This window comes from Streptomyces sp. NBC_01716 (assembly GCF_036248275.1).
Lineage (GTDB): Bacteria > Actinomycetota > Actinomycetes > Streptomycetales > Streptomycetaceae > Streptomyces.
The window spans coordinates 7,336,007-7,791,246 of record NZ_CP109181.1; the positions used below are offsets into that span (position 1 = coordinate 7,336,007).

Consider the following 455,240-nt stretch of genomic DNA (forward strand, 5'->3'; position numbering starts at 1 on the left):
GGCGCCCTGCGTGACCTGGGCATCGACGAGCCGACCCTGATCAGGGTTCCCGGCAGCTTCGAGCTGCCCGTCGCCGCCAAGGTCCTCGCCGACCGCGGTTACGACGCGGTCGTCGCCCTCGGCGTCGTCATCCGCGGCGGGACCCCGCACTTCGACTACGTGTGCCAGGGCGTCACCCAGGGCCTGACCCAGGTCTCGATCGACACCGGCGTACCGGTCGGCTTCGGCGTGCTGACCTGCGACACCGAGGAGCAGGCCCTGGACAGGGCGGGACTTGAGTCCTCCCGCGAGGACAAGGGGCACGAGGCCGCCACCGCGGCCGTCGCCACGGCGGCCACCCTGCGCGCCCTCGCCGAACCCTGGCGCTGACGGCTGAGCCCGACCGCGTACGCTAGGCAGCACCATGCCGAAGAAGACGTTCGAGGAGCTCTTCGCCGAGCTTCAGCAGAAGGCCGCCACGGGCGACCCCAGCACCTCCCGCACCGCCGAACTGGTGGACAAGGGAGTGCATGCCATCGGTAAGAAGGTCGTCGAAGAGGCCGCCGAGGTGTGGATGGCGGCCGAGTACGAGGGGCCCGAAGCCACCGCCGAGGAGATCTCGCAGCTGCTCTACCACGTCCAGGTGATGATGGTCGCGCGCGGGATCTCCCTCGACGAGGTCTACTCCCATCTGTGAGCACCGCCCTCATCCGACGTACGACTTCCCACAACTCCACGGCGCCGGGCGCACGGTCGCGCCCGGATCCCGCCCGCCCGCCGTTCACCTCACGTTCCCCGTTCGCCGCTGTCACGCATCGTTAAGGAAGCCACTCTCATGCTGCGTATCGCCGTCCCCAACAAGGGTTCGCTCTCCGGGGCAGCGTCCGAGATGCTCCATGAGGCGGGCTACCAGCAGCGCAAGGAGTCCAAGGAACTCGTCCTGGTCGACCCCGGGAACGAGGTCGAGTTCTTCTACCTGCGCCCGCGTGACATCGCGATCTATGTGAGCTCCGGCCGTCTCGACATCGGCATCACCGGCCGTGACCTGCTGCTCGACTCGGGCGCGGGCGCCGAGGAGATCCTGCCGCTCGGCTTCGCCCGCTCCACCTTCCGCTTCGCCGCCAAGCCCGGCGCGGCCACGTCCGTCGCCGACTTCGGCGGGCTGACGATCGCCACCTCCTACGAAGGCGTCGTCGTCAAGTACCTCGCCGACAAGGGCGTCGACGCCTCCGTCGTCCACCTCGACGGCGCCGTCGAGACCGCGATCGAACTGGGCGTCGCGCAGATCATCGCCGACGTGGTGGAGACCGGCACGTCCATGCGGAACGCCGGCCTCGAAGTCATCGGCGAGCCGATCATGAAGTCCGAGGCGGTCGTCATCCGCCGCAACGGCGCGGACGCCGGCGACCCGAAGGTCCAGCAGTTCCTGCGCCGCCTCCAGGGCGTCCTGGTCGCCCGCTCGTACGTGATGATGGACTACGACTGCCGCGCCGAGCACCTGGAGCGCGCCGTCGCCCTCACGCCCGGCCTGGAGTCGCCCACCGTCTCCCCGCTGCACAACGAGGGCTGGGTCGCCGTCCGCGCGATGGTCCCGGCCGCCGAGGCGCAGCGGATCATGGACGATCTGTACGAGCTGGGTGCCCGCGCCATCCTCACCACGGCCATCCACGCCTGCCGCCTGTGAAGGACTCATCTCCGATGCCCGTGCCGGCCCCCCGCCCCACGCCCCCCGACCTGCCGGCGCTCCCCGTGACGCTCCGCCCGAACGTCACCAGGGCCGTCCTGCTGTCCGTCGGGACGGTCATGCTCCTCGTCATCACCGCGATGTCCCTGCTGCTGGAGAAGCTGAACCCGGCCGAGCGTGTCAGCTTCATCTTCGTGGGACTGATCTTCTTCGGTGTGCTGTGCCTGCTGAGCCGCCCCAAGGTCGTCGCCGACGACACGGGCGTCACCGTCGTCAATCTCACCCGCGTCCGGCGGCTGGAGTGGGCGGAGATCCTGCGCGTCAACCTCCGGGTGGGCGACCCGTGGGTCTTCCTCGACCTGAGCGACGGCACCAGCATGCCCGTGCTCGGCATCCAGCCGGGTGTCGCGAGGCAGAAGGCCGTACGCGACGCGCGGACCCTGCGCGCCCTGGCCGAGTCGCACGGCACCGGCACGGACACGACGCCCGGTGCCGGTGCCGGCGACGCCCGTACGGAGACCACGACCGACGCCGGCACGGACACGGCCACGGATGCAGGTCCCGCGTGAACATTGCGGTGCCGGTCCCAGTGGCTACGCTGGGGGCGGCGGCGCCAGGTGCGCCCCGCCCCGCATCCGACGGCCGTGAGTACCGGCCCGCGGGGCATCCTGCGACCCGAGGAGTGACTCCCTCCAGCAATGGACGGATCATCCGGTAGTACATGCGCCGCCGCCTTCGAAGAGGCGGCGGCATGACCATCCCCCTGCTGCTGCTCACCGCGGCATTCCTTCTCATCCTCGCCAACGGGTTCTTCGTGGCGGCCGAGTTCGGTCTCGTGACCGTGGACCGGCCGGACGCCGAACGTGCCGCCGCCGCGGGCGACCGCCGCGCCCGCGCCGTCGTCCGGGCCCTGCGGGAGCTGTCGTTCCAGCTCTCCGGCACCCAGCTCGGCATCACCATCACCTCACTCGTCGTCGGCATGCTGGCCGAGCCCGCGCTCGCCCAGCTGCTCGACGGCCCTCTCACCGCGACCGGTCTCCCCGAAGGGGCCGTGTCCGGGGTCGCCGTGGTGACCGGAGTGCTTCTCGCCTCCGCCGTCCAGATGGTCATCGGAGAACTCGTACCGAAGAACTGGGCGGTCTCCCGGCCGTTGCAGGTCGCCCGCTTCGTCGCCGGCCCGCAGCATCTGTTCGCCACCGTCTTCCGGCCCGTCATCACCCTGCTCAACACGGTGGCCAACCGGCTGGTGCGGCTGCTCGGCGTCGAGCCGACCGAGGAACTGGCCTCGGCCCGTACACCCGGTGAGCTGGTCTCGCTGGCCAGACACTCCGCGCTGGCCGGCGCCCTCGAACAGGACACGGCCGACCTGTTCGTACGGACCCTGTCCCTCGGGCATCTCACGGCCCAGCACGTGATGACCCCCCGGGTGAAGGTCATAGCCCTCCAGTCGGACGCCACCGCGGCCGACGTGCTCAACCTGACCCGCGCCACCGGCCTGTCGCGCTTCCCCGTCTACCGGGAGCGCATCGACGAGATCGTCGGCATGGCCCACCTCAAGGACGCGCTGGCCGTCCCCGCGCACGAGCGGGGACGCGCGCCGGTCGGCCGGATCTCCGTGCCGGCCCAGCTCGTGCCCGAGACACTGCCGGTCCGGCAGCTGCTGGAGCGGCTGCGCAGCGAGCAGCCGATCGCCGTGGTCGTCGACGAGTACGGCGGTACGGCCGGGGTCGTCACCCTTGAGGACATCGTCGAGGAACTGGTCGGCGAGGTCCTGGACGAGCACGACAGCGAGGGCGACGGGCGGCCCGAACTCGCCGCCGTCACCACCGACGACGGGCGCCCCACCTGGGACGCCGAGGGCAGCTGCCGGGTCCTCACCCTCCGGCGGATAGGACTTGAGGTCCCGGACGGGCCGTACGAGACGGTGGCCGGTCTGGTCGCCGATCTGCTGGGCCGTATCCCCGCCCCCGGCGACCGCGCGGAGCTGCCCGGCTGGCGACTCTCGGTCCGGCAGGTCGGGCGCTACCGGGCCGAGCGTGTCCGGCTGGTGCGCACCGGCGACGTCCCGGCATCGGCCGTCGTACAGGCCGCGCGGCAGGCGCCGGACAGGATCACGGTCAGGGCCACGGCGACCGCACCGGCCACGGCGCCCCCACCGACACAGCCGCCGGCGGAGACGCCGACGTCCGCGTCCACCACCGCGCCCGCCACGGCCACGGCGGAGGCGGCCCGGTGAGCGTCCTCCAACTCCTCTTCGCCGTCCTGCTCGTCCTGGCCAACGGGTTCTTCGTAGGAGCCGAGTTCGCGCTCGTCTCCGTACGGCGCAGCCAGATCGAACCCCTGGCCGCCGCGGGATCGGCACGCGCCAGACAGGTGCTGCACGGTCTGGAGAATCTGCCGCAGATGATGGCCGCCGCGCAGTTCGGCATCACCATCTGCTCCCTGACGCTCGGCGCGGTCGCCGAGCCCACCGTGGCCCATCTCCTCGAACCGCTCTTCCACGCGGCTCATGTGCCCGAGGGCCTCATCCATCCGCTGGGCTTCTTCATCGCCCTCGCCCTGGTCGTCTTCCTGCACCTCGTCATCGGCGAGATGGTGCCGAAGAACCTCGCCATGGCGGCGCCGGAGAAGACCGCGATCTGGTTCAGCCCCGGTCTCGTCGGCTTCGCCCGTCTCTGCCGCCCCGTCACCGCGGCCCTCGGCGCCTGCGCCACGCTGGTCCTGCGGGCCTTCGGCGTCGAGCCCAAGGACGAGGTGGAGGCCGTCTTCACCAGCGAGCAGCTCAACCGTCTCGTGGCGGACTCCGGTGACGCCGGCCTCCTCGAACCGGAGGAGCGGGAGCGGCTGGGGGACGCCCTGGAGCTCGGCTCCCGGCCGGTCACCGACGTTCTGCTCACCCGGGCCGGGCTGGTGACCGTCACACCCTCCGTCACGCCCCGCGAGATCGAGGAGCTGACGGTGCGCACCGGTTTCTCCCGCTTCCCGGTCTGCGCCGACAGCGCGGGGGTCTTCATGGGCTACCTGCATGTCAAGGACGTCCTCGATCTGGAGGACAGGGAGCGCGCCGTACCGCAGCACGTCTGGCGGCCGATGACCACCCTGCGGGCCGAACTGCCGCTGGACGACGCCCTCACCGTCATGCGCCGGGCCGCCACCCACCTCGCCCAGGTCGCCGACGCGACCGGCCGGGTGCTGGGCCTCGTCGCCCTGGAGGACGTACTGGAAATGCTCGTCGGCGAGGTACGCGACCCGTCCCACCGGCAGCTGACACGGCCGGGCCACCAGCGCACCGACCAGGCCGGGCAGGCTCTCGCGCGCTGAGCCCGCCACCGCCGGAGGGGCCGAAACCGGTCCCTCCGGCAGGTCGCGGACGGCCGGTTTTCGGCCCCCATCAACGGGTCAACTCCTCGTATGTTCAAACACATGCTGAATCAACGGGGCATGCGTGACAGAACGAAACACGACCTGACCAAATTGTGTGACACGAGTGGAATGTGCAAGACGAGTGGGGGAAGTCCGCGCGTACCGTCTTCGTACGGGCGCTGTCCGGCCATCGGCGGGCTGGGATGAGGTGGTCACTTCGCGGCTGGGTGTCCCTGACGGTCGTCTTCCTTCTCTTTCTCCTCCTGGTGCTGCCGTGGCCCAAGGCTCTCGGCCTCTCCGTGGCCATCGGCAGCCTCTCCGCCCTCGCGCCGCTGCTCGTCTGGGCCGCCAGACAGCGGCTCGGGCGGCGGCCGAGGGCGGCGGCGTTCCCACGGGTGCGGTTCACCGAGCAGTTGGTGGCCGTCCGTGAGCAGGAACGCCACCGGATACGACGTGATCTGCACGACGGTCTCGGTCCGAGCCTCGCCGGGATCCGGCTCCGTCTGGACACCGCGGCGGGGGCCGTCCACGAGTCGTCGGCCCGCCGCCTGATCCTGGACGCCGCCGACGAGGCCTCGCGCACCATGGACGACGTGCGGCGCATCATCGACGATCTGCGGCCCCCGGACCTCGACGACGTGGGCCTGCCGAGCGCGCTGCGGAACCTGGTGGACCGGGTCGGCACGGAGACCACGCTGCGCGTCGACTGCGTTCTGCCGGAGCCGGGCACGTACCGGCGGCCCGGCTACACCACGGAACTGGCCGCCTACCGGATCGCCTCCGAAGCGCTGACGAACGTCATCCGGCACGCCGCGGCCGGCACCGTCATCGTCTCCCTGGACGTCCACGGGGACCGTCTCGTCCTCCAGGTGCTGGACGACGGCATCGGCCTGCCACCCGGCCACGCGACGGGTGGCCGCAGGGTCGGGCTGAACTCGATGGCGCAGCGCGCCGAGGAGGTCGGGGGCCGCTGTCTGCTGCTGCCGCACCCCCGGGGTCCTTCGGGGACGCTCGTGCATGTGCTCCTTCCCCGGAACCCGGTATGAACGTCCGGGTGTTCCTCGTGGACGACCATCCGATGTTCCGGGCCGGTGTCCGGATCGCGCTGGCGGACAACGACGGCCTGGAGGTCGTCGGAGAGGCCGCCACGGGCGAGGAGGCCGTTCAGGCGCTGCTGGGCAGGAAGGTCACCGCGGACATCGTCCTGATGGACATGCAGCTCCCGGGGTGCTCGGGCACCGAGGCGACCCGGACGATCGTCGACGGCTTCCCGCCGGGGGCCGCCGTGCCCCGCATCCTGGTGATGTCGGTGGCGGCGGACGACGACGCGGTGGTCTCGGCGCTGCGCGCCGGTGCCTACGGCTATCTGGTCAAGGGGGCGCCACGGGAGGAGCTGATACGGGCCGTACGCACCGTCGCGGTCGGGGGAGCCGTGTTCAGCCCGGCGGTGGCGGCCCGGCTCGGTGCCTACTTCTCGGCGGTGCACGAGCTGCCGAGCCGCGCCGCCTTTCCCCATCTCACCGACCGCGAACGGGAGGTGCTCGACCTCCTCGCGAGGGGGTTCAACAACCGGCGTATCGCCCGGGAGTTGGTGCTCTCCGAGAAGACGGTGCGCAACCATGTGTCCCATATCTTCGCCAAGTTGCAGGTCAGCGACCGGGCGGAGGCGGCCGTACGGGCGCGTGACGCGGGCCTCGGCGGCTGAACCCCGGCGGCCGGGACCCGGAAGGGTGCGGTGACCCAGGAACCCGGGACCACGGGCCTCCTACGGTGGCGGGGACCGGGGGCGGTGTCCGGCCGGTGGGCCGGACACCGCCTCACCAGCACATCCGAATGGGACGGTGACCTCAGATGGCCGATCATGACGAATACGAGACCCCCGCTCTGGTCGAGCTCGGTGACTTCGCCGAGCTGACCCTGGGCTGGGACAGCGCGTGCGAGGACATCTTCGGCGGCGGTGCCTGGGCCTGCTGACGGTCCGGCGGAGCCGAACGGCGGCGGAGGTCTTCCCTCCGCCGCCGTTTCGCGTTCCCGGGGCCCGCCCCGCTCCGCCGGGCGGTGCCGCCGGGCGGCCTCGGTCCCGGGGATGACATTCTCCGGCCCGATGTGCCGTCACGCGCTCCACGAGAGCGTGACGGACATGATCGAGGTTGAAGAACTGACGAAACGTTACGGGGACACGGTCGCCGTCGACGGTCTGAGCTTCCGGGTCGGACCCGGGCACGTGACCGGATTCCTCGGGCCCAACGGCGCCGGCAAGTCCACCACCATGCGCAGCCTGCTCGGCCTGGACCGGCCCACCTCCGGCCGGGCCCTCATCGACGGCCGGCCCTACCGGGACATCCCCCGGCCGCTGTGCTCCGTCGGCGCGCTGCTGGAGGCCAGAGGGCTGCACGGCAGCCGGACGGCGTACGGGCATCTGCTCGGGCTCGCGCGCAGCAACCGCATCCCACGCGCCCGGGTGCGTGAGGTCATCGGCATGACAGGGCTGGACGACGCGGCGGACAAGCGGACGGGCGGCTTCTCGCTGGGCATGGCGCAGCGCCTCGGCGTCGCGGCGGCGCTGCTCGGCGATCCTTCCGTCCTGCTCCTCGACGAACCGGTCAACGGCCTTGATCCGGAGGGCATCCTGTGGATCCGGGGGCTCATGAAGCGGCTCGCGGCCGAGGGCCGCACGGTCTTCGTCTCCAGCCATCTGATGAGCGAGATGGCGCTGACCGCCGAGCATCTGATCGTCATCGGGCGGGGCCGGCTGCTCGCCGACACCGACGTGGAGACCTTCATCGCGCGCAACTCCCGTTCGTACATCAGGATCCGCACCCCCGAGCGGGAGCGGATGAGGGACGTACTCGCCACGGCGGGCGTCATGACGGGGGAGGGACCCGACGGGACGCTGGAGGCATCCGGGGTCTCCCTGGAGACGGTGGGCGAGCTGATCGCCGCGAACGGGGTGGTCGTTCACGAGGTCAGCCCCCAGACGGCCTCACTGGAGGAGGCGTTCATGCGACTGACGGCGGACGCGGTGGAGTTCCGGGCGGACAGCGGGACCCCGGCGCCCCTGGCCGAGGAGGAGTCCCGGTGAGTACGGCATCCGCGCGGGCGGCCGTCGCCTTCGAATGGACCAAGGTCCGCACCCTGCGCCAACTGGTGTGGAGCTGGGTCCTCTGCCTTCTCCTCAGCGTCGCGATCGCGCTGCTCTTCGGGGTCTTCCTGAGGGGCGCGTACGACGACATGAGCGCGGAGGGCAAGGCGTCCTTCGACCCGATCGGCTCGGGTTTCAACGGGCTGCGGCTCAGCATGATCGCCCTCGTCGTCTTCGGTGTGCTCATGGTCAGCACCGAGTACACGACGGGCACCATCCGTGCCTCGCTCGCCGCGGTGCCCCGGCGCGGGCTCTTCTACGCGGCGAAGGTGCTGACCGGTACGGCGCTCGCGCTGGGCGTCTCCGTCGTCGTGGTGGTGGTCACGTTCTTCACCGCGCAGGCGGCGATCGGCAGCCGGCTCAACGTGTCCGTGACCGACGACGGGGCGCTCCGCGCGATCGTGGGCTCGGTCATCTACATGACGCTGCTCTGCGCCTTCTCCATGGGGCTGGCGACGGTCCTGCGCAGCCCCTCGCTGACGCTGGGCATTCTGGTCCCGCTGTTCTTCATCGTGTCGGAGATCCTGAACAACCTGCCGAAGGTGAAGACGGTCGCGCAGTTCCTGCCCGACGCCGCCGGCGGGATCGTCCTGCGTACGACGCCGCCGGACGACACCGTGCTCGGCCCCTGGAGCGGACTGCTGGTGCTGCTGGCCTGGACCGTGCTGTCGGTGCTCGCGGGCCTCGTGGCCATCAGGCGGCGCGACGCCTGACGGCCACCGGGCGCGGGACGCGGACGGGACCTCGTGCCCAGGAGCCCGGGACCGCGGGCCGCCTACGTTGAGGGCGCTCGGGGGAGCGGTGACCCGCCCTGCGGGAGACCGCTCCCAACACCCGCGACACCAAGGATGGTGGGACATGACCGCACATGAGGAGATCTACGAGCCGCCGCTGCTCGTCGAGGTCGGTGACTTCGAGGAGCTGACGCTGGGGCTCGGCCCCGCGGACTGCCAGGACGTCTTCACCGGAGACGCCTGGTTCTGCTGAGCGTGCGGCACCCGGCCGCGCGATCGGTTCCACGCGGCTGAGGCGGCGGTGCGGACCCACCGTGACACACGGGTCCGCACCGCCGCTCTTCCCGCTCCCGCCACTCCCCGTCCACCGCGGGGGAGTCCGTACTCCGGAGAAGGGCACATGGAGTTTCTGATCCTTCCTGACTGCCGGTCCGCCGAGCCCGTCGTCCGGGCCACCGCACGCCCCGGCCTCCGCGTCGTCCCGCACGCGTCGGGCCGCCCCTGGCTGGTGGGGGACTGGGACGACGGGCAGTGCACCCTCATCACGTCCGGGACCCGGTCGCTCGCGCTGCTTGGGCACACCCGCGCCGACGCCGGGGCCGCCACCAGGGCGCTGCGCGGGGCGAGTACGCCGGACGGTCTCGACGCCCTGGCGCGGAGTCTGCCGGGCAGTTTCCATCTGGCGGCCTCCTTCGACGGACGGACCCGTACGCAGGGATCCCTGTCCACCGCCCGCCAGGTCTTCCACACCACGGTCCACGGCGTGACGGTAGCGGCGGACAGTCCCGCCGGCCTCGTCACGCTGACCGGTGCGCGCATCGACGACGACGCCCTGGCCCTTCAGCTGCTCCAGCCGATCCCGCACCCGCTGACGTCCCGTCCGCTCTGGCAGGGCGTCGAGTCCCTGGGCGTCGGCCACTGGCTGGAGGTCCTGCCGGACGGCACCCACCGCTCCAGGCACTGGTGGTCGCCGCCGACCGCCGACGTTCCTCTCTCGGATGCGGCCGGGACGATACGCGACGCGCTGGCCGGCTCCGTCGCGGCCCGCGCCAACGGCCAGGACGTCCTCAGCGCCGACCTCTCCGGAGGGCTCGACTCCACGAGCCTCTGTTTCCTGGCCGCCGCCTCGGACATCCCCCTGGTCACCAACCACTGGAAGCCCAGGGACGAGGCCAACGCCGACACCGAGTGGGCCCGCATCGCCGCCGCGTCCCTGCCCTCCGCCAGACACCGGTTCGTCGAGACGAAGGACGCGCCCGACTGGTACGACGCGCAGGCGCGGCGGGCCGCCGGCCGCGACGACGTGGAGGGCCCGCTCCTGTTCAGCCGCAACCGCGCGCACATGGAACAGCTGGCACAGGACGCCGCCGGCGACGGCGCTGCGGTCCATCTCATCGGGCTCGGCGGCGACGAACTGTTCGGCGTCGCCCCGCTGTTCGCCTGGTCGCTGATCCGCCGAAATCCGCTGCTCGGCATCCGGATGGCCCACCGGTTCGGCGCGGTCAACCGATGGAGCCTGGCCACGACGGTGCGCAGCGTCGCCGACCGCACCTCGTTCGCGCACTCGCTGGACCTGGCGGCCCGGCAGCTCGACGCCCCGCAGCCGCCCCGGTTCCACCCGCCCGTGAGCTGGGGCCGCGGCGACCCGCGGATGCCCCCCTGGGTGACGCGTGACGCGGTCGAGTCCGTACGGCGCAGGCTCCGCGAGGCGGCGGCGGCACAACCGCCACCGCTGGACCGCGACCGGGTGCAGCACCAGACCGTCGAGGTCGTGGTCCAGAGCGGGCACGGGGCTCGCCAGCTCAGCCGTGCGCTACGGCCCTACGGGGTCGAGTTCGAGGCCCCGTTCCTCGACGACCGGGTACTGGAGGCCGCGCTCTCGGTGCGGGTCAGGGACCGCGTCGTACCGGGGAAGTACAAGCCGGTGCTCGTGGCGTCCATGCGGGGCACGGTGCCCGACGCGGTGCTCGACCGCCGCGACAAGGGCTCGTTCGGCAGGGAGGCGTACGAGGGCCTCTACCGCAACCGCGAGCGGCTCGCCGGGCTCTGCGCGGATCTGCGCCTCGCCGACCGGGGCCTGGTCGACGCCGACGCCCTGCGCACCGCGCTGCTCAGTCCCGTGCCCGACGTCCGCGGCCTCGGCCCGTTCGAGACCACCCTGTCCTGCGAGACCTGGCTGCGTTCCCCCAGTTCCACCCCGCACATCCCCGCACCGGCAGGAGGAGTCCGATGACGTACCGGCTTCAGCCCGATGTCGTGGTCAAGGACGTCGAGGACGGCGCGGTCCTGCTCGACCAGCGCGACGGCCGCTACTGGCAGCTCAACCGGACCGGCGCCGCCGTACTGCGGCTGGCACTCGAAGGCAGGTCGCCCGAGGAGACCACCGAGGCCCTGGCCGCCGGGCGCGCGGACCGCGCGGAGCGCGTCGGGTCCGATGTCCGGGCGCTGCTGGGCGCGTTGGCCGAAGCCCGGCTGGTGGTACGCGCATGAGCATGCCCGTGGTCTCGGAGAGCCGGTCGCCGCTGGTCTGGCACCGGCACATCACGGCCCGCTGCGCGGTCGTCGCGGCACGGGCCCTGGTACGTATGCCCCCCAAACGGCTGCGCCGTTTCCTGGAGGTGACGGCGCGCGGCACCCGGCCCGCCACGGCGGCGCAGGCGCTCGCCGCGCGGACCGCCGTCGTATCGGTCAGCGCGCGCTGCGCCGGGCAGGGCTGCCTCCAGCGGTCGGTTGCCACGGTGCTGCTGTGCCGGCTGCGCGGCCGGTGGCCCGACTGGTGCACCGGCATCCGCACCCAGCCGTTCCGGGCCCACGCGTGGGTCGAGGCGGAGGGCGGCGCGGTCGGCGAGCCCGGGGACACCTCGCTCTACCACACGATGGTCAGCGTCCGCTGCCCCGCCGGGCGGCCCCGGTGAGCGCGGCGGCGGGCGGCGAAGCCGCGGTCCTGACCCGGGGCCTGCGCAAGACGTACGGGACGAGTGAGGCGGTCGTCGACCTGGACCTGACCGTGCCGGCCGGGGAGATGTACGGCTTCCTCGGCCCCAACGGGGCGGGCAAGAGCACCACCATCGGCATGCTCTGCACCCTGCTCAGGCCCTCCGCGGGCGAGGCACGGGTCGCCGGTCACGACGTGGCGAAGGAACCCGCCGAGGTGCGCGCCAGGATCGGACTGGTCTTCCAGGAATCCACGCTCGACGGCGAACTGACCGCCAGGGAGAACCTGCGGTTCCAGGCCGAGCTGTTCGGCATCCCCCGCGCGCGGGCCCGGAAGACCATCGGCGACCTGCTCGAACTCGTGGAACTCGCCCACCGCGCGGACAGCCCCGTACGGACCTTCTCCGGCGGGATGCGACGCCGGCTGGAGATCGCACGAGGGCTGCTCCACACCCCGCGCGTGCTGTTCCTGGACGAACCCACCACGGGCCTGGACCCGCAGACCCGCGTCGCGATCTGGGACCATCTGCACCGGCTGAGGCGCGAGCAGGACATCACCGTCTTCCTGACGACCCATCACCTGGAAGAGGCCGAGCACTGCGACCGGATCGCCATCATGGACAACGGCGAACTGGTCGTCGAGGGCGACCCCGCAGGACTCAAGGCGGTCGTCGGCGCGGATCTGGTGACCCTGCGCACCGGTGACGACGAGGCCGCGGCCCGTGCCGTGCGCGAGCGGTTCGGCCTGGACACCGACACGGGCCCGGACGGGGTACGCCTCAGGGCCCCCGACGGCGCCGCCTTCGTCCCCCGGCTCTGCGCCGAACTGTCCGTCCCCGTCCACTCGGTGACCGTCACCCCGCCCTCGCTGGACGACGCGTTCCTCCACTACACAGGCCGCACCATCCGGGAGGCCGACAACGCCACCACCGGACCGGCCGCCTTCGGACCGAGGAGGTAACGGCCCATGGCCGACATCACGACCCACGGCACCGCGACGGCGGCCGGAGACCGGCCGGCCCCCGCGCAGTCCGGCGCACCGGGACCGCCAGCGCCGCCCGGCGCCGGCGGAGGCCCGGCCCGGGACCTGCGGACCGTCTCCGTCCTCTGGCGGCGCGAGACGATCCGGTTCAGCCGGAACCGGGTGCGGATCGCCATGAGCCTGCTCACCCCGCTGATGTTCCTGCTCATCCTCGGAACCGGGCTGAACGCGGCGATGGAGGAGGAGACCCTGAGCGACTTCCGCGCCTTCCTCTTCCCCGGCGTCCTGCTGATGTCAGTCCAGGCGCCCGCCATCGCCGTCGGCGCCTCCATCGTCTGGGACCGCCGCTCCGGATACCTCCGGCAGATGCTGGTCGCCCCCGTCCGGCGCAGCGCCATCCTGGTCGGGATCTGTCTCGGCGGTGCCACATCGGGTGCGGCGTACGGCCTGCTGGTTCTGCTGCTCGCCGGGGTCGCCGACGTCCCGTACAACCCCCAACTCCTGCTGGTGCTGCTCGAACTGGCCCTGATCTCGTTCGCCTTCACCTCGCTGGGCGTGGTCGCCGCCGTCTGCATCCGGCGGCCGGAGACCTTCCAGGTGGCCGTGAGCATGTGCATGATGCCGCTCTTCTTCCTGTCGGGCGCCATGTTCCCCGCCGGAGGTCTGCCGGGCTGGCTCGGTACGGCGGTGACGCTCAACCCCATGACCTACGCGGTCGACGCGCTGCGCCGTACGCTCCCGGGGGACGCGGCGACGGTGGGCGGGGGCGGGACGAGTCCGCAGTGGTGGGGATGGACCCCGCCGGTCCCGCTGGAGGTTGGTCTGGTCGCGCTGCTGGCGCTGGCGGCCCTGGCCGCGGCGACCCGCCGGTTCTCCCGGGTGGAGTGAGCGTAGTACGGGGCCGGGAATCCGACCCGGGGATGACGTTCCGTGGACGGAGGCGGGGCCGTGGAGATGCCGTTAGGGTCGGTGGATGTCTCGTGCGGAACCCCGCTCCCTCTACACCCGAAACCTGACATATCGTCAACTGCTCGCCGTGGACGCCCTGCTGGCCATCGGCTATGTGGCCCTGCTCATACTGCTGCGCCACGCGGGACAGCCGCCCGCGCCGCTCCGCCACGACCTGCCCGGCTGGGTGGCGGACGCGCTGATCGTGGCCTCGGGACTGCCGCTCACGGTACGGAGACTCTGGCCCCTGACCGTCCTGGCGGTCGTCCTCACGGCGTCGTCGGCGTCCCTGCTGATCGGCATCGTGGAAGACCCCTTCATCGTCGTCGCGTTCGCCCTCTACCCGGTCGCCCTCGCCAGGCCCGTACGGAACTGGGTGCCCCTCGCCACGGCCGGGCTGCTCGGCCTCGCCGGACTGATCGCGGCGAAGCCCGACACCACCTCCGCCTACTGGTGGCTGAACGGACCAGGACCGCTCCTGATCGGCTGGACCCTGATCGCGGGTGTCTGGGCGCTCGGCAGCGCCGTACGGGAACGCCGCGCCTACGCCGTCCGCGCCGCCGACCAGCTCACCGCGCGCGCGGCGGCGGGCGAGCGGCTGCGCATCGCCCGTGAACTGCACGACATCGTCGCCCACAGTCTCGGCGTCATCGCGGTCAAGGCCGCGGTGGCCAACCACGTGGTGAACACCCGCCCCGAGGAGGTCCCCGACGCGCTGCGCGTCATCGAGACCACCAGCAGGGACGCCCTGACCGAGATGCGGCATCTGCTCGGCGTCCTGCGCTCCGACGAGTACGGCGCAGGCACCCCCGCCGACCTCGGTCCCTCACCCGGCCCCGAAGGACTCTCCGGACTCGCCGAGCGTGCCGAACTGGCCGGGCTGCGCGTGGACATGGAGGTGACCGGCACGGACCGGCTGCCCGAGGCAATGGGACTCACCGTCTACCGCATCGTGCAGGAGGCCCTGACCAACGCCGCCCGGCACGCGGCCCCGGCACACTGCCACGTCCTCGTCGAGACGACCGCCCACGAGGTACGGATCGACGTGACCGACGACGGACGCGCCACCCGGGGCGGACCGATGCCACCCGGCACCCCCGCGGGCGGCGGGCACGGCCTGATCGGCATGCGCGAACGGGTCGCCATGTACGGCGGCGCCTTCAGCGCCGGGGCACGCGCCGACGGCGGCTTCGCCGTCTCCGCCAGGATTCCCCGTGAACCGTCCCCGAGGCCGGGCGGAGTGACGGTATGAGCGAACCGGTTCGCGTACTGGTCGCCGACGACCAGGCGCTGCTGCGCGGCAGCTTCCGGGTCCTGGTCGACAACGAACCCGGCTTCACCGTCGTCGGCGAGGCGGCCACGGGCGCCCAGGCGGTCGATATCGCCCGCGAGGAACGCCCCGATGTCGTCCTCATGGATGTCCGGATGCCGGAGATGGACGGCATCGAGGCGACCCGGCGGATCTGCGGGGCACCCGGGACCGCGGGCGTACGGGTCCTCATGCTGACCATGTTCGACCTCGACAGTTACGTCTACGCCGCGCTGCGCGCCGGGGCCAGCGGATTCCTGCTGAAGGACGTACCGCCCGCCGACCTGCTCACCGGCATCAGCGTGGTCGCCGCCGGCGAAGGGCTGCTGGCGCCGTCCGTGACCCGCCGGCTGATCACCGAGTTCGTCAGCGGCCCCGAGCCCGTCCACCGGCCGCCCCGGCGGCTCGACGGGGTCACCGACCGGGAGCGTGAAGTCCTCACCCTTGTCGCGCGGGGACTGTCGAACGCGGAGATCTCCGTACGGCTGCGGCTGAGCGTGGCGACCGTGAAGACCCATGTGAGCCATCTGCTGACCAAGCTCGACAGCCGTGACCGTGCCCAACTGGTCATCGCCGCCTACGAGACGGGGCTGGTCTCGGCCGCGCCGCGCCGGCCCGTCGAAGGCTGACCCCGCCACCCGGGCAAGGGGAGAGACGTATAGAAAACCGCACAGCGGAACGACCGGAAGGCGTATAGCCGCCCTTCCTACGCTCCTGACCACGACGGAAAGCGTGTCTTCAGGAGAAGGGCGGCCCACTGTGCCGACAGAGGTCAACCGACGACTGCTCCTCCGGAGCTCACTGGGCGGCGCCGCCGCACTCGGGCTGGTGGCGGCAGGCGCCCCGTCCGCCGCCGCGGCCCCACCAGGCCGGCCGGACCCCGGGCTCCCCGATGTGCCCGCCATGCGGGGCGACCGCAGGGCCAACGAGTTCTGGCACGTGTACGACGAGAAGACCTACTACAGCGCCTCGCAGGAGGTGACGGACGCCTACGCGGCCATCAGCGCCTACACGGGCCCGCCCTTCGAACGCACCCTGCGCGAGAAGTGGTGGGAACTCGTCAAGCTGCCCGACTACCCGGCCAACTTCACGGCGTTCGTCGAGCCGATCAGAGAACCGCTCGAACTGCTCTCGCGCGTCCAGCTCGACGTCGCCGACACCTACTACGGCAATCGCCACCACGAACTGGTCAGGGCCTACGGCTGGTTCGGCGAAGGAGTGCTCTTCGACCCGCGCGGCCACGCCCCGTATCTCGTCCACACCATGAACACCGTCGGGGACGAGCCCCCGCGCGCCTACCACACCTGGTACGTCGTCCTGCGCGCCATGATGCTGCTGGACATCGAACCGCGCCGCTGGGAGCTGTCCGCACGCGCCCTCGGCTGGGCCTGGGCCCTGCAGACCGTCGCCAAACCGGCCCAGGACAAGGTCAATCCGCCTCTGCCGCGCGAGACCGTGGCGCGGCTGGCCGCCTCCTGGCTGCCCCGCAGCGTCGAGCGCCTCGACCAGGACTTCCAGTCGTTCTGGCTGCCGGAAGGGATGAGCTGATGCCCGCCCGGGGACGACGGCGGATCCTGCGGACGGCGCTCGGCGTCGGCGCGGCCGGGGCGCTGGGAGCGGCGGGCACCCTTCCGGCAGCGGCGGCAGCGGCGGGCCGGGGAGGCGACGGCCTCCCGCCGGTCCCGGGCATGCTCGGCGACCGGCGGGCCAACGAGTTCTGGTACCTGCTCGACGAAGCCACCCTCCACCACCCGACGCAGGAGTTCACCGAGGCCTTCCAGGCGCTGATCGCGGTCCTCGGCACGGGCTGGGACGTCACACTCCTGCGTACCTGGCTCGGCATGGTCAACTCGCCCGACTATCCCCGCGACTTCACCGACTGGGCGACACCACTGAAGGAACCCCTGTCCGTGATCTCGCGCGTCCAGCTCGAAGTGATCGACGCCGTCTACCGCCGGCACGACCACCGGCTGGCCCAGGCCTTCGGCTGGTTCGGCCAGGGCGTCCTCTTCGACCCGCGCACCGGGAAACCCCATGTGATGACCGGCGATCCGCCCGGCGGCTACCCGGTCTGGCACGTGACCCTCCGCGCGATGATGTTCCTCGGCATCTCACCGGGCCGCTGGGCCGAGATCGCCCCGCTCAACGCCTTCGGCTGCGCGGTGCAGCTCACCGCCGATCCCGACCAGCAGAACGTCAACCCGCCCCTGCCCCGGGCGACGATACGGAAACTGGCCGCGCACTGGCTCCCGCGCGACCCCGCGCGGCTCGACGTGGACTTCCAGTCCTTCCCCTACCCGGAGTGGCCGCCGGAGTCCGGTCAGACAGCGTTCAGGCCGAGGCGCCCCTGAAGCACGGCGTGGTGGGCGGCGGTCAGCGCGGGCCCGGGATCGACCCCCAGTTCCTCGACGAGGATCCGGCGGCCCTCCTGGTAGGCGGCCAGCGCCTCCGCCTGCCGCTCGCACCGGTAGAGGGCCGTCATCCACTGGGCGCGCAGCCGCTCCCGCAGGGGGTACCGGGCGACCAGACCGGTGAGTTCGGGGACGAGCCCGCGGTGCTCACCGAGAGCCAGCTCGGCCTCGATCCGGCTCTCCAGCGCCGAGGTCCGCGCCTCGTCCAGCTGGGGCACCTCGGCGTCCCTCAGCTGCTGGGTGACGCCGTCGAGAGCGGGCCCGCGCCAGAGCCCCAGCGCGGAGCGCAGGAGCGGCGCCGCCACTTCCGGCCGGCCCGCGCGCAGCGCCTCGTGCCCGGCGCGGGCGAGCCGGTCGAACTCGGCCGCGTCCACGAATCCGTCGATGACCCCGAGCCGGTAGCTGCTCCCCACCCTGCGCAGTTCGGCGGCAGGCCCGAGCCGGGTCCGCAGCCGGGAGGCGTACGTGCAGAGCTGCGCGCCGACCGTGGCCGGGGCGCGCCCTCCCCACATCACCGCCGTGAGACGGTCGTCGGACAGGGGCCGCCCGCCCGCCAGCAGCAGGGCGGCGAGCATCGTCCGCTGCTTCCGGCCGGGGACAGGGATCTCCCGCCCCGTCGAAGTCACCCGCACCGGACCGAGCACACTGAATTCCACTGTGTTCCCCCATTGCTTCCGGTCGCCCCGGGCCCTCCCGGTACGCGCGGGAGCAGCGCCGGTCGCGACGGCAGATCCGCACAGTAGATCCGCCCAGGTCCCGGGTTCCCGGGGCCGAGGTCCCGGTTGAGTACCGGGACCTGGCCGGACACGCCCTACAGCCCCGGCGGTTCCTGGGGGCCCCGGTTCACCGGTCCCCGGCCCGACAGCACCTCGCCGTACGCCTGCATCAGATCCGGCAGCCGCAGCGTGGCCAGATCGTCGCGGCCCGGGGTGCCGCTGTAGCCGGAGAGCCGCAGATCGCGGTACGCGCAGCTCTTCTCGTACAGCGTGCGCAGGAAGCGGCCGTTCCCCAGCTCGTCGATCCAGCCCTGGTCGACCACATGGCCGCTGATGCTGCGCAGCTCGTCCAGTGACTCCTCGTCCCACACGTCGTCGTTCTCGGCGGCCAGCACCTCGCCGATCGCGGTGAGTTCGAGGGGGCGGTAGCTGGGGAAGTCGACGCGCGTCGTGAAGCGCGACGAGAGCCCGGGGTTGGTGGCGAGCAGCCGGTCCATGCCCTCCGGATAGCCGGCCAGTATCACCACGAGCTGGTTCCGGTTGTCCTCGGCGCGCTTCAGCAGCACCTGAAGGGCCTCGTCGCCGTACGCGTCGCCCTTGCTGTAGCCGGAGTTGGCGAGGCTGTACGCCTCGTCGACGAAGAGCACCCCACCGATCGCCGAGTCGATCAGCTCATTCGCCTTCACCGCCGTCTGGCCCAGGAACTCGCCCACCAGATCGGCCCGTTGGGCCTCCACCAGATGGTCGCCGCCGAGCAGCCCGAGCGCGTAGAAGACCCGGCCGAGGATGCGTGCCACGGTCGTCTTCCCGGTGCCCGAGGGGCCGGAGAAGACGAAGTGCCGTTTCGGCGGCTGGACGGGCAGCCCCTGGCCGGCCCGTAACCGCGCCATGTTGAGCTGCGCGGACAACGCCTTGACCTGCCGCTTGACCGGTTCCAGACCGACCATCCGCTCCAGCTCGGCGAGCGCCTCGGCGAGCAGCACCGGATCCGTCGGACGGTCGGGGAACTGCGGGGGAGCGGCCTGGGCGGGTACGCGTGCCTTCTCCCGTATCCCCTCCGTCGGGTCGACGGGGTCCGGCGGCACACCCACCCCGTACGGGGACTGCGCGTCGACGCCCGGCCGCGGGTCGGGCCCCTGCGGATACTCGCCCTCGGCCTGCCCGTCCACCGTGTCCTGGCCGAAGCCGGCCAGCGCGACCGAGGCGAGACCGGCCGGGTCGTCCGCCCCGTCGTACCCGTCGGAGTCCGTGATCGCGGCGAGCCGGGCCGCGGTGTCCATGAAGGTGGGATCGATCCGGTGCACGGCCCGGTACAGCGGCAGGGCGGCGGCGCTGCGGCCGGTCCCCTCGTGCGCGCGGGCCAGCCAGTAGCGCAGCTCCTTGCGCTGCGGCTGCTCGCTGCGGCAGCGCATCAGCGAGGTCGAGAGCAGGGGCTCGGCCTGTCCGTACATCTCCAGCCGGACGCGCGCCATCCCGCCGAAGAGACCCGCCTCGATGCCCAGCAGCGGGTCGTTGACCAGGGATTCGGTGTGGCGCACCAACTGGTCCCAGTCCTTGACCAGGTAGGCGCGGCAGGCGTGCAGGAAGCGCACATGCGGATCGGCGTCCACGGGCGGCAGTCCGGCGAGCGCCCGGTCCAGCTCGGGCACATGCCGGCCGTCGAGCCAGTGCGAGGCGTGCGCGAGCAGCAGATCGCGCCGGCTCTCCAGTACGGGCTGCACCCACCAGCCCAGCCAGTACCAGGAGTTGAGCGTACGGCGGTGGCGGGAGCGCTGTTCGCCGAAGCGGTCACGGTGGCGGTACATGTGCAGCAGCGCGGTCGTGGTGTCGACCCGCAGCGCGTGCAGCCCGAGCCAGCCGTCCGCCATCCCGGGATCGAGCCGTACGGCCTCCCGGAACTCCTCCTCCGCCTGTGGATACGCCCCCATCGTGTAAGCATCCACACCACGCACCCACGCGAGATCGGCCGGGGCTCCAGCGCCCTGCGTGCCGATGTCCATCAGGCCCCCCACAAACCATGACCCCGTGATGTCCCGCCGGGCGGGCGCCCGTCGGCAGAGCGTGCTGAACCACCTTGTCGTGGACGGGAATTGACCCCACCAAGATGCATCGTACCTGCGCAGAGGGTGCGCGACTAAGGGCGCAGCCGTCCCGCCCGCACCGGTGACCCAGGGTGATCGCTGGGTGGGAGGCGGTGCCGGGGAGGTGGCGAAGAGGGCAGAACGAAGCCCCCGATCACGGGGGAACAACCGGGGGCTTCGCGTCTGGGCAGCTCCGAAAAGCCGCACATTGAGAACGTAAGACCTGTCCCACCCCTTGGTCAAGCCGAGTTGAGGCCCCTTCGGGGCTGATTTCCGACTGCTCAGTACGGAGGAAAGGGTCGCTCACCGTGGGTGACAGGGCGGTCCTGCGGTGCGGTCACAGGAGTTACGGGCAGCCACTTGTACCCCTCCTGCCACTCCCGTACCAGCACATCGGCGTACGGCCGCGACGGATCAGCCGCGAAATGGCTCGTCTCGGCCCGCGTCCAGCCGTCCCAGAAGGCCGAGAGGGCCGATCCGTCGCGCTCACGGCCCCGGTGCCAGGACTCCTCGGCGCCCCGGTCCATCCACAGCAGCCTCGCCAGCCACGGCCGTACCGCCGCCCGGCCCGCGCCCACCCCCTCGATCAGCACGACCGGCGCGGGGGGCAGCGGGCGGGGCGCGCGGAAGCGCCGCAGGGTCCAGTCGTACGGCGCGTACCGCGCGGAAGCCCCACGTGAGAGCGGTCCGAGCACATCCTCGGCGAGCCGCTCCGTCCAGTCGAAGAACGCCTCGTGCGTGGCCAGGTCGTCCAGTCGCAGTACGGGCGCCCCGCCGAGCGCGGCGGCGAGCCGCGTGGCGAAGGTGCTCTTGCCGGAACCGGCGTGGCCGTCGACCGCGACCAGGCGTACCGGCCCGCAGGAGGGCGGCAGCGCGCGCAGGGTCATGGCGGCTTCGGTGAGGTCGTCCACCCGGCCAGCCTATTGCGCGGGCGCTCGGAGACCGGGGCCGACCCGTGCCGGGCCCCGGGGCGATCGGCATCACTGGTGGAGACCAATATTGGTCGGGCGACGCGAGGCGAATCGCTGGCAGAAGCCGTCGGGGACCCGGGATAGTTGACGGATTGTCGTGCACCAGACCAGTGACCCGGGGGTCCGATGAACAACCCAGCTCCGTCCCGGAACAGCTCGGCGTCGCGCCGTACGGTGCTCGCCACCGCCCTCGCCGCGGCCGGCGCGGGCGCCCTCTCCGCCGCCGCGCCCGCCATGGCGTCCGCTCCTTCCGCACCGTCCGCTTCCTCCGCGCCGTCCGCCCGCCCCGGCCCGCCGGCCGCCGACCACCGGGCGGGCACTCCCGTGGACAACCGCTTCTGGAGCTCGTCCGCCGACTGGCGCGGCGGCAGGGGCAACGGCACGAAGGTCCTGACCGGCACCCGGCCCGGCCTGGTCGTCGCCACCCCCGCGGGCAGCACCGACTACGCCGACCCGCACACCGGCAGGACCACCACCTGGGAGTACGCGACCTGGACCTCGCCCGTCCACCGCTCCACGGTCCCGGCCACCGAGGCCATCGCCTCCTGGAACGCCGACACCCCGACGGGCACCTGGATCCAGACGGAGCTGCGCGGCACCTACTCGGACGGCGTCGCGACCCCCTGGTACGTGATGGGCCGCTGGGCGTCCGGGGACGGCGACATCCGCCGTACGTCCGTCGACGACCAGACGGACGACCGCAGCACCGTCTGGACCGACACCTTCGCCGTCGACGACCCGGCGAGCGGTCTGCGCCTCGCGTCGTACCAGCTGCGTCTGACGCTCTACCGCAAGCCGGGTACGACACTCACACCCACGGTCCACCGGGTCGGCGCGATGGCCTCGGACATCCCCGACCGCTTCACCGTCCCGGCCGCGGCACACGCGGTGACGCGCGAGCTGACCGTGCCGCGCTACTCGCAGAACACGCACGTCGGCCAGTACCCCGAGTACGACAACGGCGGCGAGGCCTGGTGCAGCCCCACCTCCTCGCAGATGATCATCGAGTACTGGGGCCGTAAGCCCAGCGCGGCCGACCTGGCCTGGGTGAACCCGGACTTCGCCGACCCGCAGGTCTGCCACGCGGCCCGGTACACGTTCGACTACCAGTACGACGGCTGCGGCAACTGGCCCTTCAACGCGGCGTACGCGACGAGCTACCGGGACATGAACGCCGTCGTCACCCGGCTCGGCTCGCTCACCGACGTCGAGCGGCTGGTCCGCGCGGGCATCCCGGTCATCACCTCGCAGTCCTTCCTGGAGAAGGAGCTGACCGGCGCGGGCTACGGCACCTCCGGCCATCTGATGACCGTGATCGGCTTCACAGCCGCCGGCGACGTGATCGCCAACGACCCGGCCTCACCGAGCAATACGGCCGTACGCCGGATCTACAAGCGGCGCGAGTGGGAGAACATCTGGCTCCGCACGAAGCGGTACAACGCCGCGGGCACCGTCGTCTCGGGCACGGGCGGGGTCTGTTACCTCTACTGGCCCGTGGAGCCCACCGCAGGTCAGAAGGCTGCACTCGCCTCTGTGGGCGTTCACTGACAGATCAAGAGGGGCCCCTCGCGATTCACGCGAGGGGCCCTTCCGGTGTCACTTCGAAGACTCTGGGGAGCGTCTGGGGAGATCTTTTAGGATTGATCTTCGAACCAGGCTTCCATCGCCGCCCGGCCGCGGCCGTCCGCTTCCGGCATCATGTGCGCGTAGATCTTCAGCGTGATCGACGGATCCTTGTGGCCCAGCCACTTCGAGACTGCCACGATCGGCTCCCGCGCGTCCAGCTGCACGGAGGCGAACGTGTGGCGCAGGGCGTGGAAGCCGTACTCCCTGCTCTCCTCGTACTTCTTCACGGTACGGAAGAACCCTGGACGGGACTTGATCGGCTGCTTGGTAAGTTCCGGTTCAGGGATGATCCCCGCGGCGGCGAGGGCCGGCTTCCATGCACGGATATCCCACGAGTCCCGCCGTACAGCGCCGCCCCGGGGCGCCGTGAAGATCAGCTCGAACGTCTGAGGCGCCCGCTCCTTCGTCTCCTTCTCCGTCTCCGGATCGTCGGGGTCCCCCCAGGGCAGTTCGACCTTCTGCGGCGGAAAGCCCGCCATGTGGGCGGCGATCCGGGCCAGGAGATATGGCGGCACGGGCACCGTGCGGGTCTTGCGACCCTTCGGCAGTGCGTAGACCAGTTTCGCCCCGATCTTCTTCACCTGCCGCCGGACATGAAGTACGCCCTCATCCTCGTCGACGTCCTCGACCGCCAGCCCGAACACCTCGCCCTGTCGCAGGCCGGCCCCGACGCCGATGTCCACCATCGCCTGGAAGCGGTCCGGCATCGCTTCACGGACGGCAAGCACCCGTGCCTTCTGCCAGGCCCGCGCCTTGCGTTCCGGTCGACTCGGGGGGCGCACTGTCGTCTGGGAACGGCAGTAGTTCTTGGTGATGCGCTCGTCGTCCACGGCGGCTTGCAGGATGACGGAGAGATAGCCCCACACCTCATTGACCGTGCCGTCACCGATCTGGGCGCCGATGGTCTTCAACCAGACCCGGAGCTGGGCTGTCTTGATGGAGTTGAGGGGCATGCCGCCAAGGTGGGGGAGGATGTGATTCCAGACCCGCCCCTTGATGGTGCGCAGCGTGGCCGGGTCGCCGGTCTTCGTCGGCCACCATTCGGTTTCGACGTAGTCGCGCAGCAGGATGTTGCCGTCGCGCGGGTCGATGAACTCGCCCTTTGTGGACTCGTGTTCGGCCTTGGCCTTCCAGGCGTTCGCACCGTCAGGGCCGGTGAGGGATTCGAAGCTGCGGTCCCGCACTCCGGGGATGCCGGCGACCCGGTACCGCTTTCCCTGGCCGTACCGGGCTGTCCTGCGCCGTTTGCCTGTCTCGGGGTCAGGACGCTTTGTCAGCCAGCGATCCTCGATGTATCCGGCCACGGTTGAGCCCTCTCACTTCGGGCGACCTCATGGATACGACGTCGCCTCTCCACAGCTGGAACCACTGTCCCCCGGCAAGCACGGCCTGTGTGGCTGTGTTGAGGGCGGCGACGCCTTCGGGCAGGAACAAGCCGCGCGAGAGGTCGTAGTTGACCCATCCGCATCCTTCTGTGACACGGACCGGGGCATCCTCGGGACGGTCGGCGAGCGTGTAGCTGACGTGAAGCATGCATCCACCCCCATTGTGGCAAGCAGGGCAGTGGGGGCCCATGGTGCCGAAGTGTTCGGACCGGGAAACATAGCGTCACCGACCGCGTACCACAACGGCTTGGACGGAACCGATTCGATTCGGGTTCGGAACCGTTGCGGAGTGTCTACTCCTCGCGCTTCGCCCGCTCGTCTGCCTCGATCATGGCCTGCCACCGTCGGCGCTCACTCTTTTCCATGCCTGCAAGGTGGGCGACGATGACTCGGATGTCTTCGTCATAGCCGGCCAGCTCGGTGGCTCGGTAGTCGAGGTACTGGATGGCTGCGGCTCGCGTGATGACATCGAGCGGCTTCTGGGTGGCAGCGGCCAGGCCACGGAGCCGGTCTCCGTTGGGTGCTGCGGAGATGGAGTTGGCGGCCATCTTCTGGAAGTACGACTTGGATAGTGGCCAGCCTGCGGCTTCGGCGCGGTCGGCCATCTGCTGGAGGGAAACGCCGCGGCCGTCGTCGTTGACCTCGCGGACGAGTCGGCTCAGGTCGTCGCGGTCCATGTCCCGGACCAGGTCGTCGGGAAGCTGGTCGCGGGAGGTGGTGTCGCGGGTGGGGTTGGGGGCTGGGGCCTCCATGCCGCTGTCTCCTTGATTGTCATCCGCACCGAGTTGTCTCTCATGTAGCGCGTCTTGGATACCACAAGTTGCAGGTCACGCCGTACAACCATCCCCCTTCGGAGACGAATCGTCTACGGATTGATGCTAACCGAGCGGCCGGATCGCCGAAACTTCACATCCGGCCGATCCCATCGGTGGACGATTCGGATACGATCTGATTCACTGTTCCTATCGAGATCCGAATCGTTCCGATGGAGATCCATTGAACGTCCGATATGACCTGCGCAACCCCCGGACCTTGAGAGCCGTAATGGATCATCCGGGGCGCGGAAAGCCGTACAGCATCCGAGAACTGGCCGAAACCGTAGGGCTCCCGCATCACGCCCTGATCGGCCATCTGCTCACCGGGGAGCGCAAGGACTGCGACATGGGCGTAGCTCACGCCATAGCGGAGGCGGTCGGTGTCGCCGTCCTTGTCCTTTTCGCGCCACCAGCGTCTCCTGTTCGAACCGAAACGGATACGAATCAGAATCGCAATACCGGAAGGGCCACACCGCCCCCCACACAAGGAGCCCCATGACCACCATCCGCAAGCAGCAGAAGCCGCCGCCCGGCATTGCCTTCATCGATGACTACGAGAACGACGACGGGACCAAGGTCCTCGGCATCGCCTCCCGGCTCGGCATCACCCCGAGCACGTACCGGAAGTGGCGGATGGCCGGCAAGGGCCCGCAGACCTTCGACCTCGGGAAGCGTGTCGCGGCCCGTATCGAAACGGTCGACGCGTGGGTCCGCTCGCTGGAGCAGGCCGCTGTGGACAGCGTCGAGCACTCGATGCGTCCGGCCGAGCCGCGCCTCACCCGTCAGCACCGCGTCCCGGCCCAGCGCCAGCGCGCCGCCTAGAGCGGCAAACGGCCCCAACCGCCGGGCTCTGACACACCGGCAGCGGGGCCTCGATCCACCCCAACCGAACTGCTGAAACGAGAGGGGCTTCACGTGCCCAACATCATCCCATCCGCCACCCCGGATGACACCAACCCCACCGCCCTGACGCCGGACGGCCCGCCTTGCGTCTGTGGCCACGGCCAGCTCAGGCACTACGTGGACACCACGTATGGAGCGCCCACTCAACTGCGCGGCTGCTACGACTGCTTGACCGGGGCCCACCGCCACCAGTTCGAGCCCGTCACCACTCCGCTCGCCGAGATGCAGCGCGCCAACGGCAACCCGATCGGCGGCGCGTGATGACCATTCACTTCCTGCCCGACGTATTCACGCGGGCATCGAAGGTGACCGTGGTGGTCCCGGTGTCCGGCAAGGACGCGCTGACGGATCCGTCGAACAGCCGGGTCGTCTTCCCGGCCCGCGTCGAGATCACCCTCCAGCTCACCGAGGGCACCGAGCGCGGTGACAGGACCTTCGCCTACGTCGCGGTGATCGGCCCGCGCCGCCTGAAGTCCGGCGTCGCCGGTAAGCCGATCACCACCACCGGCTGGGAGTCCGCCCGCAACGACGGACGTCGCGGCCACGTCGCCCGGCCGGACTGGCTGACGCAACTCCTCACCGAGCACCTGCCGATGGGCTGGGACCAGTCCCTCCTCGACCTGCGGGGCGGTGCGTGATGGCCGCCCCGATCGAGCGCCTGGACGTGCCGCTGCCGGTGGTCGAGGCCCGCGTGAAGCTCCGCGCCCTCCAGACGAACCCCCCGGCCGGACACGGCCCCACCGAGCAGCCCCACGACTGGTACGAGGCCGCGTTCGACGCCCTCATCGCCGCCCAGACCGACCAGCCCGGAGGAACGTCATGAGCGACATCGCCAAGCGCTTCAAGTCCGAGACCGTCGGTCACGAGATGACCGTGCTGCACGACGACGGCCTGTACCGGCACCTGCGGTTCAGCAACCCGAAGTCCGAGCTCTACTGGTACGAGGTCGTCACCACGCCCGGCCAGTTGGTCTTCTCCGGCGACGGAGAGTCGTTCGTGTTCCGCGCAATCCCGGACATGTTCAAGATGTTCCGCCGCACCTCCGAGTCGGGTGGCATCAACGCCACGTACTGGTCGGAGAAGTGCAAGTCCGGCAACGAGTTCTCCTACTCCCGCGAACTGTTCGAGGCCCACGTCTGGAAGGCAGTGGCCGCCGCCGAGCCCCAGTATCGGGAGCTTCGCGAGAACGTGCAGAAGGAAATCTTCAACTCGGAGTCGTTCAACGTCGACTACGAGGCGGACGCCCTGTTCGCGGCCCTGAACTTCGTGCACCACCTGACCGCCCGCCCGAAGAGCGGCGAACTCCACCCCGCACCGTTCACCTTCCGACGCATCCACGACTGGGATCTGCGGGACTTCGACTGGTGGTACCTGTTCGCCTGCCACGCGATCAAGGACGCCATCGCCCAGTACGACGCGGCCCGTCAGGCGGTGGCAGCGTGACCGCCACCTCCGACCTGTTCCGTCAGGCCGCCCAGATACTCCGCGACCAGGGCCACACCAAGGGCGCCTACGTCGACCCGGACGGCCGGGTGTGCGCCCTGGGCGCCCTGTCCACCGCCGCCACCGGCAACCCGATCCCGCCCGAGACCATCACCCCCGGCATCCTCGCCGCAATGGGCATCCTGGCCGCCCGCATCGACTCGAACATCGTCGACGAGGACGACCTGGAGCGCATCGCCGACTGGAACGACCGGCGGTCGACCACCGCCAAGAACGTCATCGCCGCGTTCCAGGCCGCCGCCGAGGCGGCACAGGACACGGCCGACGTCATCCCGCTGCACCCCGCCAGCCAGGCGGTGGCGGCATGACCCCGTTCCTGTCTACGAACACGGCGGTCGCCGGCGCGCAGTTGGCCGACGCCCCGCCTGTCATCACCGGGGCTGCCGCCGACGCCATCGTCCACGCGCTCGACCTCGACCCGCAGAGGGTCACGCCGCGCGTACCCGCGTGGATCACCGACCCGGACACCATCCGGTCGATCCTCCTCGGCCACATCGACGTCCCCGACGACTTCATGGGCGGTGCCCGGTGACGCCCCATGAGATCGCCGAAGCCCGCGCCCGGGACTCGGACGACCCGCGCCTCTTCATGCTCGCCTACTCGGCCGGATGGAACGCCGCAGCCGACGGCGGAGACCTGGACGCGCACGGCCGGAAGGTCGGTCTCGACACGGAGGCCGGGTTCCTCGAAGGCGTCGCCGCGTTCCGGGCCTTGACGGCCACCCGCCGCGACTTCGTACCCGGCACCGACGCGTTCTTCGCCACCCGGGGGCCGTCGTGACCGCCCTCTTCACCCTTCGCGGCGTGCTGCTGACCGCCGCCGCATCCACCGCGCTCCTCCTCCTGGGGCGCCACCTCAACCACGGAGGAACCCGCAATGCCTGACCTGATGGTTCGAATCGGTGAGGACACCCTGCCGCTCACCAACCCGTCTGGATCACCTGGGCGCCGTGCGGCTGCCCCTGCGGTGCGCTCACTGCCGCATACGGCGACGAGGCGCACGCCACCGAGGAGCAGGCGTGGCAGGAGAAGTACCCGATGAAGCGCGAGCGCGACCGCTACAAGCGGCAGGGCTACCGGCTCGAACTCATGGGCTGGGCTCAGTACCGCGCCGAGATCGACCTGGCCGCGAGGTGCCCGCATGTCAAGGCCAAGGCGGCAGCGTCGTGAGCCTGACCATCCCGTGGCAGCGCGGCCACGGCCACCACCGGGCCCTGGACCGCATAGCCGAACTGCGCGACGAGAACATCCGGCTGCTGAACCGGCAGGCGGCGGCGGACGACTACTTCGCCGTCCTCATGACCGACCGGGCCGACATGTACACGGCCTGGCAGCACGCCGAACACCGGGCCAACCTCGCGGCTGACGTAGCCGACGTGCGACTGGTCGCCGAATGCAAGGCCGTCACGCGGGCTGAGGAAGCCGAACAGCAGGCCGCCGGCATGCTCGCCGAGCTGCTGGAACTGCGGGCGTACAAGGCCGAGACCACCGCCATCACCGTGCCGCCCATGGTCCGTGACACCAGCAACGGCGCCGACCAAGCCACCGAACCAATCGACGTCCGGCCCCTGTGGAACGCGCTCAGCGGCCAGGAGGTGGCGTGATGGAACCGTACTGGTCCGACCCCGACGGCCGCGTTCAGCTCTACCTCGGGGACATGCGGGAGATCCTTCCCGCCCTCGGGGTGCAAGCGGACCTGATCGTCGCCGACCCGCCCTATAACGAGACCCCCATCACCTGGGACCGGTGGCCTACCGGCTGGCCCACCCTCGCCGCACAGCACACGCGCAGCATGTGGTGCTTCGGATCGATGCGCATGTTCCTCGACCGGCGCGACCAGTTCACCGATTGGAAGCTGTCGCAGGACGTGGTGTGGCACAAAAACGCCGGGGCCGGCATGTCAACCGACCGGTTCCGGCGCGTACACGAATACGCCCTCCACTGGTACCAGGGGGCCTGGCGCGACATCCACCACGAGGCGCTGCGTCACGTTCCGCCAGGTGGTGTCAAAGGCCGCACAAAACCCGGCGATGCCGTCCGCCGCAACGGCGAACACGGACCCCACATCGGCAAGCGGAAGCGGCACACGTGGACCGACGACGGGAGCCGCATGGTGACCACTGTCATCGGGGCGTCCTGCATGCGGGGCCGGGCGATTCACCCAACCGAGAAACCCGTACCCCTGCTGGACCCGCTGATCCGCTACGCCTGCCCACCTGGTGGCCTGGTGCTGGATCCGTTCGCCGGCAGTGGCAGCACGTTGGATGCGGCCCGGCAGTCCGGGCGGCGTGCCATCGGCATTGAGGCCAACGAGGAGTACTGCGAGCGGGCCGCACTCCGACTGTCCGAACTCGTCCTCATCTGACACCGCCGTCGCGCCGTGCCCGCAAACCGGCGCGACGGCGGGCCACACGCAGACACCCGCCGAGGAGAAGTCGGCGGGCATCCGAGACCAGCATCCCAGGAGCCTCCCGTGAACGCATGCACACATGAGCTGATCGTCCGGCAACGGGCGACACCGATCCTCGTCCTGGCCATCGAGCCGCAGCCCGGACTCCACGTCTACCGGCAGCCCGAGGAACTCCTCACCAGCGCCGACCTGTACGTGTGGCGACTCGGCCACCACTCCGGTCACGCCATCGCGAAGTTCGAGTACCCCGGTGACGCCGACGACGCCGCGTGGGCAATTCGGGACCTTGCTGACTGGACCAAGACCGCCGACGAGATCCGGGCCGAACTCGACGGCGACACCGTGCGCGACGCACTGGAGCAGTCGCCCGGCATCTTCCTCTCCGCGCTCCGCAAGGCCGACGCCGCCTGACCACCCTCCCGCGGCGTGACCCCCTGCGCGCCGCACCCGCCGCCCGGACCCCCACCGGGCGGCGGGCCCCAACGAAAGGCACCACCGTGCAGAACATGAGCCGCGAGGAACTCCTCAAGCTCCTCGACGACATGAGGGAGCGAGTCGCCAGCCGCGACAGCTTCGAAGGCCACATCCAGTACCTCATCGCCGACGTCACCAACGAGCACCCGTTCGACGTCGCCGCGATGTACCGCGTCGGCAACTCCATGGGCCAAGGCGGCTGCGTCCTCGTCGGCGCCGAAACCCGCGAGGAGCCCTTCTGATGCCGATCGCCTGCGTCCGCTGCGAAGGAACCGCCGGCCCGTTCGCCCGCCAGCCCGAAGGCCCCGTGTGCGAGGACTGCCTCGACGAACAGGACGGTGCGAAGTGACGACGACTGTCGAGCCGAGCGCGGTCATAGCCGAGCCGGTTGTCGTGGACGGCCTGTCCGCCGACGACTACCACGCCGACCGGACCAGCATCTCCTCGACCGGCCTGCGGAAGATCCTCGCGCCCGGCTGCCCCGCCCAGTTCAAGTACGACCGCGACAACCCGCAGGCGCACAAGAAGGAGTTCGACCTCGGACACGCCGCGCACCTGATGGTCCTTGGGGAGGGGCCGGAGATCGACGTTCTCGGCTTCGACAACTACCTCACCAAGGCGGCGAAGTCCGCACGGGCCGAGGCATACGACATGGGCGTCGTTCCGCTCCTACGTCACGAGTACGAGCAGGTGCAGGCGATGGCGGAAGCGGTACGGCAACACCCGGACGCCGGCCCGCTGCTGGCCATGCAGGGGGTGGCAGAGCGGTCGATCTACTGGACCGATGCCGCCACCGGAGTGCGCTGCCGGGTGCGACCCGACTGGCTGGTCGAACATCCTGCGGTGACGCTCGTCGTCGACCTGAAGACAACCACGGACTCCAGCCCGGACGCGTGCAGCAAGGCCATCGAGTCCTACAGCTACCACCAGCAGGGCGCCCTCTACATCGACGGCGTCCAGGCAGCCGGGCTCGCACCCGAGGGCGCCCGCTTCATCTTCGTCTTCGTCTCGAAGAAGGCCCCGTACCTCGTCACGGTCCGCGAACTCGCCGACCAGGACCAGGACATCGGCCGGGCCCGGAACGAACGCGCCTTGCGTATCTACGCGGACTGCGTAGCCAACGGCGACTGGCCCGACTGGACCGGGCCCGTCCCCGCCATCCCGCAGCTCGGCATGCCGACGTGGGCCACCCTCCGACAAGCAGAGGAATTCCTGAAGTGACGAACGAGATTGCCACCCGCGACGAGCAGGCCGTCGCCACCACGGCGCCGCAGCCGCCGACCACCGACCTCATGCAGTGGGTCGAGTCCGCCCGGCAGGCCAACCTCGTCGCCCAGTCGCTGGCCAACACCAGCTTCGCCGGCGCCTACCGCGGCAAGCCCGACGAGATCACCGCCGCCATCCTCACCGGCCAGGAGCTGGGGCTCCAACCGATGACCGCACTGAAGTCCATCGACGTCATCCAGGGCCAGCCCGCCCTGCGTGCGCACGCCATGCGGGCGATCGTCCAGCACCAGGGGCACGAGATCGAGCTCGTCGAGTCCGACGAAACCCATTGCGTCATGCGGGGCCGCCGCAAGGGCTCCGAGGGCTGGCAGCAGGTGGCGTGGGACATCCCGCGCGCCCAGCGGCTCGGGCTCCTCGGCAAGGACCAGTGGAAGAAGCAGCCCAAGACGATGCTGATCGCCCGCGCGACTGGCGAGCTGTGCCGCCTGATCGCCTCGGATGCCCTGCACGGACTGCCCTATGCGGCCGAAGAAGTCGACGGCTACGTCCACGGCGAAGTCGCCCCCGCCAAGGCGCCGCTCAGTGTCGCCGCCCTCACCGCACCGGCCCCGCAGTCGTCGGTTCCGGCCGCCGGGCCCGAGTACGCGGTCACCCGCGACGCCCCAGCGACCGACGGCGCGTGGGACAACGACGCCGCCGAGGGCTCCACCAACTGGCCCGAGACCACCCAGCCCGGCGGTGCCGCCGCATGAACACCAACCACCGCACCGAAGCCGAACGGCACCTCAGCCAGGGCTCGTTCGTCAGCAGTCCCGACCGCGCCCGTCCGGTCGACCCCGTCGCCACCGACTTCCACCTCCGCATGGCCCAGATCCACGCCACCCTCGCCGCCGGAGAGACCGCCTCGGCGGACGCGGCGTCGTACCGCCACACCATCCACACCATGCGGTTCGCCCTGATCCGCCAGGTCGCTGAAGGGCTCGCCCTCAGTGAAGGCGACGAAGCACACCGGCACGCCCTCGGCCTCGCCCAGTACCTCGACTCCGTCGACCTGAACATCGACCGCGAAGTCGACGCCTATATCGATGACCTCGGCTGGGGCGACCCGCGCGACGCACGGCTCTCGCCGACCGACCGCAGGGCCAAGTGGGACGCCACACCTAGCCCGTGGGACGTGAAAGCCGACCCGTGGGCCGACACCCCGCCCCAGCCCACCGCCTGATCCACCGCTTTCGGGGCCGTCCCGCCCGCCGAAATCAGGCGGGGCGGCCCCGTCACCCAAGGAGAGCACGCCATGAAGGCACTGACCATCCGCCAGCCCTGGGCTGGCGCCATCGCCCATCAGACGAAGCGCGTTGAGAACCGCACCTGGAAACTCCCCGCCAAGCACGAGGGCGCGCGCATCCTCATCCACGCCGGAGCCCAGCGAGACAAGAACGCCATCGTCTACGGCGACCACCTCGACGTGTACAGCGCGGTCGTCGCCGTCGCCACGATCACCGGCTGCCACTACTCCGACGACGGCACCTGCTGCGGGCCGTGGGGCGAGGAGAACGTCTACCACTGGACGCTCACCGACGTCACCGCCCTCCCCGAGCCCGTACCCGCCAAAGGCGCCCTCGGCTTCTGGACCCCCGGCGAGGACATCGCCAACGCGGCCCTTCGGCAGGAGACGGCGGTGGCGTGGTGACCATCCACCTCCCCGAGTCGACACTCCTGGTCTGGTACTGCGGCCGGTGCCGCAAGTCCTGCAAGGTCCAGCCGCCAGACCCCGAGCAAGTCGCCTGCCGCTGCAACAACCCGGTCCCCGGACTGCGGCCGACCCGCGTCACCGTCATGCACGCACCGAAGGCCCGACCGATGCACGCCCTCAGCAACGAGGAAGCGCGCCTTCGAGCGCTCGCCCGAAGGGGCACGCGGGTTCGGGTCACGTTCGAGGCCACGGTCGCCGACGCCATGCAGTGGACCGCTGGCGACCGGCGCGGCCTGGAATTCGACCTGACGACCGCCGACGGCCGCCGCCACACCATCGACCCCCAACTGCCCGGTCTCCACATCGAGGCCATCGCCACGGATGAGGAGTCCGCCTCATGACCGACCTCCCCAACGACCTTGTACTTACCGAGTCCCGCACCATGCGCGAGCAGACCGCCGACCGGGTCGAGGTGCTCGACAAGGTCAAGGCGCTCGCGTTGCTGCCCGACGGCATGCACGCGGACATCGCCGTGGTCGCCGCTTACTACGAGGCCGACTACGAGGCCATCGAAAGCGTCATTCGGCGCAACCGCGAGGAGCTCACCGAGAACGGAATGCGTGTCCTCCGGGGCGAGGAGTACCGATTGTTTGCGTCCGTCAATCTGACGGACGCAAACCCGAGGGCTCGGTCGCTGACCGTTCTTCCGCGCCGGGCGATCCTGAATGTGGGCCAGCTCCTCACTGAGTCTCCGGTCGCTCGCCGGGTCCGCACGTATCTGCTGGAGGCCGAGGCCGAGTCGGCTCCCTTCGTGATCCCAACGACGTTCGCCGGTGCCCTGGCTCTGGCTGCCCAGCAGGCGGCAGAACTGGAAGAGACCCGTACTGAGGTTGCCGAACTGGTGGCCACGAACGCCAAGTTGTCGCCGCGGGCGCGGGTCGCGGACCAGTACGAGGCGAACCCGGGCATCACGCCGACGGTTTTCCACAAGACGCACTTCACGGCCGTGCCGGAGCGGGACTTCTTCGAGCACCTGTACCGCAAGGACTACCTGATCGACCAGCGGAACTCCCGCTGGGACGAGCGGAACAGCGAGTGGAAGGACGGCCCGGAGCACCGGCACCCTACCGCGAAGGGCAAGCGCTACTTCTACCTCGCGGCGAAGCTCGACAGGCAGCGGATCCGGCGCCAGCAGACGCTCATCATCCCGGGCGACGCGGAGCACGACCTGGTGGCCGCACTGGAGCGGGACGGGCTGCCGTCGCGTAACCGGCCGGCGCTGCCGGGCTCACAGGTGGTGCGCCTGCCGCGGCGACAGCTCGGCGGTGCGGCATGACCCGCCGCCTGTCCGTGGCCGAGCGCCACGCCGCCGCCGGCCGCGACCTTCGCCTCGCCGACATCGCCGCCCAGTCGAAGTGGTCCCAGTTCCTCGTCGAGCAGGCCGTCCTCGTCTTCGGCTGGGAGCACGACACCTTCAGCTGCAACGACCTTCGCGACGTCCTGCCCGAGCTGGGGCACGGCTTCCTCGGTGCCGCGATCAACGCGCTGCGGCAGGGCGGGGTGATCGAGCACACCGGGCAGTACGTGCCATCGACCTCCCCGGCCACCCACGGGCACCCCATCGCAGTCTGGAAGTTGTCCGCGAAGGGCGTCGAGGTCGCCGCCAAGCGCCGCGCCGCACGACGGAGCGCGGCATGAGCGCCCCGCGTCTCGCCTTGGTCCTCGGTCTGGGTTCCCGCGCCTGGATCGACCGCGACCTGATCGGTTGGGCTCTCACGGAGGCGTGGCATGACGCGCTCCAGGACGGCTACACCGGCATCGACGTCATGGAAGGCACCGCCCCCGGCGCCGACCGCATGTGCGGCGAATGGGCTGAGGCTCGACTTGGTGACAGCATCGCGCACACCCCCGTCGAAGCCGACTGGGAAGGCCCCTGCGCGGACAACTGCCCGCCTGACCACCGCAAGACGCGCCGCGACGGCACCGACTACTGCCCGTGGGCCGGCCACCGCCGCAACCAGAACATGGTCGACCGGAAGCCGCTGCTGGCCATGGCCTTCCAGGTCGGCAACTCCACCGGCACCGCCGACTGCCTGCGCCGCCTCAGCAAGGCCGGGATCCCCGCCAGGCGGTGGACGGCATGAGCCCCGCCACCCTCCTCGCCGCGGGCGGCCTGTGGTTCGCCGTCGTGCTCGCCGCGCTCGTCGCCACCATCCCTTTCCTGATCTGCCTCGCCCTCGCCTGGGCCGCCGTCACCGGCGCCCGGCGCATCAACCGCACCCGGAAGGAGCGGACGTGAGCATCAAGACCCGGACACGCCAACTCCCGCCCCACGGCACAACAAGCCGGGCCCGCGGCAGCCAGGGCACCGGCAGGCCGCCCTGCACTTGCCCGCCATGCCGGAAAGCGGACCGCGCCTACTCCAAGCACCGCCGCTACCTCGCCGCCACCGGACGCAGCCTCCTCGTCGACGTCACCCCTGCCCGCGAACACCTGAAGCAACTCGCGTGCAGCGGCGACGCCCTGACCATCCTCGCCGAACGCATCGGGCGGCCCCGAGCATCCCTCGCGGCCATCACCAACGGATCACGCAAGCGCATCACCAGGGCCCTCTCCAACGAGATCCTCGCCCTCCGCCCCGGCACCGCCTCAGCCGGCAACCGGTCCGTCCCCGCCATCGGTTCGATCCGCCGATTCCGCGCGCTCATCGCGCTCGGCCACCCCTCGCACCTCATCGCCGAGACGGCGGGCATCGTCCGTTCCACCGGCAGCAACCTCATCAACGGCCGGCCGGAGACCATCCACCACGACCTCGCACAGCGCGTCGACAAGGCGTACAGGGAGCTCTCCGGGACGCCCGGCAGTCTGACGAGGAGCCTGCGCCGGGCCGAGCGCGAGCGCTTCGCACCCCCAGCCGCCTGGGACGACGACACCATCGACGACCCGAACGCCTTCCCTGATTGGACCGGCTACTGCGGAACGGACCGCGGCTGGTGGACCCACCGGCTCAGCGCCATTGCCGCCTGTCCGGCTTGCGACACCGCTCACGCCGAGTGGAAGACGGCGCATCGGCATCTGCCGCACCGCGACTTCATGGTCGCCATGGGCCGCTCGCGGGCCGCCGCATCCGGCCGTGGTGCCGCCATCGCCCACGACGCCCGCGAACTCCTCGCCCAGGGATGCGACTACGACACGGCTGCCGAACGGATCGGCATCACCCGACAGCACCTCCAGCAGGAGCTGTGGCGCCAGCGCGACAAGGCCGCCGCATGATCGCCCGCCGGGTCGGCCGCACCGCGGACCGCATCTACCCGTCTACGACCGCCACGGTCGACGGCGATTTGGACCTCATCGCCATCGAGAAGGCCATGAACGGCGAACCGGTCAACCTCACCCTGCCCGAAAAGATCCGCGCCGCCCGGCTGCTCGCCAACCGCGGCTACGACAACGCGGCCATCGGCAGGCGTATCCGGTCAGACCGCAGCACCGTCGCCGGCTGGCGCAACAACGGATGGCCGACCGCATGACCCGCACCTGCCCATCCGGCAAGCGCCGCTACCGGGACCGGATCGGCGCCCAACTCGCACTCGCGGTCATCAACCGCCGCGGCGGGGGCCGGCGCCGAGAGCAGCGCGCCTACCGGTGCGGAGCCTGCCGCGGCTGGCACCTCACCAGCCAACCCGCCCGACGCAACACCTGAGCGCACGACAAAGGCCCCGCACAGCGGGGCCGGAAGGAGGAGGGGATGTCAGTCGGACGACTGCTCGGCGCGAAGCCGCTTCTTGTGGGCGGTGATCTCGCGCTTGATGTAGACGCGCAGGTCAGCGGCACGCGACAAGCCCTTGGCATCGCACACCTCGCCGAACGCGGCCCACGTCTCGTCGTCCACGCGGATCATGCGGCCGGGCGTCCCCTTCGTCGTCATGTCGACAGCGTAGCTGACTGGGCACTGACTACACACCTCCTGCACCGAAACCGTGTTGCGAATGTATTGCGGGTGCACACACACCCTGGGGTAGTCTCGAAGCACGCCGAGAGGCTCGCCAACGAGAACACCGGCGCCCCCAAGGGCCTGGTTCCGTGCGCCCACTCGGCACCCATGACCACCTCCAACCAGGGGGACACCTTGAACGAACGAACAGGCGTCGAACTGTTCGCCGGCCCCGGCGGCATGAGCCTCGGACTCGAAGCGGTCGGCATCTCGTCGATCGGCATCGAGTGGGATGCCAACGCCGTAACCACCCGCCGGGCCGCCGGAATGCCCACCATCCACGGCGACGTCCGCCACCACGGACCCGCCGACTTCCCCGGCGCCACCGTCCTTGCCGGCGGGCCGCCCTGTCAGACGTTCACCGTCGCGGGCAACGGCGCCGGACGCCTCGCTCTGGCCACCATCCTGGCCGCGATCAAGCGCATGTCCACCCGCGACACCACGCCGTACAGCTTCGAAGACGACCGCACCGCCCTCGTGCTCGAACCGCTCCGCTGGGCGCTCGACGCCATGGATCAGGACCGGCCGTACCGGGCGATCGTCCTGGAGCAGGTGCAGCAGGTGCAGCAGGTGTGGGACGCCTACGCCGAAGCGCTCAACGCTGAGGGCTACCACGTCGCCACCGGCGTCCTGTCCACCGAGCAGCACGGCATTCCTCAGACCCGGCGCCGAGCCGTTCTCGTTGCCCGCCTCGGAGCTCCCGTCGCACTGCCCGCGGCGACCCACCGCCCGTACCGCAAGGGTCGACCGCGGGACGAGGGCGACCCGACCCTGCTGCCGTGGGTGCCCATGGGCGACGCCCTCGACAGGCCCCAGCCGTTCAGCGTGATCTCCAACTACGGGACGGGCGGCGACCCGAAGAACCGCGGCCGACGCACGAGCGCCGAACCGGCTTTCACCGTCACCGGCAAGATCTCTCGGCTCCGCCTCGTCGACACCGACGGCGCCGAACTCCCGCGCCTCACCCACGCCGAGGCCGGCCAGCTCCAGTCCTTCCCTGCCGCCCACCCGTGGGCCGGACGCGACATCCCGCAGCAGATCGGCAACGCCTGCCCGCCCCTGCTCGCCGCCGCACTCGCCACCTCGGCCCTCGGAGCCGCCGCGTGACCCGCCATCTCCATGTCGTCCCTGACGAGCCGCCGCAACCCCGCGAGGTAGTCGCCACCCCGGACTGGCCGCCCGTCGCGATCCCCGGCCGGCCCGGCTGGTACCGGCATTGCATCGACGGCCAGCAAGTCGACCTCCCGCACAACCAGGACCCCCGCGCCCCCACCTGACCGGGCCGCACCCGCCGCAGACCTATCCGTACCGCAAGGAAGAAGATCCAATGGCCGTCTCCAAGCGCCTCCGCTACGAGATCCTCCGCAGGGACTCGCACACGTGCCGGTACTGCGGTGCGACCGCCCCCGACGTGCCGCTGCGCGTCGACCACGTCACCCCGGTCGCGCTCGGAGGCACCGACACCCCCGACAACCTCGTCACCAGCTGCGAACCGTGCAACAGCGGCAAGAGCTCGGCCACCGTGGACTCCGCGGTCGTGGCCGCCGTCACCGACGACGCGCTTCGGTGGGCCGAAGCGATGAGGCAGGCCGCGGCAGACCTCGCGGAGCAGCAGAAGCCGAAGCTCGCATACCGAGCCGCGTTCGAGTCCGCCTGGAACGGGTGGACTTACGAGAACAACGGCAAGAAGCGGACCTTCAACCTGGACCCGGAATGGAAGTCCAGTCTCGATCGATTCCGCGAAGCCGGCCTGCCTGTCGAAGTCCTGCCCGACATCGTCGACAAGGCCATGGCCAACAAGACCGTTCTGCCGGACAACCTCTTCCGCTACTGCTGCGGCATCGCCTGGCGCATGATCAGCGACCTTCAGGATCGGGCGAAGGTAATCGTCGGCGGATCGCCGCGACCGACAGCTCCCGTCGACTCAATCATCCAGGCAGCCATGGACGTATGGGCCGCGGATGCCGGTGACGACGCCAACGAAGAGACACGGCAGAGCCTCTTCGCCAGCGCACAGGTGCACCGCGAGGCGGACGTCGACCCGCATCGTCTCGTGGAAGCCGCCCAGTACGCCGCGTGGTTCGGGCTAACGGGGATCGGCGACGCAATCACCGCGCTCGAACACGACAGCGTTCTGGCGAAATGGCAGTCCGCTTGGCACACCAGCACTGGTGAATACGCCAGCGACGAACAGATCGCCCGAGTCAAGGAACGAGTCGAAGCACTTCTTGCCGCCGGGGTCTATTACGGCCGCCTAGAGAAAGCAGCGGTCTACGCGGGTGCCCAGCGGTCCACCTTCCTGCACTTCGGCCTAACCGATGAGGAGTCGGCCGTGGCGGGTGGCTCGGCTATCGGCGCAAAGGCGATGGAGATCTGGTCCCGCTCCTACTTCTCGGCTGCGGGCCGCTGGCCGAGCGCCGATGAGCGTGCGGCGTTTACCGAAAGCATCCGACGAATCGGCCGCGACGGCGATACGTGGATCGCCGACATCTATCCGGCTGCGGCTGCTGCCGGCGCCTACCAGGACCCCGACATCGGCACGTGCATCACCCGGCATCTGTCGGTCTTCGAGGCCGCCGCTCGACCTCTCGCTCCCGCCGCCTGACTCCCTATCCCTGCGTACTGAGAAGAGATCCCGTGAGCATCAAGGTCACCAACTGGGTGTGGGCCCGCTCGGAGTCCCGCAACGGGGCTCGGCTGGTCATGCTCGCCTTGGCCGACCGGGCGGACGACAACGGGTTCTGCTGGCCGTCTATTGATGACCTGGCCGAGCGGACCCGACTGTCTCCGCGGGCCGTGCAGAAGGGGATCGCCACTCTCGTAACCGACGGCGAGTTGACGGTCGAGAACGGCGGCGGCCGGCACCGCTCGAACCGCTATCAGATCGTTCCCAAACCCTGCACATCTGACGGGGTTACCGACAAGGAACCCCGCACATCTGACGGGGTATTGCGCAGGGAAACCCCGAACTTTGGACCAGAAACCCCGAACTCTGCGACAGAAACCCCGAACAATACTCCCGGTAACCCCGTCCAGAGTGCACCCGAACCCCCAGTAGAACCGTCAGTAGAACCGTCAGAGAACCCCCCATCACGCGAACCCGAGCCGCAGGACATCAGCGAGCAGATGTTCACCAAGTGGTGGGAGCAGTACAGCCGCACCACCGCACAGGCGAAGAACACGATCCGCCGCGCCATCTCGGACGCCCTCCGCAACGGCCTTGAGCCGGCTGTTCTCTGGCAAGCCCTTGTGCGCATCGGTGATCTCTCGAAGCCCGTCACCGGCGGCACGTTGCAGTTTGCCCTCTCGGAGATTCGCCAGCAGGTGGCACTTGGCGCTGCCGACGGCACGAACGTCGTGTCCTTGGCTGCTGCTCGACGCCCCTCCACCACCGACGCCCGCGTGAGCCAGGCCCTGGAGGCCGGCCGTCGCCTGCAAGCCCTCCATGACGCGCAGACCCAGGAGAACCAGTGATCACCTTCGAAGAGGCAGGCAGACTTCTCGGTCTCGCCGCCGCCCGAGACCAGCGAACCGTCGGTGATGCCGACATCCTCGCCTGGCATGCCGACCTGAACGCCGCAGGCGTCACCCTCGCCGTTGCCGAGCAGGCCCTCACCCGCTTCTACGCCAAGGACATGGCGAGCCTGGAGCCCGACCAGCGGCGCCGGGTGACGACCCCCGACATCATCGGCATCGCCCGCAAGATCCGGGCCGAGCGGGTCGCCGACTTCATCTACGAGCCGCCGCCCGGCGACGAGGACCCGCACTACCTCCGTCGGCTCCGGGGGCAGTTGGAGGCCACCGCCAACGGTGTCCGGCCAGCCGTGCCGGAGCGGGCGGGGATCGAGAGCAGCACGAAGCGCGACGTGCAGGCGCTGCTCGGGCAGGTCGGCCGCAGTGTTCCCGGCGAGCCGGACGAGGCGACCCCGGCCGAAGTCGAGAAGGTCCGCCGCCCTGGCCCGCTCGGAGTTGAGTGCCCGACCTGCCAGGCGGCGATAGGGCGGCCGTGCAAGGCGGGCGAGTTCGGCGGCACCCGGCGCCCGCGCGAGCTGCGCAACCCGCACGCCGCACGAGGCCGCGTCGCCCGCGGCGAGCCCGCTTCCCTGGACACCCCCGAGGAGATCGAGCGCCGCCGTGCCGCATCCCTCGCGCACCTCGCCCGCCTCGCCGCCGAGCGCGAGATCGCGGACGCCGAGATCGTCGAGGCCGCGTCATGACCGATTTCGATCAGGACGACATCGCGGCGATGCGCCGGGAGAACGGTGGCGCCGACCTGAAGCGGTTCATGCGCGATCAGCTCCGGGCCGGCGTCCAGCGCCGGGACGCGCCCACCGCGGCGGCCCTGCCCCCGAAGCCGCCGGGTCACCGGCCGGGCGCTTGGCCGTCCGGCACCAGCCCACCCGAACCGCGGCCGTCGACTCACATGCCCGCAGCGTGGGGTGCGGCGCTCGACGACTACCGGGCCGTGGTCATGGCCGACGACCACACCCAGCTCACCTCCGACCAGCCCTGCGGCTGCGTCACCTGTCAACTCACGAAGGAGAACTGATGGCCACCTATGAGATCGAGTTCGGCGCCCTCGGCGGGGTACGCCCCGTCCCGCCGCTCACCGTCCGCACCACCGACCCGAACGTCCTCAACGAGGCTGTCGTCGACCACGCCCGCCCGTACATCACCCCGGCCCTCACCGAACTCGGTCGGCCCGAGCTGGCCGACTGCCTGTTCCGCACGAACCGCCAGCGATCAATGGGCCAGTTCCTCCACCTGAACTTCGCGACGGGAATGGCCGCCGAGTTCCTCCCCGCCCGGATCACCACCACCCCCGAACGCATCCAGCGCCAGCGCACCAAGGGTTGGGCATCGAACGGCGCCCGGTACGTCGGCCGCGGCACCCGCTACGGCAACCCCAACCGCATCGTCCGGCGGGCCGACACCGGAGGCTGGCACGTCGAGCACGACAACGGCGGTGGCGTCGGAACCTTCCCCAAGGCCGAGGCGCACCGCTTCGCCGTCGACTCCTACCGCGCCCACCTCGATGCTCACCCCGAGCTCGTAGCCGCCGCACGCGAGGAACTGCGCGGACGGGACCTCATGTGCTGGTGCGCCCCCGAACTGGCCTGCCACGTCGACGTGCTGCTGCCCTTGGCGAACGCTGCGGCGGTGGCCGCATGACCCGCCACGTGGCCGCCCCGATGCCCGAGGCGATCCGGCACTTTATGCGCGCCGGCCAGGACCCCGCCCGCGGCACCAACTGCCCCTGGTGCCAGGCCCGAGCCCATCAGCCGTGCCGCATCCCGTCATCCGGCAAAACCGGCGCCAAGGTCCACCAGCAGCGGAAGGACGCGTGGGCGCGGCTCACCGCCTGCTGCACCACTTGCCAGGTCACCCCCGGTGTTCCGTGCCACCGCGACGGTCGCGAGCTGGAGAACGGGGCCGTGCACGCCGTCCGGCACACCGAAGCCGAGGTGACAGCGGCATGAACCGGTACTGCGAGATCCCGGCCTGCACCAACTTCGCCCGCCCCGGCCGGCACACCTGCACCAGTCACCAGGCCCGACAGCACCGCGCCCAGCTGCCCGCCGAGCCAGCGCCGGAAGTCGACCTCGAGGAAGTCGAGTTCATCGTCCGTGGCGGACTATCCGCCGCCGATCTACCCCGAGCCGAACAGCAGGCCGTCGTCGCCCAGCTCGCCAGCCGGCGTACACCCGCCTCGCGGATCGCCGAACTCGTCGGCGTCAGCGAGCGCACCGTCCACCGCTGGCAGACCGCCAACCAGGCCGCTTGACCTGAGACCGGTCGTCCCCGAAACCGCCCCACCAGCCCAGGAGGAGAAGAAGTGACCACCGAAGTGATCAGCCTGAAGGGCTGCATCCGCGAGTACGGCCCGCGCCTGGAACGCGCACCCCAGGGCCTTGTTTATGTCGGCCGCAAGTGGACTCTCGGCGGCTGGGATCTGCCGTCCCACCCGCTTGCGAATCCGTTCTCGGTGAAGCGCTACGGCAGTCGGGAGGCCGTGGTGGCGGAGTATCTGCGGTTGCTGTTGCGGCGCCCGGATCTGGTCGGGCAGGCCGTGAAGCTGCGGGGTTCGATTCTCGGCTGCTGGTGCGCGCCGGACCTTTGCCATGCGCACGTCGTGGCCGAGGTGGCGGACGGCATGACCCGCGATCAGGCCGTCGCGTGGGCGGCTGAGCTCGCCGCCGTCGCCACCCGCGCGACCACCGCCGCCTGACCAACCGCACCCCGACCCAACAGGAGAAACCCGACATGACCGACGCCCCGTACACCACCGAAGACCTCCGCACCGAAGCCGCCCGCCAGCACGCCGTGCTCACCGAAGACCCCGACTACATGGGCATCGGCGAGCGGATGGAGGGCGCGTTCATCGACTCCACCTTTGTGGACCCCGACCCCGAGACGGGCACCGAGCCCAGCACCGGCACCACGTGGGACGAACTCGACGACCGCCACTTCGACACCGCGCAGAGGGCCATCGACGAACTCATCAACGACGCCGCCGACGTGTCCGACTGGGCGATCAACCTCGGCGCAGACGGACTCCAGCCCAGCACCGAACACGCCATCACCATCAACGGCGACGACCGCCCCATCGCCCGCATCCACTTCGCGTTCGAACCCGACATGCCCGACGACATGCGCACCGCCCTCGTCGAAGGCATCGGCGAAGCCCTCAACAACCACCTCTGACCCACCCCCGTTGCGGATCCGGTTCTCGCCGGCCCGCGCCCAAGAAGGAGCAGCACATGCCCGACCAGCCCGAACGCCCCGCCCGTCACGCCGTCTACGGCGAACTCATGTGGCCCGAGTGGAACCCGACCTCGGAGAGCTACGGCGTCGGCCCCGACACCGCCGCCTACGCCCTCTTGGACGCGCACGCCGCCGAGGTCCAGAGCGAGACCATCCCCGACTGGGAAGCGGTCTACGAGCCCGGCAACGTCTCGGACTACCTCATCGGCTACGCCAACTCCGAGGTCGCCGCGAAGGGCGCAGCCGTCGCCTGGGTGCTGTCCCAGTCCGATACGGACGCCGCGCGCCTGGAGTGGGAGGAGCAGCCCGCCGGGGAGCGGCACGACCACTTGTTCGACCTGACGGAGCGGCACGACGACGGGGTCGACACCGACACCGGGGTCACCGTCCGGCGCCGCAGCCGCCCGTACACGGCTGACGACATCGCCGACCCGGCCACCCCGTGACCCCTGCTGTACGCCCGGCCGGCTGCTATCTGGATGACCGAAGGAGCGAGATGACCGAGACGCTTGGACTCTCCGAGAAACCGCACCGCGTGTGCAAGAGGTGTCGAACCGCTAAGCCGGTGGCGGCATTTCACAGCATGGGGCGCGGGCGTCGTCGGCCCTTGTGCGCACCATGCCGCTCGGAGACCCGCCCGCCGGAGTTCCGGCAGGGGACGCCCGAGGAGAAGTACCAGGGCCTTCTGCGGCGCGAGTACGGGATCACCCTCAAGCAGTACCGCCAGATGCTGGCCACACAGGGTGGCGGCTGCGCGATCTGCGGCTCGCCTCCCAGCGACAAGAGGCGGCTGGCCGTTGACCACTGCCACAGCTCTGGGCGAGTTCGAGCTCTGCTCTGCGTGCCTTGCAACACGCAGCTTGGCTCCTTCGAGAAGATCCGCCACCTCGCCGTCGAGTACCTGGCCCGATACGGGGCCGGCAACCCGGCCTTGGGCTACGACACGGCCTCGGGGACGGAAGTCGAAGAAGTCGCATGACCACGCACGACGGCCCGCCCCCCTCGCCTGCAACGAGGGGGCCGGGCGCCCTGGCAGTCCACCATCCCGACCCTGAGGAGATCAACATGCCCGACCAGCCCGAGCCCACGAACTCCGCCGCCGAGTCCCCGATGGCCGAGCTGATCCGGCTCCGGCGCGAATGGCCGCCCGGACCGGCCGCCGAATGGAGCGAGCAGCACGCCGCGTCCGGGGTGCAGCCCGACACCCGGCCGGTGCCCGAGTGCTTGTTCTGCCAGCCGGGCGGTGACGGCAACACGGTGATCGCGGAGGCCGCCAGCGCCTACCTGCGCCTCGACAACTACCCGTCCGCCGATGGCCACATGGAGGTCGTGCCGAAGCGGCACATGGAGTCGTTCTTCGACCTGACGTCCGCCGAGGTGGACGACGTGTACACCCTGGCCTGCGATGCCCGCGCGCACGTCCCGGACGCGGACGGGTGGACGATCGGGATCAACGAGGGCCGTGCTGCCGGGCGCACCATCGACCACGTGCACGTGCACCTGATCCCGCGCCGTCACGGGGATGTGGCGGACCCGCGCGGCGGGGTGCGGTGGGTGCTCCCGGACACGGCGGCACTGCCTGACACCCGGCGGTGCTGTGCGGAGCAGGGCAACCCGGCCGTCGCCCACAGCACGGACGGGACCGGGTGCTACGCGATCGAGCCCGCCCGGCCCGACACCGAGCGGCGCGAACGGTACGCGGCGGCGATCACCGAGTTCGTCAGCGGGTCACCGGAGGGCGACGCCGACGCGGCCGACGCTGCGCTGGCCGTGGCGGACGAGGAGCAGCGGGACCTGTACGGCATGCTCCGCGCCGAGCGCGGCCAGGCGGACGGCATCATCACCCGCCTGCGCGCCGAGCTGGAGAGCGCCAACGAGTCGGCCCAGAAAGCCCTGGAGCAGCGTCAGGAGATGGCGGAAGAGCGGTACGTGTGGCAGGAACGCGGCGACCGCGCCGAAGCCCTGGCGGCCCGCCTGCGTGCCGAGCTGGAGCAGGCCCGCGCCACCGTTCTCCGTGAGCGGGCGGACTTCTACGACGGTGTGCTCCGGGACTCGCTGGACCCGGACAGCGACCCCCGGTACTGCACCGCGATCCACGACATCGCCCTCGGGCTTCGCCGCCTGGCCGCCGAGACCGCCGCCGGGTCCGGTGGGCAGGCCGAGTCCGCGCACCCCGACAAGGTCGTCTTCATCGCCGAGTACTTCGAGCACGACCGGTGGACGTACCTCGGCACCAGCGATGACCGGCCCAGCCCGGAGCGCCTGCGGGCACGTACCCACGGCCTGCCTGCGCGCGTGGTGCGGGCGACGACGACGTACACGGTCGAGGACGGGGCGCAGCAGCCCGACGACGTCGAGGAGGGGACCTGCTCGGCATGCGGTGAGCCCGCCTTCCGCGTCAGGCCCAGCCTGTCCGGCGCATGGCGGCACGGCGGCGCTCTGTGTGATCGGCCGGACCAGTCGTTCCGCCCGCAGCAGCCGTAACCCCCGGTGTGGCGCTCCCTGACCCCACGGGGCGCGCCACACGCCCACCACAGCCCCCCGCGCACGCACGACCGCACCCAGCCGCACCGAGACCGCCACAGAGACGCACAACGCCACGGAGGACACGATGACCACCAGCCCCGCCGACGAACTCCGCACCGCCGCCGCCCTCCTGAGGGCACGCGCCACCACCGCCACACCCAGCCCTTGGACACAAACCGGCATCGGCGACTTCGGCTGGTACATCGACGGCCCCGGCATCGAAACCGCAGACAGCGACCAAGGCCGCGCCGACGCCGACTACATCGCCCTCATGCACCCCGGCGTCGGGGCCGCGCTCGCCGACTGGCTGGACCGTATGGCCGACGCCAACGAGGCCGCCAACGACTGGACGTTCGGCCTCATCGCCACGCTCAACCTCGAAGCCCTCGCGGTGGCCCGGCAGATCAACGGCACGCCGTGACCACCCGCACGTGGCTCCGGCACCCGCCAGCCCCAGCACCCCGCCCCGCATGCACCACCGGGGACCCGTACCGCACCCGCAACCTCGCCATGGCCGCCGCCGTCACCCGCGCACTCACCGGGGCTCACGGGTGGCAGCCGTGGGAGTGCGCGTGCGGCCACTGGCACCTCGTCAGGACCGGGCAGGTGGCGGCATGAGCGCAGCCCTGACGCCCCGCCAGCGGCAGGTGCTGATCCTCGCCGCGAACGGCCACGGGGACACGTCGATCGGCCGCGCGATCGGGATCAGCCGGGCCACGGTCCGCCGCCACCTCCAGGGCGCCTTCGGGGTGCTGGGGGTGCGGGACCGGACGCAGGCGGTCGCGGTGGCTCTGCGGCTGGGGGAGGTGGCGCTCGGGGAGGTCCGGGTGCCGGTCGCATCTCCGCTTGGACCGCAACAGGCCCGAGAAGGGCCCTCAGTGACCGCCTGACGGCCGAACAGTCCTTCCGGGCACCCCAGGCGCTCCGAGGCTGAGAACGCCAGCGAGGCGCACAGCCCCGCCGATCCGCGAAACGTGACCGAAAGGAACCGAAATGACCGACCGTCGAGCGGCTTTGGCGTTCAACGCCATCGCCCCCGCACTCAAAGCCCACGACCGATGGCTCCCACTGTCCGTCCGACAAGCCGTTGCCGAGGCCGTACTCGCGGCAGTTGATGACGGCGCCCCCGAGACCGAGCACTGCATCCACAGCAAAGCCATCCACCACCAGCACCACCGGGAACCCGTCACCGGCTGCCCCTGGTGCCCGGCCGCCGGCCAGGCGAAGGACCCCGCATGATCGACGAGTACGACAACATCGTCAGCAGTCGCGTCTTCATGTCGACAGGCTGGGACAGTCCCTGGTGGAAGCTCCTCATCCTCGACGGAATCCGCGGCGGCGATGAAAACTGCAACCGAACCATCGGCGTCCGCATACCTGGCGGCGCCCTGTTCATCTGCCTGAACTTGCCACTCCGGCAACGCCCCTGCGTCGAATGCCTGGAATGAGGACCCGGCGGCCGTGACCACGATGTAGCCCCCGCACCGGATCGTCGGTGCGGGGGTTTCTCGCGTCCGACGCACAGTCAGGCGCCGCGAATACGGTTTACCCGAGAGCCGGACAATCGGGGTAACGTACCGTCACCGCGCGTGCGGGAAGAGCGAACGCGTGGTCGAAACGCAAAACCCCCGGCGGAGGCGATCCGCCGGGGGCAAAACCAGAGGAGACCAACCCTCCCGTGGTACAGAGCAACCGTAGCGCCAGCGTTGGCGCTTCGCCCCGCCAGCAGACCCCATGACAGGTCTCCTCCTCGGCGCGGCCCACCCAGGCACCCTCCCGAAGCTCAACGTGTACGTCGACGAAACCGGAGACCGCGGCCTTGGGCAACGGTCCTCGCCGTTCTTCGCCATGACCGCCCTCATGGTCCCCGCCGAAGACGACTGGACCGTCCGCTACGCCGCCGCCGGCCTCCGCTCCGTCATCCACGGCGGAGACACCGAACAGGTGAAGCCGCTCCACTGGGTGGACCACTTCAAACGCAAGCACGCAGACCGGCGACTCATGGCCGCCACGGCACTCGCCGGAATGCCATCCGCCCGCGTCATCCACGTCATCGTCCCCAAGGAAGCCGCCCGCACCGCCCCCGGAATGGCCGACAGAGACCGCTTCTACAACTACACAACCCGCCTCCTGCTCGAACGCGTCGCCCACGCCGCCAAGGGCTGGCTGGGCGGGCCGCGGTTCGCCATCGTCCGCCTCGGACTCGTCAAGGGTATGGACCACGCCGACACCGCCGGCTACCTCAACTTCGTGCGACAGGGGCAGATCGAAACCTGGGGCGTGCCCTGGCAGCACATCAAGTGGCCGCCCGTGTGGATGGGAACCGACTGGGACGGCATCCAGCTCGCTGACCTGCACGCGGGGCTCCTCAACTGCGCACTCAGCGGCGACCCCGCCGACGACGCGTGCGCCTCGAACCTGCTCCTGTGCAAGCACCAGCTCTACCGCCGCAACGGTCGGCTCCGCGGCTACGGCGTCAAGGTTGTCGGCACGGACTCGTCGTTCGTGACCGGCCGCTCCTGGTGGGAGAAGTGGTCCGTGGGATGAACACGACAAAGCCCCTTGGGGGGCTCCGGGGGCCACTGCCACCACGTGGGTGGAGGATCCAGTTCCCTGGTTCCGGCCTTGTCCCGGCAGCCCTCCAAGGGGCTCGTCTGACACAGAAAACGTACCCCAGATATTGATCCTTAGCACCACCGGCAGGCCCCTGATTCACCCATCGGGGGCCTGTTTCCATGCCCCGCCACCTGCGAATATGTCGCAGGCATATGACCTGGGGGATGGGATGGCTCACAGTAGCGCCCACCGCCCACGCGGGCCAGACTCACGACGAACCCCCCGGCCGGGGGGTTCGGGGGCCGTCGGGCGGGGGCAGGTCGGCTCAAACCCGCCGTGTCACCTGAACGAACTACGGGGAGCTTCCATCCGGTCACAGAACGGTGATGACAGGAGAGCCCGTAATGATCCGCAAGAACGACGCCGCCGAAATACGAACCCAGATCAAGTCCACCAGCGACACCCTCGCCACCGCCGTGAAAGACATCGGCACAACCCTCAGCCGCGAGATCTCAGAGATCGCCCAAGACACCGAGAGACAGCGCCGCGAACTCGCCGACCTCATCAGCACCGCCATCACGGGACTCCAAAACGACAACCGAGAACTACGCGACGCACTCAGGGCCGCACAGGGCGACATAAGCACAGCACGGCGAGAGATCCAGCAAGCCCGCGCCGAGATCGAAACCGTCCGCCTCGAAGCGGCGGAACCACGGGCCACCCCCGATCCACCGGCCGCACTGGAGGCCCCTCCCGAACCGTCCGCCACCCACGCCGAGCAGCAACAGCAAGGCGACGAAGACGAGTTCAACACCCTCCTCGACCTTGCCGCGGGCATCGCCTACGCCGAGATCTCATGCCACCGCGACACCTGGGACTTCCTCGTCGCGGAAGCCGCGCGCGGCGAACACTTCCGGCTCCCCGCCATCGTCAACCCCGACGACGATTGCCTCATCGACGTGGACGTCTCCGGGCGCACCCTCATCGCCATCCTCGAAGCGCTCCAGCGCACCCGGGGCGACCAGCAGCTCGGCGCCGGCACCCGGCATATCGCGTCCAAGGCGTACCGGCGCATCAAGCACGCGCTCCAGCAGTTGGAACCAGACGGAACGCCGGCCGCCCAGCCCACGGGTGATCGAGCGCCCGTCACCCGCATCGTCATTGACGACCGCATCGCCGTCAAAGGCACAACGGACAGTCAGCCCGCAACGGACTGAACCGGCCACCCAACATGACGAAGCCTCCCAGCCTTCTCGGACTGGGAGGCTCACGTGCGTCCGGGGTCACCGAGGGAATCGCACCAGCCAGTCGGGCAGTGGTTTCCCGTCGCCGCCGTAGTGCTGGAGCGCGCTACGACCAACTTGCGCACGTCCCCAACGGGACCAGGTAGTAGGTATCCACCGTCGCCATGACGCGCTCCACCGGATCGTCGTCACCGAAGTCGAACCACTCGCCCTCCAACCGGAGTTCGCCGTAACGCCTGTGCAGATACTCCTCCAGGCGAACGTCACCACCGAACGACCACAGCACCCGCAACTCGTAGGCCGAACCGGTCTGGAGACCCTTCAAGCGGCTGCGGAGATTGCTGGTCGTGCCGATCTTGACCACCCTGCTACGCCCGTCGCCGATGACGTACACGACGCTCTCCTGCCGCCGCGTCGGGAACGGTGCCCGTTCGACCGGGGACCGTTGCGGATGCGGCAGAGCCTCCGGCGAATCCCCAACCTCCAGGACGGTGTAGAACGTGCCTGAGGAGTTGCGATGACGCGTGCGGCGCATGTATCCGACCGCCTCCAACTCCCCGAACAAAGCTCGCACCGCCCGCCGCCCTTCGCTTGCGGTATCTCCTCGCGCGAGGCGGGCCTCGCGCGAGAGCTCATCAGCGTTCGCTTCCCAACCCTCCGGGCGCGCCAAGATCTCAAGCAGAAGACCCCTTGCTGCGTAGCTGAGTCGGGCGTCGAGCAGCAGGGCCTTGGACGCGGCAACCGACTCGCCGACCGCGTCGGTGCGGAAGACTCGCATAACCATCCGTCAGTCCATTCGTAGATGAGACGGCCGGGCAGCATTGCCGCCCGGCCGTCATGGTTCGTGGTGATCGCTCAGCCGAGCTGACCGCGCAGCACCCGCAGGCTGTCGACGAATCCCTGCGCCTGCGCAATGAAAACGTCCAGCTCCGGACCGGACATCTCCCGCTGCCCCTCGCCCTGCACGTAAATGACCTCTTCACTGCTGGAGTCGAGCTCATCAAGACGGAACAGCTCCGCCCGCACAATCACGTCCGGACCGTTGATGCCGGGCGCGGTGAGCAGCACTTCGGGGCTCCGGTGAGCCGTGTCATGCGCCGACGAGTTATGGGCCGACGGGTGATGGCGGTCCTTGCACCACGCCGGGCACGGCGTCGGGTGAACCGTCGACCGGGCCGGGACGATCGGGGCGTCATGAAGTACAGTCACTGTGATTTCCGTTTCGTGATTGGGATGGATCACTGATCAGCGGGGTGATGACCCGCTGGTTGAACCGGCCGGGCGTACCAGCGCCCGGCCGTTCGCGTTCATGGCGACGTTAAGACAGGTCGTTCTGGGGTCCGTGAAGATCCGGACCGACCGAGAAGCGGGCCGCCACCTGCGGGAACCGACGACTTGCCAGGACGGATAGGATTCGTCCGCTCTCCGTCCCTGCTCGCGGAACGAAACGGACATGGGGTAGAAGCGGCCGGAAATAGGCGGGGGTCTACCTTTTAGCGACCCACCTGGTGTTGCCGCGCTCTTCGATGGCATTGTGAGGCAACGACCTCAGTGCCCCCATGACGCTGATAGCGGAGACGCCGTATCGCCTGGCTAGGCGCACCAAGTGGATCTGGGTGCCGGGGGTGAGGACGCCGTCGGCGATCTCCCGTAGAAGGGAATCGGCGGCGTGCCGAACCTCTCGCGTGTCGTCGTATTTGAGTCGCTTGTACCGCCCGTTCGGGAGGCGCTCGGCGTTGTAGAGGGGGGTCTCCTCGCGGACCGTTTTCTCCTCGACCGCCAATGCCTGTTCGCGTGAGGGGAGCCATGTGATCGTGTGTCGCGCGACCAGGTGCCACCACCGCTGGATCAGCTCGTGGTCCTTCCAGCGCTTCTTGGTGTCCTTGGCGATGCCGATGTACAGGAGTCGATCGCTCGCGTCGTACAGGCGGTAGAGCGCGGTGCGCTCGGGGAGTTCAGGCATGAGAGTCCCTTCTGTGGGTGTGTGTCGACCCACAGAAGAACCGTATCGCTATTTGTGAATGATTGGCTAGTGACTCTGATGAAGCAAATGCGAAGACGCCTCAACTCGGCGTGAGTTGAGGCGTCGGACGTGCAGGTCAGAAGTCGTACTGCAAGGAGTAGAGGTGCCCGGCCTTGGCCATGGTCGTCACCTCGATGACTGCGTCGTCCGTGCTGAGCACCACGCGGAACGTGCGGAGAATCGCAACCTGGCGCGGCAATCGAAGCGCCTCGTACTCCTCGTTCGTCGCCTCTTCGGCAGTCACCTGATCGACGGTGTGGAGAGGCGGGTACCCGAGGCTGGCGAGCAACGTCGGCGTTCCGCCCTTGATCTTCACTTTGTCGGCCAGGGCGGTTCCGGAGGCCAGCTCCAAGGGGTAGTAGGAGTGGACCAGTTCGCACGGCTCGCCACTGAGTGACAGCAACTGCTTGCGCAGGACCGCAGTCTGCTTCGCCTCCAGCCCCAGTGCTTCGCGGACGTCGGCCGGCGGCTCGACCTCGCCGACCTGCAAGAGCTGAATCCCAGGTCGCCGCCCCTTCTTCTCAGCCTCGCTGAGCCACCGGTACGGCTGGCCATCCTCGGCAGGCTTCGAGTAGGCGGCGGGGGTCATGGTTTGCCGGCGTACCGCCAGCACCCTTACGGACGAGCCGGCGCGTCCCTCCAACAGGCCTTCGCCCTTGAGCATCGTGACGGCTTTCTGGATGCTTGCGCTGGACGCTCTGAATCGCTCCTTCAACTTCTCCGTGCTCGGAATCGGCTCACCTGCGGGCAGGTCGCCCGAAAGGATCGCCCGGCGGAGGTCGGTGGCGATTCGTTCGTGGACGGGGCGGGGGTCGGCCGCGTCTCCTGGGGTTCTGTTCGCGGCCATTCAGTCCACCTTCAGTTCGTATCGGAGACGCCGGAGCGCGGCGGGGGCCACCATTACGTCCGCCTGGATCGGACGGTCAGAGCTGTCGAGGGTGAGTCGCTCGATGACAACGACAGGTTCGTGCTCGCCGAGGTTCAGCTGGTCTCGTTCGGCTTCGAGCGCAGGGCGCGCGGTGATGTCCTCGATCACGCGCGCTGCCGTGTAGCCGAGGTTCGCGAGACACGCGACAGCCCCGCCCTTGATCTTTCGCGGCGCGGCAAGCGGTGTTCCCTTGGCGATCGCGGCCGGGTAGTAGGTGTTCGCAATCTCTACCGGCGCGTCGTCGGCGTACATGATCCGCTGCCGGGCGATGACCGTTTCGTCGACAGCAAGGCCCAGCGACTCGGCGACCGACGCCGGCGGGTGCACCTCGCCCGCGCCCGTGAGGGACTGGCGCCCCACCGCCGCCTTGCTGGCGGCTTCTTCGGCCCAGGCGTCACCTGCCTCAGGTGAACGTGGCTTGATGTAGTCCGCCGAGGTACTGATCCACTCGTTGTCGCTGGCCAATGGCCTCTCCGTCTCCTTGCCTACTGTCCGAACCTAGCTGGTTTTCATGATATGCGGCCTGCCTGAGCTTCCGACCGTCCCGAAAAGCTTGTTGGTTTTTAGAAATACCGATACAGTCGAGAACGCACCAGCCACCCACCAACTCCGATTGGAGGACTTAGACATGCCGCTTCCCAAGAGGCTGCCGACGCTGTCCGTCAAGGAAGCGGCCAGCGCGCTCGGCGTCTCGGCTTCGACCGTCTACCGATGGGTCGTCGAGGGCGAGCTCCCCTCCATCCGCTACGGCAAGGCCCCCACGGAGGGCAGTAAGAAGCGCGGTGGCGAGATCCGGATCCCCGAGTACACCGTTGCCGACCGCCTCCGCCGAGGTCCGGTCGCCGAGCTTTCCGAGGTCGCCTGATGTCCACCGCATCCCTCACCCAGACCCCCGTCCTTTCGCCCGCCGATCGTGCCGCGCACGCTGCGGCCTCGTTCGTTCGCCCGGCCGCCCCGGTCACCGCTTTCCGCATCATGCGTGAGACCGAGATCGCCCCGCACTGGTGGGCCAAGCCCGTCGAGATCGGCGAGACCGGCAGCATCTTCGTGGCCGACCGGTTCTGTGCCGAGCAGAACAACGTGACGATGAACCCGAACCGGGCGAGGCCGCACCGCTACTTCGTCGAGCCGGTCTACGCCGAGCCCACCCCGGCGGCCACGTCATGACCGCCCGCACCCCGCTCGACCGCAATGCCGTCATCACCGGCGCGGTTGCCCGCTTGGAGTCGGGTACGGCCACGGTGCCGTCGTCGCTCCAGCAGGACCCGGAGACTCTGGCGGATCAGATCCGCGAGGGTGCCGCGTCCGACTCGTCGGCCCGCAGGTTCGCGGCGTTCAAGCTGGCGCAGCGGGTTGGCGGTGTGTCATGACCGCCACGTTGGTTGCGACCCCGGACCCGTCCCGTCGCCCCCGCCCTCTGGCTTCGGGCCGCATCGTCGCCGGGCGTCTGCGGCTCACCGTCATCCCGCAGCAGTCGTCCCCGCAGCGCCCGTCGGACCCGGCCGAGCTCCGCCGGTTCATTCAGAAGCGGAAGTGGTGACGGTGGACGCGAACATCTCGCCCGCTCTGGTCGCTGACATCGACGACGTGTTCCTCGGCTGGTGGCCGGACGACCTCGTGGTCATCTTCACCGCCGACTACGTGCCGGGTGCGCTGGCCGAGTACGCGCACCGCGACGGCGGGCAGCACATCGCCCGCCTGACCGCCGACCCCGACGAGCAGTCCGAGACGGGGTGGCAGCAGTGAAGAAGCCCGCCCCCGCGAACATGTACCGCTGGCAGCTGCGGGCGCACGAAGCCTTGGGCCGGATGGTCGCTCACGGCGTGAAGCACGACTTCCCCCCGCTGATGTGGACGCTCGCCAGCACGGGCGCCCTGACCGGCGAGGCGATCGGTCTCGCGTCGACACCGGACGAGCAGCGAGCGGCCCTCGAACAGTGGGCCACTTACCTGAAGGCGACGGTCAAGGAGCGCACCGACCGTGACGGCGTCGTCCACCTGTACGCCCCGTTCAAGTGGGGCAAGGGCGAGTGGGATGCCGGCGCTCTCCGGGCCACGATCTATCCGCCGCTGGAGGACGAGGACGGTGAGTCGTCGTGACCCCGGAGGAGCTTCAGGCCGCCGCCGAGGCTGCTCTCGCCGAGCAGGCCCGGTTGGCGCAGGAGCGTGCCCGCGAAGCCCAGAAGGCCATCGAGGACGCGAAGTACGAGCGCGACTGCATCGTCACCGCCCGCCGCTGACCCAGGAAGGACATCCCGCCGTGAGCCGCAAGTTCAGTCAGATGGAAACCCCGGAGCAGCAGTACGCCCGCCGCAACGCAGGCCACTTGGCGCAGATCGCCAACAGGCAGGCCTCCCGGTCCGAAAGGGAAGCCGAGAGGCACCAGATGGACGTCGACGTGTATGGGCGTCAGGGACGCGACTACAGCGACCCGCAGGCGGCGGACCGCGCGGCGAAGACCCGCGACAAGCACCTGTCTCGCGCCGCTCGCCTACGCGATGACGCCGCTCGACAGGAGCGACTCGCCACCCCGCCGAAGAAGCCCAAGCGGCGCTGGCTGTAAAGCCGCCCGCCGCTGACCCCCAGACAGCACCGCCCGTGGGGTGCTTCCAACCCCCGTAGCCCCCACGGGCGGTGCATTCCACCACCCCGACCCGCCATCCGAGAGGCCACCCCCATGTCCGATGACAAGCCGAAGTCCCGGGTTCGCATCAACCTCGGCGACCGGAGTCCCGCCCCCGCCCCGGCCCCGGCCCCCAAGTCGCGGGTCCGCATCAACCTCACCGGCAAGAAGAAGTAACCCCAACCACCTTGATCACCACTCACAGATTGGCACCCCCATGTCTCGTCACCTGTTCGCCGTCCCGTCCGAGTCCGACATCGCGGAGGCGGAGGGTGCGGTTCGTGCGCAGGCCGTCACCAACTACCTGGCGGCGAAGCGCAGCGGCAACCCGTCCGCGCTGGCCGAGTCCCTGTCCGTCGCCCTGGCCCTCGACGTCATGGACGAGATCCGGGGCCTCACGTACCCGGCGGCGGCCTGACGGTTGCCCGCGTCGCCTGCCACCGGCGGGCGGCAAGGGGAGCCGGACAGCCCGGAGCCGAAACCGAAGGAGAACCGCATGGGCCTCAAATGGGGCAAGGGTGGCAAGGACGTCTCCGTCACCACCGAGGACGGCTCGGTCACCACGACTGACCCCCGCTACAAGGCATCCGACCGGGCCCAGTACGAGGCGGGCGACATGCCCGCCACCACCTACTGGGCCCGCTACACGAATCGCGGATACGGCATCGACCACCCGGCCGCCGACCACAAGTAGGAGATCGATATGGGTTTCTGGAACACAGTCGCCGCACACAGCGAAGCCGCAGATGACGAGGAGCGCAGGCAGCTCACAGAGCAGGCCGCACGGGAGCTGGAAGCCGAAGAGCAGGCCGCTCAGGAAGCCAAGAAGAAGTAGCACCACCGCTTGAGGCACCCGACTCCAGGTCGGGGCGCTTTTAACCGCCTGAGTCAGCCCCCGTCCGGTCTCCACGGACGTCGCCGCAAACGCAGACGGGGGCACGCGCAGAACCCCCCAATTCGCCTCGCCTGGAAGGGCTGTAGCCGTGAAGAAGCTGTTTCTGATCGCCGCCGCACTGCTGTTGCTGGTCCTGTTTCCGGGCCTGGCGGCGGCGCTCGCCGGAGCTGTCGTGGTGCTGTCCGAGCAGCCGGCCCTCGTCGGGTTCGCCCTCGGGCTGGCCGCCTGGCCGCACCTGCGCGGCACCAAGACCCGCACCCCCAAGCACTGACCGATAGGAGATCCACATGTTCACCGGAACCCCCGACCAGATGCGGGCCATGGAGAGGGAAGCCTCCCGCATCGCCGATGCGATCGCCGGCCTCATGACCGAACTCGACAGCCTCGCGCCGGGCAGCGTTCGAGTCGCGAACGGGCGCATCACCGGCCTCGGCGTCGCGATCGTCTTCGACGGCCGCCGCTGGGTCGCCCAACAGCAGCGCTGACACGCCGCCCCACTCTTACCGCCATCCGCAACCCCGCCTGATCCGAAAGGAAGCCGCCCGTCATGACCACCGCCGCCCCGCCTCAGGTGAACGGCCGCCCGCGCCCTGCCGCCCTGCCCGTTGTGGGGGACTGGCGGCCCATCCAGACCACCGGAAACGCCACCGTGTGGGAGAAGCCCACCCCCCAGCCCGAGCCGGCTGCCGAGCAGGTACCGGCCGTGGACCACGTCGCCCTCGCCGAAGCCGAGGCAATCCGGCAGCGCGCAGCAGCCGACGCCGAAGCCGCGCGCATCAAGGCCGAAGCTGAGGCCGCCGCTGAGATCAAGGCTTCCGAGATCAAGGCCGAAGCCGATGCTGAGAGGCAGCGGATCGCCAACGAGCGGGCCGCGATGAAGCTCGAAACCGACAAGGCCGCGCACGCCAAGCGGCTGGCCACACTCGCCGAAGAGAAGGCCGCGTCCGAGGCCCGCGCGGCGAAGACCCGCAAGGACGAAGCCGACGAGACGAAGCGCGACGCCGACCGGGCCGACGAGCAGAAGCGCACCGAGAACCTGTGGAAGTGGGGCGCCCGCTCCATCTACGCCGTCGGCCTTGTCATTGCCGCGCCGGTTCAGTTGCTCCACTTCTGGGACCCGGCGCGGAAGTTCCTCCTTGCGGCACCGATCCTCTTGGAGGGGCTGGCGCTGGTGCTGGCACTCGGCGCCGCATGGGCTGTTGCGAACCGTCGGGACGCAGCCCCGTACCGGGTCGGCATCATGATCTCCGCAGCCATTGCCGCGGCGATCAATATGCATGGCGGGTTGACGAAGCCGGAGATCGGCTTCAACGCCGGCCTCATCGGTGCCATCGCCTCCCTCGGTGGGCCGGTCGTCCTCATGGCCTACGAGCACGGCAAGGCGCAGAAGGCCGACGGCATCCCTTCGCGGCGCGAGCGCCGGGCCGCGCGAAAGGCCGCGAAGGCAGCCTCCGACGCGAGGGAGAAGGCGCAGCGCGACAAGAGGGATGCCGAGCATGCAGCCTCCGCTGCGAAGGCGATCGCCGAGGCTCGCGCGAAGGCCGAGCAGGAGCGTCGCGACGTCGACCGCAAGGCGAGCCACCCGGACGTGTGGGCCGTCGCCGACGCGATGCGATCCGCCCGCGGCGCGGAGCACGTCACCGAGCAGATCTGGGCCGACGCCTGGTACCGCGTGACCGGCTCCAAGCACGTCGGCATCACTGCCGACATCGAGGCCCAGACGCGCGCCGCACAGGCCCGCATGAAGGCTGCCACAGAGTGCCCGTCAGATGACGGTGCGTCGCAGGTCGGATCCCAAAAGCCCGCACGCCCCAAGAAGGACCCCAACACCCCCGACGGGCGCCGCTTCAACGGCGGCATCCCGCCCCTCCGTACCCCCGGCGACACCGCCCCGTACCACCCCGTCACCAAGACCCTCGCAGCCGAAACCGCACGCCAGTCCGCAGCATCCAGCGACGCCATCTAACCCACCCTCGAAGGAGCCCCCGTCATGTCCCGCATCGTCCGCACGATCGCCCTGTCCGGCGCCGCTGCTGCCGCCCTGTTCGCGTCCGCCGGTACCGCGTCCGCCACCACCCCCGAGACCGCGACTGTGGCCGTCGAGTCGGCCGTCACCGAGGCGGCCGGAACCCCCGTCACCATGCCCTCCGGGAAGACCATCCGCATCACCGGAATGGACTCGGCCGGCTACCAGGCCAACGACTCCCACCGTGCCGCGGTGGTCACCCTCGCCGACAGTCCCGGTGACGGTGTCGGCAGCGACCTGAGCAGCAGCCCGCAGCCTGGCAACGGATTCGACCCGCGCTACAACACCCCGAACCCGCAGTACGGCACCAACCCGCAGCAGATCCAGACCCAGGCCAGCGGCGGGGCGATCAGCGTCACCGTGGCGATCGGCGTGGCCCTGCTCGTCATTGTCATCGTCATGGTCAAGAAGGGCACCGTGAAGGCCCTCCAGGCGGTGGCGTGCGTCGCCCTCGGCGTCTACCTCGCACCCACGTTCGTCGGCCCGCTGGTCCAGCAGCTCGGCGGCTCGGCCGCAACGAGCCTCGGCAACGTATGGGCCGGCTTCTAGAAACCCCTGCGGCGGGGCCAGTTGGCCCCGCCGCCCACCCCAACGCGAAAGGACAGTCGGCCAGTGGCCATCGAACAGACCGAGACCATCGTGGACGCCGAGGTCGTCGAAGAGGGCCGTGTCCGCCGCCTTCAGGGCCACATCGTCGAGAAGGGGCGCCCGCACGCCGCCAAGGCCCGTAGTGCGCTCACGGACCAGCGGGGCCGGGTGAACGCCCGCATCCGGGCCTGGTTCGCCACGGCGGACATCAACGACCTGAAGCTTGCCGAGCAGGTTGTCGACCAGAAGCGGAAGAAGGCGCTGGACGCTGACGATCAGTTGATCCGCGAAGTGGCCCGGCAGCGCGGCCGGCTCACCGAAGCCAAGGTGCGTGCAGCTACTCAGCAGCGGGAGTCCACCCCCGAGGTGGATCGGATCAACGGCGAACTCGCCGCCGCCGAGGCCCGGTTGGCCGCACGCGCCGACGAAGGGCCCGCGATTGCGGTCCTGCCGCCCACCAGCAAGGAACTGGGCAAGGCGCGGTGGGCGAAGAAGGCCACCCGTGCGGCCATAGTCATCGGCGGCGGATACGGCTGGTTGAACGGGGTGCTCATCGAACCGTCCCTCGCGCTGTTGAGCCTCGGGGTGGCCCCGTTCGGCTGGTGGTACCTCGCCAGGCCGATCGAGGCTGAGGAAGCGCAAGGCCTGGCCCTGCCCACGGCGCTGACCTCGACCCCGGCGGCCGTGCAGGGTGCAGTGCCCGCTGGGATGGCCGGCTCTCCAACGGGCGGCCAGGCGTTCATGACCGTCGACCAACTGCCCGAGGGCGCCAAGCCGTTCCCCATCCGCAACGCCACGACCCCCGAGCAGCTGGCCCAGTGCGTGCTGCTGGCGGCGCGGGCTGAGAGCGTGCCGATCGTCGAGGTGTCGGACGTGCAGCGACAGCCGTGGGGCTGGCAGTGCACCGTCCGCGTCAGCGAGGGCACCCCGGAGGCGATCATTACCAAGGCGGGTGACCTGGAGACTCGGTTCGACCTGCCCACCAACGGTGTCCGCCCGCAGCCCCTGAAGGCCCGCAGGGCGTGCGCGATCCTCCGCCTTGTCGAAGGCAATCCGTTCGCCACAGCGCCTGGCCTGCCGTACCGGGCGCCCAAGTCCCTGTCGATCACCGACAAGTTCCGCGTCGGCACCTCCGTTGGCGGCGACCCGCTCGAACTCTCGCTCGCCGGCGTCATGGGCCTCTGGGTGGCCGCGTCAGGCGGAGGCAAGACCGGCATCCTCCAGGCCCTCGCCGAAGGGGTCACCGCATGCCGGGACAACATCACCATCGACCTCGACCCGTTCGGTGACGGACTCGAAGACCTTGAAGACGCAGTGAGGATCACCGCCCGCACCAACGAGCAGATCGAAGCCGTACTCCTGTTCTTCCTGGTCATGGCCAAGGGGCGCGCCCGGCTACGCAAGAAGCTCGGGATGGGCAACAAGTGGAAGGTGAGCCCCGAGCGCCCTGCCGTCACCATCTTCTTCGACGAGCTTCCGAAGGCCAGCACCCTGGCCAAGCGCCTGTATGCGGACCTGCTCCTCGTGGGCCGGAAGGAGCTGATCGTCGAGGAGGCGGCGTCGCAGGGCGGCCAAAGTGCCTACCTCGGCGGCAACTACGCGCAGATGGTTGCCTTGCAGGCCATCGGCCCCTGCAAGGTGGAAGACACCCGCAGCGTCTTCGGTGACGGCTCCGTCAAGGAGGGCTACCTGCCCCACAAGCTGTCCCCGGCAACCGCGACCGACCCGAAGGACGCCGGACACATCTTCATCAAGGGTGTGCCCGGCATGGTGGACGAGCCGATCGAGTACGCGATCCACGAGGCCCCGTCCGCGGTACTGCGGCAGCTCGCGCAGGAGCGGCTGGAAGCCGGACTTCTCGACCCCGACCAGGACAGCCTGGAAGCGATGCGCGGCGTCGACCTGCCCGAGTACGTCGAGCCCGTGTACGACGTGGAGGGCAACCTCAAGAAGGAAGCCCCGGTCGAACTCCTCACCTGGGGGCAGCTGCTGCGCTTGTGTGACGCCGAGCCGGCTGCCGGAATGGCGCCCGACACGACTATGGCGCTGATCGGGGACGCGGTCGACGTGATGGACAAGCGCGGCGTAGATCGCATGCGCACCGAGGTCCTCGCCGAGGCCCTCGCTGATTACGACCCGGCCACCTACGGCGCGGTGGACAGCGAGTCCGTGAAGAACCTGCTAGCCGAGGCCGTCGGCAAGCCGGTGCAGCTTGGCGCGTGGGACGGACTGGCGAACCCGCGCGGGTTCAAACGGGACGACCTAGCAGTCCACCTACGCCCGTAATGGCCCGCTTGTCGCCTTGCTAGTGCCTGCTAGCCGCTTCGTTTCCGCAGGTCACAGCAGCTACCCGGCTTGCTGGGCAACCGCTATGGCGGCGCTCGATAGCGACGTCATAGCGGATCGCCTAGCGGCCGTGACCTGCGGCTTCTCCATCAGTAGCGGCACCTAGCACCCCCGCAAACCAACACATAACAACCCCGTGATCCAACACCTCGAAGGAGATCGTCATGCCCAAAACCGAGTACAAGCGCACCCGCAAGGACGCGCAGAAGGCGTCCCGCGAGCTGAAGAAGGGCGACGTCGTGTACATCGTGTACGACATTGCGAACGACCGGATCCCCTACGAGGACGCGCAGCTTTACAGCGCCTTGCGGATCACGGGCGACCACCCGCTGCTCGGTGGCGCGATGATCGGCGGCCAGTCCGTCGAGTCGCTAGTCCTCAACTACGGCCCCGTCTACACCCAGCCGCCCAAGGGGATCCGGAACGTCGCGACCCCCGGCGCGCAGGTGGGCGGGCCGCTTCCTGACGGTTACGAGGGTGTTCTCGACGAGGCGGAGATCCGTGGCCTGGAGAAGCAGGTCGCGGACGGCAGCGATCCCCGCAAGCGCCGTTCGCTCCGCGGCTGGCGCATCTGACAACGATCAAGGAGACCTCATGCCCGACCTGAAGATCACCCACCAGTCCGTGCGCGACTACATCGCCGCGAAGAAGCGCGGAGACCGCGCCACCACTGACCGAATCGTCGCCGAGGTGACGGCCCGCTTCGAGACCCGCACCACCGACGGCAGCGAGGCCACTGAACTACTCGAAGCCACCATGGCAGTCCGCTTCGGCGAAGGGACCTGAACCGATGTCAGATGCCCAGCTCTTCGAAACCGCAGTCCGCGATGCCGTAGTAGTCCTCAAGCTCATGCAGGACGACGTCTTCACCGGCCCCGCCTACACAACGGCCGACCTCAGCACCGAGAAGGCGCAGGCCGCCGGCTGGACCTTCAAGCAGATCGAAGCCGAAGCCGAACGGCGCGTCGCCAAGTAACTGAACCGGGGGCGCTCCCCACGCCTGGACAACACCAGGCGCCACTTCCGCCAGTCCACATCAAAGCGCAGGAGTGACCGCGATGACCAGTACGAACCGAGACCAACTGCTTGCCGAGGCCCGCCGAACATGGAAGGCGTTCCAGCTTTCCGGCACTGACGAGGACTACAAGGCGGCGCAGAAAACCAGTGAAACCGCCCGCGAGGTAGGCGTGACGCTCGCCGAGATCGTCGCCGAATAACAGCCGGGGCGCCCCTCCCAGCCTGGCAGCAGTCAGGGGCGCCCCACCCCACCCACCACCCAAAAGCAGCAGGAGGACTCTGAGATGACCACGGCCACCGCCGTCAAAGCAAGACCACCCACCGCGGCGCCGGTGCTCGACCTGGACGCACGGCTCGCCATAGCCGCCGCCACCATGACCGTGCGCCTCCAGGAAGCCGAGCTCGCACACGCAGTCGACGCCCGGCACCCCGAGACCGTCCTCAACTACGCGGACATCATCCGCCTCACCCCGACCACCACCGGCAACCCGGTTGCGGAACTCCTCCAGCGAGCCCAGCGGCGAATCCTCCGCCCCGGCGGCTGGTCCCGCGACACCGGCACCAACGGCCGCGGCGGCGTCTGCCTCGAATACGCCATCCAAGCCGAAGCCCGCAACGGCCGCGACGAACAGGAAGCCCGCATCCTCGTCCGCCAAGCCATCGGCAGCGGCGACCCCATCACCCACACCAACCGGCGCCTCACCCAGGCGCAGGCCGGCCAACTCCTCGGCCAAGCCGCGGCGCTGGCCGTTCACTGCAACCTCTGACCGAAGGGAACGACATGCTCAACAGCCTGTTCAAGCGCCGCCACGCCCCGCAGTCGATCGACCTCGATGTCCCCGTTGACGTTGAAGCGGCCAAGAAGGCCGCCGCGCTCGTCAATGCCGGTGACGTCGACGGGGCGAGCGCCATCTGCGCAGACACCGCCAACCCGCGGGCCACCGCCTTCGCGGCCTTCCGGTGGATCGACACCGAGGAGGGCGGCTGACATGAGCCCTTGGGTCGGCAGCATGCCAACGTCGCACCTCAACGACCGCCAGATCCGCCCGATCCAGTTCCGGAAGTGGGCCGACGCTCACCGTCAGTTCGCCCGCGGCAAGGACCGGAAGACGGTCGACGCGTACAAGGCGTTGATCTCAAAGGAAGGACTCCGTGAGCCCATCCTGATCGGAGTCTCGGACCGGGACGAGGCCCTGTATGTCGGCGACGGGCATCACCGGGCCGTCGCACTCATGGAGCTCGGCGCGAACGAGTTCCCGTTCCACTGGTACTGGATCCGATCCTTCGGGGTGCGCGTGGAGCGCGAGCCGTTCCCGAAACACCTGCTGCGGTAGCCGTGTACGGCTTACGCGTGTACGTCCCAGAGCGGTCGTCGTCCACGCCCGTCGCCGACTTCACGTGCCGCTGTGGAGAGAAGCGGCGGGCCCGCGGCGGCAGTGAGATAGTGGCGCTCACCGCCCACGCCGGCGCCCACCGCGAAACCTGCGCGGCGATCGATCCCCGGGCCTGCGAGCACTGCGGCATCGCCACCCGGCTGCTGTCGAACGGGCAGAACGGCTACCCGGCGCACAAGGAATGCCGCGAGGCGTGGGAGACCCGGAAGCCCGAGATGCGGCGGCGCGAGAAAGCCGCCGAACGCATCAAGAAGATCGAGAAGTCGTGGTACAAGGCCCGGATGCTGCGCGAACAGCTCACCCGCGACGGCTACGCGGCCGATGTCATTGACGCACTCATCTCCGGCGGTGCACTACCCGACCCGGAGGTGGAGGTTGAGGACGAGGACTGAATTTACGCCCGCACGGCCCTGGCCGGTCAAAGCCAGGGCCGTTGCCGTACCCGATAGACCGGACAAGACCGGCTCGCGAACAGGAAGATGGAACCCATGACCACAGTAAGTGACCGCACGATCACCACGGGCATCGCCACCCGCGAGGGCACCGCGCTCGACAACGCCGACGCCGCCAAGGTGTACGTACTCGCCGACGGAACGGTCGGGGCCGCGGTGGTGGACGGCGTCGGCCACGGCCCGCACACCTCCGCCACCGCGCCGCTCCTTGCCGAGGTCGCAGCCCGCCTGGCCGCACGCCGCGGCCCGCTCGCCGGCATCCTCGGCGCCGCCGAACTCGTGGCAGACGAAGGAGCGGACGGCGAAGAAGCCGACGCCGTCGCCGTCGCCGTGATCCTCCGCCCGGGAGGACGGCAGGCACGCGCCGCGTGGGTGGGCGACTGCCGCGCCTACGGCTGGGACGGCACCCGCCTGGAGCTGTTCACGACCGATCAGACGATGGGTCAGTGGGCGCGCATCCACGGCGACGTTCCCATCGAGGTCGCCGCCCATCACGACTCCTGGGTGCGCGTCAGTCTCAGCCAGGCCACCGTCGCCACCGTGGGCGAAGTCGGCATCGACGACCGCCTGCTCCTACTCACCAGCGACGGCGTCCACGACCAGATCGAGCCCGACGTCATGAAGAACCTGGTACGCGAGCACGCCGACCGGCCGCAGGCCCTGGCCGACGCCCTTGTAGCCGCAGCGCAGGCCGATGAAGAGGGATACCGTGACGATGCGACCGTGGTGGTCATCCGAACCCTGAAGGTCACACCATGACCGCAGAGAGGGCTTGGGCCTGGCGGATCACCGACCAGACCCGAGACCGCACGCGCCTGGCGGCCGGATACACGGCGACGGATGCTTCCCTGCGCGAGTGGGACGTCGCCAAACAGATCATAGAAGCGAACCGTCAAGCGCGCCCGGACCTTGGCGACGTGCACGTCCTTCTATGGACGAAGGACAGCCTGCTTCCCAAGGGATGGCCGGTTCCATGGGAATCCGACCGAGACCCCCACGGCGACGATCGCGCACCCTCCGATGTCGCACTCTTCTCCTACGCCCAACCGCCCAACGAAGATCCAGCCGCCCGTGCCCGAGCTGACGCTCTATCTGCCGCGCTCAACCGGCACGACGAGGCCCGCGCCCGCATCAGCATCCAGACCGGCGAGAACGTCGCCGCCAAGCTCGATGCCGAGAGGAGCTGACAGCGGCCACCACTCAACGCACAGTTCAGCCCCGGACCTTCTGGTCCGGGGCTGTTGTGGTTGTCGCCCGTGCTAGCCACCGGTCGCCGGCGATTTGCGCGGGCTTCTGCGTGACCGCCACGGTGACCCCGTGGTTGGCGAGCAGGTCCAATAGCGCCAGGCCGTCAGCGCATTCCCGCTGGGTTTCCCCGATGATGCCGATACGAATCGCCATGGCAGCAGTCTGCCCGGTAGGCAGGGGTGGTTGGGGCGGAAACGGCTACTCGGACCAGGACGGGTCGAAGTCCGGGTGGTCGGCGTACTCGGCGGCGAGCGCGCGCAGTACGTCGCCATGAACCTCGTCGACTCCCATGCCGGCGGCGTGGCTGTTGATTCGGCCGACGACCCGCCGCTTGGCTTCGATGCCGCGCAGCACGCGGGCCGGGTCGTGGCGGGCGATGTGGGCGGCGTCCCGGCGCGGGGCCTCCACGAACGCGATGCCGTCGCCGTCGATCACGCTCTTCCCGCTCGGACCCCACGGTCCCGGAGTCGCGACCCGTGCCGCAGCCTCGTCCTCGTCGTACCGGGCTTGGAGGAACGCGCCCAAGTCGGCGGTCATGCGGGGCCCCCAGGCTGGTCGGTGTCCATCCGCTTGTGAAGCTCGACCAGGAGTGACGGGTTGACGATCGTGACGATGGCTTCGATGTCCCGGTCGTCCGCAGCAGCCCACAGGACGTCGCGGGCCGCACGGTACTTCGCGGCGAGGCGAGCACGCTTCTCCTCGGACAGTTGGGCGGCCCGGTCGGGGTGACTGTTGTGGGCGTTGTCCGAGATCTTGACGAGGGTGGCGTCCCGGTCGCTGACGATACGGCGGATCTTCTCCTCGTAGGGCACGCCCCGCTGGTTCGTCACAGCCTCCACGATCGAGACAACGTGACGTGAGACGCCCGCCTCGTGCAACTGCTCGGCGGTCCAGCCGGTGTCCTCGATGATGTCGTGGAGTAGTCCGGCCATCACCAGCTCGTCGCCGAACGGTGCGAGTCCAGCAGCGACCGCGCGGACGTGCTCGATGTACGGCACGCCGATCTTGTCGACCTGCCCAGCGTGGGCTTCGGCGGCGAACGCGTCTACCTCGGCGAGTGTCTTCACGCGCGGCCTTCCTCGTTGTTGGCCTTCTCTGCCTGCTTCTTGAGGTACGCCTTCTGCGCCGCTTCGACAACGGCCTTACTCGGCCGTGTGGGCGCCTTGGAGCCCGGCTTGTGTAGGTACCAGTCCATGAAGCCTCGAAGTGCCGCGCTGCGGTCACTGCTGACGGCGTTGGCCGCCTCACCGAAAACGCCCCACTCCGCGAGGTCGACACGGATCGGGCGGGTGGGTGACTTTCCGGCGGAAGTGCTGATCTTGTAAGCGGGAGTGCCCATCTTGTTGTGGAGGGGGCGTTCCGTGGCGATGGCGGCGAGTTCGGCTTTCTCTGCGCCTGAACGCGTCTCGTGCCATTCAACCGCGCGTTGAGCGACGGCGGGCCACCACGCTTTCTGCTCCGAGTGCTGGCCCCAACGGACGTCCGGCTTGTGGCTGATCCCCACGTAGAGCAGTGCGCCCGACTCGTCGAACAGTCGGTAGAGAGCGGTACGCCCAGGGTTCTTCGGCACTGATTCCTCCTGTCAGCCGGAGGTGTCCTCTCCGGCCGCCTTCTTGACGCTGACAACGGTTCGTTCACGCAGCGGCGGGATGCCGGCTGCTTTGGAGATGCGTCCGACGTGCTGTCGCTCGTAGGGGACGAGTCGCGTGACTTCCGATGGGCCCAAAGTTCGAGCCTTGAGGATGTCAACGATTCCCTCGTTGAGGGCAGTTCGCGCGACTTCCAGTTGCTCTTCGGCCGCGTCGTAGGCGGCTCCGAGCTTGGCGAGCTTTTCGCGTGCTGCCTGCTGCTTCTTCTCGGTAGCGGTCATGCCCCTGATGATGCCACGCCTGGTCGCATCCTCGATAGGCACCCTACAGGTGCATCTAGTGGATGTCACCTTGTGAGATCACTTGACGATGCAACACGAGGATGCAACTATCGAGTCATCGACAAGCACCGCACCAGGGGGATCCGTTGAACGTCAGCCGCCACATCGCCCGCACCCACCGCGCCGCCCGCCTCACGTCGAAAGCCCTCGCCTACCGCACCCGCTCTGGCCTCATCGCCGCAGCAGTCGAAGCAGGCCGGCTCATCCGAACCGGTGACCTCCTCGACCGACTGGGCGCCGGCGACATGAAGGACGGGCACAAGTCCTGGTACGGGCGCGCAGTCAAGAAGGCATTCGTCGCCGCCAACGGCACGGAGCCGGTTCGGGTTTGGGCCCGACACCGCACCACCGGGCGCTGGGTGCACGTCCACGCGTACAGCCCGTTCGACCTGTCGCTGTACATCGGCCTCGCCACCTACAGGCAGACCAAGCACCTCGCTCGCCCCGCGTTCTTCCAGGCGGCATACGCGGAGGCTGCCTAGGACGGACTTCAGCGCCCCCGCCCGCCCTGCCTTCGGAAGGACCCCGATGACCCGCCAGACCGTCGCCCCGCTGGTTCACCTCGGCCTGTCGGCCAGCGACCGCCAGGTCCGCGAACTCGCCCGCAGTTTCACCGAGACGTTCGGTCTCGATCTCCAGCCGCCGTACCAGCGCGGACGGGTCTGGTCGGAGGACCAGAAGATGGCCCTGATCAGGTCGTGGCTGACCGGCACCCCGACCGGGGTCGTCATCTTCAACGACCGCACCACCACCGAGTGGGCCGACACCAACGGCTACGACCCCACCGAACGCGGCGAGGCGATGTACGCATGCATCGACGGCCAGCAGCGCATCAGCACCGCCATCGACTGGTTCGGCGACGAGTTCGCCGTCCCCGCGTCGTGGTTCAACGCCGACGACATCACCGCCACGGGGGACACCGACGACGGGCCCTATGTCCGCTGGAGCGGCCTGACCCTCCGCCGGCAACGACACTTCGCCAACCGCGCCCAGCTCGCCGTAGCTGAAGCCCGCGTTGCCACCATCCGGGACGAGGCGGCCATCTACCTCCTCGTCAACGGTGGAGGTACCCCGCAGACCGACGCCGACATGGGCAACGCCGCCCAGATCGCGGGCAAGGAGAGCGGGCGGTGACCACCCTGTTCCGCCTGTGTAACGCGGCCGGTTGCGCCTTCCGCACCGAGGTCGACCCGGCTGACCTGGACGCGGCGTGGGACACGGTCACCGACCACTACCGGGCCGACCACGGCATGACCGGACCCGAGGCCGCGTACTTCGCGTCCTGGCACAGCACCACCGTTGAGGAGACCCGATGACGACTAAACCCCGGAAGCCGTGGCGGGTGATCCTCACCCAGGGCGGAATCCAACTCGCCGAAGTCGAGCACACCAGCGAGACAAAGGCATACGACCACGTCCGTGTAGCCCTTCGTTCCGGTGCGGACACGGCCAGGATCATGCAGTGGGAGGGCGGTCGTTGGTGGTACTTCGAAACCGTTCACGCCGAGGACGTCCCGTGACCACTTCCGCGATAAGGGCGAAGCTGGCCGCCCGGGGCGTCGCCACCGAGCCGCCCTACGGCTGCTCCTGGTGCGGTGATGAACGCCACCACCACGGCAGCCAGTGGGCGCCCATCATCGGCCTGCACCAGTGGATAGAGCCCGACCATGCGCTGATCCTCGAACGGATGCGGCGCCGGCGGGCAGCAAGGAAACCGCACACTTCCCCGCCGCCGCTTCCGCCGTGGGAGGAGACCGTGGAAGAAGCCGCCCGCGCCGACGACCAGTACTGGGACCGCGACACCGACGACGAACCTGAGGAGTAGACCATGGGACAGCAGGTCATCAAGCAGCCGGACGAGAAGCTCGCCGTCTTCTCTACCATCACGGACACGTTCATCGTCGTCGACGCCACCCCGGAGGAAATCGTCGAGTGGCGAGCTGAAGAGGCGGCCGAGCGGGCACGCGAACAGGCCCGTAGGGAACTGGGCAAGGTGCTCGCCGGAGACTCGCGAGGCGCCTACTTCCAGTTCGCCATGACCTACGAAGAGGCCGCCGAGAAGGACCGTCAAAGCGGCGGAGACCTCATCGACCCGCCCACCACCTGACCGTCCCGGCCGCCGTGCGCACGGTACGGCAGCCCACAGCACAAAGGAAACACGATGCTTGCTGTTTCGGAACGCGTCCGTGTCCACGGCCACGCCCCCGACCAGGTCGTCTGGCACAAGCCAGCCGACGGTCACCGCTGCACCGGTGACTGCGACTTCCACCCCATCGCGTGCAGCGACGAGGAAGGGATCGCTCTGCCGTCGGCCAAGCAGGACGTCCCCATCCGCCTCAACAAGCTGGGCGAAACCTGGTGCACCGACTGCCTCGCTTTGATCCGACAGAAGCGGACTGCCGACCCCAACACCACCCAGGAGCCCCCGCGATGATCCAGCCCGGACAGATCTACCGGTCCACGACCCCGATCCCCGACCAGCCCGACAACTACCGGCGCATCAAGGTCGTCGGTGAGCCGAACACCGTCCCCGGCGGATGGAACTTCGGCAAGGTCGACGTGGCCACCCTCGCCGAAGACGGACGCGAAATTCGTCGCCGCCGGGTCGAGACGAGCCAGCTCCACGCCACGGCCACCACCCGCGACGGGAAACCCCGCCGCACCGGATACGTACTGGAGACCTGACCGCAGATCAGCCCGACCTCAACCCCGCGCAACCATTCACCGTCCGCACTTGTCCCACTGCTCACCCACACATGCCGTCGTGCCCCACCACCCGGCGCCCTGACACGACAGGCAGGCCCAGCATGACCATCCCACCGCCGCTCCCGACCACACCCCCGACACCCCCGCAGCCGGCCAGACCCAGCCGTCGCCGCACCCTCACCACCGGACTTACCGGAGCCCTCATCGGCGCCGCCATCGTCGGCGCCACCTGGTACGGCACCAGCAACGACAAGCCCGCCACTGCCGGATCCACCACCAAACCCAAACCCGCCGCCGACGACCAGCCCGACACATTCGCCCTCACCGGCGACTTCACCCTCACCGAAGGCGCCACCCCCGACGACCTCGGCGGCTGCGAAGGAACTGGCGGATACGCCGACATCAGCCTCGGCACCTCCATCACCGTGTACGACGCCGCCGGAGCAGTCATCGCCACCGACATGCTCCTCCTATCCGAATACGACACCGGATCCTGCACCTTCGACATCAACGTCGAAGAAGTCCCCACCGGCCACGAGTTCTACCAAGTCGAAATCGGACACCGGGGAAAGATCCAGCTATCCGCAGCGGAAGCCGAAGCCGGCGAGTTCGGCGGCACCCTCGGCTGATCAGCACAACGACAAGGCCCGCCCCAACCCGGGGCGGGCTCTTCGTCAGTCCATGAACGAGCCGTCACGGCGCCGCTGATGCCTGCTGTCCAGGTGCTTGCACTGCGGGCAATGCCGCATGAACCCCCGCTTCACCAGCCACGACATGCCAGCCGTGCACAAGTGCATCAACCCGACCGCCCAGCTCTGCCCCATGCGGGCCACCCCCGGCATCGTGCACGTCCGGCAATCCCTACAACCCCCGGCCATACGGCCACCCCCTGCTGATCGCGGAAGCCGACTGTAAGGCCGACAGGGCGGGGCTGGTGGGTGGTTGGGGAAGGTGGCGCACGATCGGGTCAAGCAGCCTTCAGGTCGGGCTTCCCGTCCGCCTCGTCCTCGTCTTGGTCCTCGTCGGACTCGGGCTCGTCTTCAGCGTCCGGGTCTTCCTCGTCCACGACCCCACCGCCCGTGTTGAACGGATCCCCGGCCGGAACCGCCGACGACTTGTCCTCCCGGATGCGCTGCACCTCCGCCATCACCTCCGGATCATCCAACTCCGGGCTCCGCATCTTGACCTTCATGAACGTCGAGATCGCCCCCGCCGAATCCAGCAACGACAACGTGCGGGCCGTCGCCTCCTGATCCGGCTGCACCGCCTGCGGCCAACTGGCAGTCAACTCGGCGGCTGGATCCACGCCCTTCGCCTTGCAATGCCGAACGTCCACCATCATCAGCGTCGTCAAATGCTCGATCAGCGCAGGCCGCGTGTACAACAACTTCGTACCCCGGGTCGCCAACGACTCCTCCTTGCGGGCCACAGCCTCCGTCGCCGTGACGGCGACGCTGCCCTCCTCTCCGAAGGACTGAGCGGAGTAGCCAGCGCTGCTCAGGATCTGGCGGCGCAACGCCTTGCAGGTCGCCTCGTGCTCCTCCACCCGGATCTTGAACTGGATCTCGCTGATCGAGTCCTTCATCGTCTCCGCACCGAGCAACCCGGACAGGGCAACGAGGAGCTCCTTGTCCAGGTCGAAGCGCGCCCCCGTTCCTGGTCCGTCCGTGTCCAACATCGACTGCGGCACGACGACCTTCGCCTTGCCGAGCCGCAGATCCCGCATCCAGGACGTCCACGACTCATCCAGGGCGTCCATCATCGGCTCGACGCCGGCGAAGTCGCTGCGCCCCAGCGGTACCGTGTCGGGGATCCCGTCCCATGTCCGGTTCGGCAGCACATTCGGCAGATGCGTGATCAGCAGGCGGTTGATGCCCGTCGCCTGGCGCCCCTGGTCGTCGGTGCGTTTCGCCAGGTACTCGGTGTCCGGGTGGGCGGCCAGGCTGTCCGCCCGCATGCCCAGGACACCAACGCCGCCCTCGTACAGGCCGTACTCGATGGTGCCCGGCGTGTGATATTCGAGCAGCCGCCACACCTTCGACTGATCCGTCAACGGTGGCAGCTCCCGCCATACAATGGCAGCGGCAAGGAACCCCCACCGCCACTCCGGGATCACCGCCGTCGCCGGCAGAACATCCGTCCACGGCCGGGGCCGCAGCGTGGTATCCCACACGGCCCGCAGGTACACGTTGGACAGTCCCGCCGTCGCCTCGGCTGCCTCCCGCATCTTCGCGTGCCCGCGGTCGTCCAGGTACCGGCCGATCTGCGCCTGCGTTGACTTCGCCAGTGCCTTGTCGGTGGAGTCCTTGTCGACCGTCACCTGCGGGACATCCGCCCACAGCAGGTTCGCGGACATCTCCGCGATGTCGGCGCCGATCGGGATGTGCAACTTCGCGGCCTGCTGACCGGGGGACGGCTGCTGCCCCCAGAACGTGCGCAACTCCTCCCCGCCGGCCCGCCGCTTGTCGACTTCGAAGAACTGGCGGGCGGTCGCGTTCGAGCGGTAGTTCGTCGGTCCGCCGTACACGGCTGCCAAGTGGTCGGTGTTGCCCGAATACCAGGCTTGCCACATGTCCATGTCGGCGTGCGGGATCTCCAACTGGGGCGGCGGCCAGGGGACGTTTCCGGAAGGGGGCAGCGGCATGACGGGTCCTTTCGATCAGGCGGCCAGGGCGAGATGCCGCTGCCACAGAGCACGGGTAGTGAAGATCGCGTAGCGGAGTGCGTCCACCCCATGATCAGCAACCTTGATGGGCTGCTCGATGCCACGGAGGGCGGCCTGGTCGTCCCAGGAGTAGCCGCCGATCTCCGTGATCAGGTCTTTGCAGGAGGCGTGGACCAGAAGCTTGTTCGCGGCAAGGAGACTGCTCACCGTGCGGATGCCGTCCATGACGTCGTTCTTCGCCGCGGTCGGCGTCAGCTTGTCCCTACGCAACTGGGTGCTGAAGCTCGCCGCCGACGGGTCGACGGTGACGAACTGCGGCCGGACCGGGCCGATCCCCGGCACGTCCGCCAGCCAGGCGCGCATGCGCTGCGAGTACTCGCCGTCCGTGAGCTGCCGACGCTGCTGCCGGGAGTCGTACCGCCAGTCCGCCGCGGCGTACAGCTTCCGGTCGCCACCCAAACCGAGCAGCACGGCGTGGAACGGGTTCTTAGTTCCATAGTCGACACCCAGGGAGATCCACCGATGGATGCCCGCCTTCGGGAGGGCGGTGACGATGTGCCGGTCCCGGTCCCACGAGTCGTAGATCGCACCCTCGGCGGCGACCCACTCGCCCAAAATGAACCGGCGGTAGAAGAGGCCCTCGTGCATGGCTTTGATGTCGCGGACGTAGTCCGGGTCGAGGAACGGGTTGTCGTCGATCGTGAAGGAGAACCGGCGCAGCGGCTTCGTGCCCTCCTGAGACAGCCAGTCCCGCATGAACCAGTGCGCCGGATTGTCCGGGTTGGTGGTGCAGAACAACTGCGCACCCTTGACCGACATACGCCCGAGGAGCTGCTCGAAGAACACCTGCGGAACCAGCGTCACCTCGTCCACGTAGGCGCCGCAGATCGTCATGCCTCGGATCTTCGGCTCCGACTTGGCGTCGTTCGCGCCGATGACGTGCACAACACGCCCCAGGATCAAGGCGGTTGGTGCGCCCGGCGTGTAGTGGATGTGCTGGGAGATCGCCCCGAACAAGGCCGAGTTCTGTAGCGGCAGAAACAGGTTCCGGTGAATCGTCTGGGACGTCTTCCCGATGATCACAAGTTCGCCCGTGGTGGGGGCGTTCGCAATGAAGATCAGCCACTTGAGCAGTGAGGCGATCGTCTTGCCGGAGCGGATCGCACCCTCCCAGCAGGAGATCTTCGTTGTCGACTCGGCAACAGACCTCACCTGCTTCCGGGACAGCGGCAACGACTCCAGCATGGTCACCGGCTACGCCTCGCCGTTGCCCTGGCCACCGGTCTCGTCCTCGGTCCGCACGTACTCCGACAGGGCCGCACCCAGGCTGCCGAGCATCGACTTCGCCGCATCCAGCCCCGCGTTCGACTCGGCCGGCGCCAGCTTCAGAGACTTGTCAACCGCGATGGCCGCAGCAGTCATCAGCTTGACGCGCTCCGCGGGGGGCGCCTCGTCGAAGACGTGGTCGTTGTACTCGTTGTCCTTGCCGCCGAAGCTGAACACGGTCGTCTGCCGGTAGATGCGCTCAAGGGAGTCTTCGGCGATGTCTATGAATCGGGTGGCGAGGAGTTGGCGCCGCCTTTCAAGGTCGGCCTGGCGTGCCGCCGTGGCTGAGGCGACCTCTGGGCCGCGATCGAAGGTGAGCCCGAGGCGGTCGGCGATCCCGCTGATGGTGCTGCCACTGCGGTCCATGATTTCGGCGATGTCGTTGCGTGACTTGCCCTGTGAGTGAAGTTCGGCGACGCGGTCACGGTCAGCGTTTGTGATGGGGCGAGGTGTTCGGCGAGCGGCCATCAGCGGCCTCCTGCGCGTGCGTGCCGCCGGAGCAGCAGTGGGAGAGGTGTGCCGCCGGTGTGCCACTCGGGCAGGTAAACCACGAGCGCACATCGGCAGTGGACGTGGCGCGGCGGCCCGGAGATCGCCGTCGGGAACCGGGTGCGCCGTGGGTCGAGGGACAGGCCGCCGGGGAACTTCTGGCCGGGCAGGATCGAGCGTCCGGCGTAGGCGGTGCACGCGGGGCAGGCGCCTGGTTCGGTCACCCACAGGAGCCGCACGGTCGGGCCGATAGCGCGGGCGATAGCGGTAACTCCCCAGGCGGCGGCGCTGGTTACGGCGACGGCCATGGACCGGGTGATGCGCCCGATGGCCCGCTTGGCCCGGTTGAAAATGGCGAGGAGTCCGCTGAGTCCGAGCGCGGTAAGGCTGGCGGTAGTGAGTAGCGCGAGGGCGCCCTGGTGTTCCTCCTCAACGGCCGCGGGCGCACTGTCGGCCGCCGCTTTCGCGTCGGGTCCGATGACCGGCTGTACGCCTGGGGGCCGGGTGTCGGTCATGTCGGCAGCGAGGCTGCTGGCCTGCTGGGCTCCGAGTTGGGCGGCGGTGAAGGCAGCCCGCTGGATGGCGCGCTGGGCCTGACTGCCCTGCCCTCGGAACGCGGTGGCGAGCGCGGTGCGGACGGCGGCGATGAGTTTCGCCAGGGCTTCTTCTGTCGGAGCGGGCTGTGCGGCGGACGTGCTGTGCAACCAACGCTGCGTTGCGGCGGCTTGGGCTTGGGCGAGCGCTTCCGCGAGGGGCTGGACGGCCGCGGCGGCCGCTTGGGCTTCGAGCCGACGAATGGCGGCGGGGTGCTGCTGTGCGGCTGCGGCGACTGCGGTGCTGCTGGCTGCCATCACCCACCCCCTGATCCTTGGAATCTAAGGACATCTTGCGCTATGACCTTCGATTGTGCAGCATTGAGGCAGGTTCAGGGTTAACATCTGGGTCAACACGTTGCGGACAAGGCGCCGCACAAGCGTGCAGGCCGCCCAAGGAGGCACCGAGATGGCAACCCCCGCCCAGCCCGCACCACCCGAGGGACCGACCACGGAACCCGGCACCCAGCCGGCCACCCCGCCCGAACCCCCGGCCGCACCGACTCCGCCAGAGCCGGCCGCACCCGCCAGCCCCGCTGAACCGAACGAGCCCGCCACTGAACCGAAGGCCAAGGCGCCCAAGTTCAAAGGCGACTTCGACCCCGCCCGCTTCGAGAAGCTCGTCGAAAACCTCCGTGGCGACGTTGAGGCCCAGAAGGCCAAGACCGCCGCCGCAGAGCAGAAGGCCGTAGACGACCAGGCCGCCTTCATGAAGAAGGTCGCCGCCGCCTTCGGTATCGAGACCGACGAGAAGAAGCCGCCCACCCCCGAACAGCTCGCCCAGCAACTGGCCGAGGAGCAGACCCGGACCAAGGCGTCCGACGATCGCGCCCGCCAGACACAGGTCGAACTCGCCGTCTACAAGACGGCCGGGACACACGGCGGGGACCCTGACGCACTGCTCGACTCCCGATCCTTCGCCAACGCCATCGCCAAGCTCGACCCGGCCGCCGACGGTTTCGACACCGAAGTCGGCAAGGCCGTAAAGGCGGCGGTGGAGGCGAACAAGAAGCTCGCGGCCAAGGCGCCCGAGCCGACACCGGAGCCCACCCCCGCGGGTGGCGCACCGATGGACGGGGCCCCGGGCAGCAAAAGGCAGTTGGGCGAGGCGGACCGCAAGCGCATGACCCCCGCAGAGATCGCCAAAGCCACCAAGGCAGGGCTTTTCAACACCTACCTGGGCGGCGGAGGCTGACCCTAGGAGCCTCCCTTGTCCGTCGCCAATTTCAAGCCTGAGATCTGGAGCGCACTGCTCCTCGACGCACTCCGCGACAGTCTCGTCTACGCCCAGCCGCAGCTCGTGAACAGCGACTACGAGGGCGAGATCCAGAACTTCGGCCAGAGCGTGCACATCACGACCATCGGTGACCCGACGGTCAGCGACTACGACCCCAACGTCGACCTCGACTACGAGGAGATCGAGACCGCGGGCGTCGACTTGATCATCGACCGGAAGAAGTTCTTCGCCTTCAAGCTCGACGACGTCGACAAGGCGCAGGCCAGGGTCAATCCGATGGCCAAGATGGCGACGAACTCGGCGTACAAGATGCGCGACGCCGCCGACGCCTACGTCGCGAGCCTCTACACCGGAGTCGCCGCCGCGAACACGGTCGGCTCCACAGGCTCCCCCGTCAACACGTTCACAACGCCGACGGACGCCTACAACAAGATCCTCATCCCGCTCCGCACCAGGCTCAACCGGGCCAGCGCTCCCACCGAGGGCCGCTACGTCGTCATCACACCGGAGCTGGAAGGAAGCCTCCTCCAGGACGACCGGTTCGTGAAGGTCGACGCCTCCGGCACCAGCGAGGGTCTGCGCAACGGCATCATCGGCCGCGCCGCGGGCTTCGACATCCTCATGTCGAACAACGCCCCCAACCCGTCCGGCGACACCCAGGTCATCCAGGCCGGTTACCCCGGCGCGATCACCTACGCCGACCAGATCCTGGAGACCGAGGCCCTGCGGCTTCCGAACACCTTCGCTGACGCGGTCCGTGGTCTGCACGTGTACGGCGCGAAGCTCGTGCGCCCGAACGGCATCGCGGTCGCCTTCATCGACCCGGCGTGATCTTCACTCCGCGCGATCCTCGTCGCCGCATCTGACCCTGACCCGGGAGCCCTTCCATGCCTCGCACCGCAGTTCCGTACACGCCCCTCGTCCCCAACAACCACCTCACTGACGTGGCGGGGGCCACGATCGACTCCACCCTCGTCACCAACGGTGTCGTGATCAACGACGTCGATCCGGAGCACACGCTGATCCGGGTCACGAACACGCACTCCTCAGCCCACTCCGTCACCGTCAAGGCCGGTACCAGCTCGGCCGCGTGGATGGCAGGACAGGGCGACCTTGTCCAGCCCGTCGCCCTCACCAGCGGTGTGGAGTGGCTGGGCCCGTTCACCAGCGCCCGCTTCCAGCAGCCGGGCACCAAGTTGTACGTCGACTTCGCATCGGGTCACACCGGTGCGATCACCGTTTTCAAGCTTCCGCGGGCGCTCTGATGGCGGCCGGCAAGTACAGGGGCCCGGGCGGTCTGATCGTGCTGCTCGATGAGCCGCTCAACTCTGAGATGGCGAAGCAGGTGTCGAGCGGGCATCTGTCCCGCGTCACTGAGGACTCCTCGGAGCCGGAAGGGCCGACCGCCCCGAAGACACCGGAACCCACCGACCCCTGCGGGTCTGTGGAGAAGCCTTCGGCAACCGCGAAGGTCGACGACTGGCGGGCCTACGCGGTGTCCCTCGGCATGCCCGAGGAGGACGCCGCAGGTGCCACGAAGAAGGACCTTCAGGAGTACGTCCAGGTCGTCGAAGACGCGGACGGCAACGAGTAGTCATGGCCTACGCGACGGTCCCCGAACTCGAAGCGTGGCTCGCTCCTGAGCCGGCGCCGGCGACCGCTGTGCGCCTGCTGGAGCAGGCGTCGGACGCGATCGACGTTGCCCTGTACGGGGTGGCGTATGACGTGGACGACCCCGATGTGCTGGCCGTGCTCACCAAGGCGTGCGTGCGGCAGGTGCAATGGATGGTCGAGCGGGACGACGAGACGGGCGCCCTGTCCGACGTGCAGTCGATGACGACAGGGAAGCGGTCGTTCACCAGGTTCGCCCGCAGCGGTGGCAGTTCGGGGTCGAAAGTCACCCCGAAACTCTGCGATGCCGCGGTGGATGTGCTGCGTGTGGCGGGGCTGCTGACGTTCTATCCGCTGGTGGTGGGCTGATGCCGGGCCCGATCGGTCGCCAGACGGTGACGCTGCTGGATGCCCCGCTGGTTAACGGTGACTACAACGCGCAGGTCCGGGACTGGGAGCACGCCACCGAGACCCCGGTGTACGGCTGCACGGTCGACTACACGGGCGCCACCGAGTCGACCGATGCCCGCGACCAGACGGTCACCACCGCCGAACTGTTCATGCCGCGCCGAGCACCCCGGGTGACGGAGTGGCAGCGGGTGCTGTGGGACGACCGCACGTGGGAGGTCGACGGCGTACCGGCCGACTCACAACTGGCTGGCCCGCTCAGCGGCCAGGCCGTGAAGCTCCTGGAGGTGGCCGGATGAGCGACGTCGAGATCTTCGAAGACGCCATCGAGGCACTGGCCTTGTCGCCGCAGGTCCAGGACGACCTCAAGGCCCGCATGGACCGGGTCGTGGCCGTCGCGAGGGCCACCGCACCGGTACTGACGGGTGACTACCAGCGGTCGATCCACCGCGTGGAGCGCCCAGACGACGACGGCACGACCCACGTCGACACCGGCGTCCACTACGCGATCTACGTGGAGCACGGCACCCGGCAGACCGACCGCAACGGCCGCTCCATCCACCCGCCTCGCTACAACCTCAGCCACGCCCTCGACGCCGCAGGAGGCGACCACGATGTCTGACCTGGTGATGATGACCCTCACGTTCTGGCACGGCAGCAAGGTGCCCGGCGACACCGTCGAGGTGCGCCCCGAGGATGTCGACTCGTGGAAGGGCTACGCCGTCCCGGCCGATACCACCGCCCCGGCCGCCGAGAAGACCGCGCCGAAGCAGGCCGCCGCCGAACCCCCGAAGGCGCCGGTCAAGTGACGACGCCGCTGATCCTCCCCGACTCCAAGCAGATCTGCATCGAGCTGCTCGGCCTCGCCATGCCCGACGTGCACGTCACGTCGAAACTGCCCGAGGGCCGCGCACTCAACGCGATCATGCCTGCGGTCCGGGTCCTGCGGATCGGCGGCACATCAGACATGCGCGGCTGGGCAGACCCCGCATCCCGCGACCGGCCCCGATTCTCCGTCGACTGCTACGCCGATTCGGAGGGCGCCGCGATGCGTCTGGCTCTGCGGGTGCGCGCCGAATGGGAACTGCTCCCCAGCCAGTCCACGGAAGACGGATCGGTCACCGGCATCTCGGAGGAGACCGGCCCGCAAGACCGACCCGAAGAAGCCAACACCGGTGTGAGCCGTGTCGGCATGACCTTGGGGATGAGCGTCCGCCCACCCCTCCCGACCAGCTAGGAGGCCCATCGTGGGCGACGCCAGCACCATCATCGTCGGCACAGCCGGCAAAGCGTATGCGGCCGAAGTCGGCAGCACTTTCCCTACCGGACCGGAAGAGGTGTGGCCCGCCGACTTCGTCGACATGGGCTTCGTGACCCCGGACGGCCTGGAAGAAGCGCTTGCGGAGGAGCGCACCACCCTCGACGCGTGGGGTGAGGACGCCCCCGTCGTGTCCCTTACGAAGAAGAGGGACCAGACGTTCAAGCTGGTGTTCCGCCAGACGACAGCGCGCCTTCTGGAGCTGTACTACGGCGTCCTCATGGCCAACATGACCAGCACGGCCGCAGTGACGACCCCGGCGCCGAAGAAGCAGTTCATCAGCTTCGGATCCGGTTCGACGCAGGACAAGGTGGAAATCGCCCTGGGTCTGGACGTGCTCATGTCCGGCAAGGTCCACCGCATCATGATCGCCCGAACCGAGGTGTCCGACCGAGGAGCGATCAAGCACTCCGCCGAGGACAGCAGCAACTACGAGCTGACGTTCACCGCCCTCGCGGCGCCGGGCGGCGGCCAGGCCGTCCAGCACTTCATCACGGACGTCGTCCTTCCCACCCCGTAGTCCCTGACTGGTGGCCTGTCGCGCTCATCTCCTGGGCGGGGGCGGCGTGATGGGCCACCACTTCAAGACCCCCGCCCCGTCCCCGCCTGAGAAGGAACCGCCGTCATGGGTAAGCCGAACCGTAAGATCGTCCGCCTTCAGCAGATGCGCGCTCAGCGTGCGTCCGCCGCCAAGACCCAGTTCGTCGACGTCATCTTCGAGAACGCCGACGGCGTCGAGGAGAGCTGCACCTTCCCCGTGCAGGACAACTGGCCCCTGGAGGTCATCGAGGAGGTTGAGGAGCAGGGCGGCAACGCCAACCTGAACGTCCTCCGCAAGATCGCCCGACCTGTCGATGCGTTCGACCGGCTCGTCAAGGTCGCCCACCTCACCGTGGGTGAACTCAAGGAAATCATCGAGCAGATGGACGGCGAGGCGGGCACCGACACGGGGGAAGACTCCAGCTCCTCGCCCTCCTCCGAGAGCACTCTGGAGCCCTCCGAGCCGACATCCAGCGCTACTACCCCGGCCGCCGCCTAGACGAATTCTGGGCCATGTCCTGGGGCGAAGGCTCAATGAACTGGGCTGAGCTGCGCGACTTGGTCGAGCACCTACCGGAGGACTCCGCCACCAAAGCGGCAGCCGCCGGCGACCTCGACGGGCGGCGGTGGACACAGGACACCTACGCCGCCGCCTCCACCTACAACGCGATCCTCCTGATGATCCGGGTCCTGTGGGCCGCCCACCTCAAGGGCAGCCCACCCGAAATGCAGTCCATCGAACCCCCTCGCCTGGAGGCCGACGAAGAAGCCGCACGGCAAGAAGCAGCAGGTGAGGAACACGCCAAGGCGATCCTCAACCAGTACTCGCCTGGCGCTCGGTCCGACAGCACGGACATCGACCACTGGGCCAGCAGGATCCGCGAACTCGAAGCGGCGAAGTAGGAGGGGAGGGCAGCGTGGCCGGACCGGAAGTCGTCGGACGCACCCGGGTCAGCCTCATCCCGGACCTCAGCACGTTCGGCGACCGCCTCCGCGTCGAGCTGCCCCCCATCGCCCTCAAGGCTGGCGAGACCGCTGGTGATGCCCTATCTGATGCCATCGGCGCACGGCTCAAGATCGGTGTGCCTGACGGTTTCAAGGATGCCGCCAAGCTGATCGACCCTCTCGCCACCAAGGCGGGCGTCAGCGCCGGAGATGCGTTCGCTGACGCCTTTGAGGTGAAGGTCAAGGCCAGCCTCGCCAAGATGACACTGTCGGCCTCCGTCAGTGTCGACCTCGATACGAAGACCGCCGAGGCCTCACTCACCAAACTCACGGCCGACCGCGTCGTCAAAGTCACCGCAAGCCTCGATGACGAAGTCGCCAAAAAGGCACTCACGAAGCTGACCGCCGATCAGACCGTCAGCATCGCTGCGAGCCTGGACGACGCGACAGCCAAGAAGGCCCTCGACAAGCTGACAACCGGTCGCACCATCGACATCACGGCCAGCCTCGACGAGGCCGTCGCGAAAGCGGTTCTCGTCAAACTGACCGCCGACCGCACAGTCAAGATCACTGTCGACCTCGACGCTAAGGCCGCCGAGACCGCCCTGGGGAAGCTCACCAGGGACAGCACCATCAATGTCGATGTCGCGGCGACGATCAACGACGCGGCGTACAAGAAGGTCGAGAAGGCCCTCGACAAGCTCACCGCCGACCGCAACGTCAACATCCGCCCCATCATCGACACCCGCGTCGCCGCCGACGAACTCCGCAACCTGTCCCGCCGCCAGCGGGTACGCATCGGCGTCGACGTCGACACCAGGGTCGCCGCCGCAGACATCGCCAATCTCACCCGGCGCCGCGAAGTCGGAGTCACCGCACAGGCCGACACCGCCGGGGCGAACACTGCGCTCGCGTTCCTGACACGCAACCGCACCGTCGACATCCGCGCCCGGCTCCTTGGGCTCGGTGCGCTCACCGCGGCCCTTGGCGCCCTCGGGGGTGGTGGTGGGAGTGGTGGCGGCATGGGCATGCTGTCCAGCCGCATCCTTGCGATAGCGGCAGCAGCCCTCCTCGCCCTGCCGCAGGTGGCCGCCCTGGGGTCGTCCATCGCCCAGATGGGCCCGCTCGCCGCGGTCGCAGCACCGGCAATCCTCACCCTCATCGGCGCGTTCGCCGCCATCAAGCTGGGCGCCTCCGGCATCGGCGACGCCATCAAGGCCGCATTCACCCCGGTGCCGGCCGAGGCTAAGGCTGCGGCGACCGCCACCCGGCAGGTGGAGACGGCGCAGCGCGGCCTGGCGAACGCGCAGCGCGGTGTCACCGACGCAGAACGCTCCCTGTCGCAGGCGCAGCGCGCGGCCCGCGCCGTCCAGGCAGAGTTGTCCGCCGCACGCAGGCAAGCCGCGCGTGACCTGGAGGACATGAACCAGCGCCTCCGACAGGGCTCGCTGGATCAGAAACAGGCCGCACTCGATGTCTCACAGGCCGAACTTGACCTTCAGAATGTTCGCACCGACCCTGCCGCCACCCAGCTCCAAATCCAGCAGGCCGACCTCGCACTTCAGCGGGCCAGGGCGGCGGCCGAGGAGCAGGCCCGGCAGCAGAAGCGACTCCAGGTCGACACGGCCGCCGCCAACAAGGCCGGGGTGTCCGGGTCTGACGCCGTGGTGCAGGCGCGGGAGCGCATCCGGGCTGCGGGCGAGCAGGTCGAGGAGCGGGAACGCGGCGTCGCCGACGCACACCGCGCCGTTGCCGATGCGGCCCGAGCGGTAGCCGACGCGCAGTCCAGTGCGGCAACGCAGACATCGGCCCTCGATACCGCCCTGGCCAAACTCTCCCCGAACGCCCGCCAGTTCGTCGGCATCCTCCAGTCCATGGCCCCTGCCTGGCGGGCCATGCGCCTCGACGTGCAGGACGCGTTGTTCGCCGGGCTCGGTACCCGCCTCCAGCAGGTCGGTGGCCAGGTGCTGCCGACAGTACGCACCGGAGTCGTCGGACTGTCCGGCGTGTTCAACACGATGGGCAAGGAAGCCCTCACCGCCGTCGGCAACTTGGAGAAGACAGGCCAGCTCAAGGGCACGTTCGACGTCATCCGCAACGGCCTCGGCAACCTCGCCCAGATCCCCGGCCAGATCGTCACCGGCCTCGCCCAGCTCACCATCGCCGCCGGGCCGGCATGGGACCGCATCACCGCGGGCGCCGGGAACGCCATGGACCGGGCCATGGACAGCCTGGCCGCAGGCCTGGAGAACGGTTCCCTCGAAGACGCCATCAGCACTGCCCTCGATGTGGCAGTCCAGTTCGGTGGGGTCCTCGCCGACTTGGGCGGCATCTTCTCCAACGTCTTCGGTGCCGCGGCGGCCGGTGGCGGGGACTTCTTCGCAGTCGTCGGCGCCGCACTGGAGGAGATCCGCCGCGTCACCGCACTGCCGGAAGTGCAGTCCGCACTGACCGCCATCTTCACCGCAGTACAGGCCATCGCCTCACTGCTCGCCGGCACCCTGGGCGCGGTCATTCAGGCGGTGCTGCCCCTGTTTGCCGCACTGGCCCCGGTTGTGACGTCCCTGGCCGAGGCGCTCACACCGGTGCTTGTGCTGCTGGCCCAGTCGCTCGGCCAAGCCTTGATGCCGATCATCAACGCGCTGCTGCCGGTGATCGGGCTGATCGGCAACGGGATCATCAGCATCGTCACCGCGCTGACGCCGCTCTTGGAGCCGATCGGGTTCCTGCTCGGGGCGATCATTGAGGCCCTGGCCCCCGTCCTGGCGACGGTTGTCGGTGTGATCGTGCAGCTGGTGCAGGCGGTCTCCGGTCCGCTCGGCATCGTGATCGCCGCACTGATCCCCGTGGTGCAGTTGGTCGGCGATCTCATCGCCCAGGTCTTCGAGGCGATAGCCCCGGTCCTGACCCCGTTGATCGGTCTGTTCGCGCAGATCGCCGGGGTGATGGCCGGACTTTTCGCCACAGCGATCAAGGCCCTGATCCCGGCGCTGATGCCACTCATCCCGGTGATCATCCAGGTTGTTGAGATCCTGGTACAGCTCCTGACCGCCGTCCTGACACCACTCGCACCGGTCATCTCCCAAATCGCCGGGCTGTTCGGTCAGTTCCTCGGCACGGCCATGCGGGCGCTTGCTCCGATCGTCGGACAGATCGCAGGGCTGTTCCTTCAGTTGCTGCCGACGCTGATGCCGCTGATCCCGGCAGTGGTCGACCTGGTCATGGCCGTACTTCAACTGCTGCCGGCCCTGTTGGAGCTGGCGCTGTCGGTGATCGTGCCGCTGATGCCGCTGCTCGTGCAGCTGGCAGGACTGCTGACCGGGGTGCTGGGTGCGGCGCTGAAGTTCTTGATCCCCATTGTGGTGTGGGTCATCGAGATGGTGACCAAGCTCGCGACGATCGTCGTAAAGATCGTCACGAAGATCATCGATGGGTTCAAGCACCTCTTCGACGTCCTCCTCGGCCACTCGATCATCCCCGACATTGTCAACGGGGCCGTGCGCTGGTTCACCAGCCTCCGTGACAAGGCGCTCGGTATCTTCCGTGCGGTCCGCGACGGCGTTGTTCGCGCCTGGCAGTCCCTGTGGAACGCGGTCAAGTCCACGGCCACCAACGCGTGGGCCGCCGTCCGCAAGGGCCTGGACAAGTTCGCCGACGGCATGAGAGGCGCCTTCGAGACCCTGAAGAAGGGCCTCGGGAAGATCTGGGACGGTCTCAAGGCCCTGGTGAAGGCGCCGATCAAGTTCTGGATCGAGACGGTCTACAACAAGGGCATCGTGACGGTTTGGAACAAGACCGCCGCGAAGATCCCCGGGGTCCCCGATCTCAAGCCCATGAGCATGCCGAAGGGCTTCGCCCGCGGCGGCATCCTCCCCGGCCAGTCCTCGTGGCGCGCCGGCGACGACCAGTTGGTGCCCATGCGCCGCGGCGAGGGCGTGTACGTGTCCGAGGCGATGCGTGACCCGTATGAGCGGGCCCGCCTGCACGCGGTCAACCAGGCCGCCATGCAGGGAAAGTCGCTGCGCCAGTTCCGCGGTTACGCGTTCGGTGGGATCGTCGACTCCATCGGCGACGCCGTGGGCGGGGCGCTCAGTAAGGGTGCGGACGTGGTTCGCGGCGGGTTCGCCGACCTCGCTGAGGCGGCGTTCAAGCCGCTGAAGTCCGGCATCAAGAAGACCCTGGGCACCAACAAGAACACCTACCAGGGCATGATCGGGCAGGCCCCCATCGGGCTGATCGACAAGGTGATCGACTTCATCCGGGGCAAGGACTTGCCGCCGGAGGGTACCGGCCAGTGGGCCAAGCCCGTCAACGTTCCCTACGGCACCCCGTTCGGTAAGGCCGGGCTCATGTGGTCGTCGGGCCGGCACACTGGTCTGGACTTCCCCGCGAAGACCGGCACCCGCATCGGGGCCGTCGACAGCGGGCAGGTCCGCTCCCGCACTTCCGGCGGGCCTTACGGGCAGCACATTGAGATCAGCCACGGCAGCGGCCTCACCTCCCTGTACGCGCACATGTCGGCGATGCTCGCCAAGGCCGGGGCGGATGTGAAACGCGGCCAGCAGATCGGCCGCGTCGGTGCCACCGGCAACGTCACCGGCCCGCACCTCCACTTGGAAGCGCGCATCAACGGCCGCGCGGTCGACCCGATGCGTTACCTCGAAGGCGGCACCGGCGGTTCGGCAGGCAAGGGTGTGGAGCGCTACCGGGGCATAGTCAACCAGGCGATCCGACAGGTGGGCCAGTCGCTGTCCCTGGTCAACACAACGCTGCGCCGCATGAACCAAGAGAGCGGCGGCAACCCCAAGGCGGTCAACCGCAACGACATCAACTGGATCAACGGCACACCGTCCGTGGGCCTCATGCAGGTCATCCGGCCCACGTTCAACGCCTACGCCGGCAAGTACCGGAACACCGGGCCGAAGCTCTACGGGGTCTCGACCGACCCGTTGGCCAACATCTACGCCTCCATGAAGTACGCCCTGTCCCGCTACGGCAGCTTGTCGAAGGCGTACAACCGCATCGGCGGCTACGAGTCCGGTGGTACGGCCCGGCCGGGTGAGCTGGCCTGGGTGGGCGAGCAGGGCCCGGAGCTGATGCGGGTCTTCGAGGGCGGGGTGCGGATCTTCAACGCCCGCCAGTCCGCCCACATGGCCCGCACCATGGGGCAGCCGATCCCCGGCTACGCCTCCGGCGGCACCATCACCGTTGCCGGGCGAAGAATCGATACCGGGCCGGTGAAGGCGTCCGTGGGCGGCGACTTCCTCAAGCATCTGGCCGGGACCGCGGCGGCCATCAACACGGCCATGAACAAGGTTGCGACGGCGTTGAAGAACGCGTTCAAGGGTGTCAAGACCACCCTGGACGACAAGCTGATCAAGCAGGTCAACACCCAGAACGCGCAGTTGAAGAAACTGGCCGCCGACCGGGACAAGATCCGCTCCACCATCGCTACGGCCACCACGTTCGCCACCGAAACCAGCGCCGGTGCAGCCAACTTCACCAGCCTCACTGGGCTGCCCAACGGCGGGCTGCCGTTCGGTGCCGACGGCATCCTCAACGGGCTCAACGTGCGCCTCGGCCAGCTCAAGACGTTCGGCGCCAACCTGACCATCCTCGGCAAGCGCGGCCTGTCGAAGGATCTCATCGGGCAGATCATCGCCGCCGGACCCGACCAGGGCGCCCCGTATGCCGCCGCCCTGGTCAAGGCCACCGACTCCCAGTTGAAGTCCATCAACTCGACTCAGGCGGCCATCGGCAAGGCCACCACCGCCTACGGGCAGTCCGCCGCCAACGCCATGTACGACGCCGGAACCCAGTCCGGCAAGGGATTCCTATCCGGGCTGAAGTCCCAAGAGGCGTCGATCGTCAAGGCGATGGCCGACCTGGCGAAGAAGATCCAGAAGACCATCAAGGTCGAACTGAAGATCAGCAGCCCGTCAAAGGTCACCAAAGCGCTCGGCCGCTTCACGGGCCTCGGGTACGCCCAGGGCATCCGCGAGACCGTCCCCCAGGCCGCCGCAGCAGCCTCCACCATGGCCGCTGCGGTCCGCTCCACCACCGGGGTGGGCGCGTCCCGCATCGTCACCAACCAGGTCAGCAACCAAGGCGGCGACCGGATCCTCCAGTACAACGCCCTCGTTCGGGAGCAGGCGTCACCACAGTCCATCCAGGCGGCCCTGGCCATGGAGGAACTCCTCCTGCGCCCCGTGATGAGCGGAGCCTGACATGCCCATCCTCGTCGCGCCCACGATCATCGGTCCGCCGGAGACGCCGGACGGTCCCGGCTGGCCCCCGTACACCAACTCCATGCCGAAGGTCAGCTTCACCGACCCGACTGGGCTGGTCACGATGCTCACCGACTGGGAGCGCGGATGGGTCGTGCAGACCGGCGCCAAGGGCCTGGACATGCCCACCTACGCCTTCTCGCAGGACGAGTCACCAGGCATCGACGGATACGAAATCCGGGAGGTCAGAGCCCTCGGGAAAGACATCATCCTGCCGATCGCCTTCTGGGCCAACGACTCGCGGCAGGCCTACCTTCAGCGCCGCCGCCAGTTCATCCGCTCCGTCAACCCGAAGCGCGGCCCCGGAATCCTCACCCTGACCCAGCCCGACGGGGCCGTGCGCACCATTGGTGCCATCTACGCCGGGGGCCTGGAGGGGGATGAGTCCAGGGACGCGGCGGGGGAACGCTGGTGCATCAATGTGATCACGTTCGCATGCCCGAAGCCGCACTGGATCGGCGGCGAGGTCACCACCGAATGGCGCTCGGCCGTGGACACGGAGTTCTTCCCGTTCCTGCCGCTCAGCGTCGGCGACTCCCAAGTGCTGGGCGAGGTGGCTGTCGACAACGACGGCGACGACGACGCCTATCCCATCTGGTCGGTGACCGGGCCGGCGACCGGAGTCACCCTCTCCAACTCGACCACCGGTGAGAGTCTGGCGCTCACCCGCAGCATTGATGAAGGCGACGAGATCGTCATCGACACCCGGCAGCGCCGGCAGAGCGCGCTCCTCAACGGGGTCACCAACCTGTGGCCCAACATCGACGACGACTCTTCCATGTGGGGACTCGCACCGGGGCTCAATGATCTGGCCCTGGCGGTGGACGGGTCCAGTGCCGACACCGCCGTCCGCATGACGTACCAGCCCCGCTACCTGGCCGCTTGAGAGGAGTACCAATGCATGCGACAGCACTGCGCGTCTACGTCCGCAACCCGGGCTTGGAGCGGATCGGGCAGGTCGACGACTACGTCTCCCTGAACGCCATCCCCAGGTTCAACGCGATCGGCGCGTTCAGCATGGAGATTGCCGCCGACTCCGAGAAGGCCCCTCTCCTCGTCGAGGGCAACGGGCTCATCATCCGCACCGCGACAGGCGACCTCGTCGACTCCGGGCCGATCCGCACCGTCGACTGGGCTCGCTCCGAATCCGACGCTGGCTCCGGGAAACTCACCGTTAGCGGCATCAGCGACACCGAGGTGCTCGCGCAGTACACGTGCTGGCCCAACCCGGCCGCCGCGATCGGGTCACAGTCCGACGCCGTATACAAGGTCACCGACACGACCGCCTCGACCGCGATGCGAACCCTGGTCAACCTGAACGCCGGGCCCGGCGCACTGACCGCACGCAAGAACGCCCTGCTCACCCTCGCGGCAGACACGTTCGTCGGAGCCCCCGTGACCCGAGAGGTCAACCAGTTCGACGGCCTCCTTGTCGCGTTGCAGGACATTGCGCGGGCCGCTGGTGTCGGGTTCCGTGTCGTCCAGGTCGGCGCCGCCTTGCAGTTCCAGGTGTTCGAACCGGTCGACCGTTCCGGGACCGCCCGCTTCTCCTTCGGTCTCGGCAACCTCACGGACGCCAACTACTCGACCACACCGCCCACCTGCACCAGGGCGATCGTCGTCGCAGGCGGGCAGTCGTCACCCCGCGAATGCCGCATGTACGACCGGGCCGACCCGCTGTTCCCTGGCCTGTTCATCGAGCAGTTCATCGATCAAACGGGCACCGACACCGCCAGCGTCGACCTCGAAGCGCAGATGGATCAGGCAGCCGAGGAAGCGCTCACCTCGGGTGCCGGGCAAGGCTCCCTGTCGATCAGCCCCATCGACCTGCCACAGCTCAGGTACGGGCGGGACTACAGCGTGGGCGACACGGTGTCCGCGCAGGTGCGGGGCGTCTGGTACACGGACGTGGTCCGCGAAGTTGCCCTGTCCTGCACCGCAGCCGAGGGCACCTCCGTGAAAGCAACGGTCGGCACCGGCGACTCGGATGCATCGGCCGTGGCCCGCATCTACTCCTACCTCGCCAAGATCAAAACCGATGTGGCCAGACTCAAGACAAGGAAGGCCGCCTGATGGCCGAGTTCAGCGGGCCGTTCACCGGCTCCCCCATTGCCACCCAGCTCCAGTGGTCCCGCATGGCCCGCCGCTGGGGACTCGACGGTGTGCACGCCGAAGACCCCGGCAGCACCGCCCTCACCGTCGTCGGCAACAGCACCAGCAAGGTCACCGTCCGGCCGGGTGACGCCTTCGTGGCGGGCTTCTACTACCACCTAGACGCGAACAAGCTGCTGGACGTCGTCACCAACGCGGGCAGTGCCGCACGCATCGACTACGTCGTTCTGCGCGCCGACATGGAAGACGGCGAAGTCACCGCCGAATACAAGACCGGCGGCACCATCGCCCCCACCCTGACCCAGGATGAGACCGGCATCTACGAAATCCCTCTCGCCCAGTGCACCGTCGCCGCCGGCTCATCCGTCGTGACCGCCGTCAACGCTTTGGATCGCAGGTGGTTCACGGACCGCGGGGCCATCGCTGGGGTTTCGGGAGACGGGCGGCCCGCCGCTAAGGGGCAGTTGCGGGTGGAGGGCGCCAGCCTGTATCTCGGCGATGGTGCGGCGTGGCGGTGGCTTGCCTCGACCGGGCTCGAAGAGGGCTCGTACACACCGGTGTGGAACGCCGGGACCACGGCGTTCCACTGGGGGACCGGGGCAACGAACATAGGCCGCTACCAGGTGCGGGACGGCCGGGTCTACCTCAACATCCACGTCGTCGTGACCGGCAACCCCGTCGGGTTGCCAGACCCAATCCAGGTCACCCTCCCGCCGGGCTACCCGTGCAGCCCCGCACACCGCGGCATCCTCCACTTCAACCTTCAGTCGGTGAACGGGGAAGGCTCCGCAATCGGGTCGGCACTGCTGTTTCCGAACGAGACCACCACGAAGATCGCTCGCCTGCGGTACTCAGTCCAGGTCGGCGACACCTCGGACGCCATCCCCAAGTCGGAGAACGTCCTCACCAACTCCCCTTACAACATTCGGGCCGGCGACATTCTGACCATCGACGGCTCCTACTGGCTCGCTTGACCCCCGAAAGGATCATCAGATGGCTCGCAGTATCTTCGGGGGCAGCCCGGCCGACTATGCGATGGAGCGCGTCGGCATGCAGCTCCTCCTCCGCCCGGAAGCCGTCGGCACCGTCTGGGACGCCGTCACCGACGGTACCCAGATCACCGACCTGACCGACGCCGTCGGCAACCCCATCACCACGGTCACCGCCGACGGAGACGGGGCCGTCAGCTTCTACGGGCCCGACGGCGTCACCAGCCTCTACCTCGACTTCGGCTACGGGCGCCGATACGCCATGGCCGCCACCGACACCGGGGCCGTCCTGCAAGCCCATTTGGCGCAACGCGGCCTCCCCGACGGCTGGCCAGGGCTCGACAGCGAAGGCAAAATCCCGGGCGACCAACTGCCCACCTCCACGGACTGGCTGATCGTCACCACCTATGGCGCCGAAGGCGACGCAACGCACGACGACACCATGGCGATCCAGGCGGCCATCGACGCCTGTCAGCCGGGCGGAATCGTGTACTTCCCGCACGGCGTCTACAAGACCACCGCGACGCTGGACTTGAAGTCCGGTGTCACCCTCCTCGGCTCCCACGCCAACATGATGCTGGGGCCGGGCATGACCGACGCCGACTTCGCCTGCTACATCCAGCCCGCGGTCCCGTTTGACGGCACCAGCGTCATCCAGATCATCGGCGAGGACGACGGCGAACACCCGGCCATCAGCGGCGAGCAGCGTCTCACGAACCTCATGTTCGACGGGTCACAGCTCACCGGATCGAGCATCGACGGCCTGTACGCCAGGGGTAACGTCCAGAACGTCGTGCTGGAGAACGTCACCATCCGGCAGATGCCCAACAACGGGCTGGTCACTGCCGACGCGGACGACGTTTTCCCCTACTCGTGGCGCCTGCGGCATGTCATGGTCGACAACTGCCACGCCAACGGCGTTCTGCTGACCGGCAACACCGACTTGACCCTAGACGACGTGCAGGTCATCGGCTGCTGGGCGCAGGGAATCGTCCTCACCAACTGCACCAATGGGCAGCTCGCCAGCTGCCGCACCGAATGGAACGGCTCCCACGGGTACCACATCACCGGCGCCTGGGGGGACTGGGCAGGCTCCGGCGGCATGCAGATGACCGGCTGCTCCACCGACCGCAACGGGCAGCACGGCGTCCTCATCGACGCCACCGGCAACGGACCCATCCTCATCGAAGGGCTGATGACCCGGCGCGACGGCCGCAACGGCGGTACCGGTGGCGGCGGTTACGCCGGCCTCGCCGTTGCCGCCGCCACCATGCCGATCGTTGCCACGGGGGTCACCTGCTACCCGGGCGTGGACGATGGCGGTGCGAGCACCAGCAGCCCCGAGTACGGGCTGTCCGTCACCGGCGCCTCAACCCTGGTCCAGGTTGACAGCAGCTACCTGCACGCCGCCACCCAGGGCCTGCACTCCACCAGCACCGGAACCCTGATGGTCGGCGCCAACGTGACCTACGCGTCCGGCCCGACCACCGCACCGGTACGAACCCTGCCGCTCACGGCGACCGTCTCCAAAGGCCTGGTCATCACCGCCCCTGCCGGTGCCGCAGCCTACGTGGTCTGGCGTGCACCAAAGGCGTGCACGGTCACCGCAGTACGCGGCTACCGGGTTGGCGGCACCGGTATCACGATCAACGCGACGAAGAACGGCTCCGACCTTCTCGCCTCCAACCTGTCGCTGTCCACTGCGGACACCTGGCTGTCCGGGCCCGGCGTGCAGAACCAGAACATGGCCGCCGGCGACACCCTGGCCGTCGCTGTCCGCTCTGTGACCGGCACACCGACGGCGGTCACCATTCAGGTCGAAGTGCAGGGGGTGTGAGATGGCGGTACTGACCGTCCTCGATGACCGGCTGCCGTACCAGCAGGCGCCCGGTGCGCTCACCACCGAGTCCGTGGCCGGGCCGCCGGAGCTGCTTCAGGTCTCAGATGCCGTCGGCGTGCTCGCCACCCTCACTGTCGGGGCGAGAACGGTGGCCATACGGGGGCCGGCCCGCACGTTCACCGAGAACAAGAGGCCGTTCACCGACCAGTTCACCCGCACCACAACCTCGGGCTTCGGCATGAGCCCAGGGGGCGGCAACTGGTCCCAGTCCGGAACCGCCACCCTCTACACTGCGGCTAGCGGCGTCGGGCAGATCTCATGCGACGTTGCGAACACCTCCCGCCACGCCACCGTGCTGGACACGCTCACCGACGTCGACGTCACCGCCAAGGTCACGATCACGACCGTGCCTGCCGGCGCCAGCACGAGCGTCGCCCTGTCGTTCGGTTACACCGACTCCGCCAACGCCAACCGGGCACGGCTGACGGTCACCACAGCAGGTGTCGTGCAGTTGACGCTGGAGAAGGAAGTCGCCAGTACCGTCACGATCCTTGGCGCGACCACGCAGGTCGGTACAGGATTCGCGGCTGGGGACTGGTGGAGAATCCGGGCCGAGCGGGCCGGGGCCACCATTCGCTGCCGCGCCTGGAAGGACAGCACCACCGAACCGGGAACGTGGCTTCATTCGGTGAGTGAAACCGCCAACCCGTCGGGGCGTGTCGGGTTCCGCGCCATCGCGTCCTCCGGCAGCACCGGGCTGCCCCGCATTGTGCAGGTCGATGACCTACAGGTGATCTCTGGTGCGTGGGCCACGGCGCCTTCGGTCACCCACGGCACGTGGGTGCGGGTTCTGCCGGAGCCGTTTGACGGCATCTGGACTGGGGGTCTGGCGGATCAGGTCCGGTCCTGGGCTGTTGACACGACTCCTGACGCGTTGGCCTACGCGATGATGTACGTCACCGGGGCCCCGGCGGTGACGTCACCGGCATTGGGCGGTGCGCAGATCGCAGGCCAGTCCAACTACGGGCCGCTCGACCCCAGCACCGGCTCACCCATTGAGGGCGGCGACTTCCACGACTACATGGGCCTCGACTGGGAGTTCCCCAACGGGGAGACGCAGACTGCGGGTGTGGGTGAGCAGGGGTGCATGGACTGCTCCGGGTTCGTCCGCATGGTGTACGGCTTCCACATGGGCATTCCCATGGTGCGCAGTACGGACTTTGACGGCATCAACCTGCCGAGGGTCACGAAGGACATCGGCCCATCGGGGCCGGGGGTGATCGTGGTGCAGGCGACGGACATTGCCCCGGCGTTGACGAACCTTCAGGTCGGTGACGTTCCGCTCTTCGATGCGGATACTTCCGACCCGGTCGCCGGGCAGTTGGATCACAACGGGATCTTCTTGGGGGTCGACAGTCTGGGGCACTACCGGTTCATCAACTCCCGGAAGACCCTGAACGGGCCGACGTTTGGTGACTTGGGTGGCGCGTCCACGTTGGACGGGGCGGGTCTTTATGCGACGAGCCTGCGCCTGATCAGGAGGTTCTAGTGCCGATCATCGCTGGGCTACAGGCATCGGGTGCTCTTGCGGGCATGGTCCCGGCGTTCGACGGTCTGCGGGTGCAGATCAGCGCCCCAGTCGGCACGCCTGCTGACGCGGCACCGCCGGGCGGCCCGGTGGTGGGCTGGGTGCTGGTCGCGGACCCTGATGCGGCGGGCGGGCAGCGGGTGGATCCGGTGTTCCTTGCTGCCGGCCAGGCGGTCACGCCGGATCAGTACCGGGCCGCCTACGGGCCGCAGTTCGCTGTGAACGTGGGGCGGGACCGGTAGCGGTCAGAGCCATTGAACCGCTGCCGTGTTGATCAGCAAATGGATTGCATTGTCGGCAATGATCATTAGCCAGACGGCAAGCCACGGCGGTGTGTCCGACGGGTACCCCGTTGCCGAGCACTCCCACTCCGACCAGGGGCGCCGGTACGCCTTCGGGGCGAGCAGGTTCTTGGCCCACACCACGTGCCGGGCGAGCCGGTAGTGGTCGATGACCGCGTGGGTGACGACGATGACAGCGAGCGCGGCCGGGGACTGGGTGATGGGCAGGAACGGCAGTCCGTAGGTCAGGGCATGTGCCCAGGCGGGCCACCAGCGTTTCGTTTTCTCGTTCGCCATCCAATGCGATTGCAGTAGATAGTCCCCGGCGAGGTGGGCAAGGAGAATCCCGAGGCCGATCATCGCATTCCCCGGAGCCAGGTGGCGGGTCTGAGTGTCAGTTGCCCGTCTTCGCCTCGGTCCCACCAGTAGCTCTTGCCGAAGAGGCGCACGATTCGCAGGGACTCTTGGTTGGTCATGGCGTCACTTCCAGTCGGTGAGACGCGGCTTGGGCTCGGCGGGGCAGGATTCGGGCGTCTCTCCGTAGTCCGTCTGATGTCCTTTGTCGCGCACTTCTGCGCACAGGCCGAGGGTGCGTGCCCCGGCAGCGAAGGACGGTCCGTGCGTGTCGTCGTCGGGGTCGCGGGCGACGATCCAGTCGGGGCCGACGGCTTCGATGCGGACGCAGTGGTAGTGGTCGCGGCCGAACGCGCCTTGGGCGAAGCCGTGGATGACGTCGCCGACGGCGAGGGGCGGGGGTGTGGTCACGGCGTGTTCCTGAGTGCGGGGCCCTGTTCGGGCTGGTCGGGCTCACCTCTGTACGCGGCGAGGGCTTCGCGCACGTCGCCCTCGGAGTAGTCGGAGGAGTCCCACCATTCGATGGCCTTCCAGACGTCCTCTAGCCGCTTGATGCGGACTTGGGTGCGAACCTCCCACTGCTGGAGCAGGACCAGTAGCTCTTCGGTCTCGCGGGCGGCATCTTGCGCGTACCCGAGTCCGGCGAGCCGGTCGGCCATCTCGCGCAAACTGCCGCGCCTGCGGACCAGATCGTCAAGGTCGAAGGCGTGGCACAGGTAGTTGTACGATCCGCCGCTCATTCGCCTTCCTCCGCTGCGTTGACGTAGCCGCTGTTCTCGATCTCGATGGCGGCAGTGAGCATGCCGAGCGATGTGATCCAGTCCGGGGACTCGGATGCGCCCTTTACGAACGACACGCCCCCGTCGGTCTTCACGACCTTGACGAGGACCAGCGCGTCGACGGGTAGATCGCCTTCGTCCAAGCAGGCGGTGACGCCGAGGCTGTCGAGCAACTGCCCGATCGGCTGGTCAGCCACTGTGAGCCCTCCGCTGTTCGAGCATTCGCACGAACTCGTCGATGCGGCCTGCGTCGGGATGCTGGTCCCAGCGGGGGCAGCGGATCACCTTGACGTTGTCGAGTCCGCGCAGTTTCTCCCGGCGACTGATGTAGACCACTTCGCGGTCGCGGGGCGACAGGCCGCTGTTGCGGCACCACGTCTCGAACTCGCGGGCGTCACAGGCGAGAACAGCGATGAGGCTAATCACGGATGACCTCCGGCTGCACCTTCAGCGCGATGTGTGCCGTGCCGATGACCGGGCCCCCAGCGCCCGACTTGCGGCAGCCGCGCGGGCGTTCCTTGACCGCCACGGCGTGCAGCCCCTCGATGAGCTTCAGCAGCTCGACAGAAGACGGCGTGAAACCTGCGTTCTTGTAGCGAGTGAAGATGAGCTGCAAAGCATCAAGGGCCACACAGTCCGGGCCGGGCTCGGATACCGGGAAGGCGTGTCGGATGGTGGCGAGGGATGTCTCGCCGATGCCGGGCACTTGGCGCAGTTCCGCGTCCGTGGCGTGCGGAAGCTTGGCGGAGGTGAAGCCGTACTGGGTGAGCATCCCGGCGATGCTGCGCCCGGCAACGCCACCGCCGAGAAGCCGGGCGAGCGCCGCCTCCTCGCCGTGTAGCAGGTCGTCGGCGGCCGTCGGGTCCGGGCAGTCGAGGCGCGAGCACGTCACATGCCCGCCCTCACCGAGGAAGAGGCAGCTGCCGCCACAAGCGGGGCAACGGCCTTGAACGTCAGACATGGGCATTGGGTGCCTCCGGTGCGGGTGGTGCGGGTTGGAGGCGGCGGGCCGGACCCGCACAGCCGGGCCCGCCGCAGGGCCAGCAGAGGTGGGTAGACCTCGCGACCAGACCTCACCATAACGCGGAAACCTTGGAATCATAGGCATATCCGAACTTACGACCTATGATTCAAAGGTCAAGCGTGTCGCTGGGCAACGCACCCCAGCCGCAGCCCAATCCGCAGGAGAACCCATGACGCTGACCGGTCCCGCAGCCGCCGCTCAGCACCACGTCCTCCTCACCGAAGACGGAGCACGACTCGGCCTCATCTCCTGCGTACTCCGCAACACCGGCGACGGCTGGCACATCCTCAACGACGCCGGACACAGTCCATCCGGCGTCACGAAAGTGACCCAGCGCAGCGCATACCTCGAACTCACCCACGCCACCACGGCCTTGAAGGTGTCGTCATGGCAAGTCACCCCCGATGAAACCTTCGCCGCCCGAGGCGTACACGTCGGCGCCAGCGTCGGACTCGCATCCACCCGCCTGTTCCTCTACACCAAGCAGCCCGCCAACGGCGCCGAAGCGACGCCGGCAAACCCGGCGAACGTCGTCGTGCCCGGAAGCAACTTCTGGGTCACCGCCCTGATGGAGCTTCCCGCCTTGCCCTAGGCCACCCGCAACCGAAGCTCCCGCCATCGGCCAGGGCTTCCGTCACAGAAAGAGAGGGGACCCGTGAAGCTCGTCACCCGCGCCGCGCTCGGCTGGCCCGCATCAGCGGCACCGTCGCAGACGTCCGCCAAGGGCGTGAAGGTCCACTACGAAGGGACCGCCGTCTCCACGAAGTTGCTGACGGACCACAACGCGTGCCTGGCCGAGTGGAAGGCCATCCGCAAGTCGCACCTCGCGAACAAGGTGGAGAACTACTCCGACGTGGCGTACAACTACGCGGCCTGCCCCCACGGCTACCTCATGGAGGGGCGCGGCCTGCGGAAGCGCACCGGCGCCAACGGCAACCAGGCCCTGAATGTCGCGCACTACGCGATCCTCGGGCTCGTCGGATCATCCGGCCTGGTCCAGCCCACCCCCGAGATGCTCTCCGCGATCCGCGACGGCATCGAGCTGCTGCGGAAGAACGGCGCCGGGACCGAGATCAAAGGCCACCGCGACGGGTACGCCACCGCGTGCCCCGGGGGGCCGCTGTACGCGTGGGTCTCGAAGGGCGCCCCCCGGCCGGGCGGCACCACGACGACACCTCCCGTACCGAAGCCCCCCGCCAAGTACGAGCCGTTCCCCGGGGCGAGTTTCTTCCTCAACGGGTCCCGGCCGGCGCTCGGCAAGAAGTCCGCCATCTTCACCGCGATGGGCAAACGTCTCGTCGCGGTCGGCTGCGGCCGGTACAAGGTCGGCCCCGGCCCCGAACTCGGCCAGGCGGACGTCGACAGTTACGAGGCGTGGCAGCGGAAGCAGGGCTACACCGGGGCCGCCGCCAAGTGGCCCCCGGGGCGCACCACCTGGGACGCGCTCAAAGTCCCCAACGTCTGACCCAGCTTACGCATCCGCGTAAGCACAGTGACCTGCACGTTTCTGGGCGACCAGGAGCGCACCAACCAGCAGAGAGACACCACCATGAAGATCTTCGGAAGAGAGCCTGTCTACCTCCTCGGCTTTATCGCCGCGGCCCTCCAGGCTCTGTCGGCGTTCGGCGTCGACATCTCCGACGGCACGCAGACCGCCATCAACGCCCTGTCGGCGGCGGCCGTCGGCGTCATCACCGCCATCGTCCTCAAGAACGGCGCCCTCGCCGCGGCGATCGTCCAGTTCGCACAGGCGGGCATGGCGCTCGGCGTCGGCCTCGGGCTCGACTGGTCCGCCGACCAGCAGAGCAGGGTCATGGCCGCCGTCGCCGCACTCGTCACCCTGTGGCTGCGGGAGAAGGTCACCGCCCCCGTGTCGTCCGTGTCGTTGGAGCAGAAGAGCCCCGTCAAGCAGCCTCTCGCGGGAGTGTAAGTGCGGTGCCGGGCGGTGCGGCGGCTACGAACCACGCTCGGCCGCCGCGGCACGTTCCTGCTCATCATCGGCGTCGGCAAGACCTGCTGGGGAGTCAGCTTCCTCGTGGACCCGCCCAGGCCTGACGGCCTGCAACTCCTCACGAGGGTCTGTTCCCTGCACCACTGGTCGTGGCTGTGGATCGTCGCCGGGCTCGTCACCACCGGGTCCGCGTTCCTGCGGGTCGGCCGCGACGGCTACGGCTTCCTCGCAGCCCTCATTCCCCCCGCAGTATGGGCAACCGCCTACCTTGCCGCCGCTGTCGGCGGCGAGTACTCGCGCGGCGCGTTCGTCGCACTCTGGTACCTCACCTCGCACGTCGGGGTCATCATGTGGGCGAGCACGGTGCCCGAACATTCGGTCCCCCCAGCTCCGCGCCGCCGGAAAGGTAAGGGCCCGTGACTATCTGGGCTGCGCTGGTGGCCGCGTTCGGGACCATCGGCATGATCCTCGCGGGGCTGTTCGCCGCTCGCGCCACGAAGGCCGCAGCATCAGCGACAGCGGAGGCCACACGCGCCGCCGCGACGGCGCAAGCCGAACCCGAGCAGCGGCGCGTGGACTTGGAGGCGTTCAAGACGATCCGCGACGACTTGGCGAAGCAGGTCGTGGAGATGCGGCAGGAGACGACGCGTCTCCGCTCCATCGTGCGGGCGTTCGCCTCCTACGTGGGAGATCTGTCGATGCAGATGAGGCAGTCCGGCGTGACACCCACCGAACCGCCGCCCTTGGTGGACGAGTACAACCGAACTGGAGTGTGACCGAGGACGACTTGTCGGACCAGCACCCGGTGCAGCCGCGCGTCGACGAGGCGGCGGCGGATCTGGGGACGATGGTGGAACTGGGGATGGCGGACGAGCCGCCGGTGCCGTCGCCGTCCATCGCACCATTCCTCGAACCGCAGTGGCCGCCCAAGGCGGAGGTCGATCCTTACGATGGCTCCTGACGAAGCCCCGCTCGCCCCGTGAGGGGCGGGCGGGGCTTCGGCGCGTCTGGTCTAGCTGATCGAGCCGTTGAACTCGGGGAACTCCAGACTGAAGTCCTGGCTTGCCCGCTGCACGGTCACCACGATCTTCTTGCCGTACTTGGTCTCCAGGACGTTGTCGTCCGTCTTCACCGCAGACACGCCTGGCGCCAGACGGCCGCTGAGGAGAGCAGACCCGCGGCTGAATTCGGTGGAAGCGGCCTCACCACCGTTCGTCGCACCGTCGATGATCGTGGACAAGTCGCCGAGGTCAGCAGGTCCTTTCCCTGCGTTCGTGAGCTTCAGCTTCACACGGAACGCCGTGTTGCCGTCCTCAGGCTCCTCGTACTCGCCGAAGTCGGTGACCTCCTTCGCCTCAACAACCGTCACCGTCAACCCGTCCGGCCACTCATAGGTGTCACCGAACGCCAGGCCCGTGCTCGGACCGCCGTCTCCACCGGTGCCGGCGCCTTCTTCCTCGGAGCAGTGCTCCATCCAGTCCGCCTGGCTCAGCGACGTGTCGGAGCAGTCGACTTCGTGAGCGGGCTCGCTCGCCTTGACCTTCGCGTCCGTCGTGTCGGCCGGGGCCTTGTCGTTCGACGTGCCGCAGCCGGCAAGTAACACGGTAAGGAGCACGGCAGTTGCGGTGATACGGGTGCGCATGAGTCCCCCAGGTGCTTCGCGGAGGGATGACCGTAGCGACCCGAATGCGCACGAGGAAGCGGGATGTTCCAGCAGTGACGGACTTGTGACCAAGATGCGGGGGAGATGTGTACTACTCCGGCGGGTTGGGGATCTGCCTGGACAGCACCCACGTGTCCTCGCCTAGGCGGCAGGTGATCACAAGGCGCACCGGTTCGTTCCGGTAGTCGTTCTGCCAACTGTCGTAGGTTTTGCCGGTCATCCAATGACCTGGCCGTGTGCGCTCCATCGCGAACGGCCGCCCCCTGCCCACCGTCATGGGGAACTCGGCCGTATTGCGGCCCTCCGCGTCCGAGTCGTTGATGCCAGGGCTGAACCTGAACGGACCCCAGATGTGGGCGTCGTAGTCGGCCTGCGTCACGCCGCCACCTGGCGTCAGCAGGATGCGCTCCGAGTCGTCGTTGTCGACGCGCACGCTAAGCGCGTCCAGGTGTCCCAGCGAGTCGGGGCCGATGAGGTCCACCTTCAGGGTGGCCTGCCCGTCCGTCCACGGCTCATCGAGACTGCACTCGATCTGCGGCCTGCGCTCCTCAAGCCTTCGGGCGCGCTCAATCGCGGCGATCGTGTGAGCGGTGCTGGCGGAGCGGTGCGCGGCACGCCAGGCGCCCACAGCGGCAACGGCGCTTAGGCCGGCGGTGGAGAAGGTGGCGATCTGAGACCACGGGATATCCATACGGCCGAACCGTAGCGGGAGTTGAGGGCCTCGCCGCAGGTGCCGGCGGCGGGAGGTGGCCGACCTGGGATCGCAGCGCTAGCGCATAACGTTCCCTTATGTGCTGGCAGGAGCTTGACGCTCAGGGGGAGGGAAGCCGAACTCGGCCAGCAGTTCCTTCGAGGAGATGACCTCCAACCCCTCCTCCCGAGCCCGGTTCGGCAGTCGAGTCGTCTCGTTGGTCACGAGAGCGCAGCCCTCATACCTGGCAGTCGATGCGATCAGTCCGTCGCTCGTATGCGCCACAGCTCCCGAACGAAGATTCTCCAGTGCGGCGCTACCGGCTTCATCGCCGAGACGGGCGAAGCCGAGCTGCGAGTGATCAAGGACGAAAGCGCCCGTCGGCACCGGCCGCCCCAGTCCCGTCATGCAGGCGAGGAGCTGTTCCCTTCGCTCAGGGTTGGGGATGGCGCTCAGTTCATCGATCGTGACGTGGGTGTACAGCACTTCCAGCCGGCCGCGATCGGCGGCTCCGCGGAGGGCTTCGTAGGCCCCTGGGGTGTCGGCGATCGGATCGATGGCGTTGGAGTCAAAGACCACGCGTCTCATGGCGGCAGGCTAGCGAGTGCCTCGCCACCGACCAACGGGTCGTTGGGGTCGAGTTGGCCGTTGTCACCCTCGATAACATGCCATATCGCGGGCGCAAAAACGGTACAATTAGGCATGGCTGAAGACTCCCGCGCACGACTCATCTACGCCCACGGCGACGCGACGGCTCCACTCGGAAGCGGCAATCGGGTCATCGCTCACGTCTGTAACGACATCGGCGCATGGGGTCGCGGCTTCGTGATGTCCCTGTCGCGCCGCGGCCCCGAGCCGGAAGCCGCCTACCGGGCTTGGCATCAGGGTCGTGGCCAGAACGACTTCAGGCTCGGCGCCGTGCAGTTGGTGCGCGTCGCCCCGGAATTGTGGGTGGCGAACATGGTCGGACAGCGCGGCATCCGTCGGGCCGGAGGCAACCCGCCGGTCCGCTACGAAGCGATAGACGAAGCGTTGGGCCATCTCGCCGAACAGGCGAGGCGCCTGGACGCCTCGGTGCACATGCCGCGCATCGGCTGCGGACTGGCGGGTGGCGAATGGGCCCGCATCGAACCGCTGATCAGGAATCAGCTGTGCGGCCGTGGCGTCAACGTCGCCGTGTACGACCTCGCAGTCGGGGCCGCCGCATGACCGACCTCGCCCCGCGCCAGCCGAACGCCACCCCCGCCGTCTACGACGCCGCGACGCTCGCCGTCCTGGCCGCCATGGAAGAGGCGGCCGATAGGCACCTCGATGCCATCCGCCCCCACAACACCAAGCGCGGCTACGCCAACGACTGGGCGCTCTGGGAGGAGTTCCACGACTGGCTCGCCGAACGCACCGGCCACCGCATGCCGTCGACCGCCGCCACCAGAGGCAACCTCGTCGGTTTCGTCGTCTGGCTCGACACCATCAAGTTCGCCGCCCCCAACTCCATCGACCGCAGGATCACCGGCGTCACCGTCACCGCGCGCAGCCTCGGCGTTGAGGTGCCCAAGGCCGCGACCGTCGCCGCACGACAGGCCCTCAAGCCGCTGAAGAACGACCCCGAGCGTCAGGCGCGCGGCCGGGGCAAGGCCGCCGCCGTCACGCCCGAGCAGCTCCGGCAGATGGACGCCGCGGTCGCCGACGGACTCGCCGGGTTGCGCGACCGCGCTCTCTGGCTCATGGCCTTCGGGATCGCCGGACGCTCCGCCGAAGTCGCCGCCCTTCGAGCCGACGCCATCGTCCACGTCAGCAACGGCCTCGACGTCCATGTCCCAGCGGTGAAGGGCCGCCCGCCCCGCGACGTCGTCGTCGCCTACGGCAAGAACGTCGACACCTGCCCCGTCCGCGCATGGCTCACCTGGCGAGCCGCCGCAGGCATCACCCACGGGCCCGCCTTCCTCCCCATCGACGTCTGGGGGCACATGGGCGACCGCGCCCTTTCCGCCGAAGCCTGCCGAGAAATCATCGCCCGCAACGCCGAACGCGCAGGCGTCGCAGTCCGGCTGACCGGCCACAGCATGCGCGCCGGGTTCATCACCACCAGCCGCAAGGCCGGGAAGCGCGAAGAGAAGATCCGCGCCCAGTCCGGCCACGCAGAGAACAGCCCAGCCTTCTGGGGGTACATCCGCGAAGCCGACAAGTGGACCGACGCCGCGAGCGACGACATCGGGCTGTAGCACCCAATCCGCCCCTTCGCCTTCCACGTCACCCATTTCGGGTGCATCGTGGTTCTGCGTGGACCCGAGCCCCCCAGGCTGTGGCCCCCGCACTGGCCCCGCCGCGTACTGCGCGCGGGGCCACCGCCTTCCCGGCTCCCCACGGGAGGGCACTCCCGTTGTCAGCCCTCCGTGCCACACTGGTCTTGGCGGTGCAGCGCCCCAAGGGACGTTCGATCGGCCGCCAGCTCGTCGGGCCACGCGTCCGCCGTTCGCCTTACGCCCACCTCTTCGGGGTGGGCGTTCGTGCGTCCACCCGGTCACGCCCCGCCTTCCGCGAGCCCCCGCTCTGGCGCGCAGAACTCGCACGCGGCCACGGTCTCCGGATCCTCCGTGAGCCCGAGCCGGGCGGCGCTCGCCTCGATGGGCAGTGTCTTGCGCTGCGGCATGGTGCAGTCGGCGAGGTGGATGAGTGCCGGCTCGGGGTGGGTGGGGTGGCGTTTGGGTTCGATGACGTAGCCGCCCGGCCCGGTGGGGGCTTGTTCGAGGGCGTGGATTTTCCGGCGGGTGTTGGCGAGCTGCCATTCCAGCCAGGTTTCGAGGGTTCGGAGTTTGGTGAGGCGTTCAGCCGGTGGCAGGTCGGACATGCGTTCGATTCTAGGGGTGAGTGTTCGCCCACCCGGTTCAGGGTGTCAGGATCGCATCGGCAAGCGCCACGTAACCGCTGCGGTTGCGGCGCTTCCCGAGCTCTGTGTCCCATGCTGCGATCACCTCCGCGATCCTCCACACGTCATCCAGGTCATCCAGATCGACCAGGCCGAGGCTGATGATCTGCCCGGCGATCTCCAGGTAGTCGGCGGTGATGCGGTCCGGGACTTCCGCCTCGGTCGTCTCGTGCCACACGTAGATGCAGTAGCCCACCTGCTCGCGGGGTGCGATTGTTGTCATGCCCCCCATCGTGCCGGGGCTGTGTCGCAGCTATGTCGCACGGTTCCGTCGGATCGTGGCAGCCCCGGCCCGCGTGCGGATCGCCCGAAGCCTCCCGATCTGTCGGCGCCTGCTGCCACACTGACCCTGGCCTCGCCGCTGCCACCCCCGTCGGCGGCGAGGCCAGCCCTGGAGGAGGGGTCGTGGATTTCCAGATGCCGATCAATGGCCACACCGTGGAAGGGCCACTCGCCGAGTGGAACCATCCGGACGCCCGCTGGACCGAGGAGTTCGGGATTGCCCTCGGAAGGGCGGAGGCGGACAGGGCCCCTGTCGCATGCCCGGCCTGTGGTGAACCGGCCCTCGGGATGGCCATGGACAGCATCTACACCGAATGGCACAACGGGCAGGGTGGCGGCAGCCGCGTTGAGCTGGGGAGGCTGATTACGCTCGACCCGTGCGGACATACGATCGCCGCCGAGGCCCGCCCCGTTGTCGGTGCCCGCCGGTAGACTTTGCCCCATCAACCCCCAGGGCCTGCGGGCCCGCGAAACAGGGGATTGCTTCCCGCCCCGCCCGCGACGTGATGCACCGCAGGCGGGGCGGAGCTGCGTCAGCCCTCAGCCTCGTCGAGCTTCTTCGCCGCCTGCTTGACGGCCATCTCCAGCTCGTACCGGCTCACCCCGGCGGTCGCCGCCGCATGCGCCGTGATGGCCCGCTGCACCTTCTCCGCCGCGTCCAGCCACGGCCGCCACGCCTCCGGGGAGTAGCTGGCGGCCGTCGCCGCACGCCGGGCCGCCTCCGCCGCGCGCTGAAGCTGAAGAAGGTCATCAGGGACGTCGGGTCTCTTCGGTTCTTTCGCCACGGCCGGAGTCTAAAGGCCGTGCTGATCTCCACCCTGTCTGGCATCCTGGAGCAACGGGCCGCCTTGGCGGCAGGAGGTTCTGCGGTTCGCCTCCCGGATCGTCCCCGGAGAGACACCGCCCCAACTTGAACGCCTACCCGCGCGGGTGGGCGTTCGTTCGTCACGCGAGCGACGCCAGCCTATTCGCCGGCCGACGGCGGCTCGGCGACGAACGACCCCAGCCCAACCTCCGTGCGCACCAAGCCCTCGCGCTTCAACGCGCCCAACGCCTTCTGTGCAGTCGCCGCGGCAACCGAAAACTCGGTCGACAGCTCCACGACCGAGGGAACCTTCGAGCCGACCGGATACGTGCCGTCCTCGATGCGACCCTCGATGACGGCCGCCACCTGCCGCCAGATCGGCCGCGTCCGGTCAAGATCAGCACTCATGATGTTGACGCTAGGCAACCGCAGTACACCACGCGACCGCAGTAGACCGCAGTACACTGCGGACCTGGAACACAGGAAACCCCCGCAGCCGTGCGACCGGCCCGGGGGTATGGACGACGCGGGAAGGCATCGCCATGGCGGATTCTACCGACGACAGAGTCGGACGCGAGTGGCAAGAGGGCGGCGGATCAGGACACGAGCAGGCCGTCATCATCACCCCCGAAGCGCGCGCAGAGAAGGCCTGGCATGCCTATCTGACCCACATCGCCGAGGAGTGCAAGAGCACCTGCCGCACCGATGGCGTCGACTGCTCGCAGGCCGTCGAGCTCAAGGCCGCGTGGAACGAAGCCAAGCGGGCCGCATGACCGCCCCGGCCGGCATCAACCCCCGTTCGCCGGCCGGGGCTCAGGGGTGAGCTGGACAGCGGGTGACATATCCACACCCCTTACACAGGACCCATCCGCGTGAATGCAGGGCGCACTCTTTTACCTGGGCAAAATCTGAGGTTGACTCTCGTTCAGTTGGGTCGATCATCCGAGGAGCACAGCCATGGAGACGCCAAGAGCATGCGCAACGCGGGACAAAGTCGAGAGCTTGACCTCCCGGTTACCAGACTCCAGGCGCTGAAGCGTGCTCCGGTCGACGCCGGATAGATGCACCAACTCCTCTTGGGTGAGATTGCGGTCTAGCCGCCGCCCACGGACATTGTTCGCCACAGTGCGGCGATCTTTCAGGACCCAGGGCGGATGGTCGTCTGCCATCCGGTAAACGCTCTGAGGTTCAAGATCACTTGTCAGCAGCAGATCTGACGCTTTTGGTGATCATGGCCGGCGTCCATGGTTGGGCATCAGCTCCGAACGGCCCGTCGACTCCTGGCGCTCATCGCAAGGCCTTGGCCACCGGTAAAGAATCGAACATGCGTTCACGCGATTGGATGACACCCCGAATGCCGCACACGACCGTTGAGCAGGGTGGATTAGCCCGCAGGCCGGAGTCGATACGCACGCCTTGACCGGCCGCACTACCCATGTTGCTTACCCCGACGGAGACAGGCATGACCCCCGATGCGATCCTCGCCCTCTATCGATGGGTAGTTGCGGACTGCTTCAGGTGTGGACGCGCCGGCGTGCACGCTGCGCGCCTCGACGCCATCAGCACCCCATCCGGCCATACCTACGAACTCCACGCATGCGGGCACTGCGTCCTGGAGCTGGAAGAGGAGCGTCAGATCCACGCGGAACGCCGCGGTGAGGTGTACCGGGCCGGGACTCTCGGGGCGTAGACGCCCGCCGCCAGCCGCCTCAACTCGACGAGAGGGGCGGCCTTCTGCTGTAGACGACCTGGTGGGCGGCGGATTTCTGGGGGAGTGGGTGGGGAGTTGCGGGTCAGGGGAGTGGCTGGGGGGAGCCAGTTAGCACTCCATAGACCCCACACCGGATACGCAAAGGAACAGAGAAGAACGCAGGTAGAGGAGTCGGGGAACGTCGACCAGGCGATCCGACAGGTGATATCTACAAGCGGCGCGAGTGGGAGAACATCTGGCTCCGCACGAAGCGGTACAACGCCGCGGGCACCGTCGTCTCGGGCACGGGCGGGGTCTGTTACCTCTACTGGCCCGTGGAGCCCACCGCGGCCCAGCGCAAGGCCCTGGCGGCCGTGGGCGTGCGCTGAGCCGCCGGACAGGGCGTCGACGCCGGTCCCGGCCCATGTCAGCGGGTCTGCAATACTGCGGATCTCCTGTGACGGCCGAGACTGGGAAGCGCGGACTTGAACAACAGGCAACAGCGTGGCGAGAGCGAGCGGGCCCAGATCCGCCGCTCCGAACTCATCGCCACCGGCCGTAAGTTGTTCGCCGACACGTCGTACGACGCCCTGTCCATGGACGACATCGCGCAGCACGCGGGGGTCGCCAAGGGCCTGATCTACTACTACTTCAAGAACAAGCGCGGCTATTACCTCGCCATCATCGAGGACTCGGTGATGGAACTCGTCTCGCTCGCTTCGGGCGGCGGCGACCTGCCCAACACCCAGCGCGTGCAGCGCACCGTCGAGGCCTATCTCCGGTTCGCCGAGTTCAACGAGGCCGCGTACCGCACGATCATCACCGGCGGCGTGGGCTTCGACACCCAGGTGCAGGCGATCCGCGACGCCGTGCGTACGGGACTGGTCTCCACTGTCGCCGAGGGCGCGTACGGCCGCCGGGACATCCCGCCGATCGCCAGACTCGCCCTGCTGGGCTGGCTCAGCAGCGTCGAGTGGCTGACCCTCGAATGGCTTGAGCACCGCGAGGAACTGCCCAGGGAGATACCGCGCGATCTGCTGGTGCGGATGCTGCGGCACACGCTCGACACGATCGAGGAGTTCGCGCCGGACTGCCCGGCGCCCCCGGCGGACCCGGACTTCCACCCGTACACCGGTCTGTGAGACGCCCGTGAACGGCGAAGGCGCCGGACGAGCCCGTGTCGGGCCCGTCCGGCGCCTAGGGCGTGGAGGACACGCCTTTAGTTGATCGCCTTGATCAGCTCACCGTCGGTCGTGTCGCCGCTGAGCTCCCAGAAGAAGGTGCCTCCCAGGCCCTGCTCGTTCTTGTAGTCCATCTTGGTGCCGATGGTGGCGGGGGTGTCGTAGCTCCACCAGTTGTTGCCGCAGTGCGCGTACGCCGTGCCGCCCACCGTGCCGTTGGCCGGGCAGGTGTTCTTCAGGACCTTGTAGTCCTCGATGCCCGCCTCGTACGTGCCGGGAGCCGCGCCTGTCGCGCTGCCGCCAGGCTCGGCCTGGGTGACCCCGGTCCAGCCGCGCCCGTAGAAGCCGATGCCGAGCAGCAGCTTCTCCGCGGGAACGCCCTTGGCCTTCAGCTTGGTGATCGCCGCGTCGGAGTTGAAGCCCTCCTGCGGGATGCCGTCGTACGACGTGAGCGGCGAGTGCGGAGCCGTGGGGCCCTGCGCCGCGAACGCGCCGAAGAAGTCGTACGTCATCGGCAGGTACCAGTCGAGGTACTGGGCCGCCGCGCCGTAGTCGGTGGCGTCGATCTTGCCACCGTCGGACGCGTCTGCGGTGATGGCCGCGGTGACGAGGCTGTCGCCGCCGAACTCCGTACGGAGCGCGGAGACCATGTTGGTGAAGGCGTCCGGCCCGCTGGTGTCACAGGTCAGACCACAGGCGTTCGGGTACTCCCAGTCGATGTCGATGCCGTCGAAGACATCGGCCCAGCGGGGGTCCTCGACCAGGTCGTGGCAGGACTTGGCGAACGCGGCAGGGTTTTTCGCCGCCTCACCGAACCCGCCCGACCAGGACCAGCCGCCGAACGACCAGACCACCTTGAGGCCGGGGTGCTTCTCCTTGAGCTTGCGCAGCTGGTTGAAGTTGCCGCGCAGCGGCTGGTCCCAGGCGTCGGCGACACCGTCGACGCTCTGGTCGGCGGTGTAGGCCTTCTCGTAGTCGGCGAAGGAGTCACCGATGGTGCACTTGCCGCCCTGGACGTTGCCGAACGCGTAGTTGATATGCGTCAGCTTGTCGGCGGACCCGGAGGTCTCGATGTTCTTGACGTGGTAATTCCGGTCGTAGACACCCCAGTTGGCGAAGTATCCGATGACCTTCTCACCGGCGGCTGTGGGGGACGCCGGGGCCTTCTCCTGGTCCGCCGCCGCGGTACCGGCGCCGGCGAGCAGGGATACGCCGAGAACAGCCGTACAGGCTGCGGCGATGAGCGCCCGGAAGCGGGCGCGGGGACGGTGCGGTCTGAGCATGAGGTCTCCTCGTGGGGAGGGAGATCGAGTTCCATGCCGTCGACTTGGCATGGACTCGAAGTGTGTTCCCCCGGACGGTAGAAGGACTAGACCACTGGGTCAATGGTGCGGACCAACTTCCCGGTGAGCGCGACGGAGGTCGGAAGCCGGGCAAACGGAACCGAAACGGAATCCGGACAGGGACTGATCACCCGTGACTGCACCCCGCCGATCGGGCATACTCAACGCGCCACAGCCGCTGGTCAGCCGCTCCCGTAACCCGGGAAGGCAGCATCGGCTGGGCAGTATTCCGGCCCGGTGACACCCCGGGTCCCGACCGGTGACCGCCGCCCACACCCAGTGCGCGGCCGCCGTACCGTCCCGACAGGGGAGGAGAGCGCCGCCATGCCCGACCGCGCCCCGCGCACGGTGGAACGTCAGTTGCCCACCGAGGAGTCCAAGGACCTGCTCGCGCTCGTACGCGACATCGTCGAGCGGGAGATCGTCCCCACGACGGCCGAAGAGGAGGAGGCGGGCCACTTCCCCCGGGAGACCTTCACCCTGCTCTCCGAATCGGGACTGCTCGGCCTGCCCTACGACTCCGAACACGGCGGCGGGGACCAGCCGTACGAGGTCTACCTCCAGGTCCTTGAAGAGCTCGCCGCGGCCCGTCTCACCGTCGGACTCGGCGTCAGCGTCCACTCCCTGGCCTGCCACGCCCTCGCCTCGTACGGCACCCCCGACCAGCAGTCCAAGCACCTTCCCGCCATGCTGGGCGGCGGTCTGCTGGGCGCGTACTGCCTCTCCGAGCCCTCCTCGGGCTCCGACGCCGCCTCGCTGCGCACGAAGGCCGTCAAGGACGGCGACGACTGGGTGATCACCGGCACCAAGGCCTGGATCACCCACGGCGGCATCGCCGACTTCTACACCGTGCTCGCGCGCACGGGCGGCGAGGGCGCCGGCGGTATCTCCGCCTTCCTGGTGCCCGGCGACGCCGACGGACTGGCCGCCGCCGTACCCGAGAAGAAGATGGGCATGAAGGGCTCGCCCACCGCCCAACTCCACTTCGACGGCGTCCGGATCGGCGACGAGAGACGGATCGGCGACGAGGGGCAGGGATTCGCCATCGCCCTCTCCGCGCTCGACTCCGGCCGGCTGGGGATCGCCGCCTGTGCCGTGGGCGTCGCCCAGGCGGCCCTGGACGAGGCGGTGGAATACGCCACCGGGCGGCGGCAGTTCGGCCGCCCCATCGCCGACTTCCAGGGGCTGCGCTTCATGCTCGCCGACATGGCCACCCGGATCGAAGCGGGGCGGGCGCTGTATCTCGCGGCGGCGCGGCTGAGGGACGCGGGTCTGCCGTTCTCCCGGCAGGCGGCGATGGCGAAGCTGTTCTGCACGGACGCGGCGATGCGGGTGACCACGGACGCCGTTCAGGTGCTCGGCGGCTACGGCTACACCGCCGATTTCCCCGCCGAGCGTTATATGCGCGAGGCGAAGGTGCTCCAGATCGTTGAGGGCACCAACCAGATCCAGCGCATGGTGATCGCCCGTCATCTCGCGGGGCCGGAGACCCGCTGAGGTCCGTCCGTCCGCAGTGGTGAGTCCGTACTGGTCCGTCCGTCAGTGGTCGTCAACTGGCGGACGGGACAGGGAAGTTCGATGTGCTGAAGCGTCAGGCGGCCTGGCGGCGCAGGTGCGCCACCTTGACCGGGCGTGAACCCGGACCGCCCGCGTGGGAGAACGGCTGCGTGCGCCAGTCCAGCCCCTGAGGGAGCGTCAGCAGAAGTGCGGTGTCCTGCTCCTGGGCGTCGAGCGACTCGTCGGCGGGCGGGGCGTCCATGGCCGAACGGCCCGTACCCGCGCAGACGGTGAGCACGAACGGGTTCCACGGGCTGGGGCACAGCGCGTGCTCCGGCAGGCTGTCCTCGTCGGCCAGCAGGGCGATCGGCTGGGAGCAGTCCGGGCACACGACCCGGAACATCTCGAAGGTGTCGTAGAAGTCGAGGTCATCGGCCTCGACGGGCTCCGGTTCGATACGTCCGGCGCGCTTCAGGCTCTGCATTCAGGCACTCCCCCTCGGGTGGGCCGACAGCCACGTGCGGCCTCGACCACAGCAAGCAATTCCCGTCGCGTGCCGCAGGTAACCGTAAGGTCTCGACGGACCCCGTGACATACCTGTGGTGTTCGTCACATGCCCGGCGCAGGTGACGATCCGGTACACCGCCGACTGTGCCGGAAGTGACCATGGGCAATAGGTTGATCCGCATGGAGGAGTTGGATCGTCAGATCGTGGAGCTGCTCGTCAAGGACGGGCGGATGAGCTACACCGACCTGGGCAAGGCCACCGGTCTGTCCACATCGGCGGTGCATCAGCGCGTCCGCAGGCTGGAGCAGCGCGGAGTGGTACGCGGCTATGCCGCCGTGGTGGACCCGGAAGCCGTGGGCCTGCCCATGACCGCGTTCATCTCGGTCAAACCCTTCGACCCCAGCGCGCCGGACGACATCGCGGAGCGGCTGGCCCCGATCCCCGAGATCGAGGCGTGCCACAGCGTGGCCGGGGAGGAGAACTACATCCTCAAGGTGCGGGTGGCGACGCCGCTGGCGCTGGAGCACCTGCTGACCCGCATCCGCACCCTGGCGGGCGTCTCCACCCGCACGACGGTGGTCCTGTCCACCCCGTACGAAGCCCGGCCGCCGCATTTTTAGGGCTCGGTTCGCCTCCGGGGCGCTTTGAGCCGGTGTCGACGGCGGCGCGCCCTTCGGCTCACTCGCCGTGCGGTGCGTACCCCTGGCTGCCCTTCTCGTGCCGTCAGGCGGGAGACTGGGGCGCATGAACGATCGCGCCGCCACCCAGAGCGAACCCCGCACCGTGCTGCTGCGCGGTGGAGAAGTCCACAGCCCCGCCGACCCCTTCGCCACCGCGATGGTCGTCGAACGCGGCCGGGTCGCCTGGGTGGGCTCCGAAGGCGCCGCCGACTCCTTCGCCTCGGGTGTCGACGAGACCGTAGACCTCGAAGGCGCCCTCGTCACCCCGGCGTTCACCGACGCGCACGTCCACACCACCGCGACCGGCCTCGCCCTCACCGGACTCGACCTGACCGGCGCCGGAACGCTCGCCGACGCCCTCGCGCTCGTACGCGCCCACCGCACCGCGCACCCCGGGGACCGGGTGCTCATCGGGCACGGCTGGGACGCCTCGCGGTGGCCCGAGCGCCGTCCGCCCACCCGGCGGGAACTCGACGAGGCGGCGGACGGCAGACCGCTCTACCTGACGCGCGTCGACGTCCATTCGGCCGTGGTGACCACCGCCCTGCTCGACCTGGTCCCCGGCGTCACCGAACTGGCCGGATTCCACCGTGACGCCCCGCTGACCGGCGACGCGCACCACGCCGTACGCGCCGCCGCGCGCGCCGCTGTGACGCCCGCGCAGCGCACCGCGGCCCAGCGCGCCGCACGCGCCCACGCGGCCTCCCTCGGCATCGGCACGCTCCACGAGTGCGCCGGCCCCGACATCTCCGGCGAGGACGACTTCACCGGGCTGCTCCGGCTTGCCGAGGACGAGGTGGGCCCACGCGTCCACGGCTACTGGGCCGAGCCGGTCGGCGACGCCAAGGGCGCTGCGCGGATCCGTGAACTCGGAGCCGTCGGCGCTGCGGGCGATCTCTTCGTGGACGGCTCGCTCGGTTCGCACACCGCCTGGCTGCACGAGCCGTACGCGGACGCCCCCCACACCGGCGCCGCGCACCTCGACGCCGCCGCCATCGCCGCGCACGTCACGGCCTGCACCGAAGCCGGTCTCCAGGCCGGCTTCCACGCCATCGGTGACGCCGCGATCGGAGCGGTCGTGGCCGGGACCCGCGCCGCCGCCGAGACCCTCGGCCTCTCCCGGATCCGGGCCGCCCGCCACCGGGTCGAGCACGCCGAGATGCTCACCCCCGAGACCGTCGCCGCCTTCGCCGAACTCGGCCTCACCGCCTCCGTCCAGCCCGCCTTCGACGCGGCGTGGGGCGGCCAGGAGGGCATGTACGCCGACCGGCTCGGTGAGACCCGCGCCGCAACCCTCAACCCGTACGCCGCCCTTCTGCGCGCCGGTGTCGCGCTCGCTTTCGGCTCCGACAGCCCGGTGACCGCGCTCGACCCGTGGGGCACCATCCGGGCCGCCGCCTTCCACCGCACACCCGCCCACCGCATCTCCGTACGCGCCGCCTTCACCGCCCATACGCGCGGCGGCGGGCGCGCCGCGGGCCGGGACGACACGGGTCTGCTCGTGCCCGGCGCGCCCGCCGACTACGCGGTCTGGCGCACCGCGGAGCTGATCGTCCAGGCGCCCGACGACCGGGTCTCCCGCTGGTCCACCGACCCGCGCTCGGGGACGCCCGGCCTGCCCGATCTCACGCCGGGCGCGGCCCTGCCGGTCTGTCTGCGGACGGTGGTGGGCGGGCGAACGGTGTTCTTGCGACCGAACGAGTGATGTCCCCGCGTTTCCGTACCGCCGACCGATGCCCGCCGGTCACCGGCGCGACCAGCGCGTCTTCCCCGCTGACCTGCTGAAACAGATAAATGCCGCAGGTCAAAGGAGTGTTGACAGCGGGCACTGACCGGCCGGTAGGTTCGGCCGGGTCCACCAAAGGACGTCCGACCGGCAACTCCCGCGCAGTCGTCGAACGCCGCTGGACCATGGGGTGGTGTGCCGCACCGGCGCACCGCCACTGGGAGCCAGGTTCAGCGCCCGCGACTCGGGGGCGAGGGAAAGTTTCTGCCGGTCGGCGGGTGCGACCCGGGTAGGGCCCCGGCGTTCAGTAGACAACGGCTCTCGGTCGACTCGCAGCCGGCGGGTCCCAGGTCGGCCCGAAGGACGCCGGGACCCGATCCGCAGGCCCCGGATCGCCCCGCCCGGTGCCAGGTCCTCCGGTACACCCCGCCACCGCGTGGACAGCGACCCCTCGCGTGCTCGCTAAGGTGGTACTTCTGCGTACGGCGATTAAGGGGCAGTTGTGAACGACGGTGGTCAGAGGCAGTACGGCCCGCTCGGCGCAGCCTTGGTGATCATCCCGACCTTCAACGAGGCGGAGAACATCAAACGGACCGTCACCCGCCTGCGCGCGGCGGTCCCGGAGGCCGACATCCTCGTGGCCGACGACAACAGCCCCGACGGCACCGGAAAGATCGCCGACGAACTCGCCGCCGACGACAGCAAGGTCCATGTCCTGCACCGCAAGGGCAAGGAAGGACTGGGCGCGGCCTATCTGGCCGGCTTCCACTGGGGCATGGAGCACGGCTACGGCGTCCTGGTCGAGATGGACGCCGACGGCTCCCACCAGCCCGAGGAACTGCCCCGGCTGCTGACCGCGCTCAAGGGCGCCGACCTCGTGCTCGGCTCGCGCTGGGTGCCCGGCGGCCGGGTGGTGAACTGGCCGAGGACACGGGAGATGATCTCGCGCGGCGGCAGCACGTACTCACGGGCGCTGCTAGGCCTGCCGCTGCGTGACATCACCGGCGGCTTCCGCGCCTTCCGTACGGAGACGCTCGACCGGCTCGGCCTGGACGAGGTCGCCTCGCAGGGGTACTGCTTCCAGGTCGACCTCGCGCGCCGTGCCGTCGAGTCCGGCTGCCATGTCGTGGAGGTTCCGATCACCTTCGTCGACCGCGAGCTGGGCGACTCCAAGATGAGCCGGGACATCCTCGTGGAGGCGCTCTGGCGGGTCACCGCGTGGGGCGTCGGGACCCGGGCCAACCGCATGCTGGGCCGCCGGGGCGTGACTGACAAATAGCGCCGTCAGCCCCTCGTACGACAACGCGCGCCGCCGCCAGGCACACTGGAAGCATGACGACCGGCGCACCGCCTCCCGCAGTTCCGAAGCGCTCTCGCGCGCGCACCTTTGTCCCTCTGGGCATCGCCGTCTGGCTGGTGCTCGAAATCTGGCTGCTGACCGTCGTGGCCGGTGCGACGAACGGGCTGACCGTACTGGCGCTGCTGGTCGGCGCGGGTCTCCTCGGCGCGGTCGTCGTGAAGCGGGCGGGCCGCCGGGCCTTCCGCAATCTCACCGAGACCCTTCAACAGGCGCAGCGGCAGCAGCAGAACGCCCCCGAGAGCACCGACGAGAGCTCGAAACCCACCTCCGGCAACGGCTTCCTGATGCTGGGCGGCCTGCTGATCATGCTGCCGGGGCTGGTCTCCGACGCCGTCGGCCTCGTGCTGCTCATTCCGCCGGTGCGTACGCTGCTCAGCCGGCGGGTCGAGCGGTCGCTTGAGCGCCGGATGCGCGCCGCTGGCCCCGGCGGCTTCGGCGATGCCTTCCAGCAGGCTCAGCAGGCCAGGATGAGCCGCCCGGACGGCAAGGTCGTCCAGGGCGAGGTCATCAGGCACGACGAGCCGGAGCAGCCGCGCGATCCCGGCCAGGACGGACCCCGCCCGCCCCTGACGCCTTGAGGCCCTGAAACCCCGGGGCGCCGGGGGCGCAGGACGGACAGGCAAGAGCCGTGGGCCGCGAAACTGTGTGTTTCGCGGCCCACGGCTCTGTGTCTGTGCTGTTGTGGCGGTCCCGACAGGGTCAGGCCGACTTTCGGCTGTCCCTCGGATGCACCGCGATGTTCATGGCGCCGGAGCGCAGGACCGCCAGCCGTTCGGCCAGGACCTCCTCCAACTCCTCGCGTGTGCGCCGCTCCATGAGCATGTCCCAGTGCGTACGCGCAGGCTTGCCCTTCTTCTCCTCGGGACCATCCCCGTCCACCAGGAGTGCCTGGGCGCCACACGCCTTGCACTCCCACTCCGGCGGAATTTCCGCCTCTACCGAGAACGGCATCTCAAATCGATGGCCGTTCTGGCATGCGTACTCCACCGCCTGGCGCGGGGCCAGATCGATGCCGCGGTCCGTCTCGTAGCTGGTAACCACAAGTCGCGTGCCGCGGAGAGCTCGCTCACTCATGAATCGTGCCTCCCGGGCTTGTCGCCCACAGGACAGGTGTCGCTGTCGTCGTCTTCCGGTCAACGTCCGGTCGGCGGTAAAGATTCCCGTAGCGGGTCATGCGTCGCCGTCGTGCCGCCCTTGTTCTACCCACCAGTGCCCGGTTTGTCACATCTGGCGGTGGATGTCATCCCACGTTTTCGCTTCTGTGACATGTGGTGACGGTCCGGCTGGCAGGCCAACGGCGTACACTACCGCGCTTTCACTTCAACGTCTAAATTCGCTCCGGCACCGGGTTTCCCGCCTCGGCCACTGCCCTGCGCACCGGCACCCTCGCGAGCAGCGCGAAGCCGATCACGAAGAAGACCACCAGGGAGACAATCGCGTCCCGGTAGCTGCCGGTGACCTGATAGGCGAGGCCGAACACCAGGGGCCCCAGCCAGCTGAGCCCGCGGTCGCTCATCTCGTACGCGGCGAAGTACTCGGCCTCCTTGCCGCGCGGCACCAGATGCGAGAAGAGCGAGCGCGACAGCGCCTGACTCCCGCCGAGCACCATGCCGATCGCGGCGGCGAGGGCGAAGAACCAGACCGGAGCCTCCGCGGGCAGGAAGTACCCGGCCGCCAGGATCACCGTCCAGACGGCGAGCGAGGCGAGGATCGTCCGTTTGGCCCCGTGGATCCGTGCCAGGCGGCCCATCCCGAGGGCGCCCACGACCGCCAGGACCTGGACCAGCAGCACGGCCGTGATCAGCGTCGTCTGGTCGAGCCCCAGCTCCTCGGAGCCGTAGATCGACGCCTGGGAGATCACCGTCTGCACGCCGTCGTTGTAGATCAGATAGGCCAGCAGGAAGGAGAGCGTGAGGGGGTGGCGGCGCATGTCGCGCAACGTGGCCATCAGCTGGCGCCAGCCGGTGCCGAGCGCCCCTTCGCCCGCGCGGGCGCCGTCCTTCGTCACCCGCCGGTCGCGGAGCCGGCTCAGGGGTACGAGAGTGAAGGCGCCCCACCAGACACCGGCGGACGCCAGACAGATCCGTACGGCTGTCGACTCCGAGACGCCGAAGGACTCGTGGCCCGTGTAGAGGACCAGGTTCAGTACGAGGACGAAGGCGCCCGAGGTGTAGCCGAAGGCCCAGCCGCGCGAGGACACGGCGTCGCGCTCCTCGGGCGTGGCTATCTGGGGCAGATAGGCGTTGTAGAGCGCCATGGACACCGACAGCGAGGCGTTCGCCACGATCAGCAGGACAACGCCCAGCAGATAGCGGTCGCCGTCCAGGAAGAACATGCCGGCGGTGGCCCCGGCTCCTACATAGGCCGCGACGGCGAGCAGAGGCTTCTTGCGGCCTGTCCGGTCCGCCGCCGCACCGGCGAGCGGCATCAGCAGCACAGCCAGCACGATCGAGACGGACACCGAGTACGCGAAGACCGAACCCGCCCGTACCGGGATGCCCAGCGGATGCACGAAACCGTCGGCGTCGGCGGCGGCCTTCGCGACGGATGTCAGATACGGCCCGAGGAAGACGGTGACGACGCTCGTCGAGTAGACGGAGCACGCGAAGTCGTAGAAGTACCAGCCGCGCTGCTCGCGTATTCGGCCGGTCTCGTCGTCGGTCAGGTCCGCGGTCACCCCGCGCGCCCCCTCATTCGTCCCCGTGGGGAACATCCGAAACCGTCAGTGCCAGACCCCGCGCTCGGTGAACACCGTGCGCAGGGTCTCCAGTTGATCGGTCATGATGCCATCCACGCCGAGGTCCAGGAGCGCGTGCATGTGATCCGCCTCGTTGACCGTCCAGACATGCACCTGCAGCCCCCGGGAGTGCGCCATCCGTACGAAGCGTCTGTCGACCACCGGTATGCCGCTCTGGTGCCGCGGGACCTGCGCGCAGACGGCGCCCTCGCGGACCGGCGCGGGCACCCCGTACGAGCGCAGCCGCAGGCCGAGCACCCCGCGCACGCCGTACGACGTGGCCAGCCGGGGACCCGCCAGCCGGTGCGCCCGCGCGACGCGGGCCTCCGAGAAGGAGCCCACGCACACCCGGTCCCAGCTGTCCGTGCGCCCGATGAGATTGATCAGCGGGTGGAGCGCGGGCTCCGCCTTCATGTCGACATTCCAGCGGGCGTCGGGGAACTCCTCCAGAAGCTCCTCGAAGAGCGGGAGCGGTTCGCCGCCGACCCTGGCCCGCCGCACCTCGCTCCACGGCAGCTCGGAGATCCGGCCGCGCAGATCGGTGACCCGGTCGAGCGTCGAGTCGTGGAACGCGACGAGCCGGCCGTCGGCCGTGGTGTGCACGTCGGTCTCGAAGTAGCGGTAACCGAGCGCGGCGGCGCGCCGGAACGCGGCCGCCGTGTTCTCGATCCCGTCGGCCGCGCCGCCTCGGTGGGCGAACGGGATCGGCGACGGATGGTCCAGATAGGGATGGCGTACGGGAGTCACGGCCGCAGTATGGCCTGCCCGGGGGAACCCCCGGCGACGGCCGTGCCGCCGTCCGCCGTCGGCGGGACGACGAAGACGCGCAGGAAGAACTGCGCGAGCGGCCCGATCGCCAGCGCGTAGGCGATCGTGCCGACCCCGACGGAGCCGCCGAGTACGAAGCCGGTGACGACGACGGCCACCTCTATGCCCGTCCGGACGAGCCGCACCGACCGGCCGGTGAGGCGGTGCAGCCCCGTCATCAGGCCGTCGCGGGGGCCGGGGCCGAAACTGGCGGCGATGTAGAGGCCCGTGGCCACGCCGTTGAGAACGATGCCGGCGATCAGCAGCGGGATCTGTACGGCGAGGCCGCGGCCGTCGGGTACGAGGGCCAGGGCGCCGTCCATCGCGATGCCGACCACGAAGACGTTGGAGACCGTGCCGAGCCCGGGGCGCTGGCGGATCGGGATCCACAGCAGCAGGACGACCGCGCCGACGACGATCGAGACGACGCCCATGGTCAGCCCGGTGCGTTCGGACAGGCCCTGGTGCAGCACACCCCACGGCTCAAGCCCGAGACCGCCCCTGACCAGCAGGGCCGCGCTCACGCCGTACAGGGCAAGACCCGTGTAGAGCTGGAGGAGCCGGCGCGGGAGCCGCTTTCCACGGAGAGCGGGTGTGGTGGGCAAGATGCTGTCCTCCGGAGGTGGAACGAGTGGACCGGGCTGTGCCACTCTGTGGCTGGGTGGTGAGAGTCAACCATGGCCAATTCGGGGAAGGTGGACTGGTTCCAATGACGCAGTGGACTTCGGCGGTCGGAGCGGCTCAGCTCGCGCGACAGCTCAACGCCCAGCAGTCGCGGCCCGCAGGCCCCGGCACCCGTAAACCGCCCGCCTACCGCGCCCTTTCCGACGGCGTGCGGCTGCTCGTCCTCGAAGGCCGGGTGCCGGTCGCCGCCCGGCTGCCCGCCGAACGCGAGCTGGCCCTCGCCCTCTCCGTCAGCCGTACGACGGTCGCCGCCGCCTACGAGGCCCTGCGCGCCGAGGGATTCCTGGAATCACGCAGAGGCGCCGGGAGCTGGACCGCCGTACCGGCCGGGAACCCGCTGCCCGCCCGTGGCCTCGAACCCCTGCCGCCGGACTCCCTCGGCTCCATGATCGACCTCGGCTGCGCCGCCCTGACGGCGCCCGAGCCGTGGCTCACCCGCGCCGTACAGGGCGCGCTGGAGGAGCTGCCGCCGTACGCCCACACCCACGGCGACTACCCGGCGGGACTGCCCGCCCTGCGCCAGACGCTCGCCGACCGCTACACCGCGCGCGGGATCCCGACGATGCCCGAGCAGATCATGGTCACCACCGGCGCCATGGGCGCGATCGACGCGATCTGTCATCTCTTCGCCGGGCGCGGCGAGCGCGTCGCCGTCGAGTCGCCCAGCTACGCGAACATCCTCCAGCTGATGCGCGAGGCGGGCGCCCGGCTCGTCCCCGTCGCCATGGCCGAGGGGCTGGCGGGCTGGGACGTGCCGCGCTGGCGCCAGGTACTGCGGGAGGCCGCGCCCCGGCTCGCCTATGTCGTCGCCGACTTCCACAATCCGACGGGCGCCCTGGCCACCGAGGACCAGCGCAGAGCGCTGGTCGAGGCGGCGCGCTCGGCCGGCACCGTGCTCGTCGCCGACGAGACGATGTCCGAGCTGTATCTGGACGGGGACCGGCCGGGGGAGGAACTGCCGCCGCCCGTCTGTGCCTTCGACCCCGCCGGCAGCACCGTCCTCACGGTCGGCTCCGCCAGCAAGGCCTTCTGGGCGGGCATGCGCATCGGCTGGGTACGGGCCGCGCCCGAGGTGATCCGCTCGCTGGTCTCCGCCCGCGCCTACGCCGACCTCGGCACGCCCGTGCTCGAACAGCTCGCGATCAACTGGCTGATGGGCACCGGTGGCTGGGAGCGCGCGGTCGACATCCGGCGCGCCCAGGCCGGGGAGAACCGCGACGCGCTGGTGGCCGCCGTCCGCAGGGAGCTGCCGAGCTGGGAGTTCGACGTGCCGCGCGGCGGACTGACCCTCTGGGTGCGCACCGGCGGACTGTCGGGCTCGCGGATCGCCGAGCTGGGCGAGCGGGTCGGTGTACGGGTGCCGGGCGGACCGCGCTTCGGCGTCGACGGGGCCTTCGAGGGCTACGTACGGCTGCCGTTCACCGTCGCCGGCCCCGTCGCCGACGAGGCGGCCGTGCGGCTGGCGGCGGCGGCCCGGCTCGTGGAGAGCGGCGCGCGCGCCGGCACGGACGCGCCGCGCACCTTCGTGGCCTGAGCGGCGTGCCCCGCGGCCGGAGGCGGTCAGCCCTCGGCCGGTACGGCGGTGGGCATCGGCGCCGGGCTCTGGCGCTGCTGCCGTGGTTGCGGTTGCGGTTGCGGTTGCGCCTGGGCCGGTGGGCCGGGCTCCGGGTCCGGTGCGGGCGCCTGTTCCGGCCCTGGTTCCGGCGCCCGCGTGGCGGTGGCCGCCGATCCGTCGGCCGGTGTGTGCCGGTCCGGCAGCAGCTCCAGGACCGCCCGCCGGTGCGCGTCGCTCGTGGCGTCGTCGTACGGATCGGGTGTCGCGGGGACCTGGAGCCTGAGCACCGGGCCGGTACCGAGGCGCGCGTAACCCCGGCCGGTGGGGGTCTCCGGCGTGGGGATGGTGTGCGGCGGCGTGCCGAGGACCGATTCCAGCTCCTCGCGCGTGGCGGTGCCCAGCACGACCCGGGCGCGGGTGTGCGTCCGTACGGTCTCGCTGAGCGCGTCCAGGGTCTCGAACTGTTCCGCCACGACCACCGTCACGTTCGCGGCCCTGCCGTGCCGCAGCGGCACCTGGAGCAGCTCCTGCGGATCGGGCCGCCCGTCGGCGACCGCCACATGGGCGAAGGCGCTCGGCCGGTCCAGCAGGAGCCACAGGGGGCGCTTGGTGTCCTCGGGCACCGCGTGACCGGACTGCCGGGCACGGTTGGCGGTGATCAGCCGCCGTTCCGTCTCGTTGGCGGCCCATTCGAGACCGGCCAGCGCGCCCGAGAGTCCGCGCTCCACGGCGAGAACGCCCGCACGCCCGTCGAGGCTCGCGTACTCACCGGTCCCGTTGCCCTCCACGATCACGACGTCGCCGTGCGCGAGCGCCTGGAGAGCGATCGAGCGGAGCAGACTCGTGGTGCCGCTCCCCGGGCGCCCGACGGCGAGCAGATGGGGCTCGGTCGACCGGGCACCCGTACGCCAGAGGACCGGAGGGGCGTCACGGGTCTCGTCGCCCTCCCTGACCGGAACGGTGCGCCGGACCGCGTCGGCGTCGGTGAAGCCGAGCACGGTCTCGCCGGGGGCGGTGACGAAGCGCTGGGCGGCGATGCCGGCGGGAAGCGGGGGCAGCACGCTCATGACGAGCTCGTTGCCCTCCTCGTCCCAGTCGAAGAGGTACTCCCTGCCGCGCCCGGACTTCGCGTACATCAGATGCTCGATCCGTACGCGGGAGGAGTGCTCACCGTCCATGAAGTACGGCGGGTACGACACCCGCAGCCGGGTGAGACGCCCGTCGGCGTCGAACTCGTACTCGTCGAAGGCCTTCTCCCACTCCCCGCCGTGGGCGAAGAGCGGGTCCGGGTCCTCGGGAAGAGAGAAGTACGGCACCAGCGCCTCGTAAAGAGAGCGCAGGCGCTGAAGCTCCGCCTCGTCGGGCCCGGTCCGGGCCGGCGTACGGTCGCGGCCCTGCCAGCCGGCCACCGCCATCACCGAGATGAGGGCGAGCAGTGGTCCGTACGGGACGAGCGCGACCACCAGGACGACGGCCCCCACCAGGAACAGCGCGGGACCACGCCGGTCCTTGGGGGTGGCGGCCCATTTCCGTCGTCCCGCGCCGGCCAGCAGGCGCAGACCACGGGTGATCGTGATCAGCGGATGGAGGACGTCGGTGGCACTGTCGGCGGCCGAGCGGGCCATCACTCGGCTGCGAGCGATGTGAGCGCTGCCGCTGCTCAGAATGCGGGGGAGTGGTCGCCGGGCCACGTCTGTCTCCTGAAGGTGCGGAAGGTGCCGGGGGATGGAAGGCGGTCAGAACTTGATCCCGCCCAGGAGGCCCGCGAGGCTGGCGCCTCCGGCCGTGATGCTCGGGGCGATGGCAGTGCCCGCGAGATAGAAGCCGAAGAGCGCGCAGACGAGCGCGTGGGACGCCTTGAGTCCGTCCTTCCTGAAGAAGAGGAAGACGATGATTCCGAGCAGCACGACGCCTGACATGGACAGGATCATGAGGGGTTCTCCTGGTCGAGGGGGACAGTCACCATGAGTTGTTCCATGCTCACAGTAAGTATCTATGTGATAAAAGGTGCAAGTGAGTGAAATTCATGGAATTTCACTTGACCGGCGGACAGTGCGGCCCCGCGCGCCGCTTGCTACGGCCTCTGTCGCTTCGGAGCGTCCTACGGGGCAGTAATCTGTCGATTCACCCGTACGGCCGCGCGGTTGTACGTCCCAGGTCAGCGGCATGAGAGGCGGTTCACCGATGAGCGAGGCCCCGGACAACGCGGCTCCGGCCGGCGCGACCGAGCAGGGCGCCGCTCCCGACGGTGGGGTTCCGGACGGTGGCGTTCCCGACAGCGACGTCGTCGAACTGGCGACGAAGGTCTTCGACCTCGCGCGCCGCGGCGACACCGAGCCGCTCGCCGCCTACGTCGACGCCGGTGTCCCCGCGAATCTCACCAACGACCGGGGCGACTCCCTGGTCATGCTCGCCGCCTACCACGGCCACGCGCCCACCGTCGCGGCGCTGCTCTCGCGCGGCGCCGATGCCGACCGCGCCAACGACCGCGGGCAGACGCCACTGGCCGGCGCCGTCTTCAAAGGAGAGGACGCCGTGATCCGCGAGCTGCTCGGCGGCGGGGCCGATCCGGCCGCCGGAACACCATCCGCCGTGGATACAGCGCGGATGTTCGGGAAGACGGACCTGCTGGAGCTGTTCGGAGCGCGGTGAAGGTGAGGCGTCGTAAATGTGGTCGCGGTGGCGAAATGGGTGGGTCATCATGACGTCGGGCCCGGAAGGGGCCACCGACGAGAGGCAGAGGAAGATGGTCTACACCAAGCAGAAGACGACGGCCGAGCGATGTTGTCGCGCGGCCTAGGCAGCCTAGGCATCCCCACTCCCCGGTTGCGTCGACAGCTTGATGTGAGGCTCTCCCCATGTTCGATCCAGTCATAGCGCCGAGCGGCACACTGCTCGGCCTGCTGCAAAGGGGGCGCGGCGACGGCACACTGCACGCGCTGGCCGCACCCCGCGCCGAGGCGCTCAACGCCCTCAACCACTGCGTCATGAACGACCCCCGCCACGACTGGCAGGTCGAGAACCGCTCCCTGTACTTCGCGCGTCTCTATCTGGACCTCCACGGAGATCTCGAACCGCTCGAACACCACCTCTTCCGTGCCGAGGACCACTTCGACACCGAGGAGTCACGTACCGGACTCTCCCTCGCCGTACTGGGCCACCTCGCCTCCTACGGAAGGGACGACGCCCTGGCCCTCCTGCGCCGCTACGCCGCGTCGGGATCCAACTGGACCTGGGCGCTCGACGAGCTGGCCCTGCGCGACGACGACGCGGGTCTGCGGTCGCTCGCCCCGCGCATCCTCGCGAGATTCCCCACCACACCCGAGGGCGACGCCGAACTGGCCACCGCCCTCCAGGGCGCCTTCGAGCCCCGGCCCTGGCGGCTGTGGGCCGACGATCCGCGCGAGGCGGTCGCCACCCGCGTCAGGGCCGCGCGGGAACAGGGCTCCTTCGACCGATGGCAGCGGCAGCTGCGGCCGAGCGGACCGCGCCCCGGCTGGAGCGTCCGGGCAGTCTTCGAATGGGCGCAGGACGGCCTCGAACGAGGCACGACCCTGCACGTACCCGCGGCGCGGTGCCTGACCGCCGTCGCCGGACCCGACGACCGCGCCGAGATCGTCGAGGCAGGTCGCAGCGGCCCCGACGGCGCACGCTCCGCGGCGCTGCACTATCTCGCCGAGGCCCGCGATCCCGCCGTGCTCGACCTGATCGAGACCGCGGCGGCCGACCCGTCGGAGAGCCTCGCCGGAGCCGCCGTCGCCGCCTTCGAGCGGATGTGCGGCGAGGCCGCCGTCGACCGGGCGCGCGGCTGGGTGCACCGGCCCGACGCCCTCGGCGCCTCCGCGGCGGGTGTCCTCGCCGCCCGGGGCGGCCCCCAGGACGCCCAACTGGTGCTCGGCGCCCTCCGGGAGGCCGTACGGTCCGACGGGCCCGACACGCCCCGCCTGTGGACCCTCGTGGACGGCACAGGCCGGCTCGGCATCGGCTGCGCGGCGCCCGTCCTGCGCCATGTGTACCGCGAGACCGCCTCCTCACAACTGCGCGGCCGTACGGCCAGGGCGCTGGCGGTCACCGACCCCTCGTTCCCCACGGGATTCGCCGTCGAATGCCTCTGGGACTGCGAGGAGACCACCAGAGAGGTCGCCGCGCGGCACGCGGAGACCGGTGACGTACGAGTGGCCGACAGGCTGCGCCGGCTGGCGGCTGATCCGGCCGAGGAGGCCGAGGTGCAGACCGCCGTACGGAGCCGGATCGGGCCCGACGCGCCCGCCGTCTGAACCGCGCCCCGCCCGGGACGCGCCGGGCGGGGCAGCACCTTTCCGCACGGGTCTCACGGGCGGGTCCCGGGGGTGGCCGGCGGGTTCTACCGGGCAGGTATGGCCGTACGGACTCCACCAGGTGAACCGCCTGGCGCACGCCGGTTGCGATCAGGGGCGCGAACGGCCGTGAGGCCGTCGAAGTTCCGCTCAGGCCCTCGAAACACCAATGCTCACGGGACGTTTTCCACACGGAAAGATCCACGTTGGCGGGACCACCCTCGGTACGGCGAGAACACGGGTATGCGTGTCGTCATCGTCACCGAATCCTTCCCGCCCGATGTGAACGGCGTGGCGCACTGCGCCCTCCAGACCGCCCGGCACCTCGTCGCACGCGGCCATGACCCGCTCGTCATCGCACCGGCCTCGTCGGCAGCCGCTTCGGCGGCTGCCGAGGCCGCATCCCCGTCCCCCTCCGCCTCCTTCTCCCCGTCCCCGCGCACCACCTCTCCCCGCAAGTTCGATTTCGACGCACCATGCCCCGTGGTGCGTATCCCGTCCCTTCCCCTGCCCGGCTATCCCCAGGTACGCGTCGCTCTCCCCAGCCGCCGGGTCGCCGCGACCCTCGCGGCGCACCGGGCGGACGTCGTGCACCTCGCCGGGCCGTTCGTCCTCGGTGTACGCGGCATGGCCGCAGCCGCACGGCTCGGTATCCCCGCCGTCGCCGTCTACCAGACCGACCTCGCCGGCTACGCGCGTACGTACATAAACGCGGGCGAGGCCGCCGCCTGGCGCCGGCTGCGCGCCGTGCACAGCGCGGCGGACCGCACCCTCGCCCCGTCCAGCGCCGCCATGAAGGACCTTGAGGAGCACCGCGTGCCGCGCGTCAGGCTCTGGCCGCGGGGGGTGGACACCGACAGGTTCCGTCCCGAGCTGCGCGACGACGAACTGCGTCGCCGTCTCGCCCCCAACGGCGAGATGATCGTCGGATACGTCGGCAGGCTCGCGCCCGAGAAGCACGTCGAACTCCTGTCCGGTGCCTGCGGGCTGCCCGGCGTCCGTGTCGTGGTCGTCGGGGACGGGCCGAGCGAGCCGTCCCTGCGCGCGACACTCCCCGGCGCCGTATTCCTCGGCCGCAGGACCGGAGACGAACTGGCGAGGATCTTCGCCTCGTTCGACGTCTTCGCGCACACCGGGCCCTACGAGACGTTCTGCCAGACCGTCCAGGAGGCCATGGCCAGCGGCACACCGGTGGTCGCGCCCGCGGCGGGCGGACCGCTCGACCTGGTCGACCACGGCCGCACCGGACTGCTGGTCCCGCCGCACGACGCGCGGGCCGTCACCGGCGCGATCAGGGACCTCCAGGCCGCCCCGGAACTGCGCGCCTCCTACGGACGCACGGCGCGCGCCACGGTCGAGGGCCGTACGTGGGCGGTGGTGGGCGACCAACTGCTCGACCACTACGCAGAGGTACTCGGCGAGCGCACGGCGGTGGTCGCATGAGTGGCACAGGCGACTCCGGCGGCATACGGATCGTACGGCTGGCCAACTTCGTCACCCCGGCCTCCGGCGGCCTCAGGACCGCGCTCCAGGAGCTCGGCACGGGCTACCGGGCCGCCGGGCACGAACCGGTCCTGATCGTCCCGGGCGAGCGCCCGAGCGACGTGGACACGGCACAGGGACGAGTCATCACCCTGGCCGGAGCTGTGCTGCCCGGCACCGGCGGCTACCGCGTACTGACCAGCCGCCGGCGCCTGGGCGCCCTGCTCGAATCCCTCGCCCCGGACCGCCTGGAGGTCTCCGACCGCACCACCCTGCGGTGGACGGGGGAGTGGGCGCGCCGCCGCCGGATCCCCTCCGTCATGGTGTCCCACGAGACGGCCGACGGGGTGCTGCGCACCTGGGGCGTACCGGACTCGGCGGCCGAACGGGCCGCCGACCGGCTCAACCGGCGCAGCGCCTGGGCGTATTCACGGATCGTGTGCACCACCGAGTGGGCCGAGCGCGAGTTCGTCCGGATCGGCGCGCGCAACGTGGTGCGCGCGCCGCTCGGTGTCGATCTGGTGCGCTGCCGGCCGGACCGGCGCCGTGAGGCTCTGCGCGCCAAGTACGCGCGCGGGGCCGACGTCCTGCTGCTGCTCTGCTCACGGCTCTCCGTGGAGAAGCGCCCGGCCGCCGCCATCGACGCCCTCGCGGTGCTCATCGGCCGCGGTGTGCGGGCGTCGCTGGTGGTCGCCGGTGACGGCCCGCTGGCGGGCGCGCTGGCGCGCCGGGCGCGCGAGCGGCAGCTGCCCGTGGAGTTCCTCGGGCACGTGGGCGACCGGGAGGAGCTGGCGCACCTCCAGGCATCCGCGGACATCTGTCTGGCGCCCGGCCCTGCCGAGACGTTCGGCCTGTCCGCGCTCGAAGCCCTCGCCAGTGGCACGCCCGTGGTCTCCAGTGCGACATCGGCTCTCCCGGAGATCCTGGGCCCGGCGGGCTGCACGGCGGCGGACACGCCGAGGGCGTTCGCCGACGCCGTACAGGAACTCCTCGCCCGTCCGGAGGCCGCGCGGCGCGCGGCGGCACGGGCGCGGGCCGAACTCTTCAGCTGGGACCGGGCGGTGGCGGCCTTCCTGGCGGCGCACCAAGCGCCGGTGCTCACGGGACAGGACGCGCCTCCTGCGGAGAAGTCCGTCGTCGCGCCGCAGGGCGGCGGCGGGGCGGCACAGGGCGCTGTCGTGCCGCCTGCGGCGACGGGCCCGTCGGTCGTGGGCGCGGCTGTCGTGGGTACGACCGTGCCGTTCGTGCCCGCCGTCATGCCTGATGCCGTGCCCGCGACATCGGAGTCGCCCCTCGCGGCGTCGTCGGTGCCGTTGGTGCCCTCCGTGCCGTTCGTCCCGCGCCTTCCGGCCGGCAGGTCCGTCACATCCGTCACGTCCATTTCGGCGGGGCCGGTGCTGCCCCCGAACGGGGGTGCTTCATGACCGTGTACGCGAACCCCGGGGCGCCGCCCGGGGCCGCTGTCTCCGCGCGGCCCTCCGTACCGAGGCCGCTGCGGTTCGCCGCCCTCGGTGACTCGCTCACCGCGGGCGTGGGAGACCGCGTGGACGGCGGCTGGCGCGGCTGGGCCGTCCTGCTCGCCGAGGCGCTCGCGCCGGCCGACGGAAACGTCGGCCGGCCGGCCGACCGGCCCGGCGGCCGCAAGGCGAAGGGGGCGGCCGGAGCCGAACCCGCCCCCACCTTCCGCAACTTCGCCACCAGCGGCGCCCTGACCCGCCACGTACGCGAGCAGCAGGCACCCGCCGCGCTCGCGTTCGCGCCCGACATCGCCTCCGTCGTCGTAGGCGTCAACGACACACTCCGCCGGGCCTTCGACATCGTCGCCATCGCCCGCGCCCTCGACGAGGTCTGCGCGGCCCTCACGGCGCGCGGCACGGTCCTGCTCACCGCGTGCCTCCCGGACCCCGGCATCATGCTCGGCCTGCCCGCGCCGCTCGCGAGACCGCTCGCGCGCAGACAGCGCGCGGTCAACGCCCTCGCGCACGAGCTCTCCGCGCGGTACGGCGCGATCCATCTGCACGCCGCCGACCCGGAGTGGGTCGCCGACCGCACCCTGTGGAGCGCAGACCGGCTGCACCCCGGCGAACGCGGCCACCGGATGATCGCCGCGCAGTTCCACGCGATGCTCACCGCGCGCGGCCTGACCCTGGGCCCGCCACCGCCCCAGGAGCCCGAACGGCCGCAGCCCACCCGCACGGAGGCGCTGCTGTGGATGGCGACGGCGGGCGCCGGCTGGATGGTGCGAAGAAGCACCGACCTGCTGCCCGAACTGCTGTGGCTGGCCGGCTCCGAGATGCGGCATCTGGCGCGCGGCACCGCCAACCGTCTCGACGCGCGCGCCGAACACGCGCTCACTCGTGCCCTGACAGCACTGCCGCCGGTCACTCCCCTTGCCAGAATGGGGGAATGACCGGGCCCTGGGAATTCTGGATCGACCGTGGCGGCACCTTCACCGACATCGTGGGGCGGCGGCCCGACGGACGTCTCCTCACCAGGAAGCTGCTCTCGCACAATCCGGAGCAGTACGAGGACGCGGCGGTGGCCGGTATCCGGCTGCTGCTCGGAGTAGCACCGGACGATCCGGTTCCCGCGGACCGGATCGCCCAAGTGAAGATGGGCACCACCGTCGCCACGAACGCGCTGCTGGAGCGCCGTGGCGAGCCGACCGTCCTCCTCATCACCGAGGGCTTCGGCGACGCGCTGCGGATCGCCTACCAGAACCGTCCCCGCCTCTTCGACCGTCATATCGTGCTGCCGGAGGCCGTGTACGAACGCGTCATCGAGGTTCCCGAACGCGTCGACGCGCACGGCGCCACCGTACGGCCGCTGGACACGGAGGCCGTCGCCGCGCGGCTGCGGGAGGCGTACGACGACGGCTTCCGCAGCGCCGCGGTCGTCCTCATGCACGGCTACCGCCACCCCGCCCACGAGAGCGCCGTCGCCGAAGCGGCCCGCGCCGCCGGCTTCACCCAGGTCAGCTGCTCCCACGAAGTCAGCCCGCTGATCAAACTGGTGCCGCGCGGCGACACCACCGTGGTGGACGCCTACCTCTCCCCGATCCTGCGCCGGTACGTCGACGAGATCGCCACCCAACTCCACGGCATCCGGCTGATGTTCATGCAGTCCAACGGAGGGCTGCGCGAAGCCGCCCACTTCCGTGGGAAGGACGCGGTGCTGTCCGGCCCGGCGGGCGGCGTCGTCGGCATGGCCCGTACCTCGGGACAGGCCGGATTCGACCGTGTCGTCGGTTTCGATATGGGCGGCACCTCGACCGATGTCTCCCACTACGCGGGGGAGTTCGAGCGCGAGCTGGGCACCCAGGTCGCCGGTGTGCGGATGCGCGCGCCCATGATGAACATTCACACGGTCGCGGCCGGCGGCGGCTCAGTGCTGCACTTCGACGGCCAGCGCTACCGCGTAGGACCCGACTCTGCGGGCGCCGTGCCGGGCCCCGCCTGCTACCGCCGGGGCGGGCCGCTCACCGTCACCGACGCCAACGTGATGCTCGGCCGGGTCCAACCGGCGTACTTCCCCTCGGTGTTCGGCCCGGACGGCGACCAGCCGCTGGACGCCGACATCGTGCGCGAGCGCTTCGCCGCACTCGCCGCGGAGGTCGAGCGGGCCACCGGCGCACGGCGCGAGCCGGCCGAAGTCGCCGCCGGTTTCCTGGAGATCGCCGTGCTGAACATGGCGAACGCCGTCAAGAAGATCTCGGTGCAGCGCGGCCACGACATCACCCGCTACGCCCTCACCAGCTTCGGCGGCGCCGGCGGCCAGCACGCGTGCGCCGTCGCGGACGCGCTCGGCGTCGACACGGTCATCGTGCCGCCGCTCGCCGGCGTCCTCTCCGCGTACGGGATAGGGCTCGCCGACGCCACCGCCATGCGCGAGCAGTCGGTGGAGGCCGAACTCGCCGGCGGGGAAGCCGACGGTGACACGCTCCGCCGGGTACGGGAACTCTGCGGCGCCCTCGCGGAGCGCACCCGCGCCGAACTGCGCGCCGACTCCGTCCCGGACGACGCGATCACCACCCACGCGCGCGTGCTGCTCAGGTACGCGGGAACGGACGCGAGCCTGGCGGTACCCCTCGGCGGCGCCGCCGAGATGACGGCGGCCTTCGAGAGCGAACACCGCTCGCGCTACGCCTTCACCATGGACAAACCCCTGGTGGTCGAGGCCGTGTCGGTCGAAGCCGTCGGAAAGGCCGCTTCGCACGGCGAGTACGCGGGCCGGGCCACCTCCGTAGAAGGCGGCGGCAGCGGGACCGTACGGCCCGCGACGGTAGGGATGTTCGTGGACGGCACCGAGCGCGACTGCCCGCTCCACCAGCGCGCCGATCTGCGGCCCGCCGACACCGTCGAGGGTCCCGCGATGATCGCCGAGGCCGACGCGACGACCGTCGTGGACGCGGGCTGGCAGGCGGCGGTCGGCGAGCTCGGGCATCTGCTCCTCACCCGCGTGAGCCCCCGCCCCACTCGCGTCGCCGCGGGCACGGACGTGGACCCGGTGCTGCTCGAGGTCTTCAACAACCTCTTCATGGCGATCGCCGAGCAGATGGGCGTACGGCTGGAGAACACCGCCCACTCCGTCAACATCAAGGAACGGCTCGACTTCTCCTGCGCGCTCTTCGACGCCCAGGGCAATCTGATCGCCAACGCGCCGCACATCCCCGTCCATCTCGGCTCCATGGGCGAATCGATCAAGGAGGTGCTGAAACGCGACCGGGACTCCCTCCGCCCCGGCGACGTGTACGCCGTCAACGACCCCTACCACGGAGGCACCCATCTGCCGGACGTGACGGTGGTGACGCCCGTCTTCGACGAACAGGGCGAACAGCTCCGCTTCCTCGTCGCCTCGCGCGGCCACCACGCCGAGATCGGCGGCATCACACCCGGCTCGATGCCCGCCTTCAGCCGGACCGTCCACGAGGAGGGCGTGCTCTTCGACAACTGGCTGCTCGTGCGCGACGGCAGGCTCCGCGAGAGCGAGACACGCGAACTGCTCGGCGGCGCGCGCTACCCCTCCCGGGACCCGGACACCAACCTCGCGGACCTCCGCGCCCAGATCGCCGCCAACGAGAAGGGCATCGCCGAACTGCGGCGCATGACCGAGCAGTTCGGCTACGACGTCGTGGACGCCTACATGGGCCATGTCCGGCGCAACGCGGAGGAGTCCGTACGCCGTATCGTCGCCGGGCTGAGCGACGGCTCCTACCGCTACGAGACCGACAACGGCGCGGTCATCCAGGTCGCCGTGCGCGTCGACCGCGAGGCCCGCAGCGCCGTCGTGGACTTCACCGGGACCTCACCGGAGCAGGAAGGCAACTTCAACGCGCCCCGGTCCGTGGTGCTGGCCGCCGTCCTGTACGTCTTCAGGACCCTGGTCGCCGACGACATCCCGCTCAACAGCGGCTGTCTGGCGCCGCTCGACGTACGGGTGCCCGCCGACTCCATGCTCTCGCCGACCTACCCGGCGGCGACGGTGGCGGGCAACGTCGAGACCTCGCAGGCCGTGACGGGAGCGCTGTACGCGGCACTCGGCGTCCAGGCCGAGGGCTCCGGCACCATGAACAACCTCACCTTCGGCAACGAACGCGTCCAGTACTACGAGACGGTGGCGAGCGGTTCGGGCGCGGGGGACGGCTTCGACGGCGCCGACGCCGTCCAGACCCATATGACCAACTCCCGCCTCACCGACCCCGAAGTGCTCGAATGGCGCTATCCGGTGCGCGTCGACGGATTCGCCGTCCGGGGCGGCAGCGGCGGGGCGGGCCGGTGGAACGGCGGGAGGGGAGTCGTAAGGCGCATCCGCTTCCTGGAGCCCATGACGGTCACGCTGCTGACCGGTCACCGCACGGTGCGGCCGTACGGCATGGCGGGCGGTGAGCCGGGCGAACTCGGCGCCAACGAGGTGGAGCGGGCCGACGGGACCCGTACGCCGCTGAAGGGGGTCGACTCCGCGGACGTGGCCGTGGACGACGTACTGGTCATGCGCACCCCGGGCGGCGGGGGATACGGCACGCCGCGGTGAACTCGCCCGGCGCGGCGGGCCGGTGACGGTCCGTCGCGCCCGGCACAGGACCGCCGCGGCCGCTGGGGCTTCTGCGTCGTTTCGACCGTCGTCAGTCCGAGGACCTAATCTGTTCAACGTGACTTCGCCTGCCTCGACGGACCCTGTTCCGCCCCAGCTCAGCGCGGGGCCGCGGCTCGCCCAGGGCCCGGCCGCCGACGAAGGGCTGGCGCGCCGGCTGCGCGCGCTCGCGTGCACCGCGCCGCTGCACGACCTCGACACCCGCAAGGCCAACCTCGCGGGGGAGTACTCCGTCTACGCGATGGCGGAGGTCGCGCTCGCGGCGATCGACCTCGTGACGCTCAACATGGACTTCGACACCGGCGCGGACCACGAGCAGATAGTGGCCAGACTCCTGCCGCGCGTCGCGGCCCAGGCGCCGCACCGCCCGGCCACCGAGCACGAGCGGGTGGCCCGCTGGGTGCTGGAGAATCTGATCAACGTCGGCAGCGTCGACCGCGGTTTCCGCGCCGTGTACGGCACGTTCGGCGCCGACGGCGTCTACACCCGGCGGGACTACGACTTCAAACTGATCGAGGAAGTCCCCGGCCAGGGCGGCAGCGTCTATCTGCGCACCACCGACGAGGCGGTCAACGTGCTGGTGGGCGCGTTGGACACGGATGTCACCAGCGCGCAGATCGCCGCCGAGGTCAAGCTGGAGGTGCTGATCAGCAGAGGGCGGCTCGCCGACGCCCAACTCGCCGCCGAACAGGCCCGGTACCGCACCGTGCAGTACGCGGAGACGCTGCGCAGGACCCTGGAGGCGACCCGGCGCAACGTCCGCGCGGTCGACTGGCTCAACGCCGTGCCCGACATGATCGCCGAAGCGCTCGACCATGTCGCCGACCGCTACCGCCACGAGAACGCGATCCTCAACAACATCCGCAAGTCCCGCGACGAGGCGGAGACCGGCGCCGACCCGAAGACGGCCGAGCACAAGCGGCGCGCGGCCGAGCTGGTCGACATCGTCAAGGACTGCATCCGCCGGCACACCCAGCTGCAGTCCCGGCTGCTGGAGGCAGGACCGCTGTTCCGCGCCGAGCAGGACCGCCAGGCGTTCGCGGAGCCCACGACCCGCACGGGGCTCGATCTGTACGGCCAACTCGTCGCCCCGCTCCTGCCGTTGCCGGTCGACCGGGCGAGCCGGGTCACCGACGCGTTCTTCGCCCGGGGCACCGGACTGCGTACGCCCGCGTCCGTCCGGGTCGGCGACCTCGTGGACCTGCTGCTCACGCCTCCCGTGGAGCGGGAGCACCTGGGCGCGGAGATGCCCGAACCCGATCTGATCGCGACCCCCGACGACAGCCGCTTCAGCGAGGAGCAGCTGGCGAGCGCGATGGACCTGCTCGATCTGGAGCACGACGCGCCGCGCAGGCTCTCGGGCTTGCTCGCCGAGGCCCGCCGCCGCGATCCGGACCTGCCCTATCTGGTCGCGCTGCTCGCGATCCACGCGGCCAGTCCGCCGGTCGGTACGGCCTACCGGCAGGGCGAGGAGCGGCTGTTGTTCGCCGTGGACGACGGGACCCCCCTCGACGACGAGGAGTTCGGCGGCGCTGATCTCATACTGGGCACGGCTCTGCTGGACGCCGCCGGCATGACCGCCGACCGTACGGAGGCGGCGTGACGCCTGGGGCGTGCCCGACAATCGGCGTCGTCCGCCCGCAGGGCGGAGGAGGGAGGCATGGCGGAGCCATGGCGACCGACGACAACGCGGCGAGGCGCGCCACCAGGGACCGCGAGCCCGGCAAGATCCGAAAGACACGCCCTGGCGGCCGGGCGGCCCGCGACGCCCGCACGAGCGGCGCGCACCGCATCTCGCGCACCACGCACGGCACTTGTATCGCCCGTGACTTGACCACTCATGACCTGATCACCCCCGCCAAAACCACCCCCGGCAAGGAGCAGCGCCCGTGAGCGACCACCAGGCAGAGCACGCCGCCGCGTGGGGCGAGCCGGGCGGCACCGAGACACCCCGCGCGTCCCTTCCCGACCAGCCGGGCGGCGCTGTCACCCCCGCCGACGCGGCAGACGCCGCCCGCCTCGTCTCCTTCGGGCTCCAGCCCAAACTGCTGCCCGCGCGTGACGCCGAATACGCCGACCTGCTGCGCCGCTACCGCGAGGAGTCGCCCTTCGCGCGGCTCGCCGACGCGGTCGCCACCGGCCTCGGCCTCGTCGTCCTCGAAGTCTCCTCCCGCGCCGGGATGGCCGTGACGGCGGCCGAGGACTCCGTGTTCGCCGTCCGGATGGGCGACTACGCCCGCCGCGCGTCGACCGACTCCGCCGACCGTTTCCTGCACGGCCTGGCCCATCTCGCCGTCGCCGCCATGGCCTTCCCCCGCCCCGAAGACCTCGCCGACGACGGGTACATCGGCCGGATCACCGTCAACGGGGTCGACGCCTTCGTCCGGCAGGCCTGCCGCAGACTGGAGGAGAAGGCCGAGGAAGAGGGCGAGAACACCGACCCGGCGAGCGACGCCCCCGGCCTCGAATCGGCCTGGCGCGTCTACGCGCGCCGCAGCGCGACCGGCGCCACCAAGGACGCCCGCCGTCTCGCGGGCTCCACCACCGGCATCATCGGCAAGGCCATGGCCTTCCTCACCGACTCCGGCTTCCTGCACCGCACCGGTGACGACGCCGGAGGCGCGTACCGCACCACGGCCCGCTACCAGCTCCAGGTCCGCGACATGGCAGGCAGCGCCGCCATGGCCGAACTGCTCGCCCTCGGCGTCGTACCGGTCACCGACGGATCCGCCACGCTGCTGCCCCCACCCGACCCGGACGACCTCGATCTGGTCGCCGACGCCGGACTGCCGTTCCACTCCTGAGCCCGGCGGTCGCCGCACCCCGAATCCAGCAGCCCCCACCACCGCCGGTTTCCCTCCGGTCCTGACCACGACGAGAGTCCGCCGCCATGTACGAGCTGTCCCGGGTCCGCCTCTACTCCATCGGGCCTGCCGGTGCGCGCTACGCCGACACCGTGCTCGACCTGCGCGGAGTCGGCGATCCTGTGCCCCACCCCGCCCCCACCCAGGCGGAGTTCTTCGAGGACGAGCCGGTCGGTCCGCCGCGCCGCCCGGCCCCGGCCGGTGTGCTCTTCCTGGAGAACGGCGGCGGCAAGTCCGTCCTGCTCAAGCTGATCTTCTCGGTGATGCTGCCCGGCCACCGCAACACCCTCGGCGGGGCCAGCTCCGGTGTGCTGCGCAAATTCCTGCTCGCCGACGACTGCGGGCATGTCGCCCTCGAATGGCAGCACACCCTCACCGGTGAGCTGGTCGTGGTCGGCAAGGCCAGCGAGTGGCGCGGCCGTCAGGTGTCCAACGACCCGCGGAAGTTCGCCGAGGCCTGGTACTCCTTCCGCCCAGGACCCGGGCTGAGCCTCGACTCGCTGCCGGTCGCCGAGTCGACCGCCGTGCGGCGGCCCGTGGAAGGCGCCTCCGGCGCGAAGGGCCGTCGCCGCACGATGAAGGGGTTCCGGGACGCCATCACCGAGGCGGGCAAGGCGTATCCGCATCTCGACGTGTACTGGGAAGAGATCCACGACCGCTGGATCGAGCACCTCGGAGATCTCGGCCTCGACCCCGAACTGTTCCGCTACCAGCGGGAGATGAACGCCGACGAGGGCGAGGCCGCCGGGCTCTTCGCGGTCAAGAAGGACTCCGACTTCACCGACCTGCTGCTGCGAGCCGTCACCGACACCCGCGACACGGACGGGCTCGCAGACCTCGTCGGCGGCTTCGGCAACAAACTGGGCCGCCGCGCCGAGCTGACCGCCGAGCGGGACTTCACGGCCGGCTCCGTCGACCTTCTCGGGCGGATCGTCGACGCCGCCGACTCCCGGTCCAGGGCCCGTGACATCCACGGCGCGGCCGAGCGCCGCACCCGTACCCTCGCGCGTCGGCTCACCGCCCGCGCCGCCGTGGAACGAGACCGCGTCGGCGACCTCGCCCAGCAGGTCACGGCCGCGGCCCACACCGTCACCGAGGCCGACCGGGCCCGCGGCCACAGCGCGCTCATCGCCGCCGAACTGGCCTACCGGCACGCCTCCTTGGCCCTCACCGTCGCCGAGAAGGCGGCAGCCGCGCAACGGCGGGAGCTGACCGACGCCCGTACGCTCCACGCCGCCTGGCAGGCCGCCGAGAACGTGCTGCGGCACCGTGCCGCCGCCGACCGTTCCGCGCGCGTGGCGGTCGCGATCCGCGAGGCCGAGCGCGACGCGGCGCCCGCCCTGGCCGCCCGCGCGACCGCCGCCGCCGAGCTCGTCCGCGCGCTGCACATGGCCGCAGCCGACGGCGAGAGCGTGGCCAACGAGGAGGAGGAGCGCTCCGCCGCGCTCCAGGAGGTCGGCGAGGCCGCGCACCGCGACGCGACGGCGGCGGCCACCGAGGCGCAGCGCGCCCGCAGCGAGAGCGGTCATCTGCGCCAGCGTCTGTCGGAGGTCGAGCAGGAGACCGCCGAGGCCGTACGGGCCGGCTGGCTCGACGACACGGCACCGGACGCCGACCCGGCGCGGGCCGCGCTCGCCGCGAGCGACGCGGAGAAGTCCGCGGTCGCCGCCTGGGACACGGCCAGAGAGGCGGCACGCGCCGCCGGAGACCGGGCCAGGGACGCCGCGTCGGCGGAATCCCGCGCCGAGCTCTCCGAGGCCCGCGCCGTCGACGCGGCGCGCGCCGCCGAGCACGAGTACGAGGCGGAGCGCCGTACCGCCGAGTCGATCGCCGCGGAGGAACGCCTCACCGAACTGCTCGGGCTGCCCGGCGCGTCTCCCCGCGCGGGCGTCCCCGGACCGCGCATCGCCGCGCAGAGCCCGACGGACAGCCCGACCGGCCCCGGGGAGCTGTCCCGCGCGGACGCCGCAGCCACGCGACCGCCCCAAGGCCCGCTCAGCCCCGAGGAGTTGGACCGGTACGCCGACGAACTGCGCGAACTGCTCGACCAGGGCGTCGCCGCCGCCGAGCGCCAGCTGTTCGACCTCCGTACGGCCGCCGCCGACGACTCCCGCATCCTCGGCGCACTCGGCGACGGCGGACTGCTGCCACCCGGCCCCGACGTCCTGGCCACCGTCGAATTCCTCGGTGAGCACGGCATTCCCGCCCTTCCCGGCTGGCGCTATCTCGCCCAGGCCGTGGACCCCGCCGACCACGCCGCCGTCCTCGCGGCCCGCCCCGAGCTGGTCGACGGCGTCGTCATCACCGAACCCGCCACGCACGCCAGGGCCCGCGAAGTTCTCTCCGGCGCCGCCCTGTTGCCGCGCTCGGCCGTCGCCGTGGGTACGGCGGCGGCGCTGCTCGCGCCGGTCCCGGGCCCCGGGCCGTACGGTGACCCGGCCGGCGGCGGCGACAGTGGCGTCTTCCTAGTCCCGCCCAACCCAGCCATGCACGACGAGCACGCCGCCGACGCCGAACGGCAGTCCCTGCGCGCCAAGTCGACCGCTCGCGACGAGGAGATCCGCACCCTGTCGGCCCGGCTCTCCGCCGACCGGGCCCTTGCCGCCCGCCTCGGCTCCTGGCGGGCCACCTGCGCGCCCGGCAGGCTCACCGAACTCGCCGGGACCGCGCGCGCCGCCGTCGAACTGGCACAGTCGGCGGGCGCCGAACTCGCCGAGGCCCGCACCGTCCGGACCGAGGCCGACGAGGCCGCCACCGACACCGCCCGCGTACGCGACGAACGGCAGGAGGCCGCCCAGCGCGCCCGCCGGGCCGCCGACGCCCTCGCCGGCCTCGCCTTCCGCCTCCGGGAGCGGGCCGGCTGGCAGGTCAAGCTGCGCGCGCTGGCCGACGACGCCGCTGAGTCCGAGGCCCGTGCCGCCGCCTGTCTGGAACGGGCCCGCGCGGCCGACGAGGACCGCCGGGCCGCCCAGCGCGCCGCCGACGACGCCCGCCGCACCGCCCGCGCGCTCCGGGCAGAACGCGCCGAGATCGCGGGCGCCCCCGAGAACCTGCCCGAGCCCGAAGCGGACGCACCGCGCACCGCACTGCCCGCGCTGCGTGAGGCCTACCGCGCCGCCTCACAGCTGTACGAGAAGGTCGGCGTCGGCGCCGACCTCCGCGCCGAACAGGCCCACGCGGAGAGCGACGAAGGCGCGGCCCTCGCCGAACTGGACCGGCTCAGCAACAAGGTCCGCACCCGCGCCGCCCAGCTCCTGGAGAGCACCGACGGCGCCGACGGACCGTCCCGGCAGGCTGCGGCGGCCCGCGCCGAATCACTCGTCCAGATGCTGGAGTCGCGCGCGTCGGCGGCCAGTGAGCAGTTGGGGCGCCTTCGCGGCGAGGCCGAGCGGCTCGCACCCGCCGAGGGCGATTCGCACACGGACCTGCCGGAGAGCCAGGTCCCCACCGACGTGGAGCAGGCCCAGGCCCTGCTCCGCACCGCCACCAACGAACTCGCCACACGCACCGACGCGTTGGACACCGCGCGCTCCGCACACGGCGAACTGCTGCACGCCCACCGCACCGCCGAGGACGCCACCGGCGGCTTCGAGGAGACGGCGGCCCTCCTCGGCGATCTCGTCAGGGGCTCCGCCGACGAGTCCGCCGACGAGGCGCCGGAAGCCCCCGAGCCTTATCCCGGCAGCATCGAGGAGGCCCGGACCGCCGCCGCCGAGACCCGCCGTTCGCTGCGCGGCTGCGCCACGGACCTGTCGGCGGCGGAGGGCGCCGTCCGGGAGGCGAGCGACATTCTCGTACGGCACGCCAACTCCACCCGCTACGAGCAGGTACGCACGCCCGCCCGGCAACAGATCCGCGAACTGCCGGCCGCCGCGCTGCCCGACCACGCCGCGAAGTGGGCGAGCGCCTTCGCCCCCCGGCTGCGCGTCCTCACCGATGAACTGGAGCAGCTGGAACGCAACCGCGACTCCATCGTCGACCGGCTGCGCGGACTGGTGGACTCGGCGCTCACGACCCTGCGCTCGGCGCAGCGGCTGTCCCGGCTGCCCGAAGGGCTGGGGGAGTGGTCCGGCCAGGAGTTCCTCCGGATCCGCTTCGAGGAACCCGACCAGGCCACCCTCACCGAACGCCTCGGTGAGGTCATCGACGAGGCGACCCGCGCCGCCCTCAAGAAGAACTCCGACCTCCGCAGGGACGGCATGTCCCTGCTGCTGCGCGGCGTCCAGGCGGCCCTCCAGCCCAAGGGCATCGCCGTCGAGATCCTCAAACCCGACGCCGTGCTGCGGGCCGAGCGGGTCCCGGTCGGTCAGATGGGCGACGTGTTCTCCGGCGGCCAGCTGCTCACCGCCGCCATCGCCCTCTACTGCACGATGGCCGCGCTGCGGAGCAACGACCGGGGACGCGACAAGCACCGGCACGCCGGCACGCTCTTCCTCGACAACCCGATCGGCCGGGCCAACGCCACGTACCTGCTGGAGCTCCAGCGCGCCGTCTCCGACGCGCTCGGCGTTCAACTCCTCTACACAACGGGCCTCTTCGACACGACAGCTCTGGCCGAATTCCCCCTGGTGATCCGCCTGCGCAACGACGCGGACCTGCGGGCGGGCCTCAAATACATCAGCGTCGAGGAGCATCTGCGGCCGGGGCTTCCCCAACAGGACCCGGACGGCGAGACGGTGCACGGCGAGATCACGGCCACACGCATGTTCAAACGCTCCCAGACCGCCACCGCGACCACCCCGTCACCGGGGGACACGGCCTAGGACACCCGACAGCCGCCGGGGCGCGGGCGTTCAGGCTTCGGAGAGCCTGCCGGCGCCCCGGCGTCGTATCCGGGCGCCGTCACGCTCCGCCGCCCGCGCCGCACGCCTGGCCCTGCGGCGCTCTTTGCGCAGCTGCCGTGCCGTGCTGCTCGGCACCGACACCACACCGTTGCGCTGGTTCCACACCTGGCGCGTCACCCATACGTCCAGCACCCCCCATGTCGCCACCACCGTGCTGCCCACACTGCTCAGCACCATGGGGAAGGCCAGCCACGAGCCCGCGAGCGTACAGAAGAACGCCACCATGGCCTGGATCAGCGTCACCGACGCGATGATCACGGCCCGCACCGCCGCCGTCCTCACCGGATCCGGCATCCGGCGCCGTATCGCCGGCTCCTCCACCCAGAGCCGCCGCGAGAGGCCCGTGCCCCGCGGGGCCGGCAGCTCGACCTCGACATCCGCGGGCGCTTTCCCCGCCGCCCCCGCAGCCCCTCGCGTGTCCGACTTTGTATTCATGGACCGTAACTCCCCACCACTGTCCGACATCACGGTGACTGCCTGGTCCCGGCCGCTTTCCGTACGTCAGTACCCAAACACAGAGACGAGCGACAGATCCGGAAGATTCCCGCACCCCTATAATTCAGGCCATCTGATCGATTGCGAAAACTGACGTCCCGCCAGGTACTCTGCGCGACAGCGGTGAAAGCCATCTCCGTCGATACCGGGACAACTCATGCCCAACTCCCGTGGTTGGGACCGAAAAACGCCCGGACATGGCTTCGAGTTGTCGGTGTGGCAGTAGTAGGCTCACGCCGTTTGTTGACGAGGTTGTCGGTTCTGATGAACACGCCTTCCGCATCGGGTGGAAGGTCGATCTGGGGGAGGCCATGCGCTTTCGCGGGAAGTCCATCCGCCGGAAGATCGTGGCGTTGCTGCTTGTGCCGCTCGTCTCCCTCACGGCGCTGTGGGCGTTCGCCACCACACTCACCGGCCGCGAGGCCAACCAGCTCCTCGACGTCGCCTACATCATCGACAAGGTCGGCGACCCCGTGGAGAACACGGTCAGAGTGGTCCAGCGGGAACGCCGCCAGACCCTCATCTACCTTGCCGATCCCCGTAATTCGGACTCCCTCGCCGAGCTGCGCAAACAGCGCGCGGCCACCGACAGGGCCGTCACGAGGATCAAGGCGAACGCCGAGGACCCCTCGGTACGCGACCAGATGAGCGCCACCACCTCCGCACGCCTGACGTCGCTCACCGACGCGCTCGACGGTCTGGGCGCGCTGCGCCGCTCCGTCGAGAAGAGCACCGTCACCCGCGGCCAGGCACTCGACTTCTACAACAGACTCGTCGACCCCTGCCACAGCTTCCTGTCCACGCTGCACGCCCTGGAGGACGTGGAGCTCGACAAACAGGCCCGTGCCCTGGTCGGCGTCGACCGCGCCCAGGAGATGCTCTCCCGTGAGGACGCGCTGGTCGTCTCCGCGCTGATCAGCCGACGTGTCTCGTCGGAAGAGGTCCGGCTGATATCCGACCTGGTCGCCAACCGCACCCTGCTCTACGAGACCAACCTCGACGTCCTGCCCGCCTCCGAGCGCGAGATCTTCGAGCAGTACTGGGGCGGCCCCGCCACCCAGCCGCTCCGCGAGGCGGAGGAACAGATCATCGCCGCGGGCGCCGGCAAGAACCCCTCCTCGGTGGACGCCGCACGCTGGCAGGAGATGTCCAACCCCGTTCTCCAGAGCCTGGAGCGGGAGGGCGAGGCGGCCGACGACCGCTACCAGGACCGGGTCGAGCCCGCCGGGTTCAACGTCCTGATCCTGGCCGGGATCGCCGGTGTCCTCGGCTTCCTGGCGCTGCTGGTCTCCCTGATCGTCTCCATACGCGTCGGCCGCAGCCTCATCCGCGACCTGTCCGGCCTCCGTAAGGAGGCTCACGAGGTGTCCGGCGTCCGCCTGCCGAGCGTCATGCGCCGACTCGCGGCGGGCGAACAGGTCGACGTCGAGACGGAAGCGCCACGGCTGGAGTACGAGCGCGACGAACTGGGCCAGGTCGGCCAGGCGCTCAACACCCTCCAGCGCGCGGCCGTCGAAGCGGCCGTGAAGCAGGCGGAGTTGAGGCACGGGGTCTCCGAGGTGTTCGTCAACCTCGCCCGCCGCAACCAGGTCCTGCTCCACCGCCAGCTCACCCTCCTCGACGCCATGGAGCGCCGCACCGAGGACACCGACGAACTCGCGGACCTGTTCCGCCTCGACCACCTCACCACCCGTATGCGGCGCCACGCCGAGGGCCTGGTGATCCTCTCCGGAGCCGCGCCGTCCCGCCAGTGGCGCAAGCCGGTCCAGCTCATGGACGTCGTACGGGCCGCGGTCGCCGAGGTCGAGGACTACGAGCGCGTCGAGGTCCGGCGGCTGCCGAGGATCGGTGTCGGCGGCCCCGCCGTCGCCGACCTCACCCACCTCGTCGCCGAACTCCTGGAGAACGCGACGGTGTTCTCGCCCCCGCACACGGCGGTGCAGGTGCACGGCGAACGCGTGGCCAACGGCTTCACCCTGGAGATCCACGACCGCGGCCTCGGGATGAGTTCCGACGCGCTCCTCGACGCGAACCTGCGGCTCGCGGAGACGCCCGAGTTCGAGCTCTCCGACACCGACCGCCTCGGTCTCTTCGTCGTCAGCCGGCTCGCCCAGCGGCAGAACGTGCGGGTCTCGCTCCAGCCGTCTCCGTACGGAGGCACGACCGCGATCGTGTTCCTGCCGGCCGCCCTGCTCACCGAGGCGCCCGAGACCCAGGGCACCGGATTCCGGCTCGACCGGCAGAACCTCGGGGACAAGGCCCGTGGCCGCTCCGACGGCAGGCTCGCCTCGCTGTCGCAGGTCCCCACCGGACTCAGCGGTACCCGCTCCGTGCTCGACGGCCCCATCGAACTCGAACCGCCGCTCACCGGGCGGGAGTTCGAGGAACAGCCCACCGGTGTCGACGCCATCGAGACCGCCGGCGGCCTCGGCGGTCTCGGTGACCTGGACGACACCGAGAGCGAACGCGGCGGCATCTTCCGCGCCCGTGAACACCTGAGGGACACCGGTCGCGAGGCGGGCCGGCCGCGCCCCCCGCGCGGCGCCGGTGAACTCCACGAGCAGCACCGCCAGGCCACCGACCAGGACGGACCCGCCGGTGGCGACGCCGTCCCGCGTGACTTCCCGGCGCAACTGCCCCGCCGCAGCCGCAAGACCCCGAAGCTGGTGGCCGACCACGGCAGGCGGCTGGACGAGCGGGGCGGCGCCCACCCGGCGTCCGAGCCCGCCTCCGAGCCCACCCCGAACGGGTCTTCCGCCGACGCGCCCTCTGTGAACGCGTCGTCCGCCGACGGGCCCTCCGTGCCGCCCACACCCGACGGAGCCGCCGTGACGCCCGACGAGAACGGGTCACCCGCCCCACTCGGCGGCCTTCCCCGGCGCGTCCGGCAGGCCAGCCTCGCGCCCCAGCTCAGGGAGGCGGTACGGGACGAGGCCGAGGCTTCGCCCGCCGACGCCCCGGAACGGGACTACGAGCGCGACGCGGCAGAAGTGCGCAACCGTATGGCTTCCCTTCAACGGGGCTGGCAGCGTGGCCGTCAGCAGAACAACGCCGAAGACACCGACGGCACCACCGAAGGCATCAACGGCCCCGGCGACACAGCAGGAACGACACCGGAAGGGGACGGTCGATGACCGCACCGAAAGCCGCCGCATCTGATTCCACACGCCGCGGATCCGTTCCGGGCGACCTCAACTGGCTCCTGGACGAGCTGGTGGAACGGGTCGGCAGCATACGTAAGGCGATCGTCCTCTCCGGGGACGGCCTCGCCACGGGAACGTCCAAGGAACTCACCCGCGAGGACGGCGAGCATCTCGCCGCCGTCGCCTCCGGCTTCCACAGCCTCGCCAAGGGCGTCGGCCGGCACTTCGAGGCGGGCAAGGTACGCCAGACCGTCGTCGAACTCGACGACGCCTTCCTCTTCGTGACGGCGGCGGGCGACGGCAGCTGCCTGGCCGTGCTCTCCGACTCCGACTCCGACGTCGGCCAGGTCGCGTACGAGATGACGCTCATGGTCAAGCGCGTCGGCGTCCACCTCGGTGCCGCCCCTCGCGCGGAACAGCCCGCCGGACAGCCCGCCACAGGGTGAGTTGAATGCCATGAGCCAAGCAGGCGATGATCCGAAGCACTGGTTCGACGGCGAGGCCGGACCAGTGGTGCGCCCGTACGCCATGACACGCGGCCGGACCAGCAGCGCGACCCGGCACCGGCTCGATCTGATCGCCATCGTCATCCCGGCGTCCGCCGCCGGCGATCCGGCCGGCGACCGGACCCTGTCTCCGGAGCATGTGGAGATAGTCGAACTCTGCAGAGCCAGTCCCCAGTCGATCGCGGAACTCGCCGCGGGCCTCGACCTCCCCGTGGGGGTGGTGCGGGTCTTCGTCGGAGACCTGGTCGAGAGTGAACTGGTGCACGTAACCCGTCCCGTTCCGCCGGCCGAGCTGCCGGACGTGAACATTCTCCGCGAGGTGATCAATGGTCTTCGGGCGCTCTAGCCGTGGACAGCGGCCGATCGAGCCGGTGACTCTGAAGATCCTGGTGGCCGGCGGCTTCGGGGTCGGCAAGACCACCCTCGTGGGCGCGGTGAGCGAGATCAAACCGCTTCGCACCGAGGAGGTGCTGACGGAGGCGGGCCGGCCCATCGACGACATCGCCGGGGTCGAGGGCAAGACCACGACCACGGTCGCCATGGACTTCGGGCGCATCACGCTCCGCGACGACCTGGTGCTGTATCTGTTCGGCACACCGGGCCAGGACCGCTTCTGGTTCCTCTGGGACGAGCTGGCCCAGGGCGCGCTGGGCGCGGTCGTCCTGGCCGACACCCGGCGGCTGGAGGACTCCTTCGCGGCGATCGACTACTTCGAGCGGCGGGACATCCCGTTCGCCGTCGCAGTCAACTGCTTCGAGGACGCTGTCCGTTTCCCGGCCGATACCGTCCGGACGGCGCTCGATCTCGACGCGGAGGTACCGCTGCTGATGTGCGACGCGCGGGGCCGCGAGTCCGTCAAGGACGTCCTGGTGGCGGTCGTGGAGCACGCGATGATCCGCGCCCGGCAGCAGCGCGAGCCCGCGGTCACCACCTGACCCGGTACCGCGGCGACCGACGACCGCCGCTGCCGACAACACCGGCCGAACACGGCCCGTACCCCCACCGACAGGGGTACGGGCCGTGAGTCTCGCCTGCCGGACGCCGGCCCGACACGGGCCAGTTGGCCGGCCGGTCAGCGATTCTCGGCGAGCCACTTCGCGGCGATCTCGGCCAGCTCGGCGTCCCGCCCCGCCAGCATCATGCGGATCATCTGCACGTCGCCGCGCAGCGACCACGCGGGATGCCCGAAGCTCGCGGGATTGTTCTTCTCGATGAAGAAGTGGGCGGGCCAGGCCGTTCCGTAGCCGATCAACGGCAGCGCCGCCACATACCGCTTCCGGCCGCGCGCCAGCCCGTAGACGCTGACGGCGAGCCCGGTGAGCGTCCCCGTGAGATGGACCCAGCGGGTGGCCGCCCGGGAGTGCATCGCCACGTAATAGGGCCAGAATTCCTCGTACGACTCGTACGACTCGGATGTCGCCGTTGTGCCCGTTGTCTCCGTTGCCATACGGGCACCGTAACGGGTCCGCGGGGAAGGGGAAACGGGCAGAAGAGAACCAGAAACGGGCGCGGCGCGTCCGATACTGGTGAAGGGTCGGCCGGAGCCCACGGGGGTGGTCCCGGCCGGCCGTTCATCCGCCGATCGTCTCCGGCCGTCTCCCGACGTCAGCGACCGATGACCGAGCGCCAGGACACCGGGAAGTCGAAGTAGGTGTCGGGGAAGAGTTCCGGCTTGTGGGTGAAGTGCCACCACTCCTCGGGGAGGTTGGTGAATCCGACGTCGGCCAGCGTGCTCTTCAGGAGCTGCCGGTTCGCGCGCTGCTTGCCCTTGATGCGCGGGTCGTCGGTGTGCGACAGCGTGTCGAAGCAGTCGTAACCGGTGCCCATGTCCACGGAGTTGTCCCGGAACCGCTCACCCTGCGGCGCGTAGCAGGGGACGAGCTTCTCGCCCGGCACATACGGCCGCGTCGGCCTGACCGGCAGTTCGACGATCGTCAGGTCGACCGTACTGCCACGGCTGTGCCCGGACTTCTCGGCGATGTAGCCGTCGGTGAACAGTCTCGACTTGTCGACTCGTGGATAGAACTCCGTTTTCATCCTGTCGTCCGCCAGGTCCTTCGCCCAGCTGACGAAGTGGTCGACCGCGCGCTGCGGGCGGTAGCAGTCGTAGACCTTGAGGGAGTAGCCCTGCCGCAGCAGTCTCCACTGCGCCCGCTGGAGCGCCCGCGCGGCCGGGCGTGTGAGGACGCAGAGCGGCTGCTCGTAACCGTCGACCGGCTCGCCCACGAAGTTGTGCGGCGTGAGGTAGCGGATGTCGTGGAGGATCGTCGGTGCCACGGTCCGCAGCGCCACGAACTCCTCGGGCGCCGTGGGTGAGAGCGGCCCGGCGGGCCCGGTCGTCCCGGAGGCTTCGGACGTCCCGGTCGCCCCGGACGCCCCCGGAGCCCCGGCGGTCACGGCGAGCAGCGCGGCAGCGGCGGCGGCCAACGCGCGGAGTGTGGAAGCGAGTCGTGTCATGAGCACACCGTCTATCAGTTCCACGGCCCGCGGGAAAGACTCATCGGCTACAGTCCGCGCGTGTCCGACCTCAGAAACGACTTCGTGAAGAACTCCCACTGCGGCACCTGCGGCTCGCCGTACCCGGCAGACGCCGGCTGGCCCCGCACCTGCCGCGTCTGCGGCGACACCGCCTACCGCAACCCCCTGCCGGTCGCGGTCACCCTGCTGCCCGTCACCGATGACCGCGGCACCTCGCTCGTGGTCATCACCCGCACCATCGAACCCCGGCGCGGCCACGTCGCCCTCCCCGGCGGCTTCATCGACCACGACGAGGACTGGCGGCACGCCGCCGTACGGGAGTTGCGCGAGGAGACCGGCATCGAGGCCGCCGACGCGGACGTACGGCTGGCCGACGCGATGAGCTCGCCGGGCGGCCATCTGCTGCTCTTCGCGCTGCTGCCGGAGCGCCCCGTCGCGGAGCTGCCCGAGACCGTCGCCACCGACGAGACGGAGGGATGGCATCTGCTGCGTGCGCCGGCCGAGCTCGCGTTCCCGCTCCACACGCGGGCCGTACGGGCCTGGTTCGCCGGCCGGTACGTCATGGCCCAGGAACCTCCCCTACGCCCCGTCTGACCCCTTCCTCGCCGGTGCCGGTCACCCCCGCCGGGCGCGCTGCCCCCGCACCCGTACGGGGAGTTCCGGCGGCACCACCCCGTCGTCCGTCACCCGCTCGACCACGACCTCGCCGCGCACCAGCCGTGAGGTGTACCGCTCCACCTCCGGATGCGCCCACCCGTCCCCTGCGTCCCGCACCACCAGTCCGCCGCCCGTACGCCGCGGCGCCGGCGGCCACACCTCCAGCTCGATCCCCCCGGGCGTCCCGTCGGCCTCGGCCGGGCCCCGTACCGGGATCACCGCGCCCGCCCGCGCCAGCACCGGGATGCGCGACAGTGGGGCGTCCAGCAGGACCTGACCGGGTCCCTCGTACGCCGTCCCGGTCGCCGTGTCGTACCAGCGCCCGCGCGGCAGCCGCACCGCGCGCCGGTCCGCACCCGCCTCCAGCACCGGCGCCACCAGCAGCGAGTCCCCGAGCAGGAACGCGTCCTCGCAGTCCCGCAGCGCCCGGTCCTCCGGCGAGCCCCACCACACCGGACGGGCGTACGGAGCGCCCGTCAGCCGTGCCAGCTGCGCCAGCGTCATGAAATACGGCCCCAGCCGCTCCCGCTCCAGCAGCGCGGTGCGCGCGCGTCCGAGCACCTCGTCACCGAACTCCCACGGCTCCCTGCGGCCCGCCTCGATCGACGCGTGCGTACGGAACAGCGGCAGATACGCGCCCAGTTGGTACCAGCGCAGAAACAGCTCCGGCGACGGGTTCCCGGTGAAGCCACCCACGTCCGGCCCCGAGTACGGCACCCCGCACAGCCCCAGCCCCAGCACCAGGGAGAGCGAGGCGCGCAGCCCCGGCCACCCGGTCTCCACATCACCCGACCAGGTGCCGCCGTAGCGCTGCATGCCCGCCCATCCCGAACGGGAGAAGAGGAAGGGCCGCTTGTCGGGCCGCAGCCGCCGCAGCCCCTCGTACCCGGCCATCGCCATCGTCAGCCCGTACACGTTGTGGGCCTCCCGGTGATCGCCGCCGCGCCCGTCGAGCGCGTGTCTGGCCGACCGGGGCAGCGTCATGTCCCCGAACGGCGCGAACGACACGGGCTCGTTCATGTCGTGCCAGACCCCCGAGAAGCCCTGCGCCAGCCTCTCCTCGTACAGACCGCCCCACCACTCGCGCACCGCCGGATCGGTGAAGTCCGGATAGACGCACTCGCCCGGCCAGACCTCACCCCGTACGTCGTCACCGCGCGCGTCCCGGACGAACGCCCCGGCCGCCGAGCCGCTGTCGTACGTCTCGTTCCCCGGCTTCGCCTTCACCGCCGGATCGACGATCGAGACCAGCCGCACTCCCTGCGTCTTCAACTCCTTGGCGAGAGCGGGCAGATCGGGATAGCTCCGCCGGTCGACCGTGAACACCTGATGGCCCTCGTAGTGATCGATGTCCAGATGGAGCGCCGACAGCGGCAGTCCGCGCTCCAGGTAGCCCGCCACGATCCGCCGCACCTCCTCGGCGCCGCCGAAACCCCACCGCGCGTGCTGCGGCCCCAGCGCCCACGCGGGAGGCAGCGCGGGCACCCCCGTCAGGGCCGTCCAGCCGTGCAGCACCCGCGCGGGCGTGCCCACCAGCACCCAGCAGCGCAGCGGACCGCCCTCCATCCGCACCTCGGAGGTGCCCGGCCTGTCATGACCGGAGCCCGCGCCCTCCTCGCCCTCTTTAAGAGTGATGCGCCCGTCCCACGAGTTGTCGTAGAAGGCGAGATGCGTGCCGCCGTCCGCCACCACCAGCTGCACCGGCATGGTGATGTAGAGCGGATCGTCGCCAGGACCGAAGCGACCGCGCGGATCGGTGTTCCAGAGGCGGTACACACCGTCCCGCAGCCGGGGCCCCGAAGCCCGCCCGCCGAGCCCGAAGAAACGCGCGTCGGCGGCCACCTCGGCCCGCTGCGCCCAGCGCGCGGGCCCCTCGCCATCCACCGGCTCCCACCAGCGCGGCGGCAGCTCACGGCGCACCACGACGCCCCCCGGGGTCGCCACCTCCACCCCGCCGTGCCGCGAGACCGTGACCGTCACACGCTCCGAGATCACCCGCCAGCCGCCGTCCTTGTCCGGCTCCAGCACGGCCCGCGGATCGGGCTCGGGCGGATCGCACTCCAGCCCGTACGACGGCAGTGGCTCGGCCCCGTCCCAGCCCCAGAAGACCCCACCGCCGACGGCCACCCACACCCGCAGCTCGGCCCGCGCGAACCGGACGATCCCACCACCCGCCAACGGCTCCGCACCACTCATCGGTCCGGGCACCCTGGCCCGCTCCGCGCCACGCGCCGGCAGATCCCGTCCGTCCGTACGCCGGTGCCGCCAGGCCGACCGAACCGTCCGCATCCCCCGTACCGAACCGACATCTTTCATCGAACGCAGCAGTTCACGACCGTCCATGCTGATCAGCCTGCCATCCGGCCGAGACCGAACAGCCCGCGTTCAACTGCCGTTCACCCGGGGTCCGGCCATATGTCTCCCACGCCCCATCCAGGCATACAGCAGGGCCTGTCTGGTGCGAAGGACGATCACATGGCATCGTCCAGTGGAAGCCGGGGCGCACCTCCGCACGTGTGCGCGCGCCCCACGTACACCACGTGTCGAGCCAGCCCGGGAGCAACCGCATGACCTCAGCAGCCAGTCCAGCGCCACTGTGGCAGCCGGACGCCGACCGGATCGCGGCGGCGCACGTGACCAGATTCCAGGCCTGGGCGGCCGAACGGTACGGCGCCCCCGCCGAAGGCGGCTACGCGGCGCTGCACCAGTGGTCGGTCACGGAGCTCGAAACGTTCTGGAAGGCGGTCGCCGACTGGTTCGACGTACGGTTCTCCACCCCGTACGAACGCGTTCTCGGTGATCGCGCCATGCCCGGCGCGGAGTGGTTCCCGGGCGCGACCCTCAACTACGCCGAGCATGCCCTGCGCACCGCCGACGACCCGGCACGCGCCGGCGAACCCGCGCTCCTGTACGTCGACGAGACCCAGGGACCCACGCCCGTGAGCTGGGCTGAACTGCGCCGCCAGGTCGGCTCACTCGCCGCCGAGCTGCGCGCCGTCGGCGTACGCCCAGGAGACCGCGTCAGCGGCTACGTCCCCAACGTCCCGCAGGCCGTCGTCGCCTTCCTCGCCAGCGCCGCCGTCGGAGCCGTCTGGACGTCCTGCGCACCGGACTTCGGCGCCCGCAGCGTCCTCGACCGCTTCCAGCAGATCGAACCCGTCGTCCTGTTCGCCGTCGACGGCTACCGCTACGGCGGCAAAGAACACGACCGCACCAAGACCGTCGCCGAACTCCGCGCCGAACTGCCCACGCTGCGCGCCGTGGTACACATCCCGCTCCTCGGCACCCCGGCCCCCGACGGCACCCTCGACTGGTCCGCCCTCACCTCCGCGGACACCGAACCGGTCTTCGAACAGGTCCCGTTCGCCCACCCCCTCTGGGTCCTGTACTCCTCCGGCACCACCGGCCTCCCCAAGGCCATCGTCCAGTCCCAGGGCGGCATCCTCCTCGAACACTTCAAGCAACTCGGCCTCCACTGCGACCTCGGCCCCGGCGACCGCTTCTTCTGGTACACCTCCACCGGCTGGATGATGTGGAACTTCCTCGTCTCCGGCCTGCTCACGGGAACGACGATCGTCCTGTACGACGGCAGCCCCGGCTACCCCGACACCGGGGCCCAGTGGGGCATCGCGGAGCGGACCGGGGCCAAGCTCTTCGGCACCTCGGCCGCGTACGTCATGGCCTGCCGCAAGGCGGACGTGCACCCCGCACGTGACCACGACCTGTCCAAGATCGCCTGCGTCGCCACCACCGGGTCCCCGCTGCCTCCCGACGGATTCCGCTGGCTCCACGACGAGGTCACCGAAGACCTGTGGATCGCCTCCGTCAGCGGCGGCACCGATGTGTGCACCTGCTTCGCCGGAGCCGTCCCCACGCTCCCCGTCCACATTGGCGAACTCCAGGCACCCTGCCTCGGCACCGACCTCCAGGCGTGGGACCCGCAGGGCCGGCCCGTGCTCGACGAGGTCGGTGAACTCGTGATCACCAACCCCATGCCGTCGATGCCCGTCGGATTCTGGAACGACCCGGACGGCAGCCGCTACCACGACAGCTACTTCGACATGTACCCCGGCGTCTGGCGCCACGGAGACTGGATCACCCTCACCGACCGGGGCTCGGTCGTCATCCACGGCCGGTCCGACTCGACCCTCAACCGCCAAGGCGTACGCATGGGTTCGGCCGACATCTACGAAGCCGTGGAACGCCTCCCCGAGATCCGCGAGTCCCTCGTCATCGGCCTCGAAGAGCCGGACGGCGGCTACTGGATGCCGCTCTTCGTCCACCTCGCCGAAGGCGCCGAACTCGACGACACCCTGCGTGCCCGGATCAAGACGACCATCCGCCAGGAACTCTCGCCGCGTCATGTCCCCGACACGATCATCGAGGTCCCGGCTGTCCCCCACACCCTCACCGGCAAGCGGATCGAGGTCCCGGTGAAACGCCTGCTCCAGGGCACGGAGCTGGCCAAGGCGGTCAACCCCGGATCGGTCGACAACCTCGAACTGCTCCACTTCTACGAGTCCCTGGCCCGCGAGCGGCGCGCGAACCGCTCCTAGGGCGTGTTTGAGAAGTCCCGTCTGGCCCACGACGCCTGGCACGTGCGCTCGCTGCGTTGTCGGAGTCATCCAAGTACGTCCGGTCCATCTACGGGGCTGATCCTCCGCCTTGCGATCGCACGCACCAGACGCCGTGGGCCCCGCCCAGTGGGCGGACGACGCTACTTCTCAAACACGCCCTAGGCCCTGGGACCGGCGCCGTTGTCAGACCCCCCGGCTACTCTGAGTGAGCATTGATCGACAGCGCTCAGGGGGAGTCATGGCGCACACCAACCGCACGAACACCAACCGCGGACAGCGCGGGAAGACCGCCGGACGGACCGGCCCGACGGGAACTTCGGGGCGTGCGCGCAGCGAACTGCGCGCACTGCGCCGTGAAGTGCCCCGCACCGTCGGGCTGCTCGCCGACGAACGGGACTTCGCCGCCATGCGGGGCTACCGCACCTTCACCTTCGACGACCACCGGAAATATCTCCGGCGGGTCGACGGACTGCTCCGCTCCCTCGCCACCGAGGGAGCGCACACATCGGTCGCGCTCTTCGACCCGGAGGAGTTCGCCGAGTACTGCGCGGAGGCCGGGCACGACCCGGACACCGTCATCGCCCGTGGCCGCTTCACCGCACGCATCGCCGCGAGCGGCGGCGCCGTCGTGCCCTACACCGGGCAACCCGTCGGCCAACTCGTCCCACAACTCGTCAACACCGCCGTCCGCAGGGCCACCTGGGAGTACGCCACGATGGTCCTCGCCGACCTCGGGGAGTGCGCCGACTGCGGCGTGGACATCGGACGCGCCTCGTTCGACCGCGCCTCACGGCTCCTGACCCATCTGATCGAGCGCGCCGGACCGGGCACACACCACCTCGTGTGCAGCATCCCGGCACCGGACGAACAGCTCCTCGCCGCCCTCCAGGTGATGAGGCCCGACACCGGGCCCGCGCGGCTCGACGCGTCCGAGAGCGCGGAGTTCGTGACCGTCCTCGCGGCGGGCATCGCACTCGACAGCCCCGGCGGAGTCGTCCTTCGTACGACGGGACCGGGCGCCCCGGACCGGCTCCACGGCTGGCGGCTCAGGGGCAGCGGCCTCGCCCCGCTCAGCGAAGGCCAGGTCTTCAGCGCTTACTGCACCGACGCCGACACGGGCGAGCCACTCTCCCCGGAGCCGGGGGTGGAGTACCGCGCGGGCTTCGACCTCGGTATCGAGGACGCGGACATCCACAGCTGAACGCGGGGAGCTTCCCGCCGCGATGCGACGGGAAGCTCCCAGGACGCCGAACGAACGGGTCACTCGCCGGACAGCACACCCTGGGCGGCGGCCCGCGCCTCCTCGGCGGTGTCGGCCGCGCGCGCGGCGGCAGCGGCACGCTCGCACTGCGCGAGCGAGTACTTCGCCAGCGTCGCCCGTACGTACGGGATCGACGCCGCGCCCATCGACAGCGACGTCACACCGAGCCCGGTGAGCACACACGCCAGCAGCGGATCGGCAGCCGCCTCACCACACACACCACAGCTCTTGCCCTCGGCACCGGCGGACTCCGCGGCCATCGCCACCAGATCGAGCAGCGCCGGCTGCCACGGGTCCTGCCACCGCGCCACCGCGCCCACCTGGCGGTCGGCGGCGAAGGTGTACTGAGCGAGATCATTGGTCCCCAGCGAAAGGAACTCGACCTCCTGAAGAACCGAACGCGCCCGCAGAGCCGCCGACGGAATCTCCACCATCGCCCCGAACTTGGCGTTCAGCCCCGCCGCCCGGCACGCGTCGGCGAACGCCTTGGCGTCGGTCCGGTCGGCCACCATCGGCGCCATGACCTCCAGATACACCGGAAGCCCCTCAGCGGCCTTCGACAGCGCGGTGAGCTGCGTGCGCAGCACATCCGGGTGGTCGAGCAGACTCCGCAGCCCGCGCACACCGAGCGCCGGATTCGGCTCGTCGGCCGGGGTCAGGAAGTCCAGCGGTTTGTCGGCGCCCGCGTCCAACACCCGCACGACCACCCGGCCTTCGGGAAACGCCTCCAGCACCTGCCGGTACACCGCGACCTGCTTCTCCTCCGACGGCGCCCGCTTGCTGTCGTCCAGGAACAGGAACTCGGTACGGAACAGCCCCACACCCTCGGCGCCCGCCTCCACGGCCGCCGGCACATCGGCGGGACCACCGACATTCGCCAGCAGCGGCACCTTGTGGCCGTCGGACGTCGCACCCGGCCCGGAGGAGGCGGCCAGCGCGGCCCGCTCCGCCTCGGCGGACTTGGCAAGCTCCGCACGCCTCGAAGCGCTCGGCTCGATGAAGACCTCACCCGTACTGCCGTCGACGGCGACCATCGTGCCCTCCGCCACCTCAACGGCACCGGGCAGCGCCACCACGGCGGGCACCCCGAGCTGTCGCGCCAGAATCGCGCTGTGACTGGTCGGCCCGCCCTCCTCGGTCACGAAGCCGAGGACGAGCGTCGGATCCAACAGCGCCGTATCGGCGGGAGCCAGGTCACGCGCGACCAGTACGTACGGCTCGTCGCTGTCCGGCACGCCCGGCATCGGCACCCCGAGCAACCGCGCCACGATCCGGTTCCGTACGTCGTCCAGATCCGCGACCCGCCCCGCCAGATACTCACCGGCGCCCGCGAGCAGCTCCCGGTAGGAGGCGAACGCGTCGTACACGGCACGCTCCGCCGTACTCCCGTCGGCGATCCGCCGCTCCACGTCGGACATGAGCTCCGGGTCCTGGGCCATCATGGCCTGTGCCTCAAGAACCCCCTGCGCCTCACCACCGGCCAGATTGCCCCGAGCGATCAGGTCGGCGGCCACAGCCTCGACGGCCTGCCGCGCACGCCCCTGTTCGCGCTCGGCCTCCTCGGCCGGGATCTGCCTGACCGGCGGTTCGAGAACCGCTGTACCCATGTGCCGAACCTCGCCGATGGCCACCCCGTGGCTGACGCCGACGCCTCGCAGCGTTGTCTGCATTGCACCCGTCTCCGGTTGTGCGACGACCGACCGGATCGCCGCGGTTGATGAACTGACCGCCGGTCATGACGGCCGACGGCCGTGACGACTGTCCGGCGGGGTCAGCGCCAGCCGAAGAGCGTGTCGCCGGACTTCACTTCGCCGTCCCGGACGACATCCGTCAGCGCCTCGGCGCCCGCGTCCAGGGCCACCACCGGACACACCGGGGACTTGCCGGCGGCCTCGACATCGACGGGATTCCAGCGCACGACACCCTGCCCGCGCCGCACGGTGTCGCCCTTGGCGACGAGGAGTTCGAACCCCGCGCCGTTGAGCTGGACCGTGTCGATACCGAGGTGCGTCAGCACACCGTGCCCCTCGGAGTCGAGAACGACGAAGGCGTGGGGATGAAGGGAGACGACGACCCCGTCGACCGGCGCGACGGCCTCGGACGGCTCCCGCACAGGGTCGATCGCGGTACCGGGGCCCACCATCGCATCGGAGAACACCGGATCCGGCACAGCCGCGAGTCCGATGGCGCGTCCGGCAAGCGGGGACGTCACGCTGGTCATGGGGGCCTCCCAGGGGCGGAGATTCGTCTGCCGTCGTCACCGCCTGTCATGGGACGACGTACCGTTCAGAAGCGTAAGTCATATGAAGTGCCGGTTCCGCCCGAGAGCTGCCAGTTGGCGGGTCTCACCAGGGGCGGAAAACGATTTGCCTGCCAACAGGGACGGCATGTACTGTCATACCCCTGCCTGACGCTAACGCGACTTCGAGTCGGCGGTCGGCAGCACCTATCAAGTCAGAAACTCTCTCGGATTACTGCTTCCGCATGCCTGCGGAAGGTGTGGTCAGAGGAAGTCAAAAGGCCTGCTAGTGTTTGAAACGCAAGACAGCAGGACCGAAGGGAAAGCCCGGAGGGGCCCGGAGACGGGACCGAAGGAAGCGTCCGTTCCTTGAGAACTCAACAGCGTGCCAAAAGTCAACGCCAGATATGTTGATACCCCGGCCTGGTCCACCTGTTTGGTGGGTTGGGTTTGGGTTCCTTTGATAGAAACACAGCGAGGACGCTGTGAACACCGGGTCTTATTCCGTCCTGGTGTTCCGCTCTCGTGGTGTCACCCGTGCTCTTCAATGGGTACGGGCAGAGCATTCACGGAGAGTTTGATCCTGGCTCAGGACGAACGCTGGCGGCGTGCTTAACACATGCAAGTCGAACGATGAAGCCTTCGGGTGGATTAGTGGCGAACGGGTGAGTAACACGTGGGCAATCTGCCCTGCACTCTGGGACAAGCCCTGGAAACGGGGTCTAATACCGGATAATACTGTTCCCCTCATGGGGGGTGGTTGAAAGCTCCGGCGGTGCAGGATGAGCCCGCGGCCTATCAGCTTGTTGGTGGGGTAATGGCCTACCAAGGCGACGACGGGTAGCCGGCCTGAGAGGGCGACCGGCCACACTGGGACTGAGACACGGCCCAGACTCCTACGGGAGGCAGCAGTGGGGAATATTGCACAATGGGCGGAAGCCTGATGCAGCGACGCCGCGTGAGGGATGACGGCCTTCGGGTTGTAAACCTCTTTCAGCAGGGAAGAAGCGCAAGTGACGGTACCTGCAGAAGAAGCGCCGGCTAACTACGTGCCAGCAGCCGCGGTAATACGTAGGGCGCAAGCGTTGTCCGGAATTATTGGGCGTAAAGAGCTCGTAGGCGGTTTGTCACGTCGGGTGTGAAAGCCCGGGGCTTAACCCCGGGTCTGCATTCGATACGGGCAGACTAGAGTGTGGTAGGGGAGATCGGAATTCCTGGTGTAGCGGTGAAATGCGCAGATATCAGGAGGAACACCGGTGGCGAAGGCGGATCTCTGGGCCATTACTGACGCTGAGGAGCGAAAGCGTGGGGAGCGAACAGGATTAGATACCCTGGTAGTCCACGCCGTAAACGTTGGGAACTAGGTGTTGGCGACATTCCACGTCGTCGGTGCCGCAGCTAACGCATTAAGTTCCCCGCCTGGGGAGTACGGCCGCAAGGCTAAAACTCAAAGGAATTGACGGGGGCCCGCACAAGCAGCGGAGCATGTGGCTTAATTCGACGCAACGCGAAGAACCTTACCAAGGCTTGACATACACCGGAAAGCATCAGAGATGGTGCCCCCCTTGTGGTCGGTGTACAGGTGGTGCATGGCTGTCGTCAGCTCGTGTCGTGAGATGTTGGGTTAAGTCCCGCAACGAGCGCAACCCTTGTTCTGTGTTGCCAGCATGCCTTTCGGGGTGATGGGGACTCACAGGAGACCGCCGGGGTCAACTCGGAGGAAGGTGGGGACGACGTCAAGTCATCATGCCCCTTATGTCTTGGGCTGCACACGTGCTACAATGGCCGGTACAATGAGCTGCGATACCGTGAGGTGGAGCGAATCTCAAAAAGCCGGTCTCAGTTCGGATTGGGGTCTGCAACTCGACCCCATGAAGTCGGAGTTGCTAGTAATCGCAGATCAGCATTGCTGCGGTGAATACGTTCCCGGGCCTTGTACACACCGCCCGTCACGTCACGAAAGTCGGTAACACCCGAAGCCGGTGGCCCAACCCCTTGTGGGAGGGAGCTGTCGAAGGTGGGACTGGCGATTGGGACGAAGTCGTAACAAGGTAGCCGTACCGGAAGGTGCGGCTGGATCACCTCCTTTCTAAGGAGCACTTCTTACCAAGTCCGCTTGGTCAGAGGCCAGTTCATCGGCGAGTGTCCGGTGCTGGTTGCTCATGGGTGGAACGTTGACTATTCGGCTCTTCCGGTCTTCACGGCCTGTCAGTACTGCCCCCTCTTGGGGGCGTGGAACACAGTCCGGGGGGATGGGGAGGGCCGGGCGCGCTGTTGGGTGTCTGAGGGTGCGGACTTGTTCCGGATCTTCGGGTTGCCGGCCCCAGTGAACTCCACAGTTGTGGGGGTGGTGGGTGGTTGGTCGTTGTTTGAGAACTGCACAGTGGACGCGAGCATCTGTGGCCAAGTTTTTAAGGGCGCACGGTGGATGCCTTGGCACCAGGAACCGATGAAGGACGTGGGAGGCCGCGATAGGCCCCGGGGAGCTGTCAACCGAGCTTTGATCCGGGGGTGTCCGAATGGGGAAACCCGGCAGTCGTCATGGGCTGTCACCTACTGCTGAACACATAGGCAGTGTGGAGGGAACGCGGGGAAGTGAAACATCTCAGTACCCGCAGGAAGAGAAAACAACCGTGATTCCGGGAGTAGTGGCGAGCGAAACTGGATGAGGCCAAACCGTATGTGTGTGATACCCGGCAGGGGTTGCGCATGCGGGGTTGTGGGAGTTCTTTTGACCGGTCTGCCGGCCGGTCGGCGAGTCAGAAACCGTTGGTGTAGGCGAAGGACATGCGAAAGGTCCGGCGTAGAGGGTAAGACCCCCGTAGCTGAAACATTAACGGCTCGTTTGAGAATCACCCAAGTAGCACGGGGCCCGAGAAATCCCGTGTGAATCTGGCGGGACCACCCGCTAAGCCTAAATATTCCCTGGTGACCGATAGCGGATAGTACCGTGAGGGAATGGTGAAAAGTACCGCGGGAGCGGAGTGAAATAGTACCTGAAACCGTGTGCCTACAAGCCGTGGGAGCGTCGGGCAAGAGCTTGCTCTTGTCTCGTGACTGCGTGCCTTTTGAAGAATGAGCCTGCGAGTTTGCGGTGTGTTGCGAGGTTAACCCGTGTGGGGAAGCCGTAGCGAAAGCGAGTCCGAATAGGGCGTCATAGTAGCGCGCTCAAGACCCGAAGCGGAGTGATCTAGCCATGGGCAGGTTGAAGCGGCTGTAAGAGGTCGTGGAGGACCGAACCCACCAGGGTTGAAAACCTGGGGGATGACCTGTGGTTAGGGGTGAAAGGCCAATCAAACTCCGTGATAGCTGGTTCTCCCCGAAATGCATTTAGGTGCAGCGTCGTGTGTTTCTTGCCGGAGGTAGAGCACTGGATAGGCGATGGGCCCTACCGGGTTACTGACCTTAGCCAAACTCCGAATGCCGGTAAGTGAGAGCGCGGCAGTGAGACTGTGGGGGATAAGCTCCATGGTCGAGAGGGAAACAGCCCAGAGCATCGACTAAGGCCCCTAAGCGTACGCTAAGTGGGAAAGGATGTGGAGTCGCAGAGACAACCAGGAGGTTGGCTTAGAAGCAGCCATCCTTGAAAGAGTGCGTAATAGCTCACTGGTCAAGTGATTCCGCGCCGACAATGTAGCGGGGCTCAAGCGTACCGCCGAAGTCGTGTCATTCCAGCATGTGGGCCAACGCCCGCTGGGATGGGTAGGGGAGCGTCGTGTGCCGGGTGAAGCCGCGCCGGAAGGCAGTGGTGGACGGTTCACGAGTGAGAATGCAGGCATGAGTAGCGATACACACGTGGGAAACGTGTGCGCCGATTGACTAAGGGTTCCTGGGTCAAGCTGATCTGCCCAGGGTAAGTCGGGACCTAAGGCGAGGCCGACAGGCGTAGTCGATGGACAACCGGTTGATATTCCGGTACCCGCTTTGAAACGCCCAGTGTTGAATCCTCTGATGCTAAGACCGTGAAGCCGTTCCGGACCCTTCGGGGAATGGAAAGTGGTGGAGCCGTTGACCCGAGGTGGTAGTAGGCAAGCGATGGGGTGACGCAGGAAGGTAGTCCAGCCCGGGCGGTGGTTGTCCCGGGGTAAGGGTGTAGGACGCACGGTAGGCAAATCCGTCGTGCATATAAGTCTGAGACCTGATGCCGAGCCGATTGTGGTGAAGTGGATGATCCTATGCTGTCGAGAAAAGCCTCTAGCGAGTTTCATGGCGGCCCGTACCCTAAACCGACTCAGGTGGTCAGGTAGAGAATACCGAGGCGTTCGGGTGAACTATGGTTAAGGAACTCGGCAAAATGCCCCCGTAACTTCGGGAGAAGGGGGGCCATTTCTGGTGATCATCTTTACGGTGTGAGCTGGGGGTGGCCGCAGAGACCAGCGAGAAGCGACTGTTTACTAAAAACACAGGTCCGTGCGAAGCCGTAAGGCGATGTATACGGACTGACGCCTGCCCGGTGCTGGAACGTTAAGGGGACCGGTTAGTCACATTTCGGTGTGGCGAGGCTGAGAACTTAAGCGCCAGTAAACGGCGGTGGTAACTATAACCATCCTAAGGTAGCGAAATTCCTTGTCGGGTAAGTTCCGACCTGCACGAATGGCGTAACGACTTCTCGACTGTCTCAACCATAGGCCCGGTGAAATTGCACTACGAGTAAAGATGCTCGTTTCGCGCAGCAGGACGGAAAGACCCCGGGACCTTTACTACAGTTTGATATTGGTGTTCGGTTCGGCTTGTGTAGGATAGGTGGGAGACTGTGAAGTGGCCACGCCAGTGGTTGTGGAGTCGTCGTTGAAATACCACTCTGGTCGTGCTGGATGTCTAACCTGGGTCCGTGATCCGGATCAGGGACAGTGTCTGATGGGTAGTTTAACTGGGGCGGTTGCCTCCTAAAGGGTAACGGAGGCGCCCAAAGGTTCCCTCAGCCTGGTTGGTAATCAGGTGTTGAGTGTAAGTGCACAAGGGAGCTTGACTGTGAGACCGACGGGTCGAGCAGGGACGAAAGTCGGGACTAGTGATCCGGCGGTGGCTTGTGGAAGCGCCGTCGCTCAACGGATAAAAGGTACCCCGGGGATAACAGGCTGATCTTCCCCAAGAGTCCATATCGACGGGATGGTTTGGCACCTCGATGTCGGCTCGTCGCATCCTGGGGCTGGAGTCGGTCCCAAGGGTTGGGCTGTTCGCCCATTAAAGCGGTACGCGAGCTGGGTTTAGAACGTCGTGAGACAGTTCGGTCCCTATCCGCTGCGCGCGTAGGAGTCTTGAGAAGGGCTGTCCCTAGTACGAGAGGACCGGGACGGACGAACCTCTGGTGTGCCAGTTGTTCTGCCAAGGGCATGGCTGGTTGGCTACGTTCGGGAGGGATAACCGCTGAAAGCATCTAAGCGGGAAGCCTGCTTCGAGATGAGGGCTCCCACCCACTTGATGGGGTAAGGCTCCCAGTAGACGACTGGGTTGATAGGCCGGATATGGAAGCACTGTGAGGTGTGGAGTTGACCGGTACTAATAGGCCGAGGGCTTGTCCTCAGTTGCTCGCGTCCACTGTGTTAGTTCTGAGACAACGAACAGGCTGTGCTGTCATCCACCTGTTTGTGTGTTTCGCAGTGTTTCGGTGGTCATTGCGTGAGGGAAACGCCCGGTTACATTCCGAACCCGGAAGCTAAGCCTTTCAGCGCCGATGGTACTGCAGGGGGGACCCTGTGGGAGAGTAGGACGCCGCCGAACAATTCTTTGTCGGGAGTGCCCCGCACCTTTTGGTGCGGGGCACTTCTGCGTTCAAGACCCCACGGCGTCCGTAGGCCAACCGTCCGGGTAGGGTCAGGGGGCATCATCGGCACATCCCCGCACAGGAGGCCCCCGGGTGGAGGTTCAGGAGACCCGCGTCCAGACGGATCGGGTGTTCACCATCCCCAACATCCTGAGCATGGCTCGCCTCCTCGGTGTGCCGCTCTTCCTGTGGCTCATCCTCCGTCCCGAGTTCGGCGGGCCGAACAGCGACGGCTGGGCATTGCTCGTCCTGATGCTCAGCGGGGTGACCGACTATCTCGACGGCATGCTCGCCCGCCGCTGGAACCAGATCAGCAGTCTGGGGCGGCTCCTGGACCCCGCGGCCGACCGTCTGTACATCCTTTCCACCCTTGCCGGCCTGACCTGGCGCGAGATCCTCCCCCTCTGGCTCACCGCGGCTCTCCTGGCCCGCGAGCTGATGCTGCTGGTGATGGTGGGAATCCTCCGCAGGCACGGCTATCCGCCTCCCCAGGTGAACTTCTTGGGAAAGGCAGCTACCTTCAACTTGATGTATGCCTTCCCGTTGCTACTACTCAGCGACGGGAGCGGATGGCTCGCATCGCTTGCCGAAGTTTTCGGATGGGCGTTCGCTGGATGGGGTACAACTCTCTATTGGTGGGCAGGGATCCTCTACGTGGTCCAGGTCCGCCGGCTCGTCAGAGCGGACAGAGTGGCCGATTGAGCTCGTCGATGTGGTGCCGTGCAGTGTCGCCGGCCCGCACCTGATGCCTTACGGCCTGTCCAGATGGGTGACGTCGGCGAGACCGTCTCTTCAAGGAGGACGCTTCCGACATGAAGGCCGTCGTGATGGCTGGCGGCGAGGGCACGCGCCTTCGCCCCATGACCTCAAGCATGCCCAAGCCGTTGTTGCCGGTGGCGAATCGGCCAATCATGGAGCATGTGCTGCGATTGCTCAAGCGGCACGGACTCAGTGAAACCGTGGTCACCGTTCAGTTCCTCGCTTCTCTCGTGAAGAACTATTTCGGTGACGGCGAAGAGCTTGGAATGGAGCTCACCTATGCCAATGAGGAGAAGCCGCTCGGCACTGCGGGGAGTGTGAAGAACGCCGAAGAGGCGCTCAAGGACGATGCTTTTCTCGTCATTTCCGGTGACGCTCTCACCGACTTCGACCTGACGGACCTCATCGCCTTCCACAAGGAGAAGGGCGCGCTGGTCACGGTGTGCCTGACCCGGGTGCCGAACCCGCTGGAGTTCGGTATCACGATCGTGGACGAAGAGGGAAAGGTGGAGCGCTTCCTGGAGAAGCCCACCTGGGGCCAGGTGTTCTCGGACACCGTCAACACGGGCATCTATGTGATGGAGCCCGAAGTGTTCGACTACGTCGAGGCCGACACCTCTGTGGACTGGTCGGGCGACGTCTTCCCTCAGCTCATGAAAGAGGGCAAGCCCGTCTACGGCTATATCGCCGAGGGCTACTGGGAGGACGTCGGGACGCACGAGAGTTATGTGAAAGCCCAGGCGGATGTCCTGGAGGGCAAGGTCGACGTCGATCTCGACGGTTTCGAGATCTCGCCCGGAGTGTGGGTCGCCGAAGGCGCCGAGGTCCATCCCGACGCCGTTCTCCGCGGTCCGCTCTACATCGGTGACTACGCCAAGGTCGAGGCGGACGCCGAGATCCGCGAGCACACCGTCATCGGCTCCAACGTGGTCGTCAAATCCGGGGCCTTTCTCCATCGCGCCGTCGTGCACGACAACGTCTACATCGGGCAGCACAGCAATCTGCGTGGCTGTGTGATCGGCAAGAACACCGACATCATGCGTGCCTCCCGGATCGAGGACGGCGCGGTCATCGGTGACGAGTGCCTTGTCGGTGAAGAATCGATTATCCAGGGCAATGTCCGGGTGTATCCGTTCAAGACCATCGAGGCCGGCGCGTTCGTCAACACCTCGGTGATCTGGGAGTCCAGAGGACAGGCGCATCTCTTCGGAGCGCGTGGGGTCTCCGGGATTCTCAACGTGGAGATCACGCCCGAGCTGGCTGTCCGGCTGGCAGGGGCGTACGCCACGACCCTCAAGAAGGGCTCCACGGTCACCACCGCGCGCGACCACTCGCGTGGTGCGCGCGCGCTCAAGCGGGCGGTGATCTCCGCCCTCCAGGCCAGCGCCATCGATGTACGGGACCTGGAGAACGTCCCGCTGCCGGTGGCACGGCAGCAGACGGGCCGTGGCAGTGCCGGCGGCATCATGATCCGTACGACGCCGGGTGTGCCCGACTCCGTGGACATCATGTTCTTCGACGAACGGGGTGCCGACCTCTCGCAGGCCGGCCAGCGCAAGCTGGACCGGGTCTACGCGAGGCAGGAGTACCGCAGGGCCTTCCCCGGCGAGATCGGGGACCTGCACTTCCCCGCGAGCGTCTTCGACTCGTACACCGGCTCGCTGCTCCGGAATGTCGACACGTCCGGGATCGCCGAGGCCGGGCTCAAGGTCGTCGTGGACGCGTCCAACGGCAGTGCGGGGCTTGTTCTGCCCAGCCTTCTCGGGCGGCTCGGGGTCGACGCGCTGACCATCAATCCCGGCCTCGACGAGGCGCGGCCGACCGAGACCGTGGAGTCGCGCAGGTCCGGTCTGGTCAGGCTGGGCGAGATCGTGGCGTCGGCGCGGGCGTCCTTCGGGGTGCGCTTTGACCCCGTGGGCGAGCGGCTGTCGCTCGTGGACGAGCGCGGACGGATCATCGAGGACGACCGTGCCCTGCTGGTGCTGCTCGACCTGGTCGCCGCCGAGCGGCGCAGCGGGCGGGTGGCGCTGCCCGTCACGACCACCAGAATCGCCGAGCAGGTCGCCGCGTACCACGGGACCCAGGTGGAGTGGACGACCACGTCGCCCGACGACCTCACGAGGGTCGGCAGGGAGGATTCCACGATCTTCGGCGGTGACGGACGCGGTGCGTTCATCGTCCCGGAGTTCAGCAGTCTGCTGGACGGCACGGCGGCCTTCGTACGGCTGCTGGGTCTGGTCGCCCGTACACAGCTCACGCTCAGCCAGATCGACGCCCGCATTCCGCGCGCCCATGTGCTGCGCAGGGATCTGGCCACCCCCTGGGCCGTCAAGGGTCTGGTCATGCGGCGGGTGGTGGAGGCGGCCGGCGAGCGGGACGTCGACACGACCGACGGCATCCGGGTCGTGGAGGCCGACGGACGCTGGGTGATGGTGCTTCCCGCGCCCGCCGAGGCCGTCACCCATCTGTGGGCCGAGGGACCGGACGACGCCTCCGCCCAGGCGCTGCTCGACGAGTGGTCCGCGGTCGTGGACAGCGCAGGTCAGTGACCTGATCACGGTGTGCCGGAGGGCGGCGGGCCGCCGCCCTCCGGCACACCGGTGGGGCCATTCGGCGGTAGTGACCGCGCCGTGCGACGATGTGCGGCATGCCGCAGCACCCCCCCATTCGGAGCACACCCTCGCCACCCCCGCGTCCTGACGCGTCCATGTCGCTGCTGAACAATGTGATGGACCACAGCCTGGACGACGGTTACGCCGAGGCGGCGGCTCGCAGGGACGCCGAGGACGGGGGAATGCCCCGTACGCTCCGGGCGAAGCTAGGTCTGGCGGCGGGGCTCGTACTGGCCGCGCTGGTGGTCACCGTGGGCGCCGCCGAGGCGCGGATCGACGCCCCGGTCGTCGCCAAGGAGCGCGAGGAGCTCATCGAGCGGATCGACGCCGAGACGTCCTCCGCGGACGCCCTCGAACGCACGGTGGACAAGCTCCGTGACGAGGTGGGTGTCCGGCAGCGTGAGGCGCTGCGGGAACACGGCGGCGAACAGGGCGAACTCGTCGCCCTGTTGTCGGGCTCCACCGAGGTCGAGGGGCCGGGTGTGAAGCTCGTCGTCGACGACGCCAAGTCCGCCGGTGAGAGCGCGGGCGGGCCCCGGGAGAGCAGCAACTTCTCGGACACGGGGCGGGTCAGGGACCGGGACATGCAGCAGATCGTCAACGGCCTCTGGGAGTCGGGGGCCGAGGCGGTGTCCATCAACGGCCAGCGTCTGACGGCTCTTTCGGCGATCAGGGCCGCCGGTGAGGCCATACTGGTCGACAACAAGCCGCTGGTGCCGCCGTACACGGTGCTGGCCGTGGGGGACGGGAACAACCTGAGCACCGCGTTCCAGGACAGTGCCGACGGCCAGTACCTGCACTCGTTGCAGGAGAACTTCGGTGTCCGCACCAGCATTTCCGCCCAGGAGACGGTACGTCTTCCTGCCGCGCCGAGCCTGATCGTACGTACAGCAGAGCCGAAGGCCGCCGACCCGGGGAAGGGCGACGGAGAGGCCACGGCAGAAACAGGGAAGGGCACATCGTGATCGCGGTACTTGGCCTCGTCGTGGGAGTCGTGGTCGGACTGTTGGTTCGACCCGAAGTGCCGGCGGTGGTCGAGCCCTATCTGCCGATCGCCGTCGTCGCCGCTCTCGACGCGGTCTTCGGGGGGCTGCGGGCCATGCTCGACGGGATCTTCGTCGACAAGGTGTTCGTGGTGTCGTTCCTGTCGAACGTGGTGGTTGCCGCGCTCATCGTGTTCCTCGGTGACAAGCTCGGCGTGGGCGCGCAGTTGTCCACCGGTGTGGTCGTCGTGTTCGGTATCCGGATCTTCTCCAACGCTGCCGCGATCCGCCGGCACGTGTTCCGGGCGTGAGGCCGATGAACAGCGAAGAGCCCTCGCGGGACCAGCAGCCGTCGCAGTCACAGCAGTCACCGCAGCTCCCCGAGGCGCGCCAGCAGATGACGGGCCGTCAGCGGCTGGCGGCCGGCCTCTGGCCCCCGCGCGTCACCCGGGCCCAACTCATCGTCGCCGTACTGCTGTTCGTGCTGGGTCTGGGGCTGGCCATTCAGGTCCGTTCGACCAACGACGACAGTGCCCTGCGCGGCGCGCGCCAGGAGGACCTCGTACGGATCCTGGACGAGCTCGACGGCCGTACCCAGCGGCTGGAGGACGAGAAGCAGCGTCTGGACGACCAGCAGACGGAGCTGGAGACCAGCTCCGACCAGGCCGAGGAGGCGCGTAAGCAGACGCGGGAGAAGGCGCAGCAGCTCGGCATCCTGGCCGGTACGGTCGCCGCCCGGGGCCCCGGGATCACGCTGACCGTCCGGGACGACGGCGGCTCCGTCGACTCCGACATGCTGCTCGACGCGATCCAGGAGCTGCGGGCGGCCGGGGCCGAGGCGATCCAGGTGAACGGGGTCCGAGTCGTCGCCGCGACATATTTCTCCGGTAGTGACGGTGACATCGAGGTGGACGGGAAGCAGATCAGTGCGCCGTACCGTTTCAAGGTGATCGGCAAGCCGCAGGATCTGGAACCCGCGCTCAACATCCCCGGAGGTGTGGTGCAGACATTGGAAAGAGAGCAGGCCACAGCCACAGTGGCGGCGTCGGATGAGATCGTCGTGGACGCCTTGCGACCGGCTCGGCGGCCTGACTACGCTCGGTCGTCGTCGTAGTGGGGCGGGGGCGCATGCGGACCCGGGGACCAGGGCAGAAGGTTCCGGGGGGTCGGCGCACATTCCGCATGGTGCGTGGTGGAAACTGTCTGATGGTTACGGACGTTGTGAAGATGTCCGAGTCGGCAGGTGTGTTCATTCAGGGTTCGTCCTGCCCCACGGGCGGGTCTGTTCAGGTCAAGGGGAATCGCCCGTGAAGTTGTTTGGAAAGTTGTTCGGCAGGAGTGCACGCGAGGACGGCGGCAACGCCCGCCATCGCGCACCGCGCCATGGCCAGGAAGAGGAGCAGGGCGGCGAGCGTCCGCTCTTCCGTGACGAGGTCGGCGGCCCCGGAGGGGGCGACGCGGGCGGTCACGGCGCGTCATCTGTTGACCCCGCGAGTTCTGGCGGCATAGGTTTCGGTGGACCATCAACCTCAAGTACGGGTGGAGGGTTTCCCCCCGGTCAGGAGGGTCCGTCCATGGTTTGTACGAGGTGCGGGCACCGCAACACGCAGGACAGCCGTTTCTGTTCCAACTGTGGTGCGCCGCTGAGGGCGGGGGCCCCTGCGGAGCGCCCCTCGGAGACGACCTCCACCATCTCGATCTCGGGCCTTGAGGCGTACGAGGCGGAGGCAACCGGTCAGACGGCCGTTCCCTCGCTCTCGCCGGAGGCACAGGCCGCGGTGGACGCGCTGCCCATCGGCTCCGCGCTGCTGGTCGTACGTCGCGGTCCGAACTCGGGCAGCCGGTTCCTGCTGGACGGCGATCTGACGACGGCCGGAAGGCACCCGCAGAGCGACATCTTCCTCGACGACGTCACCGTGTCCCGGCGGCACGTCGAGTTCCGCAGGAGCCCGGAGGGCCACTTCACGGTCTCCGACGTCGGCAGTCTCAACGGCACGTACGTCAACCGGGAGCGGATCGACTCGGTCGCGGTGTCCAACGGGGACGAGGTCCAGATCGGCAAGTACCGGCTGGTCTTCTACGCGAGCCAGCGGGGCGTGTGACCCCTCAGGGAAGGTCCATGCTGCGACCACCGACGGGCGGTGCCGGCCACGGCACCGCCCCCACGGGTGAATCACTGGTCAGCATCGGCATGGTGCTGAACCAGCTCAGGGACGAGTTCCCCGAGGTGACCATCTCCAAGATCCGGTTCCTGGAGTCCGAGGGCCTCGTCGAGCCCAGGCGGACCCCCTCCGGGTATCGGAAGTTCAGCCCCGAGGACGTCGAGCGCCTCGCCCAGGTCCTGCGTATGCAGCGGGACCACTATCTGCCCCTGAAGGTCATCAGGGAGCATCTCGACGCCGTCGCGCGAGGTGAACGGCTTCCACTGCCCGTACAGGCCTCCCAGGGCCCTCAGCGGGAGCTCCTCGGCTCCACGTGGGACGCCGAGCCCGCGCCACCCACCGCCCCGAAGGTCGGCCGTGCCGAGCTGCTGGCGGCCACGGAGGCGGCCGAGAGCGAGCTGGACGAGTGGGAGGCGTACGGCCTCGTCGCCCCGATGGCGGACGGCGGGTACGACTCCGAGGCCGTGACCGTGGCGAAACTTGTCGCGGAGCTCGGAAGATTCGGTCTGGAACCACGACATCTTCGAGCCGTGAAAGCCGCCGCCGACCGTGAGGCGGGCCTCGTCGAGCAGGTCGTCGCGCCCCTGCGCCGACACCGTAATCCGCAGACCAGGGCCCATGCGGAGGCCGCCACGAGGGAGCTGGCGGCGCTCTCTGTACGGCTGCACGCGGCACTGGTACAGACGGCTCTCGGAGTCCGGCTTACCTGATCTTGGGGGAGTCCGACTACCCAAACCGACCGGGCACGTCCTAGGGTTGCTGTGTGAACGAGCTCGACGTCGTGGGTGTCCGGGTGGAAATGCCCTCCAACCAACCGATCGTGCTCCTGCGTGAAGTGGGAGGCGACCGGTACCTTCCCATCTGGATCGGGCCTGGGGAAGCTACCGCTATTGCCTTTGCCCAGCAGGGCATGGCACCGGCCCGACCACTGACTCATGACCTCTTCAAGGACGTGCTGGAGGCAGTGGGCCAGGAACTCACGCAGGTGCGCATCACCGACCTGCGCGAAGGAGTCTTCTACGCGGAGCTGGTCTTCGCGAGCGGTGTCGAGGTGAGCGCCAGGCCGTCCGACGCCATAGCGCTGGCCCTGCGCACCGGCACGCCCATCTTCGGCAGCGACGGGGTGCTGGACGACGCGGGCATCGCGATCCCCGACGAGCAGGAGGACGAGGTGGAGAAGTTCCGTGAATTCCTCGACCAGATCTCTCCGGAGGATTTCGGGACCAACAGCCAGTGAGCGCTGAACGGTCCAAGACCGTCATACCGGACTCCGTCCGCGCATTCGGCCAGCCTTTCCCGGTGACGGGGCACGGCAAACCACTCTCAGGGTGATTATCACTCGGCGTGCCCAGCGTGGCGATCGTTGACGCACCCGGGGGCACTGCCTACCGTCGACGGGGCAGGTCAAGGACGGAGGTCGGTGTGAGCAGCAGCGGCGACGGTACGGCTAACGACCCGTACCCGCTTCACGGCAGTACGTCCGACCCGACGACCGGCACGGTCGGCTACCGGGGACCGACAGCGTGCGCGGCGGCGGGCATCACCTACCGCCAGCTGGACTACTGGGCACGCACGGGGCTCGTCGAGCCGAGTGTGCGCCCCGCCAGGGGATCGGGCACCCAGCGGCTCTACAGCCTGCGCGACGTCGTCTTCCTGAAGATCGTCAAGCGCTTCCTGGACACGGGGGTCGCCCTCCAGAACATCCGGACGGCCGTCCAGCATCTACGCGGCCGTCAGGCGCGGGACCTGGAGCGCATGACGCTCATGAGCGACGGCGCGACGGTGTACGAGTGCTCGTCGCCGGACGAGGTCGTCGGCCTTCTCCAGGGCGGTCAGGGCATCTTCGGGATCGCCGTCGGGGTGGTGTGGCGGGATGTCGAAGCGGCGCTGTCGCAGCTGCACGGCGAGCGCGTCGACACCGGCGAGACCCTGATCGGGCACAACCCCGCCGACGAGCTCGCCCGCAGGCGCCGCGACCGGGCCGTCTGAGTCCCGGGGCCGTGCCGGCCCCGGGGCGATTGTCAGTGGGGTAGGGGAGCATCGGTGGGGTGAGACCCGCACCGACCATCCTGCATCTGGACATGGATGCCTTCTTCGCCGCCGCCGAGCAGGCGGCGAAGCCGAGTCTGCGCGGAAAACCGGTGGTCGTCGGAGGTCTCGGTCCGCGCGGGGTGGTCTCCACGGCGTCGTACGAGGCGAGGCGGTTCGGGATCCACTCGGCCATGCCGATGGCCCAGGCGAGACGGCTCGCGCCGAACGCGGCGTATCTGGTGCCGCGCTTCGCCCTCTACCGCACGGTCAGCGAGCAGGTCATGGAGCTGCTCGGCCGGCTGTCACCGCTGGTGGAGCCGCTGAGTCTGGACGAGGCGTTCGTCGATCTGGAGGCGGGCGGGTCGGCGTCCGACTCGCCGTCGGCGCGTGCGACGGGCGAGCGGCTGCGGCGGAACATCAGGGCGGTGACCGGTCTGACGGGCTCGGTCGGGCTCGCCGGGTCCAAGATGCTGGCGAAGATCGCCTCCGAGCAGGCCAAGCCCGACGGTCTGGTGCTCATCGAGCCGGGCACGGAGCGCGAGCTGCTGGGGCCGATGACCGTACGGACGCTGCCCGGGGTCGGGCCGGCCACCGGCGAGCATCTGCGCCGGGCCGGGATGCTGACCATCGCCGATCTGACGGAGGCCGGGGAGGACGAGCTCGTACGGCTCGTGGGGAAGGCGCACGGCACGTCGCTGTACCGGATGGCGTCCGGGCACGACGACCGGCCGGTGGTGGCCGAGCGTGAGACCAAGTCCGTGTCCGTCGAGGACACCTTCGACGTCGATCTGCACGACCGGGTGCGTGTCAGGACGGAGGTGGACCGGCTGGCGGAGCGGTGTGTGCGGCGGCTGCGGGAGTCCGGGCACTCGGGGCGGACGATCGTCCTCAAGGTGCGACGGTACGACTTCTCGACGCTCACCCGCTCCGAGACGCTCCGGGGGCCCACGGACGACCCGGTGGTGGTGCGTGAGGCGGCGGGGAGGCTGCTGGAGTCCCTGGACACCACCGGCGGGGTGCGGCTGCTGGGGGTGGGGGTGACGGGGCTGACCGACTACACGCAGGAGGACCTGTTCGCCCAGGCCGCGGCGGAGGCGGAGGCGGGGGCGGAGGTAGAGGCCGAGCCGGACGCGGGGACGGTGGCGGACGAGCCCGGCTCCGGGCCGCCGCTGCCGCTGCCGCCCGGGGCGGACGCGGACGTGATCGCGGAGGCCCTCACTGAGCGGCACTGGCCGGCGGGGCACGACGTGCGTCATGCCGAGTTCGGCGCCGGGTGGGTGCAGGGGAGTGGGGTGGGGCGGGTCACCGTACGGTTCGAGGAGCCCACGTCGGCCGTTCCCGGGCGGGTGCGGACGTTCCGTACGGACGATCCCGACCTGGAGCTCTCCGAACCGCTGCCCCTGGTCGCTCACCCGCCGGAGAAGCCTTAGCGCTGCGGCCGGTCCCGCTCCCGGTCGCCGGGGCGGGCGGCGGCGTCGCGGCCCGCCACCTGGCCGAAGTCGCGGTCGGCGGCCGGGCGTTCCGGTGCCGCGGGCTCCGGCAGGGCCAGTTCGTAATGGTGGTAGAGCTGGATCTCCTGGTCGGGGGAGAGATGGCGGCCGACCCCGAAGTCCGGGGCGTCCTTGATCAGGCCGCGCTCGTAGGGGACGTGCAGTGACTCGTCGCGGTAGGTGCTGGGGGCCAGGGGCACGAACGCGTCCCGGCTGAACAGCCCGGTCCGTACCGCCGCCCACTCCGGCACACCGGTGGCATCGTCCAGATACACCTCGTCGACGGTGCCGATCTTGTGCCCGTCGCGGTCGTACGCCTTGCGGCCGATCAGGCTGCGCGGATCGATGTCGGTCTGCACGGTCCCTCCAACTGGTCGCATATGCTCCCTCGCTCTACGAAAGGGCACATTCGGGGTATCGGCCACTCGAAGACCCTGGCGGGAACTCGCTGGTAGGCTGGCCAGTGGCTGTAGACCCCATGCGGGAGAGCCGTCCGGTGAGACTGCCGGAGGCGCCGAAGGAGCAAATCCTCCCCGGAAACTCTCAGGCCCCCGTACCGCATGGACGAGGTCACTCTGGAAAGCAGGGCAGGTGTCGGACGGCATCCGCTCTCACCGACGGTGAAAATCGGCCCGCTTCGCGGCGGTCCGGTGAAACTCTCAGGTTGATGTGACAGAGGGGGAGGCCGTCCGGGCACCTGTGTATCGGTGCCCCTCGCAGGTCGCGCCAGACCAGGAGGCCTCCCGTATGACATCTCATCGCACACCGCTCTCGCAGCTGGAGCGAGGAATCCCCTTCGAGCAGCGCCATGTCGGCCCCGACACCGCCGCGCAGGCCAAGATGCTCGCGCAGGTCGGTTACGGCTCGCTGGACGAGCTGACCGCCGCCGCGGTGCCCGACGTGATCAAGAGCGCCGAAGCCCTGCGGCTGCCCGCCGCGCGGACCGAGGCCGAGGTGCTCGCCGAGCTGCGGTCCCTCGCGGACCGCAATCAGGTCCTCGCGCCGATGATCGGTCTCGGCTACTACGGCACGTTCACGCCGCCGGTGATCCTCCGCAACGTGATGGAGAACCCGGCCTGGTACACCGCGTACACGCCGTACCAGCCCGAGATCTCCCAGGGCCGTCTGGAGGCGCTGCTCAACTTCCAGACCATGGTGGCCGATCTGACCGGCCTGCCGACCTCCGGTGCCTCCCTGCTGGACGAGGGCACGGCCGCCGCCGAGGCCATGGCGCTCGCCCGGCGCGTCGGCAAGGTGAAGGACGGCGTCTTCCTGGTCGACGCCGACGCCCTGCCGCAGACGGTCGCGGTGATCCGCACCCGGGCCGAACCCGCGGGCGTCGACGTCCTCGTCGCCGACCTGGCCGACGGCATTCCCGCCGAGGCCGCCGAGCGCGGGGTCTTCGGCGTGCTCGTGCAGTACCCGGGCGCCTCGGGCGCCGTACGGGACATCAAGCCCGTCATCGAGCAGGCGCACGAACTCGGCGCCGTCGTCACCGTCGCCGCCGACCTGCTGGCCCTCACGCTGCTCACCTCGCCCGGTGAACTCGGCGCGGACATCGCCGTCGGCACCACCCAGCGGTTCGGCGTCCCCATGGGCTTCGGCGGACCGCACGCCGGATACATGGCCGTACGCGAGAAGTTCGCCCGCAACCTGCCCGGACGGCTCGTCGGGGTCTCCGTGGACGCCGACGGGAACAAGGCGTACCGGCTGGCGCTCCAGACCCGCGAGCAGCACATCCGGCGCGAGAAGGCCACCAGCAACATCTGCACCGCGCAGGTGCTGCTCGCCGTGATGGCCGGGATGTACGCGGTCTACCACGGCCCCGACGGGCTGCGCGCCATCGCCGAACGCACCCACCGCTACGCGACAGTCCTCGCCGACGGTCTGCGCGCGGGCGGCGTCGAGATCGTGCACGAGGCGTACTTCGACACGCTGACCGTACGGGTCCCGGGCCGCGCCGCCGAGGTCGTGGCCGCCGCTCGTGAGGGTGGGGTCAACCTTCACCCCGTCGACGCCGACCATGTCTCGCTGGCCTGCGACGAGACGACCGGTCGCGCCCAACTCGCCGCCGTATGGGCCGCCTTCGGCGTCACCGGCGACATCGAGGCTCTGGACGCCGCGTCCGCCGACGCGCTGCCGGAGACCCTGCTGCGCACCGACGAGTACCTCACGCACCCGGTCTTCCACCAGCACCGCTCCGAGACCGCGATGCTGCGCTACCTGCGCAGGCTCGCCGACCGTGACTACGCGCTGGACCGCGGCATGATCCCCCTCGGCTCCTGCACCATGAAGCTCAACGCCACCACCGAGATGGAACCGGTGACCTGGCCGGAGTTCGCAGCGCTGCACCCCTTCGCGCCCGCCGAGCAGGCGCAGGGCTATCTCACGCTGATCCGTGAGCTGGAGGAGCGCCTGGCGGAGGTCACCGGCTACGACGCGGTGTCCCTCCAGCCCAACGCCGGCTCCCAGGGCGAACTCGCCGGGCTGCTGGCCGTACGGGCGTATCACCGCGCGAACGGCGACACCGGCCGCACCGTCTGCCTCATCCCGTCCTCCGCGCACGGCACGAACGCCGCGAGCGCGGTCATGGCCGGGATGAAGGTCGTCGTCGTGAAGACCCGCGATGACGGCGACGTCGACGTCGACGACCTGCACGCCAAGATCGAGCGGCACGGCGACGAACTGGCCGTCCTGATGGTCACCTACCCGTCCACGCACGGCGTGTTCGAGGAGCACATCAGCGACATCTGCGCGGCCGTGCACGACGCGGGCGGTCAGGTGTACGTCGACGGCGCGAACCTCAACGCGCTGGTGGGACTGGCGAAGCCGGGCCGGTTCGGCTCGGACGTGTCGCACCTGAACCTGCACAAGACCTTCTGCATCCCGCACGGCGGCGGCGGCCCCGGCGTCGGCCCGGTCGGCGTACGCGCCCACCTCGCCCCGTACCTGCCCAACCACCCGCTCCAGCCCGCCGCCGGTCCCGAGACGGGCGTCGGGCCGATCTCGGCGGCCCCCTGGGGCTCGGCGGGGATACTGCCGATCTCCTGGGCCTATGTCCGGCTGATGGGCGGTGAGGGCCTCAAGCGCGCCACGCAGGTCGCCGTACTGGCCGCGAACTACATCGCCAAGCGGCTTGAGCCGCACTTCCCGGTCCTCTACACGGGTCCGCACGGGCTGGTGGCGCACGAGTGCATCGTGGATCTGCGTCCGCTGTCGAAGTCGACCGGCGTCAGCGTCGACGACATCGCCAAGCGGCTCATCGACTACGGGTTCCACGCGCCCACGATGTCGTTCCCGGTGGCCGGCACGCTGATGATCGAGCCCACCGAGAGCGAGGACCTGGCCGAACTCGACCGGTTCTGCGAGACGATGATCGCGATCCGCGCCGAGATCGAGAAGGTCGCGTCGGGTCACTGGCCGGCGGACGACAACCCGCTGCGCAACGCCCCGCACACGGCAGCCGCGCTGGGCGGGGAGTGGGAGCACGCGTACAGCCGTCAGGAGGCGGTCTTCCCGGCCGGGGTCTCGGCGGCCGACAAGTACTGGCCACCGGTCCGCCGGATCGACGGTGCGTTCGGTGACCGCAATCTCGTGTGTTCGTGCCCGCCGCTGGACGAGTACGACAACTGACGGACGGCGCACGGCCGTCGGGCCGTGCGGTGCGCGGACGGAAGGCGTAGGCGGGTCGCCCGCGGCGCCCGCGTCAAGCACATGCGTCGGGGCCGGTTCGGAGTGAACTCTCCGGGCCGGCCCCCTGTTACGGACGGCTTCAGGCTGCCGTCATGACCTGTTCGCTGCCGGCCGGCCGGTGCGGAGCGATGATCTGGCCGTCGGGCAGCAGCTCCCCGGTGTCCTCGAAGAGCAGGACGCCGTTGCACAGCAGGCTCCAGCCCTGCTCCGGGTGGTGGGCCGCGTGACGGGCGGCTTCCCGGTCGGCTGAGTCGGCTGTCGGACAGGCTGGCTGGTGCTGGCACATGGGTGGTTTCTTTCGCTGCGTCGTGGTGTGTGTCCTGCGGCTCGACGTGGTCATGGCCGCCCCCCGGTTTCTCTTGGTCCGTACCCCAGTGTTGCCCCACGGACGTCGATCCGCAGGGATTTCGCGGCAGCGCTTGTCTCTGCTTAAGGACGTGTCACCCGCCCGGGCGGTTCAGCCCAACTGGGCTGTCCTTTCGGGTGGTTCGGGGTGACCCGTAAGGACTACTCCGGACGGGCGCGGCACAGTGCCCCGTAACCAGCACAGAGCCCCGTGACCGTTGAGGGGTCACGGGGCAGTGTATGGCGCGTGGGGCGGTTGGGAGACGGCCGGGACGCGGGCAGTCCGGAGGCGGCCGGCCGATGCCGCTCAGCCGGTGGTCAGCAGTGGCGGGGACGCGGCGGTGGACGCCTTCGCCGGGGCCGCGGAGAACATCGAGGTGAGCCGGGGACCCATCATCGGGAGCAGGTCGGCGGCGCGGTGCGGCCGGTGGGCCACGATGCCGGGCGGGGCGGGAGCGAGCGGGATGAGCAGGTCGGCCGGGGCGGGGGCGCCGACAGAGGCGTCGGCCTCGATGTCCTGGTGCAGCCAGAGGGTGAGCATGTACAGGCCCGGGACCGAGAGCAGCCGCGGCTGGTACGGCGCCTTCACCGTCTCGGCCTGGCGCACGGCCCGTTCCGTGGCGGAGATGTAGGGGCCCTCGAAGAAGCGCGAGAACGCCCAGCCGTCCGGGGTGAGCATCGTGTCCGCCGCCGCGACGGCCCGGTCGCCGCTGCGGATCAGGAAACGCCAGCCGGCCAGCCTGGTCTGCGGAGCGTCGCTGCTCGGGGCGATCTGTTCCAGTACGTGTACCGGAAGGGGCAGTTCGGGGCTCAGCGGTCCCTGGACGGACCGGAGAGCGGGCGTACGGGCCTCGCGCACGGCGGTGGGAGAACCGAGTGCCGCGAGGACGCTGCGCAGGGCGGGCGCTGGAGCCGGGGAGACATGCAGCGGCATGGTGGGTTGCCTCTCGCTCAGTAGGCACAGTGGAGCGTCGAAGGTGCGGGTGCGGACGTCGCTGTCGGCGTGCGTGGTCAGAGGATGGCCCCGGGTCATGGCCGGGCTTCAACTCTCTGCCTCGTTCGCACAGAGTTTATACGACGTGTGTTCACAGAATGTTTCTTCCGTCTGTCGCCCTTATTGCGTCAAGGCGATATCCGGTCCATCTTGTGCGGAATCGCCTTCGGTGAACCGTCGGATGAACGGTGAACAGAGGCACGTGGCCTGGGGTTATTCGGGCCGACGCGGTAGGCCGAAACCCGTCGGCGTTTTCGTTGACCGGGCGGAGAGTGAAATTTCTCACCACCCCATGCCGAAGGAATGTGCCCGAGGCCGCTCGGTCCAGCTTACCCGGCGCTCAACGGAAACGGAGCGTTATGGATCACTCAGTCTGGGCACTATCGATCGTGAAGCGATGCCCGGCGCCGCCGGGCGGCCGAGGCGAAGGAGGGACCCTCCGATGGGGGAGAAGGTCGAATCGGACGGCACCGGCGTGTCCGATCGACAGGAATACCGCAGGAGGCTCCAGCAGTGCCTGGCGGTGCTGGGGAGGCTCCTGGGGGAGAAGCGGTTCGACCGGCCCAGGAATCTGATGGGTCTGGAGATCGAGCTGAATCTCGCCGGTTCCGACGGGATGCCCCGGATGATGAATGGGGAAGTTCTTGAAAGGATCGCGAGCCGTGATTTCCAGACCGAACTCGGAATGTTCAACCTGGAAGTGAATATCGCTCCGCACCGACTTGACGGACGCGTTCTCGACCAGCTCGCCGAAGAACTGCGCACGGGTCTTGGATATGCCCATCGCAAAGCGAACGAGGTCGACGCCGGCATCGTGATGATCGGAATTCTGCCGACGCTCTCCCTCGACGACGTGGTCTCCACGAACCTCTCGGACGCGGACCGCTACACCCTTCTCAACGACCGGATGGTGGCGGCGCGGGGCGAGGACTTCGCGCTCGACATCGACGGGGTCGAGCGTCTCACCTGCAGTTCTCCCTCGATCGCGCCCGAAGCGGCCTGCACGTCCGTGCAGTTGCACCTCCAGGTCACGCCCGACCGCTTCGCCGATGTGTGGAACGCCGCGCAGTGCGTCGCCGCCGTACAGATCGCCATCGGCGCCAACGCGCCTTTCCTGTTCGGAAAGGAGTTGTGGCGCGAGTCCCGGCCGCCGCTCTTCCTTCAGGCGACCGACACCCGGCCCCCTGAGCTCCAGGCACAGGGCGTACGGCCCCGGACCTGGTTCGGCGAGCGCTGGATCGACTCCGTGTACGACCTCTTCGAGGAGAATCTGCGCTATTTCCCGCCACTTCTGCAGATGAGTGAGGACCAGGATCCGCACCAGGTCCTGGACGAGGGCGGTACACCCCGCCTGTCGGAGCTGGTCCTCCACAACGGCACCGTCTACCGATGGAACAGACCCGTGTACGACGTCGCCGACGGACAGCCCCATCTTCGGGTCGAGAACCGCGTGCTGCCCGCCGGGCCGACCGTCACCGACGTCGTCGCCAACGCCGCCTTCTACTACGGGCTCGTGCGCGCGCTCGCCGAGGACTCCAGACCTGTCTGGACCCGGCTGCCGTTCGACACCGCCGCGCGGAACTTCGAGGCCGCGTGCCGCGACGGCATCGAGGCCCGGCTCAGCTGGCCCCGTAACGGCCGGGCGAGCGGCGGCGTCGCCGAGGTGTCGGCGGTCCGGCTCGTACGCGACGAACTGCTGCCGCTCGCGGCCGCCGGGCTCGACGCGTGGAACGTGGAGCCGGCCGACCGCGATTTCTACCTCGGGGTGATCGAGGGGCGCTGCCGGAGCCGGGTGAACGGGGCCTCGTGGCAGGTGGACACCTTCCACCGGGCGCGGGAGGCGGGGCTCCGCAGGGAGGCCGCGCTCGCCGCCACGACCCGGCGGTACGCCGAGCTGATGCACCTGGGGGAGCCGGTGCACACCTGGCCGGTGGGCTTCCCCGCTCCCACGCGGATGCCGGACCTCTCCGTCTGACGCGAGGCCGGGCCGGCTCCGGACGTGCCCTACCTCCTGGCCCCCACCGACAGGATCGCCTCGGTCATCACCGACCGGATGTCGGCCGGGTCACTCACCTCGTAACCCGCGCCGCCGGTGATCCGCGCGATCTCGTCCAGCGCCTCGGGGTCCGCGTCCGGGCCCACGGCGATCGTGATCAGCGGGACCGGGCGCCTGGGGTCGGCGAGCTTCCGCAGCTCGTCCATGAGTGCCGTACGGGCCGCGCCGTCCGGGTCCGCGCCGCCGGTGAGGACGACGACCGCGTTGCACTTGCCGCTCACGTACGAGGACTGGGCCTCTTTGAAGGCGGCCAGCGTCGTGTCGTACATCCCCGTCGCCGACGCCGTCCCCACCGGCGCCAGTGCCGAGACGGCGTCCGAGAGACTGTCGCGGTGGGTGGCGCCGGCCTTGGCGCGCTCGCCGAGCGGCGCGGTCTCGGCCAGCTTGCGGAAATCCTTGCCGCCGTCGCGACCGGCGGCGAAATCCCAGAGGCCGACCTCGTCGTCCGGCGTAAAGCCGGCGAGTGTCTGGAGCACCGAGGCCTTCGTGACCTCCAGCCGGGACTCCCCGCCGCTGCCCGGTACGGGCTGCGCCATCGAGCCCGAGGTGTCGACGACGACGGTCAGCCTGGCGTGCTGGAGGATCACCGTCCACATGCCGAGCGTCTCCCGGACCAGGTCGGTGGTCGGCGGCCGGGCCTCCGCCAGGGCGTACGGCTGGGGCGCGCGCCCGCCCGCCGCGCGGACCAGGTCGTCCGCCACGGCGGAGTGGGCCGTACGGAAGCCGTGCTCGGCCATGGTGCGCTGGGCCTCCTCCCCGTTGAGGAGGGACATGAAGCGGGTCACGGCGCGGCTCTCGTCCGTGGTCAGCTCCGGCTCGTTGACGAGGTTCAGCGGGTAGTCCAGGACCGGGGCCGCGTCCGTCGGATAGAACAGCTGGAGGTCGGAGACGCCGCCGTCGGTGGAGTTGTGGGTGAACGCGGCCTGCTCGGTGAGGAAGACCGCCTCGTTGCCCTTGGCCACGTCCGCCAGCGCCAGGGACGGGATCACCTGGCCGTCGGAGTCCGACACACGCGCGGCCAGCGCCTCGGCGGTCGCCGCGATCAGCGTGCCGCTGTCCTGGTCCGCCTTGCGCGCGGACGTGACGACGCTGCTGAACGCGAGCAGCCCGGTGGCGCTGCGCGCCGGGTCGGCCGCGCCGAGCCGCACCCCGTTCTTGCCGGTGGTGACGGCCGTCAACTCGGCCCAGGTGTACGTCTTCCCGGGCCAGCCGAGCCTGGTGCCGGCGGAGGGGACCACGGCCAGGGCCACGGGTGTGGTCGCCGCGCTGCCCGCGGGTGTCAGCGCGATGCCGGCGTCGGCGGTCAGCGCGCGCTCGACCCAGACGTCGGAGTCCGGCAGCCAGGCCTCGTAGTCGTCCGCGGCCGTGCCGGTGGCGAGGTCGTCGGCGATCTCGTGGTTCTCCCGGGAGTCGACCCGGACGTCGATGCAGCGGCCGTCGGAGGTGATGTCGTCGCGCCGGGCGCCGTCGGCGACGGCCGTCACGGCGGGGGCGATGTCCGGCGAGGCCGCCAGATCGATCCGCACCGGGGAGCCCGCGCAGCCGTCGGCGAAGGACAGGATCCCGCTCGCCGCCGCGATGCCGGTCCCCGCGGCCAGGCTCAGCAGGACCGCCGTGGCGATCAGGACATTGCGACGGCGTGGACGGCGGCCCCTGGTGCTGTCCGACGTTTCGCCGTCGGGCAAGCTGTGACGTTCCATGACGGTGGTGCCCCTCCTTGACCTGAACAAGGAAAATGGGGGGCTCGGCCCGCTGAATGACGCCAGCCCCCCGGCCTGTCGCGTGCGGTCTTCGTACCCGCATTCGAGACCCTAGCGGGACGGGAAGGGGGTTGAGGCGCGATTGGTCAACTGGAGGCAACTGTGCAGACGGAGGCGGGCCGCGTGGCCGATTCCCTTCCCCAAGAAGGCCTGTCGCGCAGGATGCTGCGGTCCGAGGTACTGATCGTCCTGGCGCTCTCGCTGGGGGCGAGCGGAGTCTCCGCGCTGATCAGCTTTGTCGGGTCGGTCACCAGGCCCGGCGGACTGAGCGATCAGGCGGCCACGCTCAACGGTTCGCAGGCACCGGGGCGGCCCTGGCTGGATCTCGCCTGGCAATTGTTCGGCATCGCCAGCTCACTGGTGCCGGTGGTACTGGTGGCTCATCTGTTGCTCCGAGAGGGCAGCGGACTGCGCGACATGGGGTTCGACCGGCGCCGGCCGTGGTTCGATCTCGGCCGCGGCGCGCTGGTCGCCGCGGGCATCGGCAGCGCGGGCCTCGCCTTCTACATCGGCTCGCGCGCCGCCGGGTTCAACCTCACCGTCGTACCGGAGTCGCTGCCCGACGTGTGGTGGAAGTTCCCGGTACTGATCCTGTCCGCGGTGCAGAACTCCGTGCTCGAAGAGGTCATCGTCGTGGGGTATCTCCTGCGCAGACTCGGGCAGTTGGGGTGGACACCGATGGCCGCCCTGGTGGCCAGTTCGGTGCTGCGCGGGTCGTACCACCTGTACCAGGGCATCGGCGGCTTCATCGGGAACATGGTGATGGGCGTGGTGTTCGTCCTGGCCTACCGCCGCTGGGGCCGGGTCGGGCCGCTCGTGGTGGCCCACGCGCTGCTCGACATCGTGGCGTTCGTCGGATACGCGCTGCTCGCCGGGCATGTGAGCTGGCTGCCGACCCCGTAACGGACCGGTGGGGGCGGTGCGGCGGTCAAGGGGCCGTGAGGAGTTCACCGTCGATGACGGTGACCGCGTGGCCCGTGAGCAGGGTCCGCTCGCCGCGCAGTGACGTGGCGACGAGGCCGGTACGGGCCGAGCCCTGGAGGCCGGTCAGTTCGGTGCGGCCGAGCCGCGCCGACCAGAACGGGGCGAGCGCGGTGTGCGCGCTGCCCGTGACCGGGTCCTCGTCGATGCCGACGCCGGGGAAGAAGCCGCGCGACACGAAGTCGTAGCCGCTGTCCGGGTCCTCGGCCGCCGCGGTGACGACGATGCCGCGCCGCGAGAGGGCCGCGAGCGACCGGAGGTCCGGGGTCAGCTCCCGTACGGTCCGCTCGTCGGCCAGTTCCACCAGCAGATCCCCGATGTGCTCCGCGGTGTCGTGCACCGAGACCGGCACGGCGCCCAGGGCCGCCCCGACGCCGTCCGGCGGCGCGAGCGGGGTCAGCGACGACGTCGGGAAGTCGAGCGTCAGGGCGCCGTCCCCGTGCGCCGTCGCCGCGAGGATGCCGCAGCGCGCCGTGAAGCGGATCGGGCCGGTCGCGCGGCCGTCGGTGCGCAGGACATGGGCGGTGGCGAGTGTGGCGTGCCCGCACATGTCGACCTCGGTCGCCGGGGTGAACCAGCGCAGCGCCCAGTCCGCCTCGCCGCCGGGCGGCAGGGGATGGGCGAAGGCCGTCTCCGAGAGGTTCACCTCCGTCGCGATCCGCTGGAGCCAGGTGTCGTCGGGGAACGGGCCGGACTCCAGGATCAGCACCCCCGCGGGGTTGCCGGCGAAGGGGCGGTCGGTGAAGGCGTCGACGATTCGGATTCGCATGCCCCGACCGTAGGAGAGAGCCGAAGTCGCAGGCCAAGGCCAATTCCGTGCCGCCGGCCCTGGAGGCCGGGGCGGTCGCACACGACGGTTGTTGCGAAACGAACTGTTCCGATATATCGTTGAGGCATCGCGATAGATTCGCGACCGATCATCGATGGAAGGAGCGTAGTGATGCGTTCACATGGACACGAGCAGGAACACGGACATGGGCAGTGCGGGCCCGGCCATCGAGGCCGGGGCGAGTCCGCGGGACGGCGCGGGGCCTTCGGGCCGTTCGGGCCGAACTTCGGACCGCCGTTCGGCGGGCCCTTCGGAGGCGGCGGCCGAGGCCGCGGCGGAGGCAGGGGCAGGGCACGGCGCGGCGATGTGCGCGCGTCGATCCTGGCGCTGCTGAAGGACCGGCCGATGCACGGCTACGAGATGATCCAGGAGATCGGCGAGCGCAGCGGAGGCGCCTGGCGCCCCAGCCCCGGTTCCGTCTACCCGACCCTCCAGCTCCTGGAGGACGAAGGCCTCATCGAGAGCCGGAGTGAAGGCGGCAAGAACCTCTTCACCCTGACCGAGGCCGGCCGCACCGAGGCCGAGTCCGGGCCCGAAGCGCCCTGGGAAGAGGCCGGGCGCGGTGTCGACTGGGAGACGATGAACGAGATCCGGCAGGCCGGCTTCGGCCTGATGGAAGCGTTCGGCCAGGTCTGGAAGACCGGCTCCCCCGACCAGCGGCAGAAGGCACTCGCCGTCATCAACGACGCCCGCAAGAAGCTCTATCTGATCCTCGCCGACGAGGACTGAGCGACGAGGAACGGAGGGCGGAGGCCGGGTATCCCGTAATGAATCCGGCCGGCGGCCCGCGGGCCCCGTGACGATCACCGAGATCGTCACGGGGCCCTTTCTCATGCCCGGGGCACCGGCATGAGCTGCCAGAACTCCGCCGAGTCGAAACGGTCGCTCGCACGGGGGTGCGGGCCCTCGTCATGGCAGTGGAACGCGGCCCAGAAGACATCACCGCGCAGGGCGTCGGCGGGCGCGTACACGCGGTACACGTACTGCTGTCCGTCCGCGGCGAGCAGGGCGACCATCCAGCACATCGGATCAGCTCCCGACTGTCGTCGCGGCATCGTTGCCGTTGGCCAGAGAAGACGATCCGTCCGGTGCGGCGGTTGCGTGGGAGGCGTGAGGCAAGGCGGCGCGCGCCCCGGGCGTGTGTCGGCGCACGATCTCATTCGTAAGGAGGAGAGGTCGCACTCCCGTCCCCACCTTCGGTGGGATGCTCGAATGCTCCCCGGCGGGGATGTTTTCCCGGCCGGCCGGCTGATGAGGTGGGAGAGTGCAGAGCCCTACCCCGTGGTTGCCCGAACAGTCCGATTCGACCGTTGTCTCCGCCGTATCGATCCGCGCGGACATCGACGCCGGACTCTCCGCCGAACTCGCGGCCGTCGTGTCGGGAGCCCGCAGGAGGGCGCACCGCGACGGCGACCGGCACATCGACACCGCCCACCTCCTCCACTCGCTCCTCGAATCGGATTCCGACGTGCGCGCGGCGTTCGACGGCGGGCCGCAGGTCGCCCGCGTCCTCGGCTATCTCGTCCAGCGGAGCATCGGCTACGGGCTGCGCTGGCAGGGTGCGGTGGAGGACTCGGGGGCGGTCCCCGTCGTGTCGACACCCGCGGTCGCCGGCTGGTCGCCGTCGGCCGTCACCGTCATGGAGAGCGCCGTCGAACGCGCCCGGCGGCGCGGTGAGCGGCGGGCGGGCGGTCCCGATCTGCTCACCGCGCTCGCGTCCGACCCCGCCTCTCGCGCGGTCGAGGTGCTGGAGCGGGCCGGAGTGGACGCGCGAGCGCTCACCAGCCGTATCGCCGACGCGTCCTACGGAGTGTGACCGCTCGGACGGTCGAGAGTCACGGCCTGTCTCGACAGGCGTGAAAACACCGAAGCTCCTGACGCCGACTGACATGATGTGTCCATGCACGCGTCTCAGGGGAGAAGCGTCGGCCTGGGGCTCGCGCTCCTGTCGGCCTTCGCGTTCGGTGGATCAGGTGTCGCGGCCAAGCCGCTGATCGAGGCGGGGCTCGATCCGCTCCATGTGGTCTGGCTCCGGGTCGCCGGAGCCGCGCTCGTGATGCTGCCCCTCGCCTGGCGTCACCGCGATCTGGTCCGCCGCAAGCCCGCGTTGCTCGCGGGCTACGGCATGTTCGCCGTCGCCGGTGTGCAGGCCTTCTACTTCGCCTCGCTCTCCCGGATCCCCGTCGGCGTCGCGCTGCTCGTCGAGTATCTGGCGCCGGCGCTGGTGCTGCTCTGGGTGCGCTTCGTCCGGCGCACGCCCGTCACCCGCGCCGCTGCCGTCGGTGTCGTTTTGGCCGTGGGCGGGCTCGCCTGCGTCGTGGAGGTATGGGCCGGGCTCTCCTTCGAAGTGCTCGGGCTGCTGCTCGCGCTCGGCGCCGCCTGCTGCCAGGTCGGCTACTTCCTCCTCTCCGACCAGGGCGGCGACCCGGCGGCGGACCCGGCCGACGCCGTCGACCCGCTGGGTGTCATCGCGTACGGGCTGCTCATCGGCACGGTCGTCCTCACCGTCATCGCCCGGCCCTGGGGCATGGACTGGTCGCTGCTGTCCGGCAGCGCCGACATGGACGGGACGTCGGTCGCGGCGCCGCTGCTGCTCGGGTGGATCGTGCTCGTGGCGACCGTGCTGGCCTACGGCACCGGCGTGATCAGCGTACGAAGGCTCTCGCCGCAGGTGGCGGGGGTCGTCGCCTGTCTGGAGGCGGTCATCGCGACCGTGCTGGCGTGGGTCCTGCTGGGCGAGCATCTCTCGGCGCCGCAGATCCTGGGCGGTCTGGTCGTGCTCGTCGGTGCGTTCATCGCTCAGACGTCGACGCCGTCGGCGCGGGCCGGGGGAGGGGGCGCGGGCCCCGGCGTGGTCGCCGAAGCGCCCGAAGTGTCCGAAGTGGTCGGCGAGGGGGACGGGTTGTCCGCCGGCCGGGCCGCGACGTAGGCTGCCGAGCATGCCGCAGACCGTACTTCCGCCTCCCGCCGCCTGAGCGCGGGCGGCCATCCGTTGACGTAGACCGGGCTCGGGCAGTCCCCGAGCGGTTCGTCGCTGCCCGCGAGACGGAGTGAGCGACCACCAACCCGTTACGTACACGGAGAAGTCACGTGTTCATTTCCGCATCGTCCGCTGCCACCGGCCTGTCCGTCGGCCGCAGCCTGTTCTATCTCGTCGTCGCCGGGGTCGCCTGGGGGACCGCGGGTGCCGCAGCCTCCCTCGTCTACCGCATCAGCGACATCGGTCCGCTCTCGCTCTCCTTCTGGCGCTGCGTCGGCGGGCTCGTGCTGCTGCTCGGCGCGCTGGCAATGCGCCGCAGGCGCGTCGCGACGGCTCTTCCGCCGGAGACCGGGACGGGGGACGCGACCGCGACCGAGCCGCGCCGCCGCCGGCTGATCCGGATCCTCGGTACGGGCATCGGCCTCGCGGTCTTCCAGAGCGCGTACTTCGCCGCGGTCGAGGAGACGGGACTCGCCGTCGGCACCGTGGTCACCCTCGGTGCCGGACCCGTGCTCATCGCGCTCGGCGCGCGGCTGACCATGGGCGAACGGCTCGGCGGCAGCGGGCTGCTCGCCGTCGTCGGCGCTCTCGCCGGCCTGGCCGTGCTGGTGCTCGGCGGTGACGGGGCGACGGTCCGTCCCGTGGGGATCGCGTACGCCCTGCTGGCGGCGGCCGGTTACGCCGCGATCACCCTGCTCACCCGCAAGCTCGGCCGCGACGGCGGCAAGCCCGACGCGCTCGCCACCACCGCCTGGGCCTTCGCCGTCGCGGCGCTGTGCGTCCTGCCGATCGCGGCGGGCGAAGGGCTGCTGCCGCACACGAGCGAACCGGCCCAGGTGCTCTGGCTGTTGCTGTACGTCGCCGCCGTACCCACCGCTCTCGCGTACGCCCTGTACTTCGCGGGCGCGGCGGTCGTACGCGCCGCGACGGTCTCCGTGATCATGCTGCTGGAGCCGGTGAGCGCGGCGGTCATCGCGGTCGTTCTGCTGGACGAACAGCTCACCGTCGCCACGGTGGTGGGGACGCTGTTGCTGCTCGCCGCCGTCGTGGGACTCGCCGCCGCCGAGGCACGCCTCGCGTCGGACCGGCGGAAGGCGGTCGTTCCGGCGTGACTCCGGCGCGCGGTGTGCGCCGGGTTCAGAGCACGGAGAGGTAGTCGGGCAGGCCGACGGCCGGGTCCAGGTCGTCGGCCGGGACGGGTGCGCCGTATCCCCGTACGACGGGCACCACACCGGTCCAGTGGGGGAGCGACACGTCCTCGGGCTCGTCGTTCGGGCCGCCGGTGCGGACCTTGGCGGAGACCTCGGCGAGATCGAGGCGCAGTACGGCGGTGGCCGCCAGCTCCTTCGCGTTGGCGGGCCGTGAGTCGTAGGAGCGGCCGGGCACCACGTGGTCGACCACGGCGTCGAGCGCGGCGCGCCGTTCGTCGAGGTCGGTCACCTGGTACGCGGTGCCGTGCACCACGACGGAGCGGTAGTTGATCGAGTGGTGGAAGGCCGAACGCGCCAGCACCAGACCGTCGACGTGGGTGACCGTCAGACACACCGCGAGCCCCGGGTCCGCCCTGTCGCCCGCCATCCGCAGGGGCCGGGAGCCGGTCGACCCGTGGACGTACAGCCGTTCGCCGACCCGGGCGTAGAGGGTGGGGAGGACCACGGGCGCTCCGTCGCGGACGAATCCGAGATGGCAGAGGTAGGTCTCGTCGAGTATCCCGTGGACCAGTTCGCGGTCGTACGAGGCGCGGTCGGCGGACCGGGTGGGGACGGTGCGGTCGGTGGGGCGGTAGGCGTCGGCGGGGGAGGCGGGTGGCTTCGGCATTGCGTTCTCCTATGTACTAGTGCATAATCTTCTTTGTGCTAGGAGAGTATCGGATCGAAGGGCGGCGCGCCGCCGAGATCGCCGCGAGCGTGGAGCGGGGGATCGGCGCGGGAGACCTGGCGCCCGGCCAACCGCTGCCTCCCCTGCGGGAGTTGGCGCTGGAGCTGGGGGTCAACCCGAATACGGTGGCCGCGGCGTATCGCACGCTGCGCGACCGGGGAGTCATCGAGACGGCGGGCCGCAGGGGCAGCCGGGTGCGGGCGCGGCCGTCGAGCACGGCGCGCGGCTCGATCCGGGTCGACGTGCCCGCCGGCGTACGGGAGGTGTCGGACGGCAACCCGGATCCCGCCCTGCTGCCGCCGCTGCGTGACGCGTTCGTGGCGGCGGCGCGGGACCAGGCGGAGCGGCCGGGGCGCTACGGGGACGCGGCCGTCCTCCCCGAACTCGCCCGGCTCGCCCGTGCCGGACTGGACGAGGACGGTGTGCCCGACGGGCCGGTCGCGGTCACCTCGGGCTCGCTCGACGCGATCGAGCGGGTCCTTGCCGCGCATCTGCGGCCGGGGGACGCCGTCGCCGTCGAGGACCCGGGCTGGGGCAGCCTGCTCGACCTCGTACCGGCCCTGGGGCTCCGGCCCCTTCCGATGGCGCTGGACGACGACGGTCCGCTGCCCGGCGAGCTGGAGCGGGCGCTGCGTGCCGGGGCACGGGCGGTCGTCGTCACCGACCGGGCGCAGAATCCGACGGGGGCCGTGGTGGGCGCGGCGCGGGCCCAGGAGCTGCGTGCCGTACTGGCGGCGCACCCCCGCGTACTCCTCATCGAGGACGACCACGGGCACCGGATCGTCGATGTGCCGCTCCATCCGCTGGCCGGGGTCACGGACAGCTGGGCGCTCGTCCGCTCGACGGCGAAGGCGTACGGCCCCGATCTCCGGCTCGCCGTGCTGACCGGGGACGCCGTCACCGTCGACCGGGTGACGGGCCGTCAGCGGCTCGGGCCCGGCTGGGTGAGCAGGCTGCTGCAACGGGCGGTCGTGGAGCTGTGGACGACGGACGCGGTCGACGCCGGTACGGTCGCGCGCGCGTACGGCGGGCGGCGGGACGCCCTGGTGCGGGCGCTCGCGGAGCGGGGGGTCGAGGCGTACGGGCGGAGCGGGATGAACGTGTGGGTGCCGGTGGCCGAGGAGACCGGTGCGGTGGCGCGGCTGCTGCACGCGGGCTGGGCGGTCGCGCCCGGGGCGCGCTTCCGGCTGGCCGCGGGGCCCGGCGTACGGCTGACGGTGTCGGGCCTGACGGGGGAGGACATCGAGGCGGTCGCGGACGCGGTGGCCGGCGCGGCGGGGGCCGCGCCGGCGCGGAGCTACGGCTGATCGGCGGGGACCGGGGCTTTGGCCGCGGGTGCGGGTGCGGGTGCTGGTGCCGGTACGGGCGTCGGCTCAGGCGTCGGCTCACGCTTCGGGAGGGACTTTCGCGCGGTGCGCGAGCCGCCGCCCCTGTGCTGGGTCAGCGCGGCGCCGACGAGCACGATGACCGCGCCGACCGGCGTGTTCCAGTGCAGCGGCTCGTCGAGGACCGCCACACCGGCCGCGGTCGCGATGACGGGGACGAAGTACGTGACCATCTGACCGGTCGTCGGGCCGACTTCGGCGACCAGACCGTACTGGATCAGCAGGGCGAGGCCCGTTCCCAGACTGCCGAGCGCGACCACCGCGAGCAGGGGCACCACCCGGAAGGACGTCGGCAGATCGGTGAACAGCGGAGTGACCACGGCCAGTTGGAGGGTCGCCATGAACAACTGGGCGCCGATGAGCGAGAGATGCGAGCTGCTGTTGCCCGCCAGCGTGCGGCGTACGTAGACCCAGCCGACGGCGTAGCTGAGCGAGGCCAGCAGCGCCATGGCCGTACCGGTGAAGTCCAGCCCGGAGAAACCCTGCCAGGCGCCGAGCACGGTCAGTACGCCGATGAAGCCGATGCCCAGGCCGCCGACCCGGCGCCGGGTGGGGCGGTCCTCGGAGAGGGCCACGAGCGACAGCAGCATGCCCCACAGCGGTGAGGTGGCGTTGCAGATGCCCGCCAGGGTCGACGGGATGGTCAGCTCGGCGTACGAGAAGAGCGAGAAGGGCACGGCGTTGAGGATGAACGCGGCGACGGTGAGATGGCCCCACGTGCGCAGCCCCCGGGGCAGCCGCTCGCGCCGTACCGCGATCGCGACGGCCAGGACCGCCGTACCGAAGAACAGTCTGCCGAACGTCACCTGGAACGGCGCGTAGCCGTCCGTGCCCACCTTGATGAGCAGAAAGCTGAAGCCCCAGATCAGCGACAGCACACCGAACCGGATACGCCAGTCGATCGCGTTGCGGCGGGCCGGGGCGGCCGGGGCGGCCGGGGCAGTCGGGGCGGTGGAGGTGGCCGGGCTGGTCGGGGCGGATCGGGTAGGCCCGCCGCCGGGCGGGGTCGCTGCGCTCATACGCCAACGATGAGGGCCGCGACCTCTTAGAACAAGCGAGAATATCTCGACCCGTTTGCGTAGTATCGCTTACATGTTGAATCTGGAGAGGCTGCGGATCCTCGACGCGCTCGCCCGCCATGGCTCCGTGAGCGGCGCCGCCGACGGTCTCCATGTGACCACCTCGGCCGTCTCCCAGCAGATGGCCAAGCTGGAGCGGGAGGTCGGCCAGCAGTTGCTGACCAGGCACGGGCGCGGCGTACGCCTCACGGACGCGGGACGGCTGCTCGCCGACCACGCCGCGCGGATCATCTCCCAGGTGGAGCTCGCCCAGTCGGACGTCGAGGCGCGGCGGGGCGAGGTGGTCGGCGAGGTGCGGCTCTCGGCGTTCCCCACGGCGGCCCGTGGTCTCTTCCCCGTCGCGCTCGCCTCGCTGCGCAAGGCGCACCCCGATCTGCGGGTGCGCTCGCTGGAGTTGGAGCCGGACGGCGCGATCCGCCAGGTCCTGCGGGGGGATCTCGATCTCGCCGTCGTCCTGGACTGGAACAACAAGCGGCTGTCGGTGCCCGGAGGGCTGGCGATGGCCTCCCTGCTGGAGGACGCGGCCGATGTGGCGATGCCGGCCGGTCATCCCCTGGCGGACCGGCGCGAGGTCGAACTGGAAGAGTTCGCCGACGAGTCGTGGGTGTCCTGGCCGTCAGGTGAGTTCTGCCACGAGTGGCTGGTGTTCACGCTGCGCTCGAAGGGGATCGAGCCGCGCATCGAGCACATGGCCGGTGAGCAGCACACCCAACTGGAGCTGGTCGGCGCCGGTTTGGGGGTCTGCGTCGCCCCGCGGCTGGGGCGCGGGCAGCTGCCCGACGGTGTGGTGGCCGTCCCCGTACGGCAGAAGATGTTCCGGCACGTCTACGCGGTGTGGCGCGCCGACGCCGACCGCCGCCCTTCGATCAGGGCGGCGGTCGAGGCGCTGGACGAAGCGGCGCGGGCGGTGAGGGCCGTGGAGACGACGGACGGCGAACGGTGACCGCCCTGACCGGCCCTCTCCCTCAGGCGAGGGTGATCGAGTCCCCCTCGACGGTGATCGACGCGGCGCCCAGCGGCTTGCTCGCGGGGCCCTTCTTCACACTGCCGTCCGCCGCGTCGAACTGACTGCCGTGGCAGGGGCAGGTGATGGTGCCGTTGGAGATGTCGCCCACCGTGCATCCGGAGTGGGTGCACGCCGCGGAGAACGCCTTGAACTCACCGGCCGTCGGCTGTGTGACCACGACGCCCTTGTCCTCGAAGACCTTGCCGCCGCCCTCCGGGATGTCGGCGGTCTTGGCGAGTACCTCTCCACCGCCTGCCGCCCCGTTGGCGCCGTCGCCCGCCGGCGTCTGCGCGACGGCATCCGACGAGTCGTCGTCCGATCCGCAGGCGACGAGTGCCGCACCGAGGCCGACGGCGCCCGCAGCCGCCACGACCGTACGGCGTGCCACCGTCCGGCCCGTGGCCGTCCGCGCGGGGCCTTGCGTTCCCGTCATGTCTGCTCCCTGTCCGTGCCCGGCTCCGGCGGCCGGTTCTCAAGGGGGTACGCACCGGTGCGGCGCGGTGTTCAAGCCCCGGACGACTTTCTCAAGGTTTCAAGGACTCCCGGGGGAATCCACGCCGAGCCCCGTGATCCCGGCGACGACCGGCAAATGATCGCTGCCGGTCGCGGGCAGGGTGCGGATATGGGCGACCGTCGCCGAGCGGGTCATGACCTGGTCGATCCTGGCCAGCGGGAACGCGGTGGGGAAGCTGAGGGCGAAGCCCCGTTCGGCCACCTTCATCCGTGAGGTCAGCGGGGCCAGCCCGCGGTCCTCCACCGTGCCGTTGAGGTCGCCGAGCAGGATCACCCGCTCCACCCTCTCGGCGGCCAGCGCCCTGCCCAGCAGGCCGGCGCTCTCGTCGCGGGAGGACGACGCGAGACCGCCCGCCCCGAAGCGGACCGACGGCAGGTGGGCGACGTACACCGCGATCTCGCCCTGCGGCGTGCCGACCACGGTCCGCAGTCCGCGCTTCCACCCCTCCGGGATTCCCCGGGGCTTGATGTCCAGCAGCCGGGTGCCGGTCAGCGGATGCTTCGACCAGAGCCCGACGGTGCCCCGGACCGCGTGGTACGGGTAGTCCGGCGCGAGCGTCTTCTCGTACGCCGTCAGCGCCGGGGGCACCAGCTCTTCCAGCGCGATGAGGTCCGGCCCGGCATCTGCCAGGGCGCGCGCCGTGCCCGCCGGGTCGGTGTTCGTGTCACTGACGTTGTGCTGCACCACGACCAGGTCGTACGCGTCGGCCGCCGCGCCGGCGGGCAGGAGCAGCCCGCCGAAGAGATACGTCCAGGCCGCCACCGGCAGCAGCAGGGCCACCAGCGCCACGACCGAACGGCGCAGCAACGCCAGGACGAGCACCACCACGACCGGCAGGCCCAGCCACGGCAGGAACGCTTCCAGCGAACTGCCGAGGCGGCCCGGGGAGTTGGGTACGGCCCGGTGGAACGCCAGCAGCCCGGCCGTCAGCGCCGCGAGCGCGGCGAGCACCCGCCCCCGGCGCCAGGCCGACCGGTCCCGGGCCCAGGCGACCCGTTCCCGGAGCCGGGCCGGCCGGCCCCCGGCCTGGACCGACCGCCCCCGCGCCGCCGCCGACGTCGTCGCGTCGTCCCGCACCTGCTCCACCATGGCTTCCCATCCCCTTGACCGTGCTCATCAAGACGAATGATCAGGTGGATCAGTTTCAGGTCCTGTCGGCTGCCGCCGTCTCCGCTCCCCGCGCGGAGAGGACAGGGGCGGGGGGAGTCCAGCGGCGGTTGCGCGGGACCTCGGAGGACAGGCCGTAGTCCTTCTTGAGCTGCTCCGGGATGGCGTAGTGCATGACGCGGCCACGCGTCAGGGAGGACAGTTCGAGCACGGTGGTGAGATGGCCGACGCGGTCCAGGGCCCAGGCCCCGAGCGGTGAGTGGTCCTCGACGGTCTCCAGCAGATTCAGCACCACGGGCACGGCCTTGACGAGGGTGTCCCAGCGGGTGCGCGGCACCTCCAGCCAGTCGGCGCTCGTGTCCCCGATCAGATGGCGGATGAGCGCGGACACGACGGGGTCGAGAAGGGTGCCGGGCACCACTTCCTCGTACAGGTCGATCAACTGCCGTGTGAGATCGGCTCCTTCAGGGCTCGGGCCCATGTGCCGGGTCATGTAGAGGTCCGAGAACCGGCGCGCCTCGTCCAGGTCGGCGGGTGCGTGCTCCTGGTCGATGCCGAGCATGGCGCCCACCACGCGCCAGGCGTAGAAGTACGACTCCGCCCCGTCCACGCTCATATGGATATTGAGGCGATGGAGAGCGTCCAGGACCTGGATCGAGAACATCATCTGCCCGCCGATCATGTCCTCCTGGCAGATCGGTGTCCCCAGACGAGCCACGTCCCAGCGCCCCTCGCGCGCGAGATGGTGGCGGATGGACGCGTGCAGGAGCCGGACCTTCTGGGCGGCGGGGATGAAGCGGCTGCCCGCCTCGAAGGCGTTGGGCTGCATGAGATAGACGGTGAACTGCCCCGTCTCGGCCATCCGCTTGGAGGGGTACTTGAGCGAGTGGGTCGCGAGAAGCAGCTTCGCGATGTGCGGGACGACGTAACAGGCGGGCATGGAGGCGAAGGACAGCGCGGTGGAGATGTGCACGTTGTTGTCGATGAAGAACAGCCGCGCCTTCTCCATCTCGTCCCAGTCCACCCAGGCCGGCGGCCCGGAGGTCTGGTGCAGATACTCACGGGCCACTTCCGGGAGCCCGTCGGGGAGTTCCTGCCCGACGGTGGAGACGTACCGCATCAGGGAGTTGAACTTGCCCACCTCGCCGCGCTCGAAGAGCGTCGCGACGGTGGCGTCGGCCAGCTCGTCGCCCGCCAGGCGCAGGGAGTCGAGGGAGTGTTCGGTGGAGGCCACGGACGAACCTTTCGAGAAGTGGGGGGGGTGGGAACCGGCGGCGGTCGGTGGTCAGTCCGGCCGGCTGGTGGCCGCGGTGGCCAGTTCGGTCAGGGACCGGTAAGCGGTCCGCGGCAGCCCGGCGCCGCCCAGCGCGCCCACGGCGGCCCCGACCCTTTCGCTGATCATGTCCTCGACGCGGTCGCGCGCGCCCGTGCGCTCCACGACCGCGCGTACGCGTCCCAACTGATCGGCGGTGAGCGTACGGCGACCGAGAAGGCTCCTCAGCTCGCGCCGCTCGGCGGGTGTGGCCGCCTGTTTGGTGAGGGCGATGAGAGCGGTGGGGCGGGCGGCGGAGACGTCGTCGGTGTTCGACTTGCCCGTGGTCGCGGGGTCGCCGAACAGGCCGATGAGATCGTCCCGCAGCTGGAAGGCCTCACCCAGCGGGAGGCCGTAGTCGGTGAACACCTCCCGCAGGGCGGGATCGGCGCCGGCGACCGCGGCACCGATGTGCAGCGGATGCTCGACGGTGTACTTGGCCGTCTTGTAACGGATCACCTTCAGTGATCGCCGCACGTCGGACTCGCCCTCGGTGTGCAGGAGTTCCAGCGCCTCCCCGGCGATCAACTCGCGTGCCAGCACCGCCCACAGACCACGGGCCTGGGCCAGATAGGCCGCGGGCAGCCCGCAGCCGGTGAACATCTGGCCGGCCCACGACATCAGCAGGTCTCCGGCCAGCATCGCCAGCGACCTGGCCCGCTCCCTGCCGCGCGGTCCGTCCGTGAACGCGTCGCGCAGGGACACCTGGGCGGTCGGCCGCCCGTGCCGCAGAGTGCTGTCGTCGATGATGTCGTCGTGGACCACGGCGGCGGCGTGGACGAGTTCCATGCTCGCCGCCGCTCGTACCATCGCGTCGCTGTCCGGCTGTCCCGCCGAGCGCCAGCCCCAGTAGCAGAAGGCCGAGCGCAGGCGTTTGCCGCGGGCGGTCGCCGCCGTCAGGACGTCGGCGAGGGGCGCCAGTTGGGGGTCGAGCGCGAGGAGAGACTCGGTCTCCCGCGCCACGAACCGTGTCAGTTCCCGGTCGACGCGGGACTTGAGCGCCGGCTGTCCGGAGGGCTCAGGCACCGGTGCCGCCGGCGGCGGCCCGGAGCTGTGCGTGACGGGCGAGGACTTCCATGTGCGCCTCGCGCCGGGTGCCGAAGAGGCCGTCCGAGAAGCCGCCGGGGAGGCCGGAGCCCGTGCCCGTTCCGCCCGCGCCGAGGCGGTCGACGGCCAGCCGGCCGCGTGCCTGGAGGTCCCGCCGGCCCTGCGCCGCGAGCGAGCCGACGTCCGAGCGGCCCACCAGAGCGTGTACGGCCTTCAGCGCGGAACCGCAGGTGCTGAGCGCCAGATCCGCCAGACCGGCGAGCAGGAGGACCGGATCGCCGCCGCTGTCGCCTTCTTCACGGCCGTCCTCCTGACGGACCTCATGGACGTCTTTCGGTGCGCGCACGGTCCCCACCCCTCTGCCCGTGGCAGGTCACGTGCGTGCCCGCCCCTGACAGCAGAGTGCCTGGCGGCCGGCGCCGGTACGCGCCGGATACCCCATCAAGTGATCACCCGTTCAGGTGTACGGCAGGCCGGTGCCGCCCAGCCCGATACCGCCGGTGTCAGCCCACGTACGGGTCGGGTACGTCGCCGGGGCGGGCGAGGAAGGCGAAGTCGCACCCCGTGTCGGCCTGGGTGATCTGGTCCTCGTAGAGGGCGCCGTAGCCGCGCGGGTAACGGGCGGGCGGCGGGCTCCAGTCGGCGCGGCGGCGCGTCAACTCCTCGTCGTCCACATGGAGATGGAGGCTGCGCGCCCCGACGTCGAGGGTGATGAGGTCACCGGTACGGACGAGGGCGAGCGGCCCGCCGACGTACGACTCGGGCGCGATGTGCAGCACGCACGCGCCGTAACTCGTGCCGCTCATACGGGCGTCGGAGAGCCGGACCATGTCCCGTACGCCTTGCTTCAGCAGATAGTCGGGGAGGGGGAGCATGCCGTACTCGGGCATACCGGGGCCGCCCCTGGGACCGGCGTTGCGCAGGACCAGCACATGGTCCGCGGTGAGGGCGAGTGCCGGGTCGTTGATGGTGCGCTGCAGTTCGCGGTAGTCGTCGAAGACGACGGCGGGCCCGGTGTGGCGGAGCAGCCGGGGCTCGGCGGCTATGTGCTTGATGACGGCGCCGTCCGGGCAGAGGTTGCCGTGCAGCACGGCGACCCCGCCTTCGCCGGCGAGGGGGTTGTCGCGTGCGCGGATGACGTCGTCGTTGTGCACCAGCGCGCCGGCGAGCTGTTCGCGCAGGGTGTCGTGCGCGACGGTGGGGCGATCCAGATGCAGTACGTCGGTGAGCCGGGACAGGAAGCCCGGCAGCCCGCCGGCGAAGTGGAAGTCCTCCATCAAGTACCGGCCCCCGGGACGGAGGTTGGCGAGTACGGGCACGGTGCGGGCGACGCGGTCGAAGTCGTCGAGGGTGAGGGAGATACCGGAGCGGCCGGCCATCGCGATCAGATGGATGACGGCGTTGGTGGAGCCGCCGAGCGCGAGGACCGTGGCGACGGCGTCCTCGTACGCGGCGGGGGTGAGGATCTTCGAGAGCCGCAGGTCCCGCCTGACGAGGTCCACGGCGCGCCGTCCGGACTCGGCCGCCATCCGTTCGTGGCCGGAGTCGACGGCCGGGATCGAGGAGGCTCCCGGGACGGTGACTCCCAGCGCCTCGGCGGCGGCGGTCAGGGTCGACGCGGTGCCCATGGTCATGCAGTGGCCGGGGGAGCGGGCGAGACCGCTCTCCAGTTCGGCCAGCTCGCTGTCGCCGATGAGTCCGGCGCGCCTGTCGTCCCAGTACTTCCACATGTCGGTGCCGGATCCGAGGACTTCGTCGCGCCAGTGTCCTGGGAGCATCGGCCCGGCCGGTACGAACAGGGCCGGCAGGTCCACGGACGCGGCGCCCATCAGCAGCGCCGGTGTCGTCTTGTCGCAGCCGCCCATCAGGACGGCGCCGTCGACGGGGTAGGAGCGGAGCAGTTCCTCGGTCTCCATCGCCAGCATGTTGCGGTAGAGCATGGGCGTCGGCTTCTGGAACGTCTCGGAGAGCGTCGACACCGGGAATTCCAGCGGGAATCCGCCCGCCTGCCAGACGCCGCGCTTGACGGCCTGGGCGCGTTCGCGCAGATGGACATGGCAGGGGTTGATGTCGGACCAGGTGTTGAGGATCGCGATGACCGGCTTGCCGAGGTGCTCCTCGGGGAGGTAGCCGAGCTGGCGGGTGCGGGCGCGGTGGCTGAAGGAGCGCAGGCCGGAGGAGATGCCGCTGCCGTACCACTGGTGGCTGCGCAGGTCCTCGGGGGCGAGGGGGGCGTCGTTCTCGCGGGCCGTCATGCGGGCCAGCCGGCGATGAGGCCGGCGACCTCCGCGCGTACCGGCTCCGGCAGTACGTGGCTCGGCGGACGTACGTCGCGCCGGCAGAGCCCCAGCGCGGCCAGTGCTTCCTTGACGACCGTCACGTTGTCGGCGGACTGCCGCGCCGCGCGCAGTTCCTCGAAGGGCCGGATTCTCTCGAAGACCTTCATGGCGGAGCCGTAGTTCCCGGCGCGCAGGGCCGCCAGCATCCCCAGCGAGAGCGCGGGCGCGACATTGACGAGGCCCGAGGTGAAGCCGGTGGCGCCGCCCGCGAAGTACGAGGGCGCGTACATCTCGGCGAGGCCCGCCACCCAGACGAAGCGCTCCAGGCCCGCGTCACGCGCGAAGGCGGCGAAGCGGGCGGCGTCCGGTACGGCGTACTTCACGCCGATGACGTTGGGGCACAACTCGCCCAGTTCGGCGAGGGTTTCACCCCGTACCCGTGGATCGCGGACGTACGGGACGACTCCCAGCTCCGGCACGGCTTCGGCGATGGAGCGGTGGTAGTCGATCCAGCCTTCCTGGGAGACGTACGGATGCACCGGCTGATGGACCATCACCATCGCGGCACCGGCCCGGCGGGCGTGCTCCGCCGCGGCCACGGCGGTCGGCACCTCAAGTCCGACGCCGGCCAGGACCGAAGCCCGGCCGGCTGCATCCTCGACGGTCAGCTCGGTGACGGTCCGGCGCTCGCCGGGAGTGAGGGCGTAGTACTCACCGGTGTTGCCGTTGGGGGTGAGCGTGCGTACGCCGCCGTCGATCAGCCTCCTCAGGAGGGCGCGGTGGGCCTTGGTGTCGAGGGTGCCGTCGGCGGTGAACGGTGTGACGGGGATCGCCACGACGTCGGCGAGCGCGTCGCGCGCCGCGTCGGGACCCGGGTCGGTCATAGGTGGTCTCCCTCGGGGAACGCCCTCCGTACGAAGGACGCGATGTGGTCGTGCAGGGCGCGCGCGGCCCCGGCGCCGTCGCCGGCCCGCGCGAGACGCAGGATCTCCCGGTGCTCGCCGGCCTCCCGCTCCCAGGACGGCTGGGCGGCCCAGGCGACGGTGGACACGAGAGCGGCCTGGTCACGTACCTCGTCGAGCATCCGGACCAACAGCGGGTTGCCGCACGAGACATACAGCTCACGGTGGAACTCCCGGTTGGCGAGGGACCGTTCGGCCCGGTCCACCGCCGCGTCGGCCCTGACCAGGGCGTCCCGGGCGCCATCCAGCGGGACGTGCCGGGCGAGCGAGCGCCGCAGCGCCTCCGGCTCCAGCAACAGCCGTACGTCGTAGACCTCATGGGCCATGGCCGCGTCCACGGCACGCACGGTGACACCCTTGAACTGGCTCATCACGACGAGCCCGGTACCGGCGAGTGTCTTGAGCGCCTCACGCACCGGAGTCTTCGACACCCCGAACCGGGCGGCGAGTTCGGTCTCGACGAGGGCCTGACCGGGGGACAGGTCACCGGTGAGGATGCCGCGTTTGACCGCTTCCAGAACGAACTGGGTGCGGGAGGGAATCGGACTCGGAGCGAAGGCCATGGGCGCTGCTCTCACCTCTCGCGTCTCATATACGACGTATGAAGTACGACGCGATGAAGTTAGGACGGCTCTGACGCTTCGTCAATGGCCCTGACCACCTCGCCGACTCGCCGCACCATCTGGCCGGGCTTGCCGCGTCGGACCCCCGGGCCTGAACGCCCCGGGGGCGGCTCCGGTCGCGGAGGACCCGGCTCGGCCGGCCGCGGGTCTCAGGCGTTCAGGGTGATGTCCGAGGCCGGGACCGCACAGCACATCAGTGCCTGGCCCGGACCGACGGGGGTGGCGGGAGTGAGGAGGTGTGCCGTGTCGCCCTTCACCGGTTGGCGGCAGGTGCCGCACGCGCCGGCGCGGCAGGCGGCGGGCAGGCGGAGGCCGGCGGCTTCGGCGAGGTCCAGCAGCGTTCCGTCCTCGGGCGTCCAACGGGCCTCGACGCCGCTGGTGGCGAACCGTACGGTGAACGGCCCAGGCGAGGGCGGCGGCAGGTCGGTGAGGGGGGCCGCCACCGGTGAGAAGAACGGCTCGTCCGTGACGGACTCCTCGGGCAGCCCGGCCCCGCGCAGCGCGATACGTACCGCTTGTACGAAGGGGGCAGGCCCGCAGAGGTAGGCCTCGGTCAGCGGGTCCGCCACCAGGCGCCCCAACTCCTCGGCGGTGGGGCGTCCTTGGCGGGCTTCCGGCGGCAACGGCCCCTCGGGCGCGGTGAGATACAGACGGGCCCGCGTGTTCGGGAGCCGGTCCGCCAGCGCGGTGATCTCCTCCCACAGCGGTGTCTCGCGCGCGGTCCGGGCCACGTTCACCACCGTGACCGGCCGCTCCGGAGCCGTCGCCGCGACGGACCGCAGCAGCGGGAGGACGGGGGTGATCCCGATCCCGGCGGCCATCAGCAACAGGGGGCGTTCCGGGTCCCGCGAGATCAGCGGGGTGCCGTAGGGGCCGGAGATCAACAGCTTGTCGCCGGGGCGCAGTTCATGGAGCAGCGAGGAGACGCGGCCCCCGTCGAGGCGCTTCACGCTGACGCTCAGCTCCCCCGGGGCGGCGCCGGTGATCGTGTAGCAACGCCAGAGCGGCCCCTGCCCGTCGCTCGTGTGCACGCGCAGATGCTGCCCCGGCGCGCAGATGACGTCCGCCGGATCGCGCAGCCGGAGCGTGGCGACGCTCGGGCTGCGCGGCAGCCGGCCGGCCACGGTGGCGTAGCGCGGCCGGTCCGGGGCGGCGGCGGGCAGCAGGGCGCGGGCGACCCGTGTGCCGGTGTCGGCGAGCCGGTCGCCGACGGCGACCGGTCCGCCGCCGACCACGCGTGCGTAGACCCCGCAGTACAGATGGCCGAAGCGGGAGGCGAGCAGCACCGGCACGTTGAGGTCGCGGGCGGCACTGTCCGGGTTGACCGTGGTCGCCCGGCAGCGTTCGGTGGCCTGGACGATCTCCAATTCGGCGTCGCCCAGCCGTACACGCCGTCCCACCAGGTCCAGCTCCCGCCAGGCGCCGAGCCCGGCGACGTAGAGATTGGCCCGGAAGCGGCTGGGGTCGAGCGGCACGTCGCCCGCAGCGGCCAGCGCGTCGAGCGTGTCCAGATTGACGAGCGAGACGGCGGCCTTCGGCCAGTCCCACAGCGGCACCCCGGTCGACTCGACCGTCACGGGACCGAGCGGGCCGGCCGGGAACCAGTCGCGCAGCGTCCGGCCCGCCCGCGCCACGTCGGCCGGGCGGGGCCGGCCCGCGTCCAGCCGTACGACGACGACCTCGCCCTGCGGTGAGCCGATCCGCAGCTCACCCGCGCTCTCGTCGAGCGTCAGCCGGTGGCGCGCGAGCGTGGCGTTCTTGACGAGCCGCAGGAACGCCTCGCTCGGCACCCATTCGGCCCCTGTGGCGGCGGCCACGGAACCGTTGCTCAGCGCGAGGATCCGGTCCAGGGGCAGCCCGGCGCCGGGGGTGAGCGTCACCTGGTCGAGCGGCTGGCCATTCATGCCCTTGACCGGGTAGCGGACGATGCGGGTGACACGGGCGAGCGGGGCGCCGACCAGTGGGGCGCGGCCGAGCGGGGCGTACGACGGCGCGGGAGCCCGACTCACAGGTCGTTCCAGCTGTCGCCGGTGGCGGTGCACGGCCCGCCCGCGTGGTAGCGCAGCCCCCGCCGGTCCAGATCGATACCGATCGTCAGCAGCGTCCGCCACTGGTGCTGGAACTCCAGACCGGGCTTGGGGTGACAGCACAACGGCGCGCCGTCCTCCTCGTGCACGCGCATCAGCTCCAGCCAGTGTGCCGGGTCGCCGGAGACGATCAGCTCCCGCCGGTCGCTCAGCCGCTTGTACCGGGGGTGCGTGCTCGCGGCGGCTGCCGCTTCCTCGCCGAGCGCGAGTTCCGGGTCGAGGAAGTGGTTGGTGTGCAGGAGTACGCCGTCGGGGTCCGGCCGTACCAACGCCGAGCCCCGCGGGCTCAGTTCGATGCTCGCCGCCTCACCCCGCCGTCCGTCGTAGGTGACCACGGTGAGCACGGTGGACGCGGAGACCCGCGCCGAATCCGCGATGTCGGCCGCCTCGGCGACGGTGCGGGCCTCGTCCAGGACGCGGCGGGCGACCGCGTGGACGGGGACGCCGATCGACTCACCGTCGTCCTGGTGACTGAGGATGTTGAAGTGCACGCCCAGACCGGCGTCGTTGACACCGATCTTGGCCAGCACACCGGCCTCGGTGAAGGCCCGGACGCCACGGCCGGGCGAGGGACGGTAGGCGGTCAGGACCCTGGAGCCGGCCATCTCGTCGTGCCAGTCCCAGGTCTGGATGGTGTGAGGGGCGCCGGGCCCGCCCACGTACACGGCGGTGGAGCATTCCCCCTCGGCGGTGGCGCCGACGGTCGCCAGGATCTCGGTACGCGCGTTGACCATGGCGATCTCCCAGTCCCGCACCCCGGCTCCGGCCGCGGCCGAGACCAGTTCGGTGGCCAGGTGCGGGGCCCACCCCTCGATCTCGGACAGGGCCTGTTCACCGTACGGGCGCAGGTCCTCCGGGCGGACCCGGACGGCGTCGAAGAGTCTTCGGTAGGCGGCGATGTTGTCCCGTATGCGTGCCGCGTACGCGGTGCCGAGCGCGAGACCGCGCCGGGCGGGGTCGGTCTCGTCGCTGCGGGAGAGGGGGAGGGGCATGGCGGACCTGTCTGTGGGGAGGCTTCCGGCCGGGGTCAACGGACGCTGCTGAGGATCGCGTCCCACATCACCTCGGCGGCGACGGATCCGAGCGCGACGGATGTCAGGGAGTCCTCCCCGGTGCGCGTCGGGTTCCTGGGCAGGTCCACCTCGTCGGTGGTGAGGGTGAAGAGGGTGTCCCCGTCGAGGTTGGTGTGGAAGGGCTGGATGCCGCGGTGCATGGAGCCGTGCACCTGGCGGCCGAAGTAGTCCAGTTCCCGGTCGCCGAGGCGGACGTTGGTGATCAGGACGGAGATGGTGGTGTTGCCGGGCGCGGTGGTGGGGGTGCCCCCGGCGAAGGCGTCCGCGTAGTCGAGCTGGGGGAGCCGCCGGGTGCCGGTGGCCGCGTCGTAGTTGCCGCGTACGACGGTGCCGTCCCGGTCCACGATCACCCCCACCGCGTTGACGACGGTGGCCGCGAGGATCTTGACGTCCCCGATCCGGCGGAACGCGGCGCCCTGGCCGGCGAATTCGCAGCGCTCGTGCTCGACCTTCCCCACCGACGCCGCGGATCCGGCGCCCCGGCGGCCCACGGGGAACCTGCCCGGCCGCGCGGCGAGCAGCGCGGCACGGCCGAGCGCGGCGTCCGGGTAGACGGCGTTGTCGCGTGCGGCGAAGTCGTAGATGATCGCGCCGGCCACGCACTGGAGGTGCTCCCAGCCCGCGTTGTTCTTCTCGCGGCGCAGCAGTTCCGTGGCGACGCCGGGCGCGGCGCCGAGCCCGTACAGGGATCCGCCGGCCAGACAGATGGCGTGCGCGTAGTTGTCGCCCCCGTACGTGAGGCCGATGGCGCCTCCGCGTGCGTCGATCGACATCCGCGCCCCGGCCGGGACATGGACGACGGTGGCGCCGGTGGGGCCCTCGGCGTACTCGGCCGTGCCGACCTCGACGCCGGGGAAGTCGAACTCCACGATCCGGTCCCCGGGGGCGGTGACGGGCCGCAGCGTGTAGTCGTCGTTGCTCAGGGAGGGGCCGAAGGAAGGGACCGGGACCAGCGCGTGCCGGTCGTTGGCGTGCCGGTCTTCTGCCGGGCGGTCGTGCGCGGTGCGGTCGTCCGCGGGACGGTCGGGGCTGGTCACAGTGTCTCCAGGAGTCTTCGTGAGTAGGGGTGTTCGGGGGTGGCCCAGAAGCGCGCGGTGTCGGCCAGTTCGACGATCGAGCCCTCGCGCATCACCGCGATGCGGTGGGCGAGATAGCGGACCGCCGCGAGGTCGTGGGAGATGAACAGGGCGCCGAAGCCGTGCTGGGACTGGAGGTCATGGATGAGGTTGAGGGTCTGCGCCTGCACCGAGACGTCCAGCGCGCTGACCGCTTCGTCGAAGACGATGAAGCGCGGACGGGTGATCAGGGAGCGGGCGATGGCGACGCGCTGGCGCTGGCCGCCGGAGAGTTCGTGCGGGAGCCGGTCGCCGTAACTCGGGGGCAGGCCCACCTGGTCGAGCAGACGGGTCGCCTCGGCGTGGTGGGCGCGCGGGCGACCTCCCTCGGTCGCGGTGAGGGGCTCGGCGACGCAGTCCAGGACGGACATACGGGGGTTGAGCGACCAGTGCGGGTTCTGGAGCACGGCCTGGATCCGGCCGGCCCGGGAGCGCCGGCCGCCGTGGGGCGAGCCGAGGAAGCGTACGGCGCCGGAGGTGGGCCGCAGGAGACCCAGCGCGACGGAGCCGGTGGTGGACTTGCCGGAGCCGGACTCTCCGACCAGGCCGAGGGTTTCTCCGGCGGCGATGGTGAAACCGACCCGGTCGACGGCGGTCAGGGTGCGGCGGCGACGGCCGGCCCCGGAGGCGAAGACCACGGACACGTCGTCGAGTTCCAGCACGACATCCCCGGGCGGGGGTTGGCCGGCGGCGCCGGTGGGCCGGCCGGGCGCGGGCCCGGCGCCGTACGCCTGTTCCTCGTTCATCGTGGGGTCTCCATCGGCTGGGGCGGCAGTGGCGCGGAGGGCCGGGGCACCGGGTGGTGACAGAGCACGACCCGGCCCGACTCGCCCGCCTGGGCGGGCCGTTCGTCGTGGCAGAGGTCCGTCGCAGCGCCGCAGCGCGGGGCGAAAGCGCAGCCGGGCGTGGAGCCGAGCAACGCGGGCGGGGCTCCCCCGATGGCGCGCAGCCGTTCGCCGGCCGCCGCGCGGGCCGGGTCGGCGGTGGACAGGGCCGCGGTGTAGGGGTGGCGGGGCGCCGCGAGCACGTCGGCAGCCGGGCCGTCCTCCACCACGCGTCCGCCGTACATGACGGCGATCCGGCCGCACCACCGGGCGACGCCGCCCAGGTCGTGGCTGAGCCACAGCACGGTGGTGCCGTTGGCCTCGGCCAGGGAGAACAGCAGGCGCAGGACGTCCTGTCGCACCTGCGCGTCCAGCGCGGCGGTGGGTTCGTCGGCGATGAGCAGGTCCGGGTCCCTGGCCATCGCCATCGCGATGGTGACGCGCTGGGCCATGCCGCCGGAGATCTCGTGCGGATACAGCCGCAGGACGCGTTCGGGTTCGGGGATCCGGACCTGGCTGAGCCGGGCCAGGAGCCCGGCCCGGTCGGTCGCGGCCCCGGTTCCCCGCAGGGCCAGGGCGAGTTGGCGTCCGACCCGGAGGGTCGGATCGAGGGCGCCGACCGGGTCCTGCGGGATGAAGCCCAGCCGTTCCCGGCGCAGTCGGGCCACGCGGTCCGCCGGAAGGTCCAGCACGGACTCCCCGTCGATCAGCACGCGGCCACGCGGATAGCGGGTGGCGGCGGGCAGCAGCCGGCCCAGCAGCAGTCCGAGCGTGGTCTTGCCGGAGCCGCTCTCGCCCACGATGCCCACGTGCTCGCCGCGTTCGACCGAGAGACTGGCTCCGTCCAGCGCCCGTACGGTCTGCCGTGCGGTGTGGTACTCGGCCACGATGTCGTCGACTTGGATCAGCGGGGTCATTTCAGCGCTCTCGCTTCTCTGGGTTCCCACCGGTCGCGCATGCTGTCGCCGATGAGGTTGATCGACACGATGGCGGCCACGAGCACCACACCCGGCGCCACGATCAGCCAGGGGGCGTTGACCATGTAGAGGCTGCCCTCCTGGATCAGCAGTCCGAGGGAGGCGTCGGGGAGTTGGACGCCGTAGCCGAGGAAGCCCAGCCCGCCTTCGACCAGGATGCCGACCGACAGGGCGTAGGTGCCCTGGACGGCGATGGTCCCGGAGACGTTCGGCAGGATGTGCCTGCGCATGATCGTCGTGGCGCGTACGCCGCTGATCCGGGCGGCGGTGACGAAGTCCCGCCGGGCGACCGTCCGGGCCGCCGTGGCGATCATGCGGGTCATCAGGGGCACCGTGACGAGCACGATGCTGGTGAGCGCGGCGGGCTGACCGGGGTTCAGGACGGCGGAGACCAGGACGGCCAGCACGATGGTGGGGAAGGAGTAGAGGACGTCGCCGAGCCGGGTGATCACTTCGGCCGTTCTGCCGCCCCGGTATCCCGCGACGATGCCCAGGGCGGTGCTGATCAGGGCCGCGAGCAGTACGGCGGCCGAGGAGAGCAGCAGGGTGGTGCCGATGCCCTGGAGGAGCCGCGGCAGCAGGGAGCGGCCTAGGTTGTCGGTGCCGAGGAGTCCGTCCTCGCCGGGCGGGGTCAGGCGCCGGCCGACGGTCGCGTCGGGAGCGCCGCCGAGGCCGGTGAGATGGCTGAGCAGGGTGGCCGCGACGAGGACCACCAGCGTCCACGCGGCGATCCGGAAGAGCATGTCGAAGCCGCTCATCGCGAGGACGCCGCGCAGCCGTCCGGTCCAAGTCCGGCCCTCGGTACGGGGCTTGGCGATGGCAGGAGGTTCGGGCGGTGCCTTCGGCACCGGTGTCCGGGTGGTGTCGGCTGTCATGACCGGGCCTTTCCGGCGAGTGCGCTGATCCGGGGATCCACCAGCCCGCAGATGAGGTCGATCAGCAGGTTGGTCGTGATGAACACGGCGGCGGAGAGCAGCACGCCCGTCTGGACGACCGCGTAGTCGCGCCGGTCGAGCCCGTCCACGAGGAACGAGCCGAGGCCGGGAGCGTTGAACAGGCGCTCCACGATGACCGCTCCGCCGAGCAGATAGGCGCTGAGGGTGGCGGTCAGGGTCAGCACCGGGATCGACGCGTTGCGCAGCACGTGGTGGCGGACGATGAAGGAGACCGACTCGCCGCGGGCCACCGCTGCCGCGATGTGCGGCTCCACCAGGACCCCGAGCACGGCGTCGCGGGTGGTGCGGGCGACGGCGGCGACGCAGAACACGGAGAGCACGCAGGCGGGCAGGAGCAGGGAGAGCGCCGACCGGAGGGGCCCCTCGGACCAGGGGACGTACTCCCCGACGGTGAGACCGAGGCTGTAGCGGGTGAACAGGAACACCACGAGACTGCCCAGGACGAATTCCGGCACGCTCAGCCCGAGGCTGCCGATGAGCCGTCCGGCGCGACCGCCGCCCTTGCCGCGGGTGCCGGTCCAGACCCCGAGGGGAATGCCGATGAGCACGGTGAAGGCGAGGGCGAGGCCGGTCAGGGTGAGGGTGACGGGCAGCCGGGCCGCGAACTCGGCGCTGACCGGGGACCGGCTGGCCATCGAGATGCCGAAGTCGCCCTGGACCGCGTTGAGCAGCCAGTGTCCGTACTGCTCGGGCAGTGAGCCGCCGAGGCCGAACCGCCGCGCCGCCTCGGCCTTGTCGGCGGAGGTGGCGAGCGGGCCGAGGACCAGGTCGGAGTAGCGGCCGGGCATCGCGCGGACTGCCGCGAAGATGAGGATGGAGACCCCGGTCATGGTGAGCGCGGCGGCGGTGAGACGTCCGAGGACCCAACGGAGGTAGGCCATGGCGACTACTTCGCCGCCGGGAGCGTGAAGTCGGTGACGTTCCGCAGGATGTTGCCGAAGCCTTCGTTGGCATACAGGGTGGGGCTGACCTTGTCGGTGCGCAGGCCGATCGCTCCGGGGCGGGTGACCAGGGGCAGCATCTCGGCGTTGGTGTCGACGCGGTCGCACACCTCGCGCAGCGTCCGCTCGCGCGCGTCACCGGCGGGCTGGGCGGACGCCGAGTCGATCAGCTCGTCGAGTTCCTTGTCGTCGCCGATGAAGCCGGCGGAGAAGCCCGCGACGACGGGGTTCCACCAGCGGGAGACCATGGCGGCGTCCACGTAGCCGGCGAACCAGCCGATCGCCATGTCGAAGTCGGCCTTCGGGGCGAAGACCCGTTCGTTGTAGGTCGAGTCGTCCAGCTTCTCGATCTCGACGGTGACGCCGACGGCCGCGTACTGCTGCTGGATCACCTGGGCGATCTGGCCGAGCGCCGGCTCGGAGGTGTAGACGGCGAGACGGAGTGTCAGGTTCTCGGCTCCTGCGGCCTTGAGCGCGGCCTTCGCGTCGTCGGCGGCGCGGGCGCCGGGCAGGTCCGCCGGGTCGCAGGCGCCGGGCAGCACCACGGGTGTGACGCCGGTCGGCCTCGCCTGTCCGCCGAGGGCGACATCGGCCATCTGCTGCCGGTCCAGGGCGGAGTTCAGCGCGAAACGGATCTTCCGGTCCGCCAGCGGGGATTTCGGATTCCGCGAGTTCTGGATGAGGTAGTAGAAGTCGCTGTTGTTCTGGTTGACGACTTTCGCGTTCCGCGTTCCGCTCAACTGGTCGATGGAGTCGACATTGTTGAAGAAGGCGAACCCGGATGTGCCATTGCGTACGGCGGCCAGCCGGGCGGCCTCCTGCGGCACGATTTCGACCTTGAGTTCCTCGATGTCGACCCGGTCGGCGTCACGGTATTTCGCGTTCTTCGCGAACGTCCAGCCGCGGTCCTGCCGGTGTTCCCGCACGGTGAACGGGCCGGAGCCGAGCATTTCCTTGGTGACGTCCAGCGACCCGTCCTCGATCTCCTTCATCGGCAGGACGGCGGCGGGGGTGTTGGCGAGCGCGGCGAGGAACGGCGTGTAGGGCTTGGAGAGTTCGACCGTGACCTCGCCCGGCGCGGACGCGGTCACCGATTCGACGGGCCCGAGCTGCCCCACGTACGGGCCCTTGGACTTCAGGAGCCGGCGCAGGCTGCCCACGGCGTCGTCGGCGGTGACGGCGCGCCCGTTGGAGAAGGTGGCGCCTTCGCGGAGCGTGAAGACGTAACGGGTGGGGGTGGGCTGCTTCCATGCCGTGGCCAGCAGGGGCTTGATCTCGAAGCCCGGTCCTATGGTGACCAGCGGTTCGTAGACGAGCGAGCCGAGCATCCAGGAACGGGCGCTGGAGGCCGTCTGCGGATTGACTCCGTCGGCCTCGACGGAGTCGTAGTCGAGCTGGACGGTGAGCGAGCCGCGCCCGGTGAGGCTGTCGTCGGCGACGGTGAGAAATCCGGGCTTCTCCTGCTTGCCCGCCCGGTCCTGCCCGCCCTGGGAAGCGGGGGACGAGCAGGAAACCAGGGCGGCCGACAGAACGGCAGAACACGCGATGACCGTACTTCTTCGCACGTGGTCCCCTCCTTGTACGAGCCTTGTACGAGACAAGTGCCGGATCGTTCCGGCGTGAAGGGGAAGTTACGTCGTCCGAAATTCGATTGTCAATGGATGGCGGCGAATTGGTCCGAAGCGTTGTCCGGTCCGTCCGGGGCCCGGGAAAATGGGCGCGGGTCTTTCCGGGCGACGTGAATCCGTCGTCCGGAAAGACCCGTGGAAAGCGGTGTCAGAGGCCGGTCGAAGCGCGAGTGTGGAGACTGATCGGGAGTGATCTGACCGTGCCACGCGGAGCGCGGCCGGCCAGAATTTCGCAGAGCAGGCGCGCGCACTCCGCGCCCATGTCACGGGGGCGCAGATCGATCGCCGTGATCGGAGGGTCCGAGAGCCGCATTCTGGTGCTGTCGACACACGAGGCGAGGAGCAGATCCTTGCCGACCGTACGGCCGGCCGCCCGGATCTCGGGGAGCACGGTCACGGCCGCCCCGTCGGCGGCGCAGACGATGGCGTCGGTCTCCGGCGCCCCGGCGAGCATCCTGGCCACCTCGGTGCGCAGCACCTCGGGAGGCGAACCGAAGGGGGCCTTGTAGACGGTGACGGGCAGGCCGTTGCGCGCACACCAACGGCGGTAGGTGTCGAGGACCGTCGTGGCCCACTCCGCGGTGCTGTCCGAGGCGAGTAAGGCGGGCCGGGTGGCGCCCGCGGCCCGCAGATGGTCGAGCAGTTCGACGGCCGTCGTCTCGTGGTCCGACCAGACGACCCCGGTGGACTCCTTGTCGCCCACGTACCGTTCGGCGGTGACGACCGGCAGCCCGGAGTTCATCAGGGCCTCGACGACCGGGTCCCCGGCCATCGGGTCGCACAGGACCAGCCCGTCGACCTGGGGCGGCGCCCCACGGTGCGGCAGATGGCCGGAGGAGATCATCGTGACGTTGAGACTGGCCCGCGTCGCCTGCTCGATCACCCCGAAGACGAAGGACATGTAGTACTCGGCGCTCGTCAGGAACTCCGGGATGTGCAGCGCGATGGTCTCGGTCACCGACGTACGCAGCGAACGGGCGTTCCGGTTGGGCGAGTAGCCGAGCCGCCGGGCCGCCGCCTCGACCGCCTCCCGGGTCGCGCCGGAGACCCGGCCGTGCCCGCGCAACGCGTCCGACGCGGTCGTCTTGGAGACCGCCGCCTCCCGCGCCACGTCCGCGATGGTCGGGGGCGGGGCTTCGTCGGAGCGGGGCCGGGCGCTGGGGACCGGCTCCCGGTGCCCGTCCGGGACGTCGGACCGGCTCGGTGTCGTACGGGGCATCCGGTTCACCATCCGTGGGTCAGGGTGTCGTCGAGCGCGGCGACGAAACGGTCCGCGCTCTCACGGGTCAGACAGAGCGGGGGCTTGATCTTGAGGACGCACTGCCGGTCCGAGGTCGGCTGTACGACGACGCCCAGTTCGCGCAGCCGCTCACAGATCGCCGCGGTCTCTTCGGGGGCCGGCTCCAGGGAGGTCCGGTCCCTCACGAACTCCACCCCGAGGTAGAGCCCCGTCCCGTGCACCGCGCCGATCAGCTTATGCCGGTCCGCCAGTGCCAGCAGCCGGTCGCGCAGATGGCCGCCCACGGTCCGGGCGTTCTCCTGGAGTCCCTCGTCGCGCAGCGCGTCGAGCACGGTGAGCCCGACGACCGAACTGACGGGGCTGCCACCGGCCGAGGAGAAGAAGTACCCCTGGGAACGGTAGGCGTCGGCGATCTCCTTACGGGTGATCACGGCGCCCAGCGGGTGACCGTTTCCCATCGCCTTGGCGACGGTGACGATGTCCGGTACGACTCCCTGCTGTTCGAAGCCCCAGAAATACGAGCCGAGCCGCCCGTATCCGACCTGCACCTCGTCGGCGACGCACAGACCGCCCGCCGCGCGGGTGGCCTCGTACACCTGCCGGAGATAGCCGTCGGGCAGGGCCATACCCCCGGCGTTCCCGTAGTACGGCTCGCAGATGAACGCGGCGGGCGGGCGCCCCGAACGGGCCAGCTCCGTGATCGCCTCGGCCGCGAGCGGGCCGTACCGCCCGGCGTCCGGTCCTCGGTGGATGCCCCGGTAGGAGTTCGGCGCGGGCAGTACGTGCACCCAGTCGGGGCGGGAGGTGAGCGCGCCGGGGTTGTCGGCGACCGAGGTCGAGACGGCGTCGGAGGCGTACGTCCAGCCGTGGTACGCCTCACCCACCGCGACGACGTCCTGCCGCCCTGCGGCGGCCCAGGCCAGACGCAGTGCCAGATCGACCGCCTCCGAGCCGCTGTTCACCAGGAACACGGTGTCCAGGCCGTCGGGGAGTAGTCCGGCCAGCCGCTCGGAGAGGGCGACCACCGACTCGTAGTGGAAACGGGAGTTGGTGTTGAGGCGCTGCCACTGCCGGTGGACGGCTTCGCTCAGCACCGGGTGGCCGTGACCGAGGATCGTCACGTTGTTGAGCATGTCCACATAGCAGCGGCCCTCGGTGTCGACGAGGTGCTCACGCCAGCCGCGTTCGATGCGCGGCGGCGCGTCGAAGTAGTGCTCCTGCACGGTGGCGAAGGAACGGTCGCGGCGCTCCAGAAGAGCCGGGGCGCCTTCGGCTCCGGTGCCGGGCGTGGTGGCCGTCCCGGCGGGCGCGAACAGCGCGGCGGGATCGGGGCAGACCGCGAGCCAGCCGTCGGCCAGTCCTGCGGGGACGGTACGGGGCGCGGGGCGGCCGGTCAGGCGGGAGAGCTGGACATGTGCGGCGGTACCGTCCGGCCGGGCGGCGACGGTACCGAGGAGTGCCCCGGCGGGAACGGCGCCGTCGGCGCTCCCGGACCCGTCGGTGCTGTCGCTGCTGTCGGTGCCGTCCGCGCCGTCGATGACCTCGATGCCGTCGAGCACCAGGCTCCACCCGCCGTCGGTGCGCAGGGTCACCCCGTCCGGCGCGTGCCGTACGAGCGTCCCGGCCCAGGGGGCCCGGAGCGCGGTCGGGGCCGCGACCCACAGGTCGACACCGAGTGCGAGCGTGGGGGCGTCCGGGTCGTCCGGCCGGGAGCGGGTCAGCCGGTACTCGCCGTGCCGGGTCCGTACGGCCGTAACGCCGCCGTCCAACGCCCGTGCCGCCAGGGCCGATTCGACCCCGGTGTCCAGCCAGCGCCCCGCGTGCAGGGCGTCGCCCTCCACCGACAGGTCCAGTGTCCCGACGCCGGTGGTCAGGTCGGGCAGGAGCGGGTGCCCGGCCGTCGGCGGGCCGGGCGCCGGGGCGAGCGGCGGGGCGAAGTGGCCCAGGACAGCGCGCAGTTGGGCCGCCATGACCTCCGCCGGAACGGACACGGCGGCCTCGAACATCACCCACTCGCGTTCCAGCGCCGTCCCCGCGTACTCGTTGCCGGGGTCCTGGAGGATGTCGTACTGCCCGCTCACGACCAGGACCGCGGTCCGCAGGACGACGAGCGGCCACAACGCGTCGGTCTCCGGACCGTCCAGCGGGCGCAGTTGGTGGAAGGCCCGCACGGCGGGCAGAACCGACGCCGGGGTACAGCCGTGGTGGTGGAGCACGGACGCGCAGGTCACGGCGAGTTCGGCGACCGCCCAGCCGTACCCGAGGTCACCGAAGTCGATCACGCCCACGGGCATGGGCCGGCCGTCCTGGCTCTTCTCGCACACCACGTTGTTGTCGGTGAGGTCGCCGTGGATCAGCTGGACCGGCAGTGCCCCTTCGAGGGAGCGCAGCCGGGCCTGGGCGGCGCGTGCCTCGCTCACCACCCGGGCGGCCCGCTCCCGGTCGGTCATGAAGGGGGCCAGCGCCTCGACCACGTCGGCCGCGTTGCGCAGGTCCCACAGCCGGGGCCGGTCCGCGTCCGGCACGGTGAGCGCGGCCAGGGACGAGACCGTACGCCCGGCGAGTTCACCGAGCCTGGCGACGACATGGGGCGAGAGATAGCGGCTGTCCATGATCGGCTCGCCCGGTACGTAGTCGAAGAGCCGGCAGTGCAGCGTCACTCCGTCGACGGTGACGGGCTGGACGAAGGCGCCGTCGACACCCGCCCGTGCCCGGGGCAGCCGGAGCGCGGGGTGGGCGTCGGCGAGATGTTCGCAGGCGGTGACCTGGGCGCTCAGCGTGGCGGGGTCGGAGACCGGGTTCGCGATCTTCAGGACGTGGTCGCCGCCGGACTCCGTGCGTACGCGGTAGTTGCGGTCCTGCTGACTGCCGAGATCGCGGACGGTCCCCCGTACCCCGAACCGTTCGCGCAGCACGCCCGCCACCGTGGCGTCGTCGACGGGAATCATGGACGGGACCTGCCAGTCCGCAGCCGAGAACCCCATTCTGCTCCCCTCCGAGCGCCTGATCCGGCTCCGCGCGCTGCGTGCCGGATCGTTCCGGCGCAATCTAACCAGGGGGAATGTGTCTGTCAACGGTCTGGGATTCCGCCACTGTCCGGGCGCGGGTGTGGTGACCACGGCTACCGCCGGACATCTGGAGCCACTGGTCACCGACGCTCGTGGGCACCTCGTCCCATCGCCTCTGACGCCCGGTCCACCGTTGGGTATCGAAAAAGACGCCGGATATGAACAGAGCGAAAGCCAGATCACCCCGGGATCGGTGGCCGCACTGTTCACCGACGGAATGCTGGATGCCCGGCGCCTGGGAACCGACGCCGCGATTCGCCGGCTCGCCGGCCTGCTGACGGAAAACCGCGGCGAGGATCTGGAAACGCTGGCCGATCGGATGGTCGGAGGTGGTCACCAACGCGTTGATACACGCTCAGAGCGACGTGGACCTGCGCTTGCGGGAGTATCCGGACCGCATACGGGTGGAAGTCCGCGACAGTGACCCGTATCCACCGGTGCCCACCACCCTCCTCCATGGCGACGTCCGCAACCAGGAGGCCGAGTCCGGACGAGGACTCCTGATCGTCGAGGCACTCGCTCGGACCTGGGGAAGCTCGCCCTCAGGGCGAGGCAAGACTACGTGGTTCGAGTTCGGCGTCCGCGGTGGACAACCTGAGGCCCGGTCCGGCAGCGGGGTCTGAGCCCCCCAGCAGGGCGGAGAACCTGTCGGTGACCTCGGTCAGGGCCTCGGCGGCGGCCGGCGCGATCGTCAGCGTGCCGTCGTCGCCGACGGTGATCTCCTTGTCGAGCGTGAACCAGCCGGGCGTGATGTGCCCGGCACCCATGGAGCTGAGCACCGGGCGCAGCGCGTAGTCGATCGCCAGGACATGGGCCGTGGTGCCGCCGGTGGCCAGCGGCAGCACCGTCTTGTCGGTCAGCGCGTACTGCGGCAGCAGGTCGAGCAGCGACTTCAGCAGTCCCGAGTAGGCCGCCTTGTAGACGGGGGTGCCTATCACCACCCCGTCCGCCCGCGCGAACAGCGCCGTGGCCTCGATGATCGCCGGGTGACGGAAATCGGCGCCGAGCAGGGCATCGGCGGGCAGGGTGCGTACGTCCAGCGCGATCACGTCGTGGCCCTGGCGGCGGAGCCGGTCGTTCAGATGGCGCAGAAGCCGCGCGGTGCGGGAGGTGGCGGAGGGACTACCGGAGACGGACAGGATGGCGGCCATATGAGGACCCTTCCGGGGTTGGGGGTTCAGAGGTACCGGGGGACCGGCCGGTTCGGTCAGGCCGGCGACGCGACAGTCGGACGGCGGTTCTCACCACGCGCTGGATTCCACCGCGACCACGGGCACCAGCTCGTTGCGCAGCGTCTCCAGGAAGGTGACGATCTCGGCCGCCACCGAGCGGTGCTGCACGTCGTTCAGGACGTCGTGGTGGGCACCGCGGACCACCGAAAGGCGGGCACGGGCACGTGACTTGGTCGTGCGGACGACAGCGTCCAGGTCCGCGAGCGGGTCGCTGTCGCCGACGAGGAACAGCGCCGGGACGTCGGCCTCGCTGCCGAACGCGGCCCTGAGCAGTACGTCCGGCACCGCGTCGCCGAGCGAGCCCCTTCGCACCTGTGAGTCGTCGGTGAGCGTGCCTCGATGGGCCGGGCAGGAGGTGCGTACGTCGAGTTCCTCGTCCCAGGTGCCGGCGCTGGCGACGGCGCCGCCCGGAAGCCCCGCGAGAACGACGGCGTCCGGCCGGAGAGCGGCCAGGGCCTCGTCCCTGCCGAGGAGCGCGGCGACGGCGACGGCTCCGGTGTCGGCCCCCACCAGCACGACGGGCCGCACGACAGCGGAGTCGTCGGCGGAGTCCGTGGCGCCGGCGATGCCCGAGGTGCCGGCGACGGCCTTTGCGAGCCGGCCGCCGAAGCGGTCCAGCGAGCCCGCCAGGTCGCCCGTGTCGATGGCCGGGGCGTCGACGACACGGACGCGGTACGCGTCGGCGGCGAGCCGCCTGCCGAGCCTGGCGTAGGTCGCGCGGGTCTCGCCACGGCCGGGCACCACGATGACGGTGGCGCGCGTGCGCAGGCCCTCGGGGCCGTAATGATCGGTGTACTCGGTCATCTCACACTCCTGCGGGTTCGGGGACCGGTCCGGCGGCGGGCGCGGGCTGCCAGCCCAGGGCGGGTGCCACCTCGGTCGCGATGAGTTCGAGCGCGCGGAGCGCGGCGTCCTGGTCCGGGACGGCGGGATTGAACTGGGTGATCAGGTCGGTCGCGACAGGCAGGACCCGCTCCCGCCGGAGCGCCTCGACGATCTCCTCTGGAGCGCCGTAGAAGGAGTGGAAGCGACGCAGCGCCTCGTCCACGGACAGGCCCTTCGGAAAGGCGCCGCCCTCCGCCATGCGCAGCGCCGCCCCGTGGACGTCGTCGCCGATCTGCCGGAGCGCCGTGCGCCTGTCCTTCGCGGGGAACACGAACCGGGACAGCCCGATCCGCGGTCGCCGGGGCCGGTCCCAGGCGGCCAGGTACGCGTCCGCCCAGGGGCGCTGCACCTCGTCGGTGGGGGCGTCGAATCCGTACGCCGCACGGTTGAGCAGCAGGTTCGAGCCGCCGGCCGCGGCGTAGGCCGCCCCGCTCTCGCCGAAGACACCCTGCCAGATCCGGTCCGAGAAGCCGGTGGACGCCGGCTGGATGCGGAAGCCGGGCGTACGCACCTCGTCGTTGGCCAGGGCGTGGCGCAGCACATCGAGGTTCTGGCTGGTCAACTCGCGTTTACGGGCGACGTCCTGGCCGAACGCGGCGTACTCCTGCGCGTTGTAGCCGCTGCCCACTCCGATCTCGACGCGCCCGCCGCTGAGGGCGTCCACGGTGGCGACGTCCTCGGCGAGGCGGACCGGGTCCTCCAGCGGAAGGACCGTGATGGCGGTGCCGAGCCGGATCCGGGTGGTCCTCGCCGCCGCGTGGGCGAGGAACGTCCACGGTGAGGAGAGACCGCCCCCGCCGGCGGGCACATGGTGCTGGGCGACCCAGCCGACGTCGAAGCCGAGTTCGTCGGCGGCGACGAAGAGGTCCTGCGCGTTGCGGTAGATCCGGGCCTGGTCGCTGCCGCGGCCCTGGACGTGGGTGAGAAAGCCGAGTCTGAAGCGCGCTGTCTCGGTGGTCATGGCGAGTGCCTTTCGGAGACCGGACTGGACCGGGGGAGTGGCGGCTCAGTCGTTGGCGAGCTGGGGCTCGTGGGTGTGGCGGTTGGCGGGAACCGGCAGGCCGAGGTTGCCGCGCAGGGTGTCGGCCGCGTACTCGGTGCGGAACAGACCGCGCTTCTGGAGGATCGGGACGACACCGTCGACGAAGAGACTGAGGTCGTCGTCGGTGCGGAACGCGAGGTTGATGCCGTCGAAGGTGCCGGCGTCGAACCACTCCTCGATGGTGGCGGCGACGGTCTCGGGCGCGCCGACGAACGGCGACCGGCGGAACTCCCCGAGCGAGTCGGCCACTTGACGCAGCGTCAGATTCTCGGTACGGGCCCGCTCGATGATTCTCGCGGCGCCCGTACGGCCGCCCTTCTCGGCGAGATGGGCCACGTCCGGGAACGGCGCGTCCAGATCGTGCCGGCTGAAGTCGTACGCCCCGAAGGAGCGGCCCAGGAGGGCGAGATTACGGTCGAAGTCGTTGTCCTCATCGAAGATCTCCCGCTCGCGGCGCCGGGCTTCCTCGTCGGTGCCGGCGACGACCGGACCGCCGTGGATGAAGATCTTGATGTGGTCGGGGTCGCGCCCGTACGCCGCGGTGCGCCGCTTGATGTCCTCGTAGTAAGCGCGTGCCTGTTCCAGCGTTCCGCCCGGCGCGTAGATGCCCTCGGCGACCCGCGCGGCGAGATCGCGGCCCTCCTCGGAGACCCCGGCCTGGAAGATCACCGGCTGGCCCTGCGGCGAGCGGGAGAGGTTGAGCGGGCCCGCGATCTCGAAGTGCTCACCGGTGTGGTCGAGCGCGTGGAGCTTGGCCGGGTCGAGGAAGACGTCGCGCGCCACGTCGGCGGGGAAGGCGTCGTCCTCGTAGGAGTCCCACAGACCGCGGGCGACCTGCACGAACTCCAGCGCGCGGCCGTAGCGGGTGGTGTAGTCGAGGTGTTCGTCGAGCCCGAAGTTCCTGGACGTGCCCGTGTCGAAGCTGGTCACCACGTTCCAGCCGGCGCGTCCGCCGCTGATGTGGTCGAGCGAGGCGAAGCGGCGGGCGAGGTTGAACGGTGAGTTGTACGTCGAACTCGCCGTGCCCACCAGCCCGATGTGCCGGGTGTGGGTGGCCACCGCGGACAACAGGGTCAGCGGTTCCAGCCGGTTGAGGTAGTGCGCCGGGTAGGTGGCGTTGATGAACTGGCTGTCGACCACGAACAGCGCGTCGAAGAGCGCGTGTTCGGCCGCCTGGGCCTGCCGGATGTAGTAATTGATGTCGATGCTGGCGTTCTTGGCGACGCGCGGGTCCTTCCAGAGACCGTGCTGGCCGGGGCCGCCGACGCCGTAGGGGTGCAGCGCGAGATGGATCGTGCGGGACATGGCTCTTCCTGTCTGTCGTGGGCTCAGGGGTTCAGCAGCGCGCGCAGGGCTTGGCGCTCGGCCCTGTCCGCCGGGGCGGTGTGCAGGGTGGGAGCGGAGCGGACGAGCAGCCGCGTGTACGGGTGTCGCGGCTGGTTGACGACATCGCGGGCTTCGCCGACCTCGACGAGTTCGCCCTGGTGGAGGACGGCGATGCGGTCGGCGGTCCCGGCGACGGAGCCGAGGTCGTGGGAGATGAAGACGAGCGAGACCCCGGTGGCGCGCAGTTCCTTGAGGATCCCGAGGATCTGGACGCGGTTGGCGGAGTCCAGGGCGCTGACGGGCTCGTCGAGGATGACCAGCCGGGGTTCGGTGATCAACGCGCGGGCCACCGCGACGCGTTGGCGCTGTCCGCCGGACAACTCTCCCGGCAGCCTGCCGAGAAGCTCTTCCGTGAGGCGTACCCGGGCGAGGAAAGCACGGGCGCGCCCGGCCGCTTCCCGGCCCGGGACACCCTGGACGAGCAGCGGCTCGGTCAGCGAGTCCTCGACGGTGAGATCCGGGTCGAGGCTGCGCAGCGGATCCTGGAAGACGTACTGGACCACCCCGCGCCGGCGCAGGTCGCGCCACTGCCGTCTGCCGTACGCGCTCACGTCCTCACCGCCGATGACGACCGAACCCGCCGTGGGGCGGACGAGGCCGAGTACGGCCCGCGCGAAGGTGGACTTGCCCGATCCCGTCTCGCCGATGACGCCGACGGTCTCGCCGGGTGCGACGCTCAGCGAAATTCCGGCCAGGGCGCGCCGGCGCCGGCGGCGCGAACCGTAGTGGACCTCCAGGCCGGTGACCTCCAGGACCGGCTCCCGGGCCGGCGACCCGGTGGTCACGACGCCTCCTTGGACAGCGCGGGGGCCCGCGGGGCGAGGAACTTCTCCAGGCCGTACTCCTCGTGCCCGGCGATGAGCAGCCGGGTGTACTCGTGCCGCGGATCGTGGAGCACGGCACGCGTGGGACCGTGCTCCACGACCTCGCCCTCCCTCATCACCAGGACCTCGTCGCACATCTGGGCCACGACGGCCAGGTCGTGGGAGACGACGACGAGGGCCAGACCGGCCTGTTCGCGCAGGTCGGCGAGGAGGTCGAGGATCTCGGCCTGGACGGTGACGTCGAGTGCCGTGGTGGCCTCGTCGGCGATCAGCAGCTGCGGGTCGGCCGCGATGGCCGCCGCGATCAGCACGCGCTGGAGCATGCCGCCGGACAGCTCGTAGGTGTACTGGCCGTAGACCAGCTCCGGGTCACGCAGCTGGACCGCCCGCAGCAGATCCAGGGCGAGCCGCCGTGCCGCACGCCGCTTCAGCCCCTTCTTGACCCGGATCACCTCAGCGATCTGCGCGCCCATACGGATCGAGGGGTTGAGGTAGGACGCCGGATCCTGGAAGACGGCGCTGATCGTGCCGCCCCGCAGGGCCGTCCACCGACGCGGCGTCAGCGTGCTGATGTCGGTGCCGTTGATCGCGATCGACCCGCCGGTGACCTCGAAGTGCGGGGGCAGGATGCCCAGCGCGGCGCGGCAGGTGAGGGTCTTGCCGCTGCCGGACTCGCCGACGATCCCGACCGTGCTGCCCGCCGTGAGTTCGAAGCTCACCCCGTGGACGATCTCGCGGCGGCCGGCCCGGTCGCCGACGCGTACGTCGCGCAGGGCGAGCACCGGCGGGGCCGTGGGACCGGCCGTCGGACCGGCCGTGTCGGGTGAGTTGGTCCTCCCGGTGCTTTCCGGGGCCCGCGGGCTCTGCCGGCCCCCCGGGGCGAAGTTCTCGGACAGCGTCGTCATGACGTACCTCCGGCGGGCGCGGGGCCGGCCTTGTCGATGCGGCCGGCGCGGGCCTCGCGGTTGTTGACCAGTGCGCGGCCTGCCTCGCCGGACACGTCACGGATGGCGTCGGCGAGCAGATTGGCGGCCCAGACGGTGGCCATGATCAGCAGTGCGGGAGGCAGCGGCGCCCACGGCCGGTGGCTGAGATAGCCGAGGTCGGAGGCGAGCAGACCGCCCCAGGTGGGCGCGGGCGGCTGGACGCCGATGCCGAGGAACGTGAGGCTCGCGACGATCACGAATCCGACGCCGATCGTCTGGGCGAGCGCGACCGCTATCGGCGGCAGCACCTTGGCCCAGACATGGCGGCGTACGACCCAGCCCAGCGACGCCCCCGAGATGAGCGCCGCTTCCACGTACTGCGAGCGGGCCACGGAGAGGGTGGCGGCGCGGGCCACCCGGTAGAACAGCGGGGACACCAGCGCGCCCGTGACCAGCATGGCCTGGGTGATCCCGTTGCCGAGCAGCGCGATCACGGCGACGGCGAACAACAGGAACGGCAGGGCGACCAGGGTGTCGGCCAGCCGCAGGGTGAGCCACTCGAAGACCCGGCCCAGATAGACGGACAGGATGCCGGGGATCGCGCCCACCACCAGTGCCACCAGGGCCACTTCGAGCGAGCCGAGCACACTGACGCGCGATCCGTCGAGCAGCCTGCTGAACACGTCACGGCCGAGGTAGTCCGTGCCCAGCCAGTGGGCACCGGACGCGGCGGCGAGCGTGTTGTCGCTGGTGGCCAGCGGGTCCTGCGGAGCGAGGAACGGCCCGAGTACGGCGAGCAGGGCGATCACGGTGAGGATGACCACGGCGATCCGGCCGGAGGTGAGTGAGAGGACGCGGCGCACCATGGTTCACACTCCCCGCTGGGACGCGGGCGTCACGCGCGCCAGCATCAGGTTGACGATCAGGTTGAAGCCGACGACAAGGACGATCGACACCACGAGGACTCCCTGTACGGCGGGTACGTCACCGGCCTGCGCGGAGTCGTTGGCGAATCGCCCGAAGCCCTGGAGACCGAAGATCCACTCCGTCACGACGGAGGCGCCCACCAGGGACGGGAACTTCAGGCCCAGGGTGGCGAGCGTCGGGCCCAGACCGTTGCGCAGCACATGGCCGAAGAAGATCCGGCGTGGGCTCAGCCCTCGTACCACCGCGCCCGTCACATAGTTCTCGGAGTAGGCGGCGATCAGACTCGTACGCAACTGGCGGGCGACGTCCGCGATGACGTCGAAGCTCAGCGCGACGGCGGGCAGGGTGATGTGCGCGAGCCATGGCCCGACGCCCTGCTCGGCCGGGACATAGCCGGCGGCCGGGAAGAGATGGAGCCCGACCGCGAGGACCGCGACCAGCACGATGCCGACCACGAACGCGGGCATCACCGAGATGACGGTGACGAAGCCCGTGATCGCCCGGTCGATCCAGGTGGTGCGCCGCAGGGCCGCCAGCGTACCGAGGAGAAAGCCGGCGGCCACGCCGATGACCAGCGCGAACGTCGCGATCGACAGGCTCACGCCCAGACCGAGGCCGATGAGTGTGGAGATGTCCGCGCCGTTGGTCCAGCTGGTGCCCAGCTCACCGTGGAGAACACCGCCGAGCCAGTCCCCGTACTGGACCAGGAAGGGCCGGTCGAGGCCCCATTGGGCCTCGACCCTGGCGATCGCCTCGGGCGTCGCCTCCTCGCCCAGTTGAATGCGGGCCGGGCTGAGCCCGCTCAGCGAGCGGAGCGCGAACGTCACGAACGTCGCGACCAGGAAGACCGGCACGAAGATCGCGACCGACCGGGCGACGACGCCGACGACGCGGTGCAGCGCGTGCCGCGTCCTGGCGGCGGCGACCTCGTGAGGCCGGTCGGGCGCCGGCTCGACCGCGGTCTTCGTCATGGGGCTGCCTCCTTTCTGTGATGGGGCTGATCCGCTGCGGACAGAGGTCAGTTGGAGCCGGAGACGGTCACGCCGGTCCAGTCGATATGGGCCGGATTCCGCGGCAGGTCCGAGATCGACTTGCTTTTCGCGATCAGGTTCGGCGAGGAGTACGTGAAGACCAGCGCCTCGCTCTTCAGACCGGCCCGGGTCGCCGCCTGGAGGACCTTCGGGTACTCCGGTGCCTCCAGTGGCGTCTGGCGCACCTTGGCGATGGCCGCGTCGAAGCCGGCCGGCTCGTAGGGCGAGCTGAGATTCAGCGGGCCGTCGGGACCGAAGTGGGCGGTGAGGGTCTGCGCGGCGGAGTCACGTCCCGTGGTGCCGTAGAGCGAGAAGGTGAGGTCCTTGGCGAAGAACGGCGTGGCCCAGTTCTTGTCGATCTTGATGTTGACGGTGATGCCGACCTTGGCCAACTGCGACTGGACGATCTCGGCCTGTGGGTCCTCCGCGGGGATGACCAGGTCGAGCTTGATGTCACCGGGCCGGTGACCCGCGTCGGCGAGGAGCTTCTTCGACTTCGCGGGGTCGTACGGGTACGCGTCGCGGGACCCCGGATCGTAGGCGACGTAACTCTCCGGGAACGGCTGGTTGGTCACCTCGCCGTAGCCGAACGTCATCTTGTCGACGAACTCTTGGCGGTTGACGGCATGGCGGACGGCGTCGACCACCCTGCTGTCGTCGAACGGGGCCTTGTTGACGTTCAGGCTGATGTTCGAGGCGTTGAAGCCGGGTTGGACGAAGACGTCCAGGCCGGCCTTCTTCGCGGCGCCCGCCTGGCTGGGCTCGATGTCCGCGAAGTTGTAGACGCCGGTCTGGAGGCCGGAGACGACGGTGGAGGCGTCGGGCGCGGACGTCAGCTCGACGTTGTCGATGTGAATGTTCTTCGCGTCCCAGTAGTCCGGATTCTTCTTCAGCACCGCCTTGGTGCCCGGTATCAACTGCGTGACGACGAAAGGCCCGGCGCCGACCGGGGCGCGGTCCAGCTCCTTCGGGGACTCGGCCGCCTTGGGGCTGGCGATCTGGAGCACCCGCTGACCGAGCAACTGCGGTATCTGGTAGTCGACCTGACTGAGGTTCACGACCGCGTCCAGCCCGTCGGCCTCCACCGACTCGATCGAGGTCAGGTCGCCGAAGAGGGCCGAGTCCTGCTGCTCCTTGGCCCGTTCGACCGCGGCCTTGACGGCGGTGGCGTCCAGAGGTTCGCCGTCACTGAACTTCAGGCCCGGACGGAGATGGAAGGTGATGCGGTCGCCCTTGTCGTTGTACTCCCAGCTCTCGGCGAGATCCGGGACCGCTTTGCCGCTCTCGTCGGTGCGTGTCAACGAGGCGTAGACCAGGGCGAGTTCGCGGAACTGGGCGCCGCTGCCGCTGACCACCGGGTCCCAGTGGGTCGGGAAGTAGGAAGAGGTCCACTTGAGTGTGGCGGCCGCGCCCGAGCCGGCGGCGTCGCCGCCGCACGCGGCGAGGGACGGGACGAGCACGGTGACGAGCGTGGTGCCGAGGGCGGCGAGGCGCAGCCGGCCGGCCTGGCGGTGGGATCGCCGGTGGGATCGGAGGTTCGACGGGCGGCGGAGCGTGAGTCGTCCGGACATGTCGTTCTTTCTCTGAATGATCCGTGCCCGTGACGGGGCGCCGGGATCTGCGGACGAAGGGGGGCCGCGTCCGCGCGGACATCGGCTCGTGCGGTGGCGGGCATGCCGACGAAGGCTTCGCTGCACACGTCGGGGACGCGCCATGCCCGGGGCGGGGGCGACGACGAATCGCGGGGGCGGCCAGGAATGCGGAGAAGAGGGGGAAGGAGGAGTCCGCGAAGATTCACCGGACCGGTCCTGGGTGCTGAGCGGCGGCGCGGGTTGACCGGCGACGACAACTGACGGCCCGCGAGGGCCCGCGCGGCTCGCCGGAGCGGCGGGCGGGCGATGTCGCCGGGGGCGTTCAGGCGCCGGTGGGCCGTGGGCGGCCGGCGGTCAGCGACAGAGAGCGCTGGACGTGCGCCGCAGATCCACGTAGCGGCAGACCACACCGGGATGCGTCGTCTTCATGCGGCACATCCTGGCGTCAGATCTCCGTGCCTGTCAATGGACACCAATTGGTGTCTCATTGGGCGGGACGGCCTCTGACCGCAGATCAGGGGCTCGCGGGACCGGAAGAGGTGACCTCCGGACGCGCCGCGGCCTCGTCCGGACGCAGCCACACGGGGCCGTTTCCGGTGTCCACCCGAACGGCGTGCGGCGGCGGCCAGGCGCCCTCCGTCAGCACCCGCCGCTCGGGGTCGGTCAGGCTCCGGTGGAGCTCCAACGCCCGTGCCGGGGAAAGCGGTTCGGCCGGCTTCCGCAGCCCTAGGCGAAGCTCGTCGACGGCCGCCGCGTACGCCTCGAAAGGCCGCCAGCCGGGCACCGCGCGGTACGTCGCGCCCGCGCGGAACACCAAGGTGGGCAGTGCGTAGCGGTGACCGCCGTCGAGGGTCTCCTTGGCCGCGCCCGGATGCGGCGACCCGCCCTGTACGGACAGGACTTCGGTCACCGGGCGGCGTGCCTCCGCGCGGTCGGCGCGGACCCGCTCCAGCACGTCGGCGGAGGCGGCGTCGGCCGCCAGGCGCCGCGGATCCAGACCGGGTACGCCACGCGCGGCGGACAGCGCCAGCGCGGTGGTGTCCGCCGGTTCGCCCAGCACGAAGACGCTCTCCCGCAGGCGCCGCAGCACGCGCTCGGCCACGTCGGCGCCCTGCGACTCCGCGGCCTTGGCCACGAGCGAGGACGGCCACGAACTCGCCGGCACACGCTTCAGCCGAAGCGGGCGGGGGGCGAGGGTGTGCGAGCTGATCCCGGTCACGTAACGCGTGTACCAGGCCGTCTCCGCCGCCGGGTCGGGCGCCGGATCGTCGTCGTGGTCGAAAAGGATCGCGTACGCGCGCCGCCAGCGGACCTCGCTGGTCAGTGACGCCCGCAATGTGCGGAACGTGGGCTCGGATCCCCACGCCCAGGGGCACAGCGGGTCGGTGTACTCCACCACCTCCAGCACGGCCGGCGACTCCGGTACGAGCGGTACGTGGCGTGCCCGGGGCGCGTGCGTCACGCGGCGCCGACCCTGGAGTCCCGCCCGGCCGCGCCCGCGGGGAGCAACGAGGCGAGGGTCCGTCCGCCGAGCAGCGCCGTCGCCTGGGCCTCGACCTGCCGCCACACCCCGGGCAGCGCTCCCGCCGGGCCGGGGTAGTCGAGCCCGGCCGGTGACTCGCCGCGCAGCGTGAGCACTTCGCCGTCGACGGCGCGCACGACGTCCAGCAGAGTGATGTCCTCGGCGGGCCTGCCGAGCCAGTAGCCGCCCTCGCAGCCGCGCTGGCTGCGAACAAGTCCCGCTCTGCGCAACTCACCGACCACGGACTTCAGGAAACGGAACGGAATCTCCTGCGAGGCGGCGATGGCCTCGCAGGTGAGCGGACGGGCGGGCTCACACGCGAGCTCCATCAGGGCGCGGGTGGCGTAGTCCGCCTTCGCGGAGATATGCATGACCACATCATGCAGGACCGCCCGCCCGAGGCGCGGGCTCCCGCCCGTTCGCCCCTTCCATTGCGGGAACATTGCCGCAGGTGAACGGCAATGGACATGTCTTGACATCCTTTCTGGAGCCGTCCTAACGTCCGGGCCATGAGCGAGCATCCGACGACCCCGGGCGAGGGGTTCCACCCGCATCTCCCCGACGCCCCGCAGGGCCCTGTGACGCCGCTGCGCGCCCGACTGCACCACATCCGCGCGGACTCGCTCGACGGCGACACGGCGCAGACCGGTGGTATGCGCCGATTCTCGGCCGTCAGCGGAAAGACCGTCGGCTCCGAGAAGTTGTGGATGGGTCAGACCCATGTGGCCCCCGCGACCTCCTCGTCCGACCACCACCACGGCGAATCCGAGACCGCCATCCATGTGATCAGCGGACACCCGGAGTTCGTCTTCCTGGACGACTCGGGCGACGAACCGGAGGAGGTACGGCTGCGCACCGCGCCCGGGGACTACATCTTCGTCCCGCCGTTCGTGCCGCACCGGGAGGAGAACCCCGACCCGGCCGAGGAGGCGGTGGTCGTCATCGCCCGCAGCACCCAGGAGGCGATCGTGGTGAACCTCCCCCGGCTGTACGCGCTGCCGAGCGACGACGCCTGACCGAGGGGCGCCCGCCGCGACGCGGGCACTCCACCCCGGTTCAGTCGAGAACCGCGAGGTGGTCGGCGGCGCCTCCGCGCCATTCGAACATGAAGAGGGTGGCATCGTCGCTGGTGCGCCCGCCCCGCTCCTTCTTCAGCGTGTGGGAGAGCCGGCGCAGATCCGCCCGCATCCCGTCCGACGGCTCCTGGCTCAGGCGGTTGACGCAGCGGATGAGGCGTTCCTCACCGAAGGTCTCCCCGCCGTCGGCCCGCTCCTCGATGATGCCGTCGGTGTAGCAGAGCACCCGGTCGCCCCGCTGGAGTGTGTGCTCCCGGATGCGGGGCGTCTCACCTCCGAAGCCGACGGGCAGCGTCGTCGCGCTCTCCAGCTGCCGCACGACCTGGCCTTCGCGGATCAGCAGGGGTGCGGGGTGGCCCGCGTTGACCAGTTCCAGCTCACCGGTGGCGATGTTCAGGTGCATCAGCTGGGCCGTGACGAAGTGGTCGTTGCCGAACTGCCGGGAGATGGCATGGTCCATGAACGCGTATTTCTCGGCCAGGCTGACGAACACGCGCCGGGCATGGCGGTAGGCGCCGATGGCGATGGTCGCCATCGTGGCGGCGTCCAGGTCGTGGCCCATCGCGTCGATCACGGCCACGTGCAGGATGTTGTCGTTGAGGGCGTAGTCGAAGCTGTCGCCGGCGACGCGGTAGGCGGGCTCCAGGATGCCTGCCACCTGAACCTGGGGCACCGCCATCGTCAGCGGCGGCAGCAGGCCCCACTGGATCTCCGCGGACACGCTCATCGGTTCCCGGCGCCGGGCCAGGAAGAACTGGTCGGTGTAGGCGTTCTTGGTGACCAGCATGTCGGCGACCAGACCGGCGAGCCGGCGCAGCAGGCGCCGGTCGTCGTCGCCGACGGCGGGCAGCGTCAGGGCCATGACGCCCACCTGGTCGCTTCCGTCCAGCAGGGGCAGGTACATCCGTACGCCGCCGTGGGCCTGTGGTACCTCTACGACATCCGCGCGCAGGAAGGCCCGGCCGGCGGGGGAGTCGGCCATCGGTTCGGGCTGCCCCACGTGCAGCTTCCCGCCCGGGAGCGGCACGAGCAGCTCCTGTGCGTAGTCCTGGAGCAGGATGGACACCTTACGGCCGCCGATCCTGGCCACCTCTTCGGCGATCAGCGGCGCGATCAGCTGCGGCGGCAACAGCCGCGCCCTGTCCAGCAGCACACCGAGCAGCCGCTCGCCGAAACCTTCCGGCCGGTCCACGCCCTGTTCGCCCATGGCCCGGTCCACCGCCCTTCCTGCCGCCCACGCCGGTCACCGCCTCCGCACAACGTGACCTGGTCGAGCCACCGAAGTGGCGCATTAGGCCGTGCGCGGCATGTCTCCCCACGCCGGTGCCTCCGGGGGAGCCGGACAGTGCACGCGGACTGAAGACCTGTGCACGCATCCGCATCGACGTGGCGTCACCTGACAACAACGGGCGCCACTTCCCGATCTCTCCTGGCGCAACGCAGCCGCTTCGGCGGACGCAGGTCCCCAGACCACCAGAACTGTGGTGTGGGGCCCTCGCTACGCCCGTCACCCGGCACACCGTCGCCGGCGAGACATCGGTCGGGATGTCAGTAGGCGAGCCGGATGCTGACGTCGAGCGAGCCGCCGTGCGGGACCTTCAGGATGTGCATCCGCCTGCTGCCGTCGCGCAGATACCTGATGGAGGCGGCGGCAATGCTCGCGGGCCGAGCGGCGCCCCAGCGGATCTGGACGACGCCGGAGCGGCGGTGCAGATCGATACCGGTCGCGTTGGCCGTGGCGGAGCCGCCCCAGGACAGGGCGGTGCCGTCGGTGAACACCACGCGGTCGGACGCCTGGAGGATCAGCGGCACGGTCTCGGTCGCCTCCGAGTTGGCCCGGACGGAGCGCTGCACCAGTCCGTCGCTGACCTTGACGTCGGTGACGACCGACCCGGTGGGTGTGCCGAAGCGGAAGGCGTAGGGGCTGCCGCCGAAGAACTGCCCCGTCTGGGGGCCGTTGGAGTCCGGTATCTGGCCGGGAAGGATGGTGGCCCACAGGCCGTGGTTGTTGTCGTTCAGGGACTGGATGACGGTGCCGGCGACCGGGTGCCACAGGAAGCTGAGGCCGGTGCGGGCCCTGCTGGTCGGCCGGGTGCCGAGGTAGGCCCCGAGGTAGACGTCCGGGCGACGGATGTAGAGGAAGTCCTGGCCCTGGTCGGTGCGGCGCTCGGTGAAGTTCTTCGAGGCGAGGTACGGGACGGCCTTGATCGCCCGGGTCTTGGCCTGCCGGGTGGGGTAACTCTCTTTGTAGATCGCGTGGCTGAGGATCCGCGGTGAGGTGTTCTGCTTGGTCAGTCCCGCCACCGGCGAGGTGTCCGCGGCCCAGGAGGCGCGGGCGGACGCGAGGTCCTCACGGGCGGACATGAACGCGCCCAGCGCGGCCACCGACGGGACGAACTGAGCGTTGAGGGCGGTGCGTTCCGGGTCGGGCCGGGTGTTGTCGTAGGCGAGGGTGCTGGTGCGGGTGGAGGGGGCGATATTGCAGAACCAGCCGGAGCCGTCGGGTTCGCGCAGCAGGTTGTAGCCGAGCCAGTCGGTGTACTTCCGCGTCATGGTCACCAGGTGCCGGTTGTGCGACTGCCGCCAGGCGTCGGCCATCTCGGGCAGCATGACCTCGAAGTTGTAGTTCATGTCCATGCCGCCCTCTTCGTAGAAGAAGCCGGCCGGGCCCTGCCCGTTCTGGGCCATGCGGGCGAAGGCGTCGTCCAACTGGCCGCGCAGGGCCGCGTCGGGGTTGGTTCTGAGCGCCAGTGCGGCTCCCGCCAGTCCGGCCGTGACCTGGTTGGTGTATCTGATCGGGGTCCGCCAGGGACCGGTGTTGGACGGGTTGAGGAGCCAGGTCATCGCTCCGTGCAGGGCGCGGGCGATCTGGGCGCGGCGGGTGGGCAGCAGTCGCGCGTCCTTCAGCAGCACATGGGTCTTGCTCAGATAGCCGAGGGCGAAGCCGGTCGCGGCGAGGGAGTGCTCGCCGGGGTTGTACTCAGGCCATGAGCCGTCGGAGTGCTGGAGGCCGAGGTAGTGGCCGAGTGCCGCGTCCAGCCGCCCGAGGAGGGCGGAGTTGCCGCGGTACGGGTTCCAGGAGCGGTTGCTGGTGAGGAACCAGGCCAGTGTGTAGACGTGCTCCTGGACGCGCGTGTTGTACGGGACCGCGGGGGATCGCCACCAGCCGCCGCCCATGAAGCCGTTGTCCTCGATGTCGTTGACCATCGGGGCGAGGCTGACCAGGTAGGGGGCGTAGAGCTGTTCGTCGGCGGCGAAGGCGCGCCGGGAGGGTGCGCCCGGGGGCAGGGACGGCAGGGTCGGCAGGGTGCCGGCGGCGAGGGCGTGGGGGGCGGGCAGGGCGGCGGCGAGGCCGGCGGCCCCGGCTGCCGTGAGGATCGCGCGGCGTGACAGAGGGGATCCGTACTTCATGGGGCGTCTCCTGGACGTGAGTGAAGGCGGAGAGGGTACCGACGGTGCGTGACCGTTCGGCTGGTCGAACACATTCCCTGGGCCTGAGGCCGCCGTCAAGGCGCTAATACGAATTACTACTGGCGCGACGGTCTTTGTCGAACCTCTTGACGGGTCGCTTGGGGTCCCTTAAGTTCCGTTCACCTGATCGAGGCAATGCGTATTAACGCTATTGACGGGAGGCGGTGTCGTATGAGCTTGGCTCCAAGAAGGCTTACTCAGCGTGACATCGCCCGGCGCGCGGGGGTCAGCCAGACCACGGTCTCCCTCGTGCTCAACAACCGCGGGGACGCCGCGGCCCGGATCGCCCCGACGACCCGGGACAGGGTGCTGCGGGTCATCAGGGAGACCGGGTACGCGGCGGATCCGCTGGCCCGCCGGATGCTCAAGCAGCTCAACCAGATCCTGGGTGTCTTCACCTACGAACCGGTCTTTCCCAGCACCAGCGCCGACTTCTACTTCCCGTTCCTGCGGGGCATCGAGGAGAGTGCCGAGAACTACGGCTGGGATCTGCTGATGTTCACCTCGGCGCCGGTGACCGGCGGACGGCGGCGGATCTTCCACGAGAACAACCGGCTGCGGGTCGCGGACGGTTGTGTACTGCTGGGCCGCGAGATCCCTTCCGGGGAACTCAGCCGCCTGGTCGCGGAGGACTACCCGTTCGTATGCGTGGGCCGCCGTGACGACGCGGACGGCAGGCCGGTGCCGTATGTGGGCGCCGACTACGTGGAGGCGACCGCGCGGCTCGTGGAACGGGCCCGGGGCCTTGGCCACCGGCGCTTCGCGTTCGTGGGGCTGGGCACCGGGGCGGAGTCCTCCGCCGACCGGCTCTCGGGATTTCGGCGGGCGGCCGGCGCGGACGCCCCGTCCTTCATGGCCGAGACACCGGATCCGGGCGAGCGGGTGGCCCGGCTGGTCGAAGCCCGGGTCACCGCGGTGTTCGTGGAGGTGGAGGCCGAGGCCGTCGCTCTCGCGGAGGCGGCGGTGGCACGGGGCCTGTCGGTGCCGCGTGACCTGTCGGTGATGACCCTGGGCGATGCGACCACCCCGGTCGACTCGCCCCTGGACTTCACCGGCTTCCACATCCCCCGGTCGCGGATCGGCCGGCAAGCGGTGGAGCTGCTGGTCGACGTCCTGCACGGTCGTACGGCCACGACCCAGCGTCTGCTCGGCTGCGAACAGAGGCAGGGGCAGACCCTCGTCCCGCCGGTGCGCTGACGCCCCGGCGCGACGAGCGACCCCGGCCCCTGGCGACAGCGAGCGGCGCTCCGCGCCGGTCAGAAGAAATCGCACAACCTTTCACGCTAGGAGACCCATGCACGCGGATGTTCTCGTAGTCGGCGGAGGCACCGGTGGTGTCGCCGCAGCGCTCGGTGCGCTGCGCGCGGGCCGCAGTGTGATCCTCACCGAGGAGTACGACTGGCTGGGCGGTCAGCTCACCAGTCAGGCCGTGCCGCCGGACGAGCACACCTGGATCGAGCAGTTCGGCGCCACCGCCTCCTACCGCGCACTGCGCGAGGGGATCCGTGACTACTACCGGCGCAACTTCCCGCTCACGGCCGCCGCCCGGGGCCGCCGTGACCTCAACCCCGGCGCGGGCTGGGTCAGTCGGCTCTGCCACGAGCCCCGGGTGTCCGTCGCGGTGATCGACGAGATGCTCGCCCCGTACCGGGGAAGCGGCCGGCTCACCGTCCTGCAGCCCTACCGGCCGGTGTCGGCCGACACCGACGGGGACCGGGTGGAGGCCGTGACACTCGCGCACCGCGACACGGGTGAGCGGGTGACCGCCACCGCCGCGTACATCCTCGACGGCACCGAGACCGGTGAACTGCTGCCCCTGACCGGCACGGAGTACGTCACCGGTTTCGAGGCGCGGGGCGACACCGGGGAGCCCAGCGCCCCGGAGAACGCGCAGCCGTCGAACATGCAGGCCGTCTCCTACTGCTTCGCCCTGGACCACGTCGACGGTGACCACACGATCGACCGCCCGGCGAACTACACCCACTGGGCCGGCTACCAGCCGCCCTTCTGGGGTGCCCCGCTGCTGTCCTGGAAGGCCCCGCACCCGCGGACCCTGGAACTGGTCGAGCGCGGGTTCACGCCGAATCCGGGCGACGATCCGGCGGAGGTGATCGCCGATCAGCGGGTCAGCGGCGGCGACATGAACCTGTGGACGTTCCGCCGGATCGCGGCCCGCGACAACTTCGTCCCCGGCGCGTACGCCAGTGACATCACCCTCGTGAACTGGCCGATGATCGACTATCTGGAGAGCCCGGTCATCGACGTTCCCGACGCGGACGCGCATCTGGCCGCCGCCAAGGAGCTGTCGTTCTCCCTTCTGTACTGGATGCAGACACAGGCCCCGCGCGCCGACGGAGGCACCGGCTTCCCCGGTCTGCGTCTGCGCGGCGACGTCACGGGCAGCCGGGACGGGCTGGCGCAGGCGCCGTACCACCGCGAGTCCCGTCGTATCCGCGCCGAATACACGGTCGTCGAGCAGGACCTGTCCCTGGATGTCCGGGGCGGCAAAGGCTCGGTGAACTACGCCGATTCCGTCGGCATCGGCATGTACCGCATCGACCTCCATCCCTCCACCGGAGGTGACAACTACATCGACGTACCTTCCAGCCCGTTCGAGATCCCCCTCGGGGCCCTGATCCCCCGGCGGACGGAGAACCTGATACCCGCCGGCAAGAACATCGGCACCACCCACATCACCAACGGCTGCTACCGCCTGCACCCCGTCGAATGGAACATCGGCGAGGTCGCCGGCCTCCTCGCGGCCCACTGCGTCGAACAGGGGCTCACCCCCCGTGCCGTACGCAACTCCCCGGACCGGCTCGAAGCCTTCCAGCGCCTGCTCACCGCTCACGGTGTCGAACTGCGCTGGCCCGACATCAGCGGTTACTAACCAGGAGACACCCGCATGAACACCCAACGACAGCAGCGCACCATCAACTTCGCCGCCCTCGCCACCACCGGGGTCCTCGTACTGACCGCCTGTGGCGGCGGTGGTGACAACGCCGGCTCGGACAACGGGCCTGTGAACCTCCGTATGACCGTGTGGTCAGGAGCTCCGGAACACCTGAAGCTCCTCGACGGCATCGCCGCCGAGTACCGCAAGACCAACCCCGATGTGAAGTCGATCAAGTTCGACGTCCTCCCGGTCGAGAACTACACCGAGACCCTCACCACCCAGATAGCCGGCGGCAAGTCGCCGGACCTGGCCTGGATCTTCGAGAACTCCGCGCCCGACTTCGTGTCCTCCGGCGCGCTGAAGGAGGTCAAGGACGACGAGGACGTCCTGCCCGCCGCCAAGGAGATCTGGCAGCAGGACGGCAAGCTGTACGCCTACCCCTTCTCCACCTCGCCCTTCGGTGTCTTCGTCAACACGGACATGCTGAAGAAGGCCGGTCAGCCCACCCCGGCCGACCTCATCAAGCAGGGCAAGTGGACCTGGGACGAGGCCACCGCGATGGGCGCGGCGGTCAACGACAAGACCGGCAAGACCGGCATCGTCATCCGCGACTTCGACTACAAGTCGTGGGACAACCTCGCCTCGTACTGGGACGGCTGGGGCGCGGAGGCGTGGTCCGCCGACGGGAAGACCTGCGGCTTCGACAAGCCGGAGATGGTCCAGGCGATGACCAGCCTGCACAAGGCGATCTTCGAGGACGAGGCGATGCTCGCTCCGGGCACCACCGCCGACTTCTTCGCCGGTGAGTCCGCCATGACGGTGACGCAGATGAGTCGCGCGTCCCTCCTCACGGACAAGTTCGCCTGGGACTTCGTGCCGCTGCCCGAGGGCCCGAAGGGCAAGTACGCCGTGACCGGCCAGGCGGGGATCGCGGTGCTCGCCAAGGGCCAACACCCCGACGCGGCGGCCGACTTCCACGCGTTCATGACGAACAAGACGAACGCGGCGAAGCTCGGGGCCTACTTCCCGCAGGCCCGTTCCTCACAGCTCAACGCCGCCGCGCTCGCCAAGAGCAACGCGAAGCTGAGTGAGAAGCAGCTGTCCGACGTCGTCATCGAGGGAATCAAGAACGGCAAGGTCAAGCCCGTCCACATCGGCCAGGCCGAGATCTACGCGGCCGTGCGCTCCGAGCTGGACTCGCTGTGGAAGCCGCAGGCCGATGTGCCGAAGGTCCTGACCGGGGTCTGCGACGCCATCAAGCCGCAACTGGAGCAGTGACGGCGTCATGAAGACCCATGACCGTCCCCGTGTCCCGGAGGCAGGACCGGCCAACGACGGCGCCCGTGCCGGGAGGTCCTTCTGGACCTCCCGGCGCCGGGATCACCTGGCCGGCTATCTGTTCATCGCCCCGCAGCTCATCGGCAGCGTCGTCTTCGTGCTCGTCCCGCTGATCCTGGTCGTCTGGTACAGCTTCCACGAGTGGAACGTCCTGGCCGGTACGTTCCACGGAGTCGGCACGGACAACTACGAGAACCTGTTCGACGACCCGAAACTGCCGGGCGTCCTGCGGGCCACCGGCTACTTCTCCGTCGGCCTGGTGGTGCTCAACCTCAGCCTCGCGCTGGCGCTGGCCGTCCTGCTCAACCAGAAGCTGCGCGGCGGTGTCGTCTTCCGCACCCTGTTCTTCTCGCCGGTGGTCGTGTCGCTCGTCGCGTGGACGATCGTCTGGGGCTTTCTGCTCCAGAAGAACGGCGGCATCAACGCGGGCCTGGACCTGATCGGGGTCGACGGGCCCAACTGGCTGCGCAGCGAAGGCACATCGATGCTGTCGGTGATCGTCGTGCAGTGCTTCAAGAACGTCGGCCTGAACATGGTGCTGTTCCTGGCCGCCCTCCAGGGCGTGCCGCGTGAGCTGTACGAGGCGGCGACGGTGGACGGCGCGGGGCGGTGGCGGCAGTTCTGGCGGATCACGGTGCCGCTGATCAGCCCCACGATCCTGCTGACCTCCATCATCACCGTGGTCGGCTCGTTGCAGGTCTTCGCGCAGATCGCGGTCCTCACACAGGGCGGGCCCGGCGGTTCCACGACGGTGCTCGTGTACTACCTCTACCAACAGGCTTTCAAGTTCCACCACTTCGGCTACGGGGCCACGCTGTCGGTTCTGCTGTTCCTGATCGTGCTGGTGCTGACCATCGTGCAGTGGCAGATGCGCAAGAAGTGGGTGTTCCATGAATCATAAGAAGTCGACCCGGACCAAACTGGTCCTGTACGGGATCCTGCTGGTGCTGTGTGTCCCGTTCGTCTTCCCCACCTGGTGGATGGCTACGTCCTCGCTGAAGCCGGCGGCCGACATCTTCGCGTTCCCGCCGAAGCTGTTCCCGGACGATCCGAGCCTCAGCGCCTACAGCCGGGTCTTCGAGCTCCAGCCGTTCGGCCAGCAGTACTTCAACAGTATGTACATCGCGATCGTCGTGACCCTGGGGACCCTGGCGGTCGCGTCGCTGGCCGGGTACGCGTTCGCGCGTATCCAGTTCCGCGGGCAGAACGCGCTGTTCCTGGTGATCCTCACCGGTCTGCTGATCCCCAGCGAGGTCACGATCGTCCCGCTGTTCCAGATGTTCCACGACTGGGGGATGATCGACACCCACTGGCCGCTGGTCCTCGTGCCGGTCTTCGGTGCGCCGAGCGTCCTGGCGACCTTCATCATGCGGCAGTTCTTCATCGCCCTGCCGCACGAGGTGGAGGAGGCGGCACGGATGGACGGTCTGGGGCGCTTCGCCATCTACTGGCGGATCGCGCTGCCGCTGGCCCGCCCGGCGCTGGCGGCGGTCGCCATTTTCACGTTCCTGCACAGTTGGAACCTCTACCTGGAACCGATCGTGTTCCTCTCCACCCCGGAGATGTTCACCCTGCCGCAGGCCCTCACCCAGTACGTGGACGCGTACGGCGGGCCGATGTGGAACGTCCAGCTGGCGGCGGCCTCGCTGACCGCGCTGCCCGTGCTCGCGGTGTTCGTCTTCGCACAGCGCCAGTTCGTGGAAGGACTCGCGCACACGGGCCTGAAGTAACCCCGCGCTGAATCACGCCGTTGCGCTCAAGAACCGGGTGGGCCGCTCCAGCAGCGCCATCGCCATCATCGACCACTTGTCCGCAAGCTGGTCGATGATCGGCCTGCTGGGGCAGTCCGCCCGGAAAACCGTCCGTGGCTCGAACGGGGCCGCGACGCCTGACCGCGCGTCACCCGCCGTCACTCCTGTTCGCCCCTCGCTGCTGGGGATGCTGTTGAGGCTTTCCGCGTTGGTTCGTGTGTCGAGCGGCCTGTGCTCACACTTTCTTCGCGGCTCTGAAGGGCCTCGCGGAAATGAACCCGCACTTGCTCGACATTGACGCTTTCCTGGTGGTCGCCTCGCGCAGGAGGCGTACCAACCGATCACCGCCGCGATTACCTCGATCCTGACAGCGAGCGAAGTCCGACAGCGATTGGCCTCCCCGGGCCGATCATCAAGATCCAAGTCTCTCCGGTGTCCAAAACCCGGGGTCAAGGCCCCCTTTGCGCGTGGCGTCGTGTTCCCTGACGTCACGCGGGTGAGTATGTGCGGACCCAACCCTCTTCCCGCACCGAGGCGATGCGATGCCCGAGCGCGCCGACCATGTCCGCCGTAGGGGCGTCGCACAGAGGTTGACCTTGCCGCACCGACTGCCGGAGCAGTCGCTGTTCAGCGGCATCTACGGCCTGGTGCTGGCCAGCGCCCTCGTGGCCGCGCTGGACGCGACGGGCGAGAAGGCCGATCCCGGTCCGGACGCGCTGTGGGTGCTGCTCACCGCGCTGGCGTCGGGCGCCGCCCATGGGTACGCGCACGTCATCGCCCAGCGTGCGTCCGTCGACGGGGCGGCCACCGTGAGCAGACTGCGGTTGGTGCTCGCCGAGTGGCCGCTGGTCGCCGCCGTGCTGCCCGCGGTGGGGATACTGCTTGCCGCGGTAGCGGGATGGTGGGCAGAAGCCACGGCTGTGGACGCGGCCCTGCTGTTCAACACCGCCGCCCTGTTCGGCTGGGGCGCCTGGACCGCCCGCACCGCGGGGCACGGATGGCCGTCCTCGTGCTGGGCGGGGGGCCTGGACATGCTGATCGGCCTGGTGATCATTATCGCGAATGCCCTGATCAAGTAGCCGGACCGTCGGGTGACATGCCGGCGAGAAAGGCCGCGATTCCGATGAGACGACCGACCTGCACGAGAGCGAAAGCGCGGCCACCCTCACCGATACGCACACCATCGCCATCGTGGCCGCTGCCTCCGGCCTCCGCCGCACCGCCTCCGCTTTCCGCGACCACCAGCGAGGTCACGGTCGTCGTCACTGAGATCGACCGGAAGCGACGCAGGCTGGTTCTCTCTCGACGACAAAGCTCATCCGACCACCGGTGACTCCTCTGCGCTCTCGCGACGGTTCCTCGCGCGAGCGTTCCTGAGCGTGTGAGCGCCCCCTCGGCGCAAGGAAAGCACCGCTCCAACCCGGTGAACCTTTGCGGACGGGCCTAGGGCGTGTTTGAGAAGTCCCGTCTGGCCCACGACGCCTGGCACGCGCGCTCGCTGCGTTGTCGGAGTCATCCAAGTACGTCCAGTACGAGGCTGATCCTCCGCCTTGCGATCGCATGCACCAGACGCCGTGGGCCCCGCCCGATGGGCGGACGACGCTACTTCTAAAACACGCCCTAGGCGCGCGGGTCTCGAATAGGGACACTCGCGCTTGTTCCCAGCACCGACCCCCCGCGAAGCGCAACGCGACTGATCAGCACGGCGTCTGCCCGGACCAACGCCACCCAGAAACCTCCGGATCAGCGGGAACTGACCACATTCTCCCAGCACCGCCTCAGGGTGCCTCGTGAGTCTCCACTCGGACGCAGGTGACCACCCGGGGCTCGTCGTCCGTGTACTCGGGAAACGTCAGCACCAGTTTGTCCTTGCCGCCGCTGACCTGCATCTTCGAGTAGCCCGCGTCCTGGCCGTCGATGAGTCCCCCTGACAGTGTGTGCCTGCCCTCGATCGTCTTCTCCACCCTTTCGGGAACGTCATGGACCACATACGGAGCGCGCCGGTCAAACGTCACGGAGAGGCGGCCGCCCTCAAAGGACCAGCTGCCTTCCTCCGACCACGGAGTTTCCGTGCCCCCGCCGGTCACCAGTAACGGACCGTCTTCGGATACGTCAATCCGTGCCCCCTTGCCGTTCTCTGCCTCGAACTGCCAGCTGCCCTTGAGGAACGCCCCCAGGGTCTGGGATCTGACGCTGGTGGAACCATTACCCGAGCAGGCAGCCACGGCCGAGGCCGCGACGCCCGCCAGCGCGTATCGGAGCGCTGCGCGGCGCCCCACCATCCGGACGAATCCCTCGGTGTCCATTGGATTTCCCGTCTGTCTCCGCTATCGCGCGGCCAAGGATGACGTGTACCCGACAACATTGCACTGCCAGTCTCAGGCCGGAGGAATAGCCGGCCATGACCTCCCCGGGGTCGACCTCGGGCCGCTGCCCCATCCGTCGATGGGGTAGCCACCTGCCCGGACGCCGAGCTGTCCCGGACCCACAAGGGAGGACCCCCGGGTGTCATCGAGACCGTACGACGCCGGCGGGGTCAGACCCGTGCTCGGCAAGATCGCCTGGGCGGCGCCGATACCTCACCGCAGGGTGACGCGGGCCGTCGGAGTCTTGCCCTCCAGTACGGCCCGGACACGCTGCTCCAGAACCCGGGCCCACTCCTGTGCTGTCGGCTTGCCGTCGACGGGCGCATGGACTGTTACCTCCACTGGTCCCACGCGTACGAGAATGTGGGTGAAGCGTTGCGTGTTGAAGGTCAGTCCGTTGCCGCCAACGCCGACTGGCTTCGGATCCCAGCAGTCATACAGCTTCTGGTTCAGCGCGAGGTTCTCCTCGACCATTTTGGTTGCCTCGGCAACACTCGATGAGGGGCCGAAGCCGTCCTCACCGGTCGGCACGTTGAGCTCGAAGTGCGCGCCGTCGCCCTTGTCCTCATTACCGGCACTGACCATGCCCATGATCCCGAAACCATGTCCTTCAGCAGCCTCCTGCGGCATCGCACCGCACTCCAGGGCCCCGGCAGCGTTCTGCGCGTCGGCGGCGTCTCGCCAGCCCACCGAATCCGACCCCGAGAGCTTCCAGCCGGCGGGAAGTTCCTCTGTGGTGGGCAGCATTCTTGTGACCTCGTCCGAAGTGGGCAGACCGTTTCCGGAGGGGGCGGGCTGCTCCGACGTCTGCTTGCCCTGGTCGTCGTCCACCTGCTGTGATGGCTCGGCGTTGCCGCCGTCGGAACAAGCGGTGACGGATGCCGTGAGAAGGACAGCGAGGGCTGCCCCGGCGATCGCCCGAGCCGCGACGGTGCGTTGACACCACATCTCCATACCTCAATTCCCCTTCCGGCAAGGCGTGCTGAACAACCAACCCGGCCCCCCCGAGCCACCGGGTCCGGCAATACTGCGACGGGGTGGGGTGCAAGCGGGGCCGTGGTGAGCGAGCGGGTACGTATCTTCGCCGGCTTCGGACAGGCTCAGCAGGCTGCGTCGACGGAGCTCAGCTTGTTGTCGTGAGCAGGATTGAGGTCGTCCTTGAACCACCCCGGCATGGTTCCCAGCCGCCCGGTGTAGGTGCCGTCGTAGAGGATGATGGGGGTCGGTGTCCTGTTCCAGGCCGAGGTCGACTTGCCGTCGAGGTAGTCGGGGAGATGGTGTCGTCCGCAGCTGGGGACGACCCAGAGCAGTCCTTCGCCCTGGTAGTGCTGGAAGAAGCACGTGCCCGCCCCACAACGGTCATACGCGTCCTGCGCGATGACGTCGCTGCCGGCTCCGGTCACCCTGTACAGCCCGCTGACCCCGGCGACTTCGGTGAACCGGGTCTCGGATGCGCTTGCGGAGCTTGGTCCGGCAAGCGTCGCTGCGAGCGCGGCGACACCGGCGAACACAGATAGCAGTTTCCGCATGGATGTTCCCCCTTTTGAGTGAGAAGTGGTGTGCTGGAGGTACTGAGATGGCGCGGCATTCCTGCTGTGACCAGTTGGACAAGGAACGGAACGCGCGGGGGCGGCGTCGGCACCTCCCCGTTCCCCCACATCGTGACGCGCACCGTCGGCTGCGAGTTGGCGATGCGTGCGGCCCTACTTGTCGCTCAGCGCAGCCCGTTCGCATCCGGCAGACTGAGCGGCGCCGCCTGCCGGAGCTCTCTGGGCGTCACGCCGTACGCGGCGCGGAACGCCCGGCTGAAGTCCGCCGGGCGCGGGATCCCCCACCGGGCGGCGATGGCGCTGATGGACCGCCGCCGCAGCCGGGGGTCGGTGAGGTCGGCATGGCAGCGTTCCAGGCGCCGCCGACGTATCGAGGCGCTGACGGTTTCCGGTTCGCTTCGGAACAGCAGGTGGAGGGTGCGTACGGAGACGTGGTGGTGGGCGGCGATGGCCGCAGGGTTCAACTCGGGGTCGCCCAGCTGGTGGTCGATGAAGGCGTTGATCCGGGCCAGCAGAACCGCATTGCGTGTCTCGGCGGGCAGGGTGTCCTGGGCTCCGAGCCTGGCCGCCACCAGGGTGGCCGCCAGGTCCACCCCGATGGCGCCGAGCCGGGCCAGCTCCGCCTGGTCGCAGGTGCGGGCGGCCTGCGGCAGCTGTGCCAGGTACAGGCCGAGCAGGGCCGCCGACCCGGCCAGGGGCGACAGCGGCTCGGCCAGCAGCCGGTCGGCCCGGCCGTCGGCCAGTGGCGGGACGGGGCGCGGCAGCCGCATCAGCGTCAGGCGGGTCTGGCGGCCGTGGTCGAGGAACTCGCAGGCCAGCGGATGTGAGGTGGAGAAGAGGGCCATGTTGCCGGCTTGGAGGCAGGCGACGCCGCGCGCCTGCTCCAGCCGGACCGAGCTGTCCCGGACCAGGAGCAGATAGTAGTTCTCGGGGTCGTGGCGGCGGATGTGGACCGGCGAGCGGCGGGCAGTCATCGGGGAGAAATCGAAGGTCGTCACCTGACTGTGCGGCAGCACGACGGCTTCCGCCCGGCCCCGGAAGACGGCCGTGTGCGCGCTGCGTACCGCCACGGGCATGATTTCGTGGCCGACCATTTCGGACCACCAGCCGAACCGCTCCGGCGCCGGGACGGAATCGGTGCCCACCGTCACCACCGGCCCCGTACCGCCCTGTCCTGGCATCTCCGCGAAAACGGGCATGCAACTGATACTGCCTGACAGGACATCGATCGAGAAGACCGCTACTTCGGCCGGGCGGCCGCTGGTGCCGGGCGCGCCGACGGTTCAGCACCCGGGAGACGGTCGTCGGCTGACCGGCGGGACGCCTTCCTGGACTCCCGCGCGGCCAGGCCCTGCTCGTGTGAGACCCGCGGAATGCCCCGATACGCCGCAGCCCCCAGCTTTCATCCGAGGCCGATCTTGAGACCATGAGCAGCCCGTGGCAGGCTCATGCCGCATGATCGATGAATTCGCGAAGGACAACCTGCACGGGAGATTGCGGCGGGACCGCGAGGCGCTGCTCTGGAAACTCGACGGCTTGTCCGAATACGACGCCCGCCGGCCTTTGACAGCGACCGGGACCAACCTCCTCGGACTGGTCAAACACGTGGCCAGCGTCGAGGCCAGGTACTTCGGCGAGGTCTTTGACCGCCCTTCCCCGGAACCGCTGCCCCGGTGGCAGGACTCCGACGGCAGCGATCTGTGGGCGACCGAGGACGAGACCCGCGATCAGATCATCGGGTTCTACCGGCGCACGTGGGAACACTCGGACGCGACGATCAACGAGCTTCCCCTCGACGCCCCCGGCCATGTGCCGTGGTGGCCGGAGCCTTATGCCGACACGAACCTGTTCGCCGTCATGGTCCATGTCCTTGGCGAGTCCGTCCGGCATGCCGGGCACGCCGACATCCTGCGTGAGGGCCTCGACGGCCGGACCGGGCTGCGCGCCGAACACGAGACGCGGATCGACGAGGAAGCCCGTGCGGCCTACTGCGCGAAGATCGAACAGGCCGCCAGGTCGGCCGCTCCAATCAAGGCCTAGAGGTTGTCGCACGTGACGTGATGTCCGGGCGGCATGATGCCGGTCGTGGGTGCTGATCTGTCGAAGCGTCTGGTTCCTGATGAACTCTGGAAGCCGGCCGCCCCGTTGCCGCCGACGTTCGGCACGTCGCCCGCCACCGCGCATCGCCGCTTCACGGTATGGACCGAGGCCGGCCGGCGGCGTCGACCGCACCGGGCGGCAACGACAGCCTCGTCCTCAAGCCGCTCATCCGCGGCATACCCGCCCTCCGGTCCCGCCGGGGACCATGGCGGCACCGGACCCCGTCAAACTCCGCGCCGACAAGGCGTACTTCTCCGCCGAACACCTGGCCTGGCTGCGCGAGCGCGGGCTCGTCGCGCGCATCGCGCGGCCCGGCATCGAGCCCGGCGAACGCCACGGTCGGCACCACTGGAAGACCGAACGGCCGACCGCCTGGCTCTTCGGCTACCGCCGCCTCACCGTCCGATACGAACGAAAGGGCTCGCACCTCCTCGCCTTCCCCGGCCTGGCCGCCGCCCTGACCTGCTACAAGAAACTCGTGTCACTTTCGGGGTATGCATTCGCCGACGGCAGACAGGAAACAGCGCCGAAAGACTGGATAGTTGCGCCGAGGCCGTGTCAACCTACAACGTCCCGCAAAACACCAGGTCAGACGGTGCGGTAACTCGGCACGAACAGGGCTGCGGGTGATTCGCAGCTCCACGTCACATCAGAATGCCTTGCTGGCATGGACGCTGCGTAGGAGACGCCGGAGGGTCCATGACATCCCAGCCGTCGCGGGGCGATCGCACCGCCGAGTGCGAGAAAGCCGACGTCGCCGCGGCATCACCGCCATTGTGACTGAGCGCCCTACTTGGCCCGTGTCCATGGCAGATCCCGGGACACGCGTGCTCTCGCTCGTACCGCCGCCCAGCGAACCGTCGTACGCAGACGCGGAGTTGCTGGACGGCGAGCCGGGTTTGAGCGATGTCCTGTTGCTGCAGCGCCGGTTCGCAGGCGGGGCGGACGAGGAGGACGAGCAGCTGTTCTTCATGGACGCGCTGGTCGAGTACCAGTGGGCGCGAGATGTGGCGGGCCTGGCGTCCTCGACGCTGGACGGCCTGACGAAGCCGGTGATCGAGGTGTGCGACCAGTACGGTGTGGTGCCGTGGCGGTTGACGCCGCGTCACGTCGACGGCTACTTCGCCGGGGTCGGCAAGCGTCAGGCGCCGACGGTGCGATCGAAGCTGAACCGGATCGACCACTTCTTCGCATTCCTGGAGCAACGCTACGCGCACGAGATCTTCCGGCGGTTCGGGGCGGCGGTCGAGTCGCCGGTCGATCCGTTCAACCGGCATGCACACCGCGGTGACTTCGGCCTTCGGGTGCCGCCGTCGGCGCGGGCGGTTGGCGAGTTCTTCGCCGGCTGGCGGCGGGAGCTGGCGCACGCCCGCAAGGAGGCGGTGGCGTGCAGGGACTACGTGATGGCGAAGTTGATCTACATCTCCGGGGTGCGGGCTTCGGAGCTGTGCCGGATGTGCATGAAGGACCTGCACTGGGAGGCCGGCGACTTCGGGCGGTTCGTCGTTCAGGGCAAGGGCGCCCGAGGGTCGGGGCCGCGGCAGCGAGAGGCGCTTCTGTTCGCCGAGGGGCGTGAGTTGCTGTGGTGGATACGTGGAGGAGGTCCGAGGGTTGTTCTCGGACGGTCCGGAGCACCCTGAGTCGCCGGTGTGGCCCTCTGAGCGCCTGGCGCGAGATCTTGGCGGCATGCCGAACCCTGTCGGCCCAGCGGTGACAACGCCGACACTACGGAAGGCGTTGGCGAGAGCCTCGGAGGCTCACCTGGCAGGTCCGGTCGAGCGGATCTTTCCTCACCTGCTTCGGCATGCTTGTGCCACACACCGTTACGAGGCGGGGATGTCGCTGTGGGAGGTGCAGAAGTTGCTCGGCCATGACTGGACGACGACCACGGTTCGATACATTTTGTCCGCTCAGAGCGATCCAGAGATGGCCAGCCGACGTTCGTCGGCTCGGGCCGCACAACGACTGCGCGTGGACACGGGGGGTCTGTCGTGAAGTGGAACCTGCGGTGGGCAGCGGCCAACCGAGGCATCTGGAGACCCAGTGACCTGATGCCCGTGTTCAAAGAAGTCGGCTTCAATCCGTCGATGTCGAAGGTCTCCGCGCTCTGGTCGGGCACACCGGTAACGGTGCGGTTGGACGACCTGGACCTGATCTGCGCTGCTCTTCAGTGCACGGTCGCGGACCTGCTCGTCGCCGAACCTGTAGCCGGGGAAACGCCGGTAGCCCAGGACGAAGGGCTCGCGACGGCTGCGGGTGAGTCGCCCAGGCCGGTTCCGCGCCGGTCCACCGGGGCGGGGCGGCCCAGGTCGCTCCCACCGAATTGAGGTGGCCCCAAGACGAAAGTGCCTGCCCTCGCTGGGGCAGTGCGTCGGCTGCCTCGGCTGGGGGCTGCGGGTTCAGTCACCGTTCTGCTCCCCCTGCCACCAGTGGCGCTCCAAATGGAATCACCCGGAGGGCGAGTGCAGACGGTGCAAGCGGCTGTGGCGCATCAATGACGAAGGCTTCTGCGCCACTATGCGCCGCTACCTCATCTACCTGGCCGAGCCACTCGCCGACTGGACCACCCGCTACACCACCTTGCGCCAGGTGACGGAGGCCGACGTCACGGCCGCTGTCACCGCGGTCAAAGGCCCACGCGCCCACGAGCGCGATGTGGCGATCCGGTCGCTCTTCCGAGCCCTGAAACACGCCAAGCTCGTCTTCGTCGACCCCACCCTTGGACTCCCCGTCACCCGTCAGGAACTGCTGCCCACAACTGGCCCCCGACCGGCTGGCCGGGCTCTTGGAGACCAGCTCCAACCCGGCTACCCGTTTGGTTCTCGCCTTGGTCGCCCTCCACGCAAGCAGCGGCACCGACCTGCGCAACCTTGTCCTCTCCGACGTGCTGCTCACCCGACGGCAACTTCTGATCCGCCGCCCCCACGGCCGTCACGTCGTCCACCTCGACAACACCACAGCTGACCTACTGCACGCCTGGCTCCGCTACCGCCATCAGCGTTCGCCACGCACCGTCAACGCGCACCTCCTGGTCACTCAACAGACCGCCAGCACGACCGATCCTGTCTCCGCGGACTACGTCTACAGGCGCTTCGATCCCGCCGGTCTGACTCTGCGCGCAGTTCGCGCCGGCAGAATCCTGGACGAGGCCCGCGAGACCGAAGATCCCGTCCACCTCGTCCGTGTCTTCGGAATCTCCATCACCACTGCCATGAAGTACATCCACGCTGCCCACCCCCACCGCGCCGGCCCTGTTCCTCACTGAGGCAGTCGCCCGCCCCCGGGAAGCACGTGCACCCCCAAATAGCGTCACTCCAGGACCTGACCTGCCTTCACGATGGCGGCAGCTCAGTGTTGTGTCTCTCGGCAGGCACTCGCTCGATGCGGGTCCAGCCCCTCCAGCCCCGCTCCTCCAGGATCGCCAACAGCCGCGCGGCGTGCGGTGAGGACTCGACCATGGTTGAGTCCAGCAGGTCGACAAACTGATCGTCGATGCCGTCATCGGCACCCACCTCGCCGGCCTCCACAGCGCGAACCATCAAGCGCTCCATGATGTCGGCGACCTCGACGATCCGCGGATCGTCGGCCGGCCAGTCGAGTGCCCCGCTGAGAAGGCTGTAGAGCCTTACCATCTCGGGGTCGTCCAGCTCCTCGTGCTTCTTGGCGATCACGGAGTCGATCGAATGCGGCACCTGGGCGGCGATCATGATCCAGGCGTCCCGCTCCATCTCGATGTACCGCTCCTCAACGCCGAGACCGCGCAGCCGGTCGAGGTAGTCCACAACGCTCTGCGGAAGCGCCAGGTGCTCTCCGGCGGCGAGCCTGGCGAGTCGGCTGCGAGTGTCCTGCAGCCGCCGGATCTCGGCACGCAGGGCCTTGTCGATCTCCTGGACGCCGCCGGTGAACTCCTCCGGGCCGGCGGCGAGGAGTTCCTGCACCCGGGCCAGCGGCACGCCGGCGTCTGCGAGGGTGCGGATCCGGATCAGTCGCACGACCGCGACGGCGTCGTAGTTCCGGTATCCGGACCGGTCGCGCTCGGGCTCCGGCAGCAACCCGATCCGGTGGTAGTGGCGTACCGCCCGCACCGTCACCCCGGCGTACGCCGCAAGCTGGCTGATGGTGAGCATGGGTCTCAGACTGCCTCAGGCGATCTTCCGGCGATAGGCGGCCATCGCGAAGATGTACGCCACGACGAGGATGCCGACGCACCATGCGAGGGCGGTCCAGATGTCGTCGCCGACCGGCTGCTGGGCGAACAGGTTGCGGATCGTGTTGACGATCGACGTCACCGGCTGATGTTCGGCGAACCAGCGCACCGGACCGGGCATCGTCTTTGTGGGCACGAACGCCGAACTGACGAACGGCAGGAAGATGAGCGGGTAGGCGAACGCGCCCGCTCCCTCAACCGACGACGCAGAGAGCCCGGGGATCACGGCGAGCCAGGTCAACGCCAGGGTGAACAAGAACAGGATGCCGGCGACCGCGAGCCACGCCGCCACTCCTGCCCCGGAGCGGAAGCCCATGAGCACAGCGACGCCCACGACGAGCACGAGCGCGATCAGATTGGCGACCAAAGAGGTGACGACGTGGGCCCACAGCACACCCGACCGCGCGATCGGCATGGACTGGAACCGCTCGAAGATCCCGCTCTTCACATCGGTGAACAGCCGGTACGCGGTATATGAGATGCCCGATGCGATGGTCATGAGCAGGATGCCGGGCAGCATGTAGTTCACATACGAAACCGACCCGGTATCAATGGCGCCGCCGAACACGTAGACGAACATCAACATCATGGCGACCGGCGTGATGGCGGTCGTGATGATGGTGTCCATGCTGCGTGTGACATGGCGCAGGGTCCGCCCCGTGAGCGCGACAGTGTCGTTGAAGAAGTACGCGGTCATCCTCGTCCCCCAGTTGTCGTGCCAGTGACGTCGTTCTTGTCGATGCCCCCGATGACCGCGAGGAAGATCTCCTCGAGAGTCGGCTGCTTCTCGACGTACTCGACCTTGGCGGGCGGGAAGAGTTGCTTGAGCTCGGCGAGGGTGCCGTTCACAATGATCCGACCCTGGTGCAGGATCCCGATCCGGTCGGCCAATTGCTCGGCCTCGTCCAGGTACTGCGTGGTGAGCAGCACCGTCGTTCCATGGCCGGCGAGCTCCTTGACCGCATCCCACACCTCAATGCGCGCCTCGGGGTCGAGTCCGGCCGTCGGCTCGTCCAGGAAAATCACCGGCGAATTCCCGATGAGGCTCATCGCGATGTCCAGCCGGCGGCGCATCCCACCCGAATACGTGGACACTCGCCGCGCGCCCGCCTCGCTCAGCGAAAAGCGCCTCAGCAGGGCATCCGCGATCGTGCCCGGGTCCTTGAGGTGTCGCAGCCTGGCGAGGAGTACGAGGTTCTCCCGACCGCTGAGGATCTCGTCGACGGCCGCGAACTGCCCGGTGAGACTGATGGACTCCCGCACGTTCGCCGGTTGCGTGGCAACGTCGAAGCCATTGACGCTCGCCGCCCCCGCGTCGGCTTTCAGAAGTGTGGCGAGGATCCTCACCGTCGTGGTCTTGCCCGCTCCGTTGGAGCCGAGCAGGGCGAAGATGCTGCCCGGCACCACGTCGAAGTCCACACCGCGCAGCACTTCGAGCTTCCCGTACGACTTTTTGAGACCTTGCACGCGAATCGCCGGTCCGGCGATCGATTGGACTGTCATGGTCATCTTCCTCCCTCGTGGAGCTGTTCCAGGCGTCTGCGCGGAAGCCCCTCCGGAAGAATGGAGGGTTGACCCAGCGTCAAGGTCAAGCCTGTTCCGACCATGACATCCAGATCACCGGTCGATCAGACACATCGCAGCAACGACGGACTGCTTGCCCCGAGCTCGGTAGGCCGCGAACCCGCCATACTCATAGCTGTCGGTGAACCACTCACGCGTCGGTTCCTGCGACTCACCGGCCAGAAATCAACGAACCCGCCTGCTTCCGACGGCGGCCAGTTCGACCCAGGTCAGCCAGGTAGTCCCGTGGACGTCTCCAGGACCGCCGTACGCCGCGAATTCGCCACATAGTCCATCCGACGAGTCGTCGGGGAAGCCGCGGTCCTCGGCCAGCGGGCGGAAGCCGAAGGAGTTGCGGATTCCGAAGAGACAGGCGAGGCCGTCGTAGGCGTTGCCCCTGTTGAGCAGGAACAGAGCGATGGCGGCCTGCCACACGGAGTCCTCGTCGTCGGGACCCCACAGGCGGGCTCCCGGACGGCATTCGATCATCCGTCTCAGCCGTCGAGGCTACGGTCACTGCTCGGACGCTTCGCCGAACCGAACTCGTGTTCGATGATGGGTGGATGGCTCAGGCGTCGGACAGTCGAAGCCCACCAGGATCTCCGGCGAATGCCGACGGAGGTCGTTGCAAGGGGGCCTGCCCAGCACTGGGTCGACCCGTCGGGCAAAGGGCGGTGCCAGGGGGAAGGGTGGGATGTTTTGTCCCTGGATGGATTGTGCCTTCACACGCTGCGGCCTCAAGAGAAGGATCGGCAGCAGCAGTTCCCCTGAACGGCTCCCCTGCACTGGGAGCGATTCTGTGGCAGGACAAGAGAGAGACCATCCATGAGTAGCAGCGCCATCGGTCTGATCACCGGCGGAAGCCGTGGCCTGGGAAGAGCCACGGCGCTCAAGCTCGCCGAGTCCGGGACCGATGTGATCATCACGTACCGGTCGGGCAAGGACGAGGCCACGTCCGTAGTGGAGGCTGTCGAGGCCCTCGGCCGCAGAGCGGTCGCCTTGCGCCTGGACACGACCGACTTCGTCAACGTCAAGGGCGTGATGTACGTCGTCAAGGCCGTTCTGCCGCACCTTCTGGAGGCGGCGAATAGCACGGACCGGCAGGTCGCGGACGTGATCAACATCAGCTCCGTGGCCGGACGCGTCGCCACGGCCGGCGTTGCGATCTACAACGCCGGCAAGTTCGGCGTGACCGCGGCCACCGAGGCCTGGCGCCAGGAGTTCGGGGACCGGAACCTGCGTTTCTCGGTCATCGAACCGGGCGCGGTGGACACCGAACTGTTCGGCCACCAGCAGGGACACGCCAAGGAAGCGGAGAGCCGGCGCTTCGAAGGCGTTGAGAAGCTCCACCCCGAGGACGTCGCCGACGCCATCGCGTACATCGCGACCAGCCCGCGCCGCCGGGCCATCAACGAGATCGTGATCCGTCCCACCGACCAGAAGTTCTGACCCGCGAGGAGACGAGCCATGTCACTGCGGACACAAGCCGCCGTCATCAGGGGCGCGGGCGTGATCGAGCTGGATGACATCCTCGTCGAGGAGCCCCGCCCGGACGAGGTCCTCGTCCGGGTGGAGTCCTCCGGGATCTGCCGCACCGACCTCGAAATCCTCAAGGGCACCCTGGAGTTCCCGCTGCCCTTCGTGGCCGGCCACGGAGGGGCCGGCATGGTGCTCGCGGTCGGATCCGGCGTTACGACCGTTGTTCCCGGGGACACAGTGGCCCTGGGCGCGGCAGCGTGCGGCACCTGCGCGCACTGCCGTACGGGCGCCTGCCCCTACTGCGACCAGCACGCGGCGATGAACTTCACCGGCACCCGCCTGGACGGCGGGACAGGTCTGCGCGGCCTCGACGGCGAGACCGTCTTCGGGCATTTCATGCGCCAGTCCTCGTGGGCGGGCCTGTCGCTGGCCCACGCCAGCAACACGGTCAAACTGCCTTCGGATGTCGATCGCAGCGTGCTGGGGCCGTTCGGCTGCGGGATCCAGACCCGGAGCCGGGGCCGTGTGGAACACCCTGGCCGTCGAGCCGGGCAGCACAGTCGCCGTCTTCGGGCTCGGCGCAGTCGGCCAGGCGGCGGTCATGGCGGCCAAGGCCGCAAGCGCCACCACGATCATCGCCGTCGGCAAGCGGCAGCCGAAACTCGACCTCGCGCTGGAGCTGGGGGCGACGCACGCTTTCAGCGCACGCGACGGCGACGTCGCCGACCTCGTCCGCGACGTGACCGGTGGCGGCGTGCAGTACACGGTCGAGGCGGCCGGCAAAACGGACGTCATGACCACCGCCGTGGAGGTCCTGGCCGAGACGGGCCACGCTGCAATCACCGGCGTCGCGGCCGGTGAGAGCTTCCCCGTCGACGCCTGGAAGGTGATCCGCGGCCGGACCGTGCACGGCACGACACTTGGCGATGTCGCACCGTCGGTGATCCTTCCCCGCCTCGTCGACCTCTACCGGCAAGGGGCCTTCCCCGCGGACCGGCTCATGACCCATTACCCCCTCAAGGACATTCACCAGGCCATCGCCGACGTCGACAACGGCACCGCCATCAAGGCTGTCCTGCACCCCGAAACAGCTGGCTGACCCACCTGCCGGCGCCGCGAGCCCGGCCGGGCGAAACCCCCGACGGCGCCTCTTTCCCCATCTCACCCTTCCCTTGAAGCACTTCGGACGAATCGTCATGTCCACTGCCACTGCCGCCTACGCCGCCCCGTCCACCGGCGCCGAACTGGAGCCCTTGACGATCTCCCGCCGTGATGTGCGCGGCACCGATGTGCGCATCGACATCCACTACACCGGCGTGTGCCCCACCGATCTCCTGCAGACCTCCGACGGCTGGGGGCCCGGCCTCTACCCCATGGTCCCGGGCCACGAGATCACCGGCCTGGTCACCGAAGTCGGCGCGGGGGTAACGAAGTTCGCCGTCGGCGACCGGGTCGGCGTCGGCACCTACATCGACTCCTGCGGCGAGTGCGGACCCTGCCGTGCCGGCCTTGAGGTGTATTGCGAGAAGGGCTGCACGCCCACCTACAACGCCAAAGACCGGCACGGCGAGATCACCCAGGGCGGCTACTCGAAGCAGATCGTCGTCGATGAGCGCTACGTGCTCCGCATCCCCGACAGCCTGCCCCTCGACGCGGCCGCACCCCTGCTCTGCGCCGGCATCACCACCTACTCGCCCCTCGCACACTGGAACGCCGGCCCCGGCAAGAAGGTCGCGGTCCTCGGCATGGGTGGCCTCGGGCACATCGCCATCCAGATCGCCCACGCCATGGGCGCCGAAGTCACCGTCCTCTCCCGCACGCTCGGCAAGAAGGACGGCGGCCTGAGGCTGGGAGCCGACCACTACTACGCCACCGAGGACCCCGAGACGTTCACGCGGCTGGCCGGCACGTTCGACCTCATCCTGTGCACGATCTCCGGTGCCCTCCACTTCGACCAGTACCTCAACCTCCTCAAGCTGGACGGGCACATCCACGGAGGATGGCCAAGTTGGAGTCGACCGTTTCCTCGGTCGACTAGCAGCGGTCGCTCGGGCATTCCTCGCCCGCGATCACCCTCGGTTACTATGCTCACTTCATGCCGGAGGCCGGCAGCAAGTGGAAGCGTTGGGTGGCCGGGGAAATGTTGAATGAGGTCGTCGCGACCCGTTACGTCACGCCCTTGAGTGAAGGCGGGTCGCTCCCCGGGACCGTCGAGGCCGACGATCTCGGGACGTACGTCATGAAGTAGTCCAGCGGTCCGCACTGACCCGATGAACTGGCCCGAACGACTTGCGGGCTGGTGGCCGCGTAGAGCGAGGGCCAAGCGGCCCCGCCGGCTGATCCCATGATCAGGCGTGCTGAGATTGGGGTGACGATGCGGGACAAGGCCCATCGGCTATCTGGCGGCGTCAGCACTGACGGTGATCACACGCGGTGCGGCCGAGCGATGTACGGCGGGCCAGACGTGGGCGTTGAAGGCAAAGTGACCGAGGTGGTTGGCGGTCGGAGGACAGGTCCGCACGGTCCATGACTAACGTGTCGGCCTGGGCTTCGGGGGCTGCCGCCCGTGATGAGTGCGGTCCGGCCAGTCTGGTCGGGGATGTTATCGGGTGTCCAATGGTTCATCGATGTCACGTCCCCCGGGGTGTTGGTTCCTGCGTACGAGGACGGGCAAGTTTGCGACGCCGGTGCGGCAACCGCTGTTTATCGTGCCGGGATGCCTACCGCGGACGGGTGCGCTTCGTCATGGAAGACCTTGATGTTCGTCTTGTGCACTGCTGTTGCGCTCTCGACGGGTTCACCGCCACCGAGATTGCGGGCGAATCGGGGAAAGGCTCCGGCGGAGACCTGTACGCGGAGTTGGTGTCCTTTCCTGAAGCGGTACGCGGTCGGTGAGAGCCGCACCGTCGCGCAGGTGGTGTCGTCACCGACGTCGAGGTGAACGAGGTCATCGCACACATTGAGCGACTTGCCGTTCGGATCGACGTCGCACAGTCGCACGAATACATCGACGCTGGGACGGTCCGCGCGCACCCAGATGTCCGCGGTGACCTCACCGATCACCTCAAGGTCGTCGGTGAGCGGTGCGCCGGTGAAGGTGAGCACGTCGGGGCGCTCTTCCAGCTTCCAGTTGTCGACGGGACCTGCTCCCGCGGGGGTGAGTTTCGCTCCGCCCAGGGAGGGCGTGGGGTCGTTGGGGTCGTAGGTGAACGTCGAGGGCGGTTCTGTGGATCCCGCTGTGGCGGTGAGGGTGCCGTCGGCGCGGAGGTATAGCCGCTGGGGTTCGTACCCGGCGGGCGGCCACGCTTCGAAGTCGCGCCACTCGTCCGCGCCCATCACGTACAGCCGCACCGGAGCCCGGTGCGGGGGCTCTTGCCCGGTGGCGACAGCGGAGGCCCACTCGGCGACCTCGGTGACGGACGCGCCCATGCCGCGAGGGTCGGCGTGCCACCACGGTCCGACGGTCAGCCGGGGCTCACGGCCGGCGTCGACGAGGGCGGTGAAGTCCCGGAGCTGGTCAGTGAGGAAGATGTCGTGCCAGCCGGTGACGGAGCTGACCGGCACGGTGACGTCCGGGACGGTGCTGCTGCGGTCCAAGTCCTCCCAGTACGCGCTGCTCTGGTCGTGGTTCACGATCTGTTGGAAGAACTGCGACGTCCGGCCGAGCATCGCCTGGTCGACGTCCGTGATCGGCAAGGTGTTCATGGCGTTGGCGATGCGGCGCTGGTCCGCGCCGACCATCGACCGGAGCAGGTAGCCGCGCTGTTCCTGTGCGGCGGGCAGAGGCGAGCCATTGTGGGACTGCGGTGCGGTGTTCCAGGAGAAGTTCGTGATTGTTTCGAGGTCGACGCGGCCGGGCCGTGTGAGGCTGAGAGCGAGCCGGGAGGAGGTGATGTGCGGGACCATGGCCTTGACCTCGGGAGGGGCGGCGTCGGCGATGGCCCACTGGGTGTAGCCGAAGTAGCTGGATCCGGCGAGGATCACCCGGCCACTCGACCAGGACTGGTCGGCGAGCCACCGGAGTGTCGCGAGGCCGTCGGCGCGTTCGTTGCGCATGGCCAGGAACTCGCCGTCGGATCCGAACGTGCCGCGGGTGCTGACCATCAGTACTTGCAGTCCGCGTTCAGCGAGGACGGGGCCGTATAGCCATCCGAGGGGGCCGCCGCGCCCGTAGGCGGTGCGGACGACGACGACCGGTACCTCGGGGAGTGATCGTCCGCCGGTGCCGCGCGGGGTCCAGCGGTCGGCGACGAGCGTGGCACCGTCATCCATGGGTATCTTCAGGCCGCGTTCGACGTGGACCCGGCGTGAGGTGGCGGGCGGGAGCGGAGCCATGCGCTCCGCGAGGCGTCCTATCGCGGTCATGATCATGCCTCCGGGGTGAGCGCGATGCGGCCGTCGAGGTCGCGGCTTTCCATGCGCTGGTGGGCGGTGACGGCCTGACTGAACGGCAGAACTTTGACGTCGGTGTTCGCGAGGCCGGCCGCGGTCGCCTCGACGGCCGCGGCGAGAGCGGCGGGAACGACCTGTGGATGGGCCGGCAGGAACGCGCCCGCGTTGAAGCCGCTGACGGTGACACTGCGGAACCAGAGCTGGTTGGTGTCCACTTGGTGGCCCCAGTCGTCGGACGCGTTGCCCGCGGCGATGAGACGGCTGCCAGGGAACATCACGTCGAGGCTCTGGGTGCGGAGCGTTCCGCCGACGGGGTCGATCACCACGTCGAACTTCTCGTCGCCGAGCGCGCTGTGCAGGTCTGTGGAGTCCACGATCCGGTCGTAGGGAAGCTTCGTCGCCGCGGCGGCGGCGAGTTTGCCCGGCCGAACCGTGCCGACGACGCGGGACGCGCCGAGCTGCTTCGCGACGCCCGGGAAACCGGCGGACAGGCCGCCGAGAGCTCCATGCACGAGGACCCTCTCACCGTCGACGAGATGCGCGACCTGTGTCAGAGCCATGTGCGCCATCGCGGCGTTCGGAATCACCGATACGGCGAGGGCGGGGTCGATGCCGTGCCCCTCGATCGAGACGGTCAGCGGAGCCTTGGCAATGTAGACGGAGGCGTACCCGCCGGTGCCGGTGCCTGCGGACAGAGCGACCACCTGCTCCCCGACGGCCGGCCCGGTGACGCCATCGCCGAGCGCGCGGACCGTACCGGCAACTTCAAGGCCGGGTACGAACGGTGGCTGTGGCATGCCGGGTTGGTCCTTGTACCGGCCCTGTCTGAAGAACACGTCGATCAGGCCGACCGCGGAGTGCGAGACGTCGATCGCGATCTCTCCCGGGCCCGGGGTCGGGTCCGGGAGGCCGGTGACGAGCTCGAGAGCGTCCGGGTCGCCGAATCGCGTGGCCTGTACTGCCTGCATGGATCTTTCCTCTCCAGTGGATGGCTGTTGCCCATCGATTTAACGCACCTCGCGATGCGTTATTGGGAAGGTAGCACGACTGGCCGCTTAGCGCATCATGGTGCGCGTTATAGTTCTCATATGAAGGAGCGAGCACGATCCGCGCAGGACAAAGCGCAACGGTCGGAGGATCTGCTGCGCGCAGCGGAGGCGCTGGCGACGGAGCTCGGCGGCGTCCGATTCATCACTGTGCAGGCAGTCACCGAGCGTGCAGGCCTGCACCGCACCGGCGTGCGCCGGTACTACTCGAGCAGAGAAGAGCTGTTGCTCGAGCTCGCAGAGCGCGGCTGGAGCCAGTGGCGGGCTGCGATCTCCGCGGCGGTGGCCCAGCGAGCCGGCCTCGGACCAGAGGACGTCGCCGGCGTCGTCACGGACACGATCACCACGCTGCCGGTGTTCTGCGACCTCCTCACCCACGTCACGCTGACGCTTGAGGGCGACGTCGACATGGAACGAGCACGCCAGTACAAGACCGCGTCGTTCGCCGCGTACGACGCGATCGTCGACCACCTCGGCCTCGTGAGCTCGATGACCCCGGACCAGCTGCGCGGACTCCTCGCGGCGACCCTCGCGCTGGCCTCGAACGGGTGGCAGGTGTCCCACCCCACGCCCACCCTCGCCGCGCTCTACGAGCAAGTGCCCGAATGGGGCCACGTCGCATTTGATTTCGCCCCACGGCTGAAGCTGCTCCTGACAGCACTCGCGGTCGGCTTGCATGTCGTCCTCCCGGACACCGGCCCGGCTCCGGGGGCGAATTGAAATCTGTCACCAGAGCCTTTTCCGACCACGCGTCGATGTGGGTTGAAGGGGGGACCAGCACACAGTGCTCCTGGCAGTGCGATGGGTCCTGGCCGTGACACCGACTGCCAGGAGCTTCGCCGTTCTGTCAGGCTGTCCGACCCGCGGCAGCCAGGTCGGATTGGAAATGGCTCACTCATGGTGTGTCGGCGGAACTTGGGGCGTTGTCCCGTCGTATGTCCATGCCGGCTCGTCGTCGATGATGGATCGGGCGGTACGGCGGGCGAGAGCCATGATGGTGATCATCGGGTTGACCCCCAGGGCAGTGGGGAGGGCGGAACTGTCATCGATCCAGACGCCCTTGGTGTCGTGCAACTGTCCCCAGGTGTCGGCGACCGAGACAGTGGGGTCGGTGCCCATCCGACAGGTACCCATCTGATGTGCTGCCACGATTGTCCAACCACCGGCGCCGACCGAAAGATCACTCAACGCCTGGAGGTAGGCGTCGAGGTCTTCGCCCTCCTGCCACGTCGGCGCTCCCTCTGCCACCGCGATCACGCGCCGGGCGCCGGCAGCCACATGCAGCCGGACGCTCGTCTCCAGTCCCCGCCGAATCGTCTCCAGGTCCGCCGGGTGGTCGACCGCGTAGGAGACCACAGGCTTTCCGTCCTCGTCGATCCCAACTTGCCACGGTCGGTCGGATTCGGTCCCGTCAACGGCCCCCTTTCGCCGCCCGCACGCTGACGGAATCAATCGCGCACCGCGACCAGTCCAGCTCACCGCGGGCACCGAGTTCGTCACAGACAACACGGTGCAGCCGCGTCCACACCCGCGCTTGCGACCACTGCGCGAAGCGCCGGCAGACCATGGGCGAGGCCCGCCCGAACACCGGCGCCAACTGCCGCCATGCACAGCTCAACGAACCATCAAGCCATAAGAAACGACGTCTTAAGGGCTGTCCCGTGATCCCAGGCCGCAGCCACCACAGCGGGCTGCCGTAGACCTCTTCAGATTGCCGTCATGTCTACTGTGCCCAATCGAAACCGGCGGGGTGTACAGGACCGCCACGTAGGTGAAGTCATTGGGGGATGGACTCTGCGGTCAACTCATCGGGGCCGACCACAACATGGCGGTCAGATGACGAACCGGAGTGCCCGGTGCCGTCAGCTGGTGATGAGCAGGAGTTGGCTCTGTTTGCCGTCGCTCATCGTGATCCCCTGGTCGAGCCGGGCACTGGTACGCCGCGTCGCGGCTGCCGCGTCCACCACGGTGCCCGCGAGATCGCCCTCGGGGACCGGCGACGTCTTCCTGCCCCCGGCGGACGGCCCGTCGCTCTCGCCGGAACATCCGACAAGACCTGCGAGCGCGGCGGCGCAGAGCAGGCTGACGGGGCCGGCAAGGGCACGGGAGCGACGAGAAGGACGTGGACGACGCAGAGGAATCTCCTAGACATCACGCCCACGCGACGGTCGGCGTGAGCAGAGGAGTGAGGGGCTGCCTGGCCCGGAACAAACTCACACATGCTCCCACGCGGGCACGACCACCGCCCACCGCCCACACAAACGCCCACGCACGACGCGCCCGATCCGACTACCGCCAGCGAGGGTCGGCCCAGCGCTCCGCACAACCCCGGCACACCCCTTCCGAAGCGACACCTCCAGAACGCAACACGACGAGCGCACCGATAACGCGCGTGACCATCCCCGCATCCGCGGGGATGGTCACGGGCCGGATGCCGCCCGCTCGCGCTCCCCGCGCCCGCAGGCGCCCCTCAAGCCGGTGAGGGGTTGCGCTCCCCGTGCCCCGGGGGTGGCCCACGTGTCCAAACCGTCCGTCGCTGAACTCATGTCGCGCCAGGCGTAGATATCTCGCTGGTGATGCGACCGGAGTACGTCATGCGAGCGAGGGCGGGTGATGGAGTTCCGTTTCAACGGACAGCACTCCAGCTGGGATTCGGACGCAGGTGCCAATGCAGATGATTCGGTCCGCAGGGATCGCGGGTGGAGCCGACGGCGGCCAGGGATGCGGACGGGCGTCTTCAACGGCGCGGCCTACGGCTCGTGTGAGGGGACTCGCGCCGCCAATTCTGCCGCGAAGCGGTCGGCTTGAGTACCCCAGCCGTCATCGGCAGCGCTGAAATGGTGCAGCACATCCAGCAGTTCGTGCGCCTCCGACAGCGTGAAGAGCACCAACCGTTGGCTCGGTGAGCTCCGGCATGACGTAGTCGGCATCGAGCAGATCATCTTCCATGCCGGACAAACAGCAGACATCCCCTGCGGTTACGCGCATATCGGCCCCGCTCCTGCCCAAGCTGCCGGAGGTACACGCACCCGCAACCCCGCTGTGCCGGCGGGGCCGCGGGCGTCCTGCGTGCCGGTCTCCGGGCTCCCGCGGAAGTGTTTGTGCCGTCTTTGGCGGATTTCTCTACGCGGTCGTGTCACTGGGGTATTTGTAGAAGCCGATGCCGGTCTTGTGGCCCAAGTGGCCCGCCTGCACCATGCGGGACAAGAGCGCCGGGGGAGCCAGGTGGGGCTCGCGGAACTCCGCATACAGTGATTCGGCCACGGCGAGGGTGGTATCGAGGCCGATGTGGTCAGCCAGACGTAGTGGGCCCAAGGGATGGGCACAGCCCCGGACCATGCCCTCGTCGATGTCGTGGGCGCTTGCGAAGCCCGACTCGAACATGCGGATGGCCGAGACGATGTAGGGGACCAGCAGCGAGTTGACGACGAATCCCGCTCGGTCCTGGGAAACAATCACGTGCCGGTTCAGTCTGTCTGTCACGAAGGCGCGCAAGCGTTCCCAAGCCGTGTCGCTGATCACCAGAGAGGGGACCAGTTCCACCAGGTCCAGGACGGGCACGGGATTGAAGAAGTGCATGCCCACGACTTGGCCCGGGCGATTGGTGGCGGCGGCGAGCTTCATGATGGGGATGGAGGATGTGTTCGACGCGATCAGGGCCTCGGGACGGGCCAGCGCCTTGTCGAGCTCGGCGAAGACACGCAGCTTGAGCGCTTCGTCTTCGGGTATCGCCTCGATCGCCAGGTCACGATCGGCGAAGTCCGCGATCTCCGTCGTGAATGAGATGCGCCGCAGTGCTGCGTCGCGGTCATCCGAGGTCAGCTTGCCCCGTTCCACAGCACGCGACAGGGAGCTCTCGATCCTGCTTGTTCCGGCTTCGAGAGCTGCTGCGTTGGCTTCGTAGACCAGGGTGTCGAGCCCCTGGCGGGCACACAGCTCCGCGATTCCCGAGCCCATGAGCCCACAGCCCACTACGCCTACTGTGTCCACGTCAGTTGCCTGTGTCGGCATGTTCAAACTCCTCAGACGACGGGCAGGTTGCGCGCCATGACGATGCGCTGGACCTGGTTGGTGCCCTCGTAGATCTGCGTGATCTTGGCGTCGCGCATCATGCGCTCGACGGGGTAGTCACGGGTGTAGCCGTAACCGCCGAGGAGCTGGACGGCGTCCGTGGTGACCTCCATCGCCGCGTCCGAGGCGAAGCACTTGGCGGCGGCGCCCAGGTAGGTCAGGTCGGTGTCACCGCGCTCGGAGGCGGCGGCGGCCTGGTAGGTCAGGGCGCGGGCGGCCGAGATCTTCATGGCCATGTCGGCGAGCATGAACTGGACGCCCTGGAAGTCGCCGATCGCCTTGCCGAACTGCTTGCGCTCCTGGACGTAGCCCTTGGCGTAGTCGAGGGCGCCCTGGGCGATGCCGAGGGCCTGGGCGGCGATGGTGATGCGGGTGTGGTCCAGCGTCTTCATCGCGGTGGCGAAGCCGGTGTCCTCCTCGCCGATCATGCGGTCCGCCGGGATGCGGACGTTGTCCAGGTAGACCTCGCGGGTCGGGGAGCCCTTGATGCCGAGCTTCTTCTCGGGGGCGCCGAAGGAGACGCCCTCGTCGGACTTCTCGACCACGAAGGCGGAGATGCCCTTGGAGCGCTTGGCGGGGTCGGTGACCGCCATCACCGTGTAGTACTCGGACTCGCCGGCGTTGGTGATCCAGCGCTTCACGCCGTTCAGGATGTAGTGGTCGCCGTCGCGGACGGCCTTCGTCTTCATGCCGGCCGCGTCGGAGCCGGCGTCGGGCTCGGAGAGGCAGTAGGAGAACATGCCGTCGCCCTTGGCGAGCGGGGTCATGTACCGCTTCTTCAGGTCCTCGGAGCCGGAGAGGATCACCGGGAGCGAGCCCAGCTTGTTCACCGCGGGGATGAGGGAGGAGCTCGCGCAGACGCGGGAGACCTCCTCGATGACGATCACCGTGGCAAGGGCGTCCGCGCCCGCGCCGCCGAACTCCTCGGGCACGTGGACGGCGTGCAGGTCGTTGGCCACCAGCGCGTCCAGCGCCTCCCGCGGAAAGCGGGCCTCCTCGTCCACGGCGGCGGCGTACGGCGCGATCTTCGCCTCGGCCAGTGAACGGATGGCGTCACGGAGCATGTCGTGCTCCTCGGACGGGCGGTACAGGTCGAAGTCAGCCATTGCTTCCTCGGTGGTCCAGAGTTGGTGCGGCGTTCCGCAATGTGTGACGCGGAGAGGGAGGAGTGGTGTGCGGCGCTGGGAAGAGGAGGCCGGCGCCGCACACCTGACCGGGCCCCCGGGGCGGCAGTGGCGAGGGACCGAGCACACCCTCGCGCGCTCGACCGTCAGAGTGCGTGGCTCTGTTCACTGGCTCGTTCTGCCGTGCCGTGGGGCCCGGTGCTCAGGGGGGTGCCTCATGACGGGGACGCCGTGGGTCCGGCACCGGCTGAGCTGGGCCTGAAGCGGGTGAAGTGCGACGGTGCGGAGATTCCGCCGACAGCCTCGCGGGCCCCGGCATGGAGCATGGCGTGCGCCTCAGGTCGAAGCCGAGCACAGGACACCTCGCTCTGTTGGTACTCAGTACCCTCATTATGTGCACTGAGTGCCATCATGTGGAAGGGGGTATACGTTCTTGTTGTGAGCGATCAGATCGGCCGACCCCAGCAGCGCGCGAGACGTGAGACCTCGGAGGGAGCGGTTCCGCGGTCATCGATCCGTGAGGATCTCGTCTCCGCGGCATTCGACCTGTTCACCGAGTTCGGCTACGACGCCACGACGATCGACGACATCGTGCGCCGAGCCGGCGTGGGGCGACGGTCCTTCTTCCGCTACTTCCCAACGAAGGAAGCAGTGGTCTTCCCAGATCATGAACGAGCGCTCGCCGGGATGGTCGACTACCTGAACCAGGGCTCTGCCGACCCCGACCCCATAGCCCGGGCATGCGGGGCAGCCCGGCTGGTCCTCCGTATGTATGCCGCCAACCCGGACTTCTCCGTGCGGCGCTACGCCCTGACCCGCAGTGTGCCCGCTCTCAAGAACCACGAGATCTCGGTCGTCTGGCAGTACGAGCGGGCTCTGGCCTCGTATCTGGAGCGCCGCTTCGCGACATTGCCGGACGGCGGTGCCCGCGCCTGCACGGCAGCCGCAGCGGTCGTAGCGGCTCACAACTACGGACTGCGTGCCTGGCTCCGCTCCGGAGGCACCGGCGATGCCACTGTGGTCGTGGACAGCGCCCTTGACCTGGTGCACCGCACCTGGAGCAGCGGCGCAGAATCTGTCGTCGTCGTGGCCCGCGCCGACGCACCCATGTGGCGCGTAGTGCAGCAACTCGAAGAAGTCTGGCCTCGCCGCACCCCTCATACGGATGACACTCAGAACCAATTGTGAGGGAACTCGGTTCCCTCTTTGAGGGTGCGGCGTCAGACGTCTCACCTTGCCGGAGTCCTGCGACGGGAAGTGGCGCAGCGCGGCAGACGGCCGGAGCGCCGGCGAATGCAGCTCGCCGGCGACGTCGGCACTGAGTCTCATCCCATGGTTGCGCGGCCGGTCAGAGGGCAGGCTGCCGTCGGCTCATCGACTGACGGTGACGTCGAGGGGGGCCCGAAACGAAAGCAGGCCCAGCATCGGAGGCTCGGTTACACCCTCCTCCAGCCGCACTCCGGGCAGACGACCGGCCGCTACCCGCAATGCCACCGCTGCCTCTGTGCGCGCCAGGGACGCGCCCGGGCAGCGATGACGACCGACGCCGAAGGCGAGATGATGACGGACATTCGCCCGATCCAGACGCATCCGCTCCGGGTGAGGGAAGACCTCCGGGTCGGATCCACTGCCCAACAACATCAGCAGCAACTGCGCGTCGGCAGGGATGTGCACCCCGCCCAGTTCGGTGGAGCGAACGGTGACCCGGCGCCAAGTAGTGACCGGTGGCTCGCGGCGTAGCATCTCCTCCACCCATGCCTCGGCCAGACCCGTCCGGCGCGGCAGATGCTGCCAGAGCCCCGGCTCAATGAGAGCCCGGCGCAGTGCCGTGGCGATGAGCTGCCCGGTAGTGGACTGTCCGGCAATGAATACGAAGAAGCAGGCGGCCACCGCTGTCCCGACGTCCAGCGGCTCGCCGTCGGGCAGACGATGGGAAGCCAACGCGCCGATGAACGAGGTGGACGGGGCGGCACCGCGCACTGTGCGGGTCAGCCACTGGTGGAACTCGCCGACGAGCGCGGCCAGTTCGAGTTGCCTGTCCGGATTGGGCCTGCCCCAGAACAGCTCCAGCGAGGCATCACTCCAGCGAATCAAGGTGGCCGGAGCGACTCCCTCGATGCCGAGGAGCTCCATCAGTACCCGGCACGGCAGCACTTGCGCGAAAGAGCCGAACAGCTCGCAGCGACCGGTGGCGTCGATCTCCGAACACACGGTGTCGAGCAGATCCTCGGCGACGCGCTGGATGACCGGGACGGCTGCGGCGACACGCTCGGCGTTGAAGAACCGGGTCACCACGCGGCGCAGTCCGGGGTGGCTGGCAGTGCCGTTGTTGGCGAGCGCGGACGGGAGCGTGAAGTTGGCCCGGGCGAGAATCCTCAACGCCCCGACCGACAGCGGGGCGACGGCGTGCAGAGCGTTGTCGGGGCGGAACACGGACGGGGCGAGCAACACCCGGCGCACATCGTCGTAGCGACTGACCAGCCACAACCCGGTGCCGGAGTCGTAGTGCACAGGAGCCTCGGCCTGCAGCCGACCCAGCCAGGGGTACGGGTCACGGACGAAACCGTCGCCGAACAGATCGAGCAGGTCGAGCGGAGCACGAGTGCCGAGCGCCGGGCAGCCTCCTGGACTGGTTCCGGCGGGTTCGCTGTGGGACGGGAAGGTGTGCGGGACCGGGGAAGCCACGGCCGGAACCTAACACGTGAAGACGCGCCCCTGTCTCCGCTGTGCGCGGCATCACTCGATCAAGATGCGCCGGCCTCAGAGACCGCCACCGTCCTCCACAAGACGCCGCAACGAGGGAAGCAGGCTGTCGATGTCCTGCCCGGTTCTGAACGCGACAACAGTGGTGCCACCGCCGCGCTCCGGTGAGGAGCCGGGTGCCGGAAAGAGAGCGAGCACCTCGCGCATCGCCTCGTGCACTTCCGCGACCGGGTCGGACGACTCGCCCCGCAGCCATCGACGCAGCACGTGGTTGTGGGCGGCGACCACCGCGGCGGCCATGAGTTCGGCCCTCAGCGACGCCGATTCTGTCGGGCCACCCATCCACTCCGCGATGAACTCACGGAACAGTCGCTGATAGCGGGCCACACTGGCGATCTCCCGGTCCCGCAGGGCGGCCACCTTGCTTGTGAGGGCGTATCGCTGCCTCGCCAGGTCACCCTCGTCCACGTAGTGCAGCAGGACGAGCCGGACCGCGTCCGAGACGGCGACCAGAGCGGTGTTGTTGCTCGAGGTCGCCAGCCGATCTCTGATCAGCTCCAGGAGCCGGTCGTGGTCCGGGAAGATGACGTCTTCCTTGGAGCGGTAGTTCCGGAAGAACGTCGTGCGTCCGAGGCCCGCTCGCTCGGCGATGTCGTCGACGGTCGTCTGCTCGTATCCGCGCTCGTCGAAGAGCGCGAATGCGGCGTCTGCCAGTCGGATCCGTGCAGGTGGCTTGCTCATGAGCGCTCATCCTTCCCTGTCCTGCCACGCAAACGCCACTCGTCACCTTGATGGGACTGAATGCCGCGCTGCGGGTATCGGCTACCAGACACAGGCTGTAGGGCATGACCATTGCGCGCGCAGGCGTCCCCGCGTCCAGCTCTCACGATTTTTGGAACTGAGTACTTTACCTGCGGGACTCAGTCCCATACCGTGTATGTGCACGCCACCACAACGGTGCGACGTGCTTCAGCCGCGATCGGTGAGCCCTCGCCCCGTCGCGGGTCGTTTCGGGACCGAGGACGGAGAGACGCCGTGCTCTATGCAGCGATCGAAACCATCGAAACCACTGACAGCGCCCCCGTTGAGCAGGAGGCCGGTTCGAGCGTCGTGCCCCCAGACGCGGAACGCCTCGAGCAGGTGTCGCTGGGCGGAGTCGGGGAGGAAGGGCTGTACTTCCAGCGCTGTCGCTGGTGTCAGACCACTGCCTTCCGCCGTCTGCTGTGTCCCGTCTGCGCTTCAACCGACTTTGCCCGGGAGCGTAGTTGCGGCATCGGTGTCGTCCGCCACGTCATGGCCACAACCCAGAGCTTCGGGAGACGGTGCGTGCTCGCCACCATCGACATGGACGAGGGATTCTGGGTGTCTTCCAAGATCATCGGTGTGCCGCCGCGCGTGCGGCTCGGTGTCTCGGTGTGTCTGACACAAGGCGTAGAGTCCGGCGCTCAAACACTCCTCTTCCGCCTCACCGAGTCTCCGCGGCATTGAACGGGCAACAGCGCTGCTTGCCCAGCAAGCCAACGATCACTCTCCAGCTCTCCTCAGGGGAGAGGCATCGCGCGGGCGCCGTCGGCGACGACGAACGTGTCCTTCGCGTCCGCCCTGGTCTCGCCCGAAGAGAGGCCGGCGTCCACCGCGATGCAAGACAGCGTCGTGGATCGCCAGATCACATGACCAACAGCTTCCGTTGGGACCTCTGCGCGGTGCATCGGACGCTGCACAGCATCTACCGGCTGCACGGGTGGAGACCTGACCTTAGGCATGGCGTGTTCACCGTGCCGGCGGGTGGGGCGGCGCCTGGGTTCCGAAGTCCGGCAGCCGAGTTTGGTCGCCCCGGGAGAGTGGCCAATCTCCGGGTCCTTCAGCTGCCCCGTTCTACCCACTCGTTGTTGCCCAGCGGGAAAGGGATCGAGCCCTCGGAGCGACTTGGCCACAATCGACGTCCAATTCATGGGCCTCCTGTGAGATGACGCCGGCGTTGTGGAGGACGTGACCGGCGTCGGCGCGCTCATTGCACACGCGAGCAGAAGCCCCTCCTGGGAGAGAACTGCGCCATAGCGCGCGGATGAACGCCTACTTGCCGTCTTCGTCAGGTTTCAGCGCCTCCATGACGCACGTTGTGACGTCCTCCACCGTGCCGACCGCCGAGACCGTGACCACCAGGCCGCGCGCCTTGTAGTAGTCGATGATCGGCTCGGTCTGCGTGTGGTAGACGTCGAGGCGCTTGCGGACCGTCTCCTGCGAGTCGTCGTCCCGCTGGTACAGCTCGCCGCCGCAGACGTCGCAGACGCCCTCCTTCTTCGGCTGGCTGTACGTCACGTGGAAGACGTGGCTGGAGTCCCTGCGGCAGATCCGCCGCCCGGCGATCCGCTTGACGACCTCTTCCTTGGGGACCTCGAGGTCCAGGACGGCGTCCAGCTTCATGCTCTCGGACTGGAGCATCTCGTCCAGTGCCTCGGCCTGGGACACATTGCGCGGAAAACCGTCCAGCAGGAAGCCGTTCTCGGCGTCCGGCTTTTCCATGCGGTCCTTGGCCATCCCGATGGTGACCTCGTCCGGCACCAGGTTGCCCGCGTCCATGTAGGACTTCGCGAGCTTCCCGAGCTCCGTCTGCTGGCTGATGTTGGCGCGGAACAGGTCGCCCGTGGAGATGTGCGGGATCGACAGGTTCTTGGCGAGGAACGCAGCCTGCGTTCCCTTGCCGGCACCCGGCGGCCCGACGAGGACGATACGCATCAGCGGAGGAACCCTTCGTAATTGCGCTGCTGGAGCCGGCTCTCGATCTGCTTCACGGCTTGAGACAGACCTCATGTTCCGAACTGCACCCTGAACTGCTGAGTGTGTCTTCGCCGGTGTCATCGACCTGAACGCGGGAGACTCCTCGCGGAGAGTCAATCTCGGTCGCGTGCATGAAATCCAAGAAGCGAGCCGCGACAGGCGAGAGATCCTGAGAACAGTGGTACGCCACGCCGATGACTCTGGTTGCTTCCGGTGAATCCACGGGTACTGCGACGAGATCATCCAGACCGAAGCCCTGCACTTCCAGAGCCGGCAGAGCCGCCACGCCCACCCCAGCCCGTAGCAGGCCACGGATCGTCGCTGCGCTGCATGCATTGAAGCGCTCGCTCACTGAGATTGAGTACTCGCTGAACGCGGCGTCGGTGATTGCTCGGATGCTGGTTCCGGGTCGCGTTGCGAGTACGGTCTCTCCCTTGAAGTCCGACCACGAGATGGAGTTCTGCGTCGACCAAGGGTGGCCGCGGTGCGCGACGCCGTAGAACTGTTCCTGCAGCAGGGGCTCGAAGCAGAAGTTGTCCCGCAGGTCACCATGGGCGGTCAGACCGAGTTCGACAGTTCCACCAGCGAGGCGTTCGACAACGTCATCCGCGGCTCCATCTATGATCTCGAACTCCACCTCGGGGTGATCCAGCATGAAGCCGCGGATCATCTCCGGCAGCACAGCCGCCGCGAGTGACGGCAGTGCGGCTACGGCGATGGTTCCGGACTGCGCTGCCACGTAGGACATGAAGCGGCTCAGCCCCAGGTCCATATCGTCGAGGACGGCACCCGTCATGAGCAGGAAGGCCTGCCCCGCTGCCGTGGTGTCGATCTGCCGAGTGGTGCGGTCGAACAGCCGCACCCTCAGGAGACGTTCGACTTCCTTGATCCTTCTGCTGAGGACCGACTGAGAGATGTGCTCCGCCGCGGCTGCTTTCGTGAAGCTGCCGGATGCGGCGAGGGTCCGGACTGCGCGAAGCTGCTGGAGCGTCAAGTCAGGAATCGGCATGGCACCGCCTAGTGCTAGTGCTTCACCCACGGGTGGACGGGCAATCACGACTGAACCTGCGGTCTGGACCCGGAATCGACCTTCTGCGTACTCCTCGGCTTGGGCTCTCCCGCGGTACAGAAACAGCGCCTTGCGGCAGCGGGCCTGAGCCGGCGGGTTCGGGATTGTGGCTCATCCATCGGCGATGGAGGACTCTCGCCGGATCCAGCGCAGCTCGCCGAAGGCGCGGCAGCACCCGGGCCACCGCTGGCGTCATCAGCCGCAGATGACGGCACCGTCAGGCGTGGGGAACGACCGCCTGGTCGTCGTTCAACACGGAGCGTGCCATCAGAAGGGTGTCCAATCCTTTGCTCGCACATAGATCATGAACGCCCTCCTCCCACGCCTGCGGCCCGACTTCACTTCACGCGATCTTCGTGGAATCAGCCATCTAGTTCGGCTTGGAGCGCACGTGGTTCGCGATTGCCGCGTCATCGTTCGCGCCGTACATCTCGTCGATCAGCGTTGCGAACGAGCGCACGACGGCATTGCGCTTCAACTTGCCGTTCACAGTCCGCTCGCCGTGCTCGACCCGCAGGGGCCGCGGCAGGATGCGAAAGTCCTTCAACTGCTCTACGCGGGCGAGGTCTGCGTTGACCCGAACCACCTCCGCTCGCAGGCGTTCGGCCAGCGCTTCTGCCGACTGGGCGTCTGCGGTGGTGCTCGGCTCGAACAGGACAGTGAGGTACTTGCGGGCGTCGCCGACGACGATGGCTTCGTTGATCAGCGAGCTTTCCCTCAGCCGGGTTTCAATGGGCTGAGGATTGATCGTTTTGCCGCCGCGGGTAATGATCACATCCTTCTTGCGGCCGATGAGCCGGATGTCGCCCCGGGGTGTGCGCTCCATCAGGTCACCGGTGCAGAACCAGTCATCCTGGAAAACAGCCTCGGTCTCCGCAGGGTTGCGCCAATATCCGTCGAAGAGCAGCGGCGCGCGGAGCAGCATTTCTCCATCGTCCGCGACCTTCACCTGGAAGCGCGGGTCCGAAAACTCCTTGCCGATGAAACCTGGCCGAGGGAACTGCTCATTGAAGTGTGCGATGGGCGTGCCGGCGGTCTCGGTGAGGCCGTAACACTCGCGAAGGTCGAGCCCCCAGATCTGCCAAATCGCGAGGACGCTCTCAGGCATCGCGGCAGATGCGGTGTAGGCAATCCGGACGCGATCCATTCCGACGGTTGCCCGTAGCGGCAGGAACACTCCGCGAAGGGCGGCAGCGTACGCGATCCGCAGCAACAGCGAGGGCCGGCGACGAGACCAGCGGAGTTCGGCCACCCTGCGGCCCACCCACATCGCGGCGTCATAGGCGTAGCGGCGGAGTCCCGACCAGGTTTCTGGCCGTGCGATCAGTTCGCCGGCGATCTTCTCGTAGAAGCGCGGCGGCCAGAGCACTACTGTCGGCCGTACCGCGCGCAGGACATCCTCGTAGTCAGGGATGCTGCAGTAGGTGACCACCAGCCGTGAGAGCAGCGGCGTGAAAACCGAAACTACCGCCGGCGCCACGTGGGCCAATGGCAGGAAGCCCACCACATCGTGATCGCGGCTGATCAGCTGTGGATAGAGGCCGATGACGGTCTGAACCGAGTGCTGAATCGTTCGGTGCGAGTGTGTGACGCCTTTCGGCGCTCCCGTGGACCCCGACGTGTAGAAGAGCACGGCGGCATCATCGAGAGAGCCCGCGGAAACCAGCTTGGACAGGCGATCCGGGCCGTCGGCGTACCGTGCTCCTTCTTCGCGCAGCGTCTCCCACCTTGTCCCCTTGATCGTCTGGGGCAGCGCCGGCGGAGCGTGGTCGATTCCGACCACGAGCCGCAGCTTCGGTGTGCGTGCGGCGATCCCCGCGACTTTGGTGAGGTCTGTCGTCGTCTCCCCGACGAAGGCGACCGCCTCGCTGTGTACGAGGAGTTGCTCGATCTCGGCGGGTGAGTTGGTCGGATACACGCCGATCACGACGCCGCCGACACTCTGCACGGCCAGCGCGGCGAACACCCACTCCGGGCGGGCGCTGCTCAACACCGCGACGCGATCACCGTGCTTCACACCTTGCGCGGCGAGGCCGAGCGCCAGAGAGCGTACCTGGTCCGCGTACGACCGCCACGTGACCGTCTGTGCGGCACCATCACGCCAGTAGCGCAGCGCAACGGTGTCAGGCTCTCGGCTCGCGCGATCGAGCAGCAGCCCCGGTAGCGTCCGGGTCGGTTGGAAATTGGTCAGATCCATGAGACGGCCTCTCTTACAGAGCTGACAAGCCCGGGCCCGATGAGATTCATGCCGCACTCTCCCCAATAGGGAGGAAGCCGCCTCTGTACCAGGTCACCGGCTTGCTGCTACCTGTCCGCGCGTCGTGCACCCGACCGATGAGGATCACGTGATCTCCGCCTGGCACGGCTTGCTCCAGTTCGCAACGGATGACTGCCGCTGCATCGGGCAACAGTGGATGACCCGCCTCATCGAATTCGAAGTTGCCGTAAGCGAACTTATTCTCACCCTTTGTCGCGAATTTGATCACCAATTCCGCGTGTGCGTCCGTCACGATGTTCACGACGAAGTGCTTGGCCGCCATGAAAACAGGAAAGCAGTCCGCCCCCCGGCCCAGGCAAACCAAGACGAGCGGTCCTTGAAATTGATCAACCATTGTATCCCTCGCGGGCGGCTCGGGCGGCAGGGTCAAGGAAGACCGTGCGCGCGTCGGCAACCGTGACGCGGAGCTGTTCTTCCTCTGGCCAACTGGCAGTCCCTGAGTGAAGAGCCCGCTTGAGCGCCGCGAACACGGCAGACGGGTTCGCGGCTGCCTTGCGCGCATCCGCCAGCGCAGTCGAGAGCAGGTCGTCCTGGTTGACCACCTGGTCGACGATGCCTATCGCCTTCGCATCGAATGCATCGATGGGATCTCCACCCAGCAGGAGTCGCCGGGCTGCGCGGTCACCAAGGATTTCACGCACTTGAGCGATTCCCTTTACGGCCGGCAGCATTCCGTGCTTGATCTCGGGGAAGACGAAACGCGCTGTAGTCGACGAGTACACCACGTCAGCGAACAACGCCATTTCGATACCGCCACCGACGCACCAGCCGTTAACCGCGCACACCAGCGGCCGGGGATAGTTCTCCAGTGCGCAGAGCAGCGCGTGGAACGACTTCATCCGCCCGGCCATCGCAGCGGCGTTGAAGTCGACGGCTTCCTTCATGTCGCCACCCGCGCAGAAGAAACGCTCGCCGGCGCCCGTCAGAACCAGCGCGGGGGCGTCAGGACCCTTGGCGAGGGTCTCCAGCTTCGCCGTCAGGTCGCTGACGAGCGAGTCACTGAGTGCGTTTGCGGGCGGGTGGTTCAGAGTGATGACGACCACGCCGTCCGCTTCGTCGGACGCGTGGACAACGCTCAGCGCTGTGTTGTGCGAACCTGCGGTCATGCTCGTCTCCGGGTTAGTTCGCCGGGGCGCCAGCGATGCGAGCGGAGGGGAAGTCCACAGGGCGCTTTTCCCGGAAGGCCTGGCGCGCTTCGGCGTAGTCGGCGCTGGCGAAGTCGATGATCTCGAGCGCCGAGGACAGTTCGTGCTGGGGCATCGCGTTGGTGAGCCAGGTGTTGAGCGCGCGCTTGGTGAAACGGAGAGCCTGCTGGGAACCACGCGCCAACTGGGACGCGACCTCGAGAGCACGGGGCAGTACCTGCTCACGGGGAACGGACAGACTCACAAGCCCGATCCGCTCGGCTTCGGCACCGGTCAGCTTCTCGGAGGTGAGCACGTAGTACTTGGTCTTGGCCATGCCGACGAGCAGCGGCCAGATGAGTGCGGCGTGGTCGCCGGCTGTCACGCCGACCTTGGTGTGGCCCTCAATCAGCACCGCGTCGTCCGCGGCGATGCTGATGTCGGCAAGGAGCGCGGTCGACAGGCCGTAGCCGACTGCGGGACCGTTGATCGCGGAGATGATCGGCTTCTCGATGCGCAGGACCGTCGCAACCCGCTTGCGCTCCGTCTCCAGCATCGCGAGCGTCTGCTCGGGCGTGGGATCGGGCTGCGCCACGTCCATCCCGGTACAGAATGCCTTGCCGGCTCCGGTGACAACCACGACCCGGGTCTGATCGTCGCGCTCGACGTCGGCCCAGATCTGGTTCATCTCCTCGAACATGGGCATGGTGAGCGAGTTGTACCGCTCGGGCCGATTGATCGTGATGAGGAGGACACCGTCGTCGCGGCGTTCGACGAGGACGTCGCCAGTGCCGTGCTTGTAGAGGTCACTCATCGTGGGGTCTCCTTGGTGTGGTTGGTGTGGTTGGTGTGGTGTTGGCGGAGTGCTTGTTCGTGGGCGGGGCGTGCGGTGCGGATGTCGGTGAGGATGTCGTTGGGTGGGCGGACTATGTTGCGGGGGTTTTTGAAGTGGGGGATGACGTATTTGCCGAAGAGTTCGATGGAGTTCATGAGTTGGTGGTGGGGGAGGCTGTCGACTCGCAGGACGAGTGCGTCGGCGCCCATGTCGGCGTAGCGCTGGATGTGTTGGATGCAGTGGTCGGGGTCGCCGACGATGAAGCCCTGGGAGTGTTCGAGCATGTATTCCTCGTCGTTGAGGTTGATGTTTTTGACGGCGCCCATGTAGGCGTAGTCCTTTGAGAGTTTGGAGAGGCGTTCGTAGGCGTCGGTGGAGAGTTTGGCCATGTCGAGCAGGGGTTTTGCTTCGGTGCGGGCTTGTGCTGTGGTTTGGGCGCAGTGCATTCCGCCGGCGATGGCGATCATTTTGCGTGGTGTGATGGGGTGGGGGTGGTGTGTGGTGGTGAGGGTTTTGTCGTAGAGCTTGATCATGTTTTCGACGAGGTCGTAGCCGAGGTAGAGGCCGCCCATGATGGCGCCGATGCCCATGGTGGCTGCGGTTTCGACGGAGTTGGGGCTGCCGGCGGCGGCTGAGATGGGCGGGTGGGGGTTTTGTAGGGGTTTGGGGACGAGGCTGCGGGGTGGGATCTTGTAGTGGTCGCCGACGTAGGAGAAGACGTCGTTGAGGAATGCGTGGCGGATGAGTTCGATGCCTTCGCGCCACTGGGCTTTGTTTTCCGAGGGGTCGACCTCGAATGCGCGCAGTGCGAGTGTGGTGTTGCCGCGTCCGGTGCCCAGTTCGACGCGGCCGTTGGACAGGATGTCCTCGGTGGCGACGCGTTCGGCGACGCGCAGGGCGTGGTTCATCCGGGTGGGCAGCAGTGTCACGAGGTGGATGAAGCGGATCCGGCTTGTGAGGGCCATGAGGTAGGGGTAGAGCACCTCCGGAGCCGAGACCGATGCGGTGCCCAGGGCGACGTGCTGCTCGGAACTGCCGAAGGCGTCGAAGCCCACCCGCTCCGCCAGGAGCACCTCCTCGATCAGCTCCCGGTAGCGGTGCTCATGCGTGAGCCCGACCGGGGTGTCTCCCTCGGACATGAGGATGAAGTCCATGACGACCCTTCCGTCGAATGTTAATCGCCGATAACGTATGGCGTAGTTCAGCCCTGGTCAAGGCCTCCATGAGAGCCGCACAGCGTTAGGTGGCGGTAACAATGAGGGCTGCCCGGGCCTGCCTGTGAGGAGGAGTGACCACACGTGAGCGAGTTGCGGATTGAGCGTTTGACCTCGCCCGAGATCGCGGATGCCATGGCAAGCGGCATGCGTACGGCGGTCCTGCCGCTGGGAGCCACAGAGCAGCACGGCGCGCACCTGCCACTGTCGGTCGACAGCGATCACGCCGACCGTCTGGGCATCCTTGTCGCCGAGCGGCTTGGCGACGCGCTCGTGCTGCCGACGGTGCGGATCGGCTGCTCCGCGCACCACCTCGGCTTCGCCGGAACGCTCTCACTGCAGCCCGAAACGCTCGAGGCGATCTGCGTCGACTGCTGCACAAGCCTTGCCGCGCACGGCTTCCGGCGCGTGCTGATCTTCTCGGCGCATATCGGCAACTACCCACTGCTCAGTGAGATCGAGGAGAAGCTCGCCCCACGGCTTCCTGCCGACCTGGACGTCATCGCGTTCGCCGACTCGGCAGCGGTCCTCCAGGCATGGCGCGACGCGGCTCAACGCGTCGCCGGCCTCGCCGACCATGTCGGAGGCCATGCCGACGTCGCCGAAAGTTCGATCATGCTCGCCGTTCAGCCGGACGTCGTGAGGAACGATCGCGCCACCGCAGGCTTCACCGGGTCAATGAACGACGAACTGCTCGCCCGCGTATTCACCGACGGCGTCAAGGCGGTTGCGCCCAACGGGGTACTCGGTGACCCGCACGGAATGTCCTCTGAGCTGGGTTTTGCCTGCCTGAACGCCGTCGCCGACCTGCTCGCGACGCACGCGACGACACGTTATCGGCCACTCACCTAGGGGTGCTCGTTACCGAGCTTACCCACCCCTCGTACTGCATCGCCGCGCGCGACACGTCGGCAGGTGCTGATCAAGGTCGCCGGCGAGCTGTTCAACGAGCGTGCCTTCGATGCGGTCACCACGGAGATGATCGGCTCCCGCGCCGGCGTGACCGGCCCCGCCCTCTACCGGCACTTCCCCAGCAAGCAGGCGTTGCTCATCGCCGTGCTCGAGGATCCGTTGAACGAGCTGCTGGCGAACGCGCGCAGGACGGCAGCCGAGATCTCGGATCCACGCCAGGCACTCGAAGCAATGATCGACTACCACGTCAGACGCACCCTCGACAACGTGCCGTCCACGCTGGTGTTCCTGAAGAACGAACACAACGTCCCCACGAAAGCGCAGAGAACGACTGCTGAGCTAAGGACTCATGGTCGTGGTGCTGGTGACCACCACCATGTGCACGAGGGCCCCCGGACATTTCCCGTACGCCCGCAGAACTGCGGTGTCCTGGTCCGCGCCGGACACACCGCAGCCACCGCCGACTTCTCGCGACCGGATGACGCAGTGGCTCTGAAGAACACAGCCATATCGTGAGGGTGCTGTCGCGGCTGAGCACTCTCACGAGGCGTCCAGGCCCGGGTGCACAGCGCATGGCTCACCGGCAGCAAATTGAGGGCGCGCGACGAGCTCCGGCGCTGGGCGCGAGGGGCGGGTGGATTCAGGTGTCATCCCAGATCACCAAACCATTCCTCTTCTGCATCCATTCTTGCGGAACTTGCAATAGTTGAGTCAATTCGGTCCATTGCTTGTCTGGGCATGACGGGCCAGAGTCAGCACATGCCAAATGCAGCGAGCCCGCGCGTACGCAGTTCGTAGTAACCCACGAGGAATGGCATGCAACCGGCGGCGCTCCATCAGCGCGTTCCATCATTCGACGGCCATCCCGCAGTCGTCTAAGAAGCAGCCACCGACGAGGTAGCCCCGTCGCCTGCGCCGCTCGGCCTCAGACGGATGGGATTTCAGCCACCTGAGGCAGTACAGAGGCATCGTCAACGCTCGACATCGCCCTGGTGCCTCATCGCGCCTGATCCGACGGAAGCGCCCAGTGGGAGGAACCACCCCCTGATCGCGCCGAGCCACACGACGTCGGCCTCGTGTCGCGCGGCGGGACGCCTCCCTCAAATGTGACAAGGAGAGTCAATGACGACTGCGCAACATTCCGAGAAAACGATCAGCTTGAAGTCCGCCCGGCGCGCATCGCTCGCGGGTGGTGTCGGCACACTGATCGAGTACTACGACTTCAGCGTCTACGGGTTCCTGGCGCTCACCATCGGACCGCTGTTCTTCCCCAGCGACAATCCGACGGTTTCAACCCTGTCCGCGCTCGCCGTGTTCGCGTCGTCCTACCTCATACGTCCGCTCGGCGGCTGGTTCTTCAGTCGTCTTGGTGACCGCCGCGGACGCCGGACAGCCCTTGTCGCGACGATCGTGTTGATGGGTGTGGCGTGCGGCGTGATGGGCCTGCTGCCCACCTACGAACACATCGGAGTCGCCGCGACGATCGCCATCATCGTCGTGCGACTCGCCCAAGGGTTCGCCGCCGGCGGTGAGATTGGCGGCGCCGCCACCTACATCGCCGAGCTCGCGCCTCCCGGCAAGCGGGGATACTACGGATCAACGGTTTCCATAGGGTCCACACTCGGGTTCGCCGTGGCCGCCGCCGTCGTAGGAGTGGTCCGGCTGCTGGTTCCGGCCGACCAAATGGCAACATGGGGCTGGCGGATTCCGTTCCTCCTCTCGCTGATCCTGACTGCGGTCTGCCTGCGGGCTCGCCTGCGGGTTGAGGAGTCACCTCAATTCCAAGAGCTGAAAGACAAGGCCGCGATCGTACGTAGCCCGACGCTGGCCGCTCTGCGCAGCCACCCGCTGTCGGTCGCCCGCGTGGCGGGTCTGGCCATCGCGTTCAACGGCACCGGCTACTTCGGCGTAGCCTACTTCGCGATCTTCCTTGAGCAGGAGGGATTCTCCGCAACAGGCGTCGCCTGGACAGCGGCGTTGTGCATCGCCCTGGCTACCCTGACGTACCCGCTTGCGGGCAAGCTGACGGACCGATACGACCGCAAGCCAATCCTGCTGGCGGCTTACATCGCCTTCGCCGTCATCGCCTGGCCGGTCTTCGCTCTGCTCATCGCAGCAACCAACCTCTTTGTTGTCGGGGCCGTCTATTTCGTCTTCATGTTCTTCACCGGGTGGTCGCAGGTACCGACGTGGCCGCTGGCCACGGAACTGTTCCCGGCGAATGTGCGCTACTCAGGCATTGCGATCGGCTACAACCTCGGCGTGATCATCGGCGGCATCACACCACTCGTCGCCGCCGCCCTCGTGGCCGGCACCGGGAGCAAAACCAGTCCCGTGTACTGGATCCTCGCCGTATCACTCATTGGAGTGATCACCGTCGCGCGCCTGCCGAAGACCGCGGCGAAGCCGCTACCCGCCTGAGCGGACAGCCGGTTCGACGATCTCCTGCAGCACAGCGCGGAAGCGCCGGCCCGGTGTGGGAGATCGTCGAAGGCTGCCAGTTGGCGTTTACTCCTGACTCGTGATCACCTGCCCGACAGTTGAGGCTGCCCAGCGCCAACGAGCGGAAATCACGCGCTGGTACGGAAGGGGCCTGTCACCTCGTAGGTGATGTTGCCGACGCCGCGGAGCGGGGCCGTGCCGTTGACGACGGAGTCGTCGTACGCCAACTCGTAGGTGTTGTTGGTGAGGTTGAGCTGCCAGACTCGGTTGTCGCCCTTGGTCGTGAACCAGCCCGTGTTGTCGGCGTAGTTCAGGTCCATGGAGACCACGGACTCACCTACGCGGCGTGGCTCGTCACGGTCGAGGGCCTCGGGCTTGCCGGTGTCGATCTGGCAGAAGTCGCAGCGCCGGGTGCACTGGTCGCCGCCGATGAGGAACGTGGCCTCGCGCTCCTCCCAGCACTCGTAGATGGTGGGACAGTCGGCCTCCTGGCACACGGTGTGCAGTCCCTCGCTCCTGACCAGGCTCTGCAACTCGCGGTACCTGGGCCCATGTTCGCCCGGGTCTTGATCCACTCGGGCTTGCGCTCGATGGGGGTCTGACTGTTCTGGACCTCCAGACGCAACAACCTACGCCCGCCAGGGGTGACAGTGGGCACGTGCAGCTCCTTAGTTCGGCTTGTGTGCGATGTATGAGGTCACACCGGGGCGCGAGCCGTGGCTAAGGTCCCGTAATCCCTGGCGGGCGCACGACGACAGCTACGGCACCTCGCCGCGTTGTCTCGCCGAGCGATGGCAAGGTCACGAAAACTGCCATGGTTCCAGGGTCCCCTCAGTCTTGGGACGGAGACCGTCATCGGCCGATGAGGTGAAGTGCGGCGGTGATGATGTCGTTTCCGCGGCAGCGATAGACGTCCTGGATCCGGACCGGTCCAATCGCGTCACACTCAGTCGGTGGCGGAACGTTCTAGATTGAATGTACGCTCCGCCGGTAGACAGAGAACTGTTCAATTCGGCAAGGTATGCCTCTGAAGTTGAGCAATCTGCTCAGAAGTGACTTGGGTGAGGGTGTGTCAACTGACCACTATGAACAGTGAGCGAGGCATGGACGCCACCGATGCGCGGATTCTGCTCGCTCTGGCTGCCGATCCGCGGGCCACGGTCGTTGCCCTGGCTGAGCAACTGAGCCTGTCTCGAAATACCGTGCAAGCCCGGCTGGTCAGGATGGAACAGGGCGGCGCATTGGGCTCCTTTGAACGGCGGATCAGCCCGAAAGCGCTGGGCCAGCCGCTCACGGCGTTCGTCACCGCGCAGGTCAATCAGCACCAGCTGGCCGAGGTCTCCCAGGCGCTGGCCGACATCGCCGAGGTCGTGGAGGTCTTCGGCTTGAGTGGCGAGACCGATCTACTGGTGCGGGTGGTCGCTGCGGACGCGGAGGACCTGTACCGGGTCGCGGGGCAAATCCTCGCCGTACGCGGTATCGAGCGCACTACTACAGCCCTGGCCATGCGCGAACTGGTCCCGCACCGCCTCACCCCTCTGCTGCGTCGTGCCGCAGAGGGCAGGTAGCCCTGTCAGACGCCAGTAGAGGTTGCCCGAGCAGGTCATCCACCACCCCCCGCACGGAGACCGAATCGTCCACTGAGACGAGCACGCCTCGTAGCCGCTCTGGTCGACGGCGATTCGGCGGGTTGGTCCAGCCGCCGATCTGCCTCGGTTCTCGACTCACACATGGGGCGGGCAAGGCGCTGTTCGCGTTCTTCGCGGCGATGGCGGAGACCGAACGGGAGAACATCCGGGAGTCGACGCCGGAGGGGCTCGACACCGCCGCCCGCAAGGGCAAGCACGGCGGCCGGCCTCCGGTCATCACCGACGACATGCTCCACACTGTGCTGCGGCGCCGGGCGCTCGCCGAGCACACCAGGCGTGAGGCACACCCCGAAGCCGTCGTACAGGCCCACACCGACTTTGCCGACCTCCGGGCCGGCGAACTCCCCGGCCCTCGGGCCCAGCCGCAGACCGTACGGTGACCCACTTCAGAGCTTCAAGATCACCCCGTGGCCCCTTCTGGGCTTGTCTCGGCGATCCCCCATATACGCCGTCCACGTCGCGATGACACCGGGCATTCCGCGCGAGACTGCGGACGGCATGTCTCGGCGGAAGGTCGGCTGCTCCGGAGGATGAAGTCCTGCTCGATGGGACAACCGTCCGGCGGACCGTGTGTTCCGGTCCGTCGGACGCCGTGGGTGTTGTGTGCGTCAGTGCTTGATTTCGCAGATCGCGGCGCCCGAGGTGAGGGAGGTGCCGACCTCGGCGGACAGGCCCTTGATGGTGCCGGACCTGTGTGCGTTGAGGGGCTGCTCCATCTTCATCGCTTCGAGTACGACGATGAGGTCGCCTTCCTTGACCTCCTGGCCTTCCTCGACGGCGACCTTGACGATGGTGCCCTGCATGGGGGAGGCGAGGGTGTCGCCGGAGGCGGCGGGGCCGGACTTCTTGGCGGCGCGGCGCTTGGGCTTGGCGCCGGCGGCCAGGCCGGTGCGGGCCAGGGGCATGCCGAGGGAGGCGGGCAGGGAGACTTCCAGGCGCTTGCCGCCGACCTCCACCACGACCGTCTCGCGGCCGGCTTCCTCGTCCGCGTCGGTGTCGGCGGGGGCGGCGAAGGGCTTGATGTCGTTGACGAACTCGGTCTCGATCCAGCGGGTGTGGATCGTGAACGGGTCGGCGGAGCCGGTCAGTTCCGGTGCGAACGCCGGGTCCTTGACGACCGCGCGGTGGAACGGGATCGCGGTGGCCATGCCCTCGACCTGGAACTCGGCCAGGGCGCGGGCGGCGCGCTGCAGGGCCTGTTGGCGGGTGGCGCCGGTGACGATCAGCTTGGCCAGCAGGGAGTCCCAGGCCGGGCCGATGACGCTGCCGGACTCCACGCCCGCGTCCAGGCGGACGCCCGGACCCGACGGCGGGGCGAAGGCGGTGACCGTGCCGGGGGCGGGCAGGAAGTTGCGGCCCGGGTCCTCGCCGTTGATGCGGAACTCGAAGGAGTGGCCGCGGACCGGCGGGTCGTCGTAGCCGAGTTCCTCGCCGTCGGCGATGCGGAACATCTCGCGTACGAGGTCGATGCCGGTGACTTCCTCGGTGACCGGGTGCTCGACCTGGAGGCGGGTGTTGACCTCCAGGAAGGAGATCGTGCCGTCCATGCCGACGAGGAACTCCACCGTTCCGGCGCCGACGTAGCCGGCCTCCTTGAGGATGGCCTTGGAAGAGGAGTACAGCTCAGCGACCTGGGCGTCGGACAGGAACGGCGCCGGGGCTTCCTCGACCAGTTTCTGGTGGCGGCGCTGCAGCGAGCAGTCACGGGTGGACACGACCACGACGTTGCCGTGCTGGTCGGCCAGGCACTGGGTCTCGACGTGGCGGGGCTTGTCGAGGTAGCGCTCGACGAAGCACTCGCCGCGCCCGAACGCGGCGACGGCCTCGCGGACCGCCGACTCGTACAGCTCGGGCACCTCTTCGAGGGTCCGCGCGACCTTCAGACCGCGTCCGCCGCCGCCGAAGGCGGCCTTGATCGCGATCGGCAGGCCGTGCTCCTCGGCGAAGGCGACGACCTCGTCGGCGCCGGAGACCGGGTCGGGCGTACCGGCGACGAGAGGGGCGCCGGCGCGCTGGGCGATGTGGCGGGCGGCGACCTTGTCGCCGAGGCCGCGGATGGCCTGCGGGGGCGGCCCGATCCAGGTCAGCCCCGCGTCCAGGACGGCCTGGGCGAAGTCGGCGTTCTCCGACAGGAATCCGTAGCCGGGGTGGATGGCGTCCGCGCCGGACTCGCGTGCCGCGTTCAGGACCTTGTCAATGTCCAGATAGCTGTTTGCCGGGGTGTCACCGCCCAGGGCGAACGCCTCGTCCGCGGCGCGGACATGCAGAGCGTCGCGGTCCGGGTCCGCGTAGACGGCCACGCTCGCGATCCCGGCGTCCCGGCAGGCCCGGGCCACGCGGACAGCGATTTCGCCACGGTTGGCGATGAGCACCTTCGTCAGCATGCCGACTCCAACATGTCGACCAAAGACACGGTGAGCCGATGCGAGGTCTCGACGTTCCGGTCGACGTCCGGGTCTGGCGTGATAACCGCACGGCCGCCCATGGTCTCGGTACGGGGAAGCTCCGTGTGCTGTCGCAGGGCATTCATTCTCTCTCCAAGAGTCAACAGGTAGGGCAGCGCCCGCTTTTCAACGGGGTGAGTAGGAACTGCGCCAGGTTGCTGGCCCCGGCTGCGGGAGCCGGTGTGCGGCGATGCGGGACGGGTCCGACCACCCGTCCCGCGGCTTGGGTGCGCCGGGCGGCGTGGCTGCTTCCGCCGCGGCGCGGGCGCGGACCACCGCCAGTGCGGCGGCCAGCTCCTCGGGTGTCGGGTTGCCCCGGAGGACCTTGATGTTCATGACGGCTCCCAGCAGGCTTAGAGGGGGATGTTGCCGTGCTTCTTCGGGGGCAGGAATTCCCGCTTGGTGCGCAGCTGACGCAGGCCGCGGACGACGTGGCGGCGGGTGTCGGACGGCATGATCACCGCGTCGATGTAGCCGCGCTCGGCCGCGACGTAGGGGTTGAGGAGCGCGTCCTCGTACTCCTTGATCAGCCGGGCGCGCACCGCCTCAGCGTTTTCGGGGTTCTCGCCGTTCGACTTCGCCTCGGCGATGGTGCGCCGGTGCAGGATGTTGACCGCGCCCTGGGCGCCCATGACGGCGATCTGCGCGGTGGGCCAGGCCAGGTTGAGGTCGGCGCCCAGATGCTTGGAGCCCATGACGTCGTAGGCACCGCCGAAGGCCTTGCGGGTGATGATCGTGATCAGCGGGACGGTCGCCTCGGCGTACGCGTAGATCAGCTTGGCGCCGCGCCGGATGATGCCGCCGTGCTCCTGGTCGACACCGGGCAGGAAGCCCGGCACGTCCACGAAGGTGATGACGGGGATGTTGAACGCGTCGCAGGTGCGTACGAACCGTGCCGCCTTCTCCGACGCGTTGATGTCGAGACAGCCGGCGGACTGCATTGGCTGGTTGGCGACGATGCCGACGGGACGGCCCTCGACCCGTCCGTACCCGGTGATGATGTTCGGCGCGAACAGCGCCTGGGTCTCGAAGAACTCGGCGTCGTCCAGGATGTGTTCGATCACCGTGTGCATGTCGTACGGCTGGTTGGCGCTGTCCGGGACCAGCGTGTCCAGCTCCAGGTCCTCGGCCGTGACGGTGAGGTCGGCCTCCTCCGGGAAGGCCGGGGGCTCGGAGAGGTTGTTGGACGGCAGGTACGACAGCAGCTGCTTGACGTACTCGATGGCGTCCTTCTCGTCACCGGCCATGTGATGCGCCACGCCCGAGGCGGAGTTGTGGGTGTGCGCGCCGCCCAGCTCCTCGAAGCCGACGTCCTCGCCGGTGACGGTCTTGATGACGTCCGGCCCTGTGATGAACATGTGCGAGGTCTGGTCGACCATGATCGTGAAGTCGGTGATGGCGGGGGAGTAGACCGCACCGCCCGCGCAGGGCCCGACGACGAGGGAGATCTGCGGGATCACACCGCTGGCGTGGGTGTTGCGGCGGAAGATCTCGCCGTACGCGCCCAGCGAGGCCACGCCCTCCTGGATGCGGGCGCCGCCGGAGTCGTTGATGCCGATGACCGGGCAGCCGGTCTTCAGCGCGAAGTCCATCACCTTGACGATCTTCTGGCCGTAGACCTCGCCCAGCGCGCCGCCGAAGACGGTGAAGTCCTGCGAGAACACGGCGACGGGGCGGCCGTCGACGGTGCCGTACCCGGTGACGACTCCGTCGCCGTACGGGCGGTTCTTCTCCAGCCCGAAGTTGGTGGAACGGTGCCGGGCGAACTCGTCGAGCTCGACGAAGGACCCCTCGTCGAGGAGGAGGTCGATGCGCTCACGGGCCGTCAACTTGCCCTTGGTGTGCTGCTTTTCAACGGCGCGTGCGGAGCCGGCGTGCGTCGCTTCCTCGATACGGCGCTGGAGATCCGCGATCTTGCCCGCGGTGGTGTGGATGTCGATGTCGGACGGTTCCGTAGGCACGGAGCTCACCGGACAGATCCCTTCGGGTTGTTGCGAACGAAGAGGGGGCGGGCGGACGGCTGCGGTACTGGCATGGGCGGAAGCCGACGTAGGTCCGCAGGAGGCGTCATGTCATGCTCCGCAGGCGCTGGGCAGCCGCTCCCAGTGAAGAGGGCTGCTCCAGGGTGCGGAGAGACGACGTCAGGGCGGCTGTCCATCCCCAGGACGTTGCGCAGGGCATGGGACCACGCACCGGTGGTGGGCCGCTTTCGAGGCATGTCGGGCGGTACGGATTCCCGGGTTCGCCGCAATGCTGCCAGGCGTTCGCAGTGGTTGATCTCGAAGTCGGTACTGCTCAGCGAAAGGCTCTCAAAGAGCGTTCGTATGTCCTCGATCGAGTTCATTGCCACCTCGGTCTTGCCGACCGCGCTCCGGGCGATGGACCCGGTCGAGTCGTAACCCACTTGCGTCGTCAGGGCGAAAGCCGCGCTGACCGGTTCGTGGGTGCCCCTGTTGGGCTCCTTCGCCGTCCCGAACTCGGCACGTTGCCGCGTCGTCCATGGCCGGCCGAGGTGCATCGTCGGGTACAGGCTCCGGAACCGGGCCGGGGCGTCCGGCTGTGTCCCGGGGTCGATGTCCCGCAGTGCACGAGGGTCGTAAGCCTGGCTGGATCGGCAGACCGGACTCGCTTCGTGCAAGGGAACTCACGGTGGAACCTCCAGAAACGGTACTCGATCTCATGGGAACGGTACTCAGTTCCGAAGTTCTGGGCAAGTGATCCCGAATTGATGCGCGAGGCATTCGCCCCTTGCGGGCCCCGGTTTCCCATCGGCGCCAGGCGCGGCACGACCCTCGTTGCCTTCCGCAGCGGACGGGACATCGAAGTTTTGCTCCAGCCCTGCTGCGCCTGCCCAGGGACTTTTGCGCACAGGAGCGCCTAGGGTCTGTCGTTTGGATCTTGCCGGGCTCGCGGTCCCTGGCACGCACGCCCTCCCCCGTAGCCCCGGAGGGGGCACGGGAGGTGCCCCCTGCGTTGTCGTCGGTCGGCATGGCTCCGCCATGTCTCCCTAGTCCTCGTCGACGGCCACGACGGTCGTGGAGGCCGACAATGTTGACACGTGGATGGAACCCCGCCTGCCGCTGGCGGCACGGCTGTGAGGAGACTCTCTCGCCGCTGCGGTCATCGGGTTGTTGCGCGCATGCAGATGGCGTCGACAGCTCTGTGTAAAGAGCCCGTGATGACGCCGACGGAGACGGCCAATGCCTCGGTGATCGAGAAGTTCTCGGCACCGCCGGTGTCACGGCCACCGGAACGTCGTCGTCGGCCTTCAGCCGACCGGGTCGGCGATGATGCCGGAACCGGTACGCCACGCCGAGCGGGAAGCAACTGCCGCCTGGCTCAGTTGGTGACGCTCAAAAACTGTCCGCTGGGCGTGATGTTCCTTCGTTGAATTGGGGCTCATCGGTACCGGCCGGAGGATGTTGTGGTCCTGACGGGAGGCCCGGTCGGTCATCGGCGGCCGGGGTGCTTGCCGACGGCCTGGAGACGACCTCGCCGATTCTGCCTCCCACGGCCAGATGCGGACGGCTGGCCGACGAGTCAGCTGGTTGGGGAACGGCTGGAGCCCCCGACCACTTCTGTTCGATTCCGCTCAGAGCCTTCATCACAGGTCCAATCGTTCGGGCGGGGCATCTACTTCGCTCCGCCGTGGAGATGGCGGACGAGCTGGGTTGGAACCGCCCGACGGCACGATGCGGCTTGTCAGGGCAGGCGACGCGCCGCCGGACGGGGTCGGTGGGGAGTTCCCATGGGATGGTGCGGGTCGGCTGAGTGGGGCCGTCCGGCGGTACGTCTTTTCGGCAGGACAGGGCCGTACCGCCGGACGGGGTGTGAAGGGAGAACCCCGTCGGGGGATCTTGCGGCGGACCGGTTGTGCATGGTGACTGCCGCAGTTATCTCCCCGGTGAGGCGCAGCGCTACGAGGCCGAGGGAGACGACCCTGGGTTGAGCGATGCGGGGGCGCTGTCCGCGTGGACGGTGAGCGCGCTTTTGCTCTTGCCCGCCGGCCCTTCACGCGGGAGCTGTCGGGTTCTCGCTCAGTCGATGAGGTCGAGGGCGGTGGTGACGATGCTGTCGGTGTCGATGCTGTGGTAGCGGTAGACATCCTCGATCGCCCCGGACTGGCCGAACTTGGTGACACCGAGGGTGCTGACGGGAACGTTCTGGATGGTGCTCAGGAATGCCAAGGTGTGCGGGTGCCCGTCCAGGACGGTGACGAGCGGGGTGGCCCGGTCGAGGGGGAATACCTGGTCGAGGATCCAGGTCGGGTCGTCCGACAGCCCGCGGCGGGCCTGGAGCGCACGGAATAGCAGATCCGGGCTGGTCACACACACGACATCGGCGGCTTGGCCGAGGGCGGCGAGGCGGTCGGCGGCGGCCAGGGCTTCGGGTACAAGAGCGCCCATTGCAGCGATAGTCACCACGGGCTTCTCGTGCTGCCGCAGCCGGTAGGCTCCGGCGGTCACATGCCGGCGGCGGCGTTCACGGGCGGCAGGGTCGGTGGGCACAGCGGCGAGCGTCTGGTCCACTGGGCGGGTGGACAGCCGCAGGTAGGCCGAACTGCCGTCTGTCTTACCAAGGTTGCCGAGGGAGGTCAGCAGACACCATTCGGTGTCGATCGCGAACGCCGGCTCGTAGGTGACGCAGCCGGGCTGTTCGATGCCGAGCGAAGGCGTGGTGATCGACTGGTGCGCGCCGCCCTCCGGGGCGAGCGTGACACCGGACGGGGTGCCGACCAGGATCGACTGTCCGCCCGCGTAAATCCCGAACGACCACGGTTCCAGTGCCCTGTTGACGAACGGGTCGTAGACCACGCCGATCGGCAGCAGCGGCTGGCCCCACCGGCTCCAGGTGGCGCCGAGCTCACTGAGCACGCCGACCAGGTTGGTTTCGGCGATGCCGAGTTCCACGTGCTGGCCGGTCGGCTGCTCACGCCAGTGCAGGATGGTCTCGGCGTCGTCGGCGAACCAGTTGGGGCGCTCGGTGGGCGACCACACGCCCACCTTGTTGAGCCAGCCGCCGAGGTTGGTGGAGGAGCTGACGTCCGGGCTGACGGTGACGATCCGGCTCGCCGCCTCCGGTGCCCGGCGGGTGAGGTCCAGCAGGACGCGTCCGAGGGCCTGCTGGGTGTTGCCGGTGCCGGTCGGCGCGGCTCGGCCGAGGTCCGTGGGTAGCGTGGGAGCTTGCCGCAGCGCGTATCCGGGGCGGCGCAGCCGCTGGGCCGCCTTCGTGCACAGGGCCGCTTCCGCCGAACCGTCGGCGAAACGGGTCCACGGGTGACCCAGATCCAGTCCGAGGCGGTCGGCCAGTGCCGTCATCTGGTCGGCTGTCAGGAGCGAGGAGTGGTTCTGCGGGTGGCCCTCGGTGGGGAGCCCGTAGCCCTTGATCGTGTAAGCGAAGATCACAGTGGGCCGGGTGTCGTCTACGGCGTCGTAGGCGTCCATCAGAGCGCCGATGTCGTGGCCGCCCAGGTTGCGCAGGGCCGCCAGCAGTGAGGCGTCGTCCAGGGACGCGATGAGCTCGGCGATGGACTGTGCCGTGGAGCCGCTACCGGGCAGGCGCTCGCGCAACTGGTCGGCCGAGCAGCGCAGCAGGCGCTGGTACTCGGGGTTGCCCATGGTGTCGATACGAGCACGCAGGGCCTCGCCACCAGACCTGGTGAACAACTCCTCCAGGAGATGGCCGTACTTGAGGGTGAGCACTTGCCAGCCAGCAGCCGCGAACATGCCTCGCAGCTTGTCCGCGGCGATGCCAGGGATGACTCGGTCGAGGGACTGCCGGTTGAGGTCGACGATCCACACCGCTTCGCCCAGGCCCGGCACCATCGGGTCCTGGACGGCTTCCCAGATCGCTCCCTCGTCCAGCTCCGCATCGCCGAGCACGGAGTACTGGCGCCCTGTGCCGGCGCCGCCGAAATGACCCTCCACATAGCGCCGCGCGAGGGCGCCCCATAGGGGGGCGGTGGCACCGATGCCGACCGAACCGGTGGAGTAGTCGACCGGGTCGGGGTCCTTGGACCGGCTGGGGTAGCTCTGCAGGCCGCCGAAGGCGCGCAGCGTGGTCAGGTAGGACTCGTCCAGCTCGTCCAGCAGGTAGTTGATCGCATGCAGCACGGGTGAGGCATGCGGCTTGACCGACACCCGGTCCTCGGCGGTCAGCGAATGGAACCACAGCGCAGTCATGATGGAAGTCATCGAGGCACTGGACGCCTGGTGACCACCCACCTTCAGCCCCGCAGGGTTCGGCCGTACCCGGTTGGCATGATCGATGATCGCGGTGGAGAGCCACAGCACCCGCTGCTCAACCGCCTTCAGCACGACGAGCTCCTCCGCCCGGGCAGGACCAGAGCTGTCGACGTCGGCCGACCTCAGTTCCGCAACCATCACAGACCTCCTCCGCATTCGGCACCATGCCTTAAGAAATTTTGCGTTGTGCTCCGCAAGTAGACCTATGGTCCTGCGACTGCACAAGTTGTTGCCTTTGACTTGAGCATTCTGCTCAGACTTTGAGTTGGCCGGCAGGCATTGACAGGGCATCATGACCAGTGAACAGCCTCTCGATGCTGCGAACGCCTGATTAGCTGGTCCTTCGAAATCTCACTGCCGGAATGCGTGTCTGCGGGATTCCTCCGCCACTACCGCTTCCGGCAGACGGCCGGCCGGTGCGCTGACGATTGCACGGTTCTGCTGCCCCGCCATGGCAAGCGCTGTTCAGGGGGCGTACTCCGCAGCCGGACGACTGAATTGCAGACTCGATCGATTCTCGGCACATCTATGCGACCTGGTCACAAGTTTCGCCTGACGACAGGGAGTTGATCGCTTGCAGAACATCCGTCAGCCATGCGACTTGCCCGTCGAACTGTGACAGCTTCCAGGGCCGAACCCACCGGTATGCCTCGTGCTCCCAGTTGAGAGTGAGCCGGCGTTGCCTGGTGCGGGCCACAAAGGTGTGCACGGTCCAGTCCTGGCCGCCACTTGGGTCGGCCAGGCGTAGCGTAGGGCCCGCAGTCAGGTGCTCCAGAGCACGGGCGGGGAGCAAAGTCTCCTCCCAGATCTCCTGGATGGCCTGCCGTACCGGGTCGCTGTCAGCGTCCAGATATCCAGTGATGCAGTGCCACAGGCCTGCGTCATGCTGGACGGATCCACTGCGCTTGAACAACCCGATACGCCCTCGCCACATGAGGATGACGGCGACGATGTGTCGCGGGCCCCGAGACGTGGGTCGGCTGAACTCGTCCAGGGACTGAGCCCTTTGCGAAGCTTGCTGAATCACTGTGCGATCACCGCCTTCGGAAGGGACACTCGAATACGACCCGATAGGCCTTTTCATCTGGAGTGCTTCTTTCATGCGACGGCCCGGACTCGGAGAAAGCCCCGTCGTGGCAGGTCAGGAGAACTCGTCCCATTTCTGATCAGCACCGGATGCCCGGCCGCGTGACAGCGCGAGGTACGGCACTCCCTGACGGCGACCTTGCCGAGCACCGTCGCTCCTGTTGTTCACCGGATGCGCCTCTCGCTCCCGGCCCAGGCCTTCTCACGCAACACGAATTTCTGGACCTTCCCCGTGGAAGTCTTCGGAAGCTCCGTAAACGTGACCGTTTTCGGCGCCTTGAACCGCGCCAATCTGCCCTTTACATGGTCGATGATCTCCGCCTCAGTGGCCGTGGCACCGTCCTTCAAGCGCACATAGGCGGCGGGGACTTCACCCCAGCGCTCGTCCGGAACGGCGATCACCGCGGCCTCCAACACCGCTGGGTGATCCTCGATCGCCTGCTCCACCTCGACCGACGCGATGTTCTCCCCACCGGAGATGATCACGTCCTTCGAGCGGTCACGCAGTTCCACGTACCCGTCGGCGTGCACGACGCCGATGTCACCGGTCCGGAACCACCCGTCCGGTACCGCTGCCAGGGTGGCCTCCGGGTCGTCGAGGTAGCCGAGCATGAGGTTGTTGCCGCGCAATGCGATCTGCCCCGTGGTGACACCGTCAGCGGGGACGTCGGTGCCGTCGTTCGCGATCACCCGCGGCACGCACGAGATCATGTTTCCGACGCCCTGGCGCGCCTTGAGCCGCGCCTTTGCTTCGGCGTCGCGGTCGTTCCACTCCGGGCGCCAGTCGCACAGCATCGCCGGACCGTAGGTCTCGGTCAGCCCGTACAGGTGCGTGACCTCGAACCCAAGCTCCGCCGTCCGCCGCAGGATTGCCGGCGACGGCGGCGCCCCACCGGTCGCGATGCGCACCGTGCGGTCCAGCGGCGCGGCCTCGCTGGCATGGGCGATCATCGACAGCACCGTCGGGGCCCCGTTGAGGTGCGTGACGCCCTCCTCCTGGAGGAGTCGCCAGATCTCCGCCGGGTCCACCTTCGGCAGGCAGACGTGCGTCGCGGCCGCTGAGGTCACCGCCCACGGGAACGTCCATCCGTTGCAGTGGAACATCGGCAGCGTCCACAGGTACACGCTCGATGGCGTCAGTCCTGTGTGCCCCACCATTGCCACGGCCTGCAGGAAGGCCCCCCGGTGGTGGTACATCACGCCCTTGGGGCGACCCGTGGTCCCTGAGGTGTAGTTGATCGACAGCAGTGACCGCTCGTCGGTCGGGGTCAGGTGCAGCGGCTCCGAAGCAGCCAGCAGATCCTCGTACTCCTGCCCCGCCCGGATCCGGTGCGGCGGAGTGTCCAGCCGGGTGAGGACCTCGTCCACCAGCCCGTCGAACGACGGGTCGTGGACCAGTACGGCGGCCTTGGAGTGTTCCAGGATGTAGGCAACCTCGTCCACCGCGAGCCGCGTGTTCACCGCGACCAGCGGCACCCCCGCCCACGGCACCCCGAAATGCGCCTCCAACGACACATGCGTGTTCGGCGCCAGCACCGCCACTGGGCGGCCTTCGGCCAGCGGTGCCAACCCGCCTGCCAACCGCTGACACCGATCACGCAGCTCCGCATAGGTCCACCGGGACTGCCCGTCCACCACCGCGACCCGGTCCCCGTGCGCCGCCGCGGCACGATCCAGATACGACGTCGGGGTCAACGGCTCGAAAGACAAGGAGTCCACGTCGTGGGTCATCGTGGGGTCTCCTTGGTGTGGTTGGTGTGGTTGGTGTGGTTGGTGTGGTGTTGGCGGAGTGCTTGTTCGTGGGCGGGGCGTGCGGTGCGGATGTCGGTGAGGATGTCGTTGGGTGGGCGGACTATGTTGCGGGGGTTTTTGAAGTGGGGGATGACGTATTTGCCGAAGAGTTCGATGGAGTTCATGAGTTGGTGGTGGGGGAGGCTGTCGACTCGCAGGACGAGTGCGTCGGCGCCCATGTCGGCGTAGCGCTGGATGTGTTGGATGCAGTGGTCGGGGTCGCCGACGATGAAGCCCTGGGAGTGTTCGAGCATGTATTCCTCGTCGTTGAGGTTGATGTTTTTGACGGCGCCCATGTAGGCGTAGTCCTTTGAGAGTTTGGAGAGGCGTTCGTAGGCGTCGGTGGAGAGTTTGGCCATGTCGAGCAGGGGTTTTGCTTCGGTGCGGGCTTGTGCTGTGGTTTGGGCGCAGTGCATTCCGCCGGCGATGGCGATCATTTTGCGTGGTGTGATGGGGTGGGGGTGGTGTGTGGTGGTGAGGGTTTTGTCGTAGAGCTTGATCATGTTTTCGACGAGGTCGTAGCCGAGGTAGAGGCCGCCCATGATGGCGCCGATGCCCATGGTGGCTGCGGTTTCGACGGAGTTGGGGCTGCCGGCGGCGGCTGAGATGGGCGGGTGGGGGTTTTGTAGGGGTTTGGGGACGAGGCTGCGGGGTGGGATCTTGTAGTGGTCGCCGACGTAGGAGAAGACGTCGTTGAGGAATGCGTGGCGGATGAGTTCGATGCCTTCGCGCCACTGGGCTTTGTTTTCCGAGGGGTCGACCTCGAATGCGCGCAGTGCGAGTGTGGTGTTGCCGCGTCCGGTGCCCAGTTCGACGCGGCCGTTGGACAGGATGTCCTCGGTGGCGACGCGTTCGGCGACGCGCAGGGCGTGGTTCATCCGGGTGGGCAGCAGTGTCACGAGGTGGATGAAGCGGATCCGGCTTGTGAGGGCCATGAGGTAGGGGTAGAGCACCTCCGGAGCCGAGACCGATGCGGTGCCCAGGGCGACGTGCTGCTCGGAACTGCCGAAGGCGTCGAAGCCCACCCGCTCCGCCAGGAGCACCTCCTCGATCAGCTCCCGGTAGCGGTGCTCATGCGTGAGCCCGACCGGGGTGTCTCCCTCGGACATGAGGATGAAGTCCATGACGACCCTTCCGTCGAATGTTAATCGCCGATAACGTATGGCGTAGTTCAGCCCTGGTCAAGGCCTCCATGGGAGCCGCACAGCGTTAGGTGGCGGTAACAATGAGGGTCGGCTGAGCACGGGTCACCGCCCACGGCGGAGGGCCGTACCGACGTCGACGAGAGTGCGATCTCGCGAGCCGTTCGAGTGAGGAGCGATTGCGCCGCTGAGGACTTCATCGAGACCGTGGACGGCGAACCACGTGCCTGCTCGTTGACGACATCAGGGCATGCACACCCAGCGGGTACTCGACCACCCGCATGGCATGGGCACTGGCCACGCGTTGCCGCGCGCCCTGGCACGTTCGGCTGCGCACCTGGGACTGCGACCGCTCCTGAGGCGCGGGGAGGAGGCTTCGTTTGAACCGTCGGGCGGATCGGACGAAGATGCCGGCGATGTGAAGTCCGGCCAGGCAGGTGGCCGCGGTCGTGCTGTAGCAGTGGCCAGGCCAGGCGGTTGACGCACCGTGCTACAGCGTTGCGTTTCTTGAAGATTTCTCAGTGGAGAGCTGGAGGCGTGCCGCCTCGGCTGCACCCGTCGCAGCGGATGACCACGTGATCCGCCGGGACTCAGAACACCGCCCCGATGCCATGCTTTCGCAGATGGCACGGCACGCGGCGGGCGCCACTGCCCAGCGCCTGAGCCCGCCGGAGAAGCCGACGATTCCCTGCCGCGCTGTGCGACAGCACAAGCCGATGTTGCGCCGGCGGCGGGGGATCGTCGGGCCTGCGGATGAGCGACTGCGGTCAGTGATCGAAGCCCCTGCCATGCCACCGGCGGAGGGCAAGCGCAGCGAAATGGCGCCTCGGCCCCACCTCCAGGGGGTCAACCCGCATCGTCACAAGCCTGTGCGGCCACGACCGCACCTGTGATCGCCATGGCGGCGCCGATACCAAGCACGGCACCCGTCGAGGCAATGACAAACGGGCGCGGGCAGACAGCTGACCGGTAAGAGCCGCTTGCGCCCTGGGGCCTGGAACTCAGTGCCGTTCTCCGTGTCGGATGGGGTCTGCTGGGATGAGTAGTGCGTTGATGGCGGCGGTGCGGATGGTGGTTGCGACGGTCTCGGGATCGAGTCCGCTGTTGAACTGCGGGACGGCGTTGATCATCGAGAAGACGGCGTGGGTCAGGACGCGGGTCTGCGCGTCTGGCAGGTCGGGCCGCAGCCGTGTGACCAGGCCGCTCCACTCTTCGGCGTAGAGGCGCATCATGCGTCGCATGCGATGGCGTTCGTCGTCGGGGACGTTGTGTTCGTTCTTCAGGAACACCAGCGTGGACGGCACGTTGTCGAGGGTGCGTCTGACGTGGTAGTCGATCATTGCTTCGAGTGCCTGGCGTGGATCCGAGATCTCGGCTGCCGTCCTGCGCGCGTTCGCCAGCAGCTCGTTCAACGGATCCTCGAGCACGGCGATGAGCAACGCCTGCTTGCTGGGGAAGTGCCGGTAGAGGGCGGGGCCGGTCACCCCGGCGCGGGAGCCGATCATCTCCGTGGTGACCGCATCGAAGGCACGCTCGTTGAACAGCTCGCCGGCGACCTTGATCAGCACCTGCCGACGTGTCGCGCGCGGCGATGCAGTACGAGGAGAAGGTGAGCTAGTCATGTACGAAGCTTACGTGAGTCGTCGATAACGTGTCGTTGTGTGCGTCGCGAGCAGGTCGGCGACGGCGTTCAGGCAGGAAAAACCCAGCTCAGAGGAGATTCCGTGCGGGTCACCGAGTACCCCGCTGGACGCGACAGCCTCGACGCCGTCGGTAAATAGCAACGCGTCGGAAGTCGGCACGACGAGATCGGCGGTCGGCACGGACGGTCTCAAGTCTCGCCCCGCAGCGAGAGCGCCCGGCGCAGCCGATCCGCACCGTCGCTAGCACGACTGCGCGCACCTTCTGATGCAGGGCGACCGATCGGCGGGGGGTTCCAGTCACCGAGCGGCTTGGCGGCACCGTGCCGCTCCGTGGCGCATAGCGGCAGGGCCGCCCCTACGCATGCCGCTTCCGACGGAGTCCGTGATCTCGACGAGGCCGAACGCCCGCGACTCGCTGACGTGTGGTTACTCCCTCCCGGTGCACCCGACCGACCCTCTCGTTGTTACCAGTACCTAACATTTTCGGCTTCCCGGTGGCCATGTGACCTGGGGTGAGCTACCTTTGGTGTTATTGGCGATTAACATTTGACGGAAGGGTCGTCATGGACTTCATCCTTATGACCGAGGGGGACACCCCGGTCGGGCTCACGCATGAGCACCGGCATCGGGAGCTGATCGAGGTGCTGGCGGAGCGGGTGGGCTTCGATGCCTTCGGCAGCTCCGAGCAGCACGTCACCCTGGGCACGGCATCGGTCGCCGCACACACTGCCCGCGAGGTGTGGAATGGCTAATCAAGTTCAGGGACTGGATGCGGCCGCCTTCCGCTCGGCGCTGGCTCAGTTCCCTTCAGGTGTGACGATCGTGACGACCCGAGGCGCCGGCGGCGCGCCGCACGGATTCACCGCGAGCTCTTTCGCGGCGTTGTCACTTGACCCGCCACTCATTCTCGTTTGTCTGGACCAAGGAGCGGACTGCTTCCCGGCCTTCATGGCGGCTGAGCAGTTCGTGGTGAACATCGTGACGCCCGAACATGCGAAGTTGGCCATGAGGTTCGCCACGAAGGGCGAGAACAAGTTCGCACACGGGAGCTTCGAATCCGACGAAAATGGTCATCCGATACTGTCCGACGCCGCCGCGGTCATCCGCTGCGAGCTGGAGGAGGCAGTACCCGGAGGAGATCACGTAATTCTCATCGGCCGAGTGCACGACGCCCGGATGGGTGGCGGCAAGCCGGTGACGTGGTATCGAGGCGATTTCCTCCACCTCGGGGAGAGCGTTGCATGAACCACATCGAGCACAGATCGACAGCTGTGGTGGACCGCGGCGCGCGCCGTGGTGCAACCCTCCGCTCAAGCCGTGCTGCGACCGTACGGTGAGCGACCCCGTGAAGACCGACCGCGTGAAGATCGGGAACGTGCTGCACCCGGTGGCCGACGTCAACGCCGCCGTGCGCTTTTACACCGACACCTTCGGCCTGGCCCCGATGTTCGTCGACGGCGACCGCTACGCCGCTCTCGACGCCGGCAGCACTACGTTGGCCCTGACCGGCCCGGCCGAGGACGTCACCGGCGGGGCGCCCGCGGCCTCGTTCAAGGTCCCCGACGTGGCCTCGGCACTCGCAGGCCTCGTGCAGGGCGGCGGGTCCGTAGTCCGGGAGCCCGAGCACGGCCCGCATGAGGTCCGGGCCGTAGCCCGGGACCCATGGGGCAACACCGTGGTGATCTACGGACCGCAGTAGGAGAGTCCGGTAGCGGGCCTCCGGCCTCCGGCTTGCCCTCAGACCGAGACGTCAGGGCGCGTCTCCGGCCGGGGCCCTCATACCCGATGAACATTCCTGTTCGTGCCTCTCTCCGGCCGTCGACCAGATCCTCGACCTTTTCACGCCGGAACGACGTGCGAGGCCCAGGCGCCCACACGCTCCCCTGGTCACCCGCCCCCAAAGCCCGGAAGGTTTCCGTGCATTCCGACTTCCCTCCGCCTTCACCCGATCGCCCGCCGACGCCGGACCCATCGCTCGAAGCCCTCCGCCGTCGACACGGTGAAGGCCCCCTCGAAGCCCCCCGCGCATAGCTGCCGCCAACGCTGCCCCTCGTGCATCGGCATAGCGCTGTCCTTGTTGACCGACATCCCCGCAGCCCACGTGTACGGGCACACGACCCTGTGGCTTTTTACGCTTGCCTCAGGCCAGGGAGACGAGCAGGAATGACTCTACGTTTTTCGCGGACCGGTCACTCTCACTTTGGCCTCGGTGTACTGCTGCTTCTTGCTCAAAAGATACGCGACAGCGGACGTTATACCCTCACTGACCTATTCTCCCTGCGTGCTGCTTAGCCGCAGCGCGCGAATTGCCGCGGCTCTGGTGACGCTCGCGATCGCCATTCCCGTCCTCATGGTCCAACTGCGGGCCACAGGAATCAGCGTCACCCTACTGATCGGCCGGTCGACCCATGGAACTCAGGTCGTCTGCATACAGATTGTCAAGGTGATCGTCACCCTGGCCACGCTTTTGGTGCTCACACTGCTGGCGCTCAGTAAAATTGAGTGGAGCCCCGGTAATCTGTTCTCTGCAGCGGCGGAGAAGAGTATGTCGCCGGACGGATACCTGAGCCCCGGACTCTGGCCGCGCACCGCGAACCTCGGCCCACTCAACGTACTCGGCGAACACATGGTCCTGATCCTCGGTACGGCCGTACTGCCGAACCTGATCCTGCGTGTCTGCGCCTCTCGCAACGGACGCTCGGCACGGCGATCCACGAGCATTGCCTCGGGACTGGTCCTGCCTTCCTCGTTCTCCTGAGCGCAGCGGGCTTCGCAGCTGCGGCCGTGGTGGGAGGCGACGCCATCTGGGGGGTCGACGAAGTCGGACAAGGCTCCTCAATCCTGCATGCCTCGGAAGTACTTCCGGATGTCTCAGTAGCCCGCGTTGCACTCATCACCGCCATGACATCCGTAGTCTTTCTCGCCGCGTTCACGACCGTGTCGAGTGTCGCCTTCGCTGCCGCTGTCACCTTCGCGCGTGACGTGACCGCGCGCAGCAAGGTATGGGCGCGGTCGATGAGCACGGGTCCCTGGCGTTCACAGATCTGGACAGGCTGTCGGTACGGGCCCACAGCCAAAGCTTGTACCCGCAATGCCGGCCTCCTGCGCCCCGACGTCACCACCGATGATCTGGTCCTGCTCAGCGGCTCCCTGAGCCAGGCCGTCCTGACGGCCGGCGACAGGCACCCGGGCCAGTGGCGCCGTCTCCTGCGTATCTCCCTCGACGGGCTCAGCAGCCGCAACACCGAACCCCTGCCCGAGCCCACATCCCACGTGGGCACACTCAGGAACGACTGACCGAAAACCAGCTCTTCTCGCCTGCCGCGCCTGAGTAAAGGGTTGAGTAGTTGAGGTACGGCCCGACGACGCATCAGCCGTAGCCATCACGGAAGCGCTGTCACAACCGGATCGGATGCGCTGCCGAACGACCCGGTGGGGTACTCCACCGGGTGAGGAGTATGCGACGGCGGTGACTAGATGTGCAGCTAGGTCACTGACGCCGATGACGCCTGATGACCGTCGACACGTGAACGTGGCGGTCGCGTCCAGCACCATATCCGGCCGCGGCCATGACCAGGCTCAACGCGATGAGGAGGGTGAGAGCACCAGTCCAGCTGTTGGTGGTGTCGTGGAGGATGCCGAGAAGAAGGGGTCCGGTCGCTGCGACGAGGTAGCCGATGGACTGAGCCATCCCGGCTAGGGCTGTGGTCTCGCTGGGGCCACTGGCGCGTTGGCTTTGGAAGCTCAGGGCGAGCACGAGGCAGACACCGGCACCCAACCCGAGAAGAGTGCACGCTGCGACTGCCAGGGCTGGAAGGAAGAGCAGAATCGTGAAGCCGCCGGCGACGAGCGCTGATCCCGCAGCAGCAACGAAGCGCTGGTCGTGGCGGCCTCGAGTGATCAAAGGCAGCAACATGCTCGTGATCAGCGCGACGAGCTGGTAGTAGAACAGCATCCAACCGGCAGCTGTAGTGCTCATGCCCTCCTTACTGAGGATGCTGGGCAGCCAAGCGACGGCGGTGTAGAAGGCAAGGGATTGCAGGCCCATGAAGAAGGACACCTGCCATGCCAGCCAGGATCGCCACGGGGTTGGAGCGTGTGTTCCGTCAGACTGAACGCTGCCGTCCGTCCGGGTCCCGCGCAGTCGAGGCAGCCACACCGCGAGAGCAGCGAGGGCGACGACCACTCCCCAGGCCAGAGCCGAATGCCAGGTGCCGGGGAGGGCGCCAGCAAGCGGGACGGAGATGCCGGACGACAAGGCAGCGACCAATCCCATAGCGGTGACGTAGAGGGCGCTGACGGTATGAACCTTCGGGCCGGGCACATGGGTACGAATCACCGTGGGCAGCAGGACATTGCCCACCGCGATCGCCCCCGAGAGGATCACGGTTCCGGCGAACAGGCAGGCAATCGAAGGAAGGGACCGGATAACGGTGCCCGCTGCCAGCACTGCGAGAGAGGCCACGAGGAGTCGGGTGGTACCGACCCGGTGCGAGGCGCGCCCGACGAAGGGCGAAGTCGCAGCGAACGTAAGCAGCGGCAGCGTACTCAGTACGCCACCCGCTGATGCGGACAACCCGGTGTCCTGCTCGATGGCCGGCAGCAGTGTGCCCACACCCGTCAGGGTCGCGCGCAGGTTGGCCGCCACCAGAAGAATAGCGATCAAGAGGCCAGCTGAAAGGGCAGGCGTAGTGATCGGCTTCTTCACGGTCGGGGCTGGATCGGCCTTTGTAGCCGCGGTGAGGCCGACGGGGGAGTTCCTCGAGGTGGTCACTTCTGCCGTTCCGTTCCGGTCCCGGTGAGCTTCACGATTTCGGTGGCGCAGTAGCGTGCGCCGATTTCGTCTTTAGCAGCGATCGCCTCCACGAGACGCCTATGCAGAAGCGTGTGCTCTGTGGCCGTCTCACTGGGCCAGAGTGTGCCGCCGATCTGCTCGGCGACCGCGATGCGGAGGACGTCGTACACCTCGGTAAGCAAGGTGTTCCCGCTGGCACTCACCACGGCCTGGTGGAAGCGGGTGTCGGCCTCCGCGATGGCGGCCATCTCCTGTGAATCCGCGGTTTCCTCGGCCTTGTCGAGGAGGTGCCAAAGGCGAATCAGGTCATCTTCAGTACGCCGCAACGCGGCCTGGCCCGAGGCGTACTGCTCCAGGACTGCACGCAGTTCCAGCACGTCGCTCCGCCTCGAAGTGTTGGCACGTCTCATCAGTACCGAGTGCATTTCGCTCGACGCCTGGACGTACGTCCCGTCGCCCTGCCGAGCCTCCAACAGGCCCAGATGCACCAGCGCACCGATCGCCTCCCGGACCGTCGTGCGCCCGACACCGAGCTGCTTGACCAGCTCATGTTCGGGCGGAATCCGCATCCCTACCGGCCATGCGCCGGATGCGATCTGTTCACGGAGGGTGTCCACCAGTTGCGCCGACAAGCTAGCGACACGGCGCGGCGCTTGGAGATCATTCATAAGGTGACCCTAACACCGGATGTCTGACATCTGGAGGTGACGTAGATCGCCTCAAGGTCAGGGGAGGCTGCGCAGGCGTTCAGGGAGATGTCGCTGAGCGGCGGGTAGCTGCCGATGCGGCCGTGAAGATCAGCGCCTGCCGGAACGACCAGCCCGTGCCGTCGGCGGCGCGAGCGGCGCCCTCAGGCGCTCAGTGATATGGGCCCTAGTCGGATGCCTGTCGATCACGGTGACGGTTCCCCGAACATTGCAGTGACGTGAGGCCGTATCGGCCGGTGTCGTGTTCGTCGTATCGCCTTCGTCCTGGTCTTCGTGGAGCTGTTTCGGGTGGGCGGAGTGGGTCCGGTGGTTCCTGGCGGGTGTCGTGGGGGAGTGCGGTGTCGGTGTCGCGGAGCCTGGTTGGTTCATTCCCGCGGCAGTCCCGAGGTTCAGTAGCATGCGCGTCCGTCGAACTGGCGGGATCGTTCTGCTGTCACCCGTCCGGGTGAGCGGCTGGGGTGGAAGCCCACGTGTGGCTCATAGCTTCGTGTCAGACGCATCCGTCACGCGCGTGTGTCTGGTTGAACTGCCCTGTACGCAAGCGTTGTTCGTTGTTGGAGGCTGTACGTGGTCACCGTGCCGTTATCCGCCCGGCTACTGGGGTAACGACGTTGGACGCCGCCTCGGAGGCTGCGGAGACGGGTCTGGGCCGGCATCGGGACGAGTTGCGGCCTGCCGCGGTGCGGCAGTTGCTCAGGCTGCGGGAGTCGGGGGAGTTGGCGACCTCTCACGTGAAGCTGGTTGCCGGCTCGGTGGACGTGAGTGTGCGGCAGGTGTGGCGCTGGCTGGCGCAGGCGGAGGAGACCGGTTCAGCGGAGAAACCCGCGCGCGGGCGGTTCAGGATTACCGAAGAGGTCATCGCCATCGCCCGCGACCTCGACCCCGGTTTTATGGCGGGCCTGCGGGAGGGCACCCCGGCCGCCCGCAGTTTCGACCCCGCCTTCCAGCGCCCGGCGGTGGCCCGTAACCAGATGTGGGAGGGGGACCACAAGCAGGCCCCGACCGTGGTGATGATGCCCGATCAGAAGCTGTCGAAGCTGTGTGTGACGTGGTTCGAGGACCGCGGTACCGGCTATGTGATGGGCTGGGCGGTCACCGCCGGTTCCGCGCACCGCGGATCGGTCCCGGCGGCCGTCCGCGCCTCCGTGGTGCACGCCCCCCCCTACGGGCCCGTCGGCGGACTGCCCCACCTGGTGCGGGTCGACGGCGGAGCCGACTTTCTGTCCAAGGACCGTCCGGCGGACCTTCAGCTTGCTCGGGGTACCTATGGAAAGGGCGCGCAGCGCCCGCCACAAGGGCGGGATCGAGCGGCTGAACCGCACCTGCATGACCCGGTTCTTCGCCGACCTGCCCCGCTACACCAAGGCACCCCAGCTCGACCGCCGCCGCCGGGTCGGTGACCAGGACCCGCCGCTGACCTTCGAGGCCTTCGTCGGCTTGCTGCGCCAGTGGGTCGAGGAGCGCAACACCCAGTACGTCCTGGGGCGCACCGGGACGACACCGCTTCAGGCGTGGCTGGCCGACCCCGCCGAGATCCGGCCGGAACCCGGTCCGGATGAACTGCGCGCGCTCATGCTGGGGAGGACAACAAGGTCCACAAGATCACCAGTTACGGGGTCGAGTTCAACAACCGCTACTACATGCCCGAGAAGGGCGTGGGACGCATCGGTCTGGAACTGCGCCTGCGGTGGATGCCCCACCACGACCACGAGATCGACCGCTGTACCTTCCGCGGCAACCGCTGCCTCGGCCGGGCCTTCCTCAGCAACGAGGTCAGCGATGAGATGCGCGAGAAGGTCCTCAACGACCGCGACGAGCACAGCGAGGTGCTGCGCCAGGCACTGAAACGCTCCGCCGAACGCAAGCGGACGCCATCTGCCCTCCGCCCAGCCCGAACTCCCCGTCCGCGCCATCCGCATGACGGAACAGGAGGCACGCGCCGAACTCCAGGGAACCGCCCCGCCCACCCCACCCCGCCCCGGCGGCGCGCGGAGCCCTATCAGCCCCTGACTCCCATCCCGGCCGGCTGGATACGCCCCGGCCAGGCCACCGCACTCCCGGATCCGTCTTCGGAGGACATATGACCGTCACCCGTCGAGTCGAAGGCGATGTCGGTGATCTACGGCGATGCCGGGCTCGGGAAGAGTTTCGGTACCCGGGCAACGATCCAGGAGATGAATCAGGATCTGATCCTCCCGCTGGACTTCGCCCGCTCCCGCCCGGGGCCGAAGGATCTGCGCGAGGAGTTGTTCCATCAGATGAGCCTCTCCTGCAAGATGCCGGGGACGCCGTCCGCGTTCGACAAGCTGCTGCGCGAGCGGCTTGCGCGACAGCTCCTTGTCCAGCTCGCCGCGTTCCTCGCCCGCTGCTCGTCGCGGATGATCTGGTCGACGGCAGAGCGGTGACCTGTGGCGACCAGATCGTTGAGATGGGCAGCGCCCCGAAATCTGAGCCATCTCCGGTGATCGTTTCCGGTCAGGGCGATAGAGGTTGCCTGCGGCGAGAGCACTTGTCAGATGTGCTGTTTGGAGAAGTCCAACGCGGCCTGCGCGACATCCTGCCAACCGCTGTCGAAGACCAGAGAATGGCCGCGCCCGCGGATTTCCTGGAGCTCGGTGAGGGCGGGGTTGCGCTTCTGCCTGCGATAGGAGGCTTCGGCGATTGTCCGTGGGGCGATGTGGTCCTTCTCCCCGGTGATGAGGAGCATGGGGCCGCGGTGGGGGCCGGCGGTGTCGACTCTGGCCTCGGTGCGTGGGTTGATGTTCGCCGTGGCGGCCTGGAACAGCGGAATGCCCGAGCCGGCGACCGGATAGGTCTCGTACAGAAACCTGGCTTCGCTCTCGGTGACGGCATTGGCGAAGGAGTAGCGGAACTGTTCGTAGGTGAGGCTGACGGACCGCCGATAGTTGGCGGGGTTGCCGATGACCGGAAGAGCGGACTTCAACGCGGAGAAAGGCAGTGGCAGCACTCCTCTGAACGGTGCGGAGTCGATCGGCACCGACAGGGCGGCCAGTCCTCGGCCGGCGAGCTGCTGGGTGATCAGCCCGCCGAAGGAGTGGCCGATGATCACGGGCTGCTGGTCGAGTCCCGTGATGACCTCGGCCATGTGGTCGGTGACCTGCTTCACCCGCTTGCCGGCGAAGACTTCGGGGTGTGCCCGGGCCTCGGCGACCGTCATCGGGTCGTCGGGCCAAGCGGGGGCGAGGGTGCTGTAACCGTGCTGCTCGAAGAACGAGCGCCAAGGCTGCCAGCTCGACGCCAGCATCCACAGTCCATGCACGAAGACAACCGGCCGACGACCGGAGGCGTTGGCCTCGGCGATCTCCTGCTGTTCACGAGCACTGAGACTCATTGCTGCACCACCGTTCGGAGTACGCGGGAGAGCGCACCGCCTTCCACCCGCTTGTGCACCTCGTGCACATCGCGGGGTGTGCGGATCGCCCTTGTTCCGCGAGATTCTCCCGTCAGGCCACTGTGGAAGTCGATGTTCGGACGGACACCACATAGCTCGCCTGATTGTTCCCGCAAACAACAAGCCCTCTCCGAGTCCACCACGAACAGGGGAATTTGACCGCAGTGCCGCGTACGATTGACGTGTGCAACAGTCATCGAGCGAGGATGGTCCAAGCGTCCAGGTCGAACGACTGGGAGCGCGGGTGCTGGGCAGAGCCGAGTCGATCGCCGACGCGCTGGTCACCCGCATTCAGGCGTCTGTGCCCGTCTACCGCACGGATGCCGTCGTCAGCACGGCAGAACTGCGTCGGACCTGCTTGGACAACGTGACCTACGTCTTCGGCGCCCTTGGGCGTGCCCCGGCGCTTTCGTCACCCGAGTCGCACGACAACGGGAGGAAGCGAGCCAAGGCCGGTGTTCCGCTGACGGCCGTGATGGAGGCGTACCGGGTCGCCGCCCGCTTCCTATGGGATTGCCTGTCGGAGGAAGCCGCCCTCGACGGTGTTCCGGCAGAGGTCACTGTGCGGGCCGCGTCCGAGATGTGGCTGGTGCTCGACACCTACACCCAGCACATGGCCGAGGGCTACCGAGAGGAACTCACCGCGCAAGCCCTCGGCCGTGAGCAGCAACGCTCGGCCCTGATACGGGCGTTCCTGGAAGGCCGGCTGGCCGACACCGACGGCTGGGATGCCGCCGCGGTCCTGCGGATCCCGCCGCAAGGCCCCTACTTCGCTGTCGCCGCCCAGGTTCCTGAGGCCGGACAGCATGCGGTCCGCGGAGCCGAGGATGCCCTCAGGGCCATTGGTGCGGCCTCGACGTGGTATCTACTGCACGACGTCGAGGTGGGAATCGTGCGCCTCCTCGAACCGGCCCGGAATTTCGAACGGCTCGTTGACATCATCGGCTCCACTACCGTCGGCCACGTAGGAATCAGCCCCTTCTACGACGACTTGATGAACACCGCCCCCGCCCTGCGACTGGCCAGGATCGCGCTTCTCAGTGGTTTCGAGGGCGGCAGAGTCACCGTCTTCGACCGTGACCCGCTGGCCGTCGCCGCCGCCGGCGCCCCGGAGATCATGCAACGCATCGCTCACACAGTCCTGGCGGGACTGGAGCGGCTCTCCCCGGATCAGCGCACCCTGCTCCTTGAGACTTTCGGTGTCTGGCTCGACAGCGGGGGATCAGCCGACCTGACCGCCGAAACCCTGTTCTGCCACCCCAACACGGTCCGTCATCGCCTACGTCGCCTGGAGGAGCACACTGGACGCTCCCTCAAAAAACCCCGCGAGATCGCCGAACTCAGCCTGGCCTTCGAAATCGACCGCCGCACAGCCCCAACGCCTCCCTGGACCTTCAGTCTTTCTCCGGGAGGATGAGTTCCAAGGCCGAACAGCAGCGTCGCGTGATTGTGTCCCCTGAGCAGGGTGAACTCGTCGCCCCCGGTGATGCGTACGGCCCGGCCTCCCCAGAACCAAAGTGGGCGGCGTCCGTATCCGCGTGATCTGTATTGCGCCTATGTTCCCCAGGAGGTGGGCCAGCCTGGTGGTGCTGGGGATCGCCACGATCCACGGCTTCTGTGCCAGCAGCCAGGCGAGGTCGATCTGGGCGGGGGTGGCGCCCTTGCGTACGGCCCAGTCCTGCAACAGCTGCACCAGCGGCATGTTGGCGGCCAGGTTGTCCCGGCTGTTGCGGGGGAACGCGGTCCGGCGGTCGTCCTGCGCGAACCGGAAGTACGGACTCATCGTGCCGGTGGTGACCCATGCCCTGGGCCATGAGGTCCTTCACCGTGTCAGCGACATCCTCGATCGGGACAGTGGGATCTACCCGGTGCTGGTAGAGCAGGTCGATGTGGTCCGTCCTGAGGCGCTGCAGCATGCCGTCGACGGCCCGGCGAATGTGTTCCGGGCGGCTGTTCAGGCCGTTGCGGGCCCCCGTGTCCGGGCCGCTGTCCCAGCCGAACTTGGACGCGATCACCACGTCGTCGCGGACGGGGCGGAGGGCATCGCCGACGATACGCTCCGACTCCCACGGCCCGTACGCCTCGGCCGTGTCGAAGAGCGTCCCCCCCTGGTCGACGGCTGTCCGGATGAGCGCGACCATGTCCTTGCGGCTGGTGACCGGGCCGTAGAGTTGCCCGGCATGGTCTGTGTGCCGAGGCCGATGCTGGAGACTTTCGAGGAACCGAGCCTGCGGTGGCCGGTCCGGGTGATGGCTGCGGTCACCCGGCTGCGACGTCGGGCAGAAGCACCGGTGGGCGTGGCGGGCGAAACGGACCGCGCCCGAGATGAGCACCTGGGCGTTCGTCCGGCGGCGCTGGGTCCACGTCCGTGGCTTCGGATGATGCCCACGCTCCTCCGACCGTGGGCGTCGTGTGGTTGCGATGATGCCGGGCGGTCAGTCTGATTCAATCAGCGTGCCCACCGGGGTGGGAGGGCGTGTTGTGTCGGGTAATGGCACTACCCCCCTCAGCTTGGCCTGTTCGGCGAACGAGGGCGCACAGCCCAGCGGTTGGGCGTGTAGCCCCAGGACTCCCGGTACGGCGTAGCAGGCAGGAGACTATGCCTGCTGTGAAGCGAGTTCGACGACGGTGATGTCGGACGGTGCTCCCACGCGTACCGGTGGGCCCCACACGCCGGCGCCCCGGCTCACGTACAGCTGAGTGTTTCCGTAGCGCTCCAGGCCGGCGACCGTGGGGTTGGCCAGTTCGGCGAGGAGGCTGCCCGGCCAGAGCTGTCCGCCGTGCGTGTGACCGGAGAGCTGGAGGTCGACGCCGTGGTGGACGGCGTCCTGGATGACGACGGGTTGGTGGGCGAGGAGGACGGCGGCGCGGGAACGGTCCCGGTCGCCGAGTGCTTCGCCGAAGTGGGGGCCCTGGCCATCCTCTTCGCCTCGGAGGTCGTTGACGCCGGCCAGGTCGAAACCGGGCAGCTCCGTACGGGCGTTCTCCAGCGGGCGCAGTCCCAGGTCCCGTACCTTTTCCACCCACTGCTCCGCGCCGGAGATGTACTCGTGGTTGCCCGTGACGAAGTACGCGCCGTGCCGTGCCCGGAGTTGAGCAAGTGGTTCGACTGCCAGTGTGAGGTTCTCGACGCTGCCGTCCACCAGGTCGCCGACAACCGCGATCAGGTCCGGTTGTGTCGCGTTGATGGTGTCGACGACTCGCTGGGAGAAGCCCCGGCCCAGGACGGGACCGACGTGAATGTCGCTGACGACGGCGATGCGGAACCCGTGCGCGCTGCGCGGGAGTTTGGCCAGCGGAATGGTGAGGCGCTTGACCTTTGGCCCGCGCAGCACACCGTACGTGCCATGACCGACAGTCCCGACGGCAACGGCTGCTGCGGTGCCGCCCACGACGCGGGAAACGAAGAGACGACGCGACGGGATGGTGGAGGCGGTGCCAGCTGACGGAGTGGGCTCCGGCGCCTGCGGCGGGTCCAGTACCGTAACGGGCCCGGCGGTGCCTCGTCCGGCATCGGAATTGCCGCGATGCGCCGTTGCTGGCGGCGGCTCGTCGGCCGAAACGAGTTCCTCCGCGCCGGAGTCACCTGCTTTCGCCCCCGCGGACTGTACTGTCGGCAGAACTAGTGTGATGCGCCAGAAATCCTGTGGGTTAGTTCTTCTCTGTGTTCTGGCTGCTGGGTCCGACTTTGGTGCGGTAGCCGGCGAGGGAGTTGAGGATCTCGTCGGCGGTCTTGGTCCAGGTGAAGGGCCGTGGATTCTCGTTCCAGGTGTCGATCCACGCGGTGATGTCGTCCTCCAGGGCCTTCACGGACCTGTGGACGCCGCGGCGGATGAGTTTGTCGGTCAGCAGACCGAACCATCGCTCCACCTGGTTCATCCAGGAGGAGCCGGTGGGAGTGAAGTGGACGTGGAATCGGCCCTGTACTCGTGAAGCTGCCGTTGGAAGGAGCGACGACCGCCGAACACGCCGCCCCCTGGGACGCGGTGATCGAACGCTGGGCACCGCCTCCCGCCCCAGCCATCGACGACCCCGCCGCGCTCGACCGGTTCATCGCCCGCCTGGCCGCCGACGGACTGTGGCTGTACGAATCCCTCACAGCCGAACGTCTCGCCCCCGACCTCCGGCAGGCCATCGCCGAACGCATTGCCGGCACCCTCAGCCGCGACGGCGACTGACAGTCCGCAGACAGGTCGTCCTGGCGGTGATGGTGGGGCGGTGCGCCCGGCGATACGGCGGGCTGTGGACCCGGCCATACGATCCCAGGGGCAAGAAGCCGAAGAACCTGTCTATTCGTCTATCGCACGAAGGTGGTCGGGGTCGGGAAGCTATACAAGTTCACGCCGGAACTCCGTCGGGTTGACGCCGCGGATGCGTTTGAACGCGGCACTGAAGCCGAAGGCGTCTGAGTAGCCGACCTCGCGGGCGATCTCAGCGAGGGTCGCCGCCTTCCGTTCCCGCATGAGGTCGGCGGCGATTGTCATTCGCCGGCGGGTGAGGTAGGTCAGCGGTGGCTCGCCGACCAGGTCAGCGAAGCGTTTCGCGAAGGTGGCGCGTGACACTCCGGCTCTGGTGGCCAGGGAGGAGACCGTCCACGGCGCGGCCGGCTGATCGTGCAGCAGCCTCAGTGTGTGACCGACGACTGGGTCACGGTGTGCGGAGTACCAGGCCGGGGGGTTGCCGCCTGGCCGGTCGAACCAGTCGCGCAGAGAGCACACCAGCATCCAGTCCAGAAGCCGGTCGAGCACGATCTGCTGGCCCGGGGCATCGACGGCGACCTCCGCGGCCAGGAGGGCCTGCACGGCATTGACTGTGCCGTCGCCCGGAACACGCAGGACGTCGGGCACCGCCTCGAGCAGTTGCCGACCGATCTCGCCGCGGACCGGGTAAGCACCGGTAACCAGCGTCGTCGCGCCGTTCGAGTCGCCGGGAGCGGCGTCGTGCCAGCCAAGGCGGTGGTAGGTCCCGCCCTGATCAGGCGTCGCACAGTTCTCCCCGCATTCGATCGGTTCGGCCGCGGTGCCGATCTCGTCGACGAAGGAGAACGGTGCAGGGCCGCGCAGAATCAACGTGTCACCGGCGGTGAGGTGCTCGGGCGGGCGCCCTTCCGGAAGGATCCACCCCGATCCTTCGAGCATGGTGCACAGCGTCAGCGGCGCGCCGTCGACGAACCGCAACGCCCAGGGGGCGGTCACGGTTGAGCTGCCGAACAGTGACCCCTGGGCCCGCACGTTGCGGAACATGTCTTCGAAGGCATCCATGAACCAATATTAGACGATCACGCAGGCGTTCCAGCTTTTTGCCTATGGATTCGTCCTATCCGCCGTTTCAGTATGGGTGTCATGCGCGGCAGCACCACCCGCTCTCGACCCGGCCGACATGGACCAACCATCGCCTCGCCGCCCGACTGCAACTGCGCGAGTACCCGTACAGCTGCGGCCTGCGGCCTGCGGCTCCAGCGCGGCTCGACTGAATCGCATCCGATCGCGCCTGACCAACCAACGAATGGAGATCTGAAATGACGCTCGAATCATCGATCCGGGCCGGTAACCTTCCGGCGGCGAGCAGCCTTCTTCGCGCCGGAGCGGACCCGAACCAGCGCGGCACGGACGGCCTCACGCCGCTGATGATCGCCGCAGGCCTCGGCCAGTCCTACATGGTCGATCTCCTCCTGGCGGCCGGCGCCGATGTGTTCAGCGTCGAGCGGCGCATGGGCGCGACGGCGCTGCACAAGGCGGCACAGTCGGGCAACGTCGATGTGATCGGGTCGCTTCTCGATCACGGCGCTTTCATCGATCAGCAGTCGCCGGTTCTGGGCAATACGGCGTTGACAGACGCCGTCCTGCACAAGAACGCGGAAGCTGTCGGCCTTCTTTTGCAGCGTGGCGCAAAGGTGACGATCAAGAATATCTGGCAGCAGACCGCGCTCGACGTCGCCCGTAGTGATGGTCTCGACGCAATCGCCGCCCTGATCGAGGAGCAGGTCGAGCGCAACGAGGAAGCGGTCGGTGCTCTGAAGCTGGTAGCGGCGGCCAAGGCGAACGACCCTGCCGAGGTTGCGCGACTGATCGCCGCGAAAGTTGCCCTCAACGAACGAGTCCCCATGGTGGGAAACCCTGATGACAACTACACGCCGCTCGGCATAGCCGCGCGAGACGGACACACCGAGGTCGTGCACCTGCTTATCAAAGCGGGCGCCGACCTGGACCGCATCATCGGACTGATGGGCGGCACCGCCCTCCACGACGCAACCTACTTCGGGCACGCCGACATCATCCGGGCGCTGACCCAGGTTTCCCGGAACGCCGACAAGGCGGTCCCCGACATAGACGCCACAGGTCCCTACAACGGGCTCTGCGCCCTTCACGACGGCGTATGGCACGGGCACCTCGAAGTGGTGAAGGCGCTGGTCGAGGCCGGAGCACGTCTCGATCTACGGGGCCACACGGGCGTCACCCCGAAGGAGCTGGCGCTTCGCTACGAATACGAGGACATCGCCCGCTTCCTCGACGCCGCCGACCAGTCCTAGAAACCCGGCAACCCTCCAAGAAGGATCCTGCTATGAGCGAGACCATCCAGCCCCGACCCTTCGATTTCCCCGAATCCGCACTGAAGGATCTGCGCGAGCGCCTTTCGCGCACCCGCTGGCCCGAGCGCGAAACGGTGTCCAATTCCAGCCAGGGCGCACCCCTGAAGCGGATGCAGGCGCTCATCGACTACTGGCGAGATGGGTACGACTGGCGCGCAGCCGAGAAGCGGCTGAACGCACTCAACCCGTCCACGACGCGAATCGACGGGCTCGACATCCACTTCCTCCATATGCGTTCACCGGAGCCGGATGCCCTTCCGCTCGTGGTCACGCATGGCTGGCCGGGCTCTCCGTTCGAAATCGCCAAGTCCATACCGCTCCTGGCAGACCCCCGTGCTCACGGCGGTGACCCCAAGGACGCCTTCCACGTGGTCGTCCCTTCGATGCCCGGGTTCAGCCTCACGGAGAAGCCGACCGAGACCGGCTGGGGCGCGGAACGTATCACAAGCGCCTGGGTCGAACTGATGCGGCGACTCGGGTACGACCAGTTCGTCGCGCAGGGCGGCGACTGGGGCTACGCCATCACGAACGCGCTCGGCGCCATCGGCGCACCGACGGTGCAGGCAGTACATTTCAACATGTTTCCCGTTTTCGAAACGATGGAAGCACAGGACGAGGACGAGCGGCGCGGACTGGAACGCCTGCGCGACTTCCAGACGAACAAGTCTGCGTATCAGCTCGAGCAGATTCAGAGCCCGCAGACCATCGGCTACGCGCTCACAGACTCCCCTGTGGCGCAGGCCGCATGGCTCTACGAACTGTACGAGCGCTGGACGGACAATGACGGCGATCCGGAACAGGCACTGAGCCGTGACGACATGCTCGACAACATCACGCTCTACTGGCTGACCGCTACCGGCGCCTCGTCCGCACGCATCTACTGGGAAAGCATGCGCAGCTTCCGGGAGCAGGAAATCTCCGTTCCCGTCGGCTTCAGCCAGTTTCCGCGCGATCTCCATCTGGCCAGCCGGCGGTGGGTGGAGGAGCGCTACCCGACCCTGGGCCACTACAACGTGCTGCCGAAGGGCGGGCATTTCCCGGCATGGGAACAGCCCGAGCTGTTCACCGAAGAGGTCCGCGCAAGCTTCCGCCATCTTCGTTGGGTGTAGCTCCTTTCGAGGGACGGCTCTACCTGCGTGAACTGCGGTTTGCAGGCTGAAAGGCCTTCCGCTCGCTGAGCAGGCCTTTGTGATCCGGCTGACGGTTCGGCGCTTCATCTGCGGGTCGGCGCTCGGCTGGCGGCCCAACTGGGTTTCGGCGCGGGACGGATGACCTTGTTACGCAGGGTCATGGCATTGCCCGATCCACGGTTCGGCACTCCGCGTGTGCTGGGCGTGGACGACTTCGCGATCCGTCGCGGCCAGACGTACTCCACTGTCTTGACCAGCGTCGAAGACCATCGCGTGCGATGTGCTCCCGACACGTGAAGCCGGGCCGCCGGCCGCCTGTCGGGCGCGGCAGTGTCGGGGGTGGCGGGCGCCGGCTCCTTGAACGCGGGTGTCGGCGTCACGGTGCGCTCGGCCTGGGCGTGCCACCAGCGTGCTTCGGTGAGTTCGCCGCGGGCGAGGTGGTGCAGGTGGAGGCAGAAGGCGGCGGTGGCGTCTCCGTCGCCGGCGGCGTACTGCCACCAGTCGCGGGCGGCTTCGTCGGATCGTGTGAGCCGCAGGGTGCAGCCGAGCACGCGGGCGCCCGCCGGGTCGGGAAGCGGCTGGGCGAGGACGAACGCGTCGCCCAGGACGTCCAGGGCGGTGGAGGCGACGACAGCACGGTCACGTCCCCGGCGAGTTCGATGGTCATCGGCTGGTGGATTCCCCTCCTGAGGTAAGACGGGCCCGGTGCACATTCCCCCCAGGATGGAGGCCCGGGAGAGATTCGCCGCCCGCGTGGCCGCCGTGGCGGCGGCGGCCTTCATGCTCCTGCCGCAGAACGCCACGGCGGCCGACAGCACCACCGTGTCGCGCGCCGTGGCTCCGATGTCGCTCGCGCAGAGCATCGAGCTTCTCCCCGTCGGTGTGGAGGACCGGACCGGGTACGACCGGGCCAAGTTCAAGCACTGGGTCGACGAGGACAAGGACGGATGCTCGACCCGTGCCGAGGTGCTGCTCGCCGAGTCCCGCGTCGAGCCGACCGTCGAGGCCGGCTGCTGGAAGCGCGCGAACGCCTTCTTCTCCGCGCACGGGATTACCGTCGAGCGCGTCCTCACGGACAACGGCTCCTGCTACAGATCACGGCTATTCGCCCAGACTCTCAGCGCAGCCGGATCACCCACAAACGCACTCGCCCCTATCGCCCGCAGACAAACGGCAAGGTCGAGCGCCTGAATCGCACCCTGCTCGACGAATGGGCGTACGTGCGCCCGTACTCCAGCAACGCCGAACGCACCGAAGCCCTGACGGACTTCCTGCACACCTACAACTGCCACCGGTGCCACACCGCACTCGATGGACAACCGCTGATCAGTCGCGTCAACAACCCTGCGGGTCAATACATCTAGGGCGTGTTTTAGAAGTAGCGTCGTCCGCCCATCGGGCGGGGCCCACGGCGTCTGGTGCGTGCGATCGCAAGGCGGAGGATCAGCCCCGTAGATGGACCGGACGTACTTGGATGACTCCGACAACGCGGCGAGCGTGCGTGCCAGGCGTCGTGGGCCAGACGGGACTTCTAAAACACGCCCTAGTCCTTGCCGTCGTCGTCCTCGTCGGAAGACCCGTACTGTCGACATGCCCTCCTCGCCGGTCGAGGCCGGCGTCATCCCGCCGCGTGCCGAGGGAGTGGAACCCTGGCGGTGGGCTGCGGCCCCGTCTCGTGACCTTGGTGCGGTCGCTCGGGCATTCCTCGCCCGCGATCACCCTCGGTTACTATGCTCACTTCATGCCGGGGGGCCGGCAGCAAGTGGAAGCGTTGGGTGGCCTGGGAAATGTTGAATGAGGTCGTCGCGACTCGTTACGTCACGCCCTTGCGTGAAGGCGGTTCGCTCCCCGGGATCGTCGAGGCCGACGATCTCGGGACCTATGTCATGAAGTTCACCGGCGCGGGGCAGGGGCGCAAGACGCTTGTCGCCGAGATCGTCTGTGGGGAGTTGGGGCGGCGGCTCGGGCTGCGTGTGCCGGAGTTGGTGACCATCCAGCTCGACCCCGTGATCGGTCTCGGGGAGCCCGACGAAGAGGTGCAGGACCTGTTGAAGGCGAGCGGCGGGCTGAACCTCGGGATGGACTTCCTGCCCGGGTCGCTGGGGTTCGATCCGCTCGCGTACGAGGTGGGGCCGGCCGAGGCGGGCCGGATCGTGTGGTTCGACGCGCTCATCAACAACGTCGACCGGTCCTGGCGCAACCCCAACATGCTTGTCTGGCACGGCGATCTCTGGCTCATCGACCACGGCGCCACCATGATCTGGCACCACAACTGGCCCGGCGCCCAGGCCTCCGCCGCGAAGCCGTACGACGCGTCCGACCATGTCCTCGCCCGGTTCGGGCCCGACATCGCCTCCGCCGCGGCCGAACTCGCGCCGCTCGTCACCGAGGAGCTGCTCACCGAGGTCACCGCCGACGTGCCGGACGAATGGCTCGTGGACGAGCCCGGGTTCGAGACCACCGACGCGGTACGGCGCGCCTACGTCGCGGCGCTGCTGCCGCGCGCGGCGACCATCCATGAACGTCTCATCCTCGACACACCCCCCAAGACGCGCCCCTCGCGGGCCCCCGGCTGGCTGACCGATCATCTCGCGCCTTGGCCCCATCCCACCAAGAAGGCCGGAGGCGAGGGCCGATGAACGGACGCGATGTGTTCGAGTACGCGCCGCTGCGCGTCGTACCGAGGGTCGAGCGCGGGGAGTTCATCAACGCGGGCGTCCTGGTCTACTGCCGGGCCAGATCGTTCGTGGCCGCCCGCACGCACCTGGACGAGTCCCGGCTCAAGGCGCTCGCGCCGGACACCGATGTGGCGGGGGTACGCGCGGCGCTGCGCGCCGTCGAGGACGTCTGCGCGGGCGGTGACCCCGCCGGGCAGGCCGCGCGCGACGACGCGGGGCGGCGGTTCCGCTGGCTGATCGCGCCCCGTTCGACGGTCGTCCAGCCCGGTCCCGTACACACGGGGCTGACGCTCGACCCGGCGGCGGAGGCCGAGCGACTGCTGGACCTGCTGGTCCGGTAGGACCCGGAGCGGGCAGGCCTACCCGCGTACCCGGTGTGACACACGTTCGCCGCCCCCGTGTGCCGTTGACACCGGGTGTCAGGGCTTCTAGCGTCACGGCAGCTGAATACTAAGCGGTCGCTCAGCGCACCCGTGCCGACACCGCGATCCAACGGACGAGGAGAGCAGCATGTCCACCACCGAGCAGCGTGTCGCCGTCGTGACCGGCGCGGCGCGGGGGATCGGCGCCGCGACCGCGGTGCGTCTCGCGGCCGAGGGCCGGGCCGTCGCCGTACTCGACCTGGACGAGAAGGCCTGCGAGGAGACCGTCGGCGCCATCACCGCCGCGGGCGGCAAGGCCCTCGCCGTCGGCGCCGACGTCTCCGACTCCGCCCAGGTCGAAGCCGCCGTCGCGCGCGTCGCCGCCGAACTGGGCGCGCCCACCGTCCTCGTCAACAACGCGGGCGTGCTCCGGGACAACCTCCTGTTCAAGATGAGCGAGTCCGACTGGGACACCGTCATGAACGTGCACCTCAAGGGCGCCTTCCTGATGGCACGCGCCTGCCAGCAGCACATGGTGGAGGCCAAGTTCGGCCGTATCGTCAATCTGTCCTCCAGCTCGGCGCTCGGCAACCGCGGCCAGGCGAACTACTCCGCGGTCAAGGCCGGCCTCCAGGGGTTCACCAAGACCCTGGCCAAGGAGCTCGGCAAGTTCGGCGTCACGGCCAACGCCGTGGCCCCCGGTTTCATCGTCACCGAGATGACCGCCCAGACCGCCGCCCGCGTGGGTATGGGCTTCGAGGAGTTCCAGGCGGCGGCGGCCACCCAGATCCCGGTCCAGCGGGTCGGCGTCCCCGACGACATCGCCAACGCGATCGCCTTCTTCACGGGGGAGAACGCGGGATTCGTCTCGGGCCAGGTCCTGTACGTCGCCGGCGGACCCCTCAACTGAAACGGAAGGCGGCGGACATGACGGAACAGCCGAAGGAAGCGGACCGGCCCGACAGCGGCAGGGTCGCACTGATCACGGGCGCCAGCCGCGGCATCGGTTACGGCATCGCCGAGGCGCTCGTCGCCCGCGGCGACCGGGTGTGCATCACCGGACGGAACGAGGAAGCGCTCAAGGAGGCCGTCGAGCGTCTGGGACCCGACCGGGTCATCGGCTTCCCCGGCAAGGCCCACGACGAGGCCCACCAGGTGGCCGCGGTCGACCGTGTCATGGAGGCGTTCGGCCGTGTCGACTTTCTGGTGAACAACGCGGGCACCAACCCGGTGTTCGGCCCGATGGCCGATCTCGATCTCAACGTGGCACGCAAGGTCTTCGAGACCAACGTCGTCTCGGCCCTGGGCTTCGCCCAGCTGACCTGGCGCGCCTGGCAGAAGGACAACGGCGGTGCGATCGTGAACATCGCCTCGGTCGCGGGGGTGTCCGCGTCGCCGTTCATCGGCGCGTACGGGATGAGCAAGGCGGCGATGGTCAATCTGACCCTCCAGCTGGCTCACGAGTTCGCGCCCGGTGTGCGGGTCAACGCCATCGCGCCGGCCGTGATCAAGACGCGGTTCGCGCAGGCGATCTACGAGGGCCGGGAGGCGGAGGCCGTGGCCGCCTATCCGCTGGGGCGCCTGGGTGTGCCGGAGGACGTCGGCGGCGCCGCCGCGTTCCTCACATCGGACCAGTCGGACTGGATTACCGGGCAGACGCTGGTCGTCGACGGGGGAATTTTTCTGAACGCTGGTGTGCACTGACATATTTTGTCGGTGAATGCTCCCAAGTGCCCCATCGGACCTGCATATTGAACCGATGGGGCACTGCGGTATGGTCGCCCGACTCGTGGCTGAACAAGGAGCGTGCACGTGTTCAACCGGACCAGTCTGCAGGCGGCTGCAGCCCTCGCGTCCATATCCCTGCTGGCCGGATGTGGCCTGTTCTCGTCGGACGGCGCGGCCGAGGACAAGAAGATCATCATCGGTACCACCAGTGAGCCGAGCACGCTCGACCCGGCCGCCGCGTGGGACAACTCGTGGGAGCTGTACCGGAACGTCTTCCAGACCCTGGTGGCGTTCCCCACCGGCAGTACGACCCCTCAGCCCGACGCGGCGGACAACTGCAAATTCGCGGACTCCACGAACAAGGTCTACCGCTGCGAACTCCGCGAGGGGCTGACCTTTTCCAACGGTCACAAGCTCGACGCCGCCGCCGTCAAGCACTCGTTCGACCGCATTGTGAAGATCAACGTGAACGGCGGTCCCAACGGACTCCTCGCGTCCCTCGACGGCGTCACCACGGACGGCGAGCTGACCGTCACGTTCAATCTGAACAAGCCCGACGCCACGTTCCCCTTCGTTCTCGCCGCCCCCGCGATGTCCATCGTCGACCCGGAGGAGTACCCGGCCGACAAGCTCAGGGAGGACGGCAAGCTGACCGGTTCCGGTCCGTACACCCTTGAGTCGTACACCGCGGGCAGCGACGCCGAGTTGGCCGAAAACACCAGCTACAAGGGTTTCGCCGACCGCAAGAATTCAGCCGTCAAGATCCAGTACTTCCAGGACTCCGACAAAATGTTCGGCGCCCTGAAGAAGAAGGAGATCGACGTCATCTACCGGGGCCTCACCTCGGAGGAAGTCGTCGAGCTCGAACAGAAGAAGGAAGAGAACAATCACCTTCAGCTGATCGAGACCGTCGGCGCCGACATCCGCTATCTGGTGTTCAACCCCAAGGACGCGTCGGCGGCGAAGCTGCCCGTACGCCAGGCGGTGGCCCAGGTGGTCGACCGCGACGCGCTGGTGGCCAAGGTCTACCAGGGCACGGCCGAGCCGCTGTACTCAATGGTCCCCAAGGGCATCTCCGGGCACGCCACGAGCTTCTTCGACAGATACGGCGACCCGGACATCGACAAGGCGCGCGGCATCCTTGAGGACGCGGGCGTCGAGACGCCGGTGCCGCTGACCTTCTGGTTCACGACCGACCGTTACGGCTCCGGCACGGTGGCCGAGTTCGCGGAGCTCAAGCGGCAGCTGGAGGCGTCCGGCCTCTTCAAGATCACGCTGAAGAGCAAGCCCTGGAAGGACTTCCAGGCGGGCTTCCAGAAGGGCGAGTACCCGGTCTTCGGCCGCGGCTGGTTCCCCGACTTCCCGGACCCCGACAACTTCGTGGCCCCCTTCGTCGGCAAGAACAACGCGCTCAGCACCCCCTACGAGAGCCCCGAGATCACCACGGAACTGCTGCCGCAGTCGCGGCGCGAGAGCGACCGGGGCGCGGTGATCCAGCAGTTCGAACGCGCCCAGGAGATCTTCGTCGACGACGTGCGGCTGCTGCCGCTCTGGCAGGGCAAGCTCTACGTCGCCGCGTCGCAGGAGATCAGCGGCGGCGAGCGCGCGCTCGACCCGCAGACGGTCATGCAGCTCTGGGAGTTCAGCCGGAAGGCCAGCTGGTAGCGGCGATTGTCAGTGCCCACCGGTAGGTTCAGGAGTGGCCCAACTGATCGTTTACCGGAGGTTGTTGACGTGACCGACACCGACATGCTGCCCGAGTCCTGGCGTGGCGTCCTCGGCGAGGAACTGCAGAAGCCCTACTTCAAGGAGCTCACCGAGTTCGTCGAGGAAGAGCGGGCGAAGGGGCCGGTCTACCCCCCGCGCGAAGAGGTGTTCGCCGCGCTCGACGCCACGCCGTACGACCAGGTGAAGGTCCTGGTCCTCGGCCAGGATCCGTACCACGGTGAGGGCCAGGGCCACGGTCTCTGCTTCTCGGTGCGGCCCGGGGTGCGCACGCCTCCCTCCTTGCGGAACATCTACAAGGAGATGAAGGAGGAGCTGGGCCACCCGGTGCCGGACAACGGCTATCTGATGCCGTGGGCCGAGCAGGGTGTGCTGCTGCTCAACGCTGTGCTGACGGTGCGGGCCGGCGAGGCCAACTCGCACAAGGGCAAGGGCTGGGAGAAGGTGACCGACGCGGTGATCCGCGCGGTGGACGCCCGGCCCGACCCCGCTGTCTTCGTGCTCTGGGGCGCGTACGCGCAGAAGAAGCTGCCGCTGATCGACGAGTCGCGGCACGTGGTGGTGAAGGGCGCGCATCCCTCGCCGCTGTCGGCGAAGAAGTTCTTCGGCTCGCGCCCGTTCACCCAGATCAACGAGGCGATCGCCGCGCAGGGGCACAAGGCCATCGACTGGCGCATCCCCGACCTGGGCTGACCGGCCCCCGCGCCGCCCGGCGCCTCCGTCACGGGCCCCGCCCGGCGGTCCGCGCCGGGCGGGTGAGCCTGTGCGGGAATGCCGGTCGCTGCGGTTAGCGTCGGGCCGGACGGGATCGACCGGACGGGCGCGGGAGGCGGCAGGCGATGGAGCGGCGCGAGGTGTCGGAGGACCCCGTCCTGACCAGGATCGGGCAGGCGGTCATACTGCTCCACGGCGGTGACCGCGAGGAGGCGCGCAACCGGTTCGGTGAGCTGTGGACCGAGATCGGCGAGTCCGGCGACCCGCTCCACCGCTGCACGCTCGCCCATTACATGGCCGACACACAGGACGATCCCGGCGACGAACTGGCCTGGGACCTGCGCGCCCTGACCGCGGCGGAGGGCCCGGCCCTGTTCCGCGCCTCACCGGCGATGCGGGCCTTCTACCCCTCGCTCCATCTCAACCTGGCCGCCGACTATGTGAAACTCCAGCGCCCCGACGCGGCGCGACTGCACCTCTCCCGGGCCCGCGCCGCCGTGAACGCGCTCGGGGACGACGGGTACGGGAACGGGGTCAGGACCGCGATCGGCCGCCTGGAGCGGCAACTGCTGGACAGTCCCTAGGTCCCGGTCCACCGGACAGGGCCTGGCCGTCCTCACTCGCCGTACGTCCTGTCGCAGATATGGCTCTCCGGGCTGTCCGGCGCCCAGCCCCCGTACCGCTCGCCGAGCGCGCACAGCTGCGCGGCCGCGTCCGGCAGCGCCGTCGGGGGCGCCGGCGCTGCGGAGGGCGCTGCCGGCCACTGGTCGGGCGCCCGGCGGCGGGGCGGCTCGGGCGGCAGCTGTACGGACTCCGACGCGGCCCCCCGCTTCGGAGACGGCGTACGCGCGAGCGGGGTCGCGGCCTCCAGCGCCTCGCGCGCCGACGGCTGCGCGATCCGCGGCGCCGCCGTGCCCTGGGGCGAGGCCTCCCGTACGGCTCCGCCGCCCGCCCCGCTCCCCGTCCCCGCCTCGGGCTCCACGGCCACGCAGGCCGAGATCCCGCCGACCGCCACACCGAGCAGAAGTACCGCTGTCGTTCTCGTTCGCCGCGTCACCCGGCCAACTCTGCTGGTCGCGGCCCGTGTCGGGGACATAACGGCGCGGTGTTACCCGCACGGGTGACCGGCCCGCCCGCGTGTTGCCGCCCCCGGGCCGCCCGTATGCTGCGGATCAGGGTCCGCACGGCGGACCCCCGCGCACCGGCGCGTGAGACAGGACCCCGGCACGGCGACAGGGAGACCCACGTGAAGGTCGGCTGCATAGGGCTCGGCGACATCGCCCAGAAGGCGTATCTGCCGGTGCTCACCACGCTGCCCGGGATCGAGCTGCATCTGCACACCCGCACCCCGGCCACGCTCACGCGGGTCGGCGAGACCCACCACATCCCCGGCGAGCGGCGCCACACCGACCTCGAATCGCTTCTCGCCCAGGGCCTGGACGCCGCGTTCGTCCACGCGCCGACCTCCGCGCACGCCGAGATCGTCACCCGCCTGCTGGAGGCCGGTGTGCCGACCTTCGTCGACAAGCCCCTCGCGTACGAACTCAAGCACTCCGAGCGCCTGGTGGCCCTCGCCGAGGAGCGCGGAACGAGCCTGGCCGTCGGCTTCAACCGGCGCTTCGCGCCCGCCTACTCACAGTGCCTGGAGCTTCCGCGTGATCTGATCCTCATGCAGAAGAACCGCATCGGTCTGCCCGAGGACGCCCGCACCCTCGTCCTGGACGACTTCATCCATGTCGTGGACACCCTGCGCTTCCTGCTCCCGGGCCCCGTCGAGCACGTCGACGTCCGCGCCCGGATCCGCGAGGGCCTGACGCACCACGTCGTGCTCCAGCTCTCCGGCGACGGCTTCACCGCCATCGGCATGATGAACCGGATGAACGGCTCCACCGAGGAGATCCTCGAAGTCTCCGGACAGGACACCAAGCGGGCCGTCCACCACATCGCCGAGATCATCGACCACAAGGGGCAGCCCAGCGTCCGCAGGCGTGGCGACTGGGTGCCGGTGCCGAGGCAGCGCGGCATCGAGCAGTGCGTGCTGGCGTTCCTCGACGCCGTACGCGCGGGGAAGACGCTCAGCGCCCGGGACGCTCTTTCGACGCACGAACTGTGTGAGCGCGTGGTGCTCGCCGCTCGCGCCCAGGCCGTCTGAGGTACCGGACCCCCTCGAAGGCGCCGAGCGCCGCGAGAACGCCGAGCGCGCCGTACAGCGGCCAGGCGCCGAGGTCGACGAACGCGGTGGTGCCGCGCGCCATCGGAACCTCGTAGACGGCGCTCGCGCTGCGCTCCGTGCCGAGCGGGGTGCCGATCCGTTCGCCCTCCGGGCCGTAGACCGCGCTGACGCCGGTGAGGGTGGCGTGCACCGTCGGGCGGCCCGTCTCGGCCGCTCGCAGCGCGGCCAGCGACGCGTGCTGCTCGGGCGCCCAGCTCCGCTGGAAGGTCGATGTCGACGACTGCGCGACGAGCAGCTGCGCGCCGTCCCTGACGAGCTGCCGGCTCATGTCGGGGAACGCCGACTCGAAGCAGATCAGCGGCCCGATCCGCAGTCTGTCCAGAAAGGGTCCCGGCAGCACCATGACCGTCTGACGCGTGCCGCGCCTGCGGTCCTGGGACGCCGCTTTGCCCACGGACGTCGCCCAGCCGAGCGCGTCGCGCATCGGGATGTACTCGCCGAACGGCACCAGCCGCATCTTGTCGTAGCGGTCGCCCGTCAGCCCCTCGGGACCCACCAGTACGGCGCTCTTGAAGATGCCCGTTCGCCCCGCCTGGTCCGAGCCGGGAGCGTCCATGTTGACCAGGAGCGGGACGCCGACCTGGCGTGACAGCGCGGCGATACGATTCGCCAGATCGCGCCGGTTGGTGAGATCGCGGCCGACGCTGCTCTCGCCCCAGACCACGAGATCGAGATCCTGTCCGGCCAGTGAGCGCGTCAGCTCCTCGCTGCGGTCGAAACGCCGCTCGACGCCGCCGATGACCCCGGGCTGGACGATGGCGACACGCGCGTGCCCTGCGTTCTCCAGGCGCGGTGCCCAGATCCATGCGGCGGACACGGCGACAGCGCACGCCGCGAGGCCCGAGACGGCGGCCGTACGGGCCGTGGAGACCGTCAGCAGCACGGTCAGGCCCGTGTTCACGGCGACCACCAGAAGGCTCACCAGCCACACTCCGCCCACCGAGGCGAGCCGCAGCGCGGGAGGCACGTCCCACTGACTGGCCCCCAGCAGCCCCCAGGGACCGCCCAGACCGTCGAACGACCGCACCGTCTCGATGATCAGCCAGCCCGCCGGCAGTACCCCCATCGCGGCGACCGTACGCAGGACCGACGGGCGCCCGCGGAGCATCACACGGACCAGCCAGCCCCACGGCCCCCACAGCAGCCCCAGAAACCCGCCCAGCACCAGGATGAACACATGCAGGCTGGGGATCAGCCACTGATGCACGGCGAGCATGAAGCCCAGCCCGCCGATCCAGCCTTCCAGGAACGCGCGCCGGCCCGTCGGAGCCGTACGCAGCAGCATCATCCAGGGGACGAGAGCGATGTACGCGAACCACGCGACGTCCGACTCCGGGAAGGCGAACGCGGGCAGCGCACCGGCCACCAGGACCCCGAACCCCCGCCAGACAGGCGAGGCGGAACGACGGACCCAGGTCTCACGCCGGGCGGCCTCAACCCGCATGCCGCGCCCCCTCGTCCCGCTCGTGAGCGGTGCAGATCAGCGGTACGGGTCAACGGCGCCGATCAGCGGTGCGGCTGATCGATGTCACTGAACGTGCCGGTGGGCAGTGTCTTCCGGATCAGTGTGGGGGAGAGAAGGCGCGGGACGACAGAGGGCCCCCGGGTGTGTCCGCCCTCGCCGGGCCGACCGTCGGCGCCGCGGCGGGTCAGCCCTCGGCGGTGCCACCGGCGTCGCGCCGTGCCTTCTCCACGGCCGTGACGGTGTGCAGCCGCCAGCCTTCCTCCGTGCGGGTGAGTCCGAAGGTGTAACGGCTGATGGCGAGGGCCGCCTCGCCGGACTCCGGGAACATCGTGCTCAGACAGTCGGCCCGTACCTCCGCGCGGTCTCCGCCCGGATAGCCGTCGACGTTCTCGAAGGCCGTTCGGCGATTGCCGATCAGATGCTGGCGGACGGGGAATCCGCCCAGGACGCCGGCGAGCCAGTCGGCCACCTCGGCGGCCGACCCCTCGATCCCGCCGGCGCCGCGGTGGTCGGCGCGTCCGCCGGGGGTGAAGAGCGCGAGAAAGCCTGGCCAGTCGGCGTCGTCCAGGGCCGTCGCGTAGCCGCTGATCACCTCGTCGACGGCCAGCCGGTCCATCACGGTCGCGAGATCCACACGCTGCGTCATCGGATCAGTCTCCGGCAGTTACGGCCGCAGGCCAAGGGGTGAGCGGATCCGACCGGGAGACAGGGGAAAGGCCCGGCCCCGCGGTGTCACCGCGAGGCCGGGCCTGACGCCCGACTGTCGAAACGCGCCCCTGGGCGTGTGCCCTACGCGGCCTCGTCGACCGCGTCGTGCAGGGCCGCCGCCCATTCCAGCAGCAGGACTTCGTACTCCTCGGCCGGCCACGTGCCGTCTGCCGCGTCGACCAGGGCGCGGATGCGCTCGTTGGCCGCGACGGCGCCGGACGCCGCGGGAGCGGTGGAGGAAGGTGTGGACATACGGCAACCGTACGGGCTGCCGCCCGGTTCCCGCGCCGTTCCGGGAGCGGGATAGCTCACACGCAGACAGGGCAACCCCACGGTGCGTCAGCTTCGAGCCCTGACGCGCCAAGGGTTTCCGGCCGTCGCCCGGGGAGCGGTGGCCGGGCGACAGCGGGACGTGTCCTTGAGCACAGCGGGTGCCGACGTGGGGCCGGCAGGGGGAGCCGGCGTCGTCCGGTCAGCCGGCGGATTCGCCCGCGTGCGGGCTCAGGGTGTCCGTGCCGACGAGAGCGAACAGCACGAGGCCGAGCACGATCCGGTAGATCACGAACGGCATGAAGCTCTTGGTGGTGATGAACTTCATGAACCAGGCGATAACGGCATATCCAACGACGAAAGCGATGATCGTCGCGAAAATCGTCGGCCCCCACGAGACGTGCCCCTCGCCGGCGTCCTTCAACTCGAACGCCCCCGAGGCCAGTACCGCCGGGATGGCGAGCAGGAACGAGTAACGCGCCGCCGCCTCACGGGTGTAGCCCATCAGCAGACCACCACTGATTGTCGCGCCCGAACGCGAGACGCCCGGAATCAGCGCCATGGCCTGGCAGAACCCGAAGATCAGACCGTCCCGGATGTTCAGTTCCTTCAGGGTCTTGCGCTCCTTGGCGGCGCGGTGCTTGCCGCCTGTCTCGTCGCGCGCCGCCAGCCGGTCCGCGATACCGAGGACGACACCCATCACGATCAACGTCGTCGCGATCAGCCGCAGATCACGGAACGGGCCCTCGATCTGGTCCTTGAACGTCACCCCGAGCACACCGATGGGGATCGATCCCACGATCACCAACCACCCCATCTGCGCGTCGTGGTCGGAGCGCATCGCCTTGTTCGTCAGCGAGCGGAACCAGGCCGAGACGATCCGGGCGATGTCCTTGCGGAAGTAGATGAGGACCGCCGCCTCCGTACCGATCTGCGTGATCGCGGTGAACGCGGCACCCGGATCGTGCCAGCCCGCGAACGCGGCGGTCAGCCGCAGATGCGCGCTGGAGGAGATGGGCAGGAACTCGGTCAGCCCCTGGACGAGCCCGAGGATGAGTGATTCGAACCATGACATTGGGTGCTACGCCATCCAAGAAAAGTTCGTGCACCGGCCGGTGTGAACACGGGGCAGTGGCGGGTTGCGGACTGAACAGTGGGCGCGCGGAATCGCTCGTCTGCGCGGGTGTATGGAGGTGCCACTCACGCGCCGGTCTGGGGCAGCGTAGCCGTTGATGATTATGAGACGGCGGCAACCCCCTGCCCAGGCGCGGGACGCACGGCGACGAGTGATGCACCGAGGGCGACACCTGGCGTGAAAATGAGGGCCGAGGAGAGGGCTTTGAGGGGGTCGCTAGGGGGCGCATAGGGGGGCAGTCAGGGGGCGTAAAGCAGAGAGGGCAAGGTCACACGGGTCCAACCTGATGGCTTGGATACGCCCTGCCCTAACATCTCGGCCATGACGCTCCTGCCCGACAGCGGGCTATCGCTGGCAGCTGAGTTCCCCGAGCCGACCCATGAGCAATGGCAGGGTCTGGTGGAGGGGGTACTCCGGAAAACCGGTCGGAACGTCTCGGGGACCGACGCCGAGGACGCACTCTCGACAACCATCGAGGACGGGCTGACCACCCGGCCCCTCTACACCGCCGCGGACGACCCCGGCGACGGCGGCCTGCCGGGCTTCGCGCCCTTCACCCGGGGCGGCACCCCCGGCGGAGCGGTGCCGAGCGGCTGGGACGTACGCCAGCGACACGCGCGGACCGACGCGGCGCGCACCAACGAAGCCGTGCTGGAAGACCTCGCCAACGGCACCACCTCGCTGTGGCTGGCCGTGGGAGAGACGGGCGTACCCGTCTCCGCGCTCGGCGACGCCCTCGACGGCGTCTATCTCGACCTCGCCCCCGTCGCGCTCGACGCGGGGGACGAATTCCCCGGCGCCGCCGCCGAGTTGCTGCGTCTCTACGACGAACGCGACGTCCCCCGGGACGAGGCGCGCGGCACCCTCGGCGCCGACCCGCTCGGCCGCCTCGCCCGCACCGGCGACGAGACCCCCGGCCTCCAGGACGCCGCTGCGGAACTCGCCCGGCTGTGCCACCGGGAGTACCCCGGACTGCGCGCCCTCGTCGTCGACGCCCTGCCCTACCACGAGGCCGGCGGCTCGGCCGCCCAGGAACTCGGCTGCTCGCTCGCCGCCGGCGTCGCCGCGCTGCGCGACCTCGACGCCGCCGGACTCTCCTTCGAAGCGGCCTGCGGCCAGCTGGAGTTCAGGTACGCGGCCACCGCCGACCAGTTCCTCACCATCGCCAAGCTGCGCGCCGCGCGCAGGCTGTGGGCCCGGGTCGCCGAGGTCGGCGGAGCGGGACCGGCCGGCGCCGCACAGCGCCAGCACGCCGTCACCTCCTCGGTGATGATGACCCGCCGCGACCCGTGGGTGAACATGCTCCGCACCACGGTCGCCTCGCTGGCCGCCGGGGTCGGCGGCGCCGACGCCGTGACCGTGCTGCCCTTCGACCACGCGCTCGGACTGCCGGACAGCTTCGCCCGGCGGATCGCCCGCAACACCTCGACGATCCTCATCGAGGAGTCCCACCTCGGCCGCGTCATCGATCCGGCGGGCGGCTCCTGGTACGTCGAGCGGCTCACCGACGACCTCGCGCACGCCGCCTGGGCCTGGTTCCAGGAGATCGAGCGGGCCGGCGGCCAGCGCGCCGCGCTGCGCGAAGGACTGGTCGCCGAACGCCTCGCCACGACGTGGGCGGCCCGCTCCGAGAAGCTGGCCCGCCGCCGCGAACCGGTCACCGGCGTCAGCGAGTTCCCGCAGCTCGCCGAGGTTCCCGTCGTACGCGACACACCGCCCCCCGCCCCGGCCGGCGGGCTCCCCACCGTCCACCGCGACGACGCCTTCGAGGCACTGCGCGCCCGCTCCGACGCGCACCTCGCGGCGACCGGCGCCCGCCCGCGCGTCCTGCTGGCCGCGCTCGGCCCCGCCGCCGCGCACACGGCGCGCGTGACCTTCGCGTCGAATCTCTTCCAGTCCGGCGGCATCGAACCGGTCCACGACCCGGTCACCGTCGACGCCACCACCGCGGCCGACGCCCTCACCGCCGCCGGCGCGACCATCGCCTGCCTCTGCTCCAGCGACCCGCTCTACGCCGAGCAGGCCGAAGAGACCGCCGAGGCACTGAAATCGGCCGGCGCCACCCGCGTGTACCTCGCGGGCCGCCCCGGCGAACAGCGAGAGACCTTCACCCGGGCCGGAGTCGACGAGTTCGTCGCCGCCGGCGACGACGCCGTCGCCGTACTCTCCGCCGCCCTCGACCACCTTGGAGTGGCGCGATGACCGTCCCCGACTTCACCGGCATCCACCTGGGGCCCGCCGCGGCCGCCGGCGGACACGAGGACCGCTGGCGCGCCGCCGTCAAGGAGAGCACCGGCAGGAGCGACGCCGACCTCGTCTGGAACACCCCCGAGGGCATCGACGTCAAACCGCTGTACACCCCGCAGGACCTCGCGGGTCTCGACTTCCTCGGGACGTACCCCGGTATCGCACCGTATCTGCGCGGCCCCTACCCGACGATGTACGTCAACCAGCCGTGGACGATCCGCCAGTACGCCGGATTCTCCACCGCCGAGGAGTCCAACGCCTTCTACCGGCGCAACCTCGCCGCCGGGCAGAAAGGCCTCTCCGTCGCCTTCGACCTGCCCACGCACCGCGGTTACGACAGCGACCACCCGCGCGTGACCGGGGACGTCGGCATGGCGGGCGTCGCCATCGACTCCATCTACGACATGCGCCAGCTCTTCGACGGCATCCCGCTCGACAGGATGACCGTCTCGATGACGATGAACGGCGCCGTCCTGCCCGTACTCGCGCTCTACATTGTCGCGGCCGAGGAACAGGGCGTACCGCCGGAGAAGCTGGCGGGGACCATCCAGAACGACATCCTCAAAGAGTTCATGGTCCGCAACACCTACATCTATCCGCCCGCACCCTCGATGCGGATCATCTCCGACATCTTCGCGTACACCTCGCAGAAGATGCCGCGCTACAACTCCATCTCCATCTCCGGCTACCACATCCAGGAAGCCGGCGCGACGGCCGACCTGGAGCTCGCCTACACCCTCGCCGACGGCGTCGAGTATCTGCGCGCCGGACTCGACGTGGGCCTCGACGTCGACGCGTTCGCGCCCAGGCTCTCCTTCTTCTGGGCCATCGGCATGAACTTCTTCATGGAGATCGCCAAACTGCGCGCCGCCCGGCTCCTCTGGGCCAGGCTCGTCAAGAAGTTCGACCCGAAGAACGCCAAGTCCCTGTCGCTGCGCACCCATTCACAGACCTCCGGCTGGTCGCTCACCGCGCAGGATGTCTTCAACAACGTCTCCCGCACCTGTGTCGAGGCCATGGCGGCCACCCAGGGCCACACCCAGTCGCTCCACACCAACGCGCTCGACGAGGCGCTCGCCCTGCCGACCGACTTCTCGGCGCGCATCGCCCGCAACACCCAACTGCTCCTCCAGCAGGAGTCGGGCACCTGCCGTGTCATCGACCCGTGGGGCGGCAGCGCGTACGTCGAGAAGCTGACGTACGACCTCGCGCGCCGCGCCTGGCAGCACATCGAGGAGGTCGAGGAGGCCGGCGGCATGGCACAGGCCATCGCGGCAGGCATCCCCAAGCTGCGCGTCGAGGAGGCCGCGGCCCGCACCCAGGCCAGGATCGACTCCGGCCGTCAGCCGGTCATCGGCGTCAACAAGTACCTCGTCGAGACCGACGAGCAGATCGATGTCCTCAAGGTCGACAACTCCTCCGTACGGACGCAGCAGATCGCCAAGCTGCGCCGGCTCCGCGACGAGCGCGACGAGGCCGTCTGCCAGGACGCGCTCCGCGCCCTCACCGGCGCGGCCGAGGCGGGGTCGACTCCGGGTCTCGACGGCAATCTGCTGGCCCTCGCCGTGAACGCGGCACGCGCCAAGGCCACCGTCGGTGAGATCTCGGACGCCCTGGAGAAGGCGTACGGGCGCCACTCCGGGCAGATCCGTACCATCTCCGGTGTGTACAGGAACGAGGCCGGCACGTCACCGGCGGTCGAGCGGACCCGGGTCGCCGTCGAGGAGTTCGAGGAGGCCGAGGGGCGCCGCCCGCGCATCCTGGTCGCCAAGATGGGGCAGGACGGCCACGACCGGGGCCAGAAGGTCATCGCCACCGCCTTCGCCGACCTAGGCTTCGACGTCGACGTCGGCCCGCTGTTCCAGACGCCCGGCGAGGTCGCGCGGCAGGCCGTCGAGGCCGACGTGCACATCGTCGGGGTGTCGTCGCTGGCCGCCGGACACCTCACGCTGGTGCCCGCCCTGCGCGAGGAACTCGCCAAGGAGGGCCGCGAGGACATCATGATCGTTGTGGGCGGTGTGATCCCGCCCGGCGACATCGACGAACTGCACCGCGCGGGCGCCGCGGCCGTCTTCCCGCCCGGCACGGTCATCCCCGACGCCGCGCAGGACCTGCTCACCACCCTGGCCGCCGCTCTCGGCCACGAGCGGTGAGCCGGTGCATCGCCGGAGCGGTAACACCATCGACATCGACGCCTACACCAAAGGCGTGCTCGACGGCTCCCGTTCGGCCGTCGCGCGCGCCATCACGCTGGTGGAGTCCACCAGGGCCGACCACCGGGAGCTCGCCCAGCGGCTCCTGACCGCGCTGCTGCCCTACTCCGGCACGGCGCGCAGGATCGGCATCAGCGGGGTGCCCGGCGTCGGCAAGTCCACCTTCATCGACGCCCTCGGCACCATGCTCACCGGCCTCGGGCACCGGGTCGCCGTCCTTGCCGTCGACCCGTCGTCCACCAGGACGGGCGGCTCGATCCTCGGCGACAAGACGCGTATGGAGCGCCTCGCCGTCGATCCGGCGGCCTTCGTCCGGCCGTCACCCACGGCCGGCACCCTCGGCGGTGTCGCGAAGGCGACCCGCGAGACGATCATCGTGATGGAGGCCGCGGGTTACGACGTGGTGCTCGTCGAGACCGTCGGCGTGGGCCAGTCGGAGACCGCCGTCGCGAACATGGTGGACTCTTTCCTGCTGTTGAGCCTCGCCCGCACCGGCGACCAGCTCCAGGGCATCAAGAAGGGCGTGCTGGAGCTCGCCGACCTCATCGCCGTCAACAAGGCGGACGGGCCGCACGAGCGGGACGCCAAGTCCGCCGCGCGCGAACTCGCGGGCGCGCTGCGCCTGATGCACCCGGTCGACGCGGCCTGGACGCCGCCGGTGCTGAGTTGCAGCGCCCGCGAGGGCACGGGACTCGACACCGTCTGGGAGCGACTGGAACAGCACAGGAAGGTCCTCGACACCAGCGGACGCCTCCAGGGCAAGCGGAGCGACCAGCAGGTCGACTGGACCTGGTCGATGGTCCGTGACCATCTGCTGGACCGGCTGCGGAGTCATCCGGGCGTACGATCCCTGACTCCGGCGCTCGAACAGGCCGTACGGGAGGGCACGTTGACCGCCACGCTGGCCGCCGAGCAAATCGTGGCGGCGCTGGAGCTGCCGGCGGACGCCGGGGGAGTCGCACGATGACGGCCGGACCTCCCGCAGGTCCTCCCAAGGAGGACGAGACCGTTCTCGTACGGCGAGAAGGGCGCGTCGGGCGGCTCACGCTCAACCGGCCGCGCGCGCTCAACGCCCTCACCCACGCCATGGTGTCGCGTATCGACGCCGCGCTCACCGCGTGGGAGGGCGACACGTCCGTACACGCGGTGGTCCTCGACGGCGCCGGGGAACGCGGGCTGTGCGCGGGCGGTGACATCCGGGCGATCCACGAGGACGCGCGTACGGGCGGCACGGCGTCGCCCGCCTTCTGGCGTGACGAATACCGCCTCAACGCCCGGATCGCGCGCCATGTGGGGCCGTACGTCGCGTTCATGGACGGCTTCGTGATGGGCGGTGGCGTCGGCGTGTCGGCGCACGGGAACGTCCGCGTCGTCACCGAACGCTCCAAGGTCGCCATGCCCGAGACCGGCATCGGTCTGGTGCCGGACGTCGGGGGTACGTATCTGCTCTCCCGGGCCCCCGGCGAACTGGGCACCCATCTCGCCCTCACCGGCGAGGCGGTGGGCGCGGCCGACGCCGTCCTGTGCGGGCTCGCGGACCACTTCGTCCCCTCCGGCCTGCTGCCCGCCCTGGCCGCCGAACTCGCCTCCACGGACGTGCCGGTGGCCGTACGGCGCCATGCGGCGACACCGCCCGAGGGCGAACTGGCCGCCGACCGCGAGTGGATCGACGCGTGTTACGCGGCGGACTCGGTGGAGGAGATCGTGGACCGGCTCTTCGGCAGCGGGCACCACGCGGCGAAGCAGGCGGCGGAGACCATCCTGACGAGGTCCCCCACCGCCCTGAAGGCGACTCTGGCGGCCCTGCGGGCGGCGCGGGAGCTCGGGACGCTGGAAGAGGTGCTGGACGTGGAGTACCGGGCCTCCTGCGCCGCGCTGCGGACGCCGGACCTGGTGGAGGGGATCAGGGCGCAGGTGATCGACAAGGACCGGACGCCGCGGTGGGTGCCCGGCGAGCTGGCACTGGTCACCGACGCGGACGTGGCCCGCTTCTCGGCGGTGCCGGCGGGCGGGGACCTGGGACTGGCGGGGCCGCGACTCGGCGCGTAGCCCCAGGCTTTCCCTCCTCCGGTGAGGCGATGAGGCCCGGCCTCACGACCGGGGTTTGTCCGCGAACACCCAGCGGTTGCCCTCCAGCGCGTCGTTCGGCTCGGGCAGCGGGCCGCGGCCATGGCGACGGGTGAAGTGGAACGGGGTGTGGACCGCCGTGGACCAGCCCTTGCCCACCAGATCCGCCGCGGAATCGGGCCGCGGCTCCCCGTCGAAGAGGCTGAGCAGGTCGATACCGATCTGGTCTCTCGTGGCGGTGTAGAGCGGGCTGTCGCGGTACGCCCCCAAGTCCTTCTCCAGCTTGACCTCGTACGCCAGAGCGCTTCCCCCGGCGCTCAGCCGGTCCACCGTGTCGATGAGATAGGTCTCGGCGGTGAGGGGCAGATAGAACAGCAGCCCCTCGGCCAGCCAGACGCTCGGTGCGGCCGGGTCGAAGCCGGCGGCGGTCAGCGCGCCGACCCAGTCGGCGCGCAGGTCCATCGGGATCGGCACGCGCGCCGCCCTCGGGGTGGCCGACAGCGCGCCGAGCACCTGGTGCTTGAACGCCAGGACGCCTTCCCTGTCGATCTCGTAGACCACGCAGTCGGCAGGCCAGTCGAGCCGGAAGGCCCGCGTGTCCAACCCCGCCCCGAGCAGGACGACTTGGCGGGCACCTCCCGCGTGCGCCGAGCGGAGCAGGAAATCGTCCAGGACCCGCGTCCGGAGGCCGAAGTAGCGCGCGAAGCGTCCCCACAGCGGGTTCGCGTCCCCGTCCGGCACGTGCCGGATGCGGACGGGCCAGCCCGCGGACGCGGGTGCGGCGCGCACGAAGTGCTCGGCGTAGGGGTCCTGCGCCAGGCTGTCGGGGCGGTGGGTCTCGATCGCCCGCGCGGCGGCGACCAGCAGAGCGGTCAGGCCGACACCCCCGTCCACGCCTTCGGTACTGGTGTTCTGATGCACGGTGCCGGTCATGCGTCCTCCGTTGGTACGGGTACGAGTTGGGACCCACGAGAAGCGAGCGGTGGCGAGGGACATCGCCACGCGTCCTACGGAATGAGAACGGGTTTGACCACGCGGCCCGCTTCGCAGTCGCGTTCGGCCTCGTTGATGTCGGCGAGCGGGTACGTACGGATCAACTGGTCGAAGGGGAACAGCCCGGCCTGCCAGAGCCCGGTCAGCCGCGGGATCAGCAGTCCGGGCACCGCGTCCCCCTCGCAGATGTGGGAGATTCCCCGGCCCCGGTCCAGCGTCCCCGGCTCCAGCGGCAGCGCGGTGTGAAGCCGTGCCACCAGGCCGAGTTGGCCCCTCGGGCGCAACGCCCTGAGCGCGTCGTTGATCAACCGGGCGGAGCCGGTCGTGTCCAGCGCGTACCGCGTGCCGCCGTCGGTCAGTCGCCGGAGACGGTCGGGCAGACCGGCCGACGCGGCGTCCAGCGGGACCGCGCCCAGCCGCTCGGCGACGGCCAGCCGTTCCGGCTGCCGGTCGACGGCCACGGTCACCGCCCCGGCGGCGGTGGCCGCCATCACCGCGGCCAGGCCCACCGCGCCCGCCCCGAAGACCGCGACCGTGTCACCGGGGCCGGCGCCGAAGGAGTTGATGACCGCTCCGGCGCCGGTGAGGAAGCCGCAGCCGAGCGGTCCGAGCAGTTCGACGGGCAGCGACGGATCGACCCGCACCGCGTTGCGGGCCGGGACCATCGCGTACTCGGCGAAGGAGGACTGGCCGAACCACCGGGGGGCCAGTTCGCCCCCGGCCGCGTCGGTGAACCGTGCCGCGTTCTCGGTGCGTCCTCCGAAGAGGTTGAGCGCGGCGAAGGAGTCGCAGTAGGCGGGGGCCGCGCCCGTACAACTCCGGCAGTGTCCACAGGAGTCGAAGCTCAGCACGACATGGTCGCCGGCGCTCAGACCGGTGGCCGGGCCACCCGTCTCCACCACCACCCCGGCCCCCTCATGGCCGAGCACCGCGGGCAGCGGTGAGCGGCCGGCCGAGCGACGGACCGCGAGATCGGTCCGGCACATCCCGCAGCCCGCGATCCTGACCAGGACCTCGCCGTCGGCCGGTCCCGAGTCCAGGATCACCTCCTCAAGGGCGAAAGGGTCTTCGTACGAGCGCAGGACGGCCGCGCCGAATCTCCTCCTCACGCCGCCCCCGGGCGGTGCACGACGAACGGGCTGAGATTTCCGTAGAGCCCCCATGGCCCGCCCGCGACGCCGACACCGCTGTCCTTGATGCCCGCGAAGGGCTGGGCGAGGGAGAGTTCCGCGTGGTGGTTGATCCAGGCGGTCCCGCACTCCAGCCGGTCGGCCACCGCCTCGGCGCGGTCGAGGTCGGTCCCCCAGACGGAGCCGCCAAGACCGAAGCCGGTGCCGTTGGCCGCCTCGACGGCTTCGGCGACGTCCCCGTACGGCAGCACCGGCAGGACCGGGCCGAACTGCTCCTCCGTCACCACAGGGCTGTCGGGCGGGACATCGGCCAGGATCGTCGGGGCGAAGAAGTAGCCGGGCCTGTCCAGCCGGTGGCCACCGGCCACGGCTCGGGCGCCCGCCGACACGGCCTGATCCACGCACCCTTCCACCCTGGCCAGTTGGGCCGCGTTGTTGACCGGCCCCAGCTGCGAGCCCGGATCGAGCCCGGCTCCCACGACGACGGCCCTGGCCTGCTGCGCGAGGGCGTCGACCACCCGCGAGTAGAGCCGGGCCGGGGCGTAGACCCGCTTGACCGCCATACAGACCTGCCCGCAGTTGCGGAACGCCGCCCAGAACAGCCGCTCCGCGATCCCCTCCACATCGACGTCGTCCAGCAGGACGGCGGCGTCGTTGCCGCCCAGCTCCAGGGTGACCCGCGCGAGCGAGGCCGCCGCGCCCTCCGCGACGGCCCGCCCGGTGCCGACCGAACCGGTGAAGGTCACATGACGGATCCCCGGGTGGGACGCGAGGCGGGCGCCGAGAGGCTCATGACCGGTGACGACCGTCAGTACGTCCTGCGGCAGGGCGCGGGAGACGACGGACCCCAGCAGCCGCGTGGCGAGGGGTGTGTACGGGGAGGGCTTGAGCACCATCGTGTTGCCCGCGGCGAGCGCCGGCGCGAACTTCGCCGACGCGAGCTGGAGGGGGAAGTTCCACGGAACGATCGCGGCGGTCGGCCCCAGCGGTCGCCAGCGGATCTCGCTGCGTACCGGCCGGCCGTCCGTGATCTTCTGGGGTGCGGGGACCAACTCGGCGAAGAAGCGCAGGCGCGCCGCCGTGCGGGCGATCTCCGCGTACGACTCGGCCAGGGGTTTGCCCTGTTCCCGGGTCAGCAGCGGAGCGAGGTCGACCCCGGCCGCCTCCACGGCATCGGCGGCCGTGAGCAACGCCCGGGAACGGGCGACGGGGTCGGACCGCCAGCCGCGCCAGGCCTCGTGAGCCCGCTCGACGACGGCGTCCAACTCCTCCGGCCGCTGGGCGGGAGCCTCGTCGAAGACCTCGCCCGTCGCCGGATCGAGGACGGCGAAGTGCGTGACCCCGGCCGCCTTCGCGTGACCGGGCCGACTGGTCGGCATACCGGCGGTCAGCTCGCGGCTGCGACGGTGGCCGCGTGTTCCTGGGCATGCCGGTCCATCTCTGCGCGGAAGGCGGCCACCAGATGCGGCTGGATCCTTCCGGTGGTGCGGTCACCTCCCTCGCAGACCGCACCGCGCACCCCCACGATGTCCGTGCCGATGCGCGTCAGCGTGGCGAGGTCGGCCGCCTTGACGCTGCCCGCGAGGGCGGCGAGCAGACCGGCCTCGTGGGACAGCCCGACGAACTCCGCGCAGACCTCGGGCGGTACGTGGTCGAACAACCGTGTCCCGTCCTTGACGGCGGTGTCGAGCATGGCCGCGTCGGAGCCGGACCGGCGGGCGATGTCGGGCAGCGAGAGCGGGTTGACGCAGCCGATCCGGTGGGCGTCGGCATAGCCGGATGCGACGACGAACGCGTCCGGCCGGTAGTCCTTCACGGCCCGGACGACCCCGCGCATCACATCGGTGGCCTGTTCGGGCGTCGTGCATCCGTAGAGGCCGACCTTGATGTACGTGGCCCCGGAGACGACCGCGCCGAGCGCCGCCTGGGCGACCGTGCCGGGCTTGTACGGCACGTCCCCCACCGTCGCGGACAGCGGCTTGTCCGCCGGGACCGCGTCCCGGATCTCCCTGATGACCCAGGGGAAGTTCGCGCCGAGCGAGCCCTCGGCGGGTCTCTTGACGTCGACGATGTCGAGGTGCCGCGCCGCCTTCGCGCAGTCGATGGCCTCTTCGACACCGTCAGGAGAGATGAGAAGCAACAACGTGGATTCCTTCCACCGCATGTCCACCTGCCGAGGGGCAGGTATGCGGAGTCGTCTGGATCACGTGCGGTTCGCTCATCATTTCCGGGTGCCCATGATTCCCGGCAGGGCGCGCGGAGTGCCGAACGGGTCACTGCCCTCCCCCGCTCACGCCCCCGGCGTGCCCCCGGCTACGCCATCGCCGCGAACGACAGGCCCTAGGGCGTGTTTGAGAAGTCCCGTCTGGCCCACGACGCCTGGCACGCGCGCTCGCTGCGTTGTCGGAGTCATCCAAGTACGTCCAGTACGAGGATGATCCTCCGCCTTGCGATCGCACGCACCAGACGCCGTGGGCCCCGCCCGATGGGCGGACGACGCTACTTCTAAAACACGCCCTAGGCGACCGGCTCCGGTACGCGGTCCGCCGGGTCCTCCGTAGGAGGCTGGGGCGTCGGGGCGGGGCGCAGGCGGTGGCGTTTGCGCCAGGCGACCACCGCCGCCGCGGCCCCCGTCAGCACGATGAACCCCATCGAGACCAGGAACGCCGGCGATGTCGGCGACCCCGCCTCGCTTCCCGCGACCACATACGCCGCGGTGTTCGGGATCGTCCCGAGAGCCGTCGCCAGCAGATACGGCCCCCAGCGCATCCGCGATATCGCCGCACAGTAGTTGGCGGCCTGGAACGGCACCCCGGGGAACAGCCGGATCACCATCATCGAGCGGAAGCCGTGCTTGCTCAACTGCCCGTCAGCCGCCGTCAGCAAGCGGCCCCGCAGCAGCGGACGCAGCGCCTCCTGACCGAGGAAACGGCCGAGCCCGAACGCGATCGCCCCGCCCAGCACCGTGCCCGCCATCGCCGCCGGGAGGCCCAACTGCGAACCGAACAGTGCGCCCGCCGCGAGATTCAGCAGCGGGCGCGGTACGAAGGCCGCCGTGCACAGCCCGTACGCGACGGAGAACAGCGCCCACGCGGCGGCGCCGCTCAGCTCCGGCCAGCCGGCCGCGACGAGCTTCTGCGGCTCGTAGACCAGCACCGCGGCCCCCGCGCACGCCAGCACGAGAACCAGGAGAGAGAGTCTGGACCAGGGTGAGAGCAGCACCCTCGCACAGCGGACCGTGAGGCCGGCGGACGACCTGTCGACAGGGTCGAGCATGCCCGGAGACTAACCGACGACGAGTTGTGATCGTCGTCAAGGGCCCCGAGACAAGCGCCACTCGGGACCGTCCCGTCCCCTCCGGGGACGTACGCCGCCCGCCGCGCGTTGTCGGTGGCGCCGCATAGCCTGCACGTCATGACCCTCGTACCGCCGCCCAGCGCGCTCGCCGACACCGTTCTCGAACGGCTCACCGTCGGCTACGCGGCAGCCGCCGATCCGGTACAGGCCGAGCGGTCCGCCGCGTATCTCAAGGACATCGCCCCCTTCATCGGCATCCCCGCCCCCGAACGCCGCGCGCTGTCACGGCAGGTGCTCGACTCGCTGCCGCGTCCCGACGAGACGGACTGCGTGGCGATCGCGCTGCGCTGCTGGGAGTTGCCCGAGCGGGAGTACCAGTACTTCGCGGTCGACTACCTCCGCAGACACGTCCGGCGTCTGTCCTCCGGCTTCCTCCCCGTCGTACGGCACCTGGTCTCCACGGTCCCCTGGTGGGACACGGTGGACGCCCTCGCCGCGCATCTCGCGGGCGGGCTGGTCGCCGCCGACCACGCGCTGGCGACCGAGATGGACGCCTGGATCGAGGACGAGAACCTGTGGATCGCGCGCACCGCGCTGCTGCACCAGCTCACCTACAAGCAGGCCACCGACACCGAGCGGCTGTTCGGCTACTGCCTCCGGCAGTCCGGGCACCCCGACTTCTTCATCCGCAAGGCGATCGGCTGGTGCCTGCGCGAGTACGCCAAGACGGACCCGGCCGCCGTCCGCCACTTCGTGGCGGGCGCCGGCGACCGGCTCGCCCCGCTCTCCGTACGTGAAGCCCTGAAGAACCTCTGAAGAACTTCCGAGCCGGGGCGGTTGGGGAGCGGCGCGGAAAACCTGTCGACGGCCCGCCGCAGGTCGGACATCATCAACGACATGTTCCGGTACGCCTTCCACGCAGCGTCGTCCGCGGTCGCGGACGCGCCGAAGGCTGCCGCATTCCTCGCGGCGAACGCCGAAGCAGCGGCAGCAGAGGCCGCGGCGGCGCCCATCGACGGCGCCCGAAGCTGACCCTTCCCGGATCGTCCGGCGACCCCACAGGGGGAGGGTCGGCAAGGCCCCGGGGTCACTGGACGCTTCGAGTTCCTGGAAGGAACACCTCAGCCATGCCCAAGACGGCATACGTGCGGACCAAGCCGCACCTGAACATCGGCACCATGGGCCACGTCGACCACGGCAAGACCACTCTGACCGCGGCCATCACCAAGGTCCTCAGCGAGCGCGGGACCGGCGCGTACGTGCCGTTCGACCGGATCGACCGGGCCCCGGAGGAGGCGGCGCGCGGCATCACCATCAACATCTCGCACGTCGAGTACGAGACGGACACCCGGCACTACGCGCACGTCGACATGCCCGGTCACGCCGACTACATCAAGAACATGGTCACCGGCGCCGCCCAGCTCGACGGCGCGATCCTCGTCGTGTCCGCGCTCGACGGGATCATGCCGCAGACCTCCGAGCACGTACTGCTCGCCCGCCAGGTCGGTGTCGACCACATCGTCGTCGCCCTCAACAAGGCCGACGCGGGCGACGACGAGCTGACCGACCTGGTCGAGCTCGAAGTACGCGAACTGCTCAGTGCGCACGGGTACGGCGGGGAGAGCGTCCCCGTCGTCCGGGTCTCCGGGCTCCGGGCGCTGGAGGGCGACCCGCGCTGGACCGAGGCCGTGGTGGCGCTGCTGGACGCGGTCGACACCTACGTACCGATCCCCGTCAGGTACACCGAAGCGCCGTTCCTGCTCCCGGTGGAGAACGTCCTGACGATCACCGGGCGCGGCACGGTCGTCACCGGGGCCGTCGAGCGCGGCACGGTACGCGTGGGGGACCGGATCGAGGTGCTCGGCGCCGAGTCCGGGCCCCAGCTCAGCACGGTCACCTCGCTGGAGACCTTCGGGAAGCCGATGGAGTCCGCCGAGGCCGGCGACAACGTCGCGCTGCTGCTGCGCGGCATGCCGCGCGACGCGATCCGCCGGGGCCATGTGGTGGCCGCGCCGGACAGTGTCGTCCCGAGCAGGCGCTTCACCGCGCAGGTGTACGTCCTGTCGGCGCGCGAGGGCGGGCGTACGACGCCGATCACGACGGGCTACCGGCCGCAGTTCTACATCCGTACGGCGGACGTGGTCGGCGACATCGACCTCGGCGAGCTCGCCGCCGCGCGGCCCGGTGACACGGTCGTCCTCACCGTGGAGCTGGGCAGGGACGTGCCACTGGAGTCCGGGCTCGGCTTCGCGATCCGCGAGGGCGGACGCACGGTCGGCGCGGGCACGGTGACCGAGCTGATCTGACCGCGGCTCCGGCCGGACCGGCCGGGCCCGTCCCTCCGTCACGGGGAGGAGACGGGCCCGGTCGGTTCCGTACGGCGCGGCACGCACAATGGGACGGTGAACGAAGCCATCCCCGTCATCCGGACCGTCGACCACGGCACCGCGCGGCTGCTGCCGGACGTGGACCGCGAACGGGCGTGGCTGCTGACGGTCGACGGCGCGCCCCAGTCGTACGTCGACCTGGACGAGCCGACCCATCTCGAATTCGAGTACACCCGGCGCCTCGGGCACGTCGTCGACCGCGCGGCCGACGAGGGCGCCCCGCTGACCGTGCTCCATCTCGGCGGCGGGGCCCTCACCCTGCCCCGCTACGTGCACGCCACCCGGCCCGGTTCGGCGCAGGACGTGGTCGACGCCGACGGCGCCCTTCTCGCCCTGGTCGCCGAGGAGTTGCCGCTCCCGGACGGCTCCGGGATCACGGTGCACGACGCCGACGCCCGCGCCTGGCTCGCCTCGGCACCGGCCGGCTCGGTTGATCTGCTCGTCGCCGATGTCTTCGGCGGCTCACGGGTGCCCGCCCATCTGACGTCCGTGGAGTACGCGCGCCTCGCCGAGCGGGCGCTACGGGCCGACGGCCTCTACGCGGCCAACCTCGCCGACGGCGCGCCTTTCACCTTTCTGGCGTCCCAACTGGCCACCTTCGCCTCGGTGTTCGAGGAGCTGGCACTCATCGCCGAACCGTCCGTACTGCGCGGACGCCGGTTCGGCAACGCCGTACTCCTCGCCTCGCACGCGCCGATCGACACGGCGGCCCTGGCCCGCCGCACCGCGTCCGACGCCTTTCCCGCGCGCGTCGAACACGGCGCTGCGCTACGGCGGTTCACCGGAGCCGCGCCGGTCGTGCGGGACGCCGAAGCGGTGGCGTCGCCCGAGCCGCCCGAGGGCGCGTTCAGCATCGGCTGAGCCCCGCGCGTGTGCGCGGGGCTCGGTGCCGGGTGCCGGGTGCCGTACAGGACCGCGGACAGCGCCTGGGGCGTGCCTACTTGGCCAGCCGGACCGTGCTCATGATCTTCATCAGCGTGTCGTCCGGGATCTCGTCGGGCACGCCCTTGGCGCCGTACAGGACCCAGGTCGTGAAGTCGCCCTTGGCGTTGGTGAAGGTGAAGGCGATCGACTTGCCGTCGGTGTCGCACTTCTCCTTCTTGGGAAGCCCCGAACTCGCGGCCGTCGAGTAGTGCCCCTTGAGTCCGGCCTTGGTCGTGTACGCCTTGGACTTCTTGACCTCGATCGCCTTCTGCTGCTCCGCCTTGGTGGCCTCCTGGGCGTACGCGGCCCAGACCCAGCTGCCCGACTCGTTGCTGGCGGCGGTCGCCGTGTCCTTGGCGCCCTTGCCACCCTTGGTGCCGGTACCGCCGAGGCTCACGTCCTCCATTGAGCCGTCCTTGTCGGTGTCCTGCTCGCACCACTTGGACTTCAGGAAAGCGGGAGCGGAGAAGGTGATCACGGGCGAGCCGTCACCCTTCTCGACGTCCTCGAAGCCCGAGAACACGTCGGGCTTCTCGACCACCCAGTCGGCGGGGACGTCGAACTGCGTCCCGTGGTTGGGGTTGGTGACGACCTTCCAGCCCGCGATCATGGGCTCCTCGACGTCCGACCCGTCGCGCGGGTTGTCCGGGGCCGACGGCTTCGCCTTCGGCTTCTCCGACGTCGACGCCTTGGGGTCCTCGGCGACGTTCGAGCTCTTGTCGTCGCCCTGCATCACGAAGAAGCCCGTGGCCGCCGCCGCCACGACGACCGCCGACGCGGCGATGATCGCGACCGTCTTGGTGCGCTTCTTGTCCTGCGAGGGATCGGGACCGCCGGGACCGCCGGGACCGCCCGGGACCGCGTACTGCGGCACGGTCGGCTGCTGGTACGGATTGGGCTGCTGAGGTCCCGGCTGCGGCGGGTAGCCCGGCTGCTGCTGATAATCAGGCTGCTGATATCCCGGCTGTTGGTAGGGATTCGGCTGCTGGTACCCCGGCTGCTGGTACGGGTTCGAATTCGGATCCTGCGGGTTTTGCTCGCCCCCGGGCGGCTGCTGTCCTGGCCACATGGCGAGTAACGATAGAGGGGTCGTGCCCGCACTGCTACGGCCGCCCTGTCGCAGGATGGCAACTGAGGCTACCCGTGGGTAATATCGCGCCGCATGAGTTCTGATGAGATGACCGTCGGCGAGATGCTCGCCGCCACCGTGCCCATGGCGAAGACGCTCAACATGGAGTTCCTCGAAACCACCGCCGAGCGCGCCGTCGTACGGCTGCCGGACCAGCCCCCCTTCCACAACCATGTGGGCGGCCCGCACGCCGGCGCGATGTTCACACTCGGCGACACCGTCAGCGGCGCCGTCGTGCTCGCCGCCTTCGGCGACCAGCTCACCCGCGCCGTTCCGCTCGTCGTCAAGGCGGAGATCAGCTACAAGAAGCTCGCCAAGGGCGTCGTCACGGCGACGGCAACCGTGGACCGGCCGGTGGCGGAGGTCGTCGCCGAACTCGACGAGGGTGGGCGCCCCGAGATACCCGTCACCGTCGTCTTCAACCGGGAGGACGGCGCGGTCACCGGTGAGATGACCATTCTCTGGACGCTGCGTCTCCACACCTGACGGGACCGGGGCCGAGGGCCGGGGCCGGTCATCGGGGTGTGCGGAGCACAGGTAGGCTGCCCGGCGAGCGCCTGGAAGGCGCTCGCCGGGCAGCGGCACATTCCGACCGCGCTCATCCCGCAGCGGCACATCCGACACGGAAGGAACCGGTCTTGCACGTCCAGGAGTGGCTGGAGACCGTACCCGCGATCAGCGTCTACATCCTGGTCGGCGTCGTGATCGGGCTCGAAAGCCTCGGCATCCCGCTGCCGGGCGAGATCGTCCTCGTCAGCTCGGCGCTGCTGGCCTCGCAGCACGGTGACATCAACCCGTACATCCTCGGCGCGTGCGCGACCGCCGGCGCGATCATCGGTGACTCGATCGGCTACGCCATCGGCCGCAGGGGCGGCCGTCCCCTGCTCGCGTGGCTGGGGAGGAAGTTCCCGAGCCACTTCGGCGAGCCGCAGATCGCCCTGGCCGAGCGGTCGTTCCAGAAGTGGGGCATGTGGGCCGTCTTCTTCGGCCGCTTCGTCGCACTGCTGCGGATCTTCGCCGGGCCGCTCGCGGGTGTGCTGCGCATGCCGTACTGGAAGTTCCTCATCGCCAACGTCCTGGGCGGGATCCTCTGGGCCGGTGGCACGACCGCCGTCATCTACTCGGTGGGTGTCGTCGCCGAGGCGTGGCTGAAGCGCTTCTCCTGGCTGGGCCTCGTACTCGCCGTGCTCATCGGCATCACCTCGATGCTCGTCATCAAGAACCGGGCCAAGAAGGCCTCGGCGCAGGCCGCCGCGCAGCCCTCGGCCAAGGACGGGCCCGGCACGCTCGACCCGGAGCCCGTACCCGCCGCCGACTGACGGCCACTGACTGACAGCCGACCGACGGCCGGGCCGTCAGCCCTCGTGCGCCGCCCGATGGCGCTCGGCCAGCTCCAGATAGACCGCCGCGTTGAGCTTGATGCCCTCGCGCTCCTCGTCGGTCAGCTCCCGCTTCACCTTCGCGGGCACTCCGGCCACCAGAGAACCCGGCGGTACGCGCATGCCCTTCGGTACGAGCGCCTGGGCCGCGACCAGTGAACCGGCCCCGATGTACGCCCCGTTGAGCACGGCCGCGCCCATGCCGACCAGTACGTCGTCCTCCACGGTGCAGCCGTGCAGGACCGCGTTGTGACCCACCGAGACACGCGCGCCGAGCGTGACGGGGGAGCCGATGTCGACATGCACGGTGCAGTTGTCCTGGATGTTGGTGTCGGCCCCGATGACGATCGGGCCGCCGTCGGCCCGCAGCACCGTGTGGTACCAGACACTCGAACCGGGCGCCATGGTGACCTCGCCCAGCACCACGGCCGTCGGCGCCACGAACGCCGTCGGATCGATCGCGGGCTCCGTGCCGCCCACACCCGCGATCAGTGGCCGCTCCGTCATGCCGTCTCCTCCGCCTTCGGCCAGGACGTGCCTTGTCCGAACCGACAGGCGATCAATAACCTGGTGCAAGTTGAATGTTGCCGTCGCTTTGACCGAGGGAGCTCCATGCCCACCGCACAGCAGGTCCCCGACATTCTATCGGCGGAGTTCGCGGAGGATCCGTACCCCGCCTACCGCCAGATGCGCGAGAGCGCGCCGCTGATCTGGCACGAGGCCACCAACAGCTACCTCATATCACGGTACGAGGACGTGGAACGGGCCTTCAAGGACAAGGCGTCGGCGTTCACCACCGAGAACTACCACTGGCAGATCGAGCCCGTGCACGGGAAGACGATCCTCCAGCTGAGCGGCCGCGAGCACGCCGTACGCCGCGCCCTCGTCGCCCCCGCCTTCCGGGGCAGCGACCTGGAGGAGAAGTTCCTGCCGGTCATCGAGAACAACGCCCGCCGGCTCATCGACACCTTCCGGCACACCGGAAGCGTCGACCTGGTGGACGCCTTCGCCACCCGCTTCCCCGTCAATGTCATCGCCGAGATGCTGGGGCTCGACCAGGCCGACCACGCGCGGTTCCACGGCTGGTACACCACCGTCATCGCCTTCCTCGGCAATCTCGCCGGCGATCCCGAGGTGGCCGCCGCGGGTGAACGGACCCGGATCGAGTTCGCCGAGTACATGATCCCGATCATCCAGGCCCGCAGGGAGAAGCTGGGTGACGACCTGCTGTCCACGCTGTGCGCCGCCGAGGTCGACGGAGTGCGGATGAGCGACGAGGACATCAAGGCGTTCTGCAGCCTCCTGCTCGCGGCGGGCGGCGAGACCACCGACAAGGCCATCGCCTCGATCTTCGCGAATCTACTCGCTCACCCGGAACAGCTCGCCGCCGTACGGGAGGACCGGAGCCTGATAGACCGGGCGTTCGCCGAGACTCTGCGATATACACCGCCGGTGCAAATGATCATGCGGCAGACCGCCGAGGAGGTCACGCTCAGCGGCGGCACCGTACCCGCCGGCGCCACTGTTACCTGCCTCATAGGCGCCGCCAACAGGGACGGTGACCGCTACGCCGAGCCGGACACCTTCAACATCTTCCGGGACGACCTGACCACGACGACCGCGTTCTCGGCCGCCGCCGACCACTTGGCGTTCGCGCTCGGGCGGCACTTCTGCGTCGGCGCGCTGCTGGCCAAGGCCGAGGTACGGGCAGGAGTGGGGCAACTGCTCGACGCCATGCCCGGATTGCGGCTGGCGGAGGGGTTCGACCCCGTGGAGCAGGGGGTGTTCACACGGGGCCCGCGGTCACTGCCGGTGGAGTTCACCCCTGCCGAGAGCTGACCTCACCGCGCGTTCGCCGGAAGAGCCCAGCGGCGCCCGTCCGGCGAACGGGACCGGCGCCGACGCTCACCGCGCGACCGGCGTGAACTCCACCGGCAGCGCCGTCAGACCGCGCATCCAGATCGACGGACGCCACCTCAACTCGTCCGGCTCCACCGCCAGTACAACATCCGGCAGCCGCTCCAGCAGCGTCTCGACCGCCGTACGGGCGATGACGTCGGCCAGCAGCGGCGCCGGATACGGACACCGGTGCTCGCCGTTGCCGAAGGACAGATGCGCCGAGTTCTCGGCGCCGATATGACCCTCAGGCCAGATCTGCGGATCGGTGTTGGCCGCCGCGAGCCCCAGGACCAGACAGTCGCCCGCCTTGATGTGCCGGCCGCCCAACTGCGTGTCGCGGACAGCCCACCGGCCGATGAAATTCTGAGTCGGAGTGTCCAGCCACAGCACCTCGTTGAGTGCCTGCCCGACACTCAGCCGCCCGCCCGACACGTTGAGCGCGAACCGGTCGTCGGTCAGCAGCAGACGCAGCGTGTTGCAGATCCAGTTGGCCGTCGGCTGCTGCGCCGCCGCGATCACGGAGATCAGATCCTGCACGATCTCCTCGTCCGTCAGACCCGCAGGATGCCCCAGCATCCGTGAGGTGACGTCGGAGCCCGGCCGGTCGCGCTTGTCCCGCACCAACCGCTGGATCCGTTCCTGTACCCGTACGTACGCCGAGACCGGGTCGTCGCCCTCCGCCGCGTCCAGCGACACACGAAGATCGCGTACGAGCTCCTCGGTGTCGGCGCTGCCCGCAGGCACGCCGCACATCTGGACGGCGGCCCGCATCGGGAGCGCGTGGGCGTAGGCGGCCATCAGTTCGGCGTTCCCGGTGCCCGCGAACGCGTCGATCAACTGCTCGGCGATCTGCCGGCAGTTGTGAGCGAGTTCGAACTGGTCGACCGCTTCGAGGGCCTCGGTGATGACGCCGGCCCGCCGCTGGTGCTCGGTGCCCTCGGTGAACAGCACGGACGGCTGGTAGCCGACGAACGGCAGCAGAGGCCAGTCGGCGGGGATCGCCGCCCACTGGTTCCAGCGGCGCGAGTCCCTGGCGAACAGTTCGTCATGGCTGGTGACATAGCTGACCTCGGAGTAGCCGAGGACCAGCCACGCCGGGACGCCACCGTCCAGCAAGACGGGGGCGATCGGGCCGTGATCACGGCGCAGGCTGCGGTACAGCTGCGACGGAGTCTGCTGGTATTCGAGACCGCTCAGCGGCACCGAGTCGGGATGCGCGGCGGGGCAGCCGGGCGGCGGCTGTGCCTGCGGGGGCGCGCCCGGTGCGTCAAGGGCCTCGGTATCGAGGGTGTGTGGATCGGTCATGGCGTCAACTCCCGTTCCATCGCCAGTTCGTAGAGGTGGTCGACGAGGGCGATCAGGACGTTCTTGCCGGACGAGCGGACCCGCGCGTCGCAGTCGATCAGCGGGACGTGCTCGGGCAACGACAGCGCCTGCCGGATCTCGTCCAGCGAGAACGCGGAGACGTCGTTGTCGAAACGGTTGACCGCGACCACGAACGGCGTCTTGTGATGCTCCAGCCGGTCGATCGCGTACCAGGAGTCGCTCATCCGCCGGGTGTCGACCAGGACGACCGCGCCCAGGGTGCCCGAGAAGAGCCGGTCCCACAGGAACCAGAACCGCTCCTGGCCGGGTGCGCCGAACAGATAGAGCACCATCTGGTCGCTGAGGCTGATCCGGCCGAAATCGAAGGCGACCGTCGTCGTGGTCTTCGTGGTGAGTCCGTCGGTCTCGTCGACACCGATGCCGGCCTGTGTCATCAGCTCCTCGGTGTTGAGCGGACGGATCTCACTCACCGACCGGACGAGGGTCGTCTTGCCGACCCCGAAACCACCCACGATCACGATCTTCAGTCCGGTCTCGGCGGCGTCGGACAGCGGGGTTCGGGCGGGCAGCTCAGAGGTTACGGAGTCCATGGAGCACCTCCTTCAAAAGGGCCGGGTCGGGAAGGGCGGAGGCGGACCGCGCCGCGCGCGGATGGCGGGCGGTGATCCGGCCCGTCGCCTGGAGGTCGCCGAGCAGGATCCGTACGACGGTCACCGGCAGTCTCAGCTCGGCCGAGATCTCCACGACCGCCGTCGGGTGCTGGCACAGTTCGAGAATCGCCCGGTGCTCCGACTGCGTTCCCTGGGTCGGCGCACACTCGCTGACGATCAGTGTGACCAGGTCGAACGCGTCGTGATCGGCACGGCTGCGGCCACCGGTGACCGTGTACAGCCGGTCGGGATCCCCGGTGTCGACGGGCTTGCGGGTCATGACGGGGCGGCCTCGGGGGACACCGGGCTCCGGGGTTCGGCCCTCAGATGCTCGCCGATCTGGTCGACCAGCTCGGTCATCTGGTGGCCCACCCCGCCCGGGTCCGCGCCGTCCTCGGCGACGACGGCGAGATGCGCGCCGTCGCCGGCCGACACGATGAACAGCAGACCGCCGTGGAACTCTGTCATCGAGTGGCGTACGCCGCCGGCGCCATTGCCGAACTCGACAGAGGCGCCCTGCGCGAGCGCCTGGATGCCGGAGCAGATCGCCGCGAGCTGGTCGGCCTGGTCGAGCGTGAGATGGCGGCTCCAGCAGAGCTTGAGCCCGTCGCGGGAGAGCACCAATGCGTGCCGGGTGCCCGGAGTGCGCTCCAGCAGGCTCTCCAGGAGCCAGGTCAGGCTGTTGTCGGTCGTTGGCATGGGTTGCGTGGGGCGGGATCCGCCGGGGGGCGGATCACCGGCCCGTGCCTCCAATCTCACGTCGTTCACGTTCGCTGACAGGGGTGGGCGCCGGCTGTTCCCGTACCTCCGGCGCCGTACGGGACGAAAAGCACCGTCAGGAGGTGTCGCCGGCCTTCGGCTCAGGCTCCTCGGAGGCGTCGTTCACAGGAAGCTGGGAGCGGTGGAAGGCGCCGAACTGTGATCCGGCGTCGCGGCCGGGCTGCGTGGCCCCGGGCGCCGCGCCCTTCCGAGGGCGTCCGATGTCGCCCGTGGATGTCCTGTCGCGGTCGGCCGCCGCCATGGTGCGTCCGGGGGGCCGTACGGGCAGTCCGCCCGGCGTCGCCACTCTGGGGCCGCCGGGCGGCGGGGTGGGCGACGGCAGCACCGTGGGCAGCGGCACCGACGGGGGTGTGACGGTCGGCTCGGTGACCGTGACCGCCGGGACGGGCGCGGCGTGCCGGCCCCGCGGGTCGGACGCGGCGCTCGGCCGCTGGGCGAGGATCTGCGGCGGGAAGAGCACGACGACGCCGGTGCCGCCACGTGAGGAGGGGCGGAAGTTGACGCTCAGGTGGTACTTGGCCGCGAGTCGTCCCACGACGGCCAGGCCCAGGCGGGTGCCCTGGAGGGACGCGAGGTCGTTGGCGCGTCCCGACACCGACTCCTCGGCGCGCCGCATCGCGGCGTCGGCCATCTTCAGGCCGCTGTCCTCGATGGTCACCACGATGCCCGCGGAGCGCTCCTCGACGTAGACGTGGACCTCGTCGATCGGCGGGGAGAAGTTCGCGGCGTTGTCCATCAGTTCGGCCAGCAGATGCATCACGCCCTCGGCGGCGAATCCGGCGACGGCCGCGGTGCTCGAGCAGTGGAGCCGTACGCGCTGATACGCCGCGATCCGGCCGACGGCGCCGCGCAGGATGCTCTCCATGCCGATCGGCTTGTTCCAGGCGCGGCTCGCCCGGCCGCCCATCAGCAGCGCGAGCCGGTCGGTCATCAGGCCGAGCTGCGAGGTGTTGTGATCGAGCTTCAGGAGATCACCGAAGACCTCCTCGCCGTGACGTTCCTGCATCTCGCGCAGGTCGGCGAGCATGCTCACGGCCTTGGCCTGCACCCGGCTCAGGGCCTTGGCGCTGGCCGCCTGGGCGGCCGAGCCGCGCCGCTCGCTGATGGCGAAGTCCCGTACGACCGCGTCGGCCAGGACCCGGAGCCGGGGATCGGACGGCCGCTTCAGATCGGCCAGTACGGCGTCGGCGCCCCGGCCCTCGCGCAGGCCGCCGAGCGCGGTGGGCAACGTCACCGTCGACAGGAGGTCCAGATCGTCGGCGATCAGGCCGAGCTCGGTCACCGCCGTCTCGTGGTCGGCGATCGCGGCGGCGGCGCGGTGCTCGCCGAGCGCCACCTCGTCGGCGAATGCCCGCAGGAATCGCTGGAGTTGAGGGTCGGACGGCGGAGGAACGGCGGCGAGCGTCTCCTCGGCGCTCGCCCCCTCGCGGAGCCGATTGACCACGGTGGGGAGTGTGACGTTCACCAGATGGGCCGACTCGGCGCTGTTCCTCGCCAGTTGTGCGTGGAGCGCCTGGATCTCGGCGCCGGCCTTCGCCGATCCGCGGCGGTGTCGGCGCAGCGTCAGCACGGCGCCGACGACGACGGAGGCGAGGACCACCCAGGCGACGACGAGCGTCGTCACCGCCCAACCGCGTGCGCCTGCCGGGGCGGTCGCGGCGGCGCCTCCGGCCGCCACTGCGGCCAGGAGCAGCAGGGCGGGCGGCCCGGCGAGCGACAGGCGGCGCGTTTTGGCTATGCGATGGGGGCTCGGTGTGACGGGCACTGACATTCCGCGGTTCCCTCGGTATTCGAGTGCGGGAGGGGGAACAGACCAGCCGATCGGCGCACGTCGGCCATGGTGGGAGGCGCCAGTCACCGACTGGAACGGTGATGACTGTAACAGTGATTTTCCGGGCTCTGCGTGGCGTTCACGCTAGTTGCACACGGTGGAAGGACCACCCCCGGGCGGCGCCCACCAAAGAGGGAATACTCCGCGAACTCGCCCTGGTGGAAGCCGAGTCGTGGTGATATGCGCGCGAGGGGGCGCTCGGGGGGAACGCGCGGGGAGGGGCAGCGGAGCCGTGGGGTGAACGTCACAGCAGGGGGCGCCGCCCCGCCCCCACCCCGCCGATACCGTGGGCGGGTGTCCAAGAGCCGAAACCCGTTCTCCTCGCTGAGCGCCTGGCGCCGCCGGCTTGTCTCGCGCGCCGTCCAGGGCGGCTGGCGGTGGGTCCAGGAGGCAGGTGCGGTCAGCGCGGAGCATCCGGGCCGGCTGCGCTTCCGCCGGATCGGTACCGGGACGCGGCTCGCCTTCCCGCAGGGCACCGTCTTCGGTGAGGCGTGGATCGAGCTGGGCGACCACTGCGTCATAGGTGAACACGTCACCCTGACCGCGGGAATGATGCCCGGCCTCGATCTGGGCGCTGAGCCGATCCTGCGGTTCGGCGACGGTGTCGTCCTCGGCCGTGGCAGCCATGTCATCGCCGACACGGCGGTGACCATAGGCTCGGACACCTACTGCGGCCCGTACGTCTACATCACGTCGACCAACCACAGTTATGACGATCCGCGGGTGCCCGTCGGCAAGCAGTGGCCCCGCACGGAACCGGTCTCCGTGGGGCCGGGCTGCTGGCTGGGCACCGGCGCGGTGATCCTTCCGGGGGCACGGCTGGGGCGCAACGTGGTGGTCGCGGCGGGAGCGGTCGTACGGGGTGAGGTGCCCGACCACTGCGTGGTGGCGGGGGCGCCGGCGCGGGTCGTACGGAGCTGGGACGAGGAGCGGGGGTGGCAGCCGCCCTTGCGTACGCCCGCGCCCGTACCGATCCCGGAGGGCGTCACTCCGGAGCAACTGCTGGCGCTGTCCGAGCTGGATCCTGACCGGTCCTGACCGGGCGTCGTACGGACGGGTCAGCCGGCCGCCAGCAGGACGGTGCCGACGAGCGCGAGCCCGGCCCCCGCCGCCTGGATCGCGCGCAGCCTCTCCTTCAGGACACCGCGCGCGGCCAGGGCCGTGATCACCGGATACAGGGAGGCCAGGACCGCCGCGACGGTCACGGGGCCGTTCTGCGCCGCCACCGAGTACGTCCCGTTGGCGGCCACGTCAGCGAGGCCGACGAACGCCAGCGCGGGCAGGGCCGTCCGGATCACCCGGCTCCCGCCGTCCTCGGGCAGGGCGGGGGCGCCCCGTCGTACCGACACGTACAGCGCGGCCCCGCCCACACCGACGTTGGTGACGCGCTGCACGAAGAGCGCCAGGAACAGGCCGGTGACCGTCGTCGACGCCTCGGAGATCAGCGCCATGACCGCGCCGAAGCCGAACGCGGCGACCAGCGTCAGCGCGATGGCCCGGCGCCGGACCGCGGCTCCGCGCAGCTCGGGCCCGCCGGCCAGCACGATGCCCACGACGGCCACGGCGATCCCGGCGATCTGGAGCAGGCCGGGCCGCTCGCCGGCGACGAGCCCCACGCCCACGGGTACGACCACGCCGACCGAGGCGAGCGGCGACACGACGCCCATCGGGCCGAGCGCGAGGGCCTTGTAGAAGGCGAGCATGGCGACAGGGCCGACGACGCCGGCGGCGACCGCGTACCAGAGCAGCGGCCCGGCCTCGGTCCAGGCACCCGTCGCGAGGACGATCGCACCGAGGACCACGGCGGCTATGGACTGCGAGACCACGACCACGGTCAGGGCGGGTACGCGCCGGGCGAGCAGCCCACCGCCGAAGTCGGCCAGACCCCAGAGCAGGCACGTGGCCAGCGCGAACAGTGCGGTCATGAAGCGAACCTCGCCAGTACAGTGTGGTGAACGGTTGGTGCACCACACCGTAGTGCAGTCCATTGCACTCTTCCATTGAATATATTGGACGGAATGTGTCGGACCTCGATCAGCTGACCCAGTCGCTCGCCCGCAATCTCAAACGGTGGCGCGGCGAGAGAGCCTTCACCCTCGACGCGCTGGCGGCCCGGTCGGGCGTCAGCCGGGGCATGATCATCCAGATCGAGCAGGCCCGCACCAACCCCAGCGTCGGCACGACGGTGAAACTCGCCGACGCGCTCGGCATCAGCATCACCACGCTCCTCGACTACGAGCAGGGCCCGCAGGTCAGGGTCGTACCCGCCGACCAGGCCGTCCGTATGTGGTCCACCGACGCGGGCAGCGCCACCGTGCTGCTGGTCGGGACGGAGTCCAGGGGGCCGCTCGAACTGTGGTCCTGGAAGCTGATGCCGGGCGAACGCAGCGACTCCGACCCGCACCCGGAGGGCACGACGGAACTGCTGCACGTCACCGCGGGCGAACTGACCCTCGTGGTGGACGGCGTATCGCATCCGGTCGCCGAGGGATCGTCCGCGGTCTTCGAGGCGAACGTGCCGCACACCTACCGCAACGACGGTGCGGTGACGGTCGAGATGACCATGGCGGTCTCCATCCCGCCCGCGCGCTGAGCGGCGCCGGGCCGCCTGTTGGCTTGAGGCCCATGCGCGCCCCCATCGGAGCCTTCGCCAACGCCCGACCGGCCCCCGACTGCCTCGGCCTGCTCACGGCCCCCGTCGCCGCTGCCGTACGGACCTGGCAGGGCGATGTGCCCGCCGACCAGCTGCTCTACGTGGACACCGACCCGGAGATCGCGGACACCGCCGCCTTCGTGGAGCACCACGGCGCCGACCTGCTCGACCGGTCGGCCAACTGCGTCGTCGTCGCGGGCAAGCGCGGCGGCGAGTCCACACTGGCCGCGTGTCTCGTGCTGTCCCGGACGCGCGTCGATGTCAACGGAGTCGTACGCAAGCAACTGGGCGCCCGCAAGGCCTCGTTCGCCCCGATGGACACCGCGACGGGCGAGACGGGCATGGAATACGGCGGCATCACCCCGATCGGCCTCCCCACCGCCTGGACCCTTCTCGTGGACGCGGCGGTGGTGGATACCGAGTGGGTCCTGATCGGCAGTGGACGTCGTCGAGGCAAGCTGATCGTCCCGGGGAAGGCGTTCGCCAGGCTGCCGGGCGTGGTGGTCATCGACGGCCTGGGCATCACCACTACTGCCTGACGCCCCACCACGTATCCAGTTTTTATCTCTTCTTGATGCCAACAACCACCCCCCGACGAGCAGCGACCCCACCGGCCTGCGAGACCCGGGCGGCGCGCAGTGCGGCATCATCTCGCCCTGCACAGGGGGCGGTCCGAAGTATCAGGACGACCCCAAGCCCGGAGGCGGCGGAGGGGGCGGTGGCGGTGGTGGCACCGCATCCGCGCCCAGCAGCGACGGTGGTGGCAGTTCAGCCGGAGGAAGTGACTGTGGCTTCTGGTCCAGGTGTGGATGGACCAATGCGATCGATGACGCGGGGACCTGGTTCGACGAGAACAAGGGCGTGATCGCATCTGTCGCTACTGAAGTCGTGGTGGGCGGAGCGTGCTTCGGAGCAGCAGCGGGCGCGGGTCTGGCTACTGGAGGCGTGGGATTCGGCGCAGCCGCCGGCTGCGGGGCCGTGGCGGGAGCAGCGGGCAGCGCCGTAGGGTATGGGGCGCAGCAGGTGCCGGCCTCTTTTGACGCAGCACGCGTCGGCCTAGGCGTGCAGCATCGTTGATGGGCTTCACTCCGCCGGACCGGGATCGCCGAATTCCATCATTCGGACCCCGATTATGTCGAGGTATTCTGGGTTTGGGATGTAGCCCTGAGCTGATCAATAGCAGCGGAATGAGAAAGGCCCACCGAGTCTGATTTCGGTGGGCTCTTTGGCGTCTGCTGAGGCGTCTGACGATAACACTTGGCGGATGGAGGCCAGACCGAGCTTTTCAACCCCAGGTATCTGCGGCCGGTGGGATCTTGTGAGGCTCGGCTTCAGCGGTGCTCAGCCCAGCAGAGGGATCTCGATCGCCGGGCAGCGGTCCATCACCATGTCGAGGCCCGCCGCGCGGGTGCGCGTGTACGCCGCGTCGTCGATCACTCCCAGCTGGAACCAGACCGCCTTCGCGCCGATCGTGACCGCCTCGTCCGCCACCGGGCCCGCCAGTTCGCTGTTGACGAACACGTCCACCACGTCGACCGGGAACGGGATCTCCGCGAGGGACGCGTAGCCCTTCTCGCCGTGGACCGGTTCCGCCTTGGGATGGACCGGGATCACGCGTTTCCCGAAGCGCTGGAGCACCGCCGCCACGCCGTACGCCGCCCGTGACTGGTTGCCCGAGAGGCCCACCACCGCCCACGTGTCGCCCGTGGAGGTCAGGATCCTGCGGATCGTCTCATCGTCTGCATACATGCACGAGACAACCGGGAGCACGGCCTCGCAATTCCCCCGCCGTACCCGGACCGGGGCCGGAGAGCCTAGGGTGGCTCGATGCATGAGCAGTACCGGACCGTCGCCCGACGGGGTATCCATGAGACCGAGGTCAACCGGTCGCGCTTCATCTGCGCGCTCGCGCCCGCGACCACCGAGGCGGAGGCGCAGGACTTCGTCGCCGGCGTACGCCGTGAGCATCCCACCGCTACACACAACTGCTTCGCCTACGTGATCGGCGCCGACGCCTCCGTACAGAGGGCGAGCGACGACGGGGAGCCCGGCGGCACGGCCGGTGCGCCCATGCTGCAGATGCTGATGCGCAGGGACGTGCGTTACGTGGTCGCCGTCGTCACCCGCTACTACGGAGGCGTCAAGCTCGGCGCCGGAGGGCTGATCCGCGCCTACGGGGGCGCCGTCGGCGAAGCCCTCGACGCCGTCGGCACCGTGACCCGCCAGCGCTACCGGCTGGCCACGATCATCGTCGACCACCACCGGGCCGGAAAGCTGGAGAACGAACTCCGGGCCACCGGCCGCGCCGTACGCGATGTGCGGTACGCGGAGATAGTGACCATCGGGATAGGGCTGCCCGACGCCGACGTCGAGGACTTCCGGGCCTGGCTCGCCGACACCACCGCCGGAACCGCCCTTCTGGCGCTGGGCGGTGAGGCGTACGGCGACGTGTGATGCCTGAAGCCACCCGTGATGTCCGACCCCACCGTTACTCTCAAGGATCATGAGATTCCTGCACACGTCGGACTGGCACCTGGGACGGTCCTTCCACCGGGTCAGCCTTCTCGACGCACAGGCGGCATTCCTCGACCATCTCGTGGCGACCGCGCTGACGCGGGAGGTCGACGCGGTCCTCGTGGCGGGCGACGTGTACGACCGGGCGGTGCCGCCGCTCTCCGCCGTCGAGCTCTTCGACCGGGCCCTGCACCGGCTCGCCGAGGCGCGGGTGCCGACGGTGATGATCTCCGGGAACCATGACTCGGCCCGCCGCCTCGGCGTCGGCGCCGGACTCATCGACCACGCGGGCATCCATCTGCGCACCGACCCGGCCCGCTGCGCCACCCCGGTCGTGCTCCCCGACGCCCACGGCGACGTGGCCTTCTACGGACTGCCGTATCTCGAACCGGCCCTGGTCCGCGAGGAGTTCAAAGCGGCCAAGGCCGGACACGAGGCGGTCCTCGCGGCGGCCCTCGACCGCGTACGGGCCGACCTCGCCGCACGCCCGCAGGGCACCCGCTCCGTCGTCCTCGCGCACGCCTTCGTGGCAGGCGGCGCCGCCAGCGACAGCGAGCGCGACATCACCGTCGGCGGAGTGTCCGCCGTGCCCGCCGGCACGTTCGACGGCGTGGACTACGTGGCCCTCGGCCATCTGCACGGCTCACAGACCCTCACCGAGCGCGTCCGCTACTGTGGTTCACCCCTCGCGTACTCCTTCTCCGAGACCGACCACCGCAAGACCATGTGGCTCGTGGACCTCGGCCCCGCCGGTGAGATCGACGCCGAACGGATCGACTGTCCCGTGCCCCGCCCCCTCGCCCGCCTCCGCGGCTCCCTCGCCGGCCTCCTCGACGACCCGGCGCTCACCCGCCATGAACAGGCCTGGATCGAGGCGACCCTCACCGACCCCGTGCGTCCCGCGGAACCCATGGCACGCCTCGTGGAACGCTTCCCGCACACCCTCAGCCTCGTCTTCGACCCCGACCGGGGCGACAAGGACGTCGTCGCGTCCTACGCGCGGCGCCTCGAAGGCCGCAGCGACCAGGAGATCGCCGAGGACTTCGTGGCGCACGTACGCGGCGGCGCCGGGCCCGACGACCGGGAACGGACCGTGCTGCGCGGCGCCTTCGACCACGTACGGGTCGAGAACGCCGTGCGCGAGGTGACCGGATGAGACTCCACCGGCTGAGCATCACCGCTTTCGGCCCCTTCGCCGACACCCAGGAGGTCGATTTCGACACGCTCTGCGCCGCGGGGATCTTCCTGCTGCACGGCGCGACCGGCGCGGGGAAGACCTCCGTGCTCGACGCCGTCTGCTACGCGCTGTACGACGCCGTGCCGGGCGCGCGCCAGCTCAAGGGCGGCGCCGCCAAGGACGCCTCCCTGCGCAGCGACCACGCCCCGGCGGGCACCTACACCGAGGTTCAGCTCGAACTGACCCTCGGCGGACGGCGGTTGGAGATCACCCGCCGCCCCGCGCAGACACGCCCCAAGAAGCGCGGCACCGGCGTCACCACGGAGAAGGCGCAGAGCCTGCTCAGGGAGTACGACACCCCGGGCAGCGGCACGGGCAACGACGCCGCGAGCACCGGCTGGCGCGCGCTGAGCCGCTCCCACCAGGAGATCGGCGAGGAGATCGGCCAACTGCTCGGCATGAGCCGGGAGCAGTTCTGCCAGGTCGTCCTCCTGCCGCAGGGTGACTTCGCGCGCTTCCTGCGCGCCGACGCCGAGGCGCGGGGCAAGCTGCTCGGCCGTCTCTTCGACACCCGCCGGTTCGCCGCCGTGGAGGACCGGCTCGCCGAGCTGCGCAGGGGCGCCGAACAGCAGGTAAGGGCCGGGGACGAGCGGCTGCTCGGCGTCGCGCAGCGCATCGCCCAGGCGTCCGGCACGGGCGTCGGCGTGGGCGGTGCGTCCGGCGCGGCCGTCGAACAGCCGCTGCCCGCACAGCAACCCGGCGATCCGGGCCTCGCCCCCGCCGTCCTGGAATGGGCGGCCGTCGCCCGCTCCACGGCCTACGAGCGCGGAGACATCGCCGATTCGGCCCTCGCGGGCGCCGAGAGCAGACAGGCGGCGGCACGCCGGCTGCTCGAATCGACACGTGAACTGGCCAGGCTGCAACAGAGGTTCGCCGACGGACAGCGACGCGCCGAGGCCCTCGAAGCCCGCCGCCCTCAGTACGAGGCGGCGCGCGCCCGACTCGAACGGGCCCGCAAGGCCGACCGGGTGGCCCCCGCGCTCGCCCTGCGCGAGGACGCCGAGCGCGCGCACCGCACGGCCGCCGCCGCCCTCGGCCGGGCGCGCGCCGGCCTCCCCGCCGAACTCACCGACACCGGCGCCGACCATCTCTCCGCGCTGGAGCGGAAGATGATCGAGGAGCTGGGCCGCGTCGACGCCGCCAGGGGCGCGGAGCGCCGCAGCGCCGAGATCAGCAGAGAGCGCGCCGAGCTGGACCGCCAGGCCCGCGCCGACGACGAGCTGCTGGCGGAGGCCGGGGGCTGGCTCGCCGGCTGGGACGCCACTCGCCGGGGCCACCAGGAACGCGTCGAGACGGCCCAGGAGGCCGCCACCCGCGCCGAACAGCTCGCGGGACAACTCGAACCGGCGCGCGGACAACTCGACGCCGCCCGCGCGCGAGACGCGCTCGAAACACGGGCCGCCGCGTCGCAGGGCCTCCTCAACAGCGCCCGCGAGCGCGCGAACAACGCCAAGGAGACCTGGCTCGACCTGCGCGAGCGCCGGCTGCGCGGCATCGCCGCCGAACTCGCCGCCGGTCTCGTGCCGGGCGAACCGTGCGCGGTCTGCGGCTCCGCCGACCATCCGGCACCCGCCCGCCCCGGCGCGGGCCAGGTCGACCAGGCGGCGGAGGACGCCGCGTTCGCCGCGTCCCGAAGCGCCGAGGAGGCGGTCGCCGCGGCCGAGCGCGAACACGCCTCCGTACGAGAGGAGTACGCGGCGGCCCGCTCCACGGCCGGCGGATCCACCGTCGCCGAACTGGCCGCGCTCACCGAGCGCCTGGGCCGCGAACACACCGAGGCGCACCGTATCGCCGCCGGCACGCACGCGGCCCGCGAGGCGCTCGCCCGCGCCGAACGAGAGCGCGAGGACCGGCTCACCGCACAGCAGTCGGCCGAGAACCGCGTCGCGGCCCGTACCTCACGGCGCGAAGCGCTCGACCGCGAACAGACCGTCCTCGAATCGGAACTGGTCCGCGCCCGGGGCGACGCCGGCAGCGTCGCCGCGCACGCCGACCGGCTGGCGGAAAGGGCGCGGCTGCTCGCCGAAGCGGCCGACGCCGTAAGGGACTTCGACACCACGGCCCAGCGCCTCAAGGACGGCGACGACCGGCTCGCGGACGCCGCCTTCCGGGCCGGGTTCGACACCCCCCGCGAGGCAGCGGCGGCGCTGCTGTCCGAGGCAGAGCAACGCGGCCTGACCCACCGGATGGACGACTGGCAGGCCGAGGCGGCCACCGTCGCCGACCGGCTCGCCGAGTCCGACGCGCGCGACGCCGCCGAGCGACCGCCCGCCGGGCTCGACGCGGCGCTGCTGTCCTGCGAGGCGGCCGAATCGGCGCTGCGCGCCGCGTCCTCGGCGCTCGACGAAGCCCGCGGGCGGAGCGCCCAGCTGACCGAACTGTCCCGGCGGGCCGAGGAGGAGGTACGGCGCCTCGGCCCCCTCCGTACGGAGTACGAGCGGGTGGCCCGCCTCGCCGCGCTCACCGCCGGCACGTCCACCGACAACGACCGCAAGATGCGCCTGGAGTCGTACGTCCTGGCCGCCCGGCTCGAACAGGTCGCCGCGGCGGCCACGGCGCGGCTGCTGCGCATGTCCTCGGGCCGCTACACCCTGGTCCACTCCGACGCGAGAGGCGGTGGCGGGAAGCGGTCAGGACTCGGACTCCATGTGGTCGACTCCTGGACGGGCAGCGCGCGGGACACGGCGACGCTCTCGGGCGGCGAGACGTTCTTCGTCTCCCTCGCCCTCGCGCTGGGCCTCGCCGACGTCGTCACCGACGAGGCGGGCGGCGCGCGCCTGGACACCCTCTTCATCGACGAGGGCTTCGGCAGCCTGGACGACCAGACGCTGGACGAGGTCCTGGACGTGCTGGACTCGCTGCGCGAACGCGACCGGAGCGTCGGGATAGTCAGCCATGTCGCCGACCTCCGCCGCCGGATCCCCACCCAGCTGGAGGTGACGAAGTCACGGCGGGGCTCGACGGTCAGTCTCCGTACGGGTGGTACGGACGGCTGAGCCCGGCTCGGTCAGGCGCGGCGCCCCCGGTGTCCCGCAGCCGCCGGAATCCGTATGACAGCGCCCCGGCGGCCGACCATGATGGGTGACCATGCCTCAACTTCCCCACCCCGCCGCCGAATCCCTCCGCCGTGAGCACATGCCCCTGCGGGGCCGTACCGCCCTCGTCACCGGCGCCAGCCGGCGCTCCGGCATCGGGTACGCCGTCGCCCGGCGGCTCGCCGCGTACGGCGCGAGCGTCTACCTCCACCACCATGTGCCGCACGACGAGACGAAGCCCTGGGGAGCGGACCCGGACGGTCCCGAAGGTGTTGCCGCCGGGGTGCGCGAAGCCCTCGGGTATCCGGGCGCCGTCGTGGAGCACGGGCCCGGTGACCTGTCCGACCCCGAGGGTCCCGCGAAGGTCTTCAGGACGGCCCGTGAGGCGCTCGGCGGAGTGGTCGACATCCTGGTGGCCAACCACGCCCGCAGCGGCTCGGACGGCACCCTCTGGGAGATCGACGCGGACATGCTCGACGCCCACTGGGCGACCAACACCCGTTCGGTCATCCAGCTGGTCCAGGAGTACGCCAAGGCGCGCGTCGCCCATCCGGTACGGATCCGGCACGGCAGCCGCGTCGTGATGATGACCTCCGGGCAGAACCTGCGGGGCGGCATGCCGGGGGAGATCGCCTACAGCCTGTCCAAGGGGGCCCTCGCCTCGGCGACCCACACCCTGGCCGCCTCGCTCGGCCACGCCGGGATCACGGTCAACACGGTCAACCCCGGCCCCGTGGACACGGATTACCTCACCGGCGAGGCGTACGACCGGATCGCCGGGATGTTCCCGGCCGGACGGTGGGGGATGCCCGACGACCCGGCACGGCTGATCGCCTGGCTCGCCACGGACGAGGCGGCGTGGATCACGGGCCAGGTCATCAACTCGGAGGGCGGCTTCCTGCTGAGCGGCGAGCACTTCAAGCCCGTACCCGGTGGCCCGTGGCCTCGGGAGCGCCCGGCGGACCTGCCACGAACGCTCCCCGCGGATCTGCCACGACCGCTCCCGGAAGACAGGCTTTAGGTACGGGCGGGCGCCCGGCGCCGTGACGCCGGGCGCCACAGCTCACAGCTTGGACAGCTCGTCCACCAGATCGTCCAGCCCCAGCGACCCCTGCGACAGCGCCGCCATGTGCCACGCCTTCGCGTCGAACGCGTCGCCGTGCCGCTCGCGCGCGTTCGCGCGGCCCAGCAGCCACGCCCGCTCACCCAGCTTGTAGCCGATCGCCTGGGCGGGCATCGACAGATAGCGGGTCAGCTCGCTCTCCACGAACTCCGCCGGCCTGCCGCTGTGCATACCGAAGAACTCCTGCGCCAGAGCGGGCGTCCAGCGCTCACCCGGGTGGAACGGCGAGTCCTCCGGGATCTCCAGCTCCAGATGCATGCCGATGTCCACGATGACCCGGCAGGCACGCATCATCTGCGCGTCGAGATAGCCGAGCCTGCGCTCCGCGTCCGGCAGGAAGCCCAGCTCGTCCATCAGCCGCTCCGCGTACAGCGCCCAGCCCTCGGCGTTCGCGCTGACACTGCCCACGGACGCCTGGTAGCGGGAGAGCTGGTCGGCGACATGGGTCCACTGCGCGATCTGGAGGTGATGGCCGGGGACGCCCTCGTGGTACCAGGTCGAGACCAGGTCGTACACCGGGAATCGCGTCTCACCCATCGTCGGCAGCCAGGTGGTCCCGGGACGGGAGAAGTCCTCCGAGGGACCGGTGTAGTACGGCGCCGCCGCACCGCCGGGCGGGGCGATGCGGGACTCCACCTTCCGTACCCGGTCGGCGAGTTCGAAGTGCGTGCCGTCCAGCGCCTCGATGGCCTCGTCCATCAGGGACTGGAGCCACTCGCGTACCTCCTCCACCCCCTCGATGTGCTTCCCGTGCTCGTCGAGATGGGCCAGCGCCTCCCAGGGGGACGCGCCGGGCAGGATCTTGGCTGCCTCGGTGGTCATCTCCGCGTACAGCCGGTGGTATTCGGACCAGCCGTAGGCGTACGCCTCGTCGAGATCGAGGTCCGTGCCGTTGAAATACCGCGACCAGCGGGCGTAGCGCTCACGGCCCACGGTGTCGGGCGCGGACTCGACGGCGGGTGCGTACACATCGCGCATCCAGTCGCGCAGTTCGGCGACGGCGCCGGTGGCGGCGACCGCCGCGGCGTCCAGCTCCGTACGCAGCGAGTCGGGTCCGGCCGACGCGAACTCCTCGAACCAGCCGCGGCCGTCGCCCGCCCACTCCGTGAGCTGGCCGATGAACGTCGCGGTCGGCCGGGGCCCGCCCAGCAGCTTCCGCTCCAGGCCGAGGGCCAGCGACTCCCGGAACCCGTCCAGCGCGGCCGGTACGGCGCGCAGGCGCTGGGCCACAGCCGCCCAGTCCTCCTCCGTCCCGGTCGGCGTCACGGTGAAGATGTCGCGGATGTGGTGGGCCGGGGAGTGGATGTTGCTGACGGCGCGCAGCTGCTCATCGGCGTCGTGGACGGCGAGTTCGGCGGTCAGCCGTTCCCGGAGCAGCCTGGCGCAGCGGCGTTCCTGGTCGCTGTCGGCCCCGGGCAGCTTCGTGGCGATGTCGAGTTCGGCGAGGGTCTCGCGCGCGAGTTCGGCGAGCGCCCGCGCTCCGGCCGGTGAGTAATCGGGAAGGCGGCTCGAACTTGCCGCGACGCCCAGGAAGGTACCGGTGATCGGATCGAGTTCGATGAGTGCGTCGACATAGGCGTCGGCGACCTGGCGGGGCAGCGCGCTGCTGGAAGTGTCTGGCATGGGCCACATCCTCTCCGAGCGAGGACCGCGCGTCACCCCACTTCAGGACCGCGTCGCCGGTGGATTGGCTGATGAAGGGGGCATAAGGGGACCACAGTCCCATTGCTGGAAGACCAATCGCGTCTCCACACGGGCCACTTCGGGCCGTGAGGTGAATTCGTCCACCACGAGCCGCTGGAGATCGGCGGTGTCCGCCACCGCCACATGGACCAGATAGTCGTCGGGCCCCGTCAGATGGAAGAGCGCGCGGGACTCGGGCAGGCCGCGTATCCGTTCCACGAACGGTTTGATCAGCTCACGGCGGTGCGGCCGGACCTGCACGGACAGCAACGCCTGGAGCCCACGGCCGAGTTTGGCCGGATCGAGGCGCAGTTGGTGCCCCAGGATCACCCCCGACCGCCGCAGCCGCGCCACCCGGTCCAGACAGGTCGACGCGGCCACTCCGACCTCGGCGGCGATCTCCCGGTAGGTGGTCCGTGCGTCGTTCTGCAACAGCCGAAGAATGTGCAGATCGACCGGGTCAAGTACGACCGACTCGCTCATCCGGCGAACGTAGCACGGAGAATTCCCGGTGATTCCCGCCGGATGTTCAGAGTGTGTCCATGGACCCCATGGATATGGACGCCGACGGCACGGCCGACCCCGTAGCCGTCCCCCTTGCTGGAACGTCCCCCCGGACCCTTCCCCGCGCGCTCGCGACCGAGGCCGTGCACGCCGGGCGCGAGGACCTCGCACGGCTCGGAGTGCACGCCGCGCCGATCGATCTCTCCACGACCTACCCCTCGTACGACACCCGTGACGAGGCCGCGCGAATAGACGAGTTCGCCGCCACCGGCGCCCGGCCCGAGGGACCGCCCGTCTACGCGCGCCTGGACAACCCGACGACCGCCAGGTTCGAGACGGCGCTCGCACGGCTGGAGGGCACCGAGAGCGCGGTGGCCTTCGCCAGCGGCATGGCGGCGCTGACGGCCGTCCTCCTCGTACGGTCGGGCAGGGGGCTGCGCCATGTCGTCGCGGTGCGTCCTCTGTACGGATGCAGCGACCACCTGCTGACCGCCGGGCTCCTCGGTACGGAGGTCACCTGGACCGACCCGGCGGGCATCGCCGACGCGATCGGCCCGGACACCGGTCTGGTGATGGTCGAGACCCCCGCGAACCCGACTCTCGCGGAGGTCGACATCGCCGCCGTCGCCCACGACTGCGGCTCGATTCCGCTGCTGGTCGACAACACGTTCGCGACGCCCGTCCTGCAACGCCCCGCCGAGCACGGGGCACGGCTCGTGCTGCACAGCGCGACGAAGTATCTCGGGGGCCACGGCGATGTCCTCGGCGGTGTGGTGGCGTGCGACGAGGAGTTCGCGCGGGGGCTGCGCCAGGTGCGGTTCGCGACCGGCGGAGTCCTGCACCCGATGGCCGGCTATCTGCTGCTGCGCGGTCTGTCCACCCTGCCCGTACGGGTACGGGCCGCCTCGGCCACCGCCGCCGATCTGGCCCGCAGACTCGCCACCGACCCGCGCATAGCCCGTGTGCACTACCCGGCCGTCGGCGGCGCGATGGTCTCCTTCGAGGTGTACGGGGACCCGCACGAGGTGATCGCGGGCGTCCGGCTGATCACCCCGGCGGTGAGCCTGGGCAGCGTGGACTCACTGATCCAGCACCCGGCCTCCATCAGCCACCGCATCGTGGCGGAGGGAGACCGGCGGTCGGCCGGGGTGAGCGACCGCCTGCTGCGGATGTCGGTCGGCCTGGAGGACGTCGAGGACCTCTGGCGGGACCTGACCGGGGCGCTCAGCGCGCCTGGTCGCGCAGGGCGGTCTCCTGAGCCGTCGTCCCGTACGGTGCCTCGTCCGTCCCCTTCAGGCGGGCGGTGACGACCAGCGTGCCGCCCTCTATCTGGTAGTCGAGCGGCAGACCGAGTCCGCGCATGGCGGCGACCATGCCGGTGTTGGACGCCTGCGTGACGGCGTACACGCTGGTGGAGCCCGTCTCGACGGCGAGCGCGACGAGCCGGCCGAGCAGTTCGGAGCCGATACCGCGCCGCTGCCAGGCGTCCTCCACGATCAGCGCGACCTCGGTCTCGTCGCCGTCCCACAGCAGATGGCCGAGCGCGACGAGGCGGCCGGACGCCGTCTGGACCTTGAGCGTCCGCCCGTGGCGGGGGCTCAGCAGATGGTCGAGATAGCGGTCGGCGTCGTCGACGGGACCGTGGTAGCGCAGGCCCAGGGTGTGCTCCGAGCAGCGCCCGTGCATCGCCGACGCGGCGTCGACGTCGCTCTGGTCGGCGCGGCGCACGGTGATCGCGTTGCCCGCGGGCAGTGTCAGGACGTCCCGGCCGCGCGGGACGCGCGGGCCGAGGCGTGCGTCGAGCTCGACCAGGGCGCGGGCCCTGGCGAACTCGGTGGGGGTGAACGGAAGGTGGTGGCGCTCGACGCTGATCACGCCGCCGTTCGGGTCGCGCATCCGCATCGTGGTGCCGTCCAGAATGCCGTCGACGGGGGCGTACTCGCCGGTCGGGCGGCCGGTGGGGGAGAGGGCGGGAAGTGAGTGGATCGTGCAGCGGCCCAGCAACTGGCGCAGGGCGAGGGGCAGTTCGGCGGCGTCCAGGGCCGTACGGGTGGCGAGGCCGAGGACCCGGGTGGGGGCGTCGACGAGATCGTGCGCGTCGGCGCGCTCGATCCAGATGTCGCTGCCGCCTGCGCGGGAGATCTCGTCGGTGAGCCGGCGCGCGGCCAGCGAGGCGGGCGCGCGCAGCAGGAACTCGTCCACGGTGCCGGTGGCCAGCGGGTGGGTCTGGAGGTTCAGGATGTCCACCCGGCGGCGGGCGAGGACCGTGCAGAGCGCGGCCAGTGAACCGGGGGCGTCGCGTACGGTGGCGCGCATCCGCCAGAGTGTGGTGGCGGTGTCGGCGTCGGCCGGTGACGCGCCGGCCGACGGTGCCTCGGCCGGTGCGACGTGGCTGTGCTGGTTGTGTTCGCCGTGGCGTCTCGACCACCAGGTGTGGAATCCGGCCGTACCGACCAGGGCGATCGCCGAGGCGACCAGCAGAATGGGTCCGTCCGGCCCGTGCGCGATCATGTTCGCGACAGCGTCGGCGACCGCGACCGCCGTGAACAGGGCGGCCAGCTCGACGAGATCCCGGCGCCAGTGGTGGGGGCGGCGGGCACTCTTCGATGGAGTCACATCGGTCATGAACTCACTGTGACTCAACGGTGTTGCGCGATCACGAACGTACTGTGACTGATGGGTAAAAGATGCTTCTGTTCCCTCATCAACTACTTTTGGCCGATTTATGGCGCGAGTTGACCGTCCCCCTGTCCACACCGGTGAGGCTACCTGCTCGCGGACGCGCGGGCACCTCTCGGTACCCGCGCTTCCGCCGCAGATGGCCCTACTGGCCGACCCGGCCCGGCTTCAGGACCTTGCTGAACAGCACCTTGTTCCCCTGGGCCCGCAGCCGCACCGTCAACTCACCGCTGCCGCCGTCGATGTCGACCTCGCCGAAGTACTGCGACGACTCCATCGGCGAGACGTTCGCCCGGTCCGGGGCCTGTACGAAGACGCGGTTCGGCCCGAAGGTCGAGTCCAGCGCGTTCGCCTGGAAACCACCGGCGGCCAGTGGGCCCGACACGAACTCCCAGAACGGCGCGAAGTCCTTGAAGGCCGCCTTCTCCGGCTCGTAGTGCTGCGCCGACGTGTAGTGCACGTCCGCCGTCAGCCACACCGTGCCGGTGATCCGGCGGTGCTTGATGAACCGCAGCAGATCGGCGATCTGGAGCTCACGCCCCAGCGGCGCGCCCGGGTCACCCTGCGCGACGGCCTCGATGTTCGCCGTGCCGTCCGGTACGACGAGACCGATCGGCATGTCGGCGGCGATCACCTTCCACACCGCGCGCGAACGCGACAACTCGCGCTTCAGCCATTCGAGTTGCTCGGCGCCGAGAATGCCCGTGGTGTCGTCGGCCTGCCGGCCGGGGGAGTTGGCGTTCCGGAACGAGCGCATGTCCAGTACGAACACGTCGAGCAGCGGCCCGTACCGCACCACCCGGTGCACCCGCCGGTCCTCGCCGCGCGCCTGGAGCGTGCTCACGGGGAAGTACTCGCCGAACGCCTGGAACGAGCGCGCCGCCAGCACGTCGACGTCCTTCTCCTGATAGCGGACGTCGTCCAGGATCTGGCCCGGGTACCAGTTGTTGCGCACCTCGTGGTCGTCCCACTGCACGATCGTCGGCACCTGGGCGTTGAACCGGCGGACGTTCCGGTCGAGCAGGTTGTAACGGAACTGCCCCCGGTACTCGTTCAGCGTCTCGGCGACCTTCGACTTCTCCTCGGTGACGACGTTGCGCCAGATCCGCCAGTCCGGCAGCGTCACCGACGGCTCCAGCGGCCCGTCCGCGTAGACGGTGTCACCGCTGCACAGGAAGAAGTCCGGGTCGAGGCGGCGCATGTCCTCGTACGCGGTGTAGCCGCCGATGTCCGGGTTGATGCCCCAGCCCTGGCCGGCGATGTCGCCCGACCACAGGAAGCGCACACCCTGCCGGCGCCGCGCCGGAGCCGTACGGAACGTGCCGTACACCGGCTCGCCCGTACGCCGCGGGTTGTCGGGGTCGGCGAGCGTCACCCGGTAGTGCACCTGCTCACCGGCGGGCAGCCGCGCAGCGGCGTCGTCCCCGTGAAGTCGCTGCCGGCGCCGATGACCGGGCCGTGCCACGTGCGGGCGTTGCGGAAGGAACCGGTCGCCGAGGTCTCCACCACCATCCGCGCCGGCCGGTCGGAACGGACCCACACCAGACCGGAGGACGAGGTGACGTCGCCCACCTGGACGCCCCAGTCGGCGCTCGGCCGGCCGGAGAGGGCCTGGGCGGGTGCGGCGCCCGCGACGGTCCCGGCCACGGCCGCGGCGGTCGTCGGCAGGGCGAGTGCGGCGGAGGCGCCGAGGGATCCGCGCAGTACGGTGCGGCGGTCCGTGGCGGAATTCCGGGGGCTGTTCGTCATCGATGTGCCTCCTGCGGCGGGATCGGTGCGTCTGCTGGTGCGACGTGCCATACGTAGCGCCCGGCGACGGCCGGTACGCGAACCCCGGGTGAACAACCCGCCCACCTGCTGATGCTGTCGTTTCACGCCAAAGCTGCGAACTCTGCGTGAACGATCTGTGGCACAGTGCGATTCTGTCGAGCGATGCCCGCAGGATTGGTCTTGACCAAGGCGGTCGGCCGTCCTACTCTCAGAGAGTTAGTGCAGGAACCTTTAATAAACAAGTGCATGGAAAAGCCGCCGGGGACACGGCGATTGCGGAGGATCACGGTGGGGACCACGCAGCTGGAAACAGTGCCGGAACCGAAGTACTGGCACCTCAAGACCGTGCTGGGCGAGGCGCTTGACACCGACTTCTCGGTCGGGGAGGTCCTGCCCAACGAGCGTGACCTCGCCGCGCGCTTCGGCGTCGCGCGCGCCACGCTCCGTCAAGCACTCGAACAGCTCGAACTCGAAGGCCGGTTGCAGCGCCGCCGCGGCGTCGGCACGACCGTCGCGCCGCCGCGTATGGGTGTCGACGTGTCGACCACCCAGCAGGAGTGGCCGGGCACCGACCCGGACGCGTGGCAGCCCGTCGACTCGGTCTCCGCCGTACCGCCCGCCGCCGTGGCCAAGATGCTCGGGGCGGACACGGCGGACGAGGTCCACACGGTCCGCAGGACGCGCGTGACGCACGGACAGACCGTGGCGGCCGAGCTGCTGTACGTGCCGTCGGCGTCGGTGCCCGAACTGCCCGCCATAGACATCCCCTCGGGCCCCGCCCGCGCCCGCAGCGTCCTGCGTGAGCTTCAGCGGCTCGGCATGGAGGGCCAGGACCGTGCCGTGGAACTGGGCTCGGCCCGGGTGGACGACGCCAAGGAACTCGACCGGCTGCCCGGCGCGCCCGTCCTCGTCGTGACCACCCGCTATCTCGCCGGAGGCCGTACCGCCGCCGTCTCGGTCGCGACCTACCGCGCGGACACCTGCCGGCTCACCTTCGGGGACACCGGCGACGTGGAGATAAGCCACCACACCGACGAGCGCAAGGCCTCCTGACCCGGGCGCTCCTCACCACCCACGGCCCGTCGACTGTCTCAGCGGCGGGCCGTCACCGTCCCCTCGACGGCGAAGAGTTCCTCCTCGGCGTGGTCAAGTGCCAGGCGCAGCGCGCCCGTTGCCACAGCGGCCTCGCCGAGCAACGACAGGGTCACCTTCGGCGGACGCAGACAGTACCGGGACAACTCGTCGCGCAGCGGGTCGAGTACGCCGTCGAGACCGGCCGCCCAGCCGCCGATGACCACCAACTCGGGGTCGAGCGCCAGGACCAGCGCGGCCACGTCGTGCACCAGCCGCTGGATGAACCGCTCCATCGCCTGCTCCGCCCCGGTGTCCCCCTGCTTCGCCAGGGCGAACACACGGGCCACCGCCCGCTCGTCGAGCGGATGCAGCGGCTCGTCGGTCGTCGACAGCAGCTTCTCCGGCGTCACCTCACGGCCCAGCAGATGCAGCGCCCCGATCTCACCGGCCGCGCCACCGAAGCCGCGGTGCAGCCGGCCGCCGATCAGCGAGCCGGCCCCCGGGCTGAGACCCGCCAGGACGAACACGATGTCGTCCGACTCGGTGGCCGCGCCCTTCCAGTGCTCGGCCACGGCCGCCGCGTTGGCGTCGTTCTCCACCAGCACCGGACAGCGGAACGAACGCCGAAGCCGCTCCCCGAGCGCCAGGCCCGTCCACTCCGGCAGCGCCGTACCGAGCCGTACCGTCCCGTCGGCCTCCACGATCCCGGGGGAGCCGACCCCGACGGCCCGCAGCGAACTGCGCGCCACCCCCGCGCGGCGCAGCACATCCGCGACGACGACCCGCACCCGGTCAAGCCGCTCGTCCGCCGACGCTGTCTCGGTGGCCTCGCGCGAACTGGCGCCGATGATCCGGCCGTCGAGACCCGACAGCAGCGCGGCGACCCGGTGGGGCCCGATCTCTATGCCCAGCAGATGCCCGGCCTCGGCCCGGAACCGGAACCTGCGCGCCGGCCGGCCCTGTCTGCGGGCCTCACCCTCGCCCGGCGCCGACTCCACGACCAGACCGAGTTCCATCAGCCCTTCGACGACACCTTCCACCGTCGGCCGCGACAGACCGGTGATCCGGGTGAGATCGGTGAAGGTGGGAAAGTCGGCCCCTCGCAGGGCGTGCAGCACCACGGCGGAGTTGATCCGCCGCAACAAGGAGGGATCCCCGCCGGTCAGCCGCCCCACGGTATGTCCTCCCAGCTCGTGCGCGTGTCTGCCGGATGGTACTCGGTGGTCGCCGGGGCGGCTAACGAACGACGTAATGGCATCCGGAGCGTGCCGTAACGCTGCTTTCTTGGCCGGGAAGCGCCCCGCCTCGGCGCTCGCCTCGCACAACAGCGCTCCGGCATCCAACATGATCGCTCGCACCAGCTGGCGCCGCAACGGTGAGTGTTCTGTGATCTGCTTGAGAGACGGCACGATCACGTGCCGGATGCCGTCTCGGCGGAATCCATCAAGGACGAGCTGCATGAGTGCGGTGGTGGCCGCCCTCTCCATGCGTCCACCCGGCGGTTTGGTCTCGCCGGGTGGACGCATGGACATACGCGGGAGGGGCGGCGCCTTCGGTGGTTCGGCGAGGGACGCCTCGGCCCACACGACCTTTCCGCCAAGGCGCGGACGGTAGACGTCCCGCCGCTGCGTCAGGGCTTCGATGAGCATCAGGAGTGTAGGGCTCGGTGCCAGGGATCTGGTGCGATCGGGGTGCTCCTCATTTGACGGCTCCTGCGGTCAGGCCGGCGATCACCTGGCGCTGCAGGAGGAGAAAGAGTGCGATGGGGACCATCATGATGATGGTCGCCCCGGCCATGGCACCGGTGACGTTGTACCCGAACTGCGACTTGAAGCCGGCCAAGGCCAGCTGCACGTTGTGATTGGACTGAGTGACGGTGAGCAGATTGGCGAAGAAGAACTCGTTCCAGATCTTCACGAACGCCACGACACACACGGTGGCGATGGCCGGTCGCGACAGCGGCAGGATGACCCGCCGCAGGGTGGTGAAATACCCGGCACCGTCCATGAGGGCGGCTTCTTCGATCTCCGGGGGCAACGACAGCAGGAAAGATCTCATCACGATGAAGGAGAACGGGAACTCCAGCGCCGAGTAGAAGACGACCAACCCGATGCGGGAGTCGAACATGCCAAGCTCGCGCACCACGAAGAACACCGGCGTCGCCAGCCCCACCAAAGGGATGGCCAGGGCCAGGGCGAACATGGCGACGAGGAAGTTCCTGCCGAGGAACGCGTAGCGGGCGAGCGGATAGGCGGCCAGAAACGCCACCGTGACGGCGCCGATTGTGCCACCGGAGGCGTACAGCAGCGTGTTGAGCACGTAGGTGTGCAGATGGATCTCTGTGAACGCGTCGATGTAGCCCTGGAAGGTCGCGGGGGAGGGGAAGAACCCCTTGCCCGAGTAGACCTGCTGGCTCGTCTTGAAGGAGGACAGCATCACCCACACGGTGGGCAGCAGCGACAGCAGCGTGACCACGGTAAGGAAGCCGTAGATGAGCACCAGGAGCCACGAGCGCGGACGGGTGCGTCGCGCGCTGCGTCGGCGGGCGTCGGCGGGCGACGTCGTGGCAGGCAGGACGGGGGTCACAGGGCTCGCTCTCCAATCCGGAAGACGCGCCGCACCGTGACGATGAGCGTGGCGCCCAGGATCAAGATCACGGAGCCGACGGCGTTGGCGTAGCCCCACTGCCCGTGCACGTAGGCACGGTAGGCGTAAAGGGCGAGAGTTGTGGTGGCGTCGTTCGGGCCGCCGGAAGTCAGGATGTAGACCAGGTCGAACATGCCGATGTCGACCAGGAGCCGCACGAGGATGACAGTGCCGATGATGTTGCGCAGCAGCGGCAGGACGATGAACAGTTGGCGCTGGATCAGGCTCGCACCGTCCGCTTCGGCGGCTTCGAGGAGTTCGGTGGGGATCGAGGCCACCTCTGCCATGACGACCACGACCACGAACCCGATGATGAACACGAATGTGCCGGCCACAGCCCACCGGGCGGTACCGCTGTTGAACAGCCAGTCGTGCTGGCCGCCTGTGACGGGGGCGAGCAGGTTGTTCAGCAGGCCGTAGGACGGGTTGTAGAACATCGAGAACACCAGCGCGTACGCGGCCCCGGAGATGACGAACGGGATGAAGATGATCGTGCGGAAGAGCTTCCAGCCCGGCACTTTCATGGCGAGGGTCATACCGACTGCCACGCCAAGTGGTACCTGGATGACCATGGACGCGCCGCAGTAGAAGAGCGTATTGCCCGCGGCTTTCCAGAACACCGGGTCGGAGAACAGTTGGCGGTAGTTGTCCAGTCCGGTGAACGCGAAGTCGACACCGCCCCAGCGGGAGAACGCCGTAACGGCCAGCACGACGAGCGGCACCAGGAAGAACAGGGCGAACAAGACAAGGGCGGGCAGCATCGAGACGGCGACGTGGCCACGCATGCCGGTAGGGATACGCGGCCCGGCCGCGGGCTTGGGCGCCCGCGACCGAACCTGGTGCGTGGTTCTCACAGCTCTAGCTCCCCGCCGCGGAGTCGGTGGCCAGGCGTGACAAGAAGGTTTTCGTATCGATCTTGCCCTTGACGTAGGCGGGCCACAGGTTCTTCCACGCCGCGTCGATGCCCCCGGGCGCGTGGACCCGTGCGTGGGGGAAGGTCCGGGCAACCCGGGGGATCTGGGTGACCAAGCGCGAGCTGAGCGGCTCGAGCCCTGCCGCCTCGACGGCGGCGGCGGGCACCTTGACGGGTGGGTTGGAGCCCGTCGCCTTGGCCTGCTTGACGACCTCGTCGGTGGAGGACATGAACTTCACGAACGTGCCCACCGCTTCGAGCTTGGTCCGGTCGCTCGTACCCGACACCCAGCCGGCGCCCGAGACGACGATCAGCCCTTGTCCCGCGTCCCATCCGGGGGACGGGGCGGCCCCCGTGTTGTCGTACAGCCCTGGTGCGGCGTTTGCCGACTTCAGATTGGTCTCGACGAACCATGGCCCGTTGGGGACGGTCGCGGCTTTGCCTGCCAGGTACTTCGAGGCGGCGTTCTGGAAGTCGCCGGAGAAAGAGTCGGCGTTCACATAGCCCTTGGCCTGCCAGCCGCGGAGGCGCTCGGTGGCCTTGACCGCGGCCTTGTTGGTCGACCAGTCCTTGCTGGTGGCGATCTCAGAGGCAAGAAAGTCACCGCCTGCTGGTTGCGTGCCGATGAGGTTGGACCACATCAAAAGGGTCGCCCAGTCCCCGTCGAGTGCGATCGGGGTCACGCCCGCGTCCTTGAGCTTGGCGGCCATGGCCTCGAAGTCGTCCCAGGTCGTGGGGAACGAGTCGTAGCCCACCCTTGCCAGGAGTTTCCTGTTGTAGAAGATCCCGATGGGATCCTGCTGCTGCGGAATGGCCCACCGTTGTCCGTCCCCGCCCGACAACGCGTCGAAGGCGCGGGGCTGGAACGAGGCGGCCCACTTCGCGTCGGCCTTGAGGTCGGGCGCGAAGTCGTGCAGCTTTCCCGTACCCGACAGCGACTTGATCTCGGCGCTGTTCAGCTGGAAGACGTCGGGCAGGTCGTTGGCCAGCGCGAGGCGCTGGTAGTACTGCAGTCTGGCGTCCCCTGAGCCGGCGTTCGCGTTCTGCAGCGTCTTGACGTGGTACTTGCCTTTGTTGGCCTCGTTGAAGCGCTGCGCCGCCTCGAAGTTGAACTGCAAGAACGGATCGGTGGTGGACTCCTGGCAGGTCGCACAGGTGATCTCGATCTCTCCGGCGGCGTTGGTCGACCCGCCTTTCGAGGTTGAGCAGGCGCCGAGAGCTCCCGCTATGAGGACGGCGGTTGTCGCGGCGACGACCGTCTTGGTGTTACGCATGGTCCGCCTCACTTCTTTGTACGGCGTGGTTGGGGTGTTACGAGGTCCTTTGCTGGTCGGCAGGCCGGAATGCGGGCCCAGCGCCAACGCGCTTCAGTGGCGATCGTCAGTAACCGACGATCTTCGGCCAGTGCCGCTCGACGCCGACGGCGTCCAGCTCGGCCTGGAACTCGTCGAGCAGCTTGTCGTCGGCGCGGACCTGGGAGGGGGTGACGTCCCGGGCCGCGCAGAAGCCGATGAGGTGGCCGTCGACCTCGCCGATGTTCCACTCCACCAGGGGCATCCGGTAGGCGCCGTTGGTGATGTGGGTGGTGCCGATGTTCTTCGCGCCGGCAAGGAGGTTGGTGACCCGCACGGGAATGAGCGCGCCCAGGGGCAGCTCGAAAGGGCAGCAGCCGATGTCGATGTAGGAGTCGCCGCCGGTGGAGGGATGCAGGTCGATGCGGTACATGCCGACCCCGACGCTGTCGCGGTGCCGCACGGCGCCGCGGTTCCCGCGAACCTCCAGGGAGATCTCCTGCTCGACGATCGTGTGCTCGGCCACGATGCGACGCGATTCGCGGATGTACGGTGCCTTGGCCAGCCCATCGGGGCTGTCGCCCAGCACATCACCACGCAGACGCAGCCCCGGCCAGCCGTTGCCGCCATCGGGACGCGGAGCGGCGGTCTGCAGCCAGTACAGCAGGCTCAGCGATAGCTCACGGGCCCGCTTCAGGTGGAACTCGACCTGCTCCGCGGGGACATCGAAGACGGGACCGTCCCAGTAGTCCACCTGCGGCCAGTTCACCAGCGTGATGTCGGACTCGTAGGCATCAGGCAGAAAGTTCTGGGCTGCCGCGATGCGGCGGAAAGTCCACAGGTTGCGGTCCATGCGCCCCACCCGCTGGTCCGCGTAGTCCGGACGGATGAGCGTGTGGTCCTCGACGGGGTTCGGGAAGAACGTGTGGTGCGAGGGCGCGAGCGTCTTGGGATGGGGTGCGGTCAGCGACAGCCGGCCGTCCGGCGAGTCCGTCGCCGAGGAGGTCAGGAAGTGTTCGTAGCTGTCGGGGCGCGTGATCGTGAAGTCCCCGCCCTCGACGTGGTCGAGGGCGAAACACACCGAGATCGGCTGCATGTTGAGTGGGGCCGGCAGTTCCGGGGCGTGCGGTTCACCGGTGACGTCCCGCGACTCGGCGCCGGTGACGTACTCGACGCCCGCCAGCGGCAGCAGGTCGCCAGTCTCTGTTGCATCGACGAACCAGGTAGCGCTCACCGTCGTAAGATCACCAGTACGACGATTACGTAGAGTTATCGACTCCAGCGTGTCGGGGTCATCCGTGTTCGTCACGGACACCGGCTCGTGCTCCATCAGTACCCGGATGCGCCCGGATGCCCGGTGCGGCGCGATGAGAGCCTCGATTACGGCGAGGGACACGCGCGGCTCGTGGCAGAGGTCGGAGACCTTGGCGGAGCCGGGATTGAAGGCCACCGTGCGGCGGGCCGCCTCGGTTAGGGGGTAGTGCCGGCGGTAGTAGGAGCGGATGTCTTCACGGAACTGACGGTAGGTGGCTGTGCAGCCGAACCGCTCAATCCACACGTGCTCGTCCGGGGGGACCCCCTGACTCGTCAGGACGCCGCCAAGCCAGTCGGTCGGCTCGGTCAGGACAACGCTCACGCCACGTCGTGCCGCGGCCAGTGCGGCCGAGAAGCCGCCCAGGCCACCGCCGACCACGAGAAGTTGTGTCTCAATCTCGGTCATGCCGAGATCTCACCACCGGAAATGCGCCGGTAACATGGCCAGAGTGAGCAAGCCTGTGTCTGGAATTGATGCGGCCTCCCGACGCCTGAGAATCGTCAATTCTGTGGTCCGCAGCGTCGTCCACCTCCCCGGCTCCCAAATCGGGCCCCGCGTGCAGGGCAATGTTCAGCTGATGCTGATCCATGCCGGAACGATGGTCGTGCACGTGGACGACCGCCACCCGTACGCCGTCCCCGCAGGGCAGATGTGCATCCTGCTGCCCGGCCACACCGAGGTGATTGGCTTCGCCGAGGGCGCCGAGACTCGCCAGACGCTCGTACGCGGTGAGCTTGACGAGCTCACCCCGCAAATGAACCGATGGCTGGAGGCAGTGCGCCCGGCCAGACCGTTGTCCTCCGCCCTGACGTACATGGCGCGCGAGGCATTGATCACCGAACAGACCCGCCTCACCGCCCAAGGCGCACTGGTCGACGCGCTGGCTACGGCACTGCTGTGGCGCTTCATCGCCGAGTTCGAGAATCTGCCCGCCGCACTGCCGGCGCCCATCGAGGACGCCCGGCTGTTCATCCACCGCAACGTCCAGAGCGACATCGACCTAACGGCCATTTCCGCGGCCGCGGGGGTGAGCTCTGAGCACCTGGTGCGCTTGTTCCGTGAGCACATGAACACCACACCCGTGCGCTATCTGTGGGACCGACGCGTCACTCACGGCATCGAGTTGTTGACCAGTTCGGGGCTGCCGGTCGGATCGATCGCGGCGTGCTCGGGCTTCAAGACGAGCTTCCATTTCGCGCGCAAGGTCAAGGAGGCCACCGGCCTGTCACCGACGGCGCTGCGCGCGTGCAACTGGTCCCAGCACCCAACGGACGCCGGCGACAACTATCGACCGTCCCAGGCCGCTGCTCGATCCAAGGAGCGCGGGGAGCGGAACACTCCCGGCGAGGAGGAAGGGGTGGCCGACGCCTCCAGCCATCCGGAGAGTGGACCAGCGGCCCGCCCGCGCAGCGAGTGGCCGACTCCGTAGGTGACGACCGGGCCCCGGCGTTTGCCCGGATCGCCCCGGCCTGGGCCGGTTGATCATGCTGGCGGGCCCCGGAAGCAGATGAACACGGCACCTGTGGATCATGGAGTTCTCTACGCTGCAAGATCCACGAAGGTGCCGTGTTCGTTCCTCCATCATCCCCTGCCGTCGTTCCCGTCTCTCCGGCGCCCCGCCTGGAGGCCCTCGGCTCGGATGCCGCGCGAGGCCAAGTCCGCGGCCCGGTTGCCGAGTTCGAGTCGGTCACCGATCCTCGCGGGGCGTGCGGGGTGCGCTACCGGGTCTCCTCGCTGCTGGCCCTGGTGGTCTGTGCGATGACCCGGGCAGGCCATGACTCCATCACCGCGGCGGCGGAGTGGTGCAGAGGCGCCGCCCCCGAGGAACTGGCCGCCTTCGGTCTGCCCTACCATCCGTTGCTCGGCCGCTACCGGATCCCGAGCGAGAAGACCTTGCGCACCGTTCTGGGGCGGCTCGATCCCGGTGAGGTCGGCGCGGCCGGCTACGACCACCTGCGGCCCCTGCTGTCCACGGTGTCCCACTCTCCCGAGCCGCTCATGCCCGACGGCGGCATCGAACGCGAACAGCGCCGCGCCCACCGGGCGGCCGCCCACGCCGAACCGGTGCGCTCCCGGCGCCGGGCCATCGCGGTGGACGGCAAGTGCCTGCGCAGTGCGAAGCGCCCGGACGGCAGCCAGGTCTTCGTGCTCTCCGCCGTCCGGCACGGCGACGGCATCACCCTCGCCTCCCGCGAGATCGGCGCGAAGACCAACGAAATACCGGAGTTCCAACCCCTGCTCGACCAGCTCGACGACGCCGATCTCAAGGGGGCCGTCGTCACCGCCGACGCCCTCCACGCCCAACGCGACCACGCCACCTACCTGTACGAACGCGGCGCCCACTACCTGCTGACCATCAAGAACAACCAGCGCGACCAAGCCCGTCAACTCCACGCCCTGCCCTGGAAGGAGATCCCCGTCATCCACCGAGACGACGCCCGCGGCCACGGCCGCCATGAACAGCGTCTTGTCCAGGTCGTCACCGTCAACGGCCTGCTCCTCCCCCACGCGGCCCAGGTCCTGCGCATCCAGCGCAGACGCCGTCTCTACGGCGCGAAGAAGTGGTCCAGCGAGACCGTCTACGCCATCACCGACCTGCCCGCCGAGGAGGCGAGTACCGCCGAGATCGCTTCATGGGCTCGCGGGCACTGGACGGTGGAGAACACCGTCCACTGGTGTCGGGATGTGACCTTCAACGAGGACAAGTCCCAGGTCAGGACCCACAACACGCCCTCAGTCCTCGCCGCCGTCCGCGACCTGATACGCGGTGTGCTCAAGCTTGCCGGGTACGTCAACACCGCCGCCAGCCGCCGGGCCCACACCGAACGCCCCCTCGTCCTCAGCCTCTACGGCATCACATGATCAAACCAGACGACCCGGGCAAACGCCGGGGCCCTGACCGCCCACCCGCGAACAAGTGTCAAGGAACGTAGCAGGCGACCCAATGCGCCGTCTTCTCCATCGCTCCGCGGGGCGCCGTGGTCATCCCCGGTACACGCACCGTCAGGGGTGAATGGTGCGGTGGCGGAGGTTCGGCAGGCTTGCCCAGTTCCAGTTCAGCCCAGACGTCTTTGCCACCTGACTGCGGCCGGTGCACGTCCCACTGCTTCACCATCGCCCCAATGAGCATCAGGCCACGGCCGCCCTCGGTGTTGTTGTCGGGGTTCTTCGACACGGGGGCGTCCATGCTTCTGTCCCACACCTCGACAAACAGGCTGCCGTTCGTGGTGCGGAGCTGCACCCCGATGACGTGCTCTGCCTTTATGTCCCACGACTTCGGTTCTGGGTCCGTGATGCCGGTCATCTTCACGGCGTTGGCGACAAGCTCGCTCACCACCAGTTCGGCAACCTCGATGTAGTCGCCGAGCTTCCAGCGATCGAGGATGTCCCGCACGAACATCCGCGAGCATGGTACGGCTGAGGACACGGCAGCAAGGCGGATGCTGGTGGTGAAGAGCTGGTTCGGTTGACGGGGTACGTTCACGGGGCGGTGCTCCTCGACCTGGACGGACACGACAGCTCCTCGGCTGTGTCGGGATGGACGAACCAGACGCAGCCCCCTATGACGTCCTCGATGACGCTCTGCATCACGAAGGACAGGGCGGGCAACGTGTGCAGGTGCTTGGAAGCGGGGACGACCACGTTTCGCACCTCTTGCTGATTGCAGTGGTCGACTAACGCATCCCAGGCAGCCAGGTGGAGCCATCGGCGTTCGACAAAGACCCCGGCCAGCGTGAACCCCGCCGCAACGGCGAAGTGGGCCAGTTCATCGTGTAGGTGGCTGACGGCTTGGTCATCCAGGTCAGGAAGTGCCCGAACGTAGCCGTAGATCGGAGGCTTCATCGCTCTGCGCTCCGCAGGAACGGGGTGCAGGGCTGGCGACGGACGCTGAGCCAACGTCGCCAGCCCTGCCGATTCGTGGGTTGCTGAGTCACCCGGTGGTGTTTCAGTGGGAAGTGCGCGCGACCTCGATCACAGGCGCGTCACTGACGAGGTGCTGCGAAGAAGGTCGTCAGCCGATCCCGGATGACGCTTGCCACCTTCTCGGGTGGCTGCTGGTTGCAGTCCACCCGCAGCACGTCGAAACCGGCCTGGATCAAGCGCTCGGTCGCCTGCCGGTAGAAGTGCACTTCTGCATGAGAGCTGCCCGGCGCGAGCTGGAAGCGGTTATGCGGTCCGCGCTCTGTCAGCCGCTCAGAGATGACCTCGGGGTCGGCTTCGAGGATCACCGCGAGGTCGGGCCGATCAGCTTCGGCGTTGAGTTGCCAGAGGAACGACGGATCAACACCGTCGAAGCGCTGCATCACCAGACCCGAAGGAATGTACCGATCGCTGATGACCGTTCGGCCGTCTTCGAGGTGTGGTCGTACTTCCGTCTCGACGTGGTGGTATCGGTCGGCGGCGTACAAGCAAGCGAGGGCGTGACCGGTGACCGTCTCCGTCAACTGGCGGCAGAGATCGCCTATCGCCCCCTTCGACGGTTCAGCCGTGACGTGGACGTGTTCGCCCTCGGCGACGAGCATCTGCGCCAGGTGGTGAACGATCGTGGACTTCCCGGCCCCGCTGGGACCGTCGACCGTGACGAACATGCCTCGCTCATGGCTAGAAAAGGGTCGCAGCTTCATCCCCCCCACCCCCTGACGGCTGGTCGCGTAGTTCATCCAGTGACCGCGGAACGCTGTTGGTGGTGGCGAGCATCTGGAACAGCCGCGCCGTGACCACAGCGTCGTACGTGGCGCGGTGGGGCCTCAGTTCCGAGGACAGGCCCTCGGCAAGCTTGAACGCCTCGACCAACGATCCAAGCCGGTGGCTCATCTGGTCGGGCACGAAGCGGCGCGACAGCTTGAGCGTGTCGAAGACTTCCGGTCACTCCCACCCCACGAGCTTCCGCTGAAGAACAGCAACATCAACGTGTGCGTTGTGGGCGACCAGCGCCGGGTGCGACAAGGCCAGCAGTACGTCAACCTTGATGTCCTCGAACACCGGCGCATCGGCAACGGCCTCGTTGGTGATGCCGTGAATCCGTCGGGCCATGGAGGTGATCGGCTGTTCCGGTCGAACCAACCAGCTCACCGGTTCCCCGATGACACCCCCGACGATCGGCACGGCGGCCAACTCCACCAGGTCCGGCGGCTGCTGTCCGTTGCCCTCCACGTCCACCACGACGTAGTCCAGGTTCGTCCAGTCAGTCATTTTGCTCCGGTTCCTTCCATCCGATTTCCGCCCGACCATGGCGACGGTCGCGGTGCGGGTGGCGCACGTCGTGTACCTGGAACCCGAGCGCATGTTGCAGGTAGTAGCGCGGTTGTTCCTCGGCGAGTCCGGCGACGACGGCTGCCCGCCCCGTGATGTCCACGACCACCAGACCACTCGCCTCTGACAGAGTGCTGCCGACTTTCCGTATCCGCTCGGCACTGGGTACGTGGTGCGCGCTCTTGCAGAGGTCGAGCTGCGCGAGCGGGCAGATGTCGCACAGTTCACGGATGCCGTAGTGGCCGTTGTAGTCGGCCTCGCCATGGGCGAACGACACGGCGCAGGAGGTCTTGCGGAACAACGACTCGCAGCCGGCGAACGTTGAGAGGACGCGCTTTTCCAGGGTCTCCGGCACGATCTTGCGGCGGGCGGTTTCGTCGTACGGCTCCGGGAGGTTGTTCGCCTTGTAGTAGTCGGCGATCTGGCCCCGATAGAACAGGCCGGTGAAGACCGTGGCGTCGGCGTGATGACTCAGCTCGTACGCCCGGTCAAGGTGTGCGGGGGAGTCGTTGAGACCTGGCACCAGCGGTCGCCAGTACAGAACCGTTCGATAGCTGCGGTCGAGCGGTTCACTCATGAGCTTGAGCGACTCGGCGGCCATGCTGGACGGGTACGGTTCGATGTCTTTGTTGTCGATCCCTGAGTACGTGAACAGCAACGTCACCTTGATGTGCCGGAGTTGGTTGAGCTGCTGGACGTCGTCGGCCTTCATTGCGTGCCTGGTGATAACCAACAGGTGGTTACGCAGCTCACGCTTGTCGAGGTCTTCCAGTACGGCGAAGGTGTGCGGCCGGACGTTGGGCAGGAACGGGTCAGTGGCCCGGTTGAACACCTGAACCGGCGTCACGTGCGGCTGGAAGTACCGGTGATTGACCAGTTCTTCGACGGCCTCGGCGTCGCTCATGAGGGCGCGTGGCTGTCGCTGATCCCACAGTCCGTAGGTGTGACGGATGCAGTAGGCGCAGTCCAGCGGACACCCCTGGATGTGGTTCAGGCTGAGGCCGCTCTTGCGGTACTCGACGACTTCCCGGGCACGCTCCGGCAGTCGGTTGATCTGTTCTCGGCTCAATAGCGGAACAGTGATGGTCACCTGGCTCTCCCCAAGTCCCAGAAGGATGGACGCGGTTCGCCGTCCTTCGGGGAGCGTAGGGGCCGCAGTGGTGCACGTATAGAAAGTTTCTTGGGATTTCTCGAAACTCCACCAACGGGTGAAGGGCGCAGAAATCAGGAGCCATCTTCGGGGGAGTCCGGCACAAGATCGTCAATGGCGCGGGTGATGATCGCCCGCGCCGCCCTGCCGTAGCTGGCGACGGCGGCAAGCTGCTCGAAGACCTGGCCGTACAGCTCGACCTCCCCGGGCTGGGCAAGGTTCAGCTCTGCCGAGTAGGTCTCAACCATGACGCGGTCGTTGTCGAGTATCCAGAAGCCATGCCACGGGGCCACCACGTAGTGCGTCTCGAACCCGATGATTCCGAGCTTTACGTTCGGCAGCGCAGACAGAGAAACCAGTCGATCCAACTGCCCAAGCGTGATCTCTGGTGAGGCGAGGCGGAAGCGCAGCGCTGCTTCGGTAAGAACCAAGTGGAATCGCTTGTCCGCCCGATACAGAATCTCTTGGCGCTGTGCCCGTGCTCGGACGGCTTCGTTGATGTCGTTGGGCGCCTTGAACATGGCGATCCCTTGAGCGAAGCGGGCCCGCGCGTACTCGGGTGTTTGCAGCAGTCCAGGGATAACCGTCGCTTCAAAGGCGCGGAACAACTTGGTTCGCGCGTCCAGATCGGCAATCTCGTTTTGGTGAGCGCTCAACCCTGTTTTGAACTGCCGCTGCCATTCGGCGTGCTGGAATTCAAGGGTGTGCAGCGAGGCAAGCAGGGCCTCGGCTTCATCCGCAGTGTCCGTGACCCGCGTCCACCCGTGGATGTCGTCGTCGGTCGGCGTCTGCCGACCGTTCTCAAGCTTCGAGACCTTCGATGGCGGCCATGCCAGCGACTCCGCGAGCTGCTTGCCGGTCAGGCCGGCTTGTTGCCGCAGTTCACGGAGTCGCTTGCCCAGCGCGCTACGTGCCTCTTGGACGTTAGTCGCGCTGCTGCTGTTGTTCGGTGGCAAAGTCATCCCGTCGTCTGGCGTGGTGCCAGGCGGCGTCACGCCAGTAGTTGTGCTCCACGATCACGGCCGGATCTTCGATCAGCTCGCCGCCAAGGAAACGGTCGGCATCATCGAAGTGCATCCGCACCAGCTTACTGCTGTCGAACAACCAGTAATCGTGACTGGGCAGTTCCTTGGCTTTGGCTTCATCGCGGGTGAGATACCGAATATCCTCGCCCGCGCCGTTGGTGAATTGGGCGCACCAGATGCCAAAGCGGCTGTAGTCGGTCAGGGGCAGGCTGACGACCCGTACTCGCGAGAAACGCAGACCGTTATCCGTTGCTTGGCGAATCATGGTCAGCCAGTCCTGCATCCATGGCAGATCGTCGGGCTCTCCGCGTAGGAACTTGCCCAACGATTCATTCTCGTACGAGGAGTCGTAGCGGTCCCGCACTTCCAAACGAAACGCTGTGTGCTTGAAGGTGCGGAACAGTTCGCCGAACTCGTCGCCGATGATGCGGCTCAGTGCCCTTCCTCCTCCTGGTACCGACGGGCGTAGAACTTCAGGACATCCTCGGGGATCTCGATGATCGCTTCACCCTCGGGGACCGGGCCGACGTCGGCGAGCGCCTGGGGGTCGGTCACGACCCAACCTTGGGCGATGTAGGTCTTACGGTCGGTGCGGTCGGTCGCGAACAGCGTCGGCGACTGGCCTACCTGTGATTCCGGGCCCTTGCCGAGAAACTGAGCGCGCATGGCTCTCCTTGCTCGAATGGGCGAGAAACTTTCTCGGTGCCATCGTGCCGACCGTCCCGAGGGGCGGTCAAGGGGGCGACGGGTGCACGCCCAACCGTCAGCCAGGGGTGAGACTAGCTCCGCGTAGATCTTCCCCCGGGGCGTCAAGGGATCAAGAGGGGTGATCGGGCACCATGTTGCGGCAAGATCATCTCTTTAGATCGGTCGCACTTCCCTGCGGCCTTGCAGGCTGCGCCTGGCGCTCGGGGGTCTGGGTGGGATGGGCTCTGAGCTGCACAAACGACCCTGTCGCAAGATTGTTTAGGGGTGCCCGACCCAGATGTCAGGCGGCGAAGTGGATCATGGTCGATGGGTAGTTGTAACCGCATTGAGACCGCTCGGGTTGGGCAGTGCCCAGATCCGGGTTGTGCCTATCGTCCGTGTCTGCGGGCCGATCACCGCGCGACGGTCACCGAAGGCCGTGCGGTACGCGGTGATGCCGACGACCGCCAGCCAGCGGGGGCGCAGCCGCTCCGTCTTCGCCATCAGGAGCCGGCCGCCCTCGCGGAACTCGTCGTCGGTCAGCTCGTCCTCCCGCGCCGTCGCCCGTGCCACGACGTTGGTGATGCCGAGGCCGTAGTCGAGGAGCTCGTCCTGCTCGGACGGTGCCAGCTGACGCGGGGTGAAGCCCGACAGGTGCAGGACCGGCCAGAAGCGGTTGCCGGGGCGGGCGAAGTGGTGGCCTGTCGCCGCCGACATCAGGCCGGGGTTGATACCGCAGAAGAGCACGCCCAGACCGGCCGCGGCCACGTCGGGGATGACGCGGTCGCGGGCGGCCGCCAGCTCTTCCGGCTTCAGAGGATCGACCCGGGCGTGTATCCGGCGGCGTCCGGGCGGCGCTTCACGATCTCCTCGATCCGCGCGGCCACCGCAGCGACCTGGTCGCCTGCCGCACCGGTGAACGAGAGCTTGTCGGCCATCAGCGCGTCCAACTGCCCCCGGTCCAGCGGGATCCGCTTGTCGGCCGCGAGCTTGTCCAGCAGTTCGTTGCGCTCCGCGCCCCGCTCGCGCATCGCCAGCGCCGATGCGACGGCGTGCTCCTTGATGACCTCGTGCGCGGCCTCCCGGCCCACCCCCGCGCGTACGGCGGCCATCAGCACCTTCGTCGTCGCGAGGAACGGGAGATAGCGGTCCAGCTCACGGGCGACGACGGCCGGGAACGCGCCGAACTCGTCGAGGACCGTCAGGAACGTCTCCAGCAGACCGTCGAACGCGAAGAACGCGTCCGGCAGCGCCACCCGGCGTACGACGGAGCACGACACGTCGCCCTCGTTCCACTGGTCGCCCGCCAGCTCACCCGTCATCGACGCGTAGCCGCGCAGGATCACCATCAGCCCGTTGACGCGCTCGCAGGAGCGGGTGTTCATCTTGTGCGGCATCGCCGACGAGCCGACCTGGCCCGGCTTGAAGCCCTCGGTGACCAGCTCGTGCCCGGCCATCAGCCGGATCGTCTTCGCCACCGACGAGGGGCCGGCGGCCAGCTGCACCAGCGCGGTCACCACGTCGTAGTCCAGCGAGCGCGGGTACACCTGGCCGACCGAGGTGAAGGCGTGGCCGAAGCCCAGATGCCGCGCGATCCGGCCCTCCAGGTCCGCGAGCTTCGCCGTGTCACCGCCGAGCAGGTCGAGCATGTCCTGCGCCGTGCCGACCGGGCCCTTGATACCGCGCAGCGGGTAGCGGGCGAGGAGGTCCTCAAGACGGCCGTACGCGACGAGCAGTTCGTCGGCGGCCGTCGCGAAGCGCTTGCCGAGGGTGGTCGCCTGCGCGGCGACATTGTGCGAGCGGCCCGCCATCACCAGCTCCGCGTACTCCCCGGCGAGCTTCCCCAGACGCGCGAGCACGGCGACCGTACGGTCGCGCATCAGCTCCAGCGAGAGCCGGACCTGCAACTGCTCGACGTTCTCCGTCAGATCCCGCGACGTCATGCCCTTGTGGACCTGCTCATGACCGGCGAGCGCGTTGAACTCCTCGATCCGCGCCTTCACGTCGTGGCGGGTGACCTTCTCGCGCTCGGCGATCGACGCCAGATCGACCTGGTCGAGCACCCGCTCGTAGTCGGCGAGAGCGGACTCGGGCACCTCGACGCCGAGATCCCGCTGGGCCCGCAGCACGGCCAGCCACAGCTGCCGCTCCAGCCTCACCTTCTGCTCGGGGGACCAGAGCACGGCGAGCTCCGCCGAGGCGTAGCGGCCGGCGAGGACATTGGGGATACGGGGCTTCACAGACGCAGCAGTCACGTGGACGGAGTCTACTTTGCGGTCTCCGCAGGTCCGAGCCGCGTCCCCCGGGCGAGGGAGCCTACGCCTGCTCGTGCCGTACGCCCGCGTCGCCCGGCAGCGGCTCGTACGGCAGCAGCTCCGGCCGCTTCGGCGGTCTGCCGTCCCCCGACGACCGGCCCGTCAGCCGCCGGCCGATCCACGGTCCCAGATACTGCCGCGCGAACCGAGCGTCCCCCGTGCGCCGCGTCAGCCAGCCCTCGGGGAGCTCGGGCGCCATCTCCGCGCGCCAGTCGTCCGCCGCCTCGCCGCCCAGCGCCTGCCACACCGCCTCGGCGACCCTGCGGTGACCGTCGGGGGTCAGATGCAGCCGGTCCACGTCCCACATGCGCTGCTCGCCGAGCACCCGCGCCCCGTACAGGTCGACCACCAGCGCGCCGTGCCGCGCGCCCAGCTCGTCGATGAAGTCGAAGAGCTTCTCCCACCGGGGCCGGAACCGTTCCATCACCGGGCCCCGGCGGGCGGGGCTGCGCATCAGCACCAGCTGTCCGCAGGCCGGTGCCAGACGCTCCACCGCCTCCTCCAGCCGGCCGAGGACCAGCCCCGCGTCGTACTTGGGCCGCAGGGTGTCGTTCAGCCCGCCGACCAGCGTCACCATGTCCGCGCGCATCGCGACGGCCGTGTCCACCTGCTCGTCGAGGATCTGGCCGATGAGCTTGCCGCGTACGGCGAGGTTCGCGTACCGGAAGCCTGGCGTACGGGCGGCGAGCCGGGCGGCCAGCAGATCGGCCCAGCCGCGGTACGAACCGTCCGGCTGGAGGTCGGACATGCCCTCGGTGAACGAGTCCCCGAGGGCGACGAAACTGGTGTGTGTGGTGTTCTTCTCCATGGCGCGGCCGATCGTATCGCGCGCCCCTAGGGCGTGTTTTAGAAGTAGCGTCGTCCGCCCATCGGGCGGGGCCCACGGCGTCTGGTGCGTGCGATCGCAAGGCGGAGGATCAGCCCCGTAGATGGACCGGACGTACTTGGATGACTCCGACAACGCGGCGAGCGTGCGTGCCAGGCGTCGTGGGCCAGACGGGACTTCTCAAACACGCCCTGGCGCCGCCGTACGGGCGTCAGCTCCCCTGGTTGTGCCGTCCGACCAGCTCCCGCAGGACGTCCTCCATCGTCACCAGCCCCTCCAGCCGGCCTTCCTCGTCCTGCACGGCGGCCAGATGCGTACGGCTGCGGCGCATCGCCGTCAGGACGTCGTCCATCGGGGTGTCCGCGCGCACCTGGGCGATCGCCCGCAGTCCGGAGACCGGGAACGGTTCGTCGCGCGGCATCGCGTCCAGGGCGTCCTTCACATGCAGATAGCCGAGGATCCGCCGGGAGTCGTCCACCACCGGGAAACGCGAGAATCTGGTCTCGGCCGCGAGCTCCTCCAGCTCCACGGGGGTGGTCCCCATCCCCGCCGTCACCACCCGCTCCAGCGGCATGACCACGTCCCGCACCGGCCTGCGTCCCAGCTCCAGCGCGTCGTGCAGCCGCTCGGCGGCGCGGTCGTCGAGGAGTCCCGCGTCGCCGGAGTCCGTGACCATCCGGGCCAGTTCGTCGTCGGAGAACGTCGCCGACACCTCGTCCCTGGTCTCCACCCGCAGGAGTCTCAGCAGCCCGTTGGCGAACGCGTTGACCGTGAAGATCACCGGACGCAGTACGCGGGACAGCCACACCAGTGCCGGGCCGAGGACCAGCGCCGTACGCACCGGTTCGGCCAGGGCGATGTTCTTGGGCACCATCTCGCCGAGCAGCATGTGCAGATACGTCGCCAGCGCGAGCGCGATGACGAACGAGATCGGATGCACCACCCCGTCAGGCACGCCCACGGCGTTGAAGACGGGCTCCAGCAGATGCGCGATGGCCGGCTCGGCGACGATGCCCAGCACCAGCGTGCACAGGGTGATGCCGAGCTGGGCGGCGGCGAGCATCGCCGACACGTGCCGCAGGCCCCACAGGACACTGCGCGCGCGCCGGTCGCCCTCCTCGGCCACCGGCTCGATCTGGCTGCGGCGTACGGAGATCAGGGCGAACTCGGCCCCGACGAAGAAGGCGTTCACGACCAGGGTCAGCAGGCCGACGAGCAACTGGATCGCGGTCACCGTCCCGCCCTCCTGCCGTGGTCCTCGTTCCCTTCGTCGTCGCCGGGCCGGGGGAGCGGCGCGTGCAGCAGGACGCGGGCGGCGCGCCGCCCCGACGCGTCGACCACGTCGATGCGCCAGCCGCCGAGCTCCACGCGGTCGCCCTCGACGGGAATCCGTCCGAGTTCGGTCGCGACGAGCCCGGCCAGCGTCTCGTACGGCCCTTCGGGCACCCGCAGCCCGATGTCCCACAGCTGGTCGAAGCGCGCGGCGCCGTCGGCCGACCACAGGTCGCGGCCGTCGGCGTCCTCCCCGGCGCGGGCCAGGTCGGACGTCTCGTGCGGGTCGTGCTCGTCGCGCACCTCGCCGACGACCTCCTCGACGATGTCCTCCAGGGTCACCACACCGGCGGTGCCGCCGTACTCGTCGATGACGACCGCCATGGTGCGGTTGCCCGAGAGCCGGTCCAGCAGCCGGTCCACGGTCAGCGACTCCGGTACGAGCAGCGGCTCACGCAGCACCTGGGACACCCTCGTACGGGCGCGGCGCCCGTCAGGGATCCTCAGCACGTCCTTGATATGGGCGACCCCCACGACGGTGTCGAGGCTGTCGCGGTAGACGGGGAAGCGGGAGAGTCCGGTGGCACGGGTGGCGTTGGCGACGTCCTCGGCGGTGGCGAGCACGTCGAGCGCGGTGACCTGTACGCGGGGTGTCATCACGTTCTCCGCGGTCAGCTCGGCGAGGTTGAGGGTCCGTACGAACAGCTCCGCGGTGTCCGCCTCCAGCGCGCCCTCCTTGGCGGAGTGCCGCGCGAGGGCGACCAGTTCCTTCGGGCTCCGGGCGGAGGCCAGCTCCTCGGTGGGCTCCAGGCCCAGCAGCCGTACCAGGCGGTTCGCGGTGTTGTTGAGATGGCTGATGAAGGGGCGGAAGGCGGCGGTGAAGAACCGTTGCGGCGTCGCGACCACCTTGGCGACCGCGAGCGGCGTGGAGATGGCCCAGTTCTTGGGGACGAGCTCGCCGACGACCATCAGGACGACGGTCGACAGGGCCGTACCGATGACCAGGGCCAGCGACGACGCCACGGACGACGAGAAGCCGATCGCCTCGACGGGGCCGCGGATCAGCTTCGCCACGGAGGGCTCGGCGAGCATGCCGACGACCAGATTGGTCACCGTGATGCCCAGTTGGGCGCCGGAGAGCTGGAAGGTGAGGCTGCGCACGGCCTTCATGGCGCTCGCGGCGCCACGCTCGCCGTCCTCGACCGCCTGTTCGAGTTCGCTGCGCTCGACCGTGGTGAGGGAGAACTCGGCGGCGACGAAGGCCCCACAGGTGAGCGCGAGCAGCACCGCCACGAGAAGCAGGAGAACTTCGGTCATCGGGTCACCTCCGTCCCATGATCATGTCCTGAGCGAACGGCCCATGGTAGGGGGTGTCCGCCGGCCGGCCCCGCCCCCGCGCGCCGTCAGGTGCCCCGCAGCTCCTCGATCACCGGGCCGAGCGCCTCCATGTACGGGTCGAGGACCGTGAGGTACGAGAAGCCGTACCGCTCGCGCTGGTGCCGCAGCTGGTCCGCGATCTCGCGCGTCGTGCCGACTGCCAGCAGCGGCAGCTTCAGCAGCTCCTCTTCCGTCGCGCCCGGCAGATACGGCAGCAGGGGCCGTACCGCCGCCGCGCGGTCCGTCGTCACGGCCACGAGCTGGAGCAGCACGTTCAGCTCGGCCGGGGTCTCACGGCCGGCGGCGAAACCGTGGTAGGCGGCGACGCGTTCGTCCAGCTCCTCTGCGGAGAGGGCGATCATCGCGCCCGCTTCCGCCTTCGCCCCGGTGAAGGCGACGACGTCCGCGTGTTCCGCGGCCAGCCGCAGCACCCGGTCACCGTTGCCGCCGATGAGCAGCGGCGGCCGGGGCCGCTGGGTGGACCGGGGCACATGGCTCTCGTCGCCCAGCAGGTCCGCCAACACCTCGACCGTACGGGCGAGATGGCCGACCCGTTGGCCGGGCGGCGGGAACGGGAGCCCGGCCCGCTCGTGCTCCTGCGCCACGTAACCGGCACCGAGCCCGATCTCCAGCCGGCCATCGGTGAGTGCGTCGGTCGTGGCGATCTCGCGGGCGAGCAGCGCCGGGTTCCAGAAGCCGGTGTTGAGGACGAAGGTGCCGAGCCGGGGGCGCTCCGTCGCCTCGGCCGCCGCCACCAGGGCGGGGAAGGGGGCGACCATACCGAGATGGTCGGGCACCAGGATGACGTCGTACCCGAGCTCCTCGGCCCGCTTGCAGCGCCTGCTCCAGTCGGCGCCCGACGCGGGCGTCACCATGTTCACTCCGAAACGGAAGGGCCTGGTCATGAGGTCTCCTCGTAAGGGCGTGTGACATCGAACGGGTAACCGTGCGTACGGTCGTGACCCTAATGGCGTAATCGGCCCGCGGCCCCGGGAAATCGGCACACTTGCCGACGCTAGCGTTGGCGCGCTAGCTTGTTGGGGTGGCGAAGACCCAGCTGAACGTACGCGTGGACGAGACCACCGCGGAGGCCGCCCGGCGGCAGGCGGGACGGCGCGGCATGAGCGTGAACCGCTACATCGAGGAGCTCGTCAGGCAGGACATGGGCGAGGTCGGAAAGACCTTCGTCGAGTCCGCCGCCGACTTCATGAAGCAGTACGAGTCGGTGTTCACGGAGGAGCTCGGCACGGACACGGCCGGAGGTCGATGACCGGCCCGGCCGGGCCGCCGGACTGCGTCGCGTGCGGCGGGACCGTCGCGCCCGACGGCTTCTGCTGGGACTGCGGTGAGCTCCAGCCCTCGTTCCGCGCCCACCTCGAAACCACTCTCGGTACCGGCGCCGCCGGCGTCAGCGACCGCGGCAGGCGTGGCCTCAACCAGGACGCGATGGCCGTCACCGGGAGCGGCGAGTGGACGATCGGCGTCGTGTGCGACGGCGTCTCCATGTCACCCCGCGCGGAGCGGGCCGCACAGGTCGCCGCCACCGTCGGCGCGGCCCGTCTGACGAAGGGGCTGCGCGAGGGGACCCTGCCCGAAACCGTCCTGACGGACGCCGCCGCGAGCGCGGGGCGGGCCGTCGGCGCGCTGGCCGCCTCCGTGGACGCGGCCCCGGCTTGTACGTACGTCGCGGGCATCGTCGGCCCCGAGGGCATCTGGTGCGCCTGGATCGGCGACAGCCGTGCGTACTGGCTGCCCGACGAGGGGACGTGCGTGGCGATGACCGAGGACGACTCGGACCAACGCGAGGCCCTCACGGCGTGGTTGGGGGCCGACGCGGGTGAACCGCGCGCCCAGGTACGGAGTTACCGGCCGAGAGGACCGGGCCGGCTGCTGTTGTGCACCGACGGGCTGACGCGTCATCAGCCGGACGCGGGCGGGCTGCGGGCCGTGCTCACCCGCCGCCGGCGCTCAACACCGGCCGATCTCAGGCTCCTTGAGGACGCGCGGGCGCTGATCGGGTACGGCATGGACGCGGGCGGGCAGGACAACATCACCGCACTGCTCATCCGCACCCCTCAGCCACGTCGGGGATACTGATCATCGGGAACTCCCCACGCCCGCCCCTCTACCGAGACAGCTGCCCTCAATGGAAAACGCCGATTCCCCCGAACTGCCGTCGCACGCCGACCCGACGCTGCGGATCGATCTCTCCTGGCTGCTGATGGTCGCCGAGCACAAGATGCCCGGCGATCCCCAAGTCACCGACTGGGGCGCCCTCGTGGCCGCCGTCAGCCGGCACGAGGCGGAGATATTCGGCACCCCCGTCTACACCGATCCGCACACCCGCGCGGCGGCGCTCCTCCAGAGCCTGCTCCATGTGCCCGCGCTGGAGCGGTCCAACGCCATGTACGCATCGGCCGTCGCGTACGGCTATCTCGTCGCGAGCGGCCTGAAGGTCGTCACCTCGCCCGAGCAGGTCAGGGAGCTGGCCAGGCTGGTCAAGGACGGCACGGCGGACGTACGGCGCATCGCCGAGGAACTGCGCGGCTGGAGCCTCTGAAGGAGCCGATCCCGAGGGCGTCAGACCAGGTCGGCCCTCGGCCGGTACGCCACACCGAGTACACACGGCGACGTCGGCGTCCGGGGCCCGGGATCCGGCACCCGCAGCGAGCGGTGCGCGCCGAACTCGAAGCCCGCGTCGCGGATCGCCGCCAGGGTGTCGCGCGCCGTGTGGCACCCGCCGAAGAGCCTCGGCCACACCGTCCTGTCCAGGACCCGCTGCACCGCCGCCAGACCACGCTCCCGCGCCAGCCCGTGCTCGAAGAACCGCAGCTCGCCGCCGGGGCGCAGGACGCGGCGGATCTCGGCGAGCGCCTGCGGTACGTCACGTACGGTGCACAGCACCAGCGAGGCGACGGCCGCGTCGAAACCCTCGTCCTCGACGGGCAGCGCCTCCGCCGTACCCGGCCGTACGTCCACCGAGACCTTGGCCCGCATCGCGGCCCGTACCGCCAATTGCCGCAGGCTGCGTTCCGGCTCGACCGCCACGACCTCCGAGACCGTGTCGGGATAGTGCGCGAAGTTCAGCCCGTTGCCCGCGCCGACCTCCACGACCCGTCCCGACAGACCGCTCAGCAGCTCCGCGCGGTGGGCGGCGATATGGCCCTTGGTCTCGGCGGCGACGCTCACCCGCGCGTAGAAGCGCGCGAAGAGCGGATGGTGGACGGAGTCCTTGGGGGCCTTGCGGTTGCGTAGGTGCATGGGGCGGATCTCCTCCGGCGTACAGGGCGTCACCATGATTCTTCCCTGTACGGCTCCGCTCAGCAGCTCACGGGACGCAACTCGTTACCGTGCCCCGGTGCCCGGAAGCGCCGCGTCCGCCGCATCCGCCGCGAACCGCGCCGCGTCCCAGTCCCCGCCCAGCGCCGGAGCCAGCCAGCCGGCGGCGCTCGCGCGGAACCTCGGTGCCGCCAGCCCGCCCGCGCCGTCCGGCAGCGCCCCGAGCAGAGGGGCACCGGCGACACCCGGCAGCTCCGCCGGATTGCAGCGCGCCGCCAGGTCCGGCACGGCCGGCCAGCTGCCGATCACCACACCCAGCGCCATGAGCCCGCGCGCGTCCAGCGCCTCGGCCGTCAGCGCGGTCATGTTCAGCGTGCCGAGCCCGGCGGGCGCCACCACCAGCACCGGGGCGGCCAGCAGCCGGGCGGCGTCCGCGAGTGTGCCGCCCTCGTCGTCGAACCGTACGAGCAGCCCGCCCGCGCCCTCGACCAGCACCAGGTCGTGTTCGGTCGCCAGCTTCCCGGCGGTCTCGGCGATCTCCTCGGGCCGTACGGGCGGCGCGCCCGCGCGTCTGGCCGCCGTCGCGGGTGCCAACGGCTCGGGGAAACGGGCCAGTTCGACCGTGGTGACGCCGCCCGCCAGGCGGATCACCTCGTCCACGTCACCCGGTTCACCGGGTGCGACACCGGTCTGCGCGGGCTTCAGCACCGCGACCGTACGCCCCTGGGCGAGGGCCACGGCGGCGACGGCCGCCGTGACGACGGTCTTGCCGATCTCCGTCCCGGTCCCCGAGACGATCAGTACGGGCATCTCTCAGGCCTCCCGAGCCGCCGCCGTCACCGCGCGGCAGATCCGCGCGATGTCGTCGTCGTCCGTCACATACGGCGGCATCGTGTAGACGAGGTCGCGGAACGGCCGCAGCCACACACCCTCACGTACCGCCGCCCGTGTCGCCGCCGCCATGTCCACCTCGTGGTCCAGCTGTACGACGCCGATCGCGCCGAGGACCCGCACATCCTTCACCCCGGGCTGCGACGTCGCCTCGGCGAGGCCGTCGCGCAGCCCCGCCTCGATCCGCTTGACCTCGCCCCGCCAGTCCTGGCCGAGCAGCAGGTCGATCGAGGCGGACGCCACGGCCGAGGCCAGCGGATTGCCCATGAACGTGGGGCCGTGCGCGAGGACAGGCACCTCGCCGCGCGAGATCCCGTCCGCCACCGCCGACGTGCACAGCGTCGCGGCCATGGTGAGATAACCGCCGGTCAGCGCCTTGCCCACGCACATCACATCGGGGCTGACGCCCGCGAGTTCCGCCGCGAACAGAGCGCCGGTTCGGCCGAAGCCCGTCGCGATCTCGTCCAGGATCAGCAGCACGCCGTACTCGTCACAGGCCTCGCGCAGCACCCGGACGTACGCGGGGGAATGGAAGCGCATGCCGCCCGCGCCCTGCACCACCGGCTCCACGATCACGGCGGCCAGTTCGTCGGCGTGGCGCGCGACGAGCGCGCGCAGATGGTCCGCGTACGTCTCGTCGTACGCATCGGCGCTGTCGTACGCCCCGGAGCCGGCGGGCGGCGCGTCGGCGAAGATCTGGCGCGGCAGCACTCCCGACCAGAGGCCGTGCATACCGCCCTCGGGGTCGCAGACCGACATGGGCTGCCAGGTGTCGCCGTGGTAGCCGCCGCGCCAGGTCAGCATCCGCTGCTTGGCCGGGCGGCCCAGCGAACGCCAGTACTGGAGGCACATCTTGACGGCGACCTCGACCGAGACCGATCCCGAGTCGGCGAGGAAGACATGCTGGAGCGGTTCCGGGGTGATCTCCACCAGCCGGGCCGCCAGCCGGACGGCGGGCTCATGGGTGAGCCCGCCGAACATGACATGGCTCATCCGGCCGAGCTGGCCGTGCGCCGCCTCGTTGAGGACGGGGTGGTTGTAGCCATGGACCGCCGACCACCAGGACGACATGCCGTCGACCAACTCGCGCTGCCCGTACGCCGGTTCGGCGAGCCGGAGCCGTACGCCCGAGGCGGACTCCACGACCAGCGGGTCCGTGCGGCCGGGCATCGGGCCGTACGGATGCCAGACATGGGCCCGGTCCAGCGCCAGGAGGTCGCCCGGAGCCGTCGCGGGCGGGGCGGGCGTGTCAGGCATTGGGCGCCAGATCGGTACCGGCACCGCGCCGCCGTACGGTCACCAGGTCCGTACGGGCGGCGCCGGCATCCGCCCCGACCGGCTCGGCCACGGGGTCACCCTTGTCCGCGGACGGAGCGCACGCGCTCGCGCACCCGCCGCCGCGGTGTTCAGGCAGCGTCGTCGTGTCCGTGCCCTCCACCTCGAACCCGGCGTCCGCGATCATGTCCAGGTCCGCCTTGCCCTCCTGGCCCTCGGTGGTGAGGTAGTCGCCGAGGAAGATCGAGTTGACCAGGTGCAGCGCGAGCGGCTGCATCGTGCGCAGATGCACCTCACGCCCGCCCGCGAGCCGGACCTCCACGTCGGGGCAGACGAACCGCACCATCGCCAGAATGCGCAGTGCCCGCTGCGGGGTCAGGTTCCACTCCCCGGCCAGCGGTGTGCCCTTGACGGGGATGAGGAAGTTGACCGGGACCGAGTCGGGGTCCAGCTCGCGCAGCCCGAAGACCACGTCCACCAGGTCGGCGTCGCTCTCGCCCATGCCCGCGATCAGCCCGGAACAGGCCGACAGGCCCGCACCCTGCGCGTGGCGCACGGTCTCCACCCGGTCCGCGTAGGTGTGGGTGGTGGTGATGTCGCCGTACGTCGACTCGGAGGTGTTGAGGTTGTGGTTGTACGCGTCGGCGCCCGCGGCCTTCAGCCGCTCCGCCTGACCGTCCGAGAGCAGCCCGAGACAGGCGCAGATCTCGACATCGGCGTTCTCTTCCTTGATGGCGCTGATGGTCTGCGAGACACGGTCGACGTCCCGGTCCGTCGGCCCCCGGCCGCTCGCCACCAGACAGACCCGCTTCGCGCCGCCGGCCACTCCCGCCGCGGCGGCCCTGGACGCCTCGTCGGGCTTCAGCCAGGTGTACTTGAGGATCTCGGCCTTGGACCCGAGCCGCTGCGAGCAGTACGAGCAGTCTTCGGGACAGAGCCCGGATTTGAGGTTGACGAGATAGTTGAGCTTGACCCGCCGCCCGAACCACTGGCGGCGCACCTTCCCGGCCGCGGCCACCACTTCGAGCAGTTCGTCGTCGGAGGTCGCCAGCACGGCGAGCGCTTCTTCGCGCGACGGCAGCTCTCGCCGAAGGCCCTTCTCCACCAGTGTGTTCAGCAGGTCCATGGCGCCGATCCTGGCGTACGGCGGGCCTCCGGGCCAAGGATGAATCCCACAAGACAGGTGCATTCAGGTGTGTGTATGACCACACCCGAAGCGGAGCGATCGACGGTTAGGGTCTGTGGGCTGCCTACAAAAGGACCCCCGCCGTGCCAGCCGAGCCACCCGCGCCGAGCATGCCGTCCCCGTCGACGCCGCCGGACCCGTTCGGCTGGATCGACGACGAGGCGCGCCGGCGTGAGCGGGCCGGTCTGGTCCGTACGCTGCGCCCCCGCCCCGCCGACTCCGCCCTGCTGGATCTCGCGAGCAACGACTACCTGGGGCTCACCCACCACCCGGTGACGACGGGCGCGGCGGCCGACGCGGCGCGCCGCTGGGGCGCGGGCGCCACCGGCTCGCGGCTGGTCACCGGAAGCACCGCGCTGCACGCCGAACTGGAGCGTGAGCTCGCGGACTTCTGCGGTTTCGAGGCCGCGCTCGTCCTGTCGTCCGGATACGCCGCGAACCTCGCCGCCCTCACCGCGCTGACCGCGCGCGGCTCGCTCATCGTCTCCGACGCCGCCAACCACGCCTCGATCGTGGACGGTTGCCGTCTCTCGCGCGCCGAGACCGTCGTCGTACCGCACGCCGATCCGCAGGCGGTGGCCAAGGCGCTCGAAACGTACGAAGGCTCCCGGGCCCTGGCCGTCAGCGACTCGGTCTTCTCGGTGGACGGTGACGCGGCGCCGCTCGCGCGGCTGGCCGAGGTGTGCCGTACGCGGGGGGCCGCACTCCTCGTGGACGACGCGCACGGTCTCGGCGTCCTCGGCGACGGCGGCCGTGGCGCCGTCCACGCGGCGGGGCTGGCGGGCGACCCGGGGACGGTCGTCACGCTCACGCTCTCCAAGTCGCTGGGCAGCCAGGGCGGCGCGGTCCTCGGGCCGGCCCGGGTGATCGGCCAACTCGTCAATACGGCACGGTCGTTCATCTTCGACACCGGCCTCGCCCCGGCCGCCGCGGGCGCCGCGCTCGCGAGCCTGCGGCTGCTGCGCGAGGACCCCTCGCTGGCGGTCCGGGCGCGCGCGGTGGCGAACGCGCTGCACCGGGGGCTGACCGGGGCGGGGCTCACCGCCGTACGCCCGGACGCGGCCGTCGTCTCCGTCCGGGCGCCGTCTCCGGAGGCGGCCGTCCGGTGGGCCGCCGACTGCCGCGAGGCCGGTCTGGTGGTGGGCTGCTTCCGGCCGCCGTCCGTGCCGGACGGGATCTCCCGGATCAGGCTCACGGCCCGCGCCGACCTGACGGACGCTCAGGTCGACGGAGCCCTGGCGACGGTCATCGCGACGGCGCCCGCCGGGGCCGTGGCGCCGGAGTGCTGAGCACCCGTCAGGGCCGGGCACGTCGTCTGTCGGTCGCCGGGGCCGGGAACTTGAGCGCGCGTAAATACGGTCTCGCGTAGCAGGGTTCACCGCTTAGAGCGACAGACAGGGGCGTATCACGGCGGATCGCCCGTGCACCGGGCGCCGTTGATGGCAGTGTGGCGCGCAGCGCAATCCGGGGACGTACTCGCGGGCAACAGCCATAGGTCGGTCTGCGTCCCGGTGGGAAAGGGACAGCGTCGCCATGGCAGACCATCAGGAAGCATCCGTCACCCTGCCGAGCGATCCGGCCTCGGTGTCCGAGGCACGCAGATACGTCGCGCGCGTGCTCACCGAGTGGGGGCTGCCGAGCGATGCCGGCACCGCCGAAACGGTTCGCCTGATCATCTCGGAACTGGCCACCAACGCCGTGCAGCACACCCTCGGCACCTCACCGACCTTCACGATCGACGTCACCCTGCGGCGCGACGAGGAACTGCGCGTCGGCGTCACGGACAGTCACCCGCGCTGGCCGCAGCGCCTCCCCGCCGCGGTCCAGCAGGACAACGGCCGCGGCATGGTCATCATCCGGGCGCTGACCGCCGAGCACGGCGGCCGACTGGCCGTCACACCCACCGCGGACGGCGGCAAGACGGTCTGGATCGCCCTGCCGTGGACGGTTCGCGCCCCGGGCTGAGCGGGCCGCGCGTGTCCCCGGTGCGCCTGGGGTCAGCGGACCCGGCCGTACAGGACGCTCCTGGACCAGATGCGCTCCAGCCGCACCACCTGACCGCTCTTGGGCGAATGCCAGATCTTGCCGTGGCCGGCGTAGATCCCGACGTGGTAGACGCTCCCTCCGGAATGGAAGAAGACCAGATCGCCCTGCCTGCGGCCGGCGGCGGAGATGTGGTGCGTGCGGTTGTACTGCTGCTGCGCGGTGCGGGGAAGCGCCTTGCCGGCCTTCTTGTACGAGAAGAGGGTCAGCCCCGAGCAGTCGAACCGGTGCGGACCTGTCGCCCCGTAGGAGTACGGGGCGCCCTTCATGGAGGCCGCCACATCCAGCGCCTTCGCGGCGGCGGGCAGGGCGTGTGCTTCCGACACGGCGCCGGGCGCCAGCATCGTGCCGCCGACGGCGGCGAGGAGGACCGATGCGGTACCGGCCCGGGAGAGCAGCGACGGGACATGCGTCTGCGCGGACATGCGCAACCCTTCGTCAGCCGCCTGTGAAGGATGACCTGTCGGGTTCGGACAGGCGAAGATGTCCGGCCGCGATGCGGCTTCACCCCGAGGAGCTGTCCATGGTCGGACCGCCCCGAACTGCTCGGGTCCTCCACTCCTGCCGATCCACTCGTGTCGACCAGTCGTCCGGAGCGGCGGCAGGACTCGGCGTCCACCCGGACCGCCCCGCCGAGGTGGCGGGGGCTTGTCGTCCCAGGGATCTTGACGCGGCCTCAGCGCGAATCCGCGTTGAAACGGCCGGATGTGACTCTCGTCACTTATGGGCCATTTGGGTCGGTACGGCCGATTCGGTGAACGGCTCATATGACAGCTCACGCGCTGTACCTGCGGCGCAGCGAAGCGTTACGACCGGACGGCCGATCGTCCGTCGCAAGTCGCCGGTCCGATCACCACGGGCGGGTCGATACGCCGAACGTGCGGCCAAATCCCGTACGGACGCGTCCGAACGGGCAGGCCGGCGGTCGAAGTCCGTCGCGGGGCGGGGGTGCGGGGCGCGGGTCCGTATCAAGTCACCGGGCCGGGCGGCATGGTGACACGTCCGGCCCTGCGCTCCCCGTCGAGCACCCGGAGCGTGCGGTCCAGGGTCGGCGTGTGCAGCTCCGTCTCACCTCTCGCGTGCATCAGCGTCAGCGCGTCGCGCAGTTCGGCGGCCCCGGACACCAGGGCCTGTGCGGCGCGCAGCGCGCTGTACGTGTCGTCGGCGCGCGAGGGGTTGATCCGGCCGACCAGGTCGACGACCCGGAGATAGCTGTCGACGAAGTCGCCCTCGGCGCGGGTCAGCGCGGGCAGCGGCGGCAGTTCCGGTGGCAGCATCGGCGGTTCACCGGGGGGCGTTGAAGCTCAAGGACGACCTGCGATCCTGCGCGACCTGGTCCACCAGGCCGTACTCCTTGGCGCCCGTCGCGTCGAAGATCGTGTCCCGGTCGATGTCGGCGTCGATCCGCTCGGCGCTCTGTCCGGTGTGCCGTACCAGCGTCTCGGCCATCAGGGCGCGCAGCCGCAGCAACTCCTCCGCGTGGATGGCGAGATCGGACGGCTGGCCGCGTACGGGCTCCTCGATCCCCGGCTGCTGGAGAACGACACGCGCGCCGGGCAGCGCCATCCGCTTGCCCGGCGCTCCGGCGGCGAGCAGGACCGCGGCGGTGGACGCCGCCTGGCCGAGGCAGGTCGTCGCCACGTCGCAGCCGACGACCTGCATCGTGTCGTAGACGGCGGACATCGAGCTCAGCGAGCCGCCGGGAGAGTTGATGTAGAGCGCGATGTCCTGGCCGGGTGCCGCGTATTCGAGTTGCAGCAGCTGGGCGATCACATCGTTCGCGGCGGTGTCGTCCAGGGGGGTGCCGAGGAAGATGATCCGTCCTTCGAAGAGCTTGGAGTACGGATCGAGGGAGCGGGTCCCGGCGGAGGTCCGCTCGGTGAACTCCGGCAGGACGTAGCGGGCGGAAGGACGGTCCATGGTGTGCCTCTCCTCGCGTGCCGGACGCGGCTCTCGTCCGTCGGTGGCCTCGATAAAAAATGTACAGGACGTACAGGCCGTAAGATGGCAACCATGGCCTACGAAATTCCGGTGACGCAAGCGCGGGCAGAACTCGCCGACCTGATCAACCGGGTCGTCTACGGCGAGGAGCGCGTGGTCGTGACGCGCCACGGCAAGCCGCTCGTCGCCCTCGTGTCGGCCGCTGACCTGGAACGACTGGAGAGCCTGAAGCTCGATGACGCCATGGCGGCGGAGGAGCGCGTGATCGCCTCGGTGAGCACGATCCGCTCGGTGACGTCCGCTCCGGGCGAACGCGCGGACTTCGGCATCGTGGCGAAGCACGAGCCGCCGGGCTGACGCGGGCGATGCGGTGAGCGGTGGGGAAAAGGCGCGGCCCCGATGGGGCCGCGCCTTTGGTGTGATCGGCGAGAAGCCGGGGGAGTCCGGTCAACTGCGCTGCGGGGAGGGCGTGTTGATGGTGCTGGGGGGGATCCACGGAGCATCGGTCCCTGCGCGCCGCTGCGCGCAGGGACCGGGTTCACTCGACGCTGTTGTCGACCTTGAAGGTGTAGTTGACCTGGTTGCCGTTGACCGAGATGGCGGTGACGGTGACACCGAGTGTGTCGCTGCCGGCGTTGAGGTCGCAGCGGATCGTGGCGCCGACCCGGGCCGGGAGGTGCTCGGGGCAGGTGACCTTGTCGGGACGCTTGCCGGTGCTCTCGGCGAGCTTGTCGGAGATTGTCTGCGCGACTCGGGCCTTGTGGACGGCCCCGTCCTCGCTGACGCCCGTGTTCCCGGGCGCCGCGGGGGCGTCGCCGGCCGGCGTCTCCTCGGCCGGTGTCTCCTCGGCCGTCGGCTCCTCCTCGACCGGGTCCTCCTCGCCGGGGGTCGCTCCCGAGCCGGCCGTCGGCTCGTCCTTCTTCTCCGCTTCGCCGATGCTGAAGGAGCATCCGGTGGCGAGAAGCACCGTCAGTGCGCCCAGCGCCGCCGCGGCCGCAATCCTCTTACGCCTCGTGTGCTGCATTCCGTCCCTCTTGTTCGTGGATATGGGACAAAGATGCGGACATCTTCCGGTGGCGAAGAATCAGCACTGAAATGCCACAGTCCCGTACGACAAGCACGCTAGCCCGGACCGGTCACCGGGTGTGCCGGTCGTTCGACCCACAAGAACGGTCAGGAACGGTACGGAGCGTGGCTCAGGACGGAACCGACCGCCGGCCGGCGCGGACGGTCATCCGACCGGGGCGGGCTCCTTCGTAGGGGCCGGGGCCTCCGGCTTTCCGGGCGCCGCGTCCGACCGGCGTGCTCCCACCGCCACCGCCGCCAGGCCCAGTACCGCCCAGATCGCGAGCGTGAGTGCCGGGGTGAAGGCCGCGTTGCCCTCGAAGTAGGCGACCGAGCGGAGCAGTGAACCGCTCGCGCCCGGCGGCAGCCACTGGCCGAGCGCGCCGACCGACTCAGGCAGGAGTTCGGGCGCGCTCGACACCCCGGACAGTGGGTTGCCGACCAGCACCATCAGCATCGCGCCGAGTCCGATGCCCGGCCGGCCGAGCAGCGCCGCGAGGCCCGCCACCGTACCGCCGACGGCCAGTACGGCGAGGGCGAACACCCCTGCCTCCGCCCACCAGTTGCCGGCGATCACCTCCAGCCAGTTGTGGGCCAGGGCGGTGGCGGTGAGGCCCGCCAGGGCCGCCGCGCCGAAGAGCGCGCCCACCGCGCGGATGCCGCGCAGCGCGAGCAGGCTCACCAGGGCGCCGGTCGCGACGCCCGCGAGGGCGAGCGGGAGCATGCTCGCTCCCAGCGCGCTGCCGCGCGGATCCCCGGCGGGGGTGGCGACGACATCGGTCACCTGTACGTCGGTGCCCTCGGGGGCCTGCGCGGTCACGGCTTCCCGCAGCAGCTGGGCGACCACCGGGCTCCCCGCCGACGCCGTCAGCAGGTGGGGCCCCTGCGCGGTGGCGACCACCGCCCCGTAGACGTCCCGGTTCTCGATCGCCTTACGCGCCGCGGCCTCGTCGTCGTACCGGTGCACATCGAAGGCGTCCGGCTCACGCTCGAACCCCTGCTGGAGCCGCTCGGTCGCGGAGGCCGGTCCAGCGACGCCGACCGGCACCTCGTGCGGCGCGACGCGGGCGGCGGGCCAGGCGAAGGCCGTGAGCGCCAGCGCGGCGATCAGCGGGATCAGGAGCACGACGCCGATCATGCGGCGCGTGGGAGTGGCGGACATGGTGTCCTCGCTATCGGTCCACGGATTTAAAAAGAAGGATCGTTCGTTTTGGAGATGCCGCCACTGTTACCGGCGAGCCGGGAGCTTGTCAAGAAGGAATGTTCGTTTTACGTTGATCGCATGGCCCGCGTATCGCAGCAGCACCTGGACGCCCGCAGGCGTCAGATCCTTGACGCCGCCGCGCGCTGTTTCGCGCGCAACGGCTTCCACGCCACGTCGATGCAGGACGTGCTGCGCGAGGCCGACCTCTCCGCCGGCGCCGTCTACCGCTACTTCAGCAGCAAGGAGGAGCTGATCGGGGCCATCGTCACCGAGGTGCTCGACACCGTCAGGGAGGCGTTCGAGGAGGCCGCGAGCCAGAGTCCGCCCGACCCGCCCGACGTACTGGTCGGCCAGGTGATGGGCCGCGTGCTGCGCGGGGAGTTCGGCATGGGCACCGCCGCCGGTGTCGAGGCGCCCCGCCTGCTCGTCCAGGTGTGGACGGAGACCCTGCGCAACGAGTCGCTCGCGGCGCTGCTGCGGACCGGCTACGACACGGTGCGCGCCGCCTGGGTCAAGGTCGTCGAGGCGTATCAGGCGGCGGGACTGATGCGCGACGACGTTCCGGCGGAGCATGTCGCGCGGACGATGATCGCCACGGCGCAGGGATTCGCCGCGCAGCAGGCGCTGTTCGGCGAGGTCCCGGTGGAGGTCCTGCGGAACGGCCTGCGCGGGTTGATGTCCATGGGCGGGCAAAAGCCCGGTTAACCTGCCGGAAAAACTTCCGCCGTACCGTGCGATGTCCGGCTGTGCGGCCCCTGTTCGTGTTCAACAGAGTGTTGAATCGGTGCGGGCGGACACCAGGCTCCACGCCGGACCGGGCCGCGACAGTGAGGTGGAAACGTGCAGTTGACCCCGCACGAGCAGGAACGGCTGCTCATCCATGTGGCCGCCGACGTGGCCGCCAAGCGGCTTGCGCGCGGGCTGCGTCTCAACCATCCGGAGGCGGTCGCCCTGATCACCTCGCACCTGCTCGAAGGCGCCAGGGACGGCCGTACCGTCGCCGAACTCATGGCGTCCGGACGCAAGGTGCTCACCCGCGACGACGTCATGGAGGGCATCCCCGAGATGCTCCACGACGTCCAGGTGGAGGCCACCTTCCCGGACGGCACGAAGCTCGTCACCGTCCACGACCCGATCGTCTGACGGAGGAGCGCGGCCGATGATTCCCGGCGAGATCCTGTACGCAGACGGCACCGTGCCCCTCAACGAGGGCCGCCCCGTCACCCGCCTCACCGTGCTCAACGCAGCCGACCGGCCCGTCCAGGTCGGCTCCCACTACCACTTCGCCGAGGCCAACCCCGGTCTGCGGTTCGACCGCGCGGCGGCGCGCGGCCTGCGCCTGAACGTGGCCGCGGGTACGTCCGTACGGTTCGAACCCGGCATCCCCGTCGACGTCGAACTCGTCCCGATCGCCGGACTGCGTGTCGTACCGGGCCTCCGTGGCGAGGCAGGAGGACCCCTCGATGCCTGAGCTGAGCAGAGCCGTCTACGCCGACCTCTTCGGCCCCACCACCGGCGACCGGATCCGGCTCGCCGACACCGATCTCCTCGTCGAGATCGAGGAGGACCGCTCGGGCGGCCCCGGACTCGCGGGCGACGAGGCCGTGTTCGGCGGCGGCAAGGTGATCCGCGAGTCGATGGGCCAGTCGCGTACGACACGGGCCGAAGGCGCGCCGGACACCGTGATCACCGGCGCCGTGATCATCGACCACTGGGGCGTCGTCAAAGCGGACGTCGGCATCCGGGACGGCAGGATCACCGGCATCGGCAAGGCCGGCAACCCGGACACCATGGACGCGGTCCACCCGGACCTCGTCATCGGACCCGAGACCGAGATCATCGCGGGCAACGGCAAGATCCTCACCGCCGGAGCCGTCGACGCCCACGTCCACTTCATCTCACCGACCCTCATCGACCAGGCGCTGTCCTCCGGCATCACCACCCTCGTCGGCGGCGGCACCGGACCCGCCGAGGGGACGAAGGCCACCACCGTCACCCCGGGACCCTGGCACCTGGCGCGGATGTTCGCCGCCCTGGAGTCGTACCCCGTCAACATCGGACTGCTCGGCAAGGGCAACACGATGTCCCGCGACGCCATGCGATCCCAACTGCGCGGCGGTGCACTCGGGTTCAAGATCCACGAGGACTGGGGCGCGACCCCGGCCGTCATCGACGCCTGCCTCGGTGTCTGCGAGGAGACCGGCGTCCAGCTCGCCATCCACACCGACACGCTCAACGAGGCCGGATTCGTCGCCGACACCCTCGCCGCCGTCGCCGGGCGGACCCTGCACGCGTACCACTCCGAGGGCGCCGGCGGCGGCCACGCGCCGGACATCATCACGGTGGTGTCGGAGCCGTACGTGCTGCCCAGCTCGACCAACCCGACGCGCCCGCACACCGTCAACACCATCGACGAACACCTCGACATGCTGATGGTCTGCCACCATCTCAACCCGGCGGTCCCCGAGGACCTCGCCTTCGCCGAGTCGCGGATCAGGCCCACCACCATCGCGGCCGAGGACATCCTGCACGACCTCGGGGCGATCTCGATCATCTCCTCCGACTCGCAGGCCATGGGCCGGATCGGCGAGGTGATCCTGCGGACCTGGCAGACCGCGCACGTCATGAAGAAGCGCCGGGGCGCGCTGCCCGGCGACGGCCGGGCCGACAACCAGCGGGTCCGCCGGTACGTCGCCAAGTACACCGTCAACCCGGCGCTCGCCCAGGGGCTCGGCCACGAGATCGGCTCCGTCGAGACCGGGAAGCTCGCCGACCTCGTCCTGTGGGACCCCGCGTTCTTCGGCGTGAAGCCCCAACTCGTCATCAAGGGCGGGCAGATCGCATACGCGCAGATGGGCGACGCCAACGCGTCCATCCCCACCCCGGGCCCCGTCCTGCCCCGGCCCATGTTCGGCGCGACAGGCACCGCCCCCGCGTCCAACTCCGTCAACTTCGTCGCACAGGCGGCGATCGAGGACGCGCTTCCCGAACGGCTCGGTCTCGGCAAGCGGTTCGTGCCGATCGAGAACACCCGCTCCGTCGGCAAGGCCGACATGCGGCAGAACGACGCCCTGCCCGATGTCCGGGTCGACCCCGACACCTTCACGGTGACGATCGACGGCGATGTGGTCGAACCCGCGCCCGCCGCCGAACTGCCCATGGCCCAGCGCTACTTCCTCTTCTGATGAGCCGCGCCGCGCTGCTCGTCCTCGCCGACGGACGGTTTCCGGCCGGTGGCCACGCCCACTCGGGCGGCGCCGAGGCGGCCGTCCGCGCGGGGCGGCTCACCGACGCCCGCGACCTGGCGGCCTTCTGCCGGGGCCGGCTGCACACCACCGGACTCACCTCCGCCGCGCTCGCGGCAGCGGCCGTACTCGGCGTCGACCCTCTCGTCCTGGACGAGGCCGCCGACGCCCGCACCCCCTCGCCCGCCCTGCGCGCCACCGCCCGCAAGCTCGGCCGCCAGCTGATGCGTGCCGCCCGCGCCACCTGGCCGGGACCGGAGCTCGACGCCCTCGCGGCCGCCCGCCCGCGCGGCGCCCACCAGCCGGTTGTTCTCGGGCTCGCCGCGCGGTCGGCCGGCCTCGGACCCGAGGACGCCGCGCACTGCGTCCTGTACGAGACGGTCAGCGGCCCCGCCACCGCCGCCGTACGGCTGCTGAGCCTGGACCCCTTCGACGCGACCGCCGTCCTGGCCCGGCTGGCACCCGACATCGACGAGACCGCGCGGCGCGCCGTGGCCACCGCGCACCGCGCCGTACGGAAGGGGCCCGGCGCCCTGCCCGCAGCCTCCGCGCCGCTGCTCGACATCACCGCCGAGGCGCACGCGGCCTGGCCGGTGCGTCTCTTCGCTTCGTAACGCCCGACCACCCCACCGGCACACGCCACCGTGCCCCGCCGCAGGACCACGAAGGAGCCGCACCGTGCACCTCGACCACGCCGACCCGTACACCGACCCGTATCGGGACCCGCACAGCCACGGAGCGGGGGCGGTGCGCGCCGACGGCTCCCGGCGCGCCCTGCGTATCGGCCTCGGCGGGCCCGTCGGCTCCGGCAAGACCGCGACCGTCGCGGCCCTCTGCCGCGCGCTGCGCGACCGGATGTCCATCGCCGTCGTCACCAACGACATCTACACCCGGGAGGACGCGGCGTTCCTGCTGCGCAACGCCGTGCTGCCGGCCGAGCGCATCCAGGCCGTCGAGACCGGCGCCTGCCCGCACACCGCGATCCGCGACGACATCTCCGCCAACCTCGAAGCCGTCGAGGACCTGGAGGACTCCGTCGGACCGCTCGATCTGATCCTGGTCGAGTCCGGCGGTGACAATCTCACCGCCACCTTCTCCAAGGGGCTCGTCGACGCGCAGATCTTCGTCATCGACGTCGCCGGCGGCGACGACATCCCGCGCAAGGGCGGCCCCGGCGTCACCACCTCCGACCTGCTGGTGATCAACAAGACCGATCTCGCACCGTACGTCGGCTCCGACCTCGGGCGCATGGCGTCCGACGCCAAGGAGCAACGGGGCGAACTCCCCGTCCTGTTCACCTCGCTCACCGGCCCGGACGGGGTGGCACCGGTTGCCGAGTGGGTACGCGCGCGCTTCGCCGCCTGGACCGCATGAGCGTCCAGGCCACCGCCCGGATCACCGCCGCGCCCGACGGCCGCGGGGGAACGGCCCTGCCGGTGCTGGAGAGCGACGGACCGCTCGCGCTGCGCCGTACGCGCGCGGCCGTCGCCACGCACGCCCGCGTCACCGTCGTCGGCGCGATGAGCGCACCGCTCGGCGGCGACCGGCTCGCCCTCGAAGCGGTCGTAACGGACGGGGCCGCGCTCACCGTCGACGCGGCGGCCGCCATGATCGCGCTGCCCGGCCACCGCACCGGCGACGGGCCCGCCGACCACGCGGGCTACGGCATACAACTCACCGTCGGCGAGAGCGCCGTATTGCACTGGCTGCCCGAACAGCTCATCTCGGTCACCGGCAGCGACCTGCGGACACACACACGCGCCGAACTCGCCCCCACCGCCCGGCTGGTACTGCGCGAGGAACTGATCCTCGGCCGGCACGGCGAGGCGCCCGGCACCGTCACCACCCGGCTCACCGTGCACCGCGCCGGCCGCCCGCTGCTGGACCAGCACCTCGCGCTCGGCCCCGGCGCACCCGGCGGCTGGGACGGCGGAGCGGTCATCGGCGGCCACCGGGCCGTCGGCCAACTCCTGCTGGTGAGACCGGAGTTCGAGGAGAAGCCGGTGGCCCCGCGACTGCTCGGCGACACCGCCGTACTCACCCCGCTCGCCGGTCCCGGAGCGCTCGTGACCGCGCTCGCCCCGGACGCCCGGGTCCTGCGCCAGGTCCTGGACGAGGCACTGGCGGAGCTGTACCGCTGAGCGGAACTGGGGGCACCGGCTATCGGTTCGGCAAAGAATTGCCGGTTTGGCCTGTTCTCAACTGCCTCACAGACGAAAGGATCCCCTTCGGTAACCCTACGAACAGCGTCGCGGCGTGCGGCGCGTCACACAGGGGGAGGTACCACTTGAGACGCACAGCGGTGCTCGGCTCGGCCGGCACTCTGCTCGCGGGCACGCTCATAGCGACCACGCTCGCCGCCTCATCGGCGAGCGCCGACGGCCGTGCCGACAGTGGCAGGGCCGCGCAGAGCAAGGAACAGAAGGCACGCAGCGCCCAGGCGGCCGGTGCCGAGGTGGCCGCCGCACGCGCGGCGAAGAAGGGGATCGACTGGGCGGACTGCCCGGCCGAATGGTCCCTGGAGAAGCCGATCCAGTGCGGCTACGTGAGCGTCCCGCTCGACTACGCCCGCCCGAACGGCAAGCAGATCAGGATAGCCGTCGACCGGATCGGCAACACCGGCACGGCGAGCGAGCGTCAGGGCTCGCTCGTCTACAACCCCGGTGGCCCCGGCGGTTCCGGCATGGCGTTCCCGCGCCGCGTCGTGACCAAGAACGCCATCTGGGCGGATGCCGCGAAGGCGTACGACTTCGTCGGCTTCGACCCGCGCGGGGTCGGGCGCTCGACGCCCATCTCGTGCGTCGACCCGCAGGAGTTCGTCAAGGCTCCCAAGGCCGACCCCGTCCCCGACAGCGAGGCCGACAAGCGCGCCCAGCGCAAGCTCGCGGCCGAGTACGCGGACGGCTGCAAGGAGCGCAGCGGCTGGATGCTGCCGCACATGACGACGCCCAACACCGCGCGTGACCTGGACGTCCTGCGGGCCGCGCTTGGCGACAGGAAGCTCAACTACGTGGGCGTCTCGTACGGCACCTACCTGGGCGCCGTGTACGGCACGCTCTTCCCGTCCCATGTACGGCGCATGGTGCTGGACAGCGTGGTGAACCCGTCAAAGGCGAAGATCTGGTACCAGGCCAACCTGGACCAGGACGTCGCCTTCGAGATGCGCTTCGACGACTGGAAGAAGTGGGTCGCCGAGAACGACGCGGCGTTCCACATCGGCGACACCGTCGCGAAGGTCGAGAAGCAGTGGGAGAAGCTTCGCGCCACCGCGAAGAAGGAGCCGATCGGCGGCATCGTGGGACCGGCCGAACTCATCGGCCTCTTCCAGAGCGCCCCGTACTACGACTCCAGCTGGGTGCCGGTCGCCGACATCTGGAGCAAGTACCTGGCCGGAGACACCCAGGCGCTCGTCGACGCCGTCGCGCCCGACCTGTCGGACACGGTGGGCAACGCGCGCGCGGAGAACAGCAACGCCGTCTACACCGCCGTCGAGTGCGCCGACGCCAAGTGGCCCACCGACTGGCGCACCTGGGACCGGGACAACACCCGGCTCCACCGCGACCACCCGTTCCTCACCTGGGCCAACGCCTGGATGAACCTGCCCTGCGCCACCTGGGGCGTGGAGCAGCAGACACCGGTCGAGGTCCGCACGGGCCGGGGGCTGCCGCCCGTACTGATCGCGCAGTCCACGCGCGACGCCGCCACCCCGTACGGGGGCGCGGTCGAACTGCACAAACGGTTCAAGGGCTCACGCCTGATCACCGAGCGGGACGCCGGTTCGCACGGCATCACCAATCTGGCGAACCCGTGCCTGAACGACCGGGTCGAGTCGTATCTGCTCAGCGGCAAGCTCGACAGCCGCGACGTGACGTGCGCACCGCACGCCACGCCCAAGCCGTGACGGGCTAGTCAGGGGGGCGACGGCCGAAGGCGGCCGTCGCCCCCTCTCGCGTCACCGGGCGCGCGGCGATCAGCGGCGCAGGCGCGGGAACTTCTTTCCCGGTGCCCGCTGGGCCTCCTCGGCCTTCACGTCGGCGGCGTACCGGTCCACGTACTCCTGCCCGGACAGCCCGAGGATCGCGTACATGATCTCGTCGGTCACGGCGCGGACCGCGGCCTTCTGGTTCTCCAGGCCCGCGTAGCGCGAGAAGTCCAGCGGCTCACCGAAGCGGATCGTGACCCGCTTGATGCTGGGGATCTTCTGGCCGGGCGGCTGGATCTCGAACGTACCCACCATCGCGCACGGCACCACCGGGACCTGCGCCCTGATGGCCATCACCGCGACACCGACCTTGCCCTTGTAGAGCCGCCCGTCGTGCGAGCGTGTGCCCTCCGGGTAGATCCCCAGCAACTCGCCCTTGCCGAGCACCCCGAGCCCTTCCCGGATCGCCGCCTGGCCGGCTTCCTTGCCCGACCGGTCGACCGGGATCTGGCCGACACCGCGGAAGAAGCCGGCGGTGAGGCGGCCCTTGATGCCGGGCCCGGTGAAGTACTCGGCCTTCGCGAGAAACGTGATCCGCCGCCGGATGATCGCGGGCATCAGGAAGTGGTCGGAGAAGGAGAGATGGTTGCCCGCGAGGATCGCGGCGCCGTCCGCCGGTATGTGTTCGAGCCCTTCGATCCGCGGCCGGAAGAGCAGTCGCAGCAGGGGGCCCAACAGCACGTACTTCAGTACGTAGTAGAACACGGCGTTTCTCCCACTCTGCCGGACCGGCTGCGTCGGTGTCCGCCTGATCACAGCACACAGGCGAGAGTTGAGTCGATCCGTGGGCGGTGGTCGTATCCGGTTCGGATCCGCTTCCGGTCCGGTTCCGGCCCACCGCCCCCGACGGCAGCGGCGGTGCGATCAGGCGCGGGGCGGGGCGGGCACGATCAGCTGCGAGATCGCGGAGATGACCTCGGCGGGGCGCGCCGTCAGATAGAAGTGGTCGCCCTGGAAGACGCGCATCGTGAACTCGCCCGTGGTGTGGTCGCGCCAGCTGCCCGCCTCGTCCAGCGTGCTCAACGGGTCGGCGTCGCCCACGAAGACATGGACCGGGCAGGCGACCTGCGGGGTGCCGGCCGGCCGGTAGGTCTCGATGGCGCGGTAGTCGGCGCGCAGGGCGGGCATGATCAGACGGTGCGTGTCGGGATCGTCGAAGACGGTCGCGTCGGTGCCGCTGAGCGCCTGGACGTTGGCGATGATCGCCGCGTCGCCCTGGCGGTGCAGGGTCTCGTCACGGTACCGGGACGGCGCGCGCCGGCCGGACAGGATGATCCCGAGAGGCGACCGGTCCAGCTCCCGTTCCATCAGCCGGGCCACCTCGAAGGCGACGGCGGCCCCCATGCTGTGGCCGAAGAGCCAGGTCCGGTCCAGATCCTCCAGCGGGAGTTCACGGAAGATCGCGGCGGCGAGGTTCTCCACATTGCCGATGGCCGGTTCCGCGTACCGGTCCTGACGCCCGGGGTACTGGACGGCGAGGACCTCGACCTGCCCGGAGAGCGCCCGGGAGACAGGGAAGTAGTAGCTCGCCGCACCGCCCGCGTGGGGGAAGCAGATCATCCGGGGGGACGTCCGGTCGGCCGGATGAAACTCCCGGATCCAGTTCGACGCGTTGTTGCTTGATATGGCGGCCATCAATCAAGTTCCTCGGATCGGTCCGACTGAAGCCTCTGCCTCAGGCTGAGTTCAGCGTTCATGTGCGCGCGGGCGTGTGGCGACCCCTGCCGGCCCCTATCGACTTAGGGGTAGGGGTGGGGGAATTAGGGGGTCGATCCGCTGGAAGGGCGGTGCGGCAGGACCCTTCAATGAAAGTGACGGTAGCCGACAGTTGGCCCGCCCCTGGTGCCCGCCGTCGCGCGCCAGGCGTACGACGGTACCCGCATCGCCGTGGAAATGCCGTCTCCGGCGAACGGGAGAAAGCACGGATACAGCTGTTCTCGGAGCACCGGAGGGAAATGATGCAGCCCAACCATGTGGCCGGCACGCGAGTACACGAACCCGTCGCCCTGACGTCGGCCGAGCAGCTTGTGCGCGTCGTCAGAGGCGCACCCGGGGAGATGGAACTCGCCGCGTTGCTCGCGGTGCTGTCCGCCCTGACCGGTACACGCGAGCAGGCCGTCGCGTCCTCCGCCGCCAGGCAGCGGCGCAAGTCCCGCTGGGGCGAGGTCCGTTACACGGCGCCGGGCGCCTGGACGGCCGGCCGTGAGAGGGAATGGCGGCACTGAGCCGCCACGGGCGCCGGGGCCTCGCGCGCCGGCGCCAACTGCCGCGCGCAGCCGCCCCCGTACCGCGTGTGACAGATCAACTCCTCCCGCGATCAGCGCGCCGACGCCGGGCCGAAGGGCCCGGCGCCGTCGGCGCGCGGCTGTTCGCGGGTCTTTCGCCTGCCCGGACGGCAGAGTGGGAAGCCGATGGCCGGGCCGGCCCAAGGGGTGGGGCACGTTAGGGGCGATCAGGGGTTGGGGGGTCTTTTCACCCTGCGTAACGTTCCCGGCAAGCGCGCGTCGTGAGTGTCGACGCCCTTTCGACCCGGGGTGGCTTTGGTGAGCAACCAGGAGAAGCTTCTTGACTACCTCAAGCGCGCGACCACGGACCTGCGCACAGCCCGCAGACGCGTCGCAGAGCTTGAGCAGCGTGACCAGGAACCGATCGCCATTGTCTCGATGGCCTGTCGCTACCCGGGTGGAGTGAACTCGCCCGAGGATCTGTGGCGGCTCGTCGACGACGGTGTCGACGCGGTCTCCGAATTCCCGGAGGACCGGGGCTGGGGCGTGGAGAACATCTACGACCCCGAACTCGGCAAACCCGGGAAGACCGCCTCCCGTATGGGCGGATTCCTTTACGACGCCCCGGACTTCGACGCCGAGTTCTTCGGCATCAGCCCGCGTGAGGCGGCCGTCACCGACCCGCAGCAGCGGCTGCTGCTTGAGACGTCGTGGGAGGCGCTGGAGCGCGCCGGGATCGCCCCCGACTCGCTCAAGGGCAGCGCGACCGGTGTGTACGCCGGGGTGATGTACCACGACTACTCCGGCGGCAGCAACGGAGGCAGCATCGTCTCCGGCCGGGTGTCCTACACGCTGGGCCTCGTCGGCCCCGCGGTGACCATGGACACGGCGTGCTCGTCGTCGCTCGTCGCCCTCCACCTGGCGATCCAGTCGCTGCGCTCCGGTGAGACCTCGCTCGCCCTCGCCGGCGGTGTGACCGTGATGTCCACCCCCGAGATGTTCATCTACTTCAGCGAGCAGCGCGGCCTGGCCACGGACGGCCGCTGCAAGTCGTTCAGCGCCGCCGCGAATGGCATGGGCTGCGCGGAAGGCGTCGGGGTTCTCGTACTGGAGCGGCTGTCGGACGCGCGTCGTCTCGGGCATCCGGTGCTCGCGGTGGTGCGGGGCAGTGCGCTGAACCAGGACGGTGCGAGCAACGGTCTGACGGCCCCCAACGGCCCCGCGCAACGGCGGGTGATCAAGCAGGCGTTGGCGAACGCGGGTCTGTCGGCGGCGGATGTGGACGCGGTCGAGGCGCACGGTACCGGGACCACCTTGGGTGACCCGATCGAGGCGCAGGCGCTGCTGGAGACGTACGGGCAGGGCCGCCCGGAGGGCCGGCCGCTCTGGCTGGGGTCGATCAAGTCGAACATGGGTCACACGCAGGCCGCGGCCGGTGTGGCGGGCATCATCAAGATGGTCCAGGCGATGCACCACGGAAAGCTGCCCCGGACGCTGCACGCGGACGAACCGACACGGCAGGTCGACTGGGAGACCGGCGACGTCCAGCTGCTGACGGAGGCGCGGGACTGGCCGAGCGAGGGCCGTCCGCGCCGCGCGGGTGTGTCGTCGTTCGGGATCAGCGGAACGAACGCGCACGTGATCGTCGAGGAAGCCGTCCCGGTCGAGGAAGAGCCGGTCGAGCGGCGGGAGTTGCCCGCGGCGCCCGTGGTCGTGTCGGCGAAGACGCCGACCGCGCTGGACACGCAGATCGAGCGGTTCAAGGCGCGGATGACGGACGCGAACCCCCTCGACATGGCGTACTCGGCCATGACGGGGCGTGTGCTCCATGAGCACCGTGCGGTGCTGGTGGGCTCCGAGACCGTGATCGGCTCGGTCACCGAGGGCAAGGTGGCGTTCCTGTTCACGGGGCAGGGGAGTCAGCGTCTGGGTATGGGGCGTGAGTTGTATGAGACGTTCCCGGTGTTTGCGGCGGCCTTCGATGAGGCGTGCGCTGTTCTTGACCCCGCGGTGCGTGAGGTCATGTGGGCGGATGAAGAGGCTCTGGGGCGTACGGAGTTCACTCAGCCGGCGATCTTCGCGCTGGAAGTGGCGTTGTTCCGGCTGGTGGAGTCGTGGGGTGTCAAGCCCGACTTCCTGGTCGGGCACTCGATCGGTGAGCTTGCCGCCGCGCATGTGGCGGGGGTGTTCTCGCTTGAGGACGCGGGCCGGCTGATCTCCGCACGCGGACAGCTGATGCAGGCGCTTCCGGCCGGCGGGGCGATGGTCGCCATCCAGGCCACCGAAGAAGAGGTAATCCCTTTCCTTACCGACGGTGTGGGAATCGCCGCTGTCAACGGACCCAACTCGGTCGTCGTCTCCGGTGTGGAGGACGAAGTCACGGCGGTTGCCGAGTACTTCACCGACCGCAAGCGGAGCCGGCTGACGGTGTCGCATGCCTTCCACTCGCCTTTGATGGACCCGATGCTGGACGATTTCCGTAAGGTCGCGGAGAGTGTCACGTACTCCGAGCCGGTGATCCGGCTGGTACGGGATGTGGCGTCGGCCGATTACTGGGTCGCGCATGTGCGCGGCGCGGTGCGGTTCGCCGACGATGTCCGTGAGTTGCAGGACCAGGGTGTGACGCGGTTCCTGGAGATCGGGCCCGACGGCGTACTCACCGCGATGGCGGGACAGACTGCGGAGGGCACGCTCGCGGCGACGTTGCGTCGTGACCGTCCCGAGGTCGAGAGCCTGTTCGCGGGTGTGGGCCGGTTGTTCGCGGCCGGTGTTCCTGTCGACTGGGACACGGTCTTCGACGGCCGAGGCGCCCGCCGGGTGGATCTGCCGACGTATCCCTTTCAGCGCAAGCGCTTCTGGCTCGTCGAGCAGTCGAACACGGCCGCCGGTGCGGACGCGGTCGACCACCCGTTGCTGACCTCGGCGATTGTCCTGCCCGACACGGGCGGTGTGGTGTTCACCGGGCGTCTGTCCCTCGACACCCACCCCTGGCTCGCCGACCACGACGTCTTCGGCGCCGTCGTGGTGCCCGGCGAGGTGTTCCTGGAGCTGGCCCTGGCGGTCGCCGAGCAGACGGACCGCGGCCGTGTCGAAGAACTGACCCTGGACGCACCGCTCGTCATGGCCGGCACCGAGGACGACAGGACGCTGCGCGTCATGGTCGACGAGGCCGGGTCCCTCGGCGTGTACTCGCGCCGTGGCGACCAGGCCGCCTGGGTGAAGCACGCCACCGGCGTACTGGCCTTGGCCGATGGGGCCGACGGGTCCTCCTGGACGCGTGACGACGAGACGTACGCCACGGTGCTCGAAGCCGCCTCACGCGCCGCCGGGCTCCACACCGACGGCCGCCACCCGGCCGGCGAGCCGACACTCGCCCATGTGTGGCGCGGAGCTTCTGTACGCGTCGATGCGCAGGGTCTTCCCGTCCTGTCGGTGGAGTCGGTCGAGACACGCGCGATCTCCACTGACGAGGTACGGGCACACACCGGCGGCCGTGAATCGCTCTTCCACGTCGAGTGGGTCACCGCCCCGGCACCCGCCGCGTCCGAGGCCGGCGCTCATGTGGTCTACGAGTGCCCGCCGGTCGAGGAGTCCGCGCCGGAAGGCTTCCGGGCGATCACCCATCAGGTGCTCCCCGTCCTCCAGCGGTGGCTCGACGACGAACAGGCCGCGGACTCCAGGCTCGTGGTCGTCACGCGTGGCGCCACCGACGGCAGCGACCTCGGGCACGCCTCGGTGTGGGGCCTGGTACGCGCGGCGGAGTCCGAGCACCCGGGCCGCTTCGTCCTCGTGGATCTGGACGCCGACACCGACGCCGGCACCGAACTGCCCGACGAGGTGCTGCGCCTCGCCGAACCCGAGATCGCCGTGCGCGACGGCGAGATCCGGGTACCGAGGCTCGCCCGCGTCCCCGCGGTCGAGGAGCGCGTCCCCTCGTGGGGCGCGCACGGCACGATCCTGATCACCGGTGGTCTCAACGGCCTCGGCGCCCTGGCCGCCCGGCACTTGGCCGCCCAGCACGGCGCCAAGAGCCTGCTGCTCACCAGCCGGCGGGGCATGGACACGCCCGGTGCGGCCGAACTGGTCGCTGAACTGACCGGATCGGGCGCCGAGGTGGAGGTCGTCACCTGTGACGTGACCGACCGGGACGCCCTGGCCGCCCTGCTGGCCGAACGGCCCCTGACGGGTGTGGTCCACTCCGCCGGTGTGCTGGACGACGGGCTCATCGGGGCGCTGACGCCCGAACGGCTGGACACGGTCATGCGGCCGAAGGTCGACGCCGCCTGGTATCTGCACGAACTCACCCAGGACCACGACCTCTCCTCGTTCGTGATCTTCTCGTCCGTCGCCGGCACGCTCGGCGGCGCCGGACAGGCCAACTACGCCGCCGCGAACGCCTGGTTGGACGCCCTCGCCCGGCACCGGGCCACCAAGGGGCTGCCCGCGGTGACCCTCGGCTGGGGACCCTGGATCGAGGTCGGGGGCATGGCCGACCGCCTGGACGACGCCGAGCTGGCGCGTCTGCGGCGTACGGGAATGCCGCCGCTGACCCCCGAGGAGGGGCTGGCGCTGCTGGACGCGGCGACCCTGCCGGGACGGCCGGCGATGTCCCTGCCGGTCAGGTTCGACCTGGCGCTGATGCGGTCCCACGCCGAGACGGGGGCGCTGCCCGCGATCTTCGGCGGACTCGTACGGGTCCAGAACCGTCGCGCGCCGGTCGGCCGGGCGTCGTGGGAGCGGCTGTCCGGGATGTCCGTACCGGAACGGGAGAAGTTCCTCCTGGACCTGGTCCGGGGCCATGTCGCCCAGGTGCTCGGACACGGCGGCGGCGACGAGGTGCCGCCGGACCGCGCGTTCAACGAACTCGGCCTCACCTCGCTGGGCGCTGTCGAACTGCGCAACGCGCTCAACACCGAGACGGGGCTGTCCCTGCCCCCGACCCTGGCCTTCGACCACCCGACCCCGCTGGCGATCGCCGAGCTCGTGCACGAAGGGCTGCGGCCGGCGGAGGCCGACCGGGCGGCGACGCTGCTGGCCGAACTGAACCGGCTCGAAGGCGTTCTGACCGAGCTGGCGTCGGACGACGGCGAGGCCCACGCCAAGGTGACGGCCCGGCTCGAAGCCATGTCACGGCGGGCGCGCGACGCCCGGAGCGGGGTGGCGGACGAGCCCGTCGGCGGCCTGGTGGCCGAATCCGATGACGAGTTGTTCGCGGTGCTGAACAAGGAACTGGGACTGTCCTGACGGCTCCCGCCTCTCTGCTGTGTGAACTTTCACGGATTGGTTGATGACGATGTCGAAGGACTCCAACGACGACCGGCTCCGCGAGTATCTGCGGCTTGCCACCGGCGAGTTGCAGCAGACTCGGCGCCGTCTGCGTGAGGTGGAGGACCGGGAACGGGAGCCGATCGCGATCGTGGGAATGGCATGCCGTTTCCCCGGTGGCGCGGTCTCGCCGGAAGGCCTGTGGAACGTGGTCGCCGAAGGCGTGGACACGGTGGGGGAGTTCCCCACCGACCGCGGCTGGGACCTGGACGGTCTGTACGACCCGGACGGGACGCGCGAGGACACCACCTACGTCAACAAGGGCAGCTTCCTTGAGGGCGCCGGCGACTTCGACCCCGAGTTCTTCGGCATCAGCCCTCTTGAGGCGATGGCGATGGACCCGCAGCAGCGGCTGCTGCTGGAGACGTCCTGGGAGGCGGTGGAGCGGGCCGGTATCGACCCGCCATCGCTGAAGGGCAGCGCCACCGGGGTGTTCGCCGGGCTGGTCTACCACGACTACCCGAGCAGCAGTGTGACCGGTGCGCTGGTCTCCGGCCGCGTCGCCTACACCATGGGTCTTGAGGGCCCGGCGGTCACGGTCGACACCGCCTGCTCGTCCTCGCTCGTCGCGCTGGACATGGCCATCAAGGCTCTGCGCAGCGGGGAGTGCTCCCTCGCGCTGGCCGGCGGTGTGACGGTCATGTCGACACCGGTCACCTACGTGGAGTTCAGCCGGCAGCGGGGTCTGTCGACGGACGGCCGCTGCCGGGCGTTCGCCGCGTCGGCCGACGGCACCGGCTGGGGCGAGGGAGTCGGCATGCTCCTGGTGGAGCGGCTGTCGGACGCCCGCCGCAGCGGCCACCCGATTCTCGCGGTGATACGCGGCAGCGCCGTCAACCAGGACGGCGCCAGCAACGGCATCACCGCGCCCAACGGCCCTTCCCAGCGCAGGGTTATCCAGGCGGCCCTGGCCAACGCGGACCTGACGACGGCCGATGTCGACGTCGTGGAGGCGCACGGCACGGCCACCACCCTGGGTGACCCGATCGAGGCGCAGGCGCTGCTGGCCACGTACGGGCAGGACCACACCGAGGACCGGCCGCTCTGGCTGGGTTCGGTGAAGTCCAACATCGGCCACACGCAGGCCGCGGCGGGTGTCGCCGGCGTCATCAAGATGGTCCAGGCGCTCCGTCACGGCACGCTGCCGAAGACGCTGCACGTGGACGAGCCGACCGGACAGGTGGACTGGGCGGCCGGGAACGTCCGGCTGCTCACCGAGACCCGCGACTGGCCGGAGGGCGAGGGCCCGCGCCGCGCCGCCGTGTCGTCGTTCGGGGCCAGTGGCACCAACGCGCATGTCGTCCTGGAGGAGGCCCCGCGCGCCGGGGACGTGCCGGATGTCTCCGGCGAGGACGCACCGGCCGAATCCGTACCCGAGGAGCGGAAGAGCCGTGACCTGCCGGTTGTCCCCTGGCTGATCTCGGGGAAGACCGAGGCCACCGTACGCGCCTACGCCGAGCGGCTGCGCGACGAGGTGGCGGACGCACGGCCGCTGGACGTGGGATGGTCGCTGGCCACCCAGCGCGCGGCGTACGAGTACCGTGCCGCCGTACTGGCTCCCGACCAGGAGGGTTTCGCCCAGGGGCTCGAAGCCCTGGTCCAGGGTGAGGCACCGGTGGCGACGGCCCGGCCCGGTTCCGGCGCGGTCATGGTGTTCCCCGGGCAGGGGTCCCAGTGGGTGGGGATGGCCGTCGAACTGATGGCGTCGTCGCCCGTGTTCGCGGAGCGGATGGCCGCGTGCGAGAAGGCTCTTTCGCCGTTCGTGGACTGGTCGTTGGGCGAGGCGCTCGGCGACGAGGCCCTGCTGGAACGCGTGGACGTGGTGCAGCCGGTCCTGTGGGCGGTCATGGTGTCGCTCGCGGGTCTGTGGCGGCACTACGGCGTCGAGCCCGTCGGCGTGGTCGGTCACTCCCAGGGTGAGATCGCCGCGGCGAGTGTGGCCGGAGCGCTCACGCTGGAGGACGGCGCCCGGGTCGTGGCGCTGCGCAGCAAGGCGCTCCTCGCGCTGTCCGGCCAGGGCGGAATGGTGTCCGTCGCCCTCCCCAGGGACGAGACCGAGCGGCTGATCTCGCGCTGGGGCACCCGCACCGGTATCGCGGTGGTCAACGGCGGTACCTCGACCGTGGTCTCGGGCGAGGTCGGGGCGCTGGACGAACTGATCGCCTCCTGCGAGGCGGACGGTGTGCGGGCCCGCCGGATCCAGGTGGACTACGCCTCGCACTCGGCCCAGGTGGAGCGCATCGAGCAGGAACTGCTCGACGTACTCGCACCCGTCAAGCCCCGCGCCGCCCAGATCCCCTTCTACTCCACGGTGACCGGCGGGCTGCTGGACACCACCGGGATGGACGCCGGGTACTGGTACCGGAATCTGCGCCAGACCGTCGAGTTCGACCTGGTGATCCGCAAGCTCACCGAGCAGGGCGTGGGGGTGTTCATCGAGGCCAGCCCGCATCCGGTGCTGGCCCCGAGCATGGAACAGACCACGATCGGCACACTGCGCCGCAACGACGGCGGCCTCGACCGGCTGCTGACCGTTCTCGCGCAGGCACACACCCACGGCGTGAGCGTCGACTGGGAGAAGGTGTACGAGGGAACCGGCGCCGGGCAGGCCGAGGTTCCGACGTACGCCTTCCAGCACCGCCGTTTCTGGCTGACCGACGAGATCGCGAACGCCGACGCCGCCTCGATGGGCCTGGGCTCCCTCGGCCATCCGCTGCTGGGCGCCATGGTCATGCTCGCGGGCTCGGACGAGGTGGTGCTCACCGGGCGGCTGTCGACCGGATCACTGCCCTGGCTCACCGACCATGTCGTCGAAGGATCGATCCTCTTCCCCGGCACCGGATTCGTGGAGCTGGTGGTACGGGCCGGCGACGAGGTGGGCTGCGGCCGTATCGAGGAGCTGACGATCGAGGCCCCGCTGGTCCTCGCCGAGCGCGGCGGGGTCGCGGTACAGGTCGTGGTCGGAGCGGCGGACGACGGGGGCCGCCGCGAGGTCCAGGTGTACTCCCGTGACCAGGAAGCGACCGACCTGCCGTGGAACCGGCACGCCACCGGTGTGCTCACCGCGAGCACCTCGGCCGGCGGCAGCGAACTGACCGAGTGGCCCCCGCCCGGGGCCGAGCCGCTGGACCTCGATGTCGACACCCTCTACGAGGAGTTGGTCGGCATGGGCCTGGCGTACGGGCCGACCTTCCGCGGGCTGCGCGCCGCCTGGCGGGCCGGCGACGAGGTGTTCGCCGACATCGCCCTGCCCGACGATGCCAAGGCGGACGCCTTCGGCCTGCACCCGGCCCTCTTCGACGCGGGTCTGCACGCCATCGGACTCTCCCCGGCGGGAACCGGCGACTCGGCCATGCTGCCGTTCGCCTGGTCCGGAGTGGAACTGCACGCCGCCGGCGCGAGCGCGCTGCGCGTACGCATCACCGCCGTGCGGGACGGTGTGGCGGCCCTGACGATCGCCGACGCGACCGGGCAGCCCGTCGCGACGGTCGACTCCCTGGTGCTGCGGCCCCTCACGGACGTCAAGACCAAGCCCCGTACGGAATCGCTGTACCACGTCACCCTGGCCCCGGTCCCCGCCGGGAGCACCCAGGCCGAACCGCCGTCCGACGCCGAGATGTTCCGTCTCCCGGGCGGATCGGACGTGCGCGCGGCGGTCAATCTGGCCCTGGAGGCGCTCCAGTCCGCCGAGTCCCGGCTGGTGGTCGTCACGCGCGGCGCGGTCTCCGTCAACGGCGGCGACGTCGCCGACCTGGCCGCCGCGGCCGTCTGGGGTCTGGTCCGCACCGCCCAGACCGAGGACCCCGACCGGTTCTTCCTGATCGATCTGGACGGAGACGCCGACGGGGTGGCGGACGCGGACAACGCCGCGCTGGCACTGGCGCTTTCGACCGGTGAGCCGCGTGTGGTCGTACGCGACGGTGTCGCCCACGCGCCCCGGCTGGCCCGCGTGACCGCGGCGCCCGAGACCGGGGACGCACCGGCGCCGACGTTCGGCGACGAGGTGCTGATCACCGGTGGGGTGGGAGTCCTGGGCGCCCTGATGGCCCGGCATCTCGTCACCGAGTACGGCGTGTCGCGGCTGCTGCTGACCGGTCGCCGGGGCCTGGAAACGCCCGGTGCGGCCGAGCTGGTGGAGGAACTGACCGGGCTGGGCGCCGAGGTCGAGGTCGCCGCGTGCGACGTCGGCGACCGCGAGGCGCTGGCCGCGCTGCTGGCCGGGCGTTCGCTCACCGGCGTCGTACACGCGGCGGGTGTCCTGGACGACGGTGTGATCGCGTCGCTGACACCCGAGCGGGTGGACCGGGTGATGCGCCCGAAGGTGGACGCGGCCCTGTATCTGCACGAGCTGACGCGCGACATGGACCTGAGCGCCTTCGTGCTGTTCTCCTCGGCCGCCGGTGTGATCGGCTCGCCGGGGCAGGGCAACTACGCGGCGGCCAACGCCTACTTGGACGCTCTCGCCGAGCACCGCCGGGCGAGCGGCCTGCCCGCCCAGTCGCTCGCCTGGGGCGTGTGGCAGACCAGCACCGGCATGGCCGGGACCCTGACTGACACCGACAAGTCCCGTATCGAACGCGGCGGCATCCTCTCCCTGTCCCACGCCGAGGGGCTGGCGCTCTTCGACGCCGCCGCGCGGGCGGACGAACCCGCCGCGCTTGTCCCCGTCAAGCTCGACCTGCCCGCCGTCCGCGCCAGTGGCTCCGTACCGGACCTGCTGCGCGGACTGATCCCCGTCGTCACCCGTGGCACCGCCCGCACCCGCGCCGACGCGGACGGGCTCCGCGAAAGGCTCGCCGGGCTGTCCGAGGACCAGCGCCTGGACCTGCTGCTGAACCTGGTCCGCGCCCAGGCCGCCACCACGCTCGGCTACGCCGGACCGCACGCCGTCGACCCGGAGCGCGCCTTCCGTGACCTGGGTGTCGACTCGCTGGCGGCGATGGAACTGCGCAACGGGCTCGGCCAGTCCACCGGTCTGCGCCTGCCCGTCACGCTGGTCTTCGACTACCCCAACCCCACCGTGCTCGCGCGCCACCTCCTCGACGAGGTCTCGGGAACGGTGCACGAGGCCCGTGTCACCTCAGTCGCGACCCCGGCCGGCGACGACCCGATCGCGATCGTCGCCATGGCCTGCCGCTACCCCGGAGGGGTGACCTCGCCGGAGGAACTGTGGCAGCTGGTCGACAGCGGCACGGACGCCATCTCCGACTTCCCCACCGACCGCGGCTGGAACCTGGAGCGGATCTACGACCCCACGGGCACCCGCCCCCGGACCAGCTATGTCGACAAGGGCGGATTCCTGCACGACGCGGCCGAGTTCGACCCCGGCTTCTTCGGGATCGCCCCGAACGAGGCCCTGGTCATGGACCCGCAGCAGCGGCTGCTGCTGGAAGCGTCCTGGGAGGCGCTTGAGCGCGCGGGGATCGACCCGACGACGCTCAAGGGCAGCCCGACCGGCGTGTTCGCCGGAATGATGTACCACGACTACACCCACAACAGCAGCACCGGCGCCATCGCCTCCGGCCGCGTCTCCTACACCCTGGGGCTCGAAGGCCCCGCGGTGACCGTCGACACCGCCTGCTCGTCCTCCCTGGTCGCCCTGCATCTCGCGGCCCAGGCGCTGCGGTCGGGCGAGTGCACGCTCGCCCTGGCCGGCGGCGTCACCGTGATGGCCGCGCCGGACAACTTCGTGGAGTTCAGCGAGCAGCGGGGCCTGGCCACCGACGGCCGCTGCAAGTCCTTCGCCGCCGCCGCCGACGGCGCCAGCTGGAGCGAGGGCGTCGGCATGCTCCTGGTGGAGCGGCTGTCGGACGCCCGCCGCAACGGCCACCCGGTGCTGGCCCTCGTACGTGGCTCGGCGACCAACCAGGACGGTGCCAGCAACGGTCTGACCGCTCCCAACGGGCCGTCCCAGCAACGTGTGATCAAGCAGGCGCTGGCCAACGCGGGCCTCGCGGGCGCCGATGTGGACACGGTCGAGGCGCACGGCACGGGCACCACCCTCGGTGACCCCATCGAGGCGCAGGCGCTGCTGGCCACCTACGGCCAGGGCCGCCCCGACGACCGGCCGCTCTGGCTGGGCTCGATCAAGTCCAACATCGGCCACGCACAGGCCGCCGCGGGTGTCGCGGGCATCATCAAGATGGTCCAGGCGATGCACCACGCCAAACTTCCCCGGACGCTGCACGTGGACGAGCCGACCCCCCAGGTGGACTGGGAGGCCGGAGACGTACAACTCCTCACCGAGCCGAGGGAGTGGCCGCACGACGGCCGCCCGCGCCGCGCGGGCGTCTCCTCCTTCGGCATCAGCGGAACCAACGCCCACGTCATCATCGAAGAGGCCGCCCCGGCCGAGGAAGAGCCGGTGGAGCGGCGGGAGTTGCCCGTCGTCCCCCTGGTGCTGTCCGCCCGGACCCGTACGGCCCTCCAGGCCCAGCTCGACCGGATCACCTCCATCGACGCGGACGAGCTGGATGTGGCGTACTCGGCCGCGACCGGCCGCGCCGCGCTGGAACACCGCGCCGTACGGATCGGCTCCGAGACCGTGATCGACTCGGTCACCGAGGGCAGGCTGGCGTTCCTGTTCACCGGACAGGGCAGCCAGTGGGCCGGAATGGGCCAGGAGCTGTACGCGACGTTCCCGGTCTTCGCCGCCGCCTTCGACGAGGTGTGCGACCTGCTCGACCCCGCCGTGCGCGAGGTCAGCTGGAACGACGAAGAGGCCCTGGGCCGTACCGAGTTCACCCAGCCCGCGATCTTCGCCCTCCAGGTCGCCCTCTTCCGCCTCGTGGAGTCCTGGGGCATCAGGCCGGACCTCATGACCGGCCACTCCATCGGTGAACTGGCGGCGGCGCACGTCGCCGGGGTCTTCGATCTCCAGGACGCCGCCCGGCTGATCACGGCCCGGGGCCGGCTCATCCAGGAACTCCCCTCCGGCGGCGCGATGCTGGCCATCCGGGCCACCGAGGACGAGGTCACGCCGCTCCTCGGCGAACAGGTGAGCATCGCGGCGATCAACACCCCCGGCTCCGTGGTCGTTTCGGGCACCGACGGGGCCGTCACCGCGATCGGGGAGCACTTCGCCGACCGCAAGTCGACCCGGCTGAAGGTGTCGCACGCCTTCCACTCGCCGCTGATGGACCCGATGCTCCAGGAGTTCCGTAAGGTCGCGGAGAGCGTCACGTACCGCGAGCCGGTGATCCAGCTGACCAAGGACGTGGCCTCGGCCGACTACTGGGTACGGCATGTGCGCGAAGCCGTGCGCTTCGCCGACGACGTCCGCCACCTCCAGGAGCAGGGCGTCAACCGGTTCCTGGAGATCGGTCCTGACAGCGTGCTGACCGCGATGGTGCGGCAGAGCGCCGACGGAACGGCCGCGGCCACCCAGCGACGCGACCACCCCGGCACGGAAACCCTCTTCACCGGTGTCGGCCGGCTGTTCGCCGCCGGAGTCCGGGTCGACTGGAACGCCGTCTTCGACGGGCGCGGGGCGCGCCGCGTCGACCTGCCCACCTACCCCTTCCAGCGCCAGTCGTTCTGGATCGAGTCCGGGCGGGGCGCGGACGCGTCCGACCACCCGGTGCTCGACCGGACGGTCGCGATAGCGGGCGCGGACCGCACCGTACTGACGGGGCGTCTGTCGCTCGGTTCACAGCCCTGGCTGGCTGAACACGCCGTCGCGGGCACCCTGCTCTTCCCCGGTACGGGCTTCGTCGAACTGGCCGTCCGCGCGGGCGACGAGGTCGGCCTCGGCCGCATCGAGGAACTCAACCTTGAGGCACCCCTGGTCCTCACCGGAACCACCGCCACGGCCGTACAGGTCGTCGTCGGTGAGGACGACGGCGCAGGCCGCCGGCCCGTCGAGATCTACGCCCGCGGCGCGGACGAACTCCAGCTGCCCTGGACCCGGCACGCCGCGGGCACCCTTGCCCCGGCCGCCGCTGCCCCGGCAGCGTCGATGACCCAGTGGCCGCCGCCCGGCGCCGAGCCCGTCGACCCGACCGGGCTGTACGAGAGCCTGGCCGAGGCCGGAATCGAGTACGGGCCCGCGTTCCAGGGCCTGAAGGCCGCCTGGCGCGACGGCCGGGAGGTGTACGCCGAGATCGCGCTGTCCGCGGCGTCCGACCGTTTCGGGATCCACCCGGCGCTCCTCGACTCGGCCCTGCACACGGTCCCGCTGCTGGCGGAGAACGACCGCATCGTCCTGCCGTTCTCCTGGGCGGGCGTGGAACTGCACGCCTCCGGCGCCACCGCGCTGCGCGTCCGGATGACACCGTCGGGCCAGGACCAGGTGGCCATCCACGCCGTGGACGGCGCCGGGCAGCCGGTCGTCTCCATCGACGCCCTGACCCTGCGTCCGATGGCCGCGGGCTCGCTCACCCGCGTCGACTCGCTCTTCCAGGTCGAGTGGACGCCCGTCGCCGTACGCGAGGACGCCGCCCGGGACATGAAGGTGTGGCGGACCGAGGGCGACGACGTGCCCGCCACGCTGCACCCGCTCCTGAAGGCAGTCCAGGCGGAGACCGACACCCTCGCGGTGGTCACGCGTGGCGCGGTGTCCGTGGCCGGTGAGGATGTCACCGACCTGGCCGGCGCCGCCGCGTGGGGCCTGGTGCGCAGCGCCCAGTCGGAGGAGCCGGACCGGTTCGTCCTGGTCGACGTGGCCGGTGAGGACGAGAAGGCGGACATCGCCCTGGCGCTGGCGGCCGGAGAGCCCCAAGTGGCCGTCCGGGACGGGAAGGTCTACGTACCCAGGCTGCGGGCCGCGTCGGTCGCCGAGTCCGAGCCGTCGACGGTCTTCGGCGACGAGGTACTGATCACGGGCGCGTCCGGCGCCCTCGGCGGACTCGTCGCCCGCCACCTGGTCACCGCGCACGGCGTCCGCCGGCTGCTGCTGACCAGCCGCCGGGGCCCGGACGCCCCGGGGACGGCCGAGCTGGTGAAGGAACTCACCGGGCTGGGGGCCGAGGTCGAGGTCGCCGCGTGCGACGTCGCCGACCGCGAGGCGCTGGCCGCGCTGCTGGCCGGACGTTCCCTCACCGGTGTGGTGCACGCGGCGGGTGTCCTGGACGACGGTGTGATCGCCTCGCTGACACCCGGGCGCCTGGACAAGGTCGTGGCACCCAAGGCCCTGGCCGCCCTGAATCTGCACGAGTTGACCCGCGAGATGGACCTGGGCGCGTTCGTCCTGTTCTCCTCGGCGGCCGGTGTGATCGGCACACCCGGACAGGGCAACTACGCGGCGGCCAACGCCTACCTGGACGCCCTCGCCGCGCACCGCCGCGCCCACGGTCTCGCCGCCCAGTCCCTCGCCTGGGGTCTGTGGACGACCGACTCCGGCATGGCCGGTGACCTGGCCGAGGCCGACCGGCAGCGGATCGACCGCTCGGGTCTCGCGGGACTCTCACCCGAGCAGGGACTCGAACTCCTCGATGTGGCGGGCTCGTTGGCCACTGTGACGCTGGTCCCCATGAGCCTGGACACCAGGACCATGGACGCGGCCGACGTGCCGCCGATCCTGCGCGGCCTGGTACGCGGCACCTCCCGGCGGGTCGTCTCGGCTGACCACGCGGGCGGAGCCGCGGCGCTGCGGCAGCGCCTGGCCGCACTGCCCGCCGACGAGCGGTACGACGAAGTCCTCGACCTCGTCCGTACCCACGCGGCGGCGATCCTCGGCCACGCGGGTCCGGAGGCCGTCGAGCCCGAACGGGCTTTCGGCGACCTGGGATTCGACTCCCTGGGGGCCGTCGAGTTCCGTAACACCCTCAACGCCGCCGGCGGGCTGCGCCTGCCCGCCACGATGATCTTCGACCATCCCACCGCGAAGGTGCTCGCCGAGCACATCGTCGCGGAGCTGGCGCCCGACGGCGACGGCGCGGGCGCCGACGAGGAGACGGTCCGCCGGCTGCTCGGGTCGATACCACTCAGCAGGCTGGCCGACGCGGGACTCATGGACGCCCTGCTCGAACTCGCCGGCGCCAGCGCCACTTCCGGTACGGCCCCGGCCGCCGCGGAGGAGGAGTCGATCGACGCGATGGACGCCGACGCCCTGATCAGCATGGCGCTGCAGGACACCGATCTGGACGAAGCGACGCGGGAAATCTGAGGACACGATGGCCGACACCGACCAGAAGCTCGTGGCGGCGCTGCGCGCGTCGCTCAAGGAGTCCGAGAGCCTGCGTGCGCGCAACCGCGCCCTGCAGGCCGCTTCCCGCGAACCGATCGCGATCGTGGCGATGAGCTGCCGCTTCCCCGGCGCGAACTCGCCCGATGAGCTGTGGCGGCTGGTCGCCGACGGGACGGACGCCGTCTCGCGGTTCCCCGCCGACCGAGGCTGGGACGAGGCGGGCATCTACGACCCCGAGCCCGGAAAGCCCGGCAAGACGTACTCGCGTGAGGGCGGATTCCTTTACGACGCCGCCGAGTTCGATCCCGCCTTCTTCGGGATCGCGCCGAACGAGGCGATGGTCATGGACCCGCAGCAGCGGCTGCTGCTGGAGGCGTCCTGGGAGGTGCTGGAGCGTGCGGGGATCGACCCCACCACGCTGAAGGGCAGCGCGACCGGTGTCTTCGCCGGGATGATGTACCACGACTACACGTACAACAACAGCACGGGCGCCATGGCCTCCGGCCGGGTCGCGTACACGCTGGGCCTCGAAGGCCCCGCGGTGACGATCGACACCGCCTGCTCGTCCTCCCTGGTCGCGCTGCACTGGGCGGTCCAGGCCCTGCGGTCGGGGGAGTGCACGCTCGCGCTGGCCGGCGGTGTCACGGTGATGGCGACGCCCGAGACCTTCATCGAGTTCAGCCACCAGCGCGGGCTGGCGACCGACGGCCGCTGCAAGTCGTACGCCGCCGCCGCCGACGGCACCGGCTGGGGCGAGGGCGTCGGCATGATCCTCGTGGAGCGGCTGGCGGACGCCCGCCGCAACGGCCACCCCGTACTCGGAGTCGTACGCGGCACGGCGATCAACCAGGACGGCGCCAGCAACGGCATGACGGCCCCCAACGGGCCGTCCCAGCGGCGGGTCATCAAGCAGGCGCTCGCCAACGCCCGGATATCCGCCGACGGCGTCGACCTGATCGAGGGCCACGGCACCGGCACGACACTCGGTGACCCGATCGAGGCGCAGGCGCTGCTCGCCACCTACGGGCAGGACCGCCCCGGGGACCGGCCGCTCTGGCTGGGCTCCATCAAGTCGAACATCGGTCACACGCAGGCCGCCGCGGGCGTGGCCGGCATCATCAAGGTGGTCGAGGCGATCCGGCACGGCGTCATGCCGCCGACGCTGCACGTGGACGAGCCGACGCCCCAGGTGGACTGGGAGACGGGTGACGTCAGGCTGCTCACCGAGACACGGGAGTGGCCCGACCAGGAACACCCGCGCCGCGCGGGCGTCTCGTCCTTCGGCATCAGCGGCACCAACGCCCATGTGATCATCGAGGAGGCGCCGCCCGTCGAGGAGGAGGCGCCGTCGGGCCCGGCCACCGGGGGACCGGTCCTGTGGACCCTCTCGGCCAGGACCGAACAGGCGCTCGGCGCGCAGGCCGAACGTCTCCACTCCTACCTGCGCGAGCGGCCGGAACTGGCGCCCGCCGACGTCGGCCTGTCGCTCGCGACCGGCCGCGCCGCGCTCGAACACCGCGCGGCGATCGTCGCCGAGGACCGCAGGGCCCTCCTCGGCGGACTCACCGCACTCGCCGGGGGAACCTCATCGCCGTCCGTCGTCACCGGCAAGCGCCGTGAGGGCAAGGTCGCGTTCCTCTTCACCGGCCAGGGCAGCCAACGCCTGGGCATGGGACGGGAGTTGTACGACACGTTCCCAGCCTTCGCGGCGGCGTTCGACGAGGTGTGCGAGGCGACGGGCCTGCCCCTCAAGGACGTGATGTGGGGTGACGAGGCGGCGCTGCACCGTACGGAATCCGCACAGCCCGCGATCTTCGCCCTCGAAGTCGCCCTCTTCCGGCTGGTCGAGTCCTGGGGAGTCAAGCCCGACTACCTGGCCGGACACTCCATCGGCGAGCTGGCGGCGGCCCATGTCGCGGGCGTACTCGGTCTGAAGGACGCGGCACGGCTGGTCGCCGAGCGCGGACGGCTGATGCAGGCGCTCCCGGCGGGCGGCGCGATGGTGGCGATCGAGGCCACGGAGGAGGAAGTCGCTCCGCTGCTCACCGACGAGGTGGGAATCGCCGCCGTCAACAGCCCTACGTCCGTGGTCATTTCGGGCGCCGAGGACGCGGTGACGGCGGTCACCGAGCACTTCACCGACCGCAGGGCGAGCCGGCTGACCGTCTCGCACGCGTTCCACTCGCCGCTGATGGAACCGATGCTGGACGACTTCCGCAAGGTCGCCGAGAGCGTCACCTACGACCGGCCGCGCATCCGGCTGGTGAAGGACATGGCGTCCGCGGAGTACTGGGTACGGCATGTACGCGACGCGGTGCGGTTCGCCGACGACGTCCGCCGACTCCAGGACGAGGGCGTGACCCGCTTCCTGGAGATCGGCCCCGACGGGGCGCTCACCTCCATGGCCCGCCAGACGGCGCCGGAGGCCGTCACCGCCGCCGCCCTGCGCCGCGAACGGCCCGAGGCCGCGACGCTCCTGACGGCGGTCGCGCACCTGCACACCACGGGCGCCTCGCCCGACTGGACGGCCCTCTTCGCGGACCGGGGGGCACGGCGTGTCGATCTCCCCACCTACTCCTTCCAGCGCGGCCGCTTCTGGCTCTCGGAGCCGGTGACCGGGGGCGGCAACGCCGCCTCCATGGGCCTGACCACGCTCGACCACCCGCTGCTGAGCGCCGAGATCGCCGTGCCCGGCTCCGACACTGTTGTCTTCACCGGACGGCTGTCCGTCAACACCCACCCCTGGCTGGCCGACCACGAGGTCCTGGGCGCGACGCTGCTGCCCGGTACCGCCTTCGTCGAACTGGCCGTGCGCGCGGGCGACCAGGTCGGCCACGGAGTCCTCGACGAACTCACTCTCCACGCGCCGCTCGCCCTGCCCGAAGCGGCGGGCGTACGGCTGCGGCTGACGGTCGGTGAGCCGGACGGCGACTCGGGCCGCCGCCCCCTGACCATCCACTCGCTCGCCGAGGACGCCGACGGGGACGCGCCCTGGGTCCTGCACGCCGAGGGCGCCCTGGCAGCCGAGGACTCCGCCGCGCCGGCGTCGTTCGATCTGACACGGTGGCCGCCGGACGAGACGGCACGGATCACCACCGAGGGCGCGTACGACCGGTTCCGGGAACTCGGTTACGCGTACGGCCCTGCCTTCCAGGCGCTCAAGGCCGCCTGGCGCGTCGGCGACGAGATCTTCGCCGAGGTGGCGCTCGCGGACGAGGTGACCGACGCCGAACGGTTCGTGCTGCACCCGGCCCTGCTCGACTCCGCCCTGCACGCGGTGATCCTCAGCGCGGGCGAGGACGACGCCACCTCGCTGCCGTTCGCCTGGAAGGGCGTCCGGCTGCACGCCTTCGGCGCCACCGCCGCGCGCGTCCGGTTCACCCCCGGCGACGACGGCGGGACGACCATCCATGTCGCCGACACACAGGGGCGTCCCGTCGCGACCGTGGGGTCCCTGATCTCCCGGGAGGTCTCGGCCGAGCAGCTCGCACCGGCGGCCCCCGGGCCCGGCGACTCGCTCTTCCACCTGGCCTGGACACCCGCCGGATCCGCCGGTTCCGCCGACGAGGCCGACTGGACGACGGTCGCGGACCTGGCGGAACTCTCCGACCAGGTGCCCGCGACGGTCGCGCTGACGCTTCCGGTCGGCACGGGCCCGATCGCCGAGGACGTCAGGACGGTCACCAACAAGACACTTGAGGCCCTTCAGACCTGGCTCACGGACGAACGGTTCGCCGACAGCAGGCTCATGGTGGTGACACACGGGGGCGACGACCTCGCGCACACCTCCGCCTGGGGCCTGGTCCGCGCCGCGCATTCGGAGGACCCGGAGCGCTTCGCGCTGCTCGACACCGACAGCGACGACACGGAGACGATCGCCCGCGCCGTCGCGTCCGGCGAGGGGGACCTGCGTATCCAGGACCAGGAGATCCTGGTTCCCCGGCTCGCGCGCGTCCCGGCGGCGCCGGACGGCGACATCGCAGCCGACACCGATAAGCCGGCTGACGGGGCATCACCCTGGGCCCGGCCCGGAACGGTACTGATCACCGGCGGTACGGGCGGACTCGGCGCCCTCGTCGCCCGCCACCTGGTGACCGAACACGGTGTCCGCGACCTGCTGCTGACCAGCCGCCGCGGCATTCAGGCGGCGGGCGCCGCCGACTTCCAGCAGGAACTGGCCGGCCTCGGCGCGACCGTCGAGATCGCCGCCTGCGACGTGGCCGACCGGGACGCCCTGGAGACGGTGCTGGCCGGCCGCACCCTCGGCGCGGTCGTGCACACCGCCGGCGTACTGGCCGACAGCATGATCGCCAACCTGACGCCGCACGGCCTCGAACAGGTGCTGCGCCCCAAGGTGGACGGCGCGCTGAACCTGCACGACCTCACCCGCGACCAGGAACTCGGCGCCTTCGTCCTGTTCTCGTCGGCCGCAGGCGTCTTCGGCTCGCCCGGCCAGGGCAACTACGCCGCAGCCAACACCTTCCTCGACGCCCTCGCCCAGCGCCGCCACGACGAGGGCCTGCCCGCGCAGTCCCTCGCCTGGGGCCTGTGGGCGGACACCGGCGGCATGGCGGGCGGGCTCGGCGATGCGGACCTCCAGCGGCTGCGCCGCCAGGGCATGCCCGCGCTGACGTCGCACGACGGACTCGCGCTGTTCGACGCCGCCGCCACCAGGCCCGAGCCCGCGCTCGTACCGATGAGCCTGGACCTGCGGGTGCTGCGCAGCGGCGCCGCCGGCGAACCGCCCGCCGTACTGCGCGGCCTGGTCCCGTCCACCCGGCGCCGCGCGGCGACCGCCGACCCGGCGGCGCTGCGCCGCGAACTGGCGGCGATGCCCGCCGAACAGCGCGAGCGGGCACTTGGCGACCTGGTCCTGAGCCTCGCGGCCTCCGTCCTCGGCCACTCCGGCCCCGAGGCGGTCGACCCCGCGCGCGACTTCCTGGAGTCCGGCTTCGACTCGCTCACCGCGATGGAACTGCGCACCGCGCTGAGCGCGGCCACCGGGGTGAAGCTGCCCACGATGGCCGTGTTCGACAGCAAGAACCCGGCCAACCTCGCCCGTCTCCTCATGACCGAGATGGAATCCGGTCTCACCCGCCCCGACCCGTCCGACGAGCCGTCGCCCGGCCAGGACGAGACCGTGACCGAGCTTTTCCGGGGGGCCGTGCGCGCCGGTGACTCGACGGGAGCGCTGGCACTGGCATCGGCGGTCGCCGCGCTGCGGCCCCGGTTCACCACGCCCGCCGAACTCGGCAGCCCGCCGAAGACGGTGCAACTGGCCGACGGTGCCCGCCGCCCCCGGCTGATCTGTCTGTCCACACCCATGGCCGGCGGCGGTGTGCACCAGCACGCCCGCCTCGGCTCCGAATTCCGGGACATCCGGCCCGTGTCCGCGCTGGCGCTGCCGGGATTCCAGCGGGGCGAGCCGCTGCCCGAATCCGTCGATGCGCTGTCACAGGTCCTCGGCGACGCCGTGCTCGCGGCGGCGGACGGCGATCCGTACGTACTGCTCGGCTACTCGTCCGGCGGCATCATCGGCCATGTCCTCGCGCGACACCTGGAGGAGACGGTCGGCAAGCCGCCCGCCGGGCTCGTCCTGATCGACACCTTCCGCGTCGAGGACACCGCGATGAACGTCGGCTTCGGCCATCTCATGGGCGAACTGCTCACGGTGGAGACGACCGTCGGCAGCTTCGACACGGCCCGGCTGTCCGCGATGCCGTACTACTTCCAGGTGCTGGCGGGCTTCGACCCCGTACGGCTGGCGGCGCCGACCCTCTTCGTCCAGGCGTCCGAGCCGTTCGTGCAGCCCCCGGAGGGCGTCGACGTGGCCGAGATGCGGGCCCAGCCGTGGGACGCCGAGCACACGCTGCGCACCGTCGAAGGCAACCATTTCTCCCTCGGACAGGAGCACGCCCCGGCGACCGCCCGAGCCATCGAGGAGTGGCTGGAGACGCTCGACTGAGCCGTGGCCGACGTCAGGATCCCCCGGAAGAAGTGCACGCCGCGTGCGGGGACGCGGCACCTGCCGAGTACGACCCGAAATGAGAGTGGTTGAGAAATGGCGTCCACGCCCACGGCCAAAGGGACTGTTCCCTTCCGGGAGTTCAAGACCTGGTACCGCGTCACCGGACCGACCGGCGCGGGCCGCCCGGCCCTCGTCGTCGTGCACGGAGGCCCCGGCTCCACCCACGACTACCTGACGGGTCTGTCCGTCTACGCCGAACGCGGCTGGACGGTGGTCCACTACGACCAGCTCGGCAACGGCGGCTCGACCCATCTGCCCGACGCCGACCCCGGCTTCTGGAACCCGCAGCTCTTCCGCGACGAGCTGGAGAACCTGCTGACCCGGCTCGGCATCGCCGACGACTACGTCCTGTTCGGGCAGTCGTGGGGCGGGATGCTCGCCGCCTGGCACGCCTCGGCGCGCCCCGCCGGGCTGCGCGGTCTGGTCATCGCCAACTCACCGGCCTCCTACCCGCTGTGGCTCGCCGAGATGGACGTCCTGCGCTCCCAGCTGCCGCCCGGCGTCGACGACACACTGCGCAAGCACGAGGCCGCCGGCACCACCGACAGCGACGAGTACATCGAGGCGATGCTGGTCTTCTACGCCCGGCACGTCTGCCGCGTCCAGCCCTGGCCCGGCGAGCTCATGGCCTCGTACATGGAGGCCGTCAGCGACCCGACGGTCTACCGCACCATGAACGGCCCCAACGAGTTCCATGTCATCGGCAGTCTGCGCGACTGGTCGGTCATCGACCACCTGCCCAGCATCGACGTGCCCACCCTCGTCCTGTCGGGCCGTTACGACGAGGCCACCCCGGTCACGGTGCGCCCCTTCGAGGAACTGATACCGGACGCCCGCTGGGAGATCTTCGAAGACTCCAGCCACGCCCCGCACTTCGAGGAGCCGGAACGGTTCTACGAGGTGCTCGGCGCATTCCTTGACACGGTCGGCGCACGCGACGCGCAGACCACAACGGTGAGCGGAGGCTGAGAAGCGCATGGACGCCCAGGTCGAGGAGATCGTCGAGGCGCTGCGCGGCTCGCTCGTCGAGAACGAGCGGCTGCGGCAGGACAACGAGAGCCTGCGCGCCGCCGCGAGCGTGGCCACCGAGCCCATCGCGATCATCGGCATGGCCTGCCGGTTCCCCGGCGGCGTCGGCTCCCCGGAGGAGCTGTGGGAGCTGGTCGACGAGGGCCGTGACGCGATCGGACCGTTCCCCGGCGACCGTGGCTGGGACATGGGCGCGCTGTACGACCCCGAGCCGGGAAAGCCCGGCAAGACGTACGCGCGCGAGGGCGGATTCCTGCACGACGCCGCCCAGTTCGACCCCGAGTTCTTCGGGATCAGCCCGCGTGAGGCCCTCACCATGGACCCCCAGCAGCGGCTGCTGCTGGAGATCACCTGGGAGTCGATGGAACGGGCCGGTCTCGACCCGGCGTCCCTGCGTGGCAGCCGCACCGGTGTGTTCGCCGGCGCGATGTACCACGACTACGGCATCACCAGCAGCGACGGCAGCCTCGTCTCGGGACGCGTCGCCTACACCCTCGGCCTGGAGGGCCCGGCGGTCACCGTCGACACGGCCTGCTCGTCGTCGCTGGTCGCGCTCCAGTGGGCCTCGCAGGCCCTGCGCTCGGGGGAGTGCACCCTGGCGCTGGCCGGCGGCGTCAGCGTCATGGCCACCCCCGAGACATTCATCGAGTTCAGCGAGCAGCGCGGGCTCTCCGCCGACGGCCGCTGCCGCTCCTTCGCCGCCGAGGCCGACGGCACCGGCTGGGCCGAGGGCGCCGGCGTCCTGCTGCTGGAGACCCTGTCCGACGCCCGCCGCAACGGACACCCCGTGCTGGCCGTCGTGCGCGGTACGGCCGTCAACCAGGACGGCGCGTCCAACGGCTTCAGCGCACCCAACGGCCCCTCCCAGCGCCGGGTCATCCAGCAGGCGCTCACCGCCGCCGGACTGACCCCCGCCGATGTCGACGTCATGGAGGGCCACGGCACGGGCACCTCACTCGGTGACCCCATCGAGGCGCAGGCGCTGCTCGCCACGTACGGACAGAACCGCGAAGAGCCGCTGTGGCTCGGCTCGATCAAGTCGAACATCGGCCACACCCAGGCCGCCGCCGGAGTCGCCGGCGTCATCAAGATGGTCGAGGCCATCCGGCGCGGCACCCTGCCCAAGACGCTGCACGCCGACGAGGCGTCGCCCCAGGTGGACTGGGACGCGGGCAACGTCCGCCTCCTCACCGAGTCCCGGGCCTGGCCCGACGCCGACCGGCCGCGCCGCGCCGCGGTGTCCTCGTTCGGCGTCAGCGGCACCAACGCCCACGTGATCATCGAGCAGGCGGAGTCCGACCCCGAGCCCGGCGCCGGGTCCGCCGCGCCGCGGCCGTCCTCGGACGTGCCCGTCCCGCTGCCGCTGTCGGCCGGCACCGAGACCGCCCTGCGCGCCCAGGCCCGGCAGTTGGCCGGCCACCTGCGGAACACGCCCGGCCTCGACCCCGTCGACCTCGGGTTCTCCCTCGCCACCACACGCGCCGCGCTGAGCCGCCGCACGGTCGTGGTCGGCCACGACCGCGAGGAACTCCTCGGCGCGCTCACGGCGTTGGCCGACGGCGCGCCCATCGGTGGCCCGGCGCGGACCACCGGACTGACCGCCTTCCTCTTCACCGGACAGGGCAGCCAGCGCCTCGGCATGGGCCGCGACCTGCACGCCGCGTTCCCCGTGTTCGCCCGCGCCTTCGACGAGGTGTGCGCCGTTCTCGACCCCGCCGTGCGCGAGGTCATGTGGAACGACGAAGAGGCCCTGAGCCGTACCGAGTTCACCCAGCCCGCGATCTTCGCCCTCGAAGTGGCGCTGTTCCGGCTCCTCGAATCCTGGGGCGTACGGCCCGACTTCGTCGCCGGTCACTCGATCGGTGAGCTCGCCGCCGCCCATGTGGCCGGCGTGTTCTCCCTCGCCGACGCCGCCACGCTCATCACCGCCAGGGCGCGGCTGATGGGGGCGCTGCCGACGGGCGGCGCGATGGTGGCGGTCGAGGCCACCGAGGACGAGGTCGTCCCGCTGCTCGGGGACGGTGTCGGCATCGCCGCCGTCAACGGCCCCACGTCCGTGGTGCTTTCGGGCACCACGGAAGCCGTGGACGAGGTCGTCGGCAAGCTCGGCGCGCGAAGGACGAACCGTCTGACGGTCTCCCACGCCTTCCACTCGCCGCTGATGGACCCGATGCTGGACGACTTCCGCCGTGTCGCCGAGGGCGTCACATACGCGGAGCCGACCGTCCCCGTCATGGCGAGCGGCGACGTCACCACAGCCGCGTACTGGGTCGGCCATGTCCGTGACACCGTCCGCTTCGCCGACGCGGTGACCGGGCTGGAAGCCGAAGGCGTCACCCGGTACGTCGAACTCGGCCCCGACGGCATCCTCACCGCCATGGCCCGCCAGAGCCTCACGACCACCGCCGAGACCGCCGTACTCGTCCCGGCCCAGCGCCGCAAGGAAGCCGGAACCGTCGCCGTTCTCACGGCAGTCGGCGCGCTGCACGCGGCGGGCCTGAAGGTCGACTGGACGGGCGTCTTCGACGGCCGCGGCGCCCGGCGCGCCGACCTGCCCACCTACCCGTTCCAGCGGGCCCGTTACTGGTTCGACAAGCGCGGCCTGGGCGGCGACGTCACCTCCGCCGGCCTCGACCGGCCCGACCACCCGCTGCTCGGCGCGATGGTGCACCTGCCCGGCTCCGACGGCGTGGTGTTCACCGGGCGGCTGTCCACCGGCGCCCACCCCTGGCTCTCCGACCACACCGTGCTCGGCTCCGTCCTGCTGCCCGGCACCGCGTACGTGGAACTCGCCGTGCGCGCCGGGGACCAGGTGGGCTGGAACCGCGTCGAGGAACTCAACGTCGCGGCGCCCCTGTTCCTGCCCGAGCACGGCGGCGTCCACATCCAGGTCGCCGTCGACGCGCCCGACGCGTCCGGGCTCCGCCCGGTGAGCGTGTTCTCCCGTGCCGACGACGCCCCGCTCGACCGCGAATGGGTCCTGCACGCCGAGGGGTTCCTGGCGCCCGACGCGGCCGAACCGTCGACCGACCTGGTGGCCTGGCCGCCGCGCGACGCCGAGCCTCTTCCCGTCGAAGGGCTCTACGAACGCCTCGAATACGGGCCCACGTTCCACGGACTGCGCGCCGCCTGGCGGCGCGGCGACGAGCTGTTCGCCGAGACGGCCCTCCCCGAGGGTGTCGACGCCGGCGGCTTCGGCCTCCATCCCGCCCTGCTCGACTCGGCGTTGCACGTGCTCGACCTGGCGGGCGAGGACGCGACCGTACTGCCGTTCTCCTGGTCCGACGTCACCCTGCACGCCGAGGGCGCCATGGCCGCGCGGGTCCGGCTGAGCGTCCGGGCCGACAAGTCGGTGTCCCTGGAACTGGCCGACGCCATGGGGCGGCCCGTCGCCTCGGTCGGGTCGCTGACACTGCGCCCCGTCACCGCGGACGGCCTCTCCCCGGCCGCGGCCCGCGTCGCCAACGCGCTCTTCCGGGTGGACTGGGTCCCGGCCGGTGAAGCCCGGTCGGGCGCCGACGACACCGAGGCGAGCGTTCACCACTGCCCGCCGACGACCGGCGACACCCTGGCAGCGGTGCGTGCGGTCACCTCCGGCGTACTGGAGGCCGTCCAGGCAGCGGTGGAGGGCGACACCTCCCTCGTCGTCGTCACCAACGGCGCGCTCGACGGCTCCGACCTCGGCCACGCCGCCGTATGGGGACTCGTACGCGCCGCCGAGGGCGAGCACCCCGGCCACTTCTTCCTCGTCGACACCGACGCACCGGTCGACCCCCGCCGGATCGTCAATTCCGGCGAGCCCGAACAGCGCGTCCACGGCGGCGAGACGCTGGTGCCCCGCCTGGCGGGCGTGCCGCTGGGGGCGGCCGACACCGTCTGGGACACCGCGCGCACCGTTCTGATCACCGGCGGGACCGGTGCCCTCGGGGCCGCCGTCGCCCGTCATCTGGTCACCCGCCACGAGGTACGCCGGCTGCTGCTGACCAGCCGCCGGGGACCCGACGCGCCGGGAGCCGCCGAACTCGCCGAGGAACTGACCGCGCTCGGCGCCGATGTCGAGATCGTCGCGTGCGACTCCGGCGACCGCGACGCCCTGGCCGCGCTGCTCGACGGCCGGACCATCGGCGGCGTCGTACACGCGGCGGGCGTCCTGGACGACGGGGTGATCCTCTCCCTGACTCCCGAGCGCGTCGACCACGTGCTGCGCCCGAAGGCGGACGCGGCCTGGCATCTCCACGAACTCACCCGCGACATGGGGCTCACCGCGTTCGTGCTCTTCTCGTCCGTCGCCGGTGTACTCGGCGCCCCCGGACAGGGCAACTACGCGGCGGCCAGCACCCTGCTCGACGGCCTCGCGCGGCACCGGCACGCGGGCGGACTTCCCGCGCTGTCACTGGCCTGGGGGCCATGGGCCGGAGAAGGCATGGCGGACGGGCTCGCCTCGGCCGGCATGCGCTCCCTCGCGCCGGAGGAGGGTCTCGCCCTGCTCGACGCCGCCACCGCCGCGGCCGAGCCCGTGCTGGTACCGGTCCGGTTCGACCTGGCCGCCTTCGACACGCCTCCGCCCATCCTGCGCGGCCTCGTCCGGGGCCGGTCACGCCGTGTCATCGACACCGACGCGTCGGCGACCGCCGTGCTGCGGCAGCGCCTGGCCGGACTCGACGAGGCGGAACGCGCCGCCGAACTCCTCGGCCTCGTCCGCACCCAGGCCGCGATGGTCCTGCGGCACGCCGGAGCCGATTCGGTCGACCCCGACCGGGCCTTCCGCGACCTCGGATTCGACTCGCTCACCGCGATCGAACTGCGCAACCTGCTGGGTGGAGCCACCGGACTCCGCCTGCCCGCCACGCTCGTCTTCGACTACCCGACCCCCGGAGTGCTGGCAGGACATCTCCTGGAGGAGCTGTCCGGAGCCGTGGAGAAGGCTCCGGCCGCGACCGTCGCGAGCCCGCTGGACGACGAGCCGATCGCCATCGTCTCGATGGCCTGCCGCTACCCGGGCGGCGTGGACTCGCCCGAGGGGCTGTGGCGGCTGGTCGACGAGGGCGTCGACGCGATATCGGAGTTCCCGGCCGACCGGGGCTGGGGCGTGGAGGACATCTACGACCCCGAGCCCGGCGTTCCGGGCAAGACATACGTACGCGACGGCGGATTCCTGCACGACGCGGGCGACTTCGACCCGGACTTCTTCGGCATCAGCCCGCGCGAAGCCCTCGACATGGACCCGCAGCAGCGGCTGCTCCTTGAGACGTCGTGGGAGGCGCTGGAGCGCGCCGGGATCGCGCCCACCACGCTGAAGGGCAGCGCGACCGGTGTCTACGCCGGGGTGATGTACCACGACTACCCCGGCGGTACCGGCGGAGGCAGCATCGTCTCGGGCCGCGTGTCCTACACCCTCGGCCTCGAAGGCCCCGCGGTGAGCGTGGACACGGCGTGCTCGTCGTCCCTGGTCGCCCTCCACTGGGCGGCGCAGGCGCTGCGCTCGGGCGAATGCTCACTCGCCCTCGTCGGTGGTGTGACCGTCATGGGAACACCGCAGTCGTTCATCGATTTCAGCGAGCAGCGCGGTCTGGCCGCCGACGGCCGGTGCAAGTCCTTCTCGTCCTCCACCGACGGCACGGGCTGGGGCGAGGGCGCGGGCGTCCTCGTGGTCGAGCGGCTGTCGGACGCGCGTCGTCTCGGGCATCCGGTGCTCGCGGTGGTGCGGGGCAGTGCGCTGAACCAGGACGGTGCGAGCAACGGTCTGACCGCCCCCAACGGGCCCTCTCAACAGCGCGTGATCAAGCAGGCGTTGGCGAACGCGGGTCTGTCGGCGGCGGATGTGGACGCGGTCGAGGCGCACGGCACGGGGACCACTTTGGGTGACCCGATCGAGGCGCAGGCGCTCCTCTCCACCTACGGACAGGGCCGCGTCGACGGGAAGCCGTTGTGGTTGGGCTCGATCAAGTCCAACATCGGTCACACGCAGGCCGCGGCGGGTGTCGCGGGGATCATCAAGATGGTCCAGGCGATGCGTCACGCCAAGCTTCCGCGGACGCTGCACATCGAAGAGCCGACGCGGCAGGTCGACTGGGAGGCCGGAGACGTACGGCTGCTGACCGAGGCACGCGAGTGGCCCAGCGAGGGCCGCCCGCGCCGCGCCGCCGTGTCCTCCTTCGGCATCAGCGGAACGAACGCGCACGTCATCGTCGAAGAAGTCGTGCCCGTGGATGAAGTCCCGGTCGAGCGGCGGGAGTTGCCGGTCGCCCCGGTGGTCGTCACGGCGAAGAGCCCGGCGGCCCTGGAGACGCAGATCGCGCGCTTCGGCGCACTGGTGAAGGACGGGAACGCGCTCGACGTGGCGTTCTCGGCGGCGACCGGCCGGGCCGCGCTCGAACACCGCGCGGTGCTAGTCGGGTCCGAGACGGTCACGGGTGAGACCGGTGCGGGCAAGGTGGCGTTCCTGTTCACGGGGCAGGGGAGTCAGCGTCTGGGTATGGGGCGTGAGTTGTATGAGACGTTCCCGGTGTTCGCGGCGGCCTTTGACGAGGTTTGCGCTGTTCTTGACCCCGCGGTGCGTGAGGTCATGTGGGCGGATGAAGAGGCTCTGGGGCGTACGGAGTTCACTCAGCCGGCGATCTTCGCGCTGGAAGTGGCGTTGTTCCGGCTGGTGGAGTCGTGGGGTATCAAGCCCGACTTCCTGGTCGGGCACTCGATCGGTGAGCTTGCCGCCGCGCATGTGGCGGGGGTGTTCTCGCTTGAGGACGCGGGCCGGCTGATCTCCGCACGCGGACAGTTGATGCAGGCGCTTCCGGCCGGTGGGGCGATGGTCGCCATCCAGGCCACCGAGGATGAAGTCACCCCGCTGCTGACCGATGGTGTAGGGGTCGCGGCTGTCAACAGCCCGTCCTCGGTGGTCATTTCCGGTGTGGAGGACGAAGTCACGGCGGTTGCCGAGTACTTCACCGACCGTAAGCGGAGCCGTCTGACGGTGTCGCATGCCTTCCACTCGCCTTTGATGGACCCGATGCTGGACGATTTCCGTAAGGTCGCGGAGAGTGTCACGTACTCCGAGCCGGTGATCCGGCTGGTTCGGGATGTGGCGTCGGCTGATTACTGGGTCGCGCATGTGCGTGGCGCGGTGCGGTTCGCCGACGATGTCCGTGAGTTGCAGGACCAGGGTGTGACGCGGTTCCTGGAGATCGGGCCCGACGGCGTACTCACCGCGATGGCGGGGCAGACTGCGGAGGGCACTCTCGCGGCGACGTTGCGTCGTGACCGTCCCGAGGTCGAGAGCCTGTTCGCGGGTGTGGGCCGGTTGTTCGCGGCCGGTGTTCCTGTCGACTGGGACACGGTCTTCGACGGCCGAGGCGCCCGCCGGGTGGATCTGCCGACATATCCCTTCCAGCACAAGCGCTTCTGGCTCGTCGAACAGTCGAACACGGCCGCCGGTGCGGACGCGGTCGACCACCCCCTGCTCACCTCCGGGATTGCCCTCCCGGACACGGGCGGTGTGGTGTTCACCGGGCGTCTGTCCCTCGACACCCACCCCTGGCTCGGCGACCACGACGTACTGGGCACCCTGCTGCTGCCCGGCACCGGACTGGTCGAACTCGCCCTGGCCGCAGGCGAACAGGTCGGCTGCGGCACGATCGACGAGCTGATGCTGGAAGCACCGCTCGTCGTCCCCGAGAAGGGCGCGGTCGCCATCCGCGTGCTCGTCGGCGGCCCCGACGACTCCGAGGCGCGCACCGTCGAGATCTACTCGTCCCTGGACGACGAGACCTGGAGCCGTAACGCGGCCGGTGGCCTCGCACCCTCGGCGGGCGCTCCGTCGTCCGACCTGACCCAGTGGCCGCCGGTGGGCGCCAAGCCGCTCCAGGTGGAGGGCGCGTACGAACGGCTCCTCGCCCGCGGTTACGACTACGGACCCACCTTCCAGGGGCTCAAGGCCGCCTGGCGGCTCGACGACGACGTCGTGTTCGCCGAGGTCGCGCTCCCGGAGGGATCGGACGCGGCCGGGTTCGGCCTGCATCCGGCGCTGCTGGACGCGGCGATGCACGTCGGGCTCATCGAGGAGGGTGACGCGTCCGAGTCGGACGCACCGGAGCTGCCGTTCTCCTGGAACGGTGTCTCGCTCCACCGCGCCGGTGCCTCCGCCCTGCGCGTCAGGCTGTCGAACCAGGGCCAGGACGGCACGGACGTACTGGTCACCGACGAGACCGGCGCCCCCGTTCTCTCCGTCGCCGCCCTGACGTCGAGGCCCGTCTCGGCCGAGCAGCTTCGGGCCGACGGCGAGCACCGCGAGTCGCTGTTCTCCCTCACCTGGACCAAGGCGCCCGAAGCACCCGCGCTGGAGACACCCGTCGTGGTGTACGAGGTCCCCCGGGCGGACGGCCCCACGCCCGAGGCCGCGCACGCCGTCGCCGACCAGGTGCTGGCCCGCATCCAGGAGTGGCTCGCCGACAACGGCGGCAGCGAGGAGAAGCTCGCGGTCGTCACCCGTCGCGCGGTGCCGATCGAGGGCGAGGACGTCGATCTGAGCCAGGCACCCGTATGGGGCCTGGTCCGGGCGGCGGCTGCCGAGAACCCGGGCCGGTTCCTCCTGCTCGACCTGGGGGACGGGGCCACCGTGCCGCCCCTGGCCGACCGTCCCGAGACGGCGGTCCGCAACGGCGAACTGCTCGTCCCCGCGCTCACCCGCGTACCCGCCGCCGCGGTCGACGCGGAGCGCGCCCCGTGGGACCCGGCGACGACGGTACTGATCACGGGCGGTACGAGCGGACTCGGCGCCATCGTCGCCCGTCACCTGGTGACGGCGCACGGCGTCCAGCACCTCGTCCTGACCAGCCGCCGGGGCGCGAAGGCGCCAGGCGCGGCGGAACTCCACGCCGAACTGACCGCGCACGGCGCCCGGGTGGACATCGAGGCGTGCGACGTGGCCGACCGCGCCGCCGTCGCCGCCGTGCTGGACAGGCACCCCGTCGGGGCCCTGGTCCACGCGGCCGGCGTCGTGGACAACGGCCTTGTCCGCGGGCTGACACCGGAGCGTATGGACGCGGTCCTGCGCCCCAAGGTGGACGGGGCCTGGCATCTGCACGAACTGACGGCCGACCGCGACCTGTCGGCGTTCGTCCTGTTCTCCTCGATGGGCGGTCTGCTGCTCGCGGCGGGCCAGGGCAACTACGCCGCCGCCAACGTGTTCCTGGACGCGCTCGCCCGCCACCGCCACCAGGCCGGACTGCCCGTCACCTCGCTGGCGTTCGGCCTCTGGGAGGCCGAGACCGGCCTCGGCGAGCTGGCCGAGGCCGACCGCAAGCGCATGCTCCGCATGGGCCTGCCCGCCCTCTCGCAGGAGGAGGGACTCGCCCTGCTGGACGACGCGTTGCGTACGGGGGAGCCCGCGCTGGCGCCGTTCCGCCTGGACACCGCCGCCCTGCGGGCGCGCTCGACGGACCGGCTGCCCGCGCTGCTGCGCGGCCTGGTGCCCGCCTCGCGCCGCCGTACCGGCGGACCGGGCGCGGCGGGCGGCGGGGACGACGGCGCGGCACTGCGGCGCAGCCTCGCGGCAGCCGCCGACCAGGCCGAGCGTGACCGGCTCCTGGTGGATCTGGTGCGGACCCACGTCGCGGCGGTGCTCGGGCACGACGGCGTCGACGCCGTACGGGCGGACCGGGCCTTCAAGGACCTCGGATTCGACTCGCTCACCGCCGTTGAGCTGCGCAACAGCCTGCGTACGGCGACCGGGTTGAAGCTGCCCGCCACCCTGGTGTTCGACCACCCGACGCCCGACGCCGTCGCCGAGCGGCTGAGCGAGCAGCTGGGCGGCGACCAGGAACCGGCGGCCTCCCCACTGGACGCCGAACTGGCCCGTCTGGAGGCGGCGTTGGCGTCGGCGACGCCCAACGAGGAGACGTACGGCCGGGTCGCCGAGCGGCTGCGCGCCCTCGCGGCCGGCTGGGCCGAGACCCACAGGCCGGACGAGAGCGAGGAGACCGAGCTCGAATCGCTCTCGGCCGACGAACTGTTCGACGTTCTCGACGGCGAGCTGGACACGCGGTCCGCGCCGTAGAACCGCGCCGGACCGGAACAACCATCCACAACGAGGAGAACCACCCACGTGACCACCGAAGCGACCCCCACGTTCCAGCAGGCCGACGACGCGTTGATCAAGCTGCTCTCGCCGCCCTTCCCCGACGACCCGTTCCCCATCTACGAGACCCTGCAGTCGGTCAACCGGGTGCACAAGTCCGCGCTCGGCATCTACGCGCTCTCCGGGTACGAGGAGGTGACCGCGCTCCTGAAGATGCCCGACGTCCACAGCGGTGCCCGCGCCGCCGCGCAGATGCGTGAGGACTGGGCCGACCACATCTCGCTGCGGATGTACCTGAACTCGATGGTCACCCTCAACGCTCCCGACCACGGCCGTGTCCGTGGTCTGGCCAGCCGCGTCTTCACCCCCAACAAGATCAAGAAGATGCAGCCGGCGGTCGAGCGGCGGACCGACGAACTGATCAGCGCCATCATCGAGAAGTCCGAGGGCGGCGAGCCCGTCGACATCGTCGAGATGCTGGCCATGCCCTTCCCCGTCGCGGTCATCAGCGACATGCTCGGCCTGCCCTACGAGGACGGCAAGCGCACCTGGGAGCTGGCCGACGACTGGTCACGCGTCTTCTCCGGCATCTACACCGAAGAGGACCTGGTGGTCGCGGACTCCGCGGCCGAGGAACTGACCGGATACTTCCGTGACGTGATCAAGGCCTGCCGTGAAGAGCCCAAGGACGACCTGATGTCGTCGCTCGTCCAGGAGGCCACCAACGGCAAGCTCGACGAGGAGGAGCTGCTGGCGCTCATCCTCTTCCTGTTCACGGCCGGCTTCGCCGCCACCACCAACCTCATCGCCACCGGGGTGCTCGCCCTCATGGAGCACCCCGACGAGCTGAAGCGCTGGCGCGCGGACAAGAGCATCACCCCGACCGCCGTCGAGGAGCTGCTGCGCCACACCGCCCACACCACCGCGTCGAGCCGTCTCACCACCCGCCCCATCACCATCGGCGGCGTCGACATTCCCGAGGGCGTTCTCGTCCTGGCCCTGCTCTCCGCCGCCAACCGCGACCCGGAGAGGTTCCCGGACCCGCACCGCCTGGACCTCACCCGCGACAACGGCACCCACCTGAGCTTCAGCGCCGGCGCCCACTTCTGCTTCGGTGGCAGCCTCGCGCGTATGGAGGCCGCAGACCTCTTCCCGAAGCTGATCGACACGTTCGCGAGCATGGAGCTGGCCGGCACCCCCGGGCGCCGCGCCATCATGGGCCTGACCGGCTACACCTCGCTCCCGGTGCGCCTCACCCGCTGAACGGCCGGGTACCAGGTTCAACGCTCAACGCAAGAAAGGAGTCCCCGCGCGAACTTCGCGCGGGGACTCCTTACGTGTACGGGGGTCGTATGTCGTACCGGGTGGACGTTCCTACTCGGAGGCGGGTGTGGGGCTGGGCCGGCCCGTCGTGGCGTCGGCCTTCGTCTCGTCCGTCGCGTCGGGCGTCTTCACATGACGCAGCAGCAGCGCCGCGCCGACGGCGCCCACCAGCATGACGGCGCCGCCCACCGCCGCGCTGAGGTTCATCCCGCGGGTGAAGGCCTCTCCGGCCGCCTGGACGAGGGAGTCGCCCGCGTCGGCGGGCAGATGCCCGGCGACTTCGTGCGCACCGCCGAGCGAACCCTCGGCGGCCTCCTCCGCCTCGGGCGGCAGCCCGGACGTCGAGTCAGCGATGTCGCGGGTGTAGACGGCGGCACCGATGCTGCCCAGGATCGCGACGCCCAGCGCCCCGCCCAGCTGGTTGCTGGTCTCGGGCAGCGCCGCCGCCGCGCCCACGCGCTCGGCCGGGGCCGCGGAGACGATCAGGTCGGCGGTCAGGGGGATCGCCATGCCGACGCCGGCGGACAGCACGCTCGCGCCGACCACCGCCATGGCCAGGTCCGAATCGGCGCGCAGCTGCGTCATCATGGCGAATCCCGCCGACGCGATGACCATGCCGACGGCGATGATGTAGCCGGGGCGGATCTTCTTGGCGAGCCCGACGGCCACCGATGTCGTGACCGCCACCGCCAGCGGCGCCGGCAGGGTCCACAGTCCGGCCTCCAGCGGGCTCAGTCCGTAGACGAGCTGGATCCACTGGGTGGCGAACAGCAGGAAGCCGACCATCGCGAACAGGGCGACGAGGTTGACGCCGATGGACGCGGTGAACCCCCGGTCCCGGAACAGGCTGAGGTCGATCAGCGGGTTCGGGGCCGAGCGCTGGCGCATGACGAACAGCACGCCGACGACGAGACCGGCGGCGATGACGCCCGTGTGCTCCCAGGCGAAGCCGTCGTCGGCGAGCTCCTTGATGCCGTAGATGACCGGGAGGATGGCGGCGAGGGACAGGACGGCACCGATGAAGTCGAAGCGGCCCGGGTTGGGATCGCGGTACTCCGGCAGGAGCATCGGGCCGAACACCAGGATCAGGATCGTGACGGGGATGTTGATCAGGAAGACGGAACCCCACCAGAACTCTTCCAGCAGTGCGCCGGACACGATCGGTCCGAGCGCGGCGCCGCCGGAGAGACCGGCCGTCCAGATCGCGATGGCGGTACGGCGCTGGTTGGGGTCGTGGAACATGTTGCGGATCAGGGCGAGGGTGGACGGCGCGAGCACGGCCCCGGACATGCCGAGGACGGCGCGCGCGAGGATCAGCAGCTCGGCGCTGCTCGCGTAGGCGGCGGCGAAGGACGACGCGCCGAACACGACCGCGCCGATCATCAGCAGCTTCCTGCGGCCGATGTGGTCGCCGAGAGTGCCCATGGCGATGAGCAGTCCGGCGAGCATGAATGCGTAGATGTCGACGATCCACAGCTGCTGTGTGGCACTTGGCTCCAGCGACGCGCTGAGGAAGGGCAGCGCGAAGTACAGCACGGTCATGTCCATCGACATCATGAGGACAGGGACGACGAGGACGGCGAGGCCGACCCACTCCTTCAAGGTCGCGCGTTCGGGGCTCATGGAGTCGACTCTAGATCTGTATAAGTAATCCGTCTATGTCAAATTCTGTTTAGGACGATTGTTTAAGACAGATCTCTGAACACATGGCTAGACTCCACTCATGGGACACCGAGAGGATCTGCTGGCCGGCGCGAAGCAATGCCTGTACGAGAAGGGGTACGCACGTACCACCGCCCGAGACATCGTCGAGGCGTCCGGCGCGAACCTGGCCTCGATCGGCTACCACTACGGCACCAAGGAAGCGCTTCTCAACGCCGCGATCATGGAGGCGGCGGAGGAGTGGGTCCAGGAGCTGAAGGGGGCCCTGGCCGACGCGGCCGACCTGCCCGAGGACCCGATCGAACGGTTCCAGACGGTCTGGACGCGCGTGATCGAGCTGTTCGACCGTCACCGCCCCGTGTGGGGCGCCCAGTTCGACGCGATCTCCCAGCGCGACCATGTGCCGGAGGTCCGCCGCTTCTTCGCCGATGCGCAGCAGCAGGCGCAGAAGGGCCTGGTCCAACTCCTCTGGGACGGCAGCGAATTGTCACCGGAGGCCGAGGCCTCGGTCGGGCAGTTCTACCACGCGCTGCTCAGCGGCGTGATGATGCAGTGGGTGGTCAACCCGGACCACGCCTCGACGGGCGAGTCGCTCGCCGAGGCGCTGCGGACGGTCGCGGAGAACGCCCGGCACTTCCGGTCAGGTACGGCTCTCTGACGCCGCAGCGGCCTCGCGGGCCAGCTGTGCCCGGTCGACCTTGCGGTTGGAGTTCAGCGGGAACTCCGCCACGTGCAGGAAGGCCCTGGGCATCATCGGGTCGGGCAGATACGCGGACAGCTCCTTCCGCAGCGTGACCGGCGCGATGCGCTCACCGGTGTAGTAGAGGACGAGCTCCAGTCCGCCACCGGGGGCCGGGCGGGTCACCGTGGCCGCGTTCTGGACTCCCGTGCACTGGCGGACGATGTGGTCGACCTCGGCCAGCTCGACCCGGAAGCCCTGGACCTGTACCTGGGCGTCCAGCCGGCCGAGGTAGACCAACTCGCCGTCGTCCAGGCGCCGTACCCGGTCGCCGGTCCGGTACCAGCGGCGGCCGCCGCGCTCCAGGAAGCGGCCCTTGTCGTCCTCCGGGTCCAGGTAACCGGGTGTCATCTGCGGTCCTGTGATGCACAGTTCACCCTGCACCGGGGACTCGTTGTCCTCGTCCAGCAGCAGATGGTCGTGACCGGGGTGCACCTTGCCGATGGGGACGACGCCGTTCACGGCCTGGCGCTCCGAGATCTCCGGCGACCAGCGGTGCCCGGTGATGGTGACGGTCAGCTCGGTCGGCCCGTACAGGTTCTCGATCTTCGACTGGGGCGCGGCGACCTGCCAGTCGGCGGCGTCCTCGTGCAGCAGCGCCTCACCCGCGAAGAAGCTCCACCGCAGGGTGGGCATCGAGCCGGGCTTCAGGCTGCCCATCCGCCGGATGAACGAGATGCCGCTCGGGGTGGAGAACCACACCGTCATCCGCCGCTCGGCGAAGAACGCCGGCAGATCCCGGTGGGCCGCCGCGGGGATGGCGTGCACCGGCGCCCCCCGGCCCCAGGAGCAGAACAGCTCGAACATCGCGCAGTCGAAGTTGAGGCCGACGTTCTGGCAGAAGACGTCGTCGGGGCTGAAGTCGTAGCGCTCGTCCAGCAGGTTGAAGTAGTGGACGTTCGCCTCGTGCGTGATCGGCACCCCCTTGGGGCGGCCCGTCGACCCCGACGTGAACAGGACGTACGCGATGTCGGACGGCAGCACGGCCGCCGGCGCGTCGAGCGCCTTCGCGGGCGCCGCTTCGTCGAGGAAAGGCAGATCCAGCTCGGTCTCCGCGAGCGCGGCCCGGCCCGCCCCGTCGGCGATGACCGTCGAGACCTTGGCGGCGCTCAGCATGGAGCGGGTGCGCTCGGCCGGGAACCGCGGATTGAGCGGTACGACGGTGGCGCCGGAGTACAGCGCCGCCATGATCCCGACGTACGCGGTCAGGCTCTTGTCCGCCAGCACGGCGACGTTGTGCGGCCCCTGCGGAGCCATGGCGCGCAGCGCCCCGGCCCGGTGCAACGACAGCTCGTGCATCTCCTCGTACGTCAGGCTCTCGGCGTCCACACGGATCGCCGTACGGCCGGGCGACAGCGCCAGGCCGCTCAGGAACCGTTCGTGCAGACCGTTTCCGGGGACGGGTGTCTGGGTCATAGCGCGTACTCCGAAGAGGAAAAGGGGTGGGTAGGGGTGCCGACCGGTACTGCGCAGAGATTAGGTTGGCAGCGATGCCGACTATTCGGTAAACGTCGGGAAAACACAGGAGCCCGCATGTGGGACGAGTCTTTCGAGCAACTTCTCCGCAAACAGATTCCCTTGCTGGAACCGAATGAGGAGTTGACCGCCGAGTTGAGTCTGCGCGATTTCGGCCTGGACTCCATGGGAATGGTTTCCCTGCTGTCCTCGCTGGAGGACGAGTACGGCGTCCGATTCGTCGACGATGCCCTCAACACGGACAACTTCGCCACTCCGGGAACCCTTTGGAAAACCCTCGACGCCATGCGCTGACCGGTTTCTTCCCGCTATGCGATCGCGCTGCGACGGCGCGGTCGCATAGCCGTGTCCGGCTTCACGGCGACGACGTCGAACGCGCTGGTCATGACCTCCACACGGCCCCACAGGGCGTCCTGTCCGGTGACGTACACCCGCTCGGCGCCCAGACCCTTGACCGTGTCGACGACGGCCGGCCAGCGCACGGTGTGCGTCACGGCGTCCAGCAGCAGCTCCCGTACCTCATCGCCGGTCTTCAGCAGCGATCCGTCGTGGTCGGACACGACGGGGATGGCGGGATCGGCGAATTTGATGTCCGCGGTGACCTCGGTCGCGATCTCCTCGCGCAGCGCGGCGAACACTCCCGAGTGCATCGGGGGCCGCATGACGTACAGCGGCAGGCCGCCCGCCGCGCGGAGCCGTCCCTGGAGCCACTCCACCACGTCCTCGTAGACCGAGAGCATGTGGAAGTCGTGGTCGACGTGGCAGGCCACCTCGTTCCAGTCGCCCCGCGCGTCCAGCTCCGAGCGGATCTCGGCGAGTTTGTCGGCCGGGACGCGGGCGAACGACTGGGTGACGATGTCGCGGTGCTCACGGGCGAAATAGGCGTCCACACGTCGGCCCCACGCGAGAGTCATCTCGACGGCCTCCGGGAAAGGCAGCGAGCCCGCGTGCACCGCGGCGGCCGTACCGCCGAAGCTGGCACCCACGCAGGCCACCGGCTCCACGTCGTGCTCCGCGGACGCCCACTCGGCCAGCGCCAGGCAGTTGACCAGGAACGCGATCCGCGCCGGCTCCGGGAAGGCGCCCACACCGTCCTGGGCCTCGCTCTCCCGGTACCGGTCGATGAGCGAATAGCCCAGGATCCGGTCCGTCTCGGCGACGAGCCGGCGGGCCACGGGATGGGCCGCCATGAACCGCGCCGAGTCGGCGAACCGCGTCGGGCCGATTCCCGGAAAGACAATCGCCGACATATTCTCGCTCTCCCTGTTTTCCGCGCTTATCGGGTACGTTCCGAAAGCCCGGCACTTCGATCCTATGTTTGCCGGTTCAGTCTTGTGTGGGCCCCCTGACGGCATAACCCCTAATGCCCCCTAGTTCTGGGGTGACCGGGCAGGAGTCCTTGTGGGGTGAAAAGCGCACCTGTTAGAAACGGGCTGGCATTAGTTAGTCGGAAACGCTGAATCGGAAGGGTGGCGCATGAGCCCGAATGGAGCTCGTCCGGCCCGGGCGCACGCATCGGTGGACAATCTGCGGACTTATCTGCTGGCCGCCGCCCGGAGGGCCCCCGACCGGCCCGCCGTGATCCAGGCGGCGGCGGACGGCGGTCTGGAGACGGTCACCTACGGCGAGCTGGAGCGCCGCGTCGACGCCTGCGTCGAAGGGCTCGGCGCCCTCGGCCTGGAGGTCGGCGACCGCGTCATCCTGGAGTCCGACACCAACGCCGACGCCGTGGCGACCCTGCTGGCCTGCGCGACGCTGGGGCTGCCTTTCGTGCCCACCAGCCCCGAGGTCCCCGACGAGCGGCTTCTGACGATCATCGACAGCGCCGAGCCCGCGCTGTACCTCCAGGCCGTGCACGGGAAGCGGACCGGCATACCGGAGTCGGTCGGCACGGCCCGGTTCGGCACCGACGGTCTCACCGTGGAGCGCCCGCCGCAGCCGCGCGTCCGGCGCCGCCGCGTGGTGACGCCCATCGACACCGCGTACATCACCTTCACCTCCGGCACCACCGGCCGCCCCAAGGGTGTCGTCATGAGCCACCGCGGCGTCATCGCGTTCCTGCGCGGTGCCGAGGCGGCGGAGCTCATCACCTCCGAGGACCGGGTGGCCGGCACATCGCCGCTCCAGTTCGACTTCGCGCTGTTCGACATCGGACTCGCCCTCGGCCACGGCGCCACGCTCGTGCCCGTACCGCGCGACCGGCTCAACTGGCCCCGGCGCTTCCTGTCGTACCTGCGCGACACCGGCGCCACCCAGGTCGACAGCGTCCCGTCGGTCTGGCGTCCGGTCCTTCAGCACGAGCCCGACATGCTGGCCGAGATGGGCCAGGAGGGCATCCTGCGCCGCATCGCGTTCTCCGGCGAGAACTTCCCCCTGGAGGAGCTGAGGCGCCTTCAGGAGTTCCTGCCGAAGGCCCACTTCACCAACGGCTACGGCGCCACCGAGACGATGGCCGCCTCCATCACCGAGGTGCCCAACCCGCTGCCCGCCGAGACCGAGCGCCTGTCGATCGGCTACGCCGTCGCGGGCGCCGAGATGCTGCTCATCGGCACCGACGGCGGCCCCGTGGACGAGCCGGGCGTGCTCGGCGAGATCTACCTGCGCAGCCCCTCGCTCTTCTCCGGCTACTGGAACGACCCCGAGGCCACCCGCGCCGTCGTCGTCCCCGACCCGCTCAACCCCCGTTCGGGGCAGCTGGTGTTCAAGACCGGCGACCTGGCGTCCATGGGCGATGAGGGCGAGCTGTACTTCCACGGCCGCGCCGACTCCCAGGTCCAGATCCGCGGCAACCGCGTCGAACTGGGCGAGGTGGAGCGCCGTATCGGTCAGTTCGACGGCATCACCGGAGCGGTCGCGATGATCCTCCCGCGCCCGGACGGCGACCCGCTGCTGCACGCGTTCGTCACCTGCGCCCCCGACGGCCCCGCGCCGGACGCCAAGGAAGTCGTCGCCTTCTGCCGCGCCGCGCTGCCCGCCTACATGGTCCCGCACGGTGTGCGCGTGGTGGACGTGTTCCCGCTGACCGTCAACGGCAAGGTCGACCGCGCCGCACTGGCCGCCCACGTGGCGTCCTGAACCACCCCGATCGCCGCTGTCGCTATACCTCTTTGCCCCTTTCTTCGTTGCGGAGTATGCACATGACCGAGCAGTCAAGGGCCGCGATGCTGGAACTGGTGCTGGCGCAAGCCGCAGCTGTGCTGCGCGCCGCCGATCCGGACGCCTACGGGGACGGGGCCGTCCATGTGGCGGCCGACCACCCGTTCCTGGCGGGGGGCCTGGACTCACTGGGCCTGGTCCAGCTGCACCGCCGGCTCACCGCCGAGCTGGGGGTGGAGCTGCCCGTCACCGTCGGCTTCGACCACCCCACGCCGGTGGCCCTGGCGAACCACCTGGTGGACGTGGTGCACGGCACCGCCGGAGCGGGGGCGGCCGACGAGCCCGCGGCGGTTACCGCGCCCGCCGTCCCGTCGGCGTTCGGCGAGCCGGTCGCGATCATCGGCATCGGCTGCCGCTACCCGGGCGGGGTGACCTCTCCCGAGGACCTGTGGCGCATCGTCGCCGGCGACACGCACGTGCTCACCGAGTTCCCCGCCGACCGCGGCTGGGACCTCGACCGCATCTACAACCCGGACCCGTCGGTCACCGGCGCCAGCTACGTACGGCACGGCGGATTCCTGCCGGACGCCGCCGACTTCGACGCCGACTTCTTCCAGATCAACCCCAAAGAGGCGTTGGCGATGGACCCCCAGCAGCGGCTGCTGCTGGAGACCTCCTGGGAGGCGCTGGAGCACGCCGGCATCGACCCGGACCGGCTGCGCGGCACCCCCTCGGGCGTGTTCATCGGTGTGGAGCCGCACGAGTACGGACCGCGCACGCACGAGGCGCCCGACGGCCTCGACGGCTACGTCCTCGGCGGCAACCTGCCCAGCGTCGTGTCCGGCCGGGTCGCCTACACACTCGGCCTCGAAGGCCCCACGCTCACCGTCGACACCGCCTGCTCGGGCTCGCTGACGGCCCTTCACCTGGCCGTGCGCTCGCTCCAGGGCGGGGAGAGCCAACTGGCGCTGGCCGGCGGTGTCACCGTCATCTCCAGCCCCGGCACGTTCACCACCTTCAGCCGCCAGCGCGGCCTCGCCCCGGACGGACGGATCAAGGCGTTCGCCGCCGCGGCCGACGGCACCTCCTTCGCGGAGGGCGCGGGCGTGTTCGTCCTCGCCCGGCTGTCCGACGCGCTGCGCGACGGACACCCCGTGCTCGCCGTCATCCGGGGCAGCGCCATCAACCAGGACGGCGCGAGCAACGGACTCTCCGCGCCCAACGGACTCGCCCAGCAGCGCGTCATCCGCCAGGCGCTCGCCGACGCGCGTCTGACGCCCGACGAGATCGACGCGGTCGAGGCCCACGGCACCGGCACCATGCTCGGCGACCCCATCGAAGGCCAGGCCCTGGTCGCCGCCTACGGTCGCGGACGCTCCGCCGACAACCCCCTGTGGCTGGGCTCGGTGAAGTCCAACATCGGACACACCGGCGCCGCCGCCGGCGCGGCGGGGATCATCAAGATGGTCGAGGCGATGCGTCACCGCACCCTGCCCCGCACCCTGCACGTGGACGAACCGACCTCGCACGTCGACTGGTCCGACGGCACCGTCAAGCTCCTCACCGAGCCCGTGCCGTGGGAGAGCACCGACGCGCCGCAGCGCGCCGGAATCTCCTCGTTCGGCGCGAGCGGCACCAACGCCCACGTCATCATCGAGGCCCCGCCCGCCGTCGCCGAGACGCCGGAGACCCCCGAGAGCGCCGAACAGCCCCCGGCCGGGCGCCCGTTGCCGTTCACCCTCTCGGCCCGGGGCCAGGACGCCCTGCGCGGCCAGGCCGAACGGCTCCTGACGACCCTCGACGACGCGTCGCCGCTGGACATCGCGTACTCCGTCGCCACCACGCGCGCCGCGCTGCGCGACCGCGCCACCGTCGTCGCCGCCGACAGCGACGAACTGCGCCGCGCCCTCACCGCACTCGCCACCGGCGAGAGCGTGCCCGGACTGCTCACCGGCACCACGCTGGCCACCGGCCGCACCGCCTTCCTCTTCACCGGCCAGGGCAGCCAGCGTCCCGGCATGGGCCGCGAACTGGTGCGCGCCTTCCCGGTGTTCGCCCGCGCGCTCCAAGACGCGGCCGACCACCTCGACATGTATCTGGACGAGCCCCTGGGCGACGTGCTGTTCGCCGAGCCCGGCTCGCCGGAGGCCGAACTGCTCCAGCAGACCCGCTACGCGCAGGCCGCGCTCTTCGCGGTCGAGACCGCCATGTTCCGGCTGCTGGAGTCGTGGGGCGTGACCCCCGCACTCCTCACCGGACACTCCATCGGTGAGATCGCCGCCGCCCACGCCGCCGGCGTCATGTCCCTCGCCGACGCGGCCCTGCTCGTCGGCACGCGCGGCACCCTCATGCAGGAACTCCCCGACGGCGGCGCGATGGTCGCCGTCCAGGCGTCGGAGGCGGAGGTCGCCCCGTACCTCACCGACAAGGTGGGCATCGGCGCCGTCAACGGCCCCGCCGCGGTCGTGCTCTCCGGCGAGACCGAGGCCGTCCTCGCCGTCGCCGCCCGCTTCGCCGAGGAGGGACGCAAGACGCGCCGGCTGCGCGTCTCGCACGCGTTCCACTCGCCGCTGATGGAGCCGATGCTCGACGGCTTCCGCCGCGTCGCCGAGACCCTGACCTACCTGCCGCCGCGCATCCCCGTCGTGTCCAACCTGACGGGCGAGCCCGTCACCGAGTTCGACGCCGACCACTGGGTGCGCCACGTACGCGAGCCGGTGCGGTTCGCCGACCAGATGAGCCACCTGGAGTCCCAGGGCGTCACCACCTACCTGGAACTGGGCCCCGACGCCGTCCTGTCGGCCATGGGCCGTGAGTGCCTGGCCGACGGCGGCGCCGACGCCGCGTTCGCCGCGCTGCTGCGCGACGGACACGGCGAGGAGCGCCAGACCGTCACCGCGCTCGGCCTGGCGCACGCGAACGGCGTCGCCGTGGACTGGGACCGTTTCTTCGACGGGCGAGGCGCCCGCCGGACCGCGCTGCCCACCTACTCCTTCCAGCGCAAGCGCTACTGGCTGGACTCCGGAAGCAACAGGCCCGGCACCATCGGGCATCCGCTGCTCGACACCTCGGTGAGCCTCGCCGGCGCCGACGGCCTGATCCTCACCGGCCGGATGTCCACCCGGTCGCAGCCCTGGCTGGCCGACCACGTCATCGCGGGCGTCGTCCTCGTACCCGGCACCGGCCTCGTCGAACTGGCCGTACGCGCCGGGGACGAGGCGGGCTGCGCCGCGGTCGAGGAACTCACCCTGGAGACACCGCTGACGGTCACCACCGCGGCCGGTGTGGAGGTCCAGGTCGTCGTCGGCGCGCTCGACACCACGGGCCGCCGTTCGGTCGAGATCTACTCCCGCCCCGCGGGCAGCGAGGAGAACTGGACCCGCCACGCCAGCGGCATCCTGACCGAGCACGGCCAGGGCGCCACGGCCGACCCCGCCGTCTTCACCCAGTGGCCGCCGGCCGACGCCGAGCCGGTCGACATCGAGGACCTCTACGAGCGCCACGCCGCCGGCGGATACGGCTACGGACCCTCGTTCCGCCGCGTACAGGCGGCCTGGCGCCGGGGGAGCGAGGTGTTCGCCGAGGTCTCCCTCGACGAGGCGGGCGCCGACCGGTTCGGACTCCACCCGGCGCTGCTCGACGCCTCGCTGCACGCCGCCGAAGGCCCCGAGGACGACGGCCAGGTGCGGCTCCCGTTCGCCTGGCTCGGCGTCGAACTGCACGCCTCCGGCGCCACGGCCGTCCGCGTCCACCTGGTGCAGACGGGACCGGACGAGGTCGCGGTCGAACTGGCCGACGCCAACGGGGCGCCCGTCGCCACCGTACGGTCCCTCGTCCAGCGGCCCGTGCCGATGGACGGCGTACGGACCTCCGGCGCGGGCGGCGGCTCGCTGCTGCGCGTCGAATGGACCGGGATCCAGGCCCCGGCCGAGGCGGACGCCGCCGCCGGAGAGTTCCAACTGGCGTACGTCCCCGCCACCTTCCCCGGCGCGCCCGCCGACGCCGCGCGCGAGGCGACCCTGCACGCCCTGACGCTGATCCAGGACGCGCTGCGCGACGACACCCGGCTGGCGATCGTCACCCGGGGCGCCGCGTACGACCTCACCCTCGCGCCCCTGTGGGCGCTGGTGCGCTCCGCCCAGGCCGAGAACCCCGGGCGCTTCGTCCTCGTCGGCACGGACCGCGACGTACCCGAGGACGAGCTGCGCGCCGCCCTGGCCTCCGGAGAGCCCCAACTCGCCCTGCGCGAGGGCAGACTTCTCGTACCGCGACTGGCCCGCACCGCCGTGCCCGAGGAGCCGCGCCCCGTCGCGTGGCACCCCGAAGGCACGGTGCTGATCACCGGCGGCACCGGAGGTCTCGGCGGCGTCGTCGCCAGGCACCTCGTCCGGCAGCACGGAGTCAAGCACCTCCTGCTCACCGGCCGACGCGGCCCCGACAGCCCCGGCGCGGCCGAACTCGTCGCCGAACTGGCCGAGTTGGGCGCCGCCGCCACGGTGGCCGCCTGCGACGTCGCCGACCGCGACGCCGTGGCGGCGCTGCTGGCGACGATCCCCGGTGAGCACCCGCTGACCGGTGTCGTCCACAGCGCCGGAGTCATCGACGACGGACTGGCCGGATCGCTCACACCCGAGCAGGTCGCCACCGTCTTCCACGGCAAGGCCGACGGCGCCTGGCATCTGCACGAGCTCACCCGGGAGCTCCCGCTCGCCGCGTTCGTGCTCTTCTCCTCCGCGGCCGGCACCCTGGAGGCCGCCGGGCAGGGCAACTACGCGGCGGCCAACGCCTTCCTGGACGCGCTCGCCGAACACCGCGCCGCCGACGGCCTTCCCGCGACGGCCCTCGCGTGGAACCTGTGGGCGGGCGACGCGGGCATGGGCGCACGCCTCGACGAGGTGACGCTGCGCCGCGCGGAGCGCTCCGGGCTCCCCGCCCTGACCTCCGAGGAGAACCTCGCCCTCCTCGACCAGGCCCTGCTCACCGACGCGTCCGCACTGGTCCCGCTGCGCCTCGACGCGTCCGCGCTGCGGGCCCGCACCGAGGGCGTCCCGCCGATGCTGCGGGGCCTGGTCCGCGCGCCCGCCCGCCGCCAGACCGCCGCCGCCGTGGCGGCGAGCGGCCCCGGCGGAGCACTGGCCGACCGGCTCGCCGGAAAACCGGACGCCGAACGCGAGCGGATCGTCCTCGACCTGGTCCGCACCCAGATCGCCGCCGTCCTCGGCCACGACAGCGGCACCGCGATCGACCCCCGCCGGGCCTTCACCGAGCTGGGCTTCGACTCGCTGGCCGCCATCGAACTGCGCAACGCGCTCGGTTCGGCCACCGGGCTGCGGCTCACCTCCACGCTGATCTTCGACCACCCGACCCCGCGCGCCCTGGTCGACCATGTGCTGGAGACCGTACGCGGGGCGGCGCCCGCCGCCGTCGCACAGCGGCCCACCGTACGGGCCGCGACGGACGAGCCCATCGCGATCGTGGCCATGGGCTGCCGCTACCCGGGCGGGGTGACCTCTCCCGAGGAGCTGTGGCGGCTGGTCGCCGATGGCACCGACGCCATCACCCCGTTCCCCGAGGACCGGGACTGGCACACCGAGGACATCTACGACCCCGAGCCCGGCAAGCACGGCACCACGTACACCCGCGAGGGCGGCTTCCTCCACGAGGCCGCCGACTTCGACCCCGCCTTCTTCGGTATCAGCCCGAAGGAGGCCCAGGCGATGGACCCCCAGCACCGCATGCTCCTGGAGGTCGCCTGGGAGGCCCTGGAACGGGGCGGTATCGACCCGCTCTCGCTGAAGGGCACCGCCGCCGGCGTCTTCGCCGGCGTCATGAACCACGACTGGTCGAACCGCCCCGGCACCGTCCCCGAGGACCTCGCCGGCTTCACCGACGGCGGCGGACTGGGCAGTATCGCCTCCGGCCGTATCTCCTACACCCTCGGCCTCACCGGCCCCGCCGTCACCATCGACACCGCCTGCTCCTCCTCCCTCGTGGCCATGCACTGGGCCATGCAGTCGCTGCGGCAGGGCGAGTGCTCGCTCGCCCTGGCCGGCGGAGTCACCGTCATGGCGACCCCCGAGACGTTCGTCGGGATGAGCCTCCAGAGCGGCCTGGCCGCCGACGGCCGCTGCAAGGCGTACGGCGCGTCCGCCGACGGCACCGGCTGGGGCGAGGGCGCGGGACTGCTCCTGCTGGAACGCCTCTCCGACGCGCGCCGCGCCGGACACCCCGTACTCGCGGTGATCCCCGGCTCGGCGGTCAACCAGGACGGCGCGTCCAACGGTCTGTCGGCGCCCAACGGCCCCGCCCAGCAGCGGGTCATCCGGCAGGCCGTCGCCTCCGCCGGACTCTCCCTCGCCGACATCGACGTGGTCGAGGGCCACGGCACCGGCACCACCCTCGGCGACCCGATCGAGGCACAGGCGCTGATGGCGACCTACGGCCAGGAGCGCCGGTCCGGCGACCCGCTGTGGCTCGGCTCCATCAAGTCCAACCTCGGCCACACCCAGGCCGCCGCCGGCGTGGCCGGCGTCATCAAGATGGTGATGGCGATACGCAACGGCGTACTGCCCCGCACCCTGCACGCCGACACGCCATCCCCGCACATCGACTGGACCGAGGGCGCCGTCGAACTGCTCACCGAGCGCAGGGACTGGACGGCCGACGGCAGCCCGCGCCGCGCCGCGGTGTCCTCCTTCGGCGTCAGCGGCACCAACGCCCACGTGATCATCGAGCAGGCACCGGCACCCGCCCCCCGGGAACCGCGCGGCGAGCGCCCCGCGATCCTCCCGCTGACCGTGGCCGGATCGTCGCCCGAGGCGCTGCGCGCCCAGGCGGCACAGGTCGCCTCCTATCTGCGCGAGAACGACGACGTGGACGAACTGGACGTCGCGGCCTCGCTCGTACGCGGTCGCGCCGCCCTGGAACACCGCGCCGTGGTCGTGGACGCCGACCGCGACGGCCTGCTCGCCGGACTCGACGCGCTGGCCGCCGGGAACTCGCACCCCTCCCTCGTCCAGGGCGTACGACGCGGCGACTCGCGAGCCGTACTGGTCTTCCCCGGCCAGGGCTCGCAGTGGCAGGGCATGGGCGTCGAACTCCTCGAACACTCACCGGCGTTCGCGACCCGCCTCGGCGAATGCGCCAAGGCCCTTGAGCCGTACGTCGACTGGAACCTGCTCGACGTGCTCCACGGCGCGCCCGGCGCACCCGCCCTGGACGCCGTCGACGTCGTACAGCCCACGCTGTGGGCGCTGATGGTGTCGCTCGCCGAGGCCTGGCGCGCCGCCGGCGTCGAACCGGCCGCCGTCGTCGGCCACTCGCAGGGCGAGATCGCCGCCGCCTGTGTCGCCGGCGCCCTGTCCCTGGAGGACGGCGCCCGCGTCGTCGCCCTGCGCAGCCAGGTCATCCGCCAGGACCTCGCGGGCCGCGGCGGCATGATGTCGGTCGCCCTGTCCTCCGACAACGCCGCCACGTACCTCGCCGAATGGGACGGCCGCCTCCAGCTGGCCGTCGTCAACGGCCCCGGCTCCGTCGTCGTGTGCGGCAGCCCGGAAGCCCTCGACGAACTGCGCGCCCGTCTGGACACCGACGGCGTCCAGGCCCGCCGGATCCCCGTGGACTACGCCTCCCACTCGGTGTTCGTGGAGGAGATCCGCGAGCGGCTGCTCACCGAACTGACCGGACTGGAGCCGCGTACCTCGTCCGTCCCGTTCTACTCCACCGTCACCGCGGGACCGCTGGACACCGAGAGCCTCGACGCCCAGTACTGGTACGAGAACCTGCGCAAGACCGTCCGGTTCGAGGAGACCACCCGGGCGCTGCTGGCCGACGGCTTCGAGATCTTCGTCGAGGCCAGCCCGCACCCGGGCCTGCTCACCGGACTCGACGAGACCGCCGAGTCGGCCGGGATCGCCGCCACGCTCGTCGGCACACTGCGCCGCGACTCCGGCAGCCCGCGGCAGTTCCTCACCTCACTGGCCGAGGCGTACGTACGGGGCGCGGCCGTCGACTGGGAGAGCCGGTTCGTCGGAACCGGGGCCGTCCGCGCCGACCTGCCCACCTACCCCTTCCAGCGCAAGCGTTACTGGCTCCACATGACCGAGCAGCCCAGTGACGCGCTCGGCATCGGACAGCTGCCCGCCGACCACCCGCTGCTCGGCGCGGCGGTGCCGCTCGCCGGCGCCGGGGGAGTGCTGCTCACCGGACGGCTCTCGCTCTCGGCACAGCCGTGGCTCGCGGACCATGTCGTCGGCGGCACCGTGCTGTTCCCCGGATCGGGCTTCGTGGAACTGGCCGTCCGGGCCGGCGACGAGGTCGGCCGGGGCCGTGTGGAGGAGCTGACCCTGGAGGCGCCCCTCGCCGTGCCCGAACGCGGCGGCGTGGCCATCCAGGTCGTCGTGGACGCCGACCTGCGCACCGTGTCCATCCACTCGCGGCCCGAGAACGCCCCCGTCGACGTCGTCTGGACCCGGCACGCCCAGGGCACCCTTGCCGACGCCGCTGCCGAACCGGCCCCCGAGCCGGCCGCCTGGCCCCCGCCGGGCGCCGAACCCCTCGACCTCACCGGCTTCTACGAGCCCATCTCCGCGGACGGACTCGTCTACGGCGAGGTGTTCCAGGGAATGCGCGCCGCCTGGCGCTCCGGTGACGAGGTGTTCGCGGACATCGCGCTGCCCGAGCGGGCGGCCGGCGAGGCTCAGCGGTTCGGGCTGCACCCGGCCGTACTCGACGCCGCCCTGCACGCCACCGCGCTGCTGGCCACCGACGCCGAACGCGTCACACTGCCGTTCGCCTGGACCCGGGTCGACCTGCACGCGTCGGGCGCCGCGGCGCTCAGGCTGCGGATGACCCGCCTGGGCGAGGACGAGGTGGCGCTGCGCCTCACCGACACCGCGGGCCGCCCCGTCGCGTCCGTCGAGTCGCTCGTCCTGCGGCCGGTGGCCGCCGGCGGGCTCACCCAGCCAGGCGCGTACGACGACTCGCTGTTCGAGCTCGTCTGGGCCCCTGCCGCACCGGGCGAGTCAGGCCCCCGCACAGTCGTGCACCGCTGCGTGGGCGGCGACACCGCCGAAGCGGTCCACACCGAGACCGCCACGGCACTCGGTGTCCTCCGGTCCTGGCTGGAGGACGGGGCCGAGGACGCCGTACTGGCCGTCGTCACCCGGGGAGCCGTCTCCGCCGGCGGCGAGGACGTCACCGATCTCGCCGGAGCGGCGGTCTGGGGCCTCGTCCGCAGCGCCCAGACGGAGAACCCCGGTCGCGTCGTCCTGATCGACCTGGATCCGGGCGCCGACGACACCGCCATCGACCTCGGCCCGTCGGTCGCCACCGGCGAGGCACAGCTCGCCATCCGTGACGATGTGATCCTCCGCCCCCGTCTCGCCCGGGTCACCGGCGACCGGGGCACCGCCGCCACCGTCTTCGGCGGCCGGCCCGGCACCGTACTGATCACCGGCGGCACCGGCACCCTGGGCAGCCTCGTCGCCCGGCACCTGGTCACCACCCACGGCGTCACCGACCTGCTGCTCACCAGCCGGCGCGGCCCGGCCGCACCCGGCGCCGCCGAACTCATCTCCGAACTCACCGGGTTGGGCGCCCAGGTCGAGGTGGTCGCCTGCGACACCGCCGACCGCGACGCGCTGGCCGCCGTACTGAAGGACCGCACCGTCGCCGGAGTGGTCCACACCGCGGGCGTCCTCGACGACGGGATCATCTCCTCGCTGACGCCTTCGAGGCTGGCCGCGGTGATGCGTCCCAAGGTCGACGCGGCGCTGAACCTGCACGAACTCACCGCGGACCAGGACCTGTCGGCGTTCGTCCTCTTCTCGTCAGCCGCCGGTGTGACCGGAGGCGCGGGCCAGGGCAACTACGCCGCCGCGAACACCTTCCTCGACGGCCTCGCCGCGCACCGGCGCGCGAACGGGCTGCCCGCGCAGTCGCTCGCCTGGGGACTGTGGGAGGAGGCCAGCGGCATGACCGGCGAACTGGCCGAGGCCGACGTGGCCGTCATGCAGAACGACGGCGTCCTGCCCATCGCCTCCCAGGATGGCCTGGCGATGCTCGACGCCGCCGGAGCGCTCGACAGGGCCTTCCTGGCCCCTGTCCGGCTCGACCTGAGC

The 455,240-nt window shown here is 69.7% G+C and carries 447 protein-coding genes, 3 rRNA genes, 13 pseudogenes and 2 riboswitches (2 of these 465 running past the window's edge); of the genes and pseudogenes, 275 read left to right on the forward strand and 188 right to left on the reverse strand.

Annotated features, from left to right (window positions below; genetic code table 11):
• The 21 genes from ribH to OIE74_RS32525 all read left to right on the forward strand — a co-directional run.
• Nucleotides 1-369: the 3' portion of a 6,7-dimethyl-8-ribityllumazine synthase gene (gene ribH / locus OIE74_RS32425; RefSeq protein WP_329390002.1), read on the forward strand. It extends 117 nt beyond the left edge of the window; the window shows 369 of its 486 coding nt (coding positions 118-486); the start codon falls outside the window, past its left edge; its stop codon occupies nt 367-369.
• Between the two features lie 34 nt (nt 370-403).
• Entirely contained in the window at nt 404-676 is a 273-nt protein-coding gene (locus tag OIE74_RS32430; protein ID WP_329390004.1) for a phosphoribosyl-ATP diphosphatase, read from the forward strand.
• A gap of 138 nt (nt 677-814) precedes the next feature.
• Entirely contained in the window at nt 815-1,663 is an 849-nt protein-coding gene (gene hisG / locus OIE74_RS32435) for an ATP phosphoribosyltransferase (protein ID WP_329390006.1), read from the forward strand.
• 20 nt (nt 1,664-1,683) lie between these two features.
• On the forward strand, nt 1,684-2,232 hold the full coding sequence (locus tag OIE74_RS32440) for a PH domain-containing protein (RefSeq protein ID WP_329392529.1): 549 nt from the start codon (nt 1,684-1,686) through the stop codon (nt 2,230-2,232).
• A 182-nt stretch (nt 2,233-2,414) separates the two neighbouring features.
• Nucleotides 2,415-3,899, forward strand: coding sequence for a hemolysin family protein (locus OIE74_RS32445; RefSeq protein WP_329390008.1), 1,485 nt, complete (start codon nt 2,415-2,417; stop codon nt 3,897-3,899).
• Nucleotides 3,896-4,984, forward strand: a complete 1,089-nt coding sequence (locus OIE74_RS32450; RefSeq protein WP_329390010.1) for a hemolysin family protein — start codon at nt 3,896-3,898, stop codon at nt 4,982-4,984. The genes OIE74_RS32445 and OIE74_RS32450 overlap by 4 nt, the downstream gene beginning before the upstream one ends.
• 245 nt (nt 4,985-5,229) lie before the next feature.
• Nucleotides 5,230-6,072 carry a sensor histidine kinase gene (locus OIE74_RS32455; RefSeq protein ID WP_329390013.1) on the forward strand — a complete coding sequence of 281 codons (843 nt, stop codon included), beginning with the start codon at nt 5,230-5,232 and terminating at the stop codon, nt 6,070-6,072.
• Complete coding sequence (locus OIE74_RS32460; RefSeq protein WP_329390014.1) at nt 6,069-6,731, forward strand: response regulator transcription factor; 663 nt, start codon at nt 6,069-6,071, stop codon at nt 6,729-6,731. Before OIE74_RS32455 ends, OIE74_RS32460 begins: the two co-directional genes overlap by 4 nt.
• A gap of 146 nt (nt 6,732-6,877) precedes the next feature.
• A complete protein-coding gene (locus OIE74_RS32465; RefSeq protein WP_329390016.1) occupies nt 6,878-7,000 on the forward strand; it encodes a lasso RiPP family leader peptide-containing protein in 123 nt (40 codons plus the stop codon).
• A 166-nt stretch (nt 7,001-7,166) separates the two neighbouring features.
• Nucleotides 7,167-8,108: an ABC transporter ATP-binding protein gene (locus OIE74_RS32470; RefSeq protein ID WP_329390018.1), complete on the forward strand. Its 942-nt coding sequence runs from the start codon at nt 7,167-7,169 to the stop codon at nt 8,106-8,108.
• Nucleotides 8,105-8,881, forward strand: a complete 777-nt coding sequence (locus OIE74_RS32475; protein WP_329390020.1) for an ABC transporter permease subunit — start codon at nt 8,105-8,107, stop codon at nt 8,879-8,881. Before OIE74_RS32470 ends, OIE74_RS32475 begins: the two co-directional genes overlap by 4 nt.
• 145 nt (nt 8,882-9,026) lie before the next feature.
• Complete coding sequence (locus OIE74_RS32480; RefSeq protein ID WP_329390022.1) at nt 9,027-9,155, forward strand: lasso RiPP family leader peptide-containing protein; 129 nt, start codon at nt 9,027-9,029, stop codon at nt 9,153-9,155.
• 147 nt (nt 9,156-9,302) lie between these two features.
• Nucleotides 9,303-11,135, forward strand: a complete 1,833-nt coding sequence (locus OIE74_RS32485) for an asparagine synthase-related protein (protein WP_329390024.1) — start codon at nt 9,303-9,305, stop codon at nt 11,133-11,135.
• The gene (locus OIE74_RS32490) at nt 11,132-11,392 is read left to right on the forward strand and encodes a lasso peptide biosynthesis PqqD family chaperone (protein ID WP_329390026.1); all 261 of its coding nucleotides are present in this window, start codon (nt 11,132-11,134) and stop codon (nt 11,390-11,392) included. The genes OIE74_RS32485 and OIE74_RS32490 overlap by 4 nt, the downstream gene beginning before the upstream one ends.
• Entirely contained in the window at nt 11,389-11,817 is a 429-nt protein-coding gene (locus tag OIE74_RS32495; protein WP_329390028.1) for a lasso peptide biosynthesis B2 protein, read from the forward strand. Before OIE74_RS32490 ends, OIE74_RS32495 begins: the two co-directional genes overlap by 4 nt.
• A complete protein-coding gene (locus OIE74_RS32500) occupies nt 11,814-12,797 on the forward strand; it encodes an ATP-binding cassette domain-containing protein (protein ID WP_329390030.1) in 984 nt (327 codons plus the stop codon). Before OIE74_RS32495 ends, OIE74_RS32500 begins: the two co-directional genes overlap by 4 nt.
• Before the next feature lie 6 nt (nt 12,798-12,803).
• Nucleotides 12,804-13,706: an ABC transporter permease gene (locus tag OIE74_RS32505; RefSeq protein ID WP_329390032.1), complete on the forward strand. Its 903-nt coding sequence runs from the start codon at nt 12,804-12,806 to the stop codon at nt 13,704-13,706.
• 85 nt (nt 13,707-13,791) lie between these two features.
• Nucleotides 13,792-15,018 carry a sensor histidine kinase gene (locus OIE74_RS32510; protein WP_329390034.1) on the forward strand — a complete coding sequence of 409 codons (1,227 nt, stop codon included), beginning with the start codon at nt 13,792-13,794 and terminating at the stop codon, nt 15,016-15,018.
• A complete protein-coding gene (locus OIE74_RS32515; RefSeq protein WP_329390037.1) occupies nt 15,015-15,704 on the forward strand; it encodes a response regulator transcription factor in 690 nt (229 codons plus the stop codon). Before OIE74_RS32510 ends, OIE74_RS32515 begins: the two co-directional genes overlap by 4 nt.
• 130 nt (nt 15,705-15,834) lie before the next feature.
• Entirely contained in the window at nt 15,835-16,623 is a 789-nt protein-coding gene (locus tag OIE74_RS32520; RefSeq protein ID WP_329390039.1) for a hypothetical protein, read from the forward strand.
• Complete coding sequence (locus OIE74_RS32525; RefSeq protein ID WP_329390040.1) at nt 16,623-17,426, forward strand: hypothetical protein; 804 nt, start codon at nt 16,623-16,625, stop codon at nt 17,424-17,426. The genes OIE74_RS32520 and OIE74_RS32525 overlap by 1 nt, the downstream gene beginning before the upstream one ends.
• Here OIE74_RS32525 and OIE74_RS32530 read toward each other — a convergent pair.
• The 3 genes from OIE74_RS32530 to OIE74_RS32540 all read right to left on the reverse strand — a co-directional run bounded on the left by OIE74_RS32530 (nt 17,396) and on the right by OIE74_RS32540 (nt 21,194).
• Complete coding sequence (locus tag OIE74_RS32530) at nt 17,396-18,142, reverse strand: AfsR/SARP family transcriptional regulator (protein ID WP_329390042.1); 747 nt, start codon at nt 18,140-18,142, stop codon at nt 17,396-17,398. The genes OIE74_RS32525 and OIE74_RS32530 overlap by 31 nt on opposite strands.
• A 155-nt stretch (nt 18,143-18,297) precedes the next feature.
• Nucleotides 18,298-20,202, reverse strand: a complete 1,905-nt coding sequence (locus OIE74_RS32535) for an AAA family ATPase (protein WP_329390044.1) — start codon at nt 20,200-20,202, stop codon at nt 18,298-18,300.
• Between the two features lie 362 nt (nt 20,203-20,564).
• Nucleotides 20,565-21,194 (reverse strand): uridine kinase family protein, encoded by a 630-nt coding sequence (locus OIE74_RS32540; protein ID WP_329390046.1) that lies wholly within the window; start codon nt 21,192-21,194, stop codon nt 20,565-20,567.
• A 186-nt stretch (nt 21,195-21,380) separates the two neighbouring features.
• Here OIE74_RS32540 and OIE74_RS32545 point away from each other — a divergent pair, with 186 nt between their 5' ends.
• Nucleotides 21,381-22,802, forward strand: a complete 1,422-nt coding sequence (locus tag OIE74_RS32545; RefSeq protein ID WP_329390048.1) for a peptidase C39 family protein — start codon at nt 21,381-21,383, stop codon at nt 22,800-22,802.
• A gap of 86 nt (nt 22,803-22,888) precedes the next feature.
• Here OIE74_RS32545 and OIE74_RS32550 read toward each other — a convergent pair whose 3' ends face one another.
• From OIE74_RS32550 to OIE74_RS32560, 3 genes are all read right to left on the reverse strand, one after another.
• Nucleotides 22,889-24,184, reverse strand: a complete 1,296-nt coding sequence (locus OIE74_RS32550; protein ID WP_329390050.1) for a tyrosine-type recombinase/integrase — start codon at nt 24,182-24,184, stop codon at nt 22,889-22,891.
• A 374-nt stretch (nt 24,185-24,558) separates the two neighbouring features.
• Complete coding sequence (locus OIE74_RS32555; RefSeq protein ID WP_329390052.1) at nt 24,559-25,017, reverse strand: hypothetical protein; 459 nt, start codon at nt 25,015-25,017, stop codon at nt 24,559-24,561.
• Between the two features lie 154 nt (nt 25,018-25,171).
• On the reverse strand, nt 25,172-25,441 hold the full coding sequence (locus tag OIE74_RS32560) for a hypothetical protein (RefSeq protein ID WP_329390053.1): 270 nt from the start codon (nt 25,439-25,441) through the stop codon (nt 25,172-25,174).
• 134 nt (nt 25,442-25,575) lie between these two features.
• Between OIE74_RS32560 and OIE74_RS32565 the strand changes: the two genes are divergently transcribed.
• The 25 genes from OIE74_RS32565 (at nt 25,576) to OIE74_RS32685 (ending at nt 36,989) form a co-directional block, all read left to right on the forward strand.
• Entirely contained in the window at nt 25,576-25,902 is a 327-nt protein-coding gene (locus tag OIE74_RS32565) for a helix-turn-helix transcriptional regulator (protein ID WP_329390056.1), read from the forward strand.
• Nucleotides 25,903-25,995: 93 nt separating this feature from the next.
• Complete coding sequence (locus OIE74_RS32570) at nt 25,996-26,244, forward strand: hypothetical protein (protein WP_329390058.1); 249 nt, start codon at nt 25,996-25,998, stop codon at nt 26,242-26,244.
• Complete coding sequence (locus OIE74_RS32575; protein ID WP_329390061.1) at nt 26,244-26,621, forward strand: hypothetical protein; 378 nt, start codon at nt 26,244-26,246, stop codon at nt 26,619-26,621. The genes OIE74_RS32570 and OIE74_RS32575 overlap by 1 nt, the downstream gene beginning before the upstream one ends.
• A complete protein-coding gene (locus OIE74_RS32580; RefSeq protein ID WP_329390063.1) occupies nt 26,621-26,806 on the forward strand; it encodes a hypothetical protein in 186 nt (61 codons plus the stop codon). The genes OIE74_RS32575 and OIE74_RS32580 overlap by 1 nt, the downstream gene beginning before the upstream one ends.
• Nucleotides 26,803-27,426 (forward strand): hypothetical protein, encoded by a 624-nt coding sequence (locus tag OIE74_RS32585; protein WP_329390066.1) that lies wholly within the window; start codon nt 26,803-26,805, stop codon nt 27,424-27,426. The genes OIE74_RS32580 and OIE74_RS32585 overlap by 4 nt, the downstream gene beginning before the upstream one ends.
• The gene (locus OIE74_RS32590; RefSeq protein WP_329390068.1) at nt 27,423-27,794 is read left to right on the forward strand and encodes a DUF6197 family protein; all 372 of its coding nucleotides are present in this window, start codon (nt 27,423-27,425) and stop codon (nt 27,792-27,794) included. The genes OIE74_RS32585 and OIE74_RS32590 overlap by 4 nt, the downstream gene beginning before the upstream one ends.
• Nucleotides 27,791-28,018, forward strand: coding sequence for a hypothetical protein (locus OIE74_RS32595; protein WP_329390070.1), 228 nt, complete (start codon nt 27,791-27,793; stop codon nt 28,016-28,018). Before OIE74_RS32590 ends, OIE74_RS32595 begins: the two co-directional genes overlap by 4 nt.
• Nucleotides 28,015-28,266: a hypothetical protein gene (locus OIE74_RS32600; protein WP_329390072.1), complete on the forward strand. Its 252-nt coding sequence runs from the start codon at nt 28,015-28,017 to the stop codon at nt 28,264-28,266. The genes OIE74_RS32595 and OIE74_RS32600 overlap by 4 nt, the downstream gene beginning before the upstream one ends.
• A 257-nt stretch (nt 28,267-28,523) precedes the next feature.
• Nucleotides 28,524-28,655: a hypothetical protein gene (locus OIE74_RS32605; protein WP_329390074.1), complete on the forward strand. Its 132-nt coding sequence runs from the start codon at nt 28,524-28,526 to the stop codon at nt 28,653-28,655.
• A complete protein-coding gene (locus tag OIE74_RS32610; RefSeq protein ID WP_329390076.1) occupies nt 28,652-29,089 on the forward strand; it encodes a hypothetical protein in 438 nt (145 codons plus the stop codon). The genes OIE74_RS32605 and OIE74_RS32610 overlap by 4 nt, the downstream gene beginning before the upstream one ends.
• A gap of 53 nt (nt 29,090-29,142) precedes the next feature.
• A complete protein-coding gene (locus OIE74_RS32615; protein ID WP_329390078.1) occupies nt 29,143-29,850 on the forward strand; it encodes a DNA-methyltransferase in 708 nt (235 codons plus the stop codon).
• Between the two features lie 108 nt (nt 29,851-29,958).
• On the forward strand, nt 29,959-30,306 hold the full coding sequence (locus OIE74_RS32620) for a hypothetical protein (protein WP_329390080.1): 348 nt from the start codon (nt 29,959-29,961) through the stop codon (nt 30,304-30,306).
• A gap of 95 nt (nt 30,307-30,401) precedes the next feature.
• A complete protein-coding gene (locus tag OIE74_RS32625) occupies nt 30,402-30,611 on the forward strand; it encodes a hypothetical protein (protein WP_329390082.1) in 210 nt (69 codons plus the stop codon).
• A 103-nt stretch (nt 30,612-30,714) separates the two neighbouring features.
• Entirely contained in the window at nt 30,715-31,590 is an 876-nt protein-coding gene (locus tag OIE74_RS32630) for a PD-(D/E)XK nuclease-like domain-containing protein (RefSeq protein WP_329390084.1), read from the forward strand.
• On the forward strand, nt 31,587-32,348 hold the full coding sequence (locus tag OIE74_RS32635) for a hypothetical protein (RefSeq protein WP_329390086.1): 762 nt from the start codon (nt 31,587-31,589) through the stop codon (nt 32,346-32,348). The genes OIE74_RS32630 and OIE74_RS32635 overlap by 4 nt, the downstream gene beginning before the upstream one ends.
• Nucleotides 32,345-32,818, forward strand: a complete 474-nt coding sequence (locus tag OIE74_RS32640) for a hypothetical protein (protein WP_329390088.1) — start codon at nt 32,345-32,347, stop codon at nt 32,816-32,818. The genes OIE74_RS32635 and OIE74_RS32640 overlap by 4 nt, the downstream gene beginning before the upstream one ends.
• Before the next feature lie 72 nt (nt 32,819-32,890).
• Nucleotides 32,891-33,286, forward strand: a complete 396-nt coding sequence (locus OIE74_RS32645; RefSeq protein WP_329390090.1) for a hypothetical protein — start codon at nt 32,891-32,893, stop codon at nt 33,284-33,286.
• Complete coding sequence (locus OIE74_RS32650; RefSeq protein ID WP_329390092.1) at nt 33,280-33,690, forward strand: hypothetical protein; 411 nt, start codon at nt 33,280-33,282, stop codon at nt 33,688-33,690. The genes OIE74_RS32645 and OIE74_RS32650 overlap by 7 nt, the downstream gene beginning before the upstream one ends.
• Nucleotides 33,687-34,625, forward strand: coding sequence for a hypothetical protein (locus OIE74_RS32655; RefSeq protein WP_329390094.1), 939 nt, complete (start codon nt 33,687-33,689; stop codon nt 34,623-34,625). The genes OIE74_RS32650 and OIE74_RS32655 overlap by 4 nt, the downstream gene beginning before the upstream one ends.
• The gene (locus OIE74_RS32660) at nt 34,622-34,987 is read left to right on the forward strand and encodes a hypothetical protein (RefSeq protein WP_329390096.1); all 366 of its coding nucleotides are present in this window, start codon (nt 34,622-34,624) and stop codon (nt 34,985-34,987) included. Before OIE74_RS32655 ends, OIE74_RS32660 begins: the two co-directional genes overlap by 4 nt.
• Nucleotides 34,984-35,433 (forward strand): hypothetical protein, encoded by a 450-nt coding sequence (locus tag OIE74_RS32665; protein ID WP_329390098.1) that lies wholly within the window; start codon nt 34,984-34,986, stop codon nt 35,431-35,433. Before OIE74_RS32660 ends, OIE74_RS32665 begins: the two co-directional genes overlap by 4 nt.
• A complete protein-coding gene (locus OIE74_RS32670; protein WP_329390100.1) occupies nt 35,430-35,588 on the forward strand; it encodes a hypothetical protein in 159 nt (52 codons plus the stop codon). The genes OIE74_RS32665 and OIE74_RS32670 overlap by 4 nt, the downstream gene beginning before the upstream one ends.
• Entirely contained in the window at nt 35,585-36,562 is a 978-nt protein-coding gene (locus OIE74_RS32675) for a hypothetical protein (RefSeq protein WP_329390102.1), read from the forward strand. Before OIE74_RS32670 ends, OIE74_RS32675 begins: the two co-directional genes overlap by 4 nt.
• Nucleotides 36,559-36,816, forward strand: coding sequence for a hypothetical protein (locus tag OIE74_RS32680; RefSeq protein ID WP_329390104.1), 258 nt, complete (start codon nt 36,559-36,561; stop codon nt 36,814-36,816). Before OIE74_RS32675 ends, OIE74_RS32680 begins: the two co-directional genes overlap by 4 nt.
• Nucleotides 36,813-36,989: a hypothetical protein gene (locus OIE74_RS32685; protein WP_329390106.1), complete on the forward strand. Its 177-nt coding sequence runs from the start codon at nt 36,813-36,815 to the stop codon at nt 36,987-36,989. Before OIE74_RS32680 ends, OIE74_RS32685 begins: the two co-directional genes overlap by 4 nt.
• 48 nt (nt 36,990-37,037) lie before the next feature.
• Here the strand turns inward: OIE74_RS32685 and OIE74_RS32690 are convergent, their stop codons facing one another.
• Nucleotides 37,038-37,214 carry a hypothetical protein gene (locus tag OIE74_RS32690; RefSeq protein WP_329390108.1) on the reverse strand — a complete coding sequence of 59 codons (177 nt, stop codon included), beginning with the start codon at nt 37,212-37,214 and terminating at the stop codon, nt 37,038-37,040.
• Nucleotides 37,215-37,415: 201 nt separating this feature from the next.
• On the opposite strand from OIE74_RS32690, the gene OIE74_RS32695 reads away from it, so the two are divergent.
• From OIE74_RS32695 to OIE74_RS32790, 20 genes are all read left to right on the forward strand, one after another.
• On the forward strand, nt 37,416-38,387 hold the full coding sequence (locus tag OIE74_RS32695; protein ID WP_329390110.1) for a DNA cytosine methyltransferase: 972 nt from the start codon (nt 37,416-37,418) through the stop codon (nt 38,385-38,387).
• Complete coding sequence (locus OIE74_RS32700) at nt 38,384-38,557, forward strand: hypothetical protein (protein WP_329390112.1); 174 nt, start codon at nt 38,384-38,386, stop codon at nt 38,555-38,557. Before OIE74_RS32695 ends, OIE74_RS32700 begins: the two co-directional genes overlap by 4 nt.
• A 50-nt stretch (nt 38,558-38,607) precedes the next feature.
• Nucleotides 38,608-39,885: an HNH endonuclease gene (locus OIE74_RS32705; protein WP_329390114.1), complete on the forward strand. Its 1,278-nt coding sequence runs from the start codon at nt 38,608-38,610 to the stop codon at nt 39,883-39,885.
• 32 nt (nt 39,886-39,917) lie between these two features.
• Entirely contained in the window at nt 39,918-40,754 is an 837-nt protein-coding gene (locus OIE74_RS32710; RefSeq protein ID WP_329390116.1) for a helix-turn-helix domain-containing protein, read from the forward strand.
• Nucleotides 40,751-41,497 (forward strand): zinc finger domain-containing protein, encoded by a 747-nt coding sequence (locus OIE74_RS32715; protein ID WP_329390118.1) that lies wholly within the window; start codon nt 40,751-40,753, stop codon nt 41,495-41,497. The genes OIE74_RS32710 and OIE74_RS32715 overlap by 4 nt, the downstream gene beginning before the upstream one ends.
• Entirely contained in the window at nt 41,494-41,829 is a 336-nt protein-coding gene (locus OIE74_RS32720) for a hypothetical protein (protein ID WP_329390121.1), read from the forward strand. The genes OIE74_RS32715 and OIE74_RS32720 overlap by 4 nt, the downstream gene beginning before the upstream one ends.
• A complete protein-coding gene (locus OIE74_RS32725) occupies nt 41,829-42,452 on the forward strand; it encodes a DUF4326 domain-containing protein (RefSeq protein ID WP_329390123.1) in 624 nt (207 codons plus the stop codon). Before OIE74_RS32720 ends, OIE74_RS32725 begins: the two co-directional genes overlap by 1 nt.
• Nucleotides 42,449-42,760 (forward strand): zinc finger domain-containing protein, encoded by a 312-nt coding sequence (locus OIE74_RS32730; protein ID WP_329390126.1) that lies wholly within the window; start codon nt 42,449-42,451, stop codon nt 42,758-42,760. Before OIE74_RS32725 ends, OIE74_RS32730 begins: the two co-directional genes overlap by 4 nt.
• Nucleotides 42,757-43,065, forward strand: a complete 309-nt coding sequence (locus OIE74_RS32735; RefSeq protein WP_329390128.1) for a helix-turn-helix domain-containing protein — start codon at nt 42,757-42,759, stop codon at nt 43,063-43,065. The genes OIE74_RS32730 and OIE74_RS32735 overlap by 4 nt, the downstream gene beginning before the upstream one ends.
• Nucleotides 43,066-43,116: 51 nt before the next feature.
• Entirely contained in the window at nt 43,117-43,509 is a 393-nt protein-coding gene (locus OIE74_RS32740; RefSeq protein ID WP_329390130.1) for a DUF4326 domain-containing protein, read from the forward strand.
• Between the two features lie 35 nt (nt 43,510-43,544).
• Entirely contained in the window at nt 43,545-43,985 is a 441-nt protein-coding gene (locus OIE74_RS32745) for a hypothetical protein (protein ID WP_329390132.1), read from the forward strand.
• A gap of 56 nt (nt 43,986-44,041) precedes the next feature.
• The gene (locus OIE74_RS32750) at nt 44,042-44,491 is read left to right on the forward strand and encodes a hypothetical protein (RefSeq protein ID WP_329390134.1); all 450 of its coding nucleotides are present in this window, start codon (nt 44,042-44,044) and stop codon (nt 44,489-44,491) included.
• Between the two features lie 50 nt (nt 44,492-44,541).
• Nucleotides 44,542-45,024, forward strand: coding sequence for an endonuclease VII domain-containing protein (locus OIE74_RS32755; RefSeq protein WP_329390136.1), 483 nt, complete (start codon nt 44,542-44,544; stop codon nt 45,022-45,024).
• Between the two features lie 86 nt (nt 45,025-45,110).
• Entirely contained in the window at nt 45,111-46,529 is a 1,419-nt protein-coding gene (locus OIE74_RS32760) for an HIT family protein (RefSeq protein WP_329390138.1), read from the forward strand.
• 127 nt (nt 46,530-46,656) lie between these two features.
• A complete protein-coding gene (locus tag OIE74_RS32765) occupies nt 46,657-46,992 on the forward strand; it encodes a hypothetical protein (protein WP_329390140.1) in 336 nt (111 codons plus the stop codon).
• A 193-nt stretch (nt 46,993-47,185) separates the two neighbouring features.
• Nucleotides 47,186-47,461 (forward strand): LuxR C-terminal-related transcriptional regulator, encoded by a 276-nt coding sequence (locus OIE74_RS32770; protein ID WP_329390142.1) that lies wholly within the window; start codon nt 47,186-47,188, stop codon nt 47,459-47,461.
• Between the two features lie 103 nt (nt 47,462-47,564).
• Complete coding sequence (locus tag OIE74_RS32775) at nt 47,565-47,810, forward strand: hypothetical protein (protein ID WP_329390145.1); 246 nt, start codon at nt 47,565-47,567, stop codon at nt 47,808-47,810.
• A complete protein-coding gene (locus OIE74_RS32780) occupies nt 47,807-48,019 on the forward strand; it encodes a hypothetical protein (protein WP_329390147.1) in 213 nt (70 codons plus the stop codon). Before OIE74_RS32775 ends, OIE74_RS32780 begins: the two co-directional genes overlap by 4 nt.
• 286 nt (nt 48,020-48,305) lie before the next feature.
• Nucleotides 48,306-49,118, forward strand: a complete 813-nt coding sequence (locus OIE74_RS32785; protein WP_329390149.1) for a DUF3800 domain-containing protein — start codon at nt 48,306-48,308, stop codon at nt 49,116-49,118.
• A 413-nt stretch (nt 49,119-49,531) separates the two neighbouring features.
• Entirely contained in the window at nt 49,532-50,344 is an 813-nt protein-coding gene (locus OIE74_RS32790) for a hypothetical protein (protein ID WP_329390151.1), read from the forward strand.
• A 133-nt stretch (nt 50,345-50,477) separates the two neighbouring features.
• Here OIE74_RS32790 and OIE74_RS32795 read toward each other — a convergent pair whose 3' ends face one another.
• The 5 genes from OIE74_RS32795 to OIE74_RS32815 all read right to left on the reverse strand — a co-directional run bounded on the left by OIE74_RS32795 (nt 50,478) and on the right by OIE74_RS32815 (nt 53,787).
• Entirely contained in the window at nt 50,478-51,149 is a 672-nt protein-coding gene (locus tag OIE74_RS32795) for a GIY-YIG nuclease family protein (protein WP_329390153.1), read from the reverse strand.
• Between the two features lie 77 nt (nt 51,150-51,226).
• Entirely contained in the window at nt 51,227-51,613 is a 387-nt protein-coding gene (locus tag OIE74_RS38700) for a DUF6907 domain-containing protein (protein ID WP_443076298.1), read from the reverse strand.
• A 244-nt stretch (nt 51,614-51,857) separates the two neighbouring features.
• Nucleotides 51,858-52,334 carry a GntR family transcriptional regulator gene (locus tag OIE74_RS32805; protein ID WP_329390157.1) on the reverse strand — a complete coding sequence of 159 codons (477 nt, stop codon included), beginning with the start codon at nt 52,332-52,334 and terminating at the stop codon, nt 51,858-51,860.
• 136 nt (nt 52,335-52,470) lie between these two features.
• Entirely contained in the window at nt 52,471-53,241 is a 771-nt protein-coding gene (locus OIE74_RS32810) for a GntR family transcriptional regulator (RefSeq protein ID WP_329390159.1), read from the reverse strand.
• Nucleotides 53,242-53,787, reverse strand: a complete 546-nt coding sequence (locus OIE74_RS32815; RefSeq protein WP_329390161.1) for a GntR family transcriptional regulator — start codon at nt 53,785-53,787, stop codon at nt 53,242-53,244.
• Nucleotides 53,788-53,950: 163 nt separating this feature from the next.
• Here OIE74_RS32815 and OIE74_RS32820 point away from each other — a divergent pair, with 163 nt between their 5' ends.
• From OIE74_RS32820 to OIE74_RS32945, 26 genes are all read left to right on the forward strand, one after another.
• The gene (locus OIE74_RS32820) at nt 53,951-54,187 is read left to right on the forward strand and encodes a helix-turn-helix domain-containing protein (protein ID WP_329390163.1); all 237 of its coding nucleotides are present in this window, start codon (nt 53,951-53,953) and stop codon (nt 54,185-54,187) included.
• Nucleotides 54,187-54,489, forward strand: coding sequence for a hypothetical protein (locus tag OIE74_RS32825; protein WP_329390164.1), 303 nt, complete (start codon nt 54,187-54,189; stop codon nt 54,487-54,489). The genes OIE74_RS32820 and OIE74_RS32825 overlap by 1 nt, the downstream gene beginning before the upstream one ends.
• Nucleotides 54,486-54,692 carry a hypothetical protein gene (locus OIE74_RS32830; protein ID WP_329390166.1) on the forward strand — a complete coding sequence of 69 codons (207 nt, stop codon included), beginning with the start codon at nt 54,486-54,488 and terminating at the stop codon, nt 54,690-54,692. Before OIE74_RS32825 ends, OIE74_RS32830 begins: the two co-directional genes overlap by 4 nt.
• Nucleotides 54,693-54,858: 166 nt before the next feature.
• Complete coding sequence (locus OIE74_RS32835) at nt 54,859-55,068, forward strand: hypothetical protein (protein ID WP_329390169.1); 210 nt, start codon at nt 54,859-54,861, stop codon at nt 55,066-55,068.
• Nucleotides 55,065-55,421, forward strand: coding sequence for a hypothetical protein (locus OIE74_RS32840; RefSeq protein ID WP_329390171.1), 357 nt, complete (start codon nt 55,065-55,067; stop codon nt 55,419-55,421). Before OIE74_RS32835 ends, OIE74_RS32840 begins: the two co-directional genes overlap by 4 nt.
• Nucleotides 55,418-55,561: a hypothetical protein gene (locus OIE74_RS32845; protein ID WP_329390173.1), complete on the forward strand. Its 144-nt coding sequence runs from the start codon at nt 55,418-55,420 to the stop codon at nt 55,559-55,561. Before OIE74_RS32840 ends, OIE74_RS32845 begins: the two co-directional genes overlap by 4 nt.
• A gap of 20 nt (nt 55,562-55,581) precedes the next feature.
• Complete coding sequence (locus OIE74_RS32850) at nt 55,582-55,884, forward strand: hypothetical protein (protein ID WP_329390175.1); 303 nt, start codon at nt 55,582-55,584, stop codon at nt 55,882-55,884.
• A gap of 114 nt (nt 55,885-55,998) precedes the next feature.
• Nucleotides 55,999-56,121: a hypothetical protein gene (locus OIE74_RS32855; protein ID WP_329390177.1), complete on the forward strand. Its 123-nt coding sequence runs from the start codon at nt 55,999-56,001 to the stop codon at nt 56,119-56,121.
• A 40-nt stretch (nt 56,122-56,161) separates the two neighbouring features.
• The gene (locus OIE74_RS32860; RefSeq protein ID WP_329390179.1) at nt 56,162-56,362 is read left to right on the forward strand and encodes a hypothetical protein; all 201 of its coding nucleotides are present in this window, start codon (nt 56,162-56,164) and stop codon (nt 56,360-56,362) included.
• Nucleotides 56,363-56,440: 78 nt separating this feature from the next.
• Nucleotides 56,441-56,638, forward strand: a complete 198-nt coding sequence (locus OIE74_RS32865) for a hypothetical protein (RefSeq protein WP_329390181.1) — start codon at nt 56,441-56,443, stop codon at nt 56,636-56,638.
• 9 nt (nt 56,639-56,647) lie between these two features.
• Nucleotides 56,648-56,779, forward strand: a complete 132-nt coding sequence (locus OIE74_RS32870; RefSeq protein ID WP_329390183.1) for a hypothetical protein — start codon at nt 56,648-56,650, stop codon at nt 56,777-56,779.
• 148 nt (nt 56,780-56,927) lie between these two features.
• Nucleotides 56,928-57,110 carry a hypothetical protein gene (locus tag OIE74_RS32875; RefSeq protein WP_329390185.1) on the forward strand — a complete coding sequence of 61 codons (183 nt, stop codon included), beginning with the start codon at nt 56,928-56,930 and terminating at the stop codon, nt 57,108-57,110.
• 16 nt (nt 57,111-57,126) lie between these two features.
• The gene (locus OIE74_RS32880) at nt 57,127-57,324 is read left to right on the forward strand and encodes a hypothetical protein (protein ID WP_329390188.1); all 198 of its coding nucleotides are present in this window, start codon (nt 57,127-57,129) and stop codon (nt 57,322-57,324) included.
• A 62-nt stretch (nt 57,325-57,386) separates the two neighbouring features.
• A complete protein-coding gene (locus tag OIE74_RS32885; RefSeq protein WP_329390190.1) occupies nt 57,387-58,805 on the forward strand; it encodes a hypothetical protein in 1,419 nt (472 codons plus the stop codon).
• Nucleotides 58,806-58,829: 24 nt separating this feature from the next.
• Nucleotides 58,830-59,414, forward strand: coding sequence for a hypothetical protein (locus OIE74_RS32890; protein ID WP_329390192.1), 585 nt, complete (start codon nt 58,830-58,832; stop codon nt 59,412-59,414).
• Nucleotides 59,415-59,477: 63 nt separating this feature from the next.
• Nucleotides 59,478-61,739 carry a hypothetical protein gene (locus tag OIE74_RS32895; RefSeq protein WP_329390194.1) on the forward strand — a complete coding sequence of 754 codons (2,262 nt, stop codon included), beginning with the start codon at nt 59,478-59,480 and terminating at the stop codon, nt 61,737-61,739.
• A gap of 224 nt (nt 61,740-61,963) precedes the next feature.
• The gene (locus tag OIE74_RS32900; RefSeq protein WP_329390196.1) at nt 61,964-62,374 is read left to right on the forward strand and encodes a hypothetical protein; all 411 of its coding nucleotides are present in this window, start codon (nt 61,964-61,966) and stop codon (nt 62,372-62,374) included.
• A gap of 19 nt (nt 62,375-62,393) precedes the next feature.
• Nucleotides 62,394-62,585, forward strand: coding sequence for a hypothetical protein (locus tag OIE74_RS32905; RefSeq protein ID WP_329390197.1), 192 nt, complete (start codon nt 62,394-62,396; stop codon nt 62,583-62,585).
• Between the two features lie 4 nt (nt 62,586-62,589).
• Nucleotides 62,590-62,775: a hypothetical protein gene (locus tag OIE74_RS32910; protein WP_329390199.1), complete on the forward strand. Its 186-nt coding sequence runs from the start codon at nt 62,590-62,592 to the stop codon at nt 62,773-62,775.
• An 82-nt stretch (nt 62,776-62,857) separates the two neighbouring features.
• Nucleotides 62,858-63,016, forward strand: coding sequence for a hypothetical protein (locus OIE74_RS32915; protein WP_329390201.1), 159 nt, complete (start codon nt 62,858-62,860; stop codon nt 63,014-63,016).
• 84 nt (nt 63,017-63,100) lie between these two features.
• Nucleotides 63,101-63,583, forward strand: a complete 483-nt coding sequence (locus tag OIE74_RS32920) for a hypothetical protein (protein ID WP_329390203.1) — start codon at nt 63,101-63,103, stop codon at nt 63,581-63,583.
• A gap of 14 nt (nt 63,584-63,597) precedes the next feature.
• A complete protein-coding gene (locus tag OIE74_RS32925) occupies nt 63,598-63,804 on the forward strand; it encodes a hypothetical protein (RefSeq protein WP_329390205.1) in 207 nt (68 codons plus the stop codon).
• Between the two features lies 1 nt (nt 63,805).
• A complete protein-coding gene (locus OIE74_RS32930) occupies nt 63,806-64,150 on the forward strand; it encodes a ParB N-terminal domain-containing protein (protein ID WP_329390207.1) in 345 nt (114 codons plus the stop codon).
• 17 nt (nt 64,151-64,167) lie between these two features.
• Complete coding sequence (locus tag OIE74_RS32935; RefSeq protein ID WP_329390210.1) at nt 64,168-64,602, forward strand: hypothetical protein; 435 nt, start codon at nt 64,168-64,170, stop codon at nt 64,600-64,602.
• 96 nt (nt 64,603-64,698) lie between these two features.
• Complete coding sequence (locus tag OIE74_RS32940; RefSeq protein WP_329390212.1) at nt 64,699-65,421, forward strand: hypothetical protein; 723 nt, start codon at nt 64,699-64,701, stop codon at nt 65,419-65,421.
• The gene (locus tag OIE74_RS32945) at nt 65,418-65,849 is read left to right on the forward strand and encodes a hypothetical protein (protein WP_329390214.1); all 432 of its coding nucleotides are present in this window, start codon (nt 65,418-65,420) and stop codon (nt 65,847-65,849) included. Before OIE74_RS32940 ends, OIE74_RS32945 begins: the two co-directional genes overlap by 4 nt.
• A gap of 25 nt (nt 65,850-65,874) precedes the next feature.
• Here OIE74_RS32945 and OIE74_RS32950 read toward each other — a convergent pair whose 3' ends face one another.
• Genes OIE74_RS32950 through OIE74_RS32970 form a run of 5 tightly spaced genes read right to left on the reverse strand, consistent with a single transcriptional unit; the run spans nt 65,875 to nt 67,780 of the window.
• Nucleotides 65,875-66,063 (reverse strand): hypothetical protein, encoded by a 189-nt coding sequence (locus OIE74_RS32950; protein ID WP_329390216.1) that lies wholly within the window; start codon nt 66,061-66,063, stop codon nt 65,875-65,877.
• Nucleotides 66,064-66,108: 45 nt separating this feature from the next.
• Nucleotides 66,109-66,447 carry a DUF6221 family protein gene (locus OIE74_RS32955; protein WP_329390218.1) on the reverse strand — a complete coding sequence of 113 codons (339 nt, stop codon included), beginning with the start codon at nt 66,445-66,447 and terminating at the stop codon, nt 66,109-66,111.
• Entirely contained in the window at nt 66,444-66,977 is a 534-nt protein-coding gene (locus OIE74_RS32960; RefSeq protein ID WP_329390220.1) for an HD domain-containing protein, read from the reverse strand. Before OIE74_RS32960 ends, OIE74_RS32955 begins: the two co-directional genes overlap by 4 nt.
• The gene (locus tag OIE74_RS32965; protein WP_329390222.1) at nt 66,974-67,480 is read right to left on the reverse strand and encodes a GIY-YIG nuclease family protein; all 507 of its coding nucleotides are present in this window, start codon (nt 67,478-67,480) and stop codon (nt 66,974-66,976) included. The genes OIE74_RS32960 and OIE74_RS32965 overlap by 4 nt, the downstream gene beginning before the upstream one ends.
• A gap of 12 nt (nt 67,481-67,492) precedes the next feature.
• Nucleotides 67,493-67,780: a hypothetical protein gene (locus OIE74_RS32970; protein WP_329390224.1), complete on the reverse strand. Its 288-nt coding sequence runs from the start codon at nt 67,778-67,780 to the stop codon at nt 67,493-67,495.
• A gap of 146 nt (nt 67,781-67,926) precedes the next feature.
• Here OIE74_RS32970 and OIE74_RS32975 point away from each other — a divergent pair, with 146 nt between their 5' ends.
• From OIE74_RS32975 to OIE74_RS33015, 9 genes are all read left to right on the forward strand, one after another.
• Entirely contained in the window at nt 67,927-68,322 is a 396-nt protein-coding gene (locus tag OIE74_RS32975) for a hypothetical protein (protein WP_329390226.1), read from the forward strand.
• Between the two features lie 46 nt (nt 68,323-68,368).
• Nucleotides 68,369-68,974, forward strand: coding sequence for a DUF262 domain-containing protein (locus tag OIE74_RS32980; protein ID WP_329390228.1), 606 nt, complete (start codon nt 68,369-68,371; stop codon nt 68,972-68,974).
• Complete coding sequence (locus OIE74_RS32985) at nt 68,971-69,156, forward strand: hypothetical protein (protein WP_329390231.1); 186 nt, start codon at nt 68,971-68,973, stop codon at nt 69,154-69,156. Before OIE74_RS32980 ends, OIE74_RS32985 begins: the two co-directional genes overlap by 4 nt.
• Nucleotides 69,153-69,359 carry a hypothetical protein gene (locus tag OIE74_RS32990; RefSeq protein ID WP_329390233.1) on the forward strand — a complete coding sequence of 69 codons (207 nt, stop codon included), beginning with the start codon at nt 69,153-69,155 and terminating at the stop codon, nt 69,357-69,359. Before OIE74_RS32985 ends, OIE74_RS32990 begins: the two co-directional genes overlap by 4 nt.
• Entirely contained in the window at nt 69,356-69,664 is a 309-nt protein-coding gene (locus OIE74_RS32995) for a hypothetical protein (protein ID WP_329390235.1), read from the forward strand. Before OIE74_RS32990 ends, OIE74_RS32995 begins: the two co-directional genes overlap by 4 nt.
• 3 nt (nt 69,665-69,667) lie before the next feature.
• Nucleotides 69,668-69,946: a hypothetical protein gene (locus OIE74_RS33000; protein ID WP_329390237.1), complete on the forward strand. Its 279-nt coding sequence runs from the start codon at nt 69,668-69,670 to the stop codon at nt 69,944-69,946.
• A gap of 54 nt (nt 69,947-70,000) precedes the next feature.
• Complete coding sequence (locus OIE74_RS33005) at nt 70,001-70,273, forward strand: hypothetical protein (RefSeq protein WP_329390239.1); 273 nt, start codon at nt 70,001-70,003, stop codon at nt 70,271-70,273.
• Complete coding sequence (locus OIE74_RS33010) at nt 70,270-70,524, forward strand: hypothetical protein (protein ID WP_329390241.1); 255 nt, start codon at nt 70,270-70,272, stop codon at nt 70,522-70,524. The genes OIE74_RS33005 and OIE74_RS33010 overlap by 4 nt, the downstream gene beginning before the upstream one ends.
• A 122-nt stretch (nt 70,525-70,646) precedes the next feature.
• Nucleotides 70,647-71,174 carry a hypothetical protein gene (locus tag OIE74_RS33015; protein ID WP_329390242.1) on the forward strand — a complete coding sequence of 176 codons (528 nt, stop codon included), beginning with the start codon at nt 70,647-70,649 and terminating at the stop codon, nt 71,172-71,174.
• Between the two features lie 338 nt (nt 71,175-71,512).
• On the opposite strand, the gene OIE74_RS33020 is transcribed toward OIE74_RS33015, so the two are convergent.
• The 4 genes from OIE74_RS33020 to OIE74_RS33035 form a co-directional block, all read right to left on the reverse strand.
• Entirely contained in the window at nt 71,513-73,189 is a 1,677-nt protein-coding gene (locus OIE74_RS33020; RefSeq protein WP_329390244.1) for a hypothetical protein, read from the reverse strand.
• Between the two features lie 15 nt (nt 73,190-73,204).
• Nucleotides 73,205-74,455 (reverse strand): PBSX family phage terminase large subunit, encoded by a 1,251-nt coding sequence (locus OIE74_RS33025; RefSeq protein ID WP_329392530.1) that lies wholly within the window; start codon nt 74,453-74,455, stop codon nt 73,205-73,207.
• A 9-nt stretch (nt 74,456-74,464) separates the two neighbouring features.
• A complete protein-coding gene (locus OIE74_RS33030; RefSeq protein WP_329390246.1) occupies nt 74,465-74,902 on the reverse strand; it encodes a hypothetical protein in 438 nt (145 codons plus the stop codon).
• A gap of 101 nt (nt 74,903-75,003) precedes the next feature.
• Entirely contained in the window at nt 75,004-75,876 is an 873-nt protein-coding gene (locus tag OIE74_RS33035; protein WP_329390248.1) for a hypothetical protein, read from the reverse strand.
• Between the two features lie 151 nt (nt 75,877-76,027).
• Between OIE74_RS33035 and OIE74_RS33040 the strand changes: the two genes are divergently transcribed.
• From OIE74_RS33040 to OIE74_RS33130, 19 genes are all read left to right on the forward strand, one after another.
• Entirely contained in the window at nt 76,028-76,813 is a 786-nt protein-coding gene (locus tag OIE74_RS33040; protein ID WP_329390250.1) for a hypothetical protein, read from the forward strand.
• 15 nt (nt 76,814-76,828) lie between these two features.
• A complete protein-coding gene (locus OIE74_RS33045) occupies nt 76,829-77,686 on the forward strand; it encodes a phage major capsid protein (protein WP_329390251.1) in 858 nt (285 codons plus the stop codon).
• Nucleotides 77,687-77,742: 56 nt separating this feature from the next.
• On the forward strand, nt 77,743-78,120 hold the full coding sequence (locus OIE74_RS33050; RefSeq protein ID WP_329390253.1) for a hypothetical protein: 378 nt from the start codon (nt 77,743-77,745) through the stop codon (nt 78,118-78,120).
• Entirely contained in the window at nt 78,120-78,449 is a 330-nt protein-coding gene (locus OIE74_RS33055; RefSeq protein WP_329390254.1) for a hypothetical protein, read from the forward strand. Before OIE74_RS33050 ends, OIE74_RS33055 begins: the two co-directional genes overlap by 1 nt.
• Before the next feature lie 2 nt (nt 78,450-78,451).
• A complete protein-coding gene (locus OIE74_RS33060) occupies nt 78,452-78,835 on the forward strand; it encodes a hypothetical protein (RefSeq protein WP_329390256.1) in 384 nt (127 codons plus the stop codon).
• Entirely contained in the window at nt 78,835-79,173 is a 339-nt protein-coding gene (locus OIE74_RS33065) for a hypothetical protein (RefSeq protein WP_329390258.1), read from the forward strand. Before OIE74_RS33060 ends, OIE74_RS33065 begins: the two co-directional genes overlap by 1 nt.
• The gene (locus OIE74_RS33070) at nt 79,170-79,496 is read left to right on the forward strand and encodes an HK97 gp10 family phage protein (RefSeq protein WP_329390260.1); all 327 of its coding nucleotides are present in this window, start codon (nt 79,170-79,172) and stop codon (nt 79,494-79,496) included. The genes OIE74_RS33065 and OIE74_RS33070 overlap by 4 nt, the downstream gene beginning before the upstream one ends.
• Nucleotides 79,489-79,683 (forward strand): hypothetical protein, encoded by a 195-nt coding sequence (locus tag OIE74_RS33075; RefSeq protein ID WP_329390262.1) that lies wholly within the window; start codon nt 79,489-79,491, stop codon nt 79,681-79,683. The genes OIE74_RS33070 and OIE74_RS33075 overlap by 8 nt, the downstream gene beginning before the upstream one ends.
• On the forward strand, nt 79,680-80,111 hold the full coding sequence (locus tag OIE74_RS33080) for a hypothetical protein (protein ID WP_329390264.1): 432 nt from the start codon (nt 79,680-79,682) through the stop codon (nt 80,109-80,111). Before OIE74_RS33075 ends, OIE74_RS33080 begins: the two co-directional genes overlap by 4 nt.
• 10 nt (nt 80,112-80,121) lie before the next feature.
• Nucleotides 80,122-80,712, forward strand: coding sequence for a phage tail tube protein (locus OIE74_RS33085; protein WP_329390266.1), 591 nt, complete (start codon nt 80,122-80,124; stop codon nt 80,710-80,712).
• 105 nt (nt 80,713-80,817) lie between these two features.
• On the forward strand, nt 80,818-81,231 hold the full coding sequence (locus OIE74_RS33090; protein WP_329390267.1) for a hypothetical protein: 414 nt from the start codon (nt 80,818-80,820) through the stop codon (nt 81,229-81,231).
• Nucleotides 81,232-81,266: 35 nt separating this feature from the next.
• Complete coding sequence (locus tag OIE74_RS33095) at nt 81,267-81,635, forward strand: hypothetical protein (protein ID WP_329390269.1); 369 nt, start codon at nt 81,267-81,269, stop codon at nt 81,633-81,635.
• A gap of 14 nt (nt 81,636-81,649) precedes the next feature.
• On the forward strand, nt 81,650-87,904 hold the full coding sequence (locus OIE74_RS33100) for a peptidoglycan DD-metalloendopeptidase family protein (RefSeq protein ID WP_329390271.1): 6,255 nt from the start codon (nt 81,650-81,652) through the stop codon (nt 87,902-87,904).
• Nucleotide 87,905: 1 nt separating this feature from the next.
• Entirely contained in the window at nt 87,906-88,850 is a 945-nt protein-coding gene (locus OIE74_RS33105) for a phage distal tail protein (protein ID WP_329390273.1), read from the forward strand.
• A gap of 11 nt (nt 88,851-88,861) precedes the next feature.
• On the forward strand, nt 88,862-90,037 hold the full coding sequence (locus OIE74_RS33110; RefSeq protein WP_329390275.1) for a siphovirus ReqiPepy6 Gp37-like family protein: 1,176 nt from the start codon (nt 88,862-88,864) through the stop codon (nt 90,035-90,037).
• Nucleotides 90,037-91,050, forward strand: coding sequence for a hypothetical protein (locus OIE74_RS33115; RefSeq protein ID WP_329390277.1), 1,014 nt, complete (start codon nt 90,037-90,039; stop codon nt 91,048-91,050). Before OIE74_RS33110 ends, OIE74_RS33115 begins: the two co-directional genes overlap by 1 nt.
• Nucleotides 91,051-91,069: 19 nt before the next feature.
• Nucleotides 91,070-92,902: a glycosyl hydrolase family 28-related protein gene (locus tag OIE74_RS33120; protein WP_329390279.1), complete on the forward strand. Its 1,833-nt coding sequence runs from the start codon at nt 91,070-91,072 to the stop codon at nt 92,900-92,902.
• A 1-nt stretch (nt 92,903) separates the two neighbouring features.
• Nucleotides 92,904-94,454, forward strand: coding sequence for a hypothetical protein (locus OIE74_RS33125; RefSeq protein ID WP_329390281.1), 1,551 nt, complete (start codon nt 92,904-92,906; stop codon nt 94,452-94,454).
• Nucleotides 94,454-94,735 (forward strand): hypothetical protein, encoded by a 282-nt coding sequence (locus tag OIE74_RS33130; protein ID WP_329390284.1) that lies wholly within the window; start codon nt 94,454-94,456, stop codon nt 94,733-94,735. Before OIE74_RS33125 ends, OIE74_RS33130 begins: the two co-directional genes overlap by 1 nt.
• Before the next feature lie 3 nt (nt 94,736-94,738).
• Here OIE74_RS33130 and OIE74_RS33135 read toward each other — a convergent pair whose 3' ends face one another.
• The 6 genes from OIE74_RS33135 to OIE74_RS33160 form a co-directional block, all read right to left on the reverse strand.
• Complete coding sequence (locus OIE74_RS33135) at nt 94,739-95,134, reverse strand: DUF3307 domain-containing protein (RefSeq protein WP_329390286.1); 396 nt, start codon at nt 95,132-95,134, stop codon at nt 94,739-94,741.
• A 120-nt stretch (nt 95,135-95,254) separates the two neighbouring features.
• On the reverse strand, nt 95,255-95,539 hold the full coding sequence (locus OIE74_RS33140; protein WP_329390288.1) for a hypothetical protein: 285 nt from the start codon (nt 95,537-95,539) through the stop codon (nt 95,255-95,257).
• Nucleotides 95,536-95,868 (reverse strand): hypothetical protein, encoded by a 333-nt coding sequence (locus OIE74_RS33145; RefSeq protein WP_329390290.1) that lies wholly within the window; start codon nt 95,866-95,868, stop codon nt 95,536-95,538. The genes OIE74_RS33140 and OIE74_RS33145 overlap by 4 nt, the downstream gene beginning before the upstream one ends.
• Complete coding sequence (locus tag OIE74_RS33150; RefSeq protein WP_329390292.1) at nt 95,865-96,104, reverse strand: hypothetical protein; 240 nt, start codon at nt 96,102-96,104, stop codon at nt 95,865-95,867. The genes OIE74_RS33145 and OIE74_RS33150 overlap by 4 nt, the downstream gene beginning before the upstream one ends.
• The gene (locus OIE74_RS33155; RefSeq protein ID WP_329390294.1) at nt 96,097-96,333 is read right to left on the reverse strand and encodes a hypothetical protein; all 237 of its coding nucleotides are present in this window, start codon (nt 96,331-96,333) and stop codon (nt 96,097-96,099) included. The genes OIE74_RS33150 and OIE74_RS33155 overlap by 8 nt, the downstream gene beginning before the upstream one ends.
• Nucleotides 96,326-96,868, reverse strand: a complete 543-nt coding sequence (locus OIE74_RS33160; protein WP_329390296.1) for a hypothetical protein — start codon at nt 96,866-96,868, stop codon at nt 96,326-96,328. The genes OIE74_RS33155 and OIE74_RS33160 overlap by 8 nt, the downstream gene beginning before the upstream one ends.
• A gap of 232 nt (nt 96,869-97,100) precedes the next feature.
• Between OIE74_RS33160 and OIE74_RS33165 the strand changes: the two genes are divergently transcribed.
• The 6 genes from OIE74_RS33165 (at nt 97,101) to OIE74_RS33190 (ending at nt 99,843) form a co-directional block, all read left to right on the forward strand.
• Nucleotides 97,101-97,523, forward strand: coding sequence for a hypothetical protein (locus OIE74_RS33165; protein WP_329390298.1), 423 nt, complete (start codon nt 97,101-97,103; stop codon nt 97,521-97,523).
• Nucleotides 97,524-97,586: 63 nt separating this feature from the next.
• A complete protein-coding gene (locus OIE74_RS33170) occupies nt 97,587-98,396 on the forward strand; it encodes a peptidoglycan-binding protein (RefSeq protein ID WP_329390301.1) in 810 nt (269 codons plus the stop codon).
• 27 nt (nt 98,397-98,423) lie between these two features.
• Nucleotides 98,424-98,861 carry a hypothetical protein gene (locus OIE74_RS33175; protein ID WP_329390303.1) on the forward strand — a complete coding sequence of 146 codons (438 nt, stop codon included), beginning with the start codon at nt 98,424-98,426 and terminating at the stop codon, nt 98,859-98,861.
• Between the two features lie 15 nt (nt 98,862-98,876).
• Nucleotides 98,877-99,302, forward strand: coding sequence for a hypothetical protein (locus OIE74_RS33180; protein WP_329390305.1), 426 nt, complete (start codon nt 98,877-98,879; stop codon nt 99,300-99,302).
• Nucleotides 99,299-99,658, forward strand: coding sequence for a hypothetical protein (locus tag OIE74_RS33185; protein ID WP_329390307.1), 360 nt, complete (start codon nt 99,299-99,301; stop codon nt 99,656-99,658). Before OIE74_RS33180 ends, OIE74_RS33185 begins: the two co-directional genes overlap by 4 nt.
• Complete coding sequence (locus tag OIE74_RS33190; protein WP_329390309.1) at nt 99,655-99,843, forward strand: hypothetical protein; 189 nt, start codon at nt 99,655-99,657, stop codon at nt 99,841-99,843. The genes OIE74_RS33185 and OIE74_RS33190 overlap by 4 nt, the downstream gene beginning before the upstream one ends.
• A 51-nt stretch (nt 99,844-99,894) precedes the next feature.
• Here OIE74_RS33190 and OIE74_RS33195 read toward each other — a convergent pair whose 3' ends face one another.
• From OIE74_RS33195 to OIE74_RS33205, 3 genes are all read right to left on the reverse strand, one after another.
• Complete coding sequence (locus OIE74_RS33195) at nt 99,895-100,524, reverse strand: hypothetical protein (protein WP_329390311.1); 630 nt, start codon at nt 100,522-100,524, stop codon at nt 99,895-99,897.
• Between the two features lie 112 nt (nt 100,525-100,636).
• Entirely contained in the window at nt 100,637-101,236 is a 600-nt protein-coding gene (locus OIE74_RS33200) for a hypothetical protein (RefSeq protein ID WP_329390313.1), read from the reverse strand.
• Nucleotides 101,237-101,332: 96 nt separating this feature from the next.
• The gene (locus OIE74_RS33205; protein WP_329390315.1) at nt 101,333-101,824 is read right to left on the reverse strand and encodes a hypothetical protein; all 492 of its coding nucleotides are present in this window, start codon (nt 101,822-101,824) and stop codon (nt 101,333-101,335) included.
• 114 nt (nt 101,825-101,938) lie between these two features.
• Between OIE74_RS33205 and OIE74_RS33210 the strand changes: the two genes are divergently transcribed.
• Entirely contained in the window at nt 101,939-102,445 is a 507-nt protein-coding gene (locus OIE74_RS33210) for a macro domain-containing protein (protein WP_329390317.1), read from the forward strand.
• Nucleotides 102,442-103,458 carry a hypothetical protein gene (locus tag OIE74_RS33215; protein WP_329390319.1) on the forward strand — a complete coding sequence of 339 codons (1,017 nt, stop codon included), beginning with the start codon at nt 102,442-102,444 and terminating at the stop codon, nt 103,456-103,458. Before OIE74_RS33210 ends, OIE74_RS33215 begins: the two co-directional genes overlap by 4 nt.
• Before the next feature lie 299 nt (nt 103,459-103,757).
• Here the strand turns inward: OIE74_RS33215 and OIE74_RS33220 are convergent, their stop codons facing one another.
• Together OIE74_RS33220 and OIE74_RS33225 are read right to left on the reverse strand one after the other, a co-directional pair.
• Nucleotides 103,758-104,084: a DUF6233 domain-containing protein gene (locus tag OIE74_RS33220; RefSeq protein WP_329390320.1), complete on the reverse strand. Its 327-nt coding sequence runs from the start codon at nt 104,082-104,084 to the stop codon at nt 103,758-103,760.
• A 37-nt stretch (nt 104,085-104,121) separates the two neighbouring features.
• Nucleotides 104,122-104,385, reverse strand: coding sequence for a hypothetical protein (locus OIE74_RS33225; protein ID WP_329390322.1), 264 nt, complete (start codon nt 104,383-104,385; stop codon nt 104,122-104,124).
• A gap of 182 nt (nt 104,386-104,567) precedes the next feature.
• Here OIE74_RS33225 and OIE74_RS33230 point away from each other — a divergent pair, with 182 nt between their 5' ends.
• On the forward strand, nt 104,568-104,876 hold the full coding sequence (locus OIE74_RS33230; RefSeq protein ID WP_329390324.1) for a hypothetical protein: 309 nt from the start codon (nt 104,568-104,570) through the stop codon (nt 104,874-104,876).
• Between the two features lie 101 nt (nt 104,877-104,977).
• Here OIE74_RS33230 and OIE74_RS33235 read toward each other — a convergent pair whose 3' ends face one another.
• The gene (locus OIE74_RS33235) at nt 104,978-105,229 is read right to left on the reverse strand and encodes a hypothetical protein (RefSeq protein WP_329390326.1); all 252 of its coding nucleotides are present in this window, start codon (nt 105,227-105,229) and stop codon (nt 104,978-104,980) included.
• 179 nt (nt 105,230-105,408) lie between these two features.
• On the reverse strand, nt 105,409-105,657 hold the full coding sequence (locus OIE74_RS33240; protein WP_329390328.1) for a GntR family transcriptional regulator: 249 nt from the start codon (nt 105,655-105,657) through the stop codon (nt 105,409-105,411).
• 134 nt (nt 105,658-105,791) lie between these two features.
• On the opposite strand from OIE74_RS33240, the gene OIE74_RS33245 reads away from it, so the two are divergent.
• Entirely contained in the window at nt 105,792-106,022 is a 231-nt protein-coding gene (locus OIE74_RS33245; protein WP_329390330.1) for a hypothetical protein, read from the forward strand.
• Nucleotides 106,023-106,187: 165 nt separating this feature from the next.
• On the opposite strand, the gene OIE74_RS38705 is transcribed toward OIE74_RS33245, so the two are convergent.
• Nucleotides 106,188-106,418: a helix-turn-helix domain-containing protein gene (locus tag OIE74_RS38705; RefSeq protein ID WP_443076304.1), complete on the reverse strand. Its 231-nt coding sequence runs from the start codon at nt 106,416-106,418 to the stop codon at nt 106,188-106,190.
• Between the two features lie 365 nt (nt 106,419-106,783).
• Between OIE74_RS38705 and OIE74_RS33250 the strand changes: the two genes are divergently transcribed.
• The 3 genes and pseudogenes from OIE74_RS33250 to OIE74_RS33260 all read left to right on the forward strand — a co-directional run bounded on the left by OIE74_RS33250 (nt 106,784) and on the right by OIE74_RS33260 (nt 108,081).
• Nucleotides 106,784-106,939, forward strand: coding sequence for a hypothetical protein (locus OIE74_RS33250; RefSeq protein ID WP_329390332.1), 156 nt, complete (start codon nt 106,784-106,786; stop codon nt 106,937-106,939).
• Nucleotides 106,940-107,166: 227 nt separating this feature from the next.
• Nucleotides 107,167-107,328: pseudogene (locus tag OIE74_RS33255) on the forward strand (peptidase C39 family protein); the annotation flags it as partial.
• 96 nt (nt 107,329-107,424) lie between these two features.
• A complete protein-coding gene (locus OIE74_RS33260) occupies nt 107,425-108,081 on the forward strand; it encodes a TetR/AcrR family transcriptional regulator (RefSeq protein ID WP_329390334.1) in 657 nt (218 codons plus the stop codon).
• Between the two features lie 77 nt (nt 108,082-108,158).
• On the opposite strand, the gene OIE74_RS33265 is transcribed toward OIE74_RS33260, so the two are convergent.
• On the reverse strand, nt 108,159-109,403 hold the full coding sequence (locus OIE74_RS33265) for a glycoside hydrolase family 18 protein (RefSeq protein WP_329390336.1): 1,245 nt from the start codon (nt 109,401-109,403) through the stop codon (nt 108,159-108,161).
• Nucleotides 109,404-109,787: 384 nt separating this feature from the next.
• On the opposite strand from OIE74_RS33265, the gene OIE74_RS33270 reads away from it, so the two are divergent.
• On the forward strand, nt 109,788-110,960 hold the full coding sequence (locus tag OIE74_RS33270; protein ID WP_329390338.1) for an acyl-CoA dehydrogenase family protein: 1,173 nt from the start codon (nt 109,788-109,790) through the stop codon (nt 110,958-110,960).
• A 94-nt stretch (nt 110,961-111,054) separates the two neighbouring features.
• Here the strand turns inward: OIE74_RS33270 and OIE74_RS33275 are convergent, their stop codons facing one another.
• Nucleotides 111,055-111,444: a hypothetical protein gene (locus tag OIE74_RS33275; RefSeq protein ID WP_329390340.1), complete on the reverse strand. Its 390-nt coding sequence runs from the start codon at nt 111,442-111,444 to the stop codon at nt 111,055-111,057.
• Nucleotides 111,445-111,647: 203 nt separating this feature from the next.
• Between OIE74_RS33275 and OIE74_RS33280 the strand changes: the two genes are divergently transcribed.
• From OIE74_RS33280 to fxsA, 4 genes are all read left to right on the forward strand, one after another.
• Nucleotides 111,648-112,088 (forward strand): Lrp/AsnC family transcriptional regulator, encoded by a 441-nt coding sequence (locus OIE74_RS33280; protein WP_329390342.1) that lies wholly within the window; start codon nt 111,648-111,650, stop codon nt 112,086-112,088.
• A 124-nt stretch (nt 112,089-112,212) separates the two neighbouring features.
• On the forward strand, nt 112,213-113,853 hold the full coding sequence (locus OIE74_RS33285) for an amidohydrolase (protein WP_329390344.1): 1,641 nt from the start codon (nt 112,213-112,215) through the stop codon (nt 113,851-113,853).
• Between the two features lie 523 nt (nt 113,854-114,376).
• Nucleotides 114,377-115,153 (forward strand): polyprenol monophosphomannose synthase, encoded by a 777-nt coding sequence (locus OIE74_RS33290; protein WP_329390346.1) that lies wholly within the window; start codon nt 114,377-114,379, stop codon nt 115,151-115,153.
• Nucleotides 115,154-115,206: 53 nt separating this feature from the next.
• Nucleotides 115,207-115,812 carry an FxsA family membrane protein gene (gene fxsA / locus OIE74_RS33295; RefSeq protein WP_329390348.1) on the forward strand — a complete coding sequence of 202 codons (606 nt, stop codon included), beginning with the start codon at nt 115,207-115,209 and terminating at the stop codon, nt 115,810-115,812.
• 121 nt (nt 115,813-115,933) lie between these two features.
• On the opposite strand, the gene OIE74_RS33300 is transcribed toward fxsA, so the two are convergent.
• The 4 genes from OIE74_RS33300 to yczE form a co-directional block, all read right to left on the reverse strand.
• The gene (locus tag OIE74_RS33300; protein WP_003959706.1) at nt 115,934-116,308 is read right to left on the reverse strand and encodes an RNA polymerase-binding protein RbpA; all 375 of its coding nucleotides are present in this window, start codon (nt 116,306-116,308) and stop codon (nt 115,934-115,936) included.
• A 253-nt stretch (nt 116,309-116,561) separates the two neighbouring features.
• Nucleotides 116,562-117,947, reverse strand: coding sequence for an MFS transporter (locus OIE74_RS33305; RefSeq protein WP_443076305.1), 1,386 nt, complete (start codon nt 117,945-117,947; stop codon nt 116,562-116,564).
• Nucleotides 117,948-117,956: 9 nt separating this feature from the next.
• On the reverse strand, nt 117,957-118,718 hold the full coding sequence (locus OIE74_RS33310) for a glycerophosphodiester phosphodiesterase family protein (protein ID WP_329390353.1): 762 nt from the start codon (nt 118,716-118,718) through the stop codon (nt 117,957-117,959).
• Nucleotides 118,715-119,383 (reverse strand): membrane protein YczE, encoded by a 669-nt coding sequence (yczE, locus tag OIE74_RS33315; protein ID WP_329390354.1) that lies wholly within the window; start codon nt 119,381-119,383, stop codon nt 118,715-118,717. The genes OIE74_RS33310 and yczE overlap by 4 nt, the downstream gene beginning before the upstream one ends.
• Before the next feature lie 104 nt (nt 119,384-119,487).
• Here yczE and OIE74_RS33320 point away from each other — a divergent pair, with 104 nt between their 5' ends.
• Nucleotides 119,488-120,996, forward strand: a complete 1,509-nt coding sequence (locus tag OIE74_RS33320) for an SCO1417 family MocR-like transcription factor (protein ID WP_329390356.1) — start codon at nt 119,488-119,490, stop codon at nt 120,994-120,996.
• A gap of 26 nt (nt 120,997-121,022) precedes the next feature.
• On the opposite strand, the gene OIE74_RS33325 is transcribed toward OIE74_RS33320, so the two are convergent.
• Nucleotides 121,023-122,708, reverse strand: a complete 1,686-nt coding sequence (locus OIE74_RS33325; RefSeq protein ID WP_329390357.1) for a hypothetical protein — start codon at nt 122,706-122,708, stop codon at nt 121,023-121,025.
• Nucleotides 122,709-122,753: 45 nt separating this feature from the next.
• A complete protein-coding gene (locus tag OIE74_RS33330) occupies nt 122,754-122,948 on the reverse strand; it encodes a hypothetical protein (RefSeq protein WP_189109156.1) in 195 nt (64 codons plus the stop codon).
• Nucleotides 122,949-123,201: 253 nt separating this feature from the next.
• Here OIE74_RS33330 and OIE74_RS33335 point away from each other — a divergent pair, with 253 nt between their 5' ends.
• The 10 genes and pseudogenes from OIE74_RS33335 (at nt 123,202) to OIE74_RS33380 (ending at nt 140,532) form a co-directional block, all read left to right on the forward strand.
• The gene (locus OIE74_RS33335) at nt 123,202-123,669 is read left to right on the forward strand and encodes an ankyrin repeat domain-containing protein (RefSeq protein WP_329390360.1); all 468 of its coding nucleotides are present in this window, start codon (nt 123,202-123,204) and stop codon (nt 123,667-123,669) included.
• Between the two features lie 206 nt (nt 123,670-123,875).
• A complete protein-coding gene (locus OIE74_RS33340; RefSeq protein WP_329390361.1) occupies nt 123,876-125,294 on the forward strand; it encodes a HEAT repeat domain-containing protein in 1,419 nt (472 codons plus the stop codon).
• 282 nt (nt 125,295-125,576) lie between these two features.
• Complete coding sequence (locus OIE74_RS33345; protein ID WP_329390363.1) at nt 125,577-126,776, forward strand: glycosyltransferase family 4 protein; 1,200 nt, start codon at nt 125,577-125,579, stop codon at nt 126,774-126,776.
• Nucleotides 126,773-127,909: pseudogene (locus OIE74_RS33350) on the forward strand (glycosyltransferase); the annotation flags it as partial. The gene OIE74_RS33345 and the pseudogene OIE74_RS33350, both read left to right, overlap by 4 nt.
• A 326-nt stretch (nt 127,910-128,235) precedes the next feature.
• Nucleotides 128,236-129,225, forward strand: a complete 990-nt coding sequence (locus OIE74_RS33355) for an SGNH/GDSL hydrolase family protein (protein ID WP_329390365.1) — start codon at nt 128,236-128,238, stop codon at nt 129,223-129,225.
• Complete coding sequence (locus OIE74_RS33360; protein ID WP_329390367.1) at nt 129,222-132,845, forward strand: hydantoinase B/oxoprolinase family protein; 3,624 nt, start codon at nt 129,222-129,224, stop codon at nt 132,843-132,845. Before OIE74_RS33355 ends, OIE74_RS33360 begins: the two co-directional genes overlap by 4 nt.
• A 118-nt stretch (nt 132,846-132,963) precedes the next feature.
• Nucleotides 132,964-134,508: a hypothetical protein gene (locus OIE74_RS33365; RefSeq protein ID WP_329390369.1), complete on the forward strand. Its 1,545-nt coding sequence runs from the start codon at nt 132,964-132,966 to the stop codon at nt 134,506-134,508.
• Nucleotides 134,509-134,576: 68 nt separating this feature from the next.
• On the forward strand, nt 134,577-134,798 hold the full coding sequence (locus OIE74_RS33370; RefSeq protein WP_329390371.1) for a hypothetical protein: 222 nt from the start codon (nt 134,577-134,579) through the stop codon (nt 134,796-134,798).
• Nucleotides 134,795-135,709, forward strand: coding sequence for a hypothetical protein (locus OIE74_RS33375; RefSeq protein WP_329390373.1), 915 nt, complete (start codon nt 134,795-134,797; stop codon nt 135,707-135,709). The genes OIE74_RS33370 and OIE74_RS33375 overlap by 4 nt, the downstream gene beginning before the upstream one ends.
• A gap of 86 nt (nt 135,710-135,795) precedes the next feature.
• Nucleotides 135,796-140,532 (forward strand): hypothetical protein, encoded by a 4,737-nt coding sequence (locus OIE74_RS33380; protein ID WP_329390375.1) that lies wholly within the window; start codon nt 135,796-135,798, stop codon nt 140,530-140,532.
• A 30-nt stretch (nt 140,533-140,562) separates the two neighbouring features.
• On the opposite strand, the gene OIE74_RS33385 is transcribed toward OIE74_RS33380, so the two are convergent.
• On the reverse strand, nt 140,563-141,048 hold the full coding sequence (locus tag OIE74_RS33385; RefSeq protein WP_329390377.1) for a hypothetical protein: 486 nt from the start codon (nt 141,046-141,048) through the stop codon (nt 140,563-140,565).
• Between the two features lie 371 nt (nt 141,049-141,419).
• On the opposite strand from OIE74_RS33385, the gene OIE74_RS33390 reads away from it, so the two are divergent.
• From OIE74_RS33390 to OIE74_RS33405, 4 genes are read left to right on the forward strand one after another with little or no spacing between them, the layout of a single operon-like run.
• A complete protein-coding gene (locus OIE74_RS33390; protein ID WP_329390379.1) occupies nt 141,420-144,242 on the forward strand; it encodes a nitrate- and nitrite sensing domain-containing protein in 2,823 nt (940 codons plus the stop codon).
• On the forward strand, nt 144,239-144,697 hold the full coding sequence (locus OIE74_RS33395) for a roadblock/LC7 domain-containing protein (RefSeq protein WP_329390381.1): 459 nt from the start codon (nt 144,239-144,241) through the stop codon (nt 144,695-144,697). The genes OIE74_RS33390 and OIE74_RS33395 overlap by 4 nt, the downstream gene beginning before the upstream one ends.
• 10 nt (nt 144,698-144,707) lie before the next feature.
• Nucleotides 144,708-145,103 carry a DUF742 domain-containing protein gene (locus tag OIE74_RS33400; RefSeq protein WP_329390383.1) on the forward strand — a complete coding sequence of 132 codons (396 nt, stop codon included), beginning with the start codon at nt 144,708-144,710 and terminating at the stop codon, nt 145,101-145,103.
• Nucleotides 145,084-145,692, forward strand: coding sequence for a GTP-binding protein (locus OIE74_RS33405; protein WP_329390385.1), 609 nt, complete (start codon nt 145,084-145,086; stop codon nt 145,690-145,692). The genes OIE74_RS33400 and OIE74_RS33405 overlap by 20 nt, the downstream gene beginning before the upstream one ends.
• Nucleotides 145,693-145,829: 137 nt before the next feature.
• On the opposite strand, the gene OIE74_RS33410 is transcribed toward OIE74_RS33405, so the two are convergent.
• Entirely contained in the window at nt 145,830-146,204 is a 375-nt protein-coding gene (locus OIE74_RS33410; RefSeq protein WP_329390387.1) for a DUF962 domain-containing protein, read from the reverse strand.
• Between the two features lie 158 nt (nt 146,205-146,362).
• The gene (locus OIE74_RS33415) at nt 146,363-147,214 is read right to left on the reverse strand and encodes a M15 family metallopeptidase (protein WP_329390389.1); all 852 of its coding nucleotides are present in this window, start codon (nt 147,212-147,214) and stop codon (nt 146,363-146,365) included.
• A 60-nt stretch (nt 147,215-147,274) separates the two neighbouring features.
• Here OIE74_RS33415 and OIE74_RS33420 point away from each other — a divergent pair, with 60 nt between their 5' ends.
• Complete coding sequence (locus OIE74_RS33420) at nt 147,275-147,829, forward strand: NUDIX domain-containing protein (RefSeq protein WP_329390391.1); 555 nt, start codon at nt 147,275-147,277, stop codon at nt 147,827-147,829.
• A gap of 21 nt (nt 147,830-147,850) precedes the next feature.
• Here OIE74_RS33420 and OIE74_RS33425 read toward each other — a convergent pair whose 3' ends face one another.
• On the reverse strand, nt 147,851-150,235 hold the full coding sequence (locus tag OIE74_RS33425) for a glycoside hydrolase family 31 protein (RefSeq protein ID WP_329390393.1): 2,385 nt from the start codon (nt 150,233-150,235) through the stop codon (nt 147,851-147,853).
• Nucleotides 150,236-150,459: 224 nt separating this feature from the next.
• Here OIE74_RS33425 and OIE74_RS33430 point away from each other — a divergent pair, with 224 nt between their 5' ends.
• Together OIE74_RS33430 and OIE74_RS33435 are read left to right on the forward strand one after the other, a co-directional pair.
• The gene (locus OIE74_RS33430; RefSeq protein ID WP_329390395.1) at nt 150,460-152,448 is read left to right on the forward strand and encodes an acetoacetate--CoA ligase; all 1,989 of its coding nucleotides are present in this window, start codon (nt 150,460-150,462) and stop codon (nt 152,446-152,448) included.
• Between the two features lie 259 nt (nt 152,449-152,707).
• The gene (locus OIE74_RS33435) at nt 152,708-153,670 is read left to right on the forward strand and encodes a hypothetical protein (protein WP_329390397.1); all 963 of its coding nucleotides are present in this window, start codon (nt 152,708-152,710) and stop codon (nt 153,668-153,670) included.
• A 59-nt stretch (nt 153,671-153,729) separates the two neighbouring features.
• Here the strand turns inward: OIE74_RS33435 and ptsP are convergent, their stop codons facing one another.
• Entirely contained in the window at nt 153,730-155,400 is a 1,671-nt protein-coding gene (ptsP, locus tag OIE74_RS33440; RefSeq protein WP_329390399.1) for a phosphoenolpyruvate--protein phosphotransferase, read from the reverse strand.
• 101 nt (nt 155,401-155,501) lie between these two features.
• Nucleotides 155,502-155,951, reverse strand: a complete 450-nt coding sequence (locus OIE74_RS33445) for a PTS sugar transporter subunit IIA (protein WP_329390401.1) — start codon at nt 155,949-155,951, stop codon at nt 155,502-155,504.
• A gap of 583 nt (nt 155,952-156,534) precedes the next feature.
• On the opposite strand from OIE74_RS33445, the gene OIE74_RS33450 reads away from it, so the two are divergent.
• From OIE74_RS33450 to OIE74_RS33510, 13 genes are all read left to right on the forward strand, one after another.
• Nucleotides 156,535-158,058: ribosomal RNA gene (locus OIE74_RS33450) — 16S ribosomal RNA — on the forward strand.
• 312 nt (nt 158,059-158,370) lie between these two features.
• Nucleotides 158,371-161,492, forward strand: a 23S ribosomal RNA gene (locus OIE74_RS33455).
• Nucleotides 161,493-161,573: 81 nt separating this feature from the next.
• A 5S ribosomal RNA gene (gene rrf, locus OIE74_RS33460) occupies nt 161,574-161,690 on the forward strand.
• Together the 16S, 23S and 5S rRNA genes form the textbook arrangement of a ribosomal RNA operon.
• A 136-nt stretch (nt 161,691-161,826) precedes the next feature.
• Complete coding sequence (locus tag OIE74_RS33465) at nt 161,827-162,435, forward strand: CDP-alcohol phosphatidyltransferase family protein (protein ID WP_329390403.1); 609 nt, start codon at nt 161,827-161,829, stop codon at nt 162,433-162,435.
• Nucleotides 162,436-162,545: 110 nt separating this feature from the next.
• Nucleotides 162,546-165,041, forward strand: a complete 2,496-nt coding sequence (locus tag OIE74_RS33470) for a mannose-1-phosphate guanyltransferase (protein ID WP_329390405.1) — start codon at nt 162,546-162,548, stop codon at nt 165,039-165,041.
• Nucleotides 165,042-165,139: 98 nt separating this feature from the next.
• Nucleotides 165,140-166,069 (forward strand): DUF881 domain-containing protein, encoded by a 930-nt coding sequence (locus OIE74_RS33475; RefSeq protein WP_329390407.1) that lies wholly within the window; start codon nt 165,140-165,142, stop codon nt 166,067-166,069.
• Nucleotides 166,066-166,398, forward strand: a complete 333-nt coding sequence (locus OIE74_RS33480; RefSeq protein ID WP_023543062.1) for a small basic family protein — start codon at nt 166,066-166,068, stop codon at nt 166,396-166,398. Before OIE74_RS33475 ends, OIE74_RS33480 begins: the two co-directional genes overlap by 4 nt.
• A gap of 5 nt (nt 166,399-166,403) precedes the next feature.
• Nucleotides 166,404-167,201, forward strand: a complete 798-nt coding sequence (locus OIE74_RS33485) for a DUF881 domain-containing protein (protein WP_329390409.1) — start codon at nt 166,404-166,406, stop codon at nt 167,199-167,201.
• Nucleotides 167,202-167,394: 193 nt separating this feature from the next.
• Entirely contained in the window at nt 167,395-168,189 is a 795-nt protein-coding gene (locus tag OIE74_RS33490; RefSeq protein ID WP_329390411.1) for an FHA domain-containing protein, read from the forward strand.
• Between the two features lie 17 nt (nt 168,190-168,206).
• A complete protein-coding gene (gene ftsR, locus OIE74_RS33495; protein ID WP_329390413.1) occupies nt 168,207-168,959 on the forward strand; it encodes a transcriptional regulator FtsR in 753 nt (250 codons plus the stop codon).
• A gap of 53 nt (nt 168,960-169,012) precedes the next feature.
• Nucleotides 169,013-169,486 carry a bifunctional nuclease family protein gene (locus tag OIE74_RS33500; protein ID WP_329390415.1) on the forward strand — a complete coding sequence of 158 codons (474 nt, stop codon included), beginning with the start codon at nt 169,013-169,015 and terminating at the stop codon, nt 169,484-169,486.
• 185 nt (nt 169,487-169,671) lie between these two features.
• The gene (locus tag OIE74_RS33505) at nt 169,672-170,238 is read left to right on the forward strand and encodes a MerR family transcriptional regulator (protein ID WP_329390417.1); all 567 of its coding nucleotides are present in this window, start codon (nt 169,672-169,674) and stop codon (nt 170,236-170,238) included.
• A 59-nt stretch (nt 170,239-170,297) separates the two neighbouring features.
• A complete protein-coding gene (locus tag OIE74_RS33510) occupies nt 170,298-171,710 on the forward strand; it encodes a DNA polymerase IV (RefSeq protein ID WP_329390419.1) in 1,413 nt (470 codons plus the stop codon).
• Here OIE74_RS33510 and OIE74_RS33515 read toward each other — a convergent pair.
• Nucleotides 171,707-172,129 (reverse strand): PRC-barrel domain-containing protein, encoded by a 423-nt coding sequence (locus OIE74_RS33515; RefSeq protein WP_329390421.1) that lies wholly within the window; start codon nt 172,127-172,129, stop codon nt 171,707-171,709. The genes OIE74_RS33510 and OIE74_RS33515 overlap by 4 nt on opposite strands.
• A gap of 112 nt (nt 172,130-172,241) precedes the next feature.
• Nucleotides 172,242-172,339: riboswitch (glycine riboswitch) on the forward strand.
• A 178-nt stretch (nt 172,340-172,517) separates the two neighbouring features.
• Between OIE74_RS33515 and gcvP the strand changes: the two genes are divergently transcribed.
• Nucleotides 172,518-175,403, forward strand: coding sequence for an aminomethyl-transferring glycine dehydrogenase (gcvP, locus tag OIE74_RS33520; protein WP_329390422.1), 2,886 nt, complete (start codon nt 172,518-172,520; stop codon nt 175,401-175,403).
• Nucleotides 175,404-175,542: 139 nt separating this feature from the next.
• Here the strand turns inward: gcvP and OIE74_RS33525 are convergent, their stop codons facing one another.
• Together OIE74_RS33525 and OIE74_RS33530 are read right to left on the reverse strand one after the other, a co-directional pair.
• A complete protein-coding gene (locus tag OIE74_RS33525) occupies nt 175,543-175,749 on the reverse strand; it encodes a DUF5999 family protein (RefSeq protein WP_329390424.1) in 207 nt (68 codons plus the stop codon).
• Between the two features lie 366 nt (nt 175,750-176,115).
• Nucleotides 176,116-176,742 carry a hypothetical protein gene (locus tag OIE74_RS33530; protein WP_329390426.1) on the reverse strand — a complete coding sequence of 209 codons (627 nt, stop codon included), beginning with the start codon at nt 176,740-176,742 and terminating at the stop codon, nt 176,116-176,118.
• 502 nt (nt 176,743-177,244) lie between these two features.
• Between OIE74_RS33530 and OIE74_RS33535 the strand changes: the two genes are divergently transcribed.
• Complete coding sequence (locus OIE74_RS33535; RefSeq protein ID WP_329390428.1) at nt 177,245-178,777, forward strand: glutamate--cysteine ligase; 1,533 nt, start codon at nt 177,245-177,247, stop codon at nt 178,775-178,777.
• A gap of 29 nt (nt 178,778-178,806) precedes the next feature.
• Here OIE74_RS33535 and OIE74_RS33540 read toward each other — a convergent pair whose 3' ends face one another.
• Nucleotides 178,807-180,558 (reverse strand): substrate-binding domain-containing protein, encoded by a 1,752-nt coding sequence (locus OIE74_RS33540; RefSeq protein ID WP_329390430.1) that lies wholly within the window; start codon nt 180,556-180,558, stop codon nt 178,807-178,809.
• Between the two features lie 183 nt (nt 180,559-180,741).
• Here OIE74_RS33540 and OIE74_RS33545 point away from each other — a divergent pair, with 183 nt between their 5' ends.
• Entirely contained in the window at nt 180,742-181,521 is a 780-nt protein-coding gene (locus OIE74_RS33545; RefSeq protein WP_329390432.1) for a CPBP family intramembrane glutamic endopeptidase, read from the forward strand.
• Nucleotides 181,522-181,546: 25 nt separating this feature from the next.
• Here the strand turns inward: OIE74_RS33545 and OIE74_RS33550 are convergent, their stop codons facing one another.
• Nucleotides 181,547-182,368 (reverse strand): PhzF family phenazine biosynthesis protein, encoded by an 822-nt coding sequence (locus tag OIE74_RS33550; protein ID WP_329390434.1) that lies wholly within the window; start codon nt 182,366-182,368, stop codon nt 181,547-181,549.
• Between the two features lie 171 nt (nt 182,369-182,539).
• On the opposite strand from OIE74_RS33550, the gene OIE74_RS33555 reads away from it, so the two are divergent.
• Nucleotides 182,540-183,157 carry a PadR family transcriptional regulator gene (locus tag OIE74_RS33555; protein WP_329390436.1) on the forward strand — a complete coding sequence of 206 codons (618 nt, stop codon included), beginning with the start codon at nt 182,540-182,542 and terminating at the stop codon, nt 183,155-183,157.
• A gap of 101 nt (nt 183,158-183,258) precedes the next feature.
• Here OIE74_RS33555 and OIE74_RS33560 read toward each other — a convergent pair whose 3' ends face one another.
• Nucleotides 183,259-183,453, reverse strand: coding sequence for a hypothetical protein (locus tag OIE74_RS33560; protein ID WP_329390438.1), 195 nt, complete (start codon nt 183,451-183,453; stop codon nt 183,259-183,261).
• A 239-nt stretch (nt 183,454-183,692) separates the two neighbouring features.
• On the opposite strand from OIE74_RS33560, the gene OIE74_RS33565 reads away from it, so the two are divergent.
• The 3 genes from OIE74_RS33565 to OIE74_RS33575 all read left to right on the forward strand — a co-directional run bounded on the left by OIE74_RS33565 (nt 183,693) and on the right by OIE74_RS33575 (nt 186,520).
• Entirely contained in the window at nt 183,693-184,244 is a 552-nt protein-coding gene (locus OIE74_RS33565) for a Clp protease N-terminal domain-containing protein (protein WP_443076307.1), read from the forward strand.
• Nucleotides 184,245-184,328: 84 nt separating this feature from the next.
• Nucleotides 184,329-185,357 (forward strand): EamA family transporter, encoded by a 1,029-nt coding sequence (locus OIE74_RS33570; protein WP_329390440.1) that lies wholly within the window; start codon nt 184,329-184,331, stop codon nt 185,355-185,357.
• A gap of 167 nt (nt 185,358-185,524) precedes the next feature.
• Nucleotides 185,525-186,520 carry a DMT family transporter gene (locus OIE74_RS33575; protein ID WP_329392532.1) on the forward strand — a complete coding sequence of 332 codons (996 nt, stop codon included), beginning with the start codon at nt 185,525-185,527 and terminating at the stop codon, nt 186,518-186,520.
• A gap of 25 nt (nt 186,521-186,545) precedes the next feature.
• On the opposite strand, the gene OIE74_RS33580 is transcribed toward OIE74_RS33575, so the two are convergent.
• A complete protein-coding gene (locus OIE74_RS33580) occupies nt 186,546-187,226 on the reverse strand; it encodes a pyridoxamine 5'-phosphate oxidase family protein (protein WP_329390442.1) in 681 nt (226 codons plus the stop codon).
• A 35-nt stretch (nt 187,227-187,261) separates the two neighbouring features.
• Between OIE74_RS33580 and OIE74_RS33585 the strand changes: the two genes are divergently transcribed.
• Nucleotides 187,262-188,593: an aminotransferase class I/II-fold pyridoxal phosphate-dependent enzyme gene (locus OIE74_RS33585; RefSeq protein WP_329390444.1), complete on the forward strand. Its 1,332-nt coding sequence runs from the start codon at nt 187,262-187,264 to the stop codon at nt 188,591-188,593.
• Here the strand turns inward: OIE74_RS33585 and OIE74_RS33590 are convergent.
• On the reverse strand, nt 188,584-189,690 hold the full coding sequence (locus OIE74_RS33590; protein ID WP_329390446.1) for a DMT family transporter: 1,107 nt from the start codon (nt 189,688-189,690) through the stop codon (nt 188,584-188,586). The two genes, OIE74_RS33585 and OIE74_RS33590, sit on opposite strands and share 10 nt — an antisense overlap.
• 73 nt (nt 189,691-189,763) lie before the next feature.
• Between OIE74_RS33590 and OIE74_RS33595 the strand changes: the two genes are divergently transcribed.
• Nucleotides 189,764-190,693, forward strand: coding sequence for a LysR family transcriptional regulator (locus OIE74_RS33595; protein ID WP_329390448.1), 930 nt, complete (start codon nt 189,764-189,766; stop codon nt 190,691-190,693).
• Nucleotides 190,694-190,715: 22 nt separating this feature from the next.
• Here OIE74_RS33595 and OIE74_RS33600 read toward each other — a convergent pair whose 3' ends face one another.
• The 18 genes from OIE74_RS33600 to OIE74_RS33685 all read right to left on the reverse strand — a co-directional run bounded on the left by OIE74_RS33600 (nt 190,716) and on the right by OIE74_RS33685 (nt 212,425).
• A complete protein-coding gene (locus OIE74_RS33600; RefSeq protein WP_329390450.1) occupies nt 190,716-191,189 on the reverse strand; it encodes a Rieske (2Fe-2S) protein in 474 nt (157 codons plus the stop codon).
• 99 nt (nt 191,190-191,288) lie between these two features.
• Complete coding sequence (locus OIE74_RS33605) at nt 191,289-192,221, reverse strand: endonuclease/exonuclease/phosphatase family protein (protein ID WP_329392533.1); 933 nt, start codon at nt 192,219-192,221, stop codon at nt 191,289-191,291.
• 193 nt (nt 192,222-192,414) lie between these two features.
• Nucleotides 192,415-193,611 carry an oxygenase MpaB family protein gene (locus tag OIE74_RS33610; RefSeq protein ID WP_329390452.1) on the reverse strand — a complete coding sequence of 399 codons (1,197 nt, stop codon included), beginning with the start codon at nt 193,609-193,611 and terminating at the stop codon, nt 192,415-192,417.
• Between the two features lie 51 nt (nt 193,612-193,662).
• The gene (locus OIE74_RS33615; protein WP_329390454.1) at nt 193,663-194,715 is read right to left on the reverse strand and encodes a polyprenyl synthetase family protein; all 1,053 of its coding nucleotides are present in this window, start codon (nt 194,713-194,715) and stop codon (nt 193,663-193,665) included.
• Complete coding sequence (locus OIE74_RS33620) at nt 194,708-195,082, reverse strand: hypothetical protein (protein WP_329390456.1); 375 nt, start codon at nt 195,080-195,082, stop codon at nt 194,708-194,710. The genes OIE74_RS33615 and OIE74_RS33620 overlap by 8 nt, the downstream gene beginning before the upstream one ends.
• Before the next feature lie 157 nt (nt 195,083-195,239).
• Nucleotides 195,240-196,991, reverse strand: a complete 1,752-nt coding sequence (gene araD / locus OIE74_RS33625; RefSeq protein WP_329390458.1) for an L-arabinonate dehydratase — start codon at nt 196,989-196,991, stop codon at nt 195,240-195,242.
• Entirely contained in the window at nt 196,988-197,899 is a 912-nt protein-coding gene (locus OIE74_RS33630; protein WP_329390460.1) for a dihydrodipicolinate synthase family protein, read from the reverse strand. Before OIE74_RS33630 ends, araD begins: the two co-directional genes overlap by 4 nt.
• Nucleotides 197,896-198,540: a GntR family transcriptional regulator gene (locus OIE74_RS33635; protein ID WP_329390462.1), complete on the reverse strand. Its 645-nt coding sequence runs from the start codon at nt 198,538-198,540 to the stop codon at nt 197,896-197,898. The genes OIE74_RS33630 and OIE74_RS33635 overlap by 4 nt, the downstream gene beginning before the upstream one ends.
• Nucleotides 198,541-198,749: 209 nt before the next feature.
• Nucleotides 198,750-200,609 (reverse strand): MOSC domain-containing protein, encoded by a 1,860-nt coding sequence (locus OIE74_RS33640; RefSeq protein WP_329390464.1) that lies wholly within the window; start codon nt 200,607-200,609, stop codon nt 198,750-198,752.
• Nucleotides 200,606-201,679 (reverse strand): C45 family peptidase, encoded by a 1,074-nt coding sequence (locus OIE74_RS33645; protein WP_329390465.1) that lies wholly within the window; start codon nt 201,677-201,679, stop codon nt 200,606-200,608. The genes OIE74_RS33640 and OIE74_RS33645 overlap by 4 nt, the downstream gene beginning before the upstream one ends.
• Nucleotides 201,680-201,714: 35 nt before the next feature.
• A complete protein-coding gene (locus tag OIE74_RS33650) occupies nt 201,715-202,797 on the reverse strand; it encodes a P1 family peptidase (RefSeq protein WP_329390466.1) in 1,083 nt (360 codons plus the stop codon).
• The gene (locus tag OIE74_RS33655; RefSeq protein WP_329390467.1) at nt 202,794-203,621 is read right to left on the reverse strand and encodes an ABC transporter ATP-binding protein; all 828 of its coding nucleotides are present in this window, start codon (nt 203,619-203,621) and stop codon (nt 202,794-202,796) included. The genes OIE74_RS33650 and OIE74_RS33655 overlap by 4 nt, the downstream gene beginning before the upstream one ends.
• The gene (locus OIE74_RS33660) at nt 203,618-204,616 is read right to left on the reverse strand and encodes an ABC transporter ATP-binding protein (protein ID WP_329390469.1); all 999 of its coding nucleotides are present in this window, start codon (nt 204,614-204,616) and stop codon (nt 203,618-203,620) included. Before OIE74_RS33660 ends, OIE74_RS33655 begins: the two co-directional genes overlap by 4 nt.
• Nucleotides 204,613-205,551: an ABC transporter permease gene (locus OIE74_RS33665; RefSeq protein ID WP_329390471.1), complete on the reverse strand. Its 939-nt coding sequence runs from the start codon at nt 205,549-205,551 to the stop codon at nt 204,613-204,615. The genes OIE74_RS33660 and OIE74_RS33665 overlap by 4 nt, the downstream gene beginning before the upstream one ends.
• Nucleotides 205,548-206,513, reverse strand: coding sequence for an ABC transporter permease (locus tag OIE74_RS33670; RefSeq protein ID WP_329390473.1), 966 nt, complete (start codon nt 206,511-206,513; stop codon nt 205,548-205,550). The genes OIE74_RS33665 and OIE74_RS33670 overlap by 4 nt, the downstream gene beginning before the upstream one ends.
• 5 nt (nt 206,514-206,518) lie before the next feature.
• Nucleotides 206,519-208,138: an ABC transporter substrate-binding protein gene (locus OIE74_RS33675; protein ID WP_329390476.1), complete on the reverse strand. Its 1,620-nt coding sequence runs from the start codon at nt 208,136-208,138 to the stop codon at nt 206,519-206,521.
• Between the two features lie 211 nt (nt 208,139-208,349).
• Nucleotides 208,350-209,420 carry a LacI family DNA-binding transcriptional regulator gene (locus OIE74_RS33680; protein WP_329390478.1) on the reverse strand — a complete coding sequence of 357 codons (1,071 nt, stop codon included), beginning with the start codon at nt 209,418-209,420 and terminating at the stop codon, nt 208,350-208,352.
• 5 nt (nt 209,421-209,425) lie between these two features.
• The gene (locus tag OIE74_RS33685; protein ID WP_329390480.1) at nt 209,426-212,425 is read right to left on the reverse strand and encodes an aminotransferase; all 3,000 of its coding nucleotides are present in this window, start codon (nt 212,423-212,425) and stop codon (nt 209,426-209,428) included.
• Here OIE74_RS33685 and OIE74_RS38710 point away from each other — a divergent pair.
• Nucleotides 212,388-212,933: a SpoIIE family protein phosphatase gene (locus OIE74_RS38710; protein ID WP_443076308.1), complete on the forward strand. Its 546-nt coding sequence runs from the start codon at nt 212,388-212,390 to the stop codon at nt 212,931-212,933. The genes OIE74_RS33685 and OIE74_RS38710 overlap by 38 nt on opposite strands.
• Nucleotides 212,875-213,132 carry an ATP-binding protein gene (locus tag OIE74_RS38715; protein WP_443076309.1) on the forward strand — a complete coding sequence of 86 codons (258 nt, stop codon included), beginning with the start codon at nt 212,875-212,877 and terminating at the stop codon, nt 213,130-213,132. Before OIE74_RS38710 ends, OIE74_RS38715 begins: the two co-directional genes overlap by 59 nt.
• Here OIE74_RS38715 and ssuE read toward each other — a convergent pair.
• The 11 genes from ssuE to OIE74_RS33745 form a co-directional block, all read right to left on the reverse strand.
• Complete coding sequence (gene ssuE, locus OIE74_RS33695; RefSeq protein WP_329390484.1) at nt 213,052-213,660, reverse strand: NADPH-dependent FMN reductase; 609 nt, start codon at nt 213,658-213,660, stop codon at nt 213,052-213,054. The genes OIE74_RS38715 and ssuE overlap by 81 nt on opposite strands.
• Before the next feature lie 90 nt (nt 213,661-213,750).
• Nucleotides 213,751-214,545: an alpha/beta hydrolase gene (locus OIE74_RS33700; RefSeq protein ID WP_329390487.1), complete on the reverse strand. Its 795-nt coding sequence runs from the start codon at nt 214,543-214,545 to the stop codon at nt 213,751-213,753.
• Nucleotide 214,546: 1 nt separating this feature from the next.
• Entirely contained in the window at nt 214,547-215,587 is a 1,041-nt protein-coding gene (locus OIE74_RS33705; protein ID WP_329390489.1) for an LLM class flavin-dependent oxidoreductase, read from the reverse strand.
• 45 nt (nt 215,588-215,632) lie between these two features.
• Nucleotides 215,633-216,973 carry an NtaA/DmoA family FMN-dependent monooxygenase gene (locus tag OIE74_RS33710; RefSeq protein ID WP_329390491.1) on the reverse strand — a complete coding sequence of 447 codons (1,341 nt, stop codon included), beginning with the start codon at nt 216,971-216,973 and terminating at the stop codon, nt 215,633-215,635.
• A 23-nt stretch (nt 216,974-216,996) separates the two neighbouring features.
• The gene (locus tag OIE74_RS33715) at nt 216,997-217,839 is read right to left on the reverse strand and encodes an ABC transporter ATP-binding protein (protein ID WP_329390493.1); all 843 of its coding nucleotides are present in this window, start codon (nt 217,837-217,839) and stop codon (nt 216,997-216,999) included.
• Nucleotides 217,836-218,783, reverse strand: a complete 948-nt coding sequence (locus OIE74_RS33720; RefSeq protein WP_329390495.1) for an ABC transporter ATP-binding protein — start codon at nt 218,781-218,783, stop codon at nt 217,836-217,838. The genes OIE74_RS33715 and OIE74_RS33720 overlap by 4 nt, the downstream gene beginning before the upstream one ends.
• On the reverse strand, nt 218,780-219,670 hold the full coding sequence (locus OIE74_RS33725) for an ABC transporter permease (protein ID WP_329390497.1): 891 nt from the start codon (nt 219,668-219,670) through the stop codon (nt 218,780-218,782). Before OIE74_RS33725 ends, OIE74_RS33720 begins: the two co-directional genes overlap by 4 nt.
• Before the next feature lie 3 nt (nt 219,671-219,673).
• On the reverse strand, nt 219,674-220,702 hold the full coding sequence (locus tag OIE74_RS33730; protein ID WP_329390499.1) for an ABC transporter permease: 1,029 nt from the start codon (nt 220,700-220,702) through the stop codon (nt 219,674-219,676).
• A gap of 47 nt (nt 220,703-220,749) precedes the next feature.
• Nucleotides 220,750-222,333, reverse strand: a complete 1,584-nt coding sequence (locus OIE74_RS33735; RefSeq protein WP_329390501.1) for an ABC transporter substrate-binding protein — start codon at nt 222,331-222,333, stop codon at nt 220,750-220,752.
• A gap of 535 nt (nt 222,334-222,868) precedes the next feature.
• A complete protein-coding gene (locus tag OIE74_RS33740; protein WP_329390503.1) occupies nt 222,869-223,816 on the reverse strand; it encodes a DsbA family oxidoreductase in 948 nt (315 codons plus the stop codon).
• On the reverse strand, nt 223,813-224,247 hold the full coding sequence (locus OIE74_RS33745; protein WP_329390505.1) for an RrF2 family transcriptional regulator: 435 nt from the start codon (nt 224,245-224,247) through the stop codon (nt 223,813-223,815). Before OIE74_RS33745 ends, OIE74_RS33740 begins: the two co-directional genes overlap by 4 nt.
• 138 nt (nt 224,248-224,385) lie before the next feature.
• Here OIE74_RS33745 and OIE74_RS33750 point away from each other — a divergent pair, with 138 nt between their 5' ends.
• Entirely contained in the window at nt 224,386-224,892 is a 507-nt protein-coding gene (locus OIE74_RS33750; protein WP_329390507.1) for a cupin domain-containing protein, read from the forward strand.
• Nucleotides 224,893-224,932: 40 nt separating this feature from the next.
• On the opposite strand, the gene OIE74_RS33755 is transcribed toward OIE74_RS33750, so the two are convergent.
• Complete coding sequence (locus tag OIE74_RS33755; RefSeq protein ID WP_329390509.1) at nt 224,933-226,159, reverse strand: PP2C family protein-serine/threonine phosphatase; 1,227 nt, start codon at nt 226,157-226,159, stop codon at nt 224,933-224,935.
• Nucleotides 226,160-226,500: 341 nt separating this feature from the next.
• A complete protein-coding gene (locus OIE74_RS33760; RefSeq protein WP_329390511.1) occupies nt 226,501-228,363 on the reverse strand; it encodes a hypothetical protein in 1,863 nt (620 codons plus the stop codon).
• A 231-nt stretch (nt 228,364-228,594) separates the two neighbouring features.
• Between OIE74_RS33760 and OIE74_RS33765 the strand changes: the two genes are divergently transcribed.
• The 6 genes from OIE74_RS33765 (at nt 228,595) to OIE74_RS33790 (ending at nt 235,487) form a co-directional block, all read left to right on the forward strand.
• Nucleotides 228,595-229,620, forward strand: coding sequence for a LacI family DNA-binding transcriptional regulator (locus OIE74_RS33765; protein ID WP_329390513.1), 1,026 nt, complete (start codon nt 228,595-228,597; stop codon nt 229,618-229,620).
• A 97-nt stretch (nt 229,621-229,717) separates the two neighbouring features.
• On the forward strand, nt 229,718-231,313 hold the full coding sequence (locus OIE74_RS33770; RefSeq protein ID WP_329390515.1) for an FAD-dependent oxidoreductase: 1,596 nt from the start codon (nt 229,718-229,720) through the stop codon (nt 231,311-231,313).
• 15 nt (nt 231,314-231,328) lie between these two features.
• Nucleotides 231,329-232,597 carry an ABC transporter substrate-binding protein gene (locus OIE74_RS33775; RefSeq protein WP_329390517.1) on the forward strand — a complete coding sequence of 423 codons (1,269 nt, stop codon included), beginning with the start codon at nt 231,329-231,331 and terminating at the stop codon, nt 232,595-232,597.
• A gap of 7 nt (nt 232,598-232,604) precedes the next feature.
• Nucleotides 232,605-233,558 (forward strand): carbohydrate ABC transporter permease, encoded by a 954-nt coding sequence (locus OIE74_RS33780; protein ID WP_329390519.1) that lies wholly within the window; start codon nt 232,605-232,607, stop codon nt 233,556-233,558.
• Nucleotides 233,548-234,387 carry a carbohydrate ABC transporter permease gene (locus OIE74_RS33785; protein WP_329390521.1) on the forward strand — a complete coding sequence of 280 codons (840 nt, stop codon included), beginning with the start codon at nt 233,548-233,550 and terminating at the stop codon, nt 234,385-234,387. Before OIE74_RS33780 ends, OIE74_RS33785 begins: the two co-directional genes overlap by 11 nt.
• Nucleotides 234,388-234,950: 563 nt before the next feature.
• Nucleotides 234,951-235,487: a hypothetical protein gene (locus OIE74_RS33790; RefSeq protein ID WP_329390522.1), complete on the forward strand. Its 537-nt coding sequence runs from the start codon at nt 234,951-234,953 to the stop codon at nt 235,485-235,487.
• 699 nt (nt 235,488-236,186) lie between these two features.
• Here OIE74_RS33790 and OIE74_RS33795 read toward each other — a convergent pair.
• From OIE74_RS33795 to OIE74_RS33810, 4 genes are all read right to left on the reverse strand, one after another.
• Nucleotides 236,187-236,714, reverse strand: a complete 528-nt coding sequence (locus tag OIE74_RS33795; protein ID WP_329390524.1) for a hypothetical protein — start codon at nt 236,712-236,714, stop codon at nt 236,187-236,189.
• Between the two features lie 273 nt (nt 236,715-236,987).
• Nucleotides 236,988-237,728 (reverse strand): hypothetical protein, encoded by a 741-nt coding sequence (locus tag OIE74_RS33800; protein WP_329390526.1) that lies wholly within the window; start codon nt 237,726-237,728, stop codon nt 236,988-236,990.
• A gap of 146 nt (nt 237,729-237,874) precedes the next feature.
• A complete protein-coding gene (locus OIE74_RS33805; RefSeq protein ID WP_329390528.1) occupies nt 237,875-238,303 on the reverse strand; it encodes a peptidase inhibitor family I36 protein in 429 nt (142 codons plus the stop codon).
• A 185-nt stretch (nt 238,304-238,488) separates the two neighbouring features.
• Entirely contained in the window at nt 238,489-239,523 is a 1,035-nt protein-coding gene (locus tag OIE74_RS33810; protein WP_329390530.1) for a helix-turn-helix domain-containing protein, read from the reverse strand.
• Between the two features lie 256 nt (nt 239,524-239,779).
• On the opposite strand from OIE74_RS33810, the gene OIE74_RS33815 reads away from it, so the two are divergent.
• From OIE74_RS33815 to OIE74_RS33840, 6 genes are all read left to right on the forward strand, one after another.
• Nucleotides 239,780-240,364 carry a DinB family protein gene (locus OIE74_RS33815; RefSeq protein WP_329390533.1) on the forward strand — a complete coding sequence of 195 codons (585 nt, stop codon included), beginning with the start codon at nt 239,780-239,782 and terminating at the stop codon, nt 240,362-240,364.
• A gap of 265 nt (nt 240,365-240,629) precedes the next feature.
• Nucleotides 240,630-241,028, forward strand: a complete 399-nt coding sequence (locus OIE74_RS33820; RefSeq protein WP_329390535.1) for a hypothetical protein — start codon at nt 240,630-240,632, stop codon at nt 241,026-241,028.
• A gap of 202 nt (nt 241,029-241,230) precedes the next feature.
• Nucleotides 241,231-242,064: a hypothetical protein gene (locus OIE74_RS33825; RefSeq protein WP_329390537.1), complete on the forward strand. Its 834-nt coding sequence runs from the start codon at nt 241,231-241,233 to the stop codon at nt 242,062-242,064.
• Nucleotides 242,065-242,110: 46 nt separating this feature from the next.
• Entirely contained in the window at nt 242,111-242,419 is a 309-nt protein-coding gene (locus OIE74_RS33830) for a site-specific integrase (protein ID WP_329390538.1), read from the forward strand.
• Nucleotides 242,416-242,751, forward strand: coding sequence for a helix-turn-helix domain-containing protein (locus OIE74_RS33835; RefSeq protein ID WP_329390540.1), 336 nt, complete (start codon nt 242,416-242,418; stop codon nt 242,749-242,751). The genes OIE74_RS33830 and OIE74_RS33835 overlap by 4 nt, the downstream gene beginning before the upstream one ends.
• Before the next feature lie 392 nt (nt 242,752-243,143).
• Nucleotides 243,144-243,689: a hypothetical protein gene (locus OIE74_RS33840; protein WP_329390542.1), complete on the forward strand. Its 546-nt coding sequence runs from the start codon at nt 243,144-243,146 to the stop codon at nt 243,687-243,689.
• 67 nt (nt 243,690-243,756) lie between these two features.
• Here the strand turns inward: OIE74_RS33840 and OIE74_RS33845 are convergent, their stop codons facing one another.
• The 4 genes from OIE74_RS33845 to OIE74_RS33860 all read right to left on the reverse strand — a co-directional run bounded on the left by OIE74_RS33845 (nt 243,757) and on the right by OIE74_RS33860 (nt 246,683).
• A complete protein-coding gene (locus OIE74_RS33845) occupies nt 243,757-244,551 on the reverse strand; it encodes a MerR family transcriptional regulator (RefSeq protein WP_329390544.1) in 795 nt (264 codons plus the stop codon).
• A 15-nt stretch (nt 244,552-244,566) separates the two neighbouring features.
• Nucleotides 244,567-245,328: an ABC transporter permease gene (locus OIE74_RS33850; RefSeq protein WP_329390546.1), complete on the reverse strand. Its 762-nt coding sequence runs from the start codon at nt 245,326-245,328 to the stop codon at nt 244,567-244,569.
• On the reverse strand, nt 245,325-246,134 hold the full coding sequence (locus tag OIE74_RS33855) for an ABC transporter ATP-binding protein (RefSeq protein WP_329390548.1): 810 nt from the start codon (nt 246,132-246,134) through the stop codon (nt 245,325-245,327). The genes OIE74_RS33850 and OIE74_RS33855 overlap by 4 nt, the downstream gene beginning before the upstream one ends.
• Before the next feature lie 246 nt (nt 246,135-246,380).
• A complete protein-coding gene (locus tag OIE74_RS33860; RefSeq protein ID WP_329390550.1) occupies nt 246,381-246,683 on the reverse strand; it encodes a hypothetical protein in 303 nt (100 codons plus the stop codon).
• A 336-nt stretch (nt 246,684-247,019) separates the two neighbouring features.
• Here OIE74_RS33860 and OIE74_RS33865 point away from each other — a divergent pair, with 336 nt between their 5' ends.
• The 4 genes and pseudogenes from OIE74_RS33865 to OIE74_RS33880 all read left to right on the forward strand — a co-directional run bounded on the left by OIE74_RS33865 (nt 247,020) and on the right by OIE74_RS33880 (nt 249,820).
• Nucleotides 247,020-247,643: an SDR family oxidoreductase gene (locus OIE74_RS33865; protein ID WP_329390552.1), complete on the forward strand. Its 624-nt coding sequence runs from the start codon at nt 247,020-247,022 to the stop codon at nt 247,641-247,643.
• Between the two features lie 18 nt (nt 247,644-247,661).
• Nucleotides 247,662-247,964: pseudogene (locus tag OIE74_RS38720) on the forward strand (alcohol dehydrogenase catalytic domain-containing protein); the annotation flags it as partial.
• Between the two features lie 232 nt (nt 247,965-248,196).
• The gene (locus OIE74_RS33875) at nt 248,197-248,772 is read left to right on the forward strand and encodes a zinc-binding dehydrogenase (protein ID WP_329390556.1); all 576 of its coding nucleotides are present in this window, start codon (nt 248,197-248,199) and stop codon (nt 248,770-248,772) included.
• Nucleotides 248,773-248,869: 97 nt separating this feature from the next.
• Entirely contained in the window at nt 248,870-249,820 is a 951-nt protein-coding gene (locus OIE74_RS33880; RefSeq protein WP_329390558.1) for an NAD(P)-dependent alcohol dehydrogenase, read from the forward strand.
• Between the two features lie 556 nt (nt 249,821-250,376).
• Here the strand turns inward: OIE74_RS33880 and OIE74_RS33885 are convergent.
• Nucleotides 250,377-252,038 (reverse strand): CocE/NonD family hydrolase, encoded by a 1,662-nt coding sequence (locus tag OIE74_RS33885; RefSeq protein ID WP_329390560.1) that lies wholly within the window; start codon nt 252,036-252,038, stop codon nt 250,377-250,379.
• A gap of 2 nt (nt 252,039-252,040) precedes the next feature.
• The gene (locus OIE74_RS33890) at nt 252,041-253,033 is read right to left on the reverse strand and encodes a quinone oxidoreductase family protein (RefSeq protein WP_329390562.1); all 993 of its coding nucleotides are present in this window, start codon (nt 253,031-253,033) and stop codon (nt 252,041-252,043) included.
• A gap of 120 nt (nt 253,034-253,153) precedes the next feature.
• On the opposite strand from OIE74_RS33890, the gene OIE74_RS33895 reads away from it, so the two are divergent.
• A complete protein-coding gene (locus OIE74_RS33895; RefSeq protein ID WP_329390564.1) occupies nt 253,154-253,831 on the forward strand; it encodes a TetR family transcriptional regulator in 678 nt (225 codons plus the stop codon).
• Between the two features lie 171 nt (nt 253,832-254,002).
• Here the strand turns inward: OIE74_RS33895 and OIE74_RS33900 are convergent, their stop codons facing one another.
• The 5 genes and pseudogenes from OIE74_RS33900 to OIE74_RS33920 form a co-directional block, all read right to left on the reverse strand.
• Nucleotides 254,003-254,467, reverse strand: coding sequence for a GMC family oxidoreductase (locus OIE74_RS33900; RefSeq protein ID WP_329390566.1), 465 nt, complete (start codon nt 254,465-254,467; stop codon nt 254,003-254,005).
• 17 nt (nt 254,468-254,484) lie between these two features.
• Nucleotides 254,485-254,723: pseudogene (locus OIE74_RS33905) on the reverse strand (IS5/IS1182 family transposase); the annotation flags it as partial.
• Nucleotides 254,724-255,861: 1,138 nt separating this feature from the next.
• A complete protein-coding gene (locus OIE74_RS33910) occupies nt 255,862-255,999 on the reverse strand; it encodes a hypothetical protein (protein WP_329390568.1) in 138 nt (45 codons plus the stop codon).
• A 235-nt stretch (nt 256,000-256,234) separates the two neighbouring features.
• Nucleotides 256,235-257,122 (reverse strand): 3-hydroxybutyryl-CoA dehydrogenase, encoded by an 888-nt coding sequence (locus tag OIE74_RS33915; protein ID WP_329390570.1) that lies wholly within the window; start codon nt 257,120-257,122, stop codon nt 256,235-256,237.
• 11 nt (nt 257,123-257,133) lie between these two features.
• Nucleotides 257,134-258,288 (reverse strand): acyl-CoA dehydrogenase family protein, encoded by a 1,155-nt coding sequence (locus tag OIE74_RS33920; RefSeq protein ID WP_329390572.1) that lies wholly within the window; start codon nt 258,286-258,288, stop codon nt 257,134-257,136.
• Between the two features lie 456 nt (nt 258,289-258,744).
• Between OIE74_RS33920 and OIE74_RS33925 the strand changes: the two genes are divergently transcribed.
• The gene (locus OIE74_RS33925; protein ID WP_443076310.1) at nt 258,745-259,494 is read left to right on the forward strand and encodes a TetR family transcriptional regulator; all 750 of its coding nucleotides are present in this window, start codon (nt 258,745-258,747) and stop codon (nt 259,492-259,494) included.
• 183 nt (nt 259,495-259,677) lie between these two features.
• Here OIE74_RS33925 and OIE74_RS33930 read toward each other — a convergent pair whose 3' ends face one another.
• Nucleotides 259,678-260,991 (reverse strand): cytochrome P450, encoded by a 1,314-nt coding sequence (locus OIE74_RS33930; RefSeq protein WP_329390574.1) that lies wholly within the window; start codon nt 260,989-260,991, stop codon nt 259,678-259,680.
• 75 nt (nt 260,992-261,066) lie between these two features.
• Nucleotides 261,067-261,750, reverse strand: coding sequence for a TetR/AcrR family transcriptional regulator (locus OIE74_RS33935; protein ID WP_329390576.1), 684 nt, complete (start codon nt 261,748-261,750; stop codon nt 261,067-261,069).
• Nucleotides 261,751-262,044: 294 nt separating this feature from the next.
• Here OIE74_RS33935 and OIE74_RS33940 point away from each other — a divergent pair, with 294 nt between their 5' ends.
• Complete coding sequence (locus tag OIE74_RS33940; protein WP_329390578.1) at nt 262,045-262,497, forward strand: Zn-ribbon domain-containing OB-fold protein; 453 nt, start codon at nt 262,045-262,047, stop codon at nt 262,495-262,497.
• A 585-nt stretch (nt 262,498-263,082) separates the two neighbouring features.
• Here the strand turns inward: OIE74_RS33940 and OIE74_RS33945 are convergent.
• From OIE74_RS33945 to OIE74_RS33975, 7 genes are all read right to left on the reverse strand, one after another.
• A complete protein-coding gene (locus tag OIE74_RS33945; protein WP_329390580.1) occupies nt 263,083-263,745 on the reverse strand; it encodes an adenylate kinase in 663 nt (220 codons plus the stop codon).
• Between the two features lie 52 nt (nt 263,746-263,797).
• Nucleotides 263,798-264,796, reverse strand: coding sequence for a LysR family transcriptional regulator (locus OIE74_RS33950; RefSeq protein WP_329390582.1), 999 nt, complete (start codon nt 264,794-264,796; stop codon nt 263,798-263,800).
• 430 nt (nt 264,797-265,226) lie between these two features.
• Complete coding sequence (locus OIE74_RS33955) at nt 265,227-267,053, reverse strand: AMP-dependent synthetase/ligase (RefSeq protein ID WP_329390584.1); 1,827 nt, start codon at nt 267,051-267,053, stop codon at nt 265,227-265,229.
• Nucleotides 267,054-267,099: 46 nt separating this feature from the next.
• Entirely contained in the window at nt 267,100-267,468 is a 369-nt protein-coding gene (locus tag OIE74_RS33960) for a flavin reductase family protein (RefSeq protein ID WP_329390586.1), read from the reverse strand.
• Nucleotides 267,461-268,240: an enoyl-CoA hydratase/isomerase family protein gene (locus OIE74_RS33965; protein WP_329390589.1), complete on the reverse strand. Its 780-nt coding sequence runs from the start codon at nt 268,238-268,240 to the stop codon at nt 267,461-267,463. The genes OIE74_RS33960 and OIE74_RS33965 overlap by 8 nt, the downstream gene beginning before the upstream one ends.
• Before the next feature lie 13 nt (nt 268,241-268,253).
• Nucleotides 268,254-269,072 (reverse strand): enoyl-CoA hydratase/isomerase family protein, encoded by an 819-nt coding sequence (locus OIE74_RS33970; protein WP_329390590.1) that lies wholly within the window; start codon nt 269,070-269,072, stop codon nt 268,254-268,256.
• Nucleotides 269,069-270,247, reverse strand: a complete 1,179-nt coding sequence (locus tag OIE74_RS33975) for an LLM class flavin-dependent oxidoreductase (protein ID WP_329390593.1) — start codon at nt 270,245-270,247, stop codon at nt 269,069-269,071. The genes OIE74_RS33970 and OIE74_RS33975 overlap by 4 nt, the downstream gene beginning before the upstream one ends.
• A gap of 144 nt (nt 270,248-270,391) precedes the next feature.
• On the opposite strand from OIE74_RS33975, the gene OIE74_RS33980 reads away from it, so the two are divergent.
• The 3 genes from OIE74_RS33980 (at nt 270,392) to OIE74_RS33990 (ending at nt 273,640) form a co-directional block, all read left to right on the forward strand.
• On the forward strand, nt 270,392-271,159 hold the full coding sequence (locus tag OIE74_RS33980; RefSeq protein ID WP_329390595.1) for a creatininase family protein: 768 nt from the start codon (nt 270,392-270,394) through the stop codon (nt 271,157-271,159).
• Nucleotides 271,160-271,222: 63 nt separating this feature from the next.
• On the forward strand, nt 271,223-271,735 hold the full coding sequence (locus OIE74_RS33985) for a TetR/AcrR family transcriptional regulator (protein WP_329390597.1): 513 nt from the start codon (nt 271,223-271,225) through the stop codon (nt 271,733-271,735).
• Nucleotides 271,736-272,341: 606 nt separating this feature from the next.
• Nucleotides 272,342-273,640, forward strand: coding sequence for an MFS transporter (locus OIE74_RS33990; RefSeq protein WP_329390598.1), 1,299 nt, complete (start codon nt 272,342-272,344; stop codon nt 273,638-273,640).
• Between the two features lie 311 nt (nt 273,641-273,951).
• Here OIE74_RS33990 and OIE74_RS33995 read toward each other — a convergent pair.
• Nucleotides 273,952-274,319: pseudogene (locus tag OIE74_RS33995) on the reverse strand (lipoyl synthase); the annotation flags it as partial.
• Between the two features lie 445 nt (nt 274,320-274,764).
• On the opposite strand from OIE74_RS33995, the gene OIE74_RS34000 reads away from it, so the two are divergent.
• A complete protein-coding gene (locus OIE74_RS34000) occupies nt 274,765-275,229 on the forward strand; it encodes an Lrp/AsnC family transcriptional regulator (RefSeq protein ID WP_329390600.1) in 465 nt (154 codons plus the stop codon).
• 122 nt (nt 275,230-275,351) lie between these two features.
• A complete protein-coding gene (locus tag OIE74_RS34005; RefSeq protein WP_443076311.1) occupies nt 275,352-275,690 on the forward strand; it encodes a recombinase family protein in 339 nt (112 codons plus the stop codon).
• Nucleotides 275,691-275,918: 228 nt separating this feature from the next.
• Here OIE74_RS34005 and OIE74_RS34010 read toward each other — a convergent pair whose 3' ends face one another.
• The 4 genes from OIE74_RS34010 to OIE74_RS34025 form a co-directional block, all read right to left on the reverse strand.
• Nucleotides 275,919-277,691, reverse strand: a complete 1,773-nt coding sequence (locus OIE74_RS34010) for an acetyl/propionyl/methylcrotonyl-CoA carboxylase subunit alpha (protein ID WP_329392535.1) — start codon at nt 277,689-277,691, stop codon at nt 275,919-275,921.
• A gap of 189 nt (nt 277,692-277,880) precedes the next feature.
• On the reverse strand, nt 277,881-278,090 hold the full coding sequence (locus OIE74_RS34015; RefSeq protein ID WP_329390602.1) for an acyl-CoA carboxylase epsilon subunit: 210 nt from the start codon (nt 278,088-278,090) through the stop codon (nt 277,881-277,883).
• Nucleotides 278,091-278,107: 17 nt separating this feature from the next.
• Nucleotides 278,108-279,715 (reverse strand): acyl-CoA carboxylase subunit beta, encoded by a 1,608-nt coding sequence (locus OIE74_RS34020; RefSeq protein WP_329390604.1) that lies wholly within the window; start codon nt 279,713-279,715, stop codon nt 278,108-278,110.
• A 5-nt stretch (nt 279,716-279,720) separates the two neighbouring features.
• Nucleotides 279,721-280,392 (reverse strand): methylmalonyl-CoA mutase family protein, encoded by a 672-nt coding sequence (locus OIE74_RS34025; protein ID WP_329390607.1) that lies wholly within the window; start codon nt 280,390-280,392, stop codon nt 279,721-279,723.
• A 540-nt stretch (nt 280,393-280,932) separates the two neighbouring features.
• Between OIE74_RS34025 and OIE74_RS34030 the strand changes: the two genes are divergently transcribed.
• A complete protein-coding gene (locus OIE74_RS34030; protein WP_329390609.1) occupies nt 280,933-281,145 on the forward strand; it encodes a hypothetical protein in 213 nt (70 codons plus the stop codon).
• Between the two features lie 646 nt (nt 281,146-281,791).
• Here the strand turns inward: OIE74_RS34030 and OIE74_RS34035 are convergent.
• The 6 genes from OIE74_RS34035 to OIE74_RS34055 form a co-directional block, all read right to left on the reverse strand.
• Nucleotides 281,792-284,137, reverse strand: coding sequence for a transketolase-like TK C-terminal-containing protein (locus tag OIE74_RS34035; RefSeq protein WP_329390611.1), 2,346 nt, complete (start codon nt 284,135-284,137; stop codon nt 281,792-281,794).
• A gap of 388 nt (nt 284,138-284,525) precedes the next feature.
• A complete protein-coding gene (locus OIE74_RS38725) occupies nt 284,526-285,101 on the reverse strand; it encodes an NUDIX domain-containing protein (RefSeq protein ID WP_443076312.1) in 576 nt (191 codons plus the stop codon).
• 149 nt (nt 285,102-285,250) lie between these two features.
• Nucleotides 285,251-286,816 carry an AMP-binding protein gene (locus OIE74_RS34040; RefSeq protein WP_329390612.1) on the reverse strand — a complete coding sequence of 522 codons (1,566 nt, stop codon included), beginning with the start codon at nt 286,814-286,816 and terminating at the stop codon, nt 285,251-285,253.
• On the reverse strand, nt 286,813-288,000 hold the full coding sequence (locus OIE74_RS34045) for an LLM class flavin-dependent oxidoreductase (protein ID WP_329390614.1): 1,188 nt from the start codon (nt 287,998-288,000) through the stop codon (nt 286,813-286,815). The genes OIE74_RS34040 and OIE74_RS34045 overlap by 4 nt, the downstream gene beginning before the upstream one ends.
• A 1,019-nt stretch (nt 288,001-289,019) precedes the next feature.
• Nucleotides 289,020-289,640 (reverse strand): TetR/AcrR family transcriptional regulator, encoded by a 621-nt coding sequence (locus OIE74_RS34050; RefSeq protein WP_329390616.1) that lies wholly within the window; start codon nt 289,638-289,640, stop codon nt 289,020-289,022.
• 9 nt (nt 289,641-289,649) lie between these two features.
• Entirely contained in the window at nt 289,650-289,841 is a 192-nt protein-coding gene (locus OIE74_RS34055; RefSeq protein ID WP_329390617.1) for a hypothetical protein, read from the reverse strand.
• Nucleotides 289,842-290,224: 383 nt separating this feature from the next.
• Here OIE74_RS34055 and OIE74_RS34060 point away from each other — a divergent pair, with 383 nt between their 5' ends.
• The 5 genes from OIE74_RS34060 to OIE74_RS34080 all read left to right on the forward strand — a co-directional run bounded on the left by OIE74_RS34060 (nt 290,225) and on the right by OIE74_RS34080 (nt 292,958).
• On the forward strand, nt 290,225-290,413 hold the full coding sequence (locus tag OIE74_RS34060; RefSeq protein ID WP_329390619.1) for a hypothetical protein: 189 nt from the start codon (nt 290,225-290,227) through the stop codon (nt 290,411-290,413).
• Nucleotides 290,406-290,906, forward strand: coding sequence for a flavin reductase family protein (locus OIE74_RS34065; RefSeq protein ID WP_329390621.1), 501 nt, complete (start codon nt 290,406-290,408; stop codon nt 290,904-290,906). The genes OIE74_RS34060 and OIE74_RS34065 overlap by 8 nt, the downstream gene beginning before the upstream one ends.
• Nucleotides 290,907-291,006: 100 nt before the next feature.
• Nucleotides 291,007-291,360: a VOC family protein gene (locus OIE74_RS34070; protein ID WP_329390623.1), complete on the forward strand. Its 354-nt coding sequence runs from the start codon at nt 291,007-291,009 to the stop codon at nt 291,358-291,360.
• A gap of 582 nt (nt 291,361-291,942) precedes the next feature.
• Nucleotides 291,943-292,419, forward strand: coding sequence for a hypothetical protein (locus OIE74_RS34075; RefSeq protein ID WP_329390626.1), 477 nt, complete (start codon nt 291,943-291,945; stop codon nt 292,417-292,419).
• Nucleotides 292,420-292,562: 143 nt separating this feature from the next.
• The gene (locus tag OIE74_RS34080; RefSeq protein ID WP_329390628.1) at nt 292,563-292,958 is read left to right on the forward strand and encodes a hypothetical protein; all 396 of its coding nucleotides are present in this window, start codon (nt 292,563-292,565) and stop codon (nt 292,956-292,958) included.
• Between the two features lie 193 nt (nt 292,959-293,151).
• On the opposite strand, the gene OIE74_RS34085 is transcribed toward OIE74_RS34080, so the two are convergent.
• Together OIE74_RS34085 and OIE74_RS34090 are read right to left on the reverse strand one after the other, a co-directional pair.
• Nucleotides 293,152-294,369: a CynX/NimT family MFS transporter gene (locus OIE74_RS34085; protein ID WP_329390630.1), complete on the reverse strand. Its 1,218-nt coding sequence runs from the start codon at nt 294,367-294,369 to the stop codon at nt 293,152-293,154.
• A 62-nt stretch (nt 294,370-294,431) separates the two neighbouring features.
• Nucleotides 294,432-295,124, reverse strand: coding sequence for a FadR/GntR family transcriptional regulator (locus tag OIE74_RS34090; protein ID WP_329390632.1), 693 nt, complete (start codon nt 295,122-295,124; stop codon nt 294,432-294,434).
• A 650-nt stretch (nt 295,125-295,774) separates the two neighbouring features.
• Between OIE74_RS34090 and OIE74_RS34095 the strand changes: the two genes are divergently transcribed.
• From OIE74_RS34095 to OIE74_RS34105, 3 genes are all read left to right on the forward strand, one after another.
• Nucleotides 295,775-296,563 (forward strand): hypothetical protein, encoded by a 789-nt coding sequence (locus OIE74_RS34095; RefSeq protein ID WP_329390634.1) that lies wholly within the window; start codon nt 295,775-295,777, stop codon nt 296,561-296,563.
• Between the two features lie 240 nt (nt 296,564-296,803).
• Nucleotides 296,804-297,247, forward strand: a complete 444-nt coding sequence (locus tag OIE74_RS34100) for a hypothetical protein (RefSeq protein WP_329390636.1) — start codon at nt 296,804-296,806, stop codon at nt 297,245-297,247.
• Nucleotides 297,248-297,271: 24 nt separating this feature from the next.
• Complete coding sequence (locus tag OIE74_RS34105; RefSeq protein WP_329390638.1) at nt 297,272-297,568, forward strand: hypothetical protein; 297 nt, start codon at nt 297,272-297,274, stop codon at nt 297,566-297,568.
• A 107-nt stretch (nt 297,569-297,675) separates the two neighbouring features.
• Here OIE74_RS34105 and OIE74_RS34110 read toward each other — a convergent pair whose 3' ends face one another.
• On the reverse strand, nt 297,676-298,515 hold the full coding sequence (locus OIE74_RS34110; RefSeq protein WP_329390640.1) for an alpha/beta hydrolase: 840 nt from the start codon (nt 298,513-298,515) through the stop codon (nt 297,676-297,678).
• A gap of 244 nt (nt 298,516-298,759) precedes the next feature.
• On the opposite strand from OIE74_RS34110, the gene OIE74_RS34115 reads away from it, so the two are divergent.
• Nucleotides 298,760-299,992 carry a PucR family transcriptional regulator gene (locus OIE74_RS34115; protein WP_329390642.1) on the forward strand — a complete coding sequence of 411 codons (1,233 nt, stop codon included), beginning with the start codon at nt 298,760-298,762 and terminating at the stop codon, nt 299,990-299,992.
• Nucleotides 299,993-300,175: 183 nt separating this feature from the next.
• On the opposite strand, the pseudogene OIE74_RS34120 reads toward OIE74_RS34115, so the two are convergent.
• The 4 pseudogenes from OIE74_RS34120 to OIE74_RS34135 all read right to left on the reverse strand — a co-directional run.
• A pseudogene (locus tag OIE74_RS34120) lies at nt 300,176-300,358 on the reverse strand (aldo/keto reductase); the annotation flags it as partial.
• Between the two features lie 79 nt (nt 300,359-300,437).
• Nucleotides 300,438-300,716, reverse strand: a pseudogene (locus OIE74_RS34125) (aldo/keto reductase); the annotation flags it as partial.
• Nucleotides 300,717-301,172: 456 nt separating this feature from the next.
• Nucleotides 301,173-302,042: pseudogene (locus OIE74_RS34130) on the reverse strand (metallophosphoesterase); the annotation flags it as partial.
• Nucleotides 302,043-302,226: 184 nt separating this feature from the next.
• Nucleotides 302,227-302,490: pseudogene (locus OIE74_RS34135) on the reverse strand (IS630 family transposase); the annotation flags it as partial.
• 26 nt (nt 302,491-302,516) lie between these two features.
• On the opposite strand from OIE74_RS34135, the pseudogene OIE74_RS34140 reads away from it, so the two are divergent.
• Nucleotides 302,517-302,753, forward strand: a pseudogene (locus OIE74_RS34140) (TetR/AcrR family transcriptional regulator); the annotation flags it as partial.
• 150 nt (nt 302,754-302,903) lie between these two features.
• Here OIE74_RS34140 and OIE74_RS34145 read toward each other — a convergent pair.
• A complete protein-coding gene (locus OIE74_RS34145; RefSeq protein ID WP_329390644.1) occupies nt 302,904-303,836 on the reverse strand; it encodes an AraC family transcriptional regulator in 933 nt (310 codons plus the stop codon).
• Nucleotides 303,837-304,093: 257 nt separating this feature from the next.
• Here OIE74_RS34145 and OIE74_RS34150 point away from each other — a divergent pair, with 257 nt between their 5' ends.
• The gene (locus tag OIE74_RS34150) at nt 304,094-305,104 is read left to right on the forward strand and encodes an ankyrin repeat domain-containing protein (protein ID WP_329390646.1); all 1,011 of its coding nucleotides are present in this window, start codon (nt 304,094-304,096) and stop codon (nt 305,102-305,104) included.
• 32 nt (nt 305,105-305,136) lie between these two features.
• The gene (locus OIE74_RS34155; protein WP_329390648.1) at nt 305,137-306,273 is read left to right on the forward strand and encodes an epoxide hydrolase family protein; all 1,137 of its coding nucleotides are present in this window, start codon (nt 305,137-305,139) and stop codon (nt 306,271-306,273) included.
• Nucleotides 306,274-306,377: 104 nt separating this feature from the next.
• Here OIE74_RS34155 and OIE74_RS34160 read toward each other — a convergent pair whose 3' ends face one another.
• The gene (locus OIE74_RS34160) at nt 306,378-307,007 is read right to left on the reverse strand and encodes a hypothetical protein (RefSeq protein WP_329390650.1); all 630 of its coding nucleotides are present in this window, start codon (nt 307,005-307,007) and stop codon (nt 306,378-306,380) included.
• Between the two features lie 298 nt (nt 307,008-307,305).
• Here OIE74_RS34160 and OIE74_RS34165 point away from each other — a divergent pair.
• The 8 genes and pseudogenes from OIE74_RS34165 to OIE74_RS34200 all read left to right on the forward strand — a co-directional run.
• A pseudogene (locus OIE74_RS34165) lies at nt 307,306-307,658 on the forward strand (integrase core domain-containing protein); the annotation flags it as partial.
• A 423-nt stretch (nt 307,659-308,081) separates the two neighbouring features.
• Nucleotides 308,082-308,933: a HipA family kinase gene (locus OIE74_RS34170; protein WP_329390651.1), complete on the forward strand. Its 852-nt coding sequence runs from the start codon at nt 308,082-308,084 to the stop codon at nt 308,931-308,933.
• The gene (locus OIE74_RS34175; RefSeq protein ID WP_329390653.1) at nt 308,930-309,313 is read left to right on the forward strand and encodes a DUF3037 domain-containing protein; all 384 of its coding nucleotides are present in this window, start codon (nt 308,930-308,932) and stop codon (nt 309,311-309,313) included. The genes OIE74_RS34170 and OIE74_RS34175 overlap by 4 nt, the downstream gene beginning before the upstream one ends.
• Nucleotides 309,314-309,482: 169 nt before the next feature.
• The gene (gene fabG / locus OIE74_RS34180) at nt 309,483-310,244 is read left to right on the forward strand and encodes a 3-oxoacyl-ACP reductase FabG (protein ID WP_329390656.1); all 762 of its coding nucleotides are present in this window, start codon (nt 309,483-309,485) and stop codon (nt 310,242-310,244) included.
• Between the two features lie 17 nt (nt 310,245-310,261).
• On the forward strand, nt 310,262-311,038 hold the full coding sequence (locus OIE74_RS34185; protein ID WP_329390658.1) for an SDR family oxidoreductase: 777 nt from the start codon (nt 310,262-310,264) through the stop codon (nt 311,036-311,038).
• A gap of 108 nt (nt 311,039-311,146) precedes the next feature.
• Nucleotides 311,147-312,727, forward strand: coding sequence for an ABC transporter substrate-binding protein (locus OIE74_RS34190; protein ID WP_329390660.1), 1,581 nt, complete (start codon nt 311,147-311,149; stop codon nt 312,725-312,727).
• A 69-nt stretch (nt 312,728-312,796) separates the two neighbouring features.
• Entirely contained in the window at nt 312,797-313,480 is a 684-nt protein-coding gene (locus OIE74_RS34195) for a uracil-DNA glycosylase (RefSeq protein WP_329390662.1), read from the forward strand.
• A gap of 146 nt (nt 313,481-313,626) precedes the next feature.
• Nucleotides 313,627-314,085, forward strand: coding sequence for a hypothetical protein (locus OIE74_RS34200; protein ID WP_329390664.1), 459 nt, complete (start codon nt 313,627-313,629; stop codon nt 314,083-314,085).
• A 32-nt stretch (nt 314,086-314,117) separates the two neighbouring features.
• On the opposite strand, the gene OIE74_RS34205 is transcribed toward OIE74_RS34200, so the two are convergent.
• Nucleotides 314,118-314,558, reverse strand: a complete 441-nt coding sequence (locus tag OIE74_RS34205) for a hypothetical protein (protein WP_329390666.1) — start codon at nt 314,556-314,558, stop codon at nt 314,118-314,120.
• A gap of 189 nt (nt 314,559-314,747) precedes the next feature.
• On the opposite strand from OIE74_RS34205, the gene OIE74_RS34210 reads away from it, so the two are divergent.
• A complete protein-coding gene (locus OIE74_RS34210) occupies nt 314,748-315,653 on the forward strand; it encodes a Gfo/Idh/MocA family protein (protein WP_329390668.1) in 906 nt (301 codons plus the stop codon).
• Here OIE74_RS34210 and lnt read toward each other — a convergent pair.
• The 4 genes from lnt to OIE74_RS34230 all read right to left on the reverse strand — a co-directional run bounded on the left by lnt (nt 315,577) and on the right by OIE74_RS34230 (nt 319,252).
• Entirely contained in the window at nt 315,577-317,178 is a 1,602-nt protein-coding gene (lnt, locus tag OIE74_RS34215) for an apolipoprotein N-acyltransferase (RefSeq protein WP_329390670.1), read from the reverse strand. The two genes, OIE74_RS34210 and lnt, sit on opposite strands and share 77 nt — an antisense overlap.
• Nucleotides 317,179-317,383: 205 nt before the next feature.
• Nucleotides 317,384-317,845 carry a nuclear transport factor 2 family protein gene (locus OIE74_RS34220; RefSeq protein ID WP_329390672.1) on the reverse strand — a complete coding sequence of 154 codons (462 nt, stop codon included), beginning with the start codon at nt 317,843-317,845 and terminating at the stop codon, nt 317,384-317,386.
• Nucleotides 317,846-317,988: 143 nt separating this feature from the next.
• Nucleotides 317,989-318,159 carry a hypothetical protein gene (locus OIE74_RS34225; protein WP_329390674.1) on the reverse strand — a complete coding sequence of 57 codons (171 nt, stop codon included), beginning with the start codon at nt 318,157-318,159 and terminating at the stop codon, nt 317,989-317,991.
• A 220-nt stretch (nt 318,160-318,379) separates the two neighbouring features.
• Nucleotides 318,380-319,252, reverse strand: a complete 873-nt coding sequence (locus OIE74_RS34230) for an undecaprenyl-diphosphate phosphatase (protein WP_329390676.1) — start codon at nt 319,250-319,252, stop codon at nt 318,380-318,382.
• A gap of 381 nt (nt 319,253-319,633) precedes the next feature.
• On the opposite strand from OIE74_RS34230, the gene OIE74_RS34235 reads away from it, so the two are divergent.
• From OIE74_RS34235 to OIE74_RS34250, 4 genes are read left to right on the forward strand one after another with little or no spacing between them, the layout of a single operon-like run.
• Nucleotides 319,634-321,514: a methylmalonyl-CoA mutase family protein gene (locus tag OIE74_RS34235; protein ID WP_329390678.1), complete on the forward strand. Its 1,881-nt coding sequence runs from the start codon at nt 319,634-319,636 to the stop codon at nt 321,512-321,514.
• Complete coding sequence (gene scpA / locus OIE74_RS34240; RefSeq protein ID WP_329390680.1) at nt 321,511-323,712, forward strand: methylmalonyl-CoA mutase; 2,202 nt, start codon at nt 321,511-321,513, stop codon at nt 323,710-323,712. Before OIE74_RS34235 ends, scpA begins: the two co-directional genes overlap by 4 nt.
• Before the next feature lie 4 nt (nt 323,713-323,716).
• Complete coding sequence (meaB, locus tag OIE74_RS34245; RefSeq protein WP_329390681.1) at nt 323,717-324,739, forward strand: methylmalonyl Co-A mutase-associated GTPase MeaB; 1,023 nt, start codon at nt 323,717-323,719, stop codon at nt 324,737-324,739.
• The gene (locus OIE74_RS34250) at nt 324,736-325,821 is read left to right on the forward strand and encodes an enoyl-CoA hydratase/isomerase family protein (protein ID WP_329390683.1); all 1,086 of its coding nucleotides are present in this window, start codon (nt 324,736-324,738) and stop codon (nt 325,819-325,821) included. The genes meaB and OIE74_RS34250 overlap by 4 nt, the downstream gene beginning before the upstream one ends.
• Before the next feature lie 42 nt (nt 325,822-325,863).
• Here OIE74_RS34250 and OIE74_RS34255 read toward each other — a convergent pair whose 3' ends face one another.
• The 5 genes from OIE74_RS34255 to OIE74_RS34275 all read right to left on the reverse strand — a co-directional run bounded on the left by OIE74_RS34255 (nt 325,864) and on the right by OIE74_RS34275 (nt 331,238).
• The gene (locus OIE74_RS34255) at nt 325,864-326,772 is read right to left on the reverse strand and encodes a class I SAM-dependent methyltransferase (RefSeq protein WP_329390685.1); all 909 of its coding nucleotides are present in this window, start codon (nt 326,770-326,772) and stop codon (nt 325,864-325,866) included.
• A 74-nt stretch (nt 326,773-326,846) separates the two neighbouring features.
• Nucleotides 326,847-327,941, reverse strand: a complete 1,095-nt coding sequence (locus OIE74_RS34260; RefSeq protein WP_329390687.1) for an NAD(P)-dependent alcohol dehydrogenase — start codon at nt 327,939-327,941, stop codon at nt 326,847-326,849.
• On the reverse strand, nt 327,938-329,341 hold the full coding sequence (locus OIE74_RS34265; RefSeq protein WP_329390689.1) for an aldehyde dehydrogenase family protein: 1,404 nt from the start codon (nt 329,339-329,341) through the stop codon (nt 327,938-327,940). The genes OIE74_RS34260 and OIE74_RS34265 overlap by 4 nt, the downstream gene beginning before the upstream one ends.
• A gap of 8 nt (nt 329,342-329,349) precedes the next feature.
• A complete protein-coding gene (locus OIE74_RS34270) occupies nt 329,350-330,126 on the reverse strand; it encodes a (5-formylfuran-3-yl)methyl phosphate synthase (RefSeq protein ID WP_329390691.1) in 777 nt (258 codons plus the stop codon).
• Nucleotides 330,127-330,479: 353 nt separating this feature from the next.
• The gene (locus OIE74_RS34275) at nt 330,480-331,238 is read right to left on the reverse strand and encodes a TVP38/TMEM64 family protein (protein WP_329390693.1); all 759 of its coding nucleotides are present in this window, start codon (nt 331,236-331,238) and stop codon (nt 330,480-330,482) included.
• Nucleotides 331,239-331,376: 138 nt separating this feature from the next.
• Between OIE74_RS34275 and OIE74_RS34280 the strand changes: the two genes are divergently transcribed.
• The 4 genes from OIE74_RS34280 (at nt 331,377) to OIE74_RS34295 (ending at nt 334,507) form a co-directional block, all read left to right on the forward strand.
• The gene (locus OIE74_RS34280; RefSeq protein WP_329390695.1) at nt 331,377-332,075 is read left to right on the forward strand and encodes a DNA alkylation repair protein; all 699 of its coding nucleotides are present in this window, start codon (nt 331,377-331,379) and stop codon (nt 332,073-332,075) included.
• 81 nt (nt 332,076-332,156) lie between these two features.
• Nucleotides 332,157-332,291: a hypothetical protein gene (locus tag OIE74_RS34285; protein ID WP_329390697.1), complete on the forward strand. Its 135-nt coding sequence runs from the start codon at nt 332,157-332,159 to the stop codon at nt 332,289-332,291.
• Between the two features lie 95 nt (nt 332,292-332,386).
• On the forward strand, nt 332,387-333,565 hold the full coding sequence (tuf, locus tag OIE74_RS34290; protein ID WP_329390698.1) for an elongation factor Tu: 1,179 nt from the start codon (nt 332,387-332,389) through the stop codon (nt 333,563-333,565).
• A 96-nt stretch (nt 333,566-333,661) separates the two neighbouring features.
• Entirely contained in the window at nt 333,662-334,507 is an 846-nt protein-coding gene (locus tag OIE74_RS34295) for a spermidine synthase (RefSeq protein ID WP_329390701.1), read from the forward strand.
• 76 nt (nt 334,508-334,583) lie between these two features.
• Here OIE74_RS34295 and OIE74_RS34300 read toward each other — a convergent pair whose 3' ends face one another.
• On the reverse strand, nt 334,584-335,639 hold the full coding sequence (locus tag OIE74_RS34300; protein WP_329390703.1) for a hypothetical protein: 1,056 nt from the start codon (nt 335,637-335,639) through the stop codon (nt 334,584-334,586).
• A gap of 93 nt (nt 335,640-335,732) precedes the next feature.
• Here OIE74_RS34300 and OIE74_RS34305 point away from each other — a divergent pair, with 93 nt between their 5' ends.
• Nucleotides 335,733-336,185 carry a DUF4442 domain-containing protein gene (locus tag OIE74_RS34305; RefSeq protein ID WP_329390705.1) on the forward strand — a complete coding sequence of 151 codons (453 nt, stop codon included), beginning with the start codon at nt 335,733-335,735 and terminating at the stop codon, nt 336,183-336,185.
• 152 nt (nt 336,186-336,337) lie between these two features.
• Nucleotides 336,338-337,018, forward strand: a complete 681-nt coding sequence (locus OIE74_RS34310) for a DedA family protein (protein WP_329390707.1) — start codon at nt 336,338-336,340, stop codon at nt 337,016-337,018.
• A 36-nt stretch (nt 337,019-337,054) separates the two neighbouring features.
• On the opposite strand, the gene OIE74_RS34315 is transcribed toward OIE74_RS34310, so the two are convergent.
• Nucleotides 337,055-337,585 (reverse strand): gamma carbonic anhydrase family protein, encoded by a 531-nt coding sequence (locus OIE74_RS34315; RefSeq protein WP_329390709.1) that lies wholly within the window; start codon nt 337,583-337,585, stop codon nt 337,055-337,057.
• Nucleotides 337,586-337,690: 105 nt separating this feature from the next.
• Here OIE74_RS34315 and OIE74_RS34320 point away from each other — a divergent pair, with 105 nt between their 5' ends.
• On the forward strand, nt 337,691-338,917 hold the full coding sequence (locus tag OIE74_RS34320) for a cytochrome P450 (RefSeq protein ID WP_329390711.1): 1,227 nt from the start codon (nt 337,691-337,693) through the stop codon (nt 338,915-338,917).
• 66 nt (nt 338,918-338,983) lie between these two features.
• On the opposite strand, the gene OIE74_RS34325 is transcribed toward OIE74_RS34320, so the two are convergent.
• From OIE74_RS34325 to OIE74_RS34345, 5 genes are all read right to left on the reverse strand, one after another.
• A complete protein-coding gene (locus tag OIE74_RS34325) occupies nt 338,984-340,282 on the reverse strand; it encodes a cytochrome P450 (RefSeq protein WP_329390713.1) in 1,299 nt (432 codons plus the stop codon).
• Complete coding sequence (locus OIE74_RS34330) at nt 340,279-340,893, reverse strand: GTP-binding protein (protein ID WP_329390715.1); 615 nt, start codon at nt 340,891-340,893, stop codon at nt 340,279-340,281. Before OIE74_RS34330 ends, OIE74_RS34325 begins: the two co-directional genes overlap by 4 nt.
• Nucleotides 340,874-341,233 (reverse strand): DUF742 domain-containing protein, encoded by a 360-nt coding sequence (locus tag OIE74_RS34335; protein WP_329390717.1) that lies wholly within the window; start codon nt 341,231-341,233, stop codon nt 340,874-340,876. Before OIE74_RS34335 ends, OIE74_RS34330 begins: the two co-directional genes overlap by 20 nt.
• Nucleotides 341,230-341,652, reverse strand: coding sequence for a roadblock/LC7 domain-containing protein (locus OIE74_RS34340; RefSeq protein WP_329390719.1), 423 nt, complete (start codon nt 341,650-341,652; stop codon nt 341,230-341,232). Before OIE74_RS34340 ends, OIE74_RS34335 begins: the two co-directional genes overlap by 4 nt.
• Nucleotides 341,653-341,788: 136 nt before the next feature.
• The gene (locus OIE74_RS34345; RefSeq protein WP_329390721.1) at nt 341,789-343,504 is read right to left on the reverse strand and encodes a sensor histidine kinase; all 1,716 of its coding nucleotides are present in this window, start codon (nt 343,502-343,504) and stop codon (nt 341,789-341,791) included.
• A 354-nt stretch (nt 343,505-343,858) separates the two neighbouring features.
• On the opposite strand from OIE74_RS34345, the gene OIE74_RS34350 reads away from it, so the two are divergent.
• The gene (locus OIE74_RS34350) at nt 343,859-344,602 is read left to right on the forward strand and encodes an acyltransferase (RefSeq protein ID WP_329390723.1); all 744 of its coding nucleotides are present in this window, start codon (nt 343,859-343,861) and stop codon (nt 344,600-344,602) included.
• A gap of 20 nt (nt 344,603-344,622) precedes the next feature.
• Here the strand turns inward: OIE74_RS34350 and OIE74_RS34355 are convergent, their stop codons facing one another.
• Nucleotides 344,623-345,489, reverse strand: a complete 867-nt coding sequence (locus OIE74_RS34355) for a DMT family transporter (protein WP_329390725.1) — start codon at nt 345,487-345,489, stop codon at nt 344,623-344,625.
• A 95-nt stretch (nt 345,490-345,584) separates the two neighbouring features.
• Between OIE74_RS34355 and OIE74_RS34360 the strand changes: the two genes are divergently transcribed.
• Together OIE74_RS34360 and OIE74_RS34365 are read left to right on the forward strand one after the other, a co-directional pair.
• Nucleotides 345,585-346,157 carry a helix-turn-helix domain-containing protein gene (locus tag OIE74_RS34360; RefSeq protein ID WP_329390726.1) on the forward strand — a complete coding sequence of 191 codons (573 nt, stop codon included), beginning with the start codon at nt 345,585-345,587 and terminating at the stop codon, nt 346,155-346,157.
• 32 nt (nt 346,158-346,189) lie between these two features.
• Nucleotides 346,190-346,756 (forward strand): YbaK/EbsC family protein, encoded by a 567-nt coding sequence (locus tag OIE74_RS34365; protein ID WP_329390728.1) that lies wholly within the window; start codon nt 346,190-346,192, stop codon nt 346,754-346,756.
• A gap of 802 nt (nt 346,757-347,558) precedes the next feature.
• Here the strand turns inward: OIE74_RS34365 and OIE74_RS34370 are convergent.
• Nucleotides 347,559-347,966: a CoA-binding protein gene (locus OIE74_RS34370; protein WP_329390730.1), complete on the reverse strand. Its 408-nt coding sequence runs from the start codon at nt 347,964-347,966 to the stop codon at nt 347,559-347,561.
• Nucleotides 347,967-348,044: 78 nt separating this feature from the next.
• On the opposite strand from OIE74_RS34370, the gene OIE74_RS34375 reads away from it, so the two are divergent.
• The 4 genes from OIE74_RS34375 to OIE74_RS34390 all read left to right on the forward strand — a co-directional run bounded on the left by OIE74_RS34375 (nt 348,045) and on the right by OIE74_RS34390 (nt 354,024).
• Nucleotides 348,045-348,671 carry a YigZ family protein gene (locus tag OIE74_RS34375; RefSeq protein WP_329390732.1) on the forward strand — a complete coding sequence of 209 codons (627 nt, stop codon included), beginning with the start codon at nt 348,045-348,047 and terminating at the stop codon, nt 348,669-348,671.
• A 49-nt stretch (nt 348,672-348,720) separates the two neighbouring features.
• The gene (locus OIE74_RS34380; RefSeq protein ID WP_329390734.1) at nt 348,721-349,887 is read left to right on the forward strand and encodes an exonuclease SbcCD subunit D; all 1,167 of its coding nucleotides are present in this window, start codon (nt 348,721-348,723) and stop codon (nt 349,885-349,887) included.
• Nucleotides 349,884-352,964 (forward strand): SMC family ATPase, encoded by a 3,081-nt coding sequence (locus tag OIE74_RS34385; RefSeq protein ID WP_329390736.1) that lies wholly within the window; start codon nt 349,884-349,886, stop codon nt 352,962-352,964. The genes OIE74_RS34380 and OIE74_RS34385 overlap by 4 nt, the downstream gene beginning before the upstream one ends.
• A gap of 91 nt (nt 352,965-353,055) precedes the next feature.
• The gene (locus OIE74_RS34390) at nt 353,056-354,024 is read left to right on the forward strand and encodes an SDR family oxidoreductase (RefSeq protein WP_329390738.1); all 969 of its coding nucleotides are present in this window, start codon (nt 353,056-353,058) and stop codon (nt 354,022-354,024) included.
• A 42-nt stretch (nt 354,025-354,066) separates the two neighbouring features.
• Here OIE74_RS34390 and OIE74_RS34395 read toward each other — a convergent pair whose 3' ends face one another.
• Nucleotides 354,067-355,749, reverse strand: coding sequence for a DUF885 domain-containing protein (locus OIE74_RS34395; RefSeq protein WP_329390739.1), 1,683 nt, complete (start codon nt 355,747-355,749; stop codon nt 354,067-354,069).
• Nucleotides 355,750-355,791: 42 nt separating this feature from the next.
• The gene (locus OIE74_RS34400) at nt 355,792-356,292 is read right to left on the reverse strand and encodes an Lrp/AsnC family transcriptional regulator (protein WP_329390741.1); all 501 of its coding nucleotides are present in this window, start codon (nt 356,290-356,292) and stop codon (nt 355,792-355,794) included.
• A 68-nt stretch (nt 356,293-356,360) separates the two neighbouring features.
• Between OIE74_RS34400 and OIE74_RS34405 the strand changes: the two genes are divergently transcribed.
• Nucleotides 356,361-357,620 carry a trans-sulfuration enzyme family protein gene (locus OIE74_RS34405; protein ID WP_329392536.1) on the forward strand — a complete coding sequence of 420 codons (1,260 nt, stop codon included), beginning with the start codon at nt 356,361-356,363 and terminating at the stop codon, nt 357,618-357,620.
• Here OIE74_RS34405 and OIE74_RS34410 read toward each other — a convergent pair.
• Nucleotides 357,538-358,929 carry a GNAT family N-acetyltransferase gene (locus OIE74_RS34410; protein ID WP_329392537.1) on the reverse strand — a complete coding sequence of 464 codons (1,392 nt, stop codon included), beginning with the start codon at nt 358,927-358,929 and terminating at the stop codon, nt 357,538-357,540. The two genes, OIE74_RS34405 and OIE74_RS34410, sit on opposite strands and share 83 nt — an antisense overlap.
• A 208-nt stretch (nt 358,930-359,137) precedes the next feature.
• A pseudogene (locus OIE74_RS34415) lies at nt 359,138-360,741 on the reverse strand (alkaline phosphatase D family protein).
• Nucleotides 360,742-361,050: 309 nt separating this feature from the next.
• On the opposite strand from OIE74_RS34415, the gene OIE74_RS34420 reads away from it, so the two are divergent.
• Entirely contained in the window at nt 361,051-361,815 is a 765-nt protein-coding gene (locus OIE74_RS34420; protein WP_329390743.1) for a GntR family transcriptional regulator, read from the forward strand.
• Between the two features lie 38 nt (nt 361,816-361,853).
• Here the strand turns inward: OIE74_RS34420 and OIE74_RS34425 are convergent, their stop codons facing one another.
• The 5 genes from OIE74_RS34425 to OIE74_RS34445 form a co-directional block, all read right to left on the reverse strand.
• Complete coding sequence (locus OIE74_RS34425) at nt 361,854-363,011, reverse strand: ROK family transcriptional regulator (protein WP_329390746.1); 1,158 nt, start codon at nt 363,009-363,011, stop codon at nt 361,854-361,856.
• A gap of 523 nt (nt 363,012-363,534) precedes the next feature.
• Nucleotides 363,535-364,335, reverse strand: coding sequence for a carbohydrate ABC transporter permease (locus tag OIE74_RS34430; RefSeq protein WP_329390749.1), 801 nt, complete (start codon nt 364,333-364,335; stop codon nt 363,535-363,537).
• Between the two features lie 83 nt (nt 364,336-364,418).
• Nucleotides 364,419-365,267: a carbohydrate ABC transporter permease gene (locus OIE74_RS34435; protein WP_329390751.1), complete on the reverse strand. Its 849-nt coding sequence runs from the start codon at nt 365,265-365,267 to the stop codon at nt 364,419-364,421.
• Nucleotides 365,268-365,340: 73 nt separating this feature from the next.
• Nucleotides 365,341-366,669 (reverse strand): ABC transporter substrate-binding protein, encoded by a 1,329-nt coding sequence (locus OIE74_RS34440; protein WP_329390753.1) that lies wholly within the window; start codon nt 366,667-366,669, stop codon nt 365,341-365,343.
• A gap of 106 nt (nt 366,670-366,775) precedes the next feature.
• Entirely contained in the window at nt 366,776-368,407 is a 1,632-nt protein-coding gene (locus OIE74_RS34445; RefSeq protein ID WP_329390755.1) for an FAD-dependent oxidoreductase, read from the reverse strand.
• A gap of 43 nt (nt 368,408-368,450) precedes the next feature.
• On the opposite strand from OIE74_RS34445, the gene OIE74_RS34450 reads away from it, so the two are divergent.
• Nucleotides 368,451-369,431, forward strand: coding sequence for a helix-turn-helix transcriptional regulator (locus OIE74_RS34450; protein WP_329390757.1), 981 nt, complete (start codon nt 368,451-368,453; stop codon nt 369,429-369,431).
• 137 nt (nt 369,432-369,568) lie between these two features.
• Nucleotides 369,569-370,864: an ISAs1 family transposase gene (locus OIE74_RS34455; RefSeq protein ID WP_329390759.1), complete on the forward strand. Its 1,296-nt coding sequence runs from the start codon at nt 369,569-369,571 to the stop codon at nt 370,862-370,864.
• Between the two features lie 58 nt (nt 370,865-370,922).
• On the opposite strand, the gene OIE74_RS34460 is transcribed toward OIE74_RS34455, so the two are convergent.
• From OIE74_RS34460 to OIE74_RS34525, 14 genes are all read right to left on the reverse strand, one after another.
• Nucleotides 370,923-371,516, reverse strand: a complete 594-nt coding sequence (locus OIE74_RS34460; RefSeq protein WP_329390761.1) for an ATP-binding protein — start codon at nt 371,514-371,516, stop codon at nt 370,923-370,925.
• Nucleotides 371,483-371,845, reverse strand: a complete 363-nt coding sequence (locus tag OIE74_RS34465) for a hypothetical protein (protein ID WP_329390763.1) — start codon at nt 371,843-371,845, stop codon at nt 371,483-371,485. Before OIE74_RS34465 ends, OIE74_RS34460 begins: the two co-directional genes overlap by 34 nt.
• Before the next feature lie 140 nt (nt 371,846-371,985).
• A complete protein-coding gene (gene tmk, locus OIE74_RS34470) occupies nt 371,986-372,591 on the reverse strand; it encodes a dTMP kinase (RefSeq protein ID WP_329390764.1) in 606 nt (201 codons plus the stop codon).
• Nucleotides 372,592-372,868: 277 nt separating this feature from the next.
• Nucleotides 372,869-373,195, reverse strand: a complete 327-nt coding sequence (locus tag OIE74_RS34475; RefSeq protein ID WP_329390766.1) for a 3'-5' exonuclease — start codon at nt 373,193-373,195, stop codon at nt 372,869-372,871.
• On the reverse strand, nt 373,188-374,345 hold the full coding sequence (locus OIE74_RS34480; protein WP_329390768.1) for a radical SAM protein: 1,158 nt from the start codon (nt 374,343-374,345) through the stop codon (nt 373,188-373,190). The genes OIE74_RS34475 and OIE74_RS34480 overlap by 8 nt, the downstream gene beginning before the upstream one ends.
• A 134-nt stretch (nt 374,346-374,479) precedes the next feature.
• Nucleotides 374,480-375,367, reverse strand: a complete 888-nt coding sequence (locus OIE74_RS34485; protein WP_329390770.1) for a helix-turn-helix domain-containing protein — start codon at nt 375,365-375,367, stop codon at nt 374,480-374,482.
• Nucleotides 375,330-375,794 carry a DUF6879 family protein gene (locus tag OIE74_RS34490; protein ID WP_329390772.1) on the reverse strand — a complete coding sequence of 155 codons (465 nt, stop codon included), beginning with the start codon at nt 375,792-375,794 and terminating at the stop codon, nt 375,330-375,332. Before OIE74_RS34490 ends, OIE74_RS34485 begins: the two co-directional genes overlap by 38 nt.
• Nucleotides 375,795-375,862: 68 nt before the next feature.
• A complete protein-coding gene (locus OIE74_RS34495) occupies nt 375,863-376,096 on the reverse strand; it encodes a hypothetical protein (protein ID WP_329390774.1) in 234 nt (77 codons plus the stop codon).
• 339 nt (nt 376,097-376,435) lie between these two features.
• Nucleotides 376,436-376,933 carry a G/U mismatch-specific DNA glycosylase gene (gene mug / locus OIE74_RS34500; protein ID WP_329392538.1) on the reverse strand — a complete coding sequence of 166 codons (498 nt, stop codon included), beginning with the start codon at nt 376,931-376,933 and terminating at the stop codon, nt 376,436-376,438.
• Nucleotides 376,930-378,372 (reverse strand): adenylosuccinate lyase, encoded by a 1,443-nt coding sequence (purB, locus tag OIE74_RS34505; RefSeq protein ID WP_329390776.1) that lies wholly within the window; start codon nt 378,370-378,372, stop codon nt 376,930-376,932. The genes mug and purB overlap by 4 nt, the downstream gene beginning before the upstream one ends.
• A gap of 61 nt (nt 378,373-378,433) precedes the next feature.
• The gene (locus OIE74_RS34510; protein WP_329390779.1) at nt 378,434-379,240 is read right to left on the reverse strand and encodes an SGNH/GDSL hydrolase family protein; all 807 of its coding nucleotides are present in this window, start codon (nt 379,238-379,240) and stop codon (nt 378,434-378,436) included.
• 229 nt (nt 379,241-379,469) lie between these two features.
• Nucleotides 379,470-380,492, reverse strand: a complete 1,023-nt coding sequence (locus OIE74_RS34515; RefSeq protein ID WP_329390781.1) for a hemolysin family protein — start codon at nt 380,490-380,492, stop codon at nt 379,470-379,472.
• Nucleotides 380,489-381,847 carry a hemolysin family protein gene (locus OIE74_RS34520; RefSeq protein ID WP_329390783.1) on the reverse strand — a complete coding sequence of 453 codons (1,359 nt, stop codon included), beginning with the start codon at nt 381,845-381,847 and terminating at the stop codon, nt 380,489-380,491. Before OIE74_RS34520 ends, OIE74_RS34515 begins: the two co-directional genes overlap by 4 nt.
• Nucleotides 381,848-381,933: 86 nt before the next feature.
• Nucleotides 381,934-382,812 carry an LLM class F420-dependent oxidoreductase gene (locus OIE74_RS34525; RefSeq protein ID WP_329390785.1) on the reverse strand — a complete coding sequence of 293 codons (879 nt, stop codon included), beginning with the start codon at nt 382,810-382,812 and terminating at the stop codon, nt 381,934-381,936.
• Nucleotides 382,813-382,949: 137 nt separating this feature from the next.
• Between OIE74_RS34525 and OIE74_RS34530 the strand changes: the two genes are divergently transcribed.
• From OIE74_RS34530 to OIE74_RS34540, 3 genes are read left to right on the forward strand one after another with little or no spacing between them, the layout of a single operon-like run.
• A complete protein-coding gene (locus OIE74_RS34530) occupies nt 382,950-383,177 on the forward strand; it encodes an antitoxin (RefSeq protein WP_329390787.1) in 228 nt (75 codons plus the stop codon).
• Nucleotides 383,174-384,004, forward strand: a complete 831-nt coding sequence (locus OIE74_RS34535; protein WP_329390788.1) for a PP2C family protein-serine/threonine phosphatase — start codon at nt 383,174-383,176, stop codon at nt 384,002-384,004. Before OIE74_RS34530 ends, OIE74_RS34535 begins: the two co-directional genes overlap by 4 nt.
• Before the next feature lie 49 nt (nt 384,005-384,053).
• Entirely contained in the window at nt 384,054-384,467 is a 414-nt protein-coding gene (locus OIE74_RS34540; RefSeq protein ID WP_329390791.1) for a fic family toxin-antitoxin system, toxin component, read from the forward strand.
• A gap of 20 nt (nt 384,468-384,487) precedes the next feature.
• Here OIE74_RS34540 and OIE74_RS34545 read toward each other — a convergent pair whose 3' ends face one another.
• The 4 genes from OIE74_RS34545 to bioB all read right to left on the reverse strand — a co-directional run bounded on the left by OIE74_RS34545 (nt 384,488) and on the right by bioB (nt 388,478).
• Entirely contained in the window at nt 384,488-385,168 is a 681-nt protein-coding gene (locus OIE74_RS34545; RefSeq protein WP_329390794.1) for a class I SAM-dependent methyltransferase, read from the reverse strand.
• An 84-nt stretch (nt 385,169-385,252) separates the two neighbouring features.
• Nucleotides 385,253-385,996: a dethiobiotin synthase gene (gene bioD, locus OIE74_RS34550; RefSeq protein ID WP_329390797.1), complete on the reverse strand. Its 744-nt coding sequence runs from the start codon at nt 385,994-385,996 to the stop codon at nt 385,253-385,255.
• 3 nt (nt 385,997-385,999) lie between these two features.
• A complete protein-coding gene (locus OIE74_RS34555; RefSeq protein WP_329390799.1) occupies nt 386,000-387,334 on the reverse strand; it encodes an adenosylmethionine--8-amino-7-oxononanoate transaminase in 1,335 nt (444 codons plus the stop codon).
• On the reverse strand, nt 387,327-388,478 hold the full coding sequence (bioB, locus tag OIE74_RS34560) for a biotin synthase BioB (RefSeq protein ID WP_329390801.1): 1,152 nt from the start codon (nt 388,476-388,478) through the stop codon (nt 387,327-387,329). Before bioB ends, OIE74_RS34555 begins: the two co-directional genes overlap by 8 nt.
• Nucleotides 388,479-388,648: 170 nt before the next feature.
• Between bioB and OIE74_RS34565 the strand changes: the two genes are divergently transcribed.
• Nucleotides 388,649-389,827: an 8-amino-7-oxononanoate synthase gene (locus tag OIE74_RS34565; protein WP_329392539.1), complete on the forward strand. Its 1,179-nt coding sequence runs from the start codon at nt 388,649-388,651 to the stop codon at nt 389,825-389,827.
• Between the two features lie 244 nt (nt 389,828-390,071).
• Nucleotides 390,072-390,503, forward strand: coding sequence for an ATP-binding protein (locus OIE74_RS34570; RefSeq protein WP_329390804.1), 432 nt, complete (start codon nt 390,072-390,074; stop codon nt 390,501-390,503).
• 32 nt (nt 390,504-390,535) lie between these two features.
• Here the strand turns inward: OIE74_RS34570 and OIE74_RS34575 are convergent, their stop codons facing one another.
• The 3 genes from OIE74_RS34575 to OIE74_RS34585 form a co-directional block, all read right to left on the reverse strand.
• Entirely contained in the window at nt 390,536-391,006 is a 471-nt protein-coding gene (locus OIE74_RS34575) for a C40 family peptidase (RefSeq protein ID WP_329390806.1), read from the reverse strand.
• A 3-nt stretch (nt 391,007-391,009) separates the two neighbouring features.
• A riboswitch (cyclic di-AMP (ydaO/yuaA leader) is annotated at nt 391,010-391,175 on the reverse strand.
• Between the two features lie 374 nt (nt 391,176-391,549).
• Complete coding sequence (locus OIE74_RS34580; protein WP_329390807.1) at nt 391,550-391,858, reverse strand: hypothetical protein; 309 nt, start codon at nt 391,856-391,858, stop codon at nt 391,550-391,552.
• A gap of 7 nt (nt 391,859-391,865) precedes the next feature.
• Complete coding sequence (locus tag OIE74_RS34585; protein WP_329390808.1) at nt 391,866-392,501, reverse strand: ATP-dependent Clp protease proteolytic subunit; 636 nt, start codon at nt 392,499-392,501, stop codon at nt 391,866-391,868.
• Nucleotides 392,502-392,594: 93 nt separating this feature from the next.
• Between OIE74_RS34585 and OIE74_RS34590 the strand changes: the two genes are divergently transcribed.
• Nucleotides 392,595-392,879: a type II toxin-antitoxin system Phd/YefM family antitoxin gene (locus OIE74_RS34590; RefSeq protein ID WP_329390810.1), complete on the forward strand. Its 285-nt coding sequence runs from the start codon at nt 392,595-392,597 to the stop codon at nt 392,877-392,879.
• Nucleotides 392,880-393,060: 181 nt separating this feature from the next.
• On the opposite strand, the gene OIE74_RS34595 is transcribed toward OIE74_RS34590, so the two are convergent.
• Entirely contained in the window at nt 393,061-393,546 is a 486-nt protein-coding gene (locus OIE74_RS34595) for a DUF4333 domain-containing protein (RefSeq protein WP_329390813.1), read from the reverse strand.
• A gap of 207 nt (nt 393,547-393,753) precedes the next feature.
• Nucleotides 393,754-394,749: an ABC transporter permease gene (locus tag OIE74_RS34600; protein WP_329390817.1), complete on the reverse strand. Its 996-nt coding sequence runs from the start codon at nt 394,747-394,749 to the stop codon at nt 393,754-393,756.
• A 120-nt stretch (nt 394,750-394,869) separates the two neighbouring features.
• On the opposite strand from OIE74_RS34600, the gene OIE74_RS34605 reads away from it, so the two are divergent.
• From OIE74_RS34605 to OIE74_RS34640, 8 genes are all read left to right on the forward strand, one after another.
• Nucleotides 394,870-395,496, forward strand: coding sequence for a TetR/AcrR family transcriptional regulator (locus tag OIE74_RS34605; RefSeq protein ID WP_329390819.1), 627 nt, complete (start codon nt 394,870-394,872; stop codon nt 395,494-395,496).
• Nucleotides 395,497-395,631: 135 nt separating this feature from the next.
• Nucleotides 395,632-395,934: an urease subunit gamma gene (locus OIE74_RS34610; RefSeq protein ID WP_329390821.1), complete on the forward strand. Its 303-nt coding sequence runs from the start codon at nt 395,632-395,634 to the stop codon at nt 395,932-395,934.
• A gap of 16 nt (nt 395,935-395,950) precedes the next feature.
• Nucleotides 395,951-396,262, forward strand: coding sequence for an urease subunit beta (locus OIE74_RS34615; protein WP_329390823.1), 312 nt, complete (start codon nt 395,951-395,953; stop codon nt 396,260-396,262).
• Nucleotides 396,255-397,976, forward strand: a complete 1,722-nt coding sequence (locus tag OIE74_RS34620) for an urease subunit alpha (RefSeq protein ID WP_329390825.1) — start codon at nt 396,255-396,257, stop codon at nt 397,974-397,976. The genes OIE74_RS34615 and OIE74_RS34620 overlap by 8 nt, the downstream gene beginning before the upstream one ends.
• A complete protein-coding gene (locus OIE74_RS34625; protein WP_329390827.1) occupies nt 397,976-398,650 on the forward strand; it encodes an urease accessory protein UreF in 675 nt (224 codons plus the stop codon). Before OIE74_RS34620 ends, OIE74_RS34625 begins: the two co-directional genes overlap by 1 nt.
• A 64-nt stretch (nt 398,651-398,714) precedes the next feature.
• Nucleotides 398,715-399,410, forward strand: coding sequence for an urease accessory protein UreG (gene ureG / locus OIE74_RS34630; RefSeq protein ID WP_443076313.1), 696 nt, complete (start codon nt 398,715-398,717; stop codon nt 399,408-399,410).
• The gene (locus tag OIE74_RS34635) at nt 399,407-400,177 is read left to right on the forward strand and encodes an urease accessory protein UreD (protein WP_329390830.1); all 771 of its coding nucleotides are present in this window, start codon (nt 399,407-399,409) and stop codon (nt 400,175-400,177) included. The genes ureG and OIE74_RS34635 overlap by 4 nt, the downstream gene beginning before the upstream one ends.
• Before the next feature lie 146 nt (nt 400,178-400,323).
• Complete coding sequence (locus OIE74_RS34640; protein WP_329390832.1) at nt 400,324-401,937, forward strand: alpha/beta hydrolase; 1,614 nt, start codon at nt 400,324-400,326, stop codon at nt 401,935-401,937.
• Between the two features lie 69 nt (nt 401,938-402,006).
• Here OIE74_RS34640 and OIE74_RS34645 read toward each other — a convergent pair whose 3' ends face one another.
• Nucleotides 402,007-402,723: a lysophospholipid acyltransferase family protein gene (locus OIE74_RS34645; RefSeq protein ID WP_329390834.1), complete on the reverse strand. Its 717-nt coding sequence runs from the start codon at nt 402,721-402,723 to the stop codon at nt 402,007-402,009.
• A 159-nt stretch (nt 402,724-402,882) separates the two neighbouring features.
• Nucleotides 402,883-403,653 (reverse strand): thioesterase II family protein, encoded by a 771-nt coding sequence (locus tag OIE74_RS34650; RefSeq protein ID WP_329390836.1) that lies wholly within the window; start codon nt 403,651-403,653, stop codon nt 402,883-402,885.
• A gap of 320 nt (nt 403,654-403,973) precedes the next feature.
• Here OIE74_RS34650 and OIE74_RS34655 point away from each other — a divergent pair, with 320 nt between their 5' ends.
• From OIE74_RS34655 to OIE74_RS34685, 7 genes and pseudogenes are all read left to right on the forward strand, one after another.
• Nucleotides 403,974-404,243, forward strand: a complete 270-nt coding sequence (locus OIE74_RS34655; protein WP_329390838.1) for an acyl-CoA carboxylase epsilon subunit — start codon at nt 403,974-403,976, stop codon at nt 404,241-404,243.
• Between the two features lie 318 nt (nt 404,244-404,561).
• A pseudogene (locus OIE74_RS34660) lies at nt 404,562-409,487 on the forward strand (type I polyketide synthase); the annotation flags it as partial.
• A 43-nt stretch (nt 409,488-409,530) separates the two neighbouring features.
• On the forward strand, nt 409,531-419,673 hold the full coding sequence (locus tag OIE74_RS34665; RefSeq protein ID WP_329390842.1) for a type I polyketide synthase: 10,143 nt from the start codon (nt 409,531-409,533) through the stop codon (nt 419,671-419,673).
• A 31-nt stretch (nt 419,674-419,704) separates the two neighbouring features.
• A complete protein-coding gene (locus tag OIE74_RS34670) occupies nt 419,705-425,659 on the forward strand; it encodes a type I polyketide synthase (RefSeq protein WP_443076391.1) in 5,955 nt (1,984 codons plus the stop codon).
• 96 nt (nt 425,660-425,755) lie between these two features.
• The gene (locus OIE74_RS34675; RefSeq protein ID WP_329390846.1) at nt 425,756-426,691 is read left to right on the forward strand and encodes a proline iminopeptidase-family hydrolase; all 936 of its coding nucleotides are present in this window, start codon (nt 425,756-425,758) and stop codon (nt 426,689-426,691) included.
• A gap of 109 nt (nt 426,692-426,800) precedes the next feature.
• A complete protein-coding gene (locus OIE74_RS34680; RefSeq protein WP_443076392.1) occupies nt 426,801-436,802 on the forward strand; it encodes an SDR family NAD(P)-dependent oxidoreductase in 10,002 nt (3,333 codons plus the stop codon).
• Nucleotides 436,803-436,850: 48 nt separating this feature from the next.
• Nucleotides 436,851-438,086 (forward strand): cytochrome P450, encoded by a 1,236-nt coding sequence (locus OIE74_RS34685; protein WP_329390851.1) that lies wholly within the window; start codon nt 436,851-436,853, stop codon nt 438,084-438,086.
• Between the two features lie 111 nt (nt 438,087-438,197).
• Here OIE74_RS34685 and OIE74_RS34690 read toward each other — a convergent pair whose 3' ends face one another.
• The gene (locus OIE74_RS34690; RefSeq protein WP_329390852.1) at nt 438,198-439,769 is read right to left on the reverse strand and encodes an MFS transporter; all 1,572 of its coding nucleotides are present in this window, start codon (nt 439,767-439,769) and stop codon (nt 438,198-438,200) included.
• Nucleotides 439,770-439,869: 100 nt separating this feature from the next.
• Here OIE74_RS34690 and OIE74_RS34695 point away from each other — a divergent pair, with 100 nt between their 5' ends.
• The gene (locus OIE74_RS34695; RefSeq protein WP_329390855.1) at nt 439,870-440,466 is read left to right on the forward strand and encodes a TetR/AcrR family transcriptional regulator; all 597 of its coding nucleotides are present in this window, start codon (nt 439,870-439,872) and stop codon (nt 440,464-440,466) included.
• On the opposite strand, the gene OIE74_RS34700 is transcribed toward OIE74_RS34695, so the two are convergent.
• The gene (locus OIE74_RS34700) at nt 440,449-441,963 is read right to left on the reverse strand and encodes an amino acid adenylation domain-containing protein (protein ID WP_329390858.1); all 1,515 of its coding nucleotides are present in this window, start codon (nt 441,961-441,963) and stop codon (nt 440,449-440,451) included. The genes OIE74_RS34695 and OIE74_RS34700 overlap by 18 nt on opposite strands.
• 117 nt (nt 441,964-442,080) lie before the next feature.
• Here OIE74_RS34700 and OIE74_RS34705 point away from each other — a divergent pair, with 117 nt between their 5' ends.
• Nucleotides 442,081-442,317, forward strand: a complete 237-nt coding sequence (locus tag OIE74_RS34705; RefSeq protein WP_329390860.1) for an acyl carrier protein — start codon at nt 442,081-442,083, stop codon at nt 442,315-442,317.
• Between the two features lie 14 nt (nt 442,318-442,331).
• Here the strand turns inward: OIE74_RS34705 and OIE74_RS34710 are convergent, their stop codons facing one another.
• On the reverse strand, nt 442,332-443,273 hold the full coding sequence (locus OIE74_RS34710; protein WP_329390862.1) for an ACP S-malonyltransferase: 942 nt from the start codon (nt 443,271-443,273) through the stop codon (nt 442,332-442,334).
• 226 nt (nt 443,274-443,499) lie between these two features.
• Between OIE74_RS34710 and OIE74_RS34715 the strand changes: the two genes are divergently transcribed.
• Both OIE74_RS34715 and OIE74_RS34720 read left to right on the forward strand, forming a co-directional pair.
• A complete protein-coding gene (locus tag OIE74_RS34715; RefSeq protein WP_329390864.1) occupies nt 443,500-445,098 on the forward strand; it encodes an AMP-binding protein in 1,599 nt (532 codons plus the stop codon).
• 62 nt (nt 445,099-445,160) lie between these two features.
• Nucleotides 445,161-455,240, forward strand: partial view of a type I polyketide synthase gene (locus OIE74_RS34720; RefSeq protein ID WP_329390866.1) — the 5' portion only. 501 nt of this gene lie beyond the right edge of the window; the window shows 10,080 of its 10,581 coding nt (coding positions 1-10,080); its start codon is at nt 445,161-445,163; its stop codon lies beyond the right edge, outside the window.

Bases quoted from the DNA above. Each gene is read 5' to 3' on its own strand.
- OIE74_RS32430 (WP_329390004.1), top strand. From the start codon at position 404: ATGCCGAAGAAGACGTTCGAGGAGCTCTTCGCCGAGCTTCAGCAGAAG.
- hisG (WP_329390006.1), top strand. From the start codon at position 815: ATGCTGCGTATCGCCGTCCCCAACAAGGGTTCGCTCTCCGGGGCAGCG.
- OIE74_RS32445 (WP_329390008.1), top strand. From the start codon at position 2,415: ATGACCATCCCCCTGCTGCTGCTCACCGCGGCATTCCTTCTCATCCTC.
- OIE74_RS32455 (WP_329390013.1), top strand. From the start codon at position 5,230: ATGAGGTGGTCACTTCGCGGCTGGGTGTCCCTGACGGTCGTCTTCCTT.
- OIE74_RS32460 (WP_329390014.1), top strand. From the start codon at position 6,069: ATGAACGTCCGGGTGTTCCTCGTGGACGACCATCCGATGTTCCGGGCC.
- OIE74_RS32465 (WP_329390016.1), top strand. From the start codon at position 6,878: ATGGCCGATCATGACGAATACGAGACCCCCGCTCTGGTCGAGCTCGGT.
- OIE74_RS32470 (WP_329390018.1), top strand. From the start codon at position 7,167: ATGATCGAGGTTGAAGAACTGACGAAACGTTACGGGGACACGGTCGCC.
- OIE74_RS32480 (WP_329390022.1), top strand. From the start codon at position 9,027: ATGACCGCACATGAGGAGATCTACGAGCCGCCGCTGCTCGTCGAGGTC.
- OIE74_RS32485 (WP_329390024.1), top strand. From the start codon at position 9,303: ATGGAGTTTCTGATCCTTCCTGACTGCCGGTCCGCCGAGCCCGTCGTC.
- OIE74_RS32490 (WP_329390026.1), top strand. From the start codon at position 11,132: ATGACGTACCGGCTTCAGCCCGATGTCGTGGTCAAGGACGTCGAGGAC.
- OIE74_RS32495 (WP_329390028.1), top strand. From the start codon at position 11,389: ATGAGCATGCCCGTGGTCTCGGAGAGCCGGTCGCCGCTGGTCTGGCAC.
- OIE74_RS32505 (WP_329390032.1), top strand. From the start codon at position 12,804: ATGGCCGACATCACGACCCACGGCACCGCGACGGCGGCCGGAGACCGG.
- OIE74_RS32510 (WP_329390034.1), top strand. From the start codon at position 13,792: ATGTCTCGTGCGGAACCCCGCTCCCTCTACACCCGAAACCTGACATAT.
- OIE74_RS32515 (WP_329390037.1), top strand. From the start codon at position 15,015: ATGAGCGAACCGGTTCGCGTACTGGTCGCCGACGACCAGGCGCTGCTG.
- OIE74_RS32525 (WP_329390040.1), top strand. From the start codon at position 16,623: ATGCCCGCCCGGGGACGACGGCGGATCCTGCGGACGGCGCTCGGCGTC.
- OIE74_RS32535 (WP_329390044.1), bottom strand. From the start codon at position 20,202: ATGGACATCGGCACGCAGGGCGCTGGAGCCCCGGCCGATCTCGCGTGG.
- OIE74_RS32545 (WP_329390048.1), top strand. From the start codon at position 21,381: ATGAACAACCCAGCTCCGTCCCGGAACAGCTCGGCGTCGCGCCGTACG.
- OIE74_RS32555 (WP_329390052.1), bottom strand. From the start codon at position 25,017: ATGGAGGCCCCAGCCCCCAACCCCACCCGCGACACCACCTCCCGCGAC.
- OIE74_RS32565 (WP_329390056.1), top strand. From the start codon at position 25,576: ATGACCACCATCCGCAAGCAGCAGAAGCCGCCGCCCGGCATTGCCTTC.
- OIE74_RS32575 (WP_329390061.1), top strand. From the start codon at position 26,244: ATGACCATTCACTTCCTGCCCGACGTATTCACGCGGGCATCGAAGGTG.
- OIE74_RS32580 (WP_329390063.1), top strand. From the start codon at position 26,621: ATGGCCGCCCCGATCGAGCGCCTGGACGTGCCGCTGCCGGTGGTCGAG.
- OIE74_RS32585 (WP_329390066.1), top strand. From the start codon at position 26,803: ATGAGCGACATCGCCAAGCGCTTCAAGTCCGAGACCGTCGGTCACGAG.
- OIE74_RS32595 (WP_329390070.1), top strand. From the start codon at position 27,791: ATGACCCCGTTCCTGTCTACGAACACGGCGGTCGCCGGCGCGCAGTTG.
- OIE74_RS32605 (WP_329390074.1), top strand. From the start codon at position 28,524: ATGAAGCGCGAGCGCGACCGCTACAAGCGGCAGGGCTACCGGCTCGAA.
- OIE74_RS32615 (WP_329390078.1), top strand. From the start codon at position 29,143: ATGCGGGAGATCCTTCCCGCCCTCGGGGTGCAAGCGGACCTGATCGTC.
- OIE74_RS32625 (WP_329390082.1), top strand. From the start codon at position 30,402: ATGAGCCGCGAGGAACTCCTCAAGCTCCTCGACGACATGAGGGAGCGA.
- OIE74_RS32640 (WP_329390088.1), top strand. From the start codon at position 32,345: ATGAACACCAACCACCGCACCGAAGCCGAACGGCACCTCAGCCAGGGC.
- OIE74_RS32645 (WP_329390090.1), top strand. From the start codon at position 32,891: ATGAAGGCACTGACCATCCGCCAGCCCTGGGCTGGCGCCATCGCCCAT.
- OIE74_RS32655 (WP_329390094.1), top strand. From the start codon at position 33,687: ATGACCGACCTCCCCAACGACCTTGTACTTACCGAGTCCCGCACCATG.
- OIE74_RS32660 (WP_329390096.1), top strand. From the start codon at position 34,622: ATGACCCGCCGCCTGTCCGTGGCCGAGCGCCACGCCGCCGCCGGCCGC.
- OIE74_RS32665 (WP_329390098.1), top strand. From the start codon at position 34,984: ATGAGCGCCCCGCGTCTCGCCTTGGTCCTCGGTCTGGGTTCCCGCGCC.
- OIE74_RS32670 (WP_329390100.1), top strand. From the start codon at position 35,430: ATGAGCCCCGCCACCCTCCTCGCCGCGGGCGGCCTGTGGTTCGCCGTC.
- OIE74_RS32680 (WP_329390104.1), top strand. From the start codon at position 36,559: ATGATCGCCCGCCGGGTCGGCCGCACCGCGGACCGCATCTACCCGTCT.
- OIE74_RS32685 (WP_329390106.1), top strand. From the start codon at position 36,813: ATGACCCGCACCTGCCCATCCGGCAAGCGCCGCTACCGGGACCGGATC.
- OIE74_RS32690 (WP_329390108.1), bottom strand. From the start codon at position 37,214: ATGACGACGAAGGGGACGCCCGGCCGCATGATCCGCGTGGACGACGAG.
- OIE74_RS32705 (WP_329390114.1), top strand. From the start codon at position 38,608: ATGGCCGTCTCCAAGCGCCTCCGCTACGAGATCCTCCGCAGGGACTCG.
- OIE74_RS32720 (WP_329390121.1), top strand. From the start codon at position 41,494: ATGACCGATTTCGATCAGGACGACATCGCGGCGATGCGCCGGGAGAAC.
- OIE74_RS32725 (WP_329390123.1), top strand. From the start codon at position 41,829: ATGGCCACCTATGAGATCGAGTTCGGCGCCCTCGGCGGGGTACGCCCC.
- OIE74_RS32730 (WP_329390126.1), top strand. From the start codon at position 42,449: ATGACCCGCCACGTGGCCGCCCCGATGCCCGAGGCGATCCGGCACTTT.
- OIE74_RS32735 (WP_329390128.1), top strand. From the start codon at position 42,757: ATGAACCGGTACTGCGAGATCCCGGCCTGCACCAACTTCGCCCGCCCC.
- OIE74_RS32745 (WP_329390132.1), top strand. From the start codon at position 43,545: ATGACCGACGCCCCGTACACCACCGAAGACCTCCGCACCGAAGCCGCC.
- OIE74_RS32750 (WP_329390134.1), top strand. From the start codon at position 44,042: ATGCCCGACCAGCCCGAACGCCCCGCCCGTCACGCCGTCTACGGCGAA.
- OIE74_RS32755 (WP_329390136.1), top strand. From the start codon at position 44,542: ATGACCGAGACGCTTGGACTCTCCGAGAAACCGCACCGCGTGTGCAAG.
- OIE74_RS32760 (WP_329390138.1), top strand. From the start codon at position 45,111: ATGCCCGACCAGCCCGAGCCCACGAACTCCGCCGCCGAGTCCCCGATG.
- OIE74_RS32765 (WP_329390140.1), top strand. From the start codon at position 46,657: ATGACCACCAGCCCCGCCGACGAACTCCGCACCGCCGCCGCCCTCCTG.
- OIE74_RS32770 (WP_329390142.1), top strand. From the start codon at position 47,186: ATGAGCGCAGCCCTGACGCCCCGCCAGCGGCAGGTGCTGATCCTCGCC.
- OIE74_RS32775 (WP_329390145.1), top strand. From the start codon at position 47,565: ATGACCGACCGTCGAGCGGCTTTGGCGTTCAACGCCATCGCCCCCGCA.
- OIE74_RS32780 (WP_329390147.1), top strand. From the start codon at position 47,807: ATGATCGACGAGTACGACAACATCGTCAGCAGTCGCGTCTTCATGTCG.
- OIE74_RS32785 (WP_329390149.1), top strand. From the start codon at position 48,306: ATGACAGGTCTCCTCCTCGGCGCGGCCCACCCAGGCACCCTCCCGAAG.
- OIE74_RS32790 (WP_329390151.1), top strand. From the start codon at position 49,532: ATGATCCGCAAGAACGACGCCGCCGAAATACGAACCCAGATCAAGTCC.
- OIE74_RS32795 (WP_329390153.1), bottom strand. From the start codon at position 51,149: ATGCGAGTCTTCCGCACCGACGCGGTCGGCGAGTCGGTTGCCGCGTCC.
- OIE74_RS32805 (WP_329390157.1), bottom strand. From the start codon at position 52,334: ATGCCTGAACTCCCCGAGCGCACCGCGCTCTACCGCCTGTACGACGCG.
- OIE74_RS32810 (WP_329390159.1), bottom strand. From the start codon at position 53,241: ATGGCCGCGAACAGAACCCCAGGAGACGCGGCCGACCCCCGCCCCGTC.
- OIE74_RS32820 (WP_329390163.1), top strand. From the start codon at position 53,951: ATGCCGCTTCCCAAGAGGCTGCCGACGCTGTCCGTCAAGGAAGCGGCC.
- OIE74_RS32825 (WP_329390164.1), top strand. From the start codon at position 54,187: ATGTCCACCGCATCCCTCACCCAGACCCCCGTCCTTTCGCCCGCCGAT.
- OIE74_RS32830 (WP_329390166.1), top strand. From the start codon at position 54,486: ATGACCGCCCGCACCCCGCTCGACCGCAATGCCGTCATCACCGGCGCG.
- OIE74_RS32855 (WP_329390177.1), top strand. From the start codon at position 55,999: ATGTCCGATGACAAGCCGAAGTCCCGGGTTCGCATCAACCTCGGCGAC.
- OIE74_RS32860 (WP_329390179.1), top strand. From the start codon at position 56,162: ATGTCTCGTCACCTGTTCGCCGTCCCGTCCGAGTCCGACATCGCGGAG.
- OIE74_RS32865 (WP_329390181.1), top strand. From the start codon at position 56,441: ATGGGCCTCAAATGGGGCAAGGGTGGCAAGGACGTCTCCGTCACCACC.
- OIE74_RS32870 (WP_329390183.1), top strand. From the start codon at position 56,648: ATGGGTTTCTGGAACACAGTCGCCGCACACAGCGAAGCCGCAGATGAC.
- OIE74_RS32880 (WP_329390188.1), top strand. From the start codon at position 57,127: ATGTTCACCGGAACCCCCGACCAGATGCGGGCCATGGAGAGGGAAGCC.
- OIE74_RS32885 (WP_329390190.1), top strand. From the start codon at position 57,387: ATGACCACCGCCGCCCCGCCTCAGGTGAACGGCCGCCCGCGCCCTGCC.
- OIE74_RS32890 (WP_329390192.1), top strand. From the start codon at position 58,830: ATGTCCCGCATCGTCCGCACGATCGCCCTGTCCGGCGCCGCTGCTGCC.
- OIE74_RS32900 (WP_329390196.1), top strand. From the start codon at position 61,964: ATGCCCAAAACCGAGTACAAGCGCACCCGCAAGGACGCGCAGAAGGCG.
- OIE74_RS32905 (WP_329390197.1), top strand. From the start codon at position 62,394: ATGCCCGACCTGAAGATCACCCACCAGTCCGTGCGCGACTACATCGCC.
- OIE74_RS32910 (WP_329390199.1), top strand. From the start codon at position 62,590: ATGTCAGATGCCCAGCTCTTCGAAACCGCAGTCCGCGATGCCGTAGTA.
- OIE74_RS32915 (WP_329390201.1), top strand. From the start codon at position 62,858: ATGACCAGTACGAACCGAGACCAACTGCTTGCCGAGGCCCGCCGAACA.
- OIE74_RS32920 (WP_329390203.1), top strand. From the start codon at position 63,101: ATGACCACGGCCACCGCCGTCAAAGCAAGACCACCCACCGCGGCGCCG.
- OIE74_RS32925 (WP_329390205.1), top strand. From the start codon at position 63,598: ATGCTCAACAGCCTGTTCAAGCGCCGCCACGCCCCGCAGTCGATCGAC.
- OIE74_RS32930 (WP_329390207.1), top strand. From the start codon at position 63,806: ATGAGCCCTTGGGTCGGCAGCATGCCAACGTCGCACCTCAACGACCGC.
- OIE74_RS32940 (WP_329390212.1), top strand. From the start codon at position 64,699: ATGACCACAGTAAGTGACCGCACGATCACCACGGGCATCGCCACCCGC.
- OIE74_RS32945 (WP_329390214.1), top strand. From the start codon at position 65,418: ATGACCGCAGAGAGGGCTTGGGCCTGGCGGATCACCGACCAGACCCGA.
- OIE74_RS32950 (WP_329390216.1), bottom strand. From the start codon at position 66,063: ATGGCGATTCGTATCGGCATCATCGGGGAAACCCAGCGGGAATGCGCT.
- OIE74_RS32955 (WP_329390218.1), bottom strand. From the start codon at position 66,447: ATGACCGCCGACTTGGGCGCGTTCCTCCAAGCCCGGTACGACGAGGAC.
- OIE74_RS32970 (WP_329390224.1), bottom strand. From the start codon at position 67,780: ATGACCGCTACCGAGAAGAAGCAGCAGGCAGCACGCGAAAAGCTCGCC.
- OIE74_RS32980 (WP_329390228.1), top strand. From the start codon at position 68,369: ATGACCCGCCAGACCGTCGCCCCGCTGGTTCACCTCGGCCTGTCGGCC.
- OIE74_RS32990 (WP_329390233.1), top strand. From the start codon at position 69,153: ATGACGACTAAACCCCGGAAGCCGTGGCGGGTGATCCTCACCCAGGGC.
- OIE74_RS33000 (WP_329390237.1), top strand. From the start codon at position 69,668: ATGGGACAGCAGGTCATCAAGCAGCCGGACGAGAAGCTCGCCGTCTTC.
- OIE74_RS33005 (WP_329390239.1), top strand. From the start codon at position 70,001: ATGCTTGCTGTTTCGGAACGCGTCCGTGTCCACGGCCACGCCCCCGAC.
- OIE74_RS33010 (WP_329390241.1), top strand. From the start codon at position 70,270: ATGATCCAGCCCGGACAGATCTACCGGTCCACGACCCCGATCCCCGAC.
- OIE74_RS33015 (WP_329390242.1), top strand. From the start codon at position 70,647: ATGACCATCCCACCGCCGCTCCCGACCACACCCCCGACACCCCCGCAG.
- OIE74_RS33020 (WP_329390244.1), bottom strand. From the start codon at position 73,189: ATGCCGCTGCCCCCTTCCGGAAACGTCCCCTGGCCGCCGCCCCAGTTG.
- OIE74_RS33025 (WP_329392530.1), bottom strand. From the start codon at position 74,455: ATGCTGGAGTCGTTGCCGCTGTCCCGGAAGCAGGTGAGGTCTGTTGCC.
- OIE74_RS33030 (WP_329390246.1), bottom strand. From the start codon at position 74,902: ATGGACCGCAGTGGCAGCACCATCAGCGGGATCGCCGACCGCCTCGGG.
- OIE74_RS33035 (WP_329390248.1), bottom strand. From the start codon at position 75,876: ATGGCAGCCAGCAGCACCGCAGTCGCCGCAGCCGCACAGCAGCACCCC.
- OIE74_RS33040 (WP_329390250.1), top strand. From the start codon at position 76,028: ATGGCAACCCCCGCCCAGCCCGCACCACCCGAGGGACCGACCACGGAA.
- OIE74_RS33050 (WP_329390253.1), top strand. From the start codon at position 77,743: ATGCCTCGCACCGCAGTTCCGTACACGCCCCTCGTCCCCAACAACCAC.
- OIE74_RS33055 (WP_329390254.1), top strand. From the start codon at position 78,120: ATGGCGGCCGGCAAGTACAGGGGCCCGGGCGGTCTGATCGTGCTGCTC.
- OIE74_RS33060 (WP_329390256.1), top strand. From the start codon at position 78,452: ATGGCCTACGCGACGGTCCCCGAACTCGAAGCGTGGCTCGCTCCTGAG.
- OIE74_RS33065 (WP_329390258.1), top strand. From the start codon at position 78,835: ATGCCGGGCCCGATCGGTCGCCAGACGGTGACGCTGCTGGATGCCCCG.
- OIE74_RS33070 (WP_329390260.1), top strand. From the start codon at position 79,170: ATGAGCGACGTCGAGATCTTCGAAGACGCCATCGAGGCACTGGCCTTG.
- OIE74_RS33075 (WP_329390262.1), top strand. From the start codon at position 79,489: ATGTCTGACCTGGTGATGATGACCCTCACGTTCTGGCACGGCAGCAAG.
- OIE74_RS33090 (WP_329390267.1), top strand. From the start codon at position 80,818: ATGGGTAAGCCGAACCGTAAGATCGTCCGCCTTCAGCAGATGCGCGCT.
- OIE74_RS33095 (WP_329390269.1), top strand. From the start codon at position 81,267: ATGAACTGGGCTGAGCTGCGCGACTTGGTCGAGCACCTACCGGAGGAC.
- OIE74_RS33105 (WP_329390273.1), top strand. From the start codon at position 87,906: ATGCCCATCCTCGTCGCGCCCACGATCATCGGTCCGCCGGAGACGCCG.
- OIE74_RS33110 (WP_329390275.1), top strand. From the start codon at position 88,862: ATGCATGCGACAGCACTGCGCGTCTACGTCCGCAACCCGGGCTTGGAG.
- OIE74_RS33115 (WP_329390277.1), top strand. From the start codon at position 90,037: ATGGCCGAGTTCAGCGGGCCGTTCACCGGCTCCCCCATTGCCACCCAG.
- OIE74_RS33120 (WP_329390279.1), top strand. From the start codon at position 91,070: ATGGCTCGCAGTATCTTCGGGGGCAGCCCGGCCGACTATGCGATGGAG.
- OIE74_RS33125 (WP_329390281.1), top strand. From the start codon at position 92,904: ATGGCGGTACTGACCGTCCTCGATGACCGGCTGCCGTACCAGCAGGCG.
- OIE74_RS33135 (WP_329390286.1), bottom strand. From the start codon at position 95,134: ATGATCGGCCTCGGGATTCTCCTTGCCCACCTCGCCGGGGACTATCTA.
- OIE74_RS33145 (WP_329390290.1), bottom strand. From the start codon at position 95,868: ATGAGCGGCGGATCGTACAACTACCTGTGCCACGCCTTCGACCTTGAC.
- OIE74_RS33160 (WP_329390296.1), bottom strand. From the start codon at position 96,868: ATGTCTGACGTTCAAGGCCGTTGCCCCGCTTGTGGCGGCAGCTGCCTC.
- OIE74_RS33165 (WP_329390298.1), top strand. From the start codon at position 97,101: ATGACGCTGACCGGTCCCGCAGCCGCCGCTCAGCACCACGTCCTCCTC.
- OIE74_RS33195 (WP_329390311.1), bottom strand. From the start codon at position 100,524: ATGCGCACCCGTATCACCGCAACTGCCGTGCTCCTTACCGTGTTACTT.
- OIE74_RS33200 (WP_329390313.1), bottom strand. From the start codon at position 101,236: ATGGATATCCCGTGGTCTCAGATCGCCACCTTCTCCACCGCCGGCCTA.
- OIE74_RS33205 (WP_329390315.1), bottom strand. From the start codon at position 101,824: ATGAGACGCGTGGTCTTTGACTCCAACGCCATCGATCCGATCGCCGAC.
- OIE74_RS33210 (WP_329390317.1), top strand. From the start codon at position 101,939: ATGGCTGAAGACTCCCGCGCACGACTCATCTACGCCCACGGCGACGCG.
- OIE74_RS33215 (WP_329390319.1), top strand. From the start codon at position 102,442: ATGACCGACCTCGCCCCGCGCCAGCCGAACGCCACCCCCGCCGTCTAC.
- OIE74_RS33220 (WP_329390320.1), bottom strand. From the start codon at position 104,084: ATGTCCGACCTGCCACCGGCTGAACGCCTCACCAAACTCCGAACCCTC.
- OIE74_RS33225 (WP_329390322.1), bottom strand. From the start codon at position 104,385: ATGACAACAATCGCACCCCGCGAGCAGGTGGGCTACTGCATCTACGTG.
- OIE74_RS33240 (WP_329390328.1), bottom strand. From the start codon at position 105,657: ATGAGTGCTGATCTTGACCGGACGCGGCCGATCTGGCGGCAGGTGGCG.
- OIE74_RS33245 (WP_329390330.1), top strand. From the start codon at position 105,792: ATGGCGGATTCTACCGACGACAGAGTCGGACGCGAGTGGCAAGAGGGC.
- OIE74_RS38705 (WP_443076304.1), bottom strand. From the start codon at position 106,418: ATGGCAGACGACCATCCGCCCTGGGTCCTGAAAGATCGCCGCACTGTG.
- OIE74_RS33265 (WP_329390336.1), bottom strand. From the start codon at position 109,403: ATGCTCAGACCGCACCGTCCCCGCGCCCGCTTCCGGGCGCTCATCGCC.
- OIE74_RS33270 (WP_329390338.1), top strand. From the start codon at position 109,788: ATGCCCGACCGCGCCCCGCGCACGGTGGAACGTCAGTTGCCCACCGAG.
- OIE74_RS33275 (WP_329390340.1), bottom strand. From the start codon at position 111,444: ATGCAGAGCCTGAAGCGCGCCGGACGTATCGAACCGGAGCCCGTCGAG.
- OIE74_RS33280 (WP_329390342.1), top strand. From the start codon at position 111,648: ATGGAGGAGTTGGATCGTCAGATCGTGGAGCTGCTCGTCAAGGACGGG.
- OIE74_RS33285 (WP_329390344.1), top strand. From the start codon at position 112,213: ATGAACGATCGCGCCGCCACCCAGAGCGAACCCCGCACCGTGCTGCTG.
- fxsA (WP_329390348.1), top strand. From the start codon at position 115,207: ATGACGACCGGCGCACCGCCTCCCGCAGTTCCGAAGCGCTCTCGCGCG.
- OIE74_RS33300 (WP_003959706.1), bottom strand. From the start codon at position 116,308: ATGAGTGAGCGAGCTCTCCGCGGCACGCGACTTGTGGTTACCAGCTAC.
- OIE74_RS33305 (WP_443076305.1), bottom strand. From the start codon at position 117,947: ATGTTCCCCACGGGGACGAATGAGGGGGCGCGCGGGGTGACCGCGGAC.
- OIE74_RS33320 (WP_329390356.1), top strand. From the start codon at position 119,488: ATGACGCAGTGGACTTCGGCGGTCGGAGCGGCTCAGCTCGCGCGACAG.
- OIE74_RS33330 (WP_189109156.1), bottom strand. From the start codon at position 122,948: ATGATCCTGTCCATGTCAGGCGTCGTGCTGCTCGGAATCATCGTCTTC.
- OIE74_RS33335 (WP_329390360.1), top strand. From the start codon at position 123,202: ATGAGCGAGGCCCCGGACAACGCGGCTCCGGCCGGCGCGACCGAGCAG.
- OIE74_RS33340 (WP_329390361.1), top strand. From the start codon at position 123,876: ATGTTCGATCCAGTCATAGCGCCGAGCGGCACACTGCTCGGCCTGCTG.
- OIE74_RS33345 (WP_329390363.1), top strand. From the start codon at position 125,577: ATGCGTGTCGTCATCGTCACCGAATCCTTCCCGCCCGATGTGAACGGC.
- OIE74_RS33355 (WP_329390365.1), top strand. From the start codon at position 128,236: ATGACCGTGTACGCGAACCCCGGGGCGCCGCCCGGGGCCGCTGTCTCC.
- OIE74_RS33360 (WP_329390367.1), top strand. From the start codon at position 129,222: ATGACCGGGCCCTGGGAATTCTGGATCGACCGTGGCGGCACCTTCACC.
- OIE74_RS33370 (WP_329390371.1), top strand. From the start codon at position 134,577: ATGGCGACCGACGACAACGCGGCGAGGCGCGCCACCAGGGACCGCGAG.
- OIE74_RS33380 (WP_329390375.1), top strand. From the start codon at position 135,796: ATGTACGAGCTGTCCCGGGTCCGCCTCTACTCCATCGGGCCTGCCGGT.
- OIE74_RS33385 (WP_329390377.1), bottom strand. From the start codon at position 141,048: ATGAATACAAAGTCGGACACGCGAGGGGCTGCGGGGGCGGCGGGGAAA.
- OIE74_RS33390 (WP_329390379.1), top strand. From the start codon at position 141,420: ATGCGCTTTCGCGGGAAGTCCATCCGCCGGAAGATCGTGGCGTTGCTG.
- OIE74_RS33395 (WP_329390381.1), top strand. From the start codon at position 144,239: ATGACCGCACCGAAAGCCGCCGCATCTGATTCCACACGCCGCGGATCC.
- OIE74_RS33400 (WP_329390383.1), top strand. From the start codon at position 144,708: ATGAGCCAAGCAGGCGATGATCCGAAGCACTGGTTCGACGGCGAGGCC.
- OIE74_RS33405 (WP_329390385.1), top strand. From the start codon at position 145,084: ATGGTCTTCGGGCGCTCTAGCCGTGGACAGCGGCCGATCGAGCCGGTG.
- OIE74_RS33410 (WP_329390387.1), bottom strand. From the start codon at position 146,204: ATGGCAACGGAGACAACGGGCACAACGGCGACATCCGAGTCGTACGAG.
- OIE74_RS33415 (WP_329390389.1), bottom strand. From the start codon at position 147,214: ATGACACGACTCGCTTCCACACTCCGCGCGTTGGCCGCCGCCGCTGCC.
- OIE74_RS33425 (WP_329390393.1), bottom strand. From the start codon at position 150,235: ATGGACGGTCGTGAACTGCTGCGTTCGATGAAAGATGTCGGTTCGGTA.
- OIE74_RS33430 (WP_329390395.1), top strand. From the start codon at position 150,460: ATGACCTCAGCAGCCAGTCCAGCGCCACTGTGGCAGCCGGACGCCGAC.
- OIE74_RS33435 (WP_329390397.1), top strand. From the start codon at position 152,708: ATGGCGCACACCAACCGCACGAACACCAACCGCGGACAGCGCGGGAAG.
- ptsP (WP_329390399.1), bottom strand. From the start codon at position 155,400: ATGCAGACAACGCTGCGAGGCGTCGGCGTCAGCCACGGGGTGGCCATC.
- OIE74_RS33445 (WP_329390401.1), bottom strand. From the start codon at position 155,951: ATGACCAGCGTGACGTCCCCGCTTGCCGGACGCGCCATCGGACTCGCG.
- OIE74_RS33470 (WP_329390405.1), top strand. From the start codon at position 162,546: ATGAAGGCCGTCGTGATGGCTGGCGGCGAGGGCACGCGCCTTCGCCCC.
- OIE74_RS33475 (WP_329390407.1), top strand. From the start codon at position 165,140: ATGCCGCAGCACCCCCCCATTCGGAGCACACCCTCGCCACCCCCGCGT.
- OIE74_RS33485 (WP_329390409.1), top strand. From the start codon at position 166,404: ATGAACAGCGAAGAGCCCTCGCGGGACCAGCAGCCGTCGCAGTCACAG.
- ftsR (WP_329390413.1), top strand. From the start codon at position 168,207: ATGCTGCGACCACCGACGGGCGGTGCCGGCCACGGCACCGCCCCCACG.
- gcvP (WP_329390422.1), top strand. From the start codon at position 172,518: ATGACATCTCATCGCACACCGCTCTCGCAGCTGGAGCGAGGAATCCCC.
- OIE74_RS33525 (WP_329390424.1), bottom strand. From the start codon at position 175,749: ATGTGCCAGCACCAGCCAGCCTGTCCGACAGCCGACTCAGCCGACCGG.
- OIE74_RS33530 (WP_329390426.1), bottom strand. From the start codon at position 176,742: ATGCCGCTGCATGTCTCCCCGGCTCCAGCGCCCGCCCTGCGCAGCGTC.
- OIE74_RS33535 (WP_329390428.1), top strand. From the start codon at position 177,245: ATGGGGGAGAAGGTCGAATCGGACGGCACCGGCGTGTCCGATCGACAG.
- OIE74_RS33540 (WP_329390430.1), bottom strand. From the start codon at position 180,558: ATGGAACGTCACAGCTTGCCCGACGGCGAAACGTCGGACAGCACCAGG.
- OIE74_RS33550 (WP_329390434.1), bottom strand. From the start codon at position 182,368: ATGCGAATCCGAATCGTCGACGCCTTCACCGACCGCCCCTTCGCCGGC.
- OIE74_RS33555 (WP_329390436.1), top strand. From the start codon at position 182,540: ATGCGTTCACATGGACACGAGCAGGAACACGGACATGGGCAGTGCGGG.
- OIE74_RS33560 (WP_329390438.1), bottom strand. From the start codon at position 183,453: ATGTGCTGGATGGTCGCCCTGCTCGCCGCGGACGGACAGCAGTACGTG.
- OIE74_RS33570 (WP_329390440.1), top strand. From the start codon at position 184,329: ATGCACGCGTCTCAGGGGAGAAGCGTCGGCCTGGGGCTCGCGCTCCTG.
- OIE74_RS33580 (WP_329390442.1), bottom strand. From the start codon at position 187,226: ATGCCGAAGCCACCCGCCTCCCCCGCCGACGCCTACCGCCCCACCGAC.
- OIE74_RS33590 (WP_329390446.1), bottom strand. From the start codon at position 189,690: ATGAGCGCAGCGACCCCGCCCGGCGGCGGGCCTACCCGATCCGCCCCG.
- OIE74_RS33595 (WP_329390448.1), top strand. From the start codon at position 189,764: ATGTTGAATCTGGAGAGGCTGCGGATCCTCGACGCGCTCGCCCGCCAT.
- OIE74_RS33600 (WP_329390450.1), bottom strand. From the start codon at position 191,189: ATGACGGGAACGCAAGGCCCCGCGCGGACGGCCACGGGCCGGACGGTG.
- araD (WP_329390458.1), bottom strand. From the start codon at position 196,991: ATGACGGCCCGCGAGAACGACGCCCCCCTCGCCCCCGAGGACCTGCGC.
- OIE74_RS33630 (WP_329390460.1), bottom strand. From the start codon at position 197,899: ATGACCGACCCGGGTCCCGACGCGGCGCGCGACGCGCTCGCCGACGTC.
- OIE74_RS33635 (WP_329390462.1), bottom strand. From the start codon at position 198,540: ATGGCCTTCGCTCCGAGTCCGATTCCCTCCCGCACCCAGTTCGTTCTG.
- OIE74_RS33645 (WP_329390465.1), bottom strand. From the start codon at position 201,679: ATGCCCCTCCCCCTCTCCCGCAGCGACGAGACCGACCCCGCCCGGCGC.
- OIE74_RS33655 (WP_329390467.1), bottom strand. From the start codon at position 203,621: ATGAACGAGGAACAGGCGTACGGCGCCGGGCCCGCGCCCGGCCGGCCC.
- OIE74_RS33660 (WP_329390469.1), bottom strand. From the start codon at position 204,616: ATGACCCCGCTGATCCAAGTCGACGACATCGTGGCCGAGTACCACACC.
- OIE74_RS33665 (WP_329390471.1), bottom strand. From the start codon at position 205,551: ATGACAGCCGACACCACCCGGACACCGGTGCCGAAGGCACCGCCCGAA.
- OIE74_RS33670 (WP_329390473.1), bottom strand. From the start codon at position 206,513: ATGGCCTACCTCCGTTGGGTCCTCGGACGTCTCACCGCCGCCGCGCTC.
- OIE74_RS33680 (WP_329390478.1), bottom strand. From the start codon at position 209,420: ATGCCCCGTACGACACCGAGCCGGTCCGACGTCCCGGACGGGCACCGG.
- OIE74_RS38710 (WP_443076308.1), top strand. From the start codon at position 212,388: ATGGACGGGACCTGCCAGTCCGCAGCCGAGAACCCCATTCTGCTCCCC.
- OIE74_RS33685 (WP_329390480.1), bottom strand. From the start codon at position 212,425: ATGGGGTTCTCGGCTGCGGACTGGCAGGTCCCGTCCATGATTCCCGTC.
- ssuE (WP_329390484.1), bottom strand. From the start codon at position 213,660: ATGGCCGCCATCCTGTCCGTCTCCGGTAGTCCCTCCGCCACCTCCCGC.
- OIE74_RS33700 (WP_329390487.1), bottom strand. From the start codon at position 214,545: ATGACCGAGTACACCGATCATTACGGCCCCGAGGGCCTGCGCACGCGC.
- OIE74_RS33705 (WP_329390489.1), bottom strand. From the start codon at position 215,587: ATGACCACCGAGACAGCGCGCTTCAGACTCGGCTTTCTCACCCACGTC.
- OIE74_RS33710 (WP_329390491.1), bottom strand. From the start codon at position 216,973: ATGTCCCGCACGATCCATCTCGCGCTGCACCCCTACGGCGTCGGCGGC.
- OIE74_RS33720 (WP_329390495.1), bottom strand. From the start codon at position 218,783: ATGACGACGCTGTCCGAGAACTTCGCCCCGGGGGGCCGGCAGAGCCCG.
- OIE74_RS33725 (WP_329390497.1), bottom strand. From the start codon at position 219,670: ATGGTGCGCCGCGTCCTCTCACTCACCTCCGGCCGGATCGCCGTGGTC.
- OIE74_RS33730 (WP_329390499.1), bottom strand. From the start codon at position 220,702: ATGACGAAGACCGCGGTCGAGCCGGCGCCCGACCGGCCTCACGAGGTC.
- OIE74_RS33735 (WP_329390501.1), bottom strand. From the start codon at position 222,333: ATGTCCGGACGACTCACGCTCCGCCGCCCGTCGAACCTCCGATCCCAC.
- OIE74_RS33745 (WP_329390505.1), bottom strand. From the start codon at position 224,247: ATGCATATCTCCGCGAAGGCGGACTACGCCACCCGCGCCCTGATGGAG.
- OIE74_RS33750 (WP_329390507.1), top strand. From the start codon at position 224,386: ATGAGCGAGCATCCGACGACCCCGGGCGAGGGGTTCCACCCGCATCTC.
- OIE74_RS33755 (WP_329390509.1), bottom strand. From the start codon at position 226,159: ATGGGCGAACAGGGCGTGGACCGGCCGGAAGGTTTCGGCGAGCGGCTG.
- OIE74_RS33760 (WP_329390511.1), bottom strand. From the start codon at position 228,363: ATGAAGTACGGATCCCCTCTGTCACGCCGCGCGATCCTCACGGCAGCC.
- OIE74_RS33765 (WP_329390513.1), top strand. From the start codon at position 228,595: ATGAGCTTGGCTCCAAGAAGGCTTACTCAGCGTGACATCGCCCGGCGC.
- OIE74_RS33770 (WP_329390515.1), top strand. From the start codon at position 229,718: ATGCACGCGGATGTTCTCGTAGTCGGCGGAGGCACCGGTGGTGTCGCC.
- OIE74_RS33775 (WP_329390517.1), top strand. From the start codon at position 231,329: ATGAACACCCAACGACAGCAGCGCACCATCAACTTCGCCGCCCTCGCC.
- OIE74_RS33780 (WP_329390519.1), top strand. From the start codon at position 232,605: ATGAAGACCCATGACCGTCCCCGTGTCCCGGAGGCAGGACCGGCCAAC.
- OIE74_RS33785 (WP_329390521.1), top strand. From the start codon at position 233,548: ATGAATCATAAGAAGTCGACCCGGACCAAACTGGTCCTGTACGGGATC.
- OIE74_RS33790 (WP_329390522.1), top strand. From the start codon at position 234,951: ATGCCCGAGCGCGCCGACCATGTCCGCCGTAGGGGCGTCGCACAGAGG.
- OIE74_RS33795 (WP_329390524.1), bottom strand. From the start codon at position 236,714: ATGGACACCGAGGGATTCGTCCGGATGGTGGGGCGCCGCGCAGCGCTC.
- OIE74_RS33800 (WP_329390526.1), bottom strand. From the start codon at position 237,728: ATGGAGATGTGGTGTCAACGCACCGTCGCGGCTCGGGCGATCGCCGGG.
- OIE74_RS33805 (WP_329390528.1), bottom strand. From the start codon at position 238,303: ATGCGGAAACTGCTATCTGTGTTCGCCGGTGTCGCCGCGCTCGCAGCG.
- OIE74_RS33810 (WP_329390530.1), bottom strand. From the start codon at position 239,523: ATGCCCGTTTTCGCGGAGATGCCAGGACAGGGCGGTACGGGGCCGGTG.
- OIE74_RS33815 (WP_329390533.1), top strand. From the start codon at position 239,780: ATGATCGATGAATTCGCGAAGGACAACCTGCACGGGAGATTGCGGCGG.
- OIE74_RS33820 (WP_329390535.1), top strand. From the start codon at position 240,630: ATGGCGGCACCGGACCCCGTCAAACTCCGCGCCGACAAGGCGTACTTC.
- OIE74_RS33825 (WP_329390537.1), top strand. From the start codon at position 241,231: ATGGCAGATCCCGGGACACGCGTGCTCTCGCTCGTACCGCCGCCCAGC.
- OIE74_RS33830 (WP_329390538.1), top strand. From the start codon at position 242,111: ATGCCGAACCCTGTCGGCCCAGCGGTGACAACGCCGACACTACGGAAG.
- OIE74_RS33845 (WP_329390544.1), bottom strand. From the start codon at position 244,551: ATGCTCACCATCAGCCAGCTTGCGGCGTACGCCGGGGTGACGGTGCGG.
- OIE74_RS33850 (WP_329390546.1), bottom strand. From the start codon at position 245,328: ATGACCGCGTACTTCTTCAACGACACTGTCGCGCTCACGGGGCGGACC.
- OIE74_RS33855 (WP_329390548.1), bottom strand. From the start codon at position 246,134: ATGACAGTCCAATCGATCGCCGGACCGGCGATTCGCGTGCAAGGTCTC.
- OIE74_RS33860 (WP_329390550.1), bottom strand. From the start codon at position 246,683: ATGATCGAATGCCGTCCGGGAGCCCGCCTGTGGGGTCCCGACGACGAG.
- OIE74_RS33865 (WP_329390552.1), top strand. From the start codon at position 247,020: ATGAGTAGCAGCGCCATCGGTCTGATCACCGGCGGAAGCCGTGGCCTG.
- OIE74_RS33880 (WP_329390558.1), top strand. From the start codon at position 248,870: ATGTCCACTGCCACTGCCGCCTACGCCGCCCCGTCCACCGGCGCCGAA.
- OIE74_RS33885 (WP_329390560.1), bottom strand. From the start codon at position 252,038: ATGACCGCGATAGGACGCCTCGCGGAGCGCATGGCTCCGCTCCCGCCC.
- OIE74_RS33890 (WP_329390562.1), bottom strand. From the start codon at position 253,033: ATGCAGGCAGTACAGGCCACGCGATTCGGCGACCCGGACGCTCTCGAG.
- OIE74_RS33895 (WP_329390564.1), top strand. From the start codon at position 253,154: ATGAAGGAGCGAGCACGATCCGCGCAGGACAAAGCGCAACGGTCGGAG.
- OIE74_RS33915 (WP_329390570.1), bottom strand. From the start codon at position 257,122: ATGCCGACACAGGCAACTGACGTGGACACAGTAGGCGTAGTGGGCTGT.
- OIE74_RS33920 (WP_329390572.1), bottom strand. From the start codon at position 258,288: ATGGCTGACTTCGACCTGTACCGCCCGTCCGAGGAGCACGACATGCTC.
- OIE74_RS33935 (WP_329390576.1), bottom strand. From the start codon at position 261,750: ATGAGCAAGCCACCTGCACGGATCCGACTGGCAGACGCCGCATTCGCG.
- OIE74_RS33945 (WP_329390580.1), bottom strand. From the start codon at position 263,745: ATGCGTATCGTCCTCGTCGGGCCGCCGGGTGCCGGCAAGGGAACGCAG.
- OIE74_RS33950 (WP_329390582.1), bottom strand. From the start codon at position 264,796: ATGCCGATTCCTGACTTGACGCTCCAGCAGCTTCGCGCAGTCCGGACC.
- OIE74_RS33955 (WP_329390584.1), bottom strand. From the start codon at position 267,053: ATGGATCTGACCAATTTCCAACCGACCCGGACGCTACCGGGGCTGCTG.
- OIE74_RS33960 (WP_329390586.1), bottom strand. From the start codon at position 267,468: ATGGTTGATCAATTTCAAGGACCGCTCGTCTTGGTTTGCCTGGGCCGG.
- OIE74_RS33965 (WP_329390589.1), bottom strand. From the start codon at position 268,240: ATGACCGCAGGTTCGCACAACACAGCGCTGAGCGTTGTCCACGCGTCC.
- OIE74_RS33970 (WP_329390590.1), bottom strand. From the start codon at position 269,072: ATGAGTGACCTCTACAAGCACGGCACTGGCGACGTCCTCGTCGAACGC.
- OIE74_RS33975 (WP_329390593.1), bottom strand. From the start codon at position 270,247: ATGGACTTCATCCTCATGTCCGAGGGAGACACCCCGGTCGGGCTCACG.
- OIE74_RS33990 (WP_329390598.1), top strand. From the start codon at position 272,342: ATGACGACTGCGCAACATTCCGAGAAAACGATCAGCTTGAAGTCCGCC.
- OIE74_RS34000 (WP_329390600.1), top strand. From the start codon at position 274,765: ATGGACGCCACCGATGCGCGGATTCTGCTCGCTCTGGCTGCCGATCCG.
- OIE74_RS34015 (WP_329390602.1), bottom strand. From the start codon at position 278,090: ATGAACATCAAGGTCCTCCGGGGCAACCCGACACCCGAGGAGCTGGCC.
- OIE74_RS34030 (WP_329390609.1), top strand. From the start codon at position 280,933: ATGACGCCGACGGAGACGGCCAATGCCTCGGTGATCGAGAAGTTCTCG.
- OIE74_RS34035 (WP_329390611.1), bottom strand. From the start codon at position 284,137: ATGGTTGCGGAACTGAGGTCGGCCGACGTCGACAGCTCTGGTCCTGCC.
- OIE74_RS38725 (WP_443076312.1), bottom strand. From the start codon at position 285,101: ATGAAAGAAGCACTCCAGATGAAAAGGCCTATCGGGTCGTATTCGAGT.
- OIE74_RS34040 (WP_329390612.1), bottom strand. From the start codon at position 286,816: ATGACCCACGACGTGGACTCCTTGTCTTTCGAGCCGTTGACCCCGACG.
- OIE74_RS34045 (WP_329390614.1), bottom strand. From the start codon at position 288,000: ATGGACTTCATCCTCATGTCCGAGGGAGACACCCCGGTCGGGCTCACG.
- OIE74_RS34050 (WP_329390616.1), bottom strand. From the start codon at position 289,640: ATGACTAGCTCACCTTCTCCTCGTACTGCATCGCCGCGCGCGACACGT.
- OIE74_RS34060 (WP_329390619.1), top strand. From the start codon at position 290,225: ATGGACTTCATCCTTATGACCGAGGGGGACACCCCGGTCGGGCTCACG.
- OIE74_RS34065 (WP_329390621.1), top strand. From the start codon at position 290,406: ATGGCTAATCAAGTTCAGGGACTGGATGCGGCCGCCTTCCGCTCGGCG.
- OIE74_RS34080 (WP_329390628.1), top strand. From the start codon at position 292,563: ATGACATCCGTAGTCTTTCTCGCCGCGTTCACGACCGTGTCGAGTGTC.
- OIE74_RS34090 (WP_329390632.1), bottom strand. From the start codon at position 295,124: ATGAATGATCTCCAAGCGCCGCGCCGTGTCGCTAGCTTGTCGGCGCAA.
- OIE74_RS34100 (WP_329390636.1), top strand. From the start codon at position 296,804: ATGCCCGAGAAGGGCGTGGGACGCATCGGTCTGGAACTGCGCCTGCGG.
- OIE74_RS34105 (WP_329390638.1), top strand. From the start codon at position 297,272: ATGTCGGTGATCTACGGCGATGCCGGGCTCGGGAAGAGTTTCGGTACC.
- OIE74_RS34110 (WP_329390640.1), bottom strand. From the start codon at position 298,515: ATGAGTCTCAGTGCTCGTGAACAGCAGGAGATCGCCGAGGCCAACGCC.
- OIE74_RS34145 (WP_329390644.1), bottom strand. From the start codon at position 303,836: ATGGATGCCTTCGAAGACATGTTCCGCAACGTGCGGGCCCAGGGGTCA.
- OIE74_RS34150 (WP_329390646.1), top strand. From the start codon at position 304,094: ATGACGCTCGAATCATCGATCCGGGCCGGTAACCTTCCGGCGGCGAGC.
- OIE74_RS34155 (WP_329390648.1), top strand. From the start codon at position 305,137: ATGAGCGAGACCATCCAGCCCCGACCCTTCGATTTCCCCGAATCCGCA.
- OIE74_RS34160 (WP_329390650.1), bottom strand. From the start codon at position 307,007: ATGTGCACCGGGCCCGTCTTACCTCAGGAGGGGAATCCACCAGCCGAT.
- OIE74_RS34170 (WP_329390651.1), top strand. From the start codon at position 308,082: ATGTTGAATGAGGTCGTCGCGACTCGTTACGTCACGCCCTTGCGTGAA.
- OIE74_RS34175 (WP_329390653.1), top strand. From the start codon at position 308,930: ATGAACGGACGCGATGTGTTCGAGTACGCGCCGCTGCGCGTCGTACCG.
- fabG (WP_329390656.1), top strand. From the start codon at position 309,483: ATGTCCACCACCGAGCAGCGTGTCGCCGTCGTGACCGGCGCGGCGCGG.
- OIE74_RS34185 (WP_329390658.1), top strand. From the start codon at position 310,262: ATGACGGAACAGCCGAAGGAAGCGGACCGGCCCGACAGCGGCAGGGTC.
- OIE74_RS34200 (WP_329390664.1), top strand. From the start codon at position 313,627: ATGGAGCGGCGCGAGGTGTCGGAGGACCCCGTCCTGACCAGGATCGGG.
- lnt (WP_329390670.1), bottom strand. From the start codon at position 317,178: ATGCGGGTTGAGGCCGCCCGGCGTGAGACCTGGGTCCGTCGTTCCGCC.
- OIE74_RS34220 (WP_329390672.1), bottom strand. From the start codon at position 317,845: ATGACGCAGCGTGTGGATCTCGCGACCGTGATGGACCGGCTGGCCGTC.
- OIE74_RS34225 (WP_329390674.1), bottom strand. From the start codon at position 318,159: ATGTCCACACCTTCCTCCACCGCTCCCGCGGCGTCCGGCGCCGTCGCG.
- OIE74_RS34230 (WP_329390676.1), bottom strand. From the start codon at position 319,252: ATGTCATGGTTCGAATCACTCATCCTCGGGCTCGTCCAGGGGCTGACC.
- OIE74_RS34235 (WP_329390678.1), top strand. From the start codon at position 319,634: ATGACGCTCCTGCCCGACAGCGGGCTATCGCTGGCAGCTGAGTTCCCC.
- scpA (WP_329390680.1), top strand. From the start codon at position 321,511: ATGACCGTCCCCGACTTCACCGGCATCCACCTGGGGCCCGCCGCGGCC.
- OIE74_RS34250 (WP_329390683.1), top strand. From the start codon at position 324,736: ATGACGGCCGGACCTCCCGCAGGTCCTCCCAAGGAGGACGAGACCGTT.
- OIE74_RS34255 (WP_329390685.1), bottom strand. From the start codon at position 326,772: ATGACCGGCACCGTGCATCAGAACACCAGTACCGAAGGCGTGGACGGG.
- OIE74_RS34265 (WP_329390689.1), bottom strand. From the start codon at position 329,341: ATGCCGACCAGTCGGCCCGGTCACGCGAAGGCGGCCGGGGTCACGCAC.
- OIE74_RS34270 (WP_329390691.1), bottom strand. From the start codon at position 330,126: ATGCGGTGGAAGGAATCCACGTTGTTGCTTCTCATCTCTCCTGACGGT.
- OIE74_RS34275 (WP_329390693.1), bottom strand. From the start codon at position 331,238: ATGCTCGACCCTGTCGACAGGTCGTCCGCCGGCCTCACGGTCCGCTGT.
- OIE74_RS34280 (WP_329390695.1), top strand. From the start codon at position 331,377: ATGACCCTCGTACCGCCGCCCAGCGCGCTCGCCGACACCGTTCTCGAA.
- OIE74_RS34285 (WP_329390697.1), top strand. From the start codon at position 332,157: ATGTTCCGGTACGCCTTCCACGCAGCGTCGTCCGCGGTCGCGGACGCG.
- tuf (WP_329390698.1), top strand. From the start codon at position 332,387: ATGCCCAAGACGGCATACGTGCGGACCAAGCCGCACCTGAACATCGGC.
- OIE74_RS34300 (WP_329390703.1), bottom strand. From the start codon at position 335,639: ATGTGGCCAGGACAGCAGCCGCCCGGGGGCGAGCAAAACCCGCAGGAT.
- OIE74_RS34305 (WP_329390705.1), top strand. From the start codon at position 335,733: ATGAGTTCTGATGAGATGACCGTCGGCGAGATGCTCGCCGCCACCGTG.
- OIE74_RS34315 (WP_329390709.1), bottom strand. From the start codon at position 337,585: ATGACGGAGCGGCCACTGATCGCGGGTGTGGGCGGCACGGAGCCCGCG.
- OIE74_RS34320 (WP_329390711.1), top strand. From the start codon at position 337,691: ATGCCCACCGCACAGCAGGTCCCCGACATTCTATCGGCGGAGTTCGCG.
- OIE74_RS34325 (WP_329390713.1), bottom strand. From the start codon at position 340,282: ATGACCGATCCACACACCCTCGATACCGAGGCCCTTGACGCACCGGGC.
- OIE74_RS34330 (WP_329390715.1), bottom strand. From the start codon at position 340,893: ATGGACTCCGTAACCTCTGAGCTGCCCGCCCGAACCCCGCTGTCCGAC.
- OIE74_RS34335 (WP_329390717.1), bottom strand. From the start codon at position 341,233: ATGACCCGCAAGCCCGTCGACACCGGGGATCCCGACCGGCTGTACACG.
- OIE74_RS34340 (WP_329390719.1), bottom strand. From the start codon at position 341,652: ATGCCAACGACCGACAACAGCCTGACCTGGCTCCTGGAGAGCCTGCTG.
- OIE74_RS34345 (WP_329390721.1), bottom strand. From the start codon at position 343,504: ATGTCAGTGCCCGTCACACCGAGCCCCCATCGCATAGCCAAAACGCGC.
- OIE74_RS34355 (WP_329390725.1), bottom strand. From the start codon at position 345,489: ATGACCGCACTGTTCGCGCTGGCCACGTGCCTGCTCTGGGGTCTGGCC.
- OIE74_RS34365 (WP_329390728.1), top strand. From the start codon at position 346,190: ATGCGCGCCCCCATCGGAGCCTTCGCCAACGCCCGACCGGCCCCCGAC.
- OIE74_RS34370 (WP_329390730.1), bottom strand. From the start codon at position 347,966: ATGTATGCAGACGATGAGACGATCCGCAGGATCCTGACCTCCACGGGC.
- OIE74_RS34375 (WP_329390732.1), top strand. From the start codon at position 348,045: ATGCATGAGCAGTACCGGACCGTCGCCCGACGGGGTATCCATGAGACC.
- OIE74_RS34380 (WP_329390734.1), top strand. From the start codon at position 348,721: ATGAGATTCCTGCACACGTCGGACTGGCACCTGGGACGGTCCTTCCAC.
- OIE74_RS34385 (WP_329390736.1), top strand. From the start codon at position 349,884: ATGAGACTCCACCGGCTGAGCATCACCGCTTTCGGCCCCTTCGCCGAC.
- OIE74_RS34390 (WP_329390738.1), top strand. From the start codon at position 353,056: ATGCCTCAACTTCCCCACCCCGCCGCCGAATCCCTCCGCCGTGAGCAC.
- OIE74_RS34395 (WP_329390739.1), bottom strand. From the start codon at position 355,749: ATGCCAGACACTTCCAGCAGCGCGCTGCCCCGCCAGGTCGCCGACGCC.
- OIE74_RS34400 (WP_329390741.1), bottom strand. From the start codon at position 356,292: ATGAGCGAGTCGGTCGTACTTGACCCGGTCGATCTGCACATTCTTCGG.
- OIE74_RS34405 (WP_329392536.1), top strand. From the start codon at position 356,361: ATGGATATGGACGCCGACGGCACGGCCGACCCCGTAGCCGTCCCCCTT.
- OIE74_RS34435 (WP_329390751.1), bottom strand. From the start codon at position 365,267: ATGCGTGGCCACGTCGCCGTCTCGATGCTGCCCGCCCTTGTCTTGTTC.
- OIE74_RS34440 (WP_329390753.1), bottom strand. From the start codon at position 366,669: ATGCGTAACACCAAGACGGTCGTCGCCGCGACAACCGCCGTCCTCATA.
- OIE74_RS34445 (WP_329390755.1), bottom strand. From the start codon at position 368,407: ATGACCGAGATTGAGACACAACTTCTCGTGGTCGGCGGTGGCCTGGGC.
- OIE74_RS34465 (WP_329390763.1), bottom strand. From the start codon at position 371,845: ATGAAGCCTCCGATCTACGGCTACGTTCGGGCACTTCCTGACCTGGAT.
- tmk (WP_329390764.1), bottom strand. From the start codon at position 372,591: ATGTTCGTCACGGTCGACGGTCCCAGCGGGGCCGGGAAGTCCACGATC.
- OIE74_RS34475 (WP_329390766.1), bottom strand. From the start codon at position 373,195: ATGACTGACTGGACGAACCTGGACTACGTCGTGGTGGACGTGGAGGGC.
- OIE74_RS34485 (WP_329390770.1), bottom strand. From the start codon at position 375,367: ATGACTTTGCCACCGAACAACAGCAGCAGCGCGACTAACGTCCAAGAG.
- OIE74_RS34495 (WP_329390774.1), bottom strand. From the start codon at position 376,096: ATGCGCGCTCAGTTTCTCGGCAAGGGCCCGGAATCACAGGTAGGCCAG.
- OIE74_RS34510 (WP_329390779.1), bottom strand. From the start codon at position 379,240: ATGGAGAAGAACACCACACACACCAGTTTCGTCGCCCTCGGGGACTCG.
- OIE74_RS34520 (WP_329390783.1), bottom strand. From the start codon at position 381,847: ATGACCGAAGTTCTCCTGCTTCTCGTGGCGGTGCTGCTCGCGCTCACC.
- OIE74_RS34525 (WP_329390785.1), bottom strand. From the start codon at position 382,812: ATGACCAGGCCCTTCCGTTTCGGAGTGAACATGGTGACGCCCGCGTCG.
- OIE74_RS34535 (WP_329390788.1), top strand. From the start codon at position 383,174: ATGACCGGCCCGGCCGGGCCGCCGGACTGCGTCGCGTGCGGCGGGACC.
- OIE74_RS34540 (WP_329390791.1), top strand. From the start codon at position 384,054: ATGGAAAACGCCGATTCCCCCGAACTGCCGTCGCACGCCGACCCGACG.
- OIE74_RS34545 (WP_329390794.1), bottom strand. From the start codon at position 385,168: ATGCACCTACGCAACCGCAAGGCCCCCAAGGACTCCGTCCACCATCCG.
- bioD (WP_329390797.1), bottom strand. From the start codon at position 385,996: ATGCCCGTACTGATCGTCTCGGGGACCGGGACGGAGATCGGCAAGACC.
- OIE74_RS34555 (WP_329390799.1), bottom strand. From the start codon at position 387,334: ATGCCTGACACGCCCGCCCCGCCCGCGACGGCTCCGGGCGACCTCCTG.
- bioB (WP_329390801.1), bottom strand. From the start codon at position 388,478: ATGGACCTGCTGAACACACTGGTGGAGAAGGGCCTTCGGCGAGAGCTG.
- OIE74_RS34565 (WP_329392539.1), top strand. From the start codon at position 388,649: ATGCCGTCCCCGTCGACGCCGCCGGACCCGTTCGGCTGGATCGACGAC.
- OIE74_RS34570 (WP_329390804.1), top strand. From the start codon at position 390,072: ATGGCAGACCATCAGGAAGCATCCGTCACCCTGCCGAGCGATCCGGCC.
- OIE74_RS34575 (WP_329390806.1), bottom strand. From the start codon at position 391,006: ATGTCCGCGCAGACGCATGTCCCGTCGCTGCTCTCCCGGGCCGGTACC.
- OIE74_RS34580 (WP_329390807.1), bottom strand. From the start codon at position 391,858: ATGCTGCCACCGGAACTGCCGCCGCTGCCCGCGCTGACCCGCGCCGAG.
- OIE74_RS34585 (WP_329390808.1), bottom strand. From the start codon at position 392,501: ATGGACCGTCCTTCCGCCCGCTACGTCCTGCCGGAGTTCACCGAGCGG.
- OIE74_RS34590 (WP_329390810.1), top strand. From the start codon at position 392,595: ATGGCCTACGAAATTCCGGTGACGCAAGCGCGGGCAGAACTCGCCGAC.
- OIE74_RS34595 (WP_329390813.1), bottom strand. From the start codon at position 393,546: ATGCAGCACACGAGGCGTAAGAGGATTGCGGCCGCGGCGGCGCTGGGC.
- OIE74_RS34600 (WP_329390817.1), bottom strand. From the start codon at position 394,749: ATGTCCGCCACTCCCACGCGCCGCATGATCGGCGTCGTGCTCCTGATC.
- OIE74_RS34605 (WP_329390819.1), top strand. From the start codon at position 394,870: ATGGCCCGCGTATCGCAGCAGCACCTGGACGCCCGCAGGCGTCAGATC.
- OIE74_RS34615 (WP_329390823.1), top strand. From the start codon at position 395,951: ATGATTCCCGGCGAGATCCTGTACGCAGACGGCACCGTGCCCCTCAAC.
- OIE74_RS34620 (WP_329390825.1), top strand. From the start codon at position 396,255: ATGCCTGAGCTGAGCAGAGCCGTCTACGCCGACCTCTTCGGCCCCACC.
- OIE74_RS34625 (WP_329390827.1), top strand. From the start codon at position 397,976: ATGAGCCGCGCCGCGCTGCTCGTCCTCGCCGACGGACGGTTTCCGGCC.
- OIE74_RS34635 (WP_329390830.1), top strand. From the start codon at position 399,407: ATGAGCGTCCAGGCCACCGCCCGGATCACCGCCGCGCCCGACGGCCGC.
- OIE74_RS34650 (WP_329390836.1), bottom strand. From the start codon at position 403,653: ATGGCCGCCATATCAAGCAACAACGCGTCGAACTGGATCCGGGAGTTT.
- OIE74_RS34655 (WP_329390838.1), top strand. From the start codon at position 403,974: ATGATGCAGCCCAACCATGTGGCCGGCACGCGAGTACACGAACCCGTC.
- OIE74_RS34665 (WP_329390842.1), top strand. From the start codon at position 409,531: ATGACGATGTCGAAGGACTCCAACGACGACCGGCTCCGCGAGTATCTG.
- OIE74_RS34675 (WP_329390846.1), top strand. From the start codon at position 425,756: ATGGCGTCCACGCCCACGGCCAAAGGGACTGTTCCCTTCCGGGAGTTC.
- OIE74_RS34690 (WP_329390852.1), bottom strand. From the start codon at position 439,769: ATGAGCCCCGAACGCGCGACCTTGAAGGAGTGGGTCGGCCTCGCCGTC.
- OIE74_RS34695 (WP_329390855.1), top strand. From the start codon at position 439,870: ATGGGACACCGAGAGGATCTGCTGGCCGGCGCGAAGCAATGCCTGTAC.
- OIE74_RS34700 (WP_329390858.1), bottom strand. From the start codon at position 441,963: ATGACCCAGACACCCGTCCCCGGAAACGGTCTGCACGAACGGTTCCTG.
- OIE74_RS34705 (WP_329390860.1), top strand. From the start codon at position 442,081: ATGTGGGACGAGTCTTTCGAGCAACTTCTCCGCAAACAGATTCCCTTG.
- OIE74_RS34710 (WP_329390862.1), bottom strand. From the start codon at position 443,273: ATGTCGGCGATTGTCTTTCCGGGAATCGGCCCGACGCGGTTCGCCGAC.
- OIE74_RS34715 (WP_329390864.1), top strand. From the start codon at position 443,500: ATGAGCCCGAATGGAGCTCGTCCGGCCCGGGCGCACGCATCGGTGGAC.